Here is a 324,273-nt window from a genome sequence, read left to right as displayed (position 1 = left end):
CGGCGGGGGTGAGCACAGAGCGCTCAGCTCGAACTCCAAGAGAGGGTTCGAGCCCTCCGTCATGCCCGCACCCGGAAACGCTCCCGCTCCGCCGTGCCGGATGCTAGCCGGCGGCGCGGAGGAGGGCGGCGAAGTCGGTGGAGTCGAGGTCGAAGACGGGCGAACCTTCACCGAGTTTGGAGTCACGCACGTGGAAGCCCGAGTCGGCGCAGGGAGACAGCTCGACGCAGTTGGAGTTGTTGTCGCCTCCGCTGTGGCTGCTCTTACGCCAGGCCCGCCGGAGCTCGACGCAACTGGAGTTGTTGTCGGGGCCGCTGCGGCTGCTCTTACGCCAGGCCGTCAGGTCGGTCATCGAGATACTCCTTCAGCGCGATCGACTTCTGCCAGAGAACCTTCCACAACTCATCGTAACGTGCGATGCGAGGGGCCTCCTCGATGCACCAACTGTCGTCCCAGACCTCCGTATAAACGAACGTGGGGCCGCCATTCTCAGCGCCGTCCGATCGGTAGATCTCGAAGGCGCCTCCGCCCTCGGGGTGGGGGCCTACGACCACCTTGATTTCCCAGTTCGGAAGCGCGTCGAGCTCGAGCAGGCGATCGATCTGCCCCACCCTGTCCTCTTCGCTGAGATACCGCAGGTGACGCAGCGCTTGCTCGCCGATGAGGATTCGCACCGTAGGGTCGTCGGATCGATTGCACAGGTCGCGCTGTCGCTGGCGCTTGAACGGCCAGCCTCTATCGAGTGCCGCCTCCGGGACGTCCCATGCCAGCCGGAAGATGTTGTAGTGGTACGGCCTGCTTTGAGCGATACCCGGAATGAAGTACGGCTCGTACTTGAATATCCCGCCCATGTAGCGCTCGCCCATGTGCAGGCACAGAGCGTTGAATCGGCGGTCGGCCTGGAAGTTCTGGCGCGCCTCGTTCCGTGCGATCTCGACCATGTAGTCCCGCAGTTCCTTCGGGATGTCCAGGAACTCGGCGAGCGCGTAGACCTGGCCGACGTCGGGACACTTCTTGCCGTGCTCCCATTTGCCGACCGTCTGGTAGTCGCGTCCCAGGAACGCTCCGACCTCGGCTTGGGTGATCTTCCGCGCGTCCCGCCGGGTCTTCACGACGCGACCCGGAAACCACTTGGCGAGTTGGGACTCCGGCATGGTGGGTGCCTCCTGTGCCTCGACTTGCACCGTTCGGCTCCTCATGATGACACTCGGTTGTCGAACGGTGATCATCTGTTCAAACGAGTCACGCGGAAACAATGGCTCGAGAACAATGACGCCGACCGCGTCACCGCATCCGAGCCACGCCAAACACGGCAAGGAAAACCCCTGGTCAGGTCCCTTGCCGCGCCGTAGGTTGGGACCCATCGCGGGCGCTCCAGGGACCCGCGACGGTGGGGATACGGCCCGGGAGTCTGCGACCTCCCGATCCACTCGCGGCTCCCGGGCGCCACTCCATCGGATACCCGACAGGCTCCCAATTGGAGGTAAGCGGTGCACTATCCGAGCGTGCGACCCGACCGGACATCACCGGCGCCCGAGGACATCGAGGTCGGCCTCACCGTCGTCGGCGACGTCCGTGTCCGCTGCCTCTTCGATCCGGACTGGGGGTCGGTGATCTGCCTGCGCATCGCCCCGGGAGAGCTGGCCCAATACCTCGGCGTGGTCGCCGGGATCGAGACCGACGGCCCCAATCTGTATCTCGCCGAGGCCCAGCGCTGGCGATTGCCGACCCCCGAACACCGCCAGACCTTGCGGCGGAACGTCATCGATCTCTACCGCCGATGGCGGGAACAGATGACGGGCTGACACAGACTCGGGTGCGGCTCCTGGCAGTCGTTGTTCGCAGTCCCCGTGCCTCCCGCCGGGAGGCCGCACCCGACCTTCTTCCCTCGGCGGGTCCCCGCAGAGAGCCTGGGCCGAGGGAGGCGGAGGGGCCGCGTCGGGCATCTTGGTGGGGATGTCCGGTGCGGTCCCTTCTCGTGTGTCCGATCAGAACAGGCCCAGCAGCGCCGCCAGGACGAACAGGACCAGCACCACCAGCGCCGCGATGGCGATGTAGAGCAGGAGCTGCGGCCACACCACGATCACGACCGTGCCGCCCGCGACCGCGATCGCCGACGCCACGGCGAAGGCCCGCCACCTGGTACTGCCGCCGCCTCGTCCGCGAGCAGGTTCCTCGCCCGACAGCTCATCCGCCTGCGACACTCCCGCGGGTATCGGCATTGTCGGCTGCGCCGGCTGTGCGTCCTGATACCCGGGAGGGGCCAGCCGCTGCAGGTCGGACAGCAGCACGTCCAGCTCCGAATAGACCTTGGCGTTCATCGCCGCGTCGATGCGCTGCTGGTACTCGGCCACATCGAGCCGCCCGTCCTCCACCGCCTGCCGCAACCGGTCGAGCACGAGCTGCCGGTCGGACTCCGAGGCGCGCATCCGATCGCGGTCCATCTGGCCACCTCCAACTTCTGGTCAATACCAGGATGCCAGGCCAGGGCAACATGCGGCACGGGCCTTCCCTACCGGCCCCCGAACTGCGACCATGAAGACCATGAGTGCTGAAGAGGAACTCGTCGTCGGTGTCGGATCAGGCACCGAGACCACCGACATGGTCCTCAACATCGGTCCCCAGCACCCCTCCACCCACGGCGTGCTGCGGCTGCGGCTACGGCTCGACGGCGAGCGCGTCACCGAATGCGAACCGATCATCGGCTACATGCACCGGGGCGCCGAGAAGCTCTACGAAGTCCGCGACTATCGGCAGATCATGCTCCTGGCCAACCGGCACGACTGGCTGTCGGCCTTCTCCTCCGAACTCGGCGTCGCCCTCGCCGCCGAACGGCTCGCCGAAATCGAGGTGCCCGAACGGGCGGTGTGGCTGCGCATGGCGCTCGCGGAGATGAACCGGGTGCTCAACCACCTGATGTTCCTCGGCTCCTACCCGCTCGAGATCGGCGCGATCACCCCCATGTTCTACGCCTTCACCGAACGGGAAGTCCTCCAAGCGGTGTTCGAAGAGGCCAGCGGCGGACGCATCCACTACATGTACAACTGCGTCGGCGGCCTCAAGCAGGACGTGCCGAGCGGCTGGGAGGACCGCGCCCGCACCGCGCTCGACGACGTCGAGCACGGCATGAAGCGCATGGACAAGATGGTGCGCCACAACGAGATCTTCGCCGCCCGCACCAAGGGCGTCGGCGTGCTCGACAAGGACACCGCCGCCGCCTACGGCGTCTCCGGGCCGGTCGCGCGCGGCTCCGGCCTCGACTTCGACCTGCGGCGCGACGAACCCTACCTCGCCTACGGCGAACTGGACGTGCCGGTGGTGCTGCACGAAGGCGGCGACTGCTACGCGCGGTTCATGTGCCTGCTCGACCAGGTGCAAACCTCGATCGGCCTCGCCCGGACCTGCCTGGACCGGGCCGCCGCCATCGACGGGCCGGTCAACGTCAGGCTCCCCAAGATCTTCAAGCCGAAGGCCGGCGCCACCTACGTGTGGACCGAGAACCCCCTCGGCGTCAACGGGTACTACCTGGTCAGCCAGGGCGACAAGACCCCGTACCGGCTGAAGCTGCGCTCCGCGTCGTACTCGAACGTGCAGGCCCTGACCAGGCTCATGACCGGCTGCCTCATCCCGGACATGATCGCCATCCTCGGCTCGATGTTCTTCGTCGTCGGCGACATCGACAAGTAGTCAATCGCAGCGGTCCTCGGTCGAGGCGAGCAGCTCGTCGCCGCCCACGTCCCACCACCACGTCTCGACCGCGCCGCCGCGGGCGCACTCGACCCGCCCGTAGCCCCTGATCCGGGCCCCGGCCACGTCCCGCCCCGGACGGGACTCCGCGAGCGCGACCCAGTCCGGCCGCTCCGCCGGAGTCACCGAACCGACGGCGGCCCCCTCGGGCCGGCAGCCGGTCGAGACCGAGCCGCGCAGGCCGGGCGAGGCCCCTTCCCGGTCGACGTGCAGACTCACCGTGAGGAAGTCCCCGCCGGTGAACCGCCAATGACCCGACCGCCCCGGCCGGTCGACCCCGAAGTGCCCGGCCAGCGCCGCGCTTGCCTGCTCGAAGGCCGCCTCCGGCTCGTCGGTGGCCACCTCGAAGTGCCGCTGGAAGTTCACCCCGCCCCGCACCGGCGTCAGGTCGCAGGCGGTCGCCGCCGCCGGTCCGACCGAGAACGGGAACGCGCTCCCGGCGAGCGCCGAGGCCGCCACCCCGACGGCCGCGTCGGCCGCCGTCCGCCCCTCGGCGGCGTCGGCCTGCTCCCGCACGGTCGCCCCCGACGCGAAGAACGCCGCCGCCACCAGCAGCACCGCCCAGGCGACGACGATGGCCCGCAACCTTCGGCGCCAGGCGGGGGACAGGTTCGAGAACACCACCCCAGTCTCCCCCATCGATTCTCGGGCCGCCGACCGGTTCGCGGCCGCGGCGACGGCAAAGGGGCGGGCCGCCTACGCGGCCCGCCCCTTCCGGACTGGGTGAGCTGAACTACCCGGTCGGTCTCAGCGGCTCACCGAAAGCTTGGTCTCGTTGAGGCCCAGCGAGGCCTCGACCTCGCCGGTGGCGTCGCCGAAGCGCGAGAGCGCCCGCAGCGTCCACGCGCCCGGAGCGGCGAAGAACCGGAACTGGCCGTTCTCGCCGGTCACCACCTCGGCGGTGAACTCGCCGGAGCCGTCCAGCAGGCGCACGTACGCGCCCTGCACGGACTCGCCCTCCTCGTTCACCACCGTTCCGGTCAGCACGGTCTCCTTCTCGATGTCAACCGACGCCGGCAGGGCGGTGTCCTGGGCCGGTGCTCCGCAACCGTCTGCAGCCATGGGAAATTCCTTCCTCTACCGTCGCCGGGCTACTTGGTGCCGGGCTCGTCGCCGAGCGCGATCGGCACGCCCACCAGCGAGCCGTACTCGGTCCACGAGCCGTCGTAGTTCTTCACGTCCTCGTAGCCGAGGAGCTCGCGCAGCGCGAACCAGGTGTGGCTCGAGCGCTCGCCGATGCGGCAGTACGCGATGGTCGGCTTGGACTCGTCGAGCCCCGCCTCCTGCACGTAGATCTCGCGCAGCTCCTCGTTGGACTTGAAGGTGCCGTCCTCGTTGGCGGCCTTGCTCCACGGCACGCTCAGCGCGGTGGGAATGTGGCCGCCGCGCTGGCTCTGCTCCTGGGGCAGGTGCGCCGGGGCGAGCAGGCGCCCGGCGTACTCGTCGGGCGAGCGGACGTCGATGAGGTTCTTGGCGTCGATCGCGGCAACGACCTCGTCGCGCAGGGCGCGGATGGAGTCGTCCTGCGGCTTGGCGACGTAGGCGGTGGCCTCCCGCTTCGGCTTGTCGGTGACCAGTTCGCGGGCGTCGAGCTCCCACTTCTTGCGGCCGCCGTCGAGCAGCTTCACGTTCTGGTGGCCGTACAGCTTGAAGTACCAGTAGGCGTAGGCGGCGAACCAGTTGTTGTTGCCGCCGTAGAGGACGACGGTGTCGTCGTTGGAGATGCCGCGCTCGCCGAGGAGCTGCGAGAACTGCTCCTGGTTGACGAAGTCGCGGCGGATCGGGTCCTGGAGGTCTTCCTTCCAGTCGAGCTTGATCGCACCCTTGATGTGGCCGGAGTCGTAGGCGGAGGTGTCTTCGTCGACCTCCACGAACACCACGCCGGGGGTGTCGAGGTTTTCTTCCGCCCAGTCGGCGGTGACCAGCACGTCTTCACGAGCCATGTTGGGTTCTCTCCTGAGTAAGTGGGTATGACTGAATTCGGTCTGCTTACCGGGTTCGACAGCGTGGCCCCTCGTGCGGGAGTGGAGCTGGTCGAGCAGGGAGAATCCAGGCCGGATCGGTGCCTGGGAGTATGGAGCCTTGCTCTTGGAGATTTGCGCACGCTGGGCCGCATGGCGGCTGCCCGCAGGCTAGCCGCCTAGGACATTCGACAGAGCGTGGTCGCGATCCTGCAGAAGTCGATCGCGCGCCGCTTGGTGAGCATCGGCTTGCGCATGGGCTGAACGCTAGCAGACATCCCGGCCTGTGACCACACCCCTCTCGCCATGCGGTACGGCCCGGGCCGGGCGCGTCAGGCGAGGACGACGTCGTCGGCCGAGCCGGTGACCCGCATCGTGTTCTCGGTGAACTCGATCTCGGTCAGCTCGATGCCGTAGGGCAGATCGGGCAGGTCGAGCCTGGTGTTGAGTTGCGAGCGGTACTGCTCGAGCAGCTCCTGGCCGCCCGGGGGCAGGGCCCCCTCGACCAGTTCGAAGGCGCCGGTGACGATCTCCAGGGCCCCGTCGACGAGCGCGATCTGGCCGGAGCCGGAGACGCTGATCTCCTGGCCGGCGGCCTCGGCGGTGGCCTCGATCCGCACTTCGCCGCCGTCGGCGACGGTCATGTCGAAGTCGACGAAGTCGTCGACCAGGCTGGAGAGGGAGTCGAGCGCGATCGTGCCTTCGGCGTCGACGGTCGCGGCGGTGACCTGCCGGTTGCCGTCGAGGAATTCGCGCCAGTCGGCGTCCACATCGTGGGCGATCAGGTCGAGCTCGGGGAAGCGCAGGCCCTCGGCGCCGACCTCGCGCAGCTCGATGTCGATTTGGCCGAACTCGCCGTTCCATGCCTGGGTGGCGAAGGGCCAGCCGTGGATGGTCACGTCGGGGCCCTGCTGGGAGTGGGCGCCGTACGAGGCGGCGGTGTCGGCCACCCGGTCGGCTACGGCGCGTTCGGCGACCGCGTTCGCGACCCGATCGCCGAGGGCGGCCAGGCCGACGACGATGACCAGGACGATGACGATGATGCGGAGAACGCGGAGGAACTTGCCCACGGGGTGGTCTCCAGTTAGTCGATGATGTAGTAGGCACTCAACAGATACACGACCGGGCCGGACAGGGCGAACGCGAGGACCGGCCCCGATACGTCGATCACGGGCTGGGGGGCGGTGCCGTCGCCGTCGATGCGGCGGGCGGCCGAGAGGTAGGCGCAGGCCAGGTCGACCAGGACCGCGGTGAGGGCGACCAGCAGGCCGCCGACGGCGGCGTTGCGGGGTTCGGGGCCCTCGATGACCATGCCGGCGTACGCGGCCGAGGCCGTCCCGCACATGGTGCCGATGACGATGCCGAAGGCGCCGCGGGTGACCTGGCGGTTGATGCGGGGGTCGGGCATGACCAGGTCGACGGCGCGCGCGGCGAGGATGCCGGTCCCGGCGGCGACGACCGCTGAGTACATGGCGGGCGGGGCCGCGCCCAGGCGCGAGAGCGCTATATAGGAGGTGTAGCCGGCGACGGCGATGCACACCAGCATCGTGAAGCCGAGGTTCTCGATGACCCCGGCGTGGTCGCGCCGGAAGAGCTGGGCGAACACCGCAGCCGGAAAGGCGGCCGCGAGCAGGACCGTGATCGGCAGCAGGGACACCGGCGTCCAGGAGATCGCCGCCCAGTCGGCCGCCGCGGCCAGGACGGCGCCGGTCGCCAGCGGCACCCAGGCCCCGGTGATGCGGCGGGTCCAGGTGACGGTGGCGAGCATGGCCAGTTGCAGGACGCCGATGCCGGCGGCGTAGACGGGTCGCTCGAGCTGCGCTCCGAGGACGAGTCCGGCGGCGATGACGACGGTGGCCGCCAGCGGCGGCAGCCGGTAGTGCCACCGCGGGCTCGGCGGGGGCATGGTGTGGTCTTCGGCCGCTCCGGGCGCCTCGGCCCCGTCGGTCCCGCCGACCCGCCGGGCGGGGAAGGAGGGCAGCAGGCGGCGCAGTCCGGCGGGGAGCCGGGACGCACCGGTGCCTGGGGCGGCGTCGGCGTCCTCGGGTTCGCGGCGGTGCCCGCCTCCGGCGGGCCGCTCGGCGGAGGGCTCGTCGCGCCATTCGGGCCCGCCGGGCCGCCGCCCGGCCCAAGGGGCGTCCCCGCCTGCGGACCGCGGTCCTCCCCGTTCGTGCCCGTCACGGCGGGGGAATACGTCGCGCGGTTCGTAGCCCCAGCTCTCATCGGGTCGCCTGTACGACACGATGGACAGCCTACGGCAAGGCTCCCAAGCGACGCTCACCTTCGTACCCGTACGTGGCGGTGTCGGCCGCGGCGCGCCGCCGGACCCGCACAACGGTTTCGTTGCATGGTGAGGTTTCCGGTGGGTGAAACTGGCCTTTTGGCCGAGTGCCGTTTACACTTATCCGAGACTCCACCTACCGTCTGTCATGCCGCCCGCCGCCGACGTCGGGATTCGTCGGCCGAGCGTGCTCAAGAACAGCGGAGGACCACCGTGGAAATCCTGATCCTCACCTCGAACCCGGTTCCGGAGTCCCCTGAATCGATCCTGCCCTCGCTCGAGCTGCTGCCCCACCGTGCCCGCTACGCCGGACGCGACGTTCGGGCGCTGCTGAGCGGTCCCAGCCCGGATGCGGTGCTGGTCGACGCCCGCAGCGATCTGGCGGACGCTCGGGCCACCTGCCGAGTCCTGCAGGCCACCGGGCTGACCGTGCCGCTGTTCGGCATCGTCACCGAGGCCGGACTGGCGGCGCTCCAGGCCGACTGGGGCGTCGACGACTTCCTCCTGGCGAGTTCGGGGCCCGCCGAGATCGAGGCCCGGCTGCGCCTGGCCACCGGCAAGCCCAGCGCCGCCGCCGCGGCCGGTCCGGCGGTGATCCGCGCCGGCGATCTCACCGTCGACCCCGACACGTACGCCGCCAAGCTCAAGGGCCAGCCGCTCGACCTCACCTACAAGGAGTTCGAGCTGCTGCGCTACCTGGCGCAGCACCCGGGGCGCGTGTTCACCCGCGAGCAGTTGCTGCGCGAGGTGTGGGGCTACGACTACTTCGGCGGCACCCGCACCGTTGACGTCCACATCCGCCGCCTGCGCGCCAAGCTCGGCAGCGAGCACGAGTCGATGATCGGCACGGTCCGCCAGGTCGGCTACAAGTTCGTGGCCCCGCCGCCCGACAAGCTCCGCGAGAGCGACCCGAAGCCCCAGAAGGTCGACGTCTGAGCCGCCGCGGACGCGAAAGGGCCGCGATCCGATAGGACCGCGGCCCTCCGTTCACAGGATCATTCCCCGGACGGGGCCGGGATCTCCACGCCTCGGCCGACCGGCTCCCCGAAGTCCGGGGTGCCGTCGGGGCCGAACGTGAACGGCTGGACGTAGGTCTCGCGGGTCGAGCCGCAGCCGTCGCTCGGGGACGGGTTGCCGTGGTAGACCAGCCAGTGCTCACTGCCGTCGGGCGAGGTGAAGAAGCCGTTGTGGGCCGTGCCGTAGACGCCGTTGGCCGATTGGAACACCGGCGTCGGGGTCTTGGTCCACGACGATGCCGACAGCGGGTCCGAGCCGGTCAGCTCGAGCAGCCCCAGCTTGTAGTCGGGGGTGTCGCACGAGGAGGCCGAGTAGGTCACGAAGGTCCGACCGCCGTGCTGGAGCACGGCCGCGGCCTCGTTCACGCGGGAGCCCTGCACCTCCCAGTCGTGCGTGGGGCTCGAGATGGTCGCGTGCGAGCCGGTCACCGTCCACGGATTGGACATCGCCGCGATGCGGACGGTCTGGTCGGACCCGATCCATTCGCTCCACAGCAGGTACAACTGCCCGTTCACCTCGAGGTACGAGCCGTCGATGTTCCACTGGTTCGGCAGCGGAGTGCCCATGAACTCATAGGGTCCCATCGGGGTGTCGCCGGTCGAGCGCAGCACGTGGAGTTTCTGGCCGTCGAGGTCGGTCTGGGAGAAGCCCGAGGTGTACATCAGGTACCAGGTGCCGTCGATCCGGTGGAACTCCGGCGCCCAGTGGCTGCAGCAGCGGTCGGGCACGTCGGCGTCGTCCCAGACGACCGTGTCCGAGGCGGTCTTGAGTCCCTCCAGAGTGGCCGCGCGGCGCATGATGACCGTCGAGTCCCAGGTGGTGGTGGACATGTAGTAGTAGCCGTCCCAGTACTCCAGCCACGGGTCGGCGCCGTTGCTGCGGATCGGATTGGTGAGCGTGTCCTCGTCGGACCCGCCGCCGTCGACCGGGTTCAGGTGCCACTTCTGCACGTCCGCGCCGGTGTAGTCGTACTGGGAGATGCGGTCGCCGGGGGTGGTCGACCAGTCCCAGAGGTCGAGGGCCTTCTCGGAGAAGCGGTTGATGAAGGAGTGGGTGCCGTCGTCGTGCTCGGTCACCGACCACTGCTGGTTGGTGCCGTCGACATCGGTCCACTGCACGATGTCGGCGCCGTTGTCGGCGTTCCACTCGAACACGTCCAGGACCAGCCCCGAGTGGCGGGCCTCGATGCGGTAGTAGCCGTCGCCGGAGTCGACGAAGCGGAACTGCTGGCTCTGGTCGTCGAGGCGGTCCCACTGGACGAGCCCGGCGCCGGTGTCCTGCGAGTCGTTCTGGAAGTCGAGGGCGAGCCCGGAGTGGGCGCTGGTGATGACGTACCACTGGCCGGTCTGGACGGCCGCCTGCGCGGGCGCGGTGGAGGCGGCGACCAGGCCGGCACCGGCCACGGCCGCCGCGAGCAGGCCCGCGATGAGCAGGCGGGCCCGTTTGAATCGGATTCTCATGAGGGTCTCCTACGGGGTTGATGAACTATCGGGGTGGGACGCCCCGGAGGCGTCGGGGCGTCCCGAAGGGAGGAAGGTCGGTCGGCGTCGAGGCCCAGTTTCAGGTCCTCAACCGCCGTTGAGCACCGGCCAGCCGGAGGCGCTCCACTCGATCTGCTCGATGCCGAGGCTGAAGCTCCCGTTCTGGTGGTACGAGTGGTACGCCATGAGGCCTCTGTGGATGGATTGGCCTCCGGTGGCGACGTAGTTCCCGTGGGAGCCGAGGACGACCGTGCCGCCGCCGTCGCGCATGTCGACCCCGTTCGCGTCGAGGAACGGTCCGGTCGGGGAGGCGGAGCGGCCCACCGCGATCTGGTAGGTGGAGTCGGCGCCCTCGCAGCACTGGCCCAGCGAGACGAACAGGTAGTAGTAGTCGCCGTGCCGGGTCATCGAGGCCCCTTCGATGCCGCCGCCCTTGGTGGCCAGGCGGATCGGCTGCGCACCGTCCGCGGGCTTGCCCGAGGGCCAGTCCAGCTCGAGGATGTGGATGCCTTCCCACCAGGATCCGTACACCATCCAGTGCGTGCCGGAGCCGTCGACGATGATGTTCGGGTCGATGGCGTTGTAGGGGTCGCCCTCGTACGACTGGAACACGATGCCCTCGTCGACCCAGCCCGAGGCGCCGAGCGAGTCGTTGGTGGCCAGCCCGATCAGCGACCGCTGGGCCCCGAAGGTCGAGGCCGAGTAGTACAGGTAGTACCTGTCCTGCGAGGCGTCGTAGTGGATCTCGGGCGCCCACAGGTTGTCCACACCGGGGATCTCCTGGGAGATCCAGGCGGGCTTGGTGTTCCAGATCGTGCCGATCGACTGCCACGACCGGCCCTCGTCGGTGGAGCGGCGGACCGGGATGTTCCCGTCGCCGATGCGGCCGTCGCCGGTGGCGAAGACGTACCAGTCCTCGCCGGCGCAGCCGGCCCACAGGGCCGGGTCGTGCGTGCCCAGGTCGCCGCCCAGTCCCGCAGGCTGCGACGGGGAGGCCTCGCAGTCGCCGGGACCGGGGTCGCCGGGACCGGGGTCGGTCGGCTCGGGGTCGGTCGGCTCAGGGTCCGTGGGGCCCTGGCCGGCCGGCTCGAGATGCCACCGCTGGACGGCCGAGCCGGTGCTGTCGTACTGGGAGATGCGGTCGCCGGGGGTGGTCGACCAGTCCCAGAGGTCGAGGGCCTTCTCGGAGAAGCGGTTGATGAAGGAGTGGGTGCCGTCGTCGTGCTCGGTCACCGACCACTGCTGGTTGGTCCCGCCCACGTCGTCGTACTGGGCGATCGTGGCGCCGTTGTCGGCGTTCCACTCCCACACGTCCAGCACCATCTCGGAGTGGCGGACCTGGATCGCGTAGTAGCCGTCGCCGGCGTCGAGGAACCGGAACTGCTGGCTCTCGGCTCCGCTGGCGTTCTGCTGGACGAGCTCGGCGCCCGGTTGGGTGGACTGGCCGCTGATGTCCCAGGCCAGCCCCGAATGGTCGCTGGTGACCGTGTACCAGGTCCCGGGGGCGACGGCGGCGTTGCTCGATGCCGGGTTGAGGAACGCCAGTCCGGCGGCCGCGATCACCGTGGCAGCGAGCCCGGCGAGCAGTGCGGCTCGTTTTCGTCTCATGGGAAGACTCCTGAGTCACTTGATCGATAAAATCGAGATCACTCGATATTATCGATAACACGGCCGTCGGTCAATGCCCCCCGGCCTGGAGACCCGCCCGGCTCAGCCCCGGCAGTCACCGGCACCGAACTCCCCGTCCTCCCACCGCTCGTACGGCAGCGCCGCGACGATGCCGCGCCGCGCCGCCGCGCAGTCCGGATTGGCCATGGTGAGCTCCGAGCCTACCTGCCACACCCCGGCCTCGACGTCGGCGGCGTCGATCCGCCAGTCCGCCGAATGCTCCAGGAAGACCGTGTGCTCCATCGGGTCGTCGTCGCGGTCGCCGGCGAAGCCGTAGGCCCAGAAGATCGTCGTGTGGACCTCCAGCACCGGCGCCCCGCCGGCCTCGACCTCCTCGTAGGAGAACTCCACCGCCTCGGCCCTGATCCCGGTGCCCAGATCGTCCTCGAGCACCGTCGCGTAGTCGAGCGCCTCGACCGTGCCCATCGCGGCCTCGACCTCGGCGCGCTGGTCGTCGGCGTAGAGCGCCAGCAGCTCGTCCAGGCCGGTCCGGCCCAGGGTGAAGGAGTTGCGGCCCTGCTGGTTGACCCACAGCACCCGCTCCAGGGCGGCGCCGACCTCGTCGGCGCTGAACGACTCGGTGGCCTCGGCGTCCGGCTCGAGCAGGAACCGCGCCTCGCCCATGCCGAAGGCGGCGGTCTGCTCGAACGGGAGCAGGTCCGCCCCGGCCCGATCCTCCATCTGGGCGGCGAGCTGCTGGCCCCGGACGGTCATCCACACCACGAAACCGACGACGAGGAGGCCGGCGAGCACGCCGAGCAGTACCGGCAGCCGGTCCTTGGCGAACGACCGCCGTCGGCGCGGCGCCGGTCCGAGCCCGCGATCGCCGGTCGCCGACGTCTGGGAGGGTGCGCTCACGCCGCAAACCTAAAGCGAAAAGGCGCCCGCCGCAAACCGCGGCGGGCGCCTCAGCGCGACTCGATCGCTAGGTCGTGACGTTCACGATCGTCGAGTCGATGTGCGCGCCGTCCGAACCGAAGTCGACCGTGCCCAGGTAGCGGGCGCCGGGCTCCAGCCCGGACCAGGCCAGCTCCACCTCGAACGCGCCGCCCAGCGACACCGACTGCTCGGCCGGATCGACCGAGAGGTTCCCCTCGTCGGCGCTCGGCACGACCCAGCCGTGCAGCGAGGTGTCCACGCTCTGCGGACCGCCCCACAGGTCGACGAACACCACGAACGTGTGGCCGCCCGGCAACGTCACCGACTCGTTCGAAGTGCCCGTCGCCGAGTAGTCGACCAGCGTCAGCGAACCGTCGTCGGCCTTCTCGTACACGAACACGTCCAGGTCGGTGCCGTCCGGGTGGTCGGCGTCGAAGGTCGCGAACCGCACCATCGCCGCGTCGGCAGGCGTCTCGAACTCCCACGAGGCGACGTGCGAGTTCTCCTGCGGGTCGTCGGCCGGGAACGAGGAGCTGTCCGGATCGGTCAGCGTCTCGGTCCTGACCTCGGAGCCGACCAGGCCGGACACGCCCGCCGAGAGCGTGCCGTCGAAGCCCGCGGCGCCCTCCAGGGCCGAGGTGCCCTCGGTGCCTTCGTAAACGACCTCGTCCTCGACCCCGAGCCGGGTCGGCTTGACGGTGATCGGCGAGCGGACCCGGTTCTTGTGCCAGCCCCAGCCGAGCTCCTTCCAGGTGATCTCGCCGAACGCCCACTCGTCGAAGGCCGCGTCCTTGCGCTCGATGTCGAGCGTGTAGGAGAACGACTCGCCCGGTTCCACGTAGACGAACTTCTGGTCGACCTTCACCTTGGTGCCCTCGGGCGACTTGATCTTGGCCTTGTAGAAGCCGCCCCGATCGGACACGTTGGTGAGCGTGCGGGTGACCGAGTAGTTGCCGGTCAGCTCCGCGACGGTGATCGACGGGTAGTTGAGCTGCGAGGGCTCCATCGATCCGAAGCTGTCGCAGGTCGACTGGATCTTGTACGCCTCCGGGGTGCCGCAGATGTACTGGATCCAATCGACCGCGCCGGACTCGTACACCAGGCCGGGGTCGAACATCGCCGCGCCGTCGACGTGGCCGGCGCCGTAGTCGAACACGGTCGCGTCCTCGCCGCCGCGCTGGATCGGGTTCCAGTGGTCGTCGGTCTGGTAGGCCGTGGTCATCATGGCCGACTTGACGGCCATGGGCGACCAGCCGGGGTTGTCCGACAGCAGCAGCGCGCCCAGGCCCGCGACGTGCGGGCTGGCCATCGAGGTGCCCTGGGAGGCGCCGTAGTCGTTGCCGCGGTTGTGCTCCGGGGTCAGACCCGCGACGACCTCGACACCGGGTGCGGTGAGGTCGGGCTTGAGCATGTTCTGACCCGCCGCCAGCGCCGGTCCGGCCGAGGAGAACGCCGCCATCTCGGGCGCGTTCTGCCCCACCCGTTCCGAGGTGGTGACCGAGACGGCCGCGTCCTCGGTGGACTCGATCCAGTCGGCCAGGTCGAGCCCGTCGCCGTAGGACATGTGGACGGTGGGGACGGCCTGCGAGGTCACGACCGAGGCCGGGCCCAGGTCCTCGACGTCGCGGACCACCAGCGCCTCACCGCCGGCGGCGGCGATCTGGTTGGCCATGTCGGTGAACAGGTTCCCGCGTTCGCACAGGATCCCGAAGCCCTCGGTCTTCGCCGGGTCGAGCGTGCCCGGGTCGCAGCCCGCGGCCGCCTCCGGATCGGCGTCGTCGAAGGCCGCCTCGGCCCCCGTCCTGATCGGGAAGTCCATGGCGCCGTTGATCGCGGCGACCTGGACCGTGGTGCCCCCGAAGGTGAGGTCGGAGCGGTAGGTCATGTCGTGCGTGGAGGCGCCGACGGTGGTCACCCACGGCTCCTGGTGGTCGACGGTGGAGCCGGGGCCGTCGTTGCCGGCGCTGGCGGCGACGAACACGCCCGCGGAGGCGGCGTTGAAGAACGCGATCGAGATCGAGTCGACGAACTCGGCGGTGCCGAGCGAGCCGATGGAGAAGTTGATGACGTCGACGCCGTCGTTCACCGCGGCCTCGATGCCCGCGACGAGGTCGCCGCCGGCGCAGCCGGCCCAGCAGACCTTGTAGGCCGCGACGCGGGAGGCGGGCGCCATGCCCGAGACGGTGCCGAACTCCTCGCCGTCCATGACGACCTCGGACCGGTAGTTGCCGGCGGCGGTCGAGGCGGTGTGCGTGCCGTGGCCGTTGCCGTCGCGCGGGGACGCGTACTGGTCGGCGGCGGCTCCGCGGATGTCGAACCAGCGGGCGCCGATCAGCTTGTTGTTGCAGGTGATGTTGGCCTCGGGATCGTCGTCCTGGCCTTCTTCGCACTCCCCGTTCCATTTTTCGTCGATGACGTCCTGGTCCGGACGGGGCTCGGGCAGCGGTGCGAAGGACGGGTTCTCCGGCCAGATCCCGGTGTCGAGGACGCCGACGATGACGCCTTCACCGGCCTTCTCGGGGTCGCCGAACTGCCGGTTCCAGGCCCCCCGGCGGCCTTCGAGGCCGAGGAACTCCGGGGTGGTGGCGGTCTGGAGCTGGTAGAGCTTGTCGGGCATGACCGAGGCGACCTTGTCGCTGGCGGCCAGTCGCTGCGCCTCGTCGGCGGTCAGCTCGGTGGCGAATCCGGAGAGGACGGTGTCGTATTCGGCGGCCGGTTCGACGTCGAACTCCTCGATGACCTCTTCGCGTTCATCGGCGAGGAACTCGCGGTACTCCTCGACCTCGGGCGAGTCGAAGTCGATCGTTTCGCCCTCGTCGGGACTGGTCGACATGATGCCGGCCTGGTCGCCGTCGTAGGTGGCGATGGGTTCGCTGTCGAGCTGGACGATGTAGTAGCCGTCGGTGTAGTCGACGTCCTGTGCCGGGGCCTGCTTGACGTATTCGGGGCTGACCTCGGGGAGCGAGGGGGGATCGGCGGCGGCCGGTCCCGCCGCGGTGGCGAGTCCGGCGACGACGATCGGTACGGTCGCTGCCGCCAGGGTGACTCGGGTTCCGGCTCTGACGCGCGTCTTTGCACGTCTGAAGGTACGGGGGGACGAAGATCCCATTCGATGAGCTCCTCTCAAAGGGACGGACGCCGCGGAGGGTGGATTGCGGCGCACGGAAGCGAGCCTATTGTGAGCCTGACTCGCTGTAAACCCTCATACCAGGAGATTTCGTCGGCCCGGCAGGACTGTTACGAGTCCGTGACCTCGATGGAGAATGGACGGGCTTCCAATCAGTGAATAACCCGCCGCGCCCGATCGGGGCGCGCGGCTACCAGCGCCACCACAGGAACCGGTGCTCGTACCGGATCTTGATGGAGCTGGCCTTGGCCTTGCCGCCCACATTGAGCCGCAGCCCTTCGACGCCCTGGTACTCGCACTTGTTGGTGATCGAGCTGGCGATGACCTCGACCTCGTCCACGGCGTAGGCGCCCTTGGGCAGGATGATCTCCACCGAACTGGCCTTGAGGTCGGCCTCGAGATCGACCTCGCGGGTGCCGATCACCGCGTGCCGGAAGTCGAGCTTCACCGAACTCGCCTTGGCGTCGACGCCGATGCGGCGCGGCACCAGCCACTCGCCCTTGCGCTGGACCGAGGACGCGATGGGATTGAGCGTGACCTCCGACGGGGCGGGGTCCGCCCGGTCGGCCGCGCCCTCGGCTCCGGGCACCACCACCTGGCCGGCCCGGTCGGGCAGGTCGGTCAGGAGCCGGTCGACCTCGCCGTAGGTCTTGGCCTCGTAGACCTCGCGGGAGCGGTCGGCGAATTCGTCGAGATCGAGGCGCCCCTCCTCGGTGGCGGCGTGCAGTCTGCCGATGATCGCTTCGCGTTCGGCGTTCGAGATTCGCATGTTCGGGTCGGGCGTGGACATTTCCTTATTACCTTCTGTTCGCACCGGGGCTGAGCCGCCTCGGTCGGAGGACGAGCCCGCCGTTGCACCATTCGTCGTAGTCGAACAGGTCCGGCTGGTCGATCAGGGCCCGGGTGTTCGCGGCCCACAGCCCAACATACTGGTCGCGGGTCTCCTCGGCCCTCTCGAGTAGCCGGTCGATCCGCTTGCGCGTGTGCACGCGGAACTTCGTGCGCACCGCGTCGCCCGCGTAGATGTAGAGGACGTGCAGTGCGAACGAGCGTTTCGGGCAGGTGGGGTCGGCGGCGAGTTCGAGCCAGGCGTCGACGAGCTCGTCGGTGGCCAGGGTGAGGTCCCACTGGCGTCCCTCGGGCGCGACCGAGTGCGGATCGAGCGCCCAGGCCCGGATCTCGTCGACGGTCGGGAGCGCCGGGTGCGCGAACCCGTCGAAGGACGCTTCGGTCACCAGTACTCCCGACGGCAGCGATCAGAGACTCGAACTATGCTCGTCCCGATCCTAACCCGTGGCGGGCCGACCCACTTCCCTCCGGTTTCATGGCCTCCGCCACCGTGTGCGGCCGGGCCGCTAGAGGTGCTCGATGTCGCAGAGCTTCCACTGCCCGTCTTCCTCGACGGCGACGTAGACGCTGTAGACGTCGGCATTCTCCTCATCGGGTTCGGCGTCGTCCCAGGTCCAGTCGGCCCAGACCTGCACCCGGCCGTCCACCTCGCGGGACATGCCCCAGATCAGGAACTCGTAGCCCGGACTGTAGTCCTGGTAGAACTCGTAATCGGACTGGAGCGCGGCGGACGGATCGGCGCACATCAGCTCCTCCATCGCGGCGTTGTCGCCCGAATCGCCGGCGACCACCCACGCGATCCCGGCCCCCTCGGGGGTGTTCGGGTCGTAGTCGTCGGAGTTGACCGGTGCGCCCCAGCCCTCGAGGCCCTCGCCGGAGCCGCCGGTGTCGTCGTCCTCCTCGGTCGGCTCCGGGGACGGTTCCTCGCTCGGTTCCTCGGGCTCTTCGGACTCCTCACCGGTGGTCTCGTCGGCCGCCTGGCCCGATTCGCTTTCGTCGTCCTCGAGCAGGCGCGGCACGAGCAGAACCGCGGCCACGCCGAGGACCACCACGAGTCCGATGATCAAGCCGAGGATGAGGCCCAGGTTGGAGTTCTGCTTGGGCGGCGGCATCGGAGGAGGCAGCGGCGACCCGGGCTGGGGCGGATAGCCCGGCTGGACGCCCACCGGCGGAGTCATGTTCGGCGGGGGCGGCTGCTGCGGGTACGGCGACGGCTGGCCGGGGCCGTACCCGGGCGGAGGCGGCGGAGCGTTGCCGTAGCCCTGGGAATAGGGGTCGCTCGGCTGCTGCGGCGGCTGGCTACCCGGCTGGAACTGCTGCGGGTCGTAGCCGCCCGGTGGCGGGTAGGTCATCGCTTCCGTTGCCTCTGCTGTGCTGGGGACGGGTGGGTGGCGGTGAGGTCTCACCGGGGTGCCACCGATCGTACAGCCCGGTCGCGACCCGTGCGGGCGGCGCGGATCGCGGCGACCGGCGTGGCTAGCGGTTACCGTGCGTCGCACACCCTGTGCGATCGTCACTCACCTTGGGGGTCTAAGATTCATGGCCCCGGCTCACTCAACGTAGGTCGTACCAGTCCCCGCTGTAATGCCGCGTGCATTCGAGCGACCGGCAGGGCCGTATCGAGAAGTTCAGGCAGCGACAAAACCGGCTTATCTCCCGAGGTTCAACGTATGGCTACTGTCCAAGCTATCGGTTGGTGGACATTGCGGCTCTCCTGTGTGCTCGCGCCGATACCGGTCGTGGAGGGAGCGGGCCTCAACCGGGCCTGGGGCTACGGCCTGCTCTATCCGGCCCTGGCCGCGACGTGGGCGACCGGCCGGTGGCAGCGCCGCCGCCAGTTCGCCCGTCTGCGAGGCGAACCGCTGCCCCGGCATCCGGAGAACCCCGATGACCCCGCATCGTTCTGGAGCGACGAGCAGGTCGGCGAGATCTCCGAGACCATCGACGTCGCCCGGGGGCGCCGGGCCCGCTCCCCGGTCGGGCGCGAGCGCGCCATGCGGAACCTGGTCGGCAGCATCCAGAACGAAGGCATCGACGCCGACCTGCGCATCCAGATGATCCAAGACCTGGTCGACCTGGGCGGGCGCGAGATGGCCGTGCGGCTGTCCACGGTGGCCCGGGACTCCGAGGTCGACATCGAGGTGCGGCTGGAGGCGTCCGAGCACATGGTCCGGTTCAGCTCCGAGATGGGCAGCCGTGCGCTCCAAGCGATCGCGGGCGACGGCACGGTCGACGACCAGTACCGCCTCGACGCCGCCAGCGCCCTGGTCGACTGCGCCGGCCGGCCCGCAGGCATCGCGCTGATGCGGCTGGTCACCGACAACCGGGTCAGCGAGTACGTCCGCCACGGCGCGGCCAACATGCTGCGCCGGGTGAACCGGTCCTCCGCCGCCCTCGCCTTCCAGCATCTGGCCACCTCGCCCCTGATCTCCTCGCGCCTGCGCATCATCTGCGCCGAGCAGCTAGCCGACGACGACGCCGCCGAAGCCTCGACCGCCCTGTGGCGCCTGCTCAAAGGCGTCGAGTCCAGCATGGATTACAACGTGGGGATCGACGCCGCCGAAACGCTGTACGGGATCGGGCACGACACCGGCGTCGAGGCCTACTCGGCGCTGGCGGTCGACCCGTCCTTCCCCTGGTGGGGCCGCATCGAGGCGGCCTACCGGCTCGGGAAGCTCGGTATCGGCGACGGATTCGACCTGCTCAGCGACTTCGCGTGCGCCGAGGAGCTCGACGACGTCTACGGGCTGGCCGCGCTCGACCGGCTCTTCCAGCTCGAGACCGAGACCGGGACCCTCGAGGCCGACGATTAGCGATCGGGTCCGGAGTGGGCGGTCCTGCTCTCCGGGCGGCGGAGCTCGCGCAGGCACCCGGCGGTGATGAGCAGTTGGGCGGCGGCGTAGGTGGCCATGACCGCCTGATCTTGGCCCGGCAGGCCGATGCCGGCGACCCCGAGGCCGAGCATCAGGTCCGAGGCGACGAACAGCGCACCGCCCCAGGCGGTGGCCGCGTTCACGGCGACGGCGGCCGCGCCCATCGAGACCAGCAGGAGGCTGTAGACCGCGACCGGTGGGGCCAGTGACTCGAGCCGCGGCCACAGCGCGAGGTTCGCCACCGCCCAGACCGCCAGGTAGCAGACGGGGCCGGGCCAGCGCCGCAGCAGGCGGGCGGGCGCGCCGAGCCGGAGGAACACCGCCAGGTAGCAGACCTGCATCACGCCGAAGAGCGCCATGCCGGTGAGGAAGGCGGGGGTGCCGTCGACCAGTAGGGCGATGTCCGCCGCCCACGCGAACGCCAGACCGGCGGCGAGGACGCGTCCGACCGGCCGCCCGATGCGCCCGGAAGCGGCGACGAGCCCCAGCAGCAGGAGCATCAGCGACGGCTTGGTGGCCCAGCGGGCCCACTCGAGTCCGACCGAGATCGCCACCAGGTCCCCGGTGACGGCGAGCGCGAAGGCGCACAGCAGCAGCCGGGCCGGACGCCCGTGGCGGGCGCGGGGGTCGTCGATAAGCGGTGCCCACATGGCTACCAGACGGTAACAGCACCTGGCCGGACCATGGCTACCGGTTGCACCACCGCCGCGAATCGGGCGTCGACAGGAAGGCCATGGTGAGGATCGACATCGCGACGCCGATGAGGCCCCCGACCACGCCCCCGATCATGCCCGAAGCCTCGGCCGAGGTAGTGACCTCCATGTCGGATCCATAGGGCATGGCGCCCATCATCGCCCCCGGCATTGCGGCGCTGAGGACCCAGCTCGCCACCATCAGAGCGAGACCGACCGCCTCCAGGACGACCGCGGCGGTCCTCGCCCGGCCGCTGCGCCGCTTGATCTTGACGGCGAACACGCCCCGGAGCACGGTCCACACGATCCCCTGCAGCACGTACAGGAAGAACAGAATGCTGATGCCGCCCGGCCCGGCCAGGTTCCCGACCTGCATCATCAGTACGCTGCCGCCGAGCGCCAGCGTTCCGCAGGCCCCGAATCCGAACTGGATCCAGAGGAACACGACGGCCGCGGTGGTCATGCCGGGCATCCGCTCGGGGACGGGCTGGGGCGGGTAAGGGGGCGGGGGATAGGACACGGTGTCGGGCTCCAACGAGTCAGGGGCAATCCTCGATGGCAATCCTATTCCACAAACGTTCGGTCGGGGGTCCGCGCCGACCGCGACGCCCGATTCGATCGGCGGCGTCGGCGGTTTCCCATACGCTGGTCGACATGCGGAAACGTCGAAAGCACCAGCGCCGGGACCAGCGGATCGAGCAGCGGATGCGGGCCGGGCAACCGCGGTCGGAGTTCGGCGAGCTGGTCAAGGGCTTCGTGCCCGCCCTGCTCACCTTGGGCGAGCACCTGACCGGGGCCGAGGACGCATTCGAGGCCGAACGCGCCGCCGCCGAGACGCTGGTGCCGATGCTGGCGCTTGACGACTTCAGGGCCGAGATGGCGCGGAGCCTGGCCGAGGGCCTGGCGGCCGAGGGCGGACCCGCGGCGCTGGCGGTCCTGCGCATGCTGGCCGAGTTCGGCGAAGGCGCCGATTCGGACGCGGCCTCCGGCCTCGCCGACGGCATGGCCGCGAGCGGTGTAGCCGACCCGCCCTGGCTCGAAACGCTGCGCGCTCCGGTGGAGGCGCTCGAGTTCCGCCGCTTCTCGGCCGCATCGGAGCCGGAGCGGGCGGCGCTGGTCGCCTCGTTCCGGCGCGCGGGGGTCGACCACGGGTTCCTGGTCGCCGTCGACTACCTCCGCTGCGGGGCGGCCGATCTGGTGGAACCGGTGCGTCCCGGCGAGCTCGGCGAGGTCGTATCCCTGATCGGGGCCCGGTACGCCGAGGCGGGGATCGACCCGGCCGAAGAGGTCCTCGACCCGGAAACGGCCGGGCGGTTCCTGGTCGGAGCCGTGCAGGCCTCCCTGGACCACATGGCCGAGGACGGATCCCCTTGCGGCATAGGCCCGGACGCCGATCCCGACTCCGGGGCAGTGCTCGACCGGGAACGGGCGCGGGGCCTGGGGGCGCTGCTCACCCGGCGCCTCCGCGCGGCGGGGCTGGCGGGCGAGGCGCCGAAGCACGGCGAGCACGTCCCCGGCGGCGGCGAGAGCCCGAACTCCCCGTAGAACCACTCCCGATGCTCGGCGGTCAGGGCTCCAGGACGGGTTCCATGCGATCGCGGACGGCATTGTGGACCCGGTCGGGGACGGTGAGCCGCTCGTCCGCGCGGTACCGGCGGCCGAGTTCGGCGGTGTCCACGTCGGCACCGGAGCTGAGCTCGGCGAGTTCATCGAACCAAGCCGCGCGATCGTCGGGAACGCTCTCGCCCGGCTCGGTCATCGCGCCCCACACGTCCCACGGCAGCAGCTCCATATTGTTCAGGGCCGCCACGTCGCGTATCAGGTTGTCGGTGATCCAGTACCAACCTGACAGCCCCAGGGCCTGCAGCCCGAATCGTGCGGGGTCCAGCTCGTCGGACCGGCAGAGTTGCCAGGCGGCTCCGCTGGTGAGGAACCGGTCGCGGGGGACGTCGGTGAGGTCGAGACCGATGCCCCATTCGGCCCGCTGCCGGGCATCGATCTGGGCGTCGACCAGCCTCCAGCGCCGCTCGGCGCCGTCCCAGTACTCGGCGACCCAGTGGTCCTCGAACCGGCCTTCCGCGAAGTAGGCACCGAAGCCGCAGCGCGCCCGTGCCGGTATGCCCTGGGCGCGAAGCATGGCGACGAACAGGACGCTGTAGTGGCGGCAGTTGCCCACGAATCTGCCGGCGGGCTCTCGGGGCTCCGTCAGCGACCGGTCGTCGTCATCGAGGATGCGTTCCAGTATTCGCTCGACCGGGCGGGTGTGGACGAGCGCCACCCGTTCGGGCGGGAGCGTGACGTCGTAAAGCCCGGTGAGATGCTCGTGTACGACCAGCCCTTGAACCGTGGCGCGGAGCTCCTCGATGCCCGAGGGCAGGTCGCCGAACGCCGAGGCGTACCGGCCGGGCGAGGTGAGTACGCCCGGGACGCGGAAGGCATCCAGTCGATCGTTCCAGTCGTGCTCAGTGTCGGCCACGGCGGACCTCCAATCTCCTCGGACTTTCGGACCCTAGCCACGCCCTGGGACATTCCCGGCGCGCTCGTCCCCTTGCCGGCGGGGCCGTGATCCGGCCCGGAGGACACGGGCCGGCCGACGGTCGGCTACCGGACTGAAAATGTCGGTGGGGATCCCTACGCTTGGTGCATAACGGTGCCGAGCGGTTGGAAGCGCCTATGACAAGACCTTCGGATCCAGAACCCGCCAGACCCGTGCGTTCATCGGCAAATCGGCCCCGGTTCGGCGACATGCCGACCGAGGGGAAGGCCGCCGTGGTGATCCTGCGGGGGCAAGTCCTCCTCGGACTGCTCTGCTGCACGGGTCTCGGCTTCGAATCGGTGATGGGGCTGCTCAACGCCGAGGATTCGTCGAGGCAGATCGAAGCGAACATCTCCGAGCCTTTACAAGTCCAGGCGTTCGCGGTGTCGTTCTTCCTGTGGCTCATCGGGGTGACGGTGCTGCGGACCGTGCTGGCCAGGGAGATCGTCGCCCGGAAACGATGGGCTCGACGGACACTGATCGCCTTCGAGGTCGCGGACATCGCCTTGGGAGTCGCGATCTGGCTGGCCGTCGCCGCCGCGACCGGTGACCCCGAGCTGACCGGAGCGGTCATCGCCGGCTCGAGTCTCGGTCTGCTGATCGCCGCGGCCCTGATCGGACTGGTCCGCACCCCCGAAATGGAGCAGTGGTGCGACCGGTCGCGAAACAACACCGCCTCCGGCCACGGCCGCCGCGCCGAGCCGGTCCGGCGGTGAAACGGCGTCCGGTGCAGGCCGAGCGGTCAGGAGGCCCGGCGGTCGACGGCGGCGGCCGCCACCAGCAGCCCGACCGTGACCAGGAGGAGCAGGAATCCGCTCGGGCCGACCAGCCAGAGGCAGAAGGAAACCCATGCGAGGATCGCCAGCGCGTAGCCGAGGCCGACCCTTTGATGCTGCCTTCCCAGGCGGATCATGAGCAGCCCCAGCAGCAGCGCGGGAACCACGATGCCGCCGGGCAGCGCCCAGAAGACGGCGACCGATTCCGCGTCCGGGTCGACGCTCCGCAGGGAGCCGGAGAACCAGTCGCGCCAAGGCGCCTGCGGGACGAAGACCGCGGTGTGGAGGACGGCGACGACGATCAGCGACCAGCCGGCGATGATCGTCAACCTGGCGGCTCCCGTTGCAACCGGAGCGCGGTCTGGTTCGGAAGTGGTGGTCATAGCTCGAAACTACGGCCGCGATCGATCCGATGACTCCCCCTGGAGGGTCAGTCGACTCCCCTTCGAGCGGGTTTCCGTCCCACCGGCAGGCGTGCGCCGGCCACCCCTTCAGGGCCCGCGAACGCGCGGGTGCGGCGGGTGAAATGGCCGATCATCGGTGGCCTCTCAGGCGCGGCGAACCGGAGTCTCGACCAGGCGGCGAGCCAGCGGCGGAAGCGGACGAAGTGGGCGACGAAGCGCCCGCACTCACTTTCGAAGGCACTGGAGCGGCAGCGCGTCATCGGGACCTCCCGAACGCGACGTGGTCGGCGTGGGACCGGCGAGGCAATTCGACGGGCACGGTCGGGACCAGATAGCGGGACCCGTCGGCCCGGACGCGAAGGCCGGGGCCAGAAGGTCTGGAGTGGTCAAGCGGATCGCGCCGGGGGAGGTCGTCGGACCTGCGCGGCCGGGCTTCGGCCTGGGCGGGATAGCCGGTCCAGACCAGGCCGGCGGAGAGTGCCGAGAGCATCAGATACGCGAAGCCGACCACGAACAGCAGTCGCTGAGCCAAGCGCTGAGGCGGGTGGTCCTGGTGTTCGGCGTGCTCCGCGGATGCGCTCCGAGTTTCGGGACGCGGCCATGGGCTGGGCTTGCGGGCGGCGCTGAACGACCGGGGGCGCTTGGGAGGGATGACCCAGTCGTCCCACGGCGAGGCCGGTGGCGGGGCGCCGGGTGCGGCGCGGAAGCCCGGGATCGCCCAGGTGGGCGTTCCGTCGGTGTTGGAGGCGTTGCGCGCTGGGGTCGGGACCGGATTTTGGCGTACGCTGGCGCTAACCACGGGAGGATCTCCTCTCTGGTTGGTGAGGCGGGCCGCCGAATCTGATTGGCGTCTGAGGCGGCGGCCCGCCGCTTCCATGTTCAATTGGATGCCGAAATGCACGCACTGCGTGTACTGGAACCGTCGCACAGGATCACGACAAGATCAACGACCGACACGCGCGACATTTCGGAGTGACCGCGGTCGGCAGGCCGTCGGCGTCGCGGGCGACCGGTCCGATCGGTTTTGTGTTTCACTGACCCAATGGATCCGAGCGAGCGGCAGGAAAAATATCGCGGGAGGCTCCGGACCGAAGGAGGAACCGACACTCTCGAACTCCACGGGCCGACGCCGTGGGACGTGAATCTCGAGGACTTCCGAGAGATCCCGGATCTGCGCCTTGCGGTTCGGGAGGGCTCGCCTCAACCGACGGTGAACCTGCGCGGCTCCTCGGCCGACACGCGAGTGACCGTGACCGACCCCATGCGGATCCGGGTCCTCGGCGACGTCACCTCGACCCTCGAAGTCGATATTCGCCGTGCCGCCCCGGGAACCTCACAGCATCACAAAGTGGCCCTTCTGGAGGGAGAGGTCGACGAGCTCGTACTCCGATCAGGGGCATTGTCGGTGCAGCGGAACGGCGCGCGAATCAGACGGCTGTCGACGCACACTGACACGAGGATTGACTTCGAGGTGGACCGACTCGCGCTCCATCAAAGCGGCCTCGCGATCACGCCGGCCCCGAACCTGTCGATCGGCGCCGTCGTCGACGGCCGCGACCGCCCCACCGGTCCGGTCAAGGTGAGCTTCAACGCCGAGAGCGGCAATCAGGGAGTCACCATCCGGCGGCTCGAGGGCGACTTCCGGATCCAGTTGGAACACCTCATACTCACAGTGGACGAGAATGACGAGTCCGCGACCGTGACCGGCCAGTCGGGCGGGGCCGCGAGTACGCTGCACGTTCCGAAGGGCCGGACGCTCACCGGGATCTCCATCCCGTTCGACGAGAACGTCGACCTGTGGTTGGACGAAGACGCCACCCTCCGGAACTTCTCCGGCCGATGCCGCATCGACAAGGCAGCAGGCGCGACGATCGAAGCAGCGCAAGGGGAGTCCTTCCAATACGTCGGGGTCAGGTCGGGACGGCCCGACACGGGCGACCGGGTGCGCGGGCTGACGCTGCGAGGAGTCCACATCGAGCCCGGCCGCGAGGGCCGAAGCCGACTGGTCGAGTTGACCGAGGTCCGCGTCCTCGAACCGGCGATCAACCTGAAGACCTACCCGGACCAGTGGCGCCGACCCTTCCGCTCGATCGACTCGCTGCGCAAGCGCGCGAAGAACGATCCCGACAAAGAGAAAGCGGTCGACGACCTGCTCGACTGCACCTACTTCTACCAGGAACTCGACACGCTCATAGCCGACAAGTGCGGCTCCGGCGCGATCCGCTCCCGCACCGCCTGGAACCGCGCCCGCGCCCAGCACCTCCGCTCCAGAAGAACCGAGCGGTGGATGTACGGCCTGTTCCGGCTGGTCGGATACGGTCAGCGCCCGATCCCGCCACTACTGGCCTGGATCGGCCTGGCGCTGGCGGCCACACTGGCCGCGATCGGCCTCGGCGCCGACGTCTCCCCGACACCGGGCGAATTCGCGACCCTCTGGCTGTATCTCCTGTTTACACCGTTCGTGGTGCTCAGGCTCGCCGCCGAGACCCAAGCCCCGAACACCGACCTGTTCATAGGGTTGGACCCCCTCCAGCGGCAGTTGATCCTGCCGATGCAGGTGCTGGTCCTCGCCGCGTTCCTGTTCCTCCTGGCCGCGATCCGCAACTACATGCGGTCCAGCCTGCCCAGATTACTCGGGCGACGCATCTAAGCCGTACTCCGATTCTGTCTCTACAATAAACCTGGACACGACCCCTCAAGACGGCGAGATTCCCTCTCATGGCGATCACCGGCACAGCGCCAGAATCAGGAGACGGACCCGAACCCGAGAGCCGGGCCGACGACGAACCGGCACCAGGGCGGCACGGCTCCGATCGACCCAGCCGTCCCGCCACGCTCGGATGGCGGGCCCCCACCAGCGAATGGACCATCGCCGCGGTGGTCAGTGCGGTTCTAGCAATCGGCATGACCTGGCCACTGGCCCGCGACCTCCACAAAGCCATCCCCCACGACCTCGGCGACCCGCTGCTCCAGGCCTACACGCTCGGCTGGCTCTCGCACGCACTCCGAGGCGACCCCGGCGGCATCTGGGACACCAACAGCTTCTGGCCGGCCGCCGACTCCCTCCTGTTCACCGACAGCCTCCTCGGCTACGCCCCGGCCGCGCTGTTCGCGACCGGCACCACCAGCACGCTGGTCGTCTACAACGTCCTGTTCATCGGCACGTTCGCGCTCGCGTTCCTCGGTGCCTACGCCCTGCTGCGCCAACTCGGCGCCCGCGTCGCCGGCTCCGCGGTCGGTGCAGCGGCCTTCGCCTACGCCCCATGGAAACTCGCGCACCTCGGCCACCTCAACGTCCTCTCCGCCGGCGGTATCGCACTGACCTTCGCGATGCTGGCGCGCGGCCACGGCTGGTCGCTGCGCGAAGGCTTCAAACCCGAACGGCAACGACCCGGCTGGATCCTGGCCGGATGGCTATGCGCACTGTGGCAGTTCGCCATCGGAGTCGCCCTGGGCCTGACGTTCGTATACGTACTGCTGGCGGTCAGCGTGGTCGTCGGAATCATCTGGCTGGTCAAACGACCGGCGCTGCAATGGAGGACGCCGGCCGCCGACGGTCTGGGCGGAACGCTGTTCAGCCTCGGCGTGTGGTGGATCGCCGACAAACACGCGGAGGTGGCCCGAACCCATCCCGAAACCGCACGCCCCTACGACTACCTGGATCGATTCAGCCCGACCTGGCGAAGCTTCGTCACCGCCCCCGAGGAGTCGCGCCTCTGGGGCGCCTGGCACGAGGCGGCCCGTGCCGACTTCACCTGGGCCCCCGAACAGACACTGCTCGTCGGCTTCACCCTGATCGGCCTCGCCTTCGGGGGCCTGTTCGTGTCGTCCTGGAACCTCCGGCAGCGCCTCTGGCTGGTCCTGGGCGTGGCTGTCACGGTCGCGCTGGCGATGGGACCGAACTTCCTGCACGACGGCGCCTGGGCGTGGGGCCTGCTGTACGACTACGTACCCGGATTCGACGCAGTGCGCACGCCGGGCAGGCTCGTGCTGTACACGACCCTGCTGCTCGCGATCCTCGCCGCAGGCGGCCTGTCCCGCATCGCCGACGACTCCGTAGTCCCGGCGCGCAAAGAACGCGGACTCGCAGTGGCACGAGCCCACGCCCTGCTGTTGCTCCCGATCGCGCTGGTGCTCGCCGAGGGCCTGAGCGTCACCGAGCACCGGGAACTGAGACAGGCGCCGGTCGCGATGTCGGAACTGGAAGGGCCCGTGCTGTTCCTGCCCTCCGACGGCCGCGACACTCGGCTCCAGTACTGGAGCGTCGACGGTTTCGTCGACATGGTCAACGGCAGCGCCGCGTTCACCCCGAGCGCCGAGTCCGAGATCTTGGAGGATTCGAAGTCCTTTCCGAGCACGGTCTCCATCGCGGACCTGCAGGAAGCGGGCGTCGAAACCGTGGTCGTGATCCCGTCCTGGCTGCCCGGGAGCGACTGGGACGGCCTGGACTACGAGGTCAACCCGCCCGGCATCGAGGTCGAACGGTTCGACGACGCCGTCGTATACGACCTCGGAACGTCCTGACTCCTCCTGCTGATTTCCCGCCCTGACAGGCCATTCAGGGTTACCTCAGATGCCGGAGGTGCTCCGGCGTCCTGCGTCGCATCAACGACGCCATCCGGGAGCGGCTGCGACCTGCCGAGGGCCGCCCGGCCGAGTTCTCGGTAGAAGCATGCAGATGAAATATCGCCTGCTTAGTCCAGCGGTGCGCCGCGTTCTTCCATGAAGGGGATCGGATCGACCGCAAGAGCGGAATGCGGAGGCAAGGTGTCGTTCCCTACCTGGGTCTCGAAGTGCAGGTGAGGTTCGGAGGAATTGCCGCTGGTGCCGACGTGGCCGAGCACCTGCCCGGTGGAGACCGCGTCACCCTCCTCCACTTCCGGGCGCGACTCCATGTGGCAGTAGAGCGTGGCGATGTCACCGGCGTGCAGGATCTTGACGTACCAGCCGCAGCCGCCCACCTCCGGCGAACCATCCACGTCGCAGGAATACGACTCCCCGTCAAGGGAAGCATTGCAGTCGGAGGCGATGACCACCCCGGCCGAGGCCGCGAAGATCTGGGTGCCGCGCGGGGCGGACATGTCGACGCCGTGGTGTTCAGGGCGCTCTTCGCTTCGGAACTGGGAGGTCACCGGGGAATTTATCGGCTGCGTCCACTCGGCGTCCGGAGGGCATTTGGTGTCGTCGCAGGTGGGGCCGCCGAACACACTGATGACGGGATCGATGAACGTGCGCGGCCCGAACCCCGGGATTATGACCATCGCCGCGACAAGGCCCGTCACGAGGACACCGATGCTGAGGAGCACCACACGCGACTTCTTCATGGGGCGATCCTATGCAGCGTCCGCACTGCGGCCCGAGGTAACGCATGGGCGCCCGTCTCACCTGGGCGCTTATTGCGGCGGGCGTGTGTAGCGCCTCCTCCGTCGTTCCGGTGAGGTTTCTCTGCACGATCCGTCGCTGCAGTACGGGAGCAACCGGGACGGCTTGGGCTGCGAGGCCAACTCTCCCGGCCTCGAGGCAGAACGGTTCGACGACGCCGTCGGATGCGACCTCGACGAAACCTAATGCGGCGAAGGTGCGCTGCGGCTTCGGTGGCACGGTCCGACGTGCGTTCGGTACGGTGACCCTGTGGGTAAGGGATCGAAGCGCGCGTACAGGGTCGGTACGGCTGGCGATGAACCGGAATTCGGCGACCCGCCCCGAAACTGGGGCAGGGTCGTCGGCATGGCCGGTCTGTGGGCGGTCCTTCTCCTCGGAGGTGCCTGGGTGGCACCCGGCATCGCCTCCGGCGGCGACACCGAAGAAGCCGACGCGCGTGACGAAGCCCCCATAACTCCGAGGCAAGTTGCGGCACGATATTTGGAAGCCGGCCTGGACGGCGAATCAGATCGGGCGCAAGCGGCACTCTGCGATGATGCAACTCCGCAGGTACTCGAAGCTGATCTGATAGAACTTCGAGCCGAGTACGAGGAGGAGCTTGGCAGCTATCCGGAAGTCGAGGTCGGTACCGATGAGCCAGTCAACTCTGATTCGGGGATGGAGGTTGGTTCCACTATCTCATTCATAGGCGAGACTGTAGTAAGAGATGAGTTCACAGTTACGGTGCTCGCAACTGGCTCCAGCTACTGCGTAGTGGAGGTGGATCGAAATTCCGAGCTGGCAGACGAGGAAACAAGCTCTACGCCGGAGAGTATCGAACCCCGGTCACTTGCTGCTGAATTCCTGAGCAGTATTCTTGCCGAACGAGATCTCGACGCCGCGACAGCCCTTCAGTGCGAAGGGTATACGGGAATCGTGCCTCGGGAACTGATAGATGCCGTTGTCGCCTGGGAGTCATCTCACGGAGTAGCCTCAGTGGATCAGTCGACTGGGAACGCGATGGCGGGCACAGGCAGTAACTGGACTGTGCCGATTGAAGCCAATCTTGTATCTGGTTTCAATGAGACCTTCGGCTTCGAAGTCGGTATTGATGCTGATCTCGGATGTGTCTCCTCGTTGGAGGGAGGCGAAGGTCTGGTGGGCGAAGAATAGGAGCATGGAGGTTCTCGTGGGCTCTGGCTTCCTATGGTTTCTTGAGCTGCGATTATAGTCCGAATTCTCGATAGACTGGCATTACCTCAACTGTGCGCCGAGCGCGCCGGACCAGCAGGGGAACGAGCATCCGTCGTACAGGTAATCTGGCCATGTGGAACAAGATGAACGGTCACGTCACGGTTCATCGTTCGGCTCGGTGGCGGGTGTTTACGCCGAGCACCGACCGGACTATGCGCAGACTGCGGTGCGTTGGGCGCTTGAGCTTGCGCCTGGATTGCGCGTGTTGGATCTTGGTGCCGGCACCGGTAAGTTGACCGCGACGCTGGTCTCGGCGGGCGCTGACGTCGTAGTAGTCGAGCCCGACACGGCGATGCTGGCCGAGTTGCGCCGCGCGCTGCCGGACATCCATGCCCTGCAAGGTGGCGCCGAGGCAATTCCGCTGCCCGACGCTTCCGTCGACGCCGTAGTGGCTGGCAACGCGATGCACTGGTTCGATATGGCTGCCGCGGGACCCGAGATTTCCAGAGTCCTCGCTCCAGGCGGTATCCTGGTCGGCTTGTGGAACGTCCTGGACGACAGGCTCGAGTGGGTCGCCGGACTCGCAAGAGTCAGCGGGACCGCGGTGATCGGCCCACGCGACACACCTACCGGATGGCGCGCCGAGACGGCCGACATTCATGTTCCCAAGACTGGTTCGCCTGCCTGGTTCGACTCCCCGGAGCGGGCGGAGTTCCCGCATGAGCAGTGCCGTACCGCCGATTCGCTTGTCGCGACACTCGCCACGCGGGCAGGGGTCCTGGTCATGCCCGAACAGGAACGACGGAGCACGCTCGGTCGCATCCGTGCCTACCTCTCGAGTCGACCCGAGACCACCGACGGCGAATTCACCCTCCCGATGCGGACCTGCGTCCTGCGACTACGACGTCGGTGAAGGTCATCGACAACCCGGTTCACGTCCGCTTCGAAATGGCCCGTTGGCCAATGGCTCGAACAGCCCGGCGTTCGGCGGCCACGGATGAAGAGCGCCAATAGCCAGAGGTCAGCCGAGCGCAGCACCGACGTTGTTCATGAACGCCACCGGATCGACCGCACCCGCCGCCGAACGGTCGCCATTCAGATGCACTTCATAGTGCAAGTGCGGTCCCGACGATCGTCCTGACGATCCGACATGTCCGATCACCTGACCGGCCTGGACCACATCGCCCTCCTTCACCAGCGGTCGCGATTCGAAGTGGCAGTATCGCGTCAAACGATCATCGGCGTGGAGGATATTGACGTACCAGCCGCATCCGGCGATCGCAGGGGAGCCGTCGATGTCGCACGAGTACGGGCTTCCATCCGGTGCGAAGGCGTTGCATTCCGAGGTGATGACGGTACCGCTTGATGCGGCCACCACCGGCGTCCCCTTCGGGGCGCCGATGTCCACGCCCTGGTGATTGGGCCTTGCCGCCGTTCTGAAGCCTGACCAGATCGGGCCCTCGACCGGCACGATCCAACCGGCGGCCGACAGCTCACCGGGAGGTGCGCAGTCGCCGAGTTCGACATTCACCGCCGGAACCCGACTCCCCCCGCCGGTCAGCGTGTTGACGATCTCGGTCGCCTTCGGCTCATGCTTCTGATACGCGAACGGATACGCCGAAACCTGTACTCGCTGTGCAGCGACGGTCAGGGACATGTCCTCCCAGCCGTCGACCGTCTGGAGTTTCTCGTAGAACTTCTGCGCGGCGGTAGCAGGATCCATGAGCTCTTCAACGGCTCCCCATCCCGAGGCGGGGCGCTGCTGGAAGAGTCCGACCGAATCGTGGTCGTAGCCTTCGCCGTCGTTCGGCAACTGAAGGCTCGCCGGGTACGCCGGGTTCGCAAGATTCCGCAGATTGGTCTCCTGCATGGCGGTTGCTATCGCGACGACCCAGCCTTTGACCGGCATTTCCATCTCCTGACCCACCGCAATGATGACTGCGGCGTTGTGGACCTGAACGTCACTCAGTGCTGCAACGGGGGGGAGATCGGCGTCCGGATCGACCGGGACGTTGTTCCCGCAACCGCTCCCCGTGACGACGTCGGTATCGTCGTCATCCGACTGATCCATCAGAAGCTGTACCAGGACTCCGGCGGCACCCACGCAGCACGCGGACACCAGCGCGATGCCCCAGATCCATCTACGCAACCATCTCGGCCGGCTTGACTCTTCCTGAGTCGTCATGCAGGCTCCCAGTCGATCGCTGACACCAGCCAGGCCTGGTCCGCCCAGGAGTTGCTGCTCTCGACCATCGTGATAATCAAGGTGCCTGTGTCCATCGGTATGCGCACGTTCCCGCCGTCGGGCTCGGCGTCTCCGGTGACTTCACTGGCGGGAACGACGGCAGGATCGACGCCGCGCATGAGTTCGGCCGCGTCTTCGGTCATATACGGCTGCATGCTCTGGAACCAGGAGTTCGAGTCCTTCCCTTCCGTATCCAGCCAGACACCGCCGAACTCCGCCGCTTTGTCAACGGCCTCCGCCGGGAGCTCTGATTCCTCATAGGGATCGTGGTGCGGGGAGTCGTCGTCTTCTTCGCACTCTTCGCCTTCGCATTCGGGGACGGTGACGCCGTCGTCGACTGTTAGTTCCTCCGAGGGAGCGTCAGAGGCAGTTGTTTCCTGCTCGGTGCCCCCCGAGCTCAGAGGGAAGTCCTCACGCCCTCGGGCCAGCGCGATCACTGCGACGACGAGGAGCACGATTATCACGACGATGCCGTAACGAGAAAAGATGATCCGCAGCGCCGTGCGCATGACTAGTCCCTCCTGGGCGGGGTGTAGACGCCTCCACTCGAAGTCGAAGCGGTCGTGCTGGAACCGCCGGTCGGCATCCGTTGGCCGGGCTGCGACTGCGGAGGAGCAGCCTTGGTTTCGGTACGGTCCGGCTGCCTACCGGGCGCGGTGTCGGAACGCGATTCCGGCCTGGTTTCGCTCTGCCGGACAGTCTCACGGCGCCGTTCGATCTCGGTCTCTTTACGCCGCTCTTTATCCACTGTCCGACCGAAGAGCGCATCGGTAGGTCCTCCGGCGCCTTGGAAACTGGAGAGCCGACGAAAGGGCCGCAGCAGCAACCACGCTGCCACTCCGACCAGACCGATGAGCATCACCTGCATCCAACTGGGCAGACTTGCTCCAAGTATCCGATCGGCGGCGAAGAGATAGATAACAGCCGCGACTGCGAACACGATGACGTTGATGACCGCCGCCAGCACGATATTGACCAGCCGCTTGAACGGGCCGCCAGCCGGGCGAAGGATGGCGATCGTGCCGATGATAGGCAAGGCGATCACGGCGAAGCGGACGATCATGAAGCCCAGGATGATCAGCACCGACGCAGTGATATCGAACAGCGAGAAGAACAGGGCGGTGAGCATGGCAAGAAGCCCCGATCCGGTCCTCTCCCAGGCACGGCCACCGGTCAGATGCTCGTATGCTTCAGGATCCTCTTGCTGGATCAGCGTTGCTATCTTGCGCCAGTTCTCTTGCTTCTCCTCGATGATGTCGGCCCTGCGCCCCGTGTCTTCGGCCTCCGAGTCCTCGGTCCAAGAGAACGCCTGTGCCGCATACAGCGCCGGTCCGTACTTGTAAGCCGTGTTCGAATTCTGCACATCCGGATTGCCGTCGTCGTCCTCGACGACTTCGCCGTTTTCCTCGCGGTAGTCGACCTGTTCGCCCTGGCCGAGCATCGCGCGCAGCCAGTTCTGATAGAGGACGTCGCCGGTCGACATGTCCGAGGCCTTCACCGCCGCGCTTCGAGTGTCGATGCAGTCGGCATGCGGATTATCTTCGAGTGCCTGGTCATATTCACTGCGAGTTGCGCCGGGCCGGTTGATGCAACCCTCGGCGGCCTCATCCTGGATCAGGCCCTGGCTCAGGTTCAGTCCCGCCGACATGCCCTCGTCGGCCCAGCTCGCCGCCTGCACCGGCCAGCGCGCCACCGCCGTCACCAGCACCAGGATCAGCACGGCCCACGCCGTGGTGGTCACCGCGTTGTTCATGTCGGCCTGCTTGCTGCGCCACAGCAGGTACAGCCCCACCACGCCGACGGTGATCGCGCCGAAGACCGAGAACACCTGGCTGTAGACCGCTTCGCTGCCAGTCCGCATGAACTCGTTCGACCAGCCCCAGAGCCGCTGCGGGTCCCAGGCGGCCTGGCGCATCGAGTTCGAGGCGCCGATGACGGCCGTGGAGACGCTGAACTCCATGTTGGCGAGGGCGTTCGCCGTGTCGGCGCCGTCGGGCAGGCTGAGGGCGTCGATGCATTGGCCGCCGATGCTCATTTCCTTCGAGCCGTACATCGGCAATTGGTAGCCGGCGTAGCCGTACCGCGAGTACTGGCCGATGCCTTCGCCCTTGTCGGGCAGGGTCGGTTCGGCGAACCAGCCGGCCATGCCCGAGTCCGGGCTCGACGGGGTGGGGGACTCGGTGCACTCGACCTCGGGCGAATCCTCGGTCTGCTGGAGACACCGTTCCCACTCGTTGTGCCACTCCCAGTCGGAGCAGCCGTCGTCGTCCTGCGCGCCGGCGGCGTTCGGGGTGAGGATCAGGGCTCCGGTGACCGCCGTCAGCACCAGGAGGATTCGGGCGAGGCGGGTGACGATATGCGTGGTGGAGGGGTCGGTCACTATCGGACCTCCCCCGGCGTGGTGTCCAACTGGTCGAGCAGGCCCCGCACCCAGCCGAAGTCGGCACGGATCCGCTGGACGCGGCCGTCGACGTCGCGCATGATGAACTCGCGGTAGGGCAGTCGCTTGGTCTCGCCGGCGTCGACCTCGCTGAGGGAGGCGAGCACCTGCTCGTAGCCGGTGCCGGTCGGCACCCGCAGCAGTTTGAGCGCCTCGGAGGCGACGTCCTCGTCCTCGGCGATGCGGCCGACGAAGACGGTGCTGACCAGGTTCTGGACGTCCAGGCTCAGGATGTCCTTGGGGTTCTGGCTGGCCACCAGAGCGGCCAGGTTCCACTTGCGGGAGTCGCGGGCCAGGCGCACCAGGAAGCTGCGGCCGGACTTCCAACCCTCCATGAAGTGGGCTTCGTCGAGCCCGACGAGCTTGCGGCGGTTCATGTCCCCGCCGTAGGCGCGGCGGACGGCCAGGCGGTGCGCGGTGTGGAGCATGGGCAGTGCCAGCGCTTCCTCGGCGCTCCAGTATTCGCGCTCGATGCCGAGGTCGGGCAGGCGCAGGCCGGACATGGTGATGACCGTCAGCGCGGTGTCGTCTTCGAGCACGCCCTTGTCGGGGGTGCCGAAGAACAGCTTCGCCAGCGGCATCTCGGCAGCGTCGAGCAGGAGCGCGGCGAGTTCGGCGCCGTCGCCGGAGACGTGGTCCTCGGCGTCCTGCAGGCTCTCGATGATGTCCTCGAGCGCGGAGTCCTCCTCGGCCGGGACGTGGCGGGCGGCGTGGCGCAGCAGCCGGGCGGTCGAGGCCTCCCGCTGCACCTGCGGCGGCAGCAGCATCGAGCAGATGTCCTGCACCAGCATGCGCCGCTCGGACCGGGCGTTGGAGACGGCGATGTCGTATTCGCGCTGGCCTTCGGGGCTGTCGCCGTAGTGCTCGCGCTTGGGCGACGGGATCAGCGCGTAGGGAGCGAGCGTGCCGTATTCGGAGCCGGTCAGGTTGAGGACCCGCGAGTACGGCTTGAGTTCGGGCATCTCGCAGAGCCTGGCGAGCGGCCCGGACGGGTCGAGGAGGGTGACCTGCACGCCGCGGCGGGCCGACAGGTAGCCCAGCGCGCCCATCAGGGTGGATTTGCCGCCGCCGGGTTCGGCGACGAAGACGCTCAGGCCGGAGCGTTCGCGGACCTCGGTGGCGAAGTGGAGGTCGAGGAAGACCGGCCTGCGGCAGGTGCCGGCGGTGCGGCCGATCAGGTCGCCGCGCCGGTCGCCGACGGTGGAGGCGGCCTGCGGCAGCGAGGCGGCGAAGAGCTTGACCGGCATGCGGCGGACGTAGCCGGTCTGCGCGATCGGCTCGCCGGGGATGAACTCGCGGGCCAGCCAGTCCTGGTTCTTGGGGTGCTGCAGGCTGATCCGCATCTCACGCTGGTACATCTGCATGATCACGCGGGCCCGCTCCAGGCACTCCTCCTTGGTGTCGGCGGTGATGGCCAAACGGTGCCAGCCGTGCGCGCGGGCGGCGTCGATCGGCAGACCGGTGGTCATCTCGTCGCCGACGTTGAGCGCGCGTTCGGCCAGGCGCTGGAGTTCGGGCGGGGCGTCGAGGGCGTGCTCGTCGTAGTCGTGCTGCTGGCTGCGGATCAGCCGCAGGCGGTGATCGAGGTCGCGGAAGGCCTCGCCGGGCCCGAGGATGTCGACGCGGCTGGAGATCTCCAGCGGCCACGGGCAGCGTTCGTGGAAGTGCAGCCACGGTTCGTGGCGCTGGGGAATGTCGAGCTCTTCCATGCGCCCCACGGTGAGCACCGCGGTGTGCTTCTCTTCGCCGGTGAGCCGGTTGACGAGCTTGACGGTGGAGCCGTAGGGGCTGCGGAACCGCTCGATCGATTCGGACAGGGCGAGGACGTCGCCCGATTCCCAGTCGGAGTTGGATCCGGATAGGAGGCGAGGCGGTTCCATGCCGAGTGCGACCGAGCGGTAGACGAGCCATTCGAGTTCGGCGGTGGTCACGCGGCGGGCGCGGACGCCGAACGAACCGAGGACCTCGTCGAACTGGAGGCTGCGCTTCTCGATGCGTTCGCGTTCGGAGAGCCTGGTGCCGCGCCCGAACAGGCGGCCGAACCGCTCGCCGAGGTTGTCGAACAGGGACCGTCGGGTGAAGGTGATGCCCAGGTAGGTCTCGCCCTCGGCGTGAGAGAGGGCGTGCAGGTGCCGTTGGGCGGCGACCAGGTGCTCCGACCAGCTCGTGCCGCCGGGGACGGTCCGCAGCGGGTGGCCGGTGTTCTGGTCGACGGTGCGGGCCCACTGGTCGGCCGGGAACGGCTTGGTGGTGCGCCGCAGGTGCACGCGCATGCCGGCGAGGCCGGCGAACTGCTCGGCGATGGCGGTGATGAGGGCTTCGCGCTCGAGGTCGGGCCGGAAGGACCAGCGCACCGGGGGCAGCGCGTACCAGGCGGTGACGGTGTTGGGCGTGAAGGTGGCGTGCCCGGCGATCTCGGTCAGCGACAGCTCGCGGAGCTGGCGTTCCTTCTCGCGCCCGACCGGTTTGGTCACTCGCGAGGGTTTGGGCTCGGGGGCCCCGACGACGGCGGGCTCGGCGCGGGTCTGCCTGACGGGGACGAGTTCCTGCGAGGGCACGCGCCGACTGTCCTGATGGCCCGATTTGGGAGTCCGGGACTGACCTGTGGGTACGCCTCCGCGGCGCTGGTCATCAGCCTGTGGATAACCAGGGTTCCGCTGTGGATAACTCGGTGCTTGCTGGGGATAACCCTGTGGATTCCCGCTGGTAGGGGCCTGTGGACGACGCTGTGGACGGCCCTGTGGATAACTCGGCCGTTCCTGTGGATAACCCTGTGGAGAAGATGTGGACGTGGGCGTCGTCGCCGCAGGTGGCGACGCGTGTCGCGTCTGCGGGGGCGGCGGCTCCGGAGCGGGCTGCCGCGTCGGCTGGGACGGGGCCCTGGGAGGCCCGGCCTGGCCCGGCTCTCGCGCGGGCTCGGCCCGGAACACCGCGTCGGCGAGCGCGGTGGCGTCGTCGGGGTCTTCCGCGGTGCGCTCGCGGTCGCGGACCGGGGCGGGCGGGCGGGGGGCGGAGAACTTGGCGACGGGCCGTCGGCGATCCTCGCCGCTCATAGGCGCTCCTCTGCTCGGGCGGTCTCCACGAGTGTGGGACGCAGCCTGATCGATCGGGTCGAGTAGGCGTGGAGGCGCTTCTCGACTCCGGCGTCTCGCGTGTGCTTCCAGTCGGTCAGCAGCGTCCGCAGCACCGTCGTGGCGGGCCGGTCGGCGTCGACGTAGCGGAAGATCAGCGAGGTGGCGACGAGGGCGAGGGAGATCTCGATGGAGGGGAAGAGCTCGACCTCGCCGGTGAAGAGCCAGTGGACGAACATGAACAGGGCCAGCAGGGCGGCGAAGACGCCGTACTGGGCGTAGGGGAGGTGGATCGGGAGGGTGTAGCCGGGCGGGCCGAGGTAGAGCAGCCGGGCGCGGTAGATGTCGTCGTCAGTGCGCAAGCGCATGGGCGTCCTCCATCCTGGCTGGCTCGGGAGCGGAGCGGGGGCCGGCGGTTATTCCTCGCTGAACAGCACGTCGACGAGGCCGCCGCCCACGGCCACCAGCACGACGGCTCCGGCGATGAAGGCGATGCCGAGGAGGGCGATGGTCGACGATGTCAGGACTCGGCTGACTTCGCCCTTGTTGGCGCGGGCGATGAAGATGAGACCGAGGATGGCGAGCAGGATCGGCGCGATGCGGCTCAGGAAGAAGCTGATGATGCCCTGGGTGTTGATCTGGGCATCCTGCGCTTGGACCTGCGCTATCACCGTCCAGAGAGTCTCTTTCATCGTCGTCAGTCCCATCTCGTCACAGAAGCCACACGGACCTCAAGTAACGCAAGTTTCACTCATGTATCTTGTCTCCCAACCCGTCGCGGGGTCTGAGTTCATCATAGGCCCGGCCCCTGACTCAATGCACCATCGTCGGCCCGATGCGCTACCGCGGAACCGGCTACTGACAAGTGAACCCCGATGGGCCGGTTCTTTCAATGACCCGTCGCCGGTCACACAGTGTCGGGAATCCGACACCGATCGAGAGGGGGCTCCGACGGTGCGGTCCGGTGCGTGCCGGACGGGACCGCGTATGGTGATCGGGGCGCCGCACTCCACCCCGAGGACCCACATGGGCGACGACATCATTTACGACACCAGCTTCTACGACACGCTCGAGGGCGCCGTCGGCGACTTCAGGAAAGCACTGACCAAGCGATGGCAGGAGCGGGTCGCGCTCGACATCGGCAGCTTCAAATACGATTTCCCCACCGGATTCCACCGTCACCGGGCTCCGTACGGCGAGAACTCCTGGGACTACTGGAGTGAAGTCAACAAGACCCACTTCATCTACGGCGAGTGCGAGGTCGTTGCCTGGGCCGAAGGCGGCCAGGAAGGCGACGTCCCCGAATGCGCCGGCGAAACCAACTCGCCGGGCAAGCCGCTGCCTCCCATGACCTGGCACGACGACTACGGCAACGACATCGCATACCCCGACGGAATCTACTGCGGCATGCCGTCGATGATGCGGAATGTCGAGTACTGGGCCCATGGAGAAGGCAGCGCCATCCTCAATGAGCTTCCGAAGTTCGACGCACACGACCAGAGAAAGATCGAAGCCGCACAGGAAGCGCTGCTGACCATCGGCGGTCACCTGGGGCTGGTGTCCGGCGGCCAGTCGGACATGGAATTCGACATCCAAGCCGCCAGCAACGCCGACCTGACCGAGGACGCGGCCTTCCTCGCCGGCAAAGACGGCATGGATCCGGTCTGGTACCAGCACTGGACCGGTCTGGCCGCTGATGCCGCCAAGGACGGTTTCTTCACCTCGGTCAATCCCACACTGGCGAACCAGGCCGGGATAGCCGGCCGGATCTCCAACCTGTATGCGGCCCGGGGCACCATCATCCAACAGGGTCGAGCCGGAGACCTCGACCTGCTGAACAAGGCCACCAAGGCGCTCGACGAGACCCAGACGATCACCCACGACCTCGACGGCGTCTGGCAGACGTTCTCAGGCGTGGGAACCGCTCTCGCGATCACGGGGCCGATCGCTCCGTGGCTGGCGGCAGGTGGTGCGGGCCTCAGCCTGATAGGAATCGCCGGCTCCAACTTCGCACCGGAGACCAAGACCGTCGAGTACGCGCACACGGTCGAGGAGGTCGTGGAAAAGGTCTGGGATTTGATCGAGGATCACAAGGGAGATCTCCTCGGCCTGGAGAACGACTACAACCTCGGTGTCCACGAGCTCCGCGACACCGTTTTCGGGATCGACAGCTTCAACCTGGAGATGTACGACATCACCGAGAACAGCGGCGACGGCAACGGGACCAGACTGGGGACCGGCTACTCGGCGGACGTCGATGAGATCCTGAAGGTCGCCGACCGCTGTTTCGAGGCCGCGTCAACCTATGAGGACCCTGTCATCGACAAGTTGGGCGAGGTCCGCGCCGCCGACGGATCGCTGGCGGATGAATCGGGGGAGGAAGGCCGGGCGGACCCGAAGGTCAAGGGGCTGGTGGACGAGTTCCACGGCTTTCTGAAGACCGCTTGCGCTCGGCTTTACACGGCCGGAGAACAGGTCAGGGGCGCCGCCGAGGCGTACGCCGAGACCGATGAGGAGCAGATGGCCCTGTTCGAGAGCTTCAACTGGGACGAAGGTGAAGCGCCCGGGCATACCCAGAACTGGGTCCAGGACACCGACCGCAGCGGATGGGAGGTCCCGATTCCGGGAGCGCCCTCGTACGTCACCGACACCAGCCCGGGCGGCGACGACCCCGGCGACCAGGACTACGCGACAGAACTGGAAGGCGAATGAGGCACCTGATGGCTGGAGCGGTCGCCGGATTGATCGGACTGGCCGGCTGCAGCGGAGGCGAGCAGCCGGAAGACTCGCCCTCGCCGACCCACTCCGACGAGCCCTCGGCTACGACCGAGTCGCCGACGCCCCCCGCGGCGCTCGGATCGATCTGCGACTCGCTGCTCGAGGCGACCGCCATGCCGTACGACGACGAGCTCGACTACATCGATGCCAACGAAGATCCCGCCGGCGAATTCGCCGAACGCTGCTACATCGAACCGGCCGACTGGTCGGCGGCGGCGGAACTCGGGGCGGTCGGCCGCAATGATGTGAGCCTTACGTGGATCCTCGAGCCCGAGAACTACGGCTACCCGTCGTACGAGCCCGACCGCCCGGTGGAGGAGTACCTGACGCACGACGGGGCCGAGGTGTACCCGGGAGCCCCCGAAGGATGGCCCGAATCCGCCGTTGAGGGAGCCGACGAGGGCGCCTACCACTACGACTTCCTGTTCGAAGCGCAGTTGCCCACGGCCGTCGTGGAACACAAGATCCAGTTCTTCGTGCCCGACTCCGACGGGAGCGAACTCGAGCAGTACCGTGAGTCGGCCTACGAGATCTTCACCGCGCATATGGGCGCCCTGTCGGCCGACTTCTGACCGGACGGCCCGTGAGCGGACCGGGCCCACCCCGACGAGGCGTCAACCGGACCGTGCTGGGCCCGGACGTCTGGTCCGCATCCGGTTACAGGCTGTCGACCATCCGACACTAGACTCGGAAACGCCGGTTTCCTAGTCTCGATGTCGGCAGCGCCAAGCAGAATAGATGCCGACAGCACCACTCGCGCGCCAGCGGAGGCCTATGTGGAGAACCTCGATGACATCGCCGGACGGCTCACCGTCGCGGCGATCGCCTTCGCCGTAGCCGGCCTGGTGCTGGCCGCGCTCGCGGCGGCGGCCCTGGGGAGCGTCCGCGCCGCCGAGAAGTGGCCCTCTGCCCCGCGTCCGCGCGTGGGCCGCGGCCCGGCCCTCGCCGGGGCCATGTTCGGCCTGATCGTGTTCGCGCTCGCCGCCGGGCTGTTCTCCCTCGCGCGCGTCGGCACCGGCCTCGACCCCAACCTGCGCGTGCTGCTCGCGGTCGGCATCGACCTGCTCGCCCTGGGAGTCGGCGTCGTCGCCGTCAACCACCTTGCCGGCCGGGTCGAAGTGCGCGCGCTCATCTCCGAGTCCGACCAGCCGGTCGCGCCGCCGCCGATCCCGGTCTCCGGCGACCCCACCCGCTACCAGGTGCCCGACCGCACCGAACTGCCCGTCGAACCCAGCGGGGCCATGCCCGCGCCCGAACCGCGCCCCAGCTCCCCGCCGTTCGCCCCCGACACCGCCGCGACGACGAACCTGAGCCGGCAGCACAGCGGCGTGCCCACCATCCCCACCGACACCCGCCCCGGCTGGGTCTTCCAGGACCGCGGCACCGGCGCCTTCTACGCCGCCGTGGCCCAGAGCCGCGGCGGCATCAGCCTGCTGGCGCTCGAGGACTTCACCGTCGCCCGCACCGCATCGCTGGTCGGCCCGCTCGAACTGGTCGGTTCGGTCGAGGCCACCGTGTGGCCCCTGGAGAACGGCAACGGCGAGGCGGAGGCCCCCGAACCGGTCCAGCGCGAAGGCGCCGAAACCTCCCGCGGCGCCCCCGAATAGCGCTCCGGCTCCCAGACCTCGCGGCAGGAGCTCGACCCGCCCCGATTTGACCGATGTTCGGATATCGTCGGACGGGCTGTTGCGATAAAGAAGAGGAGCGAGGTGGACGGGGCCCGGGAACGCACCCTGACCGACGCCGACGAGCAGGTGACCCTGCGACTCGGCACCGACGGATCGGTGGCGGTCGAGCTGTCCGACGCCGGCCTCGGTCTGCGCGCCGGAGACCTGGCCCGCCGCATCGTCGAGCTCGCCGCTCACCTGCCGGCGCCGGACGATGCCGACCGGCGGGCCGTCGCCGACGGCGCCGACGCGGTCGCCCGGTTGCAGCGGACGATGGCCTCCGGCGGCTTCGAGGCCTTCGACGACGCGATGCGCCGCCGCCTCGGCATCGAGGCGCCCCCGGCGCCGACCATCCGTTCCTCCGAACACGACGCGACCCTCGCCGCCGCGCTCGGCGCCACACTCGACCACATGCGCCGCAGCGCCGAACCGCCCGCCCGGGCCGCGGGCGCCGAAGCCACCGCCACCACCGCCGACGGAGACGTCAGCGTCACCACCGGCACCGAACGGATCATCACCGCCGTCCGCATCCGCGGACGGGCCCGCCGGCGCGGCGCCGCCGGACTCGGCCGGACCCTCACCGAACTGCTCGCACGGGCCCGGACCCGGCTCGGCGAGCGGACGCGGATCACGATGGATCCGGCCGAATCCGGCGAACGCGCCGGCCGCGCCGGGTCCAGGATCATCGACCGGGCCACCGAGGCCGCCGAAACCCTGCGGCGAAAGGAAGGCAACGAATGAACATCGTGTTCGACGCCGAGTTCGTGCGCCGGCTCGGCGCCGACCTGGATACCCACGTCATCGGCGCGGTCGAGGAGGCCGCCGCGATCCTGCCCGAACTGTCCTCGGCGCAGCCCGCCCTCGGCGCCGAAATGACCCGGGCGGCGTCCGCGTCCAACGCCGCCGCCGTCGCCGAGGCCGCCGAATCCATGGCGGCCGTCGCCGACCGGTTGCGCGAGATCCGCGGCGCGGTCGTCGCCTGCGCCGCGGCCTGGGAGGCGACCGACGCCGACAACTCCGACGCGTTCGGCCGCGAATAGGAGCCAGCGATGTCGACCGGAGAGGAGCTGTTCGAACTCGGCGAGAAGATCTCGTCGTGGTCCGAGCGGGCCGCCAAGGACGCCTCGGTCTCGATCGCGGCGCCCGCCCTCGTCTTCGGCGGCCCGGTCCGGGAACTGGCCGCCGACCTCCACCGCAACCAAGGCAACCCCGGTGACGTCATCAAAGCCGGCGCGAAATGGATCCAACTCGCCGAACGCCAGCGGGCCGCCTCCGAGAAGCTCGCCGACCGCGCCCGGACCGTCACCGACGAGCATTGGAAAGGAGCCGACGCGGGGGCGTTCGGCGACGCCTCGGACGAGGTCGCCGACCGGCTGGACCGGCTCGCCGCCGAAGCGACCCGGAACGGCGTCCGCCTGGTGGAACTCGGGACCTCCATGGCGGCCTACTGCTCGCACATGGCCGCGTCCGCCAGAGAGGTCCAAGCATGCTTCGACGCCTACCTCGCCGCGCTCCGCGACCCCGGCAGCGCCGCCGGGGCACCGGCGCTCCGCCAGGACTGCGAACGAGCCGCCGCCGCGATGAGCGACAGCGCCCGGCATCTCGCCGGCAGGATCGAAGCCAAAGCCGCCGACCGATCGTCAGAAGAGGCCGAAGGCCCGCCACCGGTCCTGTCCGGGGCGCGCCTGCCGAGGATGGTGCGCGCGCTGGCGTCCTATACGGACCGCTCGGACCGTCCCGGATTCGACGCCGTCGTCGACCTTGAAGAGGCCCTTGAGGACGACGAGCGGTAGCCGCCCAGCGAACCGGTGAATCTGGCGCCGGGTTGCTACCGTGGAGCCGAAGGCAGTCCCCCCACCCTCGGCGAGGTGAGCGCGCCATGAGTGACCAGCAGTTCGAGCCGGAAGAATACGATGGGCTCGACGCCGCCGTCGCCTCGGGCGGTACCCCCGCGTTCGGTGACGTCGACACCGAGAGGAACGACCTGACGACCGCGACCAGCGGCGCGGAGACGCTCCCGGACAACGTCGACGTCCTCCCGGCACAGTGGCGCAAACCGTGCTCGAATCCCGAGTGCGGCAATCCGCTCTACCACCCGGCCGAGGAGTCCTGGCAGCAGCTCGTCTCGGCGGTCCCCGTCCGGGACCAGCTCTACCGGCTGAAGCCGCGCGCCCACGACATGGCGTACCCGACCGAGGCCGACTTCCGGGCGGCGGTGGCCGCCGTCCGCCCCGAGTACGCCGACGAGCACTCCCTGGAGCGGCTGCGCGCCGGCTGGACCGAGGAGGTCGCCGGCAAGCTCGCCGACTGGCCGGAGCGGATCAAGTCCGAACTGAGCGACCTCGGCGAAGGCTGGTCCGGCAGCGACTTCGAAGCCTTCGAGCAGGTCTGCACCGAGACCCGCGGGCTCGTCGACGACATCGTCGAGGACATCGACGGCACCGTCGCCCAGCTCCAGGAACTGCAGGAGACGATCTACACCCTCCAGGGCGGCGATCTGGGGGAGATCCCCTTCCCCGCGGCCCGGTTCTGGATCGACGGCGAGTGGCACAGTTGGGTTTCCGTCCACGTCAGGCCCGCCTGGTGGCACGGCGACTGCATCCAGCACACCTGCCAGGACGCCGAGCACGTCCTCGCCCTGGCCGGAGCCGACCCGGAGCTGGGCACCGAGATCATCGACTACATCGACGAGCGGGTCGAGCACTACGTCGACTACTACGAGAACCCGGCCAACATCGAACGCGACGGGCTCGACCCCAAGGGCATCACCATCGAGGAGGCCAAGCGGATGGCGGTCGCCGACGCGGCGGACGCCTACGGCGGGGTGGTCGAGCAGAACTGGCAGGAGTACGACGGGCGCCAGCAGGGCGTCGACGAGGACATCGAACAGCGCAACGCCGACAACGACTCCGAGCAGCAGTCGGTGAGGACGACCTCGAGCGACAAGCCGTACCCGAGCGTGGCCGACCAGGCCTACATGGATTTGGATCCGCCGTCGATGGAGCACCCGACCGGGACCGCCTCGCCGGAGTCGACCGAGGACCCGTCGCTCGAACCGCCGGAGAGCCAGCCGCCGGAAGGGGACGGCCCGCCCGGCGGGTCCGACGATGACGACGAGCCCGGCGGCCTGGCCAGCGGCGGGCCGGGTGGCGGCGGAGTCGGAGGCGGTTTCGGCGGCGTCGGCGGGTCCGGTCCGACCACCGGCGGAGCCCCTGGGGCCGCGGGCGGCGGCCCGGGCCCGGCCGCGACGGGCGCCGGCGCCGCGGGCATGGCCGGGACGGCGGCCGGTGGTGGCGCCGGGGGCGCGGCCCCGCGGGGCGGCATGACCGGGATGATGGGCGGCGCCGGCGGCGGCATGCGGGGCGGCCAGTCGAGCGACGAGGACCACGAGGCCGACGTTGACCTGACCGAGGACAAGAACATGTGGGGCTTCGTCAGCGAGGACGACGACCCCTACGCCTAAAAGGAGTCAAGCGAGATGGCGATGCAGCGCACCCGCACGTTCGACCCGGCCGCCCTGGAACGCTACCAGCAGTTCCTGGGCGAACTGCTCGACGAGCTGGAGCAGGAGATCATCCCGTCGCTGCGCGACGGCACCCTGAAGAAGGCGCCCGCCTTCGGCTCGGTCCCGGGCGCCTACGAGAACGCCTCGGGCCAGTACGCCGAATTCCACGCCACCACCTGGCGCAATCTGCAGTACCTGCGGGGCACCCTGCACGGCATGATCTCCGGGCTCCAGACCGCGATCGAGAACGACGGAGCGGTGGACGACTGGCTGGCCCAGCAGATCCCGAGGCTCCAAGGCGACGACATCTACAGCTAGAGAGCCGGTCGGCCGGGCCACAGCCGCGTGGGCATCCAGTCCAGACGGGTCACATCGGCGACGCCGTCGGCGGTCAGGGAGTGGGTGATCTCCGGCTCGCGGCCGGTGAGCTCGCGCCGGACCGGGTCCCAGATCCGGAACACCCGCACCGGCACGTACACGATGCTCAACCCTCGGACATCGAGCGTGAACTCGTGGCGGGCGGTCCCGCCGAGCCCGTCCGGACCGTATTCGATCGCGAACCGGTGGGGCCCTTCGTCGAGTGGATAGTGCCAGGTGGCCCAGTCGCACGGCACCTCGACGCCGTCGATCCGGGTCCGGAGCCGCCCGGCATGGCTGAGCGCCAGTTCGGAAGCATCGCCGGTGTAGGCGACCTCGCCGTCCGGGCCGCGGATGACCCGGAACAGCATCAGGTCGAACACCAGCGCCGCGCCCGAGACGGAGCGACCCCATCGGCGCAGATCGTTCGGTGACGGAAACCCGACCGCCGCCGCGGCCAGGCACGAGGCCGGATCGCGTTCGCGGCGCACCGCGATGCGGGCGGACTCGGCCTCGCGGTGCAGCCGGTGGGTGGTGCGGACCCCCATCGCCACGCCGGTCATGAGGCCGACCGCGCTGAGCAGCACCGCGGTCCCGGCCGCGAAATCGGCGACCTGGCTGCCGGTCAGCGCGGCCCACACGGCCGCGACCAAGAGCGCCACCAGGCTCACGATCGTCACCAGGCACCCCACGCTCGCGCTCCGCGCGGCCTCCCGGTTGATCTGCGGCAGGAAGTCCGAGCCCTCCGTGACCCGGTACAGCCGCGTGTGGAACCCGGTCAGGTGCCGAACGGACACCCCGTGGCCGCTGGTGAAGCACACCCGCTCGCCGGTCCGCGAGGTGAACTCCGTGCTCGACGCGTCGGCCCCCTGCACCTCCAAACGATGGGGCCCGGGTTCGACGGCCACCTGGTAGCGACCGTCCCCGGCCCCGACGACCTCGCCGTCGAGCAGCAGGACTCCGGTGCCGCCGCAGGCGGGATCGGTGCAGACGAGCACGTCCAGCAGGCCGTGTCCAGGCGGTGGCTGCACCGACTGCGATTCCCCGGCCCGGAATGATACGGCTGGCTCGAAGCGGATCAGGTCAGGGCGCTCCCCGGCGAACGCCCGCCCGTCCGCATCCCGATAGGCCGCCCGCGGCTCGGTGTCCAACTTCCAGGCGCCCTGGAACCGACGGCCCGGATCCATTTCCGACATGCTCACCTCAGATCGTGCTCTTCGACCGAGTTCACGGAACGCGGGTTCCAGTATTGAACCATCGCGCGCCGTTCCCCGCTGCACCTCGGAGCTCACACACCTCGTACTACGAGCTGCGGCCCTGCGACGGGTCCGATGCGCCGACCGCAGGTCCAGCACGTTCACCCGCTCTGGGGGGAGAACCTTCAGAAACGTGCGGTTTGCCGAACCCTGCTAATCTGAATCCGAAGACGACCCCGAACGCGCAATCCCCGGAGGAGCCACCGATGCCCGATCAGCGCGACTTCGACCCGGACGAGGTCAACCACTACAAGGCGGTGCTCGAAGCCGAGCTTGAATACATCGAAGGTGAGATCATCCCCCTGATGAAGGAGGGCGTGCTCAGCTACGCACCCGCATTCGGGCTCACCGACGAGGCCGGGAAGGCCGGGGAGTACGAGCAGGACTTCAACAACATCTGGATGGACATCCAGAACCTGAAGGCGACGCTCAAGGGCATGATCGACGTCACCGAACAGGCACTCGAGGGGTACGAGCTGACCGAAGAAGCGGACCTCACCGAGCTCAACGTCGTCAGCTTGGAAGGGATTCACTCGACGTCGGACGAAGGCGGTACGGACAATTCACCGGCGGACTACAACGACCTCGGAGGAAACAACATTCCCGAGTAGGGGTCCCCTCCCCGGGGCCTCTGGCAGAAAGGCAGTGAGCGTGCAGATCACAGGCAATCGCCGACAACGAACCGCGGTCGGGATCGTTGGCTTGGCGCTACTCGTCTCGGCATGTTCCGGCGGGGCAGCCGACTCCGATGGTCCGACCTCCGAAGAAAACGAGGTCGATTCCACTTCCTCGGCGATCCAGGGGTGGACCGACGTGTGCGAGGTGCTCGACCCCGATGCGCTCTCGGAGCAGTTGCACATCGCCGAGTACGACGAGGGTCCCAATCATCTGGGAATGAACGAGGGCAACTTCCCCGGTGCGCTGAAGTGCAACTTCAGCTTCTACTTTCCCGATTACTCTGACGATGAGAGCGAAGATAGGGATCGCAACGGTTGGGTCTACATGGTATTGGCACCGTACAGCGGCGCCGACGAGGCCGCGGACGCCTACCAGGACACCTACGACGATGCAGCCCAGCAGCTTCGCGAGCGCCCCGATAAGGAGCAAGTTGTCGACCGGGAAATCTCGGGCGACTGGGACCGGGGAGCTGTTCTAGCCTCGGTCGGATCCGGGAACGCCACCCGGGCGATGTACCTCAAGGATTCCTACTTCGTCTACATCGAGATCGGCTATCGCCCGGATCCGGGAGTAACGGACGGATTGGCCCTCAGCAATATGGAAACATTCGAGGACCCCACCTACGAGTTCACCCCGCCGGAACTTGCCGACTGGTTCGAGTCGGAGTACCTGCCCGGCTTGGACGAAACCATCACCACCAAACTCGAGGAGTGACCGACGATGGGCGAAGAGGATATTGAGCAGCATGACGGCCTTGATACACATGAGGTCGACTACTATGGCGGCGCTCAAACTCAGTGCAGCAAGGATGGCTGCACGCTCGGCCGCACCGATGCAGAAGAGTCCTACGAAGCGCTGATGTCCGGACTACCCGACCCGGACGTCACGTTCACGCTGCCGCATGACGCCAATCCCTATGTGACGCCGACCCAGTCGACCTTCGACATGGTCATGAATGCGATCCGGCCGCCGGACGAACATGCGATCCAGCCGATAGCCGATACCTGGGAAGAACTGGCGGAGAGTCATTTGAAACTCATCCAGGAGGACCTTCGTGAAGCCACCACTAATGTGGCAAATAGTTGGGTCGGCGACGATTTCGACGATCTCGAAGAGAACATGAACACTACCCTTACAAATCTGGGCAGCACCCGCGACAAGATCACCGATCTGTCCGACGAACTCACCGAGGCGGCTTCGAACCTCCGGACGCACCAGGCACTGGAGACTGGAGAGACGCCGTTCCCGCCCGCTGGCTTCAATCTGGTGAACGATGAGTCCGGCTGCTGCGACGACTACAAGCTGCACGTCCGGCCGCCGTGGCATTCGGGGGATTGCGAGATCTTCGAAGGCGGCGATGAGATTGCGGAGGTGCTGGTGTCGGAGGGAGCGTCGTTTGCGCAGGAAGAGCGTGAACGCATCGAGACCCGGGCGGAGACTCTGGTCGATGTAGGGGGAAGTTCCCAGTATATCACCGGTTCCGGATCGACGGCCGCTGACAACTTGGCGAGGTGAATAGCATATGGGACAAGTCGGAGCAAACGAGCTAAGCCTCGAAGAAGCGAGAGAGATCGCTCGCCTGGAATCCCAGGACAGGATCGCCAACGCCGGCGAAGAAACGATGCAGGAGTACAACGACGAGGCGCAGGATCAGGTCGACGACATCGTCAATCGGCGTCAGAACGCCAAGACCGACGCCAGCCGCCTCCAGTTCGGCAACGAATCGGAGTCTCCTGCACCGATCGCGGACGGCGAACAGGTCGATCCTTCGCCGGGCCTGTCCGGTGCGCCGAGCCCCGGTTCGCCCTCGACCGGAGGGATGAGCGACTTCAACAACAACCCGGGAGCGGCCCCGAGCCTTTCGGATCTCGGTTCGGGCGGGGGCATCGGCTCCGGCGGTGTGGGCGGATCCGGCTCGGGCCTCGGAGATTACAGTTCCGGCAGTGACGTCGGGCTTGACGACGAGAGTCCGTGGAGCTCCAACATCTCCGATCCCGACGACATCGGCGGCGGCCTCGCCAGTGGCGGCGGTGGTCTCGGTGGTGGTTCGGGCTTCGGCGGTGGTTCCGGCGTCGGTGGAGGCGGCGGTGTCGGCGGTGGTTCGGGCATCGGCGGTGGCTCTGGTATCGGTGGCGGCAGCGGCGGTGCCGGCATGGTTGGCGCCGGCGGCGGCATGGGCCGCGGAGCGGGCGCCGGTGCCGGTACGGGCGGCCGTGGCGCAGGAGGCATGAAGGGTTCCGGCTCCGGAGCCGGAACCGGTGGAGGCAGAGGCGCGGGTGCCGGCGGCCGTGCAGGCGGTATGGGCATGATGGGCGGTGGCCGCGGCATGGGCGGCGGTTCCGGCCAGGAAGCCGAGGGCCAGGACAGTTGGCTCACCGAAGACGACGACGTCTGGGGCATCGGAAACGAGGAGGACGACCCCTACGCGTAGGCACCCGACCCTCGGGCCGACGCCAACGCCGTCGGCCCGAGGTAGGTTCGTGCGATGCTCGAGCCGGTGCTGCGTCCGCTCCTGATGCTCAACTCGTTCGTGGCTCCCGCGGCCGCAGTTCATGCTCGTTGGCGAGGGATCCGTCGGACTCGCAGTTGTGCTTTAGTCCCAGGCCCAGACGCGGGGAGGCGTCCAGTCGTCCTGCTGTTCGACGGGCGCACCGCCCAGGCCCCCGGCCGGGCGCGCCAGTTTCGAGACCCGGTGCCGCACTTGCGGCGGAAAGCCGGTGAGGCGCTGCGCGGTCTCGTCCCATATCCGGAAAACGCGGACCGGGACGTGCAGCACCGCGATGTCGTCGACGTTCTTGACCTTGAACGTGAACTCGTGCGCCGCTTCTGATCCGTCGAGCGGATCGGGCCCGTACTCGATCCGGAACCGGTGCTCGGAGGCCGCCAGCGGATAGAACCACGTGGACCAGTCGCACTCGGTCCGGACGCCGTCGATCCAGCATCGGAGGCCTCCGGCATGGGCCGTCGCAAGCGGCTCACCGCGACCCGAGTAGACGGCGCGGCCGTCGGGGCGGCGGGTCACCCGGTAAAGATAGAGGTCGAACACGATCGCGACGCCCCTCCGAGCGCCGCGCCATGAACGCAGGTCGACCGGCGCAGGGAAGGCGACCGGCCCGCCGACGCTGGTGCGGTGCACCGGTTCGACGCGGGCCGCCTTCGCCCGCTTGTGGAGTCGGCGGGTGGTGCCGATGCCCAGGGCGGCGCCGCCGACGAGCATCGCCACGCCGACCAGGACCGCAATCGCGGCCACCGCCTGGGTGGTGCCTTCGGGCGCCAGGACCGCCCAGAGCAGCGCACCGGCGAGGACGACGCCACCGGACACGGCCAGGAGGCACCCGCCGTTGGCGGCGTTCCCCTGCGACCTACCGAAGACGGGCATCAGGTCGTGGCCGTCCTTCAGGCGGTACAACTGCGTCCGGAAGTCGAGCTGGTTTCGGACCGCTACGCCTTGGCCGGTGGTGTAGCGGATCCGTTCGCCCGGGGCGAGTGAGAACGCCGCACTGGCGGCGTCGGCGCCCTGGACCCCGAGCGTGTGGGCGCCGGCCGAAATCTCGACCTGGTAGTGCCCGTCGCCGGCGCCGACCGGTTCGCCGTCGACCAGCAGGATCCCGGTGGCGTCGGCCGACTCGGAGGTGCACACGAACACCTCCAGCACGCCCCGGCCCTCGCCGGGCGTCATCGTGGTCGAACGTCCACGGCGCAGGTCGGCTGTGGAGGCGAATTGGACCGGCGGACCGTCTTCCGGCCGGTATCGTCGGCCGTCCGCGTCGCGGTAGGCGAATGCGGGCGCGTCGTCGACGTCCTCGGCGCCGCCGAATCCGCGCTTCGAGTCCCGGGGCGGTGGGTCGGCCATCTACCCGTTGAACCCGTCGGCGATGTCGTTCGTGTTCGGTCCGCCGGATCCGGCGAGTGTGCCCACCATCCCCACGGTCTTGAAACCGGCCTCGGAGAGCGGCTTCGCCGCGACCGACAGGACCCGGGCGACCTTCGAGAGGATGCTGTGCGCCTGCATGAACGTGTCGGCGGCCTGCTTGTATTTCTGCATGGCGTTGACGGTGGTCTGGAGCGCCGAGCGGATCGAATTCGCCATCTGTGCGGCGGCCGCCCCGCCGAAGGTGAACGTCGAAGCCGCCGTGGCCGCGGCCCACTGGGTGATCTGCTTGGTGACCCATTTGCTGATCAGGTTGAGCAGCGTCTTGCGGATCAGCGTGGCGATGAGTTCGCAAAGCTGCATCAGGCCCTGCAGCACCTGGACCATGTCCCCGAGTTCGAACACCGACTCGGCGAATTCTTTGATCTTCTCCCGCGCCAGGTCGCCGTCCTCGCCGGACCATTCGCTGATCATGCCCTCGGGGATCTTGGCGATCGCCTCCCCGATCGGGGGAAGGCCGTCCTTGATTCCTTCCCAGCGGTTGATCTCGGCGGTCATGCGCTCACCGTTTCCGGTGACCATGCCGAGGGCATCGTCGACCGGCTGGATGAGCGAGATGAGGAAATCGAGGCCCGCGCTGACCAGGAACGACAGCGGATTGGTGGCGAGGGAGACCATGTCGTTCCCCCAGGCGGCGGTCGACGCCGCCAGGTCGGATACGGCGTTGAGCATCTCGCCGGCGTCGTCGGCCCGACCGACGGCCAGGACCTTCCCGTAAACCGTGTGGCCGCCGGTGACCGCCTTGGTGGGGGCCTGCGTCCAGGAATCGCCGTCGACGACGGAGGCGGGCCCCCAGGTGACGTCGTTTCCTTCCTCGGTGAAGGTGTCACCGCCCCAGTCGATGCTGTCGCCCAGTCCTTCGGGGTCGAGCTGGCTGAACTCCCGGGCGTTCTCCAGGTCCGTGGTGTCCCAGGACTCCCGGCACTCCTTGAGGCGCTCGGCGTGGCCCTCCAGGCCCTCGTTCATCATGCGGAACAGTTCCCGCAGTTCGGCGACTTCTTCGTAGTAGCCGGGCGAGATGAACATTCCGGGGACGCCCCAGGCCATCATGTCGAGACCTTCGTCGTTCGCCTGAGACTGGAGTTCGGCGGCGGAGGGCACCTGGCCCCGCAGCTCCTGTTCCGCATCGGAGAGCTGCTGCGGTGTTACGCCAACGGGTTCGGACATTCCAGGTCGCTTTCGGGGATTCGGAACCTTCGAGGGACGCTCGGGCATCACTTTAGTCTGTCCGTGCAAGTCGCAACACACGCGATGCGGCCTCGCGGAATGGCCGGTCGCGGCTCCCGGCGGGCGGGCCGGTGAGCATCTTCCGTATACCATCCCCGGTAGGCAACGATGATCCCACCGATTCCGCGAAGGAGCGTGACCCGGTGCCCGACGAAGACATGCGCGACAAGATCGCGGAGGTGCAGCGCCTGGCGGTCGAATCAGAGACCGAGTCGGTCTCTGAGGACGGTGCCGTCCGGGTCGTGGCCGGACCCGGCGGTGCCGTCAAGGAGCTCGATCTGCGGTTGAGTGCATTCCAGATGAGCGGCGTCGAACTGGGGGAAGTCGTCACCCAGACGATCAAGACCGCCACCGAGAACGCCGACCGGGACATGTCCGATCAGGCGGGCCGCATTCTGGGGGCCGTCCTCGGCGGCGACGAGGAGGAGCAGCGATGACCGAGCGCGGAGAGGGCCCGCCGGACCCCAATGAGATGCTGGAACGCCTGCAACGGATGCAGTCGGAGGCGGAGGAGACGCTCCGGCGGTTCGACGAGATGAATTCCGAGCTCGGCGCGGACGCCGTCGAGGTGTTCTCCGAGGACGGGCTGGTCCGCGTCAAGCTGGACGCCAACGGCCGGGTGGACGAGGTCGGCATCGACGAGGCCGCGATGCGGCAGCGCCAGACACTCGGGAACACCATCGTCGAACTGATCCGCGAGGCGTCGGCCACCTACGGGCTGCGGATGGCCGAGATGGCCCAGTCCCTGGCCGGGGACAAGGTGGACGTGTCGGCCATCATGGACCGCTACATGCCGCAGGATATGCGCGACCGCGCCCGCGACAACCTCGACGGCCGCTGAAGCAACGGAACGGTCCGCCCCGGCGACGCCGCGCCGGAGCGGGCCGTTCCCGTCGTTCAGAGCGGGCGGGTCTCGCCCGGGTAGTGGAGCTTGATCTGGCCCCGCACCTCGTCGAGGATCTCCATGACCTCGATCGTGGACGAGGGCGGCACGAGCGTCGATTCCAGCCGGTCCTGCCTCAGTGCCCGGTGGACCTCCAGGGCTTCGTGCACGTAGCCGTTGCCCACGTACGGCGCCTCGAATTCGCGGGGCTGCTCGTCATAGCGCGTCAGCGTGTATCCGCTGGGCCGGTGGAGGAGGCCCTGCAGTTCGATCCGGCCCTTGGTTCCGGAGATGGTGGCCGTGTTCGACGCCCCGCCGATGAACGAGCACGAGAGCTGTGCGATCGCTCTCGGGTAGCGCATGGTGACCGCGGTGTACTCGTCGACGCCCTCGGGCGACATCATCGATTCGGCGCTGATCGAATCGGGGACGCCGAGCACCAGGTGGGCCAGCGTGATCGGGTAGATGCCCAGGTCCAGCAGCGCCCCGCCGGCGAGTTCGGGGTTGCGCAGGCGGTGCTCGGGTGGGAAGTCGCCGTGGAGGGCGAAGTTGGCGTGCACGGCGATGACGTCGCCGATCATGCCCTCCCGGATGGCCCGGCGCATCTCCCGGATCGCGGGGTTGCAGCGTGTCCACATTGCTTCCATGAGGAACCGCTGGTGCTCGCGAGCGACGTTGAACATGGTCTTGGCCTGGCTCGCATTGTACGCAAACGCTTTCTCGCACAGTACGTGCTTACCGGCCTCGAGCAGTTGAATGGTGGGAATGTAGTGGTGGGAATGAGGGGTAGCGACGTAGACGATGTCGACTTCATCGTCTTGTGCAAGGGCCTGGACGGAATCCCAGGCGTGGGGGATGTCGAACTTCTCGGCAAAAGCAGCGGCTCGCTCGGATGATCTCGACGCCACGGCGGTGACTTGGCAATCGTCGAGCAAGGCAAGATCTTCTACATAGGTCGATGCAATGTTGCCGGTCGCCAGGATTCCCCATCGGATCGGTTCAACCATGGGCGTAAGCACACCACAACTTCCGGCGATCGTCAACACGGGGGTGAATCTCGCGGCCCCGGCAATACATGGGATGTCTGACACGTGAATTATAGCCGGATGCCTGTGACCTGCGACGGGGGTGTGATACCGCTCTCGATCGGGAACCAGCGCAATTGTGGCACCATGGCGAAATGTCGCAAGCTTCTCTCACACGAACCGTCCGAGCGCTCGTGGCCGCCGCCTGCGGCGCGGCGCTCGCCTTGACCGCGGCCTCCCCCGCGTCGGCACACGCCGGCGTGGTCGGCACCGACCCCGAGGACGGCGCGAACCTCGACGTGGCCCCCGAATCGATCTCGGTCACCTTCTCCGAGCGGCTCGACGGCCCCTCGACCGAGATAGCCGTCACCGGCCCCGAAGGCGAGGAGGTCGAACTCGAAGCGGCCGCCTTCGACGGCGACACCTTCACCCAGCCCATGCGCTACACCGTCGCCGGCCAGTACACCGTCGCCTTCCGGGTGATCTCAGAGGACGGCCACCGCGTCGACGACTCGTTCACCTTCACCGTCGGGGAGATCCCCGTGGGGCTCTTCGCGGACGGCGCCGGGGAAACCGAGCCGGAGGACGACGATCCGCAACCGGACCCGCCGGCCGAGGCCGACGGCGAGACGCCCGTGGCGATCGACGCCGAAGAGCCCGCCGAGGGGGCCTCGGAGTCCGACACCGGCACCGTGCTCGCAACGGTCCTGCTGGTGGCCCTGGTCGTCGCCCTCGGCGCCGTCCTGCTGGTGAAACTCCTGGGACGCCGCCGGACTAAGGACAGTTGACCCACTCGTCGCCGCCGTCGGTGAAGAACTGGTGCTTCCAGATCGGCAACCTGGCCTTCGCCTCGTCGACCAGGTCGGCGCAGGCCTCGAAGGCCTCCCGCCGATGCTCGGCCGAGACGGCGGCGACCAGCGCGGCATCGCCTATCGCCAAATCCCCGATCCGGTGCGACACGGCCACGCCGTGCACGCCCGGCCGGGCCGCGATGCCTTCGGCCACCTCCCGCAGGATCGACTCGGCCGAGGGGTGCCCCTCGTAGGAGAGGGCCTTGACGCCGCGCCCGTGGTCGTGGTCGCGGACGTTGCCCGAGAACGACACCACCGCGCCGGCTACCCCGAGCGAGACCGCCCGCTCGTGTTCGGCCGCGTCGAGCGCGGTCTCGGAGATCCTCGTGCGGATCATCAGCTCACCCCCGGAACGGGTACCAGCGGGACGGTCTCGCCGGCCTTGCCTTCGCTTCCCGGCCCGATCACCGCGAAACCGGCGGCGAGCGCCAGTCCCCGCAGCATCGACGAGCCGTGGTGGGCCAGCCGGTTGCCGGCCCGGTCGACCAGAGCCAGGTGCGTGCAGTCGCCGCGACCGGGGACGTCTTCGGCCAGTGTGATCGCTCGCGTCTCGGGCGGCGGCAGGCCGCGGAGCCCCGCCAGCAGCGGGACCACGAGCGTGGCCACGGCGATCACCGCCGACTGCGGGTTTCCCGGGAGCCCGGCGATGAAGCGTCCCTCGTCGGTGCGTGCCAGCAGCATCGGGAAACCCGGCCGCACGGCCACCGTGTTGAGCACATAGGAGGCGCCGATCCGCGCGAGCGCGGGGTGCAGGTGGTCGACGGGGCCGACCATGGTGCCGCCGGTGGTGCAGGTGACCTCGGCGTCGGCGGTGGCGGTGCGCAGCGCCCGGACGTGGTCGTCGAGGGTGTCGGCCACCGGCCCGATGGCCTCGAGGCCGCCGGCGAGCATCCGGGGGATCATCGGCCCCAGGGAATCGCGCACCCTTCCCTCGCGGGAGACGCCGCTGGTCAGCAGCTCGTCGCCGAAGACGACGGTGCGGGCGACCGGGCGCCGGTGAGCGGTGAGGGCGGTGCGCCCGGCGGCGGCCGCGAGCCCGATCACCGGCGCGGTGATCGGGGTGCCGGCCGGCAGCAGCTCTTCGCCGGCGGCGGCCTCTTCGCCGGTGCCGCGCCATTCGCGTTTCGGGCTGCCGTCCACCGACTCGCCGTCGACGGTGGCGTGTTCGAGCCGGATGATGCCGTCGCAGCCGTCGGGGACCTGCGCGCCGGTGGCGATCTTGACCGCCTCGCCCGGCTGCAGCGGCTCGGGGACCGTCCCGGCGAGCACCGAGGCGCCCGTGCGCCACGGCCCGGGCCCGGCCACCGCCCAGCCGTCCACGGCCGAGGTGGGAAAGGCCGGCAGGTCGGAGGCGGCGAGGAGCGGAGCCGCCAGCGCCGACCCGGCGGCCTCGTCGAAGGTGAGTTCGGCGGCCTCGCCGCGGGCGTCGAACCCGGCCCGCCAGGCGGTCTCGCGGGCCTCGGGCCATCCGGTGGGCGTGGCCGGCTGCATCAGCGGCTCCTTTCGTGGTCGCCGTCGTGCATCTGGGAGATCGCGTGCTCGATCAGGTCCGGGGTGAGCACGGTGAGCGCGTCCTTGGCGGCGCCGGTCGAGCCGGCGAGGTTGAGGATGAGCGTCCGGTTCTTGACGCCGCAGATGCCGCGCGAGAGGGCGGCGAGCGGGGTCTTCGCGAGCCCGGCGGCGCGGACGGCCTCGGCGATGCCCGGGACTTCGAATTCGACGACGCGGCTGGTCATCTCGGGTGTGAGGTCGGTGGAGGTCAGGCCGGTGCCGCCGGAGGTGACCACCAGGTCGAGCCCGTCGCCGACCGCCCGGTGCAGGGCGGACTCGACCGGCGCGCCGTCGTGCACCACCACCGGTGCTTCGACCTCCAGGCCGGCTTCGCGCAGCCCGTCGACCAGGATCGGCCCGGAGGCGTCCTCGTAGACTCCCGATGCGGCCCGGTTGGACGCGACGATGACGCGGGCCCGCAGCTTCATCGGTGCCATTCTCCGGTCTTGCCCCCCGTCTTCTCCTCGACGCGGACGTCGGTGATCCGCGCGGCCGGGTCGACCGCCTTGACCATGTCCACCAACGTAAGCCCGGCCACCGACACCGCGGTGAGGGCCTCCATCTCGACGCCGGTCCTGTCGGCGGTCCTGACCCTCGCGGCGATGTCGACCCCCTCGTCGGTGACGGTCAGGTCGACGCTGACGCCGCTGATGCCGATCGGATGGCACAGCGGCACCAGGTCCGGGGTCTTCTTGGCGCCCATGATTCCGGCGATCCGGGCAGTGGCGAGCGCGTCGCCCTTCGCCAGCGAGTTCTCCCGCAGCGCGGCCACCACCTCGCCGGTGGTGAGCAGCCGCCCGGTCGCCACCGCGCTGCGAGCCGATACGTCCTTCTCGGAGACGTCGACCATGCGGGCCGCGCCGCTCGGGTCGACGTGCGTGAGGTCAGCCATGCCCCGAAGTCTAGCCGCGGCGCCGCTTCGCGCCTGGGCTAGCGTGAACGGCGTGATCGAATGGCTCTATCTCTCGGCGCAGGCGGCCGCGCTGGCGCTGGCGGTGTGGTTCTTCGCCGACACCGCCCGGAGCAGGCGGGTCGGCATCGCCAATGTCGTCGGCGTCGGAGTCCTGGAGGCCGTGCTGCTCGCGCAGCTCATTGCGGCCTTGGTGCTCGTGCCCGGTGCGGGCGGCGAGGGCAAGGCGCTGTTCTTCTCCTACCTGGTGACCGCGCTGCTGGTGCCGGTGGCGGCCCTGTTCTGGGGCTCGATCGACCGCAGCCGCTGGGGTATCGGGACGGTCGCCGCCTCCTGCCTCGTGGTCGCCGCGCTGATGCTGCGGGTCCACCAGATCTGGGAGTTCCGGATCGATGTCGTCGCCTGAGGCTCCGGCCGCTGCGCGGGCCCTGTCGTCCGGCTTCGGCCGCCTGGTTGTCCTGGTCTACGTAGTGTTCGCCGTCTCGGCCGGGGTCCGCGCGGTCTTCCAGGTGGTGACGAAGTTCGACGAGGCGCCGGTCAGTTTTTCGCTCAGCGCGCTGGCCGCCTTGATCTACCTGTTGGCGGCCGTGGCGATCATCAGGGGCGCGGCCCGGACGGCCATGGCGGCCGTCGTGGTGGAGCTGGTCGGGGTGGTCGGCGTCGGCGCGCTGAGTTTCGCGGTGACCGAGTGGTTCCCCGAGGCGTCGGTCTGGTCGCACTTCGGTTCGGGCTACGGCTACGTGCCGCTGGTGCTGCCGGTGATCGGCCTGGTCTACCTGCTGAAGCGGCGGTCCGACCGGACCGCCGCCCACGGCGGAGGCTTCACTTGAAGAGGTCTTCGATGTGTTCGGCGGTCATGGCGTTGCCGAGCCAGCGCTCCAACTGCTCGGTGTCGAGGCACGATTCGATCCGGCTGCGGGAGAGCTCGTCGACGGCGACCTTTCGGAATGCGAGGATGCGCAAGATCGCCTTGGCTTCGCCTCGGGCCTCCCCTCTGGCCTCGCCCCCAGGCTTCGCCCTCCTTGAACTTCGCTTCGAAGAGGTCGTCCCTGTAGGCCGTCGCAGTTGCGCTCGACGGGGTTCTCGCCCCTGGTCATCGCCTCCGAGCCGGACCTGACGAGGGTGTGTTCGGGCAGCCGCCGGCCGAGCATCCCGCAGTACAGTTCCTCGGCGAATTTCGGGTTTTCCTGCAGCAGCCGCAATGGCAGCTCGTGTTGGTACGTCGGCACGCCCAGGAAACTATGAGCGCTGGTTCGAACACCGGACCAGTGACAGTCCGCCGTCGGTCGCCGACACTGTCAGGTTTGCGACAGAACGGTCAGCTGAAGAACCCGAAGCAGGAGACGACCAGCGTCGACCCGCACAGCACCAGCCCCAGCCGGAAATTGCGTTCGAGCCGCTCCTCCTGGTCGCCGATGCGCGGCCGCGAGGTCACCCCGATGGTGAGCCAGCCCAGTGCGAACGCCAGCAGCGGGCAGGCGATCAGGACCCCCGCCAGGACGATCGCACCGGTCAGGTCGTCGGCCTTGACCGTGCGCAGGACGACCAGTTGGACGACGAGCGCGGCCAGGGCGAACAGGCCGTAGACCAGGCCGTTGCGCTCGTCGCCGCGCCATTTCGGCAGCCAGGGCGGCCGGTGGGCCAGGAACCGGGCCTCCTCGAGCTCGGTCGCGGACGTGCGCAGGTCGGCTTCGGCCGCGTCGATCTCGACGGCCGGGTCGCCGTCGAGCGGCTGCGCGCTCGTACGCGGCGGGGGATCGACGCGGGCGGCGCGGGCGAGCTCGTCGACCCGGCTGCGCTGGGCCGCCGCCTGCTCGGAGAGCCGGTCGACGCGCTGGCCGAGCGATTCGGTCCGGGAGGCGCTGCGGGCGGCGGCCTCGTCGGCGTTCCGGCGGACCTCGTCGAGTCGGCGCACCTGGCCGAGGTAGTCGTCGAAGGCGCTCACGCCTGTTCCTCTCTGGTGAAGGGCACGATGAGGCGGCCCGAGCCGGGGTCGGAGTGGCGGTCGACCAGCAGCGCCCGGCCCGGGCGGGGGTTCCAGTGCTGGAACTGCTGCCCGAAGTGGGCGACCAGTTCGGAGCCGGGGAGGTCGAGGATCAGCGAGCAGGCCACGTCCTCGCGTCCGGCGGTGCCGCCGATGTCGTCGAGGAAACGGCGGTAGATCCGCCACCAGGCCAGCAGGTGGACGCCGCGGGCGGGGCCGTTGCGCAGCAGCTCGCGCAGCGCGTGCTGCCCGGCGCGGTCGAGCCCGGCCGCGTCCAGGCCCCAGGCGAGGACGACGGTGTCGTCGGGAACCTCGGCGAGCTTCGCGGTGAACTCTTCCGGCGCGATCCTATAGGATATATCCTGTACTTTCGCGTGGCCGGTGAAGTCCACTGCCCACAGTCGCCGCCCCGGCGCGGAGTGGTGGGACAGGCTCGCGGCGGCGGCCTCGAGGGCCTCCCCGCCGGCGGCGTCGGATCCGAGGACCGCCAGGTGGCGGCCCGGCCGCCGGTCCAGGTCGACCCCGGCCGCCTCGAGGTGCAGCGAGACCTCCCGGCCCAGCAGCGCCCGCCCCGGGCGCCGCTCGCCGGGCAGCGTCTCGGCCAGGTGGACCGGCCGGTAGCCGTAGAACACGCGCGGCGGCCCGAAATCGGCGTGCGCGCCGCGCAACTGCTCGCGCAGTCGCCCCATCACCTCGGAGTCGGCGTCGGGGAAGCGCGCGGTCCGGTCGGCCCCCTTCGCCCCGCCCTCGGGATTGAGCACCACCTGCCCCAGCGAGATGCGGGCGGCGGCATCGTTGCCGACCTCGAGGATCGCCTTCGCGCCCGGCAGCGCCACCCGCATCGGGAACTGCCCGAAGATCGAGTCCTTCTTGGTCCACAGCGCCTCGATGCCCGAGATCGTCTGGCTGGCCAGCACCAGGTGCACCCCGTAGGAGCGGCCCTTGCGCGCCAGGTTCTCCAGCACCGCCACCGCCTCGGCGGCGATCCGGTCGTTGCCGGCCAGCAGCACCTGGAACTCGTCGGCCACGCACACGATCCGCGGATACGACTCGTGGCGGCGCAGCTCGGCGAACGAGGACACGCCGTGGCGCTTCATCACCGTCGAGCGCTCGGTGAGCTCCCGGCTCAGGCTCCGCAGCACCGCCAGGCCGTACTCGCGGTCGGACTCGACGCCGACGGCCCTGGCATGGGGGATGAACGTGTCGTCGCGGGCGGTGGGGATGAACTCGGTGAACGACACCCCCTCCTTGAAGTCCAGCAGGAACAGCGCCAGGTCGGACGGCGCGTAGCGCGAGGCGAGGCCGTAGAGGACGTCGAGCAGGAACACCGTCTTGCCGCCGCCGGTGCGGCCGCCGACCATCCAGTGCGGGGTCGCGTCGTCGAAGCGCAGCCGCACCTCCCCGGCCCCGTCGCGTCCGATGAGGACCTCCAGGCCGTTCGCGGGATCCTCCGACAGCGGCACGTCCGGGATGAGGTCGTCGAAGGTCAGCGTCGCCGCCTCCTTCGCCCGCTCGGCAAGCCGCGCGGCCTCGCCGGCCAGGAACGACGGGTCGGCGGGCTCGGGCCAGGCCGCCGGCACCGCCAGCCGCTCCCCGCGCGAGATCGGCGCCGACGGCGGATTGGCGACCGCGACGTGGTCGCCGACCTGGTGCATGACCGTCGCCTGCGGGAGTTCGTCCAGGCCCGCACCCAGCACGGTCACCCCGTGCGCCAGCCCCGAGCGGGCCAGCGCGTAGACCCGCTCGACCAGGGGCCGGGAGGCTTCGCCGAGGGAGGCGATCGCCAGCAGGAGCCGGTCGGTGCGGCGGCCGGCGATGCTGTCGGCGACCTGCGCCTCGGCGGCGGCGACGACTTCGGCGGCGCCCCGCGCGTCGGTCGCGACCTGCTCGATGACCCCGGCGTCGGTGAGGGGGCGCAGCGGGGCGAACGTCGCCCCGAGCGTGGCCACGTCGATCCCGGCCACCCGCACCTCACCGGGTTCGCGGTGCGCCAGCGTGTGCAGGATCGCGGCCCTGACCAGTGCCGCGACCCCGTCGGCGCGGGCATCGGCTCCGGTGGCCAGGTGGCCGCGCGAGCCGAACGGCACCAGCAGCGGGAAACGCCGTCCTTCGTGGAGGATCACGGATCCGGCGTGCAGCAGTTCGGGGTCGTCCCGCAGGTGGGCGGCCGAGCCCTCGGCCGCCTCGGCGATCCGCCGCTCGGCCTCCAGGACGGCCGGGTCCACTGGGGTCTCGAACGCGGCGGCCCCGAGCCGCCGCCGGGCGGCCTCGAGCCGGACGGAGGCCAGGTCGCAGCCTGCGGCCGCGCTCGCCAGCGCGGAGCGGAAACCGGGCACCGGACCTCCTCTTGGCTCGCCCCCGCGGACGGGGCTGTTCCATCGGTCACAGGATAGTCGCTCGAGAGCAACCTACCGGCACGCGGCCGCGTGCATTAACCTAGACGCAGACCCGAATCCGTCCCGCCCGGAGTGTGCCGCCCGTCCGCCGCCGCTCCCGCCTGCGCCCGCGCGAGCGGAAGACAAGGACCGACCCATGAGCGAGTTCCTCGACATAGCCCTATCCTTCCCTCCGATCGTGTTCTCGTTCGGTCTGCTGTTGGTGGTGCTCTACTGGTTGACGGTCATCTTGGGAGCGTTGGACGTCGACATCGTCGACTTCGGCACCGACTCCGACGCCGAGGTGGAGGCGGGCGGTTCGATCTGGTCGGCGTTCGGGTTCGGGGCGGTTCCGTTCACGGTGGTGTTGTCACTGTGGATCACCTTGGGCTGGATAGTGACGGTGCTCGGCACGACTTGGATCCGCAACGCCGAGGAGGTCGCCGTCCCCGGGACGATCTCGGGGGTGGCCACGCTCGTGGCGGGGATCGGGGTCGGCATGCTGGGCGCGAAGCTGCTGTCGAGGCCGCTGTCGAAGGTCTTCGCCGAGGCTCCGGCCACCGCTCACCGGGACCTGATCGGCAAGGTCTGCGTGGTCCGCACGTCGACGGTCACCACCGCCGCCGGCCAGGCGGAGCTGACCGAGGACGACGGGACGGTGCATCTGCTCAACGTGCGCCGGTCGCCGCACGAACCTCCGGGGATCGAGGACGAGCTGTTCGGGCGCCATTCGAAGCTGGTCATCTTCGATTTCGACGAGGACGAGGAGGTCTTCCTCGTGGTGCCGGTCGCCATGCCTCCCGATCTGGAGATGCGCGGGCGCTGACCGGCGGCCGCGCGGCGGCTCCCGACCGGGCCGGTGGAATCGGCGCTCCGCCAAAGAACCCGGTAGACGCGCCGGTCGGATCCTCTCCGCTCGTCAGGGCCGTTCGGGCCGGACGGTAGGCTACGGTCAGCGTGACTTTAAGCCCGTTGTGCCCCTGTAGCCGCTAACCATCGAATAAGGGAGGTCCCCGTGCCGACGAAGACGGGAGCGAAGATCCGGATTATCGTCCTGGGCACTGGCCCTGAGGCCGAAGAGGCCCGCAGCATCGCCGACGGCGATGACGACGTCTCGGTAGCCGCGAAGTTCACCAAGACCGTGACCCACCTGGTCGTCGACGACACGGTGAAGCCCTCCGAGCCGCGTATCAAGAAGGCCGAGGAGGCCGGAGTGCCCGTCCTCAAGCTGGCCGAACTCAAGGACCTGCTCGCCGGCGGCGACACCCCCGAGCCGGCCGCCGAGGCCGAGCCCGAAAAGGAAGCCGAGCCGGAGCCGGCCGCCGAGGCCGAACCGGAACCGGCGCCCGAACCGGCCGCCGAGGCCGAGAAGGAGTCCGAACCCGAGCCGGCCGCCGAGCCCGAGTCCGAGCCGGAGCGGGCCGTTCCGTCCCAGGCCGAGGCGCCCAAGGTCGAGAAGGAGTCCGAGACCGACGCGGCCGAGGCGACGGCGGAGGAATCCGGTGCCGAGGAGGCTCCGGCCCACTCGCCCAAGCCGGGCTTCATGGCCCGCATCAAGTCGATCTTCGGCATGAGCGGCGCCAAGAAGTAGCGTCGACGAACATCCGAGCGGCCGCATCGGTCGGCGGACCGCGAGCGTCGCACTCGACGTTCGCGAGCCGCGAATCGGCGCGACCGTGAATGCCCCGGGTCCACTGGGCCCGGGGCATTCATGTTTCTGCGCCCGTGCCACTCCACGCCCGTCTCCGCAGCCACCCGTAGACGGCGGTGTCGCAGCGTCACCGGAAGCAACGGGAATCGCACCCGCCTCCGATCGCCGATCGTGAACCACTGGCGGTCCGATCGCGATGTCACTCCAATTGCAATAACCACTTCAGTGCTATCCAATAGCGTGAAAAGACTGTCCATCTCAGATTTTGGGCTAACCGAGGGTGCGCTCCCACTAGTGGTAGGAACCGTTACGCTGAGGTGACTAGAAAGCGAACGCCAGGAAAATTGGCAAGGCTGAAGGGCCACCACCGATGCACTCACCGCTCCAAAGGCAGGGTGGCGACCTGCGCCATCTGCAGAGCGCGAATGACTACGTCGATCTCAGTACCTGCGTCAACCGATACGGCCCCCCGCCCGCGACGGCGCGAGTGGTGCGGGAATTCGAATTCTCCGATCTGGCCGCCCATCCCTTCGGCGCCGAAGAGGGCTTCATCGCGGCCTATTCGCGTCATCTCGGCGTGCCGGAGGAACACCTCGTCGCCGGGCGCGGCATCACCGAATTCATCTGGACGCTGTCCAGGATTCTTCCGGCGAACGCGACCGCGGCGGTGACGCCCGACTACACCGACATCATCGCCGCCTTCCCCAACCACGTCGCGGGGCCGGCACCGGAGGAGGAGTCGCCGTCGACCCGGCTGTCGGCGCTCGCCTCGGCCATGTCGGGCCACCGGTTCGTCATCCTCTCCAACCCGAACAACCCGCTGGGGACCTACGTTCCGACCGCCGAGCTGGCCGATCTGTGCAGGAGCCGCCCCGACTCGACCCTCATCGTCGACGAGTCGTACCTGGTCTTCAGCCCGCACCACGACTCCTCGCTGGTGGGATTCGACCTGCCCAACGCCGTGGTCCTCCAGTCGCCGACGAAGCTGTTCGGAGTCGCCGGCATCCGGACCGGGGTGCTGTGCACGCGGAACCGCCGACTGCTCGCGGCCCTCGAGGACGAGAAGCTCACCTGGCCGCTGTCGCTGCTCGACTCGATCATCGCCCAGGCGGCGCTGTCGGAGGCCGAATGGGCCGCCCAGACCAGGGAGCGACTGCTGCGGCAGGCCGAGGGGATGCAGGCGGCACTGGAGGCCTCGCCTCTGGGGGTCCTCGCCGGCGCCCCCGTCCACTACCGATTCGTGCCCGCCGACGACCCCTCCACGATCCACAAGCGGCTGCTCGACCTCGGATTCGTGGTCCGGGCCTTCAACGGCGCCGAGCCGGGACGGGTGTCGGGCCTGCGCATCACCACTCCCATCGAAGACGAACTCGCGGCGTTCGCACGGGCTCTCGAAACGATCTAGCACCTCCGGAAAGGAGCACGGCATGCGCGTCCTGTTGGTGAACTCGGGGAAGGTCGACCCGATCGCGCGCCTCGAGAACGACCCCGAAGTCGAGCTGACGGTCATCACCGAAGCCGGCTACCGGAAGCACTACCGGCCCTCGACGCACCTGATCATCGTCGACGACATCGCCGATATGAAGGCCGTCTACCGGCACGCGATGGAACTGCACCGGGACCGGCCGTTCGACGCCGTCGCCTCGCCGTCGGAGCGCAGCCTCCAGACCGGCGGCTATCTGCGCTCGATCCTGGGGCTCCCGGGGCCCGACTACGAGATCGCCCACCGCTTCTCGCACAAGTTCGCGATGAAGCGGCGCCTCGCCGAACGCGGCGTACCGGTCGTGGCGCACGGGATCGCCGGCGGCGTCGACTCGGTGCTCGAAGCGGGAGTGGACACCCCGATCATCGTCAAACCCGCCCTCGGCAGCGGCACCACCACCGTGCTGCGCATCGACGACCGGCGCCACTTCGACTCGCTCGGCTCGCATCCGGTGCTCCAGCGCCTGCGGCGGTCCCCCCATCCGCTGATCGTCGAGCGCGCGGTCGACATCGACGAGGAGTTCCACTGCGACGGGATCGTCGTCGACGGCAAGGTCCGGTTCGCCGCTGCCTCGAAGTACTTCGAGCCGATCCTGCAGCGCGGCGAGGTCATGATGGGCTCCTACACGCTGCCGGTCGGATCCGAGCAGGACCGTATCGTCCTGGACCTGCACCGCCGTACGGTCGAGGCCCTGGGGCTGCGCGACGGCGTGACGCACCTGGAGGTCCTTCGCGAAGGCTCCGACTACCACGTCGGAGAGATCTCCTGCAGGCCCGGCGGCGCCGGCATCCCCGAGCAGGTGCTGGTCCAGTTCGGCGTGGACCAGTGGGACGCGTGCGTCAAGACGGCGACCGGGCGGACGCCGACGCTCGCCCCGGTCGCGGCCGACGGCGTCATGGTCCGCTGCCAGCTCCCGCTCCACCCGGGCACGGTCCGCGACGTCTCCTCCTCCGAGGAGACCCTCGATATCCCGGGCGTCGTCCGAGCGGTCGTCAACGTCGCCCCCGGCGACACGGTGCGCGGCCCCTGGCACTCGGGCATGTTCTCGGCGCTCGTCTACCGCAGGACCGACGCCGAGAGCGACGTCGACGACGTCGTCGCCGACGTCGACCGGCGCTTCCGCATCGAGATCGACCCGGAGGAACCGGCCGATGCCTGATCCGCACCTGCTCGTCGTCGGCGGATCCGAGCGGACCGTCCGGCGTGCGGCCGAGACCGGGGCCCGCATCACCGCCTGGCAGGACCGGCCGCACGAGCCGATCGCCGCGATCGCTGACGAGCTGCAGGTCTTCGACTACGACCGGCCGGCGCTCGCCGAGCGGAAGGCCGCCGAACTCCACGCCCGGCACCCGTTGACGGCCGCCGTGTCGCTGACCGAGCGCGGCCTGGCGCCCGCCGCGGCGGTGAACGCCGCACTGGGCCTGGCCGACAACGGCGTCGCCTGCGTCGCCCGCCTGAAGGACAAGCACGCGATGCGGCGGCGCATGGCCGAACGGGGCCTGCCGGCGGTCGCCGCCGCCCCGGCCTCGTCGCCGGCGCAGGTCGCCTCGTGCGCCGAGCGGATCGGATACCCGGCGGTCGCCAAGCCGGTCGACGGAGCGGGCAGCGTCGGAGTCCGGATACTCCGGAATCGGGACGACGCGCAGGCCCTCGGCGACCGGCCGGTGACCGCGTGGCTGGTCGAGGAGTTCCTCGACGGGCCGGAGTTCAGCGTCGAGGCCTTCAGCCAGGACGGCGAGCACCGGATCGTGGCCGTGACCGAGAAGCATCTGCTGCCCAACCGGGTCGAGATCGGACACACCGTCCCGGCCGCGCTCCCGCCAGCATGGCGCGACGAGGCCGCGACCGAGGTCGCACGCTTCCTCGACGCGATGGAGCTGCGGCGCGGCCCCAGCCACACCGAGGTCATCTTCACCCGCGACGGCGCGCGGATCGTGGAATCCCACAATCGGGTCGGCGGCGACAAGATCGCCGACCTGGTGCGGCTGGCGACCGGCGTGGACCTCATCGGTCTGACCTTCCGCCAGGCCGTCGCGCCGATCGAGCTGCCGGACGCCCACACCCGGACCGACCGGGCGGCCTCCATCCGGTTCCTCACCCCGCCTCCCGGAGTCGTCGAGCGCATCGAAGGCGAGGACGAGGTGTGGGCCGCCGAGGGCGCCGTCGACTGCGTGGTCGGCGTCCGGACCGGCGACACGGTCCACCCGATCCGGTCGTCGGCGGACCGGTCCGGATACCTCATCGCGACCGCACCGGCACCGGCGGCCGCCACCGGACGGGCGGCCGCGCTCGCCGACCGGATCCGGATCTCGACCGCACCGGCCGCGACCGTCGGAGCCCCGGGTGCGTGAGATCGACCGGTACCGGCGGTACTTCGCCGCGCGCTTCGCCCAGGGCTTCCCGCACCGGGTGGGGACCCGGACCGTCGGCAGGGAGGCCGAGTTCCCCGTCGTCGACGACCGGGGACGACCGGTCGAGGTGGATCTGCTCTGGCCCGAGGTGGCCGCACCTGGAGACCTGTCGGCCGTGCGCAAGGACGGGATGGTGATCGGCTACGCCGGGGACGACTACGGCTACTACCGGGAAGTGGGCAAAGGGACGGTCGAGGTCGTCACCAGGCCCGGCAGCTCACTGGCGGAGGTCGCCGAACTTCACGAGGCCGCGCTCGCCCGACTGGACCTGGCGGCGACCGCCCGGGGACACCGGATCCTCGGCCTGGGCATGCAGCCCGTCGCCGAGCCGGTACCGGAGTTCATGACCCCCAAGCCCCACTACCGGGCGTTCCTGGAGGCGCTGGGCGAGCCGTGGCTGTGGTTCACCCTCACCTCCGGCGACCAGCTCCACGTCGCCCTGTCCGAAGGCGAGGTCGCCGCGGTCGCCGCGACCGCCAACCAGATGGTCCCGGCGACGGTCGCGCTGTGCGGGAACTCGCCGGCGCTGGGCGGGGAGCCGGTCGGCGCCGTCTGCCTCCGGGAACTGGGACTGCTCCGGACGCTGCGGGAACGCGAACGCCACGGCATGACCCGGTCGGTCGCGGCCACGATCGAGGACCACGTCGACGGGCTTATGGGGACGGTCTACCTGGTGCACTCCGACCCAGAGGGCTACCGGCAGATCGGCCGGCCGTTCTGGGACTGGCTGATCGCCGACGCGCCGTCGCTGGAGGACGCCTTCCAGCATTTCCTGTGGCACGACCACTACAACTGGCACCACTGCCGGCCGCGCACCGCCACCGGCACGATCGAGATGCGCGCCGCCTGCCAGCAGCCGCACTCGGAGCACATGGCCGCGGCGGCCCTCGCACTCGGCGTCGTCGAGGCCCACCGCGAACTGGCCGGACTGCTCGCCGAACATTTCCCCGCGGGCGTCCCCGCCGACTTCTACCGCTCGGCCGTGGTCGGCGGCCTCGACCTCGACGACCGGTACCTGAAGTTCATCGACAGGGCGCTCGACCTGTGCGGACGCGCCCTGGAATCGCGCGCGACGGGTGAAGAGCGGTACCTCGAGCCGCTGCTGCGGCGGCTGGAGGACCGCGCCAATCCGGGCCAGGAGGCGGTTCGGCTGCTCGAAGCGGACGGGCTCCGGGGCCTGCTCGACCGGCGCGCCCTCCCGAGACCGGCCGCCGCCGAACGATCCGATTGAGGAGCGGAATGGCGATCTCTCTCAAGGACTACCTGCCCTCGGGCCGGAATCCGAGCATCCTCACCGTCGGCATGTTCGTCAACTCGCTGGGCACCGGCATGTTCCTCGCCGGCGGGACGCTGTTCTTCCTGCGGGTCGTCGGCCTGTCCGCCGCCGAACTGGCGCTCGGACTGGGCATCGCCGCCTTCGCCGGGCTCGTGGCCACCGTTCCGATCGGCATGGCGGCCGACCGCTGCGGCACCAAACGGATGCTGATCCTCCTCAGCCTCCTGCGGGCGGGCGCCTTCGCCGCCCTGGCCTTCTCCGCCGACCTGACGGCGTTCACCGCCTTCGCCGCGATGCAGACCGCGGCAGGCCAGGCGTCGGTGCCGATCATCCAGGCCCTCACCGGAGCGGTGACCGCGGAGCGGGACCGGGTCCGGACCATGGCGGTGATCCGGTCGGTCCGCAACATCGGCTTCTCGGTCGGCGCGCTCGCCGCCGCGCCCATCGTCGGTTCGGACAGCCTCGCGCTCAACCGGTCCCTCCTGGTCTCGGTGGGGGTCCTGATCGCGATCGGCGGCGCGATCGTCCTGGCGCTGCGGCTGGAGGCGGCCGAGATCGGACCGGTCAAGGCGAAGAACCCGCTGGCCGCGTCGAAGGCGCTGGCGGACGGGCCGTACGCCGCTCTGGCCGCCCTCCACTCCGTCCTCATGCTCCACATGACGCTGCTGGCGGTCGGGGTCCCGTTGTGGATCTCCCAGTACGAGACGATTCCCGCCGCGACCGTCCCCGGCGTCATCTTCCTGAACACCGTCCTGGCCGTGGTGCTGCAGGTGCCGCTCGCGAAGAACGTCGACGACGTCGCCTCGGGGGTGCGGACGACGAGGCTCGCCGGGGCCGCGCTCGCGGTCACGGCGCTGGTCATGGCGGTCGGGCTCGACCGGCTGCCGCTCTGGGTCGGCGTCGGCGTGGTCGCGGCCGCCTGCGTGACGCTGACGTTCGGCGAACTGTGGCAGGCGGTCGGTTCCTGGGAGCTGTCGTACGCCCTGGCACCGGCCGAGTCGCGCACCACGCACCTGAGCCTGTTCTCGCTCGGGAGATCCGTTCAGGAGATGATCGGTCCCGGCGCCGTGGCCGTGGTCCTGGCGGCGGGCGTGTGGGGATGGGCCGCGCTGGCGGTGGCCTTCGTCGCCGCCGCGTTCGCGTCCGGACCGGTCGCGAGGTCGGTCGAGGAGCGCCGTAGAGCACCGGGCCCCGCCGAAGCGTCCGCTACTCGCTGACGATCGCGACCTCGGCCAGAACCGATTCGAGGGTGCGGGCCGCCGCAGCGGCGTCGGGGCCGGTGGCGATGGCGTAGCCGAGGCGGCCCCACGAGTCCCGCAGCGGCCCGACGGCGTCGCCCTCGCGCACACCGACCGACAGTTCGACCAGGTCCGGATGGCGTTCGCGGTCGGGCAGCGACACCGAGCGCACCGTTCCCGGGGCGGCGGTCACGAACCCGATCGCGGCGTGCCGCACCGGCGCCCGCGCCGGGGGCGCGGGCGCCTTCGCGTCCAGCACCGCCAGCAGGTCGGCGACGATGTCGGTGTCGTAGGCCAGATCGATCAGCCGGTGGATGTTGTCGCCCGGGAGCCGTCCCGCGCACTCGATGAGGTGCGGGACGCCGTCGACGCGGATCCATTCGGCGTGCAGCACGCCGTTCTCCACGCCCGCCGCCGCGATGAGATCGCCCATGTCGCCGAGCAGCCGCCGTTCGAGCTCCGGTTCGATCGGCGCCGGGACCGCGTGTCCCAGCTCCACCGGATACCGGCCGGGCAGCACCGTCTTCGCCGTCACGTTGCCGTACACCGGGGCCGAGTCCCGGACGAGCATCTCCACGCTGAACTCGGGGCCGCGGAGCCGCTGCTCGACCATGTACTGCGCCTCGCCGGTCCCGCGCGCCCGCAGCCGCGGTTCGTCGGCGCCCACGCACTCGTCCCAGGCCGACCGCAGGTCGGTCGCGGGGTCGATGAGGTTGACGCCGAGGCTGGCCTGCCGGCCGGCCGGTTTCAGCACCGCGTGCCCGCCCCAGGCGGCCACCTGCCGTTCGAGTTCGACCGCCGACTCGACTCGCCGCCACTGCGGCTGGGCGATGGCCGAGCCGGCGGCGGTCCGTCGCAGCCGGAGCTTGTCGCGCAGGGTTCGGGCCGCCCGCAGCCCGAGGCCGCGCAGCCCCCACGCCTCGGCGAGCGCGGCGGCGGCGACGACGCCGTATTCGGTGGCGGGGACGACGGCGGTCAGGTCCGCCGGCCGCTCGATCATCGACGGCAGCTCCTCGGCCGAGGACTCGTGCTGGACCGGCGCGGGCAGGACCGCGGCGACGCACTCGTGGTGTTCGGCCGCATCGAGGACGTTCCGGGTCTCGATGATCTCCGGTTCCTCGACCAGGTAGACGCTGGCGGGAGGGAGGACGGCCTCCGCGCTCGACAGGAGGAATCTGCTGAATCCGAGGAACATGACCGACACGTGGGCACCTCACCGAGCGAGTGGTACAGACTGTCCGAAACGTTACCGTCTGCGAGTCGCGTCCCGCGGCCCTCGGGCTCGCGCCGCCCAGCATCTGGGCGGCGCGCCGGGGCGGTCGGGCCCGAAGTCGCGGCTCGCGGGGGCGGCGGCCCTAGTCTGAGTGTGACCTGTCCCGGCCCACTGGCCGACGAAAGTTGAGTCGGATAGACTCAACTCCGCGTTGGTATCACCGACCCTGTTCCGCACTGGAAGGAAGACAGACCCGTGGACGTCAGCCGCTTGACCACGAAGAGCCGCGAAGTCATCTCCCAGGCCGCCCGCACCGCAGCCGCGGGCGGGAACCCGGCCGTCGAGCCCTGGCACCTGCTCGACGCGCTTCTGACGGTCGACGGTTCGACCGCGCCGGGCCTGCTCCAGCTCGTCGGCGTCACGCCCGGCGTGGTCTCGGCCGAGACCGAGCGCCGCCTCGACGAGCTGCCCTCGGCCTCCGGGCCGTCGGTGTCCGAGCCGTCGATGGCCCGCGAGTCGCTGCGCGTCATCAACGCCGGCGACAAGCTCGCCACCGACTACGGCGACGAGTACGTCTCCACCGAGCACCTGCTCACCGGCCTGGTGCAGACCGGAGGCGAGGTCGGCACCTTCCTCGCCGAGCAGGGCGCGACCGAGAAGAAGCTCATCAGCGCCTTCCCGACCCTCCGCGGCGGCGATCGCAAGATCTCCAGCGCCGACCCCGAGGAGGGCTACAAGGCCCTGGAGAAGTACGGCCTCGACCTCACCGAGAACGCCCGCTCCGGCAAGGTCGACCCCGTCATCGGCCGCGACACCGAGATCCGCCGCGTCATCCAGGTCCTGAGCCGCCGCACCAAGAACAACCCCGTCCTCATCGGCGACCCCGGCGTCGGCAAGACCGCCATCGTCGAGGGCCTGGCCCAGCGCATCGTCGCCGGCGACGTCCCCGAGTCGCTGCGCGACCGCCGCGTGATCCTCCTCGACCTGGCGAGCATGATCGCCGGAGCCCAGTACCGCGGCCAGTTCGAGGAGCGGTTCAAGGCCGTGCTGGAGGAGATCAAGTCCTCCGGCGGCCAGGTCATCCCGTTCATGGACGAGCTGCACACCATGGTCGGCGCCGGCAAGTCCGAGGGCTCGATGGACGCCGGCAACATGCTCAAGCCGGCCCTGGCCCGCGGCGAACTGCACATGATCGGCGCCACCACCCTCAGCGAGTACCGCGACCACATCGAGAAGGACGCCGCCCTGGAGCGCCGCTTCCAGCCGGTCTTCGTCGGCGAGCCCTCCATCGAGGACGCCGTCGCGATCCTGCGCGGCCTCAAGGAGCGCTACGAGGTCCACCACGGCGTGCGCATCACCGACTCCGCGCTGGTGGCCGCCTCGCAGTTGTCGGCCCGGTACATCACCGACCGGTTCCTGCCCGACAAGGCCATCGACCTGGTCGACGAGGCCGCGTCCCGGCTGCGCATCGAGATCGACTCGCGTCCCGAGGAGATCGACGAGGTCGAGCGGACCGTCCGGCGCCTCGAGATCGAGGAGACCGCGCTGCAGAACGAGACCGACGACCCGGCCTCGGCCGAGCGCCTGGCCTCCCTTCAGCGCGAACTGGCCGACGCCCGCGAGCGCCTGGCCGCGCTCAGCCGCCAGTGGGAGTCGGAGAAGGACCGCATCTCCAAGGTCTCCGACCTGAAGGAGCAGCTCGACGACCTGCGCACCCAGGCCGAGCGCGCCGAACGCGAATACGACCTGGAGAAGGCCGCGCAATTGCGCTACGGCCGCATCCCCGAACTCGAGCGGCGGCTCCGCGAGGCCGAGACCGAACTCGAGCACGAGACCGAGCCGGCCCAGCAGCCGATGCTCAAGGAGGAGATCGACGCCGACGAGATCGCCGACGTCGTCTCCTCCTGGACCGGCATCCCCGCCGGGCGGCTCCAGGAGTCGGAGACCCACCGGCTGCTCAACGCCGAGAGCGTCCTCGGCGAGCGCGTGGTCGGTCAGGCCGAGGCCGTCCACGTCGTCGCCGACGCGCTGCGCCGGGCCCGCGCCGGCCTGTCCGATCCCAACCGGCCCACCGGCTCGTTCGTCTTCGCCGGACCCACCGGGGTCGGCAAGACCGAGCTGGCCAAGGCGCTCGCCGAGTTCATGTTCGACGACGACCGGGCGATGATCCGCATCGACATGGGCGAGTACACCGAGCAGCACTCGGTGGCGCGGCTGATCGGCGCGCCGCCCGGTTACGTGGGGTACGAGGAGGGCGGACAGCTCACCGAGCCGGTCCGCCGCCGGCCGTACTCGGTGGTGCTGCTGGACGAGGTCGAGAAGGCCCACCCGCGGGTGTTCGACAGCCTGCTCCAGGTCCTCGACGACGGGCGTCTGACCGACGGGCAGGGCCGAACGGTCGACTTCCGCAACGCCATCCTCATCATGACCTCGAACCTCGGCTCGCAGGCCCTGACCGATCCGCTGCTGGAGGAGTCGGCCCGGCGCGAGTCGGTGATGGGCGCGATCCGGGACCACTTCAAGCCCGAGTTCCTCAACCGGCTCGACGACATCGTCATCTTCCACGCCCTGGAGCTGGACAACCTGAAGTCGATCGTGGACGTGCAGTTGCGCCAGTTGCAGAAGCGGATGGACGCCCGGCGGCTCAAGCTGGAGGTCGGCGACGACGCCAAGACGTGGCTGGCCGACCGCGGCTTCGACCCGGTCTACGGGGCCCGGCCGCTGCGGCGCCTGATCCAGCGGGCCATCGGCGACCCGCTCTCGCGGGAGCTGCTCGAAGGCAAGATCATCGACGGCGACAAGGTCGGCGTCGGTGTCGCCGAACCGGGTGACAAGCTGACCGTCTCGAGGGAATGAAATTCGGCGAAACCGCCGTAAACGACCGTGACGTTGGTCATAGTGCAGGCTATGGCCGCAGACGAGTATTCGCGTTTCACGCGGCGCACGGTGCTCACCGGCGCGGCGGCCGTGCTCGCGGCGGGGGTCACCGCCGCTCCGCCGCGAGCGGCGGCCGCCGCGGCGCCGACGGCCCTCCGCGCCGCGACCGTCCGCGACGGCCGGGTCCTGGCGCTGACCGCCGACGAGGCCGGGCACTACGCGATCCGACCGGTCGAAGCGGACGCGGGTCGGCGCGTCGAACTCGGCCCGCCGCTCGAGGTGTCCCTGCCCGAGCGCTTCCATCCGCACTCGATCGCCGCCGTCGGCGGAACCCTGTGGATCACCGGCGCCGTCGATGCCGGACGCCACCGGGCCCTGCCGGGCCTCTTCCGCGTCGAGACCGACCGGGCCGAGGCGGTGGCCCTGCCGGTGCCCGACCCGATCCGCTCGGGCGCGGCCACCTCGATCGCGCCGCTCGGAGCCGAGGCGCTTGCCGTCGCCGTCGAAGGCGGCCCGGACCCCCATGCCGCGCTCATCGCCCGCAGCCACCTCGCCCTCAGCGCCGACGGCGGACTGACCTGGACCGACCGGCCGCTGGCCGCGGACCTGGGCGAGGGCTACGGCACCGTCCTGGCCGGCCACGACGGGCGGCTGTACGCGGTCGCCGCCGACGGCGCCGGCGATCAGACCGTCTACTCCGGCCTCATCGACGCCGAGATCGAACCGGTCGCGGCCGAACCGGGCGCCGGACGGCCGATGGCGGCGGTCGCGACCGGGGGTGACCAGGTCGCGGTGTTCAGCGACCGCGACGGATCGGTCCACGGCGCCCGGTACGGCCGCGACGGCCGCCGCCCCGAATCGGCCGGCCACGGCGGCGGCCGCACCGGCGAGGTCGTCGCCGTCCAGGGCCGCCCGAACGCCTGGCTGGAGACCGAGGACGACCGAGTCAGCGCCCGCGGACTCGGGTGAGGAGGAGCCATGGGATTCCCCGGCAGCGCCGAGGCGTTCGCCTCCTCCAAGTGCGCCATGGACGACATCACCCGCGACTGGCTCGGACGCACCGAGTGGAAGATGCGGTACCGGACGGCGTTCAACTCCGGCGGATACGGCGTCCACCCGTCGGTCAGCTCCTTCCGGATGCACCCCGAGGCCCACGACTACGGAGGCCGACTGATCGAAGCCCTCCACGACCTGGGCCGGAACCACTCGGCGACCGGGGAACCGGTCTCCTACACCTGGACCGGGCTGGCGGGCGCCAAGGTCTGCAAGACCGGCTACCACCGCTACGGAGCGGCCCTCGACTTCACCAAGTTCGCCTGGGGCTCGGAGGCGCTGGTGGACCTGGCCGTCCACGGCGAGAGCGACAGCCTGCGCATGCGGCGCCGGTACCTGGCGGTGGTGGCCGTCTGCCGGAAGTTCTTCGGCACGGTCCTGCATGTCCACAACGATCCGGACGGCAGCCACTGGCACCATATCCACGTCGACCGCGGACGGGAGGGCGTGGCGCTGGACTGGGACTTCGGCACCGACGTGACGATCGTCCAGTGGGCGGCCAGGGACCTGGCGGGGATGACCGAGATGGTCATCGACGGGATCTGGGGCCCCCAGACCCGCTCGGGCTACGAGCTGCTGCGCGACCGGTTCGGGGCCCGGAGCGTGGACCCGACCGCCGCCGCGGACGACGGACACGCCTGGATGGACCTGATCGCCCGCCACGGCATGGCCGACGGCGACGCCGGCGAATTCACCATCGACTGAGAAGGGGACGGGATGCCCGAACGCGGACTCGCGGCCGTTGCGGCGCTGGCCGCGCTGCTGGCCGCCTGCAGCGGCACGCCGGGCGAGGAGGCCGCGACCGAGGCGCCGACCGGCGACCCCTCGGGGGTCGTGTACGGCGTGGGCGACGACCTCGCGCTGTGGCGCTGGGAGGCCGGATCGGACGAGCCGGAGCGGGCGTTGGACCTCAGCGGGGTGTGGGACCATCAGGGCGACGTGGACCGGGTGCTGACCGCCTCGCTCAGCGTCGACCCGACCCAGCGGCACGCGGCCTGGATCGCCGGCGGCGACCCCGGCGCCGAGCTGATGGTCGGCGACCTGGACACCGGCGATACGCGTTCGGTGGTGGACTACCCGCTCGACCACGGCTGCCTCGACCCGGTGTGGGCCCCCGACGGGTCGCGGCTGCTGGTGCACCGCGCGGATGTGTGGGAGGGGACCGAGCAGGCGCCGCCGCCGACCCGGGCGTTCGGCGACCTGGAGTGGTACTCCCCCGAAGGCGAGCGGCTCGACGACGAGATCGACCTGGACGAGGGCTGCCGGTTGCGCTGGTACACCGCCGACGGGGAGGTCCGGGGACTCCACCGCGACGTGGAGGTCACCGAGCTGTACCGGGTCGACGAGCGCGGCGGCCGCCTCGAGACCGCGGCCGTGGCCGATTTCGAGGGCGTCGATCCGGCCGTGACCGACCTGGTCGAGGTCGCCCCGTCCGGCCGGTACGCGTGCATCGCCGACGGCTACGACGAGCACGAGACCTACGAGGGCGGATTCACGATCCGGCCCGAGACCGGCACCAACGTGATCGACCTCGAGACGGGTTCGTCGGTGGGATCGGACTGCGAGGCGCTGGCCGACGACGGCTACCTGGCCCGCGACGAAGCGACGGTGGCCTTCGCCGAATACGGGGGCGGGACCGTGTGGGAGGCGCCGCTGCCCGACGAGCTGGCGAATTCCCCGGACCTGTTCTACTTCCCTTAGGGGCCCGGCCTGTGTCCGCCTGGGCCGTCCACGGTTCGGCTCGTGGACGGCTTTCGTGGGCGGTCGGCCCGTCGCCGCGCCGCCGGTTCCGGACGGATTCGCCCGCCGTGGCGGCCGAACCGGCGGCGCGGTGCCCTTAACGCCCGGACGGGGAAGCGCCGCTCGACCTTCTGGCCCGAGAGGGTGCCGTCGATCAGCCGCCGCAGCGCGTGGGAGGCGGCCGCCAGCTCCTCGGTGCCGATGGCCTCCTCCAGCAGGGAGTCGATGCGCTCGTCGTTCGCCTCGACCCTTTCCACCAGTTCGCGGCCCGAGGGCGTGAGCCGAAGCAGGACCACCCGGCGGTCGACCGGGTCCGGTTCGCGGGTCACCAGTCCCTTGCGGACCATGGCGTCGACCAGCCGGCTGGGGCTGCCGGTCTCGCAGACCAGGTAGCGCCCCAGGTCGGCGAGGGTGAGCGGCTCGTCGTCGGCGAGGACGGTCAGCACCTCCGCTTGGGACGGGGTCAGGCCGTGCTCGCGCAGTCCCTGTGTCAGCCACCGGTTGCCCTCGCGCTGGGCGGCCAGCACCAGATATCGGAACTCCGTGGCCTTGCTCCTTGTTCGGTTCGGGTTCATTGCTCTTCCTTCCTGGTCGGAGCGCCTGCAGTACGAGACCTCCGTGATCATGGTATATGCGTTAACATGGATGTTCCAACATCGATGACAAAACATCAATGCGAAGTCATTGATGTCACATCAACCATGATGTAGCATCGATGTTGTATCACCGATATTGCGGCGGGTTCACCGGCCGCCATTCCAAGGCCACGCGCCGATTGGAGACGACATGACCCTTCAGGCCCTCAGTCAAGACACGATCACCCTCGACGACACCCGGACCGCCATCGACGCCATCGCACGCGGAGAACTCGTCGTCGTGGTCGACGACGCCGACCGCGAGAACGAAGGCGACCTCATCATCGCCGCCGAACACGCCGACGCCGCCGCCGTCAATTTCATGATCACCCACGGCCGGGGCCTGGTCTGCGCCCCGATCACCGCCGCGAAGGCGGCCGAACTCGCCCTGCCCCCCATGGTCGACCGCAACCAGGACCCCCACGGCACCGCCTTCACCGTCAGCGTCGACGGCACCCCCGCCACCGGCGTCACCACCGGCATCTCGGCCCAGGACCGCGCCCGCACCATCGAACTGCTGCTCCACGGCGACCCCGCCGACCTCGCCCGCCCCGGCCACATCTTCCCGCTCACCGCCAAGGACGGCGGCGTGATCGAACGGCCCGGCCACACCGAAGCCGCCATCGACCTCGCCCGGCACGCCGGCCTCGCCCCGGCCGGAGTCATCGTCGAGATCATCAACCCCGACGGCACCATGGCCCGGCTCCCCCAACTGGCCACCTTCGCCCGCCGGCACGGGCTCGTCCTCACCAGCATCGAGCAACTGCGCGAATACGCCGCCGCCCACGACGTCCCCGCCCCGTCCGCCGCGCTCGCCGGAGCGATCCGATGAGCCTGGCCAAGACGCTGTGCCGCAAAGGCACCAACGCCCTGACCCGACCGGCGGTCAGGCGCCGCTACCTGGCGGGGGTCGAGGGCCTCGAACACGTCCCCGAACACGGACCGTTCGTCCTGATCTCCAACCACGTCAGCTTCGCCGAGCACTTCGTGTACGAGGCGATCCTCCACGCCCGCCGCGGCCGCCGCGGGGTCTTCCTCACCAAGGCCGAGAGCTTCCGCGGCATCCGCACCGTCTGGTACGAGGCCATGGGCGCGGTCGCCGTCGACCGCGACCAGCCCGCGCGGGCCCTGCTCGAGCTCGCCGACACCGTCCTCGCCGACGGCGACGCCCTCGTGGTCTACCCCGAAGGCACCCGCAACCGCGGCAGCGGACTCCAGCCGTTCAAGGACGGCGGCTTCCGCTTCGCCGCCCGGGCCGACGTGCCGGTCATCCCGGCCGCCGTCTGGGGCACGCAGGACATCCTGCCGATCGGCGCCACCATGCCCCGGAACGGCCGAGCCCGCGTCGCCTTCGGACCGGCGCTGCGACCCGACCCCGACCTGCGGCACGCCGCACGCCTCCGCGACCTGGTCGATCGCGGACGCAGCGCCGTGGCCGACCTGATCGACCTGGCCCGGCACCCGGCCACCGGCCGGAGCCGCGAGGCCGCCCGCCGCACCGCGGCGGTGGCCGGCGCCCTCGTCGAACGGGCCCTCGACGGCCCCGAACCCGACCGCGACCGCCTCAAAAGGGCGGCCGCCCTCCTCGAGGTCGCCGACTCCACCGACCCGGACAACCCGCACGTCCGCCTCGTCCGCAACCGACTGGCCGGACTCCGCCTCCTCGGCGGCCCGGCCCCCCTCCGGCCGCTGCGCGCCCTCGCCCTCCGCGGCCGGCTCGAACGCGCCGCCACCGAGCTCCCGACCGAGCCGATGGCGCACTACCTGCTCGGACGGTGGCACCTCACCGCCCCGGGCCTCCTCGGCGGCAGCCCCGACCGGGCCGCCCGCCACCTCGCCGAAGCCGTGCACCTCGACGGCGGCGACACCCGTTACACCATGGCGCGGGCCGAGGCCCTGCGCCGCGTCGGGCGGGAGCGCGAGGCGCTCGACGACGTCGAGTCCGTCCTCGACGCTCCCGCCGCCGACGAACGGGGCGAACGCCGGCGCCGCCGCGCCGCCGAGCTGCGGGCGGCCCTCACCGCCGCGGCCGCGACGCCCACCGCCGAAGTGATGCAAAGGAGAACCACGTGAGAACCGTCAACCGATGGGCCATCCACCGACCCTGGACGGCCGTCCTCGGATGGATCGTCCTGGCCCTGATCGCCGCGCCGCTGGCCATGCAGCTCGGCGGCGCGCTCAAAGCCGGCGGGTTCTCCGATCCGCGCGCCGGATCCGTCGAGGCGCAGGAGACCCTCGAGGAAGCGTTCGACCAGAAGCCCAACTCGCTCATGGTCGTCCTCAGCACCGACGGCGACGCCACCGCCGCCGTCCCCGACGCCTCCGAGGCCGCCACCGACATGGGCGCCGACCTCGTGGTCGACCACCGGATGCAGCCGGGCTGGGTCGCCGACGACGGCGGCACCACCATGGTCGTGCTCGGATTCGACGAGGACAACACCACCGTCCAGTCCCTCGTGCCCGAACTCGAGACCGAGATCGACCGGGCGGTCGGCGACGGCGTCACCGTCGAGATCACCGGCGCCCCGGCACTCGACGCCGCGCTCAACCACCACTCCGAACAGGACGCCGCCAGGGCCGAACTCATCGCCTTCCCCGTCCTGTTCGTGGTGCTGCTGCTGGTGTTCCGCTCGGTCGCCGCGATGCTCGTGCCCCTGGCCATGGCCGGGATCACCCTGGCGATCACCCAGGCGGCCGGCTTCGGCTTCACCGAGATCACCGACGTCAACAGCCTGTTCGTCAACATCGTCACCATGATCGGGCTCGCCGTGGCCGTCGACTACTCCCTGTTCATCATCAAGCGGTTCCGGGAGGAACTCGAATCCGAACTGCCGGTGAAGGACGCGCTCGAGAAGACGATGGCCACCGTCGGCCACTCGGTGATGTTCGCCGGCCTGGCCGTGATGGTCTCCATGGCCGCGCTGTTCATCCCGCGCACCATGGCCTTCACCTCCATCGCGCTGGCCGGAGCCCTGGTCACCGCCGTCGCCGTGTCCATGTCGATGACCCTGCTGCCGGCCGTGCTCTCGCTGCTCGGACGCCGCATCAACTGGGGATCGATCGGCCGCCGCAAGCGCCGCGAGGCGCCCGAGCCGAAGACCCGGCTGATGCGCCGCCCCGGACTCGTCCTCGCCGCGCTCGTGGTCGCCTTCGCGGCCCTGGCCGCGCCCGCCCTCAACCTCACCTGGCAGGTCCCGGTCGCCAGCGCGAGCATCCTCCCCGGCGACGACGGCGCCCGGACCGGGCTCGAACGGGTCGAGAACGAGATCGGCCTCGAGGGCCTGTTCCCGGTCGAGGTCGTCCTCACCGCACCCGAGGCCGCCGCCGGCGACCTGAGCCGGGCCGCCGACGACGTCGCGGCCGAGGCGGCGACGATCGACGGCGTCGTCGACGCCCGGGTCGACTACGGCGAACCGGCCGGCGGCGAGCTCGCCGCGCTGGTCTCCGTCACCACCGAGCACGACCCCGACAGCGACGCCGCGCACGCGGTGGTCGACGACCTGCGAGGGATCGTCGACGGCCTCGACGGGGACGTCACCGCGCGGCTCGGCGGCGCCACCGCCACCGGCGACGACTTCGACGACCTGGTGCTGCGGTCGATGCCGCTCGTGGTCGCCGCGGTGGCCGTGCTGAGCCTGATCCTGCTGACCGTCTCGTTCCGGACCTGGCTGATGCCGCTGCTGGCGCTGGCGTTCAACGCGATGGTGGTGGCCGCCAGTCTCGGCGTGCTGGCGCTGATCTCGGCCGACGGCTCGGGAACGATCAACAGCGTCACCCCGCTGATGCTGTTCGCGGTCATGTTCGGGCTGAGCATGGACTACATGGTCATCATGATCTCCCGCATGAAGGAGCTCTACACCGACGGCCTGGGCCACCGCGAGGCGGTGATGGGCGGCCTCGCCCGGACCGCGGGCCTGGTCAACGGCGCGGCGGTGATCATGGTCGCCGTGTTCGTGTCGTTCACCAGCGCCCAGATCAGCATCGTGCGGGAGCTGGGGATCGTCCTGGCGGTCGCGGTCGTGCTCGACGCGGTCGTCATCCGGCGACTGGTCATGCCCGCCACGCTGCTCATAGTCGGCGACCGCGTCTGGGGCCGCGGCCGCCGCACCGAAGAAGTCGAACCGGTCCGCGAGCTGGCCGGTGCCGGAGCGAAGGGAGCCTGGTGATGAACGACCCCGTCCAGTATTACGGCGAGATCCCGGTGGTGTTCGACGGCCTGCGTCGCATCGTCTGGAAGCCGATGGAGGCCGGCCGCGCCGCCGTCCAGTCGGTCTGGCCCGACCAGGAGCAGCGGTCGGCGATGGGACGGCGCCTGATGCGCCGCGAGCCGGTCCTGGTGGTGATCGACCACGAGGCCCCGCCGGTGGCGCTGCTGCCCGAGGAGGTGCCGCTGGTGGCGCCCCGGCTGCGCGAGCGGCTGACGGTCGACGACGGCATGCCGCAGTTGCGGGTCGAGCAGCTCGACTGGCTGCCGACCCACCTGCGGCAGGCCGGTCGGCGGGTGCTGAACACGGTGCGGACGCGGATGCGGCTGACGCCGCGGCCGCTGCTGCCGAGGCTGGTCCTCGACTGCGAGGAGGGCGGGTCGGTCCGCTTCGCGGTCCGCACCGACCCGCGGCCGCTGTCCGAGACGGACCTGGTCGCGCTCGTCCGTCACCTGTGGTCGTCGTCCTCGTCGCGGGTGGAGAGGAGCGTCGAGCGTGTCGGGGCCGCTTGAGGGCCGCGTCGCCGCGGTGACCGGTTCCGGGCGCGGACTCGGGCTGGCCGTCGCGGAGGCGCTGGTGGAGCGGGGTGCGCGCGTGGTCGCGCACCACCGCTCCCCGTCCAAGGAACTGGAGGCGCTGGAAGGGCGTCACCCCGGCCGGGTGGAGCCGGTCGGCGGGGACCTGTCCGAGGAGGGCACCGCGGTGGCGATCGCGGACGCGGCCAAGCGTTTCGGTTCGTTCGACGCGCTGGTGTGCAACGCCGGCGCCTCCACCGACCGGTTGCTGGTCCGCACCAGCATCGACGATTGGGATTCGGTGCTGCGGAACAACCTCCGCAGCGCCTTCCTGGCCACCAAGCACGCGCTGCGGCCGATGATGCGGCAGCGTTCGGGGCGGATCGTGTACGTCTCGTCGGTGGCGGCGTTCTACGGCAACCCCGGCCAGTCGGCCTATGCCGCCGCCAAGGCCGGTCTGAGCGGGTTGTCGTTGAGTGTGGCGCAGGAGTACGGGCCGTACCACGTCAAGACCGCCGTGGTCGCTCCGGGGATGTTGGACACCGGGATGGCCGAGCGCCTGAGCGACGATCAGCGCGGCCGGATCACCGGGCGTTCGCTGGGGCGTTTCGAAGGCAGCACCGGTCGGACCGCGGAGACTGTGGCGTTCCTATGCGGACCGGGAGCCGATAACGTGAACGCGACGACCATTCATGTCGATGGAGGGGTGAAGTACCCGTGAAAGAGCACCGGTCCTCCCGCACGGTGTCGGCCCCACCCGAACGGATCGCCGAACTGGTCTGCGACCCGGCGCGGCTCCCGGACTGGAACCCGGCGCTGGCCGAGGTCGACGCCGAAGGCGCGGCGGAGGAGCGGCGGCGCTACCGGATCCGGGCCGTCCGCGGACTGCGCGGGTACCTGGTCTACACCCTCATCAGCCCCGAGTGCATCGAGATGACCCTGCAGGTGCAGGGGCTCCGCGAGGAGAGCTACTGGCTGCTGGAACCGTCCGGCGACCGGACACACGTCGAGCACGGCTTCTCCCACACCGGACTCCTGGGCCGCCTGCTGGGCCCGGCATTCCAGGGAGTGGCCGAGCTGCGCCTGGACCGCCTGGCCGACCGCGCCACGGCCTGACCGGCCACCGCCGCGGGTCCGTCCGAAAGGACCGACCCGCGGCGGCCGCACCTGCTCGACCATCACGCCGAGGTACCGGTAGCCTGCAGATCCGAGTCGTCAGTGAGGACGACCGCAGACGATCGTCTCTGGGTAGGAGTCCGATGCTCGCGCAGACCTCAGCGGCCACGCTCGCCGGCGGATCGGCTCCGAACGAGGACTTCTACCTGGTGTCGAACTCGTGGGCGGTCGTCCTGGACGGCGTGACCCGCTATCCGGACGACGGGTGCGTCCACGACGTGCCCTGGTACGTGGCCGCGCTCGGTGGCGCGCTGGCCGAGCGGCTCTCCCAACCGGACCGGGGACTCCGGTCGTGCCTGGCCGACGCGATCGAGGCGGTCGCCGACCGCCACCGCGCGACCTGCGATCTGGCGAACCGGCTGTCGCCGGCCGCGACCGTCGCCATCGCCCGGTTCGCCGACGACCGGTTCGAGTGGCTCGTGCTCGGCGACGCCGCCGTGGTGTGGCAGGTACCGGGGCGGAGTCCGCAGGTCGAATCCGACGACCGCCTCGGCCGCCTGGAAGACCCACCGGCTCCGATCGACGTGGGCGGGATCGAGCGCTACCCGACCGACTACATCGCCCGCGTCCGCAACCGCCCCGGCGGGTTCTGGGTGGCCTCGACCGACCCCGAAGCGTCCCGGCAGGCCCGCGCGGGCGTGCTTCCGGCCGGCGAGCTCGAGACCGTCGGCCTCTTCTCCGACGGCCTCACTCGCCTCGTCGAACGATACGGCCGCTCCTGGGACGACGTGCTCGGCACGGCGGCCTTCGACGGAGTGCCCGGCGTCCTGACGCAGGTCCGGGAGGCCGAGAACAACGACCCGGAGATCCGCGCCCGCGCCAAGCGCCACGACGACGCCACCGGCGTGATACTCCGGCTGGTGATCACGCACCGGCAGCCCTGACCGAGCAGGATCGGGGAGCCGGCGCGTCCCCGGCCGAGGGGCAATCGTTCGCATCGGGTGGCTTCGCAGATCTACCCTGGGAGCACGTGTCCGCCCCTGGAACGGAGCCGAAAGTGTCCTACCCTCAGCAGCCCCACTACAACATGGGTGACTACCCGACGCCCGGCGGGAGCCCGCCGCCGTACTCCCCCCAGCCGACGAACCCGTACGCCCCGCCACCGCCGCCCCAGCAGCGGCCGTCGTTCTCGTCGGCCACGCCGCTGCTGGTGACCGGGCTGGTCGCCGCCGTCGCGGTGGCGGGGCTGATGCTGACGCTGTGGCTCCTGGCGAGCGGGGACCTCTCCGACGCCGAGGACCTGGCCGACGAGCGCGCCGACGCCATCGAGGAGCTCGAGTCCGACAAGTCCGACCTCGAGGACCAACTGGGCCAGGCCGAGGAGCACAGCGCCGAGCTCGAGTCGCAGGTGAGCGACTTCGAGAGCGAGGTCGGCGAGATGTCGACCGTGCAGGGGTGCATCGACGGGCTCGAAGCCTTCTTCGACACCGAGATCGACTCCGACGAGGAGGCCGAGGCGTGGGATGAGATGGTGGATCTGTGCGAGGACTGGGTCTACTGAGGTAGGCGCTCGGGTCCCGCGGCCGCCGCGCAGCGGTCGGCACTGCCATCCCGGTATTCCGGTGATTCGCTCGATATCGAACGAGAATCCGGTATAGAGCTGCCTCCGGCGTCGGGCGTCGTGTCCGGTCACGAATCCGCCCGCCCGGCCTCGCGCCGAATGCTTGCGGCGAGCGGACCCCGGTAGGGTGGGCCGGACCGGGAGGCGAAGCGGCCGGTCGCCCTGTCGGCCTCGAGGAAGCGATGGACCACGAGCAGACCACTCCGAATCCGAGGGGCCGCGGCTCGACGCCGGCGGGAGTCGGCGTGATCCGGATCGGGCTCGCGATCCAACTCCTCACCGGTGCCATCGGCATGCTGCTCGTGTACCCGCTGCTGCTCGGGATCGGCGCCATGGCCGGCTACGCGACCGCGCAGTTCAACTCGACGACGGTGATCCTCAGCGTCGCCGCCCTGGTACTGCCGACCCTGTGCCTGCTCGCGATCGTCCAGATCGGTCGGACCGAACGAGGCGGCGGATACCTGCGGGTGGCCGTGGCCGCCACGGTGGTGCAGATCCTCGTTCTCCTGCCGTTCTACGCGGTGGCCGCGATCCCGTCCGCCGCAGCGCTCCTGTTCGAACTGGTGCCGCTGGCCGGCGGGCGCACCCGCGAGCGGATCCGGCACGGCTCGAGCCCGGAGCGTCCGGCGCTGCCGGAGCAGATCGTGCTCCCATCGGCCGCGGCGGCACTGGCCGGTCTGCTCGTCTGGAACGCCGCGGCGAGCGACGTCGAGGTCCGGCATCCGGAACGCGAGTTCGACGGGGCCGAAGCCCCGGCCAGGCTGGAGGCAGCGATCGAGGAGGCCCTGTCGGTGGTGGAGGAGATCGACCGGTCCCCTCCCCTGGAAGACCACCGGTCGGGCGACACCCCGTGCAGCGACGGCGCCGGACGGGACGACGACTGGTCCGAGCACCGGCTCGTCTACCGCTTCGAAGGGACCCCGCCCCGCAGCGGCCCCGGTCTGGCGGCGCTGGAGGCGATGCGCGAACACCTCCCCGAGCACGACTGGGAGATCACCTCCAACGAACCGTCCGGCGACGGTGGGCACCACCTATATGCGGTCCGCCACGACGGCGTCCGCCTCCGGCTCATCGTCGCCGAGGCGCACACGATCCTCGAAGCCGACAGCGGCTGCGTCGAGAACCCCGAACCGGACTGAAATTCCGCCGACGGCGCTCGGCGGTGCGTAGTAACCCGATCACCGTTCGTCGGAAATCCGACATCGACGGGTTTCCGGTGGCCGAGAGGCCGTCTCATCCGGACACGCGTCCACGCGCGCATCGAGTTCCGCTCCCGCACCCCGGCCGCGGGTAACATCTGAACCGATCCGCTTCCGCAGCTTCACCTCTCAGCCAAGGGGGCAACGTGCTCGACCTGTACGACCCGACGGCCGACCGGTACTGGGCCGACGACCACCCGGTCCTGGAACTGATCCGGTCGCGCCGGGACGCGGGCACCGGACCCGGCGACCACGACGACGGCCATCGCCTCGGACTCGCGGTGGAAGGCGGAGGCGTCCGCGGCGTCGTCTCGGCGGCGATGCTCACCGCACTCGACGACCTGGGGCTCCGCCCGGTCTTCGACGCGATCTACAGTTGCTCATCCGGGGCGGTCAACGCCGCCTTCTTCACTGCCGGCGACACCTGGTACCCCCTGACCATCTACTTCGACGACCTGTCCACCAAGCGGTTCGTCGACATGCGGCGTTTCCTGACCCGGCGACCGGTGCTCAACCTCGACTACGTCTTCGACGAGGTCCTGGAGACCGTCAAGCCCCTCGACTACGAGAACGTGCTCAAGACACCCGCCTCGTTCCAGGTCGCCGTCACCCTGGTCGACGAACTCGAAACCGCCGGCGTCGCCGACTTCTCCTCCAAAGCAGACCTCAAGGAAGGCCTCCGCGCCAGTTGCTGGCTTCCGGTCGCCGTGCCCGGGGCCGGACGCTTCCGCGGGCGGCGGGCGGTCGACGGCGGAGTCCTGACCGCTCACCCGTACGCGCTGGCACTGCGCGACGGGTGCACGCACGTCCTGTCGCTCAGCACCAAACCGCTGCGTCGGCCGCCCACGGGACCGTCCGCGGGCCGGCGCTTGTCGGCGGCCTACATGGAGCGGATCCGCGCCGGGCTCGGACGCGGCTACCTCGAATCGCTCGAGCGCTACCGGCACCAGCGCCGCCGTCTGCAGGAGCGGATGCTCGAACCGGGGGAGGCGCCGTACGTCCTCGACTTGGCGCCGCTGCCGTGGATGGCCGAAGTGAACCGCCAGGAGACCTCCCTCGACAAGATCATGACCGGGGCGCGCCAGTCGCATTCGGTGATGGCCGCGGCGATCGAGGGCGTACCGGCCGCCCAGGTCCGGGATGGACGCTTCGCCTCACTGCCCCGGTTCGTCACCGTCCAGAGGAGTCGCGCTGATCGCCACGGTTGAATCCCTGAGCGGTGCCGTGGCGGCGCTGTCCCGAGCCGCGGACGAGGACGGCGAGACTGCCGCGGCCCTCGCCGCATGGAACGTTCGGCAGTGGCGCACGGCGCTGCTCGACATCCCCTTGGACGAGCAGGGCTTCCTGGACCGGCTCCAGGTTGAACGTGTCAACGAGATCGAGCGGCTCCGGCAGTGGTGGTCGGACCGGGAGCGGAAAGCCACCGTCAATGTCAAGACCGCGGGCTACCTCGGGTTCTACCTGCTCACCCTGATAGCGATGCATTGCTCGGACCGGATGCGGTTCCATGACGCAGGCGCCCCGAACCTCGAAACGGCCGACATCGAACCTCGCGGGCTCTGCACCGAGTTGGTCGCGGATCCGGCCGTCCGCCAAGCCATCGGCGCGCTCTACGCGCCGGGCCGCACCGGCGCGAAGGGATCGGACTCGGACTCGGTGTTGAACGCCCGGCACCAATGGTCTGAAGTGGACCTCAAGTCGCTGGGGTTCCACCGGTTCGGCACCACCTCGATCATCCTCACCGGCAAGACCAGGACCTCGCTCGGGACTACGAAGAAGCGGTACGCGCTGAAATGCCTCATCTACCCGTACCAGCGCATCTCCGCGATCACGAAGGCCACCAGGGAATACCGTGACCGGTACCGGCTCACCGAAGACGATGTGCAAGGCACCTCCCACCTGGTGCCGGTGTGGGCCAGCCACGACAACTGGATCCTCATGGACTTCGTCGAAGGAGCGACGCTCGCCGAGGTCCTGGAAGAGAACGCCGCCCGCGCAGGACCGGGGCCCCGGCGCGACCTCATGCGGCGCATCGACCTCGACGAACTCGAACAGCTGGGGTCGGCGCTGCTGGTCGCCCTCGGGGAGCTCGAGCGGCACGGCCGACGCCACGGAGACCTATCGCCGTCGAACGTCATAATCGAACGGGACGGCGAGGCCGGAAGCGTCCGGATGCGGCTGATCGATCTCGGCGTCAACCACCTTTACACGCGGAGCCTCAGTGGACCCCACCAAGGCGACGCCGCGTACGTCGCGCCGGAGGTGCGCAAGGCCGGCAAGAGCGGCGACGAGGCCGACCTGTACTCGCTCGGAAGGCTGCTGATAGCGATCAGCGGCGTGCCGCCCACCGCCGACGGTACGGTCCCGGACCAGTTCTACACCGATTCGGTCGGCCTGGCGCGGCTGCTCGAAGACCTCACCGACTCCCGCCCCGAAAGGCGGCTGCTGGTGACCGAGATCAGGTCGTCGGTACGCCGCTTCCCCGAAATCAAGGAGCTGTACCAGCACGAACTCGAGGTGGCGAAGACCGCTCGCAGCGCCGAACGCTCCGGTGGCCGGTTGAACGCGCTCAAAAGGCTCACCCCCGGCGAGGGCATGGTCAACCGCCAGCGCCAGATCCTGGAGGTCCGCAGCAAGCAGGTCAAGGGCGCCCGCGGACGGTTCCACCTCCGGCGGGCCAGGTGGCTGAGCCGGTGGTCGGTGGGGTCGTCCTGGATCCTGTGGGCGACGTTCGCGCTGGTGATCATGTGGTGGGCGCGCGACCTCGGCATCGACTGGCAAGCGAAGGCCGTCGAGGCCCTGAACAACGTCCTCGGACGCGACCGCGAGGGCATCGTCGTGCTGGACGACGTCCGCGCGTCGGACTACCCGATCCCGGACCCGTGGGGGAACCTGCCGGTTCGGCTCATCGGTCTGACGTTCCTGCTGGCGGGCGCCAAGTGGTATCTCAACGTCCTGGCCGGCCTGACGCTGCGCTCGCAACTGCGCCGCCGCGGCCGGCGGCGGGCGATCACCGTGGCCACCGAGGTCGCGCTCCGCTCGGCCGCGTTCCTGCCGTCGGTCTACATCATCGTGCCGACGCTCGTGCAACGCGACTGGTGGCCGCTGTTCTCTGCGCTCGGCGTCACCACTGTCGCCGTCGTCAACTCGACCTGCCTGATGTTCGCGCGCGATGCCGTCGGCAGAGCCAGGCGGGAGGGGCTCTCGACGGTCTCCGACGGGGAGATCGCGACGCTGGAGAAGTTCGCGCCGTGGATGCCGTCGAGCTGGATCTACAGTTTCGCGGTCTGGTCGATCGGTTCACTGCTCATGGTGGGGGTGCTCGAGGACGAGCTCGTGTACGCCTTCGCCGTCGCACTGGTCAACATCGGCGTCTTCTACATCACCAAGTGCGGCATCGAGGCTCCGTACGTCCGCGTCGGCCTCTCGCGCGCGATCCTGGCGGCCGAGCGGATCGACCACCTGGAGGCCGAGCGCGCGAAGGCGCCGCGTCAGCGCGCGGACGACCCCGACTCGGGGTCCGCCGCGCCCCGAGCGGACACTCGTCGAGCTCGGTGAGGCTCAACCCGCTCGGCGGCGTCATCAGGGAGAACGACCGCGCTGCAATGATGTCGGCAATGGGACTCTGAATCGCCGTCAGAGTCGTCCTCCGGAGAGATCATCGCTCCGTTCGTCGGTGCTCCGGTCACCCGGGTCTCGCGCCTCCGGCTCTACCGCCCCGGTTCAAGACGTGGAGGGCGCGCGCTGCCCGGCCCTCGTGTCATCCGATGTGGGAGCGCACCTGCCGGGTGAAGGCTTCGGCTCGGCGCGTGGTGTCCAGGAGGACGCAGTTGGTCCGCACTGTGGTGAATTTGATCGACCAGGTCCATAGGACGCGTCCACACTCGATGCTGGTGATCTCCGGGTAGCTGTGAGAGTACAGCCGAGAGCCGAACAGGCTCTTGGAGTAGAACAGGATTCGCCGGTCCGTGGCGATGAGTGCCCCATACTTGGTGCCTTCCCACCTGCGGCCGTCGGACTGGTACCTGTACATGCCGATGACCGCGGTCTCGACCTGTTCGCCGTCGTTCAGGTATCGCCGTGCCTCGGCGACGAGCTTCTTGAGGCGAGCCATCCTCGGACTATACCTGCTTATGTGCATATAGGAATTCCATGCGAGCGGCATTGTCGACAGCCAACGGAGCGTTCGCGCCTTCTATTGCGGCGGAACGCGTCATGACTTTCCAGCGGGAAACTCGTCCGCAGCCGATTCGCTCCCCGCCCTCGCCCTCCCGGGAGTGCAGGGCCTCCAGCGAAGTCTCCGGCGATTCCGGAGTGGCTTCCTTCGCAATCCGGGCGGCTTCCTCGCCCCCAGGCCGTTCCGCTCGGCGCGGTTATGGCGTCCTCCGCGATCTCCCGGCGGCCGTACAGGGCGAGCCAGGCGCGTGAGAGCGCGAAGGTCGCCCACGTGCCGCTCCCGGGCGTCTTCCTCGTAGCCGGGTGCCGGTCGTCCTTCGTTCCACCTTTCGGGGTGTTGCCTCGCGGGCTCCTGTGCCCTAGCATTACTGTCAATATGACAGTAATTGAGGACGATAGATGCCGGAGATAGAAGAAGACCCTTGGGAACCGCCGTTGGTGCTGGTGGCGGTCGATCTGGTGATCCTGACATTGCGCGCCTCGACCTTCCACGTGCTGCTGATTGAGCGCGGCATCGAGCCGTACCAGGGCTCGTGGGCGCTGCCGGGCGGGTTCCTCAACAACGCGGGCGAGGGCGTCTTCGAGGCCGCGCTGCGGGAGCTCAAGGAGGAGGCGGACCTCGACGGCACCCGACTCCACATCGAGCAGCTCGGCGCCTACGGCGAGCCTGAGCGCGACCCGCGGGGGCGGGTGTTGTCGGTGGCGTACTTGGCGATCGCTCCGGGGCTCCCCGAGCCGGTCGCCGGCACCGACGCCTCCGGAGCGGCGTGGACACCAGTCGAGCAGGTGCTTTCCGGCCGAGCGCCACTGGCATTCGACCACCAGCTAATCGTCGCCGACGCGGTCGAGCGCGCCCGGACCAAGCTGGAGCACTCGCCGTTGGCGACGGCGTTCTGCGGCGAGACGTTCACGATCGCGGAGCTGCGGCGAGTCTACGAGACCGTCTGGGGAGCCGAACTCGACGAACGCAACTTCTACCGCAAAGTGCAGCGCGTCCCGGGCTTCATCGAACCCGCTGGAACCGACCGCCGCGCGGGCAAGGGGCGCCCCGCCCGGACCTTCCGCGCCGGGCCCGCCGAAGTGCTGCACCCCCCGCTCACCCGCCCCGAGCCGCACCGCGAATCCGAGGAGGAACGATGACCGGCACCGTAGTCGTCTTGACGGCGCTCGACCTGGAGTACCAGGCGGTCCGAGCGCACCTGGAAGCGATCGAGAAGCACCGCCACGCGGCGGGAACGCTGTACGAGAGCGGCACCGTCCGCGGCACGTCCTGCCGGATCACGCTGGGGCTCACCGGAGTGGGCAACCAGTACTCGGCCGTGATCGCCGAGCGCGCGATCCAGGAGTTCGCGCCGAAGGCGGTGCTGTTCGTCGGCGTGGCCGGCTCGCTTTGGTCCAAGCCCGGCCGCGGCGACGTGGTTGTGGCCGAGCGCGTGTACGCCTATCACGGTGGCACCAGCGAAGACGACGGCCTCAAGGCGCGTCCCCGTTCCTGGGAGGCGCCGCACGCCCTCAGCCAGCTCGCCCACCACCTCGAACGCTCCGGCGACTGGCGCGCCCGGCTTCCCGCCGGCTCCGGCTCGCCCGAGGTCCGATTCGGAGCGATCGCGGCGGGGGAGATCGTGCAGAACTCGACGATCTCACGCGAGGCGAAGTGGATCCGCGACCACTACAACGACGCGGTCGCCATCGAGATGGAGGCCGCGGGCGTGGCTCACGCGGGCCACCTCAACAGCGTGGCGGTCGGGATCGTGCGCGGCATCAGCGACATGGCTGACGGCACCAAGAACGGCGAAGACGACGTCGAGTGGCAGCCGCGAGCCGCGGCCAACGCCGCCGCCTTCGCCGTCCGCCTGGCCGAAGCACGCATCAACGAACGAGAGGAGATCGCCATGTCGGCGAACGCTTCAGAACCTCCTGCGTCGGCGGCGGCCGGCAACACGGTCTACAACACCGCCTCGGGGTCGGTGGGGATCCAGGCCGCGAACGTCTCCGAGAGCACGGTGCGGATGGGGGCAGCGCCCACCGGGGACGGGATCGATGACCTGGTCACGGCGGTGGCCGATCTTCGTGCGCGGCTCGATCGCGACCATGCGGGCGGCGAAATCGACGACGACACCTACGAGGCGGCCCGAGACGAGCTCGCGTCCGCTGAGACCGCCTTGCGCGAGCCTGGCCGTCAGAGCAGGAGGAGAGCACTGCTGGCCCTCAAGCGGCTCAGCGGGCTGGCGGCCGGCACGACCAGTCTCGGTGCGAAGGTCGCCCTGGTCATTGCTGCAGTGGGGAGCCTGTCATGACCTCCGCCCCTGCGAGGTCGGCCTCGCACGACTCGACCCGCAACGTCGCCGAGTCGGGAGCCTCGGTCGGCATCCAGGCGCGGGTGGTCCACGACGTCAACGTCTATCAGCAGGTCGCGGGTGAGACACCGAAGCAGCGGTACGAACTCGGTCTGCGATTCTTGAACGACGGCGTCCCGTTCAAAGCCCGAGACCTGATCGGCGAAGCGATGGCCACCGGCCTCGACGACGCCGAGGTCCGGTTCCACTGGGTGCTGGCGATGTTCAGCAAGCGGTCCTATCGGGACCTGGAACGTCTCGAACGCGATCGCCTCGACAAGCTCGCCGAAGACATCCGGGCCTACCCTGAAGGGAAGTATCGCAGCGCCTTGGAGGCGATCAGCGAACTGACCGCGCACCTGAGCGGCGGAGGCGGCAGCGTCGACGCCGCGGAGAAGAAGATTCTGGCACTGGAGCCGGACCTGCTCGCCTCGATCCAGCGCCACCTGCAAATGGTGCTCTCCGGCGCCACTCAGGACAAACTCTGGGAGGAGGCGAGGCGGCGGGCAGAGCCCGGCCGCGCCGGTGGCGACCGCGTGAACCGGGTGTGGGCCTACTTCCACCCCGTACCGATCCCGGCGCGGGCCCTGGGCCCGGAGGCACCGCGGGTCGATCCGTTGGACAAGCCGTACGCGACGGCCGCCGCACTGCTGTCGGCACTCGCAGTCGGATACCTCGGATGGCTGCTGCTGTCCAACGGCGACGCGGTGGCGCTGCTGGCGTACCTGGCCGCCCTTGCCACCGGCTGGGTCGGTGTTCGCGCCGCCTTCGAATGGCACTACCGCACCGCCCGGATCAAGCTCGAAGATCGCCGCGACTCCGTTCACTCCGCCGGGAGCCGCCCCCGCGGGACCGGCTTCGCCAGGGACGTGAGCCGTGCGTTCGACCACTACTTCGCCATGTACCGGCCTCACGGGATCGACTACACCGTGTGGCTGGCCGAGACCGACGGCATCCGCGGCCGCCTGCGCGACGAGATCGTCGAGCTCTACCGCGAACAACGCGTTCCCGTCGGCCGAGTGCGCTGGCTAATCGCCTACCTCGCCAAAGACGTCAGGCGACGATCGTCGGCGGGCACCCTCAACGATTACCGGGAATGCCACCGCGTCGCGCCCACCATTCGGGCCCGAAGCGTGTCGGCGCTGACGGTCACGGCCGGCGCCGCGCTGTTCGTCGTCGCTTCGGCCCTCCCGGTCGCCCCGCTGACCGCCTCGTCCGCGGTCGCCTGCGCCGCCTTCAGCGGCCTGTACGCCGCCCGGCAGTGGTGCCACATCCGCAGCGAGGAGCGCCGCTATGACGACGAGAGGGCGGAATTCGAGCGGCGCAGTAGCGAACGGCATGACGCCTACCTCCGCTGGAAGGGCAAACTGGACTCGATTCGGCCGAGTGAGAGCGAGATGGAGACCTGGCTCAACTGCGACAAGACGATCCTGATCGACGAGGCGCTTCGGCTGTACCGGTTGTCATGGAGTGACGTCATCGCGCACGCCGTCCTCCACGGGCACGCAGGCGGAGCGAAGGCCGGTCGGGCGCGGGGCGGGCCGTGGCGGTACTCCAAGTACGACCTGCGGCTGTTCCTGATCACCAAGGACGGGGTTCGCGAGGTGAGTTCTGAGTTGAACTTCGAGCAGGCTTCCTTCAACGGCCAGACGCGCAGCAACTACCGATTCGACGCGCTGTCCTCAGTGCACGTGGCCGAGGAAGCCGATGACGGCTATACCCTCGAACTGACCTTGACGAACGGCCCGATCAGGAAGATCGAGGTCACCGCCGCTGGCAATCCGGAATCACATCGGGAAACGATGCAGTCGGACGAAGTCGACTTCCCTGACGACCTCTCCGAGATGAACCTCAGTGCCGCCGGGTTCGAGCACGCGCTGCGGATCCTCGAAGGCATCGCCGCCGAAGGCAAAGGCTGGATCGACCGCGGCGACTTCACTCGCAGCACCCCAGGCTGACCCGCCGGGGAGGGCCGGTGCGTGCTCAACGATCCACGCCGGATTGGGGACGGCGTCGCCACGTATGGGTGCCGCGTCGTCGAGCGCCGGCATCACCGTCGACAAACAAGCACTCACCCTGGTTCTCGTGGCGAAGCCTCGATGGCATTGGTGATGAATGCGCAACGGCCGAGCATGAGCCCGGCCGTTGCTTCTTGCCTATGTGCTCCTGCCTGCAGCGAAGCTTTGTTCTGGCGCGCCCCGAGGGATTCGAACCCCCAACCTTCTGATCCGTAGTCAGATGCTCTATCCGTTGAGCTAGGGGCGCCCGCCCGGCCTTGCGGCCGAGCCGAGCACCAGCTTACCCGTGCTTAGAACCGTGCTGCAAGCGGGTATCCCCTTGTGCCCTGAGTCATCAGGCTTCGGGCCACCGGTACGAACCGGCGCGGTTCGTAGAATGGGCGTTCGGGGCGATGCGAGGGAGATGCGGGCAAATGGGCAAGCAGTTGCGAGTGACCACCAGGAACGCGCGGTTCCAGCAGTGGGAGGCGCTCCTGACCAACCGGAAGAAGCGCAACCAGGCCGGCGCGTTCATGGTGCAGGGCGTCAGGGCGATCGACCAGGCGATCGAGCACCGGTGGGAGTTCCAGAGCCTGCTGTTCGACGCCGACCGGGGCCTCTCGACCTGGGCGAGGAACGTGCTGGAAGCGGTCGGCGCCGAGCGGTTCGCCCTCTCCCATGACCTGATGGCCGAGCTCGGGGAGAAGAACGAGGACGTCCCGGAGCTGCTCGCCGTGGTCTCCCTGGCGGACCTGAACCTCGATTCGGTCAAGGCCGGGCCGGACTTCCTCGGGATCGTGTTCGACCGCCCCGGCAGCCCCGGGAACCTGGGCTCGCTCATCCGCTCGGCCGACGCTTTCGGCGCCGAACTGGTCATCACCAACGGGCACGGCGCCGACCCGTTCGACCCCCGGTCGGTCAGGGCCTCCACCGGCTCGCTGTTCTCGACCAAGGTCGCCCACGCCGACTCCCCGCGCGACGTCGCCTGCTGGCTGGCCGACCAGGCCGGCGAGCCGATCCGCCTGGTCGGGGCCGACGAGGACGGCGCCACCGACATCGCCGACTACGATCTCACCCTGCCGGCGCTGCTGGTCATCGGCCGCGAGGCCGCCGGCATGTCCCGGGCCTGGAAGGAGACCGTGGACGCCACGGTGCGGATCCCGATCGGCGGCTCCGCCACCTCGCTGAACGCGGCCGCAGCCGGCTCCGTCGCGCTCTACGAGGCGGTCAGGCAGCGTTCCGGCCGCTGGTAAGCAGTTCGCCAGCACCGCGGCGGCCAGGCCCCGCCACGCCTCCGGCACCGCCGCCGCGCGCTCGCCCGGCGGCGCCTCCAGCGCCTCCCACAGTGCCGACTCGGCCCCCACCACCTCCTCGCCCAGGAAGTACCGCTCGACGTACTCCCGGCGGTGGTCGCGGCCGGGGAAGAAATGCCCGCTCGCGGCGAACAGCGCCACATACGCCCGGTGCAGCCCGCCGGACAGGGTCTCAGCCAGCTCCCACGGGTCCTCGGCGTCCACGAGCCGCTTGGCGATCTCGTTGGTCTCGGTCTCGACCGCCTCGCGCGAGGCGTCCGCGAGCGCCTGCGGGAACGCGGTGACCTCGGACCTGGCGTGCGAACCCAGCTCGGAGTCGTCGGCCAGGAGAATGCCCTCGGCGAATCGGGCCATGACGTGCAGCGGCTCCTCGCCGGGCGCCCGCCAGCCCTCGCCGCGCGCCAGCTCGGCCAGCAGCGCGTCGAACCGCGCCACCGTCAAGTGACCGGCCTCGACGTGGACCTCCTCGGGGACCGCGTCGGCGTCCCACACGCACACCAGCTCGGCGTCGTCGCCGAACCCGGTCAGGGCCGGACCGTGAGCGTAGGCGAACGCCAGCCGCTCATCGTCGTTCATTTCGGCGAGGACGTCGTTGGCGAGCCTGAGGACCGCTTGCGGTAGCGACATGCCATAAGTGTGGCCGTTCTTTGCAACTTTTGTCCACAGATTCCGCCCGACTCAGTGGATCCTGGGCGTCGCAGCCCGTCGATAACATGTCGCGATGATGCCCACCAGATCAGCCGGAAACGAAACGGAACACGCAGCCGGTTACGTCGCCGCCTGGCGCGCCCACGCCCAGCGGCTCCGGGGCCCCAAGTGGGCCTCCCCGCTCGAAGCCTGCGCCCACCTCGGTGCCGTCCAGTCCCAGGAGGTCAACTCCTACAAGCTCACTCCCGCGATGCGCTCCGAACCCGGCGACGGGGACGGCGCCTTCGCCCCGGCCGGAGCGGTCGACGCGCTCGTCGCCGACGGGGAGGTGATCCGCACCCACGTGCTGCGCCCCACCTGGCACACCGTGCCGGTCGGCGACATCCGCATGATGCTCAGCGCCACCGCCGACCGGGTCCTCATGCCGCTCGCCTCGATGTCCCGCGGCCACGGCTTCGACGAGGCGTTCTTCGACCGCTGCGACGCGATCCTCGCCGAGGCCACCGCCGGAGGACGCCACCTGACGCGCGAGGAGGCACGCGCCGAACTGGTCGAGGCCGGCGTGAGCGAGCCGACCAACCAGCAGTTCACCTACATCCTCATGCACGCCGAACTCAAGGCGGCGATCTGCTCAGGCGTCCCGAAGGGCCGGCAGCAGACGTACGCGAACTTCGACGAGCGGGTCCCCGCCTCCGGCATGGACAAGGACGAGGCCGTCCGGGAGCTGGCGAGGCGCTTCTTCACCTCGCGCGGACCGGCGACGCTGAAGGACTTCACCCGCTGGTCGAGCCTGAAGGTCGCCGACGCCAAGGCCGCGCTGGCCGATCTGGACCTCAAGTCCGTCGAGATGGAGGGCCGGACCTGCTACTACGAGGTGGACCCGCCGGAGTCGGACGAGGGCGGCCCGGTGGTGGACTTCGTCCAGGGCTTCGACGAGATGCTGTGCTCGTACACCGACACCAAGGACTGGGTGATGCACCATTCGGTGCCGACGGCGATGTTCCCCGACCGGCCCCGCTTCAATTCGGCGATCCTGCTCGACGGCCAACTGATCGGGCATTGGAAGGCGACGGTGAAGGCGCATCGGGTCGAGATCGAGACCTACCGGCTGCGAGGCTTCACCGCGGCCGAGGTCGCCGCGATGCGCCGCGGTGCCGACCGCCTCCGCGCCTGGTACGAGCGCGACGAAATGGAGCTCGGCCTCGACCACGCTTGAGCGAATGAGGGCCGCGGTCGGGGACGATCGACCGCGGCCCGCACCTTCTTTGTCGATGGAGACCTATTCGGAAGTGTCGACGGTCATATGGCAGGGGCCGGTAGTGCGATTGAACCCCGTGGTCGTCGATGAGAGCTCGTACGTCACTTCGTAACTGCCGCTCTCCAGCGCATCCGCCGGGTCGAGGGCACGGGTCGAGGTGTTCTCGAGGACCACATCATGTGGCTCGGTCGTCAGCACCGCCGCACCCGTGGCCGCGTCGCGGAACGTCGCGGTGAAGGTGAGCCCGAGGTCTATCTCGTCCGGCTTCCAGGCATTGACGTAGATCTGCCCGTACTCCTGATCGGATGCGCCGTAGGTGTTGGGTGAATCCGGATCCGTGGAGCAGTGCCGATAGGCGTAGACCCCTGCGATATCGAAAACGATCTCGAAGCGGGCGGTGTCGCCTTCGAACCGGGCGGTTTCCGCACTGCCGGGCATCCCGAGGGTGATCCGGTCGGCCGCGTCCTCGTCCTCGTCCACCCACCGTTCGGGGAGCAGATCGGTGACGTCGTATACGGCCGTGCCTTCGCTGCACGTGCCATTCTCCGGCACCCCGGTCGGGCCGGGACGCGTGTTCCATGTGGCCGCTGGTGTGTACTCGGCGGTGCGATGAAGGGGCGGTGCGACGCATGTGGTTCCCGCGGCCGCGTCGACCCGGAAGCTCGCAGAGTCCACCGGGAAGGTGTAGTCGAACGAGTAGTCGGGCAGTCGGTCGCGTCCGGAGACGGGCCACTGGAAGTTCCAGTAGGCGGCTCCGTCGGACGACGTCGTGCAACCGGCGCCGAGCAGGGCGTCGCAGTACTCCCCGACCACTGCACTTCCGCTTTCTCCGGCGGCCTGGAAGTACGGCGCGTCGAATCCCGCTCCACCGCGGTACAGCGCCTCGTCGGGGGAGGCCGAGGTGACTGCGCCCCACTCACCGACTCCGTAGTCGGTCAGAGTCAACTGCGTCGAGACGGTCATCGGGAAGGAGGCGTCCTCGAGGAACCCGTCCGGCAGGCTCATCGTGAGCGTGCCGTCGGCGGCCAGATCGAGGGTGGCGCGTTCGACGTTCCCACCGGCGGTGCGAACCGTGAACGGCGTGGTTCGCTCGGTCGAAAGGAAGGGGTCGTCCGAGCCGTGGAATTCGATGATGTCCCCGTCGACGTTCGCCGTCTCCGGGTAGCCGACGACGAGGCCGTTCGAGAGCTCGCTCCATGCACTCGGGTTCGCAACGTCGAAGCGCACCTCCGAGGAGGAGACACCGACGTCGACTGAGAGGTCGACCCCGTCGCCGAGTCCGTCGTAGACGGCCTCGGTTCCCGAGTACGTCGGAACGGGGATCTCGCCCTTCCAGTCCAGCGTGCTGCCACCGTGCGACTCGATGAGCGGGTAGTAGTCGTCGGTGTAGCGCAAGAAGAGATACCAGGGCGAGCGGTCCTGCACGAGGGAGCCGTAGTAGTCCACGAGCGTCGGATCGGGCACGCCCTCGTCCCGAAATGCCTGTGAAGGAGACCCGGTCGCGGTCAGTTTCAACTGGCCTTCGGGCGTCACCCGGTAGGTCGAGTAGGGGTACGAACGGTTCTTGATGCGGACTTCCACGCCGCAGGCGACGGCTGCTTCGAAGGCCGCGCCGATGTCCGACTTCATGGGGTTGTCGCCGAGCGCGGCGCACTCGGCCTCGTCCTGCGCGCCGGCGGCACCCGGCGACACCAGGAGCGCGGCGCCGAAGGCGGCGGCGGTGGCCGCCGCGATTCGGTTTCGCGCACGGCGTCTCGGGGGCGAGGTTTCGTTCATTCAGATGTTCCTGAGCGTTTCGGGGGTTTGCGTTGGTCGCGAATCATCGTAGTCGCTGCGGGGGTGGGAGATCCGTCAATGCGGTCCTCATGGGGCGGGGCGGCGGAGAGCCGCCGCCCCGGGGCCCTCAGAGGCGCTTGAGGGCCTCGGCGAATGGGCCCAGGCCCATCGCCCCGAGGTTCAGGGCGTCGGTGTGAAACCGCCTGAGGCTGTACCGGTCGCCCTTGCGGGCCGCGTACTCGTCGCGGGCCTGCATCCACAGGCGCTCGCCGACCTTGTAGGACGGTGCCTGCCCCGGCCAGCCGAGGTAGCGGTTGCACTCGAAGCGGAGCATGTCGTCTTCGACGCGGCAGTGGGCGCGCATGAACTCGAACATCTTGTCGCCGTCCCACTGCTCGCCCGGCCGCCAGCCGAACGGGTTGTCCTCGGGGATCGGGAACTCGCAGTGCAGTCCGATGTCGACGATCACGCGCGCGGCCCGCATCGCCTGCCCGTCGAGCATGCCGAGCTTCCCGGCCGGGTTGTCCTCGTAGTAGCCCAGGTCGTCCATCAGGCGCTCGGCGTAGAGCGCCCAGCCCTCGGCGTGGCCCGAGGAGAAGAGCATGGTGCGCTGGAACCGGTTGAGCAGCTCCGAGCGGGCCATGGTCTGGCCGATCTGCAGGTGGTGGCCGGGCACGCCCTCGTGGTAGACGGTGGTGATCTCGCGCCACTTGGCGAAGCTGCCCTGCCCTCCGGGCACCGACCACCACATCTGTCCCGGTCGCGAGAAGTCCTCGCTCGGGCCGGTGTAGTAGATCGCCCCGTCCTCGGTCGGCGCGATCTTGCACTCGATGCGCCGCACCGGTTCGGGGATGTCGAAGTGCTTGTCGGCCATCTCGGCGACGGTGCGGTCGGCCAGGTCCTGCATCCAGTCGCGGAAGGCCTCCTTGTCGGTCATGGTCTGCTCGGGGTCGCCGTCGAGGTGGTCGAAGACCTCCTCGATCGGTGCTCCGGGCTTGATCCGCCCGGCCACCTCGAGCATCTCGGACTCCAGCCGCGCCAGCTCCTGCCAGCCCCACCGATAGGTCTCCTCCAGATCGATCTCGGCGCCGATGAAGAAGCGCGACGCCCGCGAATACCGGTCGCGGCCGACCGCGTCCTTCTCCGGGGCCTGCGGTGCCAGCTCGTCGCGCAGGAAGTTCGCGAACCTGGTGACGGCCCAACGCGCCATCGCGGTGCCGTTGCCGAGCTTGATCTTCAGCGGGCCGGAGGTGATCGGCTCGCCGTCGACCGTGCAGCGCCCGGCCAGGTTCGACCAGAAGTCGTCGCCGCCCGCGCCGTTCCAGTTGTCGCAGTGCTTGGCGACCTCGAGGACCTGCCGCTTGGCCGGCACCCGCCCGGCGGCGGCCTCGGCCCGGAGGGTCTCGGTGTACTGCGCGAGCGCATCCGGGACCGCCGAGAGCCGCCCCGCGATGTTGGAGACCGCCTCCTCCCCTTCGGTCGGCATGAGGTCGAAGATCATGCGAACGACGTGGGCCGGGGAGTGGAGCACGTTCAGGTCCAGGAAGGTGTCCCCGGAGTCGTAGCGCTCGACCGAGAGCCGGAGGCGCTCCAGCATGGCCTCCTTGGCCGCGCGCTCGCGCTCGTCGACCGGTTCGGCCGCCTCGAGTTCGGCGATCGCGCCCCGTGCCAGCTCGGCTTCCCGCTCCAGCCCGGCCGGGGAAAGGTCGTCGATGAGATGGTCCGAGCCTGGCACGCCCATCTGGGTGGCCGTGAAGGGGCTCATGGCCAGTACGTCGTCGACGTACTGCTCCGCTATCCGATCGATGTTTCTCATGGATTGGACTTTACGCGAGGTCGCCGTACCGTGGCGACCTCCGAGTCCCCTATCGACTCCACCCAGCCGCCCGCGGTGCCCAGCTCCAGCAGTCCCTCCCGGGTGATCTCCAGCGCCTGCGGCTCGCCCGGTTCGGGCGGCCAGGAGGCGCGCAGCCTCCTGGCGCGGTCGAACCAGCTCACGATCCGGTCGGGCTGCTCACCGAAGGAGTACAGGCCCAGCCGCGCGTCCTCGAGCTCGACCGCCAGGTGCTCGAGCGCCTCGGTCATCTCGGCGCGGTTGCCCTCGACCATGCCTTCGAACAGGCGGTTCGGGCTGGCCGCGACGCGGGTGCCGTCGTGGAACGATCCGGCCGCGAGCGTGCGCGAGAGCGGTTCGTCGGCGATCAGGGTCAGCGCAGCGGCCGCCAGGTGCTCGACGTGGGAGATCCGCGCCGCGGCCCGGTCGTGGGCGGCGGCGGTCGCCGGCACCACGTGCGCGCCGATCGAGGTCCACAGCCTCGCCAGCGCGATCCAGTCGCCGAGCTCGGTCTCGTCCTCGAGGCACAGCACCCATCTGCGGCCCCGGAACAGGCCGGGTTCGGCCGCGTCGAAGCCGGCGGTCTCCTTGCCGGCCATGGGGTGCCCGCCGATGAATCGCGGATGGTCGGCGAACGCCTCCCGCATGCGGCCCTTGACCGAGGCCGCGTCGGTGACGATGCCGTCGAAGCGGTCCGGGCCGAACAGCGACGCCGTGCGGGAGGCCGCCGCGATCGGCACGGCCACGACCGCCACGTCGGCCTTGCGCAGACCGGCCGGTTCGTCGGCGACCTCGATGCTCGTGGCGGCGGCCGCCGCGCGGGTCTCGGGGGCGGTGTCGTAGCCGGTCACCTCGTGGCCGGCCTCGGCCAGCGCCAGCGCCGCCGATCCGCCGATCAGGCCCAGGCCCAGGATCCCGATCCGCATCAGAGGTAGAGTCCGGTGGCGTCGTCGTCGACGCGCTTGGCGGCCACCGCGTGGATGTCGCGTTCGCGCAGGAGGATGAAGGTGCGGCCCTGCAGTTCCACCTCGGCCTTGTCCTCGCGGTCGAACAGGACGCGGTCCTCGGCCTCGACGGAGCGGACGAGCGGGCCCACAGCGACCGCTTCGGCCCAGTGCAGCCGTTTGCCCATGGTGGCGGTGGCCGGGATCACGATGCCGCCGGCGGAGTGGCGTTCGGCGTCCACGTCCTCCCGCACCAGGAGCCGGTCGTGGAGCAGGCGGATCGGCAGTCCGGTCTCGGAGTCGAACGGTGTATCGGTCACAGCGCTCGAGCCTACCGTTCCCCATGGCCGCGGCCCCAGCGTGAGCGTCGCAGCTCACGCCCGCGGCGGTGTCGGTCGGGCGGTCGGCTCTGGGAGGCGACCGGTACCGTACAGAGGAAGCCACACCCGCACGCACGGCGACCGTTGCGGAGCCGTAATTTATGTGCCGCTTGGAGACCACGTGAGCCGATTCCGCCGCACCGCAGACCGCGCGAGACGACTGTGGATCGGCTGGCGCCTCAGCCCGGAGCGCCTCCCCACCCCCACCGATCCGGAGGAGGAGCCCCGTGCGGCGCTGGCCGCCGGCGGCGAGGGCCTGCCGCCTGAGATCGACGAGGACGACGACGGGACGTCCCCCGAGCGGCGTTTCGTGCCCACGGGCCTGGCCGTCGGCGCCGCGTGGTCGTGGCGGCTGCTGGTGATCGCCGCTGCCATCATCGGCGGCTTCTACCTGATCGGCCAGATCGCCATCGTCGTCATCCCGTTGACGGTTTCGTTCCTGCTGGCGGCCATGCTGCAGCCGATCGCGGGCACTCTGATCCGCCACGGCTGGAACAAGTCGGTGGCTTCGATCCTGGTGCTCATCGCCGGTCTGGGCGTGGTGGGTCTGGTGCTCACCTTCGTGGTGCAGCAGTTCATCGCGGGCGTCCCCGATTTCTGGGAGGAGATCCAGACCGGGCTCACGCAGTTGCAGAACTGGCTGGAGGAGGGGCCGTACGGCCTCGACGGCGAGCAGATGGCCGGGATCCTGGCCAACGCCCAGGACAACGTCCAGGACTGGTTCACCGACAACCAGGAGACGCTGGTCGAGGGCGGGCTCACCATCGCCGGCTCCACCGCTACCGGACTGGCCTATTTCGTCACCGGCCTGTTCCTGGTGCTGTTCACCACCTACTTCTTCATGCGCGACGGACGCAAGATCTGGCTGTTCATGACCGGCATGCTGCCGCAGGCCGCGAAGGAGCCGATGCGGTACGCCGGCGGGGCCGGCTGGACGACGCTGGTGCAGTACATGCGCATGGTGGTCGTGGTGGCCGCGACCGACGCGATCTTCATCGGCGTCGGCCTGTACCTGCTGGAGATCCCGTTGGCGCTGCCGTTGGCGACGCTGGTGTTCCTCGGCGGGTTCATCCCGATCGTCGGTGCCACGGTTTCGGGCGCCGTCGCGGTCGTGGTCGCCCTGGTGGGGACCGAGAACGGCCTCTGGAACGCCGTGTTCGTCCTGGCGATCGTGCTCGCGGTCCAGCAGATGGAGTCGAACCTGCTCCAGCCGATCCTGATGAGCCGCGCGGTCAAGCTGCACCCGCTGGCGATCGTCCTCGCGGTCACCGGCGGCGGTTTCGCCTTCGGCATCATCGGCGCGCTCATCGCCGTCCCGCTGCTGGCGATCATCAACGGCACCGTCCGGGCCCTCCAGCGCTTCCGGGAGGCCCGCCGCGAAATCGAGTCCCGCGAGGCCGAGACCGGCGAGGACGCCACCGATCTGGGCGAGGAGTCGATTCCGCGGTAATGAGCGCCCTCGAGATCCTCGACGCGGCGGTCGAGGCCACGCCCGGCGGCCAGACCCGCGAGGGGCAGCGCCGCATGTGCGAGGCGGTCGCCGACGCCATCGAGTCCGGTCGCCACCTGCTGGTCCAGGCCGGCACCGGCACCGGCAAGTCCCTCGCCTACCTGTGCGCGGCGCTCGAAGCCGGCAGGCCGGTGGTCGTCTCCACCGCGACGCTCGCCCTCCAGCACCAGTTGGTGGCGGTCGACCTGCCGCGGCTGGTGGAGGCCGTCGCGCCCGTCCTCGGCCGCAGGCCGACGTTCGCGCTGCTCAAGGGCCGCCACAACTACATCTGCAAGCGCAAGATCGCCGGTGACGCCGAAGAGGACGAGGCCGCCCTCGAGGGCACCGAGGAGCTCAAGTGGGCCGGGCAGCAGAAGTCCTTCTCCAACCAGGTGCAGCGGCTGTTCGCGTGGGCGAACGAGACCGGCACCGGCGACCGGGACGACCTCGACCCGGGCGTGAGCGACCGGGCCTGGCGGCAGGCTTCGACCACCTCGACCGAGTGCCCGGGCGCGAAGGACTGCCCGCAGGGGGCCGACTGCTTCGCCGAGGCCGCACGGGCCCGCGCCCACGAGGCCGACATCGTCGTCACCAACCATGCGCTGCTGTCGATCGACATGATGAACGACCGCGGCATCCTGCCCGAGCACGCCGTCCTCATCGTCGACGAGGCGCACGAGCTGGTCGACCGGGTCACCTCCGCCGCGCGCGCCGAGCTCGGCCCGGCGCGGCTGCGCTGGCTCGCGCAGCGGGGGCGGCGGCTGATCGACGCCGATGCGGCCGACGAGCTGCGCGAGGCCGCCGATGCGCTCGAGAACGCCCTGAACGTCGTCGGCGAGCGCCGTTTCGACGGGGAGCTCCCGGCGCCGCTCACCGAGGCGCTCCATCTGATCAACGGCGCCTGCGCCAAGGCCACCACGGCGATGGGCAACCTGGACGCCGAGACCAAGAAGCAGCTTGGCGCGCAGCAGTTGCGGGCCGGGATCACCGAGACGCAGGAGACCGCCGGGCGGTGTGCCGCGCCGTCGGCCGAGGACGTGATCTGGGCCGAGCCGAACGGCCCGCAGCTCGTGGCCGCGCCGCTGTCGGTGGGGGGTCTGCTGTCGGCGATGCTGTACGAGGACCGCACGGTCGTGGCGACCTCGGCGACGCTGACCCTCGGCGGCAAGTTCGACATAATCGCCCGCTCGATCGGCCTGGATTCCGATGAGGCCGACTACGAGTCGGTGGACGTCGGTTCGCCGTTCGACTACCGCAGGCAGGGCATCCTCTACGTCGCGGCGAGCCTGCCCCGGCCCACCTCCTCGGGCCTGTCCGAAGAGGCCGGCAAGGAGCTGCTGCGGCTGGTGGAGGCCAGCCGGGGCGCCGCGCTCGGGCTGTTCTCATCCAAACGCGCGGCCGAGTCCGCCGCCGAACTCCTGCGGTCCCAGCTCGACCACGACGTCCTCCTCCAGGGCGAGGAGACGCTCGGGAGCCTGGTCAAGCGCTTCAAGGAGGAGGATTCGACCTGCCTGCTCGGGGTGATGAGCCTGTGGCAGGGCGTGGACGTGCCGGGGATGACCTGCCGCCTGGTGGTGGTCGACCGCATTCCCTTCCCCCGGCCCACCGAGCCGCTCACGGCCGCCCGGTCCGAGGCCGCCGACAAGGCCGGCCGGTCCGGCTTCGCCGAGGTAGCGGTGCCGGCCGCGGCCGTCCGGCTCTCCCAAGGGGCCGGCCGATTGATTCGCCGCACCACCGACCGGGGCGTGGTCGCGATCCTCGATTCGCGCCTGCACACCAGTCGCTCCTACGGACGATTTCTGCGCGATTCGCTGCCGCCCATGTGGTACACGACCAAGTCCGATTCGGTCGCCGGAGCGCTCGGAAGGCTGGCCGACAGCGAAGGTGAACAATAAATGAACTCATGGTGAATTTCGGTGTAACCGCAGCTAAGAGCGGTTACGTGTACCTGCACACAGCTTGGATCGAGGCATTGGCCCGTGTTCACCCGGGTGTTACCTTCGGCGTGACCGAATGCCAGCCGTCCCGCGACCAAATCGGTACAGTGAGGACTGCCCGATGAGAGAAAGACCGAGGTATCCATGCGTTTCTCGCTGAAACCTCAAGAAGGCGCGTTCTACGCCTTCTTCTCCGAGGCCGCAGGGAACATCAGACGCGGTGTCGAGATCCTGTCCGAGATCGGCGACGACAAGCCCGACTTCCAGTCCATCTCCGAACGCCTCGTGGACGTCGAGCACGACAACGACCACCTGACCCACCAGGTGTTCAACCGGATCAACTCCACGTTCGTCACCCCGATGGACCGCAACGACATGCACGACCTGGCCGGCAAACTCGACGACGTCCTCGACCACATCGAGGCGGCCGCCAACCTCGTCTACCTCTACGGCCTCTCCGAGCTGCCCGCCCTGCCCCGGGAGATGACCGAGCAGATCACCGTCCTCCAGGCCCAGGCCGCCCTCCTGGACGAGTACATGCCCAAGCTCAAGGGCCTCAACTCGACCATGAAGGAGTTCTGGGTCGAGTGCAACCGCCTCGAGAACGACGGCGACCGCGCCTACCGGATGCTGCTGGTGCGCCTCTACTCGGGCGAGTACGAGACCCTCACCGTCATGAAGCTCAAGGAAGTGGCCGACGAACTCGAAGCCGCCTGCGATTCCTTCGAGCACGTCAGCAACGTGATCGAAGCCGTGTACGTCAAGGAAGCCTGACGTGGACGCCAACCTCATAGCGGTGGTCCTGGCCATCGCCGCGGCCCTGATGTTCGCCTTCACCAACGGCTTTCACGACTCGGCCAACGCGATCGCCACCTCCATCTCCACCCGCGCCCTCAGACCCCGCACCGCACTCGCCATGGCCGCGGCCGGCAACTTCGTCGGCGCCTACCTCGGCGGCGAGGTCGCCTCCACCGTCGCCAGCGGACTGGTCGAGCTCCCGATCTCCATGAACGGCCTGGTCATCGTCGTCGCCGGCGTGCTCGGCTCCATCGGCTGGAACTACGTCGCCTGGTATTTCGGCTGGCCCATCTCCGCCTCCCACTCCCTGCTCGGCGGCGTCGCCGGCGCCACCCTCGCCGGCGGAGCGACCGTCCTGTGGACCGGATTCCTCAACAAGGTCGCCATCCCCACCGTCGTCTCGCCCCTGGTCGGCTTCGGCGTCGGCTTCCTGGTGATGATCGCCGTCTACTGGATCTTCCGAAAGGGCCGGCCCGACAAGCTCAACCGCGGCTTCCGCTGGGCGCAGACCGTCTCGGCCGCCGCCATGGCCGTCGGACACGGCATGCAGGACGCCGCGAAGGCCATCGGCATCATCGTCCTGGCCCTCTACGTCGGCGGCTACCAGGAGAACGCCGCCGACATCCAGTGGTGGGTCTACATCGTCGTGGCGGTCGCCCTCGGCCTCGGCACCTACCAGGGCGGATGGCGCATCATCCGCACCCTCGGACGCCGGATCATCGACCTGCACCCGCCCCAGGGCTTCGCGGCCGAGACCGTGGCCTCCTCGGTGCTGTTCGCCAACACGGTCATCGGCGCCCCGATCTCGACCACCCACATCATCACCTCCTCGATCATGGGCGTGGGCGCCACCGGCGGCAAGCGCGCCGTCAGGTGGGCCGTGGCGCGTCAGATCCTCATGGCCTGGCTCCTCACCTTCCCGACCGCCGGGCTGGTGGGCGCGCTGGTGTACTTCCCGGTGAGCTGGATGTTCTAGATTCGGCATTGCACTGGGAGCTGCGGCGCGCTTCGGCTAGCGTGGGGCTATGTCCATCCAGCGCTACGGGAAGTGGGACTTCCGGGCGGTCGACCCGGAGACGGCCGTCCGCGCCCGGGCCCGCCTGAGGGCGCAGGGCGCACCCGCCGAGCCCGAGCGCGCCGCCTCCATGGTGCTGCTGCGAGAGGCCCCGCTGCGGGTGTTCCTGCTGCGGCACGCCGCCAAGGAACCGTTCGGGACGGCCGCCGAGTGCGGGACGACGGAGGGGGTGCGCGAGCGCTGGGCCTCCGGCACCGACTGCGGATCCGAACGCGGCGGCCGGCAGCGGCGCTACGGGTTCCCCGGCGGCCGGCACAAGCCCGACGACCCCGACGTGGCGATGACCGGCGTCCGGGAGGTCGAGGAGGAGACCGGCGCGATGGTCGCGCTGCAGCGCGCCTGGGCGCGCTGGGTGACCCCCGAATACGAGCCGGTCCGGTTCGACGCCTGGATCTACGTGGCGACCCTCGCCGAAGGCTTCCAGCCGCGCATCCGGGTCAGGGAACCGGAGTACGCGACGTGGATCGGGCCCGAGCAGGCGGTGTGCCAGCACGGCGGCCAGATGTCGGTGCCCGAGGCCACGACCCTCGCCGAGCTGTCGAGGTATTCGACGGTCGGCGAGGTGTTCGCCGCGGCCGAGCAGCGCGACATGACCCCGCTCCTGCCGCGCCTGTCGGGGCCCGGCGACCGGACCCGGCTGGTGCTGCCCGGCGAGGAAGGCTACCCCTCGGCCGCCCTCTCGCACGTACAGGGCGTTTAAAGCCGCTTGGCCCACTGCACGTCCGAGCGCACGACCTCGAACCCCATCGAGCGGTACAGCTCGACCGCGCGCGTATTCGACTCGTCGGTGTAGAGGTCGATCTGCCGGATGCCGTGGGCGGCCATGTGCGCCAGGCCGGCGAGCGTGAGCGCCCTGCCCAGGCCCGTGCCCTGCGAGCGCGGGTCGACGCCCAGGACGTACACCTCGCCGACGCCGCCCTCGACCTTCGTCCAGTGGAAGCCGAGCATGCCCCGCGCGTCCTCGGCCACGATCAGGCCCTCGGGGTCGAACCACCGCTCGCCCATCCGGTCGCGCAGGTCCGCGATCGTCCAGCGTCCCTGCTCGGGATGGTCGGCGAAGGCCTCGGCGTTGACCCGCGTCCACTCGGCCTCGTCGCGGTCGGTCTCGAACGACCGGAGCCCGATCCCGGCGGGCAGGTCCACCGGCGCGCCCGCGCCGACCGGCCAGTTCTCCCGCGCCTCCTTCGGCCAGGAGACCGGCCACTCGAAGCCGTCGAGGTCCCGGCCGAGCTGGAAGAGCACCCGGTCGCGGCCGAAGCCCTCGGCGCGGGCCAGGGCCGCCGCCGAGGGCAGGTCGCCGTGCGCCCAGGTGCGGATCTGGGTGACGTTGGACTCGAGCGAGTCGATCACGGTGCGCAGCAGCGCGCGTCCCACGCCCCGCCGCCGGTGGTCCGGGTCGACCGCCAGCTCGGTCTCGGCGGTCGTCCCGACGATCTCGAGCTGCGCGTACCCGATGATGTGGTCCGGGCGGTCCTCCTGGGGCACCAGGAAGTGCTCCCTGCCAGGTGAAGCGGGCTTCTGGAGGGCGAGCACGGTCTGCTCGTTGAACGGTTCGACGCCGTCGGCGTGACCGCATCGATGAGAAAGAGTAACGATCTTGTGAATATCCCGACCCGGAAGTGAAGCAAGTTGCGGCATTCCGCTAACCTATATTCCGGGACTCAGCACCGTGCCGGGGTGCTGAGTCCCTCTTCTCGTCTGACACTCCGACCGCTCCGCGGACACGACGAACGGCCCCCGACCGAGGTGCTCCTCGGCCGAAGGCCGGTGCTGCGGAGGCGGTGGGATTCGAACCCACGGTGGGCTTTGAGACCCACGGCGGTTTTCAAGACCGACAGAGAAACCGCTTCTGACCTGCATCAGCGTATCCAGAGCGCCGAAAATCTCACCGTATTCTTACCCGAAGCGCTCTCCGACGTCTCCTACTTTGCCGTCCGTTGACATTCGTCAGGGGCACTGTGGCTGCGGCCGGGTCCGGAGAAGTGAAGCGAACTGAGCGTCGGTATCGAAGATACCTTGGTCCTTCCCGAAGGATCGCAGCGCTGATGAAGCTTCAGGCCAATTGAGAACTGCCTTGATGCCACAGCGCTGCAAAGTGTCTATGACCTGCGGAAATGTGACCCTCTGAGGAGCGTTCTAAGCGCCTTCCAGGCGTTCTGCCTGCCCAGGTATAGGGCGGGATCGGCTCAGGGGCACTGAGAGGGTCGTTTTTCGAGATGAACCGGCCTCGTGGCTACGGGTTGGCGGTGTCGGGCCCGGAGGAGTCGGCGACGAAGGTGCCTCGGCCGCGCACGATGACCAATTCGCCGTTGTCGATGAGGACGCGGATGCCTTTGCGGACGGTCTCGCGGGCGATGCCGTAGGTCTGGACCAGTTGCGCTTCCGAGGGGATCGGGCGGTTCGGTGCCCAGTCGCCTCGACCGATGCGGGCGCGCAGGATCGTGGCGAGTTGCTGATAGACCGGCACCGGTCCCTCGTGGTCGATCTCCGCGTCAGGGTCCATGAGCCTGACGCTAGACGCGAGTGCACGCCTATCTAGCTAGATCAACGTACATAGACGTCTACAGACGTCCTATCGTAGACTGAGGCTCCACCGGCCTCCGTGCGCTGACGCTGTCGGCCCCGGGGCGGGGCCGCTGCGACTGCGATGAGAGGACTGGACCCATGGACGAGCACCGGCAAGAGTCAGACTCGGAGCCGGTCGACGACGGCCGGAGTGGCCGGGCCTCGCCCGGGTTCCACATACCGACCCGGCACATGTGCATCTGCCAGTTCTGTCGCCGGACGTGGCCATGTCCGGACGCCGATCCCGAGCGGTGGCCACGGCTCTACGGCTTCCCTGACCTATAGACCCCCTGGCCAAAATGGCCAAAATGGCCAAAACCCCTGTCATGGGGCTCTCACCTGCGAGAACTCTCGGAATCAGGACATGGCCAAAACCTGGCCAAAGCTCGGCGCCATATGGCCAAAACCCCTCCGGCGGTGGTTCGCGGGGAGTTTTGGCCATGTCGACTGGAGTTTTGGCCAGGTTTTGGCCATGTCGCAAGATCGAGCGTTTCCCCTGCTCAGGGGCGAAGTTCTGGAGTTTTGGCCATTTTGGCCATTTTGGCCAGGGGGTGAACGCTAGTCACTCTCCTTGCGTCGGAAGTCGCACAGGACTGCCGTGGCGTCGTCGGAGCGCTTGTTTCGTGGCCACTGGCGCCCCTCGGGGTCTTTGCTCTCGGTTTCGCGCACACGGCGTAGCGCCTCCTGAGGCCCTTGCCAGGCGACGAGTTCCAGTAGTTCAGCATGCGTAGCCAGGCCGAATACGTCGGCGAGTCGGGCGGCTCCGTCGGACATGAGAAGCGCCCTGCGGAGTTCCTCGGTGGGGAGTTCGCCGGTGAGTGCGTGATCGACAACGGCCGGGTCCGACGTCGCCACCCAGAAGCCGCCTGGGACGTTTCGCTGGGCCAGTTCGGCTTTCTTCATGCGGAGCATGGCCTCGGATTTCCGGCGATCGCCGATCGGGTAGCGGTCGGCCTCGGCTTGTTCTTGGGCCGCTATGTGTGCGTGGTCATCGGTGACGACGTTAAGCCCGCTGTCTGTCTCGAGCGTCAGGGTTACATCACCGATGACCAGCCATTGGATGCTCGTATCGGCGCGTCTCAGGATGGTGATCGCCGCTGATGGCGTTCCTGGGTGGTCGAGGTCGCAGGTGTTGCCGTGAAGGTCCGCAACGTCCTCGATCGCTCGCGCCAGCGTCGAAGTCAGGGAGTCCTCGGCGTACTGGCGGTTCTGCACTGCTGACCCAAGTTGGGCCGCATACCAAGAGACGCCGTGGATGCATCCCGTCTCCGTCCGCGAGGTGGCGCCGTCAATCACGATGGCGATGTCGGCGCCGATCTCGATGTGGTCCTCGTTCGGGCGGTCTGGGTCTCCACTCTCGGTGGCCGCAAGGACCCTCATGATTTGGCCTCGCGGTACAGAGCGGTCAACTGCTGGGTGGACGTGACGTTGCCCGAGTCGTCGAAGTCGGCTTCGACCAGAGTCGAGAATCTCTGGAGCTTCAACTGTTTGTACAGGTCGGAAGCATTGTCCGCGAGCCATCGGGCGGCGCCCAAGGTTCCTTCGGCGTGGATGCCGGCGGCGTATAGGAAGGTGTTCCTACCCCCGGGGCCAGGCAATCTGCCGACATAGCCGATGTCCTTCCGCTCACCGCTGTCTCGCGGTGAGCGGTAGTCGGTGGAGGTGCTGTGGTCTCTGAGGAACCAGCCGTCCTCGTCCTCGACGAAGTCCAGGTGTGAGTCAGCGGCCATCACCTGGCTGAGGAACGGCAGCAACCGTACCGAGCACAGCACCACGAGGTTCTCGCGGTTCAGGTCGATCATGCCGGAGGGCGGCACGATCTCCTGGACCGCGTCGAGTCCGAGCGACCGAGTGGTGTCGGCGATGAGCTCGTAAGCCTTGAACGCTTCCTGCGAGACCATGGACTTCTGTGCGGAGTCCTTGCGCCCAAGTTCAGGCTTCGAGCCGATGGCGACGGTCACGCGCCCTGAGCCGAAGAACAGTCGTTCGGGTTTGACTCCGGCTGAGCGGAGCTGGGATACGCGAGACCGCGAGATGCCGACCCCTTCAGAGATCTTGGTGACCGTGAGTCCCTGGTCTACCAGTTCGTTCAACGCGTCACGGCGAACTGCTGCGAGCTTGTTTACCTGGCCTTGGAGAGACTCGATCGCGGCGTGAACCTCGCGGGCCCGGTGCATCGGGTCGTCGATCGCCTGAATCTCTTCGAGTCGGTCCATCTCTCGTCCCTCCGTCGTTTGGGGTCTACCGGAAGCCTATCTGTTAGGGGGCTGGCGTACCAGGTGCCATCCCTGTGTTCCATGCGAAATTCCTGGTTAAACCTCGTCAGACCTCAACGCGACAGCCCTCTAAAAGATTTCTTGTAAGGGGGGTTGCGCACTGTCTGGTGCATGCCCTACGGTGTTTATAGCCCTAACGGCCATCCGTTAGCCGGGGTTGCGGTCCCGGTTCGTGTGGCAGAGGGCAACAGAGATTGGACGCACACCTGCGTCCTTTCCGTCCGCCAAGACATTGCCTGGAGGCACCCGTGAGCACTGATACCACGCTTGATTGGCCTGATGAGCCGACAGCGGCTGAGTTGGCCGCGATCGAGGCCGAGTGGCCCCTGATCGCTGCTGAGATGGCCGCGTTCGATCGCCTGGTGGCCTTCGACGCCCTCGCGGCGGTCGAGGAGCTGACCGTTGCCGACCTCAGCTTCTCGCTGTCGTAAAGGGGGTGCCTGATGAAACCTGTCTACAGCGGCGACGCGTACGAGCTTGAGGTCGACGACGTCGTGTTCTACCAGGGCCGGGAGCGGCGCATCGTGGAGATCTCCAACGGCTTCCTCATTCTGCGCACCAGCATCGGTCGCCTGTCGACGGCCGTGCATCCGGCGAAGGTCTTCTACGCCTTTCCCGAGGGCCACGAGGGGGCGGACCGATGAGGCGCGGCGCGCGGCGGGAGGCCGCTGCCGGTTCGGTCCCGGTCACGTGCACGAACTGCGGCGGGGCGCATTACGCCTCGACTTGCACCAAGCCCGCGCGTTGAACGGCGAAACCAGGCGGTCTGGCCTGGTCCGGGCGCTGGGTGGCTCCCGGCCCGCTGATGAGCCAAGCCGAACCGATCACAGGAGTTGAACCCCCATGGGCAGCAAGAAGAACCAGAGCGACCAGGACCGTCAGCCGGAGCGTCGCAAGGTCCGTCGGCCCGACAGCCGGGAAGCGCGTGAGGCGCGGAGCGAAGCCCGGAAGCAGGAAGAGCTGGACCGGCGCACGGTCAACGCGCTGAAGCGATTCCGGGACTTCCTGGACTAGCAGGCGAAACGCGGCCGGTCGGTCGCGTCCGGTGCCGGGTGGCTCCCGGCCCGCTGATGAGCCAAGCCAAGCAAGTACAGCGGGAGGGCTGAGGGTTGCACATCGCTTACAGCCGTGACGGGTTCGAGCTGGAAGTCGACGATGTCGTGTTCTACCAGGGCCGGGAGCGGCGCATCATCCGTATCCACAACGGCGGCGGCATCGTCTTCCTGGCGACGCCGCTGGGCCGCCAGTCCGAGGGCGTTGACCCGGCGAAGGTCTTCTACGCCCGTCCCGACGGTCACGGGGAGGCGGAGTGATGACGCGTCCCTACCTGCTTTCTTCCGGTGATCTTGACTTGGAGCGGCTGCGTGCTGAGCGGGCTGCGGCGATTCTCAATACTGGCACCGCCGCCGAGGCGGCGGTGTGCGGCGAGTGCGGCGTTCCGGCCGCCGCCGAGCGGTGCGAGGACTGCGAGGCCCTCGATTGGCTCGATGACTGGGGCGGGCTCCACTCCCTCGATGACGGCCACGACGGGTCCTACGTCCACGAGGCGGTCGCTGGCCGCGATGGCGGGGCGGTCACGCTCACCTGCCAGTGCGGGGCCTGGTCCGGGTCGGCCCCGGTCGACGGCGTCGAGGAGCCGGAGGACCTGTTCGGCCGGTGGGAGGCCCACGTGTACGAGGCGACCGGCCGCCGCGAGGCCCCGGCCGTCGCCGCCGGCGGGGTCGACGACGCCCCCGATGAGGGGGCCGACCACCTGCGCGTTGAGGTCGAGCGGCTCGGGGCCGAGCGGGATCGCCTGGCCGATGTCGTCGACGACGCGGTGATGGCGAACGCTGAGCTGGCCGCCGAGGTGGAGCGGCTGGCGGCCGATAACGGCAGGTTGCGGGAGGCGGTGGTGCTGCTCCAGGATTCCAACCGCCTGTTGGTCGCCTGCGGCGGTCCGGCCGCTGCTGCGGTTGGCTGCGCGGTTGGGGAGGGGTCGGTATGACTCGGGTCCGCATTATCGGTCTGCCGTTCCAGGTCGATCACGTGGTGGCGCAGTTGTCTCGGCTGCTGCCGGTGGCTTCGGTCTCGGCGCCGAGGCCGTGCCGCAATCCGGCCGACGCTGGTCGGGTCCGCGTCTATGTGGAGGTGCGCTGATGTACCTCGCGCGGTTCGATGACCCGGCCGGGGTCCGGTTCGGGGTCCCGACGTTCAACTACCGCCACGCTCCGGCCGGGCTGGCGACCCGCCGCCAACTGGCTGCCAAGGGCTTGACGCCGGGGCGTCAGCCGATCGCGGGCCAGATCCTGTGGCGGCGCGGTAAGCGGGTGGCCTACCTCTACCGCGAGGACCGGGCCGTCCCCAAACGCGAGGCCACCGACGCGCAGTTGGCCGCGCTGCTGAAGGCGTGGGCGGCCCTGTCGACCTGCCCGACCTGCGGCCGCGAGTACCCCTACTACCTGCCGCGCCGGTTCGGCGAGTGCGCCGACTGCCACGAGACCGCCGCGACTGCCCCGACGGAGGGGAGCCGATGACCACCGAATACCACAACCGCGCTGATCGGGTCGAGCAGCGGCGGTGGGTCGCCGCGCATGTGTTGCTGGGCGGGTCGCTGCCGATGACCGATACGCAGTCGGCCCTGCTGCGGCAGCACTTCCCGGCCTTCGCCGCCCTGTCGGGGACCGACCGGGCTGCGTTGCGCGAGGCGTACGGCGCGGCGATCAGTCGCCACGTCGACGGCACGGCCGCTGGGGCCGATCGAGTCGTGGCCGAGATCAAGGCCATTGGCACCTGGTGGGGCTTGCGTGGCGAGTTGTTGCGCCTGGCCCGCGACACCGTCAACCACGTGCAGGGGGCAGGCCGATGACTGCATTCGCCGACCGGTTCCCCGCCTTCGCCGATCTTGGCGATGCCGAACTGCTGGAGCTGATCGAGGAGACCAATACCGCCCGCGCCCTGGCCGCCCGCGACCGGATCGCCGAGGCCGACGCCTGCTTCGAGGCCGCGGCTGTCCGGCTCGGGATCGAGACCGAGATCGAGACCCTGACCGAGGCCGTCCTGAACGGCGAGATCGGAGACCAGTGATGACCGTGAACAACAGCATCGGCGCGAACGCCGAGCCCGAGGAGCCGGACGGCATTGAGTGGGACCGGCTTGAGACCGAGGTCCGGGAGCAGTCTGGATGGCTGACCCGGGTCGACCGCGACGCCGGGCCGGTCGATCCCGACGCCGACGCCTACCTGTGGCCGAGCGTGACCGATCCGAAGGGCAAGCCCACTGGCGAGTTGGCGCGGCCGAACCCGGAGGCGGCGCGCGTGGCCCTGGAGCGGGCGGCCGCGGTCTCCTCGGTCGACGTCGATGTCCTGGCCGATGCGATCTCCGAGTCCGAGGCCCGCGAGATCATCGCCCAGGCCTCCCAGCAGCGCAGCACCGAACGCGAGCTCGACGGTCAGGTCGCTGAGCTCCGCGCCGAGCTGGCCTCCAAGGGCGCGAAGCGTCAGGCCGAGCACGAGGCGCACCTGGCCGAGACCCGCCGGCGGCGCGAGAACCGCGCGGCCGCGGCCCTGGAGCGGCGCACCCGCGCGCTGGATCCGACCTCGCGGATCGTCCGCCTGGCGGCCGCCGAGCGGTGGGTGCCGTGGATCGCGGTCCTCCCGGCCGCCCTGGCGGCCGTCCTCGGGGCGGTCAACGTCGGCGTGAGCCTGGACGTGCTCTCGCCGGGCACGCAGGTCATCAACTGGTTGGTCGAGCCGCTGCTGACGCTGCCGATCGTCGCGATCCTGATCGCCCAGATCCTCGGGGCGGTCGGCGCGGGCAAGGCCAACCCCTACCGGGGCCTGGAGTGGTCGCTGGTGACGGTAGCGCTGGTGCTGAACGTCGGCCTCCACCTCGCCGTCGACGGGCTCGCGCCCGCCGCGTTCGTGTGGGCGATCGTCCCGGCCGGGCTGGCGATCTCGGCGCACCTGGTGCCGCGGCTGATCCGCCAGGTCCGCGATGCCCTGGCCGCCGAATCGGGGCCGTCGACCGCTCCGGCCGGCGGCTACGGCGTCACCGCCCAGGCCGGGCCGGACCGGTCCGGGTCCACCTGGACCGCGCCTGGACCGTCGCAGGTCGGCGCGGGTGAGGCCCCCGAGTCCAGGTCCGAGGACGAGGTCCTCTCCGAGCTGGCCGAGGCCGTCCGGGACGGCCGGACCGACCCCGGCACCGGCCGTCCGATCGACCCCTCAAGCGCCGAGTCGATCCGCCGCACCGTCCGCGTCAGCAAGGGCAGGGCGCGCGCCCTGCGCGACCGCCTCGCCTCCACGGAGGCCCGATAGCCGCATCCGGTGGGGCCGGTCTGCTGCTCGACCGGTCCCACGTGGCGAAACCCGCCCTGCGCGGGTCCGGTGAGGGATGGCCTCCCGCCGCTGAAGAGCCAGGCCACGAAGGAGGGCACGACATGGCGAAACGCCAACCACCGCGGACCGCCGCCGAGTACGCCGACACGGCGGCCGACTACCTCGCCCTGGCGCGCGAGCACATGGACGGCATCGGCGTCGGCGCCGACCGGGCCGAGGCCACCGCCGCGGCCGGAGTCGTCGAAGCGGCCGTCGCGGTCGCGGAAGGGCACCGCCGGATGGCCGAGTACCTGACCGTCGAAGCCGTCCGCCGACAGCACATGGAGACCCAATGACCAGCATTTTCGCCGAGGCGTGGCAGGACACGCGCCGGGACGCGCGCCGTGGCGCGCGCCGCTGGCTGCGTCGCCACCCGGCCACGAACCTGTTCGCGTGGGGCGCGGCGACCGTGGCCTACACGCTGCCCAAACGGGCGATTGTCGCCTCCCACCGCGCCGGTTACCGCAAGCGGGTCACCACCACCGGGCGGCCGCCGGCCGCTACCGCCGCCACGACCACGGCGACGACCACCACCGTGACCGCAACGAGCCGCAGCGGCATCAGTCAGAAGACCGTCACCACCACCACCGGAACCGGGGTGATCCACATGTCAGCAACGTCTCGCCTGCTCGGTACCAGCGACCTCGCTCGTGCCTACTCGGCCGTCATCGACCAGATCGGCGACTGGGCGCCGATCCAGAACTTCGCCGCGAACTCGATCGTCGGCGCCTGCACCGACCTGAAGGCCTCGATCGAGGCGGTCGGGTCCGGCTTCGAGGACCTCAGCCTGACCTTCCAGATCGGCAACATCGACGACCGGGTGCATGAGCGGGTCACCGCCGCGATCGGCCTGCTCGGCAGCGCAGGCGAGTCGATCAAGAGGGCCGCCGAGGCGATGGGCCGGATCTACACCGACCAGATCAACCAGGAGGCCTCCAACGTGCCGATGGCCGGGATGCCCCTGGTCGGCGGGGCGCACGCGCCGCTGGAGACCCAGGTGCCGGCCACCCGCGCGGCCCTGCTCGTCAGCGCGTGGCTGCCCGAGCAGGGCAACGTCGTCAACGGCGTCTGGACCCACCTGGCGACCAACAAGTTCGCGATGACTCTGTGGGGCCGCACCCTCGACGACCTGGCCGACCGGCTCGCCCGCTACGGCGTCCACCAGAAGGTCCGCCGGCACCTGGCCGACGCCGCCGACGACCTGAAGGCGGCCGGAAACACCCTCCACGGGGCGCAGCGGGCGTTCATGAACCTGTACCGGCACCAGGGGGCGGCCGAGAGCGTCGCCGCCACGGTCACCCCGATCGACCGCTAGAGAGCACTTCGGCCGGGACGAAGGACTGGTTCGTCCCGGCCTCTGTTCAGCCACCAGGACACGTAAGGAGCCCACTGTGACTACCGCGAACTCTACGGCCAAGACCTTGAAGACCACCGGACGCGCGGCGAAGACCACCGCCAAGGGCACCGCCGCGGCCACGCGCTTCAACGTCCGCCACTGGCGGGGACTGCTGCCGGTCCACGTCATCGCCGCCGCCGGCCTCGCAGCCGCCGCGGCGAACCTGAGCGTCTGGGTCTGGGGACCGTGGGCGTGGGCGGTCATCGCCGTCATGGCCGCCACCATCTGGGTCTGGCTCGACGGCCTCATCGGCGACCTGGACCGGTCCGTGCAGGCCCCGGCCGCCGCCCAGCTCATGTTCGGCACCGCGTCGGCGGTCGCGCTGACCTTCGCCGCCGCCTGGGCGCCGGTCTGGGGCGTCATCGTCGCAGCGGGGACGGTCCTGGCCGTCTGGTGGTGGGCAGGCAGCAGCGTGTTCACCCGCTACTCCCGCTCCGAGCGGCGCGTCCGCGCCATGGGCGCCGCCCTCCACGCGCTCGGCGCGTGCGACGCGACCCGCGTGACCAGCGTCAGTGCCAACGCCAAGGGCGATGTCGAGTACCGGGTGTACGTCGGCGACGCCGACCGCCCCGAGAAGTTCCGCGACGCCGACATCGCCCACCAGCTCCACGTCGACGCCGCCCGCGTCATCGCCCGCCGCGTTTCGGCCGGCGACTCCCGCCACATGAAGGTCACCGTCCTGCACGCGGCCGTGACCGCCAAGAAGAACATCGCCCACCCGGCCCTGGACCCGGCTAACCGCGCCGAGGGCGCGGCCTGGGCGCCGGGCTCGCGGTCGGTCCTGGACGGCCTGGCGATCGGCCACGTCCTCGGGTCGGTCGACGACCGCGAGTCGGCCGCGCGGGTCTTCACCGACAACCCCGACGCCAAGTGCATCGGCCTGGTCGGCATGACCGGGTCGGGCAAGACCAACACCGCCTCTTCGCTGCTGCTGTCGGCGATCGCCTGCAACAACCTCGTCGTGGCCGCCGCCGACGCGGTCAAGGCCGACCTGGGCGAGTACCACGCCCCGGCGCTGCACCGCCGCGCCACCACCATCGAGGAGGTCATCGCCGATCTGGAGGCCCTGGAGCGGCTCTCCAGCGACCGCATCCAGCGGCTCAAGGGCATGACCGACGCCGAGGGGAACCGGATGCGCAACTGGATCCCCACCCCCGAGCACCCGGCCATCCTTTATCCCGTCGACGAGCTCACCGTCATGCTCAAGCAGGCCAAGCCCGCCCAGGCCGACAAGCTCATCACGCTCATGGAGTCGCTGCCCAAGCACGTCCGACAGGCAGGGATCGTCATCGGGTTCATCACCCAGTCGATCAACGCCAACGACGTCCCGACCACACTGACCAGTGAATACGGGTCGAACTTCCTCGTGCACAAGGTCAAGAAGGCCCACGACGGCGACGTGCAGGGCTGGGAGGTCGACGTCACCGAACGCGGCCTGCGCACCCGAGGCCAGTGCTGGGTCGGCGACCCTGACGGCGGCGACCCGGCCAAGACGATGGCCTACGACGCCGACACCGCGATCACCAAGAACGCCGCCGGGTGGGACGCCATGATCGACGCCTACGCCGCCGCCCGCCCGGTCCTGTCGGCCCACGAGGCCGGCATCCTCGGCTGGCCCCGGACCGCCGGGCAGACCGCCGGCGAGGCTGCGGCCGCGACCGAAGCCGCTCCTGCGGCGCAGGGCCTCACCGCCGAGGCCCTGGAGACCGAGGAGTACGGCGAGGTCGAGCTGGCCGACATCGCCGCCGACGACGAGGCCGAGCTCGATGACGAGGCCCTGGCCGACGTGCCCCACGCCGCCCGCGTCGTCGGCGTGCTCAGGGAATCCGAGGCGCCCCTGCCCATCGCGGCCCTGGAGTCGCAGACCCAGGTGCCCCGGCGGACCCTCCAGCGGCTGCTGGGCCGCCTCACCGAGGACGGCCTGATCGCCCGTGAGGGCGCCTCGACCGCCACCGTCTACCGCCTCGCCGCCTGAGCGATCTCGACACTGATTGTCACTGTGTGTAATTGGCGCGCGAGCGTGCCACGAGCGACAACGCGCAGGTCACCGCCGTGGCGCGCTCTCGCGCCACTGTCGCGCCCCAAGCCGCAAATTACGTCTATATCAGGACAAAGCTCCGAGATTTGGCGCGCAATCGCGGACCCCATAGGCCCCATGTCGTGGGTGCGCGCGCGACACGGCGCTCCCAGGAACGAGAACCCCCGCAAATATCACGCTCCGTAACCCGAAGGAGATCACACCATGACCACCAGAAGACGGCTGCTCGACCTGTTCTGCTGTGCCGGCGGGGCCGCGATGGGCATCGACTGGACCGACGACCGCACCGAGCTGGTCGAGGCGATCCCACCGGCCTACACCGATTGCATCGGCACCCGCCTGGCCCACAGCCCGCTGGTCGGCGCGCCGCCGGCACCGGCCACCACCTGAACCACCAGCCAGCCCCCGGGGCCGCCTGTGGTGGCCCCGGGCAGGAAGGAGACACCGTCATGAAGCACAAGCGCACCGACCCGGCTCTCGAGGCTGAACGGTCGACCCTCGGGGCGGCCCTGCTCGACCCCGCCACCGTCCCGGCCATCGCCGCCCACATCGAGGCCGGATCGTTCGACGCGCCCCGGCACGGGCTGATCTGGGCGGCGATCGCCGCCCTGCACGGCGAGGGCAAGCCGACCGACCCGGTGGCCGTCGCCGCCCGCCTCAACGAGGAAGGGAACCTCGCCAAGGTCGGCGGCGGCCCCTACCTCCACGACCTGCTGGAGGCGGTCCCGGCCGCCGCCTCCGGCTCCTACTACGCCGGACTGGTCGCCGAGGCCGCGCAGCGCCGCCGGGTCCACGCCGTCGCCGCCCGGCTGGGGCAGGCCGCCGAGGGCGGCGGCGAGATCGCGGAGGTCCTGGCCGACTCCCGCGCCGCCCTCGCCGACGTCGGCCACGGCGCCGAGGACTGGCCCGCGCCGATCCCGCTGGGCGGCTCGCGCGAGGGCCTGCCGGCGTTCCCGGCTGTGGCCCTGCCCGACTGGCTGGGCGACATGGTCGAGTCGGTCGCCGAGGCCACCCAGACCCCGACCGACCTGGCCGGATCGATCGGCCTCGCCGCCCTGGCCACGGCCGCGCAGGGCCGCCTGGCCGTCCAGGCCGGGCCCGACTGGGTCGAGCCGTGCAACCTGTTCACCGCCGTCGCCCTGGGCCCGGGCAACCGGAAGTCCTCCACGTTCGGCCACCTTGTGGCCCCGATCCTGGAGACCGAGGCCGAGCTGGCCGAGGCCGCCCGCCCGGCGATCATCGAGGCGGCCACCGAGGCCGAGATCGCCAAACGCGCCGCCGAGCAGGCCCTGGCCGCCGCCTCCAAGGCCCCCGACGACCCCGAAGCGGTCAACGGCGCCAAAACGGCCGCACGCGAGGCCGAGGCGGCCGCCATCCCGGTCGAACCCAAGCTCGTGGCCGACGACATCACCCCCGAGGCGGCGAAGTCGCTGCTGGCCGAGCAGTCCGGCCGCCTGGCGATCCTGTCGGCCGAGGGCGGCATCTTCGCCACCATCGCCGGACGCTACTCCGGCGTCCCCGACCTCGACGTGTTCCTCAAAGGCCACGCCGGAGACCTGCTGCGGGTGGCCCGCAAGTCGGCCCCGGCCGAGTACGTCCCGGCCCCGGCCCTCACGGTCGGGCTGGCCGTCCAACCGGCCGTCCTCCGCGAGGCCGCCCGCATGCCCGGCTTCGAAGACCGCGGCCTGATGGCCCGGTTCCTGTACGCCCTCCCGGCCTCCACGGTCGGGAACCGCAACCCGTGCCCACCGGCCATCCCCGGCCCCGTGAAGACCGCCTACAGCCGCAAGCTGGGCGGGATCGTCCACGCCATGCACCACCAGACCGAGGCGGCCGTGCTGGAGCTGTCGCCGCAGGCCCGGGCCCGGGTGGTCGACCTCGAACGGGAACGTGAACCGCGCCTGGCCCCCGGCGGCGAATGGGAACCCATCCTCAATTGGGCCAACAAATGGACCGGCGCCGTCGTTCGCCTCGCCGGACTCCTCCACCTGGCCCAATACCCCACCGCCGGAACCCGGATGCCCATCGAGGCCGACACGATCGACCGCGCTACCGTCCTGGGCTACTACTTCGCCGACCACGCCCTGGCCACATTCGCGTACATGGGCGTCGACGACCACACGGGCCCGGCCGCCGAACTACTCGACTGGCTCACCCGCCACGGACGGCCCGGCATCAGCGCCCGCGACATGTACCGGGCCCTGCGCGGCCGCCGCCACTTCGCCACCGCCGACAAAGTCCGCACCGCCGCCCGCGTCCTCGTCGAACACGGCTGGCTCCGCGAACAACCCCTGCCCCGCCGCCGAGGCGGCCGCCCGACCACACCCCGCTACGACCTTCACCCAGATACGACGAGGGTCGGCGGCTCGCTTTAGGAGGCCGCCGCCGACCTGTCGTTCCTTTCCGTCCGCCAAAGACAAGAGAAGGAGATTCCAGCATGTCACGTGCGACGTCACGACCGAAACCCACACGGCCGAGTTCACCCAACCTCATGACCCTCCAGGAGGTGTTCGCCGAGCTCGACATCACGAAGTCGACCTGGAATGACTGGAAGAACAAGGACCGCGCACCGCGCCACTTCAAGCTGCCGAACGGGCAGGTGCGGGTCCGCCGCGCTGACTTCGACAAGTGGCTCGACAGCCTTGCCGAGGTGAGCGCTTGATGCAATGGAGCTACAAAGCCACCTTCTGGGACCATAAAGTCACCAAGCGGAAAGGTGGCAAGAAAACCCATACCGTCCGGTGGACCGTGGAGGGAGAGCCGAAGCGCAAACCCTTCCACAGCAAGGCCGCCGCCGACGGGTTCAAGGCTGAACTTGTCGCCGCCCACCGCAATGGCGAGAAGTTCGATGCCGCCACCGGTCTGCCGCAGTCGATGCTCAGGACGAATTCCGACCTCCGGTGGTACGAGTTCGCGCTGAAGTACAGCGAGATGCGATGGCCGCGCATCGGCGGTCGGCAACGCCAGAGCATCGCCGAAGGGCTCAGCGACGCGACTCTGGCGCTGCTTGAATCGGGCAAGCAGCGGCCTTCTGACAGCGAGATCAGAGCGGCGCTGAAGCAGTGGGCTTTCGGCGATCGCCTCCATGGGGACCAGGTACCCGAGGAGCACGCGGCTGCCATCGCATGGCTCGAAGAGCACACGGTCGAGATGGCCGCGTTCGAGGACGAAGAAGACGGCCCTGGACTCATTCGCGGACTGCTCGACCACCTGAGTCTCAGGCAGGACGGGGCTAGGGCGTCCGCCAACTATGCCAAGCGCCGTCGCAGCACGATCAACACTGCGATGGAGTACGCCGTCGAGATCAGGGTCCTGCGCTCCAATCCGTTCGGGACAGTGTCGTGGACAGTCGAACACAGCGATGACTCCATCGACCCCGCCGTCGTTCCGAACCATGACCAGGTCGCTCGGCTGCTCAGCGCCGTTGGGCAGCTCGGCAAGCTCGGAGAGCGGATGGAGACGTTCTTCGCGATCATGGGTTATGCCGGCATGCGGCCCGAGGAGGTCATCGCACTGCATCGCGGCGATTTCGAACTGCCTGCCGAAGGCGACGAGGACGCCTTCGGCGAGTTCCGCCTGCGACGCGCCGAGCCTCACGCCAAGGCTCGATACAACGACGATCGCACCCAACGGCGTGATCGCCGTCGGTTGAAGCATCGGTCGGAGAAGTCGATCCGCATCGCGCCGATGCACCCACTCCTGGCGAAGCGGATCCGCGGCCACATCGACAAGCACGGCTACGGCTCGGGAGGCCGACTCTTTGTAGGCCCGAAGGGGGCGGTCCCGAGTCAGGAGTCCTACGGCAGGGTCTGGCAGAAGGCTCGCGAGAAGGCGCTCACGCCGAAGGAACTGGAGCGCGGGCTGGCCGCAGTGCCGTACAACCTTCGTCACGCCTGCGTCTCCGGCTGGCTCGCCGCAGGCGTTGAGGTCGCCCAGGTCGCTGAGTGGGCAGGCCACAGCATTGAGACGCTGCTGCGGGTCTACGCCAAGTGTCTCGATGGCAGCGCCCGGAGAGCCGAAAGGCGCATCCTCGATGTCTTGCCCGCCAATGACTCCGAGCAGGAGACTCCCGAGGGGAAAGCGGGGGAGCGTGGCACGGGAAAATCTCACCATAATCTCAGTGACGGGCCGGAATAGGCCGCGCCGAGCCGGACTCAGCCGTACCTCTTGAGTACGAACGCGAACGGCCCTTGACCAAGGTATTGCCTGGTCAAGGGCCGTTTCTGCTGGTGTTGCGGAGGCGGTGGGATTCGAACCCACGGTGGGCTTTGAGACCCACGGCGGTTTTCAAGACCGCTGCACTAGTCCACTATGCGACACCTCCGGGCGCGCAAAGGCTAGCCAAATCTACCAAAGGCGTGGCGGTTCAACGTCGCTCGGTTTGGATGCAGCAGGTGGCGCAGGTGCCGCAGCCGTCGATGGTGAACGCCAGGCAGCAGGTGTGGCGCCGGTAGACCAGGCGGCCGGCCCCGTCGGTGCCGAGGTCGACCAAGTCGGCGACGCCGAAGGTCTCCAGCAGCGTCCGAGCGACCGACTCGGCCGACTCGCGGCCGGCGGGGGCGCAGGTGGTGACCGCGTAGGCCAGGCCGGAGGCGAGCGAGCCCAGGAGGGTCCGCCGACCGAGGCGGACCCGGCCCCGGATCGCCTCCATCACCGGATCGAGGTGGGCCTCGAACAGCGACTTGCCCAGCCGCTCGAGCAGCTCGGCGTCGTTGGCGACGACCTCGACGCCCGCGGCATCGGCGAGCGGGTCGTCGGGCAGCGCCAGGAAGCGGGGCCGGAGCTGGCGGCCGGAGAAGCGCGGCTCGCCGTCGGCGGCGATGGTGAACTGGAAGTCGTCGGCCTCCAGCAGCGGCACGCGCCGGGCCGAAACGTATCCGAGCACGACCGGGGCGACCGCCCAGTAGCAGTAGGTCTTCCAGGCCAGCGCAGCCGAGGCGTGCGGGGAACCGCCCCAGAGACGGGCCGAGTCGGCGAGCAGTTCCCCGGTGCGGCCGGCGGCGAGGGAGGCGCCGGTCATGTGCGTGCCCTCGGGGGCCGCCCGGCCGTCGAGCCAGCGGCGCAGTCCCATCAGCGGCTGCGGCCCGTGGTGGCGCGTGATGCGGTCGGCACCAGCGCGCAGCGGTGCCAGCAGGTCGGGATAGGACGGCCGATCCAGGGGTTGCCCTCGCGTTTCAGGGCACTGGGCTTCGACGGCGGCGGCGCTCAGCACTCGAGGCCCTCCACACGCGCGAATCCCATCGGCAACCCCTCTCAGGTAAGGCTGGGCTAACCTTACCCGACCCGGACCGCGAAATGTCAAGGAGACGACAGACAAAGGGAGAGCTCAGAGGGCGAAAAGCGAGGTGCCGCGATCTTTGAGCGTCGCCGAGTGGGATGAGGTTCACAGCACCTCGCCTCTCTGTCCTCGATTCTGCACGCGATCGGACACGGCCCGTCGCACAAGCCGTGCGACCACCGCGGAATTCCGCCACCGGCTCTGGCAGGCTCGGAGCGTATGAGGAACGAGCTCCATTCCCGCACCGTCCAGCGGGAGGTCGTCATCGTCCTCGCCCTCTCGCTCGGCGCCTCGGCCGTCTGGGCGATCGTCGGCTTCCTGGCGACCCTGACCGAGCCTGGGGGCCTGTCCGAGGCGACGGTGGCGATGAACAGCGCCCGGGCCGAGGAGGAGCGCCCGTGGCTGGATCTGAGCCGGCAGCTCATCAGCCTCGCGCTGGCGCTGGCCCCGGTGGCGTTGGCCCTGCATCTGCTCGATCTGGACCGCGGCAACCCCTTCGGCTTGATCGGCCTGGACGGGCGGCGCCCGGGGTTCGACCTCTTCGGCGGCGCCGCCCTCGCGGCCGCGATCGGCATCCCGGGCCTGGGCCTGTACCTGTTGGCGCGGGAGCTGGGCCTCAACGTCACGATCGCCGCCGCGAACCTGAACGACGTGTGGTGGGCGGTCCCGGTGCTGATCCTGGCGGCCCTGAAGAACGCCCTCCTGGAAGAGGTCGTGGGCGTCGGCTACCTGGTGACCCGTCTGCGGCAACTGGCCTGGTCCCCGGTGGCCATCGTCCTGGCCCACGCCGCACTGCGAGGCACCTACCACCTCTACCAGGGCATCGGCGGCTTCGTCGGCAACGCGGTGATGGGCGCGGTGTTCGCCCTCGCCTTCCTCCGGTGGAAGCGCACCGGCCCGCTCGTGGTGGCCCACACCCTCCTCGACATCGCCGCCTTCGTCGGATTCCTGCTCGTCGCGCCGCACGTGAGCTGGCTCTGACCGACCGGAACCCGCCTAGCGATCGAACGCGCCTGCCGGTATGCTCGTTTCTCGGTACGTGCCGGTATCTGCGGCATGCCCGGAGGATTCGCATAGTGGCCTAGTGCGCCCGCCTGCTAAGCGGGTTCCGGTTGATCCCGGTCGAGGGTTCGAATCCCTCATCCTCCGCCAGTAGAACCCTGCTGACCTGCATCAACGCTGGATTGTCCGGGCTGTTCGGTTCCATGGCCTTCGAACATCCGCCTCTGTGTACGAAATCTCGCCGTTCGGTGCCGGTGATCTGCGATTACGTCACTTGTCCGGATCGCCGTCGCCAACCGCGTCCGGCGTCGTCCGGCTGTCGCCAACCAGTTTCCGGCCAAATACCGGCCAAAGTTCCGGACCGGAAATGACAGTGGTTCAGCATCGTTCACCCGTGGGGGTGAAACCCCCGGCCCGCGTCCCATGTTCTAGGAAACTCCGGGATGGTGGGCGTTCTACCAGCACAAACATCGGTCGCCGGGTGGTGGGGTTTTTCGTCGTTCCCGAAAGCGGGGCGGTGGTCGGGCACTTCGGGTAGGCCCGGCAGCTCCTTGAACGGGTCGAGTGTCGCGGTGTGGGCGCGTGCCCAGGCGAGCCATGAACGAGCGGATTCGACCTCCGCCGCTTGGGGATCGGCTGCGTCCAGGTGTGCTTCGAGGCGGTCGCAGTAGGCGGTGAGGCGGCGCCACCGCTCCAATGCCCGGGCTTGGCGATCGAGTTCGTCGGCCAGGAATCCCTCGACCGCCCGCCCCCGGTCGCGAGCGGCGTCTGCATCCCGGGCTTGCTGCTGGGCGGCCTTTGAGCGCGCTTCCGCGGCGATCCTTTTCCGATCCGCTGCAGCGCGTTGGGCGAGTGCCTCGATCACTTCGGGCAGCCGCTGCTCCAGCGGGACCGTCTTAGCGTCGGTCCACGTCGATTGCATGCCCGTGTACGACTGGGGGAGTGTGACCTTGAGGTGGCCGGCCTTGGTGGGGTCGGGTGTCTGCGGGGACTTCTGGTCGACCGTGACCGTGTACGTGAACCCGCGGATCCCGATCCGGATCGCTCCTTCGCGGGCGAGGCGAATCCGCTGCTTCTCCGACGGGATGCCGCTTCGGTCAGTGGCATGGTCGGTGACGTCCCAGCCGCGTTCGACCGCGGCCTGGGCGAGGCCCTGCAGCATGCAGAGGCCGCGGTGGCGCACCTGGCTCGGCGTCGCCATTCGTTCGGAGTCGTCTCGCAGCTGAGCGATGACCGGGTGGGGCTGATCAAGTCGGTCGGGAACCGCGACCGGCGGGAACGTCGCGGCCCGTTTCCGGGCAGCGGTGGGATGGACGGCGGCGACGAGCCGGACAGTCATCGTGCCGGCGACCGGTTGGTTGCATTCGATCCGATGGCCTTCGGGCACCAGACCGTGCCGCTTCGCGTAGTCGATGGTCTTGCGCCACCGGCCCTGCTCGGGTGCCGACAATGACAGCAAGTCCACGATCCGCTCCGTGCGCAACCGCTCGATCAACTCCACGGCGTCGCCATGCCGCTCACCCGGCGATGCCGACCGATTCAGCGCGAGCGTCCCGTACTTGGGGCGCGTGTCTGATACGACGTCGGCAGTGCTGGCGCGCTGTCTTGGTGTCCGGCCAGCCGCCGCGTGGCCAGGCGCATTATCAGGGTGTGTACCGTGCTCGAGGTAGTACCGACCGGCCTCGGTGATGATCGCCTGCCACCGGCCCCCGCTCCGGCTCACCGAGACCAGACCGCGAGACTGCAAAGCCCTCGCCGTGTTCCGATACCCCACCGACCCGGAACCGCTGAGATCATCGCCTCCACCGACAAGACCGAGGACCTTGAGTTGCCGCTCATTCAACGGACCGGTGCGCTCCACCTACGTCAACCTTCCAGCGGCAGTGGCGAGAACAGCAGGAGCCATACCTCGATGCTGACACGCTGTGGGTCGGCCGCTCGGATTTCGCGTTGCGCGAGTGTCGGAGTCTGCGATCACACTGGAGTCATGGTTGAAGTTTGGAGCGACGAGCCGATTGCGTCGAAGGACGAGGATGTCTTCGACAGGGTCGCCTACGCGGTACAGGCGGCGCGACTGATCACGGAGAGCGATCCGGGCAAGAGCAGCATCGTCTTCGGGCTGACCGGAGCATGGGGCAGCGGTAAGAGCTCGATGCTCGCCATGATCCAGGAGGAGATCGAGACCTCGTACTCTGCTTGGCAGGTTGCTCGTTTCACACCATGGGCCACCAGTGATCTGGACGGGCTGCTCGGAGACTTCTATGCATCCTTGAGCACCGCGTTGCCGCCGAAGAAAGCGAAGCGACTGCGCAAGTCCCTGGGCACACTGGCCCAGGTTGCAGCGCCAGCAACGAAAGCCATTCCCTGGATCGGAGGCACGGTCGCCGCCACTGCCAAGATGGCCAGTGAGGCACTCGTCAAGCAGGAGCCCTGGGACAAGGCGTTTCACCGGGCCGAAAGTGACCTGCTCTCCCTGAAGACGCCGATCCTGCTCATCGCCGACGACATCGACCGCCTCCAGAGCACCGAGCTCCTCGGCCTGCTGAAGGTCGTCAGGCTCCTGGGGCGATTCAAAGGAGTCCACTACCTCCTCGCGTACGACGAGGCCACGCTCTTCCAAACGCTCTCGGAGACGGACCTCATCGGAGGCGAGTCGGACGCGGCCGCACGGTTCCTTGAGAAGATCGTCCAGTACCCGCTGGTGGTGCCTCCACTCTTGGAGACCCAGCTGATCGACCGCCTCGACGAGGGGATCGACAAAGCGCTCGCTGACGCCGGACGGCGCGCGATCTCCAGCGGAAAACTTGGCGCTCTCCAGAAGGTGTACCTGTCGCAGCTGTCAACGCCCCGAGCGATCGACCGGTATCTTGCCCAGCTGCGGCACCATCTGCCGCTCGTTGACCAGGACGAGATCAACGACGAGGACCTGATCATCCTGACCCTGTTGCGGACCACCTTCCCGGTGCTCTACGCCCGGCTGCCCCAATGGAAGGACGAACTAATCTCCGGGCACACCGGCAAGCTGCGGAGCGGCGGCTCCGGCCCTCTCTATGAGCCGTTCGATCTCGCATCACTGCTGTCGACCGTGCCGGCACCCGCTCAGGAGGATGCGCGGGTGCTCCTGTCTACCTTGTTCCCGAAGATCGACTCGGGGATTCGTGTGAGATACCCGGATGCAGGGAAGCACATCTGCGACCACCGGTACTTCGACCGCTACTTCGCACTCGGCATTCCTACCCATGACCTCTCCGACATCGAAGTCGCCCGGGGCGTCGCCGCCGCGGGAGAGGGAGCCGACACCACTCTCCGCGCCTTGTTGACACAGCCGGAAGGTGGCCGGGTCGTGCTCGTCATCGACAAGGCCGCTCAGGCGACCACAGCGATGGCCATCGACAGCAGCGGCGACCACCAGCGATTGACGGTGATCGCCTCGGTTCTGTCAAACCTCGACCAGCTGCCGACTGACTCCGGATACCTCGCACGCCCGCGCAGCTCCGCAATCGAATGGATTGCAGTGATGCTGCTGCAGTTGTCGGACCACGCCGCACCCGCTTCGATCGCGAAGGCGCTGGCGGGCGCTTCAAGCCTGGCCGTCCAGGCGCAGATCATCCGCACTGCCGAACACCAAAAGCCGGGCCTCGCATGGCTCGACGACGTCGCCGCGGCAATGTGTCCGTCCATGATCGAAGAATTCCTGGACCATCTCCGCGCAGGCGACGACGCTCCTGAAGGCGAAGGCCCAGGCTGGATGGTCGACTTCCTCACTAGCAAGAACCGCCGAGACGCCCTGGCCGAACGGATTGCGGTGGCGCTGAAGAACCAAGAGTGTTCTCTTGCCGACATTGCGGCACGATGCGTCATTCCACAGCAGTTGCTCGGCGCCGCCGAGCGTCCATATCGGCTTCGTGAGTTCGACCAGTCACGGTTCAACCTACTCGCGCCCCCGGACCCGGACCCCTGGTATGAACTACCGACGATCGAAGTCGATGATACGGACCTGGCCTGGGCCAACCGGCGCGCCTACGCCACCGGCCGAGTAAAACGGCCACCTCACTCTGCCGTAGCTCGAGAGTGAGCAGCCCAAGTTCAGAAGCGAGGAAGTGGTCTGGCCTCCGAAGCGCCAAGTCGCGTGAGTTCGCCTGTCGCACGTCGCCACTGCGTATCCGTTGCCTGTCCGCCATTCAGATCGTTACAGAACCGGACCAGGGTTAGTACCGCGTCGATGAGTCGGTGGTCATCGAGCTGGCGCGCGATGAAGGCACCTGTAACGACGAGCGGCCGAACGCGGGCGACGTCGCCGACTTCGACGAGCCTCGCTAGTATGGTGCGCGCGAAGGCGATACGTGCGAGTGAGCGGTCGATTGCGGGAGCCCCATTGTGCTGCCAACGCCGCATGACCCACGCCATCGCGAGCCCAGGCTCCGCGGTGGCATGATTGTTGGTGAAGCAGGTGGTTGGTCCCTGCCAAGTCTCCCGAACGTCGCCCCGTTGCAACGAGAGTTCGATGTTCTCGGCCGCATCAAGTTCGTGCGCGATAACTCTCACCGCACCGATGAGTTTGAGGTCGGGATCGACGTTCGCCTCGATGCGGAGCGTCGCTCCGTCCAGGCTCACGTGTCGATCAGTCCATCCCATCGCCGCGAGGATGAAGTCGACGCGTTCAGGGATGGTAAAGCCGAGGTCGTCGAACAGCCGCAGCTTGTCGGTATGGCCCCCGTTGATCAGCGCGATGATGACTCCGGTGAGCATCGCATGCGCGGACTCCCATCCTGCCAAGACTCGATCTATGAGTTGGTTAAAGGTCAGCGAGTCGTACTCCCGCTGTTCGGCGGTGAAGTACACGATCTGGTTCTCGACGTCGATGCGCTGGAGGCGTCCGTGTGCATCGGCGTGGCGCAGGGCCTTGTCCAAGCCCAGCAGTAGCGTCTCGAGGCGGACATCGCGAGCCTGGCCCAGCAGATCCCCAAAACCTACATCGATGAGCTCTCCGTAGTCTCGATCCTTGTATGCCGCGAGGACCGTTGCGAGAAGGAACGGTGAGAGCCGTTCGGCCAGCACGTGACCGAAGCGGATGAGCGCGCGAACCTGACGTTCGGGATTCTCACTGCGTAGGAGCGTCTGGAATTCGCCGCCAGCCATCTGCAGTTCCCGGTGCATCTCATGGAAGTGGTCGAACCAGCCGTCGTGAGCGATCACCTCACCGAACTTGGCGCAACCGCGTGAGACGGTGCTGGTGAGTCGGCGGTACGTGATTCCCGCGCACTTCCAGAACCGGTCGCGGTCAGCCAGCAGGTCGATCTGTACCTGGGCCATTGTCAGGCTGACAGCGGGCGTGACAGGGCACTCAGCATCACCAGTGATCTGCGTGTAGATCGCTGCGATATCGGCCGGGATCTCAGCGTCGGCGTGAATATCGATATCGCGCGCAAGTTCTTCAGCCATGCGGATGAGCAACTCATTCGAGTCGGCTGCATCGGATGCTGTGGTGCGCGAGCGGCGCGCCAGGCGCTCCACCGCGTCTTCGAGGAGCTCGTTCGCAGCAGCGATGGACTCATTCGCTGTCTGCCACAGCGAGAGCGCCGAGTCACCGTTGGGAGCGACCATTCCGCGCAGGAACGCTCGTGTGGCATCGATCAGCGATGCCACCGATGCACGCAGCAGATCCAACCGCCACAAGCTCGGACGCAGACGCGGTGCGGCAGCCAGCTCATCCCGCCACGCGACCAGGTTTTGCACGTGTGCCTGCAGCTCGACTGCCACGTCCTGTTCGTCACACACCAGGACAAGGAGGTTGCTCAGTCGCGATATCCACTCCCCAAGCGGCCCAGAATCCTCCAAGTAGGGTTGGATGGTTGATGCTGGAGGAGCTGCCACAGACAGGTCGAGAATATCGAGGGCATCAGCGACGATCTCGGTGCGACGTGTAACGTGAGGATCAGGGACCGGATCGGTTCCGCAATGCCGACACCCCAGAGCCAGGGGATGGGATTGCCCGCAGCTTTCGCAGTCGACTTCAGTGAAGTACAGATCCAGGGCGAAGTCCTCAGGCTCCGATGGCATAGGACGTCTCCTTTGCGAGATGCTAGTGAATCGCCCCGGGTTTCTTGGAGGCTCGGTTATCTGGTTTCGGCGGCTGGTTGGGGCGTCGGGGGTTGATGGTAGCCGGTCGCCCAGTAGTCGGCTTCGACCTCGGCTGGCGGCCGGTGGTCGAGCTCGCCGTGGAGGCGTCGGTGGTTGTACCAGTCGACGTACTCGGCGGTGGCGCTCTCGATGTCGGTGATCGACTTCCAGAGCCCCCGGGTCCGGACCTGCTCTGCCTTGAACAGCGAGCCCGTCGCTTCGGCCGTCGCGGTGTCATACGAGTCGCCATTGGAGCCGACCGAGTCCACGGCCTGGGCGTCGGCGAGCCGCTCGGTGTAGCGCACGGCTCGGTTTTGGACGCCGCGGTCGGATTGATGCACCAGCCCCCCGAGGTGTCCTGCCCGTCGCGGGCTCGGACCCACAGGCCCATCTCCAGCGCATCGAGCGCCATATCGCACGGAGCTTCCCCTTGTGGTGGGGACACCTGGATCGTCGGGCCGGTAGGCTCGGCTGCAAGGAGCGATCAAGGTGGCATCAGGCAGCAAGTACACCGATGAGTTCAAGGCCGATGCGGTCCGTTTGTACGTGACCGACACTGATTCGTCGTATGTGAAGACTGCTGCGGCGTTGGGCATTTCGCTGAACACGCTGAAGAACTGGGTGCGCAAGGCCGGTGCGGGCAAGCTCACCGCGAACGCGGCCGGCCAGAGCCAGGACCCGACGCTGGACCTAGCCTCCCAGGCTGTGATCGAAGCAGAGAACCGCCGGCTCAAAGCCGAAGTCGCCCGACTGCGCGAGGAGCGCAACATCCTGCGCAAGGCGTCCGCAGTTTTTCTGCGCGCGACGGACTGGGCACGAAATACCAGTTCGTCGCGGACCATGCCAAGACCTGGCCGGTGAGGCGGAGGTGCGCGGTGCTGGGCCTGACGCGTTCGAAGTACTACCAGTGGCGGGACGGCCGTGCGGCCCGCCTGGCGCGCAAGGAACGTGACGCGGCCTTGTTCGAGCTCATCGAGTCGGTGTGGGCCGATTCGGGGGAGTCCTACGGCTCGCCCCGGATCGCCGTCGAGCTGCGCGAGGCCCACGGCCTGGCGGTGAACGCGAAGCGCGTGGCCCGCCTGATGCGCGAGGGCGGTATCGAGGGCCGGGCGTGGCGGGTGAAGCGGCCGGTCACGACCGTGCCCGACCCCGAGGCGGCCGTGGTGCCCGACCGGCTGGAGCGGGACTTCACCGCCGAGGCGCCCGGCCAGAGGTACGTCGGCGACATTACGTACCTGCCGACCGCCTCCGGCGAGTTCTGTTATCCGGCAACGGTGATCGACCTCGCCAGTCGGCGGGTGGTCGGCTGGTCGATCGCTGATCACATGCGGGCCGACCTGGTCGTGGAGGCGATGGACGCGGCCCGTCGCGCCCGCGGCGGCCTCGATGGCTCCATTATGCACACGGATAACGGTTCGCAATACACTTCGCTGGACTTCGCCCGCTGCTGCGACAACGAAGGCGTCCTGCGATCGAGGGGTCGGGTCGGCTCCTCTGCCGATAACGCATTGGCTGAGGCGTTCCACGCCTCGCTGAAGCGAGAGCTACTGGGCAGCAACGGGAAGTTCGCCGACAAGGCTGCCGCTCGGGCCGAGGTGTTCTCCTGGCTCAACTGGTACAACCTCAAGAGGCGTCACTCGTCACTCCAGTACCAGTCCCCGGTCGACCACGAACGAACGTTCAATACACTTCAGACAACGTGAAAACGTGTCCCCTTTTCAGGGGAAACTCCCATGTAGTGCGCCTGCTTCATTTCGACCAACCAGGTGATGTTGGCCTTGACTGAGTGCAACGCGTCAAAGGTGACCACCGTGCCGGCCAGATCGAGTGCCACCAGTAGGGGCCGGAAGTGCTTCGTCTCGCCGGTCTTCGCTCCGACCTCGGCCTGGGCGAGGGTGACCGTGGTGCCCTGGGTGACCGCCGAGAGCAGGTGACGGCGTTGCCGGCCGAGATGGGCCGAACCTTTCAGCGCCTTGCCGTCCACAGCTACCGCGAGCAACGGTCGCCTCCTCCGAGTCGGGACGTCGGCGGAGTCGGTGGTGGCGGCGCGGTGACGATCGGCCAGGTAGGCGCCGATCGCGGCATCGAGGGCATCGCCGTCGAGGCGTTCCAGGACGCGTCCGATCGTGGCGGTTGAGGGCGAGCGGCGCCAGCGGAGCAGGTGGCGGCGGATCCCGATCGCTTCGAGCAGGTCGATCTCGGCACGTTGACCCCATTCGGCAAGTTCGTCGATGCTCGTCGCGCCCGAGACCGTCGCGCAGGCGCAGACCAGCAAGATCGCGGTCAGGGAGTACCACCGGCCCCGCCGCGATCGGGGGTCGGGGACTGCATCGAGGTAGGGGCGCAGGTCGGCGATCCGGTCAGGGCCGAGGGGACCCAGTTTCGCGAGCACGGCAGGGATCGGCGAAGATGAAGTGGCAGACACGGGAAGCTTTCGTGATCATCAGGCTTAAGACACCACGATGATGACGGAACCCGTGTCTGTATTGCTATGCGGCCCAACCAGCCTCGGACCGACAGCTCACCCATGCCGGGAACTTGAAAAGACCCTGCTGATGTCCGACAGTGGATGGACCACGCCGATGTCCAGTGGGCGGTAGCGTTGTTCGAGTTCGAGCCAGTGAGCGCTAAGCTCTGGAAGGTATCTTCGCGCTCAGGGCAGCCCGTCGCTAATCTATTTGTTCAGCCGCTTGCACACCCGCTGGGAATCTCGAATCAACATCCGTGAAGCCCTCCCTCCGCATAGGCGACGCGCTGGTCTCTCGGAGACGAATACAGCAGGTAGGTAAGGAGTTCCTAGACTGAAGGTCATGTCAGATACCGACCCGTTTGAGGCCAAAGCGTGCCTCCTCACAAGCAGCATCCTCGACGTCGAGCGCTGCGAGCATTGGGACAGGAACGGGCGTCAGAACGCCTTCGACTTCAAGCTCTACATCTCCGACCAAGTCCATGCGCTGGAGGTCACCACGGCGACGCACGAGGAGATCCGCGACCACCAAGCTCGGTGGAATACCTACGGTCCCTCGCCGTCTACGACGTATCCAGGGCTGCAAGGCCACTGGGAGGTCATGGTGGACCAAAGGGCCTCCACGCTCGTACGTAAGCAGGGAAGAAAGCGCCACTACTTCAACGACCTTCTACCCCAGTGGCTCAAGATCTTTGAGCAGCACGGCATCGACGAAGCTGGCCAGTTCAGCACAACCTTCAAGGACTGGCCGTTCCCAAGCATGCGCCCTGACCAGCCGTCAGAGAGTCCAGCGCTTCGGAAGGCGATCTTCGAGTCGGCGAAGGCCGGCATCTGGACCTGTAAACGTGTTTACGGGGTGCCCCCTGGAGTCTCGTTCGCCTACGGATACGGCAGCAGCGACTACGGCCTCACACGGCCTGCTGACGATCCGAACCATGCAGTGCACCAGATCAGCGACCTGCTGCGCCGCAAGAGCGACAACGCCGAAAAACTGGGTGCCTCCGGCTGCGACCGTCGCCATCTATGGGTGTGGGTGGACCTCAGCCGCCTGGACATCATCCGCAGCCTCGATGAAGACGGAGGTCCCACCGAAGTGCCAGCAGTCGATTCCCGCATCACGGACGTTTGGATCGCCCGTCTTCTCGAAGATGCGAGAGTTGATGCGCTTCACTGGCGGACCGATGACGGCTGGGGCCAGACGATCCGGTTTGACCGCTACGTTGCCTAAACAGAATTTGCCCGAATAGAACTGCCACGCCATGGTCCGGTACGCCCGCCACAAGTACAAATACCACCCATCGCGAGATTGTGCGGTAGTCAAGCTGGGGATCTTTCGTCATGACCAACCACGAAACTGAGTGCGCCATCAAGCTTGCAGACGAGCCGCGACTTGCATTCATCGCTCATCCGCCAGCGCTTCCGCGAGTCCGTAGGCGTTGGATTCGCAGAGCTTGTCGATGATGTCGAGGCATTGCGTTCGAGTCGCATCGTCCCCTTGGCGGTAGAGGCGGAGTACGACTGTGATGAGGTGCCGTGAGGCGGCGCTGTGTGCGGTTCGGATGTCGCCGAGGTTGCTGCCGGCCGCTTCGGCGGCTTTCGTGCAGGTGGAGAGTGTTGTTGGCGGGAGTCTTGAGGTGAGCTTGGCTAGGCCGTAGATCGCATGTTCCAGGTGATCGTCAAAGGCGGCGCTCTGGGCGAACTGCTGGAGGAGTTGGTCCAGGTCGGTTGGTGCAATGCCCTTGAGCTGCCGCATGGCAATGGCGGCTCGGGCGCGCACTTCGACATCAGGGTCGTTGAACAGAGAAGGCAGCCAAGGGAGGCCATCTACGGAATGTTTGGCGAACGTCGCCGCGGCGCCGAGACGAGCAGCGGTCGGCAATGCATTGACGTCGGTGGTCACCGGTGCGGTGAGGGCCCCCCGGTGGGCTGCCGCAGCCCAGATTCGTCCTGCGCGTCCTGCCACTGCCGGTGGCCCGTTGAGCGCGCGTTCGAGGTGGCTGGCAAACCATCCCGGGGAGCGAAAGATCGCCTTGGCGAGAAGTTGTTCGGTCGTGGCCGCATCGAGTACGTCAGGCAAGGCAGTGAAGAGCGCGTCGGCCAGGTCCAGCGCCTGGCGGGGGTGGTGCTTGATAAGGGCACAAACGGCTTGTGCGGCACAGGCGCGGACCGCCAAGTGGTCGTCGACGGCGAGCCTGACGATGATCGGCGCGAGGTTCTCGACGAGGTCTGGCATGTGGATCAACGTGGAAGCCGCGGCGAAGGCGGCTTGGCCGCGAGTGGTGTTGAATCCGAAGTCCACCAGTCGCCCGTTGCTCTCGAACCGCTCATATGCTTCGTTTGGGAAACCAAATTCCGTATCCGGCCCCGGATCAGCGGACCTGGCGCACCAGTCGATGAGGTCGACGATGCGTGCGTTCTTTGCCTTGAGGTCGTGCATCGCGAAGCCGATGGCATGACCGACAGCTTCGCCGTGGATTTGCGTAGCGTGCTCGCAGACATCAGCGAACAGGTCAAAGTCGGCCTGGTGGGCGAGGCTGCGGATAACGTGCTCGACTGCTGCGGCGGGGATGGTGGTGTCGAACTGGAGGGCGAGATGCGCGAATCGCTCGGGTTCCTCGGTGGTACGTCCTTCCAGCAGTTCGGCAAGGCGCAGGGCGTGGCCAGCGCCGAGTCCATGGTGCCGACCGGTCTCTGGGTCATAGTGTTTCCGGAACGCCTGTAGCCAGTGGTCATCGGACATTTGCTTCGCGGCCTCTGGTCCGAACCGCTGCTCCTCGTGCTCGTCGGGTTGCCAGCGGGGCCCGGAGGGAGGGTCGTTCGGGAATCGCCGTTGGAGTTCGTCAAGGCGCTTGCGCACTACCTCCGAGGTCCGTTGCTGGTCAAGTGCAGTCAAGAGGATGTACTGGCCATATCCGTGGCCGCGTCGCGTCTCGACCGGTGACGTATGGGCCAGCAGCGTCTGCTCGAGTCGCCCGAGTCGGTCGCCTGAACAGTGGGGCGAATGGGCTTCGATGAGTCGCGCGGCAGCCCAGTAGGCGTCGCCGGTCCAACCCAGGAGAAGGTTGCGATCATCGGACACGAGCCACTCGATGGCCTCGTCGGCTTCGCCGGCTTCGGTCAGTGCCCGGCACGCGAGAAACCGCAGTTCCTGACTGTCGGCAGTGCCGAGTGTCGCCAGCGATGCGTTGGCCTTCTCGCGGTCTTGGGAGGTGAGTCTGGTCAGGGCCGTCTCGGTCGCGGTGAAGACGATGTCGTCGACGCCTGCGGGTGCGATCTCGTAGAAGTTCTTCCATCGGGTCCCGTATGGCAGGCGGGCTTCAGGAGTTCGCTGGTCAGTCAGCGCGATGCCGATGACGAAGGGCAGGACTTCCCGGATGAAGGCCGCAGGGGCTGACTCGGCGATCTCCTGGATGATGCTCGCCGACGATTCGTGGCGATCCAGACGACCGACGTCGAACGGGTCGGCATGTCCATGCTCACGCGCGCGGTCGAGGCTGCGGCGAAGGTGGGCACCGATCAGGCAGGCTGCGCCATCGGGGTCGGTGGCCTTGAGCTGATAGAGCAGCGGCCAGAGCTCTACGGGAGTCACCGACGTGTCCGGTGCCTCGAGCAAGTCGTGCTCGATCAGGTCAATGGTGAAGTCGACCAGGCCCGGCGGGAGGGACCAATTGATGAGGGTGACGAGTCGCTCCCGCCAGCGGCCACCTGCGTCGATGTAAGGGCGGAGCAGGTCCGCCACCCGCTCGGGGCGGTCTTTCGCGACTATGACCAGCGGCATGAATGCCGCATCGAGGTGTTCACGGCTGGCGAGCCAGGTTTCCCATCGCCCGAGGTCGTCGACGGCATCGAACCAGCCCGGGACGCTGAGCAGTGACCGAAGTTTCGGTGCGATAGGCAACGAGTCCCAGGCGAGTGGCTCGATCGCGGCCCAGTCGTCGGCGGTGGGTTTCAGTTGCCGTAGGTCGGTGACGATGATGTCCTTGAGGTGGAACCGGATGGCTTCAGAGGCCAGGAGCTGCCGCACCGTCTGCCGGAAGACGGGGCGGTTGACGGCGGCGAGGTGGTCGAGGACTTGGCGAGTCTGTGATCGCCGGAAGAGAAATTGACCAGACTCAGCCAGGAACCGATGCAGGTCATCGTCATCTCGGATGAACGCTCGAGCGAACAGGTAGTCGAAGTACGATTGGTGAAAGAAGGCGAAGCCGCTGTCGAAGCGCTCAAGGATCGATTCCGACTCCAACGCGCCGACGTCCGTGAGCCTGGCAGGATCGAGGCAGGCAGCGGGGGCGGTGAGCACTTCGTGTTCGCTCATGTAAGTCACGAGCGTGCTCGTGATCGCGTCCCAGGCGACGTCCCCGACTCGGTGTTCGAGGCGTCGCCGTACGTTTGCTGTGAACCGTTCGTACAGGTCTGGCAAGGTTCTGAACGGCTGGTCGCGGGCGGTCTCGTCAAGCTGGCAGTACACCCAAAGGTGCAGTGGTGTGCGCAGGAGCTCCAGCACATCCGCGGACGGCACATGCAGATGGTGCGCGGCAAGGTGTGCCTTGACGTCTTCGGCGGGAAGCTCGCTGAGCCGGACACGCTTGGTCGAAGCATCACCTTGTAGCAGGCTGGTCAGTCGTGGGTCCTGCTCTAGATCTACTGTGCGGCAGGCCAAGAGCACTTTAATATTCGGGTGTTCCCGCACGTCATCGAGGGCCTCATCCACCGCTTCGAACCCATCGGGCATGCGACCGCCAAGCTCGCTGACGGCATCCAACTGGTCGATGACCAGCAACCCCGGCTGGCCTGCGGCGATTCCAGCCAGCACAAGCGAAGGCGAAGCCGCAAGCTCCATTTGGGATCCCAGATCACGAGCGTTCCGTACCAGGGTTGGCCCGTCCATTCGGGTCACCGCAGCGGCCCAGCCATCCCCCTCCAGCGACGAAGCCACTTCCGCGACAACGGCCGACTTTCCCATTCCGGCCTTGCCATCGACCAGCAACACCTGCGGGGCTTCGACGTCATTGAGGATGCCGAGAACTTCCTCGGTCTCGGGACGATCGATCATGCCTATGGTCGGCTGAAGGCGCTCAACACGCCGATGCTGCGTCTTGACCGTACGCCGCAATCGCTGCTCGGCTTCGCCGTCACCCGCCCAGGAACTCACTTGCCAGTTGTCCAACGAGCCTCCGGGCGTCGCCGAGGACAGGACCAAGTCAGAGGAGGGCTCATCGAGGCGTGATTCAACGATGAAATCGTGCCAGAGATCGGCCAAGACCCGATCGCCACGAACCGCAGCATGGTGCAGGCGTTCCAGGATGGCAACACACAGCGCTACAGCAAGGTCATGATCCCGCTCGATCATTTCGAGCCGGTCATCCTCATCCGGTTGCGACTCGATCCAGGACACCCACTGCCGCACCCCATTAGGTAGCTCCACCGGGTAGGTCCCATCGACAAGCGGCCATTCATCAGCGGACCGCTCAAGCAACAGAGCGCGAACATAATCCTGACGATCCTGGTCTTCCGGAAAGACCTCGGCCACCGCGTCCTGCACGCCCAATTTCACGACGCTGATTAGGGCGTTCCGAACCTCGGGGGCGTCCCGATCACGCAAGCGGCGAGCACGGATGGCAGCGGAAATCTTACCCGCGATTTGCTTGGTGGCCCACCCGGCGAGGGCACCTGAAGCTGGCTCGAACATGACGAGAGTCCTTCTCAGGAAGTGCTATCCCACCACCATAGCCATCTCCGACGTCCTGAGCGGGCCGACCCGAACGCACCGATCACTGCATCGAAGTAGATGTATGAGCTATCACAGGCTGCTACGGGACCTGACCCTTAGGTGTTGACACCGCCCCATGCAGCGCGGGCGCTATCGCCATCAGGCACTAACGGGGCTGCTCATCAGCTGCCGATCCGTCGGATCTTTCCTTCCTCGGCATGCTGCATCCTGCTCGTCCGAGCCGGTGCATGCTTCCAATTGCTGCGCAAGGAAGTCGAGCAGCACGTTGGCGATCCCGTCGACATCAAGCGGCTCCCGCACCTCACCGGATACGCGGATGTCGTAACGCTTCCTGGCCAAGACCATCCTCCCTCACAGAGCCGTCGTGCCGATGAGGACTGGGGGTAACGTCCTAACTGCGAAGGCTAGACCTCTGACACGCGAGAACGTCTCTGATAGGCAAGAAAATAGCGACCCCCAACATGAAGGTCACTAATGTTCTATATGTCCGTTTGTGGAGTTGGCGGGAGTCGAACTCCTGGCTTTTGGTGATCCGGGGCAGAGTCCCTGGTTGGTAAATTACCTGGTAAGCGCAATCCGCGGTCGAGAAACTTGTAAACCGCCTACCTAAGCGGGTTCCGGTTGATCCCGGTCGAGGGTTCGAATCCCTCATCCTCCGCCAGAGAAGGCAGCTCTACCTGCTAAAACGTTAGCCGACCGGCCCTTGCGAGCTGGTCGGCTTATTTGCTGCACGTGTCCGAAGTCTGCCCTTGTTGATCCACACAAGGAGGAGTTCCCCTCAGGCGGGGACACCAAATCTTGATGGTGGTTGGGACAGTAGCGAGGCGCCGCTCGTACTCGACCGGGGAGTCATAGCCGAGCGACGGGTGCCGCCTGGGGTGGTCGAACCGGTTGAAGTAGTAGAACACTTTCGGCCTGGCTCTGGTGACGGCGGCGAACTTCCCGTTCGTACCGAGCGGTTCGCGTTTGAGCGAGGCAGGGAAGGACTTCGGTCAACGCACCGGCCGCGCTTGAGCCGACCGCGCCACGCGACCGGAGGGCGCCGTCGCCTTCACCATACTGTCTGAAATGGAGTGACATGTATTGATCCGCCTTGTCCGAGTGCGCAGCAGCGTCCTCCAGCGTGCCTCGAAATCGTCCACGGCGGCGTCGGCCCGGCGCGGAAGCGTCCTGGCCGCCGCCTCCGAACGGCATGGGCGCCCGCGCCGGCATCGGGATACACGCCTATCGGCTGTGTCTGATTGCTGACAGCCGGTGTTGCGTCGTATCGCAGCGAGACACGGTGGTGGTTCATACGCTGAGGGTCGGCACCACGGTTTCGGGTGCGAAGGTCTCGTCCCCGCCGATACCGGGGACCTGAAAAAGGGGGAATTCTCATGACCGCTGGCACGGTCTACGTTCACAACTACAACGTCAACCAGGTCCTCCACTTTGAAGTGGATGGCAACGACGTCGGAAGGATCGACTCCTGGAAACGTCAAGACGGGACTCCCGCCCCGTACTCGCCCGGAAGCATCGCAGTGCCCCGTATCTACCCGGACGGCGACCCGAGCGTGGCGGGCTTCAAGCCCGGCGAAAACCCGATCCAGATCGTGTGGCCCTCCTTCAACTCCAAGTCGGCGGTCACGCTCCCGTCGCTGAACGATCTGCCCATCAACCAGGACCTCGTGCTCGTGCTGACCAAGGGAACGCTCATCCTCATCGACGCCAGCACGGGAATGGTCCGGCAAGTCGCGGATGGCAGCCTGCCTTAGGGGGCGGCCCTCCTCGCCGAGGGGATCCGAGGTACCGCCGCTCCCGGCCGCATGGCGGGAGGGGCGGCCTCACCGATGACGCGGCCGAACCGAATGCCGGAACGGGGACGGACGATGACGGAGTTCGTACGCGCGGGAATCGAACCGGACGGCACGGCGCTCTACCGTTGGGAGCCGAAACCGGAAGGGGCGAGGACACGGCTGTTCTACCTGGGAGCGTTCGACGTCGGCTCGGCGCCCGAGGATCTCTCCCTCGAGGAGTCCTGGAACACGCCGGGAGCCTACCTCTTCTGTCCCGGCGAGCCCACCGCCGGATTCCCCGAGCTCCTCGCCGCCCTGGGGCTGTCCCGGGAGCATATAGGCCAGGACCCCACCGCCCGGGTCCTGGCCTGGCTCCCGGAGCCCGGGGGCGAGGGGGCCGTGCCGGTCTCCCTGGTCTGGGGAGGCCCCCGCTGGGGACACGTCAGTTACACCGATCCGCCGCAGAGCGTTCCGTTCGGCAACATCCGTCTCCATCTGTCGTCCGAGGTCCAAATCAGCCTGGACAACGAACAAGTGCGGATCGTCCTCCAAGGCTCCGGCGGGAGCATGGGCCTGCGCCCGCTCCCGTACCCGAACGTGCCACCCGAACAGGAGCCCCCGGCCCTGGCCCCTCTGGACTTCACCCTGGTCTTGGAGCTCGCCTCGGACTCACTGGGCAGCCTGACCGGTGCGGCGAGATGGAAGGTCCACCGCTGCTACCGGGTCTTCAGCGACGACTGGCGGGCGGAGGGAGACGCGCGGGGCGGAGAACTGCGCTTCTTCGTTCCCGAAAGCAAGTCGCGCGTCCGCCAGCTCGTCTACCCGCTGCTGCCCGCCGCACGCGAGTCCGACGACGAGTTCAGCTTCGACCTCGCCTTGGACCCGCTGGCCGTCACCGACGCCTCGCGCACCTATCTCCGCTTCACCGAGGACCCCGGCCTGAGCGCATCGGGGGCCTTCACGGTGGGCGGACGGCCGGTCGGGCTCCGGCCGCTGCTCGGCCAAGGGCCGTGCCCGGCCGGTTTCCACCTCGCACGCAGGCCCCGCACCAGCGCGGACAGCCCGCACGGCCCTCCCGGGCAGCCCTTCGTCTACCTCGCCCCGACGGGGCGCTACGCGCTCGACCTCCCTCCTGAGGAGCGCCCGGCCGACGGGGGTCGCCTCATGTGCGGCACCTCCGGCCTGGAGTACCTGCGAGTGCGCGACGGAGACATGCTGGAGTTCGTACCGGGACGGCCCGCGTACGCGCCGGGCTTTCCCGAGGGGGACGGGGGCGTGGGCCTGGATCCCTCCTACACGACCTCCTGGGTCCGCCTCCGCCCCGGACCCTCGCCCGGGCCGCGCGGCTACTACGCGCAGCCGGCGGCCTCGGTCCACTACGGCCACGGCGTCGTGCCTCCGCAGCAGGCGGGGACGATGGATCTGCCAGCGGCGGTCTCCTGCCTCGTGCGGACCCTGGACCGAGCCGCAGGGGCCGCCTTCCCAATGGCCTTCTACGGCGGTGCCCTGACCAGCGCCGACGACGATCTCCGGGAGGCCGAGACCCTCAGCAGGTTCGAGCAGCAGGTCCTCACCGGCCTGCGCGGCGCATGTCTGCGACAGGACGAGGCAGGGGAGGACCCCGAACCCGCGACGCGGGAGGACGGCGCCACCGCCGACCCGGTGCCGATCGCGCCGCCGGTCTTCACCGACGCCGACGGCGAACCGCTCCCCGGAGGACGCACCACGACACCGGGCGGGCTGGTGGTCGAACTCAACGACGGTTCCCGGCCTTCGGCGGCCAAGGGCACATGGAAGCGCGTGCTTCTCGCCGCCAAGGGGAACCAGACCCTGGCCCTCAACGCCGACGGCCGGACGGGGACCGTTGACGCGCGACTGGCCGGCGCCCTCGTCCACGACCAGGTCTTCCTCGTCCTGAACGACTGGAACCGCTTCAAGGACATCAGCGCGGAGCTGCTCCTGGCGGGCTTCAACTTCGAGCTCGCGCCGTCCGACGGCGACCCCGACACCCTCCTGGTAGTCAAACGCGCCACCGACCGCTCCCTGACCGACCTCGCCGACAGCCCTGCGGACTGGGCCGAGCCCGCCTACTTCATCGGCGGCCCCCCGGCGGTGAGCCGGGCCCGAGGCACGCTGCGAGCCGCGCTGCGGACCGCCGAGGACGCCGAAGGCGAGACCGACGACCCCTTCGGCTACTTCCGCGACGTCATCGCCACCAGTCCCGGATGGACCGGCATCGTCGCCTTCAACTCGCCCATCAACGGCAACGGGATGCCCGAATCGTTCCAGATGCTCTTCGCCGGAATCGATGGACGGTTGACCGCGCACCACTTCGGTGTCGAAGCCAACCGGATCCAGCGGGACCGGGACGGCCTTCCCGAGATCGCCGAGAGCTCGCTGTTCGGCGTGGTGCACTACGCGCCGCCCGCCTCCGAGGTGGTGCCGCCGGACCCGAAACCGTTCGACTTCCGCGTCCGGGAACTGAACGTGGCCGTCCGCAACTCGGCGGTCACCCGGTTCCACGCCGAGGTCGCGATGACGATCAACGAGCTCTTCGGCCGAAGAGTCCACCGCGCCACCGCGGACGCGCAGGACAACAGCGTCGCGGTCACCGGACGCTACCTGGAACGCGACGGAATCGGCACGGTCGCCTTCGAGGCCGCCGATAAGGTCCCCTTCTCCTTCGCCGACGGCGACGCGGTCCGTGTGCTGGAGGCGTTCACCGTCACCGGGGCCGCGATCACTCCGACCTCCTCGGCGGCCGCCGGGGACGGCACCACGGTCAAATCGCGCTTCGCCCTCGACGGCGAACTGCACTTCCGGCCGCACCCTTTCCCCGAGGGCGACGGCGGCTCGGGTTCGGGGGGCACCCGGTACGCGGATCTGGACCTCTTCTCCTACGGGACCGGTTCCGACCGGGGCGGGGCCGGCCTGCGCATGAACGGCCTGGCGCTGGACCTGACCTGCGTCCTCGGAAAGGACGGCAAACGGGTGGGCGACACCGAGATCGCGCCCGACCTCGGGGGCGTCCAGGTGACGCACAGTCCCGCGGCGCTGCGGGACGAGGGGTTGGCGGCGAGGCTTCCCGTGACCACGACCGGCTTCCTCCACAACGAGCGGGGCCTGACCGCGGCCGCGCTCAGGGGCCAGGGGGTCAACCTCGTCCAGCTTGCTGGCGAGCGGGGGCACACGACCTCCTCCCCTCGGTACGCGCTGCGGATGGACCTGCCGCTCGGAACGCTGGGGAACCTGGCCGAGGCGGCGGCCGGACTCGACGCGTCCCTGGTGCTGGGCTGGGGACCCAACACCTACTCCCCCGACGACGACGCCGTCGGACTGTTCATCCAGCTCCCCTCGGTCACGGCCGGGACGCTCGGGTTCGAGCTCCAGGGACTGCTCAAGACCACCTTCGGGGACGCCAACCTGCTCCAGGTCCGCGTGACCCCGAAGGGCGGACGGGAGCCCGAGCCCTGCTTCGTGCTCCTGTTCAACAACGTCGCGCTCAGTGTCCTGGGCCTCCGCCTGCCGCCGAAGGTGATCACCGACTTCGTCCTCTTCGCCGGCGAGGACCCCGCGACCGGGCGCCGTGCCATCGCCTGGAACCTGGCGGCCACCCAGCTCACCGCCTCGCGGGAAGGGAGCTGACGTGTCCGACGCCGCCGAGGACATCCCCGACGCCCGCACGGTAGAGGAGCTGATCCAGGCCGTGAACGAGGAGTACGGCCTCGACTTGCCCACCTCGTTCCCGAACGGGACCGTGCTGGAACAGCTCTGGAAGGTCGCACTGGAGGTCAAGGCGGGAAAACTCCCGGTTCTCTACGACGCCCTCGCTACCGAGCCGTTCTCCTTCGCCGTGCTCGACGGCAGGGTCCACATCACGATCCACAGTAATCAGAACACGTCTTAGGGAGACGCACATGACTACACCGTCGAATCCGGCGGACGAGACGCCCGCCAAGAAGACCGACATCGTTTTCGGCGTCGTCTTCGACCTCAACGGAACCCACGTACCGGTATCCACCAAGGACATCGCAAACGCCCGAGCGAACGGGATCGAGTTCACGCTGCCGGAGGCCGTCGAGCTGGGAACGATGAACGAGTTCGAGACCTGGTTCTCGGAAAAGTTCAAGATGTCCCTGCCAAAACCAACGGACATGCCGCCGCCGCTGGACGAGGTCCTCGGGAAACTCGCCAACCTGAAGGTGACCGTCCGCCAGTTCCACGTCAAGATCCCCGGGACGGGCTCCAGCGACAAGGCCAAGCTCTTCACCATCAGCCTCTCGGGCGCCTGGCCCGAGAACAACGGCGTCGAGCTCATACCCGGTGTGCTGTCGATCGGGGGCGTCGTCTTCGGCGTCAGCAACGAGTGACATGCATACAACCCTGGCCTGCACGATCCTGTACCTGCCGGCCGACTACGCGCTCGAGCTCGGCCTCACCCGCGGCCTCGGGGCCGAGCGCCTCACCATCACGCCCGGCTCCAGCCCGACGCGGCCCAAGCTCCGCAGGATCGTGGCGGACCTGGCCGAGATGCTCGGCCTCGGCGACTCCCTGCAAGGCTTCCTGGACGCCACCGAGCAGGCGCCGTGGAAGGACGTCTTCGACATCGAGGTGGAGCCCTCCCTGACCGTCGAGGTCGACCGGCGGCCCTCGGTCCTGCTGGTGGTCAAGCTCTACGACGGCCCGACCTACGGTCTGCGGTTCCCGGGGAAGCGACTGCCCTCCTGGATCACCGTCGAGCCGGACTTCACCGTCTACGACCTGCTCGTCGGATATGACCGGGCCAAGGGCGGGCTCGAACTCCGGGCCAGGGTGGAGTACGAGCCGCAGCGGTCGGCGCCATCCGAGGCCGGGTCCGCGCGGGTCGCCCCTGGCCGCGGGGACGCCCCGCCGGAGGAGGACCGGCCCGGCGGCAAGACCCAACTGGTCTCCTTCCCTCTGCCCCTGCCGGACCAGGGCACGCCCAACTTCGAGGTCGAGTACCTCGGGCTCGGGCAGAAGTTCGGCCCCACCGTGGAAGTCGGTGCCGAGGACCCCCTCAAGGACACCTTCGACGTGCTGGAGAAGAACCTCACCAGCAACGACCCGGTGACGGTCGTCCGGGAGCTCGCCGACTGCTTCCACCCCGACCGGGGCTGGTTCGTCGCCGCCGATATCCGGCTCCGCGGCTGGCGGGTACGCGCGCTCTTCAACGACCCCGTGCTGTACGGACTCGAAGTGACCTGCGCCAGCCCGGGCGATCCGTTCGACGGCTTCCTGTTCGAGATCCTGTATCAGAAACTCGGTCCTCACCTGGGCGTGTACTACGGCGCCCTGACCATCCCCGAGGCGTTCCGCCGGATCGACCTCGGCGCCGTGGCGCTGACCCTGCCTGCGTTCAGGATCTGGATCTACACCAACGGCGACTTCAAGGTCAGCGTGGGGTGGCCGCTGGGCCCCGACTCCATCGGGGTGGCGGTCGCCGTCTTCACCGGCGGCGGCGGTTTCTACTTCGCCAAGCTCCGCAGCGGCGACGACCCGAACCACGCGGCCAAGGCCGTGCCGCCCTCGCCGGGAACGGCCCCGGACTACAACCCCGTCCTCGAATTCGGCCTCGCCGTATGGCTCGGTCTCGGCCGCTCCATCGAGAAGGGCCCCTTCTCCGCCACGCTCAGCCTCACACTCCAGGGCACCTTCCAGGGCCTCCTGGCCTGGGAGGCCCCCGGCGGCGGCCGGGCCGCGAGCCTGTCCCGCGCACCGGACTACCACTGGTTCGCCGCCACCGTCGGCATCGTCGGCCAGCTCCAGGGCAGTATCGAACTCAAGGTGATCCGGATCTCGGTGCTGGTGCGCCTGTCGGTCACCGCCGGGATCGCGTTCGAGAGCGGGTACGGGACGGCGGCCGAGGTCGTCGCCCGAGTCCACGCCGAAGCCGGCCTCACGATCGTGTTCGTCAGGATCTCCGTCAGCTTCGACACCACCATCTCCGAGACGTTCGCCCTCAGCACCGGCGAACACGGACCCGCAAGCCTGAACGGCCCTCGCAACGCGGCCTTCCAAGGGATGCACGGCGCGCCCCCGAGGCAAGCGGACGCCCCCGCCGTCGCCGCCCTTGAACCCGGGTACGCCCCGGCGCCGGTGATCGAGGCCGCCGCCGAACCTGCGGGCGCTCCCGACGCGGAGCCGGTCGACATCGGCCTGGGCTTCCTGCTCCACCCGTCGGCCGTCTACCGGAACGGCGCGAAGACCGGGTCGGCCGTCGCGCTGCTGACGATCGCCTGCCCGCCACCGGGAGAGGCTCCGGCAGAGGGCACCACCGATTGGGAGAAACTCGTCGACGCCTTCGCCGCCTGGCTCTTGGACGTGTGGGCGCCGAACAGCGGCACCTGGGGCGAAGTCCGCACCGCCCTCGGCGAGGGCCGCGACCTTCCCCCCGAGCACTGGGACGAGGCACTCACCGGTTTCCTCACCCGGCAGGTCAGGTTCACGGTGCGCGGCATCGACCTGACCAAGGAGGGCGAGCCGCACGATGCCGCGGTCTTCCCGGTCTTCGACGCCATGAGACTCACGTGGGACGGCGGCTCGGTCGTGTTCGCCGACCGCGCCCCCACCGGCCCCGGATACGTCGAAGCCGTCGACGCGTACTTCGAGGCCCTCTCCCTGCGCGGGACGGTGGCCGCCGCCGCGACGGCCGACCGGGCGCACTCCGGGCAGGAAGGGTCCGTGGCGCGGTTCGTCTTCGACGACTACTTCCTCCTGATCGCCCGACAGCTCGCGCACAGCGGGCCCGAGAACGCCGCCGGAAAGCCGGAGGCCGGGCCCCTGGCCGGCATGGTCTCCCGCTACCTGCTGCACGGCCTCCGCCTGCCCGATCCCGACAGCCTGTCCACCATCGCGCCCGAAGCCGGGTACACGCTCACCGGCCAGCAGTTCACGGCCCCGGACACCGCCACCTGCACCGCCACGCTGTCGATCGACAAGTCGCGGGACGAGCGCGCCGCGGCGCTGCGGTTCGACGGCGGGGCCAAAACCGCCACAGCGGCGACCCGCATGGGCGAGGTGCCGGACCCGCCGCACCCGGACTGGACCGGTCCCGACGTCCGCCCCGGCGCGCGCACCGGCGCCGACACGATCAACGTGGACGCCCTCCCCGCAGCGCACAGCGAGGACACCCGGTACGCGCAGCGGTTCCGGTCGCCGTGGACGGAGGCCGGGACCACCCGCTTCCTGGTGCCGCTCCCGCCGGGCGTACTTGCCGAAACGGCCCGTCGGCCCCTCGAGGTGACGGTGTCGAAGGCGGGCGAGACCCGGCCGCTGCCGGCGGCTCCTGTCCTCACCATCCCGCTCCGCCTCCACCGGGTGGAACGCGCCGAGGACGCCGACGCGACCCCGCGATCGGCCGGCCGCCACGTGCCCTTCGTGTATCGGGTGGAGGGCACCGACGCCCGCACGCGCGCCCGCATCCACGGCCTCCTGGAGCAGGCGGACCCGACGCTGCCGCAGCAGGCCACCGTCTCCCTCCTCTACAACGCACCGACGGTCGGCTACCGGTCCGACCGCCTGGACCCGGCCGAGCAGCCGGTCACGCTCACCAAGACCAACCTGTCGACGTCGAACGAGCCCGCCGAGGCGAACGTCATGTTCGCGACCGCGCCCTCGGCACCGGAGGGCCCCGACGAACTCGGCCCGACCACGGCCACACCCGATCAGACCGAGGACTTCCTGCGCCTCCTGTGGGAGGTGAGCACGGTCCACACCGGCGGGTTCTTCCTGCGCTACGCCGCGGCCGACGGATCGGACCTGCCGGAGCGGATCTTCGCGTCCGGGAACTCGGCCGACCTGACGGTCGCGGTGACGTTCGCCGCCGAGGAAACGCCCCGGTTCGACGCCTGGCACGACTCCTTCGCGCCAGCCCTGGACGCCGCCTACCAGGACACGCTCGTCCTCCGGCCCGGCGACGCCGACGGGCCGATCCGGGTGCTCGCGCCCTCGCACCCGCCCGGTTGCGTCGGGTTCACGGCCGAGTGGCAGCGGGCCAACGAGCTGCTGATGCACGAGGCGGCCCCCGACCCCTGCACACCGGACTGGGTCGCTTCGCTGTACCACCTGATCCAATACCGGGTCAGCGGAGAGCAGGAAGGCACCCTGCCTCAGTTCGACGCCTCGCCGTGGAGTTCGGCGCTGTCCCCCACCCGGGAGCGCGGCCCCGGCGAGCGGAGCCCGTCTCCGGGCGGCGACCCCGCGAAGAAGGACTACCGCCAGATCGTGCCCGTGTCCCTGTTCGCCCAAAGGGACGACGACCGCGCCGACCCCTATGCGGCGGTCGGCGGGCGCCCCCTGCTCTCCTTTCGGCTCAACGACGTCTTCGGCAATGAACTCGACAGCGCCTCCTTCTCCGCGCCGTTCCCGGTCACCTACAACGATCCGCTGATCCTCCCCGCGGAGTGGCCGGGGGCGCACTGCGCCTACCGTTTCGTTCCTCCGGGGGCTGACGCCGAAGGCCCCGCCCTCTCGCTGCGGCTGCGCTTCGATCCCTCCCACATCCGCACCGCAGGGGCGGCGTTCACCGCGCCCGTGCACGGCCTGGCGCCCGGAGTGGAGCCCACCGCCGGACAGCGGGTGGCGCAGCAGGTCGAGGCGGCGGTGGCCCGCTACGACCTCGTCCTGGCGCAGCTCGGCGACCCCCGCCTCTCGGTGGCGCTGCGCACCACGGTGCAGCCCTCCCGCGAGGCGTTGGCGGACGGCGAGGCGCTGCGTTCGGAACTGGCGCGGTTCGCGCGATCGGCGAAGACCGAGCTGCTCGCGATCGCGGCCGGGAACGAGGGCTCGCCCGTCGAACTCGACCTGCCCGCGGCCGTAGACCCGGCCGACCTGGCCGAGGCCCCCGAGAACATCGTCGAGATCCAGACGACCCTGACGTTCTTCCGGCCGCCGGAGTACGTCTACACCGACGGCGGGAAGCAGGTGCCCGGATCGCAATCGGCCACACTGACCGTGGCCGCCGACCTGGACTCGCCCCCGGCCCGGCGCTCAGGGGCGGAGGGGGACGCGCAGGACGAGGCGCGGCTGCGCGGGTTCGCACGCGACTTCGAGAGCGCCTTCGCCGGTTTCGACGGCGACGGAGGACGGGCGCGCGTGGCGGTCACCTCGGACGTGCGGGAGGGCGCGCAGACGGAGGCGGCCCCGTCCACGCCCGCGCTGTGGGCGGTGCGCTGGAGCAGCACCGCGGGAATCACCGTCCGCACCGCCGAGGACGCTCCCTCCTACTTCTCCCTTGCCCCGCTGAGTGTCCACCTGGCCTCCGTCACCGCCGACGTGCCCGCCTACGATGCGTCGTTGCGGCCCGCCGTCGCCGAGCGCACCTTCACCGGCGTCGATCTGGACGCGTGGGCGCGGCAGTTCCTGTGTGCGGTGGACGAGGTGCTGTCGGCCGACCACGCCCCCACCGTCGCGAGTCTGGACGCCGATACCTACCAGGAGATGATGCGGGCCAAGAGCGTGCTCGCCCAGGCACTCGCCGAAGGCGTGCAACCCGTGCTGGAGGGACAGGCGGCCGGCGGCCTCGCCGAGGCCCGCGACCGCTTCGAGCAGTCCGTGCTCAACGAGCTCTCCTCCGCCTACGACATTTCCGCGGTCGTCCAGGTGCCGATGCGGGTGACCGTGAAGGACACCGGTACCGCCACTCGGACCCGCCTGTTCGGCAGCGTCGTCGGCGACGCGCCGGATTCGGACGGGACGGAGGAGGCCTCCGCCTTCACCACCGGTACCGCGAAACTGCCGCTGCGATCGACCGACACCGAGCCGAACCGCCTCTCGTTCCCGGTGACGGCCACCGAACCGCACCAGGTCGCGCACCTGCCGATACGGCCCGCCTACCGTTCGCGGTTCCTGGAACGCGAGATCCCCGCAGACCACGCCGACCACGGGTACGCGCCCTCCCAGTGGCTGAGGATCGTGCTGGAGGAGGAACCCGAACCGTTCGACCTCCCCCTCGGCCACCTGGACGTGCCCGTGCCCTCGCGGGAGCACCCGCCGCCGTTCGTGCTGAGAGGGCAGAAGGCCGACCGGCCCGCGGTGACGCCGCACTGGGACCTCGCCGATCCGCTCACATGGGACTACGAGGCCGACCTCGTGCTGCCGGAGTGGGAGGCCCAGGACGACCTGTGGTTCGACGTCACCTACAACCTGCCGGTCGCCGACGATGCCGGCGAGGGCGCGTCGATGCGGGACGACCGGGAGCCTCCCCTGGCCGGACTGCCGGAGGAGCTCGCCGCCTTCTCCGTGGCGTGGCCGCAGCTCCGGCCGCATCTGGCCGGGCTCACCGTCCCGGGCGAAGCGACGGCCCCGGCTCCGCAACAGGTCATCACCGCCGTCTGGAACGCGGTCAAACGGGTCACCCGCGCCTGGGCGGCGCTGCGCGGCATCCCCGACCCGTGGGCGCCCGCCGACGGACCCGAAGCGGCGGACGACGCCCCGCCGCCGGAGGCGCCTGGGCCGGTGAAGGACAGCTACGTCATCCGTTTCGCGGACGCCCGACGGAAGCTCCTGCACGTCTACGCCAAAGCGGGAGTGAAGGAGGACGGCACCTGCGACGAGGCGTCGCTGCGATGGCCGCAGATCAACGGGTACACGCCGCGAGGCAACGTCGGCGCGGTGTGCCGACCGGCGGAGCAGGCCTGCGCCGGCGCGCCGACACCGGACCCGTGCTGGTACCGGGCCGAGTACCGGTTCAATCCGCCGCCGGGGGAGGAACTCGAACTCACCTTGGAGTGGACGGCGATCGACGTGTTCTCCCGGCAGACGGCCGAGACGGTCTTCTGGCTGGTGCGCAACGCTCACCTGTCGGAGGACGACGCCGTCGAGACCAGTGCCGCGTTCGTCTACCGAACCCCCGAGGTGGGTTTCGTGGGCCCGGTGTCTCCGGTCGTCACCGTGGACAGGGCGGGCCCGGTGCATCCCGGTGCGGATGTCCGAGAGACCTTGGTTCAGGCGCTGTCCCCGCTGGCGACCGCCGGAGCGGCGGCATACAGGGAACGCTTCATCAAGGCGGGCCTGCACTACAGGTACCGGCTCGCGGGAACGGACGGCCTTGGACTGCGCGGCGACCGCCCGGTGCTCCTGGCCGACCACGTCCGGCTGGCGACCGGTGTTCACGCGGACGAGGACGGGGCGACCGACCTCGACACGTTCGCACAGCGCCTTTCGGACAACCTCCAGTTGTGGCACCGGCACGCCCGTCCCAGCACTGCGGGTGCGACGCTCTCCCTGGAGGTAACGCTCTTCGCCGACATCCGCGGGTCCCGGCTGCCGGTCGTCACGGTGCGGGACCTGGAGATCGCCACCGCCGGCTCCTGGTGGATCGACACGTAGACGGGAACCGGTTCGTGCGGGGGCCGGTAGCCCTCGCCGACGCGAACGGAGGCCGGGCGGCGATCGCCGCCCGGCCTCCGGCGCTCGGGGAGCCGTGCCCCTCACCGAAGGGTCACGCCGGACTGTTGCAGGTGAAGGTGTGCGCGGCGGTTTCCGCCATGGCGTTCAGGCACCTGCCCATCTCCTCCTGGCCGTAGAAGTTCGGGTGCATGGACTCCTGCTGCTGCCCTTGGGTGAGGCCCGATACGATGAACCGCGCCCATTCGCTCTCGGCCTTGGGCAGCGGATTGTCGAGCGTGTTGCCGCTGGCGGACTGGCGGACGCCCTCGGCGCAGACCTCATGGCCGTCGAGGGCGTCCTGGAGATTGAGGAAGTCCACCCCGCCGACGTTCCTCGCCGCCTTCTCGTGCGCTTCGGACAGATCGGGAATGATCGTGTCGCGGGCCCAGTTCGAGTCGTCGTTGAAGAAGGGGCATCCGCCGGTGTTGAGCCGAGCGTACGTCTCGGGGTATCGGTTGTCAGCTCCTCTCGGGATCGGTGAGGGATAGCTCTGGAGGACCAGGCGGTAGTCCGCGGGCTGATATCCGGCGTTCCCCATGGTGCTGCGGATGGACTGGAGGACCTCTTCCACCTTGGGTTTCATGGTGGCGATCCGTTCCTTCATCGGCTGCCTCAGGCGTTCGTTGCAGTGCCGTACTTCGACCGGGCTGCTGAATGCCTTGGCGCAGCTCGCGATGACGTCGCTGAAGCCGATGTCGTTGCCGCCGATGGACAGCACGATGAGCTTGATGTCCTTGGCGGCGGCGTGGTTCGCGAGTTGCTCGATCTGCGGGGGCTCGCCTTTGAACCGCGCGCGGAGGACGTCCTCGGTCGTCGCTCCCGAGCAGGCGATGTTGATGCGGTTGCCCTCATCGATCTCGAAGGACCGCCCGTTGATGCGGACGGAGCTCAGGTGCTTGATCTCGGCTCCGGCCGAACGGTTGCATCCGTTGGCGTACGACGATCCGTAGACCCTGGTCGGGTCGTAGGAGCATGAGATCTCCCGCCAGCAGTTGTATGCGGCGAGGTCGGTGCCGTACCGGCTGCCCCGCCAAGTGTTGCCGTTGCCCTTCCAGCGGCCCGCCTCACCCGAGATGAAGCTGTCGCCGAGGGAGATGACGGCCGGTTCCTTGGCGCCGGTCGGGACGGCCTCCTCGGCGAGGGCCGCCGACGGGGCGGCGAGCAGCGCGCCCAGAAACGCGGCGACGGCGCCGGTCGCCCATGCCAGCGCCGACGACTTGCGCCCTCGCATTCCTCTCACTGATTCCCCTCCCGTGCCGGACTTCGCGCGAGTTCGCTGTGCCGCTCCGTCGACGGCGGGACGTGGTTTGCCTGCGCTCATGGTGGTTCCTCTCGTGTGGAAGGCGTGCCGGTGCGGCCGTCCGCCGGCGGTGGACACTGGAGACGGGCCCGGATACTCGCTCGAACCGAACCCGTCTCCATCGCAACCCCTCCTGATGGCGAACGGAGGCGCTGCCGCAAGTGGACCGCCCTGGCTCCGACACAGTGGACCACGGCTGTGAGGACGCCGTCATCGGTTTCGATACCGCCGGCTGTCGGGAAACCGACAGGCGGCGGCAAGAAGACGAGCAATGCTCCCGTCTTGATCGGCGCTTCCCTCTGGAGTGTCGGGGGCCTGGCCCAGCACTTAGGACTCCAGTCGTCCAGTGAGAGTCCGGGGTGCCGAGGAGAGTCCGTCGGGGCCGCTGCCGGCATTTACATTTCGAGCGGGTGTGAGTTAGATTTATATTTGTCAATGTTTCCATCGACTGGGAGCGCTACCATGCTCAGATCGAGAAAGACCCGCGTCAGAAGCCTCATCCTCGCGTTCGCGGCGGTGGTCATGGCCGGCGCTTCGGCGCTGTTCTTCACCACCCAGACGGCCTCCGCGCACGGCACGGCGACTTCGCCGCCCGCGCGGCAGTACAGCTGCTGGGACCGGTGGGGCGACGACCACCAGAATCCGGCCATGGAGCAAGAGGACCCCATGTGCTACCAGGCCTTCCAGGCCAACCCCAACACCATGTGGAGCTGGATGAGCCTGCTCCGCGAGGGCATGGCCGGTCAGCACGAGCAGCGCATCCCCGACGGTCAGCTCTGCTCCGGCGGCAACTCCGACTACGCCTCGCTCGACGAGCCCGGGGACTGGCACACCACCTCGCTCGGCAACGACTTCACCCTCCACTACGAGGACCAGGCGACGCACGGGGCGGACTACTACTGGGTGTACGTCACCCGGCAGGGATACGACCCCACCACCCAGAGACTCGGCTGGGGCGACCTCGAGCGCGTCGTGGAGACCGGCGTCTACGAGCCGGGCGAGGCGGTCGACATCCCGGTGAGCGCGCCCGGACGCAGCGGGCACCACGTGGTCTACGTGATCTGGCAGGCCAGCCACTTCGACCAGACCTTCTACTCCTGCTCGGACGTGTGGTTCGGCGGCGGCTCCCAGCCCGATCCCGAGCCGACCGACCCCGACCCGGAGCCGACCGAGCCGGACCCCGAGCCCACCACCGACCCCGAGCCGAGCGACCCGCCGGCCGGCGGCGAGTGCACCGCCACCTACACCGTCGCCAACGAGTGGGGTTCGGGCTTCACCGCCAACGTCGAGGTCGCCAGCACCGGCGGGTCCGGCGCCTGGGAGGTGAGCTGGACCTGGCCGGGCGACCAGGAGATCACCAACAGCTGGTCGGCCACACTGGACCAGTCCGGCTCATCGGTCACCGCGACCGGAGCGTCCTACAACGACACGCTTGCTTCCGGACAGTCCACCTCGTTCGGGTTGAACGCCACTTACGGCGGCTCGAACACCGCTCCGGATCTGACCTGCGCCATCGGCTGACGGGCGAGCGGATATCGGGCGGTCTCGGCTCCGGCGGCCGAGACCGCCTTCTCCACGCCCGGGTCAGCTTGCCGGGTCGTATCCGAACTGCCGGACCTCTTGCGAGCAGCGGCAGGCGACGGCGATCTTCGCCGCCCAATCGAACGCCGCCTCCCGCGAGGGCAGCTCGAGTACGGCGTACCCGCCGTTGGGTACCCGGTGACCCGGGTGCGTGCCTTCGGTGACGGTGCCGTCGCCGGACACGAGCACCGGGGCCACGTCCTCGTCGATCCCGCCGCTGAACACGTACACGCCCGCCGCCTTGGCCTCCTCGATGACGGCGTGCGCGGCTTCGGCCACCGCCTCGAAATCCTCGTCGGGGATCACCATGGCCTCACTGGGGAACGAGATCAGGTACTTCGTCATTCGCGGACTCCTCTGCTCCAGGGCACTGCTCCGGTGCCCGGCTCGATCATGGCTCCGGCGTCCGACAGGCGGAGCGTTGACCCCCGAAATGTTATGAGCTAACATTTCTGACATGGCACCTCCCTCGAAGCGCGAACGGACGCGGTCACGGCTGAGCGACTGCGCGCTGACCCTGTTCGAAGCGCACGGGTTCGAGGCCACGAGCGTCGGCATGATCGCCCGCGAAGCGGGCGTCACCGAGATGACCTTCTTCCGCCACTTCGGCAGCAAGGAGCAGGCGGTCCTGACCGACCCGTTCGATCCGGTCATCGCCGAGGCGGTCGGCGCCCGGCCGTCCGACGAGGCGCCGCTGGCGCGAGCGGTGCGCGGCCTGCGGGCGGCGCTGGCAGAACTATCCGATGAGGATCTGGAGACGGCCCGGCGGCGCGTCCGGCTCGTTGCCCGCACGCCGGTGCTCCGCGCCGCGGCCGTCACCCAGAACGAAGCGACGTCGGCGGCCATCGCCGATCGCCTCGCCGCGGGCGGCGCCGACGCCTTCTCCGCCGGAGTCGCGGCCCAGTCCGTGCTGGCCGCGGTCACCGCGGCGCTGTATGCGTGGGCCGAGGATCCGCGGCGGACCCTCACCGAGAGCATCGGGGCCGCGCTCGACGTTCTGGACCCCGGCCATGTCTGACCGCCTCCGCATCGACGACGCCGTCCGCGCCTACGGGCCCGCGACCGGTGTGCTCGGCGTCTCCCTGCGGGTCGAACCCGGACTCGTGCACGCCCTGGTCGGCCTCAACGGCGCGGGCAAGACGACGCTGATGCGCGCCACCCTCGGCATGATCCGGCTCGACTCGGGGTCGGTCCGCATCGGCGGCGTCCCGGTCGGCCGGATGCCCGCCTCCGCGTGGGCCGGCGTCGGGCACCTGATCGACAGCCCGTTCGCCTACCCCGAACTGAGTGTCCGCGCGAACCTCGAAGTGGCCGCTCGGCTGCGGGGCCTGAGCGCCCGCGCGGCGCCCGAGGCGGTGGACGCCGCCGTCGACGGCATGGGCATCGCCCGGTACGAGCGGACGCGGGCCTCGCGACTGTCCAAGGGCAACCGCCAGCGGCTTGGCCTGGCGGCCGCGCTCGTCGCCGACCCGGACCTGATGATCCTGGACGAACCCACCGACGCCCTCGACCCCGCCGGAGTGATCGCGCTGCGCGAGACGCTGCGCGAACGCGCCGACCGGGGCGCGGGAGTGCTGGTCTCCAGCCACCACCTCGACGAGGTCGCCCGCATCGCCGACCGGATCTCGGTGATGAACCGCGGCCGGATCGTCGGCACGCTCGACCGGACCGGGGCCGAACTGGAGCGGTCCTTCTTCGAGCTGGTGCTCCGCGACGACGAGCGCCGCGCCGAGGACGTAGGAGGAGAGTCGTGAACGGACTGCGCGCCGCACTGCGGGTCGAGGCGCGGAAGGCCGCGACCGCCCGGGTGCTCCAAGCCGGAGCCGTGTTGCTCGTCGGCGGCGCCGGCGTGCTCGGGGCCTCCCTGACCGCCGCCGTCGAGGCCGGTAACGATCAGGTCGCCGCCAAACTCGGCCAGGTCGCCGCGACCGACGGATGGCCGCTCATGGTCGGCACGGTCTCGCAGATCGTGGCCGCCGGCGCGCTCCTGACCTTCGGCATCACCCTGAGCTGGGTCTTCGGCCGCGAGTTCACCGACGGCACCGTCTACGGGCTGTTCGCACTGCCGGTATCGCGAACCGCGCAGACGGTCGCGAAGTTCACCGTTCACTTCGGGTGGTCGGTGGTGGCGGCCGCGGCCCTGACCGGCCTGGTGGCTGTGGCCGGCCTCGCGATCGGACTCGGCGGCCTCGACGACTCGGCCGCGACCGGACTCGGCCGCCTCTTCGTGCTGTGCGCCGTGAGCGGCCTGGTCGCGGCCCCGGCCGCCTGGGCCGCCACGCTCGGTCGAGGGCCGATGGCCGGCATCGCCACCACCATCGGACTGATCGTGCTCGCCCAGGTCGCGGTCCTGGCCTTCCCCTCGGGGAGCGCCTGGTTCCCGATCGCCGCACCCGCACTGTGGGCGTTGCGGCCCGACGAGGTCACCGTCGCCCAGCTCGCCCTGATCCCGGTGTTCGCCGCCGGGTTCGCGGCGCTCACCGCCCGGGCCTGGAACCGGCTCCAACTCGACCGCTGAGGCAATGTCGAGCCCTCACCGGCGGCATCCGGCGGCCCCGGCAAAGCCGATGGTATGGCAGGCTCAGGACCAGAGTGTAGTGATCGGAGCAGCAGCGATCCTCTCGTCCAGGGAGAAGACCCGCGGTCCGGTGTGCAGCACCGCACCACCGATAAAGCGCTCACCATATTCTTCGCGAAGCCAGATGAGGTGCTTGGCGTCTCGGCGAGTCGGGGCACTGTTGGCCTTGATCTCGAAGGCGAAGATCCGGCCGCCGCCGTACTCGGCGATGAGGTCGACCTCGTGTCGGCCGGCGTCATGGCGCAGATGGAACAGACGCGGGGCGCTTTCGCATGAGGGGAGCTGGGAGCGCAGATGCGACATGGCGAAGGTGTCGATGATTCTGCCCAGGAGATCGGCGTCGGTGAGCAGGCCGTCGGCATCGACACGGAGGGCGGCCAGCGCGAGGGAAGGATCGACGATGTAGCGCTTCGGCGCCCGTGCCAGGCGTTTGAGCCGGTTGTTCCACCATGCCGGCACGGTATCGGCTACCAGGAGATTGCGCAGGAGAGCTTCGTAGGCGCCTCCGGCCTTGCGATTGACTCCTGCGGCCTCGGCGATCGCGGTCTGGTCGGTGACTCCGGCGGTGTTGAGGCAGTACGCCTCGAGATAGCGGCGAAGCAGGTGCGGATCGCGCTGTTCTCCAATGTCGGCGGCGTCGCGAGTGAGGAGCTGGTCGATATAGCTCTGAATCCAAGGGCGGTGTTCGGTGGCAGGCAGACGGAGCACTGGCAGCGGGAAGCCGCCGGTCACGGCGAGTTCCGCGTAGTCGCGCAGATCCAGCGCCCCACCGTGGCCCGGACTCCCGAATCCCTCGACGCCCCGGGTTGCGAGTCGGTCGAGCAGGGGCACGGCGGGCAGCTTGCCCCGGATTTCGGCGACTGTCATCCCGTACACCGGAATCCGCAGTAGGCGGCCGGTTCCGGGCCAGGTTTCCGCGTCGAGATCGCCCCGGACCGAGCCGGTCACGATAAACCGGCCGGGGCGCGGATCGGTGTCCAATGCGCGTTTGACTGCTCCGAGGACCTGAGGTGCGAGCTGCCATTCGTCGATCAGGACCGGTTCGGCTGCACCGCGCAACAGTGCGTCGGGATCCGCTTCGGCCACGGCGGCCTGCCGTGGTTCGTCGAGGCGGACGACCGTCTTGGAGAACCTGGCTGCGGTGGTGGTCTTACCGGTGGCACGCGGGCCGATGAGCAGGATGCCACCGTGATGCCGCAGTCTGCGGTTGAGCAGGTCATCGATGAGCCTCGGCTGATAATCGAGCTGCATGCAACTATGGTACCCGTATTCCGCATTGATCGAAGGACGGATTACGCGGATGCCGACACCCACATTACGCAGTTTGCAACGAACTCAGCCAGCACTGGGTGGTGCTCCAGGCCGCCTGCGAGCGGCGTGGGGGCGCCGACGCCCTCGCCATCACATGGAAGAGCGCTTCGGCCTCACCAGCGGCACCAGAGGAACCGGCGTTCGTAGCGGATCCTGATGTTGCCGAGGTTGGTGCGGCCGGTGAGGCGGAACCGGGGGGCGTTTCCCGCCCGGGTGCATCCGTTGGCGATTTTCCTCCCTCTCAAGGTACGCGTTTGCAGCGGGCCTCGCGAGCGTCACTGTTGGGACTTCGTCGGCGCGAAGCCGCCGGTCACGAGGAACCGGCGGTGGACGCCTCGGTGTCGGCGACGCGGAAGTCCAGCTCCTCGCCCCGGCGGTCGACGGTGATCCGTCGGCCGGACTGGATCCGGTCGTGCAGCAGCATCAGGGACAGTTCGTTCTCGACCTCGCGCTGGATGGTGCGGCGCATCGGCCGGGCCCCGAACTCCGGTTCGAAGCCGTGCTCGGCGATCCAGTCCACGGCCGCTGGAGTGAATTCTACGTCGATGTCCTTGGCGCGCAGCCGGTGGCGGGTCTCCTCCAGCAGCATGGAGGTGACCTGGCGGAGCTGCTCGGACTCCAGTTGCTTGAAGATGATGATGTCATCGATCCGGTTGAGGAACTCCGGGCGGAAGTGCTCCCGCAGCCGCTGCATCATCCGGTCCCGCAGGGCGTCGTCCTGCTCGGTCTGGGGCGAGGTGAAACCGACCGGCTTGGTGCGGAGCAGGTCCGAACCCAGGTTGCTGGTCATGATCAGGACGGTGTTCCTGAAATCGACCGTGCGGCCCTGGGCGTCGGTGAGGCGCCCGTCGTCGAGGACCTGCAGCAGGGCGTTGAACACGTCCTGGTGCGCCTTCTCGACCTCGTCGAGCAGCACCACCGAGTACGGCCGGCGGCGGACCTTCTCGGTCAACTGCCCGGCCTCCTCGTAGCCGACGTAACCGGGAGGGCCGCCGATGAGCCGGCTGACGGCGTGACGCTCCTGGTATTCGCTCATGTCCACCCGGATCATCCGGTGGGCGTCGCCGAACAGCGCCTCCGCCAGCGCCTTGGCCAGCTCCGTCTTCCCCACCCCGGTGGGTCCGAGGAACAGGAAGCTGCCGACCGGGCGGTCCGGGTCGCCCAGACCCGCGCGGGACCGGCGCACGGCCTCGGCCACCGACTGCACCGCCTCGTCCTGCCCGACGATGCGCCGGTGCAGGTGCTCCTCCAGGCGCAGCAGCCGGTCCTTCTCCTCCTCGGTGAGCTGGCTGGCGGGGATGCCGGTCGCGCGGGAGACCACCTCGGCGATGTCGTTCTCGGACACCACGGAGAAGCCGTTGCGCCGGGCCTCGCCGCTGAGCTCGTCGATCCGGCGGCGCAGCGAGGCGATCTCGTCGCGCAGCGAGGAGGCCCGTTCGTAGTGCTCGTCGGCGACGGCCTGGTCCTTGTCGCGGGCCATCTGCTCCAGCCGCTGCTCGAGGTCGCGGCGTTCGCCGTCGGGCCTGCGGCCGCGCAGCCGGACGCGGGCGCCGGCCTGGTCGATCAGGTCGATGGCCTTGTCGGGGAGGAAGCGGTCGGTGATGTAGCGGTCGGCCAGTTCGGCGGCGGTGACGATCGCTTCGTCGGTGAAGCGCACCTGGTGGTGGGCTTCGTAGCGGTCGCGCAGTCCGCGCAGGATCGCGATCGTGTCCTCGACGCTGGGTTCGGGGGCCAGGATCGGCTGGAACCGCCGCTCCAGTGCCGGGTCCTTCTCGATGTTCTTGCGGTACTCCTCGAGCGTGGTGGCCCCGATGGCGTGCAGTTCGCCGCGGGACAGCGCGGGCTTGAGCATGTTGCCGGCCCCGGCCGCGCCCTCCGAGGCTCCGGCGGTGACGACGTTGTGCAGCTCGTCGATGAACACGATGAGTTCGTCGCCGTGCTCCTGGATCTCCTCCAGGAGCTTCTGGATCCGCTCCTCGAAGTCGCCCCGGTAGCGGGTGCCGGCGACCAGTCCGGTGAGGTCGAGCTGCACCACGCGCCGGCCGTGGAGGGTGTCGGGCACGTCGCCGTCGACGATGCGCTGCGCGATGCCCTCGACGATCGCGGTCTTGCCCACACCGGCCTCGCCGATGAGCACCGGGTTGTTCTTGGTGCGCCTGGACAGCACCTCGAGGGTCTGCTCGATCTCGTCCTCGCGGCCGATGACCGGGTCGATCCGGCCGGTGCGGGCCATCGCGGTGAGGTCCCGGCCGTACTGGTCGAGCGTGGGGGTGTTGCTGGCTTGCGGCTGCTCGGCCGGCTGCGCCCGGCCGGAGGCGGCCGACTGGAGGGATTCGGGGGAGATGTGGTGGGCGCCGAGTATCCGGCCCGCCCCCGATTCGGGGTTGGCCGCCAGCGCCAGCAGCACGTGCTCGGGGCCGATGTAGGTCGACCCGAGCGCGCGGGAGACCTGGTGGGCGTCCAGGAGCGCGCGCTTGGCGGCCGGGGTCAGCGCGGGCGGCTCTTCCCGGGGAGTCTCCCGGGACATCAGTTGGTCGATCTGTTCGGCCAGTTCGTCCGGGTCCGCTCCCGCGCGGGAGAGCAACTGGCGGGTCGGTTCGACCTGGGTGGCCGCCCACAGCAGGTGCTCGGCGTCGAGGTCGGTGCCGCCCCATTCCATGGTCTGCCGGATGGCGCCGCCGAGCAGCTCGCGGGCCTGGTCGCTCATCATCCCGGTGATGTCGACCCGCCGCACGCGGCGCTGCTGGCCCTGCGGGCCGAAGAACCGTGCGAGGAACTCGTCGAGTGGGCTGTACTCGAACCCGCCCCGGCCAAAGAAGTCGGACATCGATCCCTCCACCGCGGTCGGCAATGCTGTTCGGTCGGTTCACCGCACCGGTGGGGGCGTTCCCTCTCGGTGCGAGGCGAAACTCCGGTCCGGCGAGGTCGGCGGCGGACGCCGACCGCATATGATCGCTGCGAGGCGGACTCGACGTAGGAAGCACGGGTGAACACATGGCGGACCGGCCGCTGCTGAACCGCAGGCTCGAGGGCTTCGGCACCACGATCTTCGCCGAGATGTCGGCCCTGGCGGGGCGCACCGGCGCCATCAATCTCGGGCAGGGTTTCCCCGACACCGACGGCCCGGCCGAGATCGGCGAGGCCGCCGCGCGCGCGATCCGGGACGGCCGCGGCAACCAGTACCCGCCGGGCCCGGGCGTGCCGGAGCTGCGGCAGGCCATCGCCGACCACCAACGGCGCTTCTACGGCCTGGCCTTCGACCCCGATCGCGAGGTGCTGGTCACCGCGGGCGCGACCGAGGCGGTCGCCGCGTCCATGCTCGCCCTCCTCGAACCGGGCGACGAGGTGGTCGCCTTCGAGCCGTTCTACGACTCCTACGCCGCCTGCATCGCCATGGCCGGTGCCACTCGGGTGCCGCTGACGCTGCGCGCTCCCGACTTCCGTCCGGATATCGACGCCCTCCGCGACGCGGTCACCCCGCGCACCCGCCTGCTGCTGCTGAACTCACCGCACAACCCGACCGGGATGGTCCTCACCCGCCGGGAGGCCGCCGCCATCGCCGAGCTCGCGGTGGAGCGCGACCTGCTGGTGGTCACCGACGAGGTCTACGAGCACCTGGTGTTCGACGGCGAGCACATTCCCCTGGGCTCGCTGCCGGGGATGCGGGAGCGGACGGTCTCGATCTCCTCGTCCGGCAAGACGTTCTCGCTGACCGGCTGGAAGATCGGCTGGATCACCGCCTCGGCCGACCTGGTCGCGTCCGTGCGCACGGCCAAGCAGTTCATGACCTACGTCAGCGGCGGCCCGCTCCAGTACGCCATCGCCGAGGCCCTGCGCCTGCCCGACGCCTACTTCGCCGACTTCCGCGAGGACCTGCGCGCCAAGCGGGACCTGCTGGCCGACGGGCTCGTCGACGCCGGTTTCGAGGTCTACCGGCCCCAGGGCACCTACTTCATCACCACCGACGTCGCGCCCCTGGGCGAGACCGACGGGTTCGCCTTCTGCCGCGCCCTGCCCGAGCGGCGCGGGGTGGTCGCGGTGCCCAACGCCGTCTTCTACGACACCCCGGAAGCGGGCCGGACGCAGGTGCGCTTCGCCTTCTGCAAGCAGCAGGGTGTCCTCCAGGCGGCCGTCGACCGCTTGACCGGGCTCTGACCACGCCTCACAGCCGCGTCACCGTCAACGGTTCGGGGGCTTCGGGGGCGCCGACCGGCAGCGGGCACCCGGGCGAGGACGCGCAGGTCTCCAGGTCGTCGCAGCCGGCCGACAGCGCCGCCCGCAGCAGCTCGGCGACCGACTCGAGGTCGGCGATGCGCCGCTCCACCTGTTCGAGCTTGGCGCGGGCCCCCTCGCGCAGGCCGCCGTCGCGGCCGCGGCGGTGCGTCCGCTGGTCGAGCAGGGCGGCGATCTCGTCGAGGGTGAACCCCAGCTTCTGGCCCGCCTTGATCATCCGCACGCGGCCGACTGTCCCGGGCGGGTAGACGCGGTGGCCGCCGAGGGTGCGGGGCGGGTCGCCGAGCAGGCCGCGCCGCTCGTAGTAGCGGAGGGTCTCGCGCCCGACTCCGGCCTCGGACGCGACCTCGCCGGGCCGCTGGCCCGCGCTCATCGGGCCGCCGCCGTGAGGGCCTCCAGGCCGTCCAGCACCGCGGCCTGCTCCGGCGGTACGGTCACCTCCAGCGTCAGCCGCTGGTCGGCGGCGGTCAGCACGAAGGTGAAGAACCCGCAGCAGTCCGTCTCGCGGGTGGCCAGTTCGGCGATCCGCGCCGCGGTCGCCGGGGTCGGCTCCAGCGACATGCGCAGGAGGGTGGGGTCGACCCGTTCGACGTCGTCGGCCGCCTCGCCGAGCAGGTCGTTGAATTCGGCCGCCCGCAGCGGCCGTTCCTCGGTGGGCAGGGTGCATGCCTCCACTGGAGGCCACTCCGCCAGCGGCAGGCGTCGGGTCTCGCCGGTTTCCATCAGGGGCACCTCTTCGCGGTCGGCGTCCGGGTTCGTTCTCCGACCATAAACCCGGACCCGGGTACAAGATGCCGTCGATCATGGCGCGAATCACCGTAGTCCCCGGTACTAGAGAGAACTCCACCCCGAACTCGGAGCTCAGCGTCAATGTGCGGCACGCCCGGCGAAAATAGGGTTCAGGCATGGAAACCACCACGGACACCGCCGCTCGGCGCCGGCCCGGCCCGCTCGTGCTGATCCGGGCGATCGGCTCGGCGGCGACCTGGCGGGCCCTCGCCCACCTCGTCACCGGCGCGGTCATCGGATTCACCGGAGGATTCACGCTGCTGTGCCTGGGCCTCGTGGCCGTCCTCGGCGCGCCCACCGTCATCGTCCCGATCGCCGCCTGCGCGGTCATCATCGCCTTCAGCGGCGCCCTCACCGCCCTGCAGCGCTCCCGCCACGGCGCCTTCCTCTACCTGCGACTGCCCCAGGGCCGCTCCGAGGCGACCTTCACGCTCAACCCCCGGACCCTGATCGACCTGTTCGGCAACCGCAAGACCTGGTACCGGCTCGCCTACCATTTCATCGCGGCCTGCTACGGCCTCACCGCCGCGTTCGCCGCCCTCGCGGCCTGGGTGCTCGGGGCGGTGCTGATACCCGCCCCGCTCTACTGGGCCGACCCCGAACCGGGGGTCGACCCGCTCCTGCTCAGCGGCGTCGGCCTCGTCCTCGTCCTGGCCGCCCCCTGGGTCACCCGCGGGCTCGCCGACCTGGACGCCCGGATGGCGCGGCGCCTGCTCGGCATCTCCCGCAGCGAGGAACTCGAGCTGCGCATCACCGACCTGGCCGCCAGCCGCGACTCCACGGTCGACGCCGCCGACGCCGAGCGCCGCCGCATCGAACGCGACCTGCACGACGGCGTCCAGCAGCGCATCACCGCGCTGGCGATGAACCTCGGCATCGCCCGGGAGACCCTCGCGGACGTGTCCGAACCCGGCGCCCGCGCCCTCGAGCAGGCCCACGAGGAGGCCAAGCAGGCCCTCGCCGACCTGCGCGACCTGGTGCGCGGACTGCACCCGGCGGTGCTGGAGGACCGCGGACTCGACGCGGCGCTGTCGGCGGTCGCGGCCCGCTCCCCGGTGCCGGTGCGCGTCGCGGTCGACATGGATCGGCGAGTGGACGGCGACGTGGAGGCGGTGGCCTACTTCGTGGTCTCCGAAGCGCTGACCAATGTGGCCAGGCATGCCGGTGCGGCGCGCGCCGCCGTCGAGGTGGCGCTCCGGGGCGAGACCCTCCACGTGACCGTCACCGACGACGGGGCCGGCGGGGCCGACCCCGGCGGCGGCACCGGCCTTCGCGGGCTGGCCGACCGCGTGCGCTCGGTCGACGGCACCTTCGAACTCACCAGCCCCGCCGGGGGACCCACGACCATCGAAGTGGAGCTGCCATGCGCGTCGTCATAGCCGAGGACTCGGTCCTGCTGCGGGAGGGCCTCGCCAGGCTCCTGGAGCTCGGCGGCATCGAGGTCGTCGACACCGTCGGCGACGCCGAGGCGCTGCTGCGCTCGGTGGAGCGCGACCGCCCGGATCTGGTGGTCGTGGACGTGCGGATGCCGCCCGACCAGACCGACGAGGGCCTGCGCGCCGCCCTCCTGCTGCGACGCCGGTACCCAGACCTGGCGGTGCTGATGCTGTCGCAGTACGTCGAGGAGCGCTACGCCGTCGAGCTGCTCACCGGCCACACCCACGGCGTCGGATACCTGCTCAAGGACCGGGTCGCCGACGTGCGCGAGTTCCTCGACTCGGTGCGGCGGGTGGTCGACGGGGGGACCGCGCTCGACCCGGAGGTGGTCTCCCAGTTGCTGGTCCGCCGCGAAGGGAGCGAACTCGAGCGGCTGACGCCCCGCGAGCGGGAGGTCCTGTCCCACATGGCCGAGGGCCGCTCCAACACCGGCATCGCCGAGGCCCTGTACCTCAGCGACGGCGCGGTCAGCAAGCACATCCACAGCATCTTCACCAAACTCGGGCTCCCGCCCACCGACAGCCACAACCGCAGGGTGCTGGCGATTCTGAAGTACCTGCGCGAGAACGAAAAGGACTGACCCATGACGACCGTCCGGAACGAGTCACCGACCGCGAGGCCCGGGAAGTCAAGCCGCAGAGCGTGGTGGATCTTCGGCGGCGCGCTCACCGCAGCGGTGCTGGTGATGGCCCTGATCGCCGCAGGCGCGTGGATCTGGGCCGTCTCCTCCCCGAACGAGACCGGCACCCGCGCCGAGACCTACCCGCAGCCGGTCGCCGGCGTCGACCTGGACGTCTCGGTGGGGGAGGTGAACCTGACCGCGGGCGACGGTGAGGAACTCGAGGTCCGCAGCGATCTGACCTGGAAGGGCACCGAACCGAGGATCGAGGAGGAGATGACCGCCGACGGCGTCTTCGAGGCCCGCGCCGACTGCCGCGAGGACTTCCCCTTCCAGCTCTTCGGCGACCAGTGCGAGATCGACTACACGCTCGGCGTGCCCTCGGGCACCGAGACCTCGGTGCGGACCGACGTCGCCGACATCAACGTCGACGGCATCGACGGCGACCTGAGCCTGGAGACCGAGGTCGGCGACGTCGACGCGCGGCAGCTCCGCACGAGCGCCACCTCGGTGGAGTCGGGCGTGGGCGACATCGTGCTCGCCTTCGACGAGATGCGCGGCGACATCGACGTCGAATCGGGCGTCGGCGACCTGACCATCCTGGTCCCCGACGACGGCACCACCTATGACGTCCGGCTCGACACCGGCGTCGGCGAGCAGGACATCGACATCGCCACCGACCCGACCTCCGAGGCCGACTACGTCATCAACGCCACCACCGGCGTCGGCGACCTGGAGGTCCGCTACGGCGACTGAGGAGGAGGCGACTTCCAAAGAGGCGGTCGGCGGCACCGCAACCGCCGATCCCCTCGCAGGCAGAACCACCTACATGACACGTAGCCTACGTTCGATGTAGGTTCCCGTTCCGGGATGAGAAGCATGGTCGCGGCCGAGGGCGCCTTCACTCGGGGCTCCGGCCGAGCCGTAGGGAGACGACACTTAGGACTGCGGTACTCCATCGTGAGGTCACAGGTCTGCAACGGTTTGCCAAACTCGGGGCGAACTCCACAACCCACACCGTTCCGGCGTCGTGTTACCGGTGCCGGAGCGAGCAGTTCCGGTGACCAGAACAGTGGACAACCAAACAGGAGATCCATGACCCCCAGCAAATCCCGCCGGCGCCTAGGTCGGCGGTCCGCCGCAGTTCTCGCTGCCGCCGCCATCGGCGTCGGCCTGGCGGCCGCTCCGGCCCAGGCAGAGGAAGCCGACTGGATCCAGGACGCCGCGGCCTTTCCCGAAGGCGAAGGCCTGGTGCCCCCCACCTCCCCCGAGACCGAGCGCCAGTCCGCCTCGTTCTACGTATCCACCTACAACGACGGAACCGGAGGATCGGTCGACAACCTGCACGTGGTTTTCGGCATCTCGGGTGAGCGGGAGGGCCTGACCTTCGAGACCGACACCGAAGGCTGCATTGTCGACGGCTCTACGGTCACCTGCGACTTCCCTGACGCTAGTATGAACGACACCTTCTCGGTGTACCTCGACGTGCTGGTCGCCCCGACCGTGGCGGTCTGGGAAGAGTTCGACTACTCCATCAGTGCCCAGCCCACCGGGTACGACGCGAGCGTCTTCACCGGGACCTGGACGATCGGCCCCGTGATTGAAGCCGACGCCGAGTTCGAGGTCGAAATGGAATCCCCCGAGGAACTCGCTCCCGGCGCGAGCGTGGAGCCCGGGATCGCCTTCTCCAACAGTTCGGACTCCGCGTACACCGGTGTCTTCCTAACACTCTGGGACGGAGATCCGTTCCTGCGGGTTTCGGCCGAATACGGCAACTGCGGCGAGACTGACCACGGCTCAGTGCTGTGCTTCATCCCGGAACTCACTCCGGAACCCGGTGCGGTCTACGAGATCGCCGACGAGACTCCCGTGTCGTACACGCTCGACGAGAACGCACCCGGCCCGATGCGGTTCCACTCCTCGGTGAACGTCCAAGTGATCGACGTGTGGGCCGAACTCGAAATGGATGATCTCGATCTGTATTCGTCCGATCAGGAGCTGCAGATCGTCCCCTCGGACCGTGAATCGATCGAGAACCCCGGCGGCATGACCGTCACTTCCCCGGTGAACCCCTACGATGTGGCCGTCGAGGACCAGAGCATCGAGGCCGAAACCGAAGGCACCACCACCGTCGCCATTCCGGTCGAGAACCGGGGACCGGCGACCGCTTATGCCCGCCCGCATCCGGGCAGCGGCGAGGGCAGCTTCAACGTCACGATCCAGCTCCCCACCGGTACCGAACTCTCCGGCTCCGATGAGTACGGGTACATCGAGGGCGACGGCTACAACTGCACCGACGCGTCCAAGTCCGATTGGCTACCCGAAATCGATCCTGAGGTCCACAAGCTCGACCGGATCGATGCGCAGTGCTGGGGCATCTACCGGATCGATCCCGGCGAGCAGGCCGTGATCGAGCTGCCGGTGGCCGTCACGGACGCCGCCCCGGCGACCGACGGACGGGTGGTCGTCCAGGAAGGACCCGAGTTCTGGGACTTCAGCGTGTTCGACGAGTACTGGGACCTTTCCGAGGATGACTACCCCGTCATCGACTCGGACCTGGAGAACAACACCGCGATGCTCGCACTGAACTCGCCAGACGCAGTCGGAGGCGGCGGGAAGCTGCCTTCGACCGGTACTTCGCTGACGCTGGTCGGCTCGGCTGCTGGAGTCGTGCTGGCCGCGGGCGCGGTCCTGTTCGTCCTGATGCGGCGCCGCAAGGCCGCCGCCACCTGGTAAGCGTTCGGAGAACCACCGGGCACGTACCCTACGGACCTCGTAGGCTGCGTGCCCGGTGCATTGCAGGATCTTCGACGGTCAGCGCCGCTTGAGCTTCTTGATCACTGAGGTGTAGTCGCCCGGGGCGAGATCGACGCCGTCGTGCTGGCCGGACGCTCGAAGCAGCCGGTGCTGGCCGGGGAGGCGAAATGGGGTATGGACGTGAGCGCGCCGCGCCTGTTTCGGAAGCTGGAGGCGAAGGCGGCCAGCCTGGTCGACGATACCGATGATCTGCAGTACGCGATCGCGGCCTGGCGGTCGGTCGCCGAGGTACTGCCCCGCGTCGGTACCTTGACTGCGGGCGACCTTTTCGGTTGAGGCCTCGGTCGGCGCCAAGGTGTCTTCAAGTTCCTGATGATGTAGGGCCCGACCACCGCGTCGAACATCGCGGGGGTGCCACTGGTCGGAAGGGACAGCCGCCTTGGACCTCGGACGACGCAGTACGCTGAATGCGTGAGATCACAGAGCCGGGAACTGTAATGCGTGCCGTCGTCCAGCGCGGCTACGGCCCGCCGGCCGAGGTGTTGGGCGTCCGCGAGGTCGATCGGCCCACGCCGGGCGAGGATGAGGTTCTGATCCGGGTGCGGGCGGCGTCGGTGCACCCGGACGTGTGGCACGTCGTCACAGGTCTGCCGCGGGTGTTGCGCGTGTTTGGCTCCGGAGTCAGGCGGCCCACGCCGGCGCTGCCCGGGACGGACATGGCGGGGGTGGTCGAGGCGGTCGGCGCCGGAGTGAGTCGGTTTGCGGCCGGGGACGAGGTCTTCGGCGAAACGATCGCGGGAATGCAGTGGCGCAACGCCGGCGCGTACGCCGAGTACGTCGTCGCCAAGACGGACGGCCTGGCGGCCAAACCTTCGGACGCCACCTTCGAGCAGGCCGCGACGGTTCCGACGGCGGGATTCATCACGCTTTCCAACCTCCCCGACCTCGACACCTGGGAACCGGGAAAACGCGTGCTCGTGGTCGGTGCCGCCGGAGGGGTAGGAGCGATCGCCGTGCAGCTCGCCCGCGCCGCGGGCGCCGAGATAACCGGCGTCGACCACCCGCGCAAGCTTGAACTGCTGCGCAGCCTGGGAGCAAGCCAGGTCGTGGACTACACCAAAGAAGACATCACGCGGAGAGAGGAGCGGTACGACCTGGTGTTCGACGTCGTCGGCGTCCGCCCGTACGCCGCCTATCGGCCGATCATCGCCACCGGTGGCCGATACGTCCTCATCGGGCACGACCACTTCGGTGCGCGGGGACGGCGACTGCTCGGCAGCCTGCCGCGGATGATCGGGTTGATGGCCCGCTCTTTCGTCGACCCCCGCCTCCCCCGGCCGACTGCCGCGCCGGACCGCGGGGAGTCGATGGCGCGCTTGCAGGAGCTGCTCGCCGACGGACGACTCACGCCGGTCGTGGACCGCACTTTCCGGCTGGAGCAGGCGGCCGAGGCCATCGAGTACCTGGCATCCGGTGCGGCCCTCGGACGCGTGGTCGTCGTGCCATAGTGGCCGACGCTCGGCCCTGCCGCTCGAGCACGAACACCGGCGGCTGTCGGTCGCCGGGCGGTCCGGTGCACACCGCCCTGGGTGGGCGCCGAAAGCCTAGCGGTGCTTGAGGTCCTCGATCATGAAGGCGTAGTCGCCCGGGGCGAGGTCAAGGACCGGCGAGCTCTCTCCGAGCTTGGAGTCCCGGACCTGGACCACGTCGGCGCGATGGCGCAGCTCGACGCAGTCGGTCTGCGCAGCGCTTCGGGTGGACTTCTGCCATTCGCTACTCAACACTGCTCAGGTACTCCTCAACATCCACAACACAGGCCAGCGAGTCCGAGAATACCTCGCGAGCTCGTGCGACACCGTGACGCTCGTCGATGTAGCGACTGCCGTAGACGGAATCAATGTAGAGAAGCTCCGGAGTGTATGGCCCAGCGAAGGACATGAGCTTGAATGCTCCCGGCATCGCCGGGTGGATGCCGCGATCTATTGAGAGTACGGAGACTTCGACGGAGTCCAGGGCCGCGACCTCCCGAAGTCGTCGAATCTGCTCCTCGTAGTAGGGCGCGCCATTGATGCGCAGCACGCATGCCTCATCGAGAATGAAGCGCATCTTGGCGAGCTTGCCCGGTGGCCGGTTGAAGACCCAGTCCTGACGCAGCAGCTTCACTCGGGTGGCTTCAGCGGATGCAGCGGTGGTAAGCGAAGGCTCTGCCTCGTAGAGTGCCTCCATATATGCCTGAACCTGTAGCAGCCCAGGGATGTATGCGGCCTCGTAGGAGTCGATCGTCATCGCCTCCTTTTCAAGTGTCAGGAAGGCGTTGAACCACTTCGGGGTGGTACTGAAGACGTTCTCCCAGCCGTTCGCGTCGGTCTCGCGCGACTGCCTCGCCAGCGTCTCGAGTTCGTGGATGATCTGTTCGGGGGCGCTGTAGATGAACGCCCAGCCGGCGACAGTGCCCGGATCGACCTTCTGGTTCTCTGCCTTCTCGACCCGTTCGAGCCTGGTTTTGTTGGTGCCCAATATCTTTGCTGCTTCGCGGATGGACAGGCCGCGGTCTTCCCGCAGCCCTCGCAGGATCACGCCGACGCGCCACGATGCCAGTGATGGTGTGCCCATCACTCGATGATCGCATTCGAACACGTTCGGTGTGTAGTCCACTTTTCGCCGTCCCACTCAACCGTCCCGATTTCGGCGGCCCTCAGCGGGACACCGTTTCAGAGTCCCGGTTCCGCGTCCGCGAAACTTTCCGTTTCCGCCTCATGTGAACTGGTCATACGTTGTGTTCACCTACCAATGAACAATCCATTTCGGGGGGAGAACCGACCATGACCGATCCCGGCCGGACACACCGACCGACCACCGGTGCCTTGGAGTGCGGGCGCTTCACCGACGGCGTGCGGACCTTCAGCGTCCGCGCCTCCAGCGTCGACGCCCCGGACTCGTTCCAGGTATACGCCGACGACGGCCGATGCGACCCGGTACTGGTCGTCTCCGGTCTGATCTCCCGCGAGCTGAAGGCCACCTGGGCTTCGCAGTGGAGGTACGCCTCGGAGGAGTGGCGCGATTGGCTGGAGGCCAGCGCGTTCATGGCCTTCTACAACGGCGAGCGGCCCGCGGTCGGAAGGGTGCGGGTCTGCAATGGCTGACGGATATGTCGGCGAGTTCCGGCGCGGCCCGGCGATCTTCTCGGTCCGCCGGTCCGCGCGCGAGCCCAGGGAGTACCGCGTCGACTGCAATGACGGCAACGGGCCGTCCGAGGTCTGCCGACTGCCGGAGACGACGGGCGCGGGTCCGCTCTGGCACGGCGCGTGGAACGGTGACCAGTGGTGCGCCTGGATCGAGTCCGAGGCCCGGAAGGTCATCGAGAACCCGCCGTAGGGTCTCGGACCGGGCAAGCTCACGGGCGGAGCCCGTCCCTTTGCAGCCGAAAGTCCCCTATGGTCGAGCTGCGCGCCGCCCTCGGGACAGGGGACACACTGGCTGCAAAGGGTGCGGCTCCGCCGCAGAGCTTGCCGTGTCGTGAAGCGGTCGACCCGTCGAAGCGCTCGCATTGCGCGGACCGTGGGGCGTTCAACAGTCCCAGGGGCGCCGGTCGGCCGTGCCGCGGAACCGACGGTCGTGGAGGCGGCGGCAGGTCGAGCACATCAGTTATTTCAATCATTCATCTAGGGGTTATATTTATTGGTGCCGGAACGCAGGGAGGCCGGAAGCGACCGACACGTTGCGGCGGTGCCCGGGGCGGCCACCCCGCCGTGAACGGCCCGGGCGAACGAACCCCCGACGTGGAAGCGCTGGTTTGAAGTGACTGACCTGTCTGCCGCGACCGCCGAGCTCGGTCGCTCCGGAATCGTGCTCGACGGCCGCGAAGAGGCGATGCTGTGCGCGTCGCTGTTCTACTTCCGGATCCCGCGCGAGGTCTGGGAGGCGCGGCTCGCCGCGGTCCGCGCCACCGGCTACCGGGCGATCGACGTCTACCTGCCGTGGAACTTCCACGAGACGGCACCGGGCGTATGGGATTTCGAAGATCGGCGCGACGTAGGGACGTTCCTCGACCTCGCCCACGAGGCCGGCCTGGCGGTGATCGCCCGCCCCGGCCCCTACATCTGCTCCGAATGGGACGGCGGCGCCCTCCCGGCCTGGCTGCCGCTGGACGAAGACCTGGCGCTGCGCCAGGCCGAACCCCGCTTCCTCGAGCAGGTGCGCGCCTGGTTCGACCGGGCCATGCCGATCCTCGCCTCGCGCCAGTGGGGCCGCGGCGGCGCCGTCGCGGCCGTCCAACTGGAGAACGAACTCGACTTCTTCGACACCGCCGACCGCCGCGCCTACCTCACCGCCCTGCGCGACATGGCCCTCGCACACGGCATCGAGGTCCCCCTCCTCGCCTGCGCCGGACAGGGCGACCGGTCCGGGGCGACCGGCGGCGTCGACGGCGTCGCCCCCGCGTTCAACTTCTACCCCGACGACCGCTCCCCGTTCATCGAACCCGAAGTCCGCCGGTACGCGGAACTGGCCGACGACGGCGGCCTGCCGCTGCTGGTGACCGAGACCAACCGCAGCCACACCACCCTCCGCCGCCTGCTGGTCAGCGGCGCGACCCTGATCGCCCCCTACCTCCAGGCGTCGGGCTTCGACTTCGGATACACGCCGTCGGTCGGCAACTGGGGCCACCCCGGCGGCTTCATGACCCACGACTACGACTTCGACGGCTACCTCTCCCCGGTCGGTGAGGCCCGCCCCGAATCGGCCGAGGCCCGCCTCCTGGCCTCCTTCGCCCGCACCCTCGGCCCGGCCCTCACCCGCGCGACCACGGCCGCCGACGACCAAGTGCACGTCACCGCCCCCACCAGCGCCTCGCCGTCGAAACTGGTGCTCGACGGCGGCGGCACGGTCACCGGCCCGGCGAACCTCGGCCCCGAACCGGGCGAGGCGACCATCCCCGCCGCGAACGGCACGCCCGAAGTCGTCGTCGAGCTGCCGCCGTTCTCCTGCCCGCTGCTGGTCCGGGACCTGCCGCTGGAGCGGTTCGGCCTGCCGGGGACGCTGCGGCTGGCCTCGGCCGACCTCGTGGGCGCCGGCCCGGACGGGCTCGAATTCGCCTCCCGCGCCACCAGCGCGGTCGCGCTCGCCGGCGACGACCCCGGCGCACCGGTGGCGGTCCTCAAGCTCGGCGAGCCCGCGCCGGGCGCGCCCGTGCGATCGACGGCCGACTCCGGCGACGCGCAGTGGGACATCGTGGTCCGCCACCCCGACGACATGCCCGTGCCGCACGAGCGGCCGACCGCGCCCGTCGCGGGCGAACCGGCCGTCCTCACCGGCGCGGTCCGGCTCGACCTCGAGACCCGCTCGGGGCGGACCGCGCCTCACGAGCTTCCCCCGGCCTCCGAGGCCGTGGGCGTCTACCGCGGCCGCACCCACTACGCCTCCTCGCTCGACGGGATCGACGAGCTGCTGATCGAGGAGGCCGCCGACATCGTCGACCTCAGCCTCGACGATCGCGCGCTGCCGACCGCCGCGCGCTTCGGGGCCACCCTGGCCGTGCCGGTCGGTGAGGCGAGCCGACTCGAAGCCGCGGTCGAGACGTGGGGCCACTCGAACTTCGACGACGCCCGCCTGCCCGCCCTCGCGCTCGGCTCGCGGCGCGGCCTCGGCGCCGTCTGGTCGGTGACCGCCCGCCACGACATCGGCTCACTCTGGACGATGGACGGCGGCGCGCAGTGGGCGGGGGACCCGGCGCCGGTGCGCCCGCTCGGCGGCTGGTCGAGCACCCGCGTCGGGAGCCCGGTCACCTACCGGCGCACGCTCCCGGTAGACGGCCGCAGCCACCATGCGCTGCACCTGACCGGCCTCACCGGCCCGTGCGAGGTATCGGTCGGCGACGCGGTCCGGATCGTCGGCCCCGACCACCCGTGGCTGCACCTGGGCGTCGGCGAAGGCCGCGAGCTGACGATCACGATGCCCCACTGGCCCGAGCCCTTGGACAGCGCGGAGCTGCTCCGCCTGGAGCCGGTGCGGCACTGGCAGGTCGAACCGCAGCCGGACGAGGCGCTACTGGCACTGTCCCAACGCGACTGTCCCGGCCGCGAGATCGAGCTGCCGCTCGGGCTCGCACCCGGCGAGGAGACCTGGATCGACCTGTCCGTGCCCGAGGGCGGGCTGTCCCTGCGGTTCGAGGGCCAGCAGGCGCGCGTGAGCGCGTTCGCCCGGGGCGAGCTGCTGGGCCGCGTCTGGCTGGACGATGCGGCCCGGCCGGAGTTCACCGGCGGCGACCCGGGACGGCTCTGGCTGCCGGGCGCGTGGAACTCGGGCACGGTCCGCCTGCTGGTCCGCGGCACCGCCGGAGGCGGCCCTCCCCGGCTCGGGAGCGTGAGCGCCGCCCCCACGCCGGAGTGATCAGCGGGCGGCTCAGCCCCTGGGGGCGTACATGATCACGGCGACGCCGACCAGACACAGCCCGGCGCCGATGAGGTCCCACCGGTCCGGCCGGAAGCCGTCCACGACCACACCCCAGGTCAACGACCCGGCCACGAAGATGCCGCCGTAGGCGGCGAGCACCCGGCCGAAGTGGACCTCGGGTTGGAACGCCGCGGCGAAGCCGTAGGCGCCCAAGGACATGATCCCGGCGGCGATCCACAGTACGCCCCGGTGCTCCCGCAGCCCCTGCCAGATCAGCCAGGCGCCGCCGATCTCGGCCACGGCGGCCAGCAGGAACAGCAGGATCGATCGGGCGACCATCACGGCGGTGACTCTATCAGCGCCACAGCCGCCGCGAAGGCTCCGAGCTGCGACACGAAATGTCACCCTCGCATGTGTCCGTCGTTACCGTTCGAACCTATGACGATATGGTCGGAAGCATGGCGGTCGAAAGCGTGTACAGGAGGCACCTTCGGACCGTCGTGGCCAACAGCGCCGCCCCCTACGGCTACACGCTGACGATCTGGACCACCGGCGCGATCACCACGCACGCCGCCGGGACCTTTCCCTCGACCGCCGAAGCGCTGCTGCTCCTGACCGGCGCGGTGCTCGGATTCGGAGTGGTCGGCGCGTTCGCGTCCGGCGGGATCAACGGCGTGCTCTCGCCCCGCGGCCGCGGCGCCGTCCGCGTCTGGGGCGGGATCCACCTCCCCTCGGTCGGGCTCACCATCACCGTGGTCACCGGCCTGACGCACCTGGTGAAGGGCATCGTGGTCTGGCCGCTGGTCGGATTCGTGTCGACCGCGGTCTACCTGCTCACCATCGCCGGGCAGTTCTGGCTCGCGACCCAGCGAGGGGGCGTGCCGGAGCCGTACGACCCGCCGGACCCCGATGCCGCCGGCGAGCGCCGCGCCGATTCCTAGCCGACCGGATCTCCCGGTCCCCCGATTCGTTCGCCCGCGACAGCGTCAGGGCGACGCCGGTGAGGGCGATGGCCAGGCCGAGCCAGGCCACGGGGGCCACCGGGGTGCCGAACATGGCCCAGGCCCACAGCATCGTGGCCGGCGGGGTCAGGTAGAGGAGCGTGGCGGCGGCCGTGGCGCCGTTGCGGCGCACCACCGCCCAGTAGGCGCCGTAGCCGCCGACGCCGGAGAGGACCGCCGACCAGACGACCGCGACCCAGAAGCCCGTCGAAGTCGGCGGGGCGAACTGGCCGACCGGGGCGGCGAGCGAGGCGAAGGCCGCGGCACCGGTGAGGAACTGGACGGCGAGGGCGTCGAGCGGGCCGAGTCCGCCCGGGCCGGTGCGCCGCTCGAAGACGGTGGCGGTGACCAGGCTGAGCATCGCCGCCACCGGCAGCGCGTAGGCCCACACCGACGCCCCGCCGCCGGAGAAGTCGGCCGACACCACCAGCGCGACGCCCGCCAGGCCGATCGCCAGGCCGCCGATCTGGGCGGTCCGCACCGGTTCGCCGAGCGCGGCGAAGGCGGCCACCGCCGTCACCACCGGCTGCAGCGAGGCGATGAGCGCGGCGGTGCCGGGGTCGACGCCGAGCTGGGTCCCCAGCACCACGCCGTAGAGGTAGCCGCCCTGGGCGAGCACGCCGATCGCGACGTGGACGGCGAGGTCGCGGACGCTCCAGCGCCGTCGCCGCCACAGCAGCCACGCCAGCGCGGGCGCGGCCAGAAGGAGGAACCGCCAATTGAGGACGGTCAAGGCCGGTGCGTGCCTGGTGCCGAGCTCGGCGCCGATGAAACCCGAGCTCCACAGCACCACGAAGGCGCCGGCCCAGCAGCGGTCGATGGCGGTCACGTGCGCCTCCCCTGGAGTAAACAGATCGGTTTACGTGACCCTAGCTAAACAGACCGGTATACTTCCAGTGGAATCCGAGGAGGAGGCCCATGACCGCCGACACCGCGCCCCGCATGACCCCGGCCGCCCGGCGCGTCCTGGACACCGCGAGCGAGCTGTTCTACCACCGCGGCATCAATGCGGTGGGCGTCGACCTCATCGCCGAGACCTCCGGGGTCACCAAGAAGACCATCTACGACCGCTTCGGCTCCAAGGACCACCTCGTCATGGCCTACCTGCGCGAGCGGGACGGGCGCTGGAGGGCGCTGGTGGAGCACCACATCGGCGCCGCCGGCCCGGGCGAGGCGGTCCCGGCCGTTTTCGACGCGCTGAAGGAGTGGACCGCCGCCAGCGGCGACCGCGGCTGCGCCCTGATCAACGCCCGCGCCGAGATCACCGGCCCGAACCACCCGGTGCGGACGCTGGCCGCCGAGGAGAAGCAGTGGCTGCTCGGCCGGTTCACCGGCCTCCTGCGGGCCGAAGGGGCCGCCGACCCGGACGCCGACGCGGTCGAGCTGCTGCTGCTCCACGAGGGCGCCGTGGTCATGAACGACGTCGGCCAGGTGACCGGCGCGATCGACCGCGCCCGGCTCGCGGCCCGGCGGCTGGTCGACCGCGCCTGACGGCTCACTCCCAGCGGAAGAAGCGGACCGCGATCGCGACGCTGACCGCGATCGCGGCGACCATCGCCAGCAGGTGCGCCGGGTTCTGCTCCAGCCCGACCCAGGCGTTGCCGACCGCCTGGACGGCCGCCCCGAACGGCAGGACCTCGCCCACCGCGGCCACCGGACCCGGCAGGTTCTCGGTGGGTCCGAACATGCCCCCGGTCGCGCCCAGCAGGAGGAAGCCGACCAGTCCGAAGGCGACCCCGGAGCTGGGCGTGGGCGCGACCGCCGCGACGATCATCCCGACCGCGAACATCGTCAGCGCCGCCAGGCCGAGCACCGCCAGCGCGAGCCCCAGGTCGGTCGGCAGGCCCACGCCGAAGAACAGCATCGCGGCCGCCACCCCGACGGCGATCCCGGCGATCGACTGCACCGCGGCCACGACCATCTGGGCGACCAGGATCATCGCCGGGTGCGCCGGGGTCGCGCCCAGGCGCCGCAGCACCTTGGTCCGGCGGTAGTACACCAGGAAGCTCGGCATGTTGATCACGCCGACCGAGGCGATGACAATGGTCAGGGCGATCGGCATGACGTACAGCTCGAAGACGTCGATCCCGTCGGCGGTGGTCTCCCCGGCGTAGCTGAAGCCGTTCATCACCAGGATGAGCAGCGGCAGGCCCAGCGGGACGATCAAGCCGGAGGTGTCGCGGGCGACCATCTTCGCCTCGGCGGCGATCAGGAGCAGCCAGGCCCGCGGGCCGGGCCGGTGCACCGGGACGTCGGCGGCGGTCATCGCGACTCCTCCTCGCCGTCGAACGGGCGGCCGGTGAGGGCCAGGAAGGCGTCTTCGAGGGTGGCCTGCTGGAACCGGGTCTCGAGCACGGTCACCCCGGCCCGCACGAGCGCGGTGCTCACCGCCTGCAGCAGGTTCCCCGAGCCGGTCACGGCCACCTCGTCGCCGGAGACCCTCACCTCGCGGGCCTCCTCGACTCCGTCGAGCACGCGCGCCTCGAACGGTTCGGCGGTGCGGAAGCGCACCACCTGCTCCAGTCCGGCGCGGGCCACCAGGTCGGCCGGGGAGCCGACGGCCGCCACCCGGCCCGCGTCGATGACGGCGACCCGGTCGCACAGCCGCTCCACCTCGTCCATGTGGTGGCTCACCAGCACCACCGTCACCCCGCTGTCCCGCAGGTCCTCGACCGTGGACCACATCCCGCGCCGCGCCTGCGGATCGAGCCCGGTCGTGAGTTCGTCCAGGATGGCCGCACGCGGACCGCCGACCAGGGCCAGCGCGATGGACAGGCGCTGCTGCTGCCCGCCGGAGAGCTTCTCGAAGCGGACCTTGCGCTGCTCGGCGAGGCCGACGCGCTCGATCAGCTCGCCGGGGTCGGCGCCGTCGCGGTAGAAGGACCGGTAGAGGCGGACCAGTTCGCCGACGGTGAGCGCGTTCGGCAGGTTCGCGTGCTGGAGCTGGACGCCGAGGACCTGGCGGAGCCGGGCGCGGTCGCGCCGCGGGTCGAGGCCGAGGACCGCTGCGGTGCCGCGGTCGGGCCGGCGCAGGCCGGCGATGGTCTCGACGGCCGTGGTCTTGCCGGCGCCGTTGCGGCCCAGCACCCCGTAGATCTCTCCCGCCTCGACGGTGAGGCTGACGTCGTCGACGGCGGTCACGTCGCCGTAGCGTTTGTGCAGCCCTCGCGCTTCGATGGCCGGCATAGGCTCTCCCCTCGGTTCGGTGTCGCCTCCGAAGCTAAGGGCCCGAGCACCTCTCGCGCGCGTGCGAGAGGTCACCGATCCGGTCCATGACTTTCGGCACGGGTGCGGCCGCTCGCGCTCGCATATGCTGGCGGCGATGAGTCGGATGTGGGCGCAGATACTGGGCGGGGTGTTCGCCACGCTCGCCTGCCTGGCCACCGCCGTGCCGGTCGTGATCTTCCTGGCCAGGGGCGAGCCGGTCACCTCGATCCCGGGCGGGTGGTGGCTGGCCTGCTTCGCGGTGTTCATGGCCGCCTTCGCCGCCACGATGTGGCTGGGCTGGATGCTGCCGCGCCGCGTGACGCTCGCCCTGTTCGCCGTGCAGGTGGTCGGCGCGCAGGTGCTGGTGTTGACCTCTCCGGGCATCGGCTGGGTAGCGATCCTGCTGGTGTTCAACGCCGCCATGTGCGGGTCGGTGGTGGGGCCCCGGGTCTCGGCGGTGGTGGTCGCGTCGAACACCGCGGTCATCGCGCTCGGCTCGGCCGGTGGCTCGACGCTGGAGTTGGCGCTGGGCACCGGTCTGTACGTGGTGCTGCAGGTGGCCGCGTACCTGAGCGTGGTGGCGATGCACCGGGAGGGGGTCGCGCGCAAGCAGTTGTCGGAGGCCAACGTCCGGCTGCGGGCGGCCGGGGCGCTGCTGGCGGAGTCGAGCCGCACCGAGGAGCGGCTCCGCATCGCCCGCGAGCTGCACGACCTGGTCGGCCACCAGTTGACGGTGCTGTCGCTGGAGCTGGAGGTCGCCTCCCACCGGGCCGAAGGCGAAGCGGCCGAACCGATCCGGCGGTCCCGCGAGCTGACTCGGCGGCTCCTGTGCGACGTCCGCGCCACCGTCGGCGAGATGCGCCGGGACGGCCCGAGGCTGCGCGAGACCCTGGAGTCGATCGTCGCCGAGCTGCCCGAGCCGGCCGTCCACCTGCGCATCGACGAGTCGGTCGAGACCGGGGAGGAGGTCGCCGCGATCCTGGTGCGCTGCGTCCAGGAGGTCGTCACCAACGCCATCCGCCACGCCGAGGCCTCGCACCTGTGGATCGAGATCGGCGCCGACGGCGAAAGGGTCACCTTCGAGGCGCGCGACGACGGCGTCGGCGCCCGCCGGGTCGAGATGGGCAACGGCCTGCGCGGCATGGCCGAGCGCCTGGAGGCCCGGGGCGGCCGGGTCCGCTTCTGCGGCGCCGACGGCTTCCGCGTGCGGGCGGAGGTGCCCGCGGCGTGATCCGAGTCTGCCTGGTCGACGACCAGCACCTGGTGCGGCAGGGCATCCGGCGCCTGCTCGACCTCAGCGAGGAGGTGGAGGTGGTGGCCGAGGCCGACGACGGCATGGCCGCGCTCACGGTCATCGGAGCCGAGCGGCCGGACGTGGTGCTGCTGGATCTGCGGATGCCGCGACACGACGGCATCTGGACCCTGGAGGCCCTGCGCGAGAGCGGCCTCGAAGTGCCGGTGCTGGTCCTGACCACCTTCGACGACGACGAACTGGTGCTGCGGGCACTGCGGGCCGGGGCGCGCGGCTACCTGCTCAAGGACGTGACGCTGGCGCAGTTGGTGAGCGCGGTGAAGGCGCTCGCCGAGGGCGGGACGCTGGTGCGGCCGGCGATCACCGACCGGCTGCTGCGGGCCCTGCGGGAGGGCGAGGCGCCCGGGAGTGAGGCCGCCTCGGGGGCGGTGCCGACCTCGCCGCTGACCGACCGGGAGTTGGAGGTGCTGCGGCTGCTGTCGGCCGGGCTCAGCAACCGCGAGATCGCCGATTCGCTGTTCCTGGCCGAGGGCACGGTCAAGAACCACGTCTCCAGCGTGCTGATGAAGCTCGGTTCGCGGGACCGGACCCGGGCGGTGCTGCGGGCCCTGCACCACGGGCTGCTGGAGTGAGGCGCGGTCAGTCGCCGGGGATGCCGTCGTCCTCCAGCGGCACCGGTTCGGCCTCGATCTGCTCGACCTGGCCGGCGCCCACGCGGTAGGTGGTGCCGATGTAGTTCTGGACGCCCTGGTCGACCCTGGCGATCCCGACCGCGCGGTAGCCGGCGTGGTCGTCCTCGCTGTAGGAGATCGGCACGATGCCGTTGCCGGTCAGCGCCCCCGATTCGACCGCCGCGACCAGCGACTCGCGGGTGGGCTCGGCCCCGGCCTCGGCCAGGGCCTCGGCGAACAGGTAGCCGACGCTCATGCCGTAGACGGTGTTGCCGGTGAACGGGACGTCGTCGTTGTACTCCTCGTGGATCTGCCGGAACAGCCCGTACCAGTCGCTGTCGGGGTTGAACGGCAGGTAGTTCACGCTCACCATGTCCTGCAGGAGCAGCGGGGCGGTCTCCTCGCCGAGGTATCCGACGAGGGTCTGGTAGTCGGCGCCCGGGGACGAGGTGTACCACTGCGGGAACCACTCCATCTCGGCGGCGGTGCCGACCGCGAGCGCGGTGAACGCGTTGATGGTGCCGAGGATGTTGATCTCGCAGTCGGCGGCCCGCATGCGGCCGATCTGCTTGGTCAGGTCCTCGCTGAAGGTCAGGTAGGTCTGGATCTCGGTGATCTCGTTGCTGCCGACGACGGTCTCGACGCCTTCGAGGATGCCCTCGCCGAAGTCGTCGTCCTGGCCGAGCACGCAGATGGACGCGTCGGGGTGCTCGTTCACCGCGTGCCGGGCCAGGGCCGCGCCTTCGGTGACGTACTCGGCGTTGAAGCCGAAAGTGCCCGGGTAGGCGCCGGGCTGGTTCCAGGTGAGCGAGCCGGAGGAGACGAACAGGTCCGGCACGCCCTCCTCGTCGAGGTAGTCGAGCACGGACGCGTGGGTGGGCGTGCCCAGGCCGTTGACGACCGCGAACACCTCGTCTTTCACGACCAGGTCCTCTATGGCGTTCTGGGTCTCGAACGGGTCGTAGGAGTCGTCCTTGACGATGTACTCGATGCTGCGGCCGTGGATGCCGCCGTTGTCGTTGACGTACTCGAAGTAGGCGTCGGTGGCCGCCGAGATCGAGGCGAAGCCGGCGGCGGCGGATCCGGTCAGCGGCTGGTGGGTCCCGATGGTCACCGTGTCGTCGGTCACCCCGGGGGTGTCGGGCTCTCTTTCGATGTCGCTGCACGCGGTCAGCCCGAACGCCGCCGCGGCCGCCAGGGCCGCCGTGGCCGAGGTGGTCTTGCGGCCATGCATGTCGGTCTCCTCTTGTCGATCGCGGAAGGCCGGGCACATTGACGGCCGTCTGGCCCTTGCGCTGCGGGTTCCCGCGCGCGCTCGGGAGACCCTACCCGAGAGTAGCTAGTGATGGCCACCCCTCGGTGCGCGAGTGGCCTGGGATAACACTGGGGAAGGAGGTATGGATATCGATATGCACGTTCGGGCCGCGCTGTCCGGGTCGTGTTCACCGCGCGCCGCTCCGGCGGCGAGATCCCGGGACCGGCGGCCTCAGTCGTCCTGCTTGACCCACTCGGGGTACCGGGCCGTCCACTGGTCGACGGTGTCGGTGCGCAGGGCCTCCCAGAGGGCGTCGGCCGCGACCCGCTCCTCGCCGTCGTGGATGCGGACGATCGACAGGTCCTTGCCGTTGTGGACGATCGTCTCCGGCTTGGAGGGGACCTGGATCGTGTCGATGTCCCCGGGGTCGATGTCGCGGAGGCCCACCACCAGGTCGACGACCTCCATCCCGTCGGGCCGGTCGAGCTTCACCGAGTCGCCGAAGCCCGACAGCAGCTCGCCGACCTTGCCGGGATCCTTGTGGAAACCCTGCGCCTTGGCCTCTTCGAGCAGCGACTTGATCGCCTGCTGCTGCATCTTCTGGCGCCCGTAGTCGCCGCCCCAGCCGTTCTCCCAGTCCTCGGGATGATCCTGGTCGCCCCAGCCCTTGCGCTGGCGCACCAGGTCGAGGGCGTCGTCCTTGCCGTAGTAGGCGCACTCACCGGGGAACACCGTGCCGGTATGGATCGAGGTGATCTCGTGCGGCGGACACAGTTCGATCTCGCCGACGAGGTCGACCAGGTCCAGGAACCCGTTGAAGTCGGCGGTGGCCGCCAGATGGAAGTCGACCCCGGTGAGGTCGTCGATGGCGGCCACCACGTTGGAGCGGGCGACCGCCCACTCGTCGCTGATGGAGGCGGCGTGGTTGAGCTTGAACTCGCACGGATCGCCGCCCCACGCGGGGCCGCAGTCGGGGATCGGCACCCACAGGTCGCGCGGCAGCGACACCATCGTGGCCTCGGTCAGATCCGCGTTGACGTGCACCATGATCATGGTGTCGGAGCGGGGCGAACCGTCGTCCTCCTCGTCGACGCCGAGGACCAGGACGTCGAGCGGGCCGGTGAGGTTCTCCACGTCCTCGATCTCGGCCCGGTCGTGGTTCAGGATGTTCTCGTCCTCGACCGCCGAGTTCGCCGTGGAGACGCCGTACTGCGTCACCGCCGCGGCGCCGCCGGCCGCCACCGTCGTCAGGCCGCCGGTGTAGAGCATCAAGTGCGCCCACCAGGGCGCCCGGGTCCTACCGGCCATCGGGGGTTCCAGGGGAGAAGGTCACACTCCTAGAACGCCCCGGGCGGGCCGAGAGGTTGCATGCGGCGCCGCGAAAGTCAGTTCGAGGCCGTCTCGCCCTCGCCCGACTCCGAGGCGTCGTCCTCGGCCGGTTCGGATCCCTCGCCGCCGGTCGTCGGCCCGCAGTCACTGGGCCGGTCGCTGCTGACCCACTTCGGGTACAGGCATACCCACTCGCCGAGCGTGTCGTCGTTGATCGCCTGGTAGAGCGCCTCGGCCGCCATCTGCTCCTCGCCCTCGTGGGTCACCACGTACGAGGTGCCGTTGATCGTCTCGGCGCTGGAGGGCACGCCGATCGAGGTGATGCCGTCGGGGTCGATGTCGGCCATCTGCGTGATCATGTCGGTGAGCTGGTAGCCGCCCAGGTCGATCGTGAGCGCCTCGCCGAAGCTGTTGAGCAGGTCGACCGCCTTCACCGGGTTCTTGTGGTACTCCTGCGCCTTGGCCTCTTCCAGGATCTTCTTGATGGACTGCTGCTGCATCTTCTGGCGGCCGAAGTCGCCCCAGGTGCCGTTCTCGTAGTCCTCGTCCCAGTCCCAGCCGTAGCGCTGCCGGACGATGTCGAGCGCCTGGTCCTTGTCGTAGCGGGCGCATTCGCCGGGGTAGGTGACGTTGGTGTGGATCGATGTGATCTCGTGCCACGGGCACAGCTCGATGGTGCCCAGCTCGTCGACCAGGTCCAGGAAGCCCTCGAAGTTCGCGATCGCGCCGCCGTCGAACTGCACCCCGGTCAGGGACGTGATCGTCTCGGCGGTGTTCTGGAACGCCAGACCCCAGTCCTCGTCCGAGGCGAACGCCTCGGTCAGTTTCGTCTGGCACGCCGGGTCGCAGCTCGGAATGTCGACCAGCAGGTCGCGCGGCAGCGACACCATCGACACCTCGGTGAGGTCCTCGTTGACGTGCACGATGATGTCGGCGTCGGTGCGGGCCACGCCCGCGTCGCCCACCCGCGCGTCGGTGCCCAGGACCAGGAAGTTGAGCGGGCCCTCGATGGCCTCGCCTTCGGACTCGAGCCGCTGGTCGCCGAGGAGGTCCTCGGTCGGGAGCGCGTTGTTGACCAGGTTGACGCTGATCTGCGTCGCGATCGCGCCCCCGCCGGAGGCCACCATGACGAGCGCGCCCATGACGACCATGGCCTTCGCCCACCAAGGGGAGGAGGGCTTGGCCGCATGCCTGACGGACTGACTCACTGGTACCGGCTCCCGGGGGTCATGTGCTTTCAATGGGGTACACGCGCAGGTTGGGCGCCGGGTTGCACCCGGCACTTCAGAACATACCCGCCAATGCGCGGCGGCGTCATCCGCTCACGGTGGTGGTACTGCTCCCCGAGTCCGAGATGACGATGAAGTACAGCAGCACGGCCGCGACGATCACCCCGACCGCGACGGCGAAGGCGATCTTCCAGGCGCTCCAGGGCCGCTCCCCGGTGACCCGCCCGGTCTGGCCGCTGACCAGCACCTGCCACGACTTCCCGCCGAACAGGTACACCACCAGCCACACCGGGAGCAGCAGCAGCTTGTACTTGATGTCGGAGTAGCTGGTGTGGACCGAGTTGATGCGCTGCGCGTCGCCGCCGATGTCGCGGCGCACGTCGCGCCGGATCTGCTCGTCCATCTTCAGCTTCGCCTGCGCCAGCCCCTGCTCGGGCTCGATGTCGTAGCGCTGCGTGTGGTGACCGGCCAGGAACTCCGGCTGGTACGCCACCGCCTCGCCGGTCGGCCAGTCGGCGGTCAGGTCGTCCAGGTGCTTGTGCGGGACCCGGGTGGTGGCCGGTACGACCACGTCGTCGAAGAAGCGCGCGACCGTGCCTCGGGCCGGATACCAGCGGGTGCGCCGCTGCCGGTTGCCGTTGGAGTCCTTCACGTAGTAGTGCTCGCCGCGCTGGCCGGTGTACTTCGACCGCGTGTCGGCGTCCCAGGTCCAGTGCGGCAGGTAGGTGGACTTGAGCGATTCGGCTTCGTGGACGTGCTTGAACCGGTTGGGCGCGAACCAGCGGCTCTTGACCCAGTCACGCAGCGCCTGGCGCGCCCCGGGCCGGTCGACCTTGAATGGCAGGACCCCTTCGGGCGCCACCAGGTCGGGGTTGAACTCGTCGGCCACGACCGGCGCGGCGCAGAACTGGCACACGTCCGACCAGGTGTCGGACTCGGTGTGGGCGCTGCACTGGGTGCAGACGAACAGGTTCGTCGGCACCTGGTCGCGGGGCCGCCGCGGCTTGGCCGCCAGCGACTCCCAGTCGCGGTCGACCACGCGCCGCCGGTCGAGCTCGATGTGCACCTCGGTGCCGCAGTACGGGCAGGTCAGGGTGGTCGAACCGGGGGCGAACTCGAGCTGGGCACCGCAGGTCGAGCAGGGGTAGGCCTGGTGGCCGGTAGCGGTCTGTTCGGACACGGGGGCTCTCCTATTGCGGGGGCAGGGGCGGCGGCATCGAGGCGAACAGGCTCGCCAGGTCGGGGATCTCACCGGCCGGCTTCCAGGCATCCTGGCCGGCCTTCCACGCGAGGGTCTCGCGGGTCAGTTCGCCGGTGCCGGCCTTCTGGCGCAGCGCGGCGAGGTCGAACGGCCCGGCCTGTTGGCCGCCGATGCCGAGGTACCACTCGGCGGCGTCCGGCAGCGGGGGCGGCGCCGCGGCCGGCTGCTGCGCCTGCTGCTGTTGCTGCTGGTTCATCGAGTTGGCCATCTGGTTGCCCATGGCCATGCCGGCGCCGAGACCGAGCCCTTCTGAGGCGCCGCCGCCGTGCTGGGCCGACTCCTCGAGGGCGTTCGCCGCCTGGTACTGGGTGTAGGCGCCCAGGTCGCCGACCATCCCCATCGAGGTGCGCTTGTCGAGCGCCTCCTCGACCTCCTTGGGCATGGAGATGTTGGAGATGGTGAAGGAGGGGACGTCGAAGCCGAGGTCGGCCAACTGCTCGGCGACCTTCCCGCGCAGCCGCTCGCCGATCTGGTCCTGGTGGACGGCCATGTCGAGGATCGGGATGCCGGCCGAGGCGATCGCCGGGGCGAATGCGGCCACGACCTTCTCGCGGAGCCACGAGTCGATCTCCTCGGTGCGGAACTGGGAGTCGGTTCCGGCCGCCTCGCGCAGCACCTTGGCCGGGTCGACGGCCCGCACGCTGTACATGCCGAAGGCGCGGATGCGCACCGGACCGAACTCGGGGTCGCGGACCATCACCGGGTTCTTCGTGCCCCACTTGAAGTCGGTGAACTGGCGCGAGGTGACGAAGTAAACCTCGGCCTTGAACGGGGAGTTGAACCCGTGCTTCCACCCCTTGAGGGTCGACAGGATCGGCATGTTCTGCGTCTCGAGGGTGTAGGTGCCGGGGCCGAACACGTCGGCCAATTGGCCCTCGTTGACGAAGACGGCGGTCTGCGACTCGCGCACGACCAGTCGCGCCCCCATCTTGATCTCGTTGTTGTGGCGGGGGAACCGCCAGACCATCGTGTCGCGCGAATCGTCGAGCCATTCGATGATGTCGACGAATTCGCCGCGCAGCTTCTCGAACAATGGAGTCCACACCTACTTTCCACTCGGGCGAGTTCGCTTCACTCTAGCGTCGACGTGCACCACCGTGTGGTCCGCTCACCGCCGGTCGGCAGAAGCGCCTCGGGCTCAGGCGCATCGGCATGTGCACGTGCATGGAAAACGGTAGCCGCCCCTAGATATATCCGGGCCTTGGTGGCAGGATAGGGCTGTGACGCCACGGAGGGAGACCACACCTGCGCGTGATTATGCCGAGGAGTACCGGCGGCTGCGCGCACTGATGGGCTCAGGTCGGGTAGCCGAGGCCGTCGACAGGGCCACCACGATTGCCTACAATGCACCGACCTCGCAGCGTCGTGCCCAGGCGTGGCTGTTCATCCTCCAGGGCTACATCAGCCAGCGCAGCATCTCCGAAATCCCGGTCACCCTCGATCAGGCCGACTCGGCCGTGCGCCGCTGCCGCGACTACCGGCTCACCGGGGTGTTCCACGCCCACGCCGCCTGGTACCACCACCATCATGTGAAATCCCTTCACTTCACCGCTCAGCACCTGGTCCTGGCATCCAGGGCGCTGCGGTCGATGAACGAGGCCAGCCAGGCCGCCGTCGACGCCTGGTACGACCTGTCGGTCGTGCTCAGCAACTGCGGCTACCAGCAGCAGTCGGCCGAGGCCCTCGACCGGTGCCACACCCTCGGCGACCGGCTCGGCGTCCCGCGCTCCTCGGTCGAGGGCGTCGAGATCCGCGTCCGCGAAGCCCTCCTGGCCTACTACACCGGCGACCCGCACGCCTGCATCGGCATGCTGCAGAAGGAGCTGCGGCGCGTCAAGCCCTACCTGCACGACCTCGACACCCGCGAACTCGAGTGGATCCACTACGCGCTGGCCCGGCTCAGCCTGCTCGGGTTCGGCGAGCAGTGGTCGGTCGAGCAGTACCTTCCGGCCGTGACCTCCTCGGCCGAGGCGCTCGACCTGCGCGCCCTGGCCCGCGCCTCGCGGCTGATCGCCCAGAGCCGCGGCCCCGAGGCGATGCAGATCCTCGAGGAGCGCGAGATCGGCGACGAGACGATCGGGGTCATGGAGCCCGAGCACCTGCGCTCGCTGGCGCTGGTGGCCAAGGGCGACCACGCCGAGTCGATCCTGGCCGCCCACCAGACGACGTACAAGCTCTACAAGCAGATCAACGAGTTCCACACGATCTACCTGGACTCGGCCGCCGCGCTGGTCGACCACGACCAGTTGCGCCGGGCAGCGGCCGGCTGGGCCGACCGGGCCAACACCGACGACCTCACCGGGCTGCCGAACCGCCGCCGGCTGGACGACTTCCTGACCAAGGTGGACGGCGAGGGGATGATCGCGGTGCTCGACCTCGACGGCTTCAAGGCCGTCAACGACACCCACGGCCACCAGGCCGGGGACGCCATCCTGCAGCGGGTGGCGGCGCTGCTGGCGAGCGTGACCCGCTCGGGCGATCTGCTGGCGCGGACCGGCGGCGACGAGTTCATCCTGGTACTGCCGGGCGCCACCGAGTTCGACGCCGACGCGGTCTCGGACCGCATCCGGGTGGCGGTGGCGGCCGAGAACTGGGAGTACTCGGTCCCCGGCACGCCGGTCGACGTCTCGATCGGATGGGCCCGGCTGGTGCCAGGCGGCAGCCCCGCGCAGACGCTGTGGGCTGCCGACCAGGCGATGTACCAGATGAAGCGGTCCCGCAGGTACTACTGAACCGCGGACTCGGCCTCGTCCGATTCGCGGTAGTTGCCGATCCACTCGCGCTCGGGGCGGCGGCCGAGGAAGCCGAAGAGGATCGCGGCCAGGAGTGCGGCGCCGAAGCCGGGGAGCATGGAGTAGACGCCGCCGGGCGAGCCGATGTTCTCCCACACGACCACGACCGTGGCGCCGGTGACCATGCCGGCCAGGGCTCCGAGCCAGGTCATGCGCGACCAGTACAGCGACAGGATGACGATCGGGCCGAACGCCGAGCCGAATCCGGCCCAGGCGTAGGCGACGATGTCGAGCACCGTGCCTCCCTGGAGCGCGAAGTAGTAGGCGATCACCGCGACCACGACGACCGCGCCGCGCCCGACCCACACCAGTTCGGAGTCGCGGGCCTCGCGGCGGAAGAAGCGCCGGTAGAAGTCCTCGGTGACCGCCGTGGAGGCGACCAGCAACTGGGAGTCCGCCGTCGACATGACCGCGGCGAGCACGGCCGCCAGCAGGATGCCTGCGATCCAGGGGTTGAACAGGTCCGTCGTCAGCGCCAGGAACACCGTCTCCTGGTTCTCCAGGGGTTCGTCGAGGTAGGCGATGCCGGCCAGGCCGATGAACACCGCGGCGGTGAGGGTGACCAGCACCCAGGTGGTGCCGATCCGGCGGGCGGCCGGCACGTGGGCCGCCGAGCGGATGCCCATGAAGCGGGCCAGGATGTGCGGCTGGCCGAAGTAGCCCAGGCCCCAGGCGAGGAGCCCGGCGATGGCGACCAGGCTGAGCGAGTCGCCGGTCGTCCAGCCCTCGCCGCCGGTGAAGGCCGCCTCGTCGACCCAGTTGAGCAGGTTCGGGCTGGCGCTCTCGACGTCGCCGAACAGGGCCCCGAAGCCGCCGAGCGCGCCGACGACCAGCAGCGGGACGATCACGAGCGCCAGGAACATGAGAACGCCCTGGATGAAGTCGGTGAAGGACACCGCCAGGAAGCCGCCGAGGAAGGTGTAGACGACGATGACGGCCACCGCGACGGTGATCGCCACGTCGGGCTCGACGCCGAAGATGGTCTCGAACAGCAGGCCGCCCGCGACCAGGCCGGAGGCGACGTACAGGGTGAAGAACACGCCGATGATGAGCGCCGAGACGACCCGCAGCAGGTGCGTCCGGTCCTCGAACCGGGATTCGAAGTAGGCCGAGAGGCTGATCGAGTTGTGGGCTCGCTCGGTGTAAGTGCGCAGGCGCGGGGCCACGAACAGCCAGTTGAGGTAGGTGCCGGCGGCCAGGCCGACAGCGATCCAGGCCTCGCCGATACCGGCGGCGTAGACCGCGCCGGGCAGACCCATGAGGAGCCAGCCGGACATGTCCGAGGCCTGGGCGGACAGGGCGGCGACGGGGGCGTTCAGGGAGCGGCCGCCGAGGGCGAAGTCGGTGAGGGTCTTGGTGCGCCGGTAAACCCAGACACCGATGAGCACCATGACCAAGAGGTAGGCGATGAAGGTGGTGATGATCGGACCCGATAGATCGACCATGTTTATACCTCACAATCGAAGGTTTTTGGGCAATGATGCTGATCATACAGTGGCAATAGCCCCAGCAAAACCCCTGTTTATATGTCCCGCATGGTCGAGTGGGCGGTATTTGGCACCGCCCGGGACCCCGCTGGGCGGTTTCGGGCCGACGATCGCGCTCCACCTCGTCTTCTGAGCCTAATGCACCTCGCGGCCGGTTTGAACTGTTCGGACGAACCTAAGTATGCTACATTGGTCAAATGACCAAGGCGAATGACCAATTCAATGCGGCGGCCCGGACCGCCGCCGAGCGCGGCCGGGACGCGCGGACACGACTGCTCGCGGCGGCGGGCGAACTCATCGCCGAACTCGGATGGAACGCGGTCAGCACCCGCGTCCTCGCCGACCGCGCCGGCGTCCGCTCCGGACTGGTGCACTACCACTTCGACTCGCTCCAGGCCCTCCTGCGGCAGGCCTCCACCGAGGCCATGACCCGAGTGCTGGACCAGAGCACGGCGGCCCTGTCCACGGCTGACGACCCCGCCGAGGCCGTCGAGGCGACGCTGGCCGAACTCGACCGCTACACCGGCACCGACCCCGAATCCCTCCTGTTCATCGAGGCCTACCTCGCCGCTCTCCGCGACCCCGAACTGCACCAGGCGATCGCCCGGCTCTTCACCGGCTTCCGCGGCGCGCTCGCCGCGGCGCTCGAACGGGCCGGCCACCCCGACCCCGACCCCGCCGCCGCCCTCCTCGCCGCCTCCTTCGACGGCCTGGTCCTCCACAAGGGCCTCGACCCGGAGCTGTCCGCGTCCCGGCTGGCGCCCCTCGTCCGACACATCGCCGAACCGGAAGGACCCGCGAAATGAAGGCCGTCATCTGCGGCGCCGGCATCGCCGGGCTCGCCCTCGCCGGGCGCCTCGGCACCCACGGCTGGGACGTCACCGTCGTCGAGCAGGCGCACGGACCCCGAGCCCAGGGCTACATGATCGACTTCTTCGGCCCCGGATACGAGGCCATGACCGCAATGGGGCTGCGCGACCGACTGCGCGAGGCCGCCAACCCCACCTCCCGCTTCCACTACGTCGACGAGCGCGGCCGCACCCGCGTCAGCGTCGAATTCGACTCCTTCGCCAAAGCCCTCGACGGCGAGCTCGCCAGCATCATGCGGCCCGACCTGGAACGGGTGCTGCGCGACTGGGCCGCCGAACGCGCCGAAATCCGGTACGGCACCACCATCGAACGCATCGACGCCGACCGGGTCGTCCTCTCCGACGGCACCACCGCCGAGGCCGACCTGGTCGTCGGCGCCGACGGCGTCCACTCCCGCATCCGAGGCCTCGTATTCGGCCCCGAATCCGACTACCTGCGCTTCCTGGGCATGCACACCGCCGCCTACGTCTTCGAGGACGCCGAGGTGTACGAACAGGTGCGGGGCCGATTCGTACTGACCGAGTCGATCAACCGCCAGATGGGCTTCTACGGCCTGCCCGACGGCAAGGCCGCCGTGTTCGCCGTCCACCGGGTGGACCGGCCCGACCTGCCGGCCGATCCCCGCGCCGAACTGCGGCGCGCCCACGCCGGCCTCGGCGACCTGACCGAGCGGGCGCTGGCGAAGTGCCCGCCGAACGACGAGATCTACTACGACCAGGTCGCCCAGATCGCGATGCCCCGCTGGACCGACGGGCGCGTGGCGCTGCTCGGCGACGCCGCCCACGCGGTGTCCCTCGTCGCCGGGCAGGGCGCCTCGCTCGGGGTGGCCGGGGCCTACGTGCTCGCCGAACGGCTCCACGCCTGCGGGTCGGTCCCGGAGGCGCTGGCCGACTGGGAGGACCGGTGGCGCCCGGTCGCCGAACGGACCCGGCAGGCGGCAAGGGACCGGGCCATCGAGTGGTTCCTGCCTGCCACGAAGGCCAGGCTGCGGCTGCGGCGCTGGGGCTTCCGGGCGATGCGCCTGCCCGGGCTCGACCGGTTGCTGCTCGGCCCGCTGATCCCGAAGAGCCACCGCTCGGTGACCGAGCTGGGCGCCTGAGCCTGGGGAGTTCGGTATTGGTGGTGGGTGTGTGGGCGGGGTGCCGCGCCGGGACCCGACCCCGCACCCGCCGACGCATGCGCAGCCATTACCGGGCTCACCAGGCGCACGCTGCCGGCCGCCTGGTCTTCCGCCTCCGTCTCGCCCTCTCACCGACTCGTCGGCATCGGGACCGAGTGCCAGGTCAGACCGATTCGATCGCCTCGGCGACCGCCTCGACCGCCAGTGCGCGGACGACGTCGGACGACGCCTCCACCTCGCCGGTGGCGGTGGCGATGAACGCATCGCCGTCCATGCGCGTGTGCACCGGGCTCACCGCCCGGGCCAGTCCGTCGTGAGCGCCCTGCGCCAGCAGGCGGCACTCGACCTTCGTGAGCCGGGCGTTCGTGGCGACCACTCCGATCGTCGTGTTGCGGCCGAATGTGACCGGGAAGCCCTCGGGCCGGAGCAGGTCCCGGTCGAGCCTGCCGGGCTCGCCGAAGGCGTTCACCGCGGCGAGCACGCTCACCGCCACCTCGCCGACCCGCAGGGTCGCCGACCGCAGCCCGGACGGCAGCGACTCCCCGCGCCACTGCCCGACCGTCGCGCCCGTTCCCGCTCCGACAGGACCGACGAGATCGGGCTCGACGTCGGCGCCTTTGGCAGCCTGGCACGCCTCATAGCCCTCGGCCGAACCGGGCACGATCCCGCTCCCGTCCAGGTCGTAGAGCCCCAGCGTGGGCACGATCGGGACCACGCCGCCCGGTGTGGCGACCCCGCGACCCTGCTCGGCCAGTCGGCGCATGACCCCGTCGGCGGCCGCAAGGCCGAACGCCGAGCCGCCGGTCAGCAGCGCCGCGTCGATCCCGGCATTGCCCCGGATCGGGTCGAGCAGCTCGATCTCGCGGCTGGCCGGAGCCCCGCCGCGCACCTCGCAGGAAGCCGTCGGCGGAGCGTCGAACAGCAGCACCGTGCAGCCGGTCCGCTCGCCGGTCCAATGGCCCACTCGAATCCCCAAGTCCCGCATCCGGGCAGACTACCCTTATCAGGCGGATGGAACCGTGCAATGGGAATGACCTGAACGCCCACTTAGGTCCGTACGGACGGTGTCGTGGGATACATGTGACCCAGGCGAAAACCCCTGGATTTCCCCGCCGCACGAGTCTTATGCTTGTTGCGAAGCCGGGAGCCAAGGCAACGAAGCGGCGATCCCGATCGAAACCCCCATCTCCCGGTCCCAGCGCGGAAGCGCTGGCCCGTCGCCGTCGACAAAGGCGTCATCGACGAGCGGTTCATCCCTGGAATTCACTATCCGGCATACCCGCCGGGAAGGAAATGATGATGAACGAATTCATCGGTGCTTACCTCGCAGTCGACGCCGCCAACACCACCGCCAACTCGGCCCTGCCGAACGCTCCGGTCGTCGACGACGGCCGCGCGAACAAGCGGTACGCGTCGGGCGTCACCGCCAACGAGAAGTTCCGCTTCTCGACCGCCGGCGCCCTCCGTCGGATCGCCGACCGGGTCGAGCGCGGTTCGCTGACCCGCGCCGCCTAACCAGGCGATGGTGTAGAGCACCCACAAGGTGCCTGAGCCAAAGACTGCAGAACCCAACAGACGCGACGCGCTGAGCCGTTACAGGCCAGCGCGTTTCGTTTTATAAGGGGGGAGGTGCGGGGTCCGCGTCCCGCACGCACGAGAAGCGGGGGCGCCCGGTTCAGTTCTCAGAACCGGGCACCCCCGCTTCGCTCGTAGCTCGGTACCGACCGACTACCAGTCGGTGGCGGCCTTGCGGCGGCGCATGACCACGAACATCACCGCGCCGGCGGCGAGCACGGCTGCGGCGGCGCTGATAAGGATCGTCATCGGCGTACCGGTGGCCGGCAGTTTGCCGGAGGCGTCGTCATCGCCGTCGTCGATCAGGTCGCCGGCGTTGACGCCGATGACCGCGACGTTGTCGTCCAGATCGGCATCGAGGGTGTCGGTGTATTCGGGTGTGTACGCCTCGCGCACCTCGATGAGACCGTCCGCGGACGAAGTCGCGTCCGTGATCTCGACCGTGAAGGTGAAGTCGAGCGTGTCGCCCGCGTCGAGCTTCTTGAAATAGCAGGCGAAGTCGAACCGGTCCAGCTCGGTGCGCTCCTCTTGGTTCCCGTAGTCGTGTCCGAGTGAGTCGGAATCGAGGCAGGCCCAGTGCTGGTCGTCCTCGCTGTCAAGGCCGATCAGTTCGAGCCCTGCGGGCAATTGGCCGCGAATGGCGTAAGTGCCGTAGAAGTCCAGCCGGTCGTATGCGTCGGCGGATCCGTTGTTGACCACTGGAACGGTGATGGTGCGCTGGTCACCCGCTTCTCCTTCGACATCGGCGTCGTCGAGCGCGAGATCGAACGGGTGCTCTGCGGTCACGATGGTGACGGTGCCGCTGTAGGGGGCGTCGAGTTCGTCGGTGGGGCCGTCCCAGGAGTCCGTGGTGACGAGACCGAGGAGGTTGGCCGAGGAGTCGTCCCAGAATTCGCCGCCGAGTTCGGTTTCGAGCGTCGCCTCGTTAACCGTGCTCACGCTGTAGTAGCACTGGCAGATCCCCTGCGGGCCCGGGGCGGCCTCGTCGATCGCGTAGGTCATCGGACCGCTGAAGGTGAACAGGGTGCCCGGCAGGTCCTCGAAGTCGGTGATCACACAGGTGACCCCGCGGTCGGAGAGCCCGATGCCGTCGACGCAGTTGTCGTACCCGGCGATCGCTTCGGCACCGTCGAGTTCTTTGCCGATTCGGGCGAACGGTTCCCCGAAGGTGACGACGATCGCGGCGGCCGACTCAGCCAGGGCGTCTTCCTGGAGGAACCTCGGCGACACTTCGACCTGGTCGCCGGGGGACACTCCGGTGACCTCGATGTCGCTGTGCCGGAAGGCATTGTGCGGTTCGGGATCAAGGCCGTCAGCGACTTCGATGTGACCTTCCTTGGACTCCACCTCGTCGGAGTCCAAGGAGACGGTCAGGGTGTAGTCGTAGACTCCGGGTACAGCGAGATCGTTCGCCCAGTAGTCGAATCCGAAGAACGTGTACGAATCGGCGTCCGGACGTGTACAGGTTATCTGCGTTCCCAGGCTGCCCTTATTGCAGTCTTGGACGGCGCCCGAGAGGTCGAACTCGAAGCTGTCACCGGCGGCGTGGATTGCGAGGTTCGCGGACACCGTATGCGTGTCGGACGAGAAATCGGGACCGAAGTCGACTTCGATGACGCCGGAGGACCGCTCGCCGCCGGGGGTGATCAGCGATTCGAACTGGAAGTTGACGTCGGGGTCGTCGACCGACTGCGCGGAGGCCGGGAGTGCGATGGCTCCGGCCGCGAGCGTGCTGGCCGCGACCGTGACGCCCAGGCGCGCTCCGAATCGGCGGGGTTTCGGGGAGGTCATGGATCTCCGATTCTGTTGATTCATGTTGTTCGGTTGCGTCAGCCGGAAGGGGCGGAGGGGATCCGGCTTGAAATACACGCGCGCCGCCGGGAACCGGTTGCATCGATTCACACTGCCGTAACCCGACGGCGCTCGGTTTCAGTGAATCACCTGGTTGCGGCGGCTCAGTGTTCCTGATGTGCCGCAATGCACATGAGGTCCTGCCATGTCGCTTGCCGAACGAGGCCGTTTCGTCGCATAGCGTGCCCGCCATGGTCTCCCATCCGCACGAGATACCGATCCGGCTCTTTCAGAATCGGCCGGAGCTGGCGGCCGAGCTCCTTGTCAAGAGGGTCGGTGCCGACCTGCCCGCTTACGCCAGTGCGGAGTCCGAGTCCGAGGCGCTGACCGACAACGATCCGATCGAACTGAACTGCGACAACGTGAGCGTCTTCCGCGACGCGGTCGGCAATGCGGTCTACGCGATCATCACCGAGGTCCAGCGCAGCGAGGACGCCGCAAAGAGCTTCAGTTGGCCCATGTACCTGACGATTCTCAGGAAGCGGCTCCAGTGCCCGGTCAGACTGCTGGTCGTCTGCACCGATGACGCCACCGCTCACTGGGCGCGGCGGCCGATCGAGATAGGCCCTCCCGGCTTCACGCTGCTTGCGGATGTGATCGGGCCGGAGGAACTGATCCAAGCCACCGACGAGCAAGAGGCCCACGAAGCGGCCGAACTGCTCATTCTCGCCGCGGCGATGGTCCGGAAGGGGCCGCAGGGCGATTCGATGGCGCACGCCCTGGGGCGCCGTCTCAACGAGCTTTCCGAGGCGGAGCGCAGGAAGTATGCTGGTTGGGCGTGGCGACTTCTCTCGCAGGAAGCATGCCGAGTGCTGGAGGAATATATGAGCTTGACGTACCAGGAATACCTTGAAAGCCCGGCCGGTCAGCTCGAGCTGCGCGGAGAGCGCCGCGGTGAGCTGCGGGGCGAGATCAGGGCCCTGCTGAAGCTGGTCGAGCTCCGCGGCATCGAGGTTTCGGCCGAAGCCCGGGAACGGATCGAGAGCTGCACCGACTCCGGCCAGGTCGAACGCTGGTTCGCTCGAGCGGTGGAGGCCTCGAGCATCGATCAGATCCTCCGCTGACGAGAACGCAGCGGTGGCCCGGACCTCAGGACCGGGCCACCGATCGGTTCATGCCGAAGGCTAGTCGTGCCAGCCCGGGATCGGGTAGGTCTGGCAGAACTCCCGGATCTCGGCGGCGACCGCTTCGAGTTCGGCCTCCTTCTCGGCCTTGGCGGCGCCGATCGCACGGTCGATCCAGTCGGCGATCGGATCCATGTCGTCCTCGGTCATACCGCGGGTGGTGACCGCGGCCGTGCCGATGCGCAGGCCCGACGGGTCGAACGGCTTGCGCTGGTCGTACGGGACGGCGTTGAAGTTCAGCTCGATCCCGGCCGCGTCCAGCGCCTTCGCGGCGGGCTTGCCGCCGATCTCCTTGCTGGTGAGGTCGACCAGGATCAGGTGGTTGTCGGTGCCGCCGCTGACCAGGTCGTAGCCCCGGTCGGTCAGCGCCTTCGCGAGCGCGCGGGAGTTCTTCACGATCTGGCCGGCGTAGTCGCGGAACGACTCGCGGGCGGCCTCGTGCAGCGCCACGGCGATCGCGGCCGTGGTGTGGTTGTGCGGGCCGCCCTGCAGGCCCGGGAAGACCGCCTTGTCGATGGCCTTGGCGTGCTCGGCGTCGCACATCACCATCGCGCCGCGCGGACCGCGCAGCGTCTTGTGGGTGGTGGTCGAGATGACGTCGGCGTGGCCTGCCGGCGACGGGTGCGCCCCGCCCGCGACCAGGCCGGCGATGTGGGCGATGTCGGCCAGCAGCACCGCGTCGACCTCGCGGGCGATCTCGGCGAAGCCCTCGAAGTCGATGGTGCGCGGGATGGCGGTGCCGCCGCAGATCATCAGCTTCGGACGCTCCTTGCGGGCGACCTTGGCGACCTCGTCGAGGTCGATCCGGCCGGTGTCCTTGCGGACCCCGTAGCGGACCGGGTTGAACCACTTGCCGGTGGCCGACACGGTGTGCCCGTGAGTGAGGTGGCCGCCCATGTCCAGGGCCATGCCCATGACGGTGTCGCCCGGCTTGAGGAAGGCCATGTACACCGCGAGGTTCGCGGGGGAGCCCGAGTAGGGCTGGACGTTGGCGTGGTCGACCCCGAACAGCTCCTTGGCGCGTGCGATCGCCAGCTCCTCGACCTGGTCGACGTTCTGCTGGCCCTCGTAGTAGCGCTTCTGGGCGTAGCCCTCGGAATACTTGTTGGTCAGGATGGACCCGGTGGCCTCCATGACCGCCTCGGAGACGTAGTTCTCGGAGGCGATGAGCCGGATCTTCTCCGACTCCCGGCGGCCCTCCGCCTCGATCAGCCGCTCGATCTCCGGGTCGGCGGCCGCGAGCTTCGCGGTCAGGGCCTCGTAGGCGTCAGTCATTCATGCTCCTCGTCGATCGGCATGTTCAGCGCGGCGACCGGGCAGGTGGCCTTGACGTCCCGAGCATAGCCGTAGCGCCGGACCGCGCTCACCAGCGTTTCCGGAGCGGTGACGCTGGCCGTGGCACGTGACGGAAACGGCCCACTGGGACTCCGGTGCGTACACGCAGTACGGTGCGATGCATGTCACCTAAAACCGCTGCCAACGTGCTCGGCGTGGGATTCGCGGTGGCCGCGACCGCCGCGCTTGCCCAGCTCGGATTGGCCTATGGCTTCGGCCTGCTTTCGTGGGTCGATGCCGCTCCCGGATCCACCGACCCCGTCCTGGACTACCGCGGGAACGCCAACCGCGCCTGGGTGGCCTGGTTCGCCGCCGCCTCCTGCGTGGTCGGCGGTCTGGCCTCGGGCGTGATCGGGTCGCGCGGCGAGGCCACGCGCCCCGTCGTCCTCCGCGTCGGCGCCGTGTTCGCCTCGGCTCTCGGGTCGTTCTCCGTCGGACCGCTCGTGGCCGTGTCGGCCGAGCAGAGCGCCGTGTTCGAGACCTTCCCGACCGAGCCGCTCCTCGCCGCCGGAGTCGGCTCCGCGGTCGGCTTCGTGCTCACCCTCATCGGCCTGGGATCGCGCGCGGTCGCGGTCAACGTCGGCGCCTCGGTCGCGCTGGTCTGGGTGCTCGCGGTCCTGGCCGTGTTCGTCGAGGTCGGCGAGCCGGCCACCCCGGTCACCGAGTTGGCCGTGTGGGGCTCGTGGGTCAGCCCCGAGTCGGCCCTCGGCCGCCGCGGCTTCTCGATCGCGGTCCCGTTCGTGATCGGGTCGGCGCTCATCGGCGCGATCGTGGCGCTGCTGGCCCGGCGCGGGCCGATCACCAACTCCGGCTACCGCATCGCCGCGGCCTCCGGCATCGCCGGTCCGCTCATCGTCACCGTCGCTCACCTGGTCGCCGGGCCCACGCCCGCGAACGACCCCGAATCGATGGCCGTGATCCTGGTCGGCCTGTACGCGGCGATCGCCGGGCTGCTCGGTTCGCTGATCGTCACGGCGATCCCGCGCTCGGGCGGGCAGATCGACGACAATGTCGCCTCCGAGCCCGAGCAGTCGCCGGTCGAGACCGCCCCCTGGGCCGTCCCCGAACAGCCCGCCTCGTCCTACGACGACACCCCCTCCGGCGACACCGGCGGCCAGGTCTACGGCTCCGCGAGCGCCGCCAAAACCAAGGAGATGCCCGGAAAGCCGGACGGGGACGCGTCCGCGGACGACCCCGAGGTCGACTGGGTCCAGGAGCTCAAACCGGTCGACGAGTCCGGAGGCGACACCAAGACCGCCGAATCGGAGGCCGAGCCCGAGGCCAAGAAGAAGAGCAAGCCCAAGCGGCGGGCGCGCAAGGCCACCCGCCGCAAGATCTCCTCGGAATCGGAGTCAGAGTCAGAGTCGGAGTCGAAATCGGAGTCGGGTTCGGACTCGGAGACCGAGGAGAGCTAGACCTCCCATTCGTGGACCGGTCGGCCGCCGGCCGACTGGGCGGCGTAGTCGAGCACCATCGCCCGCAGCGCGTCGAACCGTTCGAGGCGCTGCCGGTGTTCGGCCACCTGGACCCTGGCGACCTGCCAGGACGCGCCGTTGACCCCGCGGCGGCACCGCTGCTCGATGACGTCGAGGAAGCGGTCGGCGTCCCGCGCGCTCACCCCGAGACGCGCGAGCCCTCCGGCGGCCGCCGGCAGCAGCTCCTCGAGTACCAGCTTGCGGACCGGCACCAGGCCCTTGCCCGGCCAGACCAGGTCGGCCTGGATGCCGTGCTTCGCTGCGGCCTCGAAGTTCGCCGCGGCCGTGTTGAAGTCGAGCCGTTCGGTGAGTTGCTCGTCCATCTCGGCGAAGTGCGTCAGCAGGCCGTAGTAGAGGGCCATGTTCGCGCAGATGTCGACCGGGGTTGGACCGGCTGGCAGGACGCGGTTCTCCACCCGCAGGTGCGGTCGGCCCGACCGGATGTCGTAGACGGGCCGGTTCCACCGGTAGATGGTGCCGTTGTGGTATCGCAGCTCGGTGAGCAGCGGGACGTCGCCGGACCCGACCACGCCGACCGGGTCCTCGTCGCCGCACAGTGGTAAAAGCGGCGCGAAGTGCTTGTAGTTCTCGTCGAACAGGTCCAGGACCGAGTCGATCCACCGCGAACCGAACCAGGCCCGCGGCGCCGCCCCTCTCCGGCGCTCCGGCGCGGGCCGGGTGTCGGTGCCCTGCTCGAACAGGATGATGCGGGTCTCGGCCCACAGGTGGCGGCCGAACAGGTAGGGCGAGTTGGCGCCGAGGGCGACCTGGATGCCGGCGATGGCCTGCGCGGCATTCCAATAGCGGGCGAAACGATCCGGGGCGACCTGGAGGTGGAACTGGACCGAGGTGTTGGCCGATTCGGGGGCGATGTTGGGGCAGGACCAGTGGACGGACTCGGCGCCGGTGATCTCGATGGCGAGGTCCTCGCCGCGCGCGGCCATGATGCCCTCGTTGAGGACTCGGTAGCGTTCGGCGGTCGAGAGCACCTCCAATCCGATATGGTCGGTGAACAGGGTCGGGATGGTGCCGATCGGGCACACGTAGGTGCCGGCCTTGTCGGCGGCCTCCCTCACCTCGGCGAGGATCGCGGCCAGGTCGGCCTCGTACCAGGAGATCCCGGCGCCGTCGAGCAGGCGCGGCGGCAGGTTCAGCTCCAGGTTGTGGGCGCCCAGCTCGGACTGAGCACTGTAGAGCGCCTCCTCGTCTCCGGCGGTGTGCAGGTATTGCAGGACGGACTCATTGGCGAACGCCGGATCACCGTCGTGCTCAAGGAGGTCGATCTCCAGCTCGACCCCGGTGAGCGGCCGCCCGCAGTCGAGTCTTCGATCCTGCAGGAGCCGCGACAGGGCCTCTCGTCCCGCGCGGAGCTTCGCGTGGAAGGCGGACTGGTCCCAATGCTCCAAAGTCGAACCACTCACCTCGTCGCCCATGTTTCCTCCCCAGGAATCGATGGTTCATCAACCTTAAGACGCTAGGTCACCTTACGGCTACCGAGGGAGTTGCCGGTACGCCCCAGATCGCGTGGTTCCCACGCATATTAGGGATCGGTTACAGAGTGTGGTGTCGGAAGTTCGACAGAATCCGGTCGGCCGCGGCGACGGTCCGTGCGCCGCACCCCGACCAGTAGGATCGGCGCGTGACCGAACAGCGCTCGACCCGGCTCCGCCCGGCCGACTTCCACGCCAACCTCCGGGGCGGCGGCATGCTCACCATGCTCGACCAGTACGGGGGAGCGGTCTTCGCTTACCTCGCATGGCGGTTCGGCCTCAAACCCACCCACCTGACGCTCGTCGGCCTGCTGCTCGGCGCCGGTACCTCGGCCGGGGTCATCGCCTACGTGCCGCTCGCCCGCGACGGCGCTCCCTGGTGGCCGGTGGCCCTCGGAGCACTGGTGCTGTGGCAGGCGTCCTACATGCTCGATTGCGCGGACGGCCAGCTCGCGCGCGCCACCGGCACCGGATCGGACTCCGGCGCCCGCGTCGACATCCTCTGCGACGTAGTGATCCAGAGTTCGGTCGTGGCGGTCGTGGTCGCCGTGACCGACGCCTACACCCCGAGCGTCCCGGCCTGGGCCGGCGCGGCCTTCGCGGCCGTCTGGATGACCAACCTCGTGACCTCGGTGATGGCCAAAGGGGACGACGTCTCGCTGGTGAAGTCCGACAACCTCGTGATCCGGCTGATCAAACTGGTCCGGGACTACGGCTTCGTGATCACCGTGATCGCCCTCGTCCTGCTCCTGCCGGAGGCGATGGCCGCGGTGATGCTCTTCTTCGGCGCCGTCAACGCCCTGTTCCTCCTGGCCTCCATCGCCGCCAACACGCGCACCTCACTGCGCCAGTAGTTCCTCATAGATGGCGATGAGGCGCCGCAGCACTACGTCGGGGGCGAAGGTCGATTCGTAGCGGGGCCTGGCGTTGGCCGCGTACCCCGCGTCCCCGGCGACCTCCTCCAACGCCCTCGCCAGGGCCCCGGCGGTGGGTTCGGCCGCCACCCCGGCCGGTGCGGCGGTGTCGGCACCCGCGATGTACGGAGCGCCGCCCATCCGCGTGGCCACGATCGCCCGGCCGCTCGCCAGCGCCTCCAGGCCGGTGGTGGGCAGGACGTCCTGCCAGATCGAGGGGATGACCACCGCCGCCGACTCCGCCAGCGCGCGCCGCATGCCTTCGGCGTCCAGCGGACCGAGGTACTCGACGCCGCCGAGCGAGGCGGCCGCCTCCTCCACGGTCGGGCGCAGCGGGCCGTCTCCGGCGATGCGGAGCTTCCGGCCCGGGAGGTCGGCGCGCCGCCAGGCGTCCAGCAGCAGCTCCACGCCCTTTTCGGGGACCAGGCGGGCGCCGAACAGGAAGCCCTGGCCCGGCGGCACCGGCCCGGGGTCGGCGATCGCGTTCGGCTTGACCCGGATCCGGTCGTCGGCGATGCCGATGCTCCTCAGGTAGTCGGCGATCGCGTCGGTCAGGGCGACGAACCGGTCCACGGTCTTCCACGTCCCCTGGTGGGCCCCCAGGGCGACGGCCATGACCGCGCTCTGCGGCCGCGAGCCCCGGTAGCAGCCGTGCAGCACTCCCGGGGCGTTCCAGCGCCGCCCGTGGCAGTCCCGGCAATCGTGCCCGTCCCGGAAGTAGAGGCCGTTCACGCAGTCGTGCCGATAGTTGTGAATGGTCTGGACGACTTTCACTCCTGCGCGATGCGCCGTCTTCACCACCGATGGTGAAAGGAGGGGGTACGGATTGTGCAAGTGGAGGATGTCCGGGCGTTCGCGATCCAGTAGCGCGGCCAATTCCCTCTGTGTTCGAGCCGCATGGATCGGGGAGGCGGCGAGTGTCACTTTCCGATGTGGCGCAAGGTCTTTGATCTCGTCCGAGGAGCGCAGGAACGGTACCGTCGATATCCCGGCGTCGCGTAGCGACGCGATTTCATAATCGACGATCACATTCTCGCCGGAAGGCTGCGCCGAGGAATACCGGTTGTGGGCGATGACGATTCTCACTATTCCTCCGGTGGCGCGGTCGGCATTCGGCTCGGCCGAAGATACCTCAATCGGGGAATAGGTGTAGGTTGTCGGGTACCGTGTCTGCGGGCCGCCCGGTAGGGATCGCGCGAGGCCGATCTCCCCCGCCGACACTCACCTCCACCGTAAGCTGACGACCGCAGGGATGTGCAGTGGCGACTAGCCTGGAACGGCCAGCAAAGCTCTACCCAGCCGGGAAGGACGAACGGACGGGGACTCAAGTGACCGGCGCGCGCAAGGACGGTGATCCAGAGCTCGTCACCAACGGCGTCACCCGATCCGCGTGGCGTCGGCTCGCCCGCGTCTCCAAATGGCACCGCGCCTATCAGGCGGCGCTGGTCGGCGTCGACTTCTTCGCCGCCTTCGCCGCCTCGGTGATCGCGGTCAACTTCACCCCTTACGCCCACGCCGGGTTCGACCCCGGCACCGAGATGGCGCTCTACCGCTACATCGTGTGGCTGGTGCTGCCGCTGACCTGGGTCGCGGTCCTGTGGGCCAACGGCGCCTACGACCGGCGGTACTTCGGGATGGGCAACGACGAGTTCAAACGCGTCGTCCGCGCCTCCCTGTTCATGCTCGCCCTGGTCTCGTTCCTGGCCCTCACCTTCAAGGCGGACGTCTCCCGTCTCGCGGTCGCCACGGTGCTGGCCTCGGCCGCCGCGCTCATAGCCGGCTTCCGCCTCGCCGCCCGCCTCGCACTCCACAAGGCACGCTCGTACGGCCGGGCCGTGCAGCGGCTGCTGCTCATCGGCTCCTACCCCGAGGCGATGGAGGTCTACCGGACCGTTCGCCGCGCCCCCGCCGCCGGCCTGGTCCCGGTCGGCGTCTACGTCACCGAGGGCGCCTCGTCGGTGCGCGACCTCGACACCCCGGTGCCCGTCTTCGCCGGCACCGACCTGGTCGGCTGCGCCGAGCAGATCAAGGCCGACACCCTCGCCGTATGCGGCACCGCCTCGGCCGACTCCGCCGACCTGCGCCGACTGGCCTGGCAGCTCGAAGGCACCGGCCGCGACCTCGTGGTGGCCCCCCAACTGACCGACATCGCGGGCCCCCGCGTCCACATCCGCGCGGTCGAGGGCCTGCCGCTGCTCCACCTCGAGGAGCCCAAGATCTCCGGCATCGGCTGGCTGATCAAGAACATCCTCGACCTCGCCTCCTCGGCGCTGAGCCTGGTCCTCCTGTCACCGCTGTTCCTGGTCGTCGCGATCGCCATCAAGCTCGACAGCCCGGGTCCGGTGTTCTTCCGCCAGGCCCGCGTCGGCCGCGACGGCGAGACCTTCCACTGCTGGAAGTTCCGGACCATGTACATCGACGCCGAGGAGCGCCAGGCCGCGCTCATGATGCACAACGAGAGCGACGGCCTGCTGTTCAAGATGAAGGACGATCCGCGCATCACCCGCGTCGGCAGGTTCCTGCGGAGCACCTCCATCGACGAGCTCGCGCAGCTCATCAACGTCGTGCGCGGCGAGATGAGCCTGGTCGGGCCCCGGCCGCTGCCGGCCGAGAACGGCGATTTCCTGGGCGACGTCCGCCGCCGCCTGCTGGTCCGCCCCGGCATCACCGGCCTGTGGCAGGTGTCGGGCCGCTCCGACCTGTCGTGGGACGACGCGGTCCGGCTCGACCTCTACTACGTCGACAACTGGTCGCTCACGACCGACCTGCAGATCCTCTTTCGCACCGTCGCGGTAGTGTTGCGCCGAAAAGGCGCCTACTGAGCGGTTACGCCCAGGTGAACGCCGGGGGAACCCTGATAATCTGGGGACTTGATGAATACTTACGGAACAGGCAGCCGGATCCTCGTCACCGGCGGCGCGGGGCTGGTGGGTTCCCACCTGGTCGACGCGCTTCTGGGGCGTGGCTGCCAGGTGACCGCGGTCGACGACTTCTCCACCGGGTCCCGCCGCAACCTCGCCGACCACCCCTCACTGACCATCGTCGAAGCCGACGTCACCGAGGGCCTGCCCGTCGGCGGCGACCCGTTCGACGCCGTCCTCCACTTCGCGTGCCCGGCCAGCCCGGTCGATTTCGACGCCCTGCCGGTCGAGATCCTCCGCGTCGACTCGGTCGGCACCCTGCACGCGCTCGACCGCGCCCTGGCCGACGGGGCGCGATTCATGCTCGCCTCCACCTCGGAGGTCTACGGCGACCCGCAGGTCCACCCGCAGTCCGAGAGCTACTGGGGCAACGTCAACCCGATCGGCGTCCGGTCCTGCTACGACGAGGCCAAGCGCTTCAGCGAGGCCGCCACCGCCGCCTACCGGCGCCATAAGGGCCTGGACGCCGCGATCGTGCGGATCTTCAACACCTACGGGCCGCGCATGCGCCCCGACGACGGCCGCGTAGTCCCCACCTTCATCTCCAAGGCCCTGGCCGGCGATCCGCTCCCGCTCCACGGCGACGGCTCGCAGACGCGCTCGCTGTGCTACATCGACGACCTCGTCCGGGGCCTGCTGGCCCTGCTCGACTCCGGCGAGTACGGCCCGGTCAACCTCGGCGCCGAGTACGAACTGTCGGTTCGCGACATCGCCGAGGCGATCATCCGCCTGACCGGCTCGAAGTCGGTCGTGGAGTACACCGACCGGCCCGCCGACGACCCCGAGCGGCGCCGCCCCGACCTGACCGCGGCCCGGGAGCTGCTCGGCTACTCGCCGCGGGTGCCGTACGAGGACGGCCTGAAGGCGACGATCGACTATTTCGCGGCGGCGGCGCGCGATGCGCGCGGCGCCGGCGAGACCGTGACCGCCGCAGGCGATCCGGCAGACGCGGACGGTGCGCGTGCTCAGCGCCGGCGAGCGGCCGCCGCGTAAGCTGTCGCTATGACCTATTCCGGTTCGAACTACCGGGGCAGCGCCTCGGTGCGCCCGGGCGCGGGCGCCGCCGCCCGCGTCGCGAGCGCACCGGGCGGCGGACCCACTCGGCGGGGCCTGATCGGTTCGGCGGTCGGCCTGGTGGCCTCGATCGCGGCCGCCGGAGCGGGCACCGCGGTATGGACGACCGCGAAGTCGGCCAACGAGGACCTCGACCGGGCCTTCGACCTCGAGCAATTGCCCGACAGGCCCGAGAAGTCCAACGGGGCGATGAACGTCCTCGTCCTCGGCTCCGACGCCCGCGGGGACGACTCGGACGACGACGCCCGCAGCGACACCGCGATCATCCTGCACGTCAACGAGAGCGGCACCGATGCCTACGGCATCTCGATCCCGCGCGACATGTGGGTGTACATCCCGCCGGATCCGAACGCCGAAATCTCGGACACGGAGGCGAAGTTCAACGCCGCCTACTCCTGGGGCGGGCCGAACCTGACCGTGCAGACCATCGAGGCGCTCTCCGAGGTGCGCATCGACCACATCGTGGAGATCGACTTCCCCGGCCTGGTGGAGGTCGTCGACGCCCTCGGCGGCGTGGAAATGTACGTCGAGCAGACCATCGAGTCGATCCACCCGCCCTACCGCACCTTCGAGGAGGGCTGGAACACCATGAACGGCGAGCAGGCCCTCGACTGGGTGCGGCAGCGAAAGCAGTTCCCCGACGGCGACTTCGCCCGCATGCGCCACCAGCAGGATCTGATCAAGGCCATCATGGATTCGGCGCTCAGTGCCGGGGTCCTCACCTCGCAGTCGACGCTGCGGGCGTTCATCGAATCGGTCTCCGACGCGATCAAGGTCGACACCGAGTTCAACGTCGTCGCCACCGCCATCGACTTCATGCACCTGCGCAGCGACGACATCGTCTTCCTGACCACCCCGCACCTCGGCACCGGCAACATCGGCGGTCAGTCGGTGGTCGTCTACGACGAGGAGAACGGCCCGGACCTGTGGTCCGCCGTGATCGACGACGAGGTGGGCCGGTGGGTCGAACAGAACCCGGAGCTGGCCGGCCAGGACGAGTCCGAGGAGTGACCTCCGGGTCTCGTTCCACAAGGTTCTGAATAACTCTCATGTTGTTGGTGTGGCGGGTGTTCCGTGATGCGACGCGTGCGCCGAATGTGGCCGCTGAGGTGGATCCCGAACCCCACCAGCGTGTTCACCGGCCGTAACATGGTCGGATCGTTCCTTCGACGGAGAGGTGGAGCCGATGAGTGACGATTCCGTTGTCGGGTCCGGTGAAGACCCGCCCTACGTACCCGATTTCGACATCAGCAAACCCGCCATCGCGCGAGTCTACGACGCCACCCTCGGTGGCAAGGACAACTTCGCGGTCGACCGCGAAGGCGCGGCCACGATGGCGAAGTACGTGCCCGGTATCCGCAAAGCCAGTCTCGACAATCGCTCCGGCCTCGTGAAGGGCGTGCGGTACGTGGCGAGGCAGGGCGTCGACCAGTTTCTCGACATCGGTGCCGGCCTGCCCACCATGGAGAACACGCACCAGGCGGCCCAGGCGGTCAATCCGGACGCGAGGGTCGTGTACGTCGACAACGATCCGATCGTGCTGGCGCACGGCCGGGCGCTGCTGGCGCGCGACGAGTCGACCCTGATCGCCACCGCGGACCTGCGGGATCCGCCGAGCATCCTGAACCACCCCGACGTGCAGAAGATGATCGACTTCGACCGCCCGGTCGGCCTGATGATCGTCGGCCTCCTGATGCACTTCCATCCCGACGAACGTCCCGGCGATTGGATCCGGGCGCTGATCGACGCCTGCCCGAGCGGGTCGTACCTGCACATCACCGACTTCGCCAATACCGGTTATCCCGAGCAGGAGGGGATGGAGAAGTCCTGCCTCGAGGCGCTCGGGAACGGGTGGATCCGCACGCCCGAGCAGATCGAGGCGCACTTCCAGGGGCTGCCGCTGGTGCCTCCGGGCCTGGACTACCCCACCCGCTGGTTCCCCGAGGAGCCCGACAAGGAGGTCCCGGCGGTCGAGGACCTGGAGCCGTGGCAGCGGATCATCATGGCCGGGGTCGCCTACAAGGAGTAGTCGCATCGCGATGGGCGCGCGGCGGAGCCGCGCGCCTCCGCCGTGTCGGCCGGGAGCGGCCGATCCGGAGCAGTCCATTGTGCTCTTAGTATCTCTCATGTTGTTGGTGTGGCGGGTGTTCCGTGCCGTGGCGCGTGCGCAGATTGCGGCCGCTGAGGTGGATCCCGAACCCCACCAGCGTGTTCACCGGCCGTAACATGGTCGAATCGCAACTTCGACGGAGAGGTGGAGCCGATGAGTGAAGAGCCGATTGTCGGGTCCGGTGAAGACCCGCCCTACGTTCCCGATTTCGACATCAGCAAGCCCACCATCGCGCGAGTCTACGACGCGATCCTCGGCGGCAAGGACAACTTCGCGGCCGACCGCGAAGGCGCGGCCACCTTCATGAAGTACGTCCCCAGCTCCCGCGAGGCCGCCCTCGACAACCGCGACGGCCTCAACAAGGGCGTCACCTACATGGCCAAGCAGGGCATCGACCAGTTCCTCGACATCGGCGCCGGCCTGCCCACGAACCAGAACACCCACCAGGTCGCCCAGGCGGTCAATCCGGACGCGAAGGTGGTGTACGTCGACAACGATCCGATCGTGCTGGCGCACGGCCGGGCGCTGCTGGCGCGGAACGAGTCGACGCTGATCGCCACCGCGGACCTGCGCGATCCGTCGAGCATCCTGAACCACCCCGACGTGCAGAAGATGATCGACTTCGACCGCCCGGTCGGCCTGATGATCGTGGGGCTGATGATGCACTTCCACCCGGACGAGCAGCCCGGTGTGTGGATCCGTTCCCTGGTCGACGCCTGCCCCAGCGGGTCCTATTTCCTGTGCACCGACTTCATCGACGAGGGCTACGCCGAGCAGAAGGCGATCGAGCGGGCCAGCCTCGAGAGCCTCGGCAACGGGTGGATCCGCACGCCCGAGCAGATCGAGGCGCACTTCCAGGGGCTGCCGCTCATCCCGCCGGGGATGGACTACATCTCCCGCTGGTTCCCCGAGGAACCCGACCGGGAGGTCCCGGCGGTCGAGGACCTCGAGCCGCACCAGCGGATCATGGCGGGGGGCATCGGCTACAAGGAATAGCCGCACCGGTTCGGGGCGCGCGGCGGTGCCGCGCGCCTTCGCCGTGCCGAGGCGGAGTCCGTCAGGAGTAGCTCTCCTCGATGATGTCGCGGAGGATCCCGGGAGTCTGGTCGGGGCGGGCCGCCTGCACGCACAGGTGCTCCATCACCGCCGAGTAGACGTCGACCTCGTCGTCGCGGTCCAGGTACAGGCCGCTGGTGAGGTGTTCCAGGTAGATGACGTCCTTGAGGTCGTCGGAGGGGAAGCGCAGCCAGGTGAAGGCGCCGCCGGCGCCGGAGTGGTTGCCGCTGGAGAACGGGATGATCTGGATGCGCACGTTCGGCATCTCGCAGAAGTCGATCAGCTCCTGGAGCTGGGCCCGCATGATCTCCCTGCCGCCGAAGGGCCGGCGCAGCGCTGCCTCGTCCAGTACGCACCACAGCTCGACCGGGTCCTCTTTGGTGAGGATCTTCTGGCGCGACATCCGGACGTTGACGCGGTCGTCGATCTCCTGCAGCGGCGTGGTGCCGAAGCCGAGCATGAGCACCGCCCGCGCGTACTCGCGGGTCTGGAGCAGTCCGGGGATGAACTGGACCTCGTAGGCGCGGATCCTGGTGGCCGCGCCCTCGAGGTCGAGGAAGGCGCTGAACCAGTCCGGGAGCGCGTCGCCGTACCGGTGCCACCAGCCGGGCCGGTTGGCCTCGCGGACCAGCTCCAGGAGCCGCTCCACTTCGGCCTCGTCCTCGATGCCATAGTGCCGCAAGAGGTCTTCGACATCTCGGAGTTTGAAGCTGACCCGGCCCAGCTCCATGCGGCTGATCTTGGATTCGGAGGAGCGGATCTCCCAGCCGGCCTCGTCGCGGGAGAGGCCCTTGGCCTCCCGCAGACGTCGCAGGTAGCCGCCCAGAATCATCCGCAGCGCGGTAGGGCCGCCCGCCGCTCCGCCCACAGGTGGTGAAGCCTTGTTCATGTCGCCCACCTCCAGACGTACGGCGAGGATTCGGCTACGGGTGAAAAGCTCACCCTGACAGGGTAGCCGGAGGGACTGTCCTGCCAGGGTGAGAGTGCCGCCCGCAGGCGTACCCGAGCGCGCTAGGCGATCAGGCCGTCGAATTCACCGTCCTTGGCGCCTTCGACCAGGGCCCGGATCTCCGCGACCGTGTAGATGAGGGCCGGGCCCTCGGGGTCGCGGGAGTTGCGGACCGCGATCTCATCGCCGCCGGGGAGGGCGGCGAGCTCGACGCAGTTGCCCCCTTGGGGGCCGCTGCGGCTGCTCTTCTGCCAGGTGAGCGACGAGGGCAGTTCCCCCGTCAGCATTCCGTTGCGTGCCTTGTCCATCAGAGATTCCTTCCACCAGTGGCCGGAGATCCGGCCGGATTCTCCACATCTGTCTCGACCGGCTCGCGAGAGGCCGCAGCACGCCCGCGACACGCCCCCACCATGCCTGACGGCCGCGTGTCGCGGGAGGTTTCCGACGTTCCCTTTGGCTGGTCTCGATCAGTGTCGCACATTACACTCAGTCGCTGCACGGGAGCATGCCCGTGCTCATACACGTTCGTCTGCACGTGCATCTTCCCGGTGTTGATGCATGCTACGATGCGTGTGATAATGCACATAGACACGGACGCGCATCGTGTGCGATCGTGATCCCAGACTCATTGACCGAAAAACGACTTTCGGCGCTGCATCGGTGGGATCCGTCCGGGGAGCCCGATACCGGGCTCCCCGGACGGCAACCGCCATCGCCGTCGAGTGGTCCACATCTCCATAACCGGAACTCGCACAGTCGTATTGGACAGCCGGCCGGTCCGCACTCCGGCAGCTCGTGATCATCGCCCGGAGAGGGGTTGGGTGCCATGGTGGAACGTCTTCAGACGCAGACGTTGCTACAGGCAGCCGCGGCGGGAAAGCTGCGAAGCTCGATGTGTCAGCAGGTGATGGCGATCGAGCGCGACCGGACCGGGAGGACGGTCTACCGGTGCGATCCCTCGTGCGGCAAGCACTTCGCGGACGCCCTGCAGATCCAGGCAGGACTGCTGTGGCATTTCCGAAGTCGCGGCGCCGGCAAGTTGTACGGACTGCCCGACGAGGAGATCGTGGACGACATGTTCGCGGCACTGCAGTTGGCCTGGGTCCGCGACGGGGACATATACACCGCGCGATTCCGGTGAACGCGGATACGAGACTTTGCTCTGTTTGGTGGGAAGGCTCGGGGAGGCCGGTGGGGGCCTCCCCGAGCTCCGCGTGGGCAAGGCTCGACGCCGTGCCGACCACGCAGGTGCCGGGAAAATCACGGCTTGACCAGCTAGATTACCAGCCCGGATAGGACCGCGAAAGCCCGTCGGCCACCAGGCGATTCGCCGATACCTCTTTGCGCCGCAACTGATCTCGCTCCCATTCTGGTCTGCGGCGCCTCCGCGTGCCCGCTCGGGCACCGGTGCTTCGGCATCACTCGGGCCGAGGCTGCACGGCCGTCATGCGGGACCGACGACCGTCGGATTCTCGACCGAACACGGTCCCCACCAACGAGAGCGCCTCTCTCACCTGCGGTCTTGCCTTGGAGTGCGCTCCAAGCCCTACAGTCCGGCGCATGACCACACAGCAACGCAAGCTCGATTCGGGATTCGGACACGACACCACCGCCGCCGATGTTCTCGACGGCCGCGACCTGAGCGGGACCCATGCCGTCGTCACCGGCGGCTACTCGGGCCTCGGCCTGGAGACGACCAAGGCGCTGACCAACGCCGGCGCCTCGGTCCTGGTCCCCGCCCGGCGCCCCGAGGTCGCCCGGGCGGCCCTCGACGGCCTCGCACGCGTCGAGATCGACGAGCTCGACCTGTCCGACCTCGACAGCGTCCGGTCATTCGCCGACCGCGTCCTCGAGACCGGCCGCCACATCGACGTCCTGATCAACGACGCTGGCGTGATGGCCTGCCCCGAGACCCGCGTCGGTCCCGGCTGGGAGCTCCAGTTCGCCACCAACCACCTCGGCCACTACGCGCTGGTGAACCACCTGTGGCCGCTGCTGAGCGGCGGTGCCCGAGTGGTGGCGCTGTCGTCGGGCGGCCACCGGATCACCCCGATCCGCTGGGACGACGTCCACTTCGAGGCCGGCTACGACCGATGGGCCGCCTACGGTCAGTCCAAAACCGCCAACGTCCTGTTCGCCGTGGAACTCGACCGGCTCGCTCGGGACCGGAACGTGCGCGCCTTCGCCCTCGACCCCGGCGGCATCCTCACTCCGCTCCAGCGCCACCTCACCCTGGAGGAACAGCAGGAGATGGGCTGGATCGACGAACACGGCGACCAGCTCGCCGAATGGCTCAAGACCCGCGAGCAGGGCGCGGCCACCCAGACCTGGGCGGCCACCTCCCCGATGCTCGAAGGCGCGGGCGGGATCTACCTGGAGGAATGCGACGTCGCCGAGATCTCCGAGGACGACGGCCCGGGCGTCCGCCCCTACGCCATCGATCCCGGACAGGCCCGCCGCCTCTGGAACTACTCGGCCGATCTGACGGGAGTCGACGCCTTCGCCTGAGGATCGGACCGTTTCCGGTGTCCTGACACATCACAATGGCGCCCCAGGCAGGAATCGAACCTGCGACCTGCGGTTTAGGAAACCGATGCTCTGTCCCCTGAGCTACTGGGGCAACGCCAGACGAGTGTAACCGATGCGGTCGCCGCGGTCACCGGACGGATGAGGGCGGCAGCGGCTCGATCCGGCGGATCTCGGCGGCCGCGAGGCGGGCCGCCTCGGCCGCGTCGTCGTCGGGCTGCCGCTGCGAGCGCCGCTCGGCCTCCACGCGCCGCAGGTAGACCTCGACCTCCAGCGCACGGCGCGACTCGTCCCACCCGAGCACCTCGCCGGCCAGCGCCGCGGCGTCCATGGCCGCGCGGGTGCCGCGGTCGGGCGTCTCGATCGAGAGGCGCAGGCGCCGGGTCAGCACGTCGTCGAGGTGGAGCGCGCCCTCGGCACGGGCGGCGTAGACGACCTCCGCCCGCAGGTACTCGCCGGTTCCCGGCAGCGGTCGGCCCAGTTGCGGCTGCTCGGCGGCGAGCCGCAGAATCTGGGGCGCGAGGTTGCCGTACCGGCGCAGCAGCCGCTCGACCGTGCCCACCGGAACCCGGTACCGCCGCGCGAGCGCCGAGCGGCCGGACCAGTAGTGGTCGAACCCGTCCGCCCCCAGCAGCGGCAGCAGGTGCGTCCCGCTCGCGGGCACCTCCTTGCCCAGATCCGCCGCGGCCCGGTCGACCGCGTCCCTGGCCATCACCCGGTACGTCGTCAGCTTGCCGCCGGCGACGAAGTACAGGCCCGGCTCGCCCCGCACCACCGCGTGGGTGCGGCTGAGCTCGGAGGTGTCGTCGGTCTCGCCGCGCAGCAGGGGCCGCAGACCCGCGTAGACGCCCTCCACCCGGCCGACGTCGAGGCGCTTGCGGAGGACCTCGCCGGCCTGCTGGAGGAGGTAGGCGACGTCCCCGGCCGAGGCCGCCGGGTGCGCCGGGTCGAGCTTCCAGTCGGTGTCGGTCGTCCCGATGATCCAGTGGGCTCCCCACGGGATGATGAACAGGACGCTCCACTTCGTCCTGGTGATGATCCCGGCGTTGCCGTCGATCGCGTCCCGGGGCAGCACGAGGTGGACGCCCTTGGACGCCTGCACCGCCATCCCGGTCCGCTCGGGCACCATCCGGGCCACCTCGTCGCTCCAGACGCCCGCCGCGCAGATCACCGACGCGGCCCTGACCCGGTACCGCTCCCCGGTCTCCACGTCGAGCACCTCGACCCCGACCAGCCGCCCTCCCTCCCGGACCAGCCCCACCGCCTCGGCCGACGGCACCACCGCCGCCCCCAGCGACGCCGCGGTGCGCGCCAGCGTGACCACCAGGCGCGCGTCGTCGACCCGGCCGTCGTAGTACCGGATCGAACCGCGGACGTCCCCGGACAGGTCGGGGAACGCCAACTGCGTCGCCGCCCGCCCGAGGTGCCGGTGCCACGGCATGCCGCGCCCCGAACCGAGGGCCGTCGCGAGCACGTCGTACGCGGCCACGCCGGCCCCGTAGTAGAGCCGCTCCCAGACGTCCTTCAGCGGCAGCAGGAACGGGATCGGCCGCACCAGATGCGGCGCCAGGCGCTCGGTCAGCAGGCCCCGCTCGGTGAGGGCCTCGTGGACCAGCCCCAGCTCCAACTGCTCCAGGTAGCGCAGCCCGCCGTGCACCAGCTTGCTCGAACGCGAGGACGTACCCGAGGCGAAATCGCGGGACTCCACCAGCGCCGTGCGCAGCCCCCGGCCCGCCGCGTCCACCGCCGCCCCGGTGCCGGTCGCCCCGCCGCCGATCACGAGCACGTCGAAGTGCTCGCTGCGCAGCCGCTCCAGATCGGAGTGCCGCCGCTGCGGCGACAGCCGGCCCGATTGCGAACGGGTCCAGGCCGTGAGGGTGCGCATGAGCAGACGATACTCAAATTGGCGCGACCTGGGGACACATCGGGCGGGCCGGCAGTCGATATCTTGGACGTGTGAAGCCCTCCCCCCGAAGAAGTCTCCAGCGACTCACCGCGTTCGCCCAGCGCATCGAGCACCGGCTGACGCTTCCGGTCGTCATAGCCGTCTGCGCCTCCGTGCCCGCCGTCTTCCTCACCATCTGGCAGGACGGCGAATTCGTCCTGGCCGGCACGATCATCGGCTGGTCGGCCGGCGCGATCCTGTGGGCCGAATCGGTCATCCTGCTGCTGGCGGCCGAGAACAAACTCGACTGGCTCAAGCGCCACAAGTGGCTGCTGGTCATCGGCGCCCTCACACTGATAAGCCTCGTGGTGGCCGCCGGCGGCGCCCAGCTCCTCCGGCTGCTGCGGGTCATCGGATCGCTCCGCATCCTGCGCGCCAAGCGCATCATCTCGGCCGCCCAGATCCTGGACCGCAGGCTCGGATTCGGCAACTTCTGGTGGCGCTCGGCGGTGTTCACCGCGGCCGGCCTGATCGCGGCCGTGTTCGTCGCTGTCGTGCTGGCCGACCCCACCTCCCAGCACGTGCAACTGCTGTCGTGGTTCAACGAGAACATGCGGGTGGTGCCGGTCCTGCTCGCCGGTGTCATCCTCGCCGTCGCCACCTGGCTGGTCGTCCGGAACCGCAGCGAAGACAAGGAGGAGGAAGAGGAATGACGTAGGCTCGGGGCCGTGGATACCGACGTCATCACCTTGACCGGGCTGAAGGTGCACGGACGCCACGGCGTATTCGGCCACGAGCGCGAAGCCGGGCAGGACTTCATCGTCGACGTCGCCCTCGCCACCCCGACCGGCCGCGCGGCCGCCACCGACGACCTCGAGCACACCGTCGACTACGGAGTCCTCGCCGACACCCTGGCCGACATCGTCGCCGGCGAACCGTGCAACCTGATCGAGACCCTCGCCGAACGCCTCGCCGCCGCCTGCCTCGCCCACGAGCGCGTCGAACGCGCCCGCGTCACGGTCCACAAGCCGCAGGCGCCGATCCCGCAGCACTTCACCGATGTGGCGGTCACGATCGAACGGGGCCGCGAATGAGCCGCGTCGTGCTGAGCCTCGGCTCCAACCTCGGCGACCGCGAGGCCCACCTCGCCGACGCCGTGGACGCCCTCGCTCCCGATACCGTCTCAGACCTCTACGAGACCCCGCCGTGGGGCGGCGACGACGACCAGCCGACCTACTACAACCTCACCGCCGTCGCCACCGCGCCCGGCCGGAGCGCCGACGCCTGGCTCGAAACCGCCCTGGACCTGGAGAACGACGCCGGGCGCGTCCGCGACCCCGACCGGCCCTTCGGCCCCCGCACCCTCGACGTCGACCTCATCGCCGCCTGGGACGACGACGGCCGCCCGGTCCACCGGACCGATCCCCGCCTCGAACTGCCCCATCCGCGCGCCCACCTGCGCGCCTTCGTCCTGGTCCCGTGGCTGGCCGTCGACCGCGACGCCGAGTTGCCCGGGCACGGCCCGGTGCGCGAGCTGCTGCGCGAGGAGGCCCTGGCCGAGGACGCGCGCGCATTGCGGCGACTCCACCCGCTATGGTCAGAACATCATGAGTGACGACAAGCACGGTCCTCAGCCGACCCTGCGGCCGACCGCCCCGTCGACGCTCGCGGTGAGCGCGCTCGCCGGCGGAGCGCTGACTCTGCTCCTCGTCGCCCGCTACTATCAGCGAGCACCTGAACTCGCCTGGTACAACTCCGTGGCCATCCTGGCGCTGGCGGTCCTGCTCGCCTGGATGGCCTGGAACACCCGAAGAACGCTGAACCCGAATCGGCGTCGCTCCCCGGCAGCGGCCCCCGACCGGTCCGAGCCCAACCCGCGGGCCGGCACCGTCCACGGCCCGGAGCACGCGCTCCAGATCGCCCGGTACGCCGTCCTGGCGAAGGCCGCCGCCATCGCCGGCGCCGTCTTCTTCGGCGCCTACCTGGGCTTCACGATCTGGCTGGCGATCCAGAGCGACCGGTTGGCCGCCGCCGGAGAAGACCTGCCGGGGGGCGTCCTCGGCACCGTCTCCTGCGCCGCGCTGACCGCCTCCGCCCTCTGGCTCGAGCACTCCTGCCGGATTCCACCCACAGAGGACGACGAGGACGAGGACCGGCCCAGACCCGAATAGCCGCACGACCCCCCGGTCGCCCCCCACCCGGAAAAATCCCCAATAACTTGCGCGTTATGAGGTGCGCTTATGAAATTTGACACCCTACGCCGCGACGACGACCGCGATTCGACCTCGTCGATGGACGTCCTCTCCGAGCCGCCGGCCGACCGCATGGCCGTCCACGTGGTCTGGGAGATAGGACTGCTGCTGCTGGGCGGCGGCGTCCTGTTCGCGCTGACGCAGTCGGCCGCCGGCCCGTTCGCCGAAGGCTCCTGGGGCGGCTTCGTGGCCGCGCTCGCGCCGCTGGTGCTGCTGGCCTCGGCCGTGGCCGTATCGCTGCGCGTCGGCGCGGTCAACCTCGCGGTCGGACCGATCGCGCTGCTGTCGGCCTGGATCTTCGTCGACGCCTCCGGCTCCGGCACCGCGGTCGCGCTCGCCATGGGCATGGCCGCGGCCGGATTCGCCGGATTCGCGCTCGCGACCCTCTGCGCGTGGCTGCGCGTGCCCGGATGGGCCGCCGGCGGCGCCGTCGGCGGCGCACTCGGCCTGTGGTCGGGCACCGCCGGTGAGCCGAGCGCGTTCATGCTCGCCGAGCTGCCGACGACCGGCGCGCTCGCCGCCCTGGCCGGCGCCGTCGGGCTCTCGCTCTTCATGGGCCTGGTCGGCTCCTTCGCCGGGCTGCGCGAACGGCTCGCGCCCATCCGCGACACCCCCGCCGGCGACCGGCACGGACGCGGCGGCGTGGTCTTCATCGGCCTGCTGCTGTCGTGCTGCCTGGCCGGCGCGGCCGGGGTGCTGACGGCCTGGACGTCCGTGCCCGCCGAAGGCGCGCCCGCCCTGCCGGATCCGATCCTGCTGTCGGTCATGGCCCTCGGTGCGGCCCTGGTCGGCGGCACCAGCCTCCTGGGCCGCCGCGGCGGCGTCTGCGGCACCGCGTTCGCGGCGCTGCTGCTGCTGGGGCTCATGTGGCTGTCCGAGGCGCGCGGCTGGAGCTTCGACCCGAGCTGGATCGCTCTCGGCGCGATCATCGCCGGATTCCTGGTCACCCGCCTGGTCGAGTCCATGAACACCCCCGACGAGGACGAACTGGCCTCCACCGGCCGGGCCGGCGAGGTCGGCGACCTCCGCGAGGACGAGCCGCCGCTGCCACCGCAGCGCGAGGGCGGCTACGACGACTACGACGCGGACTTCGCCGCGGTCGGCAGCGGCGGCGACCCCTGGTCGGCCACCGGGAGCATGCCGCGCGCCGGCGACCCGTTCGGCGCCTCCGGCGCCTTCGACGACCTGCGCGACCCCCGCCTCGGCGGCGAATACGGCTACGAGGCGCACGGGGGTCCCCGATACGATGACGGCCGTGGACGTTTCGGCCGCTGAGAAGCGGAACCCACTCTGAATCTCCCCTCGTTACAGGAGACGCTCCGATGACATATGTACCCCCAGAACGCGAAGGCGGCAACGGGGGCGACGCGATCGATCAGACCCAGAATCTGAGCACGTCGCCCGCCCCGATGCCGACCGTCGGCAACGGCGTCGACGTCGGCGCCCAGCCGCAGTACCAGCCCGAGTCGTCCCCGACCGTGCCGTTCGCCGCCGACCGCGGCGAGGCCGCGCCGGGCGGGCCCTCCGGGCCGGGCCCGCAGCGCGACCGCCTGGTCTTCCAACTGCTCTGGGAGGCCGTCCTGGCGCTGCTGGTCCTGACGGCCCTGTTCGTGGTCTACCGGGAGCGCGACCAGATCTTCGGCGGAGACACCGGCGCGCTGCTCGACGCGGTCGACCTGCACGCCCTGGCGCTGGCGCCGATCCTGCTGGCCGTCCTCGCGCTGGGCCTGTCGCTGCGCCTGGGCGCGATCAACCTGGCCGTGCCGGCGGCGCTGTTCATGGTGTCGTTCGCGCCGCCGCTGGCGGAGAACCAGTGGCTGAACCTGGCCTGGGCGGCCGCCGGAGCGACCGTGGCCGGCCTGCTGTTCGGGCTGCTGGTGCTGGTGCTGCGCGCGCCGGCCTGGTTCGCGGGCCTGGCGATGTCGATCGTGATCTTCGCGGGCCAGCCGCTGCTGACCCGCTACGCGTCCGGTCTCGAGCTCGGCGCGGTCGACACCTGGGACTCGCCCGGGGGCCTGTGGCTCTTCCTCGGGGCCGCGGTGCTGGCGATCGGCGGCGGGCTCATCGGCCTGTCGGCGCAGGTCCGGGACCGCCTCAGCCAGGTGGGCCGCATGGTCGACGGCTCCGGCGAGCGCTCCGCCGCCTCGGTGTTCGTGTTCCTGGGCGGGATCGTCCTGTCGATGCTGCTGGCCGCGGGCGCCGGCTTCATGATGGCCGTCTTCGGCCTGCGGTCCGGGGAGCTGGCCGCGACGCTGAACTTCGGCGTCTACGGCGGCGGCGCCGAGGTCCAGTCGGCGATCGGTCTCCAGGCGTTCGCGTTCATCGCGGTGCTGCTGGCCGGGACGAGCCTGTGGGGCCGCCGCGGCGGCGTGCTGGGCGCCGTGCTGGCGACGGTGCTGCTGTGGTCGATCCTGCTGCTGTGGGAGCACACCCTCCACGCTCCGGGCGACGACCAGATCCTCTACGCCGACTGGGTGCAGACGGCGTCCGCCGGCCTGCTGGTGGTCGGGCTGATCGTCACCTTCGGCCTCGACCGGCTGGGCCGTCCGAAGCCGCCCGGCGAGGACGAGACGGATTCGGACATCGTTCCGTTCGAGCCGCAGAGCCCGGCCCCGGTCCGGCCGGAGGACGCGACTAGACCACAATGACGCGGATGCCCGCCTCTTCGAAGGCGCGCAACTGCTCCTGAGAGGCGTTGCCGTCGGTCACGAGGGTGTGGATGCGGTCGGTGGCGCAGATCCGGGCGAAGGCGTGGCCGCCGATCTTCGAGCCGTCGGCGATCACCACGACCTTCCGCGCCCGGGCGGCCATGAGCGCGTTGATCGCCGCCTCGCCCTCGTGGTGGCTGGTCGCGCCCAGCTTGATGTCGACCGCGTCGACGCCCAGGAAGGCGATGTCGAGGGTGATCTCGCGCAGGATCGGCGCCGCCAGCGGTCCGATCAGCTCGTAGGACTGGGGCCGGACCACGCCGCCGACCACCACGACCTTGAGGTGGGGCCGCACGATCAGCTCGTTGGCGATGTTGAGCGCGTTGGTGACTATCGTCAGCCCGGTCGAGCCGGGCGTGGCCACCAGATCGGTGCGGGTGGCCAGGGCCCGGGCCACTTCGGTGATGGTGGTACCGCCGTTGAGGGCGATGACCTGGCCGGGGCTGACCAGCCCGGCCGCGGCCGTCCCGATGCGGTGCTTCTCCTCGACGTGGCGGGCCGTCTTGTACCGCAGCGGCAGGTCGTAGGAGATGCCGCCGGCGACGGCGCCGCCGCGGGTGCGGGTGATCATCTGCTGCCGCGAGAGCTGGTCGAAGTCGCGTCGGATCGTCGCCTGCGAGACCCCGAGCCGGGTCGCCGCGTCCTCCACGGTGATCCGTCCGGTCTCGGCGAGGATCTCCAGGAGGGTGTTCCACCGGGCGTAGCGGTCCATCGTCTTCCTCGGGTCGGTATCGCGGCGGGCCGCCGCTGCTTGCAAGATAGTGTTCGAAACCAGGTCTTCGGTGCGCGTGCGGTGCCCATTCCGGGCCCGCTCGCTCACCGTATTCTGCCGCACCGGCGTGAGCTGCCGCACGCCGGATCGATTCGAAGGAGTGCCAGTGGAGGGCGTCATGCTGCCGGACGTGGGCCGGGTCGTCACCCCCGACGGGGTCGTGAACGGGGCTTTGGTCATCGAAGGCGAGCGCATTGCGGGGATCGAGGAGCGCGAGGGGGACCCGGTCGGCTGGGTCCTGCCGGGCTTCGTCGACATCCACTGCCACGGCGGCGGCGGGCATTCGCTGGCGGCCGGCGATCCGGCCGCGGCCCGAGCGGCCGCGTCCTTCCACGCCTCCCGCGGCACCACCACCGTGGCCGCCTCGATGGTGTCGGGCACGCACGAGTTCCTCCTCGGCGCCACCCGCGCCCTGGCGCCGCTGGTCGCCGACGGCACGCTGGCGGGCCTGCACTTCGAGGGCCCCTACATCTCCGCGGCCAAGTGCGGCGCCCACGCCGCCTCGGTGCTGCGCGACCCGGACATCGGCGAGTTGACCGAGCTCATCGAGGCCGGCGACGGGGCGGTGAAGATGGTGACGATCGCGCCCGAGCTGCCGGGCGCGCTCGAGGCGATCGAGTTCCTCGACTCGCGCGGCGTGGTCGCCTCGATCGGCCACACCGACGCCAGTTACGAGGAGACCGACGCCGGCATCGACGCCGGTGCGCAGGCGGCCACCCACCTGTTCAACGCCATGCGCGGCTTCCGGCACCGCGATCCGGGGCCGGTTCCGGCGCTGCTGGCGGACGAGCGGATCTTCTCGGAGATCATCGCCGACCCCGTCCACCTGCACCCCGGCACGATGCGGTTCGCCTTCGACGTGTCGCTGGCGGGCTGGACGATGCTCGTGTCGGACGCGATGGACGCCGCCGGCCTGGACGACGGCGAGTACACGCTCGGCGGCCGCCGGGTCGAGGTCCGCGACGGGGCCGCGACGCTGGCCGGCACCGACGTCATCGCCGGTTCGACGATCACCCTGCTCGACGCGGTCCGAAACACCGTCGGCCCGGCCGGACAGTCGATGACGGGCGCGGCCCGGATGGCCGCGACCACGCCCGCCGAGCTGCTGGGCCTGCAGGAGGTCGGCGCGCTCGAGCCCGGCAGGCGGGCCGACGCCGTCGTGCTCGACGACGACCTGAACCTGGTGTCGGTGCTGCGGCGCGGCTCCTGGCTCGAGGTCTAGAACGGCGGCGCGCTCGAGTAGACCTCGCTGCCGGCGCCGATGAGGACGTAGACCAGGCAGAAGGTGAAGAACGAGACGACGCCGAGCACGAGACCGGTGATCGCGATGGTCCGGTTGGTCGCCTGACCCCGGTTGGCACGGCTCCAGCCGATCGCCCCGAAGACGATCGCCAGGACCCCCAGCGGCCAGGTGAAGACGTTGAGCACGGGGACGAGCGACAGCGCCACCGCGACGATCCCGCACACCAGTCCGGCCGTGCCCAGTCCGTTGCGGGACTGCGGGCCCGGCGGCCCCGCGCCGGGCGGCGGCGGGGGAGGAGGCTGCGGTGGCGGTGCCGAAGTGCTCATGCCCCGCAACGTAGTGCAAACTCCGGCCCGCTGCGCCGTTTCGGGCCATCGAGGCGTCGTCACTGGTGGAGGCCGTCGGAGCGCGCCGGCGGTGAACCCGGATCGGAATTTTTCGCGGTAGCCCTTTACTACCAGTGAGTATGCGGGTAGAAAAGAGTTACGGATCCCGAGGGACTACCCGGGGACATGGTCTCCGCAGACCGGAGGGATGCGTGCACAGCCGCCGAGTACCCACGTGCGACACGAGCCGTCGGGAGGCACAGCGGGTCCAGCGCCTAGGAGCCGGATACCGCGAATAGTTACTTCACGCTTGGTAACTCGGTTGGATGTGGCAGCAGTTAACGAGCGGCCCAGTCGAGGTTTCACTCCGGCTGGGCCGTATCAACGCCCGGACCCGCGCCCGACCACGGCTCGACGCAGCTCACTGGGAACGCCGAACGGCGGCTGCAAGAATGGTCGTCGATGACCAAGATCGAACCGGGCTGGTATCCAGACCCCGCGGACCCAGCCGTGCAGCGCTATTGGGACGGCTCGACCTGGATCGGCAAGTCCGTTCCCGTCGACGCCGAGCCGCCCGAGACCCCCGAACCGGTCGAGGAGCCGCCGCCCGAGCCGTCCGGATCGGCTTCGGCCGAGACCCGTCCGATCCTGGGGCAGGGCTTCGGTGAGGAGGGGCCGCCGAAGATCATCCAGCGCACGCCCGGGGCGGTGCAGCCTCCCGACACGGTCCCGATCCGTAGCCTCGGCATCACCGTCGGCTGGATCTCCAATCGGGACGTCCGCCGCATCCTCGCCGGCCGCGTCCTCGCACACGCCGGCGCCCGATTCGTCGCGCGTTTGGTCGACTTCGTGGCCCTCTTGGGGCTCAACGCCGTGGTGAACGGCTACTTCATCTGGGAGTTCTTCCAGTCGATCCGGCCGACCCTCGCCGAGGCCGCCCGGGACCCCGACGCGGCCGAACTCCAGTTGCCCGACGCCGCCTCCGGCAACTGGTGGATCGTCATCCTCATCGCGATGGGCCTGTGGTTCGCCTACGAGGTGCCCTCGACCCTCAACACCGGCCAGACCCTCGGCAAGCGGCTGATGGGCATCAAGGTCGTTTCCCTGGCGCCGGTGAACCTCGGCTGGGGCCGGCTGCTGCTTCGATGGGCCTACGCCGCGCTGCCGCTGATCTGTTTCCCGTTCGGAGCGATCCTGTGGATCCTGGACGGGATATGGTGCACCCGAGACCGGCCGTTCCGCCAGTGCCTGCACGACAAGTCACCCGGCACCGCCGTCATCGAGGTGCCCCGTTCAGAGGAGTCGATCTCATGAGCAAGCCGCTCCGACCGGATCTGGAATCCATCCCGACCTACGTGCCCGGCAAGGCGCGGCCCGAGGCGGTCAAGCTCTCCAGCAACGAGGTCCCCTACGGGCCGCTGCCGGGGGTGGTCGACGCCATCACCGCGGCCGCGGACCAGGTCCACCGCTACCCCGACCTGGCCGTGACGCGGCTCCGCGAGGCCCTGGCCGAGCGGCTCGGCCTCGCGGCCGACCGCATCACCGCCGGCACCGGCTCGGTCGCCCTCATCGGCCACCTGATGCAGGCGATCGCCGATCCCGGTACCGAGGTCGTCTACTCTTGGCGCTCCTTCGAGGCCTATCCGATCGCAGCGACGGTCGCGGGGATGCGCAGCGTCCAGGTCCCCAACACGCCCGACCACCGCCACGACGTCTCAGCCATGGCCAAGGCCGTCGGTCCCGACACCCGCGCGGTGATCGTGTGCAGCCCCAACAACCCGACCGGCCCGGTCGTCACCGCCGCGGAACTCGACGAGCTGTTCGACGCGGTCGACGAGTCGGTCCTGGTGGTCATCGACGAGGCCTACCGGGAGTTCGTCACCGACCCGGCCGTGCCCGACGCGGTCGAGCGCTACGGCGACCGGCCCAACGCGGTGGTGTTCAGGACGTTCTCGAAGGCCTGGGGTCTGGCCGGGCTGCGGGCCGGGTACATGATCGCCTCGCCCGAGGTGGCCGCGACGGTGCGCAAATGCGTGATCCCCTTCGCGGTCAACAACCTCGCGCAGGCCGCCGCGCTCAAAGCCCTCGACGCCGAGGCCGAGATGCGCCGCCGGGTCGAGGCGGTGGTGGCCGAGCGGGAGCGGGTCGTCCCGGCGGCGCGCGAGGTGGTGCCCGGCATCCCCGACTCGCAGGCGAACTGCCTCTGGCTGCCCATCGGCGCGGCGGCGGCGGACTTCGCCGCGCATTGCGAGGAGCGGGGGATCATGGTGCGCCCCTACGGGGACGACGGTGTCCGAGTCACGTTCGGACTGCCGGAGGACAACGACGCGATGCTGGAGTCGCTGCGCTCGTTCTCGCGGACGAAGGAGTCGTAGATCTCGGTCAGCGTCTGCTTCTGCTTGGCGGTCAGCTCGTGGTCGGTGGCGATCGCCAGCGGCGTGGCCGAGCCTTCGTCGTTGCCGATCCCGGCGCGGAGGTACATCAGCGGGGTGGTCATCCGCAGCGCCGCGGCCACCTGCCGCAGCACCGCCGCGCTGGGCCGGCGCACGCCGCGCTCGCGCCGCAGGTACGGGTTGGACACCCCGGCCTGATCGGAGAGCTGGCGGATCGAGACGTGCGCGCGCTTGCGCACGTCGCTGATGAATGAACCAAAGTCGCGATCTGTCACCCGCGTCACCATACGCGCCCCACAGGGCGCCCGCAAACCGGGCCTGGCCTGCATCCTTGCATTTCAGACCCCCCGGTTTAACCGCTCCTCACCCGAACAGACGATATGAGGACAACTCGCACAACGACAGCGCCTCAACCGCTCGCCGTTGCAGGAAGTCAGCCGATACCATCGACTTCGACGCATGGAGTTTCAGTGACAGCGTCACCGCCTGGAGGGCGTCGAGCGAGGAGGATAACCGGTGAGCGTTCTGCAACGCTTGGAAAAACAACTGGAGGGCCTGTTCGAGGGCACCTTCAACAAGATGTTCAAGGGCGTTGTGCACCCGGTCGAGATCGCCAGCGCCATGCAGCGCGAGGCGGAGACCCACAAGGCCGTGCTCGCCGGGGGCCGAGTGCTGGTGCCCAACCGCTACGTCATCGACCTCTCGCCGCCCGACCACGACCGCCTCGCCCCCTACGCCGCGGCGCTGGCCCAGGAGCTGGCCCAGTCCCAGGCGGAGTTCATCGGCGAGAACGGCTGGACCGTCTACGGCGACGTCATCGTCGAGATCGAGCGCGGCGAGGGCCTGGACACCGGCATGTTCCGGGTGACCGCCGAGGTCGCGGCCCTGAACGAGGGCGCGGACCAGTCGCAGCCGGTCTCCGGGGGCGGCGGCTACGGCCCGTCCCAGCAGCCGGCCCCGGCCGGTCCGGTCCTGGTCGCCGCCGACGGCCGCCAGTTCACCGTCGCCCACGGCGCCACGGTGATCGGCCGCGGCGAGCAGGCCCAGATCCGCCTGCCCGACGTGGGCATCTCGCGCCGCCACGTGCAGGTCGACTTCGACGGCCGGCAGGTGTCGGTGACCGACCTGGGCTCGACCAACGGGACCCTGGTCAACGGCCAGCGGATCACCACCGTGAGCATGCAGCCGGGCGACGTCATCCAGATCGGGACGACCTCCCTGACCCTGCAGGCGGGCTGACCGGGCGCAGCTCACCGGGCCGGTCGTGTCGCCGTGGGCTACCGTGTTCGGGACCGATCTTTTGTCCGCTGGGAGCGCAGCATGCCTGAGATAGTCCAGACCGTCGCCCGCTTCGGTTTTCTGGTGCTGCTGTGGCTGTTCGTGTTCGCGGCGGCCCGGACCGTCACCAGGGACCTGATGGCGCAGCGACGCCCGGCCCCCGCCGGCGGCCCGGGCGGCCCGTCTCAGGCCCCGCCCACCGCTCCCGGCGGCGGGCAGCGGCCCGCGCAGGCCGCCAAGTGGCTGGTGGTGACCTCCGGAGAGCTGGCCGGGCGGCAGTTCGTGCTCACCGGGCAGCCGATCTCGATCGGCCGGGCCCCGGACTCCACGATCGTCATCCGCGACGACTTCGCCTCCAACCGGCACGCCCGCGTGGTCCCCGCCGAGGGGCAGTGGGTGGTCGAGGACCTGGGTTCGACGAACGGCACCTACCTGGGACGCGCTAGAGTCTCCAGACCGACCCCGGTGCCCCTGGGGGTCCCGATCCGGATCGGGCGTTCATCATTCGAGCTGCGGGCCTAGTGCCACGCTACGGCGGTTGATTACATGAGTTTGCACCTGCGATACGCGGCCGTGTCGGACCGAGGCGTGGTGAGGCAAGGCAACCAGGACTCGGTCTACGCCGGCCCGCATTTCCTCGCCGTGGCCGACGGCATGGGCGGCATGGCCGCCGGCGACCTGGCCTCGGCGATCGTGATCAACACGGTCGCCAGGCTCGACGAGCCGCCGCCGGAGGAGTCGGTGGCCGACGAACTGGCCGACGCCGTCTCCGAGGCCAACCGGGCGATCCGGCGCATGGTCGCCGACGACCCCGACAAGGAGGGCATGGGGACCACCCTGACCGCGCTGTGGTTCGACGGCGAGTGGTTCAACATGGTCCACATCGGCGACTCGCGCGCCTACCGGATGCGCGACGGCGGCTTCGAGCAGATCACCGTCGACGACACCTACGTGCAGATGCTGGTCGACGAGGGCCGCATCACCGCCGAGGAGGCCGAGCGGCACCCGCAGCGCTCGCTGCTGCTGCGCGCCCTGGGCGCCTCCGAGGTGGAGCCGGCGTTCCAGACGATCAAGGGCGTCGCCGGGGACCGCGTGCTGCTGTGCTCGGACGGGCTGACCGGTCCGGTCTCCGACGCCGACATCGCCCTGACCCTCCAGAGCGCCGCCGGCCCGGCCGAGGCGGTCGAGTCGCTGATGACCCAGGCGCTGGAGGCGGGCGCGCCCGACAACGTGACCGTGCTGATCGCCGAAGTGGTCGACGGCGACCCCGGCGAGCAGGCCACCATCGTCGGCGGTGCGGCCGCCGACGCCCGCCTGGCCGACGCCGACACCGCGATGCTGCCGACGATCAAGCGCGAGAGCACCGACGAGGAGGAGGACGAGGAGGTACCGGAGGCGGAATCCGGCGAGACCGGCCGCCCGGGCGGGCGCCGCTCCGGCCGCGTCTGGCGCACCCTCCTGGCCGTGCTCCTCGTCCTGGCCCTGGTCGCCGCCGGCGGACTGTGGTGGATCCGCGGCCAGTACTTCATCGGCGTCTCCGACCAGGGCAACATCGCCGTCTTCCGGGGACTGCCGACCGAGGTCGCCGGCGTCCAGGCCGCCTGGCTGGAGGTCGAGTCCGACCGCTCGGCCGAGGACGCGGTCGAGGCCGTCCGCGCCGACCTCGACGAAGGCATCGTCACCGACGGCGGCCTCGAGGACGCCGAGGCGGCGCTGGCCGACCTGATCGACGCCTCCCCGGCCAACGACGACCTCCTGCCCCTGTGCTCCTCAACGGACGACGTGACCGACCCCGTTCCCGCGTCTGCGCAGGACTGTCGGGAGGACTGAGCGCGCTCAATGTAGGCTCGCACCGTCATCCGAGACGCGAGGGGGACTGATGGCCCAGCCGATGTCGGCCACCGCTCGGCCGAAGGGACCGTCCGAGACGCCGCTCACGCCCCTGTCGGGCATGCCGAGGCGCAGGGCCCGCCAACTGGCGCTGATCCTCCTCGGCGGCTGCATCGTCCTGGCACTCCAGATCGCCGTCGACATGGCCGTCAACGACGGTCGGCCCACTACCACCACCTTCGCACTGCCGGCGGTCATCCTGGCGGTCGCCCTGGCGGCCTGGGGCCTGACGGCGGCCTTCGCCCCCTACGCCGATCCGCTGTTCGTCGCCATCGCGGCCCTGATCACGGGGATCGGCATCGTCCTGATCCGCCGGCTGAACTACACCTACAGCGAGAACGCCATCGACGTCGACGCGGGCGTGTTCGCCGGCGTGGGCGGGCGCCAGCTCCTCTACCTCATCGTCGGCGTCGTCCTGTTCGGCGTCTTCCTGGCGGTCGTGCGCGACCACCGCATCATGCGCGGCTACGCCTACATCCTGCTGTTCGCCGGCATCGGCCTGGCCGCGCTGCCGGGCTTCCTGCCGTACTCGATCTCGGGTTCGGACGGGTCGAAGAACTGGATCCGGCTCGGGCCGTTCTCGATGCAGCCCAGCGAGTTCGCCAAACTGATGCTGCTGATCTTCTTCGCCGTCTACCTGGTGCGCAAGCGCGATGTGCTCGGTGTGGCCGGCCCGCGGCTGCTCGGCGTCCAGTTCCCGCGCCTCAAGGACCTGGGCCCGATCGTGATCGTATGGGCCGCCAGCCTCCTGATCCTGGTCTTCGAGCGCGACCTGGGGACCTCGCTGCTGCTGTTCGGAATGTTCCTTTCGATGCTCTACATGGCCACTCGGCGCGTTTCCTGGATCATCATCGGATTGACGCTGTTCCTCGGCGGCTGCGTGGCGATCTTCCCGTTCTTCTCCCACCTCCAACTGCGGGTGCGGATCTGGCTCGACCCGTTCAACCCCGAATACGTCGACGGCCAGTCCTATCAGTTGGTGCAGAGCCTGATCGGCATGAACGACGGCGGCCTGCTGGGCAACGGCCCCGGCCAGGGACGCCCCGACCTGCTGCCGGCGGCCGAATCGGACTTCATCCTCGCGGTCGTCGGGGAGGAGGCCGGCCTGATCGGCCTGATGGCGATCCTGGTGCTGTACGCGGTCTTCGTCCAGCGCGGATTCAAGACCGCGGTCATGTCCCGGGACCTGTTCGGCAAGCTCCTGGCCGGCGGTCTGGCGTTCTCGGTGGCGTTCCAGTTGTTCGTGGTCTGCGGCGGCATCACCGGGCTGATCCCGCTGACCGGCCAGACCACCCCGTTCCTGGCGATGGGCGGCTCCTCGCTGGTGGGGAGCTGGCTCATGTGCGCGATGATGGTGCGCGTCTCCGACGACGCCCGCCGGCCCTGGCAGGTCTCCTACGGACTCCAGAAGACCGAGGCCCCGCCGGAGTTCCTGGCCGAGCAGGCCGCCAAGCGCGCCGCCGCGGAGGCGGCCAGGGCCGAAGCCGCCGGCGTCGGCACCGACGACCAGGTGCCCGGCGGTGACCAGCCGACCCAGATGATCATCTCCTCCGCGCCCGGCGGCGACGGCGGCGGGCCGGCCCCGACCGGCTCGCCCCCGCGGCCCGACCCCTCCCCGCCGCCGGAGGGATCCCCCTCGCCGCCCGAACCGCCCCGCACTTCGCCTCCCGGGAAGGATCCGCGCCAGTGAACCCCGCTCTCCGCCGCTCCGGTGTGGTCGCCCTCGTGCTGCTGGGGGTGCTGCTGGCCCAGGTGACCTGGGTCCAGTTCTTCAGCCACGCCGACTACGAGGCCCACGACGACGGCCGGACCCTGTTCGAGGAGTACGAGGTGCCGCGCGGCAAGATCCTGGCCGGCGAGGTGGTCATCGCCCAGTCGCTGGAGACCCCCGAGGACTCGGCCTTCGACTACCAGCGCGACTACCCCGAAGGCGACTACTTCGGCAACATCACCGGCTTCAAGTCGATGTTCCGCGGCTCCAGCGCCGTCGAAGAGGCCGAGGACGAGGTCCTCAACGGCTCCAGTCCGCTGTTCTTCCTCGACGAGGTCAGCTCCACCTTCACCGGCGAGGAGCGGCTCGGCGGCGACGTCCACCTCACCCTCGACCCCGACCTCCAGAAAGCCGCCTACGACGCGCTCGCCGCCACCGGGGCCAACGGCGGTGCGGTCGTGATCGACCCGCGCACCGGCCGGATCCTCGCCCAGGCCTCGCACCCGGGCTGGAACCCCACCGAGGTCTCCTCGAACAACTTCGACTCCTCCACGGCAGCTTGGGAAGAACTGATCAACGACCCGGACAACCCCGGCGAGGACCGCACCCGCGCCAACTGGTTCCCGCCCGGCTCGACGTTCAAGACCATTGTGGCCGCCGCGTTCATCGAGAACGGCGGCGACGCCGACACGATGGTCCCGGCCGGCAACAGCTACACCGCTCCCGACACCGAACACGAGATCCGCAACGCCTCCGACCAGTGCCCCGAGGACGAACTGCCCTTGATGGAGGCGTTCGCCCGCTCCTGCAACACCACCTTCGCCCGGCTGTGCGTCGAAGAACTCGGAGAGGACGACGTCCTGGACACGGCCGCGGCGTTCGGTTTCGGCGAGGAGTACGAGACGCCGCTGCCGACCACCGCCTCGGTCACCGGCGACATCAGCGCCGAGGCGTTCCGCGCCCAGGCCTGCATCGGCCAGCAGGAGGTGCGCGAGACCGTCCTGCAGAACGCGATCATCGCCGCCACCATCGCCAACGGCGGCGAACGCATGGAACCGCAACTGGTCGACCGGATCACCGGCCCCGAAGGCGACACCCTCGAACGGCGCGGCGAGGACTCCGCCGGGCGGGCCGTCTCCGGCTCCACCGCCGAGCAGATGCAGGAGCTGATGGAGGCGGTCGTCACCGGCGGCACCGGCGGCAACGCCCAGGTCCCGAGCCGCACCGTCGGCGGCAAGACCGGCACCGCCGAGCACAGCGAGGGCGCCGACGGCTCCGAGGCCGACCACGGCTGGTTCCACGGTTGGGCGATGGACGAGGGCGGCGAGCCGGGCGTCGCGGTCTGCGTCTTCCTCGACTCCTACGGCAGCGGCGGGTCCTCCAAGGCCGCAGAGATATCCGGCGACCTCATGGAGCGTGCGCTTGGCGGCGAGTGACTAGACTGGTCGTCGACCCCCGGAGTAAAAGGAGCACGCCGTGTTGAGCCCCGAAATGCGCCTCGGGCAGCGCTATCGCCTGATAGAGCGCATCGCCGTGGGCGGTATGGGCGAGGTGTGGCGCGCCGAGGACACCGTCCTCGAACGCCAGGTCGCCGTCAAGGCGCTGCTGCCCGCCCTGTTGAACGAGCCCGGATTCGCCAAGCGGTTCGCCGCCGAGGCCAAGACCGTGGCCGCCCTCACCCACCCCTGCATCGTGGGAGTCCACGACTACGGCGAAGCCCCCCTGCCCAGCGGCGACAGCACCGCCTACCTGGTCATGGAGTACGTCGAAGGCCGATCGCTGTACGACCTGATCTCCCAGCGCGGCCGGCTCGACCCCTCGGAGCTGATGCCGATCGTCGGCGCGGTCGCCGAGGCCCTCGGCCACGCCCACGACCACGGCGTCATCCACCGCGACATCAAACCGGGCAACATCCTCGTCCGCGACCGGGACGGCCGGGCGGTCCTGACCGACTTCGGCATCGCCCGATCGGGGTCCTCGGGCGACCTGACCGCCACCGGCGCGGTCATGGGCACGGCCTCCTACATCGCGCCCGAGCAGGCCGAGGGCACCGGGGTGCTCCCGGCCTCGGACATGTACTCCCTCGGCGTGGTCGCCTACCACGGCCTCACCGGGCAGCGGCCGTTCGACGCGGAGAACCCGATCGAACTGGCCCTCCACCACGTCCGCACCCCGGCCCCGCCGCTGCCGGACGACCTCCCGGCGGGCGTGCGCGCCTTCGTGGAGCGGGCCATGACCAAGGACCCCGTCCAGCGCTTCGGCACCGCCGCCGAGATGGCCTCCGCGGCGCGGGCGGCGCTGACGGCGGGCCCGCCGACCTCGCTGATGAACGCGCCTCCGGCGGCCCCGCCGAGCGCTGGCGTGGTCGGCATGGGCGGCCCGACCGCCGCGGTCGCCGAACCCGGGCCGCCGCAGGGCCGCCCCGGCGAGGTCAATCTCGGCGCCCCGGCGGCTGCGCCGCCAGGCAGAGGTGTGAGCGGGACCCTCCTCGGGGCACTCATAGGTGTGGTGGCGCTGGTCCTCGCGGGCGGTATCGTGTGGCTGCTGCTGCTGAACGCGGACGGTGGCGAATCCGGGAGCGGAACCGAGGACACGGTCACCGAGGACAGCGGCGAGGAAAGTACACCCGAGGAGGAAACCGAACCGCCGGAGACGCCGTCAGATCCTCCGAGTGACGACGAGGGCGGGCCGCCCGGGCACGAATGCCTGGATCCGGATTCCGACCTGTGCGAAGGATAGCGACCTAGCGGGTCAGCGGCTGCGATTAGAATCGATCCGCGATGAACGGAACACGAGGACGAAAACAGCGATGACGACAGAGCCCCGCCTGCTCGGCGGCAGATACGAGATCGGCGAGGTCATCGGCTACGGGGGGATGGCTGAAGTCCACCGCGGCCGCGACCTGCGTCTCGGCCGCGACGTGGCGGTGAAGCTCCTGCGGGCCGACCTGTCCCGCGACGAGTCGTTCCTCGTGCGCTTCCGCCGGGAGGCCCAGAACTCCGCCTCCCTCAACCACCCCAACATCGTCGCCGTCTTCGACACCGGCGAGGAGCACGGCGTCCCGTACATGGTGATGGAGTACGTCAACGGCCGGACCCTCAAAGAGGTGCTGACGGCCCAGGGGCGCTTCGACCACGTGGACGCCTGCGAGATCGTCGGCGACATGTGCTCGGCGCTGGACTTCAGCCACCGGCACCACATCATCCACCGCGACGTCAAGCCCGGCAACGTCATGCTGTCGGAGACCAACCAGGTCAAGGTCATGGACTTCGGCATCGCCCGGGCGCTGGCCAGCGGCCAGGCCACCATGACCCAGACCAGCGCGGTCATCGGCACCGCCCAGTACCTCTCGCCCGAGCAGGCCCGCGGCGAGACCGTCGACGCCCGCAGCGACGTCTACGCGGTCGGCTGCGTCCTCTACGAACTGCTGGTGGGGCACCCGCCCTTCACCGGCGACAACCCCGTCTCCGTGGCCTACCAGCACGTCCGGGAGGACGCCAGGCCGCCCTCGGAGCTCAACCCCGCCATCCCGGCCGCGGTCGACGCGGTGGTCATGAAGGCGCTGGCGAAGAATCCCGAGAACCGCTACCGCTCGGCCGGCGAGATGCGCGAGGACCTCATCCGCGCCGCCCGCGGCGAGCGGGTGGGCGCCCCGATGGTGATGGGCGCCGACGCCCGCACACAGGTCATCGGCGCCGGCGCGACCGAGCGGATCGCACCCATCGAGTCGCGCCGCGACGGGAAGAAGCCCTGGCTGGTCGCCCTCGGGGTGATCGCCGCGCTCGCGCTGGTCGGGCTGGCCGCCTTCGGCATCCTGCGCGCCATGGAGCCGACGCAGGTGGCGGTGCCCGAGGTGATCGGCGAGAGTCCGGAGGCCGCGACCGAGATCCTGGAGGCCGAGGGCCTGGTCGTGGGCGAGATCGAGAACCGGGAGGCCGACGACCCCGGCGACGACCGCATCGATACGGTCGTCGACCAGGATCCGGGGGCCGACCGGGAGGTCGAGGAGGGCTCCGAGGTGACCCTCACCGTCCTGCGGGATCCGGACGAGGTCGAGGTTCCGGACGTGATCGGCGACCACGTCGACGAGGCGACCGAGGAGCTGGAAGGCGACCGCTTCGAGGTCGATGTCAACGAGGTCGACGACACCGCGCCCGCCGGCGAGGTCCTGGGCCAGGACCCCGAGCCCGCCGAGATGGCCGATCTGGGGTCGACCGTGACGCTCACGGTCTCGGCCGGCGGCCAGGCCACGGTCCCGGACGTCGTCGGCTCGCTCCTGGAGGTCGCGGCCGACGAGGTCGAGGCCGACGGCTTCGCCTACGACGTCGTCTGGGGCGACGAGGGCAGCACCGTCGGCGTGGTCTACCGCCAGGACCCGAGCGCCGACTCCACCAACGCCGAGGGCTCGACCGTGACCCTCTACGTCCAGGGCATCGTCGTCGAATGGCAGCCCGAGACCACCCCGGAGGAACTCCGGACCTCCCTGGAGGGCGAAGGGCTCTCGGTCACGGTCGAAGGCGACCCCGAGGGCGAGGTCATCGAGAGCGTCTCCGGCCCCGACGGGGAGCTGTCCAGCGGTGACGTGGTGGCGCAGGGCGCCGAGATCACCATCACCGCCAGCGACGGCGGCGGAGGCGGCGGGGGCGACCCCACTGACGAGCCGACCGATGACGAGTGCCCGATCACCAACCCGACCTGCGACGAGGACGACGAAGGCGACGACGGGGGATAGACGCGAACAGACCCCGCGGGATGATTCCCGCGGGGCCCTCCCCGTCACCTCGAGCCGCGCCGACCCGCCTCGGTGCTCGCGCGGCTCGAAGCCTGGTTCCTAAACGGGTTCGATGGCGCCCTCGAGGATGCGCAGCATGACCGGGTTGTCGAAGTAGACGTCGTTGAGCTCGTACGGGCCCGGTCCGACCTCCTCGGCGCGGACGCCCTCGATGGCGTAGGTGACGCGCTGGTTCAGGTACAGCGGCAGGCGCGGCAGGGTCTCGTTGAACACGATCCCGAGCGTCTTGTTGGCCTCGGCCTGCTCCTCCTCGCTGCCCTGCTGGGCCTGGAGGTACAGGTCCTCGACGTTCACCGTGCCCAGCGACTCGGTCTCGACCTCGCCGGTCGGCACGCCCATGCCGGGGGCGTCCTCGGTGCCCGAGTTGTCGGTGAACCAGGCCATCTGCCAGGAGCCGTAGACGTAGGGCACGAACGGGTTGCCCCAGTGGCGCACCGCGATGTCGAAGTCGCCGGCGCCCCAGATGCCCCAGGGGTTGTCCTCGGGCACGTTCTGGTACTCCACGTTGATCCCGAACTCGCTCAACTGCGAGGCCGCCTGCTCCCCGGTGAGGGTGAAGTCGGTCCAGCCCTCGACGCCGATCAGCGTGTACTCGGCCAGGTCGCCGTCCGGCTTGTGCCAGCCGTCGTCCTCCTTGGTCCAGCCGGCCTCCTCGAGCAGCTCGGTCGCCTTGTCGTGGTCGGTGGCGTAGTACTCCAGCTCGTCGTTGCCGAACAGGTCCTCGCTGTGCGGGTCCGGCAGGCCCGAGTAGGTGGCCGGGACGTAGTAGCCGCCGCCCCCCTTGGCGATCTCGCCGATGACCTCGGTGTCGAAGATGTACATGAACGCCTTGCGCACCAGCACGTCGGCGAATTCCTCGTGCCGGCCCTGGTTGAGCATCAGGCCGATGCCGTCGAAACCGGGCGTGGAGATCTCCTTGAGGCCGTCGACCTTCTCGATCGTCTGCCGGTCGGTCGCGCCGAGCACGTTGGTGCAGTAGTCGATCTCGCGGCTCAGCAGCATCTGCACCGAGGCGGGGTTGTCGCCCTTCTGGATCTCGAAGGTCGCGAACTTCACCTGGTCGGCGAACAGGCCGTCCTCGTGGACGTCCATGGTCACCACGGTCTCGCCGATCTCGGCGAACTTGTAGGCGCCGCAGGTGATGAACTCCTCGTCGAGGAAGTCCTCGGCGGCGATCTTCTCCGACAGCGCCGACTGCTCGTCGTCGCCCTGGATCACGCCGGAGGCGACCAGCTCCTCGGCCTCGTCCATCCAGTCGCCGTACCTGGACCGCGGCAGGACCTGAACCTTGAGCGCGCCGTGCTCGACGCCCGGGAACGCCGCCGAGTAGCTCACCGTCACCGTCGTGTCGTCGTCGGCGGTGGCCGACTCCAGCTCGTCCCAGCCGACCGTCCCCTGCCCGGCGTTGAGCTTCTGCAGGTAGATCGTGCCGGTCACGTCCGCGGCGGTCACGTCGGTCCCGTCGGTCCACTTCAGGCCCTCGCGGAGCTTGACGGTCAGGGTGGACCCGTCGAGCGACACCGACTCGGCCAATTGCGGGATCCACTCGTTGGTCGACCAGTCCAGCAGGGCCGGCCGCGGCATGAACAGCTCGGCCGCCGGCGAGGAGGCCAGCAGGGCGGCGTTGTTGATCGCGGCGTTGTAGTGCTGCGTCGTGGTTTCGAAGGGGTAGACGTAGATGAACTTCCCACTGGCGTCGCCGCCGTCGTCGCCGCTGTCGGCCTGGCAGGCCCCCAGGACTCCTGCGGCGGCGGCTCCGCCGGCACCGAGGCCGACCGCCTGCATCAGCCGGCGGCGTGAGAACTCTATGGTTTGAGAGGTCATCGCCTCTTCCTTTCCGTGTAAAGGGCGAATAGGGAGATGAGGATGAGGAACACCCCGAGAGCGACCGTCAGGGTCGTGACGGTGAACTCCGCAGTCCCCGTGGGTAGGTAGAGCAGGAGCAGGAGGGCGCTCGCGGTCAGGAAGACCCCGGCCCCGAGCCCCGCCCGCGCGATCAGGCCGACCATGTGGTCACCTGTCCGCCTCCGTCACGGCGAGCCGGACGGCCGTGACCTCGATCGGTCCGCCCGTGGTCGCGGGCGACCACGTGGCAGGCCAGACGCCGACCGCCCACGGGCTGGAGCGGCGGGGCGTCCGCATCGCACAGCCCGCCCTCGAAGGCGGGGCAGCGCGGGTGGAACGTGCAGCCCGACGGCAGATCGGTCAGGCTCGGGATCTCGGCCGACCGCAGCGTCGAGACCGCCCGGTTGGACCGGGCCAGGTCCGGGTCCGGCTCGCACACCGCGCCGATGAGGGCCTTGGTGTACGGGTGCTGCGGATCGCCGATCACCTGCGGGGTGGGGCCGTGTTCGACGACCTTCCCCAGGTACATCACCGCGATCTCGCCGTCCCAGGCGAAGTACTTGGCCACGGCGAGGTCGTGGGTGATGAACAGGAACCCGACGTTGAGTTCGTCGCGGAGTCGGCCGAGGGTGTTGAGCAGGCTCACGCGGATCGAGACGTCCAGCATGGAGGTCGACTCGTCGCAGATGAGGAGCTCCGGGTTCATCGCCAGCGAGCGCGCGATGTTGACGCGCTGCCGCTGGCCGCCCGAGAGCTGGTGCGGGTAGGAGTCCAGGTAGGACGCGGGCGGGGTGAGGTCGACGAGTCGGAGGATGTCGGCGGCGCGCTCCCGCGCCTCGCCCTTCGACTTCACCAGCCGGTGGCGCCGCAGTCCGGCCGTCAGCGTGGAGTAGACCGTGCGGGTCGGGTTGAGTGCGGCGTACGGGTCCTGGTGGATGTACTGGACGGCCCGGCGGTAGGTGAAGCGCTCCGCTGCGTCCATCTGGGCGACGGTCTTGCCGCGGAAGGCGACGCGCCCGGCGGTGGGCCGGGTGAGCCCGGCCGCGGCGCGGGCGGTGGTGGTCTTGCCGCAGCCGGACTCGCCGACCAGGCACAGCACCTTGCCGGGCTCGACGTCGAGGTCGATGCCGCCGACGGCGGGGACCTTGCCCTTCTTGGTGTCGAAGACCTGCTCCAGGCCGCTGAGCTGGAGGATCGGATCAGGCATTGGTCGCCTCCCCTTCGGTGGAGCTCGGGAGCCGGGCGCCGGTGCCGCCGTCCAGTCCGACTCGGTCGTGGTGCAGGCAGGCCGCCGCGTGCGTCATACCCTCGGGCCGCTCGGCCAGGACGTCGAGGGCGACCGGGGCGAGCTTGCACTCCTCGGTCGCGAGCGCGCACCGCGGATGGAAGGCGCAGCCGGGCGGCATCGCCTTCAGGCTCGGCGGGTAGCCGGGGACGGACTCGAGGGCCGGCCGGTCGCCGTGGACGGGCATGACGGCGTTGATCAGGCCCGCCGTGTAGGGATGCTTCGGGGAGTAGAAGATGTCGCGGGCCGATCCGGTCTCGATGATCCGGCCGGCGTACATCGTGGCGACCCGGTCGGCCAGCTCGGCGGCCAGTCCGAGGTCGTGGGTGATGAACACCATGGTGAAGCCGAACTTGCCGCGCAGCTCGTGGAGCTGCTGGACGATCTGCCGCTGCGTCAGCAGGTCCAGGGCGGTGGTGGGTTCGTCGAGGACCAGCACCTGCGGGTCGAGGGCGATCGCCAGCGCGATGAGCGCGCGCTGCTTCATGCCGCCGGACAGCTCGTGCGGGTAGGAGGGCAGGACCCGGTCGGGGTCGAGCCGCACGGTCTCGAGCAGCTCCCCGGCCTTCCGCTCGACCGCCCGTTTGGTCCAGCGCTTCCGGTCGGCGTGGTCGCGCAGGGTGTCGGCGAAGTGGTCGAAGATCCGGGCGACGGGGTTGAAGGCGTTCATCGCGCCCTGGAAGACCATGGCGGCCTGGTTCCAGCGGAAGCGCCGCAGTTCCTCCTTGCCCATGCCCAGCAGGTCGGCGTGGGAGCCGTCCTTGAGCCGGTAGAGCAGGGTCCCGGAGGTGATCCGGCCCAGTTTGGGCAGCAGCCGCAGCAGGCCGAGCCCCAGGGTGGTCTTGCCGCAGCCGGACTCGCCGACCAGGGCCAGGGACTGGCCCTGGTAGAGGTCGAGGTCGACGCCGCTGACGGCCGTCACCGACTCCTTGCGGCCGGTGCGGTAGGCGATCTCGAGGTCGCGGACGCTGAGAATCGGGTCGTTCACGGGTCTCACCGCTCCCTCAGTCGTGGGTTGAGGGCCTGGTCGAGACCGCGGCCCATGGTGACCAGCCCGATCGTGAACAGCACGATCATGACCAGCGGGGTGATGACGTACGGCAGCGCGACCGGGTTGAGGTAGAAGTTGTCGCGCCAGGAGATGTGGATCATCAGGCCCCAGTTGGGGGTGCGCGAGGGCATCAGCCCCAGGACGTAGAGCCCGACGATGGCGTAGATGGCCTGGTTGACGGCGATGACGAAGTTGACGAAGATGAACCCCGCCATGTTCGGCAGGATCTCGCGGAACACGATCCGCGGCGCTCCGAGGTTCTGGAGCCGGGCGGCCTCGACGAATTCGCGCTCCTTGAGGCTCATCACCTGCGCCCTGATGGAGCGGAACAGGAACGCCCACATGGTGGAGCCGACCACCATCGCGATGCCCCAGGGCGGGATGTTCTCGAAGAACGCCACCACCGAGAGCATGAGCAGGAACTGCGGGATGGTGACGGTGACGTCGGTGAGCTGCAGCAGGATCGAGTCGAGGCGGCCGCGGAAGTAGCCGGCGGCCGAGCCGAGCGCGACGGCGATGGTGACCGACATGGTGGCGGCCAGGGCCCCGACCCAGATCGGTTCGGAGCCGGAGTTGACCAGGATCTTGAAGGTGTCCTTGCCCTCGTACTGGGTGCCGAGCCAGTGCTCGGAGGAGGGCGAGAGCCAGATCTTGGTGATGTCGGTGGGGTTGTCCTGGTCGATCAGGAGCGGTCCGAGGAAGGAGAACAGCACGATCGCGAGCACCAGGAGGCTCCCGGCGAAGCCGGCGGGGGAGCGGGTCAGGCCCGTCCAGATCTGGCCGAGCGCGCTCGCCCGGCCTCGCCTGCGAGCGCCGGGCCGGCGGGTGTCGGTGGACTGGTCGGTCACTGTCGCGCCTCCTCGTCGGCGGTCTTGATCCGGGGGTCGACCTTGCTGAGCACCAGGTCGACGGTGAGGCTGGCGATGACGACCGAGGTCGCGAGGATGATCACGGTCGCCTGCACGACCGGGTAGTCGCGGCTGCCGATGGCTTTGATGAGCATCTGGCCGACGCCGGGGTAGTCGAGGATCTGCTCGATGACGATCGAGCCGCCGACGAGCGTGCCGAGGGCGAGCGCGATCTGGGGGATGACCGGCAGCAGCGCGTTGCGGCCGACGTAGGAGCGGCTGATCCGGCCGGGGGTGAGACCGCGGGCCCGGGCCACGGTCACGTAGTCCTCGGTGAGGACCTCGGTAGTGGCGGCCTTCATGTTGAGCATGAACGAGCCGGTGGCGGTGAAGGAGAAGGCCAGGATCGGCAGGATGGCGTGGTAGAGGGCGTCGCCGATGAACACGGCGTTGAAGCCGGGCTCGACCCCGGCCGAGACGCGCCCGCGCATCTCCAGGAACGGCAGGACCTCCAGGACGGTGTAGCCGACCACGACCACGGCGGCGATGAGTATGTAGTTCGGCACCGCGGTCAGGAAGGAGCCGACCGAGGTCATGACGTGGTCGAAGGCCGAGCCGCGCTGGTAGGCCATGGCCATGCCGATGAGCAGACCGCACGTGACCGCCAGCGTGATGCCGGCGCCGACGGCGAACAGCGTCCAGGGCAGGTACTCCATGACGTACTCGAACACCGTGCTGCTGGGGTTGGTGAGCGAGTTGCCCAGGTCGAAGGTGACCAGGCCGCCCAGGAAGTCCAGGTACTGCTGCCAGAGGGGGGCGGCGGTGTCGTACTGGATGAGGTTCTCGGCGGTGGCCAGGGCCTGCTCGTGCGACATGCCGGCGCTGTTGAGCCGTCCGGCCATGATCTGGATCGGGTCGCCGGGCATGAAGTGCATGAGCAGGAACGTGATGGTCGCGACCAGCCAGATCACGAAGACCGATTGGCGGATGCGGCGGAAGGCGTAGGAGTTCCATGCACGCCGGAGGCGGCGGGGGACGGCCGGGCGTCGGCGGCCCGGGCCGGAGGCCTCCGTCGGCGGGGGTGCGGTTGGTGCGGTCAACGGCACTCCTTCGTGCGTGAGCTGAGGTACGGCTTGCAAACGTGCCGTGCAGGGATGTAGTCGCGAAACAAACTGGAAAGAATGTTTCTAGTTAACGAACTTACATGTGGCCGGCGCCGCACGCCAGCCCTGAGACGGAATCGTTACGTTGCGCCCGCGGGAGCGTTTCCCCTGGTCTGCCGGACGGGCAGGGGTCGACGGTAGCCTTTCGGACGAGCCGGGGCGCCGCGGTCGTATGAGGCCCGGCCGCGTGTCGGCTGTGATGATCGCCTCCGGGACCGGCCTTCGGGACCGGGGTCCACATCCAGTACGCTCGTACTGTTAGTAATTGCGCGCCAAAGCCGCACCCGAGCGGCGCGGAGCCCGCAGCGCCGAGGAGAGGTATCGAACCCATGGCCAAGATCAAAGTTCAGGGGCCGGTCGTCGAACTCGACGGCGACGAGATGACCCGCATCATCTGGAGCAAGATCAAAGAGGAGCTCATCCACCCCTACCTGGACGTGGACCTGAAGTACTACGACCTCTCCATCCAGTCCCGCGACGCCACCGACGACCAGATCACCGCGGACGCGGCCAACGCGATCGCCGAGCATCACGTCGGCGTCAAGTGCGCCACCATCACCCCCGATGAGGCCCGCGTCGAGGAGTTCGGCCTCAAGAAGATGTGGCGCAGCCCCAACGGCACCATCCGCAACATCCTCGGCGGCGTGGTCTTCCGCGAGCCGATCATCATGAACAACGTGCCGCGCCTGGTACCGGGCTGGACCCAGCCGATCATCATCGGCCGCCACGCCCACGCCGACCAGTACAAGGCCACCGACTTCAAGGTCGACCGCCCCGGCACCCTGACCGTCACCTTCCAGCCCGACGACGGCACCGAGCCGATGGAGTTCGAGGTCGCCCGCTACCCGGAGGGCGGCGGCGTGGCCATGAGCATGTACAACTTCAAGAAGTCCATCGAGGACTTCGCCCGCGCCTCCTTCCGCTACGGCCTGGCGCGGAACTACCCGGTTTACATGTCCACCAAGAACACCATCCTCAAGTCCTACGACGGGATGTTCAAGGACACCTTCCAAGAGGTCTTCGACGCCGAGTTCAAGGACCAGTTCGAAGCCGCGGGCCTGACCTACGAGCACCGCCTGATCGACGACATGGTCGCCGCCGCGCTCAAGTGGGAGGGCGGATACGTCTGGGCCTGCAAGAACTACGACGGCGACGTCCAGTCCGACACCGTCGCCCAGGGCTTCGGCTCCCTCGGCCTCATGACCTCGGTGCTCATGACCCCCGACGGGCGGACGGTCGAGGCCGAGGCCGCGCACGGCACCGTCACCCGCCACTACCGCCAGCACCAGGCCGGCAAGAAGACCTCCACCAACCCGATCGCCTCCATCTTCGCCTGGACCCGCGGCCTGGCCCACCGCGGCAAACTCGACGGCACCCCCGAGGTCACCGGATTCGCCGACGACCTCGAGCGCGTCGTCATCGACACCGTCCAGGGCGGCCGGATGACCAAGGACCTCGCCCTCCTGGTCGGCGACGGGCAGGACTGGCAGACCACCGACGAATTCCTCGACACCCTCTCGGAGAACCTGGCGAAGAAAATCGCGGCCGCCTGAGTGAGCCCCGTAACTCCCGAACCCCAGGCTCGTTGAGTGGAGTGCGGTGCGTGAGAGCGGACCGTCCCTTCCCAGTTGGAGGCCCCAGCCGGCGTGCTTCACAGCACGGTCGGCCGGGGCCTCCCCCCTTGCCGGGGCTGTAAACTGAGCCCGCTATCTAGAAAGACGAGCGGAAGGCACACCAATTTGAGAGGCGTCATCCTCGCCGCCGGACAGGGGCAGCGCCTGCGCCCCGACACCGACGAGCTGCCCAAAACCCTGCTGCCGCTCTCCGGAACCACCACCATCCTCGACACGATCGTGGCCGGCCTCGCCGCCGCCGGCGTCACCGACCTCGCCGTCACCGTCGGCCACGCCGCCGACAGGATCCGCGACCGGCGCCCCCACCTGGAATCCCGCCACGGCGTCGACATCACCATCGTCGACAACGACCGGCCCGACTGGAACAACGCCTACTCCCTGTGGACCGCCCGCGACCACTACCGGGACGGCGCGATCCTGGTCAACGGCGACACCGTCCACCCCCACAGCGTCGAACAGGCCCTCCTCAGCGCCGCCAACGACCCCCCGCGGCTCCTGCTCGCCCTCGACGACCACAAGCGCCTCACCGACGAGGCGATGAAGGTCCGCGCCGGCGCCTCCGGCGTCGAACTCATCCACAAACGGCAGCCGATCGAGACCGCCGCCGGCGAGTACATCGGCGTCAGCCTCATCCCCGCCGCCCTCGCCGACGACCTCACCAAGGCCCTCGAGACCACCTACACCCGCGACCGGGGCCTCTACTACGAGGACGCCTACCAACTCCTGGCCGAACGCGGCCAGATCGGCACCGTCTCCATCGGCGAAACCGACTGGACCGAGGTCGACGACCACGCCGACTGGAACGCCGCCAAGACCGTCTACGCCGCCATGGGCGGGCGCTAGTGCCGCTCCTCGCCCGCACCGTGCTGGCCCCGCTGGCCGTAGAGGTCGCGGCGGGCGCCCTCGCGCGACTCCCCGAACTGCTGGTCGACACCCGCATCTCCTCGGGCGGCCGCGTCGCCGTCGCCCTCGGGCCGGGCCTCGGCCCCGAGATCGCCGACCGCCTCGACCTGCCCGACGCCGTCGTCCACACCATCAAACCCGGCACCCTGGCCAGCGCCCACGAACTCGCCGCGAAACTGCGGGACGACCGCGTCGACGCCCTGGTCGGCATCGGCGGCGGACGCCTGATCGACACCGCCAAGTACGCCGCCACCGAACTGGGCCTGCCGATGGTCGCGGTGGCCACCAGCCTCGCCCACGACGGGATCGCCTCGCCGGTGGCGTCCCTCGAACGCGAGAACGCCACCATCTCCTACGGCGTCCACACGCCCCTGGCGGTCCTGGCCGACCTCGACTACATCCGCCGCGCCCCCCGGGCCCAACTGCGCTCGGGCGTCGGCGACGCCCTCACCAACCTCTCGGCCACCGCCGACTGGCAGTTGTCCCACGAGGTCAACGGCGAGGCCGTCGACGGGCTCGCGCTGGCGATCGCCCGCACCGGCGCCGAAGCGGTGCTGCGCCACCCCGGCACCGTCGCCGACGACGGCTTCCTGTCCACGCTCGCGAACGCCCTCGTCCAGGGCGGCCTGGCGATGGGCATGGCCGGCTCCTCGCGCCCCTGCTCGGGCGGCTGCCACGAGATCGCCCACGCCCTCCAGGCCCGGCACCCGGGCCTGGTCGGCCACGGCGAGCAGGGCGCGATCGGCGCGCTGTTCTGCACCTGGCTGCGCGGCGACAGAGCGCTGTTCGCCGAACTGGCCGCGGCCATGGACCGGCACGGGCTCGCCCGGACACCCGGCGAACTCGGCCTCACCTTGGACGAACTCACCGCCGCGATCGAGTACGCTCCGAGGACACGGCCGGGCCGTTATACGATTCTCGAACATCGTGAACTGGATTCGGTGGCGATCAGCCGTCACCTCACGGAGATGATGCATGAGCTCGTTTAGCCCGTACCCCGACGGAGTCTCCGGCAACAATCCCGGGGATCGCGACGGGACGAACCCCGACGCTCCGAATCCGCAGGGCGGCAATCAGCCCGGGTCGACGAGCTCGGGCTCCGCGGCATTCGCGAGCCCGCCGCCGGGTGGTCCCCAGCAGTACGGAGGCCCCGGATACCCACCGGCGCAGGGCCAGGCCGGCCACGGCGTCCCGTACGGACAGCAGGCCCAGAGCCCGCACGGCCAACCGCCTCCGCAGCCGCCCCAGGGGCCGCCGCCGGCCCCGTACGGCTCCGACTTCGACCGCGACATGCCGATGGCCGGCCGATCGCCGATCCGACGCAACCTCGACGACACCGCCGAGCTGCCGGCGTTCCTCGATTCGGCGATGAGCGACGAGAGCCCGAACGGCGGCGCGCGGCCGCCCGATCGCGGCGGGAGGATCCGCAAGTTCCCGCTCACGACCGGGTTCACGGCGCTCCTGCGCCACCGCCACTCCCTGTCGGTCCTGATCCGGCGCGACCTGGCGGTCAAGTACCAGTCGACGTTCATGGGCTACATCTGGTCCCTGATCGAGCCGCTGGGCCTGGCGCTGATCTACTGGCTGGTCTTCGGGGTGGTCCTCGGCCGCTCCGCCGACATCCCCGGCGATGCCGGCTACGCGCTGTACATCGTCGCGGGCATCTTCGCCTGGCAGTGGTTCACCTCGGCCATGAACGAGGGCGCCAGATCCCTGGGCGGGCAGTCCAATCTGATCACCGTGATGAAGGTCCCCCGGGAGGTCTTCCCGATCTCGAAGGTCTTCGCGCGGTTCGCCGAGTACGTCGTCGGCTTCCCGATCCTGGTGGGCGTCGCCGTCTTCTTCGGCGGCATCTTCGGATGGAACCTCTTCTGGCTGCTGCCCGCGATCCTGATCCAGGCGATCATGCTCTCGGGCGTCGTGTTCATGCTCGCGGCCGGGAATGTGCTGTACAAGGACGTGCAGCGGTTCCTTTCCCTGTTCGTGCGGGTGCTGTTCTACAGCTCGGCCATCATCTACCCGCTCAGCCGCGTCGAGAAGGCGCTGGAACACCACGAACTCGAATTGGCCTATACCATCTTCACCTACAACCCGCTGGTGGTGCTGTTCCAGTTGCACCGGGCGGTCTGGATCCCGGGCCTGACCCCAGGCTGGGATCAGATCGGTGGGGCGTTCGGGTTCTCGGTCTTCCTGATGTTCTTCGGCCGCTGGATCTTCTACCGACTCGAACCGCGGGTTCTCAAGGCCCTCTAAAGGGTCTGGTCAGGCAGCCGGGCTCCGGCCACCGTCGCGGGCCGGAGCATGTCTGACCGGCGCAAGCTTTGTACGATGGTGAACACGACTCGACTTGCGTCCCAGGCCGCGTCGCACCCGGACTCCGGTACCCTCCCGGCCGTGCCGGACCGGATCGCCGTCACCCGGCATTCCGCCCCGTAGATGGAGAGAGCAGCCTTATGACCTCGCCCCAGTCTCCGAGGCCCCATGGCAGGGCGTCCACGGGGGCCGGGCTCGACGAGGACACGGTGCATCTCCCTCTGGCCGCCCCAGAACCGGCCTCGGGCTCCCGCCGGGCCATGCCCGGCCCTTACCCTGAGCGCCCCCCGTTCCAGCCCCCGCCACCACCGTCGGCGGGAGGCCCGCCGCTGCCGGAGCGCTGGGAGGGCACCGGCTTCCGCCCCGACGTCCAGGGCATGCGCGCGATCGCGGTGATGCTGGTCCTGCTGTCCCACGCCGGCTTCGGTTTCGCCTCCGGCGGATACGTGGGCGTCGACGTCTTCTTCGTGATCTCCGGGTTTCTGATCACCTCCCTGCTGATCAAGGAGGTTTTCGACACCGGCACGATCTCGCTGGTCGGCTTCTTCTCCCGCCGCGCCCGCCGCATCCTCCCTGCCGCCACCGTGGTCACCATCGCGACCGTCATCGGTGCTTGGCTCTGGTTCCCGATCACCCGCTTCGAGGAGGTGATGCGGGATGCGTTCACCGTGATCGTCTACGCGGTCAACTATCGCTTCGTCGTCGAGAACACCGAGTATCTCAACGCCGACGCAATGCCCACGCCGTTCCAGCAGTACTGGTCGCTCGCCGTCGAGGAGCAGTTCTACCTCGTCTGGCCGCTGTTGCTACTCGGTGTGCTCCTACTGGCGAAGCGCATACCGCGCCAGGCACTCAATCTCGCCATCGGCGTCATCGCCGTAGTCTTCGTGCTCTCCCTCATCACTTCGGTCCTCGTCACCGAGTCTTCCCAGCCGACCGCCTACTACGCCACCCACACCCGCGTCTGGGAGCTGGCCGGCGGCGCTCTAATAGCACTGACTCTTCCCGTATGGCGCACGGTGCATCAGGCCCTCGCCCTCATCCTCGGTCTGGCGGGCCTGGCCGCCGTGATCGGCGCGGCCCTCCTCTACGACGAGTCGACCTCTTTCCCCGGTTACGCCGCGCTGCTTCCGGTGCTGGGCACTATGATGCTCATAGTCGCCGGCACTGGCCGAGGTGCGAATGCGGTCTCCACTCTGCTCGCGACCGGGTCGTTCCAGTTCGTCGGCAAGATCTCTTACAGCCTCTATTTGTGGCACTGGCCGATCCTGATCCTCGCGCCACTAGGGCTCGGCGTCGAGTCCTCGAACCTGCTCAACGTGATCCTGCTGGCCTGTACATTCGCAATCGCGCAGCTCTCCTACGAGTACATCGAGACCCCGATCAGAAACGCCGGGCTCCTCCGCACTCACCACTTCTACGGCATCGCTACCGGTGTCCTCTGCTCAATCCTCAGCATCGCCATGGTCCTCACGCTCACTCTCGGCTTCTCCAGGGCCTCCGACGACGGCATCGACACCGACCTGGCCACTATTGAGGAGACCGAGTCCTCCGAGGAGCTCGAGCGGAGCCTCAGTGAGGGCCTGGAGATCGACAAAGCTCCCCACGACCTGACGCCGTCGCTGACGAATGTCGGGGACGACAAACCGCTGATCTATGACAGCGACTGCCACCTCGAATTCGAAGAGATCGCACCGCCGGACCAGTGCGTTTTCGGCGACGCCGAGTCGGACACGACCGTGGTGCTGTTCGGCGACTCACATGCTGCACAGTGGTTTCCCGCGCTCGATTCACTCGCGGCTGAACACGACTGGCGGCTGGTGCCACGCACTAAGAGCGCATGCACCCCAGTGGACGTCGCAGTGGAGAATTCGCAGTTGCAGCGCGAGTACACAGAATGCGAGGAATGGCGCCATCGCGTGTACGACGAGCTCGATAAGGTACGGCCCACACTGGTGGTCGTCAGCGCCTCTGACGGCGCTCCGACACTGGACTCAAGCAATCGGAACTGGGAGAACGGCTGGACGACCACGCTCCAGCGGCTGACTTCAGCGGCGGAACACGTCACCACGCTCACCGACACCCCTCGCACCACCGGAATGGCGGCCCCCGAGTGCATCTCGCTCCATCTCGAATCTCCCTCGCAATGCATTGAAACCGATCCGTACTCGATAAAGGATCTGGAACGCCGGGAGATCGGAATCGAGATCCAGGAATCGCACGGCGCCACCGTGATCGACGTCGTCGACTGGTTCTGTTTGGACAGTCGTTGCCCACTGATCGCCGACAATCTACTGATCTATCGTGACACCCACCACATCAGCACGCCGTACTCGAAATCGTTGGCGACTCTGCTGCATCAGAGGTTGCCGGAGCTGTAGGTACAACGGGCTCCATTGGTCAGCCGCCGGATCGCAGCTGCTGGAAGCGCTCCGCGGTCTCCATCCGTTCGCTCTCGAAAGCGGCGAGGATCCGACGCTGCAGGAACTCGATCCGCTCGACTTCAGTGCTCCCGAGCGACTCGTCGCCGCGTTGGCGGATGGCATCGGAGAGCGCGCGGTAGCGACGTGAGGCCCGGTGGGCGGCCAGCACCACCTGGCCGGAAAGCGCGATCGCGGCTAGGGAGCCGACCGCGATGCCGGCGTTGGTGCGGTCGGTCAGTAGGAGGGCGGCCCCGCAGGCGGTCAGCGCCGCCACCGCCAAGAACGGCAAAAGGTCGAGCATGCTGATGCTCCTGACCTTTTCAATCAGGTTCCTGAACCGACTCATTCTTCGCCGCCTTCGCCGGGCGTCGTGAGCTCGAGGTCGGCCACGGCCTCGTGGCAGGCTTCCAACAGCCCGCCCGGATCGTCCTTCCACTGGCAGATGACCTGCACCATCAGCCGACCGTCGAAGGCGAAGAAGTTATGCTGCTCAACCGACTCCTCCCACCAGTCGAGCACCTCGGCGTACCGGTAGATGCCCTCGTAGCCGCCGGTGAGCGCGGGACTCGCCTCGCTCGGCGCGGCGGTGTTGGCGCTGAGTTCGTCGTACTCGTCCACCAGCGCTTCGCGCTCCTCGGGGCCGCTGTCCGCGTACTCTTCGGGCAGCAGATAGGAGACGACATAGATGCGATGCGTGCTCTCAGGGTCTTCTAGCGGGCGGTAGAGCACGTCCGAGCTGGGGTAGGAGAGTATGTACTGCGCTCCGCCCTCGGAGTCGAGCTCGAAGCCGTCGGGGACCGCGATGTTCACTTCGGCGGGTGCTTCCGGCGCGGGGGCCTCGGTGGACGGCTCATTGGACGAGGTCGCGGGGTCTTCTTGGTCTCCTGCGGACCCGGTCCCGCAGCCGGCGGCCAACGCTCCGAGCACGAGAACCGAGACCATCGAGAGGAGAGATCGCATGGTTGGGCTCCGGGGCTAAGAAGTGGTGATGCTGGACGTATCGATGCTAGCGCAGCGTTGCCCGGGAAGCCCGATCCCGGCTTCGTCGAGCGATCGGACGCGGACGAGGTGGCTCTCGTGGCTGAAGTGTTCGCGCACATAACGCATGCCGCGTTCACTCTGCTCCCGGAACGCGTCAAAGTCCTTCCACATGCCTTCGATCGTCTGCTGGACCTGGTCGATACGGCAGTAAACGGCCCCGTCCCCGAAAGTCGCGGAGAAGTGATGCGGCAGAATAACTACGCAGCCTGTGGCCATCGCCTCCAGCGTGGCCCGGCCGAACGACTCCACCAGGACCGGGTGGTGGAAGTACACCCAGAAGTCCAGCTGGTAGAGGAACGATTTCACGCTGACCTCGTTGTAGTCGTATGCCGTCCAGTTGAGCGGCAGCCTGCCGTTGAGCAGTCGCCTCGGCACCTCGGCTCCGCCCATCACCCGTACATCGAGAGACGGGGCGTCAGGGTAGGCGCAGAGCAGCGATTCTGGGGAATCGGGCCATTTGGTGTAGTAGTCGCGGGAATGACGGCCGATCACCGGGATATCCGACCGGAACCGGTTCCGCGGCATCGCCCACCGCTCGGGTTCGATCACCGACGGGAGCGTGACGTCGCTGATCTGGTCTTGGTGTAGTTCGCCTTCGTCTTCGAGAGCCCGCCGTGTCTCCACACCCTGCGGGACCCAGACAGGTGGTACGCCGAACCAGGCTTCGGCGTTCGCTGAGCAGATGGCAGAGGTGTACCTGACGTCGCTCCCGTCGCGTTCACGTGGCGCCTGATTCGCGATGACGTACACTCGATCGGCCGACAGCTGCGGAGGTGCAGCGAGATCGAACTGCAGTACGGGCGGATAGCGGACGAAGAGAGTGCGCGCGTGCGTCGGATTGTTGGATAGGACGCGCCCGACCAGGCCTCGATTGATGAGATCCTGGACCGGTCCGCACAGGGGCCGCACGGGCGCAGAGGCGTATCGGTAGGAATCCATCTGGAGAACTCCGATGGAGGCGCCTGTCGGGAGGAGAGCGGAGATCTCCTCCAACGTAGACTTCGCCGGTGCTCCGTACGGTCTCCAGTCGGTAGCGAACACGTAGTCGTACTCGGCTCGATCAGGTTGAAGAGGGAGGTTGTGGTGCAGGTGGATGTCGGTCGGCACGGGGACGGGGTCGTCGGCATCGATGAACGGGTCCGCAGCGCCCGCCTGGACCTGCTCGTGCCACAGCGCGTAGGCCGAGCGGTACGCCTCGCGGGCCGGATGGACGGCACCACCGGCTCCGAAATCTGAGCGTGACAATGAATCGTCGCCCTGTCTGAGCATCTGGAGCAGTCTGGGATCGTAGACGATCGCGTCCTCGCCGAACACCGCCTCCAACCTCGCGAGATATTCGCCGTCGGCCGATTTTCTGAGGTTGTGGAAGTATCCGACCCGGGATATGACCTCTGCCGACCGGACCATCGTCGAGGGCATGCTGATTCCCGTCACCGGCCGACCGATGCGGTCGATGGTGAGGTCGGCTCGCATCTTGATGCCGTCGGCGACCGTGGCCACGGCGCCAGGCACCGAGTTCAGAGCTTCCACCTGCATGGCGATGCGGTCGGGATGGCTCCAGTCGTCGGCGTCCTGGAACGTCAGCAAGCTCCCGGACGCCATGTCCAGGGCGACGTTGCGGGCCGCATAGGTGCCAACGTTGGACTCGAGACAGACCAGGCGTACCCGGTCGTCGAGCTCGGCGGCTTCGTCGAGCAGCTCTCTGTACTCTCGGCCCGAACCGTCGTCGAGCAGGAGGATCTCCAGTCGCTCCCAGGACTGCGAAATGAGCGACCGCAGCGCGGTGATCAGGCTCCGGTCCGGCCGGAAGCAGGTCACGGCCACCGTGACCCGTTGGTCCGCGGTTCGGGCGGGCGCGGTGGCACGGAGTCTGTCGAACGGGATCGTCTCGGAATCCGCGGTGAGCGACCACTCGGCGGGCGGCATCCAGCGGCCGAGGCGATCCAGCCAACGGTTCCAGTCCCGCTCTCCGGTCTCGTCCGGATGCGTGAGATTGAGTTCGAGCGCGGCGCGCGAGGCCGGGTCGATCCGTCGGTATCGCTTCAGCAGTCGCCGCAGTCTGCTCAGTTCGCGTCGGTTCCAGAGCAGTTGCGCGTGCAGCGCCTGCTGCGACGGCTGGAGCCAGCCTGGATTCCACGTGCGGCCGATTCGTTCCAATAGCCCGAGGGCGACCTCCGAATCGGAGGACTCGAGTTGCTGCAGCGCGATCGTGCGCGCGTAGGTCGCCAATCGCTTCGGCAGGAGATCCTTAAAAGGCACGCCGACTGCCGCGAAGTCCTCTCCCCGGCCAAGTCGCTCGAGCTCCGCCGTGCCGCCGCGGCCATTGAGCGCGTCGTAGGCGATCAGTTCACGTGCGTTACGACTGCGGAGCCGGATGGCAGTGTTCGACAATGACGCAGCGTCGCGTCGTCGGCTGATAGCGCTGTAATCTCGCAGGATCCGGATGGGCTGCGACGGCGTGGATTCTGCTGCCATGAACCCGATTTCTCCTCGTGGCGGAAGGTGTGATGCCGGGCCACTGCGGTCGTTACGACCGCAGCATCCGTCGCAGTTTCGCCCGCGCCCGGCCGGCGACCGAGCGCCACCACGGCCGTGCGGCTCTGGAGGATTCGGATTGGAGTTGCTTGGCCCTCGACCGCCACTTGTCGAGTGACTCGGCCTTCTTGCCGGCGTGCTGTTTCCACCATTCTGCACGTTTCCGCTGTTTAGCCAGCTTGTCCTTGAGTTCCTCGACTATTCCGTACGGGATCGCCTGGGCGCTCGGGGCTTCTCCGGAACCGGGCGGTTCGGTGCCGAACCAGTCGTCGCCGTCTTCCCACCAGACGCCCCAGATCTCGTCGATCACGTCCTCCAGCGTTTCACCCTCCGCCCGCAGATGGAGGGCGCGGCTGAGGGCGGCGGTGCGTTCCAGTGTGACCGCGGCGAGCGCCTCGAAGCCGGTGACGGCGCAATTGACCTTGCCGACACGCCGGGTGTTCGCGACACGGACCACTTCGGAGACCGCGTTTGGGGCGACGAGGAGACCGACGGGCATTGTGAGTCTGAATGGCACGTTTCTGGAAGGCTGATCGAGATCCTCCGCGAACTCGACCCGAGGATCGGCACGGAAAGTCTCGGCGATCAGCCTCAGGTCAACGAGCGGCTCGTCCAGCGGGGATCGTCGCTCGTCTGTCAGCTCGGACCAGGGGCCGAGGAGACGGAGTCCGACATCGGTCACCGTGCTGTTCAGGACGGAGACACAGCTCGAGGAAACATCCTCAAAGGACGCATCGCGCACGTCGATGACGACTTCGACATATGGCACTTCCCATACGACGTGGCTTGAATTGCGCAGGTGCCGCATCATGGGGATGCTGTTCGCGAAGAACGGCTCGCGGTATCGGCGTCCCTCCTCACGGCGAGACTTCATCTGCGACATGCCCAGGTGCCAGGCGACGGCCCCACCGTCGGGGACGAGGACGGCCCCGGCCTGGGCCATCCGGTAGCCGAATTCGGTGTCGCCGCCCAGGATCATGGCGGTATCCATGCCGCCGCAAGCCTCGTAGAGCCGCCGGGAGAAGGAGATAGTGGCTCCGTTCGCCACGTGCCAGGCTCGGTCGTCGAGCGTGCGCAACTGGTCGTACTTTTCGACCATGTTGTATTCCCAGCTGGGGTTGATGTCCAACCCTTCGAACAGAGTGTCGGCCAGGTCGGCGGCGACCGCCGAGTGCACCTGTTGGGGCGGCAGCCGTTCGGGCCCGATGTCGGCGAAGGCGATGCGGCCGACGACCGCGAGGTAATCGCACTGGTGGTGCCAGCGAGCGTGTGCCTCGACATGCCGATGAGAAGTGAGGATATCGGCGTCGAGCCGCAGGACGACGTCGCCCGAGGCGGCCTGGATCCCGATGTGAACCGCGTTGGCGCTGCCCCAGTGGGGGCCGCTGACCCTGACGATCTTGGTCTTGTCCGGCGCCAGTTGCGGCAGTTGCAGCTCAGGTTCGCTTTGATCGTCGACAACGATCACTTCGAGCAGTTCGGAAGGATAGCTTTGGGCCGCCAGGGCCGCCAGTGCCACATCGAGTTTGTCCTGAGAGCCGTATGCGGGAATGACGACGCTGACGAGCGTGTCAGGCATCCAGGCGCCCAGATCCGGAGGCGACAGGACACCGTGGTCGTTGCGCCGGATGCGCGGTTGCTGGCTCGGCGAAGCTGCGGAGGTGGGCATGGTCGGAGGGATCGTTCCTTTCTATAGGGCTGCTTCGAGGTTGCCGGCGGTGACGAAATCCCCCAGATTGACGCCCCGCATCTGGCGCTCGGTGCCTCTCAAGAAGGCGGCCGACGGCCGGTTCCAGGTGTGGCCGCTCGCGCGGCGGGCGAGCACGTAGCCGATTCCGTGCATCCGATAGATGGTTCCGCCGGCCTCGGCTACGGCCGCAAGGAGTTCGCGGTCTTCGGCGGTGCGGACCCGACGGTATCCTCCCAGCTCGCGGAACGTTGAGAGGCGGATCAGTATCGTGCCTCCCGCAACGTGCAGACTGCGCCGTTCGCTGTGTCCTCCGAAACGCTGGACTGTCAGATCGAACTCCTCGAGGTAGACCAGCTCGGCGCCGCATCCGACGAGAACGGCGCCCGAATAGTGCGAAGCCCGCACCAGGTCGCTGACGTGATGGGGGCTGTACCAGTCGTCATCGTCGAATTTGGTGATGAACTCGCCCGACGCCGCTTGCGCACCGAGGTTGAGCGCTCCGCCGAATATCTCGTCGCCGTCGACCTCGACCACGGTGATCGGGAGGGGACAATCGGCGATGGCCTGCTTGACTTCGGGGACGTCGGCCGCGAGCCCATGCAGGACCAATACGATTTCGATGCGGGGGTGGTCCTGGGCGCTGATCTGGCGAATCGCCGGGACGAGGAAGTCGGGCCGCATAGTGCACAGAAGCACTGAAACGGACGGTGCTTCCTCCGGGGGCAGGCCGCTGGCCGCACGCACGCGTTGGGTGTGCGCAGCCGAAGAGTGCTCTCGCAGCGCTGCTCGCGACAGTGCGACCGAGTGGGACTCGCGGCGCAGTGCATCCGAGAGTTCCTCAGAAGCGTACATATCCATTCGAGAGGTTACGGTGCCGTTGAGTGCCCCCGCCCAGAGCGGGCTCCGATCACGGCTCACCAGGGGAACACCCCCGCACGCCAGTCCGGCGACGGTGCGGAGTCCTCCGATGCTGCCGGGGTGCCCGTCCCAGTGGACTCGCACCGACCGGAGTTCGCGCAACCGCTCGAGGTCGAAGTCGGTGACCGCTCCCGACGGATCGAGTCGCATCCGCCTACCGTCCTTGAATCGTACCTGCCAGGCATGATCGGCGAATACGAGATCGGCGTCGCTCTCCTTGGGGCGATTGTCGAATCCCATCCGGTTAACCGTGAACTCGTCGATCGGGGGCAGGATGCCCGGATCGACGGAGTCGTGGACCGGGTCTCCGCTCCCACCGAAGATTCCCCGTCGCACCGGTCTGGGGTCGCGGACCTCGAGGAAACGCACCCGGTCATCACCGGAGACCTTCTCGAGGGGGCCGGTGTGAAGCATCACGTCATAGAACGGTACGTTCGGCGAATTCTCCACCGGCAGCGGTGGTCTCGGACTTGTTGGGGCGCCAGGGCTCCAGTGTCCGGAACCCGGCCCGTGCAGGGCGAAGCGAGGCGACATCGGGCGCGGGCTCTCCGTGGTGGTGGCGATGACGGCCCGGACGTAATGGACCGCCGCCAGAGGCTGCCTGACGGCGAACTCGCACGACCAGCGGTGCGGGTCGTCGAACCTGACCTCGAGCTTCAGCAGAGACTGAGCGGTCCAGTAGGCCGGGAGTCTGACCTGTACGGGGCGGTTCACAGCGGCCATCTCGGTGATGACGACCAGGCACTGGCGAACCTGGGGAAGCAGGCCCGAAACGGCGACTGCCCGATGCAGGTCCGTCATCGTCCGCGCCACCACGGCCAGACGGCGGTACTCACCAGAGGGCCGCACACCGACGTCCAGATCGTCCAGGTCGATCACCTCAGGCCGTGCCTCGACGGCCGCCAGGGCGTTGGCGGGCCCGTTCCCCGAGTGGAATCCGATAGTCGCCACCAGAGCGCTCTCCCGTGCGAGGAAGCCCGCGAGGGGATCGGTAGTCATGGTGCCTCTCTGTTCAGCTCGGCGGTGATGCTCCTGAAACGGAGTCACAGGCTATTCTTGTCGGGCCCTGCGCTGCGGGAGTCCGGCGTCTCGAATGACGTGGTAGGGAGGAGCAGCGCATAACATGTGGTAAGAGATGTTGTCCGCAGTATAGCCAGCCGCGGCCGGGCGGTAAGAACTGCAGGTAGCGAGCGGTATCGCCTGACCCTCCGCGATGGTGACGCCTCGGCGACCGCCGTCGTTCGCCTGGAAGTCCGGTAGGGCGTGGTTCCGTACTGAACGGGGCACCAGAGGTCGAGAGTCTACAGTAGGTGAGATCACACCGCTGGCCGCTTCCTCGCATAAACCAGTATTGCGCTCGCGTTCATGACCAGTTCAGTCATGCGGAAGGCACGGCCGTGTTTGGGCGGGCGGCCGGTGTCGACCTGCGGCGATGCAGGGGTGTCGGGTCTTGTCTGATGCTGTTGGCCTGCAGCAGAGAGGCGCCGCTCGGCGTCTTCTTTGTCGTGACACGAAGGAAACAAGGAGCGGCTGCAGATCCCAGCGTAGGGAGCGAGATGTGTGATGGGCTGCTGCGGGTGCTGTTGGCTCAGGTCGATGGCTGTTTCGCCCGGGTCGGGCCGCGGCTGAAGGCCGGGCAGTACCTGCGCGCGGTCACGTCCGGCTTGGCCGAACGGCAATGGCTGGTCGACCGCTGAATGGATAGGTGACGTCGGCCCGGCCGCGGTGCGGCGTCTGCTGAACCGGGCGGTATGGCCACCGCTGGTGTGCGACGCCAGCACAGGGGCTGCGCCGACGGGGTAGCGCACGGCATCAGCCCATCCACCTCGCCTACGCCGGCGGCGGCTACGCTCCGCCTCGCAATCGATGTGGATAAGATGACTGCGATATGGCACCTCGCACCTCCCGTCACTCGGTTCTCTCCGACAATGACTATTCGTCGTTCGCCGTTCCCCGGCTTGGAGAATGGGAGCCGTGGCAGAGTGTCAGCGTAGTCATGCCCGCGTACGGTGCCCAGGAGAAGCTCGACCACGCGCTCGCCGCTTTGTCGGTGCAGAGCTACCCCCAGTCGCTCCTGGAGGTCGTCGTGGCCGACGACGGCAGCGACCCGCCGCTGCGCCTACCCGAGATCCGCCCGGAGCACTGCCGCGTCATCACCACCCCCGACGAGGTGTGGGGCTCGGCCGCCGGAACCAACGCCGGCGTCGCCGCCTCGGACGGCCAGGTGATCCTCCGGCTCGACGCCGACATGCTGGTCTGGCGCGAGCACATCGAATCCCAGATGCGGTGGCACCATCTGGCCGACTACCTCGTCGTGCTCGGGCACAAGCGCTTCGTCGACTACCGGCCCGGCCAGTACACACCCGAACAAGTCCACTACGCGGTCGCCTCGGGCGAGGCCGCCGGCCTGTTCGACCCGGCCGAAGCCAAGCCCCAGTGGATCGAAAGCGTCATCGAACGCACCGATGGCCTCAAACGCGCCCGCTGGCGCAACGTCGCCAACGTCTTCGTAGGCGCCTCGGCCTCTTTCCCCCGGACCCTCTTCGAGCGGGCCGGCGGCTTCGACTCCTCGATGCCCCTGGGCAGCGACACCGACTTCGGGCACCGCCTCGTCCAGGCCGGCGCCGCGTTCGTCCCCGACGACGACACCTCGAGTTGGCACCTCGGCGTCCCCGAGATCAAGGCCCGCACCGCCGACGGCAACCGATACCGCAGCGCATTCTTCCTCCAGCGCCTGCCCGAGCACCGCAGCCGCCGCCAGGCCCCCCGCGTCCAGTTCGACGTCCCCTCGGTCGACATCGTCATCGACGTCGACGAGTTCGACCTCGAACGCATAGACTCCCGCGTCCGCCCTCTGCTCGACGGCGCCCGCTCCGACATCCGCATCACCCTCGTGGCCCCCTGGCCCGACCCCTCGCTCCAGCGCGCCGTCGTCGCCGACGACGAGCTCGAAGCCAAGGTCGTCCAGGCCTACTACGGCGGCGAAGCGCGCGTCGCCTTCGCCGCCGAGACGCCCCCCGCCCACCACTCGACGCCCTTCCGCCTCGAACTCCCGCTGGCCTACCCTGCCACCACCCACACCGTTTCCCGGCTCACCGGCGCCGCCGAGAAACACAACGTCGGCACCGTCGAACTGCCCTCGCCCGACGGCACCGCCCGGCTCGTCCGGCGCTCCGCCGCCGCCCGCGCCGACCACCTCGGCGTGCCGGTGGACGAGGTCGCCGAGTCGGCGCGGCTCGCGCCGGAGGCCGAGGCCCCGAAGTCCCGCCGCCGCCCCAACGAGGTCGGCCGCCTCGCCAGGGCCTACAACGAGCGGCGGTGGCAGCCGCGCCGTGTCGCCAGGCTCTCCCGGCACGTCCGATATTCGCCCACGTGGCTCCTCCACTGCCTTCGACACATGGCCCGCAGATGAAGACCACTATCACCGCCGTCCCCGAGACCGACGCCGTCGCCGTCCGGCTCCACTTCGAACCCGAATCCGACGACCGGACCGAGATCCCCGGCGAGGCCATGATCGGCCGAACCGCGAGCGCCCGGCTGCCCGGAGGGTTCGACCTCGACGCCACCCACCCCGACGTCCTGGCGCTGGCCGCGCTGCTGTCGTGCCGGCCCTGGGCCGGTCGCCGCCTCCTCCTGGACCGACCCGTCAGCGAACCCTTTGCCGCCGCCGTCGCCGAACACCTCGACCTCGAGCTCGAACCGGCCGATCCGGACCTGCCACCCCGTGTCCGGCCCGCCGGGCCGCGACCCGGCGTCGCATACTCCGGCGGCGTCGACTCGGTCGCCGCGGTGGCTCTGCTGCCCGGTGAACCGCACCTGTATTACCTCGATCGCGTCATCCGCGAGGATGGCAAGGGCGCCATCAACAAGGCGGCCGCGCACGCCTCCTGCGACGACATCGAGCGCAAGGGCCACCTCGTGCGCCGCGTCCCTTGCGACGTCGAATATCTGCGCCGCCCCACCGGCGTCCCGGTAAACCTGCCGACCGACCTGTCGTTCGCGCTCCCGGCGGTGCTCTGCGCCGACTTCGACGGCCTCGACGCCCTGGTCACCGGCATCCTGGCCTCCAGCGTCTACGGGCTCAGCGGCGGCCGCTTCAGCGCCCCGGGACCCGACCACGCGTTCCGAGTCTGGCAGCCGGTCACCGCCGCGGCCGGGCTCCCGTTCCAGCCGGTCGCCGCCGGGCTCACCGAGGCCTCGACCCCCGTCGTGGTCGACCAGGCCTGGCGAGGAGAGGTTCTCGCCCAGTCTTGCCACGTCGGCGGCGCCGGGATTCCCTGCGGCTCGTGCCGCAACTGCTTCCGCAAGACGCTGGTCGACTCCGCGCTCAGTGGCCGCTGGCCCGAGCCGGAGCGCGTCGACGCCATGCTGCGCAGCCCTCAGGCGCTCGCCGACCTCACTGCCGTCCCGATGCCGCTCGAGTGCTCACTGGTGTTCTCCATGGGCCGCTACGACGGCCGTGACCTGCTGCTGCGGCTCCTGCGCGACCGGGTCTGCCGGGAGGACCGCCGGGCCGACTGGATGGCGCGTCACTACACGCCCGCGCTCGATCTGCTCGACGACCGCTACCGCGACGGCGTCGCGCAGCGGATCGCCGTTTACGTCAAGGCCATGACCGACGAGGACATCGTGGCGGTCGAATCCTGGGACGTCAAGGCGGAGGCCGCGTTCCGCCGAACCTGGAGCGAGTCGGCGGCGTTCATCGAACGGCTCACGCGCCACGGTTCGGTCGTCGGCAAACGGCGGGGGGTCCGCCCCGACTTCCGGCCCTACCGGCCCGGAGTCGCGGGTCGGCACGACGGCGAAGCCCTGCCCCGCAACGACTGGTCGAGTCTGCGGCCGGCCGAAATCGGCCGGCTCGAGCCGCGACTGACCGTCTCGGTCGTGGTGCCCGCCTACGGCGGCCAGGAGAAGCTCGACCTCGTGCTCGCCGGTCTGGCCGAGCAGTCCTACCCGGCCGAGCTCACCGAGGTCGTCGTCGTCGACGACCGGAGCGACCCGCCTCTGCGGCTGCCGGAGCGGCGGCCGGCCTCGACCCGCATCGTCCGCACCACCGGCGAGGCCTGGGGCGCGGGGAACGCCGTGGCCGTCGGGGCGTCGGCCAGCAGCGGGGAGGTGATCGTCCGGCTCGACGCCGACACGGTCCCCTTCAGGGCCCATATCGAGTCGCACCTGCGTTGGCATCACCTCGTCGACAATCTGATGGTGTTGGGCCACAAACGATTCGTCGAGTACGAGACCGGTACGCTGAGCCCGGACCAGGTGGCGCGCGAGGTCGCCGCGGGCCGAGCGGACGGACTGTTCGACGTCGATGCCGCGCTCGAGGCCAAGAACGTCAAGTTCCTCGCGGGCTCCGACCGGCTCCGCACCGCGCACTGGAGCCGCCTGCACTCGGTCATGGAGGGCATCACGGTCTCGACCCACCGGAGCCTGTTCGTCGCGGCCGGCGGGATGGACGTCGAGATGGTGCGCGGTCAGGACGTCGAGTTCGCCTACCGGGTGGGGCTGGCCGGCGGGGTGTTCGTCCCCGACGACGGCGAGTCGGTCTGGCACCTGGGCATCCCCGAGGGCTGGCGCAACCGCGACCGCGGAAAGCGGGTCCGCAAGGCCCTCAACGGCCAGCGCATCCCCGAGTCGATCCACCGGAAGGACAACGGCGGCCGGTCGTGGACGGTGCCACTGGTCGACGTGGTCGTCGACGTCGAGGACGCCTCCTTCGAGGAGGTCGTCGACTCGGTCATGCCGCTGCTGGACGGCTTCTGCCGCGACATCCGGGTGACGCTGGTCGGTTCGTGGCCGGAGCCGACGACCGGCCGCGAGGCCACATTGGATCACCCAAGGCTCGATCTCAAGCTGGTCCATGAGGCCCTGCGCGCCGACCGCCGCGTCCGCTTCACCAACTGGGAGTACGGCCGCGCCGACCCGTCGGTGCCGTGGCGGCTGGTGCTCTCCCCGCGCATTCCGACCACGCCATACACGATCGGAAGTCTGCTGGAGGTCGCGAACCGCGGGCAGTCCGGGCTCGTGGTGGCGCGCCACGGCGAGGATCGGATGCGCCTGGAGCGGCGTTCGATATTCGCCAGGGCCGTGTGGTTCGGCGCCAAGAGCTTCGATCTCGACCGGCATGTCGAGCGCCTGTCGTCGATCGTCCGGATGTCCGCCCCGTCGTCGGTCGCCCGTCCCGAGGAGGCGCCGCTGCCGGCTTCGCGCGGCGAATGGCGCAGGCGTGAGGAGCTGTTGGAACTGGTCGAGCTGGACAAGTCCCGCGCCGATCACCTGGCCTGGCACGTCAAGTTCTCGCCGACGTGGGTGCTCTCCCGGCTCAAGGCGAAGGTCAAGCGCATGCTGCGGCGCTGAGCGGTGCGGTCAGGCGCCGCAGCCGTCGATCGCGAGCCGGGCTCGGTGCCGTTCCAGCCAGTTGCCGAAGAGCCCGGCCCATGCCAGCGTCCGCATGCCGCCCATGCCGGATCCGAGCAGTGCCAGAGCGTCGGGGTCCTTCACGGCGCGGCGCGCGGTCGGCGTGAGCAGGGCCATTATCGGCTCCGCCTCGCGGACGTGGCGCCCGAGTATCCGAAGGCTTTCGGGGCTCGCCTGCCTGCGGCCGCGCCGCGCGCCGAGGGGTCTGCCGTCGTTCGTGGACGGCAGGGCTGCGACGTGGGGGTCGGCGGTGTGGAGCATGCGCCGGTAGAACGCGCCGCCGAGCTTCTCCTCGGCCGGCACGCGGATCGCGGCGCGAAGGACCTCGGGGTGCGCGAACGGGGTCCGGACGTCGAGCTCCGGTCCGAGCAGCCACCGTCCCGAGAGGCCGATGGCCCGAGCCGTGCGGAGGTGCAGCACACCCAGCATGGCGCCGGCCCGGTGGCCGATGAAGGGGGCGACGGCGGCGTGGAGCCGGTCGCCCGTGGTCTCGGTGAAGAGGTCGGCCACGGCCGGACGCAGCATCCGGTTGGCGCGTAGGCGGCGCTGCTCCAAGGTCTTCCAGAGCCGGTGTTCGCGTCGTCTGGCGTCGGTCTCGGTCGCGAGGGATTTGCCGACCAGGGCACTCTTGAACAGGATGTCGCCGGCCAGACCGTCGATGACGGTCCTTTCCCGGTCGTGGAGGCTGCGGGCGACCGGCATGATCCAGGTGTGGAGGTGGGTCTGGAACTCCAGGCGCTCCCGCACGGCCGCGTGCTCCTCTACCCAGGCCTCCGGGCCCGGGATCAGAGTGCGGTGCTCCATGCCGAGGGCTTCGGCGACTGGGCCCGCGTACGCCACGTCCCGGTCGTGGCCGTCGTCGCCGCTGGTGGTCCAGGCTGTGATGGCGCCGATGCGGCGGCGCGCGAGGATGCCGAGCAGCCGCGAGTCCCAGCCGCCGCTGAGGGTCATCGCCGCCTCGGAGGCCGGGACGATCGCCTCGGTCACGGTGTCGACGACGTCGGTCGGCGTGGTCTTCGCGTCCTCGGTCTCCTGGAGCCAGCCGGGTTCGAACGAGTCACGCGACAGGCGGCCGTCATCGACGGCAAGCGCAGTGGCCGCACGCAGTCGGCGGATCTCCCGGAACGGCGTGTCGTCGGCCGCGGGGGCGTGGAAGGCGAGGATAGCGGCCCAGGCGTCCCATCCGATGTGGAGTGGAGCGTCGCCGAGGTCGAGCAGCCCTTCGATGCGCGAGGCGAAGTAGACCGCGCCGTCGATCTCACGGTAGTAGAGGTCGTGCAGGCCGAGGGCGTCGGTGTGCAGGGCCGCGACCGGTTCGGTCTGGAGCCCGGCGGCCAGGCGCGATTCGGCGGCGTCCTGCCATCGTGTCGGTTCGGAGCCTGAGGCGAACGGGTCCCAATACCGGCCGCGGCGGGACCCGGACGACCAGGAGTCGGTCGTTCCGGTGGTGCAGAGGACCGCGGTCGGGCCTTCGACGGCGGTCGAGAGGCCGTCGGGCGCGTCGCGCCGCAGGCGTTCGAGCCGCTCCCGGCTCCAGCGGCCGAGCGCGCCGCACCAGTACTGCCCGGCGCGGTACGCGATCGGTTCGTCGTTCACCGGGAACCTCCTCGCAGAATGCGGACGAGGCGTCGCTTCATCCCGCGCCGCAGGCGTCGGCGCAGTGGTTCGGTCGCCAGAGACCGCCAGTGCCGGGCTTGCTCTCGTGTCTCGGCGAGCTTCGCGTCGCGCTCGCCGAGGGCGGCGCGGAGCAGGGCCAGCTCGCGGTGTAGCCCGGTGACGTCCGGCGACTCGGGCAACTCGTCGGTCCAGTCGAAGGCCCACGCGGACCCGTCGATCCACCGGGTGCCATCACGGCGGTCGACGGCGTCGAAGCGACTGTCGCCGGGGTGCGCGCGGGCCGCGGCCTCGACCGCTTCGCGCCGCTCCAGGCGGGCGAAGTGCATGTCGCTGTTCTTGACGCAGGCCAGGAAGATGATGCCCAGCTGGTCCCGTTCGATCTCGCGGACCATGCGGTCCAGGGCGCCGACTCGGAGCACGAGGTCGGGTGGCATACACAGCCGGTACGGCGCGGCGGTGTCGGGAGCTTCGTCGGCGCAGGTGATTCGCGGTTCGTCGGCGAAGCGACGGCGCAGCCGCTCAGCGCGGCGCTCGTCGGGCACCAGCACCGCCACCCGTGCCGATGTCCGGGAGGTGCCGAGGGCACTGTAGACGGCGGGCCCGACCTTGCTCTTGGACCGGCTCGCATCGACCACGATCTGCACACGCAGCGAGTCGATTCGGGCGTGAGTGGGGGCGGACACGGACCGATCGTAACGTTCCAGGTCCGACGGCGAACAGCCGTGGGCGGAGCGCCGCAACGGCGGAGAGACCTGAGGCGAATCACAGTGGAATGTTGGGGTGTATGGACAGTGAATATCGGATCAACTGTGCTTCTGTGGATGGTGGGTCGAGCCTGAGGTCGCCATTGAAGCCGAATCGTTATATTGCCAGCTTGGGGCAACATCTGTGGATATCAGGTCCTGATTTGCTAACAGAGAGTCCGTCGCTCGTGCTGCGGGCTCAGGCGATCGCTGCTAACGTTTTCGGCGGTTCCGGTCACAGCCAGTGTCGGCCTTACATGCCTCATCATCTCCACTACCCCCAATAGGAAAGTGCCCCAAGTGAAGCGACCCCACGCCCCTGGATTCGTCCATCGTGGTTTGGGCCTCGGCTTGACAGCCGTGATCGGTGCGGCGCTGCTCATCGACACCCCTGCCTCCGCCCAAGACATCGATGAATCGACCTGTAGCGAATCCACTGACCTGCAGGAGCGTAGCGAGTCCAGCGCACTGTCACTGGCCGCGGAATGCAGTGCGGAAGTACTCATCCGCGACTCAGTCGGCTACACCACCAGCTCGTACGCCCAGCCCGACGGTTCGGTGAGCACCGCCTTCACCGTAGAGCCGCAGTGGGTCCCCGACCAAGCCGGCGAATGGGTCGACGCCGACACCACCCTCGAAGTCGACGAGAACGGCACGATCCGGTCCAAAGCCACCGTCTCGGACCTCGCGTTCGGGTCGGGCGGTGAGTCCGAATTCGTTACCGCAACCAACCGCGAGGGTGAGGCGGTAACGCTGAGCTGGGGCGAGCCGCTGCCTGAACCGGTCATCGACGGTGACACCATCACTTACCCCGAGGTGCTGCCGGAGATCGACCTGCAAGCCCATGCCGAGGTGACCGGGTTCTCCTACGCGTTGGTGGTCAAGACCCCCGAAGCCGCAACGAATCCCGCGCTGAAGCGCGTCGAGCTCGGGTTCAAATCCCACGGTTTGTCGGTCGCCTCCGATAACGCCGCCGACACCGCCTCGCTCGCCGACAAGTCCGGACGACCGGCGTTCACCGTCGAGAGCCCGTGGATGTGGGATTCCTCAGCCACCGACGCAGGCATTCCCGAACATGCGGCTCCGATGGAGCTGGAGATGGACGACGACTCGCTGACGGTGATCCCGGACCAGGACCTGCTGAGCGACCCCGAGGCAGAGTTCCCCATCTATATCGACCCCAAGTTCCGCGACGAGGGCGCCAATTTCGCCAACGCCTACTCACGGACGACCGGCATCACCTGCGGCACCGGCTCAGAGATGTGCACCGGTCGACAGACCTGGGCAAGCGATTCTACCTACGGTGCGTGGCGATCGGCGATGAAGTTCAACGGCCTGCAGGCGATCGCCGACCGTGAAGTGCAGCAGACGACCGTATGGATCACTCAGACCCACACCGGTGACGCGGGCTCGACGCAGAAGGTGCGGCTGGCGGCGATGGACTGGTTCGACATGTCCAGCGACATCACCTGGGACGATTTCAACGACCAGATAGTCGGAGAAGTGGCCCGCGATTCCGTTCCGACCTCCCACACTGGAGCCGACGAGCCGGACCAGGAGATCAGATGGGCCGACGACAGGACCGCCGATCGGATTCAGGAACTGGTCGATCGCGGGAACAACACCGCGGTATTCGCGGCACTCTCCGGAGCCAACTGGGACCAGGAGGAGCACAGGGACTACTGGCGCAAGCTCGACCCATCCTCGGCGAAGATGATCGTCTGGCACGCTCCGCTCAAGGCCACGAACCTGTACACGGACGGCGACGCGTGCTCGACTTCGGCACCAGGACCGACCATCAATGACCTGACTCCGACCTTTAAGGCGACCGCGCCGAAGAGTCTCGAACCGGACAATCGGGTCTCGTTCTACCTCTACGAGCGCGACAAGTCGCATCCGAGCATGCTCGAACAGATCGACACCCATGATGTAGCCGACGGTCAGGTCCTACGGGTGTCGGTGGCCTCCGGAAAGCTCGAACGCGGCCGGACCTACCGGTGGAACGTGCGAGCCCGGGACTCTGACGCGGAATCGTCGCGCTATGGGCAATTCTCCTCGTACTGCTACTTCACGGTGAACTCACTTCCGGAGGCCCCGACCGCGCAGTCGACTGAAGGCCAAGGTTGTGGCACCGAGTCGGATCCGACGCTGGTGACCACCCGTACTCCGAAGCTGGCCGCAGCCCCGCGGGACCCTGACGGCGGCGCGGTCGAGTTGCGGTATCTCTTCTACAAGCCGTCCGGCTCGAACATCGAGAACTGGTACGTCGACGCGCAGGCCGGACAGTCGACGCCGTCCCGACTGGCCTCTGGCGTGGTGACCGAAGATGGGCTGTACAGGTGGCGTGCCCAGACGTTCGATGCATTCACCCACAGCAGTAAGAGCGAGTTCTGCTACGTGCGCATCGATACGACCGCGCCTGAGCCACCTGATGTGGCGAGGGTGACCGCGAATCCGCTCCCGGGAGATCCGGTCGAGTTCGAGTTCGTCGGCGGTGACGATGTGACCGGGTTCGAGTACGCCTTGGAAGGCGAAACCAAGCAGGCGGTTTCGGCGGCGGACGGTCAGACGAAGGTATCGGTCACGCCGTCCACCGGTTCGGTCGACCACGCGATCCAGGTCTGGGCGGTCGACTCGGCGGGAAACACCTCGAGTCCGACGACATACTGGTTCACCACCGTCGAAACCCAACCGGCCGAAGCGATCGGCGCTTGGCGATTCGACGGGGACGGACTCGACGACGCTGCGGACAGTTCGCTGTCAGCATTGGAGTCGGCCGTCTACGGTCCGGACCGCGAGGGCCGCACGGACGCGGCGGCCGTCTTCGACGGCGCCAGCGACACCTGCATGGTCGCCGATGAGCCCATCGTCAACGCGAGCGACTCGTTCACGGTCGCCGCTTGGGCCTACATCGAAGCGCCACCATCGTCGGGTTCGCCCGTGGTCATGGGCGCGACCGGTCAGAGCAGGAGCAACCTGAAGCTGTTCATGTCCTCGACGAACGCTTGGGGTGCTTCCATGTACTCGTCCGATACGGCCGACGTCACCGCGGTCACCGTCTTCGCCGAGTCCTCGAACACCGAGTTCAGTTCCTGGACCCATGTCGCCGCGGCCTATGACGCTCCGGCCGAACGACTGCGGTTGTATGTGAACGGCCAACTGGTCGCTTCGGATCCGGTACCGTTCGACCCGTGGGCGCCGACGGGACGGTTCGCGGTCGGTTGCGGCGCAAAGGGGAACGGCGCGACCTTCCATCCGATGACCGGATCGGTCGACGACGCGGTGGTGTTCAACGACATCTTGACCGGTGAGCAACTCAGCGAGCTCATGGACGGCAATGGCATGCCGTCCGCCGTGCAAGCGTGGTACCCGCTGCGCGGAGATGGGGCCGACGTTTCGGGCAGGGGTACCGACCTGACCGCGATGCCAACCGCACCTACGTGGGGACCCGATCAGTATGGCCGCGCTCAGAGCGCTTTGCAGTTCGACGGATCCACCTGTCCGACCGCTGACACGGTCCCAGTGCGTACCGATGAGGCATTCACAGTATCGGCATGGGCTTGGCTGGATGCAGAACATACGAGTGGGCATCCGCGTCTGTTCAGCTTCAACGGCGCACAGTACTTCTCGGTTATGACGAAGTACAGCGCCAATTCCGACACCTGGACGGTGGGGGTGACCAGTCAGGACAGCGCTGATGCGGACTGGGGCGACGGTGCCGTCAGTGCCGAGGCCGCAGTGAAGGAGAAGTGGACCCATTTTGCCGTCACTGTCGATCCGGACAATGCCCTGCTGCAACTGTTCATCGATGGGGAGCTGTCCGATACCGGCACTATCGCAATGGATTGGGAGCCTTGGCGCGCCGGGGAGTTCGTGATCGGCTGTGGCGGCGTAGAAGACGGCTCGCGTTGGACGGAGTGGGAAGGATCCATTTCGGATGTTCGTTTGTGGCGTGGGGCGCTTGATGCCGACGAGGTCGCTGCCGCTCATACCGAACGGTTGTCGCATTGGGAGTTGGGCCGGGACGAGCTTGGCGTCGATCTGTGGGGCGCCGATGACCTGACGCTCAATGGCGAGTATTCGTGGGAGGTCGACCGGTACAACGATTGCTGGGCGGCCTATGGACTCGCGCTCGGCGGTACTGGCTGGGCCGAGACGACAGGCCCCGTGATCACCACTGACGAGTCGTTCACGGTAGCCGGTTGGGCGCGAGTCGATGATCTCGATGACTACCGCACGATAGTTTCGCAGACCGGCGACGAGTTCGGTGCGTTCAATCTGGTTTACAGCCCGGTTGCCGGCCGATTCCAGTTGTCGATGCCTTCGGCCGGCTCTGGGGACGGTCCCTGGACACTCGCGTACGCCGAGGATCCTCCCGAGATCGATGAGTCGACCGGGGTCGGCAAGTGGTACCACCTGGTCGGCCAGGTCGATCTGGGCGCGGGTGTGATTCGGCTGTATGTCGATGGCGAGCTGCAGGATGAGGCCCCGGTGGTGGCCTCGCCGTGGAAGGCGACGGGTCCGTTGACGATCGGTGCGGCCGAGCAGCAGGGCGAGATGACCAATCAGATGGTCGGCGCCATCGACAGCGTCCGGACCTGGTCGGGAGTGCTGGACGAATTGTCGATCCAGGCCCTGGCGGCGGATCGTCCCCAGTTCGAGCAGGATCCGGACGATGCCGACTGCTCCGATTCCGAGGAGCCGCCCCCGTTGTGACGTTGCCGTTCGGTCGGCGGGAACTCCCCCCCCGCCGACCGGCACGCTGCCCCCTGCGAACCCCCGACTGGATTGATGGAAGGCCCCCTTTGATGTACCCCGGTTCTCTGTCGACCTCGCATGATGTTGCGTCGCCCCGGCGGCGGCGAGGAGTCGCCGCCGCGCGGATGTTCACCGCCTCGGCGATGGCCGCCGCGGCCGCGTTGTTCGCCTACCAGACCCCGGCAGAGGCGCAGTCGGGCGCGACCGAGCCGGATCCGGGGACCCCGGTGTCGACCGATCCGGTGGTCGGCGAACCGGTTGACCTGATCGAGCAGGGGCTGGCGACCGAGTCGGGGAAGATCGAGGTGCCCTCGGCCGGCGGTTCGGGCGGCTCGGACGCGACCGGGGATTGGTCGGCGACCGATCTGTCGCACGCGGGTTCATGGTCGCAAGGGGGCTCGACCGGCGGCTTCAACTACACCTACGGGTTCCAGTTGCCGCCGGGGGAGGGGCCGGTCCCGCAGGTGGGGCTCTCGTACTCGTCGCAGGCGGTGGACGGCCACACGGTCTCGTCGAACAACCAGTCCGGCCTGATCGGGGACGGCTGGTCGTATACGCCGGGCTATGTCGAGCGGACCTACGCCTCCTGTGCGGCAGAGGACGGCGGCAACACCCCGGACGCGACGGCCGACCGCTGCTGGGACGGCGAGTCACCTTCGGTGACGCTGGTGCTTGACGGGGTGAACGCCCCGCTGGTGCTCGACGACGACACCGGCGAGTGGACCGCGGCCTCCGATCCGAACTGGAAGGTCGAGCAGCTCGGTTCGCCCGCCGACGGCTCGTCGGCCTCGACCGAGCGGTGGCGGATCACCGCCGCCGACGGGACCGTGTACACCTTCGCCGACCGGGCCGGGTCGACCGACTCGCGGTTGCAAGTGCCGGTGTTCGGCAATCATTCCGGGGAGCCGTGCCACACGGCCGATGACTTCGCCGCTTCGGAGTGCTCGCAGGCGTATCGGTGGATGCTCGATTCGGTCACCGACGTGCACGGCAACCGGACCGAGTTCGACTGGTCGGCCGAGACCGGCCACTACGGGGCGGCGGCCGATGAGGAGAACCGGTCGGCGTTCGATCGTTCGGTGCGGCTGGACCGCATCGACTACGGACTGCGCACCGACGACGCGTCGGTGCAGGCCGGACAGGTTGACTTCTCCTACACCGACCGGTGCGAGGCGGACTGCTACGACGCCGATGGGGACCCGCAGGCCGACAATTGGCCCGAGACGCCGTGGGACCAGGACTGCGATGCATCTCCCTGCACCGACAGTTTGTCTCCGGCGTTCTTCTCCTCGAAGCGTCTTGCCTCGGTGGCCACCTACGTGCCCGACGGCTCCGGCGGGTTCTCGAAGGTCGACTCCTGGGAGCTGGTCCAGGAATTCCTCGACTACGGCGACGGCGAGGACACGGTCCTGTGGCTCAAATCGGTGCAGCACACCGGCCATGTCGGCGGGACCGAGTCGACCCCGCCGGTGACGTTCACCGGCATCGCCTTCCCCAACCGGGTCGAGCATTCGGAGGGTACGCCGTCGATGTGGCGGACCCGCCTGACCGCGATCGTCTCCGAGACCGGGTCGGTGACCGGCGTCTGGTACTCGGCACCCGACTGCGCCTGGGACGACCTGCCCGGCCCGCTCGAGAACGACCGGCGCTGCTACCCCGTCCTGTCCGAGGACGGGGAGAGCGAGGAGTGGTTCCACAAGTACGTGGTCACCCAGGTCGCCGAGTTCGACACCACCGCCGGGCAAGTGCCGGTGCGCACCTACTACGACTACTCGATCTCCGGCGGCGGGACCGAGCGCCTGTGGGCCTGGAACGACGCCGAGCACACCGCCGATGCGAACCGCACGTTCAACCAGTGGCGCGGCTACGCCCAGGTGACCACCAGGACCGGCACCCCGAACTCCGGCACTCAGTTGAAGGAGCGGACCCGCTACTACCGCGGTATGGACGGCCAGCCGGCCAATGCCGACGGGTCCGGAAGCATCGACGTGGTCGTCGCCGACGACGAGGGCGACACCGCAACCGACCACGAGGCCTTGCCCGGCGCGGTGTTCGAGGCCGCCTCCTACGACGGGGCGCATCTGATCTCCTCGATTGTGTCGCGGTACTGGACGAGTCTGGCCGCCGAGCGGTCCCACGACGGCGGCAGCCTGAAGGCGTGGCACGTCGGCGAGTCCCGTAGCGACGGGAGGAAACTGCTCGACGAGGCCACCGGCACTTGGCAACGCACCCGTCGGCTCACCGAATTCGACGACCGCGGTCGTGAGATCGAGGTCTCGGACCTGGGCGACCTGTCGGTGGACGACGACGAGCGGTGCACTCGGACCTGGTACGCCGACAATCCCGCCGAGAACCTGTACCGGTTCCCGCGCCGCAGTCAGACGGTCGCGACCGCATGCGACCAGACCGCATCGCTGCCGACCGACCTGGTGGACGAGTCCCGCTACTTCTACGACGGCAGCACCGACGACACCGCGGCCCCCACCCGTGGCCTGGCGACCAGGACCGAGGTGGTCGACCGTTACGAGAACGGTTCCCCGGTGTGGGTGGCGAAGGTCAAAGCGACCTATGACGCCCTCGGCCGGGTGCTGTCGGCCTCCGACGCACTGGACCGGACCACCACGACCGCCTATACGCCGGCGGCCGGTGGGCCGGTCGAGTCGGTGACCACTGAGAACCCGCTGGGCCACACCGCCACCGTGCACGCCGACCGGCACCGCGGGCAGCCGGTCAAGACCGTGGACGCCAACGGCGGGGTAACCGAGATCGCCTACGACCCGCTCGGCCGCACCACCGCGGCGTGGGGGCCGGGCTGGGACCGAACCGAGCATCCGGAGGTGCCGACCGCCGCCTACGAGTACAAGGTCTCGAACACCGAGCCGTCGGCGGTGACGACCTATGCGGTCACCCCGAGCGGCACTCAGCGGCTCGACAATGTGGCCTTGTACGACTCGCTGCTGCGCGAGGCCCAGAAGCAGGTCCCGACCCCGGTCGGCGGGCGCCTGGTGACCGGCGTCGAGTACGACAGCCGCGGGCTGCGGCTGTGGGAGTCGGGGCCGAACTGGGAGGCCGAGACCGGCCCGGGCACGGATCTGGTCGCGGTCTCCCAAGGCGAGGACCAGGCGCGCACCTTCTACTCCTACGACGGCGCCGGCCGGGTGGTGCTGGAGGAGTTCATGTCCCACCAGGAGATCCTCCACGCGACCGAGACCGTGTACGGCGGCTCCACCGAAGGCTGGATGGTCGCGACCAATCCGCCGGAGGGGGCGACGCCGACCGCGACGATCACCAACGCCCGGGGCGAAATGGTGGAGAAGCGCGATTACCACGGCGACACCGCCACCGGGGTCCACGATGCGACGGTCTACGACTACACCAAGCGCGGCAACCTGGAGACGGTGACCGATCCGGCCGGGAACGAATGGTCGTACTCCTACGATCTGCGGGGCCGCCAGGTCAGCGCGACCGACCCCGACACCGGCACCACCACCGCCGCCTACGACGAGGCCGGGCAACTGGTCCAAACGACCGACGCCCGCGGCCAGACGCTGACGACCGTCTACGACGACCTCGGACGCAAGACGGACCTGTACGCCGGTGACGAAGCGACCGGTGAATGGATCGGCGCCTGGCGCTACGACAACGCCAACAACGGCGTCGGCCTGCCGTACCTGTCGGTGTCCATCGTCGACGGGCAGAACATCATCACCCAGGTCCGCAACTACGACGATGCGGGCCGTCCGACCTCGGTCACGCAGTGGCTCCCCGAGCTGCCGGGATTCGAGGACCTGGCCGGGTCCTACAACGTCCAGCAGTTCTACCTGCCCGACGGGTCGGTGTCGAACACCAACCTGCCGCAGATCTCCGGCCTCGGCAAGGAAACGGTCGCCTACCACTACAACGACCTGGGGCAGGCCACGCGCGTCTTCGGCGACTTCTCGGACGGCACCGACACCACCGACTACGTGTCCGAGGCGTCCTACACCGCCTGGGGCGAGCTGGCTCAGCGCGTCCTCGGCGGGACGACCGGCGAACAGGTCCACCAGACCTGGACGTTCCAGGACGGCACCCGCCGAGTCGACGAGCACCGGTTGTCGCGCGACTCGGTCTCCAGCTCGATGGTTGCGCACCTTTCCTACGAGTACGACCAGGCCGGCAACATCCTGTCCATCGCCGACAGCGTCACCGACTCGCCCGGCGAGCCGGAGCGGCAGTGCTTCGTCTACGACTACCTGCAGCGGCTGACCGATGCCTGGGCACAGGCCGGAACCGGCGAATGCGCGGACGAGTCCGACCTCGACGCGTCCGACATCGGCGGGCCCGGCGCCTACTGGACCGAGTACGCCTACGACGTGACCGGCAACCGCACCACCGTCACCGAGCACGGCACCGACGGCACGGCCGAGACCGCCGCCTACGACTACACCGACACCGAGGCCCACCTGGTCGACACCGTCACCACCGGTACGGCGGTCGACGACTACGCCTGGGACGAGTCCGGCAACCTCACCGAAAGGACCGTCGACGGCCAGACCGAGACCCTGGAATGGGATCCGCGCGGCAAGCTGGCCTCGATCACCTCCGACGAGGGCACCACCGGAATGGTCTATGACGGCGAGGGCAACCGCATCGGACGCCTGGACCCGGACGGGACGCAGAACCTGTTCGTCGCCGGCCACGAGATCTCGGTCGACCCCCAGGGCGTCGTACACGCCACGCGGACCTACAGCCACAATGGGGAAATGATCGCCACCCGCTCGACCGACGAGGGCCTGACCTGGATCGGCACCACCCACCAGGGCACCGCCGCCTGGGCCGTCTCGGCGGCGACCATGGTGCTCACCTACCGGCGCCAAGATCCGTTCGGCAAAACCAGGGGCGAAACCGTCGACTGGACAGCCACCCAACAGGGCTTCCACACCGGCACCGAAGACCCCACCGGACTCGTGTCAATGGGCGCACGATTCTACGACCCCACCGTCGGCAGATTCATCTCCCGAGATCCCATCCAGAGATTCACTGACTCCCAGCAGATCAACGGGTACGCCTACACAGGTAACAATCCGATTATCAGAACCGATCCCACTGGACTCGACTGGTCGTGCATAGATGGCGACTGCTCTTATCACAACAATGACGGCAGTCTCAAGACCAAGGACGAATGCAAGAAGACCGGCTGCGGAACCGATCAATGTAGACGGAACTCATGCTCTTCTTCCAAAGATACCAACGGCGGTTGTAATGGCCCATACACCTCATGGGAATGTGGACCACAACCTCCTAGCTGCAATGGGCCATACACGCAGGCTGAATGCGGTGCTGGTGAGGGGAATCCAAATCCTCCTGGAGTTCCGACTGGTGACGAGATATTGTCTCAGGATTTCGAAGATGAGTTGCTCTCCGCAGTCTCGCTGCTATGGGAGGATATGCGGGAATTGGATATACCGGATGTTCTAGTTAATTTGGCGACGCAAGTAATTGAGGACAGCCTGCCTAAATTGTGGGAGGCATATGGGGCGGGAAGTATCGGGCTCTGTAGCACGTGGACCTTGCAGGTGGCATTGTCGGTTTCATATGACCGGTGCAAGATCTTTACCCGTGAGGATGGATGGGTCACGACAGAACGTTGGTCTGGGGGCCTGGGTCCATCTGCGGGAGCTGAAAAGGTCGGTGCCATAATGATTTCAAGTTCCAGTTCTGAGAGCGAACTTGTAGGGAATGACTACTTTGCCGAGGTCAGTCTTGGTCAAGGACTAGTCGGAGGTCTTGAGTCATCGGTTTCCTTTGGAGGGGAGTGGACTCTGACCGGCTATTTCGGAGTTGGAGCCACGGGGTGTCCCGTTGGAAGTTCTTGCCGGATTTCAGCCGGAGTGGGGGAGACCAATGCGATAGACTAATAGGAGGACTGATCAGTCATCAATAATTCTGTGAGGTATCTGTGAATGAATCATCTTCCCTAATTGTCAGACGATTCCGAAGGGGTCCAGGGTATCGCTTGTTGCTATGGGGTCTGAGGTGGTTGGTCGCATCGCCCGTTCTGGCTGTACTCTTTTGGGCTCTACTCGAAGCCCTAGCGACTGGTGGAGCGTTCAGTCTAGGGCCTACCTGGCTCGAAGTGATGATTCCAGTAGGGCTTAATCTTCTGCTTGGGTGTGGTTGGTTCGTCTTGGGACTGCTAGACCTGAAGAGATTCTTGAACAGTCATAATGTTGACGTCTCGCCACTGGCGATGACAAGGACTGCCGTTTCAATGGCTTGGAAGGACCTACTCAACCTTGAGCTACCCTATCGAGATTGAATCTACGCAAGCATATTCTTGAACAGTTGTCGTCATAGCTGAGATCCTTTAGAGGGCAACAAGGAAGCCTCTGGTGCAACAAGAATCTTTAAACAGGTTATCGCCCAAGGGGCTTACGCCTTGCTGCATCACACAATCACAGCCTTCGAATCGCATTCTGAGATCTCCGCGGGTCTGATTCGTGTCTACCGTAAGACCATCGGCCAGTATGTTGACGCAATTCGGAGGGGTGGGGCGCCGTTGCGGCGCTCCGCCCCTCCGATTCGTGTGGCTCATTTGGTGGTGGTTTAGACCAGGCCCTTCTTTTCGAGGGCGGTGCAGACGGTGTCGACCATGAGGCGGGTGACGATGTAGGGGTCCATGTTGGCGTTGGGGCGGCGGTCTTCGAGGTAGCCCTTCTTGTCCTTCTCGACCTGCCAGGGGATGCGGATGGAGGCGCCGCGGTCGGAGACGCCGTAGGAGAACTGGGTGTAGTGGGCGGTTTCGTGCTGGCCGGTGAGGCGTTCGTCGATGCCGTGGCCGTAGCCGGCGATGTGCTCGTCGGTTTTGGTGCCGAGGGCTTCGCAGGCGGCGAGGATGGGTTCGTAGCCCTCGCGCATGGCTTTGGTGGAGAAGTTGGTGTGGCAGCCGGCGCCGTTCCAGTCGCCCTTGGCGGGTTTGGGGTAGATGGTGGCCGAGACGCCGAACTCTTCAGCGGTGCGGTAGAGCAGCCAGCGGGCCAGCCACAGCGAGTCCGACACGTCCAGGGCCGAGGCGGGGCCGACCTGGAACTCCCATTGGCCGGGCATGACCTCGGCGTTGATGCCCGAGATCGGCAGTCCGGCGGCCAGGCAGTTGTCGAGGTGCTTCTCCACGATCTCCCGGCCGAAGATCTCGTCGGCGCCGACGCCGCAGTAGTAGCCGCCCTGCGGGGCCGGGTAACCGCCCTCGGGGAAGCCGAGCGGGCGGGAACCGACCATGAAGGTGTACTCCTGCTCGATGCCGAACCAGGAGTCCTGCGAGGCGAACTTCTCGGCGACCTCCGCCGTCGCGGCGCGGGTGTTCGAGGGATGCGGGGTGAGGTCGGTGTCCAGGACCTCGGAGAGGACCAGGAGGTTCTCGCCGCCCCGGATCGGATCGGGCACCGTCTTGACAGGACGGAGCACGCAGTCGGAGGAGTTGCCCTCGGCCTGGTTCGTGCTCGAGCCGTCGAAGCCCCAGAGCGGCGGCTCCGCGCCTTCGGCGAGGATCTTGGTCTTGGAACGCAGCTTGGCGGTCGGCTCGGTGCCGTCGAGCCAGATGTACTCGGCCTTGATTGCCATCAGGTAGGAGCCCTTCTCGTGGTGGCGCCGGTGGGGGCACGTCGGCGCTCGCGCGGCGATCGGTCTGTCAGGACACGCTCGCAAGAAGCAATTACCCGTTCGTTGATCACGTGTAAAAGCTCTGTAAACCGGCCACCAGTGGGGCTCGGGGTGTTAAGTGAGTGCTCTTCTACCAAATTTGCACCAGAAAATCTCCTTCGCCCCGTATCCGGGCTTCAGGTCGTTTCGTTCTTCTGGGTGCGAGCGCACGAAGTGCTCGCGCTCAGGTTCAGGACGTCGGAGGAGACCCATGGCGAGCATCGAGCGAAGCGGCGGCAACACCCGCCGGCTCGGCGTGCCTCGGCTCCTCCTCGGCGCCGTGTTCGCAGTGTTCGGCTTCCTGTTGTTGGGGGCCTTCGGCACGGCGACCGCTTGGGCATCGGACGAAACCGCCGAGGCACAGGGCCTTGCCGCGGTGACCGACTCGCTCACCGCAGAGGTGCTCGATCCGTCGCGTCTGGCCGCGCGACTGGTCCCGCAAGACCAGCAGGGACATGAAGCATCCGCGGACGAGGGATCGGCGCCGGGGCTGGTGTCGGGCCTGACCGAGACGGCGGGTTCGCTGGTGGAAGAGCCGGTCGAGTCCGTGTCGGACGTGCTGCGGAGCGAAGCGTCGTCCGGCGATGCGAATGGCAAGTCCAGCGAGGACAGTGCCGATGGAGTGGTGACACCGCTGTTGGGAACCCTGGTCGACGATGCGTCCGCGGTGGCGCACGACCCGGCCGACGCGGTGTCCGGGGTCTACGAGACCGTCGCGCCCGTGACCGATGAGGTCGACGTGGTGGCGCGACTGGTGACCGATGGCCTCGCGACGACGAGCGATGCGACGCCGCCCGGGGGCGTCCTCGCCGACGGCCGAGGACAGGCGAGCTTCACCGCCCTCCAACCGGACACGGTCCCCGTCGAGGTGGCGGCGGCACTCGCGAGAGTGCACAACGACCGGTCGGCCGCCGACCTCGAGCGCTCCGCCGCCGAAACCGGCGCGGCGGAGGCGGACCCGATCGCACCCGACCGGATGCGGTCGCCGATCGCCGACGCCGAGCAGCCCGAGCCCGCAGACGGGCTCGCACTGCAGCACCTGAGCGTCATCCCCGGTGGAGCCGCTGGCTCAACCGCCGGTATCAGTGTGGACGGTGGCAAATCCGCCGTCGACGTCTCCCCCTGCACCGCCGACGAGCAGGTGTCGCTCGACTGCGCGGTGATCGGGGAATTGGGGCGGCCCGTGGACCGCGCCGCCGAGCTGTCCGTCGCCCCTGATTAGCGCCCCCGCGCGTCGGCGCGGGTTGTCTCAGCGCATTTGCCGCAGTGCGCCCGATCCCACCGGTTGCAACGCCCGAGGTCCGTCCCTCGGCGCTGTCCGGCGCGCCGACGCGCGGCCCGGCCCACACCGGCCGCCTTCTCGAGAAGACCGGCCGAATCCAAAGGAAGCCGCCCGAGCCATCGGGCGCACAACCAAGAAGGAAACGAAAAGCATCATGCGCAAGGTTCTTACCGTCGCAGCCGCTGCCGCCGGCGTCGCCGCCATCGGCGCCGCCGCCCCCGCCACGGCGACCGGCAACAACTCGGGCGTGGCCGCCGGGGACGTCTCGCTGATCAACCTGGACGCCTCCGACGCCCTGCACTGGCAGATCTGCGGCCAGAACTTGCTGGCCCAGTCGTTCGGCCAGGTCTGCGACAACCGCGACCACATCGGTGAGGGCCCGCAGTCGGGCGTCACCGCCGGGGACGTGTCCCTGGCGAACGTGGACGCCTCCAGCGCCGCCCACTGGCAGATCTGCGGCCAGAACGTCGCCGTCTCGCCGTCGCTCGACCAGCAGTGCCTCAACCAGGACCACGTGTCCGAATAGACCCGACAGCGGGACCCGGGGGCGAGCTCACACGGACCCGCCCCTGCACTTCGAGAAAGGAACTTCAACACCATGCGCAAGACCACCGCCTTCGCCGCGTTCGCCGCGGCAGGCATGGCCGCCGCCGGAGCCGCCGCGCCCGCGATGGCGCAGAACTCCGGCGTGTCCGCCGGGGACACGTCCCTGGTCAACCTGGACGCTTCGAGCCTGGCCCACTGGCAGATCTGCGGTCAGAACGTACTGGCCCAGTCGTTCGGCCAGGTCTGCGACAACCGCGACCACATCGGTGAGGGCCCGCAGTCCGGCGTGACCGCCGGGGACGTCTCGGCGATCAACGCCGACGCCTCGAGCGCGCTGCACTGGCAGATCTGCGGCCAGAACATCGCCGTCTCGCCGTCGCTCGACCAGCAGTGCCTTAACCAGGACCACGTCAGCGAGGGCGGCGACCACAAGGCGAAGGGCGCCGACCAGGGCGACTGGTAGGAGCCGTCGGGCCCCGGCCCGCATCGTGAAGACGCTCGTAGGCGGACATCGAAGGAAGCTATGCGTTACAGGACCATTGTGGCGGCTTCGGCCGTCGCCGCCGCCGCGGCGGCGATCCCGAGCGGCGCGGCATGGCCGACCACACCGGACTGGCTGACTCTGGCCTCGGTTCAGACCGGTGAGCGGTCGCTGGTGCCGTTCGTGTGCGGAGAGCAGTCCGCCGGAACGGCACTCGATTCCGCCTGTCAGAGCACCTTCGGTACCGATGCGGCCGGGGCCGCCGAGGCGGTCGGCCGGCGGTTGCCCGAGGCGCCCGAGCCCGCCGGCCACGCCTCCCTGTCGGCGGCCGACGTCGACCTCCGCGACTTCGCCAAATGGGAAGTCTGCGGGGTCGCCGTGGCGTCCGAGACCGGGGAGGTCGAATGCGACGACTCGAACACCGGTGAGGACGAACCGGTCCGACCGGACCGCGGGGTCCCGCTGGTGAACATCGACGCCACCGGGGCGCTCGACTGGAGCGTCTGCGGGATAACAGTGCTGGGGAACGTCATCGGCTCGGACTGCTGACGCGGACCTTCACCTTCATACCGTTCATACCCAACGGCCGGGGCCCGCACAGGGCTCCGGCCGCCCCGTTCACCGCCCGTTCTCGAGCCTCCACGATTCCCCGGCCGCGAGCGCATGCTTCCGGTCGCCCCCGGCGCCGGGCATCTCCAGATGGAACCCGGTGTCGATGGTCGCCCTCAGCGTGCATTCGACGACCTTGCCGCCGCGCCAGGCCAGGCGCTCCACGATCACGCCCCCGCGGGCCCGGAGCCCTTCGACCTCACCCTCGGACCAGGCGCCCGGCAGCGCGGGAAGGAGCTCGACGACCGGCACCTCATCCCGGGTGCGGTGCGACTGCACCAGCATCTCGGCGATCGCGGCGGTGGTGCCGAAGTTCCCGTCGATCTGGAACGGCGGGTGCGCGCACAGCAGCGAGTCGTAGACCCCTCCGTCGGCGTACTCGGTCTCCGACCGGCGGAATCCGACCGGAGTGAGGAACTCGCCGAGCAGTTTGTGGGCCCGGTCGCCGTCGCGCAGCCGCGCCCACAGCGCGGTCTTCCACGCCAGCGACCAGCCGGTGCCCGCGTCCCCGCGCACCTCGAGGCTCCGCCGCGCGGCCTCCATCAACTCCGGCGAGGCGGTGAACGACGATCCCGGGAAGACCCCGTAGAGGTGCGAGAGGTGCCGGTGGTGGACCTCGGCCTCCTCGCGTTCGCCGGCCCACTCCAGGATCCGGCCGTCCGACCCGATCCCCGGCCCGGCCAAGCGCGGCAGCGCCTCCCTGACGGCGGTGACCACCGCCAGGTGCTCCCCGTGGACGGTCTCGGCGACGATGTCGGCGGCCTCCAGCACGAACTCGAACAGTTCCCGCACGAGCGCGGCGTCCATCGCCGTCGTCTCGTCGACCGCCGCCTCGCCCTCGGGCGTCGTGAACCGGTTCTCCGGGCTGGTGGCGGGATTGGTGACCAGCTTGCCGTCCCGGTTCGCGCTCAACCGGTCGAGCGCGAACCGCGCCGCCCCCAGCACGGTCGGCAGCCGATCGGCCAGGAATTCCTCGTCGCGGGTGAACCTCCAGTGCTCGGCCAGGTGCATGCTCAGCCACAGACCCGCCATCGGCCAGTTCTGCCAGGCGGGGTTCCCGTCGCACGGGGTGGTCAGCCGCCAGAGGTCGGTGTTGTGGTGGCAGCACCACCCGCCGGCGCCGTACAGCTTCCGGGCGGTCTCGGTCCCGCTGCGCGACAGGTCGTCGACGAGGTCGAACAGCGGCCCGTGGAGATCGGGCATCGCGCAGGTCTCGGCCGGCCAGTAGTTCATCTCGACGTTGATGTTGGTGGTGTAGTCGCAGTGCCAGGGCGGGTCGACCCGGTCGTTCCAGATCCCCTGGAGATTCGCCGCCTGGGTGCCGGGGCGCGAGGAGGCGGCCAGCAGGTAGCGGCCGAACTGGAACGCCAGCACCGGCAGTTGTTCGTCGGACTCCCGGGCCGCCCGGCGGCGCAGCCGCTCGTCGACCGGCGCCTCCGGGCGCTCGCCGCCGATCTCGAGCCGGACCCGGTCCATGACCTCCCGGTGCTCGGCCACGTGACGTTCGGCCAGGGTCTTCCAGCCGTTGGCCGCGGCGTGCCGCGACTCCCGCTTGACCTGCGGCAGCAGCTCGTTGGGGTCGGCACCGCTGCGCATCGCCAGGAATACCACGGCTTCGCGGCAGTCGGTGAATTGGAAGCCGCCGTCGCGCGGGGCCAGGTCGCCGTCGCACCGCAGTTGCGCGTTCAGGCAGATGCCGCGCACGCCGTCGATGCCGGAGTAATCGATCTCGCCGGGCTCGGTCTTGGGCGGAACGTTCTTGGGGGCGTAACCGGTGAAGGTCAGCTCGTCGAAGTCGGCCAGCGTCGAGCCGTGCCGGTGAGGCCATTCGAAGTCCAGCGAGAGCTCGAACGGCTCCTCGGCGATCCAGCGCACCGCCAGCACCCCAAAATGGGCCGAGACGAGCGCCTCCTGCCGGACGCGGCCCCGCTCCACGGTCGCCAGCCCGTCGCGCAGGTCCAGCTCGCGCCGCTCGGACTCGGCGTCGTCGGAGTGCGCCGAACGCAGCGTCCCGGCCAGCTGGTAGGCCTGCGTGCCGTCGCCCTGCAGGCCGCTGAGGAGCCGGTCAGCGGCGTGGTGCTCGCCGCGCCGGATCGCTTCGGCCGCCTCGTCGACGACTCCCTCGACGCCCTCGGGCACCTGCCAGAGGCCGTCTCCGGACCAGAACCCGTCCTCGTTGAGGGTGATGAGGCCCGCGCCGATCATCGCCCCGATGCGGCCGTTGCCGATCGGCAGCCCCTCGTGCCAGGCCTCGGGCGCGCGGTCGTAGGTCAATTTCAAGTCCTCCGCCATGGGGACAGGATCCCACTACGAGGCCGCCTCTCCGGATCCGGGAGCGCGGCCCGGCCGCCGCCGGGAGCCCGCCGACTCCGGGGACGAAGCGGGGCGAATCCACGCAAGTGGCCTCCTGCCTGGGAAGACATCAAATTGCGATGCAACCTTGCGGACCGCTCGCGCGTTCAGCTATTGCCCAGTTCGAATCCGGCACATTCGATCCCTATATTCATCTCATCACGGAGAGTAATAAGTGGAACTCAAGCAACCTCTGAACAGGCTCGGGGCGCTGGCCGCGGCAGGAGCGGTCGGCGTGGCGGGCGCCCTGGCCTTTGCGGCTCCGGGCCAGGCCAACGACCACACCGACCCCGCGGAGCTGAAGTCCGCGCACCAGGATACGTACGTCGACTCCGACGAGTTTCCGCAGATCTGCGGCGAGAGCGAGCACATCCCGGACGAGAAGCCCGATGACTACGACGGCTGGGTCTTCCTGCTGCCCAACAGCCAAGGCGAGACTTTCGAGTCGGTGATCGCCACGTTCGAGGAGCCGGGCGGGGACACCAGCGAGCTTGAGGCCACCGTCGTCTCTCCGGGCGAGAGCGGCCAAGAGAAGCACGCCTACGTCGGCACGCCCGAAGGATGGAAGCTGAAGACCGCCAAAGCCGAGATCACCGGTGCCAAGAAGGATGAGCCGGTCTTCAATGTCACCCACGCCTGCCCGGCCGACGGTGTGCCCGACGACGACCAGAGCACGCCCCCCGGTGATGACGGCTCCACCCCTCCGGGTGACGACCAGTCCACGCCTCCCGGGGGCGACGAGACGACCCCCGGCGAGGAGACGACCAGCCCCGGTGAGGCTTCGACCTCCCCGGCCGGCGACGAGCTGCCGACCACCGGCGCCCCGCTGACCGTCGCGCTGGTTTCGGCCGCCGCGCTGGCCGCCACCGGTGCCGCGCTGTTCTTCGTGATGCGCCGCCGCCGGGCCACCGAGAGCTGGTAGCGGTCGAGCACGCCCCTGAGTGCGTTATTAAAACGTTATGCAACCTCGTGAAGCGCTCCCGCGTTTAGCAGTTGTCTCAGGGGTCGGATCCTCGGAACTACCGCCCGCTGCTTGACGGTGCGGTCCTTGTCGCGCCCCCGGATTCCTGCCACCGGGGGTGCGGCCTTCACCGCCCCGGAACCTTCCCCCTTGGTTCCGGGGCGTTTTTCTGTGCGCGGCTCCACTCGCCATGCCGCCTCGGGCACGGTAGATTACCGACAGGTTCAGAGCCGAATCCGATTGCTCCGCGTCCCCAGGGGAACCATTGCCCGGCCCCGACGCGCCCGTCACAGGAGATGCCCGAATGGCCAACGCCTTGAAACTGCCTCCCGCCGTGAAGCGACCGCTCGACCGCTACTTCCGCTTGTCGGAGAACAAGACCGGCGTCGCCCGTGAACTGCTCGCCGGCACCACGACCTTCCTCGCGATGGCCTACATCCTGGCCGTCAACCCCGGCATCCTCAGCTTCGGGATCGCCGACGCCCTCGGCGCCGGCAACGCCCCCGACCCCGGAGCGATCTTCACCGCCACCGCCCTGGCCGCGGCTCTCGGCTGCCTCGTCATGGGCCTGTGGGCCCGGTACCCGATCGCACTCGCCCCGGGCATGGGACTGAACGCCTTCTTCGCCTTCAGCGTCGTCGTCGGCATGGGCATCCCCTGGCAGACCGCCCTGACCGGCACGCTCGCCTCCGGCGTCATCTTCTTCGTCCTGGCCGTCACCGGCATCCGCGAGACGATCATCAACGCCATCCCCACGCAGATGAAGCTCGCCACCGGCGCCGGCATCGGCCTGTTCATCGCCTTCATCGGCCTCCAGGGCGGTGGCCTGGTCGCCTCCCACCCCGACACCCTGGTCACCCTCGGCGACTTCACCGCCGCGCCCGCGCTGCTCACCCTGTTCGGCCTGGCCGCCACCGCCGTCTTCCTGGTCCTGGGCTGGAAGGGCGGGGTCCTCTACGGGATGCTCGCCACCCTGGTGCTCGGCGTGGTCACCGGGCACATTCCGCTCGAGATCGCGGACTCCTCCTCGCCCAACCTGGACGCCTTCGGCGCGGCTTTCACCGGCATCGACGACGCCTTCACCACGCAGATGATCATCGTCGTCCTCACGATGCTGTTCGTGGACTTCTTCGACACCGCCGGCACGCTGTTCGCGGTCGCCGGGCAGGCCGGGATGCTCAAGGACGGCAAGCTTCCCCGCGCCGGGCGCGCCCTGGCGGCCGACTCGGTCGCCACCATGGGCGGCGCCGTCCTCGGCACCTCCACCACGACCTCCTACATCGAGTCGTCCGCGGGCGTCTCGGTCGGCGGCCGCACCGGACTGACCTCGGTCACCACCGCGCTCTGGTTCCTGGTCTCACTGGTCGCCTTCCCGCTGTTCACACTCGTGGCCAACTACGGCGAGGTGACCGCCCCGGCGCTCATCGTCGTCGGCGTCCTCATGGCCAGGCAGCTCGGCGGGATCGAATGGGGCAGGCTCGAGTACGCCCTCCCGGCGTTCATCACCATCGCGGCGATGCCGCTGACCTACTCGATCGCCAACGGGATCGCGCTCGGCCTGCTGTTCTTCCCCATCACCATGATCGCCAGAGGACGCTGGCGGGAGGTCCACCCGATCGGCTACGGCCTCATGGTGATCTTCATCGGATACTTCTTCCTCCTGGTCGAATAGCCCTCGGACGCGCGACGGCCCGGCTCCGCACCGGAGCCGGGCCGTCAGGCGCTCCGTTCAGGCGGCGCGCCGCAGCACCTCGCGCAGCTTCAGCCGCGAACCGGTGTGCAGGACGCTGCGCTTGTAGAGCAGGGCGCCGAGCAGGAGCGCGCCGACCGCCGACAGTGCCAGCAGCCCGATCGACAGCGCCACCTCCCAGGCCGGGACGGCGGTGATCGACATCCTGGTCGGCATCGCGATCGCCGAGAACGGCGGCACCAGCGACAGCACCCGCCCCAGCACGCTGTCGGGGGCGTTCAGCAGGAAGATCGACCCGACGTAGGCGATGGTCAGGGCGGTGGTGATCGGCGCGAGCACCGAGCCGGCCTCCTCCTGGCGCGAGACCAGGGAACCGACGCCGCCGGCGAGCGTGCCGTAGAGCGCGAACGCCAGGATCCACCAGCCCATCGTCGACAGCGCCGCGGCGGCGGTGCCCTCCGGCAGGTCGGGCAGCAGTCCGGTCGCCGCCGACACCCCGAGGCCGACGGCGATGATCGCGACGAGGTTCACCAGCGCCACCACGCCGAGTCCGATCACCTTCCCGCCGAGGAGCTGCCACGGCTTGAGGCTGGTCAGCAGGATCTCCACGATCCGGCTGGACTTCTCCTCGACCACGCCCATCGCGATGTACTGCACCGGCATCATCAGCATGAAGAACATGACGATCGAGATGATCAGGCCGGTGAAGTAGTCGAGGGGGCCGCTCACCCCGCCCTCGGACAGCGAGACCGTCTCCAGCGGTTCGGTCGCCAGGGCCTGCTCGATCTCGGACGGCTCGAGACCGGCCGCCTCCAGGCCCGACTGGACGCTCGCGGCCCGCCAGGCCGAATCCAGGACGGTACGCAGTTCGGTGTCCACGCGGTTCTCGGTGTAGAGGGCGCCTTCGGCGACGGCGGCCTCGACCTCGCCGTCCTCGACGGCCCGCTCGGCCTCGCCGACCGAGCCGTAGACGGTAACCTCGTAGTCCTCGTTGGGCGCCAACTGCCGCTCGATCGCCGCGGCCTCCTCGCCGGCGAGACCGATCCGGGTGGTGTCCTCGCCCGAGAGCAGCGTCGGCAGCGCCGCCAGGACCCCGACGATGAGCACGGTGACCGCGAGGCTGACGAGGTTGGCGCGGGACAGCCCGCGCACGCGGATCTCGCGGGAGGCCACCAGCCAGAGCCCGCGCAGGTTGGACGTCTCGGAGTTCTGGGTGCTCATTGGGCGACCGCCTCTCGGAAGATCTCGGCGATGGTCGGCTGGTCGTAGGCGAAGTGGCTCACCGGGCCGGCGTCGGCCGCGATCCGCAGGACCTCCTGGTCGTCGCCGCCTTCGACCAGGTAGTCCTCGCCGTCGCGGGTGACCGTGCCGGGCAGGCGGCCGCTCAGGTCCTCGGCGGTCGCGACCCGCAGGCGCAGCCGCCGGGTCTCGCGGGCCTTGAGCTCCTCGACCGAGCCGGCCGCGATGATGCGGCCGGCGGAGATGATGGCCACCGAGTCGCACAGCCGCTCGATCAGTTCGAGCTGGTGGCTGGAGAAGATCACCGGGACGCCGCCGGCGGCCCGCTCCTTGAGTGCCGTGCCCATGACGTCGACCGCGATCGGGTCGAGCCCCGAGAACGGCTCGTCGAGAATGAGCAGTTCGGGCCGGTGCACCAGCGAGACCGCCAACTGCACCCGCTGCTGGTTGCCCAGCGACAGTTCCTGGACGTGGTCGCCGGCCCGGTCGGTGAGGTCGAGCTGCGCCAGCAGCTCCGCGGTGGCGCGCTTCGCCTCGGCGCGGCTCATCCCGTGCAGCTCCCCGAAGTACGCGACCTGCTCGCCGGTCTTCATCTTCGGGTAGAGTCCGCGCTCCTCGGGCATGTATCCGAAGCGGCGGCGCTGGCTGGCTCCCAACGGCGAACCGTTGTAGACGACCTCGCCGGCGTCGGCGGCGAGGACGCCCATGGCGATCCGCATGGCGGTGGTCTTGCCGGCGCCGTTGGCGCCGACGAAGCCGATCACCTCTCCGGGGCGGGCGGACAGGGACACCCCGTCGAGGGCCACGGTCTCGCCGAACCGCTTGCGAAGGTCTTTGATTTCGAGCATGCCTTCACCCTAAAGTGACCCGCCGGTACCAGCGTCCCCCGCGGGAACGATTCCCCGCCCGGCCGCCTCCTACCCGAGTACGACTCGAGTCTGCGGTGCTGCCAGGCGATACGTCACCGGGAGCAGAACGGTGCCGACACGGTCGGCGCGGCAGCCGACGGCCGCGGCCGTCCGGCGTCAATACCTATGCGGTACAAGCAGAGTGTCGGATTTCTGTCCACGTCGCCACATGTTGATCCCTACCATGTGACCGGGGACCGTTCACCGAACGTGACCTGATCGTCGGCGGATCTGGATGGAGGGCACCATGAAGGCACCCGACCGGTACACGCTCGACAACGACGCCGAACAGGCCCGGGCCCGCTTCGACGTCCTGGCGCGCCGCTACGACCCCCACACCCGCGACTGCCTCGAACGCGCCGGGCTGGCACCCGGCATGCGCTGCCTCGAAGTCGGAGGAGGCGGCGGCTCGGTGGCCGCCTGGACGGCGGAGCGGGTCGGCCCCACCGGCTCGGTGCTGGCCACCGACATCAACCCGCACCGCATGCAGAGCCTGCCCGACATCGACAACCTCACGGTCCTGCGCCACGACATCGTCCGCGACGAACTGCCGCGGGGCCACTTCGACCTCGTCCACGCCCGCCTGGTCCTGCTGCACGTGGCCGAGCGCCGCACGGCGCTGGCGAACATGGTCGCCGCCCTGCGGCCCGGCGGCCGACTGCTGGTGGAGGACTTCGACTGCTCGCGGATCCCGATCCGACGAGCCCCGAACGCCGACGCGATCTCCCTGTTCCGGGCCGTCCACGCCGCGCTCATGGACGTGATCGCCGATCACGGCGCCGACCCGGTGTGGGCCGAGCGGGCCGGGGCGGCCCTGGCCGAGGCCGGCCTGGTTGATCTGGACACCGACACCTTCTCCGAGCCGTGGCCCGGCGGCGAGGAGGGCATCACCCTGCACCGGGCCAACACCGCCCAGCTCGCCGAGGAGATCCAGGCGGCCGGGGTCGCCGAGGACGACCTCAAGCGGTTCTGGGACCTGCTGGACGACCCCGCCTTCGAGATCGGCTCCTACCCGCTGGTCTCGTGCTGGGGCCGCCTGCCCGGCGGCCCCGCCTGAAGCTCTCAGAACGGGTTCGGCCCGAGCCGTCCCCAGGCGACGATCGCGGCGAGGACCAGGATCACGATGTTCCCGGTGATCATCGGGGTCTCCTTGCGGCGGCCGTGCGCCATGGCCGCGAGGATCATCAGCACTACGATCCCCAGCGCCGCCAGCGGAGCGAGTACCGACGCGAGGCCGATCAGCGGCGGCAGGATCAGGCCCGCGGCCGCGGCGATCTCGGCGATGCCGATGAACTTGATCGTGCCGGGCGAATAGGTCTCGAACACCGGCATCGATCCGAGCAGTTTCTCCCTGGGCTGCGCCAGCTTCATCACGCCCGCCATGAGGAACATCGCGGCCAGGACGATCTGCAGGATCCAGAGGAACACGTTCATTGACCTTCTCCCCTTGTAGTGGTGCCTTGCGGGAGGCGGCCGCTCGGCTCCGGCGGCCGCGAACTCGGCCCCGTTGCGGGGTGCTTTCACCATTCTGCCCCGTTTCCCGGGAGCCGTCTGCGAACGCGTCCGTTCGGGCCGGGACCTGCCGGGTCCCGGACGGTGACCGCGTCCCCACCGACCGATTTCTCCGGATGGGGGCTTGTGCCGGTCTTGGTGAATAGTTAGATTTATCTATAAGGAAGGTTTATTTATGAATTGAGGTGCTACATGCTCCGACGACCACGTCAACGAGCGCTGGCCCTGGTGAGCGCACTGTTCACCACGGCTGCCCTTGCCATCGGCCTGCCCGCTGTCACCGCCGACGCCCAGGCGCCCTGCGCGGCTCCCTGGGACCCCGGCACCGTCTACACCGGCGGCGACGTCGCCTCGCACGACGGCCGGAACTGGACCGCCCAGTGGTGGACCGTGGGCGAAACACCCGGCACCACCGGCCAGTGGGGCGTCTGGCGGGACGCGGTCCCCTGCGGCGGCTCCGACGACCCGAGCGACCCCACCGATCCGGGAGACCCGTCGGGCTTCATCGTCGCCGAGTCACAGTTCGACCAGATGTTCCCGGGCCGGAACTCCTTCTACACCTACCAGGGCCTCGTCGAGGCCACCGCCTCCTACCCCGCGTTCACCAACACCGGCGGTGCCGCCGTCGAGAAACGCGAGGCCGCCGCATTCCTCGCCAACATCGGACACGAGACCGGCGGGCTCGTCCACATCGTCGAACAGAACACCGGCAACTACCCGCACTACTGCGACAGCGGACAGCCCTACGGCTGCCCCGCCGGCCAGGCCGCCTACTACGGTCGCGGTCCGATGCAATTGAGCTGGAACTTCAACTACAACGCCGCCGGCGACGCCCTCGGCCTGCCGCTCCTGACCGACCCGTGGCTGGTCGAGCAGGACGCGACCGTCGCCTGGCAGACGGCCCTGTGGTACTGGAACACCCAGAGCGGACCGGGCACCATGAGCGGCCACACCGCCATGACCACCGGCGCCGGATTCGGCGAGTCCATCCGCTCGATCAACGGCGCGCTCGAATGCGACGGCGGCAACCCCGCCCAGGTGCAGAACCGCATCGACAAGTACCGGCAGTTCACCCAGATCCTCGGCGTCGACCCCGGAGGCGGCCTCGGCTGCTAGACCGGCACCCCCCACCGGCCCGCCGGCGCCGACAGCCCGGCGGGCCGGCTTCTGCACCGGCGAGTCCGCGAGACCGCCCGACCGGACGGCCCGCCGGACACATCACATCCGGCCGACCGCCCGCGCCACCCGCGCGATGTCGTCCGGCCGCACCCGGCAGCAGCCGCCCACGACCGCCGCGCCCGCCTCGGCCCACGCCCGGGCTCCGGCGGCGTCGAAACGCCGCGGCCCCGTCCAGCCCCGGCGCTCGGCGTCCCAGCCCTCGCCGCTGTTCGGGTAGGCGATCACCGGTTTGCCGGTCGCCGCACGCGCCACCGCGACCGCCTCCGGCACCTCGGACGGCGCGCAGCAGTTGACGCCCACCGCCGCGACCGCCGGGACCTCCGCGGCGACCGCGAACGCCTCGGCCAGCGGCTGCCCGGCCCGAGTCCGGCCGCCTTCGACGGTGTAGCTGAGCCACGCGGGCACCCCCAGCCGGTCGACCTCGCCCAGCAGCGCCTCGGCCTCGTCGACGTCCGGGACCGTCTCCAGCGCCAGCACGTCCGCGCCCGCCTCGGCCAGTACCTCCAGGCGCGGCCGGTGCCAGGCGGCCAGCTCCCGCACGCTCAGCCCGTACCGGCCCCGGTACTCCGATCCGTCGGCCAGGGACGCCCCGTACGGGCCGACCGAGGCCGCCACCCAGCGCTCCCGGCCGTCGTCCGGCGCCGCCTCGCGGGCCCGGCGCGCCAGCTCGACGCTTCGCCGCAGCAGCCGCACCGCCTCCTCCCGGCCCACGCCGCGGGCGGCGAACCCCTCGAACGACGCCTGGTAGCTCGCGGTCGTCGCGATCCGGGCCCCGGCCCGGAAGAACGCCAGGTGCGCCGCCTCGATCGCCTCCGGCGCGTCGGCCAGCAGCCGCGCCGACCACAGCGCGTCGCTCAGGTCGTGGCCGCGCTCGGCCAACTCGGTGGCCAGGCCGCCGTCGGCGACCACGACGCCCTCTGCTTCGCCGAACCCCACGAGGGACACTGTAGGCGCGTCAGAGCCAGCGCCGCCATTTGAAGACCGCGTACAGCGTGATCGACACCGCCGCCATGAGCACCAGGGAGAACGGGTAGCCCCACGCCCAGTGCAGCTCGGGCATGTCGTCGAAGTTCATGCCGTAGACGGTCCCGACCAGGGTCGGGGCGAACACGATCGCCGCCCAGGACGAGATCTTCTTGACCTCCTCGTTCTGGACCAGGCTGGACTCGGTCAGGCGCTGCATCTCGGCGTTCTGGCGCTGGGAGACCACGGCGGCGTTGACCGTCAGCATGTTGTTCAGCAGCTCCCGGAACGCCTCGATCCGCTCGATCGCGCGCACCGCGTGGTCCTCGACGTCGCGCAGCAGCCGCTGCATCTCCAGATCCACCCGGTACTTCTCGAAGCCCGAGCGCAGCGAGGCGAACAGGTCGATCAGCGGCTCGACGGCCCGGTGGAACTCGATGACTTCGCGGCCGAGCTGGTAGATCCGCCGCGAGACCTCCACGTCCTCCTCGAAGACCTGGATCTCGATCTCGTCGATGTCGTTGGAGACCCCGCGCAGGACCGGCGTGTAGTCGTCGACGATCCGGTCCATGATCGCGTACAGCACCGCCTCCGGCCCCAGGCTCAGCAGCTCCGGGGCCGATTCGAGGCGGCGGCGGACCGCGCGCAGGTCGGGGGCCTCGGAGTGGCGGATGGTGACCACGAAGTCCGGGCCGACGAACACGTGGAGCTCGCCGATGTCGACGACCTCCTGGGTGTCGACGTAGCGGGCCGGGCGCAGGACCACGAACAGGGTTTCGCCGTAGCGTTCGAGTTTGGGTCGCTGGTGCGCCTCCAGCGCGTCCTCCACGGCCAGCTCGTGCAGGCCGAACTCGGCCGCGATCGAGTCGATGACCTGCCGTTCGGGTCGGTAGAGCCCGATCCAGCCCATGCCGCGGCCCTCCCGCACCATTTCGTAGGTGCGTTCGAGCGAGCCCGGCTCGATCCGCCTGCCGTCGGCGTAGACGGCGGAGTCGATGAGCGGTCCGCCCGACGGATCGGTCCGGGGCGGTTCGCTCTCGGTCTCGGGCCGCCGTCGGCGCGGGGCCTCGCTCGGTGCGCGACGCCGGCCGGTGAGCCAGTCGAATCGGGCCATCGGTGTCGCCTCCCACTCATTGCGCCGTCCCAGCGACCGTAACCTCTCTGCGGTCATTCATCCGGCAGTAGTTCCCGGAGCAGGTCCCGGACGCGCCGGTCGATGTCGTCGCGGATGCCGCGGACGGCCTCCACGCCCTGCCCGGCCGGGTCGTCCAGCTCCCAGTCCAGGTACCGCTTGCCCGGGTAGACCGGGCAGGCGTCGCCGCAGCCCATGGTGATGACCACGTCCGAGGCCCGCACGGCCTCGTCGGTGAGCGGCTTGGGGAACGCCTTGCCGATGTCGAGGCCGATCTCCTCGAGCGCCTCGACCGCGGCGGGGTTGATCGAGTCGGCCGGGGCCGACCCGGCCGAGCGCACCACCACCCGGCCGGCGGCGTGGTGCTCGAGCAGTGCGGCGGCCATTTGGGACCGGCCGGCGTTGTGGACGCAGACGAACAGGACCTCGGGCCGGTGCTTCACGCGGTCTCCCTTCCCGGTGCGGACGGTTCCGGGCGCCCGGATTCGAACAGCGCGCGTGCCCGGAGGCTGACGTAGACGAGGCCGACCAGGACCGGGACCTCGATGAGCGGTCCGACCACACCGGCGAGGGCCTGGCCGGAGGCCGCGCCGAAGGTCGCGATCGCGACGGCGATGGCCAGCTCGAAGTTGTTGCCCGCGGCTGTGAAAGCCAGGGTGGTGCTGCGCGGGTAGTCGAGGCCGATGCCCTTGCCGAGCGCGAAGGACCCCGCCCACATGATCGCGAAGTAGGCCAGCAGCGGCAGCGCGATGCGGGCGACGTCGCCGGGCCGGGCGATGATCGACTCGCCTTGCAGGGCGAACAGGACCACGATCGTGAACAGCAGGCCCCACAGCGCGAACGGCCCGATCCTGGGCAGGAACCTGGATTCGTACCAGCTCCGGCCCTTCCGGCGCTCGCCGATGCGCCGGGTCAGGTATCCGGCGGCGAGCGGGACGCCGAGGAAGACCGCGACGTTGAGGGCGATCTCCCAGCCGGAGACCTCCAGGCCCGCACCGTCCAGGCCCAGCAGGCGCGGCAGTGCGTCGAGGTAGAACCAGCCGAGCGCACCGAATGCGATCACTTGGAACACCGAGTTGAGGGCCACCAGCACGGCGGCGGCCTCGCGGTCGCCGCAGGCCAGGTCGTTCCAGATGATGACCATGGCGATGCACCGGGCCAGCCCGACGATGATCAGGCCGGTGCGGAACTCGGGCAGGTCGGGCAGGAACGTCCACGCCAGGGCGAACATCAGCAGCGGCCCGACAAGCCAGTTGAGCGCGATCGACGCGGCCAGCAGCCGCCGGTCGGCGGTGACCGAGTCGAGCCGGTCGTAGCGGACCTTCGCCAGCACCGGGTACATCATCAGCAGCAGTCCGGCGGCGATGGGGAGCGAGATCCCGCCGACCTGGACGGCGTCGAGCGCCGCGCCGACGCCCGGTGCCCACCGGCCCAGGCCGAGCCCGGTGAGCATGGCGCCGCCGATCCACAACGGCAGGAACCGGTCGAGGGCCGACAGTCCGGCGACCGGCCCGGCCTCTCGCGTCTCGGTACCGGCGCTCATGCGACGGACCCGGCGGCGGGCACGGCCAGCAGTTCGGAGAGCCGGCGCAGGAGCGTCGGCTCGGCCCGGTAGTGGACCCAGGTGCCGCGCCGTTCGGAACCGACCAGGCCCGCTTCGCGCAGCACCCTGAGGTGGTGCGAGATCGTCGGCGCGGACAGGTCGAAGGAGTCGGTCAGTTCGCACACGCACGCCTCGCCGCCGTCGCGGGAGGCGATGAGCGAGAGCAGCCGCAGCCGCACCGGGTCGCCGAGGGCCTTGAAGGCGGCCGACAGTTCGGTCGCGGCCGCGGAGCCGACCGGCTCGCGGACCAGCGGCACTGCGCAGTCGTCCTCCCGGAGCGGCAGCGAGCGCCGCGGGTCTTGATTCGACATCCGTCTAATCTAGCGGCCGCCGGGCCGGGCCGCGAACGCCCGCCGTGAACATCGGAGGAACATCGCCTGAAATTCTCGGCGGTGGTCGGCCTGGAACGTAACCGACCTCGCGGGACAGTGCGGCTATGCGTGCGGGTCGAACTTGTAGCCCAGGCCGCGGACGGTCACCAGGTGGCGCGGCTTGCCCGGCTCGGGCTCGATCTTGGAGCGGAGGCGCTTGACGTGCACGTCCAGGGTCTTGGTGTCGCCGACGTAGTTGGCGCCCCAGACCCGGTCGATCAATTGGCCGCGGGTGAGCACCCGACCTGCGTTGCGCAGCAGCATTTCGAGCAGCTCGAACTCCTTGAGCGGGAGCTGGACGTCGTCGGCGCCGACCGAGACGGTGTGCCGGTCGACGTCCATGCGGACCGGCCCGGCCTCCAGGACGGTCACGATCGGGTCGTCCGGCTCGGCCGAGCGGCGCAGCACCGCGCGGATCCGGGCGACCAGCTCGCGGGAGGAGTAGGGCTTGGTGATGTAGTCGTCGGCGCCCAGTTCCAGGCCCACCACCTTGTCGACCTCGGAGTCGCGGGCGGTGACCATGATGATGGGGATGTTCGAGTTCGCCCGCAGTTCACGGCACACCTCGGTGCCGGACTTCTCGGGAAGCATCAGATCGAGCAGAACCACGTCGGCGCCGGTGCGCTCGTACTCCTTGATGGCGGCGTCGCCGTCGGCGGCGACGGACACTTCGAAGCCCTCCTTGCGGAGCATGTAGGACAGGGCGTCGGAGAACGATTCCTCGTCTTCGACTACGAGAACGCGGGTCACGGATCAACCTTCCCTAGCAAGCACTGCCATCTGGTCTGTCGATTTCATCCGACTTCGGTGCCGTCGCGTCGGCCGGCAGGGAACGCGCAGGCAACATCAAGGTAAACATTGATCCGGATTCGGGCATGCTGGACACTTCGACCCGACCCCCGTGATTCACCGCAACGTGTTTGACAATGGCCAAGCCGAGGCCGGTCCCGCCGGTGGAGCGCGAGCGGGCCGTGTCGACCCGGTAGAACCGTTCGAAGATCCGGCCCACTTCCTCTGAGGGGATGCCGATCCCCTCGTCCCGCACCCCGATGCAGACGGTCCGCGACCGGGCCACCGAACCGCTCGGGCGGCACGTCGAGGTGGTCACCTCGACGCTGGTCTCCTCGGGTGAATACGCGATGGCGTTGTCCACGAGGTTCTTGACCGCCATCACCAACTGGGACTCCGAGCCGAGCACTTCGAGCCCCGCGACTCCGGTGGTCTTGAGCCGGATGCCCTTCTTCTCGGCGTTGATGTGGGTCTGGTCGAACGCCTCGCCGATGATCCGGTCGACCGACACCGGCTCGGGGTCGGGGAGCTTCTCGGCCCCTTGGAGGCGCGAGAGTTCGAGCAGGTCGCTGACCAGGTGGTTCATCCGGGAGGACTCCTCCTGGATCCGATCGGCGAACCGCTCGGCCGCGTCGGGGTCCTCGACGGCGTCCTTGAGCGCCTCGGCGAGGATCTGCATGGCCCCGACCGGGGTCTTCAGCTCGTGGCTGATGTTCGCCACGAAGTCGCGCCGCACCCGCTCCACGCGGTGCAGCTCGGAGATGTCCTGGAACTCGGCGACCGACACGCCGTCGGGCAGGGGCGTGATCCGGACGCTCACCGCGCTGGTCTCGCCCATGCCGGGGGATGGGACCTCGATGTCGGAGGTGCGGAAGCGCCCCGACCGCCGGGCCTGCGCCAGCAGCGCCCGCAGCGTCAGCGAGGTGATCTCGTCCTCGTCGACCAGGCCCAGGTCGCGGGCGGCGCTGTTCGCGTAGAGGACGCGGTTGGAGTCGTTGACCAGGCAGACGCCGGTACGCAGCAGGTCGACCGCTGCCGCCCAAGGCCGCCGGTCAGGCGGGAGGTGGCCGCCGTGCGGCCGCGGACCCCTGCGGGTCCGCGTGAGCGCGACGGTGGCGGAGACGGCGCCGAAGGCGGCGCCGGTGAACAGTCCCGCCAGCGCGCGCCCGGCGGTCTTCGGCAGGCGGGAACGGGTCGAACGATGCTTCGGCACGGTTCCAGCCTATGCGCGGGGACGGCCCGGTGTCGAGCACCGGGCCGTCCCGTCGTCACTCTCCGTTAACCTTCGGAGCTCTACTTCTTGCCCTGGGAGGCGACCGCCGCGGCCGCCTCGGCGGCGGCCTCCGGGTCGAGGTACTCCCCGCCGGGCACGGTCGGCTTGAGCGTGTCGGGGTCGAGCTCGTAGCGCAGGGGCATGCCGGTGGGGATGTTGAGTCCGACGATCTCCTCGTCGGAGATGCCGTCGAGGTGCTTGACCAGGGCGCGCAGGGAGTTCCCGTGGGCGGCCACGAGCACGGTCCTGCCGGCCTTGAGGTCGGGGACGATGCCGTCGTACCAGTACGGGAGCATCCGCTCCAGCACGTCCTTGAGGCACTCGGTGGCCGGCCGCACCTCGGGGGCGAGGTCGGCGTAGCGGGGGTCGGCGTCCTGGGAGAACTCGCTGCCGGGCTCGATCTCGGGCGGCGGGGTGTCGTAGGAGCGGCGCCAGGTCATGAACTGCTCCTCGCCGAACTCGGCGAGCGTCTCGGCCTTGTTCTTGCCCTGGAGGGCGCCGTAGTGGCGCTCGTTGAGGCGCCAGTGGCGCTTGACGGGAATCCAGGAGCGGCCGGCCTCGGACAGGGAGATCTCGGCGGTGTTGATGGCCCGGCGCAGCACCGAGGTGTGGACGACGTCGGGCAGCAGTTCGGCCTCGGCCAGCAGGCGCCCGCCGCGGACGGCCTCTTCCTCGCCGGCGGCCGAGAGCTTGACGTCGACCCAGCCGGTGAAAAGGTTCTTGGCGTTCCATTCGCTTTCGCCGTGGCGAAGCAGCACGAGAGTAGCGGTCATGCTTCCATCCTGCCGCGCCGCGGGTGAGCGCGCCGTAGCCTCGCCCACACGATGTGGCCGAGGTCGCCATGTCTCAGTAGCGTCCGCCGAACGGCAGCACTTTGCCGGGTTCGATCCAGCCCTTGACCGATGCCAAGACGATCAGTTGGTCATTGGTTTCGACGTGGAGCTTGTCGCGGAGGGGCTTCAAGGGGTGTCGTAGATGCTTACTCGAACAACCGAGCCATTCGGCGGCGACCTGCTGCCTGGGAGCGGCTATGACGCAATTGGGTTGCGGCGGGCGGTGGCGATGCAGTTCGTATGGGAGTCGACCCTGATCGGGCCGATCGGCGGCCTGGTGGGGGACAGTCCTGGGCGTGAGCATTGTTGCGATCGTGTCGCAAACTCGGGACTGGCAGACCGTATTCGATCCGGTCCTGCTTGCGGCCGGTCCGGCGGTCGGGGCGGTGGTCGGGATCGTCGCCGGGGCCTACCCGGCCTGGCGAGCCTCCCGAATCCCGTCGGCGGTCACGCTCCGATCCTGATCCCGGCTCGCCCACAATCGATTGGAGGTGCGCATGGTGGACGACCCGACGCTGAATCTGCCGCGGATCGAGGCCGAGCGGGCCGCAGTACCCGAGCTGATCGAGCTGCGAGGACTGGCCATGACCTATCCCGGTCCGCCGCCAGTCGAGGTGTTGAAGCCGGTCGACCTGCGAGTGCGGGTCGGCGAGTATGTGGCGATCGTCGGACCTTCGGGTTCGGGCAAGTCGACGCTGCTGAACCTCCTGGGCATGCTCGGCGCGCCTACTTCGGGGACCTATCTGCTGGACGGGCACGACACCTCCACGCTCAAGGAGTCGGCTCGGACCCGGCTGCGGGCCGAGAAGATCGGCTTCATCTTCCAAGCCTTCCATCTCATGGCGCACCGCTCGGCGACCGAGAACGTGGCGATGTCGCTGGTGTGCCAGGGCGTCCCACACGGCCGCCGCAAGGCCATCGCACGTGCGAAGCTCGAACTGGTCGGGCTCGGCCACCGGCTGGAAGCAGTGCCGACGACGCTCTCGGGTGCGGGGCGCCAGCGGGTGGCGATCGCGCGGGCTTCGCGGCCGAGCCCTCGCTCTGTTGTGCGACGAGCCGACTGGAAATCTGGATTCGTCGACCGCAGATGCGGTGCGGGCCACGATCGATGACCTACATGCCCAGCGTCTGACGGTTCTGGTGATCACCCACGACCGCGAGGTGGCCGACCGCGCCGAACGCGTAGTCGCCATCCGAGACGGCAGTCTCACCGAAAGCGACCTGGGTCCCAAGTGCGGGGGAGGTTTGCTGCGTGACCAGCGGTGACGCTTGAGGTCGGGATCAGGTCTCCGTAGGAGAGGGACCGGATTTCCTCCCAGCTCGACTCCTGGGCATCGGGGCGTAGGCCGTCTCCGCGGAAGCTGCCGTCCGGCAGCTTGAACCCGGACTCACTGACCTCGGATTGGGGCGGCACCGTGCGCAGGCCCTCCTCGATCATCGTGCGCAGCGTCGTTCCCTCCGCACGGGCATGTTTCCCGGTCTCTCCGAGCAGCTCCTCTGCGATCACGACGGTGATCCTCGTGCTCGTGACAACAACTCCGAAACCAGGCAGATCACGTGATACCGATCGTACGCCGTCGGTTTCCTGAAGTGACTATGCGCACCGGGGCGAATGCCGATTCGCAACACACGGCTCACAGTCACCCAACTATCTAGATCTGATCTTGGTAGATTGGATCTAGCAAGATTGTATCTAGATAGTTGGGTGACCATGGCTGACGCATTCGTGGGAAGAACGCGCGAACTCGCCCGGTTGGCAGAGCGCCTGGACGCGATCCGAGAGCGCGGCTCGGGCATCGCCGTGACCCTGAGGGGGCGGCGGCAAGTCGGCAAGTCCCGACTGATCCAGGAGTTCTGCGACCGCTCGGGGCTGCCGTACCTCTACCTGACCGCCGTCAAGGGCGCCTCTGCGGTCGAAACGATCCAGCGGTTCCTCACCGAGATCGACGAGTCCAGCCTCCGCCAGGCGAGCAGCGCCGCCGGGACGGTCCCCGCCGAGAACTGGGTCGGCCTGTTCAGGGCGATCGACGACCTCGTCTCAGATGAGCCCGTCGTCATAGTCCTCGACGAGGTCCCGTGGCTGGCCGAGCAGGACGAGACCTTCGACGGCGCGCTCCAGCTCGCCTGGGACCGGTACCTGGGGCGCAAACCAGTACTGCTGTGCCTGCTCGGCAGCGATCTGCACATGATGGAACGCCTCACTTCCTACGATCGCCCGTTCTACGGCCGCTCCGACAACATGGAGCTGCGGCCCCTCAATCCGGCAGAAACCGCGGAGTTCACCGGGCTGGACGGTGCGGACGCCATTGAGGCCCAACTGCTCTCGGGAGGATTGCCCGGGGTCGTCTCGCGCTGGCCGAGCGGAACGCCGCCCCTGGAGTACCTCCGCCGCAAAGCGGCGGAACCGGCCGAGCCGGTGGTCGGCATTCCCGAGGCGGCGCTGTTCGCGGAGTTCCCTTCGCCAGACACGAAACGCCGCGTCCTGGAGGCGATCGGAGCCGGCGACCGTACGCAAGGACGCATCGGAGCCACTGCCGGAGGGATGGCGAGTGGCACGCTCGCGCCGGTCCTGGACCAACTGGGGACGGTCAAACGTGTGATCCAGCGAGAGGAGCCACTGTCGACCAGACCGGGCAAGCCGACCCTGTTCCATGTCGCGGACTCGAATCTGCGCTGGTACCTGACGATGGGCCGCGACGCGCAGGAGTCGGCCCGGCGCGGTCGGGGCGAACAGGCTCGCCGACTGATCGAGCGCCGATGGTCCGCTTGGTGCGGCAAGGCCGTGGAGCCGCTGGTGCGTGAGTCTCTGGAGATGGCCGCGGTGGAGGGGCGGCTTCCGTGGACGGAGGTCGAGTCCGTCGGAGGCTGGTGGAACCGCCGGTTCGATCCCGAGATCGACCTGGTGGGCGCCGACCGCCCTCCGGTGGCCCGGAAGATCTACTTCGCAGGATCGATCAAATGGCTGCAGGGGCCGTTCGATGGTCGGGATCTGGCGGCGCTGGAGCGTTCCGCTCCCGCTATCCCAGGCTTCGAGCCCGAGGAGTCGGGCCTGGTGGCGGTCTCACGATCGGGAACCTCCGAGCGGATCGACCGCGATCGCCTTTCGCTGGTATGGGGTCCCGATGAGATTCTCAATGCTTGGCGGACCTAAGCGGCCACCGTCGGTCTCGGTCAGTCGCCGGGGCGGAGGTGTTCGAATGCGGCGAGGTTCCGGGTGGATTCGCCGCGGGACAGGCGCCACCGCCATTCCTCGCGGATCGAGGAGGCGAAGCCGATCTCGAGGATCACGTTGAAGGTGTCGTCGGCCGCTTCCAGGGCCGACCCGAGGACGCGGTCGAGTTCGAGGGGGTTGACCGAGTCCAGCGGGAGCCGCCCGACCAGGTGGATGTCGCCGGTCTCGTCGAGTGCGAAGCCGACCGCGTAGAGCCTCCCGTTGCGGCGCAGCAGCTCGGCCCAGACCGCCTCGCGGTTCTCCTCGGGGCGTCGGGAGACGAACGCCTCCACGCGCAGGGCGTGGTCCTCCACGATCAGCGAGCACGGCGTCGACAGCTTCTTGCTGCCGGGGAGTTCGAGGTCGACCGCGCGGTCGCCGGAGGTCCGGTACTCGACGCCGATCCGGTCGAGCGCGGAGGTGAGTGTCCCGATCACCGCTCCAGCCTAAGCGGTGGGCGGCGGGCGCCGCCGCCCGATGGAGCTCGGCGGCGCGGCAGTACGCCGCGCGGATGCCCGAAGCGGTCGCGCCCCACGAGAACTCCTCGGCGTGTGCGCGGGCGCCGCGGGCCAGCCGCTCGCGCAGTTCGGCGTTCTCGAACACGGTGCGCAGCGCCGCCGCCCAGTCGTCGGGCGAGTGCGTGTCGACCAGCAGCCCGGACCTGCCCTCGGCGACCGCGGTCGGCAGGCCGCCGACGCGGGCGGCGACCACGGGCGTCCCGGTGGCCTGCGCCTCGAGCGCGACCAGGCCGAACGATTCGTTGTGGCTCGGCACCGCCACCACGTCGGCGGCCCGGTACACCTGCGCCAGCGCCTCCCCGGCCCGCGGGGCCCTCCACTGCACCTGATCGGACAGGCCCAGCTCGGCGGCGAGCTTGGGCAGCCAGTACAGGTCGGTGTTCGACGGCCCGCCCACGAACACCGGCACGATGCGGCGGGCGAGTTCCGGGTCGGTCCTCCGCAGCCGCGCCAGGCCCCGCAGCAGCACGTCGGGGGCCTTGGCCGGCTGTATCCGGCCCACGAACGCGACCACGAGGGCCTCCTGCGGCAGGTCGAGCGCCTCCCGGGCCCGGTTCCGGTCGCCGGGGGAGAAGACGTCCAGGTCCACGCCGGGGTGGACGACCTCGACCCGCCGCGGGTCGGCGCGGTAGTGGTCGCGCAGCTCGGAGGCCTCGGCTCCGGTGTTGGCGATGAGGAGGTCGGACTCGGAGGCGACCTGCTCCTCGCCGATCACGCGCGTGTGCGGCTCGGGGTCGTCGCCTTCGGCCAGGCGGGCGTTCTTGACCTTGGCGAGGGTGTGGAAGGTCTGCACCAGCGGCACCCCCCACCGCTCGGAGGCGACCCACCCGGCCTGCCCGGACAGCCAGTAGTGGGCGTGGATGAGGTCGTAGTGCCCGGCGGGGCGGTGCGCCTCGGCCCGCAGCAGTCCGCCGGTGAAGGCGCACAGTTGCGTGGGCAGGTCGTTCTTGGTCAGGCCCTCGAAGGGGCCGGCCGGGACGTTGTGGACGAGCACGCCCGGGGCCGCCTCGGTCGTGGCCGGCTCCTCCGAGCAGGTGGCGCGGGTGAAGATCTCGACCTCGACGCCGCCGCGCGCCAGCTCGCGGGCGGTGTTGAGGACGTACACGTTCATGCCGCCGGCGTCACCGGCGCCGGGTTGGGCGAGCGGAGAAGTGTGGACCGACACCATGGCGATCCGTCTGATGCGGCGCTGCCGACAGTGGGGGCGGAATGCCGGGGTTCTCCTGTTGTTCAATGACTCGTCCTCTCCAGCGGTGCCTTCCTGGGGACAACGCGCGAAGCCCTAGCAATCCTTCCGTCGGAGAGCGGCGAGCGGCAAGCGGCGTCCGGTGGTAAGTGACGAAATCCGCAGCGTCCGCGCGCTACCACCGGCGGGTGAGAAGCCAGAAATTTGTTCGCGACACGGTGCGGAATCGGCCTCAAATCCGGTCAAGTCGGCCATGATGGGGATACTTGTCATCACGAGGGGGGAGACAACACCATGAGCACGGCCACCGTGCCAGCCGCCAGGCAGCCCACCATGTCGCCGACGCCCAAGCTCGGCAACGCCCAGACGCTGCGGCGCCTGCCAGTCCAGGAGCGCAGTGCCGCCCGCGTCCGCCGGATGCTCGACGCCGCCGCCGACCTGATCGAGGAGGTCGGCTACGACCGGCTCTCGACCACGGCCATCGCCCAGCGCGCCGACGTCGCCATCGGATCGGTCTACCAGTTCTTCGGCGACAAGCGGTCGCTCGCCGAAGCGCTCAGCCAGCGCTACATCGACCAGTTCGTCGAGCGGTTGGTGGCGCGCTTCGACGCCGATCAGCCGCCCGACTGGCGCACCGGGGTCGAGGCCGCCATCGCCGAGTACGTGCACATGTACCGCACGGCTCCGGGCTTCCGAGTGCTCCACCTGGCCGACGCCATCGATCCGGCCGGCACCGGGCCGATCCCCTCGGGCGGGGACCGGATCGCCCAGCAGTTGCTGGGGGGCGTCGAGCAGCGGTTCGGCATCAAGCCCGACCAGCGGCTGATAGAGGTGGCCACCGCGGCGGTGGAGACCGGCCAGGCGCTGGTCAGGCTCGCGTTCCGCCGTCGGCCGGAGGGCGACGCCGCGGTACTGGCGGAGGCGCGCCGCGTCGTCTGCGAGTGCCTGGCCCGCCGCTTGTCGTAGAGCACTCATTCCGACTGCGCCGTCGCCCGCGGCCGCACCGGGCCGACTAGTCTCATAGTCGAGCCGGTGCGGCCGCGGTTTTCCGCCTGGGCCGCAGGAACCGTCCCGCCGGCCGAGCCGGTGCGGCCCCGGACCTTCGAGGAGCTGAATGGCCAATACGACCGCCGATCTGAAGACGGTGCTGCGGATCCGTCCGTTCCGGCGCCTGTGGACCGTGCTGGGGCTGGCCTCGTTCGGCGACTGGCTCGCCCTGTTCGCCACCGCCGGGTTCGCGCAGTCCCTGTTCGACAACCTCGCCGCCAAGGGCGCGGTCTTCGCCGGCGTCATCGTCATCCGGCTGCTGCCGTCGCTGCTGTTCGGCGCCGTCGCCGGGGTCTTCGCCGACCGCTTCGACCGGCGCAAGACGATGGCCTGCTGCGACTTCGCCCGATTCGGGCTGCTCGCCAGCGTGCCCACCGTCTACCTCACCACCGGATCGGTGCCGATCACCGTCGCCTGGCTCGCGGTCGCCCAGGTCCTGATCGAGATCGCGGTGATGATCTGGATGCCCGCCAAGGAGGCCGCGGTCCCCAACCTCCTGCCGGCCTCGAAGTACGAGACCGCGAACCAGTTGACCCTCGCCACCACCTACGGCCTCGCCCCGCCGCTGGCCTTCGGGGTCCTGGCCGTCCTGGAGCGCGGCGCGAACGTGTGGTCCAACCTCGGCACCTGGGCCGAGCCGATGGTCCTGGCCCTCTACATCGACGCGGCCATGTTCGGCCTGCTCGCGGTGACGGTCCTGTTCTTCATCCCCCAGATCTCCGGCCGCGACGGGCGCGTACACCCCAAGGCCGGCACGATGTGGTCGGACTTCGTGGACGGCTTCTCCTACCTGCGCGGCCGCGAACGCGTCCGCGGCCTGGTCCTGGGCATGCTCGGCGCCTTCAGCGGCGCGGGCATCCTGGTCGGGGTCGGCACCATCTACGCGGGCACCCTCGACGCCGGCGACGCCGCCTTCTACCTGCTGGCGGTGTTCCTCTTCCTCGGCCTGGGCGCGGGCATCGCCCTGGGGCCCAAATTCATCCGCGAGCTCTCCCGGCTGCGCTGGTTCGGCATGAGCATCGTCCTGGCCGGGGCCGGCCTGGCGGTCGACTCGGTGGCGCCCTGGCTGTGGGTCGCCCTGTGCGGCTCGGTCGTGATCGGCCTGGGCGCCGGCATGGCGTTCCTGGCCGGCATCACCCTCCTCCAGCGGGAGGTCGGCGACGACTTCCGCGGCCGCATGTTCGCCTTCATCGGCGTCAGCGCCCGCGTGATCCTCATGGTGTCGATGTCGGTCGCCGCGCCGCTGGCCGGCTGGCAGGCCGCCCGCCGCCTCGACCTCGGGGTCACCTCCGTAGAGGTCTCCATGAGCCGCGTGCTGCTGTTCGTCGCCGCGGTCCTGGTGGTGTGGCTCGGGGTCGCGGCCTTCCGCAACATGGACGACAAGCCGGGCGTGCCGGTCTTCGCCGACCTGTGGTCGTCCCTGCGCGGCCGCCCCCTGTCGGCGCTGGTCACCACTGACAATCGCGGCTTCTTCGTGGTGTTCGAGGGCGGCGAGGGTGCCGGCAAGTCGACCCAGTCGGTCAAGCTCGCCGCGTGGCTCAAGCTCCGCGGTTACGAGGCCGTCCTCACCCGCGAGCCCGGCGCCACCGACATCGGCATGCGCATCCGCGCCCTCGTGCTCGACTCCGGCGGCGACGTCGCGCCCTCCGCCCGCGCCGAGGCCCTCCTGTACGCCGCCGACCGCGCCCAGCACGTCGAGAAGATCATCCGGCCCGCCCTGGAGCGCGGCGCCATCGTGGTCTCCGACCGCTATGTCGACTCCTCGATCGCCTACCAGGGGGCGGGCCGCAGCCTCGGCCGGAGCGAGGTCGGCTGGGTCTCGGGCTGGGCCACCGGGGGCCTCAAACCCGACCTGACCGTCGTGCTCGACGTCGACCCGGCGGTCGGCGTCCAGCGTGCCAAGGCCGGCGGCAACGGCGACCGGCTCGAACGCGAGGAGCTGGACTTCCATGAGCGGGTCCGCCAGTCGTTCCTGGACCTGGCCGCGGCCGAACCCAAGCGCTACCTGGTGGTCCCCGCCGACGGCGGACCCGAGCAGGTCGCCGTGGCCGTGCGCGAGGCCGTCGCCGAGCGGCTCGACATCCGCACCGAGGCCGCCCGGACCGAGACCGCCTGGCCCGATCTCGACACCGGCGGCGAGAGCCGTTGGGACAGCGTCGCCGAGGAGGCCGGACGGCCGTGAACCAGCCCGTGCCCAGCGTCTTCGATGAGCTCGTCGGCCAGGACGAGGCCCGGCGGATCCTGTCCGAGGCCGCCCGCGGGAACGGCATGACGCACGCCTGGCTGTTCACCGGGCCGCCGGGCTCGGGCCGCTCGACCGCCGCGGTCGCGTTCGCCGCCGCGCTCCAGTGCGCCGACGGCGGCTGCGGCGAATGCCACGCCTGCCGCACCACCCTGGCGGGCACCCACCCCGACCTCACCCGCGTCATCCCCGAGGGCCTGTCGCTCGGGGTCGACCAGGTCCGCCGGCTCATCCTCGACGCCTCCCGCGCCCCGACCTCGGGCCGCTGGCAGATCCTCCTCATCGAGGACGCCGACCGCCTCACCGAGGCCGCCGCGAACGCCCTGCTCAAGGCCGTCGAGGAACCGCCGGAGCGGACGGCGTTCCTGCTGTGCGCGCCCTCGACCAACCCCGCCGAGATCGCGGTGACCATCCGCTCCCGCAGCCGCGTGCTGGTGCTGCGCCAGCCGCCGCCCGAGGCGATCGCCGACCTCCTGGTAGCCCGGGACGGGCTCGACCGGCACGAGGCCGAACTGTTCGCCGCCGCCGCCCAGGGCCACGTCGGCCGGGCCCGGCGCCTGGCCACCGACCCCGACGCCCGCGCCAAGCGGCACGACGTCCTCCGGATCCCCCGCCGACTGACCGGCCTGGGCGCCTGCTTCACCGCCGCGGTCGAACTCATCGAGGCGGCCGAGTCCGAGGCGTCCGGCACCTACACCGAGCAGTCGGCCGCGGAGCGGGAGGCCCTGGAGACCGCGCTCGGCAAGGGCGGCACCGGCAAGGGCGCCACGAAGGCCGCGCGGGGCTCGGCCGCCGCGCTCAAGGAGCTCGAGAAGCGGCAGAAGACCCGCGACACGCGCGCCCAGCGCGACTCGCTCGACCGGGCCCTGGTGGACCTGGCCGCGTTCTACCGCGACGCCCTCGCCGCCGGCTTCGGCGCGCGCGTCGACCCGATCCACCCGGACATGGCCGACACCACCCGGGCCGCCGCCTCCAAGCTCAGCGCCGAGTCGCTGCTGCGCCGCATCGACGCGATTCTGGCCTGCCGCAAGGCCATCGAGGCGAACGTGCGCCCGCGCATCGCCGTGGAGGCGATGATGACGCGCCTGTGGCAGGCCTGAGCGGGCCGGTCACTGCGTCCACAGGTGCTGGATGAAAGCGTCGACCGGCTTGGGCGGCCGCCCGGTGCGCTGCCACCGGTACCATCCGGCCTCCTCGGCGACCCGCACGCAGAAGTCCCCCGAGGTCTCGAACGGCTCCGAGACGCAGCGGAAGTCGTCCCGGAACTCCCGGCCGGTCCAGTACCAGACCCGCCGCCCCATCAGGTCCGGCACGTCCGAGGCCGCGAGCGGCCTGCGCACCGGCGGCGCGTCCGGATCGGACAGCCGGTCGATCAGGTAGCCGGGCGGGGGCGTGGACGGGGCGGGGTTCGGGTCGGCCCGCTGCACCCACACCTCGTCGGCGTGTACCAGCGTCCCGTAGGCATCGCCGTCGCCGTCGACGGCCCGGTAGTAGTCGGCCTCGGAGATCACCGGCACCAGCATCGCGCCGTCGCGGTCGACCGGGTCGTCGGCCCGAAGGTCGAACCGCCAGCCCGAACCCGCCGCGCCGCACACCACCCGGCGGGAGTGCAGGTCGAACACGCGCACCGCCGGGACCGGCACCAGCACCGGCGGCGGCTCGGGGACGTCGAAGGCATTGTCGGCAGGACCCACCGGAACTCCTGACATTTCAGACGACCTGGGGCTGTACCCCCGCGAACGGGGCTGAAGAGAGGATAAGCGGTTGGCACACTCTGGGGATTCACGGCCCCGCGAGCTGCCATAGAGTCATGATCACAAGCACGGAACACTTCATCACGAAAGAGATGGCGCAATGAGCGAATTCGACGACACCACCGGCATGGAAGAGGACGTCGCCACCGACGACTACACCGAGGACGACACCACCGACTACTCCTCGGGCACCACCGAGACCTACGACATCGACGGTGACGGCTGGGAGGACGACACCTTCCAGGCCGACGGCAACACCTACATCGACTCCGACGGCGACGGCGTGGCCGACGGGGTCGCCCTGGACACCGACGGCGACGGCGTCTCCGACGAGCTCCACATGGACACCGACGGCGACGGCACCTTCGAGACCGAGGCCATGGACACCAACTCCGACGGCTACATCGACACCCTCGCCTCGGACACCTCCGGCGACGGCGTGGTCGACCAGGTCATGTCGGACACCGACAACGACGGCTACGTCGACACGGTGTCCTCCGACACCACCGGCGACGGATACGCCGACACCATCGTGTCGGACACCGACGGCGACGGATACGCCGACTACGTGAGCATCGACTCCGATGCCGACGGCTACTCCAACACCGTCATGACCGACACCACCGGGGACGGCTTCCTCGACAACGTGGAGACCTACCCCGAGGGCTACGACCCGAACCCGGGCGACCCGAACGCGCCCTCCGGCACCGACGGCAACATCCAGCCCGGCTCCGGCAACACGCTCTGACCGCGACGCCAGGGTGCCGAGCCGTCCGCGGCTCCACAGGTGTCGTCCGTGACCAGGGGACCGACCCGGGACTCGCTGATAACCGAGAAGGAACCGAGAAGGCCGGATGCGATGCGCATCCGGCCGTTCTCCTTGCCGGCGGGCCGGTCATCCGGTGCCGCGGACGAGTGCCATCGCCTCGGCTCGGGTCCGGGCGTCCGACTGCAGGAGGCCCCGCACCGCCGAGGTCACCGTCGTCGAGCCCTGCTTGCGGATGCCGCGCATCGACATGCAGGTGTGCTCGCATTCGATGACCACGATCACGCCGCGGGACTGCAGCGACTTGTAGAGCTGGTCGGCGATCTGGCTGGTGAGGCGCTCCTGCACCTGCGGGCGGCGGGAGTAGACCTCCACCAGCCTCGCCAGCTTCGAGAGCCCGGCGACCTGGCCGCCCTCTCCGGGGATGTAGCCGACGTGGGCGACGCCGGTGAACGGCATCAGGTGGTGCTCGCAGAACGACTGCACCTCGATGTCGCGCACCAGGATCAGTTCGTTGTGGTCCTCGTCGAACGAGCTCTTCAGCACCTGCTCGGGGTCGATGCGGAGGCCGGCGAACAGCTCGGCGTAGGCGCGGGCGACCCGCCTCGGGGTCTCCTTGAGGCCCGGCCGATCGGGGTCCTCGCCGATCGCCTCGAGGATCTCGCGGACGGCGGCCTCGATCCGGGGCAGGTCCACCGCGTCCTCGACGGGGCTGCCGTTGATGCGGCCGTCGAGCAGCCGGGCCGCGAGGTTGTCGAGTTCAGCCATCGCACAAGCTTACGAGCCGTTGCCGACGTCCTCGGCGGGGTCGTCGGCCGAGTTCGACGGCTTCGACCCGTTGGGCGTGGAGATCGGCGGCTTGTTCGACGGCTTGCGGCTGGAGGTGCCGTTGTACGGCGCCATCGGCGGCCGCTTCTCGACCCGCGTGGCGATCCGCGACAGTTCCTCCTGGTTGAGCGTCTCCTTCTCGAGCAGTTCGATCACGATCTGGTCGAGCACGTCGCGGTACTCGGTGAGGATCGCGTAGGCCTCGTCGTGGGCGATCTCGATGAGCGCGCGCACCTCGGCGTCGATCGCGGCGGCGACCTCGTCGGAGTAGTCGCGCTGGTGGCCGTAGTCCTTGCCGAGGAACGGCTCCGAGCTCGAGGAGCCGTACTTCACGGCGCCGAGCTTGGCGGACATGCCGTACTCGGTGACCATGGCGCGGGCGACCTTGCTGGCCTTCTCGATGTCGTTCTGGGCCCCGGTGGTCGGGTCGTGGTAGACCAGTTCCTCGGCGGCCCGCCCGCCCAGGGCGTAGGCCAGGGTGTCGATCATCTCCGAGCGCGCCTGCGAGTACTTGTCCTCGGTCGGCAGCACCAGGGTGTGCCCGAGGCTGCGGCCGCGCGGCAGGATGGTGAGCTTGTGGACCGGCGCGGCGTGGGGCAGCGCGAACGCCACGAGCGCGTGGCCGCTCTCGTGGTAGGCGGTCATCTTCTTCTCCTCGTCGCCCATGACCCGGCCCTTGCGCTCGGGCCCGGCGATGACGCGGTCGATGGCCTCCTCGAGCGCGTCCATCGAGATGGCCTGCTCGTTGCGGCGGGCGGTCAGCAGCGCGGCCTCGTTGACGACGTTCTCGAGGTCGGCGCCGGAGAAGCCGGGCGTGCGGCGGGCGATCGTGTCGAAGGTGACGTCGGGGACGAACGGCTTGCCCTTGGCGTGGACCGCCAGGATCTCCTGGCGGCCGTCCTTGTCGGGGGCGTCGACCGGGATCTGGCGGTCGAAGCGGCCGGGACGCAGCAGCGCCGGGTCGAGGATGTCGGGCCGGTTGGTCGCCGCGATGAGGATGACCCCGCCGCGGGTGTCGAAGCCGTCCATCTCGACCAGCAACTGGTTGAGCGTCTGCTCCCGCTCGTCGTGGCCGCCGCCCATGCCGGCGCCGCGGTGGCGGCCGACGGCGTCGATCTCGTCGATGAAGATGATCGCCGGGGCGTTCTCCTTGGCTTGTGAAAAGAGGTCACGAATGCGGCTTGCGCCCACGCCGACGAACATCTCTACGAAGTCCGAACCGCTGATCGAATAGAACGGCGCGCCCGACTCGCCGGCGACCGCGCGGGCCAGGAGGGTCTTGCCGGTGCCGGGCGGACCGAACAGCAGCACGCCCTTGGGGATCTTGGCGCCCAGCTCCTGGTACTTCTTGGGCTCGGAGAGGAAGTCCTTGATCTCCTCGAGCTCCTCGACCGCCTCGTCGGAGCCGGCCACGTCGACGAAGGTGGTCTTCGGGGTGTCCTTGGAGACCATCTTGGCCTTGGACTTGCCGAAGTTGAGCACGCGCGAGCCGCCGCCCTGCATCTGTGACATGAAGAACAGCAGGAGCAGGACGATGAGCACGATCGGCAGCAGGCTCAGCAGGAAGGACACGAACACCGACGTCTCATTGACCTCGGTGTCGAACGCGGCCCCGTTGTCGTCGAGGGTCTGGGCGACCGTCTCGGTCATGCCGGTCGGGACGTACGCCTCGACCTGGTCGCCGTTGGTGAGCTCGACCTGGACCAACTGCTCCTTGTCGAGGATGTTGGCCTCGGAGACGTTGCCGGCGTTGATTTCCTGGAGGACATCGGAGGTGGTCGACTCTTCGTAGTCGGATCCGCCGGAGAAGAAGGTGCCGATCAGGACCGCTATCAGAGCGATGAGCACGATCCAGACCAACGGTCTCCGGAAAAACCGCTTCCGTTCCGGCGTGGGTTTCCCGGCGTCGACCACTCGTTTCCTCCTGCGTTCGTACCGTTCTCGCGTGTTTGGCCGGTTCGGCCGAGTGTCGGCCCGCAAGTGTCGCCATACGAAGCCAACAGTTCGAAAGTACACTGCGCGGCGCTGCACCGTCCTCCCAGTGACCTCCGGTCAGGCCCTGGGAAGTCCCGCGATGTGATCCGTAATTACTACCACGAGCGGGTTGACTCCGCCCACCCAAGCCAGCGGCTCCGGCCGCCGGGTGGCACCCTTGTCGTATGACGTCGGAGCTTGCCAGCCCAGCCTCAGTCCCGTCGCCGGAGGCCCAGGCCGCCGTGATCGACCCCGGATCGTGGTATGCCGAGGAGATCGAGCGCACCATCATCACCGAAGACGAGATCCGCACCAAGGTGGAGGCGATCGCCGAGCGGGTCTCGCACGACTTCGCCGACACCGAGGAGCTGCTGCTCGTGGGGGTGTTCAAGGGCGCGGTGATGTTCATGGCCGACTTCGCCAGGGCTCTGACGGTCCCGGTGAAGATGGAGTTCATGGCGCTGTCCTCGTACGGGAACTCGGCCAGCTCGTCGGGGACGGTCCGAATCCTCAAGGACATCGACTCCGACGTGACCGGCCGCCACATCGTGGTGGTCGAGGACATCATCGACTCCGGGCTCACCCTGTCCTGGCTGCTGAAGTACCTGGAAGGGCTGAATCCGGCGTCGGTGTCGGTGGTGGCGATGCTCCGGAAGCCGGGCATGCAGCATACCGAGATCCCCGTCTCCTACCTGGGCTTCGACATCCCCAACGAGTTCGTGGTCGGCTACGGCCTGGACTACGGAGAGCGCTACCGGGAGCTGCCGTTCATCGGTGTGCTCAAGCCCGAGGTGTACCGCTAGCCCGGAGGCGCCCCGCGGTCCTGGCGACTTCGACACCGCCGGGCAGGAAGGTCGGCCCCTGGCCGTGCCAGGCGGTCACGAGCGCGTCGAGCGCCTCCAGGTGGTGGTGGTTGAGCGCCGCGCCGTTCACTCCGAGCTGAAGAATCCACGCCCGCAGCACCCGGTGCCGGATCGGCGCCTCGAGGGACTCGAGCCGGTCGGTCCGCAGCGCCTCGCCGTCGCGGCACTCGGCGGCGGCCGCTTCGGCGAGCGCGTCGAGGTGGTCGGTGTCGGCGGCGACCAGGGCGGCGGTGCGCCCCAGGTTCGCCACGAGGTCCTCGCCGAGGGCGTCGGTCAGGACGTCCATCGCCCCGCGCAGCGCCGAGCGTTTGAACCGGGGGTCGGTGTTGTGGGGGTCGTTCCACGGCTTGAGGCCGCGTTCGTCGCAGGTGGCGCGCGTGTCCCGGCGGGCGATGTCCAGCAGCGGCCGCCGGTAGCGGCCCCTGACCGGCCGCATTCCGGCGATCCCGCGCGGCCCGGCCCCGCGGGTGAGCGCCAGCAGCACCGTCTCGGCCTGGTCGTCGCGGGTGTGCCCGAGCAGGACGGCTTTGGCCCCGTGGCGCTCGGCCGCCCAGTCCAGGGCCGCGTAGCGGGCCTCCCGGGCCGCCGCCTCGGGGCCGCCCGATCCCAGTACCCGCACCGGCGCCACCTCGACCGGGTCGAGCCCCGCCCGGCGGGCCCAGGCGGCGACTTCTTCGGCGCGCTCGCCGGAGCCGTCCTGGAGGCCGTGGTCAACGGTGACCAGCCCCGCGCGCAGTCCGGCGCGGGGGGCGACGAACGCGAGGGTGTCGGCCAGGGCCATCGAGTCGGGTCCGCCCGAGCAGGCGGCGAGCACGAGCGCGCCGCGCGGCAGATCGGCGAGGCGGTCGCGGACGGCTATGCGCATCCGCGCGACCGAGTCCGGCAGTCTAGCCATGCCCCACTTTCGCATTCGGTTCCGAAAGCACTCTCCGGGCCCAGGAGTCGGGCCGTTCGATCTCGGTCTCGCTGGGGAGGTGCTCGGGCGTCTCCCAGATCCGGTTGAAGCCGTCGATGCCCCGCTCGGTCACGATCCGGTCGACGAAGCGGCGGCCGGCCGCGTACTGCTGGAGCTTGGCGTCCAGGCCCAGCAACTGCCGCAGGAACCGCTGGAGCGCGCCGGGGTGGGCGCGGCGGCGGTCGAAGCGGCGGCGCAGCAGTTCGACGTGGTCGATGTGGGTGCGGCCGACGCCGTCCATGACCGACTCGGCGTGTCCCTCCAGGAGGGTCATGAGCGCTTGGATGCGGGAGATCGCTTCGCGCTGCTCGGGGCTGGTGACCGCGGCCATGACGTCGGTCTCGCCTTCGGCGCCGCGCTGCCGGTCGGGCTCCTGGCGGGTGGCCGACAGCGCGCGGCGCACGGCTCGGCCCATCTGCGAGGCGGAGGACTCCTCCGGTTCGGCGGCCTCGAAGAATCGGTGGATGAGCCCGTGGAAGTAGTCGCGCATCCACGGGACGGCGGTGAACTGCATCAGGTGCGCCGCTTCGTGGACGGCGATCCACAGCCGGAACTCGCGCGCGGGCAGGCGCAGGCGGCGTTCGACGTCGACGATGTTGGGGGCCACGAACAGCAGCCGCCCCGAGGGGGTGGAGAACGTCTCGAACTGCCCGAGCACCCGGGAGGACAGGAACGCCAGCACCGCCCCGGCCTGGACGCCGGTGACCTTCGCGGCGGCGCTCGCCGAGGAGTCGGCCGCGGCGTCGGAGGCGCCGAGCCCGATCAGGAGCCGGCGCAGCCCGGAGATGTTGATGTGGCTCCAGCGCACCCGGTCGACCACTTCGATCGGCGCCCCGCCGTCGGGGGTCAGTCCGGAGTAGTCGGCGACCAGATCGATCGCGGTGCGGGCGTGGCGGTGCAGGTCGGTGACCACGTCGAGCGCGCCTTCGGGGCTCATGCGCGGCCCGCCGCGGATGAACGCGCGCGAGCACGACGCGGCCGTGCGCCAGTCCACGGACGGCAGCATGGGATTGCTCACGGGCGGCGTCATCGGTTAAGCCTATCCGGAGCGGAGTCGGCCCGCCACCACCCGGAGTGGGCATACGTCCCATTTCGTACATTCATGATCTTGAAACTGTCTACCTCTAGATGCTAAATTCTTGTCCTTCTAGCAATTTGTTGCTAGGAGATGGAAGAAGTTTTCAAGGAGAGCAACGATGCTTCAGCACCAGCCCCCGAGGCGGACCCCGGCCGCCCTGGCCGCGATCGCCCTCGCGGTCGGCACCGCCCTCACCGCGACCGCCCTCACCCATCCCGCCCAGGCCGCCGACCTCGACGACGGCGACGCCATCCTCAACATGTTCGAGTGGAACTGGGACTCCATCGCCGACGAATGCGCCGGGCCCCTGGCCGACTCCGGCTACACCCACGTCCAGACCTCCCCGCCCCAGGAGCACATCCTCGGCACCGATACCGGCCCCGGCGAAGAACACGCCTGGTACATCCACTACCAGCCGGTCAGCTACAAGCTCGACTCTCGCCTCGGCACCCGCGCCGAATTCGCCGACATGGTCGCCGCCTGCGAAGCGGCCGGCATCGGCGTCATCGCCGACGCGGTCATCAACCACATGGCCGCCGGCGCCGACGAGACCCGCACCGGCTGGGCCGGCAGCGAGTACTCCCGGTTCCACTACCCCGACGCCGGATACGGCCCGAACGACTTCCACAGCACCGGCGACGACTACTGCGAGATCAGCGACTACGGCGACCGGTGGGAAGTCCAGAACTGCCACCTGGTCGGCCTCAACGACCTCGACACCGGCTCCGACTACGTCCAGGGCCGCATCGCCGACTACCTCAACGACCTCATGGGACTCGGCGTCGCCGGATTCCGCATCGACGCCGCCAAGCACATCGACGCCGGAGAACTCGGCGACATCATCGCCCGCGTCAACGGCGACCCCTACATCGTCCAAGAGGTCATCGAGGCCGACGGCGAACCGGTCACCGACGACGAATACGCCCCGAACGGCGACGTCCACGTCTTCGACTACGCCCGCGACCTCGAACACCACATCGGCGGCTCCGGCGACGCCCAGCACCTGCCGGACATGGGCACCGACTGGGGCTACACGGCCGAAGCCGGAACCTTCGTCGCCAACCACGACACCGAACGCGGCGGCGAGACGCTGAACCAAACCCACGGCCGCGACTACCTGATCGCCGAGGCGTTCATGCTCGCCCACCCGTTCGGGACGCCCTCGTCCTACACCGGCTACGAATTCGACACCTTCCACGAAGGCCCGCCGCTGAACACCGACGGCACGGTCAAGGACGTCGACTGCGGCTCCGGACCCTTCACCTGCATCCACCGCTCCCCGTACCTGAGCGGCATGGCCGGCTTCCGCGCCGCCACCGCCGGAGGCGGCCTCACCGACGTCTGGGGCAGCGGCGACGCCTTCGCCTTCGGCCGCGGCGAGAGCGGCCACGCGGTCTTCAACGCCTCCGACGGCACCGTCTCCCGCACCTTCGGCACCTCCCTGCCCGACGGGGACTACACCGACGTCATCTCCGGAGACACCGTGACCGTCTCCGGCGGCTCCTTCGCCGCCACCGTCCCCGGCGGGACCGCGCTGGCGATCCACGTCGGCGCCACCGGCGGCGGAGACGGCGGCGAGAGCGGCTGCATCGACGTGACCGTCACCGCCGAGACCGACTGGGGCCAGATGGTCCACATCACCGGGGCCCCCGCCGAACTCGGCTCCTGGGACCCGTCCGCGAGCCCCGAGCTCTCGCCCGACGGCTACCCGCAGTGGACCGCCACCGTCGACGCCCCCGCCGGGCGGACGGTCGAGTACAAGTACACGAAGGTCGACGACGCCGGCGACGCCGTCTGGGAATCCGGATCGAACCGGACGGTCACCGTGCCCGCCTCGGGCTGCGCGAGCGTCGACGACACCTGGCGCTGACCGCACGTGCCCCGGCGCCGCGGCGCCGGGGCACGCTCAGCAGCCGCACAGCGCGACCGCCGTGGTCACATCGTCCATCGCGTCCTGGACCGCGCTCGTGTTCGAATGCTCGTTGCTGATCAGGGAGAACACGATCAGGTTCCCGTCGGCGGTGGTGAGCGACCCGGTCAGCGACGACACCCCGCTGAGCGTCCCGGTCTTGGCCCGGACCAGGCCCCAGCCGTCCTCGGCCCCGTCGAACCGGTCGTCCAGGGTCCCCGAATAGCCGGCCACCGGCATCGACTCGAACACCGTGCTCGCCAACGTATCGGCCGCGCCCAGCAGCATCAGCGAGAACGCCTCGGCGGTCATCCGGTTCCGCTCCGACAGACCCGAGCCGTCCTCCAGCACCAGGTCCGCGGTGTCGGCGCCGAAGCCCTCCAGCAGCGCCCGGTGCGCCCGATCGATCGCGTCCCAGGTCATCTCGCCCTCCACCGCCAGCGCCGTCTGGAACGCGACCGCGTCCGCCAGCCCGTTGTCGCTGGTGAGCACGAACGAGTCCACCAGGCCCGCCACCGGCTGCGAGTGGACGCTCCCGAGCACGCCCGCGTCCTCGGGGGCGGTGCCGTGGCCGACGTCCGGTGCCCCCAGCAGCTCGGCGAACCGCTCGAGCGCCGCCTGAGCGGGGTCGTCGTAGAAGTCGAAGTATTTCTGGTCGCCGCCGATCCGGCCGCCGTCGATCATGATCGGCGCCGCCCGCGCGACGTAGGGCAGGTCGTTGCCGTCGACGCCCGCGGCCAGCTCGTCGTCGGTGAAGATGTCCGTATCGAGCACGACCGTCGACGGCGCCTCGCCGCCGCGCGCCTCCAGGACCTGCTCGGCCAGGTCGGTCAGGCTGCCGCCCGCCCCGTAGTAGCCCTGGCCGTCGACGGTCAGCGTGATGTCGCCGCCGGCCACCAGCACCACCGTGTCGTCGTCGGCCCCCTCGACCACGCTGGTCTCGATCCGGTACTCCGGGCCGAGGTGCTCGTAGGCGGCGACGGCCGAGACCAGCTTCATCGACGAGGCCGGCGACAGCGGGTCCGAGCCGCGCTGCTCGTACAGCACCGAACCGGTCGCCGCGTCGGCGAAGACCGCCGACAGGTCCCCGTCGAAGCGCTCGTCCGACAGCAGTTCGGGCAGGGCCGAGGCCAGGTCGGGGGCCGGGGCGTCCTGGTCGAACGCGGCCAGGACCTCCGCCGGCTCGTCCGGGGGATAGGCCTCGGGGGCGGTGAACGCCCCTCTGTCGGGGACCGACATGGCATCGATCTGCCACACCAGCACCGCGGCGACCGTTAGCGTACCGATGACGGCGATGGTTGAGAAGAGCCAGGCCAGCGCGCCGCGCGCACGTGAGGGCCGCGGCTTCGAGGGGGAGTCCTCAGGTCGTGCCTGTGGCGCACTACTCGTGCCTTCGGGGTCGGCGTTGTCGCTGAGGGCCATGCACAGAGACTATGCCATCTAGAGCACTGGATTCGAGGCTGGAGGAGAGTCGGCCGATGGAGTTCGACGTCACGGTGGAGATCCCGAAGGGATCCGCCAACAAATACGAGATCGACCACGAGACCGGTCGGATCCGCCTCGACCGGACGCTGTTCACGGCGACGGTGTACCCGGCCGACTACGGGTTCATCGACGACACGCTCGGCCAGGACGGCGACCCGCTCGATGCGCTGGTGATCGTGCAGCCGACCTTCCCCGGTTGCGTGATCCGGTCGCGGGCGATCGGGATGTTCCGGATGCGCGACGAGAAGGGCGTGGACGACAAGGTCCTGTGCGTGCCCTCGGAGGACCCGCGCATGGACAAGTACAAGGACATCGCGGACGTGCAGGAGTTCGACCGTCTGGAGATCCAGCACTTCTTCACGGTCTACAAGGACCTGGAGCCGGGCAAGAGCGTCGAGGGCGCGACGTGGACCGGGCAGGCCGAGGCCGAGGAGGAGGTGCGCCGCTCCTTCGAGCGCGCCGAGGCCACCGGGTACAACCGCGGCCACTGACTCAGGCGTGCACGACGTCCAGCAGCCAGGGCTTGGAGCGGGTCGCGGGCTCGGAGAGCTCTACCTTCCAGCCCTGTGAGGCGAGGAAGTCGCCGAGTTCGGCCGGGGTCGTCGGCTGGACGCCGCGGGCCAGCAGCGCGTGGGCGACCTCGCCGCGAGTGGCCTTGGCCATGTGCGTGACGACCGTCCGCTTCCCCTCGGCGTCTTCTTTGTACACGCGCACGGAGACGCCGCGCCGTTTCGGGCCCCAGACCTGGGCGTAGGCCCCCGACCGCAGGTCGACGATGAGGTCGTCGCGGCTCTGGAGGAGCTCGCCGACGGCGGGCCGCCAGACCTTGGTGAGCTTCTCGAGTCCGGGAAGCTGCGCCGACATGGGCATCCGGTAGGGCGGCACCCGGTCGGAGGGCCGCAGCAGGCCCCACAGCGGCGAGGCTATGAGCACCTGGTTGCCGTCGGGCAGGTCGCCCAGGCCGAGCCGCTCGTAGAGGACTCCCGTGTAGAGCTCCCAGGCCGCGAGCGTGGGCGCGGTCCGGAGCTCCCGGTTCTGCTGGACGCAGTGCCGTTGCCGGGCGGACAGCTTCAAGGTCGCGACCGCCTCGTCCTCGTTCTCGCACAGGTCGATGAGCTGGTCGACCAGCATCTCCCTGGTCGGGGTCAAGGCCGGCGAGGAGAGTCGCCCAAGGTCGAGGGGAGGACCGTCCCCGCGGGCGGCCTTCCCTTCTGACGGAGGCAGCAGTATCAGCACAGCAGGCGAGTCTACCTGCTCGGCGACCCGACTTCACAGCGGCGCGCGAATGGTCTATAGTACGTGTGTTCGATCAAGCGGGAGCGGACCCGAATCCCACCGAGGGCCACGTGTGACGCGGATCGAATAGGCGCGGCGGCGGCACCTCCGCATCCGCCGCCGCGCCGTCCAAGCCACTCTCCCACCCACTGCGGACCCCGAGTACTCCACGCCGACCCCGCCGCGCCTCGACCGGCCTACCGCCGCAGATGAGGTATCGTCGCCGTGGGCCGCTAGCTCAATTGGCAGAGCTGCGGACTTTTAATCCGTAGGTTGTGGGTTCGAGTCCCACGCGGCCCACCAGCATCCCAGCGGAAGAACCGGGCGGCCCCAGTGGACTCGCCCGGTACAGCAGCACCCTCCGGCAACGCCGGGCGGTCCGCCCGAGGCGCGGAGTCCCCCTTGAGCCCGCTCCGATGGTGCCCACTGTCTCCTGGCCGTGCCCCGAGGAAGGCCACGGTCCGGGCCGGCACCGGCCGAAGCGGTCTGCGGTCCCCGGCCCGTGGACCACTTCGGCGGGTGCGGGAAGGACGGTCGGCTCGGCCGGAAGATGCGTTTGCATGAATTCTCGGAATCATCACAGACGGCACCTGAACCACAGGGAACGCTGAAGAAAAAGACTGGAAGAGCTTCTTTGAATAGCGTTCCAAGATCATCACAGGAAACACTCGTACCACATGTGAATCCTGGGAATCGAAGTGTGAACGCCGCCATTCAATGAATTCCCGTGATCACCACAGTGAACACATGAACCACACATGGCCCCGGCGAATCCAGGTAGAAAATTTCCTATTACAGCTTGTCCGTTTTGGATCAAATCAACACATTTGGTGTTTGCGATGGTCTCGTAGAGTTGCTAAAGTGCATCCGCGACGACCCCGATATGCCCAATGACGCCCCAATCTGTACCCGCCACTGAGGTCAACCCCGCTAAATGCTCTCGAACGTCGATCGGCCCCTGGCCGCCTGCGGTCCTGAAGCGTTGTTAGAGTGACGAGAAGGAACAGTGGAACGATGACAGAATCGGCTGTGCCGATGTCGCTGTCCCAGCAAGGCATGTATTTCGACTGCCAACTGCGGGACGCGTCCGACTACCATGTGGTACTTCACTTGAGGATGGAGCCGGTCGACCCAGGACGGCTCGAACATGCTGTGCGCCAAGTGATGTCAGAACAGCCGGCGCTGCGAAGCGCTGCGCGGAACGGCAGGGACGGCGTCTCGTACGTCGTCGCCGAGTCCGTCGATCCACCCACTACTGTGTATGATATTGAATACAGCGGGCAGGCGCTCGAGTTGATCTTGGAAGAGGTGGCGAAGACACCGTTCCAGCTTGATGAGGCACCACTCTTCCGAATCGCTCAATGCAGGTTCGGCGAGGAAGATCATTTGCTCGTCGTTTGCCATCACTTGATCGCCGACGGACAGTCGGTGAGCCTCCTGGCCGAGCGGGTCATGTTCCTCGCGCGCCGCGGCGGTACCGATCCGGGGACTCCGATCGAGGAAGACGCCGGGTTTCACTCCTACCAGAAGAAGCAATCCGAATCGCTCCCCGAGTCTAAGGAGAGCAGGCGCCGAAAATTCTGGGAGGAGAACCTCGACAGGCAGGAAGCCCCGGATCTGTCCCATTGGATGCGATCTGATACAGGCGAATCCGTGGGACGGGAAATCCGCCTTCCCGTGGATCCGTCCTTGCGCGATGCGCTGCGCTCCTGCGCGCAGGAAGCGGAAGTCTCCGAGTACACTCTGTACCTCGGGGCGTTCGGGCTGCTGCTGGCTCGATACGCACACGCCGACCAGGTGTCGGTGGCGACGCCCTTCGCCGACCGGCCCGCGCTGGAGATGGAGCAGAGCATCGGCTGCTTCATCAAGACGCTCCCGGTGCACATCGATGCGGACCCGCGCCGGACTCTTCGAGCGATGCTCGAGCGGGTCGGCGCAGAGGTCATCGGAACCTGGAAGCACCTCGGGTATCCGGTCACGAAGCTGCTGACCGACCGTCCGGCGCTGAGCCGCGCGACCGACGTGACCTTCATCCACGACAGCTACCCCCGGTACCCCGAGGGAGTGCTGGGGACGGTGCGGCACGACCGGGTCGACTTCCCCGGCAAGCTCTCCGTTCTGGTGGAGCAGATCGGGGACACCTCCGAGCTGGTGTTCCAGTACAAGGAGCCGGCGCTGTCGGAGGACCGGGTCTCACGCTTCGCCCGGCGATACCTGGCGATGCTCACCCGGATCCCGGACGCGCTGGACGCCCCGGTCGGGGCGATCCGGTCGGCCCCCGATTCGGAGACGGCGGACCTGCTGGCGGACCTCTCCCGGACCCACCGCTTCGACTGGGAGCCGACCGACCTGGGCTCGGTCTTCCTGGACAAGACCACCTCCGATCCCGCGCGCCTCGCCTGGTCCGACGAAACCCGCGACTACTCCAACGCCTGGGCCCATGACGCGGCGGTCCTGGTGCAACGCCGCCTCCTGGAGGCGGTCGGCCACGAGAAGCGGCCGGTCGGGGTGCTGCTGCCCCGAAGCGCCCGACTGCTGGCGGGGGTCTTCGGGACGGTGCTCGCCGGATGCTCGTATGTGCCGCTGTCCGAGGGCATGCCCGCCCGGCGGCTGGCCCAGATCTTCGACGACGCGGGGATCTCGGTGGTCCTGACCACCTCCGCCGCCGAACTCGAGCTGCCCGAAGGCGTGACCCGACTCGACATCGACCACTGGGACGACCTGGAGGCCCTCGCCGCGGACGAGCGCGTGCGGATCGGCGAGCGGCCGGCCCGCGTCGAACGCCACCCGGAGGACACCCTCTACATCGAGTACACCTCCGGGTCGACCGGACAGCCCAAGGGCGTCGTGGTCCGCCACGCGAACATCCAGAACACCGCCCTGGACCTGGAACGCCGCTTCCCGCTGGCCGCTGACGACGTCTATCTGCTGAAGACGGCCTTCACGTTCGACATCTTCGGCACCGAGGTCTACGGATGGCTGTTCGGAGCGGGTCGGCTCGCGATCCTCCCGGCCGGGCGAGAGGGCGACGCGCCCGCCCTGATCGGCGCGATCCGGGAGCGGCGCATCACGCACGTGAACTTCTCTCCCACCATGCTCCGCGTGCTCCTGGACGCCGCCGCCTCGAGCGGCCGCGCCGCCGACCTCGCCTCGCTGCGGTACGTGTTCAGCGGCGGCGAGGCCCTGACCTCGGACATCACCGAACGGTTCTTCGAGCTGCCGCTGCAGTGCTCCCTGGAGAACGTGTACGGCCCGACCGAAGCGACGATGTGGGCCACGCACAGCACCGTCACCGCCGACGACACCGATCCCATCGCGCCGATCGGGACGCCCCTGAACGACTACCGCGTCTACGTCCTCGACCGGGACGACGGCCTCTGCGGCGTGGACGTGCCCGGCGAAGTGTGCATCGCCGGCGCCGGGGTGGCCGCCGGCTACCTCAACCGCGACGAGCTGAACGCCACCCGTTTCGTCGAGAACCCGTTCTTCGACCCGGAGGAGGATCCGGCGCACATGCGGCGCATGTACCGCACCGGCGATCTCGGGTACCTGCGTTCGGACGGCCGCTTCGCGTTCATCCGGCGCATCGACGACCAGGTGAAGGTCGGGGGCGTCCGCATGGAGCTCGGCGAGGTCGAGCGGGCCCTCCTGGACGCCGACGGCGTGGTGGAGGCCGCGGCGGTCGTGGACGACGAGGCCGTCCCCGCGCGCCTGGCCGGATTCTTCACCGCCGGCGAGGACGTCCCCGCCGAACGGGTCCGCGCCGCGCTGGCGCGGAACCTCATGCCGCAGATGATCCCGTCGGTGCTGATGCGGGTGGAGGCGCTGCCGACGTCGGCTGCGGGCAAACTCGACCGCCGGGCCCTCAAGCGGCGGCTGCCGAGCGCGCGCGAAGCGGGCGCCGCCGCGCCGGCCGGGTCGCCCGCGCAGGAGCGGATCGCCGGACTGTGGCGGCGTGTGCTGGGCAACGACGAGATCGACGTCGACGGCTCCTACTTCGAGCAGGGCGGCAACTCGCTCAACCTCATGAGCCTGCAACTGGAGATCAAGGAGGAGTTCGGGCGCGAGATCCCCATCACCGACCTGCTCAAGCACCACACCGTCGCGGCGCAGACCCGGCTGCTCGGCGACTCCGCGCGGCCCGAGCCGGTCTCACGCCCGCGGGCGCGGCGCGGCGACGACATCGCCATCATCGGCATCGGCATCCAGGTGCCGGGCGCGGCCGACGTCCACCGGTTCTGGGCCGACCTCCGGGCCGGATCGGAGGGCATCACCTTCTACGACGACGACGAA

Annotated in this window: 282 protein-coding genes, 5 tRNA genes and 1 pseudogene (1 of these 288 running past the window's edge); 164 read left to right on the top strand and 124 right to left on the bottom strand. The window is 69.3% G+C overall.

All coding sequences use genetic code 11. From position 1 onward, the window contains the following. Positions 1-103: 103 nt before the first annotated feature. Positions 104-352, bottom strand: a complete 249-nt coding sequence (locus tag CUT39_RS18605; protein WP_100448933.1) for a DUF397 domain-containing protein — start codon at positions 350-352, stop codon at positions 104-106. Beyond that, complete coding sequence (locus CUT39_RS18600) at positions 327-1,184, bottom strand: Scr1 family TA system antitoxin-like transcriptional regulator (protein WP_157930827.1); 858 nt, start codon at positions 1,182-1,184, stop codon at positions 327-329. The genes CUT39_RS18605 and CUT39_RS18600 overlap by 26 nt, the downstream gene beginning before the upstream one ends. A gap of 306 nt (positions 1,185-1,490) precedes the next feature. Between CUT39_RS18600 and CUT39_RS18595 the strand changes: the two genes are divergently transcribed. Further along, positions 1,491-1,805, top strand: coding sequence for a hypothetical protein (locus tag CUT39_RS18595; RefSeq protein WP_100448931.1), 315 nt, complete (start codon positions 1,491-1,493; stop codon positions 1,803-1,805). Between the two features lie 183 nt (positions 1,806-1,988). Here CUT39_RS18595 and CUT39_RS18590 read toward each other — a convergent pair whose 3' ends face one another. Further along, a complete protein-coding gene (locus CUT39_RS18590) occupies positions 1,989-2,444 on the bottom strand; it encodes a DUF1707 SHOCT-like domain-containing protein (protein WP_100448930.1) in 456 nt (151 codons plus the stop codon). Between the two features lie 100 nt (positions 2,445-2,544). Between CUT39_RS18590 and CUT39_RS18585 the strand changes: the two genes are divergently transcribed. Next, positions 2,545-3,687, top strand: coding sequence for an NADH-quinone oxidoreductase subunit D (locus tag CUT39_RS18585; protein WP_198587266.1), 1,143 nt, complete (start codon positions 2,545-2,547; stop codon positions 3,685-3,687). Here CUT39_RS18585 and CUT39_RS18580 read toward each other — a convergent pair whose 3' ends face one another. The 5 genes from CUT39_RS18580 to CUT39_RS20565 form a co-directional block, all read right to left on the bottom strand. Next, positions 3,688-4,371 carry a hypothetical protein gene (locus CUT39_RS18580; RefSeq protein WP_100448928.1) on the bottom strand — a complete coding sequence of 228 codons (684 nt, stop codon included), beginning with the start codon at positions 4,369-4,371 and terminating at the stop codon, positions 3,688-3,690. It lies immediately after the preceding gene. A 123-nt stretch (positions 4,372-4,494) separates the two neighbouring features. After that, positions 4,495-4,809, bottom strand: a complete 315-nt coding sequence (locus CUT39_RS18575; protein ID WP_100448927.1) for a DUF1416 domain-containing protein — start codon at positions 4,807-4,809, stop codon at positions 4,495-4,497. Between the two features lie 29 nt (positions 4,810-4,838). Next, a complete protein-coding gene (locus tag CUT39_RS18570; protein WP_100448926.1) occupies positions 4,839-5,690 on the bottom strand; it encodes a sulfurtransferase in 852 nt (283 codons plus the stop codon). Between the two features lie 350 nt (positions 5,691-6,040). Then, positions 6,041-6,778 (bottom strand): LmeA family phospholipid-binding protein, encoded by a 738-nt coding sequence (locus CUT39_RS20570; RefSeq protein ID WP_157930825.1) that lies wholly within the window; start codon positions 6,776-6,778, stop codon positions 6,041-6,043. A gap of 14 nt (positions 6,779-6,792) precedes the next feature. Next, positions 6,793-7,950, bottom strand: a complete 1,158-nt coding sequence (locus tag CUT39_RS20565; protein WP_157930824.1) for a hypothetical protein — start codon at positions 7,948-7,950, stop codon at positions 6,793-6,795. A 252-nt stretch (positions 7,951-8,202) separates the two neighbouring features. On the opposite strand from CUT39_RS20565, the gene CUT39_RS18560 reads away from it, so the two are divergent. Next, entirely contained in the window at positions 8,203-8,925 is a 723-nt protein-coding gene (locus CUT39_RS18560) for a winged helix-turn-helix transcriptional regulator (protein ID WP_232805819.1), read from the top strand. Between the two features lie 59 nt (positions 8,926-8,984). Here the strand turns inward: CUT39_RS18560 and CUT39_RS18555 are convergent, their stop codons facing one another. From CUT39_RS18555 to CUT39_RS18525, 7 genes are all read right to left on the bottom strand, one after another. After that, on the bottom strand, positions 8,985-10,466 hold the full coding sequence (locus CUT39_RS18555; RefSeq protein WP_100448924.1) for a family 43 glycosylhydrolase: 1,482 nt from the start codon (positions 10,464-10,466) through the stop codon (positions 8,985-8,987). A 108-nt stretch (positions 10,467-10,574) separates the two neighbouring features. Next, complete coding sequence (locus tag CUT39_RS18550; RefSeq protein ID WP_100448923.1) at positions 10,575-12,095, bottom strand: family 43 glycosylhydrolase; 1,521 nt, start codon at positions 12,093-12,095, stop codon at positions 10,575-10,577. A gap of 102 nt (positions 12,096-12,197) precedes the next feature. Continuing rightward, entirely contained in the window at positions 12,198-13,013 is an 816-nt protein-coding gene (locus tag CUT39_RS18545) for a hypothetical protein (RefSeq protein WP_100448922.1), read from the bottom strand. Positions 13,014-13,080: 67 nt separating this feature from the next. After that, positions 13,081-16,143 carry a S8 family peptidase gene (locus CUT39_RS21535; RefSeq protein WP_100448921.1) on the bottom strand — a complete coding sequence of 1,021 codons (3,063 nt, stop codon included), beginning with the start codon at positions 16,141-16,143 and terminating at the stop codon, positions 13,081-13,083. 208 nt (positions 16,144-16,351) lie between these two features. Beyond that, the gene (locus CUT39_RS18535) at positions 16,352-16,951 is read right to left on the bottom strand and encodes a DUF1707 SHOCT-like domain-containing protein (RefSeq protein ID WP_100448920.1); all 600 of its coding nucleotides are present in this window, start codon (positions 16,949-16,951) and stop codon (positions 16,352-16,354) included. 7 nt (positions 16,952-16,958) lie between these two features. Continuing rightward, a complete protein-coding gene (locus tag CUT39_RS18530; protein ID WP_232805818.1) occupies positions 16,959-17,396 on the bottom strand; it encodes a hypothetical protein in 438 nt (145 codons plus the stop codon). Between the two features lie 120 nt (positions 17,397-17,516). Next, on the bottom strand, positions 17,517-18,362 hold the full coding sequence (locus CUT39_RS18525; RefSeq protein WP_100448918.1) for a hypothetical protein: 846 nt from the start codon (positions 18,360-18,362) through the stop codon (positions 17,517-17,519). A gap of 318 nt (positions 18,363-18,680) precedes the next feature. Here CUT39_RS18525 and CUT39_RS18520 point away from each other — a divergent pair, with 318 nt between their 5' ends. Continuing rightward, positions 18,681-19,823 (top strand): HEAT repeat domain-containing protein, encoded by a 1,143-nt coding sequence (locus CUT39_RS18520; RefSeq protein WP_157930823.1) that lies wholly within the window; start codon positions 18,681-18,683, stop codon positions 19,821-19,823. On the opposite strand, the gene CUT39_RS18515 is transcribed toward CUT39_RS18520, so the two are convergent. Together CUT39_RS18515 and CUT39_RS18510 are read right to left on the bottom strand one after the other, a co-directional pair. Then, positions 19,820-20,533 carry a lysoplasmalogenase gene (locus tag CUT39_RS18515; RefSeq protein WP_100448916.1) on the bottom strand — a complete coding sequence of 238 codons (714 nt, stop codon included), beginning with the start codon at positions 20,531-20,533 and terminating at the stop codon, positions 19,820-19,822. The two genes, CUT39_RS18520 and CUT39_RS18515, sit on opposite strands and share 4 nt — an antisense overlap. 37 nt (positions 20,534-20,570) lie before the next feature. Continuing rightward, positions 20,571-21,095 carry a hypothetical protein gene (locus CUT39_RS18510; RefSeq protein WP_157930822.1) on the bottom strand — a complete coding sequence of 175 codons (525 nt, stop codon included), beginning with the start codon at positions 21,093-21,095 and terminating at the stop codon, positions 20,571-20,573. 134 nt (positions 21,096-21,229) lie between these two features. Here CUT39_RS18510 and CUT39_RS18505 point away from each other — a divergent pair, with 134 nt between their 5' ends. Further along, on the top strand, positions 21,230-22,120 hold the full coding sequence (locus CUT39_RS18505) for a hypothetical protein (protein WP_157930821.1): 891 nt from the start codon (positions 21,230-21,232) through the stop codon (positions 22,118-22,120). 22 nt (positions 22,121-22,142) lie between these two features. On the opposite strand, the gene CUT39_RS18500 is transcribed toward CUT39_RS18505, so the two are convergent. Next, positions 22,143-23,051: a transglutaminase-like domain-containing protein gene (locus CUT39_RS18500; protein ID WP_198587265.1), complete on the bottom strand. Its 909-nt coding sequence runs from the start codon at positions 23,049-23,051 to the stop codon at positions 22,143-22,145. A gap of 269 nt (positions 23,052-23,320) precedes the next feature. On the opposite strand from CUT39_RS18500, the gene CUT39_RS18495 reads away from it, so the two are divergent. After that, the gene (locus CUT39_RS18495) at positions 23,321-23,827 is read left to right on the top strand and encodes a hypothetical protein (RefSeq protein WP_100448913.1); all 507 of its coding nucleotides are present in this window, start codon (positions 23,321-23,323) and stop codon (positions 23,825-23,827) included. Between the two features lie 26 nt (positions 23,828-23,853). On the opposite strand, the gene CUT39_RS18490 is transcribed toward CUT39_RS18495, so the two are convergent. Beyond that, a complete protein-coding gene (locus CUT39_RS18490; protein WP_198587264.1) occupies positions 23,854-24,270 on the bottom strand; it encodes a DUF6463 family protein in 417 nt (138 codons plus the stop codon). Between the two features lie 277 nt (positions 24,271-24,547). Further along, positions 24,548-25,090, bottom strand: a complete 543-nt coding sequence (locus CUT39_RS20560; RefSeq protein ID WP_157930820.1) for a hypothetical protein — start codon at positions 25,088-25,090, stop codon at positions 24,548-24,550. Positions 25,091-25,762: 672 nt separating this feature from the next. On the opposite strand from CUT39_RS20560, the gene CUT39_RS18480 reads away from it, so the two are divergent. Then, a complete protein-coding gene (locus CUT39_RS18480) occupies positions 25,763-26,941 on the top strand; it encodes a hypothetical protein (RefSeq protein WP_157930819.1) in 1,179 nt (392 codons plus the stop codon). A gap of 254 nt (positions 26,942-27,195) precedes the next feature. After that, positions 27,196-28,815, top strand: a complete 1,620-nt coding sequence (locus CUT39_RS18475; RefSeq protein ID WP_100448910.1) for a hypothetical protein — start codon at positions 27,196-27,198, stop codon at positions 28,813-28,815. Between the two features lie 170 nt (positions 28,816-28,985). Here the strand turns inward: CUT39_RS18475 and CUT39_RS18470 are convergent, their stop codons facing one another. After that, positions 28,986-29,615 carry a M23 family metallopeptidase gene (locus tag CUT39_RS18470; protein ID WP_100448909.1) on the bottom strand — a complete coding sequence of 210 codons (630 nt, stop codon included), beginning with the start codon at positions 29,613-29,615 and terminating at the stop codon, positions 28,986-28,988. A 445-nt stretch (positions 29,616-30,060) separates the two neighbouring features. Here CUT39_RS18470 and CUT39_RS20555 point away from each other — a divergent pair, with 445 nt between their 5' ends. Together CUT39_RS20555 and CUT39_RS18465 are read left to right on the top strand one after the other, a co-directional pair. Beyond that, positions 30,061-30,825 (top strand): hypothetical protein, encoded by a 765-nt coding sequence (locus CUT39_RS20555; protein ID WP_157930818.1) that lies wholly within the window; start codon positions 30,061-30,063, stop codon positions 30,823-30,825. A 154-nt stretch (positions 30,826-30,979) separates the two neighbouring features. Further along, a complete protein-coding gene (locus CUT39_RS18465) occupies positions 30,980-31,759 on the top strand; it encodes a class I SAM-dependent methyltransferase (RefSeq protein WP_100448908.1) in 780 nt (259 codons plus the stop codon). 108 nt (positions 31,760-31,867) lie between these two features. Here CUT39_RS18465 and CUT39_RS18460 read toward each other — a convergent pair whose 3' ends face one another. Genes CUT39_RS18460 through CUT39_RS18435 form a run of 6 tightly spaced genes read right to left on the bottom strand, consistent with a single transcriptional unit; the run spans position 31,868 to position 39,294 of the window. Beyond that, complete coding sequence (locus CUT39_RS18460) at positions 31,868-33,031, bottom strand: M23 family metallopeptidase (protein WP_100448907.1); 1,164 nt, start codon at positions 33,029-33,031, stop codon at positions 31,868-31,870. After that, positions 33,028-33,600, bottom strand: coding sequence for a hypothetical protein (locus CUT39_RS18455; protein ID WP_100448906.1), 573 nt, complete (start codon positions 33,598-33,600; stop codon positions 33,028-33,030). The genes CUT39_RS18460 and CUT39_RS18455 overlap by 4 nt, the downstream gene beginning before the upstream one ends. 2 nt (positions 33,601-33,602) lie before the next feature. After that, a complete protein-coding gene (locus CUT39_RS18450; RefSeq protein WP_100448905.1) occupies positions 33,603-35,471 on the bottom strand; it encodes a hypothetical protein in 1,869 nt (622 codons plus the stop codon). Then, positions 35,471-38,584, bottom strand: a complete 3,114-nt coding sequence (locus CUT39_RS18445; RefSeq protein ID WP_100448904.1) for an ATP-binding protein — start codon at positions 38,582-38,584, stop codon at positions 35,471-35,473. Before CUT39_RS18445 ends, CUT39_RS18450 begins: the two co-directional genes overlap by 1 nt. Continuing rightward, positions 38,581-38,970, bottom strand: coding sequence for a hypothetical protein (locus CUT39_RS18440; protein ID WP_100448903.1), 390 nt, complete (start codon positions 38,968-38,970; stop codon positions 38,581-38,583). The genes CUT39_RS18445 and CUT39_RS18440 overlap by 4 nt, the downstream gene beginning before the upstream one ends. 48 nt (positions 38,971-39,018) lie before the next feature. Then, positions 39,019-39,294: a hypothetical protein gene (locus CUT39_RS18435; protein WP_100448964.1), complete on the bottom strand. Its 276-nt coding sequence runs from the start codon at positions 39,292-39,294 to the stop codon at positions 39,019-39,021. Positions 39,295-39,355: 61 nt separating this feature from the next. Between CUT39_RS18435 and CUT39_RS18430 the strand changes: the two genes are divergently transcribed. The 8 genes from CUT39_RS18430 (at position 39,356) to CUT39_RS18395 (ending at position 46,870) form a co-directional block, all read left to right on the top strand. Next, the gene (locus tag CUT39_RS18430) at positions 39,356-41,314 is read left to right on the top strand and encodes a hypothetical protein (protein ID WP_157930817.1); all 1,959 of its coding nucleotides are present in this window, start codon (positions 39,356-39,358) and stop codon (positions 41,312-41,314) included. An 8-nt stretch (positions 41,315-41,322) separates the two neighbouring features. After that, positions 41,323-41,952, top strand: coding sequence for a hypothetical protein (locus CUT39_RS18425; RefSeq protein ID WP_157930816.1), 630 nt, complete (start codon positions 41,323-41,325; stop codon positions 41,950-41,952). Positions 41,953-42,156: 204 nt separating this feature from the next. Then, on the top strand, positions 42,157-42,987 hold the full coding sequence (locus CUT39_RS18420) for a hypothetical protein (RefSeq protein ID WP_100448900.1): 831 nt from the start codon (positions 42,157-42,159) through the stop codon (positions 42,985-42,987). Between the two features lie 102 nt (positions 42,988-43,089). Next, positions 43,090-43,788 (top strand): hypothetical protein, encoded by a 699-nt coding sequence (locus CUT39_RS18415; protein WP_100448899.1) that lies wholly within the window; start codon positions 43,090-43,092, stop codon positions 43,786-43,788. After that, entirely contained in the window at positions 43,785-44,087 is a 303-nt protein-coding gene (locus CUT39_RS18410; protein ID WP_100448898.1) for a hypothetical protein, read from the top strand. The genes CUT39_RS18415 and CUT39_RS18410 overlap by 4 nt, the downstream gene beginning before the upstream one ends. A gap of 9 nt (positions 44,088-44,096) precedes the next feature. Further along, a complete protein-coding gene (locus CUT39_RS18405) occupies positions 44,097-44,840 on the top strand; it encodes a hypothetical protein (RefSeq protein ID WP_100448897.1) in 744 nt (247 codons plus the stop codon). An 86-nt stretch (positions 44,841-44,926) separates the two neighbouring features. Next, positions 44,927-46,510 (top strand): hypothetical protein, encoded by a 1,584-nt coding sequence (locus CUT39_RS18400; protein ID WP_100448896.1) that lies wholly within the window; start codon positions 44,927-44,929, stop codon positions 46,508-46,510. A 15-nt stretch (positions 46,511-46,525) separates the two neighbouring features. Next, positions 46,526-46,870 (top strand): hypothetical protein, encoded by a 345-nt coding sequence (locus tag CUT39_RS18395; protein WP_100448895.1) that lies wholly within the window; start codon positions 46,526-46,528, stop codon positions 46,868-46,870. Here the strand turns inward: CUT39_RS18395 and CUT39_RS18390 are convergent. Then, entirely contained in the window at positions 46,867-48,096 is a 1,230-nt protein-coding gene (locus tag CUT39_RS18390; RefSeq protein ID WP_100448894.1) for a hypothetical protein, read from the bottom strand. The two genes, CUT39_RS18395 and CUT39_RS18390, sit on opposite strands and share 4 nt — an antisense overlap. Positions 48,097-48,371: 275 nt before the next feature. Between CUT39_RS18390 and CUT39_RS18385 the strand changes: the two genes are divergently transcribed. From CUT39_RS18385 to CUT39_RS20550, 4 genes are read left to right on the top strand one after another with little or no spacing between them, the layout of a single operon-like run. Further along, complete coding sequence (locus CUT39_RS18385; protein ID WP_100448893.1) at positions 48,372-48,776, top strand: hypothetical protein; 405 nt, start codon at positions 48,372-48,374, stop codon at positions 48,774-48,776. 34 nt (positions 48,777-48,810) lie between these two features. After that, a complete protein-coding gene (locus tag CUT39_RS18380; RefSeq protein ID WP_157930815.1) occupies positions 48,811-49,557 on the top strand; it encodes a hypothetical protein in 747 nt (248 codons plus the stop codon). A gap of 6 nt (positions 49,558-49,563) precedes the next feature. Further along, positions 49,564-50,358 carry a hypothetical protein gene (locus CUT39_RS18375; RefSeq protein WP_100448891.1) on the top strand — a complete coding sequence of 265 codons (795 nt, stop codon included), beginning with the start codon at positions 49,564-49,566 and terminating at the stop codon, positions 50,356-50,358. 7 nt (positions 50,359-50,365) lie between these two features. Next, positions 50,366-51,274 (top strand): hypothetical protein, encoded by a 909-nt coding sequence (locus tag CUT39_RS20550; protein ID WP_157930814.1) that lies wholly within the window; start codon positions 50,366-50,368, stop codon positions 51,272-51,274. A gap of 162 nt (positions 51,275-51,436) precedes the next feature. On the opposite strand, the gene CUT39_RS18365 is transcribed toward CUT39_RS20550, so the two are convergent. Next, the gene (locus tag CUT39_RS18365) at positions 51,437-52,696 is read right to left on the bottom strand and encodes a hypothetical protein (RefSeq protein WP_100448890.1); all 1,260 of its coding nucleotides are present in this window, start codon (positions 52,694-52,696) and stop codon (positions 51,437-51,439) included. Next, the gene (locus CUT39_RS18360; RefSeq protein WP_157930813.1) at positions 52,697-53,941 is read right to left on the bottom strand and encodes a hypothetical protein; all 1,245 of its coding nucleotides are present in this window, start codon (positions 53,939-53,941) and stop codon (positions 52,697-52,699) included. A 203-nt stretch (positions 53,942-54,144) separates the two neighbouring features. Here CUT39_RS18360 and CUT39_RS18355 point away from each other — a divergent pair, with 203 nt between their 5' ends. Beyond that, on the top strand, positions 54,145-54,438 hold the full coding sequence (locus CUT39_RS18355; RefSeq protein ID WP_100448888.1) for a YbaB/EbfC family nucleoid-associated protein: 294 nt from the start codon (positions 54,145-54,147) through the stop codon (positions 54,436-54,438). Then, entirely contained in the window at positions 54,435-54,842 is a 408-nt protein-coding gene (locus CUT39_RS18350) for a YbaB/EbfC family nucleoid-associated protein (protein ID WP_100448887.1), read from the top strand. Before CUT39_RS18355 ends, CUT39_RS18350 begins: the two co-directional genes overlap by 4 nt. 56 nt (positions 54,843-54,898) lie before the next feature. On the opposite strand, the gene CUT39_RS18345 is transcribed toward CUT39_RS18350, so the two are convergent. Next, a complete protein-coding gene (locus tag CUT39_RS18345) occupies positions 54,899-55,891 on the bottom strand; it encodes a Gfo/Idh/MocA family protein (RefSeq protein ID WP_100448886.1) in 993 nt (330 codons plus the stop codon). 173 nt (positions 55,892-56,064) lie between these two features. On the opposite strand from CUT39_RS18345, the gene CUT39_RS18340 reads away from it, so the two are divergent. Then, positions 56,065-56,697: a copper resistance CopC family protein gene (locus CUT39_RS18340; protein WP_100448885.1), complete on the top strand. Its 633-nt coding sequence runs from the start codon at positions 56,065-56,067 to the stop codon at positions 56,695-56,697. Here the strand turns inward: CUT39_RS18340 and CUT39_RS18335 are convergent. From CUT39_RS18335 to moaC, 4 genes are read right to left on the bottom strand one after another with little or no spacing between them, the layout of a single operon-like run. After that, positions 56,684-57,097: a molybdenum cofactor biosynthesis protein MoaE gene (locus CUT39_RS18335; protein WP_100448884.1), complete on the bottom strand. Its 414-nt coding sequence runs from the start codon at positions 57,095-57,097 to the stop codon at positions 56,684-56,686. The genes CUT39_RS18340 and CUT39_RS18335 overlap by 14 nt on opposite strands. Beyond that, on the bottom strand, positions 57,097-58,251 hold the full coding sequence (locus CUT39_RS18330; protein WP_100448883.1) for a molybdopterin molybdotransferase MoeA: 1,155 nt from the start codon (positions 58,249-58,251) through the stop codon (positions 57,097-57,099). Before CUT39_RS18330 ends, CUT39_RS18335 begins: the two co-directional genes overlap by 1 nt. Beyond that, positions 58,251-58,739 carry a MogA/MoaB family molybdenum cofactor biosynthesis protein gene (locus tag CUT39_RS18325; protein WP_100448882.1) on the bottom strand — a complete coding sequence of 163 codons (489 nt, stop codon included), beginning with the start codon at positions 58,737-58,739 and terminating at the stop codon, positions 58,251-58,253. The genes CUT39_RS18330 and CUT39_RS18325 overlap by 1 nt, the downstream gene beginning before the upstream one ends. Beyond that, positions 58,736-59,203 (bottom strand): cyclic pyranopterin monophosphate synthase MoaC, encoded by a 468-nt coding sequence (gene moaC / locus CUT39_RS18320; protein WP_100448881.1) that lies wholly within the window; start codon positions 59,201-59,203, stop codon positions 58,736-58,738. Before moaC ends, CUT39_RS18325 begins: the two co-directional genes overlap by 4 nt. A 52-nt stretch (positions 59,204-59,255) precedes the next feature. Between moaC and CUT39_RS18315 the strand changes: the two genes are divergently transcribed. Together CUT39_RS18315 and CUT39_RS18310 are read left to right on the top strand one after the other, a co-directional pair. Then, positions 59,256-59,627 (top strand): hypothetical protein, encoded by a 372-nt coding sequence (locus CUT39_RS18315; protein WP_157930812.1) that lies wholly within the window; start codon positions 59,256-59,258, stop codon positions 59,625-59,627. Continuing rightward, positions 59,614-60,051, top strand: coding sequence for a hypothetical protein (locus CUT39_RS18310; protein ID WP_100448879.1), 438 nt, complete (start codon positions 59,614-59,616; stop codon positions 60,049-60,051). The genes CUT39_RS18315 and CUT39_RS18310 overlap by 14 nt, the downstream gene beginning before the upstream one ends. On the opposite strand, the gene CUT39_RS20545 is transcribed toward CUT39_RS18310, so the two are convergent. The 3 genes from CUT39_RS20545 to CUT39_RS18300 form a co-directional block, all read right to left on the bottom strand. Then, the gene (locus tag CUT39_RS20545; protein ID WP_157930811.1) at positions 60,044-60,184 is read right to left on the bottom strand and encodes a hypothetical protein; all 141 of its coding nucleotides are present in this window, start codon (positions 60,182-60,184) and stop codon (positions 60,044-60,046) included. The genes CUT39_RS18310 and CUT39_RS20545 overlap by 8 nt on opposite strands. A 355-nt stretch (positions 60,185-60,539) precedes the next feature. Further along, positions 60,540-61,166, bottom strand: coding sequence for a hypothetical protein (locus tag CUT39_RS18305; RefSeq protein WP_100448878.1), 627 nt, complete (start codon positions 61,164-61,166; stop codon positions 60,540-60,542). After that, entirely contained in the window at positions 61,163-63,541 is a 2,379-nt protein-coding gene (locus CUT39_RS18300) for an FtsK/SpoIIIE domain-containing protein (protein ID WP_100448877.1), read from the bottom strand. The genes CUT39_RS18305 and CUT39_RS18300 overlap by 4 nt, the downstream gene beginning before the upstream one ends. A gap of 196 nt (positions 63,542-63,737) precedes the next feature. Between CUT39_RS18300 and CUT39_RS18295 the strand changes: the two genes are divergently transcribed. The 7 genes from CUT39_RS18295 to CUT39_RS18265 all read left to right on the top strand — a co-directional run bounded on the left by CUT39_RS18295 (position 63,738) and on the right by CUT39_RS18265 (position 71,618). After that, positions 63,738-64,406 carry an OB-fold-containig protein gene (locus tag CUT39_RS18295; protein WP_100448876.1) on the top strand — a complete coding sequence of 223 codons (669 nt, stop codon included), beginning with the start codon at positions 63,738-63,740 and terminating at the stop codon, positions 64,404-64,406. A gap of 189 nt (positions 64,407-64,595) precedes the next feature. Continuing rightward, a complete protein-coding gene (locus CUT39_RS18290) occupies positions 64,596-65,171 on the top strand; it encodes a hypothetical protein (protein WP_100448875.1) in 576 nt (191 codons plus the stop codon). 430 nt (positions 65,172-65,601) lie between these two features. Next, the gene (locus CUT39_RS18285; RefSeq protein WP_100448874.1) at positions 65,602-66,636 is read left to right on the top strand and encodes an aminotransferase class I/II-fold pyridoxal phosphate-dependent enzyme; all 1,035 of its coding nucleotides are present in this window, start codon (positions 65,602-65,604) and stop codon (positions 66,634-66,636) included. Between the two features lie 22 nt (positions 66,637-66,658). After that, positions 66,659-67,873: an ATP-grasp domain-containing protein gene (locus CUT39_RS18280; protein ID WP_100448873.1), complete on the top strand. Its 1,215-nt coding sequence runs from the start codon at positions 66,659-66,661 to the stop codon at positions 67,871-67,873. Then, positions 67,866-69,065, top strand: coding sequence for an ATP-grasp domain-containing protein (locus tag CUT39_RS18275; RefSeq protein WP_100448872.1), 1,200 nt, complete (start codon positions 67,866-67,868; stop codon positions 69,063-69,065). Before CUT39_RS18280 ends, CUT39_RS18275 begins: the two co-directional genes overlap by 8 nt. Next, entirely contained in the window at positions 69,058-70,356 is a 1,299-nt protein-coding gene (locus tag CUT39_RS18270; protein ID WP_100448871.1) for a glutamate-cysteine ligase family protein, read from the top strand. The genes CUT39_RS18275 and CUT39_RS18270 overlap by 8 nt, the downstream gene beginning before the upstream one ends. An 8-nt stretch (positions 70,357-70,364) precedes the next feature. Further along, positions 70,365-71,618, top strand: coding sequence for an MFS transporter (locus tag CUT39_RS18265; RefSeq protein ID WP_100448870.1), 1,254 nt, complete (start codon positions 70,365-70,367; stop codon positions 71,616-71,618). Here the strand turns inward: CUT39_RS18265 and CUT39_RS18260 are convergent. Then, positions 71,608-72,834: an ATP-grasp domain-containing protein gene (locus tag CUT39_RS18260; RefSeq protein WP_100448963.1), complete on the bottom strand. Its 1,227-nt coding sequence runs from the start codon at positions 72,832-72,834 to the stop codon at positions 71,608-71,610. The two genes, CUT39_RS18265 and CUT39_RS18260, sit on opposite strands and share 11 nt — an antisense overlap. A 273-nt stretch (positions 72,835-73,107) precedes the next feature. Between CUT39_RS18260 and clpB the strand changes: the two genes are divergently transcribed. Genes clpB through CUT39_RS18240 form a run of 4 tightly spaced genes read left to right on the top strand, consistent with a single transcriptional unit; the run spans position 73,108 to position 78,483 of the window. Continuing rightward, positions 73,108-75,708 carry an ATP-dependent chaperone ClpB gene (gene clpB / locus CUT39_RS18255; RefSeq protein ID WP_100448869.1) on the top strand — a complete coding sequence of 867 codons (2,601 nt, stop codon included), beginning with the start codon at positions 73,108-73,110 and terminating at the stop codon, positions 75,706-75,708. Between the two features lie 51 nt (positions 75,709-75,759). Next, positions 75,760-76,698, top strand: a complete 939-nt coding sequence (locus CUT39_RS18250) for a sialidase family protein (protein ID WP_100448868.1) — start codon at positions 75,760-75,762, stop codon at positions 76,696-76,698. A 9-nt stretch (positions 76,699-76,707) separates the two neighbouring features. Next, positions 76,708-77,487 (top strand): hypothetical protein, encoded by a 780-nt coding sequence (locus CUT39_RS18245; protein WP_100448867.1) that lies wholly within the window; start codon positions 76,708-76,710, stop codon positions 77,485-77,487. 12 nt (positions 77,488-77,499) lie between these two features. Beyond that, entirely contained in the window at positions 77,500-78,483 is a 984-nt protein-coding gene (locus tag CUT39_RS18240; RefSeq protein WP_100448866.1) for a hypothetical protein, read from the top strand. Here the strand turns inward: CUT39_RS18240 and CUT39_RS20045 are convergent. Beyond that, a complete protein-coding gene (locus tag CUT39_RS20045; RefSeq protein ID WP_114149510.1) occupies positions 78,480-79,097 on the bottom strand; it encodes a MarR family winged helix-turn-helix transcriptional regulator in 618 nt (205 codons plus the stop codon). The two genes, CUT39_RS18240 and CUT39_RS20045, sit on opposite strands and share 4 nt — an antisense overlap. Positions 79,098-79,308: 211 nt before the next feature. Here CUT39_RS20045 and ribB point away from each other — a divergent pair, with 211 nt between their 5' ends. The 11 genes from ribB (at position 79,309) to CUT39_RS18180 (ending at position 91,371) form a co-directional block, all read left to right on the top strand. Continuing rightward, positions 79,309-79,989: a 3,4-dihydroxy-2-butanone-4-phosphate synthase gene (gene ribB, locus CUT39_RS18230; protein WP_100448865.1), complete on the top strand. Its 681-nt coding sequence runs from the start codon at positions 79,309-79,311 to the stop codon at positions 79,987-79,989. Continuing rightward, entirely contained in the window at positions 79,986-81,230 is a 1,245-nt protein-coding gene (locus CUT39_RS18225; RefSeq protein WP_100448864.1) for a lysophospholipid acyltransferase family protein, read from the top strand. Before ribB ends, CUT39_RS18225 begins: the two co-directional genes overlap by 4 nt. After that, positions 81,227-83,323, top strand: coding sequence for an MMPL family transporter (locus tag CUT39_RS18220; protein ID WP_114149509.1), 2,097 nt, complete (start codon positions 81,227-81,229; stop codon positions 83,321-83,323). The genes CUT39_RS18225 and CUT39_RS18220 overlap by 4 nt, the downstream gene beginning before the upstream one ends. After that, the gene (locus CUT39_RS18215) at positions 83,323-83,874 is read left to right on the top strand and encodes a hypothetical protein (protein WP_100448862.1); all 552 of its coding nucleotides are present in this window, start codon (positions 83,323-83,325) and stop codon (positions 83,872-83,874) included. Before CUT39_RS18220 ends, CUT39_RS18215 begins: the two co-directional genes overlap by 1 nt. After that, entirely contained in the window at positions 83,858-84,598 is a 741-nt protein-coding gene (locus CUT39_RS18210; protein WP_100448861.1) for an SDR family NAD(P)-dependent oxidoreductase, read from the top strand. The genes CUT39_RS18215 and CUT39_RS18210 overlap by 17 nt, the downstream gene beginning before the upstream one ends. Next, positions 84,595-84,993 (top strand): SRPBCC family protein, encoded by a 399-nt coding sequence (locus CUT39_RS18205; protein WP_100448860.1) that lies wholly within the window; start codon positions 84,595-84,597, stop codon positions 84,991-84,993. Before CUT39_RS18210 ends, CUT39_RS18205 begins: the two co-directional genes overlap by 4 nt. Positions 84,994-85,136: 143 nt before the next feature. After that, complete coding sequence (locus CUT39_RS18200) at positions 85,137-85,937, top strand: protein phosphatase 2C domain-containing protein (protein WP_100448859.1); 801 nt, start codon at positions 85,137-85,139, stop codon at positions 85,935-85,937. 113 nt (positions 85,938-86,050) lie between these two features. After that, positions 86,051-86,554, top strand: coding sequence for a hypothetical protein (locus CUT39_RS18195; protein ID WP_100448858.1), 504 nt, complete (start codon positions 86,051-86,053; stop codon positions 86,552-86,554). A 242-nt stretch (positions 86,555-86,796) separates the two neighbouring features. After that, entirely contained in the window at positions 86,797-87,753 is a 957-nt protein-coding gene (locus tag CUT39_RS18190; RefSeq protein WP_100448857.1) for a hypothetical protein, read from the top strand. A 206-nt stretch (positions 87,754-87,959) separates the two neighbouring features. Further along, entirely contained in the window at positions 87,960-89,021 is a 1,062-nt protein-coding gene (locus tag CUT39_RS18185; RefSeq protein ID WP_198587261.1) for a patatin-like phospholipase family protein, read from the top strand. A 16-nt stretch (positions 89,022-89,037) separates the two neighbouring features. Beyond that, entirely contained in the window at positions 89,038-91,371 is a 2,334-nt protein-coding gene (locus CUT39_RS18180) for a protein kinase domain-containing protein (RefSeq protein ID WP_157930810.1), read from the top strand. Positions 91,372-91,573: 202 nt separating this feature from the next. Here CUT39_RS18180 and CUT39_RS18175 read toward each other — a convergent pair whose 3' ends face one another. Further along, positions 91,574-91,927, bottom strand: coding sequence for a PH domain-containing protein (locus CUT39_RS18175; protein WP_157930809.1), 354 nt, complete (start codon positions 91,925-91,927; stop codon positions 91,574-91,576). A gap of 461 nt (positions 91,928-92,388) precedes the next feature. On the opposite strand from CUT39_RS18175, the gene CUT39_RS18170 reads away from it, so the two are divergent. Genes CUT39_RS18170 through CUT39_RS18160 form a run of 3 tightly spaced genes read left to right on the top strand, consistent with a single transcriptional unit; the run spans position 92,389 to position 96,283 of the window. Beyond that, positions 92,389-93,129 carry an NUDIX hydrolase gene (locus CUT39_RS18170; RefSeq protein ID WP_198587260.1) on the top strand — a complete coding sequence of 247 codons (741 nt, stop codon included), beginning with the start codon at positions 92,389-92,391 and terminating at the stop codon, positions 93,127-93,129. Beyond that, positions 93,126-94,286, top strand: coding sequence for a 5'-methylthioadenosine/S-adenosylhomocysteine nucleosidase family protein (locus CUT39_RS18165; protein ID WP_100448854.1), 1,161 nt, complete (start codon positions 93,126-93,128; stop codon positions 94,284-94,286). The genes CUT39_RS18170 and CUT39_RS18165 overlap by 4 nt, the downstream gene beginning before the upstream one ends. Then, positions 94,283-96,283: a hypothetical protein gene (locus tag CUT39_RS18160; RefSeq protein WP_100448853.1), complete on the top strand. Its 2,001-nt coding sequence runs from the start codon at positions 94,283-94,285 to the stop codon at positions 96,281-96,283. Before CUT39_RS18165 ends, CUT39_RS18160 begins: the two co-directional genes overlap by 4 nt. A gap of 231 nt (positions 96,284-96,514) precedes the next feature. On the opposite strand, the gene CUT39_RS18155 is transcribed toward CUT39_RS18160, so the two are convergent. Next, a tRNA-Arg gene (locus CUT39_RS18155) sits at positions 96,515-96,590 on the bottom strand. Positions 96,591-96,756: 166 nt separating this feature from the next. Here CUT39_RS18155 and CUT39_RS18150 point away from each other — a divergent pair. The 3 genes from CUT39_RS18150 (at position 96,757) to CUT39_RS18140 (ending at position 99,499) form a co-directional block, all read left to right on the top strand. Then, positions 96,757-97,575, top strand: a complete 819-nt coding sequence (locus tag CUT39_RS18150) for a TrmH family RNA methyltransferase (RefSeq protein ID WP_100448852.1) — start codon at positions 96,757-96,759, stop codon at positions 97,573-97,575. 357 nt (positions 97,576-97,932) lie between these two features. After that, positions 97,933-98,256, top strand: coding sequence for a hypothetical protein (locus CUT39_RS20540; RefSeq protein WP_157930808.1), 324 nt, complete (start codon positions 97,933-97,935; stop codon positions 98,254-98,256). Between the two features lie 103 nt (positions 98,257-98,359). Beyond that, positions 98,360-99,499: a winged helix DNA-binding domain-containing protein gene (locus tag CUT39_RS18140; protein ID WP_157930807.1), complete on the top strand. Its 1,140-nt coding sequence runs from the start codon at positions 98,360-98,362 to the stop codon at positions 99,497-99,499. A gap of 63 nt (positions 99,500-99,562) precedes the next feature. On the opposite strand, the gene CUT39_RS18135 is transcribed toward CUT39_RS18140, so the two are convergent. The 4 genes from CUT39_RS18135 to CUT39_RS20535 form a co-directional block, all read right to left on the bottom strand. Further along, the gene (locus tag CUT39_RS18135) at positions 99,563-101,317 is read right to left on the bottom strand and encodes a hypothetical protein (RefSeq protein WP_100448849.1); all 1,755 of its coding nucleotides are present in this window, start codon (positions 101,315-101,317) and stop codon (positions 99,563-99,565) included. A gap of 127 nt (positions 101,318-101,444) precedes the next feature. Beyond that, positions 101,445-103,133, bottom strand: a complete 1,689-nt coding sequence (locus CUT39_RS18130; RefSeq protein WP_100448848.1) for a DUF885 domain-containing protein — start codon at positions 103,131-103,133, stop codon at positions 101,445-101,447. Continuing rightward, on the bottom strand, positions 103,130-104,077 hold the full coding sequence (locus tag CUT39_RS18125; RefSeq protein ID WP_157930806.1) for a prephenate dehydrogenase/arogenate dehydrogenase family protein: 948 nt from the start codon (positions 104,075-104,077) through the stop codon (positions 103,130-103,132). The genes CUT39_RS18130 and CUT39_RS18125 overlap by 4 nt, the downstream gene beginning before the upstream one ends. Beyond that, positions 104,077-104,415 carry a GroES family chaperonin gene (locus CUT39_RS20535; protein WP_157930805.1) on the bottom strand — a complete coding sequence of 113 codons (339 nt, stop codon included), beginning with the start codon at positions 104,413-104,415 and terminating at the stop codon, positions 104,077-104,079. Before CUT39_RS20535 ends, CUT39_RS18125 begins: the two co-directional genes overlap by 1 nt. Positions 104,416-104,596: 181 nt before the next feature. Here CUT39_RS20535 and CUT39_RS18120 point away from each other — a divergent pair, with 181 nt between their 5' ends. From CUT39_RS18120 to CUT39_RS18100, 5 genes are all read left to right on the top strand, one after another. After that, positions 104,597-105,925, top strand: a complete 1,329-nt coding sequence (locus CUT39_RS18120; RefSeq protein ID WP_157930804.1) for an AI-2E family transporter — start codon at positions 104,597-104,599, stop codon at positions 105,923-105,925. Beyond that, positions 105,925-107,859, top strand: a complete 1,935-nt coding sequence (locus tag CUT39_RS18115) for an ATP-dependent DNA helicase (RefSeq protein WP_100448846.1) — start codon at positions 105,925-105,927, stop codon at positions 107,857-107,859. The genes CUT39_RS18120 and CUT39_RS18115 overlap by 1 nt, the downstream gene beginning before the upstream one ends. 186 nt (positions 107,860-108,045) lie before the next feature. Then, positions 108,046-108,675: a DUF47 domain-containing protein gene (locus CUT39_RS18110; protein WP_100448845.1), complete on the top strand. Its 630-nt coding sequence runs from the start codon at positions 108,046-108,048 to the stop codon at positions 108,673-108,675. Position 108,676: 1 nt separating this feature from the next. Next, entirely contained in the window at positions 108,677-109,675 is a 999-nt protein-coding gene (locus CUT39_RS18105; RefSeq protein ID WP_100448844.1) for an inorganic phosphate transporter, read from the top strand. A 49-nt stretch (positions 109,676-109,724) separates the two neighbouring features. Next, the gene (locus tag CUT39_RS18100; RefSeq protein ID WP_100448843.1) at positions 109,725-110,474 is read left to right on the top strand and encodes an NUDIX domain-containing protein; all 750 of its coding nucleotides are present in this window, start codon (positions 109,725-109,727) and stop codon (positions 110,472-110,474) included. Here the strand turns inward: CUT39_RS18100 and mshD are convergent. From mshD to CUT39_RS18080, 4 genes are all read right to left on the bottom strand, one after another. After that, entirely contained in the window at positions 110,471-111,412 is a 942-nt protein-coding gene (gene mshD, locus CUT39_RS18095) for a mycothiol synthase (RefSeq protein ID WP_100448842.1), read from the bottom strand. The two genes, CUT39_RS18100 and mshD, sit on opposite strands and share 4 nt — an antisense overlap. Before the next feature lie 595 nt (positions 111,413-112,007). Beyond that, a complete protein-coding gene (locus CUT39_RS18090; protein WP_100448841.1) occupies positions 112,008-112,277 on the bottom strand; it encodes a GntR family transcriptional regulator in 270 nt (89 codons plus the stop codon). A 620-nt stretch (positions 112,278-112,897) separates the two neighbouring features. Further along, complete coding sequence (locus CUT39_RS18085; protein WP_100448840.1) at positions 112,898-113,719, bottom strand: protein phosphatase 2C domain-containing protein; 822 nt, start codon at positions 113,717-113,719, stop codon at positions 112,898-112,900. After that, on the bottom strand, positions 113,716-114,516 hold the full coding sequence (locus tag CUT39_RS18080) for a winged helix-turn-helix domain-containing protein (RefSeq protein ID WP_198587259.1): 801 nt from the start codon (positions 114,514-114,516) through the stop codon (positions 113,716-113,718). The genes CUT39_RS18085 and CUT39_RS18080 overlap by 4 nt, the downstream gene beginning before the upstream one ends. 347 nt (positions 114,517-114,863) lie before the next feature. Here CUT39_RS18080 and CUT39_RS18075 point away from each other — a divergent pair, with 347 nt between their 5' ends. The 16 genes from CUT39_RS18075 (at position 114,864) to CUT39_RS18000 (ending at position 126,544) form a co-directional block, all read left to right on the top strand. Beyond that, complete coding sequence (locus CUT39_RS18075) at positions 114,864-115,046, top strand: DUF6284 family protein (protein ID WP_100448838.1); 183 nt, start codon at positions 114,864-114,866, stop codon at positions 115,044-115,046. A 12-nt stretch (positions 115,047-115,058) separates the two neighbouring features. Next, on the top strand, positions 115,059-115,259 hold the full coding sequence (locus CUT39_RS18070; protein ID WP_100448837.1) for a hypothetical protein: 201 nt from the start codon (positions 115,059-115,061) through the stop codon (positions 115,257-115,259). 199 nt (positions 115,260-115,458) lie between these two features. Next, on the top strand, positions 115,459-115,629 hold the full coding sequence (locus CUT39_RS20530) for a hypothetical protein (protein WP_157930803.1): 171 nt from the start codon (positions 115,459-115,461) through the stop codon (positions 115,627-115,629). A gap of 95 nt (positions 115,630-115,724) precedes the next feature. Further along, complete coding sequence (locus CUT39_RS18065) at positions 115,725-115,928, top strand: hypothetical protein (RefSeq protein ID WP_100448836.1); 204 nt, start codon at positions 115,725-115,727, stop codon at positions 115,926-115,928. Then, on the top strand, positions 115,928-116,602 hold the full coding sequence (locus CUT39_RS18060) for a hypothetical protein (RefSeq protein ID WP_100448835.1): 675 nt from the start codon (positions 115,928-115,930) through the stop codon (positions 116,600-116,602). The genes CUT39_RS18065 and CUT39_RS18060 overlap by 1 nt, the downstream gene beginning before the upstream one ends. Positions 116,603-116,753: 151 nt before the next feature. Beyond that, positions 116,754-117,131: an RRQRL motif-containing zinc-binding protein gene (locus tag CUT39_RS18055; RefSeq protein WP_100448834.1), complete on the top strand. Its 378-nt coding sequence runs from the start codon at positions 116,754-116,756 to the stop codon at positions 117,129-117,131. After that, entirely contained in the window at positions 117,128-117,463 is a 336-nt protein-coding gene (locus CUT39_RS18050; RefSeq protein ID WP_100448833.1) for a hypothetical protein, read from the top strand. Before CUT39_RS18055 ends, CUT39_RS18050 begins: the two co-directional genes overlap by 4 nt. Further along, positions 117,460-117,681 carry a hypothetical protein gene (locus tag CUT39_RS18045; protein WP_100448832.1) on the top strand — a complete coding sequence of 74 codons (222 nt, stop codon included), beginning with the start codon at positions 117,460-117,462 and terminating at the stop codon, positions 117,679-117,681. Before CUT39_RS18050 ends, CUT39_RS18045 begins: the two co-directional genes overlap by 4 nt. After that, positions 117,681-118,913, top strand: coding sequence for a hypothetical protein (locus CUT39_RS18040; RefSeq protein WP_100448831.1), 1,233 nt, complete (start codon positions 117,681-117,683; stop codon positions 118,911-118,913). The genes CUT39_RS18045 and CUT39_RS18040 overlap by 1 nt, the downstream gene beginning before the upstream one ends. A 122-nt stretch (positions 118,914-119,035) precedes the next feature. Further along, entirely contained in the window at positions 119,036-119,269 is a 234-nt protein-coding gene (locus CUT39_RS18030; protein WP_100448830.1) for a hypothetical protein, read from the top strand. Beyond that, on the top strand, positions 119,266-120,288 hold the full coding sequence (locus tag CUT39_RS18025) for a hypothetical protein (RefSeq protein WP_100448829.1): 1,023 nt from the start codon (positions 119,266-119,268) through the stop codon (positions 120,286-120,288). Before CUT39_RS18030 ends, CUT39_RS18025 begins: the two co-directional genes overlap by 4 nt. A gap of 76 nt (positions 120,289-120,364) precedes the next feature. Next, on the top strand, positions 120,365-122,344 hold the full coding sequence (locus CUT39_RS18020) for a helix-turn-helix domain-containing protein (RefSeq protein ID WP_100448828.1): 1,980 nt from the start codon (positions 120,365-120,367) through the stop codon (positions 122,342-122,344). Between the two features lie 267 nt (positions 122,345-122,611). Beyond that, positions 122,612-122,797 carry a hypothetical protein gene (locus CUT39_RS18015; RefSeq protein ID WP_198587258.1) on the top strand — a complete coding sequence of 62 codons (186 nt, stop codon included), beginning with the start codon at positions 122,612-122,614 and terminating at the stop codon, positions 122,795-122,797. A 59-nt stretch (positions 122,798-122,856) separates the two neighbouring features. Continuing rightward, positions 122,857-124,782, top strand: a complete 1,926-nt coding sequence (locus CUT39_RS18010) for a YfjI family protein (RefSeq protein WP_100448827.1) — start codon at positions 122,857-122,859, stop codon at positions 124,780-124,782. A 116-nt stretch (positions 124,783-124,898) separates the two neighbouring features. Next, positions 124,899-125,069, top strand: a complete 171-nt coding sequence (locus CUT39_RS18005; RefSeq protein WP_100448826.1) for a helix-turn-helix transcriptional regulator — start codon at positions 124,899-124,901, stop codon at positions 125,067-125,069. Further along, a complete protein-coding gene (locus tag CUT39_RS18000; RefSeq protein ID WP_100448825.1) occupies positions 125,069-126,544 on the top strand; it encodes a tyrosine-type recombinase/integrase in 1,476 nt (491 codons plus the stop codon). The genes CUT39_RS18005 and CUT39_RS18000 overlap by 1 nt, the downstream gene beginning before the upstream one ends. Before the next feature lie 98 nt (positions 126,545-126,642). On the opposite strand, the gene CUT39_RS17995 is transcribed toward CUT39_RS18000, so the two are convergent. Together CUT39_RS17995 and CUT39_RS17990 are read right to left on the bottom strand one after the other, a co-directional pair. Next, positions 126,643-126,731: transfer RNA gene (locus CUT39_RS17995), tRNA-Ser, on the bottom strand. A gap of 42 nt (positions 126,732-126,773) precedes the next feature. Continuing rightward, a complete protein-coding gene (locus CUT39_RS17990) occupies positions 126,774-127,619 on the bottom strand; it encodes a hypothetical protein (protein ID WP_100448824.1) in 846 nt (281 codons plus the stop codon). Positions 127,620-127,904: 285 nt separating this feature from the next. Between CUT39_RS17990 and CUT39_RS17985 the strand changes: the two genes are divergently transcribed. Together CUT39_RS17985 and CUT39_RS17980 are read left to right on the top strand one after the other, a co-directional pair. Continuing rightward, positions 127,905-128,666, top strand: coding sequence for a CPBP family intramembrane glutamic endopeptidase (locus CUT39_RS17985; RefSeq protein ID WP_100448823.1), 762 nt, complete (start codon positions 127,905-127,907; stop codon positions 128,664-128,666). 81 nt (positions 128,667-128,747) lie between these two features. Then, a tRNA-Ser gene (locus tag CUT39_RS17980) sits at positions 128,748-128,837 on the top strand. 238 nt (positions 128,838-129,075) lie between these two features. Here CUT39_RS17980 and CUT39_RS17975 read toward each other — a convergent pair. Beyond that, positions 129,076-130,548: a hypothetical protein gene (locus CUT39_RS17975; RefSeq protein ID WP_157930802.1), complete on the bottom strand. Its 1,473-nt coding sequence runs from the start codon at positions 130,546-130,548 to the stop codon at positions 129,076-129,078. A 126-nt stretch (positions 130,549-130,674) separates the two neighbouring features. On the opposite strand from CUT39_RS17975, the gene CUT39_RS17970 reads away from it, so the two are divergent. After that, positions 130,675-132,762 carry a KAP family NTPase gene (locus tag CUT39_RS17970; protein WP_157930801.1) on the top strand — a complete coding sequence of 696 codons (2,088 nt, stop codon included), beginning with the start codon at positions 130,675-130,677 and terminating at the stop codon, positions 132,760-132,762. Between the two features lie 11 nt (positions 132,763-132,773). On the opposite strand, the gene CUT39_RS17965 is transcribed toward CUT39_RS17970, so the two are convergent. Continuing rightward, positions 132,774-134,747, bottom strand: coding sequence for a hypothetical protein (locus CUT39_RS17965; RefSeq protein ID WP_198587257.1), 1,974 nt, complete (start codon positions 134,745-134,747; stop codon positions 132,774-132,776). Positions 134,748-134,803: 56 nt separating this feature from the next. Beyond that, complete coding sequence (locus CUT39_RS20525) at positions 134,804-135,112, bottom strand: integrase core domain-containing protein (RefSeq protein WP_157930799.1); 309 nt, start codon at positions 135,110-135,112, stop codon at positions 134,804-134,806. Positions 135,113-135,296: 184 nt separating this feature from the next. On the opposite strand from CUT39_RS20525, the gene CUT39_RS17955 reads away from it, so the two are divergent. Beyond that, a protein-coding gene (locus CUT39_RS17955) for an IS3 family transposase (protein WP_100448818.1) occupies positions 135,297-136,510 on the top strand; the annotation gives its coding sequence in 2 pieces (ribosomal slippage) (positions 135,297-135,591 and positions 135,591-136,510; 1,215 coding nt in all). Here the strand turns inward: CUT39_RS17955 and CUT39_RS17950 are convergent. Continuing rightward, positions 136,498-137,199, bottom strand: a complete 702-nt coding sequence (locus CUT39_RS17950; RefSeq protein WP_114149508.1) for an ISAs1 family transposase — start codon at positions 137,197-137,199, stop codon at positions 136,498-136,500. The genes CUT39_RS17955 and CUT39_RS17950 overlap by 13 nt on opposite strands. A gap of 418 nt (positions 137,200-137,617) precedes the next feature. Here CUT39_RS17950 and CUT39_RS17945 point away from each other — a divergent pair, with 418 nt between their 5' ends. Then, positions 137,618-138,502, top strand: coding sequence for a hypothetical protein (locus CUT39_RS17945; RefSeq protein WP_100448817.1), 885 nt, complete (start codon positions 137,618-137,620; stop codon positions 138,500-138,502). Between the two features lie 168 nt (positions 138,503-138,670). Here the strand turns inward: CUT39_RS17945 and CUT39_RS17940 are convergent, their stop codons facing one another. Together CUT39_RS17940 and CUT39_RS20520 are read right to left on the bottom strand one after the other, a co-directional pair. Further along, the gene (locus tag CUT39_RS17940; protein WP_100448816.1) at positions 138,671-142,960 is read right to left on the bottom strand and encodes an NACHT domain-containing protein; all 4,290 of its coding nucleotides are present in this window, start codon (positions 142,958-142,960) and stop codon (positions 138,671-138,673) included. 180 nt (positions 142,961-143,140) lie between these two features. Continuing rightward, complete coding sequence (locus CUT39_RS20520; RefSeq protein ID WP_157930798.1) at positions 143,141-143,341, bottom strand: hypothetical protein; 201 nt, start codon at positions 143,339-143,341, stop codon at positions 143,141-143,143. Positions 143,342-144,378: 1,037 nt separating this feature from the next. Between CUT39_RS20520 and CUT39_RS17935 the strand changes: the two genes are divergently transcribed. The 5 genes from CUT39_RS17935 to CUT39_RS17915 all read left to right on the top strand — a co-directional run bounded on the left by CUT39_RS17935 (position 144,379) and on the right by CUT39_RS17915 (position 156,126). Further along, positions 144,379-144,756 (top strand): hypothetical protein, encoded by a 378-nt coding sequence (locus tag CUT39_RS17935; protein WP_100448815.1) that lies wholly within the window; start codon positions 144,379-144,381, stop codon positions 144,754-144,756. A gap of 114 nt (positions 144,757-144,870) precedes the next feature. Then, positions 144,871-148,422 (top strand): hypothetical protein, encoded by a 3,552-nt coding sequence (locus CUT39_RS17930; protein WP_100448814.1) that lies wholly within the window; start codon positions 144,871-144,873, stop codon positions 148,420-148,422. A 1-nt stretch (position 148,423) separates the two neighbouring features. Beyond that, positions 148,424-148,684, top strand: a complete 261-nt coding sequence (locus CUT39_RS17925) for a hypothetical protein (protein ID WP_100448813.1) — start codon at positions 148,424-148,426, stop codon at positions 148,682-148,684. Between the two features lie 10 nt (positions 148,685-148,694). Further along, positions 148,695-149,147 (top strand): hypothetical protein, encoded by a 453-nt coding sequence (locus tag CUT39_RS17920; protein ID WP_100448812.1) that lies wholly within the window; start codon positions 148,695-148,697, stop codon positions 149,145-149,147. 1 nt (position 149,148) lies between these two features. Continuing rightward, positions 149,149-156,126 (top strand): hypothetical protein, encoded by a 6,978-nt coding sequence (locus CUT39_RS17915; protein WP_100448811.1) that lies wholly within the window; start codon positions 149,149-149,151, stop codon positions 156,124-156,126. A 112-nt stretch (positions 156,127-156,238) separates the two neighbouring features. Here the strand turns inward: CUT39_RS17915 and CUT39_RS17910 are convergent, their stop codons facing one another. Then, positions 156,239-157,417, bottom strand: coding sequence for a GDSL-type esterase/lipase family protein (locus tag CUT39_RS17910; protein ID WP_100448810.1), 1,179 nt, complete (start codon positions 157,415-157,417; stop codon positions 156,239-156,241). Positions 157,418-157,948: 531 nt separating this feature from the next. Here CUT39_RS17910 and CUT39_RS17905 point away from each other — a divergent pair. Then, positions 157,949-159,007 (top strand): lytic polysaccharide monooxygenase auxiliary activity family 9 protein, encoded by a 1,059-nt coding sequence (locus CUT39_RS17905; protein WP_198587255.1) that lies wholly within the window; start codon positions 157,949-157,951, stop codon positions 159,005-159,007. Between the two features lie 63 nt (positions 159,008-159,070). On the opposite strand, the gene CUT39_RS17900 is transcribed toward CUT39_RS17905, so the two are convergent. Then, complete coding sequence (locus tag CUT39_RS17900) at positions 159,071-159,412, bottom strand: YciI family protein (RefSeq protein ID WP_100448808.1); 342 nt, start codon at positions 159,410-159,412, stop codon at positions 159,071-159,073. 112 nt (positions 159,413-159,524) lie between these two features. On the opposite strand from CUT39_RS17900, the gene CUT39_RS17895 reads away from it, so the two are divergent. Genes CUT39_RS17895 through CUT39_RS17885 form a run of 3 tightly spaced genes read left to right on the top strand, consistent with a single transcriptional unit; the run spans position 159,525 to position 161,585 of the window. Continuing rightward, positions 159,525-160,085 (top strand): TetR/AcrR family transcriptional regulator, encoded by a 561-nt coding sequence (locus CUT39_RS17895; RefSeq protein WP_100448807.1) that lies wholly within the window; start codon positions 159,525-159,527, stop codon positions 160,083-160,085. After that, a complete protein-coding gene (locus CUT39_RS17890) occupies positions 160,078-160,821 on the top strand; it encodes an ABC transporter ATP-binding protein (RefSeq protein ID WP_100448806.1) in 744 nt (247 codons plus the stop codon). Before CUT39_RS17895 ends, CUT39_RS17890 begins: the two co-directional genes overlap by 8 nt. After that, entirely contained in the window at positions 160,818-161,585 is a 768-nt protein-coding gene (locus tag CUT39_RS17885) for an ABC transporter permease (protein ID WP_100448805.1), read from the top strand. Before CUT39_RS17890 ends, CUT39_RS17885 begins: the two co-directional genes overlap by 4 nt. 63 nt (positions 161,586-161,648) lie before the next feature. Here CUT39_RS17885 and CUT39_RS17880 read toward each other — a convergent pair whose 3' ends face one another. Both CUT39_RS17880 and CUT39_RS17875 read right to left on the bottom strand, forming a co-directional pair. Beyond that, a complete protein-coding gene (locus CUT39_RS17880) occupies positions 161,649-162,896 on the bottom strand; it encodes an ATP-binding protein (protein ID WP_100448804.1) in 1,248 nt (415 codons plus the stop codon). A 370-nt stretch (positions 162,897-163,266) separates the two neighbouring features. After that, on the bottom strand, positions 163,267-165,783 hold the full coding sequence (locus CUT39_RS17875) for an ATP-dependent Clp protease ATP-binding subunit (protein WP_100448959.1): 2,517 nt from the start codon (positions 165,781-165,783) through the stop codon (positions 163,267-163,269). 167 nt (positions 165,784-165,950) lie between these two features. Between CUT39_RS17875 and CUT39_RS17870 the strand changes: the two genes are divergently transcribed. After that, positions 165,951-167,111 carry a pyridoxal phosphate-dependent aminotransferase gene (locus CUT39_RS17870; RefSeq protein WP_100448803.1) on the top strand — a complete coding sequence of 387 codons (1,161 nt, stop codon included), beginning with the start codon at positions 165,951-165,953 and terminating at the stop codon, positions 167,109-167,111. 7 nt (positions 167,112-167,118) lie between these two features. Here the strand turns inward: CUT39_RS17870 and CUT39_RS17865 are convergent, their stop codons facing one another. Next, complete coding sequence (locus CUT39_RS17865; protein ID WP_100448802.1) at positions 167,119-167,562, bottom strand: MerR family transcriptional regulator; 444 nt, start codon at positions 167,560-167,562, stop codon at positions 167,119-167,121. After that, on the bottom strand, positions 167,559-167,912 hold the full coding sequence (locus CUT39_RS17860; RefSeq protein WP_100448801.1) for a hypothetical protein: 354 nt from the start codon (positions 167,910-167,912) through the stop codon (positions 167,559-167,561). Before CUT39_RS17860 ends, CUT39_RS17865 begins: the two co-directional genes overlap by 4 nt. Before the next feature lie 182 nt (positions 167,913-168,094). Here CUT39_RS17860 and CUT39_RS17855 point away from each other — a divergent pair, with 182 nt between their 5' ends. The 6 genes from CUT39_RS17855 to CUT39_RS17830 all read left to right on the top strand — a co-directional run bounded on the left by CUT39_RS17855 (position 168,095) and on the right by CUT39_RS17830 (position 174,299). Beyond that, positions 168,095-169,357 carry a sensor histidine kinase gene (locus CUT39_RS17855; RefSeq protein ID WP_100448800.1) on the top strand — a complete coding sequence of 421 codons (1,263 nt, stop codon included), beginning with the start codon at positions 168,095-168,097 and terminating at the stop codon, positions 169,355-169,357. Further along, positions 169,342-169,995, top strand: a complete 654-nt coding sequence (locus CUT39_RS17850; RefSeq protein ID WP_100448799.1) for a response regulator transcription factor — start codon at positions 169,342-169,344, stop codon at positions 169,993-169,995. Before CUT39_RS17855 ends, CUT39_RS17850 begins: the two co-directional genes overlap by 16 nt. Before the next feature lie 3 nt (positions 169,996-169,998). Continuing rightward, positions 169,999-170,790, top strand: coding sequence for a DUF4097 family beta strand repeat-containing protein (locus CUT39_RS17845; RefSeq protein ID WP_100448798.1), 792 nt, complete (start codon positions 169,999-170,001; stop codon positions 170,788-170,790). A gap of 339 nt (positions 170,791-171,129) precedes the next feature. Continuing rightward, positions 171,130-172,770 (top strand): LPXTG cell wall anchor domain-containing protein, encoded by a 1,641-nt coding sequence (locus CUT39_RS17840; protein WP_198587254.1) that lies wholly within the window; start codon positions 171,130-171,132, stop codon positions 172,768-172,770. A gap of 141 nt (positions 172,771-172,911) precedes the next feature. Further along, positions 172,912-173,127, top strand: coding sequence for a hypothetical protein (locus CUT39_RS17835; RefSeq protein WP_157930796.1), 216 nt, complete (start codon positions 172,912-172,914; stop codon positions 173,125-173,127). 161 nt (positions 173,128-173,288) lie between these two features. Continuing rightward, entirely contained in the window at positions 173,289-174,299 is a 1,011-nt protein-coding gene (locus CUT39_RS17830) for an NAD(P)-dependent alcohol dehydrogenase (protein WP_198587253.1), read from the top strand. Between the two features lie 96 nt (positions 174,300-174,395). Here the strand turns inward: CUT39_RS17830 and CUT39_RS17825 are convergent, their stop codons facing one another. Both CUT39_RS17825 and CUT39_RS17820 read right to left on the bottom strand, forming a co-directional pair. Next, a complete protein-coding gene (locus tag CUT39_RS17825) occupies positions 174,396-174,575 on the bottom strand; it encodes a DUF397 domain-containing protein (protein ID WP_100448795.1) in 180 nt (59 codons plus the stop codon). Then, on the bottom strand, positions 174,565-175,446 hold the full coding sequence (locus CUT39_RS17820; protein ID WP_157930795.1) for a helix-turn-helix domain-containing protein: 882 nt from the start codon (positions 175,444-175,446) through the stop codon (positions 174,565-174,567). Before CUT39_RS17820 ends, CUT39_RS17825 begins: the two co-directional genes overlap by 11 nt. A 167-nt stretch (positions 175,447-175,613) precedes the next feature. On the opposite strand from CUT39_RS17820, the gene CUT39_RS17815 reads away from it, so the two are divergent. From CUT39_RS17815 to CUT39_RS17805, 3 genes are all read left to right on the top strand, one after another. Then, the gene (locus tag CUT39_RS17815) at positions 175,614-175,934 is read left to right on the top strand and encodes a hypothetical protein (RefSeq protein WP_100448793.1); all 321 of its coding nucleotides are present in this window, start codon (positions 175,614-175,616) and stop codon (positions 175,932-175,934) included. Then, complete coding sequence (locus CUT39_RS17810; protein WP_100448792.1) at positions 175,927-176,166, top strand: hypothetical protein; 240 nt, start codon at positions 175,927-175,929, stop codon at positions 176,164-176,166. The genes CUT39_RS17815 and CUT39_RS17810 overlap by 8 nt, the downstream gene beginning before the upstream one ends. A gap of 423 nt (positions 176,167-176,589) precedes the next feature. Further along, positions 176,590-179,178 (top strand): beta-galactosidase, encoded by a 2,589-nt coding sequence (locus CUT39_RS17805; RefSeq protein ID WP_198587252.1) that lies wholly within the window; start codon positions 176,590-176,592, stop codon positions 179,176-179,178. 12 nt (positions 179,179-179,190) lie between these two features. Here the strand turns inward: CUT39_RS17805 and CUT39_RS17800 are convergent, their stop codons facing one another. After that, the gene (locus CUT39_RS17800) at positions 179,191-179,520 is read right to left on the bottom strand and encodes a YnfA family protein (protein ID WP_232805821.1); all 330 of its coding nucleotides are present in this window, start codon (positions 179,518-179,520) and stop codon (positions 179,191-179,193) included. Between the two features lie 119 nt (positions 179,521-179,639). Here CUT39_RS17800 and CUT39_RS17795 point away from each other — a divergent pair, with 119 nt between their 5' ends. Further along, a complete protein-coding gene (locus tag CUT39_RS17795; RefSeq protein ID WP_157930794.1) occupies positions 179,640-180,122 on the top strand; it encodes a hypothetical protein in 483 nt (160 codons plus the stop codon). On the opposite strand, the gene CUT39_RS17790 is transcribed toward CUT39_RS17795, so the two are convergent. Continuing rightward, the gene (locus CUT39_RS17790) at positions 180,016-181,011 is read right to left on the bottom strand and encodes a DMT family transporter (RefSeq protein ID WP_100448789.1); all 996 of its coding nucleotides are present in this window, start codon (positions 181,009-181,011) and stop codon (positions 180,016-180,018) included. The genes CUT39_RS17795 and CUT39_RS17790 overlap by 107 nt on opposite strands. An 89-nt stretch (positions 181,012-181,100) precedes the next feature. Between CUT39_RS17790 and CUT39_RS17785 the strand changes: the two genes are divergently transcribed. Then, positions 181,101-181,673: a TetR/AcrR family transcriptional regulator gene (locus CUT39_RS17785; RefSeq protein ID WP_100448788.1), complete on the top strand. Its 573-nt coding sequence runs from the start codon at positions 181,101-181,103 to the stop codon at positions 181,671-181,673. Between the two features lie 4 nt (positions 181,674-181,677). Here the strand turns inward: CUT39_RS17785 and CUT39_RS17780 are convergent, their stop codons facing one another. Further along, positions 181,678-182,448: an ABC transporter permease gene (locus CUT39_RS17780; RefSeq protein ID WP_100448787.1), complete on the bottom strand. Its 771-nt coding sequence runs from the start codon at positions 182,446-182,448 to the stop codon at positions 181,678-181,680. Next, the gene (locus tag CUT39_RS17775; protein WP_100448786.1) at positions 182,445-183,368 is read right to left on the bottom strand and encodes an ABC transporter ATP-binding protein; all 924 of its coding nucleotides are present in this window, start codon (positions 183,366-183,368) and stop codon (positions 182,445-182,447) included. Before CUT39_RS17775 ends, CUT39_RS17780 begins: the two co-directional genes overlap by 4 nt. Positions 183,369-183,504: 136 nt before the next feature. Between CUT39_RS17775 and CUT39_RS17770 the strand changes: the two genes are divergently transcribed. After that, complete coding sequence (locus CUT39_RS17770) at positions 183,505-184,620, top strand: sensor histidine kinase (protein WP_157930793.1); 1,116 nt, start codon at positions 183,505-183,507, stop codon at positions 184,618-184,620. Continuing rightward, positions 184,617-185,273 carry a response regulator gene (locus CUT39_RS17765; RefSeq protein ID WP_100448784.1) on the top strand — a complete coding sequence of 219 codons (657 nt, stop codon included), beginning with the start codon at positions 184,617-184,619 and terminating at the stop codon, positions 185,271-185,273. Before CUT39_RS17770 ends, CUT39_RS17765 begins: the two co-directional genes overlap by 4 nt. A 7-nt stretch (positions 185,274-185,280) precedes the next feature. On the opposite strand, the gene CUT39_RS17760 is transcribed toward CUT39_RS17765, so the two are convergent. The 5 genes from CUT39_RS17760 to CUT39_RS17740 all read right to left on the bottom strand — a co-directional run bounded on the left by CUT39_RS17760 (position 185,281) and on the right by CUT39_RS17740 (position 191,431). Continuing rightward, positions 185,281-186,546: an ABC transporter substrate-binding protein gene (locus tag CUT39_RS17760; RefSeq protein WP_100448783.1), complete on the bottom strand. Its 1,266-nt coding sequence runs from the start codon at positions 186,544-186,546 to the stop codon at positions 185,281-185,283. Between the two features lie 252 nt (positions 186,547-186,798). Then, on the bottom strand, positions 186,799-187,875 hold the full coding sequence (locus CUT39_RS17755) for an LCP family protein (protein WP_100448782.1): 1,077 nt from the start codon (positions 187,873-187,875) through the stop codon (positions 186,799-186,801). Positions 187,876-187,952: 77 nt separating this feature from the next. Beyond that, positions 187,953-189,104: an LCP family protein gene (locus tag CUT39_RS17750; protein ID WP_157930792.1), complete on the bottom strand. Its 1,152-nt coding sequence runs from the start codon at positions 189,102-189,104 to the stop codon at positions 187,953-187,955. Between the two features lie 106 nt (positions 189,105-189,210). After that, entirely contained in the window at positions 189,211-190,305 is a 1,095-nt protein-coding gene (locus tag CUT39_RS17745; RefSeq protein WP_100448780.1) for a hypothetical protein, read from the bottom strand. Between the two features lie 10 nt (positions 190,306-190,315). Further along, positions 190,316-191,431, bottom strand: coding sequence for an SPFH domain-containing protein (locus CUT39_RS17740; protein ID WP_232805815.1), 1,116 nt, complete (start codon positions 191,429-191,431; stop codon positions 190,316-190,318). A 175-nt stretch (positions 191,432-191,606) separates the two neighbouring features. Between CUT39_RS17740 and CUT39_RS17735 the strand changes: the two genes are divergently transcribed. Further along, on the top strand, positions 191,607-193,118 hold the full coding sequence (locus CUT39_RS17735) for a GGDEF domain-containing protein (protein ID WP_157930791.1): 1,512 nt from the start codon (positions 191,607-191,609) through the stop codon (positions 193,116-193,118). Here CUT39_RS17735 and putP read toward each other — a convergent pair. Further along, on the bottom strand, positions 193,112-194,623 hold the full coding sequence (putP, locus tag CUT39_RS17730; protein ID WP_100448778.1) for a sodium/proline symporter PutP: 1,512 nt from the start codon (positions 194,621-194,623) through the stop codon (positions 193,112-193,114). The two genes, CUT39_RS17735 and putP, sit on opposite strands and share 7 nt — an antisense overlap. A 239-nt stretch (positions 194,624-194,862) precedes the next feature. Here putP and CUT39_RS17725 point away from each other — a divergent pair, with 239 nt between their 5' ends. Further along, on the top strand, positions 194,863-195,471 hold the full coding sequence (locus CUT39_RS17725) for a TetR/AcrR family transcriptional regulator (protein WP_100448777.1): 609 nt from the start codon (positions 194,863-194,865) through the stop codon (positions 195,469-195,471). Continuing rightward, positions 195,468-196,634 carry an FAD-dependent monooxygenase gene (locus tag CUT39_RS17720; RefSeq protein WP_100448776.1) on the top strand — a complete coding sequence of 389 codons (1,167 nt, stop codon included), beginning with the start codon at positions 195,468-195,470 and terminating at the stop codon, positions 196,632-196,634. Before CUT39_RS17725 ends, CUT39_RS17720 begins: the two co-directional genes overlap by 4 nt. Positions 196,635-196,818: 184 nt before the next feature. Here the strand turns inward: CUT39_RS17720 and CUT39_RS17715 are convergent, their stop codons facing one another. Beyond that, positions 196,819-197,619, bottom strand: a complete 801-nt coding sequence (locus CUT39_RS17715) for a P1 family peptidase (RefSeq protein WP_232805814.1) — start codon at positions 197,617-197,619, stop codon at positions 196,819-196,821. 335 nt (positions 197,620-197,954) lie between these two features. Between CUT39_RS17715 and CUT39_RS17710 the strand changes: the two genes are divergently transcribed. Further along, positions 197,955-198,170 (top strand): hypothetical protein, encoded by a 216-nt coding sequence (locus CUT39_RS17710; protein ID WP_100448774.1) that lies wholly within the window; start codon positions 197,955-197,957, stop codon positions 198,168-198,170. A gap of 213 nt (positions 198,171-198,383) precedes the next feature. On the opposite strand, the gene CUT39_RS17705 is transcribed toward CUT39_RS17710, so the two are convergent. After that, positions 198,384-200,021, bottom strand: a complete 1,638-nt coding sequence (locus tag CUT39_RS17705; protein WP_100448773.1) for an LPXTG cell wall anchor domain-containing protein — start codon at positions 200,019-200,021, stop codon at positions 198,384-198,386. 251 nt (positions 200,022-200,272) lie between these two features. Here CUT39_RS17705 and CUT39_RS17700 point away from each other — a divergent pair, with 251 nt between their 5' ends. Next, positions 200,273-201,145: a hypothetical protein gene (locus tag CUT39_RS17700; RefSeq protein ID WP_100448772.1), complete on the top strand. Its 873-nt coding sequence runs from the start codon at positions 200,273-200,275 to the stop codon at positions 201,143-201,145. A gap of 60 nt (positions 201,146-201,205) precedes the next feature. Here the strand turns inward: CUT39_RS17700 and CUT39_RS17695 are convergent, their stop codons facing one another. Further along, positions 201,206-202,480, bottom strand: coding sequence for a serine hydroxymethyltransferase (locus tag CUT39_RS17695; RefSeq protein ID WP_100448771.1), 1,275 nt, complete (start codon positions 202,478-202,480; stop codon positions 201,206-201,208). A 182-nt stretch (positions 202,481-202,662) separates the two neighbouring features. Here CUT39_RS17695 and CUT39_RS17690 point away from each other — a divergent pair, with 182 nt between their 5' ends. After that, positions 202,663-203,955 (top strand): DMT family transporter, encoded by a 1,293-nt coding sequence (locus CUT39_RS17690; protein ID WP_157930790.1) that lies wholly within the window; start codon positions 202,663-202,665, stop codon positions 203,953-203,955. Here the strand turns inward: CUT39_RS17690 and CUT39_RS17685 are convergent. Next, positions 203,952-205,448, bottom strand: coding sequence for a glutamate--cysteine ligase family protein (locus tag CUT39_RS17685; protein ID WP_100448769.1), 1,497 nt, complete (start codon positions 205,446-205,448; stop codon positions 203,952-203,954). The genes CUT39_RS17690 and CUT39_RS17685 overlap by 4 nt on opposite strands. A gap of 272 nt (positions 205,449-205,720) precedes the next feature. Between CUT39_RS17685 and CUT39_RS17680 the strand changes: the two genes are divergently transcribed. Then, entirely contained in the window at positions 205,721-206,359 is a 639-nt protein-coding gene (locus tag CUT39_RS17680) for a CDP-alcohol phosphatidyltransferase family protein (protein ID WP_100448955.1), read from the top strand. Here CUT39_RS17680 and CUT39_RS17675 read toward each other — a convergent pair. Further along, on the bottom strand, positions 206,345-207,505 hold the full coding sequence (locus CUT39_RS17675) for a glycosyltransferase family 4 protein (protein ID WP_100448768.1): 1,161 nt from the start codon (positions 207,503-207,505) through the stop codon (positions 206,345-206,347). The genes CUT39_RS17680 and CUT39_RS17675 overlap by 15 nt on opposite strands. A 242-nt stretch (positions 207,506-207,747) precedes the next feature. Here CUT39_RS17675 and CUT39_RS17670 point away from each other — a divergent pair, with 242 nt between their 5' ends. The 5 genes from CUT39_RS17670 to CUT39_RS17650 all read left to right on the top strand — a co-directional run bounded on the left by CUT39_RS17670 (position 207,748) and on the right by CUT39_RS17650 (position 213,520). Then, on the top strand, positions 207,748-209,241 hold the full coding sequence (locus CUT39_RS17670) for a sugar transferase (RefSeq protein ID WP_100448767.1): 1,494 nt from the start codon (positions 207,748-207,750) through the stop codon (positions 209,239-209,241). A 51-nt stretch (positions 209,242-209,292) separates the two neighbouring features. After that, entirely contained in the window at positions 209,293-210,333 is a 1,041-nt protein-coding gene (locus CUT39_RS17665; protein WP_100448766.1) for an NAD-dependent epimerase/dehydratase family protein, read from the top strand. 9 nt (positions 210,334-210,342) lie between these two features. Next, complete coding sequence (locus CUT39_RS17660) at positions 210,343-211,425, top strand: LCP family protein (protein ID WP_100448765.1); 1,083 nt, start codon at positions 210,343-210,345, stop codon at positions 211,423-211,425. 175 nt (positions 211,426-211,600) lie between these two features. Then, positions 211,601-212,443: an SAM-dependent methyltransferase gene (locus CUT39_RS17655; protein WP_100448764.1), complete on the top strand. Its 843-nt coding sequence runs from the start codon at positions 211,601-211,603 to the stop codon at positions 212,441-212,443. A 234-nt stretch (positions 212,444-212,677) separates the two neighbouring features. Next, entirely contained in the window at positions 212,678-213,520 is an 843-nt protein-coding gene (locus tag CUT39_RS17650) for an SAM-dependent methyltransferase (protein ID WP_100448763.1), read from the top strand. 61 nt (positions 213,521-213,581) lie between these two features. On the opposite strand, the gene CUT39_RS17645 is transcribed toward CUT39_RS17650, so the two are convergent. Next, on the bottom strand, positions 213,582-214,469 hold the full coding sequence (locus CUT39_RS17645; protein WP_232805811.1) for a helix-turn-helix domain-containing protein: 888 nt from the start codon (positions 214,467-214,469) through the stop codon (positions 213,582-213,584). A gap of 122 nt (positions 214,470-214,591) precedes the next feature. Further along, a complete protein-coding gene (locus CUT39_RS17640; protein WP_100448761.1) occupies positions 214,592-214,837 on the bottom strand; it encodes a DUF397 domain-containing protein in 246 nt (81 codons plus the stop codon). 599 nt (positions 214,838-215,436) lie between these two features. Between CUT39_RS17640 and CUT39_RS17635 the strand changes: the two genes are divergently transcribed. Continuing rightward, complete coding sequence (locus CUT39_RS17635) at positions 215,437-215,670, top strand: hypothetical protein (RefSeq protein WP_100448760.1); 234 nt, start codon at positions 215,437-215,439, stop codon at positions 215,668-215,670. 419 nt (positions 215,671-216,089) lie between these two features. Then, on the top strand, positions 216,090-217,037 hold the full coding sequence (locus tag CUT39_RS17630; RefSeq protein WP_100448759.1) for an SDR family NAD(P)-dependent oxidoreductase: 948 nt from the start codon (positions 216,090-216,092) through the stop codon (positions 217,035-217,037). A gap of 36 nt (positions 217,038-217,073) precedes the next feature. Here CUT39_RS17630 and CUT39_RS17625 read toward each other — a convergent pair. Both CUT39_RS17625 and CUT39_RS17620 read right to left on the bottom strand, forming a co-directional pair. Next, positions 217,074-217,149: transfer RNA gene (locus CUT39_RS17625), tRNA-Arg, on the bottom strand. Positions 217,150-217,185: 36 nt separating this feature from the next. Then, positions 217,186-218,940 (bottom strand): glycerol-3-phosphate dehydrogenase/oxidase, encoded by a 1,755-nt coding sequence (locus CUT39_RS17620; RefSeq protein ID WP_100448758.1) that lies wholly within the window; start codon positions 218,938-218,940, stop codon positions 217,186-217,188. A gap of 71 nt (positions 218,941-219,011) precedes the next feature. Between CUT39_RS17620 and CUT39_RS17615 the strand changes: the two genes are divergently transcribed. The 6 genes from CUT39_RS17615 (at position 219,012) to CUT39_RS17590 (ending at position 223,840) form a co-directional block, all read left to right on the top strand. Then, the gene (locus tag CUT39_RS17615; RefSeq protein ID WP_100448757.1) at positions 219,012-219,653 is read left to right on the top strand and encodes a hypothetical protein; all 642 of its coding nucleotides are present in this window, start codon (positions 219,012-219,014) and stop codon (positions 219,651-219,653) included. Positions 219,654-219,668: 15 nt separating this feature from the next. Further along, a complete protein-coding gene (gene folB / locus CUT39_RS17610; protein WP_100448756.1) occupies positions 219,669-220,034 on the top strand; it encodes a dihydroneopterin aldolase in 366 nt (121 codons plus the stop codon). Then, the gene (folK, locus tag CUT39_RS17605) at positions 220,031-220,555 is read left to right on the top strand and encodes a 2-amino-4-hydroxy-6-hydroxymethyldihydropteridine diphosphokinase (protein WP_100448755.1); all 525 of its coding nucleotides are present in this window, start codon (positions 220,031-220,033) and stop codon (positions 220,553-220,555) included. Before folB ends, folK begins: the two co-directional genes overlap by 4 nt. Beyond that, positions 220,548-221,111: a DUF3180 domain-containing protein gene (locus CUT39_RS17600; RefSeq protein WP_198587251.1), complete on the top strand. Its 564-nt coding sequence runs from the start codon at positions 220,548-220,550 to the stop codon at positions 221,109-221,111. Before folK ends, CUT39_RS17600 begins: the two co-directional genes overlap by 8 nt. Positions 221,112-221,180: 69 nt before the next feature. After that, positions 221,181-222,467: an ABC transporter permease gene (locus CUT39_RS17595; RefSeq protein WP_100448754.1), complete on the top strand. Its 1,287-nt coding sequence runs from the start codon at positions 221,181-221,183 to the stop codon at positions 222,465-222,467. Between the two features lie 47 nt (positions 222,468-222,514). Continuing rightward, positions 222,515-223,840: a hypothetical protein gene (locus tag CUT39_RS17590; protein WP_157930789.1), complete on the top strand. Its 1,326-nt coding sequence runs from the start codon at positions 222,515-222,517 to the stop codon at positions 223,838-223,840. On the opposite strand, the gene CUT39_RS17585 is transcribed toward CUT39_RS17590, so the two are convergent. Beyond that, entirely contained in the window at positions 223,827-224,612 is a 786-nt protein-coding gene (locus CUT39_RS17585) for a DeoR/GlpR family DNA-binding transcription regulator (protein ID WP_100448752.1), read from the bottom strand. The genes CUT39_RS17590 and CUT39_RS17585 overlap by 14 nt on opposite strands. Positions 224,613-224,790: 178 nt before the next feature. Here CUT39_RS17585 and nagA point away from each other — a divergent pair, with 178 nt between their 5' ends. Next, positions 224,791-225,894 (top strand): N-acetylglucosamine-6-phosphate deacetylase, encoded by a 1,104-nt coding sequence (gene nagA / locus CUT39_RS17580; RefSeq protein WP_100448953.1) that lies wholly within the window; start codon positions 224,791-224,793, stop codon positions 225,892-225,894. On the opposite strand, the gene CUT39_RS17575 is transcribed toward nagA, so the two are convergent. Next, positions 225,891-226,241, bottom strand: a complete 351-nt coding sequence (locus CUT39_RS17575; protein ID WP_157930788.1) for a DUF4190 domain-containing protein — start codon at positions 226,239-226,241, stop codon at positions 225,891-225,893. The genes nagA and CUT39_RS17575 overlap by 4 nt on opposite strands. Before the next feature lie 462 nt (positions 226,242-226,703). Between CUT39_RS17575 and CUT39_RS17570 the strand changes: the two genes are divergently transcribed. Both CUT39_RS17570 and hisC read left to right on the top strand, forming a co-directional pair. Then, a complete protein-coding gene (locus CUT39_RS17570; protein WP_100448750.1) occupies positions 226,704-227,555 on the top strand; it encodes an RDD family protein in 852 nt (283 codons plus the stop codon). Continuing rightward, positions 227,552-228,616, top strand: a complete 1,065-nt coding sequence (gene hisC, locus CUT39_RS17565; RefSeq protein WP_100448749.1) for a histidinol-phosphate transaminase — start codon at positions 227,552-227,554, stop codon at positions 228,614-228,616. The genes CUT39_RS17570 and hisC overlap by 4 nt, the downstream gene beginning before the upstream one ends. Here hisC and CUT39_RS17560 read toward each other — a convergent pair. Next, a complete protein-coding gene (locus CUT39_RS17560; RefSeq protein WP_232805809.1) occupies positions 228,517-228,909 on the bottom strand; it encodes a helix-turn-helix domain-containing protein in 393 nt (130 codons plus the stop codon). The genes hisC and CUT39_RS17560 overlap by 100 nt on opposite strands. A 241-nt stretch (positions 228,910-229,150) precedes the next feature. Between CUT39_RS17560 and CUT39_RS17555 the strand changes: the two genes are divergently transcribed. The 7 genes from CUT39_RS17555 to pknB all read left to right on the top strand — a co-directional run bounded on the left by CUT39_RS17555 (position 229,151) and on the right by pknB (position 238,245). Continuing rightward, on the top strand, positions 229,151-229,873 hold the full coding sequence (locus CUT39_RS17555) for an FhaA domain-containing protein (RefSeq protein WP_100448747.1): 723 nt from the start codon (positions 229,151-229,153) through the stop codon (positions 229,871-229,873). A gap of 81 nt (positions 229,874-229,954) precedes the next feature. Further along, a complete protein-coding gene (locus CUT39_RS17550; protein WP_100448746.1) occupies positions 229,955-230,434 on the top strand; it encodes an FHA domain-containing protein FhaB/FipA in 480 nt (159 codons plus the stop codon). A gap of 24 nt (positions 230,435-230,458) precedes the next feature. Then, positions 230,459-231,742, top strand: a complete 1,284-nt coding sequence (locus CUT39_RS17545) for a PP2C family protein-serine/threonine phosphatase (protein ID WP_100448745.1) — start codon at positions 230,459-230,461, stop codon at positions 231,740-231,742. A 49-nt stretch (positions 231,743-231,791) separates the two neighbouring features. Further along, positions 231,792-233,492 carry an FtsW/RodA/SpoVE family cell cycle protein gene (locus tag CUT39_RS17540; RefSeq protein ID WP_100448744.1) on the top strand — a complete coding sequence of 567 codons (1,701 nt, stop codon included), beginning with the start codon at positions 231,792-231,794 and terminating at the stop codon, positions 233,490-233,492. Continuing rightward, a complete protein-coding gene (locus CUT39_RS17535; protein ID WP_100448743.1) occupies positions 233,489-234,949 on the top strand; it encodes a penicillin-binding transpeptidase domain-containing protein in 1,461 nt (486 codons plus the stop codon). The genes CUT39_RS17540 and CUT39_RS17535 overlap by 4 nt, the downstream gene beginning before the upstream one ends. Positions 234,950-234,989: 40 nt before the next feature. Beyond that, positions 234,990-236,252 carry a serine/threonine-protein kinase gene (locus tag CUT39_RS17530; protein ID WP_157930787.1) on the top strand — a complete coding sequence of 421 codons (1,263 nt, stop codon included), beginning with the start codon at positions 234,990-234,992 and terminating at the stop codon, positions 236,250-236,252. Positions 236,253-236,322: 70 nt separating this feature from the next. After that, positions 236,323-238,245 (top strand): Stk1 family PASTA domain-containing Ser/Thr kinase, encoded by a 1,923-nt coding sequence (pknB, locus tag CUT39_RS17525; RefSeq protein WP_198587249.1) that lies wholly within the window; start codon positions 236,323-236,325, stop codon positions 238,243-238,245. A 99-nt stretch (positions 238,246-238,344) separates the two neighbouring features. Here pknB and CUT39_RS17520 read toward each other — a convergent pair whose 3' ends face one another. From CUT39_RS17520 to CUT39_RS17495, 6 genes are read right to left on the bottom strand one after another with little or no spacing between them, the layout of a single operon-like run. Further along, positions 238,345-240,129 carry an ABC transporter substrate-binding protein gene (locus tag CUT39_RS17520; RefSeq protein ID WP_100448741.1) on the bottom strand — a complete coding sequence of 595 codons (1,785 nt, stop codon included), beginning with the start codon at positions 240,127-240,129 and terminating at the stop codon, positions 238,345-238,347. Continuing rightward, positions 240,126-240,314, bottom strand: a complete 189-nt coding sequence (locus CUT39_RS17515) for a hypothetical protein (protein ID WP_100448740.1) — start codon at positions 240,312-240,314, stop codon at positions 240,126-240,128. The genes CUT39_RS17520 and CUT39_RS17515 overlap by 4 nt, the downstream gene beginning before the upstream one ends. Next, positions 240,302-241,357 carry an ABC transporter ATP-binding protein gene (locus tag CUT39_RS17510; protein WP_100448739.1) on the bottom strand — a complete coding sequence of 352 codons (1,056 nt, stop codon included), beginning with the start codon at positions 241,355-241,357 and terminating at the stop codon, positions 240,302-240,304. Before CUT39_RS17510 ends, CUT39_RS17515 begins: the two co-directional genes overlap by 13 nt. After that, positions 241,350-242,423 (bottom strand): ABC transporter ATP-binding protein, encoded by a 1,074-nt coding sequence (locus CUT39_RS17505; protein ID WP_100448738.1) that lies wholly within the window; start codon positions 242,421-242,423, stop codon positions 241,350-241,352. The genes CUT39_RS17510 and CUT39_RS17505 overlap by 8 nt, the downstream gene beginning before the upstream one ends. A gap of 5 nt (positions 242,424-242,428) precedes the next feature. Beyond that, positions 242,429-243,334, bottom strand: a complete 906-nt coding sequence (locus tag CUT39_RS17500; protein WP_100448737.1) for an ABC transporter permease — start codon at positions 243,332-243,334, stop codon at positions 242,429-242,431. Continuing rightward, positions 243,331-244,434, bottom strand: coding sequence for an ABC transporter permease (locus tag CUT39_RS17495; RefSeq protein ID WP_100448736.1), 1,104 nt, complete (start codon positions 244,432-244,434; stop codon positions 243,331-243,333). The genes CUT39_RS17500 and CUT39_RS17495 overlap by 4 nt, the downstream gene beginning before the upstream one ends. 392 nt (positions 244,435-244,826) lie before the next feature. Between CUT39_RS17495 and CUT39_RS17490 the strand changes: the two genes are divergently transcribed. The 5 genes from CUT39_RS17490 (at position 244,827) to CUT39_RS17470 (ending at position 251,728) form a co-directional block, all read left to right on the top strand. Continuing rightward, positions 244,827-246,050, top strand: a complete 1,224-nt coding sequence (locus CUT39_RS17490) for an NADP-dependent isocitrate dehydrogenase (protein WP_100448735.1) — start codon at positions 244,827-244,829, stop codon at positions 246,048-246,050. A 186-nt stretch (positions 246,051-246,236) separates the two neighbouring features. Beyond that, the gene (locus CUT39_RS17485) at positions 246,237-246,974 is read left to right on the top strand and encodes a phosphocholine cytidylyltransferase family protein (protein WP_100448734.1); all 738 of its coding nucleotides are present in this window, start codon (positions 246,237-246,239) and stop codon (positions 246,972-246,974) included. Then, positions 246,974-248,023, top strand: coding sequence for an iron-containing alcohol dehydrogenase family protein (locus CUT39_RS17480; protein ID WP_100448733.1), 1,050 nt, complete (start codon positions 246,974-246,976; stop codon positions 248,021-248,023). Before CUT39_RS17485 ends, CUT39_RS17480 begins: the two co-directional genes overlap by 1 nt. Further along, positions 248,010-249,287: an ABC transporter permease gene (locus CUT39_RS17475; RefSeq protein ID WP_232805808.1), complete on the top strand. Its 1,278-nt coding sequence runs from the start codon at positions 248,010-248,012 to the stop codon at positions 249,285-249,287. Before CUT39_RS17480 ends, CUT39_RS17475 begins: the two co-directional genes overlap by 14 nt. A 269-nt stretch (positions 249,288-249,556) precedes the next feature. Continuing rightward, positions 249,557-251,728 carry an acyltransferase family protein gene (locus CUT39_RS17470; protein WP_157930786.1) on the top strand — a complete coding sequence of 724 codons (2,172 nt, stop codon included), beginning with the start codon at positions 249,557-249,559 and terminating at the stop codon, positions 251,726-251,728. A gap of 19 nt (positions 251,729-251,747) precedes the next feature. Here CUT39_RS17470 and CUT39_RS17465 read toward each other — a convergent pair whose 3' ends face one another. Genes CUT39_RS17465 through CUT39_RS17445 form a run of 5 tightly spaced genes read right to left on the bottom strand, consistent with a single transcriptional unit; the run spans position 251,748 to position 258,953 of the window. Beyond that, complete coding sequence (locus CUT39_RS17465) at positions 251,748-252,071, bottom strand: hypothetical protein (RefSeq protein WP_157930785.1); 324 nt, start codon at positions 252,069-252,071, stop codon at positions 251,748-251,750. Positions 252,072-252,112: 41 nt separating this feature from the next. Beyond that, positions 252,113-252,730: a hypothetical protein gene (locus CUT39_RS17460; protein ID WP_100448730.1), complete on the bottom strand. Its 618-nt coding sequence runs from the start codon at positions 252,728-252,730 to the stop codon at positions 252,113-252,115. Positions 252,731-252,745: 15 nt separating this feature from the next. Next, entirely contained in the window at positions 252,746-255,286 is a 2,541-nt protein-coding gene (locus tag CUT39_RS17455; protein ID WP_100448729.1) for a glycosyltransferase, read from the bottom strand. 52 nt (positions 255,287-255,338) lie between these two features. Continuing rightward, complete coding sequence (locus CUT39_RS17450) at positions 255,339-257,015, bottom strand: glycosyltransferase (protein ID WP_100448728.1); 1,677 nt, start codon at positions 257,013-257,015, stop codon at positions 255,339-255,341. 21 nt (positions 257,016-257,036) lie between these two features. Beyond that, positions 257,037-258,953, bottom strand: a complete 1,917-nt coding sequence (locus tag CUT39_RS17445; protein ID WP_100448727.1) for a glycosyltransferase — start codon at positions 258,951-258,953, stop codon at positions 257,037-257,039. Positions 258,954-259,510: 557 nt separating this feature from the next. Between CUT39_RS17445 and CUT39_RS20515 the strand changes: the two genes are divergently transcribed. The 3 genes from CUT39_RS20515 to CUT39_RS17435 all read left to right on the top strand — a co-directional run bounded on the left by CUT39_RS20515 (position 259,511) and on the right by CUT39_RS17435 (position 264,311). Then, the gene (locus CUT39_RS20515; protein WP_157930784.1) at positions 259,511-259,651 is read left to right on the top strand and encodes a hypothetical protein; all 141 of its coding nucleotides are present in this window, start codon (positions 259,511-259,513) and stop codon (positions 259,649-259,651) included. Positions 259,652-259,950: 299 nt separating this feature from the next. Then, positions 259,951-261,366, top strand: coding sequence for a glycosyltransferase (locus tag CUT39_RS17440; protein WP_198587248.1), 1,416 nt, complete (start codon positions 259,951-259,953; stop codon positions 261,364-261,366). Beyond that, positions 261,363-264,311 carry a DUF6395 domain-containing protein gene (locus tag CUT39_RS17435; protein ID WP_100448725.1) on the top strand — a complete coding sequence of 983 codons (2,949 nt, stop codon included), beginning with the start codon at positions 261,363-261,365 and terminating at the stop codon, positions 264,309-264,311. Before CUT39_RS17440 ends, CUT39_RS17435 begins: the two co-directional genes overlap by 4 nt. Positions 264,312-264,320: 9 nt before the next feature. Here CUT39_RS17435 and CUT39_RS17430 read toward each other — a convergent pair whose 3' ends face one another. Next, positions 264,321-265,967 (bottom strand): asparagine synthase-related protein, encoded by a 1,647-nt coding sequence (locus CUT39_RS17430; protein ID WP_100448724.1) that lies wholly within the window; start codon positions 265,965-265,967, stop codon positions 264,321-264,323. After that, a complete protein-coding gene (locus CUT39_RS17425; protein WP_100448723.1) occupies positions 265,964-266,671 on the bottom strand; it encodes a hypothetical protein in 708 nt (235 codons plus the stop codon). The genes CUT39_RS17430 and CUT39_RS17425 overlap by 4 nt, the downstream gene beginning before the upstream one ends. A gap of 360 nt (positions 266,672-267,031) precedes the next feature. Between CUT39_RS17425 and CUT39_RS17420 the strand changes: the two genes are divergently transcribed. Together CUT39_RS17420 and CUT39_RS17415 are read left to right on the top strand one after the other, a co-directional pair. Next, the gene (locus CUT39_RS17420) at positions 267,032-271,447 is read left to right on the top strand and encodes a LamG domain-containing protein (RefSeq protein ID WP_157930783.1); all 4,416 of its coding nucleotides are present in this window, start codon (positions 267,032-267,034) and stop codon (positions 271,445-271,447) included. A gap of 167 nt (positions 271,448-271,614) precedes the next feature. Continuing rightward, complete coding sequence (locus CUT39_RS17415) at positions 271,615-277,386, top strand: RHS repeat domain-containing protein (protein ID WP_100448721.1); 5,772 nt, start codon at positions 271,615-271,617, stop codon at positions 277,384-277,386. A gap of 688 nt (positions 277,387-278,074) precedes the next feature. Here the strand turns inward: CUT39_RS17415 and glnII are convergent. Continuing rightward, on the bottom strand, positions 278,075-279,088 hold the full coding sequence (glnII, locus tag CUT39_RS17410) for a glutamine synthetase GlnII (RefSeq protein WP_100448720.1): 1,014 nt from the start codon (positions 279,086-279,088) through the stop codon (positions 278,075-278,077). A 289-nt stretch (positions 279,089-279,377) separates the two neighbouring features. Between glnII and CUT39_RS17405 the strand changes: the two genes are divergently transcribed. The 4 genes from CUT39_RS17405 to CUT39_RS17390 all read left to right on the top strand — a co-directional run bounded on the left by CUT39_RS17405 (position 279,378) and on the right by CUT39_RS17390 (position 282,024). Further along, positions 279,378-280,388, top strand: a complete 1,011-nt coding sequence (locus CUT39_RS17405) for a hypothetical protein (RefSeq protein ID WP_100448719.1) — start codon at positions 279,378-279,380, stop codon at positions 280,386-280,388. Between the two features lie 214 nt (positions 280,389-280,602). Continuing rightward, entirely contained in the window at positions 280,603-280,974 is a 372-nt protein-coding gene (locus tag CUT39_RS17400; protein WP_100448718.1) for a hypothetical protein, read from the top strand. Between the two features lie 72 nt (positions 280,975-281,046). Further along, a complete protein-coding gene (locus tag CUT39_RS17395; RefSeq protein WP_100448717.1) occupies positions 281,047-281,457 on the top strand; it encodes a hypothetical protein in 411 nt (136 codons plus the stop codon). A gap of 60 nt (positions 281,458-281,517) precedes the next feature. After that, positions 281,518-282,024 carry a hypothetical protein gene (locus CUT39_RS17390; protein ID WP_157930782.1) on the top strand — a complete coding sequence of 169 codons (507 nt, stop codon included), beginning with the start codon at positions 281,518-281,520 and terminating at the stop codon, positions 282,022-282,024. A 69-nt stretch (positions 282,025-282,093) separates the two neighbouring features. On the opposite strand, the gene CUT39_RS17385 is transcribed toward CUT39_RS17390, so the two are convergent. Then, positions 282,094-284,376: a glycosyl hydrolase family 95 catalytic domain-containing protein gene (locus CUT39_RS17385; RefSeq protein ID WP_100448715.1), complete on the bottom strand. Its 2,283-nt coding sequence runs from the start codon at positions 284,374-284,376 to the stop codon at positions 282,094-282,096. 235 nt (positions 284,377-284,611) lie between these two features. Between CUT39_RS17385 and CUT39_RS17380 the strand changes: the two genes are divergently transcribed. Both CUT39_RS17380 and CUT39_RS17375 read left to right on the top strand, forming a co-directional pair. Then, a complete protein-coding gene (locus CUT39_RS17380; protein ID WP_100448714.1) occupies positions 284,612-285,358 on the top strand; it encodes an LPXTG cell wall anchor domain-containing protein in 747 nt (248 codons plus the stop codon). 343 nt (positions 285,359-285,701) lie between these two features. Further along, the gene (locus CUT39_RS17375) at positions 285,702-287,069 is read left to right on the top strand and encodes an NCS2 family permease (RefSeq protein ID WP_100448713.1); all 1,368 of its coding nucleotides are present in this window, start codon (positions 285,702-285,704) and stop codon (positions 287,067-287,069) included. A gap of 57 nt (positions 287,070-287,126) precedes the next feature. Here CUT39_RS17375 and CUT39_RS17370 read toward each other — a convergent pair whose 3' ends face one another. Then, positions 287,127-288,308 carry an ABC transporter permease gene (locus CUT39_RS17370; protein WP_100448712.1) on the bottom strand — a complete coding sequence of 394 codons (1,182 nt, stop codon included), beginning with the start codon at positions 288,306-288,308 and terminating at the stop codon, positions 287,127-287,129. Further along, complete coding sequence (locus CUT39_RS17365) at positions 288,305-289,174, bottom strand: ABC transporter ATP-binding protein (protein WP_100448711.1); 870 nt, start codon at positions 289,172-289,174, stop codon at positions 288,305-288,307. Before CUT39_RS17365 ends, CUT39_RS17370 begins: the two co-directional genes overlap by 4 nt. A 307-nt stretch (positions 289,175-289,481) precedes the next feature. Here CUT39_RS17365 and CUT39_RS17360 point away from each other — a divergent pair, with 307 nt between their 5' ends. Then, positions 289,482-290,291: a class I SAM-dependent methyltransferase gene (locus CUT39_RS17360; protein ID WP_100448951.1), complete on the top strand. Its 810-nt coding sequence runs from the start codon at positions 289,482-289,484 to the stop codon at positions 290,289-290,291. A 5-nt stretch (positions 290,292-290,296) separates the two neighbouring features. On the opposite strand, the gene CUT39_RS17355 is transcribed toward CUT39_RS17360, so the two are convergent. Then, positions 290,297-290,668, bottom strand: a complete 372-nt coding sequence (locus CUT39_RS17355; RefSeq protein WP_100448710.1) for a DoxX family protein — start codon at positions 290,666-290,668, stop codon at positions 290,297-290,299. Between the two features lie 270 nt (positions 290,669-290,938). Between CUT39_RS17355 and CUT39_RS21340 the strand changes: the two genes are divergently transcribed. After that, positions 290,939-291,862 carry a glycoside hydrolase family 19 protein gene (locus tag CUT39_RS21340; RefSeq protein ID WP_100448709.1) on the top strand — a complete coding sequence of 308 codons (924 nt, stop codon included), beginning with the start codon at positions 290,939-290,941 and terminating at the stop codon, positions 291,860-291,862. Positions 291,863-291,964: 102 nt separating this feature from the next. Here CUT39_RS21340 and mmuM read toward each other — a convergent pair whose 3' ends face one another. The 8 genes from mmuM to CUT39_RS17310 form a co-directional block, all read right to left on the bottom strand. Continuing rightward, a complete protein-coding gene (gene mmuM, locus CUT39_RS17345) occupies positions 291,965-292,861 on the bottom strand; it encodes a homocysteine S-methyltransferase (RefSeq protein WP_100448708.1) in 897 nt (298 codons plus the stop codon). Positions 292,862-292,880: 19 nt separating this feature from the next. Next, positions 292,881-294,002, bottom strand: a complete 1,122-nt coding sequence (locus CUT39_RS17340) for a magnesium and cobalt transport protein CorA (RefSeq protein WP_100448707.1) — start codon at positions 294,000-294,002, stop codon at positions 292,881-292,883. A 53-nt stretch (positions 294,003-294,055) separates the two neighbouring features. Next, entirely contained in the window at positions 294,056-294,463 is a 408-nt protein-coding gene (locus tag CUT39_RS17335) for an arsenate reductase/protein-tyrosine-phosphatase family protein (RefSeq protein ID WP_100448706.1), read from the bottom strand. Next, entirely contained in the window at positions 294,460-295,563 is a 1,104-nt protein-coding gene (arsB, locus tag CUT39_RS17330) for an ACR3 family arsenite efflux transporter (RefSeq protein WP_100448705.1), read from the bottom strand. Before arsB ends, CUT39_RS17335 begins: the two co-directional genes overlap by 4 nt. Then, positions 295,560-295,934, bottom strand: a complete 375-nt coding sequence (locus tag CUT39_RS17325; protein WP_100448704.1) for an ArsR/SmtB family transcription factor — start codon at positions 295,932-295,934, stop codon at positions 295,560-295,562. Before CUT39_RS17325 ends, arsB begins: the two co-directional genes overlap by 4 nt. Positions 295,935-296,057: 123 nt before the next feature. After that, a complete protein-coding gene (locus tag CUT39_RS17320) occupies positions 296,058-296,744 on the bottom strand; it encodes a response regulator transcription factor (protein WP_100448703.1) in 687 nt (228 codons plus the stop codon). Positions 296,745-296,757: 13 nt separating this feature from the next. Beyond that, the gene (locus CUT39_RS17315; protein ID WP_100448702.1) at positions 296,758-297,996 is read right to left on the bottom strand and encodes a sensor histidine kinase; all 1,239 of its coding nucleotides are present in this window, start codon (positions 297,994-297,996) and stop codon (positions 296,758-296,760) included. A gap of 80 nt (positions 297,997-298,076) precedes the next feature. Further along, positions 298,077-298,829 carry a phosphoglyceromutase gene (locus CUT39_RS17310; protein WP_100448701.1) on the bottom strand — a complete coding sequence of 251 codons (753 nt, stop codon included), beginning with the start codon at positions 298,827-298,829 and terminating at the stop codon, positions 298,077-298,079. Positions 298,830-299,185: 356 nt separating this feature from the next. Between CUT39_RS17310 and CUT39_RS20510 the strand changes: the two genes are divergently transcribed. Together CUT39_RS20510 and CUT39_RS17305 are read left to right on the top strand one after the other, a co-directional pair. Beyond that, a complete protein-coding gene (locus CUT39_RS20510; RefSeq protein WP_157930781.1) occupies positions 299,186-299,353 on the top strand; it encodes a hypothetical protein in 168 nt (55 codons plus the stop codon). A 33-nt stretch (positions 299,354-299,386) separates the two neighbouring features. Further along, on the top strand, positions 299,387-300,001 hold the full coding sequence (locus CUT39_RS17305) for an ABC transporter ATP-binding protein (protein ID WP_198587247.1): 615 nt from the start codon (positions 299,387-299,389) through the stop codon (positions 299,999-300,001). A gap of 95 nt (positions 300,002-300,096) precedes the next feature. Here the strand turns inward: CUT39_RS17305 and CUT39_RS20915 are convergent, their stop codons facing one another. Beyond that, entirely contained in the window at positions 300,097-300,396 is a 300-nt protein-coding gene (locus tag CUT39_RS20915) for a hypothetical protein (RefSeq protein ID WP_198587246.1), read from the bottom strand. Positions 300,397-300,600: 204 nt separating this feature from the next. On the opposite strand from CUT39_RS20915, the gene CUT39_RS17300 reads away from it, so the two are divergent. Beyond that, complete coding sequence (locus CUT39_RS17300) at positions 300,601-302,040, top strand: ATP-binding protein (protein WP_100448700.1); 1,440 nt, start codon at positions 300,601-300,603, stop codon at positions 302,038-302,040. Between the two features lie 20 nt (positions 302,041-302,060). Here the strand turns inward: CUT39_RS17300 and CUT39_RS17295 are convergent, their stop codons facing one another. After that, positions 302,061-302,537, bottom strand: a complete 477-nt coding sequence (locus tag CUT39_RS17295; protein ID WP_100448699.1) for a type III secretion system chaperone family protein — start codon at positions 302,535-302,537, stop codon at positions 302,061-302,063. A gap of 28 nt (positions 302,538-302,565) precedes the next feature. Further along, positions 302,566-303,786: pseudogene (mshA, locus tag CUT39_RS17290) on the bottom strand (D-inositol-3-phosphate glycosyltransferase); the annotation flags it as partial. Positions 303,787-304,098: 312 nt separating this feature from the next. On the opposite strand from mshA, the gene CUT39_RS17285 reads away from it, so the two are divergent. From CUT39_RS17285 to CUT39_RS17275, 3 genes are all read left to right on the top strand, one after another. Continuing rightward, the gene (locus CUT39_RS17285; RefSeq protein WP_100448698.1) at positions 304,099-304,770 is read left to right on the top strand and encodes a TetR/AcrR family transcriptional regulator; all 672 of its coding nucleotides are present in this window, start codon (positions 304,099-304,101) and stop codon (positions 304,768-304,770) included. A gap of 148 nt (positions 304,771-304,918) precedes the next feature. Then, positions 304,919-307,033: a dTMP kinase gene (gene tmk / locus CUT39_RS17280; protein WP_198587245.1), complete on the top strand. Its 2,115-nt coding sequence runs from the start codon at positions 304,919-304,921 to the stop codon at positions 307,031-307,033. Positions 307,034-307,041: 8 nt separating this feature from the next. Continuing rightward, positions 307,042-308,193, top strand: a complete 1,152-nt coding sequence (locus CUT39_RS17275; protein ID WP_100448949.1) for a DNA polymerase III subunit delta' — start codon at positions 307,042-307,044, stop codon at positions 308,191-308,193. A gap of 9 nt (positions 308,194-308,202) precedes the next feature. Here CUT39_RS17275 and CUT39_RS17270 read toward each other — a convergent pair whose 3' ends face one another. Beyond that, positions 308,203-308,787 (bottom strand): hypothetical protein, encoded by a 585-nt coding sequence (locus CUT39_RS17270; RefSeq protein WP_100448697.1) that lies wholly within the window; start codon positions 308,785-308,787, stop codon positions 308,203-308,205. Between the two features lie 160 nt (positions 308,788-308,947). Here CUT39_RS17270 and CUT39_RS20910 point away from each other — a divergent pair, with 160 nt between their 5' ends. Next, positions 308,948-309,595, top strand: a complete 648-nt coding sequence (locus tag CUT39_RS20910; protein ID WP_198587243.1) for a hypothetical protein — start codon at positions 308,948-308,950, stop codon at positions 309,593-309,595. A gap of 147 nt (positions 309,596-309,742) precedes the next feature. On the opposite strand, the gene folE is transcribed toward CUT39_RS20910, so the two are convergent. Continuing rightward, complete coding sequence (folE, locus tag CUT39_RS17260; protein ID WP_100448696.1) at positions 309,743-310,381, bottom strand: GTP cyclohydrolase I FolE; 639 nt, start codon at positions 310,379-310,381, stop codon at positions 309,743-309,745. Between the two features lie 9 nt (positions 310,382-310,390). Beyond that, a complete protein-coding gene (ftsH, locus tag CUT39_RS17255; protein WP_100448695.1) occupies positions 310,391-312,355 on the bottom strand; it encodes an ATP-dependent zinc metalloprotease FtsH in 1,965 nt (654 codons plus the stop codon). 305 nt (positions 312,356-312,660) lie between these two features. On the opposite strand from ftsH, the gene hpt reads away from it, so the two are divergent. Continuing rightward, positions 312,661-313,218 (top strand): hypoxanthine phosphoribosyltransferase, encoded by a 558-nt coding sequence (hpt, locus tag CUT39_RS17250; RefSeq protein ID WP_100448948.1) that lies wholly within the window; start codon positions 312,661-312,663, stop codon positions 313,216-313,218. On the opposite strand, the gene tilS is transcribed toward hpt, so the two are convergent. Together tilS and CUT39_RS17240 are read right to left on the bottom strand one after the other, a co-directional pair. Beyond that, positions 313,196-314,173, bottom strand: coding sequence for a tRNA lysidine(34) synthetase TilS (gene tilS, locus CUT39_RS17245; RefSeq protein WP_198587240.1), 978 nt, complete (start codon positions 314,171-314,173; stop codon positions 313,196-313,198). The genes hpt and tilS overlap by 23 nt on opposite strands. Continuing rightward, complete coding sequence (locus tag CUT39_RS17240; RefSeq protein WP_100448694.1) at positions 314,166-315,263, bottom strand: zinc-dependent metalloprotease; 1,098 nt, start codon at positions 315,261-315,263, stop codon at positions 314,166-314,168. The genes tilS and CUT39_RS17240 overlap by 8 nt, the downstream gene beginning before the upstream one ends. Positions 315,264-315,429: 166 nt before the next feature. On the opposite strand from CUT39_RS17240, the gene CUT39_RS17235 reads away from it, so the two are divergent. Then, entirely contained in the window at positions 315,430-317,181 is a 1,752-nt protein-coding gene (locus tag CUT39_RS17235; RefSeq protein WP_100448693.1) for a carbohydrate-binding module family 20 domain-containing protein, read from the top strand. 36 nt (positions 317,182-317,217) lie between these two features. On the opposite strand, the gene dacB is transcribed toward CUT39_RS17235, so the two are convergent. Next, positions 317,218-318,642 (bottom strand): D-alanyl-D-alanine carboxypeptidase/D-alanyl-D-alanine endopeptidase, encoded by a 1,425-nt coding sequence (dacB, locus tag CUT39_RS17230; RefSeq protein ID WP_100448692.1) that lies wholly within the window; start codon positions 318,640-318,642, stop codon positions 317,218-317,220. A gap of 56 nt (positions 318,643-318,698) precedes the next feature. Here dacB and CUT39_RS17225 point away from each other — a divergent pair, with 56 nt between their 5' ends. Continuing rightward, positions 318,699-319,196, top strand: a complete 498-nt coding sequence (locus CUT39_RS17225) for an inorganic diphosphatase (RefSeq protein WP_100448691.1) — start codon at positions 318,699-318,701, stop codon at positions 319,194-319,196. 1 nt (position 319,197) lies between these two features. Here CUT39_RS17225 and CUT39_RS17220 read toward each other — a convergent pair whose 3' ends face one another. Then, on the bottom strand, positions 319,198-319,941 hold the full coding sequence (locus CUT39_RS17220) for a YaaA family protein (protein WP_100448690.1): 744 nt from the start codon (positions 319,939-319,941) through the stop codon (positions 319,198-319,200). A gap of 266 nt (positions 319,942-320,207) precedes the next feature. Between CUT39_RS17220 and CUT39_RS17215 the strand changes: the two genes are divergently transcribed. Together CUT39_RS17215 and CUT39_RS17210 are read left to right on the top strand one after the other, a co-directional pair. Then, positions 320,208-320,283, top strand: a tRNA-Lys gene (locus CUT39_RS17215). 711 nt (positions 320,284-320,994) lie between these two features. After that, on the top strand, positions 320,995-324,273 hold the start of the coding sequence (locus tag CUT39_RS17210) for a hybrid non-ribosomal peptide synthetase/type I polyketide synthase (RefSeq protein WP_100448689.1). The gene runs 12,579 nt beyond the window's last position; 3,279 of the gene's 15,858 nt are visible here — the first part of the coding sequence; the start codon lies at positions 320,995-320,997; the stop codon falls past the right edge of the window.

This window comes from Glycomyces xiaoerkulensis (genome assembly GCF_002798405.1).
GTDB lineage: Bacteria > Actinomycetota > Actinomycetes > Mycobacteriales > Micromonosporaceae > Glycomyces > Glycomyces xiaoerkulensis.
Note: the sequence above shows the minus strand (reverse complement) of the source record. Positions and strands in the feature narration are given on the sequence as shown.

What these genes read in the sequence shown, in the direction of transcription:
- CUT39_RS18605 (WP_100448933.1), bottom strand. Translation starts at nt 352, where the DNA reads ATGACCGACCTGACGGCCTGGCGTAAGAGCAGCCGCAGCGGCCCCGAC.
- CUT39_RS18590 (WP_100448930.1), bottom strand. Translation starts at nt 2,444, where the DNA reads ATGGACCGCGATCGGATGCGCGCCTCGGAGTCCGACCGGCAGCTCGTG.
- CUT39_RS18585 (WP_198587266.1), top strand. Translation starts at nt 2,545, where the DNA reads ATGAGTGCTGAAGAGGAACTCGTCGTCGGTGTCGGATCAGGCACCGAG.
- CUT39_RS18575 (WP_100448927.1), bottom strand. Translation starts at nt 4,809, where the DNA reads ATGGCTGCAGACGGTTGCGGAGCACCGGCCCAGGACACCGCCCTGCCG.
- CUT39_RS18570 (WP_100448926.1), bottom strand. Translation starts at nt 5,690, where the DNA reads ATGGCTCGTGAAGACGTGCTGGTCACCGCCGACTGGGCGGAAGAAAAC.
- CUT39_RS18555 (WP_100448924.1), bottom strand. Translation starts at nt 10,466, where the DNA reads ATGAGAATCCGATTCAAACGGGCCCGCCTGCTCATCGCGGGCCTGCTC.
- CUT39_RS18550 (WP_100448923.1), bottom strand. Translation starts at nt 12,095, where the DNA reads ATGAGACGAAAACGAGCCGCACTGCTCGCCGGGCTCGCTGCCACGGTG.
- CUT39_RS21535 (WP_100448921.1), bottom strand. Translation starts at nt 16,143, where the DNA reads ATGGGATCTTCGTCCCCCCGTACCTTCAGACGTGCAAAGACGCGCGTC.
- CUT39_RS18535 (WP_100448920.1), bottom strand. Translation starts at nt 16,951, where the DNA reads ATGTCCACGCCCGACCCGAACATGCGAATCTCGAACGCCGAACGCGAA.
- CUT39_RS18525 (WP_100448918.1), bottom strand. Translation starts at nt 18,362, where the DNA reads ATGACCTACCCGCCACCGGGCGGCTACGACCCGCAGCAGTTCCAGCCG.
- CUT39_RS18520 (WP_157930823.1), top strand. Translation starts at nt 18,681, where the DNA reads ATGGCTACTGTCCAAGCTATCGGTTGGTGGACATTGCGGCTCTCCTGT.
- CUT39_RS18515 (WP_100448916.1), bottom strand. Translation starts at nt 20,533, where the DNA reads ATGTGGGCACCGCTTATCGACGACCCCCGCGCCCGCCACGGGCGTCCG.
- CUT39_RS18505 (WP_157930821.1), top strand. Translation starts at nt 21,230, where the DNA reads ATGCGGAAACGTCGAAAGCACCAGCGCCGGGACCAGCGGATCGAGCAG.
- CUT39_RS18495 (WP_100448913.1), top strand. Translation starts at nt 23,321, where the DNA reads ATGCCGACCGAGGGGAAGGCCGCCGTGGTGATCCTGCGGGGGCAAGTC.
- CUT39_RS18490 (WP_198587264.1), bottom strand. Translation starts at nt 24,270, where the DNA reads ATGACCACCACTTCCGAACCAGACCGCGCTCCGGTTGCAACGGGAGCC.
- CUT39_RS18475 (WP_100448910.1), top strand. Translation starts at nt 27,196, where the DNA reads ATGACCTGGCCACTGGCCCGCGACCTCCACAAAGCCATCCCCCACGAC.
- CUT39_RS18470 (WP_100448909.1), bottom strand. Translation starts at nt 29,615, where the DNA reads ATGAAGAAGTCGCGTGTGGTGCTCCTCAGCATCGGTGTCCTCGTGACG.
- CUT39_RS18460 (WP_100448907.1), bottom strand. Translation starts at nt 33,031, where the DNA reads ATGACGACTCAGGAAGAGTCAAGCCGGCCGAGATGGTTGCGTAGATGG.
- CUT39_RS18455 (WP_100448906.1), bottom strand. Translation starts at nt 33,600, where the DNA reads ATGCGCACGGCGCTGCGGATCATCTTTTCTCGTTACGGCATCGTCGTG.
- CUT39_RS18445 (WP_100448904.1), bottom strand. Translation starts at nt 38,584, where the DNA reads ATGAGCGGCGAGGATCGCCGACGGCCCGTCGCCAAGTTCTCCGCCCCC.
- CUT39_RS18440 (WP_100448903.1), bottom strand. Translation starts at nt 38,970, where the DNA reads ATGCGCTTGCGCACTGACGACGACATCTACCGCGCCCGGCTGCTCTAC.
- CUT39_RS18435 (WP_100448964.1), bottom strand. Translation starts at nt 39,294, where the DNA reads ATGAAAGAGACTCTCTGGACGGTGATAGCGCAGGTCCAAGCGCAGGAT.
- CUT39_RS18430 (WP_157930817.1), top strand. Translation starts at nt 39,356, where the DNA reads ATGTATCTTGTCTCCCAACCCGTCGCGGGGTCTGAGTTCATCATAGGC.
- CUT39_RS18425 (WP_157930816.1), top strand. Translation starts at nt 41,323, where the DNA reads ATGGCTGGAGCGGTCGCCGGATTGATCGGACTGGCCGGCTGCAGCGGA.
- CUT39_RS18410 (WP_100448898.1), top strand. Translation starts at nt 43,785, where the DNA reads ATGAACATCGTGTTCGACGCCGAGTTCGTGCGCCGGCTCGGCGCCGAC.
- CUT39_RS18405 (WP_100448897.1), top strand. Translation starts at nt 44,097, where the DNA reads ATGTCGACCGGAGAGGAGCTGTTCGAACTCGGCGAGAAGATCTCGTCG.
- CUT39_RS18400 (WP_100448896.1), top strand. Translation starts at nt 44,927, where the DNA reads ATGAGTGACCAGCAGTTCGAGCCGGAAGAATACGATGGGCTCGACGCC.
- CUT39_RS18395 (WP_100448895.1), top strand. Translation starts at nt 46,526, where the DNA reads ATGGCGATGCAGCGCACCCGCACGTTCGACCCGGCCGCCCTGGAACGC.
- CUT39_RS18390 (WP_100448894.1), bottom strand. Translation starts at nt 48,096, where the DNA reads ATGGATCCGGGCCGTCGGTTCCAGGGCGCCTGGAAGTTGGACACCGAG.
- CUT39_RS18385 (WP_100448893.1), top strand. Translation starts at nt 48,372, where the DNA reads ATGCCCGATCAGCGCGACTTCGACCCGGACGAGGTCAACCACTACAAG.
- CUT39_RS18375 (WP_100448891.1), top strand. Translation starts at nt 49,564, where the DNA reads ATGGGCGAAGAGGATATTGAGCAGCATGACGGCCTTGATACACATGAG.
- CUT39_RS20550 (WP_157930814.1), top strand. Translation starts at nt 50,366, where the DNA reads ATGGGACAAGTCGGAGCAAACGAGCTAAGCCTCGAAGAAGCGAGAGAG.
- CUT39_RS18365 (WP_100448890.1), bottom strand. Translation starts at nt 52,696, where the DNA reads ATGGCCGACCCACCGCCCCGGGACTCGAAGCGCGGATTCGGCGGCGCC.
- CUT39_RS18360 (WP_157930813.1), bottom strand. Translation starts at nt 53,941, where the DNA reads ATGTCCGAACCCGTTGGCGTAACACCGCAGCAGCTCTCCGATGCGGAA.
- CUT39_RS18350 (WP_100448887.1), top strand. Translation starts at nt 54,435, where the DNA reads ATGACCGAGCGCGGAGAGGGCCCGCCGGACCCCAATGAGATGCTGGAA.
- CUT39_RS18345 (WP_100448886.1), bottom strand. Translation starts at nt 55,891, where the DNA reads ATGGTTGAACCGATCCGATGGGGAATCCTGGCGACCGGCAACATTGCA.
- CUT39_RS18340 (WP_100448885.1), top strand. Translation starts at nt 56,065, where the DNA reads ATGTCGCAAGCTTCTCTCACACGAACCGTCCGAGCGCTCGTGGCCGCC.
- CUT39_RS18335 (WP_100448884.1), bottom strand. Translation starts at nt 57,097, where the DNA reads ATGATCCGCACGAGGATCTCCGAGACCGCGCTCGACGCGGCCGAACAC.
- CUT39_RS18330 (WP_100448883.1), bottom strand. Translation starts at nt 58,251, where the DNA reads ATGCAGCCGGCCACGCCCACCGGATGGCCCGAGGCCCGCGAGACCGCC.
- CUT39_RS18325 (WP_100448882.1), bottom strand. Translation starts at nt 58,739, where the DNA reads ATGAAGCTGCGGGCCCGCGTCATCGTCGCGTCCAACCGGGCCGCATCG.
- moaC (WP_100448881.1), bottom strand. Translation starts at nt 59,203, where the DNA reads ATGGCTGACCTCACGCACGTCGACCCGAGCGGCGCGGCCCGCATGGTC.
- CUT39_RS18310 (WP_100448879.1), top strand. Translation starts at nt 59,614, where the DNA reads ATGTCGTCGCCTGAGGCTCCGGCCGCTGCGCGGGCCCTGTCGTCCGGC.
- CUT39_RS18295 (WP_100448876.1), top strand. Translation starts at nt 63,738, where the DNA reads ATGAGCGAGTTCCTCGACATAGCCCTATCCTTCCCTCCGATCGTGTTC.
- CUT39_RS18285 (WP_100448874.1), top strand. Translation starts at nt 65,602, where the DNA reads ATGCACTCACCGCTCCAAAGGCAGGGTGGCGACCTGCGCCATCTGCAG.
- CUT39_RS18280 (WP_100448873.1), top strand. Translation starts at nt 66,659, where the DNA reads ATGCGCGTCCTGTTGGTGAACTCGGGGAAGGTCGACCCGATCGCGCGC.
- CUT39_RS18275 (WP_100448872.1), top strand. Translation starts at nt 67,866, where the DNA reads ATGCCTGATCCGCACCTGCTCGTCGTCGGCGGATCCGAGCGGACCGTC.
- CUT39_RS18265 (WP_100448870.1), top strand. Translation starts at nt 70,365, where the DNA reads ATGGCGATCTCTCTCAAGGACTACCTGCCCTCGGGCCGGAATCCGAGC.
- CUT39_RS18260 (WP_100448963.1), bottom strand. Translation starts at nt 72,834, where the DNA reads ATGTTCCTCGGATTCAGCAGATTCCTCCTGTCGAGCGCGGAGGCCGTC.
- CUT39_RS18250 (WP_100448868.1), top strand. Translation starts at nt 75,760, where the DNA reads ATGGCCGCAGACGAGTATTCGCGTTTCACGCGGCGCACGGTGCTCACC.
- CUT39_RS18245 (WP_100448867.1), top strand. Translation starts at nt 76,708, where the DNA reads ATGGGATTCCCCGGCAGCGCCGAGGCGTTCGCCTCCTCCAAGTGCGCC.
- CUT39_RS18240 (WP_100448866.1), top strand. Translation starts at nt 77,500, where the DNA reads ATGCCCGAACGCGGACTCGCGGCCGTTGCGGCGCTGGCCGCGCTGCTG.
- CUT39_RS20045 (WP_114149510.1), bottom strand. Translation starts at nt 79,097, where the DNA reads ATGAACCCGAACCGAACAAGGAGCAAGGCCACGGAGTTCCGATATCTG.
- ribB (WP_100448865.1), top strand. Translation starts at nt 79,309, where the DNA reads ATGACCCTTCAGGCCCTCAGTCAAGACACGATCACCCTCGACGACACC.
- CUT39_RS18225 (WP_100448864.1), top strand. Translation starts at nt 79,986, where the DNA reads ATGAGCCTGGCCAAGACGCTGTGCCGCAAAGGCACCAACGCCCTGACC.
- CUT39_RS18215 (WP_100448862.1), top strand. Translation starts at nt 83,323, where the DNA reads ATGAACGACCCCGTCCAGTATTACGGCGAGATCCCGGTGGTGTTCGAC.
- CUT39_RS18200 (WP_100448859.1), top strand. Translation starts at nt 85,137, where the DNA reads ATGCTCGCGCAGACCTCAGCGGCCACGCTCGCCGGCGGATCGGCTCCG.
- CUT39_RS18190 (WP_100448857.1), top strand. Translation starts at nt 86,797, where the DNA reads ATGGACCACGAGCAGACCACTCCGAATCCGAGGGGCCGCGGCTCGACG.
- CUT39_RS18175 (WP_157930809.1), bottom strand. Translation starts at nt 91,927, where the DNA reads ATGGCTCGCCTCAAGAAGCTCGTCGCCGAGGCACGGCGATACCTGAAC.
- CUT39_RS18170 (WP_198587260.1), top strand. Translation starts at nt 92,389, where the DNA reads ATGCCGGAGATAGAAGAAGACCCTTGGGAACCGCCGTTGGTGCTGGTG.
- CUT39_RS18165 (WP_100448854.1), top strand. Translation starts at nt 93,126, where the DNA reads ATGACCGGCACCGTAGTCGTCTTGACGGCGCTCGACCTGGAGTACCAG.
- CUT39_RS18160 (WP_100448853.1), top strand. Translation starts at nt 94,283, where the DNA reads ATGACCTCCGCCCCTGCGAGGTCGGCCTCGCACGACTCGACCCGCAAC.
- CUT39_RS18150 (WP_100448852.1), top strand. Translation starts at nt 96,757, where the DNA reads ATGGGCAAGCAGTTGCGAGTGACCACCAGGAACGCGCGGTTCCAGCAG.
- CUT39_RS18140 (WP_157930807.1), top strand. Translation starts at nt 98,360, where the DNA reads ATGCCCACCAGATCAGCCGGAAACGAAACGGAACACGCAGCCGGTTAC.
- CUT39_RS18135 (WP_100448849.1), bottom strand. Translation starts at nt 101,317, where the DNA reads ATGAACGAAACCTCGCCCCCGAGACGCCGTGCGCGAAACCGAATCGCG.
- CUT39_RS18130 (WP_100448848.1), bottom strand. Translation starts at nt 103,133, where the DNA reads ATGAGAAACATCGATCGGATAGCGGAGCAGTACGTCGACGACGTACTG.
- CUT39_RS18125 (WP_157930806.1), bottom strand. Translation starts at nt 104,077, where the DNA reads ATGCGGATCGGGATCCTGGGCCTGGGCCTGATCGGCGGATCGGCGGCG.
- CUT39_RS18115 (WP_100448846.1), top strand. Translation starts at nt 105,925, where the DNA reads ATGAGCGCCCTCGAGATCCTCGACGCGGCGGTCGAGGCCACGCCCGGC.
- CUT39_RS18110 (WP_100448845.1), top strand. Translation starts at nt 108,046, where the DNA reads ATGCGTTTCTCGCTGAAACCTCAAGAAGGCGCGTTCTACGCCTTCTTC.
- CUT39_RS18100 (WP_100448843.1), top strand. Translation starts at nt 109,725, where the DNA reads ATGTCCATCCAGCGCTACGGGAAGTGGGACTTCCGGGCGGTCGACCCG.
- mshD (WP_100448842.1), bottom strand. Translation starts at nt 111,412, where the DNA reads ATGCCGCAACTTGCTTCACTTCCGGGTCGGGATATTCACAAGATCGTT.
- CUT39_RS18090 (WP_100448841.1), bottom strand. Translation starts at nt 112,277, where the DNA reads ATGGACCCTGACGCGGAGATCGACCACGAGGGACCGGTGCCGGTCTAT.
- CUT39_RS18085 (WP_100448840.1), bottom strand. Translation starts at nt 113,719, where the DNA reads ATGAGGGTCCTTGCGGCCACCGAGAGTGGAGACCCAGACCGCCCGAAC.
- CUT39_RS18080 (WP_198587259.1), bottom strand. Translation starts at nt 114,516, where the DNA reads ATGCACCGGGCCCGCGAGGTTCACGCCGCGATCGAGTCTCTCCAAGGC.
- CUT39_RS18070 (WP_100448837.1), top strand. Translation starts at nt 115,059, where the DNA reads ATGAAACCTGTCTACAGCGGCGACGCGTACGAGCTTGAGGTCGACGAC.
- CUT39_RS20530 (WP_157930803.1), top strand. Translation starts at nt 115,459, where the DNA reads ATGGGCAGCAAGAAGAACCAGAGCGACCAGGACCGTCAGCCGGAGCGT.
- CUT39_RS18060 (WP_100448835.1), top strand. Translation starts at nt 115,928, where the DNA reads ATGACGCGTCCCTACCTGCTTTCTTCCGGTGATCTTGACTTGGAGCGG.
- CUT39_RS18055 (WP_100448834.1), top strand. Translation starts at nt 116,754, where the DNA reads ATGTACCTCGCGCGGTTCGATGACCCGGCCGGGGTCCGGTTCGGGGTC.
- CUT39_RS18050 (WP_100448833.1), top strand. Translation starts at nt 117,128, where the DNA reads ATGACCACCGAATACCACAACCGCGCTGATCGGGTCGAGCAGCGGCGG.
- CUT39_RS18045 (WP_100448832.1), top strand. Translation starts at nt 117,460, where the DNA reads ATGACTGCATTCGCCGACCGGTTCCCCGCCTTCGCCGATCTTGGCGAT.
- CUT39_RS18040 (WP_100448831.1), top strand. Translation starts at nt 117,681, where the DNA reads ATGACCGTGAACAACAGCATCGGCGCGAACGCCGAGCCCGAGGAGCCG.
- CUT39_RS18030 (WP_100448830.1), top strand. Translation starts at nt 119,036, where the DNA reads ATGGCGAAACGCCAACCACCGCGGACCGCCGCCGAGTACGCCGACACG.
- CUT39_RS18025 (WP_100448829.1), top strand. Translation starts at nt 119,266, where the DNA reads ATGACCAGCATTTTCGCCGAGGCGTGGCAGGACACGCGCCGGGACGCG.
- CUT39_RS18015 (WP_198587258.1), top strand. Translation starts at nt 122,612, where the DNA reads ATGACCACCAGAAGACGGCTGCTCGACCTGTTCTGCTGTGCCGGCGGG.
- CUT39_RS18010 (WP_100448827.1), top strand. Translation starts at nt 122,857, where the DNA reads ATGAAGCACAAGCGCACCGACCCGGCTCTCGAGGCTGAACGGTCGACC.
- CUT39_RS18005 (WP_100448826.1), top strand. Translation starts at nt 124,899, where the DNA reads ATGACCCTCCAGGAGGTGTTCGCCGAGCTCGACATCACGAAGTCGACC.
- CUT39_RS18000 (WP_100448825.1), top strand. Translation starts at nt 125,069, where the DNA reads ATGCAATGGAGCTACAAAGCCACCTTCTGGGACCATAAAGTCACCAAG.
- CUT39_RS17985 (WP_100448823.1), top strand. Translation starts at nt 127,905, where the DNA reads ATGAGGAACGAGCTCCATTCCCGCACCGTCCAGCGGGAGGTCGTCATC.
- CUT39_RS17970 (WP_157930801.1), top strand. Translation starts at nt 130,675, where the DNA reads ATGGTTGAAGTTTGGAGCGACGAGCCGATTGCGTCGAAGGACGAGGAT.
- CUT39_RS17965 (WP_198587257.1), bottom strand. Translation starts at nt 134,747, where the DNA reads ATGCCATCGGAGCCTGAGGACTTCGCCCTGGATCTGTACTTCACTGAA.
- CUT39_RS17945 (WP_100448817.1), top strand. Translation starts at nt 137,618, where the DNA reads ATGTCAGATACCGACCCGTTTGAGGCCAAAGCGTGCCTCCTCACAAGC.
- CUT39_RS17940 (WP_100448816.1), bottom strand. Translation starts at nt 142,960, where the DNA reads ATGTTCGAGCCAGCTTCAGGTGCCCTCGCCGGGTGGGCCACCAAGCAA.
- CUT39_RS17935 (WP_100448815.1), top strand. Translation starts at nt 144,379, where the DNA reads ATGACCGCTGGCACGGTCTACGTTCACAACTACAACGTCAACCAGGTC.
- CUT39_RS17930 (WP_100448814.1), top strand. Translation starts at nt 144,871, where the DNA reads ATGACGGAGTTCGTACGCGCGGGAATCGAACCGGACGGCACGGCGCTC.
- CUT39_RS17920 (WP_100448812.1), top strand. Translation starts at nt 148,695, where the DNA reads ATGACTACACCGTCGAATCCGGCGGACGAGACGCCCGCCAAGAAGACC.
- CUT39_RS17915 (WP_100448811.1), top strand. Translation starts at nt 149,149, where the DNA reads ATGCATACAACCCTGGCCTGCACGATCCTGTACCTGCCGGCCGACTAC.
- CUT39_RS17910 (WP_100448810.1), bottom strand. Translation starts at nt 157,417, where the DNA reads ATGCGAGGGCGCAAGTCGTCGGCGCTGGCATGGGCGACCGGCGCCGTC.
- CUT39_RS17905 (WP_198587255.1), top strand. Translation starts at nt 157,949, where the DNA reads ATGCTCAGATCGAGAAAGACCCGCGTCAGAAGCCTCATCCTCGCGTTC.
- CUT39_RS17900 (WP_100448808.1), bottom strand. Translation starts at nt 159,412, where the DNA reads ATGACGAAGTACCTGATCTCGTTCCCCAGTGAGGCCATGGTGATCCCC.
- CUT39_RS17895 (WP_100448807.1), top strand. Translation starts at nt 159,525, where the DNA reads ATGGCACCTCCCTCGAAGCGCGAACGGACGCGGTCACGGCTGAGCGAC.
- CUT39_RS17890 (WP_100448806.1), top strand. Translation starts at nt 160,078, where the DNA reads ATGTCTGACCGCCTCCGCATCGACGACGCCGTCCGCGCCTACGGGCCC.
- CUT39_RS17880 (WP_100448804.1), bottom strand. Translation starts at nt 162,896, where the DNA reads ATGCAGCTCGATTATCAGCCGAGGCTCATCGATGACCTGCTCAACCGC.
- CUT39_RS17875 (WP_100448959.1), bottom strand. Translation starts at nt 165,783, where the DNA reads ATGTCCGACTTCTTTGGCCGGGGCGGGTTCGAGTACAGCCCACTCGAC.
- CUT39_RS17870 (WP_100448803.1), top strand. Translation starts at nt 165,951, where the DNA reads ATGGCGGACCGGCCGCTGCTGAACCGCAGGCTCGAGGGCTTCGGCACC.
- CUT39_RS17865 (WP_100448802.1), bottom strand. Translation starts at nt 167,562, where the DNA reads ATGAGCGCGGGCCAGCGGCCCGGCGAGGTCGCGTCCGAGGCCGGAGTC.
- CUT39_RS17860 (WP_100448801.1), bottom strand. Translation starts at nt 167,912, where the DNA reads ATGGAAACCGGCGAGACCCGACGCCTGCCGCTGGCGGAGTGGCCTCCA.
- CUT39_RS17855 (WP_100448800.1), top strand. Translation starts at nt 168,095, where the DNA reads ATGGAAACCACCACGGACACCGCCGCTCGGCGCCGGCCCGGCCCGCTC.
- CUT39_RS17850 (WP_100448799.1), top strand. Translation starts at nt 169,342, where the DNA reads ATGCGCGTCGTCATAGCCGAGGACTCGGTCCTGCTGCGGGAGGGCCTC.
- CUT39_RS17845 (WP_100448798.1), top strand. Translation starts at nt 169,999, where the DNA reads ATGACGACCGTCCGGAACGAGTCACCGACCGCGAGGCCCGGGAAGTCA.
- CUT39_RS17840 (WP_198587254.1), top strand. Translation starts at nt 171,130, where the DNA reads ATGACCCCCAGCAAATCCCGCCGGCGCCTAGGTCGGCGGTCCGCCGCA.
- CUT39_RS17830 (WP_198587253.1), top strand. Translation starts at nt 173,289, where the DNA reads ATGCGTGCCGTCGTCCAGCGCGGCTACGGCCCGCCGGCCGAGGTGTTG.
- CUT39_RS17815 (WP_100448793.1), top strand. Translation starts at nt 175,614, where the DNA reads ATGACCGATCCCGGCCGGACACACCGACCGACCACCGGTGCCTTGGAG.
- CUT39_RS17810 (WP_100448792.1), top strand. Translation starts at nt 175,927, where the DNA reads ATGGCTGACGGATATGTCGGCGAGTTCCGGCGCGGCCCGGCGATCTTC.
- CUT39_RS17800 (WP_232805821.1), bottom strand. Translation starts at nt 179,520, where the DNA reads ATGGTCGCCCGATCGATCCTGCTGTTCCTGCTGGCCGCCGTGGCCGAG.
- CUT39_RS17795 (WP_157930794.1), top strand. Translation starts at nt 179,640, where the DNA reads ATGGCGGTCGAAAGCGTGTACAGGAGGCACCTTCGGACCGTCGTGGCC.
- CUT39_RS17785 (WP_100448788.1), top strand. Translation starts at nt 181,101, where the DNA reads ATGACCGCCGACACCGCGCCCCGCATGACCCCGGCCGCCCGGCGCGTC.
- CUT39_RS17780 (WP_100448787.1), bottom strand. Translation starts at nt 182,448, where the DNA reads ATGACCGCCGCCGACGTCCCGGTGCACCGGCCCGGCCCGCGGGCCTGG.
- CUT39_RS17775 (WP_100448786.1), bottom strand. Translation starts at nt 183,368, where the DNA reads ATGCCGGCCATCGAAGCGCGAGGGCTGCACAAACGCTACGGCGACGTG.
- CUT39_RS17770 (WP_157930793.1), top strand. Translation starts at nt 183,505, where the DNA reads ATGAGTCGGATGTGGGCGCAGATACTGGGCGGGGTGTTCGCCACGCTC.
- CUT39_RS17760 (WP_100448783.1), bottom strand. Translation starts at nt 186,546, where the DNA reads ATGCATGGCCGCAAGACCACCTCGGCCACGGCGGCCCTGGCGGCCGCG.
- CUT39_RS17755 (WP_100448782.1), bottom strand. Translation starts at nt 187,875, where the DNA reads ATGGCCGGTAGGACCCGGGCGCCCTGGTGGGCGCACTTGATGCTCTAC.
- putP (WP_100448778.1), bottom strand. Translation starts at nt 194,623, where the DNA reads ATGGTCGATCTATCGGGTCCGATCATCACCACCTTCATCGCCTACCTC.
- CUT39_RS17725 (WP_100448777.1), top strand. Translation starts at nt 194,863, where the DNA reads ATGACCAAGGCGAATGACCAATTCAATGCGGCGGCCCGGACCGCCGCC.
- CUT39_RS17720 (WP_100448776.1), top strand. Translation starts at nt 195,468, where the DNA reads ATGAAGGCCGTCATCTGCGGCGCCGGCATCGCCGGGCTCGCCCTCGCC.
- CUT39_RS17710 (WP_100448774.1), top strand. Translation starts at nt 197,955, where the DNA reads ATGAACGAATTCATCGGTGCTTACCTCGCAGTCGACGCCGCCAACACC.
- CUT39_RS17705 (WP_100448773.1), bottom strand. Translation starts at nt 200,021, where the DNA reads ATGACCTCCCCGAAACCCCGCCGATTCGGAGCGCGCCTGGGCGTCACG.
- CUT39_RS17700 (WP_100448772.1), top strand. Translation starts at nt 200,273, where the DNA reads ATGGTCTCCCATCCGCACGAGATACCGATCCGGCTCTTTCAGAATCGG.
- CUT39_RS17695 (WP_100448771.1), bottom strand. Translation starts at nt 202,480, where the DNA reads ATGACTGACGCCTACGAGGCCCTGACCGCGAAGCTCGCGGCCGCCGAC.
- CUT39_RS17690 (WP_157930790.1), top strand. Translation starts at nt 202,663, where the DNA reads ATGTCACCTAAAACCGCTGCCAACGTGCTCGGCGTGGGATTCGCGGTG.
- CUT39_RS17685 (WP_100448769.1), bottom strand. Translation starts at nt 205,448, where the DNA reads ATGGGCGACGAGGTGAGTGGTTCGACTTTGGAGCATTGGGACCAGTCC.
- CUT39_RS17680 (WP_100448955.1), top strand. Translation starts at nt 205,721, where the DNA reads ATGCTCACCATGCTCGACCAGTACGGGGGAGCGGTCTTCGCTTACCTC.
- CUT39_RS17665 (WP_100448766.1), top strand. Translation starts at nt 209,293, where the DNA reads ATGAATACTTACGGAACAGGCAGCCGGATCCTCGTCACCGGCGGCGCG.
- CUT39_RS17660 (WP_100448765.1), top strand. Translation starts at nt 210,343, where the DNA reads ATGACCTATTCCGGTTCGAACTACCGGGGCAGCGCCTCGGTGCGCCCG.
- CUT39_RS17655 (WP_100448764.1), top strand. Translation starts at nt 211,601, where the DNA reads ATGAGTGACGATTCCGTTGTCGGGTCCGGTGAAGACCCGCCCTACGTA.
- CUT39_RS17650 (WP_100448763.1), top strand. Translation starts at nt 212,678, where the DNA reads ATGAGTGAAGAGCCGATTGTCGGGTCCGGTGAAGACCCGCCCTACGTT.
- CUT39_RS17645 (WP_232805811.1), bottom strand. Translation starts at nt 214,469, where the DNA reads ATGAACAAGGCTTCACCACCTGTGGGCGGAGCGGCGGGCGGCCCTACC.
- CUT39_RS17640 (WP_100448761.1), bottom strand. Translation starts at nt 214,837, where the DNA reads ATGGACAAGGCACGCAACGGAATGCTGACGGGGGAACTGCCCTCGTCG.
- CUT39_RS17635 (WP_100448760.1), top strand. Translation starts at nt 215,437, where the DNA reads ATGGCGATCGAGCGCGACCGGACCGGGAGGACGGTCTACCGGTGCGAT.
- CUT39_RS17630 (WP_100448759.1), top strand. Translation starts at nt 216,090, where the DNA reads ATGACCACACAGCAACGCAAGCTCGATTCGGGATTCGGACACGACACC.
- CUT39_RS17620 (WP_100448758.1), bottom strand. Translation starts at nt 218,940, where the DNA reads ATGCGCACCCTCACGGCCTGGACCCGTTCGCAATCGGGCCGGCTGTCG.
- folK (WP_100448755.1), top strand. Translation starts at nt 220,031, where the DNA reads ATGAGCCGCGTCGTGCTGAGCCTCGGCTCCAACCTCGGCGACCGCGAG.
- CUT39_RS17600 (WP_198587251.1), top strand. Translation starts at nt 220,548, where the DNA reads ATGAGTGACGACAAGCACGGTCCTCAGCCGACCCTGCGGCCGACCGCC.
- CUT39_RS17595 (WP_100448754.1), top strand. Translation starts at nt 221,181, where the DNA reads ATGAAATTTGACACCCTACGCCGCGACGACGACCGCGATTCGACCTCG.
- CUT39_RS17590 (WP_157930789.1), top strand. Translation starts at nt 222,515, where the DNA reads ATGACATATGTACCCCCAGAACGCGAAGGCGGCAACGGGGGCGACGCG.
- CUT39_RS17585 (WP_100448752.1), bottom strand. Translation starts at nt 224,612, where the DNA reads ATGGACCGCTACGCCCGGTGGAACACCCTCCTGGAGATCCTCGCCGAG.
- nagA (WP_100448953.1), top strand. Translation starts at nt 224,791, where the DNA reads ATGCTGCCGGACGTGGGCCGGGTCGTCACCCCCGACGGGGTCGTGAAC.
- CUT39_RS17575 (WP_157930788.1), bottom strand. Translation starts at nt 226,241, where the DNA reads ATGAGCACTTCGGCACCGCCACCGCAGCCTCCTCCCCCGCCGCCGCCC.
- CUT39_RS17570 (WP_100448750.1), top strand. Translation starts at nt 226,704, where the DNA reads ATGACCAAGATCGAACCGGGCTGGTATCCAGACCCCGCGGACCCAGCC.
- hisC (WP_100448749.1), top strand. Translation starts at nt 227,552, where the DNA reads ATGAGCAAGCCGCTCCGACCGGATCTGGAATCCATCCCGACCTACGTG.
- CUT39_RS17550 (WP_100448746.1), top strand. Translation starts at nt 229,955, where the DNA reads ATGCCTGAGATAGTCCAGACCGTCGCCCGCTTCGGTTTTCTGGTGCTG.
- CUT39_RS17545 (WP_100448745.1), top strand. Translation starts at nt 230,459, where the DNA reads ATGAGTTTGCACCTGCGATACGCGGCCGTGTCGGACCGAGGCGTGGTG.
- CUT39_RS17540 (WP_100448744.1), top strand. Translation starts at nt 231,792, where the DNA reads ATGGCCCAGCCGATGTCGGCCACCGCTCGGCCGAAGGGACCGTCCGAG.
- pknB (WP_198587249.1), top strand. Translation starts at nt 236,323, where the DNA reads ATGACGACAGAGCCCCGCCTGCTCGGCGGCAGATACGAGATCGGCGAG.
- CUT39_RS17520 (WP_100448741.1), bottom strand. Translation starts at nt 240,129, where the DNA reads ATGACCTCTCAAACCATAGAGTTCTCACGCCGCCGGCTGATGCAGGCG.
- CUT39_RS17515 (WP_100448740.1), bottom strand. Translation starts at nt 240,314, where the DNA reads ATGGTCGGCCTGATCGCGCGGGCGGGGCTCGGGGCCGGGGTCTTCCTG.
- CUT39_RS17510 (WP_100448739.1), bottom strand. Translation starts at nt 241,357, where the DNA reads ATGCCTGATCCGATCCTCCAGCTCAGCGGCCTGGAGCAGGTCTTCGAC.
- CUT39_RS17490 (WP_100448735.1), top strand. Translation starts at nt 244,827, where the DNA reads ATGGCCAAGATCAAAGTTCAGGGGCCGGTCGTCGAACTCGACGGCGAC.
- CUT39_RS17475 (WP_232805808.1), top strand. Translation starts at nt 248,010, where the DNA reads ATGAGCTCGTTTAGCCCGTACCCCGACGGAGTCTCCGGCAACAATCCC.
- CUT39_RS17465 (WP_157930785.1), bottom strand. Translation starts at nt 252,071, where the DNA reads ATGCTCGACCTTTTGCCGTTCTTGGCGGTGGCGGCGCTGACCGCCTGC.
- CUT39_RS17460 (WP_100448730.1), bottom strand. Translation starts at nt 252,730, where the DNA reads ATGCGATCTCTCCTCTCGATGGTCTCGGTTCTCGTGCTCGGAGCGTTG.
- CUT39_RS17455 (WP_100448729.1), bottom strand. Translation starts at nt 255,286, where the DNA reads ATGGCAGCAGAATCCACGCCGTCGCAGCCCATCCGGATCCTGCGAGAT.
- CUT39_RS17450 (WP_100448728.1), bottom strand. Translation starts at nt 257,015, where the DNA reads ATGCCCACCTCCGCAGCTTCGCCGAGCCAGCAACCGCGCATCCGGCGC.
- CUT39_RS17445 (WP_100448727.1), bottom strand. Translation starts at nt 258,953, where the DNA reads ATGACTACCGATCCCCTCGCGGGCTTCCTCGCACGGGAGAGCGCTCTG.
- CUT39_RS20515 (WP_157930784.1), top strand. Translation starts at nt 259,511, where the DNA reads ATGTGTGATGGGCTGCTGCGGGTGCTGTTGGCTCAGGTCGATGGCTGT.
- CUT39_RS17440 (WP_198587248.1), top strand. Translation starts at nt 259,951, where the DNA reads ATGCCCGCGTACGGTGCCCAGGAGAAGCTCGACCACGCGCTCGCCGCT.
- CUT39_RS17435 (WP_100448725.1), top strand. Translation starts at nt 261,363, where the DNA reads ATGAAGACCACTATCACCGCCGTCCCCGAGACCGACGCCGTCGCCGTC.
- CUT39_RS17415 (WP_100448721.1), top strand. Translation starts at nt 271,615, where the DNA reads ATGTTCACCGCCTCGGCGATGGCCGCCGCGGCCGCGTTGTTCGCCTAC.
- glnII (WP_100448720.1), bottom strand. Translation starts at nt 279,088, where the DNA reads ATGGCAATCAAGGCCGAGTACATCTGGCTCGACGGCACCGAGCCGACC.
- CUT39_RS17405 (WP_100448719.1), top strand. Translation starts at nt 279,378, where the DNA reads ATGGCGAGCATCGAGCGAAGCGGCGGCAACACCCGCCGGCTCGGCGTG.
- CUT39_RS17400 (WP_100448718.1), top strand. Translation starts at nt 280,603, where the DNA reads ATGCGCAAGGTTCTTACCGTCGCAGCCGCTGCCGCCGGCGTCGCCGCC.
- CUT39_RS17395 (WP_100448717.1), top strand. Translation starts at nt 281,047, where the DNA reads ATGCGCAAGACCACCGCCTTCGCCGCGTTCGCCGCGGCAGGCATGGCC.
- CUT39_RS17390 (WP_157930782.1), top strand. Translation starts at nt 281,518, where the DNA reads ATGCGTTACAGGACCATTGTGGCGGCTTCGGCCGTCGCCGCCGCCGCG.
- CUT39_RS17385 (WP_100448715.1), bottom strand. Translation starts at nt 284,376, where the DNA reads ATGGCGGAGGACTTGAAATTGACCTACGACCGCGCGCCCGAGGCCTGG.
- CUT39_RS17375 (WP_100448713.1), top strand. Translation starts at nt 285,702, where the DNA reads ATGGCCAACGCCTTGAAACTGCCTCCCGCCGTGAAGCGACCGCTCGAC.
- CUT39_RS17370 (WP_100448712.1), bottom strand. Translation starts at nt 288,308, where the DNA reads ATGAGCACCCAGAACTCCGAGACGTCCAACCTGCGCGGGCTCTGGCTG.
- CUT39_RS17365 (WP_100448711.1), bottom strand. Translation starts at nt 289,174, where the DNA reads ATGCTCGAAATCAAAGACCTTCGCAAGCGGTTCGGCGAGACCGTGGCC.
- CUT39_RS17360 (WP_100448951.1), top strand. Translation starts at nt 289,482, where the DNA reads ATGAAGGCACCCGACCGGTACACGCTCGACAACGACGCCGAACAGGCC.
- CUT39_RS17355 (WP_100448710.1), bottom strand. Translation starts at nt 290,668, where the DNA reads ATGAACGTGTTCCTCTGGATCCTGCAGATCGTCCTGGCCGCGATGTTC.
- CUT39_RS21340 (WP_100448709.1), top strand. Translation starts at nt 290,939, where the DNA reads ATGCTCCGACGACCACGTCAACGAGCGCTGGCCCTGGTGAGCGCACTG.
- CUT39_RS17340 (WP_100448707.1), bottom strand. Translation starts at nt 294,002, where the DNA reads ATGGCCCGATTCGACTGGCTCACCGGCCGGCGTCGCGCACCGAGCGAG.
- arsB (WP_100448705.1), bottom strand. Translation starts at nt 295,563, where the DNA reads ATGAGCGCCGGTACCGAGACGCGAGAGGCCGGGCCGGTCGCCGGACTG.
- CUT39_RS17325 (WP_100448704.1), bottom strand. Translation starts at nt 295,934, where the DNA reads ATGTCGAATCAAGACCCGCGGCGCTCGCTGCCGCTCCGGGAGGACGAC.
- CUT39_RS17310 (WP_100448701.1), bottom strand. Translation starts at nt 298,829, where the DNA reads ATGACCGCTACTCTCGTGCTGCTTCGCCACGGCGAAAGCGAATGGAAC.
- CUT39_RS17305 (WP_198587247.1), top strand. Translation starts at nt 299,387, where the DNA reads ATGGTGGACGACCCGACGCTGAATCTGCCGCGGATCGAGGCCGAGCGG.
- CUT39_RS17300 (WP_100448700.1), top strand. Translation starts at nt 300,601, where the DNA reads ATGGCTGACGCATTCGTGGGAAGAACGCGCGAACTCGCCCGGTTGGCA.
- CUT39_RS17285 (WP_100448698.1), top strand. Translation starts at nt 304,099, where the DNA reads ATGAGCACGGCCACCGTGCCAGCCGCCAGGCAGCCCACCATGTCGCCG.
- tmk (WP_198587245.1), top strand. Translation starts at nt 304,919, where the DNA reads ATGGCCAATACGACCGCCGATCTGAAGACGGTGCTGCGGATCCGTCCG.
- CUT39_RS20910 (WP_198587243.1), top strand. Translation starts at nt 308,948, where the DNA reads ATGAGCGAATTCGACGACACCACCGGCATGGAAGAGGACGTCGCCACC.
- folE (WP_100448696.1), bottom strand. Translation starts at nt 310,381, where the DNA reads ATGGCTGAACTCGACAACCTCGCGGCCCGGCTGCTCGACGGCCGCATC.
- tilS (WP_198587240.1), bottom strand. Translation starts at nt 314,173, where the DNA reads ATGGCTAGACTGCCGGACTCGGTCGCGCGGATGCGCATAGCCGTCCGC.
- CUT39_RS17240 (WP_100448694.1), bottom strand. Translation starts at nt 315,263, where the DNA reads ATGACGCCGCCCGTGAGCAATCCCATGCTGCCGTCCGTGGACTGGCGC.
- CUT39_RS17235 (WP_100448693.1), top strand. Translation starts at nt 315,430, where the DNA reads ATGCTTCAGCACCAGCCCCCGAGGCGGACCCCGGCCGCCCTGGCCGCG.
- dacB (WP_100448692.1), bottom strand. Translation starts at nt 318,642, where the DNA reads ATGGCCCTCAGCGACAACGCCGACCCCGAAGGCACGAGTAGTGCGCCA.
- CUT39_RS17225 (WP_100448691.1), top strand. Translation starts at nt 318,699, where the DNA reads ATGGAGTTCGACGTCACGGTGGAGATCCCGAAGGGATCCGCCAACAAA.